The following is a 461373-nucleotide window of genomic DNA, read 5'->3' as shown; positions in this document are numbered from 1 at the left end:
AGCCGATCGGCAGGGACGAACGCCAGCCCGCGCTGGCGGCGTGCGTCGGGGCGCAAATGTGCAACCGGTTCGAGGTTGAAGCTGATCCTCGCGCTGTCGACGCGGGGCAGCCGTTGTTCACCGCTGAGCAAGGCCAGCAACTCGTCCTGGCCATTGCCGGCGACCCCGGCGATGCCGACGATTTCACCGCTGCGCACTTGGAGGTCGATACCCTTGAGCGAACAGCCGAAGGGATCCGGGTTATGCCAGGACAAGCCCTGCACATTCAGCCAAACGTCGGTGCCCGTCACTTTTGGATAATCAGTGATCAACGCCGCCGCTTCACCGACCATTAATTGCGCCAGTTGCTGATCCGTACACTCGGCCGGTACGCAATGCCCGGCCACTCGTCCAGACCGGAGCACCGTGGCGCTATGGCACAGCGCACGGACTTCACCGAGTTTGTGGCTGATGAATAAAATGCTGCAGCCCTCGGCAGCGAGCCGGCGCAAGGTGACGAACAGTTCATCGGCCTCTTGCGGGGTCAGCACCGACGTCGGCTCGTCAAGAATCAGCAGGCGGATGTCCTGCATCAGGCAGCGGACGATCTCCACCCGTTGCCGTTCGCCGATCGACAGGCTGTGGACAAGTCGCTCGGGCTCCAGCGCCATGCCATAGCGCTGCGACACTTCACGAATCTTCGGCTCCAGCTGTTTCGGTGTGCCCGCCGCCGCACCCATCGCCAGGGCAATGTTCTGCGCCACGGTAAGTGTTTCGAATAGCGAGAAATGCTGGAACACCATGCCGATTCCCAGGCCGCGAGCCTGGGCGGGGTTGCGCATGTTCACACGCTGCCCTTGCCAGATCACTTCACCCGAATCGGCTTGGGTAACGCCGTAGATAATCTTCATCAACGTACTTTTGCCCGCACCGTTTTCACCGAGCAGGGCGTGGATTTCACCGGGTGCAATGCTCAGGTCGATGGCGTCGTTGGCCAGGCAACCGGGGTAGCGCTTGCTGATTCTGCGCAACTGCAGGCGAGGTGTTGCATCGACAATGGGCGCGGGGTGGGTCATGACAGGCTCGGTTCGATTGGAGTTATGCCTGTGGATAAAGCAATTTTCTGGCCAGTAGGTCAGGAAATCCTCCGCGCCGCACCAACCGGAGCGTTGAATCCGGGACTCGGCCGCGCACGATCCAAAACACGGCACCACTTGGGGGCAAAGCCGTTGATCTGGCTCCGGTTTTGCGCGTTCGGTTTTGGTTAAAAAATGAGCAGCAAGCTGCAAGCCATGCCGGATATGGGGCCGCGTCAGCCATGAACGGGTTATCCACAGATTGCTCCACAGTATTTGTGCGCAAGCTCAAAACTCGGGCATAAGCACTGCGCGGCTTTCTTCTAAAGGTACTAAACCGCTCTAACTGATTGTTTTTACTTCGATTTTGAATTTTTGACAGCGGATTGGACGAAAAATGAGCAAAGCCCGCAAAGCCGCATGACAGAAGGGTTACAGCAGTATGTGCTCAGGTTATCCACAGCCGGGTGCACAGCAGATGTGGGCAAATGTGGAATGAGTGAAAAAACGTCGTGCCCCAAAAGATCGCACCCTTGCAGGCTGCGATCTTTTGATCTTCTAGCGCTGCAACAAAATGCGCCCACGGCTCAAGTCTGCCAGCTGCGATTGCAAGGTTTCGATCTGCCCGGCACCCACCGCCAACTGCAATTCCACGCCATTGGCCGTGAAATCTTCTTGCACAACCAGTCCGCCGTTTTCCGCGACTCGCAGTTTCACTAGCGCCAATTCACTAAACGCACAGGCACACCGCAACGGCACACGGCTGATCAGTTCCACCTTCGGCGCCGCTTGCAGACATTTGTTGGCGCCACCGCCATATGCCCGGGCCAGTCCGCCGGTGCCGAGTTGAATGCCGCCATACCAGCGAATCACCAGCACCACGACCTGATCGCAATCCTGCGCATCAATTGCCGCCAGGATCGGCCGGCCAGCGGTGCCCCCAGGTTCGCCGTCGTCGGTGCTGCGGTATTGGTCGCCGAGCTTCCACGCCCAGCAATTGTGCGTGGCATTCAGGTCGCTGTGCTGTTCGATGAATGCCTGCGCTTCGGCAGGGCTACTGATCGGCGCGGCATAGGTGATGAAGCGGCTTTTGCGAATCTCTTCGCGGTATTCGCAAAAGTCGCTGAGGGTAAAAGGCATAGTCGTCTTAGAGAGTTGGCGTCAGGCCGCAGCCTTTGAGAATGATGCGGATCAGGTTGTTCCCGGCGTCTTCCATGTCCTGCTTGGTCAACTTGGTACGACCGCTGACTCGGCAGATCTGCGTGGCGAAGTCGGCGTAGTGTTGAGTGCTGCCCCACAGCAGGAAGATCAGATGTACGGGGTCGACCGGGTCCATTTTGCCAGCGTCGATCCACGCTTGAAAAACGGCGGCCCGGCCTTGGAACCAAGTGCGATAGTCCTGGTTGAAATACTCGGTCAGGCATTCGCCGCCGCTGATGACTTCCATGGCGAAGATGCGCGAGGCTTGCGGCTGGCGTCGGGAAAATTCCATTTTGGCGCGGATGTAGCGGGTCAGTGCTTCGGCCGGATCATCTTCGGCGGTCAAGGTGTTGAAGGTGCTGTCCCACAATTCGATGATGTTGCTCAGCACCGCCACGTACAAACCGAGTTTGTTAGTGAAGTAGTAATGCAGGTTGGCTTTGGGCAATCCTGCATTCAAGGCGATGGTGTTCATGCTGGTGCCCTTGAAACCGTGACGGGCGAACTCGTCTTCGGCGGCTTTGATAATGGTCTCTTCGTTCTTCTGACGAATGCGGCTGGCGGGTTTTCCGCCGTGAGCTGGGACTTCAAAGGTCATAGGCACTTCCGGACAAGTGGGTGGGGGCATCCAGTGCGTTGATAGCCTAAATCCGAAAGCACCACAACCCTGCAGGAGCCAGCAAGCCGGCTCCTGCAGGGTGTGTTTTCAGCGCGTGGCAGCCAGGCTTTCGAGGAAGCTTTCCAGCACCAGGTGTGGGCGACGGCCCTTGCGGGTAACCGAGGCAAGGCTCAGGTCGTAGAAGCGCGTTGTTGATTTCAACGCGCGCAAGCGACCCTGTTGCACCCATAGACTGGCGTAATGGTCCGGCAAATAACCGATATAGCGCCCGGTCAAAATCAGGAACGCCATGCCTTCGCGGTCCGACGCGCTGGCGGTGCAATTGAGTGCCTGGTAATGGGCCTGGATCTCCGCGGGCAGACGGAAGGTCGGGGCAATGGCGTCCTGACTGTTCAGGCGCTCGTCGTCCAGTTGCTTGTCATCGACATAAAAAAGCGGGTGACCGACCGCGCAATACAACAACGACCGCTCGCTATACAGCGGTTGATATTCCAGCCCGGACAGCGCACTGGCCTGGGGCACCACGCCGACATGCAGACGCCCGTCGAGCACGCCTTGTTCCACTTCGTTGGGCGCGATCATTCGAATCTGGATTTGCACGTCGGGCCCGCGTTCCTTTAATTGCGCCAAGGCATGTGTGATGCGCATGTGGGGCAGGGTGACCAGGTTATCAGTCAGGCCAATGGTCAACTCGCCGCGCAAATGCTGATGCAGGCCGTTGACCTCAGTGCGGAAACTTTCCAGTGCGCTCAGTAACTGCAGCGCTGATTGATACACCTCGCGACCTTCCTCCGTCAGGGAGAAACCGGCACGCCCGCGCTGGCAAAGGCGCAATCCCAGGCGCTGCTCCAGATCGCTCATCTGCTGGCTGATGGCCGAGCGGCCGATGCCGAGCACGGTTTCCGCCGCGGAGAAGCCACCGCATTCAACGACGCTGCGAAAGATCCGCAACAAGCGAATATCAAAGTCGCTGACTTGCGCCAGAGGATCGGGACGGCGGCTGGACATAGTTTAGTGGTGGCCTGACTAAAGGTTAGAAAAGTTGGATTTCACCGACTTTATCTCCGTGGCAATTTAGCTGCAAGAACGGTTTTTATCCCTACGCCGCTTATCGCCCTTGCGAGGTTTCGCTCATGAACTTGCCCGAAAACGCACCGACTTCTCTGGCCAGCCAGCTCAAGCTCGATGCTCACTGGATGCCTTACACCGCCAACCGCAACTTCCAGCGCGACCCGCGCCTGATTGTCGGTGCTGAAGGCAGCTGGTTGATCGACGATAAGGGCCGCAAAGTTTATGACTCGCTGTCCGGTCTGTGGACCTGCGGCGCCGGGCACACCCGCAAGGAAATCCAGGAGGCGGTGGCCAAGCAACTGGGCACCCTCGATTACTCGCCAGGCTTCCAGTACGGCCATCCTCTGTCGTTCCAGCTGGCTGAAAAAATCACCGACCTGACTCCGGGCAACCTGAACCACGTGTTCTTCACCGACTCGGGCTCCGAGTGCGCCGACACTGCCGTGAAGATGGTTCGTGCTTACTGGCGCCTGAAAGGCCAGTCGACCAAGACCAAAATGATCGGCCGTGCCCGTGGCTACCACGGCGTGAACATCGCCGGCACCAGCCTCGGTGGCGTGAACGGCAACCGTAAACTGTTCGGTCAGGCGATGATGGATGTCGATCACCTGCCGCACACACTGCTGGCAAGCAACGCTTACTCCCGTGGCATGCCGGAACAGGGCGGTATCGCCTTGGCTGACGAACTGCTGAAGCTGATCGAACTGCACGACGCTTCGAACATCGCCGCGGTATTCGTTGAACCAATGGCGGGGTCCGCCGGTGTGCTGGTTCCACCTCAGGGTTACCTCAAGCGTCTGCGCGAAATCTGCGATCAGCACAACATCCTGCTGGTGTTCGACGAAGTAATCACCGGTTTCGGCCGTACCGGCACCATGTTCGGCGCCACCACCTTCGGCGTGACCCCGGACCTGATGTGCATCGCCAAGCAAGTCACCAACGGTGCAATCCCGATGGGCGCCGTGATTGCCAGCTCCGAGATCTACCAGACCTTCATGAACCAGGCGACGCCTGAGTACGCCGTCGAGTTCCCGCACGGCTACACCTATTCCGCACACCCGGTGGCTTGCGCCGCGGGCCTGGCAGCGCTCGATCTGCTGCAAAAGGAAAATCTGGTACAGAGCGTGGCTGAAGTCGCACCGCATTTCGAAAATGCGCTGCATGGCCTGAAGGGCACCAAGAACATCATCGACATCCGTAACTTTGGCCTGGCCGGTGCGATCCAGATCGCCCCGCGTGATGGCGACGCTATCGTGCGTCCGTTCGAAGCCGGCATGGCGCTGTGGAAAGCCGGGTTCTACGTACGCTTCGGCGGCGACACCCTGCAGTTCGGCCCAACCTTCAACAGCAAGCCGCAAGACCTGGATCGCCTGTTCGATGCGGTCGGCGAAGTGCTGAGCAAGATCGACTGATTTCTCCTTCTATATACCTATAAACAACGGGCGCTCGGAAACGCGCGCCTGTGGACAACTTTTCAGGAGCTTCCATGAGCGTTATTCCGCATTTGATCAATGGCGAACTGGTGACCGAGAACGGTCGCGCGGTTGATGTGTTCAACCCGTCCACCGGTCAGGCAATCCACAAGCTGCCACTGGCGACCCGCGAAACCATCCAGAGCGCCATCGACGCCGCCAAGGTTGCATTCCCGGCCTGGCGCAACACGCCGCCGGCCAAGCGTGCCCAAGTGATGTTCCGCTTCAAGCAACTGCTGGAACAGAACGAAGCACGCATCTCGCAATTAATCAGCGAAGAGCACGGCAAGACCCTGGAAGATGCTGCCGGTGAATTGAAGCGCGGCATTGAGAACGTCGAGTTCGCTTGCGCTGCACCGGAAATCCTCAAGGGTGAGTACAGCCGTAACGTCGGTCCGAACATCGACGCCTGGTCTGATTTCCAGCCGCTGGGCGTCGTTGCCGGTATCACGCCGTTCAACTTCCCGGCAATGGTGCCGCTGTGGATGTACCCGTTGGCGATCGTCTGCGGTAACTGCTTCATCCTCAAGCCTTCCGAGCGTGACCCGAGTTCGACGCTGCTGATCGCCCAGTTGCTGCTCGAAGCTGGCCTGCCGAAAGGTGTGCTGAGCGTGGTGCACGGTGACAAGACGGCGGTGGATGCATTGATCGAAGCGCCGGAAGTCAAAGCGCTGAGTTTCGTGGGGTCGACGCCGATTGCCGAGTACATCTATTCCGAAGGCACCAAGCGCGGCAAACGCGTACAGGCTTTGGGCGGTGCGAAGAACCATGCGGTGCTGATGCCGGACGCGGATCTGGACAACGCCGTCAGCGCACTGATGGGCGCGGCTTACGGTTCTTGCGGTGAACGCTGCATGGCGATCTCGGTGGCCGTGTGCGTGGGTGATCAGGTGGCCGATGCACTGGTGGCCAAACTGGTTCCGCAAATCAAGGCATTGAAAATCGGAGCCGGCACCAGCTGTGGTCTGGACATGGGCCCTCTGGTTACCGGTCAGGCCCGTGACAAGGTCAGCGGTTATGTAGAGGACGGCGTAGCTGCTGGCGCCAAGTTGGTGGTGGATGGTCGTGGTCTGACCGTAGCCGGTCATGAAGAAGGCTTCTTCCTGGGTGGCTGCCTGTTCGACAATGTCACACCGCAGATGCGTATCTATAAAGAAGAGATCTTCGGGCCAGTGCTGTGCGTTGTCCGGGTCAACAGCCTGGAAGAGGCCATGCAGTTGATCAACGATCATGAATACGGCAACGGCACCTGCATCTTCACTCGTGACGGTGAAGCGGCTCGGTTGTTCTGCGACGAGATCGAAGTGGGCATGGTCGGTGTGAACGTACCTTTGCCGGTGCCGGTGGCTTACCACAGCTTTGGCGGCTGGAAGCGTTCGCTATTCGGCGATCTGCATGCCTACGGCCCGGATGGCGTGCGTTTCTACACTCGCCGCAAAGCGATCACTCAACGCTGGCCCCAGCGTGCGAGCCACGAAGCCTCGCAGTTCGCTTTCCCTAGCTTGTAAGTAGAAGGGCATAAGAAGGCCGACCCAAGGGGTCGGCCTTTCTGTTTTTGGGGGTTTTTTGACTTATATGACAGTTTTGTGAAAATAGCTGTTGACGGCAAATCTCAGGTGTCTATAATTCGCCCCACTTCCGGTGCAGTCGAAACGGAAAACTCCTTGGTAAACAACGAGTTACGAAGTTTTCGGCAGCAAGTTGCTTCAGGTCATCGAAGCCAGAAGGAAGTTGAAAAAGAGGTGTTGACAGCAGCGTGTAACGCTGTAGAATTCGCCTCCCGCTGACGAGAGATCGAAAGCGCAAGTGGTTGAAGTTGTTAAGGAAATCCTTGAAAACTTCTGAAAATAACCACTTGACAGCAAATGAGGCTGCTGTAGAATGCGCGCCTCGGTTGAGACGAAAGATCTTAACCAACCGCTCTTTAACAACTGAATCAAGCAATTCGTGTGGGTGCTTGTGGAGTCGGACTGCTAGTCAACAGATTATCAGCATCACAAGTTACTCCGCGAGAAATCAAAGATGTAACCAACGATTGCTGAGCCAAGTTTAGGGTTTTCTCAAAACCCAAAGATGTTTGAACTGAAGAGTTTGATCATGGCTCAGATTGAACGCTGGCGGCAGGCCTAACACATGCAAGTCGAGCGGATGACAGGAGCTTGCTCCTGAATTCAGCGGCGGACGGGTGAGTAATGCCTAGGAATCTGCCTGGTAGTGGGGGACAACGTTTCGAAAGGAACGCTAATACCGCATACGTCCTACGGGAGAAAGCAGGGGACCTTCGGGCCTTGCGCTATCAGATGAGCCTAGGTCGGATTAGCTAGTTGGTGAGGTAATGGCTCACCAAGGCGACGATCCGTAACTGGTCTGAGAGGATGATCAGTCACACTGGAACTGAGACACGGTCCAGACTCCTACGGGAGGCAGCAGTGGGGAATATTGGACAATGGGCGAAAGCCTGATCCAGCCATGCCGCGTGTGTGAAGAAGGTCTTCGGATTGTAAAGCACTTTAAGTTGGGAGGAAGGGCAGTAAATTAATACTTTGCTGTTTTGACGTTACCGACAGAATAAGCACCGGCTAACTCTGTGCCAGCAGCCGCGGTAATACAGAGGGTGCAAGCGTTAATCGGAATTACTGGGCGTAAAGCGCGCGTAGGTGGTTTGTTAAGTTGGATGTGAAATCCCCGGGCTCAACCTGGGAACTGCATTCAAAACTGACAAGCTAGAGTATGGTAGAGGGTGGTGGAATTTCCTGTGTAGCGGTGAAATGCGTAGATATAGGAAGGAACACCAGTGGCGAAGGCGACCACCTGGACTGATACTGACACTGAGGTGCGAAAGCGTGGGGAGCAAACAGGATTAGATACCCTGGTAGTCCACGCCGTAAACGATGTCAACTAGCCGTTGGGAGCCTTGAGCTCTTAGTGGCGCAGCTAACGCATTAAGTTGACCGCCTGGGGAGTACGGCCGCAAGGTTAAAACTCAAATGAATTGACGGGGGCCCGCACAAGCGGTGGAGCATGTGGTTTAATTCGAAGCAACGCGAAGAACCTTACCAGGCCTTGACATCCAATGAACTTTCCAGAGATGGATTGGTGCCTTCGGGAACATTGAGACAGGTGCTGCATGGCTGTCGTCAGCTCGTGTCGTGAGATGTTGGGTTAAGTCCCGTAACGAGCGCAACCCTTGTCCTTAGTTACCAGCACGTAATGGTGGGCACTCTAAGGAGACTGCCGGTGACAAACCGGAGGAAGGTGGGGATGACGTCAAGTCATCATGGCCCTTACGGCCTGGGCTACACACGTGCTACAATGGTCGGTACAGAGGGTTGCCAAGCCGCGAGGTGGAGCTAATCCCATAAAACCGATCGTAGTCCGGATCGCAGTCTGCAACTCGACTGCGTGAAGTCGGAATCGCTAGTAATCGCGAATCAGAATGTCGCGGTGAATACGTTCCCGGGCCTTGTACACACCGCCCGTCACACCATGGGAGTGGGTTGCACCAGAAGTAGCTAGTCTAACCTTCGGGAGGACGGTTACCACGGTGTGATTCATGACTGGGGTGAAGTCGTAACAAGGTAGCCGTAGGGGAACCTGCGGCTGGATCACCTCCTTAATCGACGACTCAGCTGCTCCATGAGCTCCCACACGAATTGCTTGATTCATTGAAGAAGACGATAGAAGCAGCTTTAAGCTCCAAGCTGATAGCTCTGAGCTAACAGTTACAAGCTCGAAATTGGGTCTGTAGCTCAGTTGGTTAGAGCGCACCCCTGATAAGGGTGAGGTCGGCAGTTCGAATCTGCCCAGACCCACCAATTTTGTTATGGGGCCATAGCTCAGCTGGGAGAGCGCCTGCCTTGCACGCAGGAGGTCAGCGGTTCGATCCCGCTTGGCTCCACCATAAACTGCTTCGAAAGTTTGAGAGTTTAGAAATGAATATTCACTGATGAATATTGATTTCTAGTCTTTTGATTAGATCGTTCTTTAAAAATTTGGGTATGTGATAGAAAGATAGACTGAACGTTACTTTCACTGGTAACGGATCAGGCTAAGGTAAAATTTGTGAGTTCTCTTAGTTGAGAAATTCGAATTTTCGGCGAATGTCGTCTTCACAGTATAACCAGATTGCTTGGGGTTATATGGTCAAGTGAAGAAGCGCATACGGTGGATGCCTTGGCAGTCAGAGGCGATGAAAGACGTGGTAGCCTGCGAAAAGCTTCGGGGAGTCGGCAAACAGACTTTGATCCGGAGATGTCTGAATGGGGGAACCCAGCCATCATAAGATGGTTATCTTGTACTGAATACATAGGTGCAAGAGGCGAACCAGGGGAACTGAAACATCTAAGTACCCTGAGGAAAAGAAATCAACCGAGATTCCCTTAGTAGTGGCGAGCGAACGGGGACTAGCCCTTAAGTGGCTTTGAGATTAGCGGAACGCTCTGGAAAGTGCGGCCATAGTGGGTGATAGCCCTGTACGCGAAAATCTCTTGGTCATGAAATCGAGTAGGACGGAGCACGAGAAACTTTGTCTGAATATGGGGGGACCATCCTCCAAGGCTAAATACTACTGACTGACCGATAGTGAACTAGTACCGTGAGGGAAAGGCGAAAAGAACCCCGGAGAGGGGAGTGAAATAGATCCTGAAACCGTATGCGTACAAGCAGTGGGAGCAGACTTTGTTCTGTGACTGCGTACCTTTTGTATAATGGGTCAGCGACTTATTTTCAGTGGCGAGCTTAACCGAATAGGGGAGGCGTAGCGAAAGCGAGTCTTAATAGGGCGTCTAGTCGCTGGGAATAGACCCGAAACCGGGCGATCTATCCATGGGCAGGTTGAAGGTTAGGTAACACTGACTGGAGGACCGAACCGACTACCGTTGAAAAGTTAGCGGATGACCTGTGGATCGGAGTGAAAGGCTAATCAAGCTCGGAGATAGCTGGTTCTCCTCGAAAGCTATTTAGGTAGCGCCTCATGTATCACTGTAGGGGGTAGAGCACTGTTTCGGCTAGGGGGTCATCCCGACTTACCAAACCGATGCAAACTCCGAATACCTACAAGTGCCGAGCATGGGAGACACACGGCGGGTGCTAACGTCCGTCGTGAAAAGGGAAACAACCCAGACCGTCAGCTAAGGTCCCAAAGTTATGGTTAAGTGGGAAACGATGTGGGAAGGCTTAGACAGCTAGGAGGTTGGCTTAGAAGCAGCCACCCTTTAAAGAAAGCGTAATAGCTCACTAGTCGAGTCGGCCTGCGCGGAAGATGTAACGGGGCTCAAACCATACACCGAAGCTACGGGTATCACTTAGGTGATGCGGTAGAGGAGCGTTCTGTAAGCCTGTGAAGGTGAGTTGAGAAGCTTGCTGGAGGTATCAGAAGTGCGAATGCTGACATGAGTAACGACAATGGGTGTGAAAAACACCCACGCCGAAAGACCAAGGTTTCCTGCGCAACGTTAATCGACGCAGGGTTAGTCGGTCCCTAAGGCGAGGCTGAAAAGCGTAGTCGATGGAAAACAGGTTAATATTCCTGTACTTCTGGTTATTGCGATGGAGGGACGGAGAAGGCTAGGCCAGCTTGGCGTTGGTTGTCCAAGTTTAAGGTGGTAGGCTGGAATCTTAGGTAAATCCGGGATTCTAAGGCCGAGAGCTGATGACGAGTGTTCTTTTAGAACACGAAGTGGTTGATGCCATGCTTCCAAGAAAAGCTTCTAAGCTTCAGGTAACCAGGAACCGTACCCCAAACCGACACAGGTGGTTGGGTAGAGAATACCAAGGCGCTTGAGAGAACTCGGGTGAAGGAACTAGGCAAAATGGCACCGTAACTTCGGGAGAAGGTGCGCCGGTGAGGGTGAAGGACTTGCTCCGTAAGCCCACGCCGGTCGAAGATACCAGGCCGCTGCGACTGTTTATTAAAAACACAGCACTCTGCAAACACGAAAGTGGACGTATAGGGTGTGACGCCTGCCCGGTGCCGGAAGGTTAATTGATGGGGTTAGCTAACGCGAAGCTCTTGATCGAAGCCCCGGTAAACGGCGGCCGTAACTATAACGGTCCTAAGGTAGCGAAATTCCTTGTCGGGTAAGTTCCGACCTGCACGAATGGCGTAACGATGGCGGCGCTGTCTCCACCCGAGACTCAGTGAAATTGAAATCGCTGTGAAGATGCAGTGTATCCGCGGCTAGACGGAAAGACCCCGTGAACCTTTACTATAGCTTTGCACTGGACTTTGAATTTGCTTGTGTAGGATAGGTGGGAGGCTTTGAAGCGTGGACGCCAGTTCGCGTGGAGCCATCCTTGAAATACCACCCTGGCAACTTTGAGGTTCTAACTCAGGTCCGTTATCCGGATCGAGGACAGTGTATGGTGGGTAGTTTGACTGGGGCGGTCTCCTCCTAAAGAGTAACGGAGGAGTACGAAGGTGCGCTCAGACCGGTCGGAAATCGGTCGTAGAGTATAAAGGCAAAAGCGCGCTTGACTGCGAGACAGACACGTCGAGCAGGTACGAAAGTAGGTCTTAGTGATCCGGTGGTTCTGTATGGAAGGGCCATCGCTCAACGGATAAAAGGTACTCCGGGGATAACAGGCTGATACCGCCCAAGAGTTCATATCGACGGCGGTGTTTGGCACCTCGATGTCGGCTCATCACATCCTGGGGCTGAAGCCGGTCCCAAGGGTATGGCTGTTCGCCATTTAAAGTGGTACGCGAGCTGGGTTTAGAACGTCGTGAGACAGTTCGGTCCCTATCTGCCGTGGACGTTTGAGATTTGAGAGGGGCTGCTCCTAGTACGAGAGGACCGGAGTGGACGAACCTCTGGTGTTCCGGTTGTCACGCCAGTGGCATTGCCGGGTAGCTATGTTCGGAATAGATAACCGCTGAAAGCATCTAAGCGGGAAACTAGCCTCAAGATGAGATCTCACTGGGACCTTGAGTCCCCTGAAGGGCCGTCGAAGACTACGACGTTGATAGGTTGGGTGTGTAAGCGCTGTGAGGCGTTGAGCTAACCAATACTAATTGCCCGTGAGGCTTGACCATATAACACCCAAGCAATTTGATTACTCGAAAGAGCATCAGATTGCGGTGTGTGAAGACGCAATGAACCGAAAGTTCGTACCGTTCACAAAACCGCAAAATCTATCGCATACCCAATTTGCTGAAGCGTCGAAAGACGAGTCGGCACACCGAATTTCTTGACGACCATAGAGCATTGGAACCACCTGATCCCATCCCGAACTCAGCAGTGAAACGATGCATCGCCGATGGTAGTGTGGGGTTTCCCCATGTGAGAGTAGGTCATCGTCAAGATTAAATTCCGAAACCCCAATTGCGAAAGCAGTTGGGGTTTTGTTTTGCCCGCAGGAAAGTTCGTACAGAAAAGTCGGACAGCTCCTCGCTGTCAGCATCTCCCGACAATGCTAAGGTTCGGCCCTAGCGTTTGTATTTTCCAAGGAAGCCGTTATGCCGGACGCGACGTCCCTCAGTGCTGGTTTTATGGTGGTTCACGGTAACCGCCTGGACGAGCTACGCAGCCTGGTGGTGAGCTGGATGCGGCGCTACCCGCTGGCTCCCCTGGAAAATGAAATCGCCCTTGTGCAGAGCAACGGTATTGCGCAATGGCTGAAGCTGGCTTTGGCTGAAGACGCTGAAGATGACGACATGGGTGGCTGTGGAATCGCCGCCGCCATCGACGTGCAATTGCCGGGTAGTTTCATGTGGCAGCTGTATCGCATGGTCTTGGGGCGCGACGAAATTCCGGCCAAGTCTCTGCTTGATAAAGCCCCGCTGACCTGGCGTCTGATGCGTCTGCTTCCACAGTTGATCAATGAGCCACATTTCGAACCACTCCAGCGCTTCCTGACCAATGACACCGACCTGCGCAAACGCTATCAGTTAGCCGAACGACTGGCAGATCTGTTCGACCAGTATCAGGTGTACCGCGCCGACTGGCTCGAAGACTGGGCAGAAGGCCGGCACCAGTTACGTAACGCAAGGGGTGAAGCCAAGCCGCTGACTGCGGCCAATTGCTGGCAAGCCGAGTTGTGGCGTGCACTGTTGCTGGATGTGGGTGAAGAGGGCATGGCGCAAAGCCGTGCCGGCGTCCATCAGCGCTTTGTCGAACGCATCAACAGCCTCGATGTAGCACCCACCGGGTTGCCTTCACGGGTAATCGTGTTCGGGATCTCTTCGCTTCCAGCACAAGCCCTGGAGGCCTTGGCAGGACTGGCGCGATTCAGCCAGGTTCTGCTGTGCGTACATAACCCTTGTCGTCACCATTGGGCTGATATCGTCGCCGATAAAGACCTGCTGAGGCATCAATACAAGCGGCAGGCTCGCAAGAATGGAATGCCGGTTGTTCTCGACTCCGAAACGCTTCATCAACATGCTCATCCGCTGTTGGCTGCCTGGGGCAAGCAAGGGCGCGACTACATCAACCTGCTGGATAGCTACGACGACCCCAACAGTTACCGTTCGGCATTTCGCGACGGTCGCATCGATCTGTTCAGCGACAGTCAGCCACTGAACATGCTCAATCAATTGCAGGATGACATCCTCGAATTACGTCCCCTGAACGAAACCCGCGAACGCTGGGCTGCTGTAGATCTTCATGCCGATGACTCCATCCGTTTTCACATTGCTCATAGCGCACAGCGAGAAGTAGAGATACTTCACGATCAATTGCTCGCGCGTTTCAGCGCCAACCCACAATTGCGTCCACGCGATGTAATTGTCATGGTCCCGGATATCGACAGCTATGCGCCGCATATTCGAGCAGTGTTCGGTCAGCTTGACCGGCAAGACCCGCGATTCATTCCGTTCACGCTTGCTGACCAGGGCCAACGTGGTCGTGATCCGCTGCTGATCGCTGTCGAACATTTGCTCAAACTGCCTGACAGCCGTTTCCCGGTTAGCGAGATCCTTGATCTGCTCGACGTTCCTGCCTTGCGCGCCCGTTTTGGTGTCGAGGAGCGCGACCTGCCCACTCTGCATCGCTGGATCGAGGGTGCGGGTATTCGTTGGGGCATGAATGCTGAGCAACGGGCCGGCCTCGGATTGCCGCAATCCCTGGAGCAAAACAGTTGGCGTTTTGGTCTGCGGCGAATGTTGCTCGGTTATGCCGTCGGCAGCGCCAATGCCTGTGAAGGTATCGAGCCCTATGACGAAATCGGTGGCCTGGATGCTGCGCTCATAGGTCCGTTGGTTGCGCTGCTCGATGCGCTGGAAATTGCACACCGGGAACTGACACAACCGGCATCACCCGAACAATGGAGCGTGCGATTACAGGCGCTGGTGTCGTTGTTTTTTCAGGCCAGTAACGAGCACGACGACTACTTGCTGACTCAGCTTGAAGCGTTGCGTGAGGCCTGGCTCGAGAATTGTGAGGCGGTAGGCCTGCAAGACGAATTACCGCTGACGGTTGTGCGAGAAGCCTGGCTTGCGGGACTCGATCAAGGGCGTTTGTCTCAGCGCTTTTTGGCCGGTGCCGTCAACTTCTGCACCTTGATGCCCATGCGAGCGATCCCGTTCAAACTGGTCTGCTTGCTGGGCATGAATGACGGTGATTACCCACGTGCTCAGCCACCGCTGGACTTCGACCTGATGGGCAGTGATTACCGCCCCGGCGATCGCTCGCGACGCGAAGATGACCGCTACTTGCTGCTGGAGGCATTGTTGTCTGCCCGTGATCAGCTTTACATCAGTTGGGTCGGCCGCAGCATTCGCGACAACAGCGAGCGCCCAGCATCAGTCTTGATCGGCCAACTACGTGATCACCTCGCGAGCGGTTGGCGATTGGCCCAGAGCGACGAAGACTTGCTTGAGGCGATCACGCAGGAACACCCTCTCCAGCCTTTCAGCGCTCGCTATTTTCATGAAGGCGATGACCTGTTCAGTTACGCCAGTGAGTGGCAGGTGCTGCATCAATTCGCTGAGCAAGCGGCTGATATCGAGAGGCTTGATGCCCACGTGCAGGATGAACCGCTGAGTCTCGGCCAACTGCAGGATTTCCTGCGTAACCCTGTGCGTCATTTCTTCAGTCAGCGGTTGAAGGTGTTCTTTGAGTCTGCCGAAGTGCCTTTGGCGGATGAGGAGCCATTTGTCCTGGATGCGTTGCAGCGATACAGCCTCAGTGACAGCTTGCTTGAAGCGGGACTGGCGGATCTGGATAACAGCGATCAGGCGCTGGAAGTGCAAGCCAGGCGCCTGCAAAACGGCGGCCTGCTGCCGATGGCAGGATTCGGTGAGAGCCTTCAGCGGGAACTGATCGAACCGTTACCGGATTTGCTGCAGCGCTATCAACAATTGCTGACCTTGTGGCCTACGCCACTGACCAGTGCACTGCCGGTGAGCCTGGAGTTGCATGCCCTGCGTATCGAAGGCTGGCTCAGCGGTCTGCATCAACGGGCTGACGGTGGTTTGCTGTCCATCACGACAATCCCTAACAGCATTGGGTCGATCAAGTCCCGAAAATGGCATCGCCTGACCCGCCCCTGGGTCAATCATCTGGTCGCCTGCGCAAGCGGTCTGTCGATGACCACAGCGCTGGTGGCCAGTGATGACAGTCTGGTGCTCGCTCCAATGGATGCTGAACCAGCGCGGCGAATTCTCGAGGACCTTTTGCTGGCCTGGCAATCGGGCATGCGTCAGCCCCTTCCAGTTGCAGTGAAAACAGCCTTTGCCTGGCTGGGTCAGAGTGAGCCAGTCAAAGCCGAAGCGGCCGCCCGCAATGCCTATGAAGGCGACGGGTTGACCACTGACGGTGAGCGCCGGGAAAGCGTGGCGCTCGCGCGTCAGTTCACTGATTACGACGCTCTGGTCGCCGACGAGACATTTACGGGTTGGTGCGACGCTCTTTATCGCCCTTTACTTGAGGCGCCTTGGCGTTCCTTGTCCACTGAGGAGGCGCGCTCATGAGTACTCAGCCACCTCTTGCCCTTGCGTTCCCGCTGCGTGGCAGTCAGTTGATCGAGGCCAGCGCCGGGACAGGCAAGACGTTCACTATTTCTGCGCTTTACCTGCGCCTGGTGCTTGGCCATGGCGCGGAGTCCAGCGGTTTCGGGCGTGAGCTCTTGCCTCCGCAAATCCTCGTGGTGACCTTCACCGATGCCGCCACCAAAGAGCTGCGAGAGCGCATTCGTACACGGTTGGCTGAGGCCGCGCGGTTTTTCCGCGATGAAACACCGGCCCCCGATGGCCTGATCGCCGAGTTGCGTGAACAGTACCCGCCCGAGCAGTGGTCCGGTTGCGCAAATCGTCTGGATATTGCAGCCCAGTGGATGGATGAGGCTGCTGTCTCGACCATCCACAGTTGGTGCCAGCGCATGTTGCGCGAACACGCATTTGACAGTGGCAGTCTGTTTACACAGACACTGGAAACCGATCACAGCGACCTGTTGGGTGAGGTGTTGCGCGACTACTGGCGATTGTTTTGCTATCCGATGCAGGGCGATGCACTGAACTGGGTACGCAATAACTGGGGTGGGCCAGCCGCCTTGTTGCCGCGGGTCCGTGGCTTGTTCGCCAGCGAGCGGGGCAACGTTGAGGGCAAGGCACCTGCCGAGTTGATTACCGAATGTTTGCAGGACCGGCGGGCTGCATTGATCGAGCTCAAGCAGCCTTGGCGTCAATGGGCTGATGAGCTACTGGTGATCTGTCACGAAGGGGTTGCCAGCAAAAGTGTCGACGGTCGCAAGATGCAGGCGCGTTATTTCGAACCCTGGTTCGAGAAGATCAAAGCCTGGGCCGAGGACGAAGCCCTTGAGCAACTGGACATTGGCACCGGCTTCACGCGGCTGACCCCTGACGGCATGGCGCAAGCCTGGAAGACAGGTGAGGTTCCCAATCATCCGGGGCTGGACGCCATGCCCGGGTTGAAAGCCAGTCTCGACAACTTGCCGACGCCTGATGCTGCGGTGCTGCAACACGCTGCTCATTGGGTCGGCGCGCGGTTCGAGGAGGAAAAACGTCGCCGTGCGGAAATGGGCTTTGACGACATGTTGCTGCGCCTCGATGCGGCGTTGCAATCCGATGGCGGTGAGCGGTTGGCGACCTTGATCCGTGAGCAATTCCCGGTGGCGTTGATTGACGAATTCCAGGATACGGACCCGGTCCAGTACCGGATCTTCGAAAGCATCTACCGCATTGAAGACAACAGTCCAGAAAGCGGGCTGTTCCTGATCGGCGATCCGAAGCAGGCGATCTACGCGTTCCGTGGCGCCGATATCTACACCTATCTTCGTGCGCGACAGGCGACCACCGGGCGCCTGCACACCCTGGGCACCAACTTCCGCTCCAGCCATGGCATGGTCGGAGCAGTGAACCATGTATTCGAATGTGCCGAGTCGCGCGAATCGGGGCGCGGGGCTTTTCTGTTTCGCGAAAACAATGGTGAGAACCCAGTGCCGTTCCTGCCGGTGGCATCGCAGGGGCGCAAGGAGGTTCTGTACGTCGACGGGCAAACCGTCCCTGCGCTGAATATCTGGCATTTGTCTGCCGAGCAGCCGTTGTCCGGTGCTGTTTACCGCCAGCAACTGGCCGCCGCGTGCGCCAGTGAAATCACCGCCTTGCTCAATGGCGGGCAACAAGCTCGTGTGGGCTTCGCACGGGAAGGTCGTGACCTTGTGGGGCTGATGCCTGCGGACATCGCCATTCTCGTACGCGATGGCAAGGAAGCTCAGGCCGTACGTGCCGAGCTATCAGCCCGGGGTGTGCGCAGTGTTTATCTTTCGGACAAGGATTCGGTATTCGCCGCGCAGGAAGCGCACGACGTACTGACCTGGCTCAAAGCCTGCGCCGAGCCCGATGTCGAACGACCGCTGCGAGCCGCGCTGGCTTGCATCACCCTCAATTTGTCATTGGCGGACCTTGAGCAGTTGAACCAGGACGAACTGGCCTGGGAATCCCGGGTCATGCAGTTCCGCGGCTATCGCGAGTTGTGGCGCAAGCAGGGCGTGTTGCCGATGCTGCGACGCTTGTTGCACGACTTCCAGCTTCCCCAGACGTTGATCGCCCGCAGCGACGGCGAACGGGTATTGACCAACCTTTTGCACCTGTCCGAATTGCTGCAGCAAGCGGCCGCCGAACTGGACGGTGAACAGGCCCTGATTCGGCACTTGTCCGAGCATCTGGCGTTGTCCGGTCAAGCCGGCGAAGAGCAGATTCTGCGTCTGGAGAGCGACGAGCAACTGGTCAAGGTCGTGACCATTCACAAGTCCAAGGGGCTTGAGTATCCCCTGGTATTCCTGCCGTTCATTTGCTCGGCAAAACCGGTGGATGGCAGTCGGCTACCGCTGCATTACCACGATGCCACGGGCAAGGCTCAAGTGACCCTGAGCCCCACGCCAGAGTTGATCGCCCTGGCCGACGAAGAGCGCCTGGCCGAAGATCTGCGCTTGCTGTATGTCGCCCTGACCCGGGCGCAACATGCTTGCTGGTTGGGGGTTACGGATCTCAAGCGCGGCAATAACAACGGCTCGGTGCTGCACCTGTCGGCGCTGGGTTATCTGTTGGGTGGCGGCACGCCGTTGAGCGAGTCGACGGGCTTGAGCATTTGGTTACGTGAGCTGCAACAAGGTTGTCCAGCGATCCATTGCAGTGAGATGCCGGACATCACCAGCGAGCATTACCATCCGCCGCTGAACACCGCCGCATTGCTCGCACCATTGATTCCACTGCGCAAGGCCAGCGAAAATTGGTGGATCGCCTCCTACAGCGCCTTGCGCATCAGCGACATCCTGAGCAGTGGTACGGACGAAGCGCCTGAGAGTCCCCAAGCGCAGAAGCTGTTTGACGACGAACGCCTCGACCCACAAGCGCCCCGAGAGATGGCTGCTGGCGGTGCCGATATTCATCGATTCCCTCGTGGCCCGAACCCGGGCACTTTTCTTCATGGCTTGCTCGAATGGGCTGGCGGTGAAGGTTTTTCTGCTCCGCCGCAAGCCGTGGAAGATGCGATTGGCCGTCGTTGTAATCGCCGTGGCTGGGAAGGCTGGATTACCACGCTGAGTGACTGGCTTGTGCATCTGCTCAAGTCGCCTCTACACGTGGGTGCCGGACAAGCCCCGGTGATTTTCGAGCAGTTGAACCAGTATCAGGTCGAGATGGAGTTCTGGTTCGCCAGCCACAAGGTAGATGTACTCAAACTCGACGCGCTGGTGCGTCAGTTCACGCACAACGGCGTGGCCCGGGTGGCGGCAGAGCCGGTACTGCTCAATGGAATGTTCAAGGGTTTCATCGACCTGACGTTCGAGCACGATGGCCGCTACTACGTTGCCGACTACAAATCCAACTGGCTCGGGGCTGACGACCAGGCCTATACCGAGCAGGCCATGGAGCAGTCGATTCTCGACAACCGCTACGACCTGCAATACGTGTTGTACCTGTTGGCCCTGCATCGTCAACTCAAGGCCCGGCTGGCCGATTACGATTACGATCGACATGTCGGCGGTGCGTTGTACCTTTTCCTTCGGGGGACGCGAGCACCGAGTCAGGGTGTTTATTTCGCCCGTCCGCCCAGGGAGTTGATCGAGCGACTGGACCGGATGTTCCAGGGTAAACCGGAGCCCAGGACAGAGCCCGCGTGGGAACAGGGAGTATTGCTATGAGCCGCACCTTCGCCGATTTGCTGCCCACTTCATTGGCGGCGGACAGTCTGGCTGACCTTGCCCCCTTGAGTTGTGCGGACGACCTGTTGCTGCTGCTGACGCGTTGGGTCGAGCGTGGCTGGCTGCGAGCGCTGGACAAAGCCTTCGTAGCATTTCTTCATGAGCTGGCACCGGATGATGACCCTTTGGTGCTGCTGGCTGCTGCGTTGACCAGCCACCAACTGGGACACGGGCATGTATGCCTGGACCTGTTCGAGACACTCAAAGAGCCCGACTTTGCCCTGTCACTGCCACCGGAAGGTGATCTGCAAAGTGGCGTGATGTTGCTGCCTTCGCAGTTGCTGGAAGCTTTGGATGGCGCCCATTGGTGCAAGGTTCTGGCGGCGAGCCGTCTGGTTGCGTTGGCAGCCGACGAGCGAGAGGTCGTGCAGACGCGACCATTGGTGTTATCGGGCAAGCGTCTGTATCTGCGCCGCTATTGGGCCTATGAGCGACGTATCGACAACGCATTGCGTGAGCGTCTGGCAACACACGAAGCCGCTGCGGATGACTTGCTTGAGCGCCTCACCGGTTTGTTCGGCCCGGCCCGACCGGGTGAGCTGATCGACTGGCAAAAACTCGCTTGTGCCCTCGCCACTCGCAGCGCTTTCAGTATCGTCACCGGTGGTCCGGGAACCGGCAAGACCACGACGGTCGTGCGCTTGCTGGCGTTGCTCCAGGCGCCGGCCGTGGAGGCTGGCAAGCCGTTGCGCATTCGCCTCGCCGCACCGACCGGCAAAGCCGCAGCGCGGCTGACGGAGTCCATCAGCCAGCAAGTACGAACGCTGAAAGTCGCCGACGCCATTCGCGATAAAATTCCGTCCGATGTCACCACCGTTCACCGTCTGCTCGGCAGTCGTCCGGGGACGCGACATTTCCGGCACCACGCCGGCAATCGGTTACCGCTGGATGTGTTGGTGGTGGACGAAGCGTCGATGATTGACCTGGAAATGATGGCCAATCTGCTGGATGCACTGCCGGCTCATGCTCGACTGGTGCTGCTGGGGGACAAGGACCAGTTGGCGTCAGTGGAGGCCGGTGCAGTGCTGGGCGACCTGTGTCGTGATGCCGAGGCCGGTTGGTACAGCCCGCGCACACGCCAATGGCTGGAGGCGGTCAGTGGCGAAAGTCTGGAGGCCAGCGGCTTGCAGGAAGACACCCAGGGTACACATCCACTCGCCCAGCAAGTGGTGATGTTGCGTCACTCGCGGCGATTCGGCGAGGGCAGCGGCATTGGCCAGTTGGCCCGCTGGGTGAACCAGCAACAACCTGAGGAAGCCCGCAAGCTGTTGGCTGTGCGAAGCCACGACGATGTCTTCAGTTTGCCCCTCAAGAATGAACAGGACAGGGCGCTGGAACGCTTGTTGCTCGAAGGTCATGGAGAGGGCGCGCAAGGCTACAGGCACTATCTGAACCTGCTGCGCAACCAGCGGCCGGCGCTTGATAGTCCTTATGATGATCCGCGCTGGACGGACTGGGCTCGACAGGTCCTGCAAGCCTTCGACGCCTTTCAGTTGTTGTGCGCCGTTCGTAAAGGGCCTTGGGGTGTGGAGGGGTTGAACCAGCGAGTTACCGATGCACTGCTGAAGGCGCGTTTGATCGACAGTGACCAGCAATGGTACGAAGGCCGGCCAGTGCTGATGACCCGTAATGATTACGGCCTGGGATTGATGAACGGTGACATCGGCATTGCACTCAAGCTCCCCGAGCGTGAGGGGCCGCAAGCAGGTCGGCAGGTTCTTCGCGTGGCGTTTCCGCGTAACGACGGGCAGGGCGGTGTGCGTTTTGTTCTGCCGAGTCGGCTCAATGATGTAGAAACCGTTTATGCCATGACCGTGCACAAATCCCAGGGATCGGAGTTTACCCACACGGCGTTGATTCTTCCTGATGCGCTGAACCCGGTGCTGACCAAGGAACTGATCTATACCGGCATCACCCGGGCCAAGGACTGGTTCACCTTGATCGAGCCGCGCGCCGGGGTGTTTGAAGAAGCGGTGCGACGCAAGGTCAAGCGCTTGAGCGGGCTGATGCTGGAACTGAAAGAAGGCAGCGATACGACCGACTGAAAGCGGCGACGCGAGGTGACGCAAACTGTCCGAAGTGGCGTAGTGCCCGGCCTCGCTGGTGTTTCGCCGCTGTGCTATCGTTGCGGCATCATCTGGTAACGATCGAAGAGTATCCCTGCATGAAGGTGGCTGTCCGGGCGACAGAGCGTATCGCTGGCTGCAAACAAGCACTGCTCGCCGGACTTCTCAGCTTGCTGTCTGCTGCCGCTTTCGCTCAGCCGCAAACCCCGTCGGGCATGGCCGACCAGCGTGCCGAGTCAGTGACTCAGGTGGTGCTCGGGATTCTCAGTTATGCCCGTTGGCCTGTTGAGCCCGCGCAACTACGCCTCTGTGTCATTGGCCCCACTGAATACACCGACGATCTGGTCAAAGGCACGACCCAGGCGACCGGTCGGCCTGTGACGGTGCAACGGCTGTTGGCCGACAACCCGTCCATCGCGGGTGAGTGCAATGCGGTGTACATCGGCAAACTGACCAACGACGAACGCAGTCGGCTGTTCGCTTCGCTCACTGGGCGCCCGGTATTGAGCATCAGCGAAAGCGATGATCAGTGCACGGTTGGCAGCCTTTTTTGTCTGCGCGTCACCGACGAACAAGTGTCCTTCGAGGTCAACCTCGACTCTGTTGCCCGCAGTGGTGTGCGGATTCATCCGAGCGTGCTGCAATTATCCCGACGCAAGCCGGTGGCGACATGAGCCTGTTCAAACGGGGGGCTCGCCCGACCTTGCGCTCGGTCATCGGTCGCGGTCATTTGACCGTTGCGCTGGTGGGTGTGGCCATGGCCAGTGTGTCGCTGACGCTGCTGGGTGTTCTGGCCTTGCGGGTGTATGCCGATCACAACCTGCATCTGATCGCACGCTCGATCAATTACACCGTGGAAGCTGCAGTGGTGTTCAACGACAAATCCGCCGCGACGGAGGCATTGGCGCTGATCGCCTCCACCGAAGAGGTCGCCGATGCCCAGGTTCTGGACACGCACGGCCGGTTGCTGGCGCGGTGGCAGCGACCGGAAACCGGGTTGGTGTCCGATCTTGAAATGCAGTTGGCCAAGGCTTTTCTGGAAAAGCCGATCAACATGCCGATCGTTCACCAAGGCCGGGAGATCGGCAGCATCGTGCTCATCGGCCATGGCGGCAGTTTGATGCGCTTTTTGCTCAGTGGCCTGGTGGGCATCGTCCTGTGCACCGCCATCAGTGCGTGGGTCGCGCTCTATCTGGCGCGTCGGCAACTTCGCGGGATCATCGGCCCGCTGCGCAGCCTGGCGTCTGTGGCACACGCCGTTCGCAGCGAGCGGGCTTTCGATCGGCGCGTACCTGCCGCCACCATTGCCGAACTCGATAACCTCGGCAGCGACTTCAATGCCCTGCTCGATGAACTCGAGTCCTGGCAGACCCATCTGCAAAACGAGAACGAAACCCTGGCCCACCAGGCCAGTCATGACAGTCTCACGGGGTTGCCGAACCGGGCGTTTTTCGAAGGCCGCCTGATGCGAGCGTTGCGCAATGCCAACAAGCTCGACGAGCGCGTCGCCGTGCTGTTTCTCGACAGCGACCGGTTCAAGGAAATCAACGATAACTTCGGCCATGCTGCTGGCGATGCGGTGTTGGTGGCCGTGGCCAAGCGCGTTCGCGCCCAACTGCGCGAAGAGGACCTGGTGGCGCGCCTGGGCGGCGATGAATTTGCGGTGTTGCTGGCGCCCCTGCACAAGACCGAAGACGCTGAGCGAATTGCCGACAAAATCATTGCCAGCATGGAAGCGCCCATTCTGTTGCCGGGTGATCACCAGGCATTGACCTCACTCAGTATCGGTATCGCCGTGTACCCCGATCATGGCGTGACACCGGGCACGTTGCTCAATGCAGCGGACGAAGCGATGTACCAAGCCAAGCGTCTTGCCCGAGGCGCACAGCACACGGCGGGGTCGGAGCACCCTGTCGCCGACGTTTAACTCAGGAGCTTATTTCCGTGTTTTCTTTTATCCGATCCTTCCGACTGTTCACGATCACTCTGGTCCTTGCCGTATTGACCCTCACCGGTTGCCAGACCCCACCGCAAAAGGGCCTGACCCCGGCGCAAATAGCGGTACTGAAACAGCAGGGTTTCGAGATGACCGATGAGGGCTGGGCATTTGGTCTGTCGGGCAAGGTACTGTTTGGCAGTGATATGGACAGTCTGAATGCGCAGAGCACCCAGATTGTCGAGCGCATTGGCAAGTCGCTACTGGGCGTTGGGATTGAGCGCGTAAGAGTCGATGGTCATACGGATGCGTCAGGTAAAGAGGCCTACAACGAACAACTTTCCCTGCGTCGCGCGAAAAGTGTCGGCAGCGTTCTGGCGGCCGCCGGCATGAATCAGGAAAACATCCAGTTGCGCGGCCTTGGCAGCAGTGAGCCCGTGGCATCCAACGATACCGCCACCGGTCGCACTGAAAATCGACGGGTCTCGATTGTGGTCAGTGCCGATTAATGTGTGAGTCATTTTTTCCGACATGAACTTCTGACACAGTCCCCACGTAAACTCGACGATCAGTGAAAAACGATCGGGTGTGGGTCGTTTTTACACTCTGGGCGTTTCAGGTTCTATGCAGAAGTCGAAGAGTTCTCAATGAAAAAAATAATAAATTACTGCCAGAACCATTATTGGAAGAAGTGGCTTCGCCAGCATCGCTGCAAGTTGGGTGGCGGAGTGACGTCGCTCGGTGCCAAAACCACATTGGTGCTTGAGGAAAACGTCTCCCTCGGCAATGTGCTCATCAATGCCAAAAAACTGAGCATTGGCGCTCACACGTATGTTCGCAGCGATTGCGTGCTGTCCGCAGTTTCATCGATAGGGCGATTCTGCTCTATCGGAAACAACTGCTACATCGGCCAGGATAAAAACACTCATCCTTCGGATTGGGTGAGTTCGCATCCCTTTCAATTCACCAATACCCCGTTGTCATTCGAGCCGCAAATCGTCGACGTCACCATTGGCGATGACGTCTGGATCGGCCATGACGCCATGATCATGGAAGGTGTCAATGTGGGCACCGGAGCCATCATCGCCACGCGTGCGCTGGTCGCACATGATGTTCCTCCCTATGCCATCGTCGCCGGCATCCCGGCGAAGGTGATCAAGTATCGACATCCCCCTGAGCGCATATCAACGTTGTTGAACAGCAAATGGTGGGAGTGCAACGTCGACTTCCTCCTGACCTTGCGCCTGGACGACCCGGATGCCGCTTTGCCTGAGTTGATGGACGCGCGTAGCGACCATCTGGCGAGCTACAAGCAACTGGAAGTCAGCCGCAAAGGTTGTCGAGTACTGTCCGCCTGATCGCGACGGGCTAGTCGTTAAACCGCAACTCCCTCGTTTCGCCCAACAGCAACGGACCATTGAGCTCCGTGACCTCGCGGATGTAATCCCACAACAGGGTGATCCGCTTGAGCTTGCGCAGATCCTCTCGGCAGTACATCCAGAACTGTCGGGTGATGTTGATCTCCTGCGGCAACACCGGCAGCAAACGCGGATCCTGAGCGGCGAGGAAGCACGGCAGGATCGCCAGCGATCGGCCCTGCTGCGCCGCGACGAACTGCGCAATTACGCTGGTGCTGCGCAAGTTGGCACTGGCGCCGGGGAGTGCGTTGGCCAGGTACAGCAGTTCGGAACTGAACGCCAAATCGTCGACGTAGCTGATAAAAGAGTGCTTTGCCAGATCGGCCGGACGGCGGATCGCCGAGTGTTTATCCAGGTATTCCTGCGTTGCGTACAGTTGCAACCGATAGTCGCAGAGTTTGCAGCAGACGTAGGGGCCATGCTCTGGACGCTCCAGGGCGATGACGATATCGGCTTCGCGCTTGGACAGGCTGATGAAGTGCGGCAGCGGCAGGATGTCGACGGAGATCGCCGGGTAGGTGTCGACGAAATGGCTCAACTGCGGCGTGATGAAGAAACTGCCGAAGCCTTCGGTGCAGCCCATGCGCACATGCCCGGACAGCGCCACTCCAGACCCTGAAACCTGTTCGCAGGCCATGTGCAGCGTGCTTTCGATCGACTCGGCATAGCCGAGCAAGCGCTGGCCTTCAGCGGTCAGGACGAAGCCACTGGTCCGGGATTTCTCGAACAGCAAAGTCCCCAATGACGCTTCCAGCGAACTGATGCGCCGGGACACAGTGGTGTAGTCGACAGCCAGGCGCTTGGCCGCGGTACTGGCCTTGCGGGTCCGGGCAACTTCAAGGAAAAACTTGAGGTCATCCCAGTTCAGTGAGCCTAAAGACGTGATGTTTTTTTGCATGATGGACCGGCTTTTATGTGCGTTCTTATTAGAAGTTTGCACATCTATACTCCAAAAACAGCCCGACAACCAATTCGCGGCACACGCCTCATCGCAAGGCGACTTTCTCGCCTTGGCTCCTGAAATAAAAACAAACATCCGGAGACCCACATGAACGCATCGCTCACGCCCAACGACACCACCGTACAAAAGGTCAAATTGTTGATCGACGGCGAGTGGGTCGAGTCCCAATCCACCGAGTGGCACGACATCGTCAACCCGGCGACCCAGCAAGTCCTGGCCAAGGTGCCGTTTGCCACCGCTGAAGAAGTCGATGCTGCCATCGGCGCCGCCCAGCGTGCCTTTCAGACCTGGAAGCTGACGCCGATCGGTGCGCGTATGCGCATCATGCTCAAACTCCAGGCATTGATTCGCGAGCACTCCAAGCGCATCGCCGTGGTGCTGAGCGCCGAGCAGGGCAAAACCATTGCCGACGCGGAAGGCGATATTTTCCGGGGCCTGGAAGTGGTCGAGCACGCCTGCTCCATCGGCAGCCTGCAAATGGGCGAGTTCGCGGAAAACGTGGCGGGCGGCGTCGATACCTACACGCTGCGTCAACCTATCGGCGTGTGTGCTGGCATCACCCCGTTCAACTTCCCGGCGATGATTCCGCTGTGGATGTTCCCGATGGCCATCGCCTGCGGCAACACCTTCGTGCTCAAACCGTCCGAGCAGGACCCAATGTCGACCATGCTGCTGGTGGAGCTGGCTATCGAAGCCGGGGTTCCGGCGGGCGTGCTCAACGTGGTGCACGGCGGCAAGGACGTGGTGGATGCGCTCTGCACCCACAAAGACATCAAGGCCGTTTCCTTCGTCGGATCGACCGCGGTCGGTACGCACGTTTACGACCTGGCCGGTAAACACGGCAAGCGTGTGCAATCGATGATGGGGGCCAAGAACCACGCCGTGGTGCTGCCGGACGCCAATCGCGAACAAGCGCTGAATGCGCTGGTGGGCGCCGGTTTCGGTGCTGCCGGCCAACGCTGCATGGCCACCTCGGTGGTGGTGCTGGTGGGCGCCGCCAAACAATGGCTGCCAGACCTCAAGGCGCTGGCGCAGAAGCTTAAGGTCAATGCCGGCAGCGAGCCGGGCACCGACGTCGGGCCGGTGATCTCGAAAAAAGCCAAGGCGCGGATTCTCGACCTGATCGAGAGCGGCATCAAGGAAGGTGCGAAGCTGGAGCTGGACGGTCGTGAGATCACGGTGGCGGGTTACGAGAAGGGCAATTTTGTCGGCCCGACCCTGTTCTCCGGCGTGACCACCGACATGCAGATCTACACCCAGGAAATATTCGGCCCGGTGCTGGTGGTGCTGGAAGTGAACACCCTCGATGAGGCCATTGCGCTGGTCAACGCCAACCCGTTCGGCAACGGCACCGGGCTGTTCACCCAGAGTGGTGCGGCGGCGCGTAAATTCCAGACTGAAATTGACGTCGGCCAGGTCGGTATCAACATCCCGATTCCGGTGCCGGTGCCGTTCTTCAGCTTTACCGGTTCGCGCGGTTCCAAGCTCGGCGACCTCGGCCCGTATGGTAAGCAAGTGGTGCAGTTCTACACTCAGACCAAGACTGTCACCAGTCGCTGGTTCGATGACGACAGCGTCAACGACGGTGTGAACACCACGATCAATTTGCGTTGAGGAGCCGGACATGAAAATCGCTTTTATCGGTCTCGGCAACATGGGCGCGCCGATGGCGCGCAACCTGATCAAGGCCGGCCACACGCTGCGCCTGGTTGACCTGAATAAAACCGTTCTGGCAGAACTGGAGCAACTGGGCGGCAGCATCAGTGCCTCGGCCCGCGAAGCGGCTGACGGGGCAGAGCTGGTGATCACCATGCTGCCGGCGGCAGTGCATGTACGCAGCGTGTGGCTGGGTGAAGACGGCGTGCTGGCCGGGATCGGCAAAGGTGTGCCGGCCGTGGATTGCAGCACCATCGATCCGCAGACTGCACGAGACGTGGCCGCCGCGGCTGCCAGGCAAGGCGTGGCCATGGCCGATGCGCCGGTTTCCGGCGGCACCGGCGGTGCGGCGGCAGGGACGCTGACCTTTATGGTCGGTGCCACAGCTGAGCTGTTCGCCACCCTGCAACCGGTACTCGCGCAGATGGGCCGCAACATCGTCCATTGTGGCGAGGTCGGCACCGGTCAAATCGCTAAAATCTGCAACAACCTGCTGCTGGGGATCTCCATGGTCGGCGTCAGCGAAGCCATGGCGCTTGGCGATGCACTGGGCATCGACACCAAGGTGCTGGCGGGCATCATCAACAGTTCCACCGGCCGTTGCTGGAGTTCGGAAATGTATAACCCGTGGCCGGGCATCGTCGAAACGGCGCCTGCGTCACGCGGCTATACCGGCGGTTTCGGTGCCGAGTTGATGCTCAAGGATTTGGGGCTGGCGACGGAAGCGGCGAGACAGGCGCACCAACCGGTGGTGCTTGGCGCGGTGGCCCAGCAGTTGTATCAGGCGATGAGTTTGCGTGGGGAAGGGGGGCATGACTTCTCGGCGATCATCAACAGCTATCGCAAACCATCGTAGGCGTTTGTCGCGAGCAGGCTTTTGTGGCGAGGGAGCTTGCTCCCGCTGGTTCGCGAAGCGGACCCAAAACGGATGAATGCGGTGGTTCAGTTTTAGCACATTGGCTGATTTACGACTGCTACGCAGTCGAGCGGGAGCAAGCTCCCTCGCCACAGGGATGCGCATTTTCTCTCAATACATTTACCGGGACATCACGTCGGGTGATCTCCCGGTTTTTTTGTATCAGGCAAACACGAAATACTTGCGCACGGTTTCCACCACTTCCCACGTGCCTTTCATCCCAGGTTCGATGACGAAAATGTCACCGGCGCGCAGGTGGATGGGCGCCATGCCTTCGGGGGTGATGACGCAGTAGCCTTCCTGGAAATGGCAGTACTCCCACTTCACGTACTCGACGTACCACTTGCCCGGCGTGCAGATCCAGGTGCCCATGATCTTGCTGCCGTCTTCACTGGTGTAGGCGTTGAGGTTGACGGTGTGCGGGTCGCCTTCGAGTTTTTCCCATTTGCAGGCGTCGAGCACGGGCAGCGGGTGAGTGTCGCGAAGAACGGTAATCGGTGCGGTCATGATGACTCCGGGCAGTGGGTACTGGAACTGAAGTCGCACCCTATAGCGCCCGTTCGTTATTCAGTTGTCTGTACTCGACATTGAGCTGTCCAGAAACGCATCGCGCTCAAAGACTCAGGGGGAGCGTCAATGCGTGCAGCAGTGACTTGGCATAGCCGGGGAGTGCGGCGAAGTCCCCGGCGCAGAGCAGCAGTTTGCGCTGGCCCCAGGGTTCCTGCAGGGCGAGGCTTTTGAAGGGCAGCCCGCGTGATCCGCGCTCGACGGCCGCCAGCGGGACGATTGCCAGGCCCGCGCCACGGGCGACCATGCGCATCACGCCATCGAAACCATCGGCGCGGATGCGGATTTGCATGCGTGACCCCGCGTGCAACGCCTGTTCCTCGAGGTACACCGCCAGCGCGCTGTTGGCGTTCAGGCCGACGTAATCGTGATGCAGCGTGTCGGCGAAGCTCACTGAGGTCGCGTGAGCCAGTGGATGATCGTGGGGCATGATCAGCACCAATGGATCATCGCGAAACGCTTGGGTCTGCAAGTCAGTGGTATCCACCGCGTCGGAGACAATGCCGAGGTCCGCCGCGCCCTGGCGTAGCGCGTGGGTGATGCGGGCGCTGGGCAGTTCCTGCAGGTCGATATCGAGATTGGGGTGCTCGCGCAGGAAGTCGGCGAGCAACTCCGGCAGGTACTCGGTGATGGCCGTGGTGTTGCAAAGCAATCGGACCTGGCCTTTGACGCCGTTGGCGTATTCGGCCAGGTCCTGTTGCAGGCGTTCGGCCTGTTGCAGCAGGACGCGGGCGTGTTGGGCGAGGGCCTTGCCGGCGGGCGTCGGCGTGACGCCGCGACGGCCGCGTTGCAGGAAGTCTGTGCCCAGTGACGCTTCCATCGCGCGGATTCGTGCGCTCGCGGCTGCCAGGGACAGATGGCTGCGCGCGGCGCCGGCGGTGATATTGCCGCTGTCGAGGATGTTCAGGTAGAGGCGCAGGTCGGTCAAGTCGAAGTGCATCGTCAGCCCATTTATAAGTGTCGTCTGGGAAGGCGTCATTAGCCACAACGAATATACCAGCCTCTGTATAGACAAGAGGCTCACTCAGTATATGGCAGATTTTCAACCGTCCAATCCGGGCTCACCATAGCCCCATGAATACGCTCGCCACGTTCTACCAAAACCTCGGTCTGGCCCTTTCATTGCTGGTCATCACCACCTTCCTGCTGGCCGGCATGATCAAGGGGGTGATCGGCCTCGGCCTGCCGACCGTGGCCATGGGCCTGCTCGGTCTGGCTATGGCTCCGTCGCAAGCTGCGGCGCTGTTGATCATCCCGGCGACCCTGACCAACGTCTGGCAATTAGCATTCGGTGGGCATCTGTCGGTGCTGCTCAAACGGTTGTGGCCGATGTTGTTGGCGATTTTTCTTGGCACCGGTGCGGGCACGTTATGGATCGGCATGACCGGTGGGCACTGGATGGTGCGAGGATTGGGGGCGGCACTGATGCTCTATGCCTTGAGCGGTTTGTTTCTGCCGACCCGGCGAGTGGGGCGTCGCAGCGAGCGCTGGCTCGGCCCGCTCTGCGGCGTGATCACCGGCGTCATCACCTCGGCTACTGGTGTGTTCGTGATTCCGGCGGTGCCTTATTTGCAGGCGCTGGGCTTGAACAAGGATGAACTGGTGCAGGCTTTGGGCCTGTCGTTCACCGTCTCGACTCTCGCCCTGGCCGGCGGGCTGCTATGGCGCGGGGCTTTGGGCGGGGGCGAGTTGAGTGCGTCGATGCTGGCGCTGATCCCGGCGGTGCTCGGCATGTTGCTCGGGCAATGGCTGCGCCAGCGGATCAGTGCCACGGTGTTCAAACGCGTATTTTTCGTTGGCCTCGGATTGCTCGGTGGCCATTTGTTGATCAGCGGCTAGCGGATGACGGGCTGATCATCTCGATGGCGCGGATCTCGAAATCACGCTCCAGGTACTCGTCGCGTTGTTCGAGAAATTGCTTCATGTGCGGCAGATTCGAGTGCACGTCGAGGTGGGCCTGGGACTGCCAGATTTCGTAGAAGATAAACAGTGTCGGGTCCTGTTTGTCGCGCAGCATGTGGTACTCGATACAGCCAGGCTCGGCACGACTGGCTTCTACGTAGCCGCTGAAAAACGCTTCGAAGGCATCGGATTTTTCCGGGCGGGTCTTGGCGTGCAGGATGAAACCTTGCATATCACTCATGAAAAAAAGCTCCTCGGGTCAGAAACCGCGCCAGTCTAAGGCAACAATTGCCTGATGATTCGTGCGTTTAGGTCAAATGTATTTTGCCAATTGGGTGCTTATTTCGCGCGAGGCAGATCGTTACTCTGCCGCCATCCAATTCCTGACCTTCTCGAGAGCCCCTCATGAAAAAAGTTCTGTTACTCAATGGCGGCAAAAAATTTGCCCACTCCGATGGCCGTTACAACACCACCCTGCATGAAGCCGCGTTGAGCGTGCTGGACCGTGGTGGCGTGGACGTGAAAACCACGTTCATCGACGAGGGTTACGACGTGGCTGAAGAAGTGGCCAAATTCCTTTGGGCCGACGTGATCATTTACCAGATGCCCGGCTGGTGGATGGGCGCGCCGTGGACCGTGAAGAAGTACATCGACGAAGTCTTTACCGAAGGTCATGGCAGCCTGTACGCCAGCGACGGCCGCACGCGTTCCGATTCTTCGCAGAAGTACGGCAGCGGTGGCTTGGTTCACGGCAAGCAGTACATGCTGTCGCTGACCTGGAACGCCCCTCAGCAAGCCTTCGACGACCCGACTGACTTCTTCGAGGGCAAAGGCGTGGACGCGGTGTACTTCCCGTTCCACAAGGCCAACGAGTTCCTGGGCATGACCGGGTTGCCAACTTTCCTCAGTGTGGACGTGATGAAACGTCCGAACATCGAAGGTGACGTGGCGCGTTATGAGCAGCATTTGGCTGAGGTGTTTGGCCTGAAGGCCTGAGGCTCCGCTACTATCGATATCTGAAGCCGGTACTGACCTGTGGCGAGGGAGCATCGACACCGGTTTATAGGACTATCGATAAGGAACACTCGTGAAAGCCAGATCCGATGAGTTGCAGATTTTCGTCTGCGTGATTGAGTGCGGATCGATTTCCGCGGCGGCCGAGCAGGTCGGGCAAACGCCGTCGGCGGTAAGCCGTACGCTGTCGCGGCTGGAGGCCAAGCTCGAGACAACGTTGATCAATCGCACCACGCGGCGCATGGATCTGACCGAAGAGGGCAAGTATTTCTTCGAGCACGCCAAGCTGATTCTCGATCAGATGGACGAGCTCGAAGAGCGCTTGACCTCACGCCAGCAGACGCCGTCCGGGCGCCTGCGCATCAACGCTGCCTCGCCGTTCATGCTGCACGCCATCGTGCCGCACATCGACGAGTTTCGACGGCTCTACCCCGACATCCAGCTTGAGCTCAACAGCAACGACCTGATCATCGATTTGCTGGAGCAAAGTACCGACATCGCCATTCGCATCGGCACGTTGGCCGACTCGACCCTGCACGCCCGCTCACTGGGTTGCAGCCCGTTGCACATCGTCGCAAGCCCTGGGTATCTGGAAAAGCACGGCACGCCGACGGCGGTGGCTGATCTGTCCGGACACACGCTGCTGGGCTTCACCCAGAACGAGGGCCTCAACCAATGGCCGCTACGTTACGTGCACGGCGATCGCTGGCCGATCCAGGCGTCGCTCAGCGCCTCCAGCGGCGAAACCATCCGCCACCTGGCGCTGGAAGGGCAGGGCATCGCCAGCCTGTCGCACTACATGACCATCGAAGACATTCGCGCCGGACGATTGAAGGTGCTGCTGGCGGAGTTCAACAGCGGTTATCGCCAGCCGATCAACGCCGTGTACTACCGTAACTCGCAACTGGCCTTGCGGATTCAGTGCTTTCTGGACTTTATCCAGAGCAAACTGGCGCTGTACGCCACCGACGATTTCAACGACTGATTCGTGATTACTGCGCAAGAGTGAATTGGGTCAGCGGGGATTTTTCGTCAAGAAACACTGCTTGATACTCGTTGCATCACTTATCCACGCAGGGAGTTTCTCCATGAACGTATTCGTTACCGGTGCAGCGGGTTTTATCGGTGGTTCCATCGCCACCGGCCTGATCAAGGCAGGTCAAAGCGTCACGGGCCTGGTGCGCAATGCCGAACAGGCGGATGAACTGAAAGCGCTGGGCATCACGCCTGTCATTGGCACGCTTGACGACAGCGCACTTCTCGCTGACCAGGCCCGAGCCGCCGACGCCGTCATCAACGCCGCCAGCAGCGACCATCGTGGCGCAGTCGAAGCCTTGCTCGATGCCTTGCGCGGCTCCAACAAAGTGTTCCTGCACACCAGTGGCTCGAGCATTGTCGGCGATGCTTCGGGCGGCAAGTCCAGCGAGGTCATCTACTTCGAAGACAATCTGCCGGAGCCCACCGTCGACAAGGCTGCACGCGTGGCCATCGACAACCTGATCCTCGCCGCCGCGAAGGACGGGGTAAATTCGGCGGTGATCTGCAACACCCTGATCTACGGCCACAGCCTGGGCGTCAATCGCGACAGTGTGCAGCTGCCGCGTTTGCTCAAGCAGGCGCGTAAAAGTGGTGTGGTGCGTCACGTGGGCACGGGACAGAACATCTGGTCCAACGTGCACATCGAAGACGTGGTTGCCTTGTACCTGCTGGCGCTGAGCAAAAATGTACCGGGTACGTTCTACTTTGTTGAAAGCGGTGAAGCGTCGTTCATCGACATGACCACGGCCATGGCGCAAGCGCTGGATCTGGGTGAACCACAGGATTGGCCACTCAAGGATGCCGAAGCCGAGTGGGGTTACGAGATGGCCAACTATGGCCTGGGCTCCAACAGTCGGGTTCGCGGCAAGCATGCGCGGGAAGTGTTGGGTTGGGCGCCGAAGCGGACTTCGGTGGTGGAGTGGATTCGCAGCGAGATGGTGTGAGTTCGCTTTAGACCGAGTTGCTGCCTTCGCGAGCAGGCTCGCTCCCACAGGGAATCTTCGTCGTGCACACATCTGTGCCCCACAAAGATCAAATATGGGAGCGAGCCTGCTCGCGAAGGCGTTTCTGAAATTGCATAAACTGGCCGGACCGCGCTCGATTCCGTAACATCCGCAAACTCTTTTCCTGCTTCCCCTGCATGCGGTCCTCCATGAAACCAATACGTCTACGCGCCGACATCCTGGCCGGACTCACCACGTCTTTCGCCCTGCTGCCCGAGTGCATCGCTTTCGCGCTGGTGGCCCATCTCAATCCGCTGATGGGGCTCTATGGAGCGTTCATCATCTGTACGCTCACGGCGCTGTTCGGCGGGCGCCCGGGCATGGTGTCCGGTGCTGCCGGATCGATGGCCGTGGTGATCGTCGCGCTGGTGGTGCAACACGGGGTGCAGTACCTGCTGGCCACGGTATTGCTGGGCGGGTTGATCATGATGGCTTTCGGCTTGCTCAAACTCGGGAAGCTGGTACGCATGGTGCCGCACCCGGTGATGCTCGGTTTCGTCAACGGCCTGGCGATCATCATCGCGCTGGCGCAACTGGAGCATTTCAAGAGCGGCGAGCGCTGGCTCAGCGGCACGCCGCTGTACATGATGATCGGTCTGGTCGCCGTGACCATGACCGTTGTCTATGTGCTGCCGCGGCTGACACGCACGGTGCCGCCGGCGCTGGTGGCGATTCTGGGTGTAGGCCTGGCGGTTTATCTGCTGGGTCTGCCAACCCGTACCCTCGGTGACATGGCGCACATCGCTGGCGGCCTGCCGACGCTGGCCTTGCCGGATATTCCATGGAATCTGGAAACCCTGCGGATCATCGCGCCGTACGCGATCCTGATGGCGCTGGTGGGGCTGCTGGAAACCCTGTTGACGCTGAACCTGACCGATGAAATCACCGAAAGCCGTGGCTATCCGGATCGCGAATGCGTGGCCCTGGGCGCGGCGAACATGGTCTCTGGTGCGTTCGGCGGCATGGGCGGTTGCGCGATGATCGGCCAGACAGTGATCAACCTCAGCTCTGGTGGGCGCGGGCGCTTATCCGGCGTTGTAGCCGGTGTGTCGATCCTGTTGTTCATCCTGTTCCTGTCACCGCTGATCGAGCGCATTCCGTTGGCGGCGCTGGTCGGGGTGATGTTCGTGGTGTCGCAACAGACCTTCGCCTGGGCCTCGCTGCGAGTGATGAACAAGGTCCCGCTCAACGATGCGCTGGTGATCATCGCCGTGACGGTGATTACCGTGTTCACCGACCTGGCCACCGCGGTGCTGTGCGGCATCATCATCGCGGCGCTGAATTTCGCCTGGCAACAGGCTCGACAGTTGTACGCCGACAGTCATCTGGAAAACGACGGGAGCAAGCTATACCGGGTGCACGGCACCTTGTTCTTCGCCTCGACCACGCCGTTTCTCAACCAATTCGATCCGGCCAACGACCCGGCTCAGGTGACGCTCGATTGTCGCCATCTGAGTTTCGTCGACTATTCCGCCATCGCCGCGCTCGACACCCTGCGCGAGCGCTACAGCAAAGCCGGCAAGCACCTGCGGGTGCTGCATTTGTCCGAGCGTTGCAAGAAATTGCTCCGACGCGCCCGGGTTCACCACGACTGAACCTCGACCGGGCAGGGGATGAAAATTCACCTGCCCGATTTTCATTATTCGCGACAAGACATATCTGTCAGCGACATCTCTTGCCTCTGTACGAAAATTACTTTCACCTCGTTTGATAATCACCTCTCGAAATGTTTTAAGACTTTCACAAATATTTCGACGTGACCCTCTCGAGGAGTACCGCATGACCCTGTCCTTCGGCTATTGGCTGCTGGTGTATGCCGCCATCGCCATCATTGCTTTGATCGTTCTGATCGCCCGTTACCGGCTCAATCCGTTCATTGTCATCACCCTGATTTCCATCGGCCTGGCGCTGGTGGCAGGCATGCCGCCGTCGGGCGTGGTGGGGGCGTATGAGGCCGGGGTCGGCAAGACCCTGGGGCACATCGCGCTGGTGGTGGCGCTGGGCACGATGCTCGGCAAGATGATGGCCGAGTCCGGCGGCGCCGAGCAGGTGGCGCGGACCTTGATCGACCGCTTCGGCGAGAAGAACGCGCATTGGGCGATGGTCTGTATCGCGTTCCTGGTGGGGTTGCCGCTGTTCTTTGAAGTCGGTTTTGTGTTGCTGGTGCCGATTGCGTTCACCGTGGCGCGGCGGGTCGGCGTGTCGATCCTGATGGTCGGCTTGCCGATGGTTGCCGGGCTTTCGGTGGTGCACGCGCTGGTGCCTCCGCACCCGGCGGCGATGCTGGCGGTGCAGGTGTATCAGGCATCGGTGGGGCAGACGTTGCTCTACGCCATTGCGATCGGCATTCCGACGGCGATCATCGCCGGCCCGCTGTACGCCAGGTTCATCGTGCCGCGCATTCAACTGCCCGCGGAAAACCCGCTGGAGCGCCAGTTCCTCGAACGCGAACCGCGTGACCGCCTGCCGGGTTTCGGCATTACCATGGCGACCATTCTGTTGCCGGTGGTGCTGATGCTGATCGGCGGCTGGGCCAACCTGATTTCGACGCCGGGTACAGGTTTCAACCAGTTCCTGCTGTTCATCGGCAACTCGGTGATCGCGCTGTTGCTGGCGACCTTGCTGAGTTTCTGGACCCTCGGCCTGGCCCAGGGCTTCAACCGTGAATCGATCCTCAAGTTCACCAACGAATGTCTGGCACCCACCGCGAGCATTACACTGCTGGTGGGTGCCGGTGGCGGCCTGAACCGGATTCTGGTGGACGCCGGCGTCACCGACCAGATCGTCGGCCTGGCCCACGAATTTCATTTGTCCCCGCTGTTGATGGGCTGGCTGTTTGCGGCGCTGATGCGCATCGCCACCGGCTCGGCCACCGTGGCCATGACCACAGCCTCGGGCGTGGTTGCGCCAGTGGCTATTGGCCTGGGTTATCCGCATCCGGAATTGCTGGTGCTGGCGACCGGCGCCGGCTCGGTGATTTTCTCCCACGTCAACGACGGTGGCTTCTGGTTGATCAAGGAATACTTCAACATGACGGTCACTCAGACCTTCAAGACCTGGACGGTACTTGAGACGTTGATCTCGCTCGTCGCTTTCGGTCTGACCGTTGGCCTTTCTTACCTGATTTAACCGGAGTCGCCCGCCATGGACATCCTCTACCAGATCCGCGCCCGTCAGGATTCCTTCAGTGCCGGTGAAGGTCGCATCGCTCGGCTGATGCTCGACGACGTAGGATTTGCCGCGTCCGCCAGCCTCGATGAGCTGGCGCTGCGGGCGGAGGTGAGCACCGCCACACTGTCACGGTTCGCCCGCACGGTCGGCTGCAAGGACTTGCGTGACCTGCGCTTGCAACTGGCCCAGGCCAACGGCGTCGGCAGCCGGTTTCTCGACCCGGCGGGGACACCGGATCAGTCGGCGTTCTACGGGCAGATCGTCGGTGATATCGAATCGACGTTGCGCCAGCACTTGTCGGCCTTTGAAGAGTCGCGTTTTGCTGATGCCGTGAAACTGTTGGGCAAGGCGCGAATGATTCACGCGTTCGGCATGGGCGGCTGCTCGACCCTGTGCAGCGATGAGCTACAAGTGCGCCTGGTGCGCCTCGGTTATCCGATTGCGGTATGCCACGACGCGGTGATGATGCGCGTCACGGCGGCCAGTCTCAGTACTGATCATGTGGTGGTCGTTTGTTCGCTGACCGGGATCACCCCGGAGTTGGTGGAGACGGTGGAACTGGCGCGCAACTATGGCGCACGCATCCTCGCGATCACCCGCGGCGACTCGCCGTTGGCACAACTGGCCGACATCGTCCTGCCGCTTCAAAGCGCCGAAACCTCATTCATCTACAAACCCACAGCGGCGCGCTACGGCATGCTGCTGGCCATCGACGTGCTTGCCACCGAACTCGCACTGGCCAATCCTCAAGACAATCAAGAGCGTTTGCGGCGGATCAAACTCGCCCTCGACGACTACCGCGGCGGCGACGATCACTTGCCGCTGGGAGACTGACATGACGTACGACACGCTGATCCGCAATGCACTGATCATCGACGGCAGCAACAGCCCCGGTTACCCGGCTGACGTGGCAATCCTGAACGGCCGCATCGAGCGCATCGGCGACTTGCACGACGCCCATGCCTGCGAAGAAATTGACGCGGCGGGGAAGGTACTGGCGCCTGGTTTTATCGACGTGCACACCCACGATGACACGGTGGTGATCCGCCAACCGCAGATGCTGCCCAAGCTCAGCCAGGGCGTGACCACGGTGATCGTCGGCAACTGCGGGATCAGTGCTTCGCCGGTGAATTTGCGCGGTGATCCGCCGGACCCGATGAACCTGCTCGGCAACGCGGCTGCGTTTGTCTATCCGACATTCCGTGACTACCGCACAGCGGTCGAGGCCGCGAATACCACGTTGAACGTTGCTGCATTGGTCGGGCATACCGCGTTGCGCAGCAATCACCTTGACGACCTGTTTCGCACTGCAACGCCCGATGAAATCGTCGCGATGCGCGAGCAACTGCGCGAGAGCCTGGAGGCCGGTGCGTTGGGTTTGTCCACTGGTCTTGCGTACGCCAGCGCGAACTCGGCCACCACTGACGAGGTCATGCAATTGACCGAAGAGCTGACAGCGTTCGGTGCGGTGTACACCACCCATTTGCGCAGTGAATTCGAACCAGTGCTGGAGGCCATGGACGAGGCATTCCAGATCGGCCGCCACGCGAAATCGCCGGTGATCATTTCCCACCTCAAATGTGCCGGCGCCGGCAACTGGGGGCGCAGTCCGCAACTGCTTGCGTCACTCGAACACGCGGCAAAAAACCATCCGGTGGGCTGCGATTGCTATCCCTATGCAGCGAGCTCTTCGACGCTGGACCTCAAGCAAGTCACCGATGCCCATCGCATCACCATTACCTGGTCGACACCGCACCCGGAAATGGGCGGGCGAGACCTGATGGACATCGCCGCCGAGTGGGACCTGTCGTTGCTCGATGCCGCCCGCCAACTGCAACCGGCGGGGGCGGTGTACTACGGAATGGACGAGGCTGATGTGCGCAGGATCCTCGCCCATCCGCTGTCGATGGTCGGCTCCGACGGCCTGCCTGAAGACCCGTTTCCGCACCCTCGTTTGTGGGGCGCGTTCCCGCGTGTGCTCGGACACTTCAGTCGCGATGTAGGTCTGTTCCCGCTGCACACCGCCGTGCACAAAATGACCGGGCTGTCGGCGGCGCGATTCGGCTTGAAGGCGCGCGGTGAGATTCGTGAGGGCCACTGGGCGGACCTGGTGCTGTTCGACCCGGCGACGATTCGCGACGTGGCGGACTTTAATGATCCGCAGCGGGCGGCCGAAGGCATTGAGGGGGTGTGGGTCAACGGCGTGCTGAGTTATCAGGACGGTCAGGCGAACGGGCGCCGTGAGGGACGGTTTCTGGCGCGGGAAGGGGACTTGCGCGAAGGGTTTTAGCGTCATTTCGAGCAGTGCGTCACAGTGATGGCACATTGAGATTAAAGAAAGCCATCATCAAGCCGAATTGCTGACGTACAGCCCGGCTACACTGTGGGCCATTTCTGTCTGGGAGCAACTCGATGAGCTTCGGCAAAACCACCCCGATCCTGCGGATCTTCGATGAAATCAAGGCCGTTGAATTCTACGTCGACTTCCTCGGATTCAAGATCGACTGGCAGCACCGCTTTGAAGCCAACTTCCCGTTGTACCTGCAAGTCTCCCGCGGCGAATGCGTGCTGCACCTCTCCGAACACCACGGCGACGCAACACCGGGCTCGGCCCTGCGCATCGAGACCGATGAGCTGGAAGCGTTCCAGCAGCAGCTACTGGCCAAGGAATACACCTTCGCCCGCCCTCAAATCCAGGCCATGCCCTGGGGCAGCCAGGACATGACCGTGACCGATCCGTTTGGCAATCGGTTGGTGTTTACCAATGCGATCAGTGTTTGAGCTTTAGATAGCTATTGATCATTCCCGCGCGAGAGCGTGGGAATGATCGGACTCACGTCCACTTCGGCCTCGCACAGGGCCAGCTAATTCCCCCGCAACGCCCTCATTAACTCCGCCACCACTTCCCGCACTCTATTATCCCCAGACACGCCATTAACAATTCCATGGAGGATCAGGGTGGTGGAACGCCCGTAGAAGCTCATACAGTTATTCCCTTGAGGTTATATTCCGCAGGTGGCATATTCGTATGAAATGGGACGTTGAATACACGGATGAATTTGGCGGGTGGTGGGTTGGCCTAGATGAAAAGGAGCAGGCGTCTATATCGGCCAGCGTTGACCTGCTGGAACTCTTCGGGCCTGGCTTGGGTTTTCCTCAAAGCAGCGATATCAAAGGCTCGCGGCATGGAAACCTCCGAGAACTGAGGGTGCAGCACGCGGGGCGTCCTTATCGCGTGCTATACGCGTTTGATCCGCGTCGATGCGCGTTATTGTTGATCGGTGGCGATAAAACCGGTCAGGACCGCTGGTACCACGAAAATGTCCCGTTTGCAGAAAAGCTGTACGACGAACACTTGGAAACACTGCGTAAAGAGGGCCGAAATGATGGCTAAAAAATTTGCTGAACTTCAGGCTCGCATGTCGCCGGAATCTCGTGCTGATGCTGAGCGTCTGTTCCAACAGCACCTGAAAGAGATGCCCCTGCATGAGCTGCGTAAAGCCCAGGAGTTGAGCCAGGAATCGCTAGCCAAAGCGTTACACGTCAATCAGGCGGCCATATCCAAAATGGAACGACGCACCGACATGTACATCAGTACATTGCGTAACTACATCCGCGCCATGGGTGGCGAACTGGAAATTATCGCGACCTTTCCTGAAGGTCAGGTAAAGATCGATAACTTTTCCAACTGAAAAAAACACAGAAGCCCTTTATTCAAAGGGCTTCTGTTCGAGTTGGCGGCGTATACGAGTTATACGCGGAAGTGACTCACCATCTGTTGCAACTGATTGCCCAACCGCGCCAGTTCAACGCTGGACGCCGCTGTCTCGTCGCTGGCCGCTGCAGTCTGTTCCGAGACGTCGCGCACGTTGATGATGCTGCGGCTGATTTCTTCGGCCACGGCACTTTGTTGTTCGGCAGCAGCGGCGATCTGCTGGTTCATCGACTGGATGTTGGACACCGTGCGGGTGATGCTTTCCAGTGAGGCACCCGCTTTGCGGGTCAGGGCGACGCTGCTGTCGGTAAGTGTGCGGCTGTTGTTCATCACCGCCGCCACTTGCTGGGTACCGTTTTGCAAACCGGCCACCAGGCCTTCGATTTCTTCGGTGGATTTTTGCGTGCGCTGGGCCAGGCCACGGACTTCGTCGGCCACCACGGCGAAACCACGTCCGGCTTCACCGGCGCGCGCCGCTTCAATCGCTGCGTTGAGTGCCAGCAGGTTGGTCTGTTCGGCCACGGCCTTGATCACGTCCATGACGCTGCCGATCTTGTCGCTTTCCTGTTGCAGCACACTCATGGCTTCGGTGGAACGCACCACTTCGCTGGCCAGGCGTTCGATCTGCGCGATCGCTTCGCCAACCACCTTGTCACCTTCACGGGCTTCACCGTCCGCCGCCGCGGCGGCTTGCGAGGCTTGCTCGGCATTGCGCGCGACTTCCTGCACGGTGGCGGTCATCTCGTGCATCGCGGTGGCGACCTGATCGGTCTCGATTTTCTGGCTGTTGACCCCGGCACTGGTTTGCTCGGTGACGGCCGACAATTCTTCGGCAGCGCTGGCAATCTGAGTGACGCCGTCGCGGATGCCGCTGATCAAATCGCGCAGGGTCACGCCCATGCGCGCGATGCCCTGTTGCAATACGCCGAGTTCATCGCGGCGGGTGACCTTGACGTCCTGGGACAGGTCGCCGCTGGCGATGCGATCAACCACCGCCAGGGTGTCGCGCAATGGACCGGTGATCTGCCGGGTAATAAGTACGGCGGCAATGATGCCCACCAACAATGCCAGCAGCGTGCTGACCAGTTGCAGGGTGCGGGCATTGGCGCTTTCGGCGTCGCGACGGTCGAGCTGGATCTGGTACAGCTGCTCGCTCAGGCTGACGATGGCTGCACCTTGGTCCGTCATTTCCTTGCGTGCCTGCACCACATCGCTGTTCGCGGTTTTGTAGGCTTGCAAGGCGCCGCGGTAGCTGCCCAACGCGGATTCCAATTGACGCAGGGCGTCTGGCTGCTCATCAGCGAAGTGCCCATTGAGCGACTTCACGCTGGCGATCGCGGAATCAAGTTGGGTGGCAGCTTTTTGCTCGGTCTCGGCGTTGGCGGCGGCGGTGTAGCCACGCACTTCGTAGCGGGCCAGGAGGAACGCTTCCTTGGCGGCGGTGATGGCCTGGAACTGTTCGAAGCGTTGGTCGCTCAGCGGCATTTGCTGTACGCGGGTGTTGATGTCGTTGATCAGCGTATTGGCCGTTTCGGCACTGACGGTCATGACGTCGCGGGCGCTGTTGCCAGCGCGATAAGCGCCACGCATTTTGTTCAGGGATGTCTTGTAGGCATCGATGACAGTGCCTTGCTCCCTGAGCAGTTTGAGATTTTCCGGGCTCTTGAATTTCACCAGCAACGCTTGCTGTTGAGCGGAAAACGCTTCGAGGGTGGTTTGCACGTTTTGAGCGGTGGTTTCGTCGCCGTTGGCCAGCATGTATTGCAGGCGCACCACCCGCAGCTTGGTCAGGCCCGCGTTGAGCCGGGTGATGTCACTCATCCAGTTGCTGCGGTCAATCAGGCTGCCCAGGCTGGTCCAGCCGGTCAGGGCGAGGACGCAGGTCAAGGCCAGTACCAGGCCAAACCCCAGGCCCAGTTTCAGGTTCACGCTGATATTGCCGAACCAGCTATTCATCAAAATTCCTCCAGGAACGTAGTGTTTCTCGATCGTCGGTTGGCTGGAAGATTGTTGTTTTTGGGGGCCAGCATGCGGTGTAGAAGGTCTGTATCGGCAGTGATCGCGAGAGCTGAAAGGATTTTGTCGAGGGATTGTGAAGGTGCATGTTCAACAAGGTCCCTGGCGCTGGCTTTTTAGGGGCGGGCGCGGCTGGGGAGGCCGGTCGATCAGGCGAGATCATTATCGACTGAGCCGAGGTCATCGCGAGCAGGCTCAGTCCTGCTGCAGGGGCGACCCGGAACAGACATGAGTTAATCCAGGCTGCGCGACCATTGCCGATCCGGATCTTCCCAGACCGTGCTGACCCGCGCCGTCAGCACGTGATCCTGCCATCGTCCATCAATGTTCAGATACGCCTTGGCATAGCCTTCACGTTCAAACCCCAGCCGCTCCAGCAACCGTGCACTGCGTTCGTTGCCGGGGATGTAGTTGGCCATGATCCGGTGCAGGTTCAGCGTTTCGAACATGTAGCGGATACCTGCGTCCACGGCTTCATGCATCAGGCCTTGGCCCTGATGGGCGTGGTCGATGTGATAGCCCAGATAGCAGGCCTGGAAAGCGCCGCGAACGATCCCGCTGAAATTGCACGCGCCGATCATCTGCCCGCTGTCGCGATCGAGCACGGCGAAATGCACCGCATAGCCTTCATCAAACGCCATGGCTTGCTGCGCGAGGCGCGAACGGATTTTTTCCGGGCTGTAGTAATCGTCTGCACGGATCGGTGACCACGGCGCCAGGTGTGTCTGGTTTCGCAGGTAGAAGTCGCTTTCCAACGCTGCCTGGCTCGGGCTGAGGACGGCCAGGTTCAGGCGTTTGCAGGGCAGGGTGAAGATCGCCATGTTGTGCTCCAGTTTGCGTGCACAATTTTCGTGGGGGGAGTTTCCGTAAAAAAAGACGCGTCCTACATACAAACTATTTCCTGGACGTCTTGATTCCTGTGCTTGAGCACCACCAAGGCATGGCTCATTGATCGAGCTCTGGCCGTTTATGCCGCAGGAAGCTTGTTAATGGAACTAACAAAAATATTCTCGCCACAGAACCGGCGCTTGATCAAGTTCACCTCGGTACATCCGCCGTTATGCCACCCATGAGGCTGAGGACAATCAGAACAAAAACACCGATCTGGGCAAGTTATGGGCCTTTTACTGGGATCGTGATAAAGCATTTTTGAAATGGTATGAAGCTCAAGGGCGCGCCAAGGGAGCCAAACTCTCAATCCCCCCGAGCACCATGTCCACCACCTACTGGCGATCCCAACTCCCCACCCTCTGGCAAACCATCAGCAACCGCGGCCCCGGAGAATTCCAACCCTCGCCGTGGCTACCCATCCGCTGGGCCCAGCACCAGGTCAAAGAGTTTGACGCCGCGCCGGTGCTCGGTTACCTGCGCCGCCCGATCAAGGTCTCGATGCAGGACGAACACGGCAAGCGACTCAAGCCGGCGTTGCGGGCCAAGGCGCTGCAAGCCGGCTGGTTACAGGCGCTGGATACCTTGCCCGAAGGGCATAAGCCGGTGCGCGTGTTCTTCGACACCACCGACCATGAACCAATCCCATTTGCCTGAGCGACGTTACCAGCAGCAGCGGCACCGTGGTTTCTTGCCAGCTTTAAGGTACGCACAAACAAAAAAAAAGCCCGCGGGAGGGCGGGCAAACCGTAGTTTCTTGAATGAGCGAGGCAAATGTACAGGGTGTGGCTTGGAGGCGGGGTGAAGAAAAGTTCATCTGTCGACCGATGAGTGTGACAGTGGCGAGAGGCGACGATCTGGATGCGCTCAGGGCTAATTTTGCGCGAGTGGAATGCTGATCACATTTGACTCATTTTTATAATGTGACTGAAATGATGCTCCCAGAGACTTCGATGGATGCCGCCGATGTGCCATTGTGGAAGAGGGGGGACGTCAATGACCAGGAAGGCATGGCGCCTATTTCGCTCAAAATGGATCCATTTTGGGCGTCAATAAAGTGACGGATAATCACTATTGCGTGCCGCGTGGCGGCAAAATAGACAAGCTATTGACAGTGCCAGTTTGATCTCCCATTATCAGCCGCGTTTTGATGGCTTAGCGCCATAAAAATGTCGGTGGTGACTGGGCAGTTCCCCATTGTTCGCAACCGCAATACGATGACAAATGCCCACACCGTCAGCGGCCTCTTGAACGAGTATCCGCTTGAATATTCAGGAAGAAATTTCATGTTCGTTGAGCGCGTACTGGTCACTGGCGGAGCGGGATTCATTGGGTCGCACCTTGTCGAAGCGTTGCTGGCCAAGGGTTATAAAGTCCGTGTTCTGGATAACTTGTCCACCGGCAAAGTCAGTAATTTGCCAATGGACAACGCCAATCTGAACCTGGTTATCGGCGATGTCGCAGACAGCGCCGCCGTGGCCCAGGCCATGCGCGATTGCAGCGCCGTCGTACATTTGGCGGCAGTGGCTTCGGTGCAAGCGTCGGTGGACGATCCAGTCGGTACGCATCAAGCCAATTTCGTCGGTACCCTCAACGTTTGCGAAAACATGCTGAAGGCCGGGATCAAGCGCGTCGTGTTTGCCTCCAGTGCTGCCATCTATGGCAACAACGGCGAAGGTTCGGCCATCGACGAAGACACGCCAAAATCGCCGCTCACGCCCTATGCCAGCGACAAGTTGTCCAGCGAGCACTACCTGGATTTCTATCGCCGCGAGCACGGCCTGGAGCCGGTGATCCTGCGCTTCTTCAACATCTTTGGCCCGCGTCAGGATCCGTCCTCGCCGTACTCCGGGGTGATCAGCATTTTCACCGAGCGAGCGCTGAAGCAGCAGCCGGTGTCGATTTTCGGTGATGGCGAGCAGACCCGCGACTTCGTTTACGTCCTGGACCTGGTGAGCATTCTGCTGCAAGCCGTGGAGACCACCGAGCCGCGTCCCGGGGCGGTGAACGTCGGTCTGAGCCGTTCCACCAGCCTCAATGATTTGATCGCTGAACTGGGGGCCGCCACCGGCAATCCTCTGACGGTGAATAATCAGGCGCCACGTCAAGGCGACATACGCCATTCGCGCGCCAATAATGCCCGCCTGCTTGAGCGCTTCAAGCTTCCGGAACCGACTTCCATCGGCAACGGTCTAGCGCAACTCATCCGCAGTTTGTAACTCGGTCGGTTTTACTGCCCGACGTTCAAGCAGTACTGAATTCCGTCATTTCAAGAGTGAGTTATGGAAATCGTTTTTCGCAGGACGCGTGTCCGCTCGGTCGCCAAGCGACTGCTAGCCGCTATGGCGCTATGTGTGAGTGGACCTGCCGTACAAGCCGCGGTGTTGACCCCTCCTTCCAGCGTGACCTTCTGGTATGCCGATGAGCCGCCGATCTCTGAACTGGCCCAGTTCGACTGGGCAGTTGTCGAGCCGGGGCACATGACGGCGAGCGATGTCAAAACGTTGCGCAAGCTGGGCAGTGAACCGTTTGCCTATGTGTCTGTGGGAGAGTTCGACGGCTCAAAGGCTGACATCACCAAGGCCGGCCTGGACAAGGCTGTCTCTCCGGTGCGAAACGATTCGTGGAACAGCCAGGTCATGGACCTCACGGCACCGGCCTGGCGCGAACATTTGCTCGGGCGTGCCAAGCAGCTGCAAGCCCAGGGTTATGGCGGACTTTTTCTCGATACCCTCGACAGTTTCACTCTACTGCCGGAAGCATCACGTGAAGCACAGCGTGCCGGCCTTGCCAGTTTTCTGCGGGAACTGCACAAGCAGCAGCCAAAGCTGAAACTGTTTTTCAATCGTGGCTTTGAAGTGCTGCCGGAGCTCGACGGCGTGGCGGCAGCGGTAGCTTTCGAGTCGCTGTATGCCGGTTGGGATGCAGCCGCCAAGCGATATCGACCCGTGCCGGAGGCGGACCGCCAATGGCTGCTGGGCCAGCTGCAACCGTTGCGTGCCAAGGGCATTCCACTGGTGGCGATCGACTATTTGCCACCGGAACGACGTGAGGAGGCCCGCAAGCTGGCCAAGCGTTTGCGCGATGAAGGTTTCATTCCTTTTATCAGCACCCCAGACCTGAATTCGATGGGTATCAGCAACATCGAAGTGCAGCCGCGACGTGTAGCGTTGGTTTACGACCCGCGCGAGGGTGACCTGGCTGATAATGCCGGTCATACCTATCTCGGGGGGCTGCTCGAATACCTCGGGTATCGCGTCGACTACCTGCCTGCCAACAGCTCCATGCCGGAATATCGCTTCAGTGGCTTGTATGCCGGGGTGATTACGTGGATGACCAGCGGTTCGCCGCAAGATGCTGCAGCGTTCAACCGCTTCATTAGCGCGCGTCTGGACGAGCACGTGCCGGTGGTTTTTTTCTCCGGCCTGCCGATTGAAGACCGGGTTCTGCTCAAGCGCATGGGCCTGACCCGCGAAGCTCCGCCGGGTACCCAAACCCTGACCGTTACTCATCAAGACAAGGCGCTGGTCGGCGCTTTTGAAGCACCGGTGCAGCCCCGATCCCGTGATCTGACGGCGGTTTCGGTATTGCCCAAGGGGCCGACACCGGCACTCTCGCTGAGCAATGCCGCAGGCGAAACTTTTAATCCGGTCGTCATTGGCGATTGGGGCGGTCTGGCGCTGGCGCCTTACCTTCTTGAGGTGAACAACGAGCGCAGTCGCTGGATTCTCGATCCCTTCGCCTTCCTCAAGGCAAGCCTGCGTCTGCCTGAGCAACCACGCCCTGACACCACCACGGAAAACGGCCGTCGAATCGCCACCGTACATATCGATGGCGATGGTTTTCCATCCCGCGCCGAAGTGCGTGGCACTCCGTACGCCGGTCGTCACACGCTGGACGACTACATCAAGCCCAACCCGTTCCTGACGTCGGTGTCGATCGTCGAGGGTGAGATTTCGCCGCGCGGCATGTTCCCGCACCTGGCACGTGAGCTGGAGCCCATCGCCCGCGAGATCTTCGCCAACCCGAAAGTCGAAGTGGCCACTCACACCTTCAGCCATCCGTTTTTCATGCAGCCGGACAAGGCCAGGAAGCGTGAGAACTTCAAACCGGAATATGGCTTGAACATGGCGATTCCGGGCTACGACAAAATTGATTTCCAGCGCGAGGTTGTCGGTTCGCGCGACTACATCAACCAGCAGCTCACCACCCCGGAAAAACCGGTGAAAATGGTGTTCTGGCCAGGTGATGCCCTGCCTTCGGCGTCGACGCTGAAGATTGCCTACGATGCCGGTCTGAAAAACGTCAACGGCGCGGAAACGATGATGACCAAGGCCGATCCGTCGCTGACCGGGTTGAACCCGTTACTGCGCCCTACCGAGGGCGGTTTGCAGTACTACGCGCCGATCATCAACGAGAACCTCTACACCAACCTGTGGCACGGCCCCTACTACGGCTTCCGCGAATTGATCGAGACCTTTGAACTGACTGACAGCCCAAAGCGTCTGCGGGGCCTGCACCTTTACTACCACTTCTACTCAAGCACCAAGCAAGCCTCGATCAAGGCCATGCACGAGATCTACGGCTACATGCGTGAGCAGAATCCGATGTCGCTGTGGATGAGCGACTACATCGATCGATTGCATGGCTTGTACCAGGCCAGCCTGGCGCGGACCGCCGATGGCAATTGGCAGATTCGCGGCATGGATGCATTGCGCACCGTGCGCCTGGACCCGCAAATGGGCTGGCCGGATTTGCTGCGATCGCAAGGCATTGCCGGTGTTCGAGATATACCGCAAGGCCGCTATGTGGCCCTGAGCAGCGATCGGGCACTGTTGGTGCTGCGACCTGATCGGGATAGCCGCCCGGCATTGGAGGATGCGAATTTGCCTCTGCTGAGTTGGCAGTACCTGGATGATAAACGCGTGAGTTTTTCGTTTGCCGGGCAGTTTGATCTGACCTTCTCGGTACGCTCGGCGAGTGCCTGCCGGGTCGAAGTGGATGGACAGCGTTTTGCAGGCAAGGGGTCTGCGGGCCTTTGGACTTTTCAATTACCAATGAAGCAGGTGAGTAATGGTCAGCTCCTCTGCAACTAAAAAAAGCCGCCTGCTCAACCCATGGGCATTGGCGGTGGTGGCGGTTGCCGTGGGAGGTCTGCTGTGGGCGACCTTCCAGCGTGAAGAAGTATTCCAGCCCGATGGCCGTGAGCCGGATGCGGTCTCGGCCAACTATGCCGAGTTGCTGCTGGCGGCCCACCCGGACGACGATCACTTGCGTATGCAACTGATCGATTTGCTGATTCGTCTGGGTGAGTACGACAAGGCGCGGCGGCACCTGGAGGCCTGGCCGCATCCGAAGGCCGAGATTCAGGCTTTTTATCGTTTGCAGCTTGACGCATTGGTTGCCGAGAGCAGCAACGACCTGATTGCTCAGCAGGCATTGGTTGAGCGGATGAAAACCTTCGATCACCGCAAGTTGCCGACGCCGCAGTTGCAGACCCTGGCCAAGCTTGCGCTGGAGTTGCAGGCCCCGGCGTTCGCCGCTGGCGTCTTCGAAGAAATTGCCAACCGTGAACCGAAGTTGCGTACCGAATCGTTGAGATCTGCCGCCCAGTGGTATATGGCAGGTGAGCAGCCTGGGCGTGCAGCTGATATTTATCAGCAGCTCAAAAGAGAAGCCCAGGTAGGCGCCGAGCGTCGCGAATTTGCAAAGCTGGCTTTTGACAGCCTGCTGTCCGCCGGTCGTGGTGACCAGGCCGCACAGGTGCTTGCCGATGAACTACCGCAGCTGACCAATCCGCAAACCGATATTGCCTGGCTGGAACAGGGCGTTGATGTCGCGGTAGCGAACAAGCGTTTTGAGCTGGCACAGCAAGTGCTCAAGCAGTGGCAGATCTTGCAACCGGATAACCCGCAAATCCCGTTGAAGGCTTTCCATGTGCGACTGGCCATCGGCGACCTGGCGGGTGCCTGGGAAACCGGTCAGCAATTGGTGATCGACCACCCCCAGGATCAGGCGTTGCTTGAGCAAATGGCTCTGCTGGGTGAATGGCGTGGAGAGAACGAGGCCGCGTTGACCTACTGGATCAGTCTGCTGAGGTTGCGCGAAGACCCGAAGCTGCGCGAGCACGCGTGGCGTCTGGGGAGTCAGCAATTTGATTTCGATCGTTCGATCCCGTTGCTCGAAGAGATCATGGATCAGCGTGCGCTGACTGACATCGAACTCGATGCACTGAACTACGGTCATGAATCGCGGGGCACGCCGAATGAGGCCGAAGCCTGGTTCCGCAAGTACTTGCGCAAGTACCCGTCGCATCGCCTGGCGTGGACGCGTTTGTTGCAGAACCTGGAAAACACCGGGCAGTTCGAGAGCAAGACCAAGGTTTATGAGAGCTATGCCAAACGCTTCAAGCTCAATACCACCGAGCAGGTCGACTGGGCCAACACCTACCTGAAATTGTTCGATAACAAATCCGCATGGCAGGTGGTTCAGGACGATGACAAGACCATCGACGATGAGAATTACTGGCACGCCCGTGCGTCCTTGGCCTGGGAGCTGGAGCGCGATGAGGATTTACGGGTTTCGCTGGAAAAACTGCTTGCGATCAATGGCAAGTTGACCAGTGGCGACGAGAGCCAGCTGATCACCATGTATCGCACTCGCGATCCTCAACGCGCCTTGAAGTTGACGATTGGCAGCTGGGAGCGCACCCGGGATCCGCAACGTCTGGTCGAGGCGTTGCAGCAAGCCCAGGAGTTGGACGACTGGTCGCGGGTGGCATCGCTGCTTAAGGATGCCGAGCAATATCCGGATGCCTATGATCAAGCCCAGGTGCTGGCGATGCGGGGTGCACTGGCGGCCACGCAGGGGAATGCCGATGAGGCAGAGCGCCTGTATCAACTGGGCTTGTCGCGTTACCCCACTGACAACTTGTTCCGTGAGCGACTGGTGTGGTTCTACGTTGACCAGGCGAACACCGCGAAACTCAAGCCTCTGATGACCCAGTGGCGCGATGATGCACGCCAGGACCGACTGCTGTGGCTGCCGTTCGCCAGTGCCAGCCAGTTGCTGGGCCGCGACGCAGAAGCACTCGCCTGGTATCGCATGTACCTCAAAAGCAGTCCGCAGGACTGGCTGGTGCGGGCGGCCTATGCCGACGCATTGGAAAGCGCCGGTTATGAGGATGCAGCCCAGCGATTGCGCCTGAAGCTGCTGCGCAGCCCGGAAGGTGAGGACATAAAGCCCTCGTCGCAGCGTTACGCTGTCTGGCTGCGCCTGATGACCAGCAGTTACTCGCCGAAAAAGGCGCAGCACGAGTTGTTGAGGTGGAAGGACGGTTCGCCGGCGATGTTGCAAATGTGGTTCGAACGCTTGCTGGCGCGCCTCGATACCACCAATTCGGAATCGCAAAAGGATGATTGGCTGGCGTGGGCACGTAGCCATGGCTTGAAGGTCGAACGCTACGAGCAGATTCAGGAAGCCCTGCGTAGCCGTAACAAGTCGCAAGTCGAAACCTTGCTGGCCCGTAGCGACTTGAACCCTGCGCAACGGGCTCAGGCGCTCAATCGCCTGGGTCGCCTGAACGAAGCCCTCGACACCAGCCTGACAGCGCTCGGTGACGAGCAGCCGGAAGCGGTGCGCGAACAGCTGCGTCGCCAGGCCGTGGAAATCCACGAGCGCACGCCGCAAGGCGCGCAGTTGTCGTGGCAAGAGCAGGATTTCGGCGGGATCGAGTTCAACGCGCCGCGTCTGCAAATCGCGCACAACCTGGGCGATAAGTGGTACGCCGATCTTGAGCTGGAACAGGGCGACTACAGCGGTGACGAAATCGAATCATCGAAAATCGGCGAAGAGCGTAATGCCGCCCTGACACTGCAACGTGCAGTGGATAACGGCAGCTACAAACTGTTTGCCGATACCAGCCAGCGCGACGATGACGACCGCAACGGCCTGGGCCTGTCCCGGACCTGGCAGTTGGGCGTGAGCGATGAACTGGAAACCGGAGTTGATTGGCATCGCAAGAACGAAGACAGCGGTTTGATGCGCGCCTTCGGCCAACAGGACCGCGTGTATCTGGGCGGGCGTCACAGCCTGACGGCCCGCGATCAGTTCAGTTGGGAAGTCGCACAGCGGTCGTTTTCCACCCGTGCCGGGGACGATCTGGGCGATGGTCACGCGCTGAAAATGGAGTACAACCACACGCTGGAATTCGCCGGTCCCAACTGGACCGTGCGCAGCGGTGTCGATTACCAGAAGAACCGGGTCAAGGACAAAAATCTGGATTATCTGTCCAGCAACTTTGGCGGGCCGGTCATCAGGGCCGCGCCTGAGCAGACGTTCGACCCGGATACCGGTGAGCCCGATCCGATCAATCCACTGGATATCGAGACCGTCACCGCCAGCGACTTGCTGCAAAGCCGCTATGGCCAACTGTATTTCGGCAGTTCCTGGCGTCGCGGCATACCTGGCGCACTGGTGCGGACCAAACCGCAGTACACCTGGCTGGTGGACCTGACGGCAGGCTGGCAATGGACCGATCAAACCTTTAACTACGGCATCAATACCGGGATCGGCGTTGAAGTGCTGGGTGATGACGAACTGGCCCTGACCTTCGGCTACCAATCCGCGCCACAAGGCGGGGACGGCAAGGCCGGTGGAACACTGGGCGTGAGCTACGGCGTGCGTTTCGGACGCTGATCATGGAATTTTCTACGGGAGAAAAACGTATGCAAGCAATTCGTAATCTGAGCCTGGCGCTGGCGGTCCTGTTCGTCGCCGGTTGTGCCAGCTTCACCGACGAAAGCAGCCCGAACCTGCCGCGCACTGCGCAGTGGGGCATCGTGCCGATGGTCAACTATTCGCAGACGCCGCAGGCCGGTGAGCGCAGTGAGCAAATCCTGCTCAGCGTCCTCAGCAGCCACGGCCTGCAACCGCGGGTTTACCCGGCCAGCACCCAGGGTGAACAGGCCTTGATGGACGACAACGAGCGTCTGGCCGGTGCGCTGGATTGGGCGCGTGAGCAGAAACTCGATTACGTGGTCGCCGGCAGCGTTGAAGAGTGGCAGTACAAGAACGGCCTGGACGGCGAGCCGGCAGTGGGCATCAGCCTGCGCGTGCTGGATGCGAACAGCGGCCAGGTGCTCTGGAGCAAAAGTGGCGCGCGTGCCGGTTGGTCTCGTGAAAGCCTGGCGGGTACCGCGCAAAAGGTGCTCGACAAACTTGTTGGCGCCCTTAGGTTCGAGTGATTGCAATGAATTCTCCACACATGGATTACAGCCTGGCGCCTCGCGCCAGCGGCCTGGTGTCTTGGCTGGAAACGTTCCTGGTGACCGGCCTGGTCATCGGCCTCGGCTTGTGGCTGACCCCGCAAGATCCGTTGCAGATGCACGGCGGGTTCCCCTGGCCGATTCTGGCGCCGCTGCTGTTGGGTGTGCGTTACGGTTTTGTGCGCGGCCTGCTCAGCGCCGGTTTGTTGGTGCTGGCAGTCTTTGCCCTGCGCTACAGCGGCCATGCCGGTTATGAACAGCTTGAGCCGTCGTGGATTGTCGGCGTGCTGGTCTGCGGGATGCTGGTGGGCGAGGTTCGCGATCTGTGGGAACGACGCCTGGAGCGCCTGCAGATGGCCAACGATTATCGCCAGTATCGTCTCGATGAATTCACCCGCGCGCATCAGATTCTTCGGGTCTCCCACGACCGTCTGGAGCAGCGTGTGGCGGGCAGCGACCAAAGCTTGCGCAGCTCCCTGCTGGGCTTGCGCGAAAGACTGCGAGTCATGCCGGAGCACGGCGATGCACTGATGGCCTTGGCTGAACCGATCGTCGCCGTGCTTGGACAATACGGCTCGCTGCGGGTAGCCGGGCTGTATCGGGTCGACGATCGCGGTGAGCGGGTGTTGCCTGCTCCATTGGCAACCATCGGCGTCATGGGCTCGCTGGACACCGAAGACGGTCTGGTCAAATTGTGCCTGGAGCGCGGTGAGCTGGTGAGCGTGCGTCAGGAGTTGATCGATGCCGGTGGCTCGGCGCAATTCTCGTCGTTGCAAGCGTGCATTCCGTTGATCGATGCCGAAGGGCGTCTGTTGGCGGTGCTGGCGGTGCGGCAAATGCCGTTCTTCGCCTTCCAGGATCGGACATTGAGCCTGCTGGCGCTGTTGGCCGGGCACATCGCCGACCTGCTGCTGCGAGACGTGCAAGTGCTGCAACTGGCGGATGCCGACGCGCAGCACTTCACGCTGCAACTCAAGCGCTCGCTGGTCGACGTTGAACGGCATCAGTTATCGGCCGGTCTGTTCGCCTTCGAGATGACCCGTCCCAACGAAGAGCTGACGCGCCTGCTGGAACGCAGCCAGCGCGGTCTGGACTTACACTTGCCGCTGCGTAACAACCGCGATCACCAGCTGCTGCTGGTGCTGCTGCCGTTGACCAGCCCGCAAGGCACCGAGGGCTATCTGTCGCGTATCAACCTGCTGGTGCATGAACACTTCGGCATTGAAAGTGACTTGGACAGCCTCGGAGTGCGGGTCATGCCTTACAACCTGGAGCCTGATGAACACAACGGGCTGCGTAACTTCCTGTTCAACGAGTGTGGTCTGAATGATCAGCAAGTGGCTGTTTAGCGGAGCCTTGTTGTTAGAGGCGGGCAGTTGGGCCAGCTTGTGGGCCGACGCGCCTGAACTGCACCAATTACTGGTGTTCACCCTCACTCATGGTCTGGCCAGCGTGTTGTTGTGCGCGGCGGTCTGGTTGTTGTTGCCGACGCGTTACCGCTCACCTCTGCCCTGGAGCCCGCTGTTTATTTTCAGCCTGGCGTTCTTCGTGCCGGTGCTCGGTACGGTCGGCGTGGTCGCGGCGATCTTCCCGGCGCTGTACCTGCCACGCAAACGCGACAAGCAAGCCTGGCAAGCGGTGGGCATTCCGAGCCTGCCGTATCGGGCGCAGATGCAATTGCATTCGCCAATTTTTGCCGATGGCGGTTTGCAGGATGTCTTGCGTCACGCACCGGATCCGGATCAGCGCCTGGCCGCATTGCTGGCCACCAGGCGTATGCCGGGCAAGGAAGCGGTGCCGATTCTCAAACTGGCGCTGGGCGATCCGAGCGACGATGTGCGGCTGCTGGCGTATTCGATGCTCGACAAGCAGGAAAGCGACATCAACCTGCGCATCCAGATCGCCCTCGGCCAACTGCAAGGCGCCACGACCAAAGCCGCCGGCGTGCTGCACGGTACCCTGGCGCGCTGGTATTGGGAGCTGGCGTACCTGGGGCTGGCGCAAGGCAGCGTACTCGAGCACGTTCTCAATCAAGCCAGCGAGCATGCCGAACAAGGTCTGCAAGCGGGTGAGGGCGGTGAACTGTTTCTGTTGGCCGGGCGTATCGCCCTGGAACGCGGCGACATCGAGCGCGCCGAAGTGCTGCTGACCCAAGCCCAGGAAAACGGCATGGGCGCGGCGCAGATCCTGCCGTTTCACGCCGAGCTGGCGTTCGAAGCCGGTCGTTACCATGAAATTCCAGGGTTGCTCGCAAGCCTTCCCGAGAAAACCCGCCAGCGACCACCCTTCGCTGATCTGGTGAGGAGCTGGACATGATTCACAAGGAAGAGGCGCCGATCGCCGACATCTGCCTGCTGCTCGAAGGCACCTGGCCTTATGTGCGTGGCGGCGTGTCGAGCTGGATTCACCAGATGATCCTCGGCCTGCCGGAGCTGACGTTCTCGGTGATGTTCATCGGCGGGCAGCGTTCGGCCTATGCCGAGCGACGCTATCAAGTGCCGTCGAACGTGCTGCACATCGAAGAAGTGTTCCTCGAAGACGCAACCCACACGACCAACACTCGAGGCACACCGCGCGAGGCCGACCTGCAACAGCTGGAAGACCTCTATCGCTTCCTGCATCACCCGGACGCGCCTGAACCGGCTCTGGGCGAAAACCTGCTCGATTGCATCGCGCAAGGCCGGCTGACCCTCGACGACGTGTTGCGCAGCCGCGCCAGTTGGGAGGCGTTGAGCGAAGGCTATCGCCTGCATTGCGCCGACCCGTCGTTCATCAACTATTTCTGGACCCTGCGCTCAATGCAGTCGCCGTTGCTGATGCTCGCCGAGTCGTCGCGCCGGATGCCGCGGGCGCGGATGCTGCATTCGATTTCCACCGGTTACGCCGGGCTGTTGGGCTGCATTCTCAAACAGCGCTGGAACTGCAGGTACCTGCTCAGCGAGCACGGGATCTACACCAAGGAACGCAAGATCGACCTGGCCCAGGCCAGCTGGATCGCCGAGAGTTCCGGTCAGGCGCTCAACCGCAGCCTCGATGCCGGCTCGGGTTACATCCGGACTTTGTGGGTGCGGTTTTTCGAGCGCATCGGCCAACTGACCTACAACAGCGCCGACAACATCATTTCGCTGTACGACGGCAACCGTCAGCGGCAAATCAAGGACGGTGCCGACCCGGTTCGCACCCAGGTCATTCCCAACGGTATCGACCTGCCGCAGTGGACCGCTGCCCTCGAATCCCGTGCCCCAGGCATTGCGCCGGTGGTGGGTTTGATCGGCCGCGTGGTGCCGATCAAGGACGTAAAGACTTTCCTGCGGGCCATGCGCGGCGTGATCAGCGCCATGCCCGAGGCCGAAGGCTGGATCGTCGGCCCGGAGGAGGAAGACCCTGAATACGTCAGTGAATGCCGCAGCCTGATGGCCAGCCTGGGGCTGGAGGGCAAGGTGCACTTCCTTGGCTTCCAGCGCATCCAGGACATCCTGCCCAAACTCGGGCTCATGGTCCTGACTTCGATCAGTGAGGCGCAACCGCTGGTGATCCTCGAAGCCTGGGCCGCCGGTACGCCGGTGGTCAGCAGTGACGTGGGTTCGTGCCGGGAAATGATCGAAGGCGGCAGCCCTGAAGACCGCGACCTCGGCCTGGCCGGTAAAGTCGTGGCCATTGCCGACCCGCAGGCCACCAGCGTGGCAATCCTCGAACTGCTTCGCAGTCCGCAACGCTGGCAAGCGGCTCAGGCCAGCGGCTTGTTGCGGGTCAACCGTTACTACACCGAAGCCTTGATGCTGCAGCGTTATCGCGACTTGTATCAAGCCGCCATGGAGAACAGTTAAATGGCCGGGATTGGCTTCGAACTCCGCAAGATCCTGTCGCGTGATTCCTACACCGCGACCTTGCATGCCTACGTCTACGCCGGGCTGATCAGCTCCGGGCCCTGGGTGCTGTCGATCATCAGCGTGATGCTGGTGGGTATCATCAGCCTGAGCCGTGTCGTGCCCAATACACTGGTAGGGCAGTTCCTGGTGACGGTCACCTATCTGATGGCCAGTTCGCTCATCCTGACGGGCGGTTTGCAGCTGTTTTTCACGCGGTTCGTTTCCGACCGGTTGTTTGAAAACAAGCACGACCAGATCCTGCCCAACCTGGTGGGTGTGCTGTTGATAGTCACCATCGGAGCCGGCGTACTGGGTATCGTTGTGCTGAGTGTGTTGTTCGACCAGCCGCTGATGTACCGGCTGCTGGTGCTGTCGAACTTCGTGGTGCTGTGCAACCTGTGGATGGTGATCATCTTCCTCTCGGGGATGAAAGCTTATAACCGCATCCTGCTGGTGATGCTGGTGGGCTACGTGCTGATGGTCATCAGTGCCTATCTGCTGAGCTTCCTGGGAATAGCGGGCCTGCTGTTGGCGTTGTTGATCGGGCACAGTACGCTGCTGTTCCTGTTTCTCTACGACATCCTGCGCGAATACCGTGCCGAGAAATTGGTGGCCTTCGATTTTCTTGACCGGCGCCACGTGTTTGTCAGTCTTTTGGTGACCGGGTTTTTCTATAACTTTGGCATCTGGATCGACAAGTTCCTGTTCTGGTTCAACCCCGGCACTTCGAACACCGTCATCGGCCCACTGCGGGCCTCGATCTTGTACGACCTGCCGATCTTCCTCGCGTACCTGGCGATCATCCCCGGGATGGCGGTGTTCCTGGTGCGTATCGAAACCGATTTCGCCGAGTGGTATGACCGACTGTTCCGGGCCATTCGCGAAGGCGAGACTTTGCAGCACATCAATTCGCTGAAGACCGAGATGACCTTGTCGATCCGTCAGGGCCTGCTGGAAATCTGCAAGGTGCAGGGACTGACCGTGGTGCTGTTGTTCCTGTTCGCCCCGCGCTTGCTGGACTGGCTGGGCATCTCCAGTTATTACCTGCCACTGTTCTACATCGACCTGATCGGCGTGAGCATCCAGGTGGTGTTCATGGCGTTGCTCAACGTGTTTTTCTACCTCGACAAGCGTGCCGTGGTGCTGGAACTGTGCGTGATCTTCGCGGTGCTGAACGCCGGGTTGACGCTACTGAGCATGCACCTCGGGCCGAGCTTCTTTGGCTACGGTTTCACCCTGTCGTTGCTGGTGTGCGTGTTGCTTGGCCTGCATAGGCTGTCCACCGCACTGGAAGACCTTGAGTACGACACCTTCATGTTGTCGCGCTGAAGCGTTCTGGCGGTACAAAAAAGGCACTGTCGATGATCGGCAGTGCCTTTTTTAGTGGGGGCGTGGACCTGTCAGCGGTCACTTACTTATCGTCGTGACGGTCTTTCGTTGTACGGATGAGGTTGTCGCGCAGTTTCACAATGGCCTGCTGGATTTGCACGAAATCATCCGGATCAAGACCGGTTTGCGGGAAGCCTTCTTCCGTCAGTCCTTCGCGCAGTTTCCGCCCTTCTTTCGTCAGGCTTATTCGCACCTGGCGCTCATCTTCCGGGTCGCGTTGGCGCAACAGATAGCCCATGGCTTCCAGTTTTTTCAGGATCGGCGTGAGGGTGTTGGATTCAAGAAACAGCTTTTCGCCAAGGCTGCCAACGGTCTGGTCATCCTGCTCCCACAGCGCAACCAGGGTGATGAATTGCGTATAGGTCAGGCCAAGTCGTTCGAGCATGGGCTTGTACGCCTTGCCGAAGGCGAGGTTGGAGGAATAGACCGCAAAGCACAGGAATTCGGAAAGCTTCAGGTCGAGGGCGGATGTCTTGTCGGCGGATTTCATGCGCAATCTCTCTGGGCAAAGACGGATGGAGTGCAAGGCCAGACTATACGTCGTATGCGATGGTATCGGAAGTGCTCATACCTTTGCAGGTCCGTATCCACGGGGGCCCGGTCCATGAAGCCGACGACCGGTCCACAGGGGGAAATATCCTGGGGACCGGTTGTGCAGTGCCTTATGCAGTCTGGACGTTAATGGCGACATCGATATTGCCGCGTGTTGCCTTGGAGTACGGGCAGATGGAGTCGGCGATATGCGCCAGTTCGGTCGCGACGTCGTGTGCCAACCCCGGAACGCGCAGAGTCAAACGGGCCTGAAGGAAGTAGGCCAGCCCCGTCTGGCCCAGGTCTACTTCGATGTCGACGGCGAGGTCTGCCGGCAGTGCGATGTTGCGCTCGGCGGCAACCAGGCCAACCGCTGCGGTGTAGCAGGCCGACCATGCTCCGGCGAACAATTGCTCGGCTTTCGGATGCGGTTGGGTGGCGGCAAACACGTGGGCCGGCTGGGCAGAACCGGGAGACGACAGCTCGATGTCGAGGGTGCCGTTATGGCCGCGCGAGGTGGTGCCGGCGTTGCTCAGGGTGGTGTGGGTTTTGCCGGTGGCCAGTACTTTTTCGATTTTGCTCATGGGATGATTCCTCAAGGTTGTTAGTTTGTGCGATCTAATCGTATGCGATATATATGCTGTGAAAATGGGTTTAGCAATCGGTTGCTGCAGTGATCCAGTTGTTGCCGTTGTGACCTTGGGCAGCGCGAGCGTTGGTGGTCAACATGGTGTGGATGCTGGCGGTGTTCATGGTTGAATCTCCAAACGGCAACGGGGTTTGTGTTGTTGGTCGCTTTCGATTAGATCGTGTGCGATGTATTTATATTCTGCGAAAGCCCCAACGATGTCAAAGATTATTTTTCGCCAGGACGATGAGCGGTAGGAATGGGCATCGCGTGCGTCATCCGAAAAGTTTAAGGGTATTGGTGACCTGGCTCGCCAACTGCGCGGAGCAGAGACTGTCGAGGCGGAGGCGAAAGCTGGAGGGGGTTACTGAATCGCAGGCACAAAAAAAGACGTCCGTGGACGTCTTTTTTTGATCATTTGGTGGGCCGGGGGGATTTGAATTTAAAATTCATCTAATTGATTTACTAACCTATTTATTATCCTGATTAGCTAGGTGGAATACCGTTTGGAATGCCGCTTGCTCTGAACACAAGGCAAATCTTCGGAAGTCGTTATATATGATTATCCAAATCATATAGGACGGGTCCGAAATGAGCAGACTGTCTAGTCCGTTTCCTGTCAACGAGTCGGAAGCAAGGCACCCCTAAGAATAGAACCTTCCGTCTCCACCAATTTCTTATCCGGGGTGATTTCCGCGACCCTCCGTCTTACTTGATATCCGTTCGGCTGGGCAGATAGCGGTGGTGTTTCAGATCGCTAGGTGCCAGAGCCGATAGCTTTTCCGCAAATGAGTCGAATTGTCATTGCGCCTTGTTGAGCAAACGCACCTTCAACCGCTCTATCGTCCAACGCCACTTGGGTGTAGTTGGTCGGCAGACAGTGTTTTGGTTGCCGAACAGACCGACTTCTTTGATGGCCTGTTCAACCGGCACGGTTTGCAGCCATTCCACGGGCACGAAGTACTCGCACAGCGCTGGGTCATTGCTGTATTCGGCGTGGTAGGTGCCACGTGTTGCGGCTTGCAGTATCGGCGTATCGACGCCGTTGTGGGGCACGGTGAAGTCTGCCGCTGCTGTGGCCCGTCCGGTTACACGGCCGACACCAACGTACCCTTGCTGCGGAATGTTGACCCACACCCGGTCGCCGGGCGCGAGCATCTTCAGGCTGTTGCTGTACCAGGTGCCGCCACCTCCACAGATAAAACCGAAGGCTTGCGCATCCAGCCAAGAACGCGTCGGGCTGTGGCCAAACGAGCAATAAAACTCACCATTCCACGGCTCACTAGTGCCGTCGCTGCGGGTGTTGCTGGCATTGGCCTGGGTTTCTACGGGGTCGAGCAGCCAGGAACGGCTGATCAGCTGTTGCTCGCCTTGCCGGAACACCTGAAAACACAGCACGTTGATGGCGATATCCCGCTCGCTGAGGTACGCCACGATACGCTCGGTGCTGGCGTCTAGCCCGGACGCGACGATGATGATCTGGTGACTTTGGTTGAGCGCCTCTTCATCCAGCGGCAGGCCGAAGTAGGCCTGAAAGTCCGCCGCCAAATCGGCGTTCTGGCGATAGCGTTTGTAGATGGCGGCAATATCCTCGGCGGCCAGTTTTTCCACCCACGAGGCATAGTCCAGCGCCTGCGCCACCACATCACGCGGGGTACGGTCGCGCTTGAGTTCGATCAGCACCAGGGAGGCATCCGGGGCGATGGCCAGCAGATCAATCCGCCCGCCCAGCCCGGTACTTTCCTGGCGGCCAATCAGCATCCACTCCTCCGATAGCAGCCGTGGCGCGCTGACGATCATGTCTTCCAGCAACTGCTCGCTGGGCAGGATGCACTCATGCAACTGGCTGGGTTGGCCACCGACCGTCCAGATTTGCGTTCTGACGGGCATGGGGTTGTCCTTAACGTGATGCGGCCTGCAAGCCGCTAGGCCACTGCTTGCTCGACCAGAGTGCTGGCCAGTTGTTCGTTGAGTTGGCGGGCCTGGGTTAGGCGGGTTTTCAGTTGGTCGCAGAGGGCCATGAGTTGATCGACTTTGGCGACGATGCGGTGTTGCTCGGCGAGTGGTGGAATCGCCAAGACAATGGGATAGATTTTTCTACCTGAGATTACAGGTTGTGCTGTCGCGTTTTCCTGCTCTTTGAGATTCGTTCCTTTGAGAAGCCAAAAGAGAAAGTTCTTATAAAGATTCTCTTCTGAGAAATTCACAATCAAGGCGTTGTCAGTAATCCATGCGCTGGCTGGCGTTAAATGTATTGATCCGCAGTAATAGCCTACGCGACCAATAACCAAAGTCGCTTTATCGACGTTCTTTTCATTGTGGTATCCAGTTACACCATTCCCACCATAAACAGGGATTCCACCTTCTACTTTCATGTTTGCGGATACAAGTCCATCACCAGAGGAAACGGAAATGATCTGCTGCAGCCGTACCCATTCCCAGCCACTTGGACGCTCGAACGTCTTTTCAGTGTCATCAATACTAGGTAGTGCAGTGTGTTTTGCTGATCGCCGACCAGTCACACAACTTTCCCTTTCCTCAGCAATCCGCCTAAGCAGTTCACTGGTTGGCTCATCACTGGGATCTTGCGGCACCAGTTTCCCCATCACGGCCAGTTGAAGGAGGGTTTGTTTGAGGGCGTCGATGCTGGGTTCGGTGGCGAACAGGATGTGGAAGTGTTCGGCCAGGCGTTGCCAGTTGGAGGCGAAGTCGGCGGCGTCGCTGGCTTGGGTCAGGCTGTCGAGCAGCGCTTGCACCAGCTGTGTGTGGGCGCTTTCGGCGTCGGCCTGCTCGGCTTCCAGGCGGTCGCACAGGGCCATTAGCTCATCGACTTTGGCGACGATTCGTTGTTGTTCGGCCAAAGGAGGAATTGGGATCAGCAACTGTGCCATCGATTCGGAGTTGAGGGTATTACCCATCAATGCATTCTTCTGCTGTCCACCAAGAGCGATACTCGGCAGAAATCTAAAGAGGTATTCCTTAGAAACACCGTTGTAAGGCGATAACGAAATAATTGCTTCGTTGTGGTATGCATCGATACTCAGAATCGCGACCTTACCAACGGTCAGCTTGAAGCTCATCAGCAGTGTGCCTGCGGGAACCGGCTGATATTTGAAAATATCCTTGCTGGCAACTTCCGAAACTCTACGTGAGGTTTGTGTTATTTCGCCGTAGTGCTCCATGTCGGAAATGCTTACCCACGGTAAGCCTGAGTCATCCCAGTATTTAGCTTCCTTGGTTGGAGGCGTTTTACCAATTTGATAACTCGCAGCCCCAGGTAAAGTTGTCCATTCCCAACCCGCAGGCAGGTGGTAAAGTTTTTCCAGAGTTTCAACATCTGGTAGCGATTTTGGTTTTTTGATTTTGCCTTCAGCCACCAACCGAGTTTTTTCCTCGGTAATCCGCTTTAGCAACTCACTGGCCGGCTCATCACTCGGATCTTGCGGCACTAACTTGCCGCGCACCGCCAGCTCCAGAATCAGCTCGCGCAGTTTTTTGATACCATTGGGCGCACCGGCCAGCAGCGGCAGGTTGTCGGTGATCAATGCCGTCATACCTGACGCTCCAGGGCTTCCGCCAGCACCGCCTTGAGCTGTTCGCGCAGGTCGCTGATCTCGCCTTGCAGATTGGCGTAGTTACGCAGCAGTTCGTCTGGGTCGTGGCTGATCTGTTCGCCGATATGCGGGTTTTTGCAGTCCAGGTTCCAGTTGCGGGCTTGCAGCTCTTCGAGGCTGACCTGCCAGGCGAATTCGTTCTTCACGCGAGCGGCAAAACCATCGGCTTCGCTGCCCCACCAGGCTTCCTCGACGGCGAATTCTTCGATGCGCATAGGGCGGGTCTTGGAGTAGTTCTTCACCCCGGCCGGGTACTGGTGTTCGTAGAACCACACCTGTTTGGTGGGTGTGCCTTTGGTGAAGAACAGTAGGTTGGTCTTGATGCCGGTGTAGGGGTTGAACACGCCGTTGGGCAGGCGAACGATGGTGTGCAGGTTGCACTCGGTGAGCAGTTTTTCCTTGATGCGGCTTTTGATGCCTTCGCCGAACAGAAAGCCATCGGGCAGCACCACGGCGGCGCGGCCGCCGTCCTTGAGCAGCTGCATGATCAGCACCAGGAACAAATCGGCGGTTTCTCGGGTGCGGAAGGCGGCGGGGAAGTTGGTTTCGATGCCGTCTTCTTCCATGCCGCCGAACGGCGGGTTGGCGACGATGCAGTGCACACGCTCGCTCGGGCCCCAGCTGATCAGCGGTTTGCTCAGGGTGTTGTCGTGGCGGATCTGGCTGGGCACCTCGATGCCGTGCAGGATCATGTTGGTGGTGGCCAGCAGGTGCGGCAGCGGCTTTTTCTCCACGCCGAAAATGCTGGCCTGCAGGGTGCGTTCATCCTCGGCGGTTTTCACGTAGCGGCTGCGTTTGTGCTCGATGGCGCAGGTGAGAAAGCCACCCGTGCCGCAGGCCGGGTCCATGACTTTTTCGTCCAGCTTGGGGTCGACCATGCGCACCATAAATTCGGTGACCGGACGCGGGGTGTAGAATTCACCGGCGTTGCCGGCGTTCTGCAGGTCGCGCAGCAGTTGCTCGTAAAGGTTGCCGAACTCGTGGCGCTCTTGGGCTTTGTTGAAGTCCACGCCTTCCTGAATCTTGTTGATCACCTGGCGCAGCAACTGGCCGGACTTCATGTAGTTGTAGGCGTCTTCAAATACGCTGCGCACCACAAAGGCCGACGGCGTGTTGCTGTATTCGTGCAGGTTCTGCAGCTGGGGGAAGAGGTTGTTGTCGATAAAGTCCTTCAGCGCATCGCCCGTCATGCCTTCCGGGTCGGCGGCCCAGGTGCGCCAGCGGCAGCTCTCAGGGATGGGCGACTTGTAGTTGTCGTCCATAAGCTCCCATTCCAGCTCGCGGTCATCGAAGATCTTCAGGAACAGCAGCCAGACCAACTGGCCAATGCGCTGGGCGTCACCGTCGACACCAACGTCTTTGCGCATGATGTCCTGGATGGATTTGATGGTGGAGCTGATGGACATAACGAATTCTCATTTGATGCGGCAAAGCAGGGGATTGTAATGGAGTTGGCTAATTAGGTGAGTAAGGCTGTGCCCTTACCCACCTAAGCATGGAGTCGGTTAACTGGCATAAAGCGCGTCTTCCAGTTCATGGATGGCTTTGTTATAGCCAGCTTTGCCGCCAAAGGCTTTAACCAGTTCGATGGGGGCACCAAGTTGGTTAAAGGGATCAAGCTGGAGGATTTTGATGTCCTCTATGTGCTCAATGCCGGTGTCGGCGTATTTATCCAGCAGCGCTTCCAGCACTTGGCGGGCTGCACCGGAATACTTGGCGAAGTAATTGCGCTTTTTCACCTGTTCGGCGCGTTCTTTACGCGACAGTGGCGGTTGGTCGAAGGCGACGTGGCAGATCAAATCAAACGGATCGAGGGGCTTGCCCTGTTTCTTTTCCACTTCTTCGGCTAGGGCTTCCCACATTACGCCCTGGGTGGCCATTTCGTCGATGATGGCCTTTTTCTGCTCGGCATCACTCCAACGGCGTAGAAAGTCGTCCAGCGAGGAGAACTGTTTTTGCACGCAGGTGCGGGTGTAGTCGTGCAGCGATTCGGTGATCAGCCGGCCATCCGGGCCGTAGTACTGCACACGCTCGGCGATGACATAGATCGGGATGCTGTCGATGACGTACTTGATGCGCTTCTTGCCGTCTTCCTCGCCGGTAAAGTCCAGATCATCACCTTCTCCATCACTGCCTGCGCTGATGCCATCGCCTTCAAGTAAATCGTCGGGCGGGACTGGCGGCTCGATGCCTTCGGGGGCGTAGACCACCACCGGGTCACCGTCGAAGGCCGGGTCGGCAAACAGCTCGGTGGCCTTTTTGAAGTCCATGATGGTGAACCAGTATTTGCCGAAGTCTTCATTGATGCGGGTGCCACGGCCGATGATCTGCTTGAACTCGGTCATCGACTTGATGTGCTGGTCGAGCACGATCAGCTTGCAAGTCTGCGCATCGACACCGGTGGTCATCAGCTTGCTGGTGGTGGCGATGACCGGGTAGCGCTCTTCCGGGTTGATGAAGTTATCCAGCTCGGCCTTGCCTTCCTGATCATCGCCGGTGATGCGCATGACGTACTTGCGGTTCTCAGCCACGCGCTCGGGGTTGAGGTTGACCAAGGCCTGGCGCATACGCTCGGCGTGATTGATATCGTCGCAGAAGACGATGGTTTTCTGGAACGGGTCGGAGGCCTTGAGGAACTCTGTGACCTTCTGCGCCACCAGTTGGGTACGCGCCTCGATGACCAGCGTGCGATCCATGTCCTTGAGGTTGTAGATGCGATCTTCGATCAGCTCGCCATTCTTGTCGAGCATGCCCTTGGGTGGGCGCCAGCCTTGCAGGTCTTTGTCGAAGTCGATCCGCACCACTTTATAGGGCGCGAGAAAACCGTCCTCGATGCCCTGTTTGAGAGTGTAGCTGTACACCGGCTCACCGAAGTAGGTGATGCTGGACACCTCTTTGGTTTCCTTCGGTGTTGCGGTGAGGCCGACATGGGTGGCGTTGGAGAAGTAGTCAAGAATCTCGCGCCAGGCGGAGTCCTCGGCGGCGCTGCCACGGTGGCATTCGTCGATCACGATCAAGTCGAAGAAGTCGCGGGAGAACTGCTTGTAGACGTTCATCTCTTCTTCAGCGCCAGTAACCGCCTGATAGAGCGACAGGTAGATCTCGTAGGAGGTGTCTATCTGGCGTCTGGCGATTTTGGTCATCGCCTGGCCGAAGGGCTTAAAGTCGTTGTTCTTTGTCTGGTCGACCAGGATGTTGCGGTCGGCAAGGAACAGGATTCTTTTTTTCTGTTTTGATTTCCACAGTCGCCAGATGATTTGAAAGGCGGTGTAGGTTTTTCCGGTGCCAGTTGCCATTACCAGCAGAACGCGGTCCTGCCCGCGTGCTACCGCCTCAACGGTGCGGTTGATGGCGTTCATTTGGTAATAGCGCGGCATACGTCCTGAGCCGTCGTCGTAGTAGGGCGCTTCTATCTTGTGTTGAGCAGCATTGTCCAACCCCTTCCATTGGCAGTAGCGGTGCCAAAGTTCGGCAGGACTAGGGAACTGATCCAAGGAGAGTTCAGTTTCGACCTTGCTGCCTGTCCCACTGCGATCATGAAAGAGGAAACCATCGCCATTGCTGGAGAACACGAACGGCACATCCAACGCCTCTGCATAGCCAAGAGCTTGCTGCATACCGGAGCCAATGGAGTGCTTGTTATCCTTCGCCTCGATCACAGCGATAGGCAGGTTGGCTTGGTGGTATAGGATGAAGTCTGCACGGCGTGCTTCGCCCCGGCTGTGAAGCTTGCCACGGACCATAATGCGGCCTTTGGTGAAGCTGACCTCCTCACGCACCTGTTTGTGCATGTCCCACCCAGATTGCTGGATAGCTGGGGCGATGTATTTACTGCAGATGTCCCGCTCGGAAAGTGATTTCTTGTCCATGGCTGGCTGTATCCCTATGACATGCTGCGGACTTTACCAGAAGGGCTAGAGGCATGCTGCCAGTATTGAGGGCTGGCACTCTCAGCATCGGCCGTGAGGCCTGCGTATGCCCTGACAGCGGTTGAAAGCCCATGGCTTTTCTAGTCGTCGGGCGAGCAGCCGTACGGTCAGTAGGTAGTAATACTGTGAAGCACCACTTCGTTCTTTTAGGCGTTGCTCGAGAAACCAAACCAAATGCTTTCTCTGCCAGGCCCAAGGCGTTTCTCGCTGCCAGCGTTCTGCTATTTCAGCCTGGATGATTTTCGCCTGTCGTACATGGCGTTGTTGGGTTGCCTGCGACCCCGTCAGCACTCCAGCCAAGAACAGTTCCATGTCGAATTGCTTACTCATGTCCGCCCTCCAACGTAGGCAGCGACCACGTCGATCCGACCGTGCCCCAGCTCGTAGCTGATTTGCCTCCGGGCCTCACAATCAAGGTTCCTATGTAACTGGCAACAGTGGCCGCCGTTGATAGGCGGGTGGTGTTGGGTGATTTGCTCATAGCGCTCACATGCGTAGGCCGCTCGTAGCTCATGGAAACCTTTGAGGTTGTGTGCATGCAGGATGTCTCGCGCAGGGCGGATGATTTCTTGCAGAAAATTCAGGTAGCTTTCATGTGGCGCAATCAGGTTGCGGCTACTTCCGGGCGACACCCGCTGTGCAAATCCAAGCGCGCTTTGAACATGTTCGTCCACCGCAATCCAGCGAGCTGCCGAGGCCCCGGCGCGGCCACCTTTTGTGCCATCCTGGATGTTGATCTTGCCGCAGGCTTCAGCCTCCCGGCTAAGCCGTGGGAGGTCAGCCAAGATGGCCTCACGCAAGCGCATGCCGGTGGCTCTTGCCAACAGTACTATTGCGGCGGCCCGTAGCTGATGATGGCGGCAAAGCTCATCGACGATCTGCTTAACTTGTTCGCGGTCTTGGCCTTGCGGCACCGACTGCCGAACCCCGGTGCGCTGCATTCCCAACGCCTTGCTCGGACTGGGCAACTTCACGTACTGATCACCGCGAAGCGCTGTCATGGTCCTGTTAACGCTGGATAGCCGGTTTTGTGCCGTGCTGACGGCGAGATCACCGCGTCCCACCATGTCGCGCAGATATGCCGCATAGTCCGCCAATACCTTCCGATCAATTTGCCGCGCATCATTGATACCGGGCCCCTCCTCGGAACGACACCACTTCACGAATGCCCGCCACCGATCACAGTGCGCCTTGACCGTGCCGTAGTGGCCACCGCCGAACATGTCTCTCAGCGCCTGCAGCCCTGCGTAACTCAATTGCCTGCCGTAGCCAAAATTGCGGCCGTCGCGTCTACCCACCAATGCCATGTCGATCACCTCATCGCTGTTCTCCGATCCTCGCCCACGTCATCCCGCCAAGAATGCTGAGTGTTATCAGGGATCAAGGTCCCTGCGACCTGTGGGGAATGTCCACTACGCGGGACTTGCGGCTCCTTACGTCCGGGAGCAAGGGCATCTCATGATCTGGCCTCCTGAACACCGTTACCGGTGGGCGGGTGGAGGCAGCGCTGGCTGACGAGACCAGCGCCTGAAGATCCTGAGTCGGGTGGACGCAGCGGTGCGATGACCGGCGCATGCCTGACTGTCAGTCAGGTGCAGTCCATTTCCTGGTCTGCGGCACCATCATCTGCAGCGCTGTTGCTGGTGAAATCGGCGTTTGTCACGCCAATTGTCACGAGAGGAGTTGCCGCAAAGCCAAGTGCGATGAGGGCTGCAGCAGTGTTAGAAACGCCCGTCTCTTTCCAGTAGAAAGAGACGGGCGCAGGTTGGCGCAAGATTTGGCCAAGCGGATAGGTTGCTGCAGGGCAGCGAAGTAGGAAGTGTCGTCTGGCGCACGAGGGCCATGATCTGAAGTAGGCATCCATCACCGGGGAGGTGACCGGGCGAGCTGCCGGATGCTAATCGCCATTTGGGGGCGAACCACCGCGGGAGCGGCGTGACCTTCAAGGTTCGGGTCACCTGGGTTGCTGTCATCGACAGCGCTTGCACGGCCAGTTCTACGCCTGTGGATAAACCCGGTCAAGGGTCGAAATTCGGCGCTACTAGGGACGTGAAAACCAATTATCTACCGGTGGAATTCCGTGGCAAACCCCGGACAACGTGGTCGATTTTAGCTCTTCAAAGTAAGGTCCCTCCAAACAGGGCGGCTTTGCAGCCCTGTTTGGAGGGACCCGCGCTGAGAAGCGGATAAGCGAGGCTGCTTGCCCCGAATCTTGAACGTTCAGTTGTTGCTACTGCACTTCTTGCGCCTGTACAGCGCTAGCGAATCGGCACCAAGTTCTTGTCTCTGACTTGGCCGTAAGCTGAGGCGAGCAGGCTGCCGGTGGCGGCTTTCTGGATGTACTCACTCCACCAAGCCATCATCGGACGTCGACGCTCGATGTAGTCGGCTCGGTTGTAGGCGCTGCGCACCTCATCCTTGTCGACATGCGCCAGTGCGACCTCAATGAGTTCCGGGTCCCACCCATGTTCATTCAAGATGGTGCTGGCCATAGAGCGCATGCCGTGGCTGACCAAGCGATCCTGGAAGCCCATCCGTTTCAACGCCATGTTGGCGGTCTGGCTATTGGCATGAGTACGCGGATTTCGGTCCGCCGGGAAGACGTATTCGCGATGGCCGCTGTGAGTCTTCAGTGACTGCAACAGTGCGACAGCGTGATCACTCAACGGGATGCTGTGAGGGCGGCGCTTCTTCATCCGCTCCGGCGGGATAGTCCAGACACGTCTTTCAAAGTCGATGTCTGCCCAGCGAGTAGTTGCCGCCTCGGCGGGGCGAGTTATCGTGTGCAACTGCCACTCGATCAGGCAGCGGGTCGTGCGTTTGATACTGGCGTTCGCGATTTCCAGCATGAGCTCCGGGAGCTCTTCTGGCGGAAGCGCAGCCATGTTTTCTTTCTTGGGTTTTTTGAATACTGCCCTGATGCCGGTGAGTGGGTTGGCGAAGATCAGTCCGGAGTTGACGCCGTAGGTCATGATCTCGTTTAGCCGCTGGCTGAGACGCTTGACCGTTTCCAGGCTGCCTTTCGCTTCGATTGGGCGAAGCAGTCCGATCACCATCGGTGCAGTGATTTTCGCGAGTGGGGTCGTCTTCAAATCGGGGAACACGTGCAGCGTGAGCGAACGCCAAATGTCCTCGGCGTAGGCCGGGGTAACCGAGTCTTTTTTGAGCTCGAACCAGGCGGTGGTCACGTTCTCGAAGGTGTGTTCGGTTTCCGCGCGTTTGGCTTCATTCAACGTATTGCGCTGCACCTTCGGATCGATGCCTTGGGCGAGCAGCTCGCGAGCTTCGACTGCCTTCTTTCGTGCGTTCGCCAGTGACAGTTCGGGATAGGTCCCGAAGCCAATGTTGATGCGCTTCTTGGTCACCGGTTCGCGGTAGTTGAAATTCCACAGCAACGAGCCGTTGCTGCGTACCCGGAGCTGCAAACCGTCACCGTCCGTTAGGACGTAATCCTTGGACGCGGGTTTGACTCCCTTGAGCTGTCGATCGGAGAGGCGGAGGTTTTGGGCAGGCATGAGATTGTCCTCAAGCACTGATTCGGTATTCCAAAGATTAGCACCGGATGAGCTGGAATACCGTCTGGAATACCCGAACGGCTGGAACTCAAAAACTCTCAAAAGACCGAAAAATCGCTGGAAGCCACGTATTTACTGGGTTTCAGCCACAAAAAAAGACGTCCGTGGACGTCTTTAGATGTTGAAGTGGTGGAGCCGGGGGGATTTGAACCCCCGTCCGCCAGTACTCCGCTGTCGGTACTACATGCGTAGCCGTGTCTATTAAGTTAACCCTCAGCGACCCGACGGGCAGGGTGCTTTGGGCGAGTTGTGTAAGTTTTAGCCGCTTCGTCCACAACGTACTGCACGGCGATTCTGTTCTATATGACAATCACTTCGGGTTTACAGACATCCCCTGGTGATTGCTGGGCCCGAAGGCACCAGAAGTGTTTTAGGCAGCCAGAGCTGCGTTATCAACACCGTAGTCTTTGTCATTGGCAACTATAAGAAGTTGCAACAGTGGATTTACGAGTTCTGTTACCAACTCGGCATGCACCTAAAGTTTCGCAACCGGCGTCGAATCCTAAACGGCCCCGAACTCATTGCTCGTGAATCAAATGAGCAACAAGCCTGCACAGTCTACGTCAAAGTGGCCCGGAAGGCCAACCCGAAGGTTGGCCCTGCCAGGGATCAGTTCCGGGTTGGGTTACGAATTTGCATTTTGGTGATGATGCCGGAGGTGACTTCGACGCAATCCTTATCGTTCCCGGCTGCCTGAGAGGCTTTCGCTTTGGTCAGTGCCGCTTTTACGGTGTCCATTGTGCCTTCAGGAAGGGAGGGCGCACTGTCCACGAAATCGCTTATTTGTTGAATATTCCCGGCACACAGATCTTTATCCGCCGCAAACACCGGCGACGCCAACATTGCAGCAGCGATGAACAATCCAGCAATTGCAGAGTGCTTCATGGGTATCTCCTTGCGCATGAGGGCTCGGTGCTGCCGGTGAAGGAGGCCGCTGGCCGAGGTGGTTATAAGCCCCTTGCAAAGGGCCTAGTCAAATGACTATAGCCGCGCATAGAAATTCGGTTTTTTTTTACTAAAAAAGCGAACCTTCACGAGCCGGCTCGCTGGCGATCGGTTGCTCAGGCCAGATCGGTGTCGACTGATCTCAAGCCATCGCCAGCAAGCCGGTTCCTACGGTTATCGGCGAGCTTGCGTCACCCGGTCCACCAGATACACCAGCCCGTGATAATCGATTCCGCCGTGCTGACTCAGGCCAATTTCGCAGGTGCGGCTGGTGGAGATACCTTCCTCGCAATACTGCACGGCGTCTTTCAAGGTGCGCAGGGAATGAGCGTTCAACTCAGGGGTGGTAAAGCCCTTGTCTCCGGCAAACCCGCAGCAGTGAATGCCTTCGGGAATCACCACGTTGTTGCTGCACTTGCGCGCCAGATCGATCAGCGCCTGGCTCTCGCCCAGGTGTTGCGTGCTGCAGGTGACATGCACGGCGATCGGCGCTTCCTGCGGCGTGAAGTCCAGTCGATCCATCAAATGTGTGCGGATGAAACGCACCGGGTCGTACAGGTCCAGACGCACATCGCCCAAGTCCTGGGCCAGGCGCAAGGTGCAGGGACTGGTGTCGCAGTAAATCGGGTCGAGGCCGCCACGGCTGGCGTGGAGCAGGGCGCCGATCAGTTCCTGGCGTTTGTGTTCGGCCTGTTCGGCATAACCCTTGGAAGCAAACGGCTGGCCGCAGCAGAGGTTGTCCAGATGGTCCGGGAAGATCACTTGATACCCGGCTTTTTCCAGCAGGCCTCGGGTTTTGTCGTACAGCGACATTTGCTCCTTGTCGCCGGCTGCCGGCCCCATGGCCCGAGAAACACAAGCCGCCAGATACACCACGCGCGGGCGTTCATCGGTCACCGACGGGCTGAAGCGAATGGCTTTTTCCGGTTGCGGCATGGCGCTGGTCCATTGCGGGACCTGGCCTTTGGACAAGCGCGTCAGCGTTGCCGACCACTTCGCCAGTCGTGGGGCGCCGAGCAACATCCGCGCACCGTTGGCGACGTGCAGGGTGAAACGTGCGCCTTGCAGTGCCGTGGCGAAATTGCCTTCAAGCCAGTTAGCGGTTTTCGTATGGGTAGCGTGCTGGCCGCGAAGTTTTTTCACCAGCTCGCCGGTGTTGATTCCTACAGGGCAACGTTGTGCACAGAGCCCGGTCGCGGCGCAGGTATCGATGCCCTGATATTCGTAAGCGGCCTCGAGTTCGCGGGTGTCGACCCCGGCGCGTTTTTTCGCCTGGATATCACGCCAGATCACGATGCGCTGGCGCGGGCTCAGGGTCAGGCCTTTTGACGGGCAGACCGGTTCGCAGAATCCGCATTCGATGCACTTATCCACAATCTCGTCGGCGGCCGGCAAGGGTTTCAAGTGCTTGAGGTGAATCTGCGGGTCTTCGCTGAGCACCACGTCCGGGTTGAGAATGCCGCTGGGATCGAGCAGTCGCTTGAGCTGCCACATCAACTGATAGGCGTCGCTACCCCATTCCAGCTCAACGAACGGCGCCATGTTGCGCCCGGTGCCGTGTTCAGCCTTCAGCGAACCGCCGAATTCCACTGCGACCAATTGCGCCACGTCATCCATGAACGCCTGGTAGCGTGCGACTTCTTCCGGGCTGTTGAAGCCCTGGGTGAAGACGAAGTGCAGATTACCTTCCAGCGCGTGTCCGAAAAGGATCGCCTCGTCGTAGTGATGTTTGTCGAACAACTCGATCAGGCGATTCACCCCGATGGCCAGCTGTTCCACCGGGAAGGTCACGTCTTCGATGATCACCGTGGTCCCGGTTTTGCGCACCGCACCGACGGCGGGGAAAGTGTCCTTGCGGATCGCCCAGAGACGGGCGTTTTCCAGCGGGTCTTCGGTGAAATCAACTTGCTTCTCCACCGGGAACGACGCCAGTGACGCCATGATCTGCGCCAGTTGTTCGTGCAGCAATGTGGAAGACGCCGCTCGGGATTCGATCAGCAGGGCGCAGGCATTGTTCGACAGATGCTGTACGAAAGCGGGCATGCCGGGTTTGCTCTGCACCGAGCGCAAACTGCGTCGGTCCAGCAGTTCGACTGCCGACACTGGCTGGCTTTTCAGCACGGTGACGGCGTTGCAGCAGGTTTCCACATCCGGGAACACGATCAGCGCCGAGGCCTTGTTCGGGTGATCGATCACTGTGTCGTAGGTCACCGCGCTGATGAATCCGAGCGTGCCTTCGGAACCCACCAACAAGTGGCTCAAGATATCCACAGGCTCGTCGTAATCCACCAAGGCGTTGAGTGACAGGCCGGTGGTATTTTTCAGACGGTATTTGTGGCGAATCCTGGCAGCCAGTTCGGCGTTGGCGCGGGTCTCGCGACCCAACGTCGCCAAGCGTTCAAGCAACCCTGCATGGCTTTGCCGAAACGCCGCGACACTGGCGGCGTCTTCCGTGTCGAGGCGGCTGCCATCGGCCAGCACCAGTCGAATGCCAGCCAGGGTGTGATAGGTATTTTGCGCCGTGCCGCAGCACATGCCGCTGGCATTGTTGGCGACGATGCCGCCGATTTTGCAGGCATTGATCGATGCCGGGTCCGGGCCGATCTTGCGCCCGAACGGCGCCAGCCAGGCATTGGCCTGGGCGCCGATCACGCCGGGTTGCAGGCGAATTTGCGTGCCTTGACCACGGATTTCGCGAGCGTTCCAGTTATCCCCAAGCACGATCAGCACAGAATCGCTGATCGCCTGGCCGGAGAGGCTGGTGCCGGCGGCGCGGAAGGTCACCGGCACTTGATCGCGCTGGGCCAGTTTCAGCAACGTCACCACTTCATCTTCGGATTCGACGCGGATTACCAGTTGCGGAATCAGCCGGTAGAAACTGGCGTCAGTGCCGAAGGCCAACGTCGACAGCGGATCGTCGAAACGCCGCTCCGGTGGAATCAGTTGCTGCGTATCACGCAGGAAAGCGGCCGGTAGACTCATTGGTCCTCCAGGATCAGCACCACCAGGTCTTTCGGACCGTGGGCGCCGTAGGCCAGCACTTGTTCAATGTCAGCGGTTTTCGACGGGCCAGACACCAGCAAGGCATTGGTCGGCATGCCTTGCGCCCATTCGAACTCCTGCTGCACCTGATAAAAGTTGTCGCGAATTTCACTGGCCTTGAGCAGGGCGAAATGCACCGGTGGCGCGAGGCTCATCATGCGCGGCTCTTCCCGCGTCGGCCAGATGATCAGGCTGCCGGTTGCGGCGATTGCGCCGAGGGTCGTGGTCAGGCTCGCCGGGGTGTCGTTGAACAACTCGGCTTTCCATTCCTCGATCGGACGATCATAGGCCTTGAGCGTCGGCAGGTCGGGATTGTTCTCCCAATGCTGTGCGACACGCTGCCCGTGAGGTGTGGTCGGGGCGATCAACAGGCTCGGTAACTGGCGATCCGTCACCAACTGACCGAGCAGTTGAGGCCAACCGTCACCCGAGGTCAGATGGATTTCCGTGTGCACCGCTTCCATCAGTTTGCGCAGTTGCGGGATGCGTTGTTCCGGAGCGTAGGTGTAAGGCTGTGTCACCAGATCGACATCGAAGTTGTCAGCCACCGGCGTGGTGCCTGTCAGACTTTTACGCAGTTTGGCGAGGATGTTTTGCTTGGCGCTCATCAACGATCTCCCTGTTTGGCCAGATGCTCGCGAGCCATGTCATGCAATGAACGGGCAGCGGGTTTCGGGGCGCTGTGGTTTTGTGTCCACGGGCCAACCTTGCTCGGCGTGAGCGCGCGCAGGCGTGTCGCGGCCAAAACGAACAGTCGATACAGCGTCGGTGAGCTATTGAGTTTTGCCCAGGCATTCCAGATGAAGCGTTCCTTGCGCGAGTACTTGCTGCCCTGGCCGCGCATCACTTGATGGCTGCTGTCCGGCGCTTTGACGTTCTCTTCGCGCAAGCGGCGCAACAACGCGGGAATAGGTATTTTCACCGGGCACACTTCACCGCAGGCACCGCACAACGAAGAGGCGCTCGGATGATCCGGGACTTTTGCCAGGCCAACCATGTGCGGGGTGATGATTTTTCCGATAGGGCCGGGGTAGACCTCCCCATAGGCGTGGCCGCCAATTCGCGTATAGACCGGGCAATGATTCATACAGGCGCCACAGCGAATGCAGTTCAGGGTCTGGCGCAGTTCGCTATCGGCGAAGGCCTGGCTGCGACCGTTGTCGAGCAGTACCAGATGCACTTCCTGCGGGCCGTCGAGCTCGTGTTCCTTGCGCGGGCCGGAAATCATGTTGACGTAGGTCGTGATCGGGATACCCAAGGCGGAACGGGTCAGCAGTGACAGCAGCGGCACCACGTCGCGCAGGTTTTCCACGACTTTTTCGATGCCGGTGACGGCGATGTGCACCGGTGGCACGGTGGTGGTCATGCGGCCGTTGCCTTCGTTTTCCACCAGCAGCAGGGTGCCGGTTTCGGCCACGGCGAAGTTGACACCGGAAACGCCGATGTCCGCTTCAAAGAATTTCTGCCGCAGGACTCTGCGACCGATCTGAATGAGTTGGTCAACGTCCTTGGTGTATTCCACTCCAAGTTTGTCGTGGAACAAGGACGCGACCTGACCGGCGTTCTTGTGGATCGCCGGCATAATGATGTGAGAAGGCTTCTCGTGGTCGAGCTGGACGATGTACTCGCCCATGTCCGATTCCAGGCATTCAATGCCCTGTTCAGCGAGGACATGATTCATCTCCATCTCTTCGCTGACCATCGATTTACCCTTGATCACTTGCCGCCCCTCGTGAGCGCGGATGATCGAGAGGACGATACCGTTGGCTTCGTCCACCGTTTCCGCCCAGTGCACTGTCACACCGTTGCGGGTCAGGTTCTGTTCAAGTTGCTCGAGCAGTTCGGGCAACTTCGATAACGCTCGGGCGCGAACAGCGTTGCCCAATGCGCGTAAATGTTCTCTTTCGTGGGCATCGCTGAAAGCCGCTGCCCGCTTGGTCATCAATGAATCCATCGCCTTGCGGAAGTTGCCGCGCAATTGCGCATCACCCAAGGCCTCGTGAGCCCGGGTGCGGAAATCTTCTTCCACGGCGACCGTAGGAATAATCTCGGCGGCGCTCATTGGGCACCTCCGGTACGCTGCCAGAGGAAACTGGCCAGATGCTGACCGCGTAACGCTTCCTTCTGTTTTTCCAGTGAGCCGTTGATGTTCATCAGGCAACCGCAGTCGGCACTGAGTACCTTGTGCGCGCCGGAGTCCTTCAACGATCGGGTCTTGTCAGCCACCATCGCGCCGGAAATATCTGGCATACGGACGCTGAAAGTCCCACCGAAGCCACAGCATTCGCTTTCATGGCTATGGTCGACTCGCTCCACATTGTTCAGCTGCGATAAAAGCTCACGGCCGTGCAGGTGGGTGTTCATTTCACGGCGTGCCGAACATGACGTATGCAACGCTACCTTTACCGGTTCGCCGCTGTCCTTGAGCTGCACCTTGCAGACAAACAACAGGAACTCGGTGAGTTCATAGGTTCTGGCAGCCAGTGCCTCAACCTGTTGCAACGTGTCCGGCTCGTCCTTGAACAAGTCGGCATAGTGCTCACGCACCATGCCGGCGCAGGAACCTGACGGCACCACCACCGGATAATCCCCGGCGAACAACGCCAGTTGCGAGCGCGCCACGGTCCGGGCTTGCTCGGTATAACCCGAGGTGTACGCCGGTTGTCCGCAGCAGCTTTGCCCTTGCGGATAGTCGACACGGATGCCTTCGCGCTCCAGCAAATGGATCGCGTCCATTCCGGCTTCCGGGTAGAACAAGTCGACTACGCAGGTCCCGAACAGGTACACCCGTTGCGGTTTCTCGCTGGGGTATTGCCGAGGTTCAGGCAGTGGCGGGGCGACACGGGTCGCATTCGGCACAGCGTTGTAAAAAAGCTCGCTCATCAGGCGTGTCTCCGGGTGGGCCCGGTTATCCGTCCGCTGAGGCCGCTGAATATAGAGTGAGATTCTTTCAGCAGCCTTACAGACCGGGTTGTGAATAGCTGACGCCGGAATCGTGGTCCGGCGTCGGTTTTTTCCGTATCGGTTGTGGCGCTTAGTGCACCAGCATGCCGGTGAACCAATAGGCCTGAGCCAATGTGATCAAGCCGACAATCGTTGCGAAGAACAGGCTGTGCTTGAGCGTGAAGCGGAACAGGTCCGACTCCTTGCCCACCAGCCCGGTCGCGGCGCAGGCCACGGCGATCGATTGCGGCGAGATCATCTTGCCGGTCACGCCACCACTGGTGTTCGCCGCCACCAGCAAGGTGTCGTTGACGCCAATCTGGTGTGCGGTGGTTGCTTGCAGGGAACCGAACAGTGCGTTGGACGAAGTATCGGAGCCGGTCAGGAACACGCCCAGCCAACCGAGGAACGGCGAGAAGAACGGGAAAGCTGCTCCGGTACCGGCCAGCACCAGGGCCATGGTCGACGACATGCCCGAGAAGTTGGTGACGAACGCGAAAGCCAGCACCATGCCGATGGACAGGATCGGCCAGCGCAGTTCGTAGAAGGTCTCTTTCAAAGTGGTCAGACCAGTTTTGAGATTGATCTTCAGGACCAGCATCGAGATCAGCGCGGAGAAGAAAATCGCCGTGCCGGTCGCGGAAATCGGGTCAAGCTTGAACACGGCTGGAATGGCCGTCGGGTTCGCCACGATCGGCGCAACCTTGATCACCATCTGATCAAGATGCGGAATGGCAAAGTTGAACACGAAGTTGTACATCGAACCGCCGGCGGCGAACATCGCCTTGAACGGTTTCAGGGTCCAGATGGTGACCAGCACGGTCAGGATCAGGAACGGCGACCACGCCTTGAAGATTTCTCCGAGGCTGTAAGGCGATGCCACGGTGCTGCGTTTCTGACCGAAACCACCGACATTGGCGGTGACCACGGATGCCGAGACGGCACCGGCGATATGCTGGCCGGCGGCGCGTTTTGGCTGCCAGACTTTCAGGAACAGAGTCAGCGAGATCAGGCTGGCCAGGGCTGAAGTGATGTCCGGCAGTTCCGGGCCAATGAAGTTCGAGGTGAAGTACTGGGTCACGGCGAAGCTCAACCCGGCGACCAGTGCAGCAGGCCAGGTTTCGCGGACGCCGCGCAGGCCATCCATCATGAACACCAGCCAGAACGGCACGAACAGCGACAGCAGCGGCAGTTGGCGACCGGTCATGGCGCCGATCTTGAACGCATCGATGCCGGTCACTTGCCCGGCAACGATGATCGGAATCCCCAGGGCGCCGAAGGCTACTGGCGCGGTGTTCGCAATCAGGCACAGGCCTGCGGCGTACAGCGGGTTGAACCCCAGACCGACCAGCAATGCGGCGGTAATCGCCACGGGCGCGCCGAAACCTGCCGCACCTTCGAGGAAGGCACCGAAGCAGAAGCCGATCAGCAGGACCTGCAGGCGTTGGTCATCGGTAATCGACAGCACCGAGCTGCGGATCACTTCGAACTGGCCACTCTTGACCGTCAGCTTGTAGAGGAAGACAGCCGCCACGATGATCCACGCGATCGGCCACAGGCCGTAGGCGAAACCGTAGCCCGCAGCGGCGAAAGCCATGTCGACCGGCATCTGGAAGGCAAAAATTGCCACCAGGATCGACAAGGCCAGCGTGATGCTGCCGGCGACGTGCCCCTTGAGATGGAACACGGCCAGAGCCAGAAAGAAAAACACGATCGGAATAACGGCCGCGAGCGCGGATAAACCGAGGCTTCCGAGCGGGCTGTAGAGCTGTTGCCAGGTTTGCATATGGGGTGGCCCCTAATTGTTGTTGGTCAGGCACTGATCAGCGTTCTTGGATAATTGGTAATACCAATTTACAATCGCTGTTGGCTAGGGTAAAAGCCTTGAAGGTGGTGTGTCAATTTGCCGCCCTAAAACTTTTGTCGAATACATGTCCCTCAAGAATCGGCTTTGTGTTTGATCAAGTGCTGTATGACAGGTGCCGACGCGGCAGCAATGGGCCAGAATAGAGCGCCGGCGCGCCGTCGGATCGTGGAGAAGATGAGTTATGGGGTTTGATCAGATTCGTCAGCGCCGTTTGTCTGACGATATTGTCGAGCAGCTTGAGGGCATGATCCTCGAGGGCACGTTGAGGGCCGGAGAGCGCTTACCGGCCGAGCGAGCGCTGGCCGAGCAGTTCGGCGTCTCGCGCCCTTCGCTGCGTGAGGCCATTCAAAAGCTGACGGCCAAGGGCTTGCTGGTCAGTCGCCAGGGCGGCGGCAATTACGTGGTGGAGTCGTTGGGCACGACGTTCAGTGATCCGCTGCTGCAATTGCTGGAGAGTAATCCCGAGGCTCAGCGCGATCTGCTGGAGTTCCGCCACACCCTGGAAGCGTCCTGTGCCTATTACGCGGCATTGCGCGCCACGGACGTCGACCGCGAGCGGCTGACTGCGGCGTTCAATGAGTTGCAGGATTGTTATTCGCGTCACGATGAAGTGAGTCGCGCGGAAGAGGGCGCGGCCGATGCGAAATTCCATCTGGCGATCGCCGAGGCCAGTCATAACGCGGTGTTGCTGCACACCATTCGCGGGCTGTTCGATTTGCTCAAGCGCAACGTGGTGACCAACATCGGCGGCATGTACAAGCAGCGCACCGAAACCCGAGACATGCTGATCACGCAGCACCGGGAGTTGTATCAGGCGATTATCGAGGGGCGGGCGGAACAGGCGCGGGAAGTCTCCAGTCGACACATTCTGTATGTGCAGGAAGTGCTGGAGGAGGTGCGCCAGGAAGTGCAGCGCGTGGCGCGGGCGGAGCGGCGCAAGGGAATGTAGTCGAGGAGCTGAGCGTTGGCAGTCCAATAGCAATCGCCAGCAAGCCGGCTCCTACAGGTATCGTGTTCCGCCGGTAATTTTATGGCGGGCTGGATTCTGTAGGGGCCGACTTGCTGGCGATCTTGCTCTCAAGGAATGAAATTAATCTTCCTTGCCCTTGTTGCGCACCGCACGCTGCAACTCGCGACCGGCGTCACGTTCGCGCTCGGTATCGCGCTTGTCGTATTCCTTCTTGCCCTTGCCCAGCGCGATCTCGCACTTGACCATGTGCTTGCTCCAATACCAGGACAGGCACACGCAGGCGTAACCCTTCTGCTGCACAGCGGCAGCGAGCTTCTCGAGCTCGCGTCGGTTGAGCAGCAATTTACGGGTGCGCACCGGATCCGCTATGACGTGAGTGCTGGCTGTCATCAGGGGCGTAATGTGACTGCCGAGCAGCCAGGCTTCGCCATCCTTGAGCAGCACATAACTGTCAACCAGCTGCAGCTTGCTCGCCCGCAGACTTTTTACTTCCCAGCCGGCCAGGACCAGACCAGCCTCGAACTTATGCTCGATGAAGTAATCGTGTCGCGCCTTTTTATTCTGCGCGATGGTCCCTGTTGGGTGTTTCTTCTGTTTAGCCATAGGGGCGGCATTATAGGGAGTTGCAAGCGAGTCGGCTACGGTGTTGCTACGTGCTTGAGCAGGTTGATTGAATCCCGGACAATGCGCGCTCTTTTTCGAACGCTTGGGCGTGATAACGATGTCGACAGACAAGGTTTCTGTCCACGGCAGTTGGGCTAGCCGCTGGGTCTTCATACTCGCCGCGACCGGTTCGGCCGTGGGCTTGGGTAGTATCTGGAAATTCCCCTACATGGTTGGCGTCTACGGCGGCGGCGCGTTTGTGCTGATGTTCCTGGCCTGTATCGCGCTGATCGGTGTACCGGTCATGCTCGCGGAAACCCTGATCGGTCGGCGCGCCCGGCAGAGCCCGGCCAATGCCCTGAAGGTGCTGGCACTGGAGGCGGGGCATTCGGCCAAGTGGTCGTGGGGCGCATTCGCCGGGATGATCACGGCGTTGCTGATCCTGTCTTTCTATAGTGTGGTTGGCGGCTGGTCGCTGGATTACATCATCGACATGGGCCGAGGCGACTTCCAGGGCGCGACGCCCGATCAGGTGGGCGCTTACTTTGGTGCGGTGATCGCTGACCCATGGCGGCTGACACTTTGGCACACAGTTTTCATGCTGCTGTCGGCCGTGGTGATTGCCAAAGGTGTGGTGGCCGGGCTTGAGCGCAGCTTGCGGATCATGATGCCGCTATTGTTTGTGATGATCCTGGTGCTGCTGGGTTACAGCATGACCACCGGGCACTTCATGGAAGGCGTGCATTTCATGTTCGACTTCCACCCGGAAAAGGTCATGGACGGCTTGCTGCCAGCGATGGGGCATGCCTTCTTTTCCCTGAGTGTCGGCGTTGGTTCGATCATGATCTACGGCGCCTACATGCCGAAGAATTCGTCGATATCCGGCACTGTTGTTGGCGTGGCGCTGCTTGATACCTTCGTGTCACTGGTCGCCGGTCTGGCGCTCTTTCCGATTGTGTTTGCCGGGGGGTTGAACCCGAGCGAAGGCCCTGGCCTGATGTTTGTCAGCCTGCCTTTTGCCTTCGGCAACGTAGCGTTTGGCCAGTTGATGGGCGTAGTGTTCTTCGTATTGGTTGCGATTGCGGCCTGGAGTTCGGCCATCTCGCTGCTCGAACCCATGGTGGCTTACTTGGTCGAGCGCTCGAAAATCAGTCGGGCCTGGGTCACTTTCTGGCTGGCTTTCATCTGCTGGTTTGTCGGTCTGGGCACGGTGTTTTCCTTCAATATCTGGAAGGAAGCCAAGTTTTTCGTGAACGAAGGCGGGTTGTTCCACCTCTATCAATGGGGAGCGGCAGGCGGTCTCGACTTCTTTGGCGTGATCGATTTCTTCACCTCGCGGATCATGCTGCCACTCGGTGGGCTGTGTTTCGTGGTGTTTGCAGGCTGGGTGATGGGCCGTGACGCGGTGCGTGAGGAGTTGTCGATCCGCAACCCGGCATTGTTCGCTCTGTCCCTGTTCTTGATGCGCTATGTGGCGCCCATCGGCATTCTCGTAGTGTTTGCCGCCCAGCTCTGGAAGTAACGCTGACATGACGACACACATTTCACGTTCAGCCCTGCTGCCGTATCCGGCGCAAGCGCTTTATGACCTGGTCAACGACGTGGCGCGGTATCCGGAATTCCTGCCGTGGTGCTCAACGGCTGAAGTCCTGGAAAGTTCTCCCGAACACATGCGCGCCAGCGTCGGTGTGGCCAAGGGCGGCCTCAGTCAGCATTTCGTGACGCGCAATACCCTGGTGCCGGGTCAATCGATCGAGATGAACCTTGAAGAAGGGCCGTTCACTCAGCTGCACGGCGTCTGGGTCTTCAAGCCGCTGGGCGAGAAAGCCTGCAAGATCAGCCTGGACCTGTCGTTTGACTACGCAGGGCCGATTATTCGCGCCACCTTGGGGCCGTTGTTCAATCAGGCCGCCAATACGCTGGTGGATGCGTTCTGCCAGCGTGCCAAGCAAATGTATGGTTAAGGCGATGATCGAGGTCGAGGTGGTGTATGCCGCTGAAGATCGTCAAGTGCTCACGCCGGTCACAGTACCGGCGGGGACGACGGTTCGTGCTGCATTGTTGAGGTCCGGGATCGGTGATGTGGTTGCCGAGCTGGATTTGGCTGAATGCCCGGTGGGCATCTTCGGCAAGGTGATTGGCGATCCCGACACCCGAGCGGTTCAGTCGGGTGATCGAATCGAGATTTACCGGCCGCTGCTGGCAGATCCCAAGGAAGTCCGGCGACTTCGGGCGGCCAAGGCGGCCGAGGCCAAAGCCCGGAATCAATGAGTGGCAAAAACAGCAGGCAATAAAAAACCCGGACATGCCGGGTTTTTTATTGCGTCGCAAATTATTGCGGCGAGGTGTCCAGTGGTTCTGGAGTCGGGACAGGAACGGTTTCTACGCCGTCGACGTCCTTTTGAATCTGATCCAGCAACGAACCTGGCTTGACCGGTTTTTCCGGTTTCGGCTTCTCGACGTTTTCTGCCGGTTCAGTGACGGTGGTGCCACTGTCCTTGCCGAGAATCGCTTCGTCGCGGCTCACGCCTGGCATGAAATCGCCAGAGAGGCTGACAAGCTGGTCATTTGGGTTGAAGATAACGCTAATGCGTTCCTGTTGGCGTTCACCGCCCCCGGGTTGCAGGCTGTACAGGTAATCCCAGCGATCGGCATGGAACGTGTCGGTCAGCAGAGGGTTGCCCATGATAAACCGTACTTGCTTTCGGGTCATTCCCGGGCGTAACTGGTCTATCATGTCCTGCGTGACGACATTGCCCTGCTGGATGTCGATTTTGTAAACCCCGGGGAATGAACAACCGGCGAGTGCGAGCAGTCCCACAAAGGTGAAACTGGTTAGCAAGAGCTTGGTGTTTTGCATCGGTGGGCGACTTCCACTATCTTGGCTGGGACAACGTAAACGCCGATCATACCCGCATTAAGAGAAGCTGCGAAGCAGCATCGCGAGAAAGCTGACCATGGTTGAAAATAGCGAACTACGCAAAGCCGGCCTCAAAGTGACCCTGCCACGGGTCAAAATTCTGCAAATGCTCGATTCCGCCGAGCAACGCCACATGAGTGCTGAAGATGTTTATAAGGCGCTGATGGAGGCTGGCGAGGACGTCGGTCTGGCCACGGTTTACCGTGTACTGACTCAGTTCGAGGCAGCTGGCCTTGTGGTGCGGCACAACTTCGACGGAGGCCACGCGGTCTTCGAACTGGACGACGGTAAGCATCACGACCATATGGTCAACGTCGAAACCAGCGAAGTGATCGAATTCTTCGACGAAGAAATCGAGCGCCTGCAGAAAGCCATCGTCGACAAGTACGGTTTCGAGATGGTTGATCACAATCTGGTGCTGTACGTACGCAAGAAAAAGTAAGCATGTCGCGCGAACCACGTTCGCGAAACGAACGAAGGCGACCTCAGGGTCGCCTTCGTGCTTTCTGTCTGCCTTAAATTTTTGCTGCTACCACCATTTTTTTCGCGTGAGCCAGGGACTCCTTGGTGAGGTCGATGCCGCCCAGCATTCTGGCGACCTCTTCCACGCGGTCGTTCTTGCTTAGTTTGGAGACGGCCGTGCGAGTGGCGTCTTCGCCTCGTACCTTGTGGACAAAAAGATGCTGGTGGCCCTGTGCTGCGACTTGCGGCAAGTGGGTCACGGTCAGCACCTGTCCGCGCTCGCCGAGTCGACGCAGCAACTGGCCGACAATTTCGGCCGTCGGGCCGCCAATGCCCACGTCCACTTCGTCGAACACCAGGGTCGGCACGCGAGAGGTCTGTGCGGTGATGACCTGAATCGCCAGGCTGATCCGCGACAGTTCGCCGCCGGATGCCACTTTCGCCAGGGCCTTCAATGGCTGGCCCGGGTTTGCGCTGACCAGCAGTTCGACCTGTTCGAGGCCGTTCGGCAGCAGTTCATCGCTGCTATTGGGGCGAAGCTCAATGGTGAAGCGGCCGCCGGGCATGCCCAGGCGCTGGATTTCCTGCTCCACGGCGCTGGCCAGGCTGCTCGATGCCTGTTGGCGCAAGTCACTCAGCTCTCGGGCCTTCTCCTGATAATGACGGGCATAGGACGCCAGCTCTTCGCTCAGTCGCTCGATGGATTCGTCGTTGGCATTCAGGGTTTCGATTTCATCCAGCAGGCGTTGCTGCATCTCCGCGACTTCGGTCGGCTGGATGCGATGTTTGCGCGCCATGGTGTAAATCGCGTCGAGACGCTCTTCCAGATATTGGAGGCGCGCAGGGTCGGCATCAAAATTATCCAGGAAGCGGTTTAGCTCCCCGACGGCTTCCTCCACTTGGATCTGGGCACTGGTCAGCAGACTGCTGGCTTCACCGAGTGCACCGATGGAGCTGTTCGCGCTCGACAGGCGGTTGAGGCTGGCGGTAAGGGCATTCAATACATTGCCGGAGTCACTTTCGCTGCATTGCTCGACCACTTGCCGGCAAATCCCCAGCAAGGTTTCGGCATTGGTCAGGTTCTTGTGTTCCTGTTCCAGCTGTTCCAGCTCGTTGTCGCCCAGGCCGAGGTTTTCCAGCTCTTCCAGTTGATAGCTGAGCAGTTGATGGCGGGCGCGTTGCTCATCGCCGGAATTGGAAAGGCGTTCGAGCTCCTGGCGCGTCTGGCGCCAGCGCTGGGCGGCGAGCTGTACCTGGCGGGCGAGATCGGTTGCGCCGGCGTATTCGTCGAGCAGGCGGCGGTGGGTATCGGTCTTGAGCAGGGATTGGTGCTCGTGCTGGCTGTGGATATCGATCAGCAACTCGCCCAGCGCCTTGAGGTCGCCGAGCGGGCAGGGCGTGCCATTGATATAGCCGCGTGAACGTCCTTCGGCGGTGATCACCCGGCGCAGGATGCACGGGCCGTCGTTCTCGAGGTCGCGTTCGGCCAGCCAGGTGCTGGCTTCCGGAATGTCAGCCAGGTCGAAGGTTGCCAGGATGTCGGCCTTGTCTGCGCCGGGACGCACCACGCCGCTGTCGGCGCGATCGCCCAGCGTCAGGCCCAGCGCGTCGAGCATGATTGACTTGCCGGCGCCGGTTTCACCCGTGATCACGCTCATTCCGCGATCGAGTTCGAGATCGAGATGTTCAACGATGGCGTAGTTATGTACGGACAGGTGCACCAGCATAAAGGCCGCTCCCAGGCTTTAGGTCTGGTTATTTATACAGTGTTTTGTTTCTGGCTGACAATGCCCTCGCTTGGCTCGTTTCGATTGATCCGACGAAATCGTTAGCGCAGCAAGCCAAACCAATGCAGAGCTTTTTGTAGGGTTAATCACGTCGACCCCCTTGAAGCCGGATTTTGCGGCCCCATATAGCTGGCAGAAGCGCGAGTCGAGCTCGCGGACGATATTGAAAGGAGAATTCTATGGCTGACGAACAGACAGTGGATACGCAAAATCAAGACGCCGATCAGGCTCCTCAAGCTTCGGGTGATGACCTGGCGGCCCGTGTACAAGTGCTCGAAGAGCAGCTGGCAGGCGCACAGGATCAGGCTTTGCGTGTAGCCGCCGATCTGCAGAACGTCCGCCGTCGCGCCGAGCAGGATGTAGAAAAGGCTCACAAATTCGCGCTGGAAAAATTCGCCGGCGACCTGCTGCCGATCATCGACAGTCTCGAGCGTGGCCTTGAGTTGTCGAACCCGGATGACGAAAGCATCCGTCCAATGCGCGAAGGCATCGAACTGACCCTGAAAATGTTCCAGGACACCCTGAAGCGTTATCAGCTGGAAGCGATCGATCCGCATGGCGAACCGTTCAACGCCGTTCTTCATCAGGCGATGGCCATGCAGGAAAGCGCCGATCTGGAGCCGAACAGCGTGCTCAAGGTTTTCCAGAAGGGCTACCAACTCAACGGTCGCCTGCTGCGCCCGGCGATGGTCGTGGTCAGCAAGGCCCCTGCGCCGGTTTCGCCTTCGATTGACGAGCAGGCTTGAAATTAGCCGCAAGGCCCCCATTTAGAAGTCAAGCGTTTAAGTGCTACCGCAGTTAGCCACCACTGCTGCGGCAACCAAATCCAAAGTTTCGGGAGAGTGAACATGGGCAAAATTATCGGTATCGACCTGGGGACTACCAACTCCTGCGTCTCCGTACTTGAAAACGGCGTAGCCAAAGTTATTGAAAACGCCGAAGGCGCGCGTACCACGCCGTCGATCATCGCTTACGCCAACGATGGCGAAATCCTGGTCGGCCAGTCCGCCAAGCGTCAGGCTGTGACCAATCCGCATAACACCCTGTACGCGGTGAAGCGTCTGATCGGTCGTCGCTTTGAAGAAGAAGTTGTACAGAAAGACATCCAGATGGTGCCTTACAAGATCGCCAAGGCTGACAACGGCGACGCTTGGGTTGAAGTGAATGGCCAGAAAATGGCTCCACCACAAATCTCGGCTGAAATTCTGAAGAAAATGAAGAAAACCGCCGAAGACTACCTCGGCGAGCCAGTGACCGAAGCGGTGATCACCGTTCCGGCCTACTTCAACGACAGCCAGCGTCAAGCTACCAAAGACGCCGGCCGCATCGCGGGCCTGGACGTAAAACGTATCATCAACGAACCAACCGCAGCCGCTCTGGCTTACGGTATGGACAAGGCCAAGGGCGATCACACCGTGATCGTTTATGACCTGGGTGGCGGTACTTTCGACGTTTCCGTGATCGAAATCGCTGAAGTCGATGGCGAGCACCAGTTTGAAGTGTTGGCTACCAACGGCGATACCTTCCTGGGTGGTGAAGACTTTGACATTCGTCTGATCGACTACCTCGTCGACGAATTCAAGAAAGAAAGCGGCATGAACCTCAAGGGTGATCCGCTGGCCATGCAGCGCCTGAAAGAAGCCGCTGAAAAAGCCAAGATCGAGCTGTCTTCCGCTCAGTCGACCGACGTCAACCTGCCGTACATCACTGCAGACGCCACCGGTCCTAAGCACCTGAACGTGAAGATCTCCCGTGCCAAGCTGGAAGCGCTGGTTGAAGACCTGGTTCAGCGCACCATCGAGCCTTGCCGCATCGCGCTGAAAGACTCCGGTATCGACGTTGGCGCGATCAACGACGTGATCCTGGTCGGCGGTCAGACCCGTATGCCACTGGTTCAGAAGCTGGTCACCGAGTTCTTCGGTAAAGAAGCTCGTAAAGACGTTAACCCGGACGAAGCGGTTGCCATGGGTGCTGCGATTCAGGGTGCTGTTCTGGCTGGTGACGTTAAAGACGTTCTGCTGCTCGACGTCAGCCCGCTGACCCTGGGTATCGAAACCATGGGCGGCGTGATGACTGCGCTGATCGAGAAAAACACCACGATTCCTACCAAGAAATCGCAAGTGTTCTCGACTGCCGACGATAACCAGGGCGCCGTGACCATTCACGTGCTGCAGGGTGAGCGTAAGCAGGCTGCGCAGAACAAGTCCCTGGGCAAGTTCGACCTGGCCGAGATTCCACCAGCACCACGTGGCGTGCCACAAATCGAAGTGACCTTCGACATCGACGCCAACGGCATTCTGCACGTAGGCGCCAAGGACAAGGCCACTGGCAAGACTCAGTCGATCGTGATCAAGGCCAACTCCGGTCTGTCCGACGAAGAGATCGAGCGCATGGTGCGTGATGCCGAGGCCAACGCCGAGGAAGATCGCAAGTTCGAAGAGCTGGCTGCTGCCCGTAACCAAGGTGATGCACTGGTTCACTCGACGCGCAAAATGGTCGCTGATGCTGGCGACAAAGTGAGCGCTGAAGAGAAGACTGCAATCGAAGCCGCTGTAGTTGCCCTGGAAGCCGCTGTTAAAGGCGACGACAAGGCTGCTATCGAAGCCAAGGTTGAAGAGCTGTCGAAGGTCTCCGCGCCAGTGGCTCAGAAAATGTACGCCGAACAGGCTCAGCCAGCCGAAGGCGCTGCACCGCAAGGTGAGTCGGCCGAGAAGGCTGACGATGTCGTCGACGCTGAGTTCGAAGAAGTAAAAGACCACAAGTAAGTTGTTGGTCGCCCGGTTGACTGCCTTCAGGCGGTGACTGGTAGGATGTCGCCGCGCGGGAGCTTGCTCCCGCGTTGGCGTGTCTGGAACACGCGAATTTTTACAGCATGCGACCGCGTTCGCGTGCTGCTGGCATGGCCGGGAATGCTCCTGCTTTCCGAGCCTGAAGTGCCACATCGAAACAAAGACCAGGATCGTTGAATTGACGTGAGTTGGGTCCGGGCCTGTATTGGGGCTCAACGAGTTCGGCAGGGTTCAGGAGAGGTTTGCCGAACGTCCTCAAGAGTGCAAATGACTTATGGCAAAGCGTGACTATTACGAAGTATTGGGTGTTGAACGAGGCTCAAGCGAGGCGGACCTGAAAAAGGCCTACCGTCGCCTGGCGATGAAGCACCACCCGGACCGTAATCCCGATGACAAAGCGTCGGAAGAGATGTTCAAGGAGGCCAACGAGGCCTACGAAGTGCTATCCGATTCCAGCAAGCGTGCGGCGTACGACCAGTACGGCCATGCCGGTGTCGACCCGAGTATGGGTGGCGGCGGCGCAGGTTTCGGTGGGCAGAACTTCTCCGACATTTTTGGCGATGTCTTCAGTGACTTCTTCGGTGGCGGTCGCGGCGGTTCCCGTGGCGGTGCTCAGCGCGGCAGCGATTTGCGCTACACCCTGGAGCTGGATCTGGAAGAAGCGGTGCGCGGCACGACCGTGAATATCCGCGTTCCGACGCTGGTCAACTGCAAGCCATGCGATGGCTCGGGCGCGAAGAAAGGTTCTTCGCCGGTGACTTGCCCTACCTGTGGCGGTATTGGCCAGGTACGCATGCAGCAAGGCTTCTTCTCGGTGCAGCAGACCTGCCCGCGATGCCATGGACAAGGCAAGATCATTTCCGATCCGTGCGATTCCTGCCACGGCGAAGGTCGTGTCGAAGAGTACAAGACCCTGTCCGTGAAGGTGCCGGCCGGTGTCGACACTGGTGACCGCATTCGCCTGTCCGGCGAAGGCGAGGCGGGCGCACAGGGTGGCCCGACTGGTGACCTGTACGTGGTGATCAATGTGCGTGAGCACTCGATCTTCCAGCGCGATGGCAAGCACCTGTTCTGCGAAGTGCCGATCAGCTTCGTCGATGCGGCGCTGGGCGGCGAGCTGGAGATTCCGACCCTTGATGGTCGGGTCAAGCTGAAAATCCCTGAGGGGACTCAGACCGGCAAGCAGTTCCGTGTTCGTGGCAAAGGCGTGGCGCCCGTGCGTGGCGGCGGTGCTGGTGACTTGATGTGCCGTGTGGCGGTCGAGACCCCGGTCAACCTGAGCCGTCGTCAGCGCGAAATGCTCGAGGAGTTCCGCAGTTCCCTGGCGGACGACAACAGCCATTCGCCGAAAACCACAGGCTGGTTCGAAGGCGTGAAGCGCTTCTTCGGCGATTTGTAAGGAGACAGGCATGCGACGTATAGCAGTGATGGGCGCCGCCGGGCGCATGGGCAAAACCCTGATTGAAGCCGTTCAGCAAGCGCCGGGTGCCGGTTTGACGGCGGCGGTGGATCGTCCTGACAGTACGCTGGTCGGCGCTGACGCTGGTGAGCTGGCTGCGATCGGTCGCATCGGTGTGCCGCTGTCGGGTGATCTGGATCGTGTGGTCGATGAATTCGACGTCCTGATCGACTTCACGCACCCGACGGTGACCCTGAAGAATCTCGCCTTCTGCCGCAAGCACAACAAGGCGATGATCATTGGCACCACGGGCTTCAGCGTTGAAGAGAAACAGTTGCTGGTGGAGGCGGGCAAGGATATCCCAATCGTCTTCGCGGCCAACTTCAGCGTGGGTGTGAACCTGTGCCTGAAGCTGCTCGACACGGCTGCTCGCGTGTTGGGCGATGATGTCGATATCGAGATCACCGAAGCCCACCACCGGCACAAAGTCGACGCGCCGTCCGGAACGGCCGTACGCATGGGTGAAGTGATCGCTGATGCCTTGGGTCGTGACCTGAAGAAGGTTGCGGTTTACGGTCGTGAAGGTCAGACCGGTGCGCGTGATCGCGAGACCATCGGTTTCGCCACGGTGCGTGCTGGCGATATCGTCGGTGATCACACTGTGCTGTTCGCCGCTGACGGTGAGCGTGTCGAGATCACGCACAAGGCGTCCAGTCGTATGACCTTCGCCAAGGGTGCGGTACGCGCTGCATTGTGGCTGGATGGGCGTGAGCCTGGTCTTTACGACATGCAAGACGTGCTCGACCTGCGTTAAGATGCACCCGAAACCGGGCTCGCGCACAGCGTTTGAGCCCGGTTTTGTTCCGCCAAGCGACGTCCTGTCGCATTCTCCAGCCTTTAAGGCTCATTGGCGGTAGACCAAAAAGGCCTTTTTCTGTAAGCTACAGCTTTAGTGTGTCCACTAAAAGCGCGCAGAATAATTCAGTGAAGAAGCGGGGTGACGTGTCCATACGTCACTCCGCTTTTTTACAACCTGCGATCGCCCTTTCAGGCTTTATTTACGGGAGGTCTTCTTGACTAAGCCAGCCATACTCGCCCTTGCTGATGGCAGCATTTTTCGCGGCGAAGCCATTGGAGCCGACGGTCAAACCGTTGGTGAGGTGGTGTTCAACACCGCAATGACCGGCTATCAGGAAATCCTTACCGATCCTTCCTACGCCCAACAGATCGTTACCCTGACTTACCCGCACATTGGCAACACCGGTACCACTCCGGAAGATGCCGAGTCCAACCGCGTCTGGTCGGCTGGCCTGGTCATTCGTGACCTGCCACTGGTCGCGAGCAACTGGCGTAACACGATGTCCCTGTCCGATTACCTGAAGGCCAACAACGTGGTGGCCATCGCCGGTATCGACACCCGCCGCCTGACGCGCATCCTGCGTGAAAAAGGCGCGCAGAACGGCTGCATCATGGCCGGTGACAACATTTCCGAAGAGGCCGCCATCGCCGCAGCCCAGGGCTTCCCGGGCCTGAAAGGCATGGACCTGGCGAAAGTCGTCAGCACCAAGGACGCCTACGAATGGCGCTCGACTGTCTGGGATCTGAAAACTGACAGCCACGCGACCATCGAAGCTTCCGAGCTGCCGTACCACGTGGTTGCTTACGACTACGGCGTCAAAGTGAACATCCTGCGCATGCTGGTCGAGCGCGGCTGCCGCGTGACCGTGGTGCCTGCTCAGACCCCTGCTGCCGACGTGCTGGCCCTGAAGCCGGACGGCGTGTTCCTGTCCAACGGCCCAGGTGATCCTGAGCCTTGCGACTACGCGATCCAGGCCATCAAGGAAGTACTGGAAACCGAGATCCCGGTCTTCGGTATCTGCCTCGGTCACCAGCTACTGGCCCTGGCCTCTGGCGCCAAGACCCTGAAAATGGGTCACGGCCACCACGGTGCCAACCATCCGGTCCAGGATCTGGATACCGGTGTGGTGATGATCACCAGCCAGAACCACGGTTTTGCGGTAGACGAAGCGACCCTGCCAGCCAACGTCCGCGCGATCCACAAATCGCTGTTCGACGGCACCCTGCAAGGGATCGAGCGTACCGACAAGAGCGCCTTCAGCTTCCAGGGTCACCCGGAAGCCAGCCCTGGCCCGAACGACGTAGCGCCATTGTTCGATCGCTTCATCAACGAGATGGCCAAGCGACGCTGATCGCTCGCCCTGATGTAGCAGAGCTTGAGGGTGGTCCCGAAACCGGCGGCCCCCTCAAGGCTTCAAAGATTGAACAAGACGGCTTGCCGACTGACCTGCGGATTTGAGTGACAAACCCATGCCAAAACGTACAGACATTAAAAGCATCCTGATTCTCGGCGCTGGCCCGATCGTAATCGGCCAGGCCTGCGAATTCGACTACTCCGGCGCCCAGGCCTGTAAAGCCCTGCGCGAAGAGGGTTACCGCGTCATCCTGGTGAACTCCAACCCGGCCACCATCATGACCGACCCGGCCATGGCCGACGCCACCTACATCGAGCCGATCAAGTGGCAGACCGTTGCCAAGATCATCGAGAAAGAGCGTCCGGACGCACTGCTGCCGACCATGGGTGGCCAGACCGCTCTGAACTGCGCCCTGGACCTGGAGCGCGAAGGCGTTCTGGAGAAGTTCGGCGTAGAGATGATCGGTGCCAACGCCGACACCATCGACAAGGCTGAAGACCGCTCGCGTTTCGACAAGGCGATGAAATCCATCGGCCTGGCGTGCCCGCGTTCCGGTATCGCCCACAGCATGGAAGAGGCCAACGCGGTCCTCGAGAAGCTCGGCTTCCCGTGCATCATTCGTCCGTCCTTCACCATGGGCGGCACCGGTGGCGGTATCGCTTACAACCGTGAAGAGTTCGAAGAAATCTGTGCCCGCGGTCTGGACCTGTCGCCGACCAAGGAACTGCTGATCGACGAATCGCTGATCGGCTGGAAAGAGTACGAGATGGAGGTTGTCCGCGATAAGAAGGACAACTGCATCATCGTCTGCTCCATCGAAAACTTTGACCCGATGGGCGTGCACACCGGTGACTCGATCACCGTGGCTCCGGCACAGACCCTGACCGACAAGGAATACCAGATCCTGCGTAACGCCTCCCTGGCGGTACTGCGCGAGATCGGCGTGGAAACCGGCGGTTCCAACGTTCAGTTCGGTATCTGCCCGAACACTGGCCGCATGGTCGTGATCGAGATGAACCCGCGTGTATCCCGTTCCTCGGCACTGGCTTCGAAAGCCACCGGTTTCCCGATCGCCAAGGTTGCGGCCAAACTGGCTGTGGGCTACACCCTCGACGAGTTGTCGAACGACATCACCGGCGGCAAGACCCCGGCGTCCTTCGAACCGTCCATCGACTACGTCGTCACCAAGCTGCCACGTTTCGCCTTCGAGAAGTTCGCCAAGGCTGACGCCCGCCTGACCACTCAGATGAAGTCGGTGGGTGAAGTCATGGCCATCGGCCGTACCTTCCAGGAATCCCTGCAGAAAGCTCTGCGCGGTCTGGAAGTGGGCGTTTGCGGTCTGGACGAGAAAGTCGACCTGGCCAACCCGGAAAGCATGAGCGTCCTCAAGCGCGAGCTGACCGTGCCGGGCGCCGAGCGTATCTGGTACGTGGCGGACGCGATGCGCGCCGGCATGAGTGTTGAAGACATCTTCGGCATGACCATGATCGATCCTTGGTTCCTGGTGCAGATGGAAGATCTGATCAAGGACGAAGAGAAGGTCAAGACCCTCGGTCTGACCAGCATCGACCGCGACCTGATGTTCCGTCTCAAGCGCAAAGGTTTCTCCGATATGCGCCTGGCCAAGCTGCTGGGTGTAACCGAGAAGAGCCTGCGTGCTCATCGCCACAAGCTGGAAGTGTTCCCGGTCTACAAGCGCGTCGATACTTGCGCCGCCGAGTTCGCCACCGATACTGCTTACCTGTACTCGACGTACGAAGAAGAGTGCGAGGCTGCGCCATCGGGTCGCGACAAGATCATGATCCTGGGCGGCGGTCCGAACCGTATCGGTCAGGGCATCGAGTTCGACTACTGCTGCGTACACGCCGCACTGGCCCTGCGCGATGACGGGTACGAGACCATCATGGTCAACTGCAACCCGGAAACCGTTTCCACTGACTATGACACCTCCGATCGCCTGTACTTCGAGCCGGTAACCCTGGAAGACGTGCTGGAAATCGTCCGCGTCGAGAAGCCAAAAGGCGTGATCGTCCAGTACGGCGGCCAAACACCGCTGAAACTGGCGCGTGCCCTGGAAGCGGCCGGCGTGCCGATCATCGGTACCAGCCCTGACGCCATCGACCGTGCCGAAGACCGTGAGCGCTTCCAGCAGATGGTCCAGCGCCTGAACCTGCGTCAGCCGCCAAACGCTACCGTGCGCAGCGAAGACGAAGCGATTCGTGCCGCCAGCAAGATCGGTTACCCGCTGGTAGTGCGCCCGTCCTATGTACTGGGCGGCCGTGCGATGGAAATCGTCTACGAAGAAGAAGAACTCAAGCGCTACCTGCGTGAAGCGGTTCAAGTGTCCAACGACAGCCCGGTGCTGCTGGACCACTTCCTCAACTGCGCCATCGAAATGGACGTGGATGCGGTCTGCGACGGCAAAGACGTTGTCATCGGCGCGATCATGCAGCACATCGAGCAGGCCGGTGTTCACTCCGGTGACTCCGCGTGCTCGCTGCCGCCGTACTCGCTGCCTGCCCACATCCAGGACGAGATGCGCGAACAGGTCAAGAAAATGGCCCTGGAGCTGGGCGTGGTCGGCCTGATGAACGTTCAGTTGGCGCTGCAAGGCGACGACATTTACGTCATCGAAGTCAACCCGCGTGCCTCGCGTACCGTGCCGTTCGTGTCCAAGTGCATCGGCGTTTCCCTGGCAATGATCGCGGCTCGCGTCATGGCCGGTAAAACCCTGAAGGAAATCGGTTTCACCAAGGAAATCATTCCTAACTTCTACAGTGTGAAAGAGGCGGTGTTCCCATTCGCCAAGTTCCCTGGTGTTGACCCGATCCTCGGCCCAGAGATGAAGTCGACCGGTGAAGTGATGGGCGTGGGCGATACCTTCGGTGAAGCGTTCGCCAAAGCCCAGATGGGTGCCAGCGAAGTGTTGCCGACTGGCGGTACTGCGTTTATCAGCGTGCGTGACGATGACAAGCCGCTGGTTGCAGGCGTGGCCCGTGATCTGATCAACTTGGGCTTCGAAGTGGTCGCCACTGCCGGTACTGCCAAGCTGATTGAAGCCGCAGGCCTGAAAGTGCGTCGCGTGAACAAGGTGACCGAGGGTCGTCCGCACGTGGTCGACATGATCAAGAATGACGAAGTCACCCTGATCATCAACACCACCGAAGGTCGTCAGTCGATCGCTGACTCCTATTCCATTCGTCGCAATGCCCTGCAGCACAAGATCTACTGCACCACCACCATTGCTGCTGGCGAAGCGATCTGCGAAGCGCTGAAGTTCGGTCCCGAGAAGACCGTGCGTCGCTTGCAGGATCTACACGCAGGATTGAAGGCATGAGCATAACGAAGTACCCAATGACCGTTCAGGGCGCTCGCGCCCTGGAAGAAGAACATGCACACCTGACCAAAGTCGTTCGTCCGAAGCTCAGCCAGGACATCGGTACGGCTCGTGAGTTGGGTGACTTGAAAGAAAACGCCGAATACCACGCTGCTCGCGAGCAGCAGGGTATGGTCGAGGCGCGGATCCGTGATATCGAGGGCCGGATTCAGAATCAGGTCATCATCGATGTCACGACCATTCCTCACACCGGCAAAGTGATTTTCGGCACTACCGTTGAAATCGCCAACGTCGAGACGGATGAGCGCGTCACCTACCACATCGTGGGTGAGGACGAGGCAGACTTCAAACTCGGCAAGATTTCGGTGGGTTCGCCATTGGCCCGCGCCTTGATAGCCAAGGAAGAGGGTGATGTCGTTGCCGTGAAAACGCCGGGTGGCGTTATCGAGTACGAGATTGTCGAAGTTCGCCACATCTAACGGCAGGCGCCCGCTACGTGCGGGCGCGATGCTTTGGCAGCTGACCCAGATGTTGTGGGTTGGCGGCTTGTGGCTGTTGCACATCGGTCTGCTGCCGGTGCTGGGGCGTATAGGCCTGGCACCGCTGCTGATTGATGAAATAGCAGGCATGTTGAATGCGCTGATGATCGGCTTTGCCGCAGCGTGTGTGATTTTTCAGGCTTTGGTGCTGATTCAGGCCGAGGGCCTTGTCAGTCTATGGCTCGATATTCGTGGGCAACTGCTGTTGATAGCGCTTTACGCGTGCGCGATGTACATCGCTGTGCGTATTGGCTGGCCGGATGCGGTGCGTTGGCAGGTGTTCAGCTATCTTGTGTTGGGCTTTTCCGGGCTGGTTCTGGTAGTGCAGCCGGTGCCGGGATGGAGTGGCAGGGTGCGCGAAGCACACCCGTGACCCTTGTCATCACTTGAAGCGATGAACGTTCGACAGCTGCTTGTTGACGCTGAAGTTCTTGCGGTAGATCAGTGCCATCTTGCCGATGACCTGAACCAGATCCGCTTTGCCGACCTTGCACAGTTCTGCAATGGACGCCAGGCGCGATTCGCGATCGAGGATGTTGAGCTTGATCTTGATCAGTTCGTGATCCGCCAAGGCGCGTTCAAGTTCGGCGAGGACACCTTCAGTCAAACCGTTGTCTGCCACAATCAGAACTGGTTTCAGGTGGTGGCCAATGGATTTGTACTGTTTCTTCTGCTCTTGAGTGAGCGGCATAATCTGACCCTTTCGTCTGGATTCTGTAAAATGGCGGCCATTTTACCCGAGGGTTCGTGGATCCGCCCAATTAATCACGACCCTTATCAAAGAGGTGCCCAATGGCGCGTTCCAAGACAAGCCTTGGTTGGCTGAAAAGACATGTCAATGATCCCTATGTGAAGCAGGCGCAGAAGGATGGCTACCGCTCGCGTGCAAGTTACAAGCTTCTGGAGGTCCAGGAGAAATACAAGCTGATCCGTCCGGGCATGAGCGTGGTCGACCTGGGTGCGGCGCCCGGTGGCTGGTCGCAGGTCACTAGCCGACTGATCGGTGGTCAGGGGCGCCTGATCGCATCGGATATTCTGGAAATGGACAGTATTCCGGACGTGACTTTCATTCAGGGTGACTTCACTCAGGACGAAGTGCTGGCCCAAATCCTTGAAGCCGTGGGTAATTCGCAGGTGGACCTTGTGATTTCCGATATGGCCCCCAATATGAGTGGTACACCTGAAGTGGACATGCCGAAAGCCATGTTTCTGTGCGAGCTGGCGCTTGATTTGGCGGAACGGATACTAAAGCCGGGTGGCAATTTTGTGATCAAGATTTTTCAGGGCGAAGGTTTCGATGTTTACCTGAAGGATGCGCGTAAGAAATTCGACAAGATCCAGATGATCAAGCCGGACTCTTCGCGTGGCAGCTCCCGCGAGCAATACATGCTGGCTTGGGGCTATCGCGGTCGCAGTGAATAAAACGAGTTTTTTTGGCGGGGTGATAGGTTTTTCGTATTTCGCCTCGCGTGCATAAGCGAATATTGTGTAGAAAGTGTTTCACAAAGGGTTACAGACGGCGCCTGCCAGTGTTGTAGGTAATGTAGTAAGTTAGGCCGGTGAATATCATGCGGAGCGCGCGCCACCAGCGGCGCTTGCTTCAGAGGGTAGTTAATTGAACGATATGGCAAAGAATCTGATCCTGTGGTTGATCATCGCGGCAGTCCTGGTGACGGTGATGAACAACTTCTCCAGCCCTAACGAGCCGCAGACCCTCAACTATTCCGACTTCATCCAGCAGGTCAAGGATGGCAAGGTCGAGCGCGTAGCGGTTGATGGCTACGTCATTACCGGCAAGCGCACCGATGGCGACAGCTTCAAGACCATTCGTCCGGCAATCCAGGACAACGGTCTGATCGGCGACCTGGTGGATAACCATGTCGTGGTCGAAGGCAAGCAGCCAGAACAGCAAAGCATCTGGACCCAGCTCCTGGTCGCCAGCTTCCCGATCCTCGTGATCATCGCCGTGTTCATGTTCTTCATGCGGCAGATGCAGGGTGGTGCCGGTGGCAAAGGCGGTCCGATGAGCTTCGGCAAGAGCAAGGCGCGCCTGCTCTCCGAAGATCAGGTGAAAACCACTCTGGCTGACGTTGCCGGTTGCGACGAAGCCAAGGAAGAAGTTGGCGAACTGGTCGAGTTCCTGCGTGATCCAGGCAAGTTCCAGCGCCTGGGCGGTCGCATTCCTCGCGGCGTGCTGATGGTTGGCCCTCCGGGTACCGGTAAAACCTTGCTCGCCAAGGCGATTGCCGGGGAAGCCAAGGTGCCGTTCTTCACCATTTCCGGTTCCGACTTCGTTGAAATGTTCGTGGGTGTCGGTGCCAGCCGTGTTCGCGATATGTTCGAGCAGGCGAAGAAGCACGCACCATGCATCATCTTCATCGATGAAATCGACGCCGTCGGCCGTCACCGTGGTGCCGGTATGGGCGGCGGTCATGACGAGCGCGAGCAGACGCTCAACCAGTTGCTGGTAGAGATGGACGGCTTCGAAATGAACGACGGGATCATTGTGATTGCCGCGACCAACCGTCCAGACGTACTCGACCCTGCGCTGCTGCGTCCGGGCCGTTTCGACCGTCAGGTTGTGGTGGGTCTGCCGGACATCCGTGGCCGTGAACAGATTCTCAAGGTCCACATGCGCAAAGTGCCAATGGGCGACGACGTCGCTCCGGCAGTCATCGCTCGTGGTACTCCGGGCTTCTCCGGTGCCGACCTGGCCAACCTGGTCAACGAAGCGTCGTTGTTCGCTGCCCGTGCCGGCAAGCGCATCGTCGAGATGAAGGAGTTCGAACTGGCCAAAGACAAGATCATGATGGGCGCCGAGCGCAAATCCATGGTCATGTCCGAGAAAGAAAAGCAGAACACCGCTTATCACGAAGCAGGCCATGCCATTGTTGGTCGCGTCGTACCTGAGCATGACCCGGTGTACAAGGTGTCGATCATTCCGCGCGGTCGTGCGCTGGGTGTGACCATGTTCCTCCCGGAAGAAGATCGCTACAGCCTGTCCAAGCGTGCGTTGATCAGCCAGATCTGCTCGCTGTACGGTGGCCGTATCGCTGAAGAAATGACCCTGGGCTTCGACGGTGTCACCACCGGCGCGTCCAACGACATCATGCGTGCCAGCCAGATTGCGCGGAACATGGTGACCAAGTGGGGCCTGTCCGAGAAACTCGGTCCGTTGATGTACGCCGAAGAAGAGGGTGAAGTGTTCCTCGGTCGCGGCGGCGGTGGTCAGAGTGCCAGCTTCTCGGGTGAGACAGCCAAGCTGATCGACTCCGAGGTGCGCAGCATCATTGACCAGTGCTACGGCACGGCCAAGCAGATCCTGACGGATAACCGTGACAAGCTCGATGCCATGGCAGATGCGCTGATGAAGTATGAAACCATTGATGCCGAGCAGATCGACGACATCATGGCCGGGCGTACACCTCGCGAACCTCGCGACTGGTCCGGTGGTACCGGTACATCCGGAACGCCTCCAGCGGTACAGGATGAGCGTCCGGAAACACCCATCGGCGGCCCGGCTGCTGACGTTTAAGGTTTGAAATGACTTCTGTTCAGTCCTCGACCCGGTTGCCTTGCGGCAACCGGGTTCTTGATTTGGCCCGGACGCATGTCATGGGCATTCTCAATGTAACCCCCGATTCTTTCTCCGATGGCGGCCAGTTCAGCCAGCTCGATGCGGCCATGCGTCATGCTGAAGCCATGGTGGCGGCTGGCGCGACGTTGATCGATGTCGGTGGTGAGTCGACACGGCCTGGTGCCAGGGCGGTTTCACCACTGGAAGAGCTGGAGCGTGTCGCGCCGATCGTCGAGCGGATAAACCGCGAACTTGATGTGATTATCTCGGTAGACACTTCCACCCCTGCCGTCATGCGCGAAACCGCACGGCTGGGCGCCGGGTTGATCAACGATGTTCGATCATTGCGTCGCGATGGTGCGCTGGATGCAGCCGCTGCCACCGGACTGCCGGTCTGCCTGATGCATATGCTGGGTGAGCCTGGCGATATGCAGGACAATCCGCACTACCAGGATGTCACGAAAGAAGTGGGCGAGTTTCTTGCCGAGCGCATGGCTCAATGTGCCTCGGTGGGCATTGCGGCGCAGAAGATCATTCTCGATCCGGGTTTTGGCTTCGCGAAAACCTTGCAGCACAATCTAAGCTTATTCAAACATATGGATGCCTTGCATGCCTTGGGGCGACCCCTGCTGGTCGGGGTTTCGCGAAAAAGCATGATAGGGCAGGCGTTGAATCGCCCGGTGGGTGAGCGCTTGTATGGCGGTCTCGCACTCGCGGCGCTGGCTTCGCACAAGGGTGCGCGTATATTGCGCGTCCATGATGTAGCCGAAACAGTCGATGTGGTGAGGATGATCGCCGCAGTGGAATCAGCCGAATAAGAATGATGGAGCGCTTATGACTAGGAAATACTTTGGTACTGACGGCATTCGTGGCCGTGTCGGCGAATACCCGATTACTCCTGACTTCATGCTCAAGCTCGGCTGGGCAGCTGGCATGGCGTTTCGCAAGATGGGCGCCTGCAAGGTGCTGGTCGGCAAGGACACCCGGATTTCCGGGTACATGTTTGAATCCGCACTTGAGGCCGGCCTTACTTCGGCGGGCGCTGATGTAATGCTCCTGGGGCCGATGCCAACACCTGCCATCGCCTACCTGACGCGCACGTTCCATGCTGAAGCCGGTATCGTGATCAGTGCGTCGCACAACCCCCATGACGACAACGGCATCAAATTTTTCTCCGGCAAGGGCACCAAATTGCCGGATGAAGTCGAGCAGATGATCGAAGAACTGCTGGACACGCCGATGACCGTGGTTGAGTCGAGCAAGATCGGCAAGGTCACGCGCATCAACGATGCGTCGGGTCGTTACATTGAATTCTGCAAGAGCAGTGTGCCAACGGGCACCAGTTTTGCCGGGCTTAAAATCGTCATCGATTGTGCTCATGGCGCGACTTACAAAGTGGCGCCTAGCGTATTTCGTGAGCTGGGCGCTGATGTCGTCGTCCTGTCCGCGCAACCCAATGGCTTGAACATCAATGAAAATTGCGGTTCGACCCACATGGGGCAGTTGCAGGCTGCCGTACTGGCCGAGCACGCCGACCTGGGTATTGCATTCGACGGTGACGGTGACCGCGTTTTGATGGTCGATCACACCGGCGCTATCGTCGATGGTGACGAACTGCTGTACATCATTGCCCGCGACCTGCATGAGCGCGACAAGCTGCAGGGTGGGGTGGTCGGCACTCTGATGAGTAACCTGGGGCTGGAGTTGGCCCTCGCGGATCTGGCAATTCCATTTGTTCGTGCCAACGTCGGTGACCGTTATGTGATCGCTGATCTGCTGGAGCGCAATTGGCTGGTCGGCGGTGAGAACTCGGGGCATATCGTTTGCTTCAATCACACCACCACAGGTGATGCGATTATCGCCGCGCTGCAGGTGCTGATGGCGCTCAAGTCGCGAGCCGAAAGTCTTGCTCAGTCGCGTCAGGCGCTGCGCAAGTGCCCTCAGGTGCTGATCAATGTGCGGTTTGCCGGGGGTGCGAGTCCGCTCGATCATCCATCTGTAAAGGAAGCGAGCGAGCGTGTCACCAATGCGATGGCGGGGCGCGGCCGTGTCCTGTTGCGCAAGTCGGGAACAGAGCCGTTGGTGAGAGTCATGGTCGAAGGCGAAGACGAAACGCAGGTTCGTGGTTACGCCGAAGAGCTGGCAAAACTGGTAACTGAAGTTTCTGCCTGAATTCGGCTTGCCAGCCTTGATTGTGTTGGGTAACATCTGCGCCCACTTTGACCGACGAGGTACAGCATGCGTCGCCCTATGGTAGCTGGTAACTGGAAGATGCACGGTACCCGCGCCAGCGTCGCTGAGCTGATCAACGGCCTTCGTGACTTGGCCTTGCCGAGCGGTGTTGATGTAGCGGTATTCCCGCCTTTGTTGCATATCAGCCAAGTGGTTGATGGCTTGAAAGGAAAGTCGATTTCGATCGGCGCGCAGAACTCTGCAGTGGAAACCGGACAAGGTGCACTGACCGGTGAGGTCTCGCCAAGTCAGTTAGTGGATGCAGGTTGTTCCCTGGTGCTTGTCGGGCACTCAGAGCGCCGCCAGATTATGGGCGAGCAGGACGCAACGCTGATTCGCAAATTTGCAGCGGCACAGGCAAGCGGCCTGATTCCGGTGTTGTGTGTAGGGGAAACCCTCGAGCAGCGCGAAGCGGGGAAGACTGTTGAAGTCGTCTCGCGTCAGCTGAGCAGCATCATCGACGAGCTGGGTGTCGGTGTCTTTGCAAATGCAGTAATTGCTTACGAGCCGGTCTGGGCCATTGGCACCGGGCTGACTGCTTCGCCGCAGCAGGCGCAGGATGTGCACGCAGCCATCCGCGCTCAGTTGGCGGCAGAAAATTCTGAAGTCGCACAAGGTGTGCGGCTTCTATACGGCGGCAGCGTGAAGGCGGCCAATGCGGTCGAACTGTTCGGCATGCCGGATATCGATGGGGGTCTCATTGGTGGGGCTTCCCTGAATGCAGATGAGTTCGGTGCGATTTGTCGCGCCGCGGGAAACTGAAAAAATGCTGGAAACAGTCGTAGTCGTTTTTCATCTGCTGGGTGCATTGGGCGTAGTTGCTCTCGTATTGCTGCAGCAGGGTAAAGGTGCGGATGCTGGTGCGTCTTTCGGAGCAGGTGCTTCAAATACTGTGTTCGGAAGCCAAGGTTCCTCTACCTTTCTTAGTAAGTTTACTGCTATACTTGCCGCAGGTTTTTTCATAACCAGCTTGGGGTTAGGTTACTTTGCTAAAGAGAAGGCTCACCAGCTGACTCAGGTAGGTCTCCCAAATCCAGCGGTACTGGAAGTTCCAAAGCAACAACCGGCTTCTGATGATGTCCCGGTGCTTCAAGAGCAAAAGTCGGCTACTCCAGCGACTGACGTGCCTCCAGCTCAAGAGCAGAAGTAAGAAGGTTTCAAACGTAGTATTGCCGAGGTGGTGGAATTGGTAGACACGCAACCTTGAGGTGGTTGTGCCCATAGGGTGTAGGGGTTCGAGTCCCCTTCTCGGTACCAATTAGTCAGGAGAGCCCGCTGTTGCGGGCTTTCTTGCAGGTGGAAGGTTACATTGACCCTGTAGGGGATCGGTCGTATACTTCCGCCCCAGCTTTGTCGCGGGGTGGAGCAGTCTGGTAGCTCGTCGGGCTCATAACCCGAAGGTCGTCGGTTCAAATCCGGCCCCCGCAACCAGTTTAAGGAGCCCCTTTTAAGGGGCTTTTTGTTAGCTGGACACTTTCAACGCCGCTGTTCGACGGCGTTTCAAGGATGGGCGTTTCGCCCATTTTTTTATTTTGCATAGCATGCACATACATGCACTAGGGGGTTCAGGTGTCGAGCAAGCTAGAAGAGTTGCAGGCCTTGCTGGCCCCGGTGGTCGTGGCCCTAGGCTATGAATGCTGGGGTATCGAGTTCTCGGCTCAGGGTCGTCACTCGATGTTGCGCGTTTATATCGATAAAGAGGGTGGCGTGCTGGTGGACGATTGCGCCATTGTCAGCCGTCAGATCAGCGGTGTGCTGGATGTTGAAGATCCAATCTCCGTTGAATACACCCTTGAAGTTTCCTCGCCAGGCATGGAACGCCCGCTGTTCACTATTGAGCAGTTTGCAAAATTTGCCGGTGAACAAGTGAAGATCAAGCTGCGCTCGCCTTTTGAAGGTCGACGCAACTTTCAGGGCCTTCTGCGCGGTGTAGAAGAGCAGGATGTCGTGGTGCAGGTAGAAGACCATGAGTTCCTGTTGCCGATCGATATGATCGACAAGGCCAACATTATTCCCAGTTTTGACTGAGACGCGGATCCCGCGGATCCAATGGCTTGCGAAAGGCGAGGCGTACGATGAGCAAAGAAGTACTGCTGGTTGTTGAGTCGGTATCCAACGAAAAGGGTGTACCGGCAAACGTAATTTTTGAAGCGCTGGAGCTGGCTCTGGCCACTGCTACCAAGAAGCGTTTCGAGGACGAAGTTGATCTGCGTGTGGAAATCAATCGCCACACCGGTGCTTATGAGACTTTCCGTCGCTGGACGGTCGTCGAAGAAGCAGACCTGGACGATCCGGCCATTGAAACCTGGCCGAGCAAGGTTGCAGAAACGCATCCTGGTGCCAAGGTCGGCGACGTCGTCGAAGAAAAAATCGAGTCCATCGAATTCGGTCGTATCGCTGCACAGACTGCCAAGCAGGTCATCGTGCAGAAGGTTCGCGAAGCCGAGCGCGCTCAGGTTGTTGACGCTTACCGCGAGCGCCTGGGCGAAATCATCTCCGGCACCGTGAAAAAAGTGACCCGCGACAACGTGATCGTCGATCTGGGCAACAACGCTGAAGCGTTGCTGGCCCGTGAAGACATCATTTCTCGCGAAACCTTCCGGGTTGGCGTGCGCCTGCGTGCGCTGCTCAAGGAAATCCGCACCGAGAACCGCGGCCCGCAGTTGATCCTGTCGCGCACCGCGCCGGAAATGCTGATCGAGTTGTTCCGTATCGAAGTGCCGGAAATTGCTGAAGGCCTGATCGAAGTAATGGCTGCGTCCCGTGATCCGGGTTCGCGCGCCAAGATCGCCGTCCGCTCCAAGGACAAACGCATCGACCCGCAGGGCGCTTGCATCGGTATGCGCGGTTCGCGCGTCCAGGCAGTGTCGGGCGAGTTGGGCGGTGAGCGCGTGGACATCGTCCTGTGGGACGACAACCCGGCTCAGTTCGTAATCAACGCCATGTCCCCGGCTGAGGTTGCGGCAATTATCGTTGACGAAGATGCCCACGCAATGGACATCGCCGTTGGCGCAGACAATCTGGCTCAGGCCATCGGTCGCGGTGGTCAGAACGTGCGTCTGGCTAGCCAGTTGACAGGCTGGACCCTGAACGTGATGACCGAATCGGACATCCAGGCTAAGCAGCAAGCAGAAACCGGCGACATCCTGCGCAACTTCATCGACGAGCTGGAAGTCGACGAAGATTTGGCTCAGGTGCTGGTAGATGAAGGCTTCACCAGCCTGGAAGAGATTGCCTACGTACCGTTGGAAGAAATGCTCAACATCGACGGCTTTGACGAAGACACCGTCAACGAGCTTCGCGCTCGTGCCAAGGATCGTTTGTTGACCAAAGCCATCGCTACTGAGGAAAAGCTGGCAGACGCCCATCCGGCCGAAGACCTGCTCTCGCTTGAGGGTATGGACAAGGATTTGGCGATGGAACTGGCGGTGCGCGGCGTAATTACCCGCGAAGACCTGGCCGAGCAGTCTATTGACGACCTGCTCGACATCGACGGCATTGACGATGATCGTGCCGGCAAGTTGATCATGGCCGCCCGAGCCCACTGGTTCGAGTAATTAGGCGCGGCCTGAGGAGAGAAGTGCATGACGCAAGTCACGGTGAAACAACTGGCCGATGAGGTCAAAACACCGGTAGAGCGCCTGTTGCAGCAGATGCGTGAGGCAGGTCTGCCGCACACCGCCGCCGAAGAAAGTGTGACTGACAGTGAGAAGCAATCTTTGCTGACTCACTTGAAAAGCAGCCACAAGGCGAAAGTGGAAGAACCACGCAAGATTACGCTGCAGCGTAAAACCACCAGCACCCTGCGTGTTGCTGGCAGCAAAAGCATCAGCGTTGAAGTACGCAAGAAGAAAGTCTTCGTACAACGCAGCCCGGAAGAAATCGAAGCCGAGCGCAAGCGTGAACTGGATGAACGTCGCGCAGTGGAAAATGCTGCACGTCAGAAGGCTGAAGAAGAAGCCAAGCGTCGCGCCGAAGAAGAAGCGCGTCGCCAGCCTGCTGCTGCGCCGACCGCTCCAGCTGAACCTGTTGCCGCACCTGTTGCAGCCGCCGAACCTGTGCGTGAAAGCGCGCCGGTTGTAGCAGCTGCACCGGCTGCCGACGCGCGTAAGCGTGACGAACCGCGTCGTCCGGACAAACCACGTGCCGACGATAACAATCGTCGCGGTGGTGGTGGCGATGGCGAGCGCAAAAACGCTCCGCATCGTGCTTCGGTTAAGGAAAAGGCGCCTGCGCCACGCGTTGCCCCACGTACTACCGACGAAGAAAGCGATGGCTTCCGTCGCGGTGGTCGCGGCAAGGCCAAACTGAAGAAACGCAACGCTCACGGTTTCCAGAGCCCTACCGGCCCTGTCGTGCGTGAAGTGAAGATCGGCGAGACCATCACTGTTGGCGATCTCGCTCAGCAGATGTCGGTCAAGGCTGCTGAAATCATCAAGTTCATGTTCAAACTGGGCACTCCAGCGACCATCAACCAGGTACTGGATCAGGAAACTGCTCAACTGGTTGCTGAAGAGCTGGGCCACAAAGTGACCCTCGTCAGCGACACCGCCCTGGAAGATTCCCTGGCAGAGTCCCTGAAGTTTGAAGGTGAGGCAGTTTCCCGTGCGCCAGTCGTGACCGTAATGGGCCACGTTGACCACGGTAAGACTTCCCTGCTCGACTACATCCGTCGTGCCAAGGTTGCTGCTGGCGAAGCCGGTGGTATTACCCAGCACATCGGCGCATACCACGTTGAAACCGACCGTGGCATGGTGACTTTCCTCGATACCCCTGGTCACGCCGCGTTTACCGCAATGCGTGCCCGTGGTGCCAAGGCGACCGACATCGTGATCCTGGTGGTTGCAGCGGACGACGGCGTGATGCCGCAGACCATCGAAGCTGTTCAGCATGCTCAGGCTGCGGGTGTTCCGCTGGTTGTGGCAGTGAACAAAATCGACAAGCCGGGCGCCGATCTCGATCGCATCCGTAGCGAACTGTCGGTTCACGGCGTGACGTCGGAAGAGTGGGGTGGTGACACTCCATTCGTGCCGGTCTCGGCGAAGATGGGTACTGGCGTCGACGAATTGCTCGAAGCCGTATTGCTGCAAGCCGAAGTTCTGGAATTGACTGCAACTCCTTCGGCTCCTGGCCGTGGTGTCGTGGTTGAATCGCGCCTGGACAAGGGCCGTGGCCCGGTGGCTACCGTTCTGGTTCAAGACGGTACCCTGCGTCAAGGCGACATGGTTCTGGTCGGTTCCAACTACGGTCGCGTTCGGGCCATGCTCGACGAGAACGGCAAGCCAATCAAGGAAGCCGGTCCAGCCATCCCTGTCGAGATTCTCGGCCTGGACGGTACCCCGGACGCTGGCGACGAGATGAGCGTTGTGGCTGACGAGAAGAAAGCCCGTGAAGTGGCTCTGTTCCGTCAAGGCAAGTTCCGCGAAGTCAAACTGGCTCGTGCTCACGCTGGCAAGCTGGAAAACATCTTCGAAAACATGGGTCAGGAAGAGAAGAAGACGCTCAACATCGTCCTCAAATCCGACGTCCGTGGTTCGCTGGAAGCGTTGAACGGTGCCTTGAACGGCCTGGGTAACGACGAAGTGCAAGTACGCGTGGTCGGTGGCGGTGTCGGTGGTATCACCGAATCCGACGCCAACCTGGCACTGGCTTCCAACGCTGTACTGTTCGGCTTCAACGTGCGTGCCGATGCCGGTGCTCGCAAGATCGTCGAGCAGGAAGGTCTGGATATGCGTTACTACAACGTGATCTACGACATCATCGAAGACGTCAAGAAAGCCCTGACCGGTATGCTCGGCAGCGATGTTCGCGAGAACATCCTGGGTATCGCCGAAGTGCGTGACGTGTTCCGTTCGCCGAAGTTTGGCGCGATCGCCGGTTGCATGGTGGTTGAAGGTGTTGTTCACCGTAACCGTCCAATCCGTGTACTGCGTGAAGACATCGTTATCTTCGAAGGCGAGCTGGAATCCCTGCGCCGCTTCAAGGATGACGCTTCCGAAGTACGTGCCGGCATGGAATGCGGTATCGGCGTGAAGAGCTACAACGACGTTAAAGTCGGTGACAAGATCGAAGTCTTCGAGAAGGTTCAGGTTGCTCGCAGCCTCTAACTCGCGCACTTCAGGAGCCGTGATGGCCGGTCGCACTCAATTGTGCGACGCATCACCCGGACTCTAAACGCAACGCCCGGTCTGGCTTCTGTCAGGCCGGGCGTTTGCCGCTTTCAGACCTTACGGGTTTCACCGTGGGGCAGTTACAGGTAACAAGACATGGCAAAAGAATATAGCCGTACCCAACGTATCGGCGATCAGATGCAGCGCGAGCTGGCACAGCTGATCCGTCGCGAAGTCAAAGACCCGCGCGTCGGCCTGGTCACCATTACCGCTGTGGAAGTCAGCCGTGACGTCGGTCATGCCAAGATTTTCATCACCGTGATGGGCCAGGACAGCGCCGAAGACATCGCTCAAAGCATCAAGGTGCTGAATTCCGCCGCCGGTTTCCTGCGTATGCAGCTGGCTCGCGAAATGAAGCTGCGCAGCGTTCCACAGTTGCACTTCCACTACGACGAAAGCGTCGTACGCGGTGCGCACCTGTCGGCATTGATCGAGCGCGCCGTGGCTGAAGACAATCAGCATCCGGTTGCGGCAGAAGCCGAAGACACCAAGGAGTAATCGGTGGCTCAGGTCAAACGTATCCGTCGTAACGTCAGCGGTATCATCCTGCTCGACAAGCCACTGGGGTTCACCTCCAACGCGGCTTTGCAGAAGGTCCGCTGGTTGCTCAACGCCGAGAAAGCCGGTCATACCGGCAGCCTCGATCCGCTGGCCACTGGCGTGCTGCCGCTGTGCTTCGGTGAAGCCACCAAGTTCTCGCAATACCTGCTCGATTCCGACAAGGGTTACGAGACACTGGCGCAACTGGGCAAAACCACCACCACGGCGGACGCCGAGGGTGAAGTTTTGCAGGAACGCCCGGTGACCGTTGGTCGCACCGATATCGAAGCTGTCCTGCCGGATTTTCGTGGGCAAATCAGTCAGATACCGCCGATGTACTCGGCCCTCAAGCGTGATGGCCAACCGTTGTACAAGCTGGCTCGTGCAGGCGAAGTAGTGGAGCGCGAACCGCGTTCTGTTACTATTGCGCGCTTGGAATTGCTGGCCTTCGAAGGTGATACTGCGCGACTGGCAGTGGATTGCAGCAAAGGCACCTATATTCGTACCCTCGTGGAGGATATTGGTGAAAAACTCGGTTGTGGCGCTTACGTTGCAGAACTGCGACGTACCCAGGCCGGGCCTTTCACACTCGCCCAGACAGTCACCCTGGAAGAGCTGGAAGCGGTACATGCCGAAGGCGGGAATGAAGCGGTCGATCGCTTCCTGATGCCATCGGACAGCGGCCTGCTCGATTGGCCACTGTTGCAGTTCTCGGAGCACAGCTCGTTCTACTGGCTCAATGGCCAGCCGGTTCGCGCCCCGGATGCACCGAAGTTCGGCATGGTACGGGTACAGGATCACAATGGTCGCTTCATCGGTATCGGTGAAGTGAGCGAAGACGGGCGCATTGCGCCACGTCGTTTGATTCGGTCAGAGTGACCGAAACCAGTCTGTGTAACAGCAGGCTGGAGAGGGTGGCTGTCAACAGGCACGGTCACTGCTCATTTATAGATACAGGGATTTGTCCCTGGCCTGTTGAAACTGTTTTTCTGAAACAGTTTCCTGATAAAAGGATTGCCTCATGGCTCTCGACGTTCAAGAAAAAGCTCAAATCGTTGCTGACTACCAGCAAGCTGTTGGTGACACTGGTTCGCCAGAAGTGCAAGTTGCACTGCTGACCGCCAACATCAACAAACTGCAAGGTCACTTCAAGGCCAACGGTAAAGATCACCACTCCCGTCGTGGTCTGATCCGCATGGTTAACCAGCGTCGCAAGCTGCTGGACTACCTGAAAGGCAAGGACGTGAGCCGTTACAGCGCTCTGATCGCTCGCCTGGGTCTGCGTCGCTAATAAGCGATTGCGCTAGAGGTTGGTTGTCTGTCGTGCACCAGCGGGTTTCCCGCCGGCGCATGGCAGGCTCCCAGCCTCAAGTTTTATCTGGATATACGTTTTACCCTGGACAGCCGCCGGGCCGATTCCCGACATTGCCCAAGAATTTCGCAAGAAACCAGTTTCCCCAAGAGCCACAAAAGAAGGTAGGACACCGTGAACCCGGTAATCAAAAAATTCCAGTTCGGTCAGTCGACCGTTACCCTCGAGACTGGCCGTATCGCCCGTCAGGCCTCCGGCGCAGTATTGGTCACCGTTGACGACGACGTCAGCGTATTGGTGACCGTAGTCGGTGCCAAGCAAGCCGATCCAGGCAAGGGCTTCTTCCCTCTGTCTGTTCACTACCAGGAAAAAACTTACGCTGCCGGTAAGATCCCTGGCGGTTTCTTCAAGCGTGAAGGCCGTCCTTCCGAGAAAGAAACCCTGACTTCCCGACTGATCGACCGTCCGATCCGTCCACTGTTCCCTGAAGGCTTCATGAACGAAGTGCAGGTTGTCTGCACCGTCGTTTCCACCAGCAAGAAGACCGATCCGGACATCGCTGCGATGATCGGTACCTCGGCTGCCCTGGCCATTTCCGGCATTCCTTTCGATGGCCCGATCGGCGCGGCCCGCGTTGCGTTCCACGAAAGCACCGGCTACCTGCTGAACCCGACCTACGAGCAACAGGCTGCCTCGAGCCTGGACATGGTCGTTGCCGGTACTTCGGACGCTGTGCTGATGGTTGAATCGGAAGCCAAAGAGCTGACCGAAGACCAGATGCTGGGCGCGGTACTGTTTGCTCACGACGAGTTCCAGGTTGTGATCAACGCTGTCAAAGAACTGGCCGCCGAAGCTGCCAAGCCAACCTGGACCTGGGCGCCTGCGCCAGAAGCCACCGAACTGCTGGGCGCGATTCGTGCCGAGTTCGGCGAAGCGATCTCCCAGGCTTACACCATCACCGTCAAGGCCGACCGTTACGCCCGCCTGGGTGAGTTGAAAGACCAGGTTGTTGCCAAGCTGTCCGGTGAAGAAGGCCAGCCTTCTTCCAGCGAAGTCAAAGCCGCTTTCGGCGAAATCGAATACCGCACCGTTCGCGAAAACATCGTTAACGGCAAGCCACGTATCGACGGCCGTGACACCAAGACCGTACGTCCGCTGAATATCGAAGTCGGTGTTCTGCCTAAGACCCACGGTTCGGCACTGTTCACCCGTGGTGAAACCCAGGCCCTGGTCGTTGCAACACTGGGCACCGCCCGTGACGCACAACTGCTGGACACCCTGGAAGGCGAGAAAAAAGACCCGTTCATGCTGCACTACAACTTCCCTCCGTTCTCGGTGGGCGAGTGTGGTCGCATGGGTGGCGCCGGTCGTCGCGAAATCGGTCACGGCCGTCTGGCCCGTCGTTCGGTTTCGGCCATGCTGCCTGCCGCTGACGTGTTCCCGTACACCATCCGTGTTGTATCGGAAATCACCGAATCCAACGGTTCGAGCTCGATGGCTTCCGTTTGTGGCGCTTCCCTGGCCCTGATGGACGCTGGTGTGCCGATGAAGGCGCCGGTTGCCGGTATCGCCATGGGTCTGGTTAAAGAAGGCGAGAAGTTCGCTGTTCTGACCGACATCCTGGGTGACGAAGACCACCTGGGCGACATGGACTTCAAGGTAGCCGGTACCGCCAAAGGCGTCACCGCGCTGCAGATGGACATCAAGATCAAGGGCATCACCGAAGAGATCATGGAAATCGCTCTGGGCCAAGCCCTGGAAGCGCGCCTGAACATCCTCGGCCAGATGAACCAGATCATTGGCCAGTCGCGTACCGAACTGTCGGCCAACGCTCCGACCATGATCGCGATGAAAATCGACACCGACAAAATCCGTGATGTCATCGGTAAAGGCGGCGCGACCATTCGTGCGATCTGTGAAGAGACCAAGGCTTCGATCGATATCGAAGACGACGGCTCGATCAAGATCTTCGGCGAAACCAAGGAAGCTGCAGAAGCTGCCCGTCAGCGCGTTCTGGGTATCACCGCTGAGGCTGAAATCGGCAAGATCTACGTTGGTAAGGTTGAGCGCATCGTCGACTTCGGCGCATTCGTCAACATCCTGCCTGGCAAGGACGGTCTGGTTCACATCTCCATGCTGAGCGATGCTCGCGTTGAGAAAGTGACCGACATCCTGAAAGAAGGTCAGGAAGTGGAAGTGCTGGTACTGGACGTGGACAACCGCGGCCGTATCAAGCTGTCCATCAAAGACGTAGCAGCGGCCAAGGCTTCGGGCGTTTAATTACCCCCAGGCTTTAGCGCAATAAAAATGCCCCACCGTGAAAACGGTGGGGCATTTTTTTTGGGCGCCTGCAGAGGTACGAGACCCTTTCGCGCCGAGGGCTCGAGCCACGTTTGGACGATCTTCTCATTTAACGGTGTTCGAAGTTGCCTGACTCTATGGTCAGTGCTAGGTTTAGCCCACCGCCCGTGTAGCTCAGCCGGTAGAGCAGCGCACTCGTAACGCGAAGGTCGCAGGTTCGATTCCTGTCTCGGGCACCAGCGATACGTTGTTTTCAAATGATCCCGAATGGTTCTGAAGGCCAGACAACCGCACTTCATACGGTTTTTGCGTCAGAGAGATCCTTGATGATCCAGATCCATCTTCCATTCCCCAGATCAAAGAGAACGCCATGACCGTTAAAGAGATGTCCCAGGAAGCACGGCACGAAGAAGCGCTCAAGAAGTATTTGCTGGATTCGCCCCAGCTTGCCGATGAGATCAAGGACTTGCCCGCCGACGATCAGAAAGACCAGATCCAGTGGGCGTTCGAAGACGAGGCAGAGTCCCAGGGGCTGCAACCGTGGGAGCTGACGCTCAAGTACACCTCAACCCCGGAAGCATTCGAAGCTGCGCGCCTGGCGCTGCACAAAGAGGCGGCCGAAGTCTTGGGCGTTGAGTGGGAAGAGTACTGCGAGATGAATAATCTAGTGGTCTGACAAAAACGCCAGCCTTACTAAGGCTGGCGTTTTTCATTCTACGGCGTGCGATCAGAGACTCAAGCGCATCGACAGATCCACCGCCTTCACGTCCTTGGTCATCGCACCAATCGAGATGTAGTCCACACCGGTTTCGGCGATCGGCAGCAACGTGCTTTCGTTGATTCCGCCACTGGCTTCCAGTTTTGCCTTGCCGCCGTTCAGGCGCACGGCTTCGCGCATGTCATCCAGGCTCAACTCATCGAGCATGATGATATCGGCGCCGGCCGCCAGGGCTTCTTTCAGCTCTTCCAGGCTTTCCACTTCAATCTCTACCGGTTTGCCCGGCGCGATCTTGTGCGCGGCGGCGATGGCTTGCGGAATGCCGCCGCAGGCAGCGATATGGTTTTCCTTGATCAGGAAGGCGTCGTACAGACCGATGCGGTGGTTGTGGCAGCCACCGCAGGTTACCGCGTACTTCTGCGCCAGGCGTAGCCCCGGCAGGGTTTTGCGGGTATCGAGCAGCTTGACCTGGGTTTCGGAAACGAAGTCCGCCAGGAACTGCGCGCGTGTGGCCACCCCGGACAGCAGCTGCAGGAAATTCAGCGCGCTACGTTCGCCCGTCAGCAGCGAACGTGCCGGGCCTTCGAGATGGAACAGCGTCTGATTGGGTTTGACCCGTTCGCCATCGGCGACTTGCCAGTGCACCGCAACCCGTGGGTCCAGTTGCCGGAAAACCGCATCGACCCAAGCGGTGCCAGCAATGACAGCCGCGTCGCGGGTAATGATGGTGGCTTTGGCCAGGCGTTCGGCCGGGATCAGCTGCGCGGTGATGTCGCCGCTGCCGATGTCTTCATGCAACGCACGGCGTACGTTGGCTTCGATTTCGGCGGTCAGATCGGCGAGACGTAGATTCGGCATAACGGACTCCACAAACAAAGTGGCCCGATTATAGGGCCATGGCGCGGAGCAACCCAAGGCATCCGAAGGATTGCCGGCGCTCTGAAACGTGCATTTGGTCGATTCCCGCAAGCAAATGCCGTTGAAGCAGGTCTGTATTGGATGCCGGTGTACGTGTCGCTGGCACAAGGGTTGTCTTTTGCAAGATAATCGCGCCTTGCAATTGACGTCATGACTTTGACGAATCGAAGAGTGACCGCTTCAGGGGGCCGGATGCACAACGACGGGAATGTAGTGCCTTTGCACAAGGCGACTACCGATCAGGCGAATCATTCGCCGCTCACCCGCCTGCCTGTGATTCTGCTTCAGGTGCGCGACAAGGCTGTTTTGCAGCTTCGGCAAGGCTTGCAGGAGCTCTTCGATAATGCCGACGACATCCTGTTCGAAATGACCGACCGAGCCAGTGATAGCGCCGAACAGAACATTTACTTCCAGGCGATGCGCGACTTGCGCCTGAAGCGCAAAAGCATCGAGCGGCTTTTTTTCGAACAGATCTTCGAGGCCTTTGCCCGTCTTTCCCGGTACGACGTTACGCATGCGAGCGCCACTTTGGCGAACGCATGGGGCGCGCGGCCTGATGACGTGTTGGAGCGCACAGTTGCGGTGGAGGCAATGGTCAACAACGTGCTGAACCGTGACGGGATGGCGCTCGACCAACTCACTGCTCGCCTCAGCATGCTGCTTGGCAAGGCGCTGATCGAGCAGCACAACCCCCTGGGGCCGACGCTGTTGTGCGAGTTTTTCCTGCAGGCCGGGCGCAATCTCGGGGTGGTGATCAAGGTCAAGTTGATCATCCTTAAGTTGTTCGAGCGCTATGTGCTCAGCGATGCTGATCGGCTCTACGGCGAAGCCAACCAGCTGCTGATGGCCATGGGCGTGCTGCCCGATCTCAAGCCGGCGCCGGCGCGGCCGATGGTGGCCCGTGCCGACACCCCTGCGGCTGCCGAAACGCAACCGCCACTTCCCGACGAAAGCCTGCCACCCGTGTTCCTGGCATTGCAGGAATTGTTGTTCCACGTGCGCGGCAGTTTCGCGCCGATCCTCGAGGCCAGTGCGCCGGCGCAACCGATTTCCAGTCGGGACTTGTTGCGTCTGCTTTCGTACTTGCAGCAACACGTACCCAAACCCGCAGACCCGGACGATTTCGATCTGCGATATCAGCTCGAACAGTTGCTGACACGCGTCAGTGTCAAAAGTGGCAAGTCGCGCGTGGTGGCGGTGGCGGACGAGGATGTGATCAACCTGATCGCCATGCTGTTCGAGAGCATTCTCGCCGACCGCAACCTGCCGGGCCGTTTCAAGGCATTGGTTGGCCAGCTGCAAATCCCGATGGTCAAGGTAGCGGTACTCGACAAGAGCTTTTTCAGTCGCAGCAATCACCCCGCCAGGCGCCTGCTCAATGAAATAGCGCGTGCCGCGCTGGGGTGGAGCGGCTGCGACGATGTTCAGCGCGATAGCCTGTACTTGCGCATCGAGCAGGTGGTGACGCGCCTGTTGAACGACTTTGTCGATGACCCGACGATTTTTTCCGATCTGCTGGCTGACTTCCTGGCGTTCACCAGTGATGAGCGGCGCCGCAGTGATTTGCTGGAGCAGCGCACCCGCGACGCGGAAGAGGGTCGAGCCAAAACCGTGTTGGCCCGTCAGCATGTCGAACAGGCGTTGAATCAGGCGCTGTTGGGTAAAAACTTGCCGCGCAGGGTGGTGATGTTTGTTCAGGACGCCTGGAGCAAGGTGTTGCTGCTGACCTGCCTCAAGCACGGGGGCCAGTCGACGCAGTGGCACGCAGCTGTGCAGACGATGGCGCAGTTGATCTGGAGCGTTCAGCGCCATGACGAACCTGACGCGCGTTCGCGCTTGCTGGCACTGGTTCCGGGCTTGCTCAAGGCGTTGCGTGAGGGCTTGAGTGGTTCGGCGTTTGATCCGTTCGCCACCAGTGAGTTTTTCAGCGAACTGGAAGGCTTGCATGTTCAGCTGTTCGAACCTGAACCGCGATCGCCAGCGGACGCATCGGAGCTGGTCGAAGTGCTCGAAGCAATCGTCTTGCAGTCAGCCGACGAAGGACCGGCTCAAGCCGCTCCGGTGCCGTTGCCGGCGGAGGATATCGGCATGCGGCAGGTGGATCAGTTGCGCCTGGGTTGCTGGGTCGAGTTCCAGGAGGATCAGGACAATACGCTGCGCTGCAAGCTGGCGGCGATCCTCGACGCGACGGGCCACTACATTTTCGTCAACCGCACCGGCATGAAGGTGCTGGAGCGCAGCCGCACCGGCCTGGCCCTGGAGTTTCGTCGCGGCGCGGTGCGTACACTCGATGACACCTTGCTGTTTGATCGGGCGCTGGAGTCGGTGATCGGCAACTTGCGACGCCTCGAACGCGGCAAGTGATCGCGTCCCGGGGGGCTATCGCGGCATACTGGGGGTCAACACACTTGTCGTTGAAGGAATCGGTATGCTGTTGGACCACGCGAGCGGTTGGTGCCAGGACGTGCGTTTGTGCCCCTCGCCCAACTTCAATGCGCGCCCCGAGGGCGAAATCTCCCTGCTGGTGATCCACAACATCAGCTTGCCGCCGGCACAATTCGCCACGGGCAAGGTGCAGGCGTTTTTCCAGAATCGTCTGGATGTCACGGAGCACCCCTACTTTGAGGGGATTGCCGACCTGCGGGTGTCCGCGCATTTTCTGATTGAGCGTGACGGTGCCATCACCCAGTTTGTCTCTTGCCTTGAGCGCGCCTGGCACGCTGGCGTTTCGAACTTCGAGGGACGGGAAACCTGTAACGATTTTTCCGTGGGCATCGAACTGGAGGGCACGGATGATCTGCCGTTCACCGATGATCAATATCGCGCGTTGACCGGCCTGACCCGGCAGCTGCAGGCGGCGTTTCCGGCGATCACTGCACAACGGATCTGCGGACATAGCGACATCGCCCCCGGACGCAAGACGGATCCGGGACCGGCGTTCGACTGGGCACGCTATCGTGCGGCCCTGGCAAATGAGGATGGACAATGAGTTTTCTGGTGTTGCTGTTGGCGGTCTGGATCGAGAAGTTTTCGGCCCTGCGCCATCGGGTTCAACGCGACGCGGGCTGGGTTCGCGAGCTGCACAAGCTTGAGATCAGCCCGCGTCTGGTAAAGCGTCCGTGGCTGGTTTTGGCGATCCTGGTGCTGTTTCCTGTTGCGCTGCTTGGCTTGCTGCTGGTGGTGATTGAGCCAGTGGCTTACGGTCTGCTGGCCTTGCCGGTGCACCTGTTGGTGGTGATTTACAGCCTGGGGCGCGGTGATCTGCTGGCCGGTCTCGGGCCTTTTCGCGATGCCTGGCGCCGGGAAGACCTGCAAGCGGCAGCCCATGTCGCCAAGCGCGATCTGGACATCTGCGCCGACAGCGGCGAACAGCTGCTGGAGCGGGTCGAAGGGCATTTGCTGTGGGAGGCTTACCAAAGCTTTTTCGCGGTGATTTTCTGGTATTTCCTGTTGGGACCGGTCGCGGCCTTGAGTTATCGCCTGCTGGCTTTGGCTGAAGAGCACGGGAAAAACCCGGCCGTGGTCGAGCGCGCGGGGCAATTGCGTCACGCCTTTGATTGGGTGCCGGTGCGCTTGCTGGCCGCAAGTTTTGCCTTGGTCGGCAACTTTGTCGCCGTCAGCCGCGTGATGTTGCATGAGCTGCTGAACTGGAACATCAGTGCCGCTCAGTTGATCGAGAAGGCCGGGCGGGTGGCCGCTGAAATTCCTGCGCCGGTGGCCGGACCTGACGGCATCAATAATCTGGACCGGCTCTGGGAGTTACTGCTGCGGGCGGCGGTGCTCTGGTATGCCGGTTTCGCCTTGTGGACTGTCCTGCCCTGAATCCTCTGATGCCTGTGGCAGGCTGCGTCTGCTGCCACAGGCCCTCATTTGACTCCCGTTAACCTTAAGTTACAAAAACCCCTGCCGATTTAAGCTATACAGAGATAGCGCCGAATAGTGGCTATCTGCTGTCTCGCTGCGCCTGCCAATAAAAATAAGAAATCCAAGGGAGACTTCCAGTGAAGAGCTTGCTCTATCCCGCCGTCGCGCTAATGAATCGCCTGAGCTTCGGCATGAAGTTCAGCCTGATCAGCGTTCTGTTCCTGGTGCCAATGCTGGTGACCAACTTCTACCTGGTGCGTGATTCCTATCGCGAATTCCAGGGCACCCGGATTGAACTGCAAAGCCTCGACCTGTTGGGCAGCAGCCTGACGCTGCGACGCGATCTGGAAACCCTGAACAATTTGGTGCAGATCAACGTTGCCCTCGGCCAGTCCGGTAAGGCCGCGAATATCGAGTCGCAGATCAGCAGCCTGGAACAAAGCGTACTGACGCGTCTGCAAGGGCTGACGGCGATGAGCAGCGAACCGGAGCAAATCGCGGTGTTCGATGGCAAGCGCGATGAAATGATCGCCGCGTTCAAGGCACAGCAAACGGAAAAATCCCTGCAAAGCAAAAGTGCGCTGACAGGCAAGCTGGTGGGCAATGCCCAGCTTTTCAGTCAGCTCATTGCCAGTCAGTCCGGCCTGAGCCTCGACAACCAAAGTGACATTCGCCAGCTCAGTGAATTGGTGACCAGCGTCACGCCGCGCATCACTCAGGTTCTGGGTGAAGGCCGGGCGATGGGCGCGTCCTCGCTGGGGCAAGGTTTTCTCAACTCGGCGTCGAGCAACCGATTCGATGAGCTGTTGGGGCAGATCGAAAAACTCCAGGCCGAGTACGGTCTGAAATTGCAGGACGCGACGAATTCCAGCAAAGCGGCGGCGCAAACCCTGGCTGCTCAGGCTGACAGCAGCAGAGCGTCATTGAAAAAGGCCAGTGAGCTGTTCGAAGAACAGGTGGTGATGGCCGACACGCTCGATGCGCCGTGGCAGGCCTTCTACGATCAGGTCACCGTCTTGATGGACAAGACCTACCAACTCAACGAAGACACCCTGAAGTTTCTTGGCACCCAGTTGCAGCAGCGCCTGGACCAGAACCGCACCCACATGATCCTGCAGGCCGTGGCGTTGTCGGTGGTGTTTATCCTGATCTTCTATCTTTACGGCGGTTTCTACGCGTCCACCCGCACCACCCTCAAACGTCTGGGTGGGGTCATGGACAAAGTGGCGGCCGGCGACATGACGGTAACTTTCAGTGCCAATAGCCGCGACGAGTTGGGCGAGTTGGGCGAGGTGTTCAACGGCACGGTGAAGAAAATCCATGACCTGATCGAGCGCGTCGGGCAGACCGTCAGTGAGGTTGAGCGCCAGGCCGGGCAAGTGGAGAGCGTTTCGGCGCAAAGTAACCAGGCTGTGGCCGGACAACGCACGCAGATCGAGCAGGTGGCCACGGCGATGAACCAGATGTCGGCGACGTCCCTGGAAGTCGCGCGCAGTGCCGCCGCGGCGGTCAGCAGCGCCCACAGCGTCAACGATGAAACCATCAGCGGGCGAGGGCTGGTGCAGTCCCAGCAAGGCAGCATCGCGGCGCTGGCCAGTGAGATCGATCAGTCGGTGTTGGTGATCAATCAGCTGGCCAGTGACAGCCAGTCCATCAGCCGCGTGCTGGAAGTGATCAAGAGCATCGCCGAGCAGACCAACCTGCTGGCGCTGAACGCTGCGATCGAGGCGGCACGGGCCGGTGAGCAAGGGCGCGGGTTTGCCGTGGTGGCGGACGAGGTCCGGACCCTGGCCAAGCGCACCCAGCAATCGACCGAGGAAATCGAGCAGATGATTGCCAAATTGCACGGCGGTGTCGGTGCGGCGGTCAAGGCGATGGGCGTCAGCCATGAGATGGCAAATGGCACCGTGGGACAGTCGGAAAAGGTCCAGCTTGCGCTGGAAAACATCCTTGGTGCAGTCGGCATGATCGTCGACCAGAATCAGCAGATCGCCGCCGCCGTGGAGCAACAAACCGCCGTGGCGCACGACATCGATCAGAACATCGTCGAGATCAACCGCGCCGGCGAGCGCACCGCTGAAGGCGCGCACCAGACCGAGGACGCCAGCCGCGCGTTGTCGGCGCAGGTGGTGGAGCTGAAACAGTTGATCAGCGCGTTCCGCGTTTAACCGACATCCGGTGACCCTGTTGTTTTGGGCTGTCTGGAATTACCAGCCGAACAACTCCCGGGCATTGGCCGTGCTGACGGCGGCCAGGTGTTCGGGGCTGATGGCCATGATCTCGGCCAGTGCGGCACAGATCGCCGGCAAGTGCGCCGGGCTGTTGCGTTGGCCGGGGAACATGGCGGGCGCCATGTCCGGTGAGTCGGTTTCCAGCACCACCGAGTCGAGCGGCAGCTCGGCGAGTACTCGGTGCATGCGCAGTGCCTGGGGCCAGGTCGCGGCGCCGCCAAGACCCAGTTTGAAACCCAGCTTGATGTATTCGCGCGCCTCTTCCTTGCTGCCGGCGAAGGCGTGGATGATCCCGGTACGTTTCACCTTGAAGCGTTTTAGCGTGGCGATCACCGCCGCGTGGCTGCGTCGCACATGAATCAGTGCCGGTAGATTGAAGTCCACCGCCAGTTGCAGCTGTGCGTCGAACAACGCTTGCTGGCGCTCTCGGTCGAGGGTTTCGATGAAGTAGTCGAGGCCGATTTCGCCCACCGCGCACAACTGTCGGTGACCGGCCAGACGGCTTAGCCAGTCACCGAGTTCGCGCAAGTCTTGCGGTCGATGATCGTCCAGATACACCGGATGTAAACCGAACGCCGCATGCAGGTCTGGATCGTTTTGCACCAGTTCCCAGACCCGTTGCCAATTACCCTGATAAACCCCCAGCACCACCATTTGCCGGACTCCAAGGGCGCGGCTTTCGGTCATCAGCGCCTGACGATCCGCGTCGAAGTCGGGAAAATCCAGGTGCGTGTGGGTGTCGATCAGGTCCATGGCTCAGTCCTGACGGATACGTTGTTTGAACGTCCGTTGAATGGCTTGCACGCCGGGTTGGTAATCGGACTGCTCGATGGCTGCCAGGGCCAGCGCCAGGGCTTTGTCGGCAATCAACTGATGTTGCTGGGCCATGGCGTTGACCGGCAGCGGCAGGAAGTCCAGCAATTGGGTGTCGCCGAACGTGCCGAGGCGCAACGGACGGTTTTTCAGCGGGAAGTCGTGCAGCGCGTCGAACACGCCTTGAAGCAGTACGTAGGACGTAGTCACCAGCGCTTCGGGAAGATGCCCTACACGCTGAAGTAATTCTTCCATCAATTGTTTGCCGCACTCACGGCTGAATGACTCGCCGTGTTCGATCAACACTTCGCCGTTGTAGCCGGCCAGTGCCTCCTTGAAACCAGCGGCGCGTTCCTGGCTGATGCTCAGCTCGGGACGCGCGCCGATCAGGGCTATCTGTTTGGGCAGCGGATCGAGCAGGCTTTGGGTCAGGTGCAGGCTGGCTTCGCGGTCGTCACTGATCACCGAGCAGAAATGCTCGGGCTCCATGACCCGGTCGATGGCGATGATCGGCAGGCCCTTGGCCTGCAATTGCCGGTAGCTGTCATCGCCGGGTGGCAGGCAACTGGCAACGATCAACGCATCACAGCGCCGGGCACGGAACAGTTGCAGCAATTGCCGTTCGCTGTCCGGCGCATCGTCGGAACTGGCGATCAGCAGCTGATAGCCGCGAGCCCGCGCACCTTGTTCCAGCAGCTTGGCGATTCGCGCGTAACTGGGGTTTTCCAGATCCGGCAAAATAAAGCCCAACGTCCGGGTATGCCGGCTGCGCAGGCCGGCGGCCTGGGGATTGGGGGTGAAGCCGTGCAGTTCGACCACCGCGCGAACACGCTCGACGGTGGCGCTGCTGATGCGTTGCTGTTCGGCCTTGCCATTGATGACGTAGCTGGCGGTGGTAACGGACACACCGGCCAACTGGGCTATATCACTGAGTTTCAACCCGCAATTCCTTGTTTTCTCGAGCTTGCCTCGACATTTTTGCCAATCCTAACCGATTCGGGCAGTCGACCATGGTCACAACGCATCCGACAAGTTGGGCTTCAACGATGGAACATAATCGAGTAACGTGCCAATCATTCTAGATTAAACGTTTCAGCAAGCGTATTTTCTGGGTTAAATAGGCTTTGGCAGGTTCTGCCGCGATACCGCCAAAGATTGTTTTCAGACAAAAGCCTAAGCTGAATCATTCAAAACAATACCTGGCACCCCAAGGTGCCAAAAAGGAGAAAGCATGCTCGAGCTCACCATAGAGCAGATTTCCATGGGCCAGTCGGCTGTGGATAAGTCCGCAGCGCTGCAATTACTGGCCGGGCATCTGGTCGCTGACGGCCTGGTGGCCGACGGTTACCTCGCCGGCCTGCAGGCCCGTGAAGCCCAGGGCTCGACCTTTCTCGGTCAAGGTATTGCCATTCCCCACGGTACGCCACAAACCCGCGATCAGGTATTTACCACCGGTGTGCGGCTGATGCAGTTCCCGGAAGGCGTCGATTGGGGCGACGGGCAGACCGTTTACCTGGCCATTGGTATCGCCGCCAAATCCGACGAACACCTGCGCCTGTTGCAACTGCTGACCCGCGCCCTCGGCGAGACCGATCTGGGGCAGGCCCTGCGACGCGCCAGTTCCGCCGAAGCCTTGCTCAAACTGTTGCAAGGCGCGCCGCAGGAGTTGGCGCTGGATGCGCAGATGATTGGCCTGGGCGTTGCCGCTGAAGATTTCGAAGAGCTGGTCTGGCGCGGTGCGCGATTGCTGCGCCAGGCCGACTGCGTGAGCAACGGTTTTTCGGCGGTGTTGCAACAGGTCGAAGCGCTGCCGCTGGGCGACGGCCTGTGGTGGCTGCACAGCGAACAAACGGTGAAGCGTCCGGGACTGGCCTTCGTCACCCCCGACAGACCGCTGCGCTATCTCGGCCAACCCCTGCACGGATTGTTCTGCCTGGCGAGTCTGGGCGAGGCCCATCAGGCGTTGCTCGAACGCCTGTGCGCCTTGCTGATTGAAGGTCGCGGACATGAATTAGGCCGCGCCACCAGCTGCCGTGCGGTGCTCGAAGTGCTCGGCGGTGAAGTGCCGGCGGATTGGCCAAGTACGCGCATCGCGCTGGCCAACGCCCATGGACTGCATGCGCGCCCGGCGAAGATTCTTGCGCAATTGGCCAAAAGCTTTGACGGCGAGATTCGCGTCCGCATCGTCGATAGTCAGGACAGCGCGGTGTCGGTGAAGAGTTTGAGCAAGTTGCTCAGCCTCGGCGCCCGTCGCGGCCAAGTGCTGGAAATCATCGCCGAGCCAACTATTGCTGCCGATGCCTTGCCAGCGCTGTTGGCCGCGATCGAAGAAGGCCTGGGTGAAGAAGTCGAACCGTTGCCACCGGTGACCCAGCCCCGTGAAGAAATCATCGAAGTGCCTGAAGTGCTGCTGGCGCCGGCCTCCGGCAGCCTGGTGCAGGCCATCGCCGCCGCGCCGGGAATCGCCATCGGCCCGGCGCATATTCAAGTTCTGCAAACCATCGAGTACCCGCTGCGCGGTGAGTCGGCCGCGGTCGAGCGCGAGCGTCTCAAGCAAGCGCTGGCGTCGGTGCGCCATGACATTCAGGGCTTGATCGAACGCAGCAAGGCCAAGGCCATTCGCGAGATCTTCATCACCCATCAGGAAATGCTCGACGATCCCGAACTGACCGATGAAGTCGACAGCCGTCTCAAGCAGGGTGAAAGCGCCGAAGCGGCGTGGATGTCCGTCATCGAAGCCGCGGCCAAACAGCAGGAAGCCTTGCAGGATGCCTTGCTCGCCGAACGCGCTGCCGATTTGCGCGACATTGGCCGGCGTGTGCTGGCGCAACTGTGCGGCATCGTAACCCCGAGCGAGCCGGATCAACCGTACATTCTGGTGATGGATGAAGTCGGCCCGTCCGATGTAGCGCGTCTCGATCCCACCCGCGTGGCCGGCATTCTCACCGCCCGCGGCGGCGCCACGGCCCACAGCGCCATTGTTGCGCGGGCCCTGGGGATTCCGGCACTGGTTGGCGCCGGGCCGGCGGTGCTGTTGCTGGCGCCGGGTACACCGTTGTTGATCGACGGTCAGCGCGGTCGCCTGCACGTGGATGCCGATGCTGCGACCTTGCAACGCGCCACCGCAGAACGCGATACCCGCGAACAGCGTTTGAAGGCCGCCGCCGAACAACGCCATCAACCCGCGTTGACCACCGACGGTCATGCGGTCGAAGTGTTTGCCAATATTGGTGAGAGCGCCGGCGTGACCGGCGCGGTCGAGCAGGGCGCCGAAGGGATTGGCCTGCTGCGCACCGAACTGATTTTCATGGCCCACCCGCAAGCGCCGGACGAGGCGACCCAGGAAGCCGAATACCGCCGTGTTCTCGACGGCCTCGCCGGAAGGCCGCTGGTGGTGCGTACCCTCGATGTCGGCGGTGACAAACCGCTGCCGTATTGGCCGATTGCCAAGGAAGAAAACCCGTTCCTCGGCGTGCGCGGCATTCGCCTGACCCTGCAACGCCCGCAGATCATGGAAGCGCAATTGCGTGCCTTGCTGCGCGCCGCCGACAACCGTCCGTTGCGCATCATGTTTCCCATGGTCGGCAGCGTCGATGAGTGGCGTCAGGCGCGAGACATGACCGAACGCTTGCGCCTGGAAATCCCGGTCGCGGACCTGCAACTGGGGATCATGATCGAAGTGCCGTCGGCGGCATTGCTGGCGCCGGTGCTGGCCAAGGAAGTCGATTTTTTCAGCGTCGGCACCAATGACCTGACGCAGTACACCCTGGCCATCGACCGTGGTCATCCGACGCTTTCCGCCCAGGCCGATGGCTTGCACCCGGCGGTGCTGCAACTGATCGACATCACCGTGCGCGCCGCCCATGCCCACGGTAAGTGGGTCGGCGTGTGCGGCGAATTGGCAGCGGATCCCCTGGCCGCGCCGGTGCTGGTTGGCCTCGGTGTGGATGAACTCAGTGTCGGTGGTCGCAGCATCGCCGAGGTCAAGGCGCGGATTCGCGAACTCAGCCTCGCCCAGTCTCAAATTCTTGCCCGAGAGGCGCTCGCCGTGGGCAGCGCCAATGAAGTGCGCGCATTAGTGGAGGCCCTGTAATGGCCCGGATTCTTACCCTGACCCTCAACCCGGCGCTCGATCTCACGGTCGAGTTGTCGCGCCTGGAGCCTGGTCAGGTCAACCGCAGCGACACCATGCACACCCACGCTGCCGGCAAGGGGGTGAACGTGGCGCAGGTGCTGGCGGACCTCGGGCATCAGCTGACGGTCAGTGGTTTTCTCGGTGAGGACAATCTGCAAGCGTTCGAAACCCTGTTCGCCAAGCGTGGTTTTGTCGATGCGTTCATCCGCGTTCCCGGCGAAACCCGCAGCAATATCAAACTGGCGGAAAGCGACGGTCGCATCACCGACCTCAATGGTCCGGGACCGATGGTCAGCGCGGCAGCGCAGCAGGCGCTGCTCGAACGCCTCGATCAGATTGCGCCGGGGCATGACGCCGTCGTCGTGGCCGGCAGTCTGCCGCAAGGCGTCAGCCCGCAGTGGTTGCAGGCGCTGATCGTGCGCCTGAAAAACCTTGGTTTGAAAGTCGCCCTCGACACCAGCGGCGAAGCATTGCGCGCCGCGCTCAAGGCCGGCCCATGGCTGATCAAGCCCAACAGCGAAGAGCTGGCCGAAGTGCTGGGCAGCGAAGCGGTTTCGGTCCTGGCCCAGGCGCAAGCCGCCAGCCGTTTGCACGCTCAGGGCATCGAGCATGTGGTGATCTCCCACGGCGCCGATGGCGTCAACTGGTTCAGTGTCGGCTCGGCGCTGCATGCCACGCCGCCCAAAGTCAGCGTCGCCAGCACGGTGGGTGCGGGCGATTCGTTGCTGGCCGGCATCCTTCACGGATTGGTCAGTGCCGACACGCCCGAGCAAACCTTGCGCACGGCCACGGCGATTGCCGCAATGGCGGTTACCCAGATCGGTTTCGGAATCAGCGATGCGGCGCACCTGGCGCAGCTCGAACAGGGTGTGCGCGTGCGTCCCCTGACAGAACAATAAGAGGGTTGGTCATGAAGTTAGCCATTGTTACTGCCTGCCCGAACGGCATGGTCACCAGTGTGCTGTGCGCTCGCTTGCTGGATGCCGCGGCCCAGCGTCAGGGTTGGAGCACCAGTGTCGAAGTCAGCGATGCGGCGCATCCCGAACGGCAAATGTCGGCGGCCACGATTGAAGCCGCCGAGTGGGTCTTGTTGGTCACCAGTGCACCGGTGGACATGTCGCGATTCGTGGGCAAACGCGTCTACCAGAGCACCCCGGCCCAGGCCCTGCAAGATGTGGAGTCAGTGCTGCGTCGCGGGGCCGAAGAGGCGCAGGTTTACCTCGCCGCCGAAGCCATCGCCGAACCGGTAGTGACCACGAAAAGTGCGCCGCGCCTGGTCGCGGTCACCGCGTGTCCGACCGGCGTCGCCCACACCTTCATGGCCGCCGAAGCGTTGCAGCAAGCGGCCAAGCGTTTGGGCTATGACCTGCAGGTGGAAACCCAGGGTTCGGTCGGCGCGCGCAACCCGTTGAGCGCGCAGGCCATCGCCGATGCCGATGTGGTGCTGCTGGCGGCGGACATCGAAGTCGCCACCGAGCGTTTCGCCGGTAAGAAGATTTACCGTTGCGGCACCGGCATCGCCCTCAAGCAAGCCGAAGCGACCCTGAACAAAGCCCTCGCCGAGGGCACCCAGGAAAGCGCAGCCAGCGGTGCCAAAGGCCCGGCCAGGCAAGAGAAAAGCGGGGTCTATAAACACCTGCTGACCGGCGTGTCGTTCATGTTGCCGATGGTGGTGGCGGGCGGTTTGATGATCGCCTTGTCATTCGTGTTCGGCATCACCGCGTTCAAGGAAGAGGGCACACTCGCGGCGGCGCTGATGCAAATCGGCGGTGACACGGCGTTCAAACTGATGGTGCCGCTGCTGGCGGGTTACATCGCCTACTCGATTGCCGACCGTCCGGGCCTGGCGCCGGGGATGATCGGCGGACTGTTGGCGAGTACCCTGGGCGCAGGTTTTATTGGCGGGATCATCGCCGGTTTCATTGCCGGTTACGCGGCGCAGGCGATCAATCGTTATGCGCGGTTGCCGCAAAGCCTCGAGGCGTTGAAACCGATTTTGATCATCCCGCTGCTGGCCAGTTTGTTCACCGGTCTGGTGATGATTTACGTCGTCGGCAAACCGGTGGCCGGCATGCTCGCCGGGCTCACGCAATTCCTCGACAGCATGGGTACCACCAACGCGATTCTGCTCGGTGTGTTGCTGGGCGGGATGATGTGCGTCGACCTCGGTGGGCCGATTAACAAGGCTGCCTATGCGTTCTCGGTGGGGCTGTTGGCATCGCAGAGTTATGCGCCGATGGCCGCGACGATGGCCGCCGGCATGGTGCCGCCGATTGGTCTGGGCATTGCCACGCTTATCGCCCGGCGCAAGTTCGCCCAGTCCGAGCGCGAGGCGGGTAAAGCGGCGCTGGTGTTGGGGTTGTGCTTCATCTCCGAAGGGGCGATTCCGTTTGCTGCGAAAGATCCGCTGCGAGTGATTCCGGCGAGCATTGCCGGTGGTGCGCTGACCGGCGCGTTGTCGATGTATTTCGGCTGCAAGTTGATGGCGCCCCACGGTGGTTTGTTCGTGCTGCTGATCCCGAATGCGATCAATCATGCGTTGCTGTATCTGCTGGCGATTGTCGCCGGGAGTCTGTTGACGGCGGTGGTGTATGCGCTGGTGAAGCGACCAGAAGTGGTGGAATTGGCGGTAGAACCCGTGAGCGCGTAATCCTTTGTAGGAGCCGGCTTGCTGGCGATAGCGGTTTTCAGATCGCCATCGCCAGCAAGCCGGCTCCTGCACGGTCGATGTCACATCCAGGTCATGCCTGCGTGTTTTAGTTTTTCCTTTTCCAGGGAGAACACCATGAGCGATTTCAACCTTGGCCGCCGGCGTGTGATGCAAGCCGTCGGCGCCGGGCTGCTGTTGCCGGGGCTGGCGCCAGCGGTCATCGCCTCGGTCAAGGATCGACCGCAACTCACCGATGGCGTGCAGTCCGGCGACCTGCTGGGCGACCGGGCGATTATCTGGAGTCGAAGTGACCGCCCGGCGCGGATGGTGGTGGAATGGGACACTCGCAGTCTGTTTCCCAACCCCCGGCGATTCGTCTCGGCGCTGGCCGATGCCCGCACCGACTTCACCGCCCGTGTCGAACTGACCGGGTTGCCCGCCGATCAGGCCATTTTCTACCGCGTACGATTTGAAGACGCCCAAAGCGGTGTCGCCAGCGAACCGTGGTTCGGCCACTTGCGCAGCGTGCCGCAAACCCGCCGCGATATTCGCTTCGTCTGGAGTGGCGACACCGTCGGCCAAGGCTATGGCATCAATCCCGACATCGGTGGCATGCGTATCTACGAAGCCATGCGCTTGCGCCTGCCGGACTTTTTTATCCACAGCGGCGACACCATCTACGCTGACGGTCCGGTGCCCGCCCAGCTCACCACCGAAAGCGGTCGCGTGTGGCGCAACATCACCACCGAAGCCAAGAGCAAAGTCGCCGAAACGCTGGACGATTATCGCGGCAATTACCGCTACAACCTGATGGACGAAAACATCCGTCGCTTCAACGCCGAAGTACCGCAGATCTGGCAGTGGGACGACCACGAAGTGGTGAACAACTGGTCGCCGGGCAAGCAACTGGATGAGCGTTACAAGAGCAAAGATATTCACAGCCTGGTGGGCCGCGCGCGTCAGGCCTGGCTCGAATATGCACCGATGCGTTTGCAGAGCGCCGATGGCGGCGGGCGGATTTATCGCCAGCTCAGTTACGGGCCGTTGCTCGATGTGTTCGTGCTCGACATGCGCAGCTATCGCGAGGCCAATGATGACAACCTCGGCAGCGCAAAGCCGTTCCTCGGACGTGAACAACTGGACTGGCTGAAGGCGTCGCTCAAAGCCTCCAGGGCCCAGTGGAAAATCATCGCCGCCGACATGCCCATCGGTCTCGGCGTGCCCGATGGCGAGGTCAGCCCCGGTGTTACACGCTGGGAGGCGGTGGCCAATGGCGATCCGGGACCGGCCCAGGGACGCGAGCTGGAAATCGCCGAGCTGCTGGGCTTTCTGCGGGCGCAGCAGGTGCGCAACTTCGTCTGGCTGACGGCGGATGTGCACTATTGCGCGGTCCACCATTACCATCCGGAGCGTGCCGCGTTTCAGGACTTCGAACCGTTTTGGGAATTCGTCGCCGGGCCGTTGAACGCCGGGAGCTACGGGCCCAATCCGCTGGATAAAACGTTCGGCCCGCAAGTGGTGTTCCAGAAGGCACCGCCCGCGCAGAACACGTCACCGTTTGCCGGGTTTCAGTTTTTTGGTGAGGTGAATATCGAGGGGCAGAGCGGGGAGTTAAGCGTGGTGTTGCGGGATCTGGATGGGGTGGCGGTGTTTGAGCAAAAACTGCAGCCGGTTTGACCCGACGACACAGCCCCTTGTGGGAGCGAGCTTGCTCGCTCCCACAGGTTTTTTTGGTGGATCAGTAAACGTCGCGGCGGTAGCGGCCTTGTTCGATCAGGCGCTGCACTTCGGCAGCACCCAGCACATCGTTGAGCACTTGATCCACTCCGGACGCCATGCCCTGCAAGCTGCCGCAAATGTAGATCACAGCGCCATCCGCGAGCCATTTCTTCAGCTCACTGGCTGACTCGCGCAGGCGATCCTGCACGTAGATCTTCTCGGTCTGATCCCGCGAGAACGCAAGGTCCAGACGCTGCAAGTCACCGCAGGTCAACCACTCTTCCAGCTCATCGCGGCACAGGTAATCGTGTTCCCGATTGCGCTCGCCGAACAGCAGCCACTGGCGTTGCTGCCCATCGGCTATCCGCGCCTTGAGCAAGCTGCGCAATCCGGCCAGACCGGTGCCGTTGCCGAGCAGAATCATTGGCACCGGTTCGTCCGGCAGATGGAAGCCGCTGTTGCGACGGACCCGCAGGCTGATGCTGCCGCCAACCGGCGCGTGTTCGGTGAGCCAGCCGGAACCGACGCCGAGGCTGCCATCGGCATGCAGTTCCTGGCGCACGATCAATTCCAGAATGCCGTCGGCCGCAATCGAAGCAATCGAGTATTCGCGCATGGCCAGCGGCACGAGGGCATCGACCAAGGCTTGTGCGTGCAGGCCCACCAGGTGGCTGCGGTTTTCCGGCAGTTGACGGCTGGCGAGGGCTTGCTCCAGAGGTTGCGAGAGACCTTCGTGTTCAATCGTGGCGCGACCGTCGATCCCCAGGCCATCGAGGAAGTGCTCGATCGCCCAAGGGCAGTTGCGCGGCAACACTTCCACCAGGTCACCGGCCAGCCAACTGCTACTGGTGGGCGCGGTCAGGCCAAGCAAATAGACGGGCGAACCGCTGCTGTCCGGGTTGAGCTGCTCGCGGCGGGTCAGGGTCCAGTTGTCGTAGCTCGGTGCTTGCCAGGTGTCCACCGGCGCCTGACCGGTCAACAGGCCAAGTTGCTGCTGCCAGTGACGCAAGGCGTAAGGGTCGCCGCTGTCGACCTCCACAGGGGCGAACAGGGTCTTGCCGCCGTGTTCACCGAGCCAGTTGTGCAGGCGCCGGGCGAAACCACAGAAGTGTTGATATTGGCGGTCACCGAGACCGAGGACGGCGTAGTTCATGCTTTCCAGGCTCAAGCTGCGGCCCAGTAGCTTGCGTTCAAAACCGCGGGCGCTGTCTGGCGCTTCGCCGTCGCCGAAGGTGCTGACCACGAACAGCGCGTTGCTCGAGTCACGCAGGTCCTGCTCGCTGACATCCGCCAGCGGCTGGACCTTGACCGGCAGGCCGGCAGCCTGCAATTGGCCGGCGGTTTGCCACGCCAGTTGCTCGGCAAAGCCGCTCTGACTGGCGAAACCGATCAGCCATGCCGACGCGTCGCTGCCCGGTTGCGCGAGGCCTTTGCGGGCGTCCTTGATCTGGCGTTTCTTGCGTCGACGATCGAGGTACAACATCCAGCCCGTGATGAAGAACAGCGGCATGGTCAGCGCGGTGATCGTCAGGATGATTCGCCCGCCGATGCCAAAGTAACTGCCGACGTGCAGCGCGTAGATGCTGGTCAGCAACTGCGCCTTGAAGCTCTTGTCGCTGTAGCGGTCGTGACGCTTGATCACACCGGTGACCGGATCGAGGGTGATCTGGTTCAGAGCCCGGTCGTGGGGCGAGTCTTTGAGCAGGTAGAAAACGGTCGCCGGTTGTCCGGCCACCGGAGGCATGCGGGTGTTATAGAAACTCAGGCCGGGACCGGCCGCGCTGTAGATGCTGCTCCACATGGCCGAGTAATCGGCCGTTGGCGCCGGGCCGCTTGGGGCCGGGCCGCGACCACCGCGAACGCGTTCGTTCTGCGGTGAGTCGGAGAGCAATTGGTTCAGGCCCTTGTTGTACCACTCGTAGGACCAGGACAACCCGGTCAGCGCCGACAAGAGATAAAACACCAGGCACCAGGTTCCGGCGACCGAGTGCAGGTCCCAGTTGAAGCTGCGACCTTTTTTCTTCCAGTCGAGGGTCAGCCAGGCGCGCCAGCTTTTCCATTGGCGCGGCCAGCGCAGATAGAGGCCGGACAGGCAGAAGAACACCAGGATCAGGGTGCAGGCGCCGGTGATTTGCCGACCGGTATCGCCCATGGCGAGGAAGCGGTGCAGTTGCAGCATCAGGCCGAAGAATTGCTGGCCGCTAGCGTTACCCAACAGTTCGCCGGTGTACGGGTCGAAGAAACGCATGGGGCCGCGACGCTCACCCGGTGCCGGGGTGAAGAAGGCTTTTGCGGCGATGTCGCTGTCGATGTCGACCGAGAGCATCGCAACTTTCAGGCTCGTGGCCGCTTCGATTTTTTCTACCAGTTCAGCAGGCGGCAGCACCCCGGCGACCTGTTTCTGCACCTGCAACACAGACGGGTTCAACGCGTACAGGATCTCATCCTGAAACGACACCGTCGCCCCGGTGATGCCCATCAGGGCCAGGACCAGTCCGGCGCTGATGCCAAAAAACCAGTGCAACTGGAACAGGGTTTTCTTCAACACGTCGCTCGCCTTGTTCGTTCAAAAATGGTCATCACGGCGCGCATTATGCCGTGGGTTGTCGAGAAACATTCCTTTTACACACAAAAGCTGTGGGAGCGAGCTTGCTCGCGATGGCGGCCTTACAGTCAACCTACATGTTGAATGTTATGGCCCCATCGCGAGCAAGCTCGCTCCCACAGGGATTGCGCTGTTGTGCAATCAGAAGTGGAAGTTGGTGCTCAGCAAAGCAGTACGGCCCGCCGCCTGGTTGGCAAAGTGAGTCGAGAAGGCCTTGTCGTAATAGGTTTCGTCGGTCAGGTTCTGCACGTTCAATTGCAGGTCGATGTTTTTGGTCAGCTTGTAGGCGGCCATTGCATCGTAGCGAACGTAGGAATCAACCATGGTGGTGTTGGCCGCGCTGCCGAAGACGTCGTCGACATAGAACGCGCCGCCGCCGATGGTCAGCTTCGGTGTGACCTGGTAGGTCGTCCACAGGCTGGCGCTGTTCTTCGGGGTGTTCGGCAGTTCGTTGCCATTGTTGGCTCGGTTGGCCGGCAAGTCGCCGCCATCCACCTGTTCGCTGTCCATGTAGGCGTAACCGGCGAACACCTGCCATTGGTCGGTGAGCTTGCCGGTGGCCGACAGTTCGAAACCTTGAACGCGGGTTTTACCGACGTTTTCGTAAGTGGTGGTGTTGGTTTGCACGCGAGCGTTGTCTTTCTCGGTGCGGAAGATGTCTGCCGTCAACGACAGACGATCATTCAACAGATCCCACTTGGTGCCGATTTCGTAGTTCTTGGTGGTTTCCGGCTCCATGTCGCTGCTCAACAAGTTGCCGCTGCGATCCGGGGTGCCGCCCAGCGGGTTGCCGTCCTGGCCTTCGCCGAGGGTAGCGCCCGGTGGCGTTGCCGAGGTTGCGTAGGACGCATAGATGCTGCCGTTTTCTGCCGGCTTGTAGACCACGCCGAACTGACCGGTCACGAACTCGCTGACATCATCGCCTTTGGCGGTGGTGGTGCCGGCCGCGTTGTAGGTTTTGTAGTCGGTGTCGAAATGGTCGTAGCGCAGGCCCATGTTCACCAGCCACTGCTCGGACAGCGTCAGGGTGTCGAACACGTAGAGCGCGTAGGTTTTACCCGTGGTGTCGGTGCCGGCATAGTTGCGCGAGATGGCGCCGTTCCATGGGTCGCCCGGGTTCGGGTTGGACAGCGAGGTGCAGTTGTAATTGCTCGCAGCGCCGATCAGTGCAGGCGAGCAGTTGGTGCCCGATGGATTGGTCGGGGTCGTTGGGGTCAGCGGCGTGGTGTCGGTGTTGACGTTGTACGAGGATTTCTGGCTTTCCTCGCGACTCAACTCGATACCGGTGGCGAAGCTGTTCTTGAAGCCGGCGATGTACACGTCACCAAACAGGTCGGTCTGGTTGGTGGTGGTCTCGGTGTTGCTGACGCGGGTGTTGGCCCGGCGCCATACGCTGCCATTGTTGACGTTGCCCTTGCTGTCGTCCGGCTGGGTCAGGATGTAGTCCTGCATGCTGGAGCCGTGACGCAGGGTGTTCTTCACGGTCAACGCGTCGTTCAGGTCGTGCTCGATGGAGATGGTCGCGGTGTCGGTGCGGCCCTTGCGGAAGTCGCGGCCGTCGAGACCATAGAAGTTGCTGCTGTCGCCGCCATCCTCAGGCTTGTCCGGGTTGGACTTGGTACGGGCAGCGGAGCCAGCGGTCGGGATCGAGTAGGGAATGCCCGAGTCCGGCGTGTCGTTGCTTTCGAGATGGTAGTAGTCGAGGTTGACCCGGGTGTCGGTGCCCAGGCCGAAGGCCAGCGACGGTGCCACGCCCCAGCGGTCGTAATCGACGCTGTCACGGCCGGCGACGTTGCTTTCGTGGCTCATCAGGTTCAGACGGCCGGCGACGGTGTCGGAAAACTGATAGTTGCCGTCCATGGTGTAACGCTGGGTCTGGTCGGAACCCCAGGTGAAACCACCGTCGAACGAGTTGCCCAGGTGCGCTTTCTTGCTCACCAGGTTGATGCTGCCGCCAGCCGCGCCACGGCCGCCGATGGCCGAGTTCGGGCCTTTGCTGACTTCGATCGATTCTACGGCGAAGATCTCGCGGCTCTGCGAACCGGTGTCGCGCACGCCGTCGAGGTACGTGTCGCCCTGGGCATCGAAACCGCGAATGAACGGACGGTCGCCCTGCGGGTTGCCGCCTTCACCGGCACCGAAGGTGATGCCTGGAACGGTGCGCAGCGCATCCTGCATGTTCAGGGCGCCGGTGTCCTTGAGGACTTGTTGCGGGATGACCGTAACCGAGCGTGGGGTGTCGACCAGCGGTGCGGTGTACTTGGGAGAGGACGCTTTTTCGACGTTGTAGGTCGTCTCGTCCTGGGCTTCACCGGTAATGGCGGTGGCACCGAGGGAGATCGTGTTGCCCGGCGCTTTCTCGTCGGTCTTTTCAGCCGCGAAAACCATGTGGCCAGCGGAGCCGGCAGTGATCGCCACGCCAATTGCAGAAGCGAGCAAACGCGGTGAACTGACGGGTAATTGTGCTTGTTGACGTGACATTTTTATTCCCCTCCCCAAGGATTTGAGGCGGCGGAATATAGGGTAAACACGTATTCGTATCAATTGCGAAACATTACTATTCGCACTGAATTTACATTCTTTACAATTTAGCCTTACGGTTTTTACTGTTTCGTTCGTCTGGCGGGTTTTACATGGGCAATAAGAATCAATATCATTGCCATCCTTTTGCCTCCAGGTGTCTTCACCATGTTGCTGCACATTCCCGGCCTGTTCGAAAAAGAAGAAGTGCAGCGCATTCGCGAGGCTCTGGAACAGGCTGATTGGGCCGACGGCAAGATCACCGCCGGTTATCAATCGGCCAAGGCCAAGCACAATTTGCAGTTGCCGGAAGGCCATCCGCTGGCCAAGGAAATTGGCGCGGCCATGCTCGAACGGCTGTGGAAGAATCCGCTGTTCATGTCAGCGGCATTGCCGCACAAGGTGTTTCCTCCGTTGCTGAACTGTTACACGGCCGGTGGCAGTTTCGATTTCCACATCGACAACGCCGTGCGCCAGCCCAAGGGCAGCATTGAACGGGTGCGCACTGACCTGTCGGCCACGCTGTTCTTCAGCGAGCCCGAGGATTACGACGGCGGCGAGCTGGAAATCCAGGACACCTACGGCACCCAGCGTGTGAAGTTGCCCGCCGGCGATATGGTCTTGTACCCAGGCACCAGCCTGCACAAGGTCAACGCGGTAACTCGCGGCACGCGCTATGCCTCGTTCTTCTGGACGCAGAGCCTGGTGCGTGAAGACAGTCAGCGGGCGCTGCTGTTCGAGATGGACGGGGCGATCCGGCAACTGACCCAGGATGTGCCCGATCACCCGTCGCTGATCCGCCTGACCGGCACTTATCACAACCTGTTGCGCCGCTGGGTCGAGGTATGAGTTTTCAATTGCGTCGTGAGGAAGTCCTCGACGGTGATGCGCTTAAATCCATGCTCGAAGAAAGCCCGGCCCGTGCCGCCCAGGCCATTCTGATGGCCGCCCGTGAAGACGTCCTCGATGCCCAGGCGCTGCTCGGGCAGATTCTGCTGGACGGGCAGGGCATCGCTCAGGATCAGCCGCTGGCCGTGCGCTGGTTCGACATCGCCGCCCGGCGCGGGCATTTGATGGCGCGCAACATGCTCGGCCGTTGTCATGAGCATGGTTGGGGATGCCCAGCGGATGCCGCTGTTGCCGCCGTGCACTATCGTCAGGCTGCTGAAGCCGGGCTGGATTGGGCGATGTATAACTTCGCCAACCTGCTGGCGACCGGGCGTGGGGTGGTTGAGGATCAGTTGCAAGCGCTGAATCTTTATCGCCGCGCGGCTGAACTGGGCCATGCGAAATCGATGAACCTGCTGGGGCGATATCTGGAAGAGGGACAGGTCTGCCCGAAGGATTTGAAAGCCGCGCATGACTGGTATCGACGCTCGGCCGAGGGCGGGGATTTTCGCGGACAGTTCAGCTTTGCAGCTGTATTGGCTGATCAAGGGAATATCGACGAGGCATTGCAATGGCTGCGCAGGGCGCTGACCGGCGGCAATCTGAATTTCCTGCGGGTCGCGAGTAAAGCGTTGTTAAACGCAACCGATCCGCAAATTCGCGCGTTGGCACCGGCGTACGCCCAACGCCTCGCCGAACTCGAACAAGTATTCACACCTCTGTAGGAGCCGGCTTGCTGGCGATCCAGGCACCGCGGTTAATCAGACGTTAATCGCCAGCAAGCCGGCTCCTGCAGAACACCCACAAAAAAGCCCATGACGCGTCATGGGCTTTTTGATTTCTGCGTGACGTAATTACACGTAGAACGACTTCAGCGGCGGGAAGCCATTGAACTCGACGGCGCTGTAGCTGGTGGTGTACGCACCGGTCGACAGCCAGTACAGGCGATCACCGATGGCCAGGTTCAGCGGCAGGCCGTACTTGTAGTTTTCGTACATGATGTCGGCGCTGTCGCAGGTCGGGCCGGCGATCACGACTTCTTCCATCTCGCCTTTCTTCTCGGTCCAGATCGGGAACTTGATGGCTTCGTCCATGGTTTCGATCAGGCCGGAGAACTTGCCCACATCCGTGTACACCCAACGCTCGACGGCGGTACGGGATTTACGCGCGACCAGCACCACTTCGCTGACCAGGATGCCGGCGTTGGCGATTAGCGAACGGCCCGGCTCGAGGATGATTTCCGGCAGATCGTCACCGAAGTCTTCCTTGAGGAAGCGGATGATTTCTTCAGCGTAGGTTTCCAGGCTGTTGGTGCGGGTGATGTAGTTGGCCGGGAAGCCGCCGCCCATGTTGATCAGCTTCAGGTGAATGCCGTCTTCTTCTTTCAGACGTTCGAAAATTACTTTGACCTTGGCGATCGCCGCGTCCCAGACGCTGATGTCGCGCTGCTGCGAACCCACGTGGAACGAGATGCCGTAAGGCACCAGGCCCAGGTCACGGGCGAGGATCAGCAGGTCCATGGCCATGTCGGTCTGGCAACCGAATTTGCGCGACAACGGCCAGTCGGCAGTGGTCGAGCCTTCGGTCAGGATGCGTACGTAGACTTTCGAACCCGGTGCAGCCTTGGCGATGTTGCGCAAGTCGGCTTCGGAGTCGGTGGCGAACAGGCGCACGCCCTTCTCGTAGAAGTAGCGGATGTCCTTGGATTTCTTGATGGTGTTGCCGTAGCTGATCTGGTCGGCGCTGACGCCGCGGCTCAGCACTTTGTCCAGCTCGTAGATCGAGGCGATGTCGAAGCTCGAGCCTTTCTCTTTGAGCAGGTCGATGATTTCCACGGCCGGGTTGGCCTTGACCGCGTAGTAGACCTTGGCGAATTCGAAACCGGCGCGCAGGTCGTCATAGGCCTGGCTGATCATCGCGGTGTCGATCACCACGAACGGGGTTTCTTGCTTGTCGGCGAACGCCTTCATTTTCTGAAAGGTTTCGCGCGCGAAATAGTCTTCGACCTGGATCGACATGCTGGGAACTCCTACTGGCAAACTAAATTAATCAATGGGTGCAAATGAACGTCCTCCGTATCCCCACTTTGGTTCGCCTACTTCCCAAGGCATGTCGCCGAAAGCAAAAAGGCCATGGGAAGCGCTGCTTTCCCTTGGCCTTGCTGTCTCGTCGTCAGTACTTGAGCCGGATGGATCGTTTCCAGCATGGACGTTCGGCGCGAACTTTAGGGCGTGAGGGGCTTGAGATCAACAAAAAATGTCGCGTTTTTGCACGCTTCCGTCGTGCGGTCCCTGACAGCTACTGATGTAACCGACCTGCATGACAGTGTGATGTTCCCCGGATGGAGAGTTTTGGCGGGATTTGTATTGCCTTTGTGGCGAGGGAGCTTGCTCCCGCTGGGCCGCGCAGCGGCCCCGAATTTGCGGCTGCTGCGCAACCGAGCGGGAGCAAGCTCCCTCGCCACAGGGTCAGGTCAGGCGATGGCAGTCTCAGCTGGCGAAACGATACTGGTCTTGCCGCCACGGGACTTGCCCGAGCTCAAATACTCGGCAATCGATTCCTGGGTCACTTCCCCAAGGAACACCCGCTCGGCATCCATCACCGGCAACCACGCACGATTGAACTCGTACATGCGCGACAACAGGATGCGCAAATGCTCGTCGTAGGCGGCCGTGGCATTGAACTCGCGCAGGTATTGCCCGCAGGTGCCGGTCTGACGGTGCAGGTCGCGGCGGCGTACGTAGCCCAGCGCCTTGTTCTCGGTGCAGGTCACCACCACGTAGCGGCGGTCGTGCTCATCCATCAACTCCAGCGCTTCGGCCACCGGTGTTTCCGGGCTGACGGATGGCGCGTTGTCCGCCGCGTCTTCGGCTTTGACCAGCAACAAGCGCTTGAGCGTGCTGTCCTGGCCGACGAAGTTGCTGACAAACTCATCCGCTGGATGGGCGAGCAGCGTGTCCGGGTGATCGATCTGCAACAGCTTGCCGGCGCGGAAGATCGCGATCTTGTCGCCCAGCTTGATGGCTTCGTCGATGTCGTGGCTGACCATGATCACGGTCTTGTTCAGCGCCCGCTGCATTTCGAAGAACTCGTTCTGGATCATCTCGCGGTTGATCGGGTCGACCGCACCGAAGGGTTCGTCCATCAACAGCAGCGGCGCATCGGCCGCCAGCGCGCGGATCACGCCGATCCGTTGTTGCTGGCCGCCGGACAATTCCCGTGGATAACGATGCAGGTATTGCTTGGGTTCGAGCTTGATCATGCTCATCAACTCGCGGGCGCGGTCGTGGCATTTCTGTTTGTCCCAACCGAGCAGTTTCGGCACGACCACGATGTTCTCTTCGATGGTCATGTTCGGGAACAGACCGATCTGCTGGATCACGTAGCCAATGTTGCGCCGCAGGGTCACTTCGTCGAGACCGGTGGTGTCTTCACCGTTGATCAGGATCTTGCCCGAGGTCGGCTTGATCAGGCGGTTGATCATTTTCAGCGTGGTGCTTTTGCCGCAACCCGATGGCCCGAGGAACACGCAGATTTCGCCTTCATTGACGGTCAGGCTCACCGAGTCCACGGCTTTGACGTCTTTGCCGTTGCTTTGGAAGGTCTTGCTGAGGTTTTGAAGTTCGATCATTTGAGTAATCCTTTTGGAGTCAGCGAACGTTGCAGCCATTGCAGAAGCAGGTCGGCGAAGATGGCCAGCAAGCTGACCAGCACGGCACCGACGATCAGCATCGACATGTCGCTGCGGCTGATGGAAGCGAGGATGAGTACGCCCAGGCCACCGGCGCCGATGGTGGCGGCGATGGTCATGACGCCGATGTTCATCACCACGGCGGTGCGCACACCGGCGAGGATCACCGGCACCGCAATCGGCAGTTCAACCATGCGCAGGCGCTGGCCGAAGGTCATGCCGATCCCACGCGCGGCTTCACGAATGCCCGGTTCGACACCGGTCAGCGCCAGGTAGGTGTTGCGCATGATCGGCAGCAGCGAATACAGAAACACGGCGGTGATCGCCGGCATCGGACCGAGGCCCTGGCCGAACTTGGAGTAGAACGGCAGCAGCAGGCCGAACAGGGCAATCGACGGCACGGTCAGCAACACCGTGGCACTGGCCTGCAGGGGACCGGCGAGGCTCGGGAAGCGGGTCATCAGGATGCCCAGCGGCACCCCGACCAGAATCGCCAGGGTCACGGCGATCCCGACGAGCGTAATGTGCTGCCAGGTCAAGTGAATCACCTGTTGCCAGTCGAGATGGGAAAAGGCGTTGATAAATTCCATGACTTTTCCTATTCAGTTCAGTGGGTGTTGGCGCAGGAAATCGGCGGCAACGGCTGAAGGGCTTTGATGCTCGACGTCGACCCGCGCGTTGAGCTCGCGCATGGTGTTGTCGTCGAACAGTTCAGCCAGTGGCTTGAGCTGTGCGGCCAGTTGCGGATGCGCATCAAGGTAGGCCTGACGCACCACCGGAGCGGCGGTGTAGTCGGGGAAGTAATGCTTGTCGTCTTCCAGCAACTTGAGCTTGAAGGCGTTGAGGCGCCCGTCTGTGGTGTAGACCAGACCGGCAAACACCTGGCCATTACGCAGCGCGGTGTAGACCAGGCCGGCGTCCATCTGACGGATGTTCTTGCGGGTCAGGTTCATGTCGTAGAGCTTGACCATGCCGTCAAGACCGTCCGAACGGTTGGCGAACTCGGTGTCCAGCGCCACCAGATTGTTGGTCTTGGCTTCCTTGCGCAGCACCGTGTTCAGATCGCTGATGCTGTTGATCTGCGGGTATTCGTCCGCAACGTTTTTTGGCAGCGCGAGTGCGTAGGTGTTGCTGAATTTCGACGGTGTCAGCCAGACCAGGCCTTTTTTCGCGTCAAGTTCTTTCACTCGGGCGTAGGACTGTTCGCTGTCGAGTTTTTCGGTGACATGGTTGTAGGCCACCAGCGATACACCGGTGTATTCCCAGAGCATGTCCAACTGGCCGCTTTCGTGGGCGCTGCGGGCCAGATTGCTGCCCAGGCCGCCGGTCACTTGCACCTCGTAACCCTTGGTACGCAGGTATTGCGAGGTGATCTCGGCCAACAGGGTTTGCTCGGTGAACACTCGGGCGCCGATGCGGATCACCGGTTTTTCGGCGGCTTGGGCCAATCCGGCGAACAGCAGGATGCAGCCCAGTAAAAAGCTTGATGTTTTCATGACGATTCCTTTGCCGAGGCTTAAGACGGGCGCAAGCCGCGTTCGAGCCAGAGACGGCTGGCGAGTGTCACCAGACCATCGAGCAACAAGGCCAGCAGCGCGGTACACGCGGCGCCGAGCAGCAATTGCGGCTGATTGTTCAGGGCGATGCCGGGGAAGATCAGGCTGCCAAGACTGTTGGCGCCAATCAGGAATGCCAGCGGCGCAGTCCCGACATTGATCGCCAGCGCCACGCGCACACCACCGATGATGATCGGCACGGCGTTTGGCAGTTCGACACGCCACAGCACTTGCGCGGGGGTCATGCCGATCCCGACAGCGGCTTCCTTGAGCGAACCTTGGACGTTTTTCAGGCCTTCGTAGGTGTTGCGCACGATAGGCAGCAACGAGGCGAGGAAGAGCGCGAAGATGGCCGGACCACTGCCGATGCCGAGGATGCCGAGGGCGATGGCCAGCACGGCGAGGGGGGGGACGGTGTTACCGATATTGAAGAACTGCATGAAGCGCTCGGCACGGCCGATCATGCTCGGGCGGCTGAGGAAGATGCCGGCAGGGATACCCACGACGAGAGCGGCCAGCATGGACGCGAGGACGAGAATCAAATGAGCTTGCAGGTAAAACAATAAATCGTCGCGGTAGTGTTCGATCGTGTTGATGCCGATCCAGTTGATCAGCAGGGCCAGAAGGGCGATTACCAGCGCGCCTCCTATCAGCCCTTTGCCATAGTGGATAGCCACAGGCGGACTCCTTTTTTCAGTCGGCGAACGCAGTCCCGTGTGGCATGCCATGCCTGGCTGCCGGGATCAGATGTTCGCGAGAAGCAGCTCGAACACGCCGCTAAAACGGCATGCAATCGAGCCATGAGCACAGCCTCGTCAGGCCGAATTGCGGAATTTCTGGCCCCCGACGAGTGGTCGTTACGGGGGAGTGGACGTCTCCGTGCTTTAAAAGGTTCCCATCTGCGGCAGCATTTGGCCACCCCGAATGTGCTCAACGGTTCGGTTCTTGGATCAACTTGGGCTATAATCTGCGCCCTTTTTTGAATCACCTGCCAGGCGATTTCCCATGACCAAACAGGCCGCCGAAGTCGCGAAACGCCGCACTTTCGCCATTATTTCCCACCCCGATGCCGGTAAAACCACCATCACCGAAAAGCTCTTGCTGATGGGCAAGGCGATTGCGGTGGCCGGCACGGTGAAATCTCGTAAATCCGACCGCCATGCCACCTCCGACTGGATGGAAATGGAAAAGCAGCGTGGTATTTCCATTACCACGTCGGTCATGCAGTTCCCGTATCGCGAGCACATGATCAACCTGCTCGACACCCCGGGCCACGAAGACTTCTCCGAAGATACCTATCGCACCCTGACGGCGGTGGACTCGGCGTTGATGGTGCTCGACGGCGGTAAAGGTGTAGAGCCCCGGACCATCGCGCTGATGGACGTCTGCCGCCTGCGTGACACGCCGATCGTCAGCTTCATCAACAAACTCGACCGTGACATCCGCGACCCGATCGAACTGCTCGACGAGATCGAAGCGGTCCTGAAGATCAAAGCCGCGCCGATCACCTGGCCGATCGGCTGCTACCGCGACTTCAAGGGCGTGTACCACCTCGCCGACGACTACATCATCGTCTACACCGCCGGTCATGGTCATGAGCGCACCGAAACCAAGATCATCGAGAAGCTTGACTCTGACGAAGCGCGCGCGCACCTGGGCGACGAGTACGAGCGCTTCATCGAACAGCTGGAACTGGTGCAGGGTGCCTGCCACGAGTTCAACCAGCAGGAGTTCCTCGACGGTCAGCTGACCCCGGTGTTCTTCGGTACCGCGCTGGGTAACTTCGGTGTCGACCACGTGCTTGACGCTGTGGTCGATTGGGCGCCACGCCCGCTGGCCCGTGTCGCCAACGAGCGCACCGTAGAGCCGGTGGAAGAGAAGTTCTCGGGCTTCATCTTCAAGATCCAGGCGAACATGGACCCGAAACACCGCGACCGCATCGCCTTCATGCGCATTTGCTCCGGCAAGTACGAAAAGGGCATGAAGATGCGCCACGTGCGCACCGGCAAGGATGTGCGCATCGGCGACGCCCTGACGTTCTTCTCCTCCGAGCGTGAGCAACTGGAAGAAGCTTACGCCGGCGACATCATCGGCCTGCACAACCACGGCACCATCCAGATCGGCGACACCTTCAGCGAAGGCGAAGTCCTGGGCTTCACCGGTATCCCGCACTTCGCTCCGGAACTGTTCCGCCGCGTACGCCTGAAAGACCCGCTGAAATCCAAGCAACTGCGCCAGGGCCTGCAACAACTGGCCGAAGAAGGCGCGACCCAGGTGTTCTTCCCGGAGCGCAGCAACGACATCATCCTCGGCGCCGTCGGTGTGCTGCAGTTCGATGTGGTCGCCAGCCGTTTGAAAGAGGAATACAAGGTCGAGTGCTCCTACGAGCCGATCACCGTGTACTCGGCACGCTGGATCGAATGCAGCGACAAGAAGAAGCTTGAAGAATTCTCCAACAAGGCCGTGGAAAACCTCGCGCTGGACGGCGGCGGTCACCTGACCTACCTCGCGCCTACGCGGGTCAACCTGGCGCTGATGGAAGAGCGCTGGCCGGACGTGAAATTCCGTGCGACGCGTGAGCATCATTAAGCATTAGGTGTTCAGGCAGGGAAAAAGCGAAGCTTTCGGGCTTCGCTTTTTTTTTGATCTTTTCGGCATAACGCTTATTCAAAACCAGTCTCTACATCCATTGCATTTCCCTCTCATCATTAACGTCCTATCTGGAGAACCCTGCTGATCGGAACTAGATTTCAATCGGCGCCAGACAGGCACTCTTCGACAGGATGGATTCGCTCATGAACAGATTGCTACGCATTTTATTGATGATGAAGGTATTGGTGATGCTGGCGCTCGGCAGCTCGGCGGTCTGGGCTGAGTGCGAAGAACACGAGACCCAGGCCTCGAGTGGGCAGGGGGCTCACGGCGAGTTGATGATCGCCAAGTCTGAGTCGGAGCCGGGCGACAAGGGGCAGGGAGGTAGCGAGGGTGACGATGACTCGATGACCGATGATCCGGACTCCGATGACGCTGACGAAGGCGACAGCCAGACCTAAATCGCAGACAAAATAAAACCCCTTCCACTTGAAGTGGAAGGGGTTCGATCAACACAACCCCTGTGGGAGCTAGCCTGCTATCGATTGCGGTGTGCCGGTAAACAGAAATGTTGACCGGTATACCGCTATCGCCAGCAGGCTGGCTCCCACAGTTTTTACGCCGCGCCGTGCACGAACTGCTCGGCGTAGTGGCAAGCCACTTGGCGGCTGTCGAGCAGGCGCAGGGCCGGCTCTTCAGTACTGCAACGCTCGGTAGCATACGGGCAGCGCTTGTGGAAAGCGCAGCCAGGCGGCGGGTTCAGCGGGTTGGGCAGTTCGCCGACGATCTTGATTTTCGGCTTGTCCGGATCCGGGTGAATGGTCGGTGTCGCCGACAACAGTGCCTGGGTGTAAGGGTGCAGAGGACGGGTGTAGATGTCCTCCTTCGGACCCATTTCCACCGGACGGCCGAGGTACATCACCATCACATGGTCAGCCACATGGCGCACTACCGCCAGGTTGTGGGAGATGAACACGTAGGCGGTGTTGAACTCCTGCTGCAAATCCATGAACAGGTTCAGTACCTGCGCCTGGATCGACACGTCCAGCGCAGAGGTCGGTTCGTCCGCCACCAGCACTTTCGGTTGCAGCATCATGGCGCGTGCCAGGGCGATACGCTGACGCTGACCGCCGGAGAACATGTGCGGATAACGCTGGTAGTGCTCAGGACGCAAGCCCACCTGCTTCATCATCGCCTGGACTTTCTCGCGACGTTCGGTGGCCGACAGGTTGGTGTTGATCAGCAGCGGCTCGGCCAGTTGATCACCGATTTTCTGCCGCGGGTTCAACGACGCGTACGGGCTCTGGAACACCATCTGCACGTCTTTGCGCAATTGCTTGCGCTGGGCCTTGTCGGCGCCGGCGACTTCCTGGCCGGCGATTTTCAAGGAGCCCGAAGACGGCTCTTCGATCAGGGTCAGGGCGCGGGCCAGGGTAGATTTGCCGCAACCCGACTCACCTACGACGGCGAGGGTCTTGCCGGCTTCCAGCTCGAACGACACACCGTTGAGGGCGCGAACGGTGGCGTGACCCTTGAACATGCCGCGGGACACTTCGTAGTGACGGGTCAGGTCGCGGGCGGTAAGTACGACGGCCATTACGCCACCTCCTGGTTCAGCGGGTAGAAGCAGCGGGCGAGGCTGTTGCTTTTCGGGTCAAGGGCTGGACGCTGGGTGCGGCAGTTGTCCTGCACGTATGGGCAGCGCGGCGACAGCAGGCAACCCTGCGGACGGTCATAGCGACCGGGGACGATGCCCGGCAGGGTCGACAGGCGCGAGGCCCCCAGGCTGTGTTCCGGAATGGCCTTGAGCAGCGCTTCGCTGTACGGGTGCGCCGGGATGTCGAACAGTTGCGGTACCTGGCCGACTTCTACGGCTTGGCCGGCGTACATCACGCACACACGCTGGGCGGTTTCAGCCACGACCGCGAGGTCGTGGGTGATCAGCACTAGGCCCATGTTCTGCTCTTTCTGCAACGCCAGCAGCAGGTCCATGATCTGCGCCTGAATCGTTACGTCGAGGGCCGTGGTTGGTTCGTCGGCAATCAGCAGTTTCGGCTCGCCGGCAATCGCCATGGCAATGGCCACACGCTGACTCATGCCGCCGGACAGTTGATGCGGGTAGGCATCCATGCGGCTGGCCGCGCCCGGGATCTCAACTTTTTCCAGCAGTTCGATGGCGCGTTTGCGCGCGGCCTTGCCGGACATTTTCAGGTGCAGGCGCAGCACTTCTTCGATCTGAAAACCCACGGTGTAGCTCGGGTTCAGCGCGGTCATCGGGTCCTGGAACACCATCGACAGGTCTTTGCCGACGATTTGCCGACGCTGACGGTTGCTCAGCTTGAGCATGTCCTTGCCGTCAAAGCTGAGCGAGTCGGCGGTGACGATGCCGGGATGCTCGATCAGCCCCATCAGCGCCATCATGGTCACGGATTTACCCGAGCCCGATTCGCCAACGATGGCCAGCACTTCGCCTTTGTCCACTTTCAGGTCGAGACCATCGACCACGGGCGTTGCGTTCTTGTCGCCGAAACGAACGTTGAGATTCTTGATTTCTAGCAGTGACATTGGAATCTCCTCAGGCGGCGTTCTTGAGTTTCGGGTCCAGCGCATCGCGCAGGCCGTCACCCATCAAGTTGATTGCCAGCACGCTGAGCAAAATGGTCAAACCAGGCAGACTGACTACCCACCAGGCGCGTTCGATGTAGTCGCGGGCCGAGGCCAGCATGGTGCCCCACTCAGGGGTTGGCGGTTGTACGCCAAGGCCGAGGAAGCCAAGTGCGGCGGCATCGAGAATCGCCGAAGAGAAGCTCAGGGTCGCCTGAACGATCAGTGGTGCCATGCAGTTCGGCAGCACGGTCACGAACATCAGGCGTGGCAGGCCAGCACCGGCCAGGCGCGCTGCGGTCACGTAGTCGCGGTTCAGTTCGCCCATCACCGCGGCGCGGGTCAGACGAACGTAGGACGGCAGGGAGACCACGGCGATGGCGATCACGGTGTTGATCAGGCCAGGGCCGAGGATGGCGACGATCGCCACGGCCAGCAGCAGGGATGGCAGGGCCAGCATGATGTCCATCAGACGCATGATGGTCGGACCGACCGCTTTCGGGAAGAAACCGGCGAACAGGCCCAGCAGAATCCCCGGGATCAACGACATGACGACCGACGACAAACCGATCAGCAGCGACAGGCGCGAACCCTGGATCAGGCGCGACAGCAGGTCACGACCCAGTTCATCGGTACCGAGCAGGAACTGGATCTGCCCGCCTTCCAGCCAGGCTGGCGGGGTCAGCAGGAAATCACGGTATTGCTCGCTCGGGTCGTGGGGGGCAACCCACGGGGCGAAGATGGCGCAGAAGATCACCAGCAGCATGAACATCAGGCCGGCGACGGCGCCTTTGTTCCTGGAAAACGCTTGCCAGAATTCTTTGTACGGCGACGGATACAGCAGGCTTTGATCCACGGCGGACGCGGCGTTGGCTACTGAGGATGTTGGAGTGCTCATGGGTATTGACCTCAGCGCTGATGACGGATGCGTGGGTTGGCAAAGCCGTAGAGGATGTCCACTACGAAGTTGACCAGAATCACCAGGCAGGCGATTAACAGGATGCCGTTTTGCACAACCGGGTAGTCCCGGGCGCCAATGGCTTCGATCAGCCATTTGCCGATGCCCGGCCAGGAGAAGATGGTTTCGGTCAGGACCGCGCCGGCCAGCAGGGTACCGACTTGCAGGCCGACCACCGTCAGTACCGGGATCAGCGCGTTACGCAGGCCGTGGACGAATACCACGCGCGATGGCGACAGGCCTTTGGCGCGGGCGGTACGGATGTAGTCTTCACGCAGCACTTCGAGCATCGACGAACGGGTCATCCGCGCGATCACTGCCAGCGGGATCGTACCGAGTACGATGGCCGGCAGGATCAGGTGATGCAGCGCATCGAAGAACGCGCCGACGTCATCGGCCAGCAACGTATCGATCAGCATGAAGCCGGTACGCGGCTCGATGTCGTAGAGCAGGTCGATCCGCCCGGACACCGGGGTCCAGCCCAGGGACACCGAGAAGAACATGATCAGGATCAGGCCCCACCAGAAGATCGGCATCGAGTATCCCGCGAGGGAGATGCCCATCACCCCGTGGTCGAACAGCGATCCTCGCTTGAGTGCCGCAATCACCCCGGCCAGGAGGCCCAGGATGCCGGCGAACAACAGCGCGGCCATGGACAGTTCCAGGGTCGCGGGGAAGAGGGAGGTGAACTCGGTCCAGACGCTCTCACGGGTACGCAGGGATTCCCCGAGATCGCCTTGGGCCAGTTTGCCGATGTAATCCAGGTACTGGGCATACAGGGGTTTGTTCAGACCTAGGCGTTCCATTGCCTGAGCGTGCATTTCGGGGTCGACCCTGCGTTCTCCCATCATGACTTCCACGGGGTCGCCAGGGATCATGCGTATCAACGCGAAAGTCAGCAAGGTGATGCCGAAGAACGTGGGGATCAGTAACCCCAGTCGGCGGGCAATAAAACTAAACATCGTGTGGTGTACCTCATCAGCCGGTTAGGCGTGCCCGGCAGGCCTGGATCAGGCTGCCGGGAGTTTTCTTATTTACTTCACCTGGGTGGTGGCGAAGTTATTCGTGGTGAGGGGGCTAATGTGATAACCCTCTACGTTGTTGCGCATTGCGGTGAACATTCTAGTGTGTGCCATGCTGATCCATGGCTGGTCCTGGTTAAAAATAACCTGAGCCTGTTCGTACAGTGCAGTACGTCCGGCCGGATCGGTCTTTTCGCGAGCCTGGTCGATCAGTGCCTGGAACTTGTCATTGCACCAGCGTGCGTAGTTTTCGCCGTTCTTGGCCGCTTCGCAACTGAGCATAGGCGTCAGGAAGTTATCCGGGTCGCCGTTATCGCCCGCCCATCCTGCGGAAACCATGTCGTGCTCACCGTTTTTCGCGCGTTTGAGCATTTCGCCCCATTCCATCACGCGGATGTCGATCTTGATCCCGACCTTGGCCAGGTCAGCCTGCATCATCTGCGCGCCGAGCATCGGGTTCGGGTTGGTCGGACCGCCACCGTTACGGGTGAACAGGGTGAAGGTGGTGCCTTCCGGAACACCGGCTTCCTTGAGCAGGGCGCGGGCCTTGTCCAGATCACGAACCGGGTTTTTCAGGCTGTGGTTGTAGCCCAGCAGGGTGTCCGGGTACGGATTGACCGCCACGGTGGCGTTGCCTTTGCCGAACAGGGCGTTGACGTAGGCTTCCTTGTCGAAAGCGATGTCGATGGCTTTGCGTACCCGCACGTCGCTCAAGTACTTGTGGGTGGTGTTCATGGCGACGTACGAAACGGTCATGGCGTTCAGTTCGTCGACCTTCAGGTTCGGGTCTTTCTTGATGCTCGGGATGTCATCCGGTTTCGGATACAGCGCGACCTGGCACTCGTTGGCCTTGAGTTTCTGCAGGCGCACGTTGTTGTCGGTGGCGATGGCCAGGATTAGTGCATCGGCCGGTGGCTTGCCACGGAAATAGTCCGGGTTGGCCTTGAAGCGAACCTGGGCGTCCTTGTTGTAGCGCTGGAAGACGAACGGGCCGGTGCCGACCGGCTTGTTGTTCAGGTCGCCGGCCTTGTTGGCCTTGAGCAACTGATCGGCGTATTCGGCGGAATAGATCGACGAAAAGGCCATGGCAATGTCGGCCAGGAACGGCGCTTCACGGCGGGTCAGGGTGAACTTGACCGTGTTGTCGTCGACTTTCTCGACGCTTTTCAGCAGTTCCTTGAAGCCCATGCTTTCAAAGTACGGGAAGCCCACGCTCGACAGTTTGTGCCATGGATGATTCGGGTCCAGCTGGCGCTGGAAGCTCCAGACCACGTCGTCGGCATTCAGGTCGCGGGTCGGCTTGAAATATTCGGTGGTGTGGAACTTGACGCCCTTGCGCAGGTGGAACGTGTAGCTCAATCCGTCTTCGCTGATGTCCCACGATTCGGCCAGTGCCGGAATCACATCAGTGGTGCCGGGCTTGAAATCCGCCAGTCGATTGAAGATGGTTTCAGCAACCGCATCGGCGGTGACTGCAGTCGTGTACTGGACCATGTCGAAGCCTTCGGGGCTGGCTTCGGTGCAAACCACCAGCGGCTTGGCCGATACGCCCACCGCGACACTCAGCAAGGCGGCCGCGATGGCCGCACGTAGGGGAAGCATTTTCATCAAGAACCCTCTGCAATCGGTTGAAGGATAAAAGCCGAACGACGATTCATCACTGAACGCGCCGTTCGGCCGGTGCATTACAGAATGTTGAACGGGATGGTGGTCACGAGGCGGAACTCGTTGATGCTGCCGTCAGACTGGTTATCGCTGGCGCGGTGAGCGGTGTAGGTTCCACGAATAGTGGTGGCTTTGAGAGGGCCGCTCTGTACGGCGTAGGTTGCACCGATACCGTATTCGTAATGATGTTCACCGTCTTGCGTCTGGATACCGTCGTAGCCCTTGTCGACCACACCTTTGTTGCCGGTGTAGTGGGTACCGTCGATACCCCAGCCGCGAGCCTGGTAGATGTTGAACTTCAGGCCAGGCACGCCGTATTCGGCCATGTTCAGACCGTAGGCCACCTGGAAGGATTTCTCGTTCGGGCCGTTGAAGTCCGACAGCAGGGAGTTGGCCAGGTAGATGCCGTTGGTTTCGTGCAGGTAGTCGAAGTACTCGTTACCGTTCACTTCCTGATACGAGAAGGTCAGGCTGTGGGCCTGATGGGTCAGGCCGAACGACAGGGAGTAAGTATCGTTGTCGATGTCGCCGATCAGCGCTTTGCCGTCTTCCTGGGTTTTGTAGTAGTTCAGGCCGGTGGTCAGGCTCAGGACCTGGCTGTCACCCAGTACGTGGGTGGCGCCGAAGTAGTACTGGTTCCAGATGTCTTCAGCCTGGGTGGCCCAAAGGCTGGTGGTCAGGCTGGCAAATGGGGTGTAGGTGATGCCACCGGTGTAGATGTGATCGGTTTCTACACGGCCGTTGGCGTACTCGGCACGGAATTTTTGCTCGCTTTGTTCCATACGCGGGGACACGCGGTCAAAGGTCGCGAAATCGAAGGTCAGGTTTTCCAGCTCAGCGACATTCAAGCTCACGCCCTGGAAGCTCGAAGGCAGGGCACGGTTGCCGATGGTGTCGACTTGCGGGCTGCTGTAGCTCTGGCGACCGGCAGTCAGGGTGGAGTTGGAAACGCGTGCCTTGACGTTGGCCAGGCCCAGTTTGCTCCACTGACCTACGGCGTCACCGCCCTTTTCGGTCAGGGTACGGTTGTTGCCCGAGAAAGCCCCGGTCTTCGGTGCGCCACCGTTGCCGGCGGCCAGGTTCTCGCGGTCACGTTCCAGCGCAATGGCGTTGTAGGCGGCGACTTCAGTGCTGAAGCCGACAGTGCCTTCGGTGAAGCCCGAGTTGTACTTGAGGATCGTGCCTTGTACCCAGTTGATACGACGATCCGTTTCCGGCAACGCGCCGTCTTTGCTGTAACGGAACTTGCCGCCACGTTTCAGCTGTTCGTTGGCGTACCAGTTGCGCGTGGTCCCGGTCAGCGATTGGCCTTCAACAAAACCAGTGGCTTCGCTCTGGGCGCTTTTTTCTTTCACGGTAACCGGGGTGAACGCCTGGCTCTGGGTTTCAGCGTAAGCCGTGGCGGTTACGCTGCTGATGGCCAAGGCCAATATTGCGGTGCTGCTCAGTTTCATGGGTGAAGCTCCTTACTTTCTTTTTTTTATGCCGGTCTTTTTTGGGTGATCCGGCTATTGGTTTGGAACTCAATCACGCATCGCAAACGTTTGCTGCAGGCCCTGTGGGCGAATTACGGCAATACGCTTGCGTGAGGGCGCAATGCGCCCCCAGCGTTCTAGCTACACGGTTTTATTTTTCGATGCTGACACCCGAGAACACGTTACGACCGAAGGGGCTGACCTTGAACCCTTCGATTTTGGCGCTCAACGGCTGGTTGACCGTCGAGTGGGCGACTGGCGTGATCGGTACCTGCTGCTTGAGGTACTGCTGCGCCTGTTTGTAGAGCACGGTGCGCTGGTCGCGGTCGGTTACGACCTTGGCCTGCTTGATCAGCTTGTCGTAAGCCGGATCACACCACATGGAGTAGTTGTTGCCGCCGATGGCGTCGCAGCTGTACAGCGTGCCGAGCCAGTTGTCCGGGTCACCATTGTCACCGGTCCAGCCGATCAGGCTGACGTCGTGCTCGCCATTCTTGGTGCGCTTGATGTACTCGCCCCATTCATAGCTGACAATCTTGACCTTGAGACCGATTTTCGCCCAGTCAGCCTGGAGCATTTCAGCCATCAACTTGGCGTTGGGGTTGTACGGACGCTGGACGGGCATGGCCCACAGGGTGATCTCGGTGCCTTCCTTGACGCCGGCAGCCTTGAGCAGTTCCTTGGCTTTTTCCGGGTTGTAGGCGGCGTCCTTGATGGTGTCGTCGTAGGACCACTGAGTCGGTGGCATGGCGTTGACCGCCAGTTGACCCGCGCCCTGATAAACAGCGTTGAGAATGCCTTGCTTGTTCACCGCCATGTCCAGCGCCTGCCGCACTTCGAGCTGGTCGAACGGCTTGTGGCGAACGTTGTAGGCGATGTAGCCGAGGTTGAAGCCGGGCTTCTCGATCAGTTGCAGTTTCGGGTCGTTCTTCAGCGCGGTGACATCGGCAGGGCGCGGATGCAGGGTGATCTGGCACTCGTCGGCCTTGAGTTTCTGCACCCGCACCGAGGCGTCGGTGTTGATGGCGAAAATCAGATTGTCGAGTTTGACCCGCTCAGGCGCCCAGTATTGCTTGTTGCCGGTGTAACGGATGTTCGAGTCTTTCTGGTAGCTCTTGAACACGAACGGCCCAGTGCCGATCGGCTTCTGGTTGATATCGCTAGGCTTGCCTTCGGCCAGCAGCTTGTCGGCGTACTCGGCGGAGAGGATGGCGGCGAAGCTCATGGCGATGTTCTGGATGAACGCGGCGTCCACGCTGTTGAGCGTCATGACCACGGTCAGCGGCCCGGTCTTTTCGACCTTGGCAATGTTCTTGTTCAGGCTCATCCCGTTGAAGTACGGAAACTCTGTCGGGTAAGCCTTACGGAATGGCTGTTGCGGATCGAGCATGCGATTGAACGTGAACAGCACGTCGTCGGCATTGAAGTCACGGGTTGGGGTGAAGTACTTGGTCGTGTGAAATTTCACCCCTGGGCGTAGGTGAAAAGTGTACTTGAGGCCGTCCTCGGAAATATCCCAGCTCGTGGCCAGGCCCGGTACGACATTGGTCGAGCCTTTTTCAAACTCTGCCAGTCGGTTGTACAGCGGCTCGGCGGCGTCGTTGTCAGTCGCAGTCGTGTACTGCGCTGTATCGAAGCCGGCGGGGCTGCCTTCGGAGCAGAACACCAGGCTGTTGTTGGCAGCGTGGCTCATGGACGTGGCGGCCAACAGGCCGGTGCCCAGCAATGCAGATAAAACCAAGGTATGGCGCATGACGCTCCCTTCTGTTCAGTGTTATGACAATGAGCCTGCGTCACGTGTGTAGACGTGAAGGCTTCACTGGTCTCAAACCAAGACGTGCAGCAAACAAACCGGTGGCCCACGCATGAGCTGGTCGAATCCCGACGGTAGAGGTCCGTGGGTTCGGCAGTAAATGCGTAAAAGCCTGAAAGACTGGTAGGAAAAGTCGACGCATCCTAGCGCTAAGCTGTAGTCAGCTGGCGAATTGGGTGTAGGCGAATTCCTGCATTCTCGGTCGATAAAGTAACGGCGACGTCTGAAACGTCGCCGTTACCCGATCTTATTTGCTGACGCTGACGCCGTAGAAGGAGTTCAAGCCAAACGGGCTGATCTTGAAGTCCTGCACATTGGCGCGCATGGGTTGGAACACCGTCGAGTGAGCGATAGGTGTCATTGGCACCGCGTCTTTGAGGACGTGTTGCGCTTGTTTGTACAGCTCGGTGCGCTTGCCTTGGTCCGAAGTACGCTTGGCTTGTTTGACGATGTCGTCAAACTTCTTGTCGCACCACTTGGAGAAGTTGTTGCCTTCCAGCGAGTCGCAGCCGAACAGCACGTTCAGCCAGTTGTCCGGATCACCATTGTCACCGCTCCAGCCAATCAGCATTGCCTGGTTCTCGCCACCTTTGGAGCGCTTGATGTACTCGCCCCACTCGTAGCTCTGGATCTTGACCTTGAGGCCGACCTTCGCCCAGTCAGACTGCAGCATTTCTGCCATCAGCTTGGCGTTCGGGTTGTATGGACGCTGTACCGGCATCGCCCACAGAACGATCTCGGTGCCTTCTTTGACGCCCGCTTCCTTGAGCAGCTCTTTGGCTTTCTCAGGGTTGTACGGAGCATCTTTGATGGTGGTGTCGTAGGACCATTGGGTAGGTGGCATGGCGTTGACGGCCAGTTGGCCCGCGCCCTGGTACACGGAGTCGATGATCTGTTGCTTGTTGACCGCCATGTCCAGTGCCTGACGCACTTTCAGTTGGGCCAACGGGTTTGGCTCGTTGCTGCCCTTGACCTTGTCCATCACGTTGTAGGCGATGTAACCCAGGTTGAAACCAGCCTGGTCAGGCAGCTTCAGGGTTTTGTCTTCGCGCAGCGCTTTCAGGTCGGCCGGACGAGGGAACAGGGTGACCTGGCACTCGTTCTTCTTCAGCTTCTGGATGCGCACCGACGGGTCGGTAGTGATAGCGAAGATCAGGTTGTCGATCTTCACGTCATCCGGCTTCCAGTAGTCCTTGTTGCCGGTGTAACGGATGTTGGAGTCTTTCTGATAGCTCTTGAAAACGAACGGACCAGTGCCGACCGGCTTCTGGTTGATGTCGGCGGCCTTGCCTTCCTTGAGCAGCTGGGCTGCGTACTCGGCGGACTGGATCGAGGCGAAGCTCATGGCCATGTTCTGGATGAACGCAGCGTCTACATCTTTAAGGGTGAACTTGACAGTCTTGTCGTCGACTTTATCGATCTTGGTGATGTTGGTGTCCATCCCCATGTCGGTGAAGTACGGGAATTCGGTCGGGTACGCTTTGCGGAACGGGTCATCCTTGTTAATCATGCGATTAAAGGTGAACAGCACGTCGTCGGCGTTGAACTCACGAGTCGGCTTGAAGTAAGGCGTGGTGTGGAACTTGACGCCTTCGCGCAGGTGGAAGGTATACGTCAGGCCGTCATCGGAAACGTCCCAGCTGGTCGCCAGACCAGGAATGACAGCGGTGCCGCCGCGCTCGAACTGAGTCAGACGGTTGAACATGGTTTCTGCAGAGGCGTCGAAGTCGGTTCCGGTGGTGTATTGACCTGGATCGAAACCGGCCGGGCTCCCTTCGGAGCAGAACACCAGATTGGTCGCAGCTTGGGCGAACGGTGCGCTAGCTAGCAAGCTGGCACCTAATAAAAACGGAATGACCGCTTGTTTAAGCATGGTGGCCTCATGATTTGTTGTCATTTTTTAATTTTGAGGACGACCTCGTGAGTCGTGCCTGCGGATACTTATGCAGGGGGCATACCCAATGCAAGATCTTGAGCGACTACAGGTCTTAAACGGTGGCACGAACGTACCTTAATGTCGCATATGTATAAAAGTTGACGCATTTGACCGTTTGCGCGGCATTTTTGCGGTGCATTTGGTGCACTTTTATGGTGCGTACAAAACAAGGGGTGCCCGTGGGTGGGGCGAGGTGTTACCTATTTATACCCCGTCCCCAAGGGGTGTGCGGGGGTTAATGGGAGTGGTTATCGTTGCTCTGGTATTGATCGAGTTATACCAAGTGCAACTGCCCTTGTACGAGCTGCCGGAGGCTTGCGATCTTTTGCCGGGCACTGAAGGGTTTTGAGAGCATGGATCAAGATCAAAAGATCGTCCGAACGCCGCCTGCGCCTTCGGCTGCTCCTGCAAGGTGATAAAAAACGGCGATCATTCTGGTGATCGCCGTTTTTGTGTTCAGAAGTTATCGATTCAAGGCATCAGCACTTCAATCGAACCGTCGGCCGTCATGCTGACCTGGCTGGTGCCGGCTTCCACTTCAGGCGTCACTGGAGCGGCGTCCATGCTGGCGGCTTTCATCATCATCGGCCCACGCATGTACGGTTGCGGGTAGCCGTTGCTGTTGAGGTTCAGGTTGACGATCTTGTAACCCTTGCCACCCAGCGCATCGGTCGCCAATTGCGCCCGCGCCTTGAAGGCGGTGACCGCTTCCTTGAGCAGGGTGTCTTCACTGGCCTTGCGCGTTGGGGTGGCGATGGCGAAGTCCATGCCGCCCATCTTCAGGTCGGTGAGCAGCTCGCCGGTCAGCTTCGACAGTGCGGCGAAATCGGTGCTTTCCAGACGCAGTTCGGCGCGTTCACGCCAGCCGGTGATCTTCTGGCCTTTGGTGTCGTAGATCGGGTAGCTGTTCCGGCTGCCCTGGCGCAGGGTGATGTCCTTGACCTGCTTGGCCTGGGCCAGCGCCTTGTTCATGGTGGTGCTGACGTCGGCGGCGAGCTTGGCCGGGTCGGTGTTTTGTTCTTCGGTGTAGAGGGTCACGATCATCAGGTCGCGAGCCACTTCCTGGCTGACTTCGGCGCGCAGGGAAATCTGGTTGTAATGAAGCTCGTCGGCCGCCAGGGTCGGGAGGCTGGCGAGGGTGCCAACGCTCAGGGCAAGGAGGGCGGCGCTGCGGCGGAATGTGTGCATGAAAGCTCCTGGGATGATGCGCAGGGAATCGTTCGGGCCTGCGTGAAACCATCAGACTCTAGCTTTAATGATCCGGTTCGCACAGTTACAACTTCTATACAGATGTATGCGAGGCGTTGTTCTGTAGGAACTGGCTTGCTGGCGATGAACGATAACGAGGTCTGACAGACGAACCGCTTAACGGCCATCGCTAGCAAGCCAGCTCCTACAAAAAAGGCGATTTGGACTGTGGCCGTTTGCCGCACTTTTGCCTGCCAGCCTCCGCGCTTGGTTATACTCCCAGCGATCCGCCTGGAGCGCTCATCAGGAGAGCTCATGCTCGCCCCCGTTCAAATCACCTCCGCCACTCGCCAGAATCTCTGGCGGCTGACTTTCATCCGGACTTTGGTGCTGGCCGCCCAAGCCGGTTCCGTGGGCCTGGCTTACTGGTTCGAATTGTTGCCGTTGCCCTGGTTTCAACTGGCCGCGACCCTCGGTTGCTCGATGCTGCTGTGTGCGTTTACCGCGATTCGCCTGCGCACTTCGTGGCCGGTGACCGAGCTTGAATACGCGGTACAACTGGCCTGCGACCTGTTTATCCACAGCGCCTTGCTGTATTTCTCCGGCGGCTCGACCAACCCCTTTGTTTCTTATTACCTGGTGCCGTTGACCATTGCCGCGGTGACGTTGCCGTGGCGCTATTCGGTGATCCTGTCGGGCATCGCGCTGACGATGTACACCTTGCTGCTGGCGCGTTTCTATCCGCTGCAAACGTTCCCCATCGCCCGGGAAAACCTGCAGGTCTACGGGATGTGGCTGAGTTTCGCCCTGGCGGCGGCAGTGATCACCTTCTTCGCCGCACGCATGGCCGAAGAGTTGCGCCGGCAGGAAGAATTGCGCGCCATCCGACGTGAAGAAGGTCTGCGCGACCAGCAGTTATTGGCCGTAGCCACTCAGGCCGCGGGCGCCGCCCATGAATTGGGTACGCCGTTGGCGACCATGAGCGTGCTGCTCAAGGAAATGCGTCAGGACCATCATGACCCGATGTTGCAGGACGACCTGAGCGTGCTGCAGGATCAGGTCAAGCTGTGCAAAGAGACCTTGCAGCAACTGGTGCGCGCCGCCGAGGCCAATCGCCGCTTGGCCGTGGAGATGCAGGACGTCACCGATTGGCTCGATGAAGCGCTCAATCGCTGGCATCTGATGCGCCCGGAAGCCAGTTACCGCTTCCAGCGCCTCGGCCAGGGAACGGTGCCGCGCATGGCGCCGCCGCCGGACCTGACCCAGGCGTTGCTGAATTTGCTGAACAATGCCGCCGATGCCTGCCCTGAGGGCTTGCAGGTGACGCTGGACTGGGACACCGAAAATCTGACCATCAGCATCCGCGATCACGGCGCAGGCGTACCATTGGCTATCGCCGAACAGATCGGTAAACCGTTTTTTACCACCAAGGGCAAAGGCTTCGGCCTGGGCCTGTTTTTGAGCAAGGCCAGCGTGACACGCGCCGGTGGCTCAGTGAAACTCTACAGTCATGAGGAAGGTGGCACGCTCACCGAGCTGCGCCTGCCCCGTGTCGCCCGAGGAGACGAACATGAGTGACGAACCCCAAGTCGAAGGCGAAGAACTGCCGCATTTGCTGCTGGTCGATGACGACGCTACCTTCACCCGCGTCATGGCTCGCGCCATGGCTCGCCGTGGTTTTCGCGTCAGTACGGCAGGTTCTGCTGAGGAAGGCCTGGAGCTGGCCAAGGCTGATCTGCCGGACTACGCCGCCCTGGACCTGAAAATGGACGGCGATTCGGGCCTGGTGTTACTGCCCAAGTTGCTGGAAATGGACCCGGAAATGCGCGTGGTGATCCTCACCGGTTATTCGAGCATTGCCACCGCCGTCGAAGCGATCAAGCGCGGCGCCTGCAACTATTTGTGCAAACCGGCCGATGCCGATGACGTGCTGGCCGCGCTGCTGTCCGAACACGCCGACCTCGACAGCCTGGTGCCGGAAAACCCGATGTCCGTGGACCGCTTGCAGTGGGAACACATTCAGCGCGTGTTGACCGAGCACGAAGGCAACATCTCCGCCACGGCCCGTGCCCTGGGCATGCACCGCCGCACGCTGCAGCGCAAACTGCAGAAGCGTCCCGTTCGCCGCTGAACCTGCGCTGAACGAATGCCGGCCGTGCCTCGCGACAAACCGAACCGATCATCTATGATCGGTTCGTGTGTGTACTTTTCTCTATTGAGCCTTATCCATGAATCAGAACGCTGAGTACTCCGCGGTCAACGATGCTGTGCGCGGGCAGTTTTTCCGCAAAGTGTGGGCGATGATCACGCCTTATTGGCAGAGTGAAGAGAAGGGCAAGGCCTGGACACTGTTGATCGCAGTGATTGCGCTGTCGCTGATTAGCGTGGGCATCTCGGTGTGGTTCAACACCTGGTACAAGGATTTCTACAACGCGCTGCAACAGAAAGACGAAGCCGCCTTCTGGCGCTTGATTCTGTATTTCTGCGCGATTGCGGCGGTGGCGATTGTCGGTGCGGTGTACCGCCTCTACCTGACCCAGATGTTGACGATTCGCTGGCGGGCCTGGCTCACCGAAAAGCATTTCGCGCGTTGGCTCAACGACAAGAATTACTACAAGCTGGAGCAGGGCGGTTACACCGATAACCCGGACCAGCGGATTTCCGAAGACCTCAACAACTTCACCTCCAACACTCTTGAACTGGGTATCGGGCTGCTGCGCAATATCGTCAGCCTGGTGTCGTTTTCGATCATTCTGTGGGGCGTGTCGGGCAGTATCGAAGTGTTCGGTATAACCATTCCCGGCTACATGTTCTGGTGTGTATTGGTTTACGCGGTGGTCGGCAGCTGGTTGACGCATTTGATCGGTCGTCGCTTGATCGGCCTGAACAACCAGCAGCAGCGTTTTGAAGCCGACCTGCGTTTCTCCATGGTGCGGATTCGCGAGAATGCCGAAAGTATTGCGTTGTACAACGGCGAACCGAACGAAAATCGTCGGTTGAGCAGCCGCTTCGGGATGGTCTGGCATAATTTCTGGGACATCATGAAGGTGTCCAAGCGCCTGACTTTTTTTACTGCCGGTTACAGCCAGGCTGCCATTATTTTCCCGTTCATCGTTGCTTCGCCGCGTTATCTGTCGGGCAAGATCGAGCTCGGCGAATTGATGCAAATCAGTTCGGCGTTCGGCAACGTGCAGGAAAGTTTCAGCTGGTTTATCAGTGCCTACCAAAGCCTCGCTTCATGGCGGGCCACATGCGATCGTCTGCTCAGCTTCCGTCAGGCCATGACGGACAATGAGGGGCGCGCCCCGGCCATTGACGTGCAGAACACGGGCTCAGCCTTGAAGATGCACAACCTGGGCCTGGATCTCGCCGACGGTCGACACTTGCTGGCGAACGCCGACATGACCGTGGAAGAGGGCGAACGCGTGATGCTCAGTGGCCGTTCCGGCAGCGGCAAGTCGACCTTGCTGCGGGCGATGGGGCACCTGTGGCCGGCGGGTCACGGCAGCATTCGTCTACCGGCGGCGCGCTACCTGTTCCTGCCGCAAAAACCGTATCTGCCGATCGGCACGCTACGTGAGGCATTGAGTTATCCACAGGCCGGCGAAACCTATCCCAACGAGCGTTACGTGCACGTCCTGGAAACCTGTCGCTTACCGCACCTGGTGGCGCGTCTCGACGAAGCCAATCACTGGCAGCGCATGCTGTCGCCGGGTGAGCAACAGCGCCTCGCGTTTGCCCGCGCGCTGCTGTATGCGCCGCAATGGCTGTATATGGATGAAGCGACTTCGGCGATGGATGAAGAGGATGAGGCCTCGTTGTACCAGGCGCTGATCGATGAGTTGCCGGGGCTGAGTATTGTCAGCGTCGGCCATCGCAGCAGTCTCAAGCGCTTCCATCCACGGCATGTGCGAATCGAGAACGGCCATTTGGTGGACCAGGCCGTGACTGCATAAACGCTCCGGCAGGGTGGTGGTGATCGTACAACCGCGTTGCGCTATGATGCGGTTTCAGCAGCCGAATTTTTCGAGACAAATGTCGACCATGGAAAACCCGAACGACGCACCACGCCTACCTCGCAAGCGCCGCAGCCTCGCTCAGGAACTGGTGACGGTGCTGTCCGAGCAGATCCGCGACGGCCACCTCAAGCGTGGCGACAAGTTGCCCACCGAGTCGGCGATCATGGATGCCCATGGTGTCAGCCGCACGGTGGTGCGCGAAGCGATCTCCCGTTTGCAGGCGGCGGGGCAGGTGGAAACCCGTCACGGCATCGGCACCTTCGTGCTCGACACCCCGAGCCCGAGTGGTTTCCGCATCGATCCGGCAACCGTGGTCACCTTGCGTGACGTGCTGGCCATTCTGGAGTTGCGCATCAGCCTCGAAGTGGAGTCCGCCGGGTTGGCGGCGCAACGTCGCAGCCCCGAGCAGTTGGCGTTGATGCGTGCGGCGCTGGATGCGCTGAACGAAAGCGTTTCCCATGCCAGTGATGCCGTGGCTTCCGACTTTCAGTTCCACTTGCAGATTGCACTGTCGACCGGCAACCGCTACTTCACCGACATCATGACTCACCTGGGCACCAGCATCATTCCGCGTACCCGTCTCAATTCTGCGCGGCTGGCCCATGACGATCAGCAGCACTACATGAATCGCCTGAGCCGTGAGCACGAAGAAATCTACGACGCCATCGCTCGCCAGGATTCCGATGCAGCCCGCGCAGCCATGCGCCTGCACCTGACCAACAGCCGCGAGCGGTTGCGCCATGCCCATGAAGAGGCTGAGGCGCAGCGCGGATAATTGTTGTCTTCGAGCGAATTTTTTCATGGACCGCTATCGCAAGCGGGCTCGCTCCCACATTTGGATTCGGCTATTCATTAGATTTGTGTCCACCGCCGATCCAATGTGGGGACGAGCCTGCTCGCGAAAGGGCCATTAACCCTTTCACAGACCCTCCAGCCTGCCTCTTCGTTGCTCAATCCTCCGACAACGTAACTCTAGCAATCACCCTGGCAGCCACACTTGCACCTCATTTTCTATTCGCAATCAGCCCCTGAAACCTGAGCTGACGCACCATCTTGTCGAACAATTTTCACCCCCAGCGATGAAATGCAGTTGACGGTTATTTTTTAAGTTGTACGATGACCTACAACTTCGGCGAAGGCTGAACGGTTTTCTCATCACACAAACGTCGCAACCCAGGGTGTTCGAATAATGAATCCACAAGAACTGAAGTCCATCCTCTCTTCCGGTCTGCTGTCTTTCCCGGTTACCGATTTCAATGCACAGGGCGATTTCAATCGAGCTGGCTACATCAAACGTCTGGAATGGCTGGCCCCATACGGCGCCTCGGCATTGTTCGCCGCAGGCGGCACCGGTGAGTTTTTCTCTCTGGCGGCCAGCGAATATTCGGAAATCATCAAGACTGCCGTCGACACTTGCGCCACCAGCGTGCCAATCCTGGCCGGCGTGGGCGGTTCGACCCGTCAAGCCATCGAGTACGCACAGGAAGCCGAACGTCTGGGCGCCAAAGGCCTGTTGCTGCTGCCGCACTACCTGACCGAAGCGAGCCAGGACGGCGTTGCCGCCCACGTTGAAGCCGTGTGCAAATCGGTCAACATCGGCGTCGTGGTCTACAACCGTAACGTCTGCCGCCTGAACGCGCCGCTGCTGGAACGTCTGGCCGAGCGCTGCCCGAACCTGATCGGCTACAAGGATGGCCTGGGCGATATCGAGTTGATGGTGTCGATCCGTCGCCGCCTCGGTGATCGTTTCAGCTACCTGGGTGGTTTGCCGACCGCTGAAGTCTACGCCGCTGCCTACAAGGCGCTGGGCGTGCCGGTTTACTCCTCGGCGGTGTTCAACTTCATTCCGAAAACCGCGATGGACTTCTACCACGCGATCGCTCGTGAAGATCACGCGACCGTTGGCAAGATCATTGACGACTTCTTCCTGCCGTACCTGGACATCCGTAACCGCAAGGCTGGCTACGCAGTGAGCATCGTCAAGGCCGGGGCAAAAATTGCCGGCTATGACGCCGGTCCCGTGCGTGCGCCACTGACCGATCTGACTGGCGAAGAGTACGAAATGCTCGCCGCGCTGATCGACAAGCAGGGTGCGCAGTAATACATCCGATTAATTAAGGCCGCTGAGCGATCAGCGGCCTTTTGCGTGAGGAGATCTTAAAGTGGCAGATGCAAAGCGTTTCGATAATTACATCAATGGCGAATGGGTTGCCGGTGGCGATTACTCGGCCAACATCAACCCTTCCGAACTGACCGATAACATCGGCGACTATGCCAAGGCTGACCTGGCTCAGGTCAACGCCGCCATCGACGCTGCCCGTGCCGCGTTCCCGGCGTGGTCCACTTCCGGCATTCAGGCGCGTCACGATTCCCTGGACAAAGTCGGCACCGAAATCCTCGCCCGTCGCGAAGAGCTCGGCACCCTGCTGGCCCGGGAAGAGGGCAAGACCCTGCCCGAAGCCATCGGCGAAGTGACCCGCGCCGGCAACATCTTCAAGTTCTTCGCCGGTGAATGCCTGCGCCTGTCCGGCGACTACCTGCCGTCGGTGCGTCCGGGCGTCAACGTTGAAGTCACCCGCGAAGCCTTGGGTGTGGTCGGTTTGATCACTCCGTGGAACTTCCCGATCGCCATTCCGTCGTGGAAAATCGCCCCGGCCCTGGCCTACGGCAACTGCGTCGTGCTCAAGCCTGCGGACCTGGTGCCGGGTTGCGCCTGGGCGCTGGCAGAAATCATCTCCCGCGCCGGTTTCCCGGCCGGTGTGTTCAACCTGGTGATGGGCAGCGGTCGCGTGGTTGGCGATGCGCTGGTGCACAGCCCGAAAGTCGACGGCATCAGCTTCACCGGTTCCGTCGGTGTTGGTCGCCAGATCGCCGTCAGCTGCGTATCGCGTCAGGCCAAGGTGCAGCTGGAAATGGGCGGCAAGAACCCGCAGATCATTCTTGACGACGCCGACCTCAAGCAAGCGGTCGAGCTGTCGGTACAGAGCGCGTTCTACTCCACCGGCCAGCGTTGCACCGCATCGAGCCGCTTCATCGTCACCGCCGGCATCCACGACAAGTTCGTTGAAGCCATGGCTGAGCGCATGAAGTCGATCAAGGTCGGCCACGCGTTGAAAACCGGTACTGACATCGGTCCTGTGGTTTCCCAGGCTCAACTTGAACAGGACATGAAGTACATCGACATCGGCCAGTCCGAAGGTGCGCGCCTGGTCAGCGGCGGTGGTCTGGTGACCTGCGACACCGAGGGCTACTTCCTCGCGCCAACGCTGTTTGCCGACAGCGAAGCGTCGATGCGCATCAGCCGCGAAGAGATCTTCGGCCCGGTGGCCAACATCGTCCGCGTCGCCGATTACGACGCTGCGCTGGCCATGGCCAACGACACCGAGTTCGGTCTGTCGGCGGGCATCGCCACCACTTCGTTGAAGTACGCCAACCACTTCAAGCGCCACTCCCAGGCCGGGATGGTGATGGTCAACCTGCCGACCGCCGGCGTCGATTACCACGTTCCGTTCGGTGGCCGTAAAGGTTCATCCTATGGCTCACGTGAGCAAGGTCGCTATGCGCAAGAGTTCTACACGGTCGTGAAGACCAGCTACATCGGTTCCTGACCCACGCAATACCCTGTAGGAGCCGGCTTGCTGGCGATTGCATCACCGCGGTTTTTCAATGACACCGCAGTGCTGCCATCGCTGGCAGGCCAGCTCCCACAAAAGACAGACCAAAGAAGATTCACCCGCGCATAAAAATAATTTGTGGGAGTACATCTACATGCAATCGACCCAAAAGCCGACTCACGTCCGCTATTTGATCCTGCTCATGCTTTTCCTGGTGACCACGATCAACTACGCCGACCGGGCAACCATCGCAATTGCCGGCTCCAGCCTGCAAAAAGACCTTGGTATCGACGCCGTTACCCTCGGCTATATCTTCTCCGCATTCGGTTGGGCCTACGTGGCCGGGCAAATTCCCGGTGGCTGGTTGCTGGACCGTTTCGGCTCGAAAAAAATCTACGCACTGAGCATCTTTACCTGGTCGCTGTTCACCGTCCTGCAGGGTTATGTCGGCGAGTTCGGCATGTCCACGGCGGTGGTGGCGCTGTTCATGCTGCGCTTCCTGGTGGGCCTGGCCGAAGCGCCATCCTTCCCCGGTAACGCGCGCATCGTGGCGGCCTGGTTCCCCACCGCTGAACGCGGCACCGCGTCGGCGATCTTCAACTCCGCGCAGTATTTCGCCACTGTGTTGTTCGCACCCCTTATGGGCTGGATTGTCTACAGCTTCGGCTGGCAGCACGTGTTCATTGTCATGGGCCTGATCGGTATCGTCTTCTCTGGCATCTGGCTGAAAGTGATCTACAGCCCGCGCCAGCACCCGATGATCAACGACGCCGAGTTCAAGCACATCGCCGACAACGGCGGCATGGTCGACATGGACCAGGACAAGGGCAAAGACAAGAAGTCCGACGGTCCGAAGTGGGACTACATCCGCCAACTGCTGACCAATCGCATGATGCTTGGCGTGTATCTGGGCCAATACTGCATCAACGGCATCACCTACTTCTTCCTGACCTGGTTCCCGGTGTACCTGGTTCAAGAGCGCGGCATGACCATCCTCAAGGCGGGTTTCATCGCCTCGTTGCCAGCGATCTGCGGGTTTATCGGTGGCGTCCTCGGCGGGGTGATCTCCGATTACCTGCTGCGCAAAGGCCACTCCCTGACCTTCGCCCGCAAGGCGCCGATCATTGCCGGCCTGCTGGTTTCCAGCAGCATCGTGGCCTGTAACTATGTCGATGTTGAGTGGATGGTCGTCGGCTTCATGGCGTTGGCGTTCTTCGGCAAAGGCGTGGGCGCACTGGGCTGGGCCGTGGTATCCGACACCTCGCCAAAACAGATTGCCGGTTTGAGTGGTGGCCTGTTCAACACCTTCGGTAACCTGGCGTCGATCACCACCCCGATCGTGATCGGCTACATCATCAGCACCACTGGTTCGTTCAAGTGGGCATTGGTATTCGTCGGTTGCAACGCACTGGTCGCGGTGTTCAGCTATCTGGTCATCGTCGGTCCGATCAAGCGTGTGGTGCTCAAAGAGCCACCGGTCAGCGGTCCTGAAACCCACAACAAATTGTCTCAAGCGCATTCCTGAGGAGCGGCGTCATGCAGTTGATTGAACATTCCGACTCGCCGCGCTACATCCGCCTGCACGAGCGGGACAACGTGGTGATCGTGGTCAACGATCAGGGCGTCCCGCCCGGTACCGAATTTGCGGACGGCCTGGTCACCGTGGACTTCGTGCCACAGAGCCACAAGGTCACCCTGGAAGACATTCCCGAGGGTGGCCAGGTGATTCGCTACGGCCAGACCATTGGCTACGCCTTGCAGCCGATTCCACGCGGCAGTTGGGTCAAGGAAGATCAACTGCGCATGCCGACCGCGCCACCGCTGGACAGCCTGCCGCTGTCCACCGAAGTGCCGGCCGCGCAAGCACCGCTGGAAGGCTTCACCTTCGAGGGTTATCGCAACGCCGACGGCACCGTCGGCACGCGCAACATCCTTGGCATCACCACCACCGTGCAATGCGTGACTGGCGTGCTGGATCACGCGGTCAAGCGCATCAAGGACGAGTTGCTGCCCAAGTACCCGCACGTCGATGACGTGGTGGCGCTGACCCACAGCTACGGCTGTGGCGTGGCGATTACGGCCACCGACGCCTACATCCCGATTCGTACCGTGCGCAATCTGGCGCGCAACCCGAACCTGGGGGGCGAAGCCTTGGTGATCAGCCTGGGCTGCGAGAAATTGCAGGCCGGGCAGGTGATGCACGAGAACGACAGCTCGGTGGACTTGAGCGAGCCGTGGCTTTATCGCTTGCAGGACTCCAGCCACGGTTTTACCGAGATGATCGAACAGATCATGGAGCTGGCGGAAATCCGTCTGAAAAAGCTTGATCAACGCCGTCGGGAAACCGTGCCGGCGTCCGAGCTGATCCTCGGCATGCAGTGCGGTGGCAGTGATGCGTTTTCCGGGATCACCGCCAATCCGGCCTTGGGCTATGCCTCGGACCTGTTGCTGCGTGCCGGTGCGACGGTGATGTTTTCCGAAGTGACCGAAGTGCGCGACGCGATCTATTTGCTGACTTCCCGGGCACAGACCAAGGAAGTCGCCCAGGAACTGGTTCGGGAAATGGACTGGTACGACCGGTACCTGGCCAAGGGTGAAGCGGATCGCAGCGCCAACACCACGCCGGGCAACAAGAAGGGCGGGTTGTCGAACATTGTCGAGAAGTCCCTGGGCTCGATCGTCAAGTCTGGCAGCAGCGCCATCACTGGCGTGCTCGGCCCTGGCGAGCGGTTCAAGGACAAAGGCCTGATCTTCTGCGCAACCCCGGCCAGTGATTTTGTCTGCGGGACGTTGCAACTGGCGGCGGGGATGAACCTGCATGTGTTCACCACCGGGCGTGGCACGCCTTATGGTTTAGCCATGGCGCCCGTGGTGAAGGTGTCGACCCGGACCGAACTGGCGCAACGCTGGCCGGACCTGATCGACATCGACGCCGGGCGTATCGCCACCGGGCGCGCATCGATCGAGGAGCTGGGCTGGGAGTTGTTCCACTACTATCTGGATGTGGCCAGCGGCAAGCAACAGACGTGGGCGGAAAAGCACAAACTGCATAACGACATCACCTTGTTCAACCCGGCGCCGATTACGTAAGACCGCGTTATCGTTCATCGCTGGCAAGCCAGCTCCCACAGGGATTGCGCTGAACCTGTAGGAGCTGGCTTGCCAGCGATAGCAATCCAGCAGGCGCCGATGTGTCCAGTGGCTTATCATTAGCCCCCTAACGACGCCCACCCCAAGGTCTTCCCGGCATGCTGGCAATTTTCCTCGAAACCCTGAACATCACCGCCCCGGTGTTCGCCATGCTGTTTCTTGGGGTGCTGCTCAAGCGCATCGACTGGATCAACGACAACTTCATTCACACCGCGTCGTCCCTGGTGTTCAACGTCACCATGCCGGCGTTGCTGTTTCTGGGCATCCTGCATGCCGACCTGCACGCCGCACTGCAACCGGCGCTGCTGATCTACTTCTCCCTCGCGACGCTTGTGTGTTTTGCCATCGCCTGGGGCTGGGCGATTTTCAAGTGTCCGCGCGAAGACCGCGGGATCTACACCCAGGGCGCGTTTCGCGGCAACAACGGCGTGATCGGCCTGGCGCTGGCGGCGAGCATGTACGGCGACTACGGAATTTCCCTCGGGGCGATTCTGGCGGCGCTGGTGATCCTGTTTTACAACACGCTCTCGACCATCGTCCTGGCGGTATACAGCCCGGTGATCAAGTCTGATCCGTGGAGTATTTGCAAAAGCGTGATGATCAATCCGCTGATCATCAGCGTGCTTGCGGCGGCCCCCTTTGCCTACTTCGAAATCGGCCTGCCGGGATGGTTGGAAACGTCCGGTCAGTATCTGGCGCAAACCACCTTGCCGTTGGCGCTGATTTGCATTGGCGGCACACTGTCGCTGGCGGCGATGCGCAAAAGCGGCTCGATGGCGCTCAGTTCAAGCCTGGTGAAAATGCTCGGCCTGCCGATTCTGGCGACACTCGGTGCGTGGCTCTGGGGCTTTCGTGGGGCAGAGCTGGGGATTCTGTTTCTGTACTTCGGCAGCCCGACAGCGGCCGCCAGTTTTGTCATGGCCCGCGCGGCGGATGGTAATCATGAACTGGCGGCGGCCATCATCGTGATCACCACGTTGATGGCGGCGGTGACCACCAACATCGGGATCTTTTTGTTGCAGTGGGGTGGGTGGATCTAGCGGCCTTATGCAGTGATCATCAGATCCATTCGCGAGCAGTCAGCACAAGTTCAGGCGATTCACTCCGGCTTCTGGTAGCTATCAATCACTTCCTGCGCCGCCCGAAACGCATCGATCGCCGCCGGCACGCCGGCATACACCGCACAATGCAGCAGCGCTTCGCGAATCTCATCCACTGTGCAACCGTTATTCAGTGCGCCGCGCACGTGACCTTTCAATTCCTGTGGGCACTTCAGCGCAGTCAGCGCGGCGAGGGTGATCAGGCTGCGGGTTTTCAGCGGCAAGCCTTCGCGGTTCCACACGGCGCCCCAGGCGTGTTCGTTGACGAAATCCTGCAACGGCTGGGTGAAATCGGTGGCGTTGCCCAGCGCACGGTCAACAAAGGCGTCGCCCATCACTTGGCGACGTACTTCAACGCCGGGTTTTTTATTCTCGGTCATGGCAATTCCTTCTTGTGGTGTTGGCGCCGCCAGGCGCGCAGCGACGTGAACAGCAAGAACGCCACCAGCGCCGGCAGGATGTAAAACAGCATCAGGTGTTCAAGCTTGCCTGCCAGTGGCATGCCGGTGGTGAACGACACCACGTGCAGGCCGTACGCCAGGTACAAGCCCAAAAACAGCAGGCCTTCGGCGCGGGTGACCCGATAACCGGAATAGAACACCGGCAGGCACAGCACTGTGACACCGAGCATCACCGGCAAGTCGAAGTCCAGGGCATTGGGCGATACCGACAACGGCGATGGCGCAATCAGTGCCGTCACGCCGAGCACCCCCAGCAGGTTGAACAGGTTGCTGCCGATCACGTTGCCCACGGCGATCTCACGTTCACCGCGTAACGCGGCGATCAGCGAGGTCGCGAGTTCAGGCAGGGAGGTGCTCACCGCAACGATGGTCAAACCGATGATCCGCTCCGACAAGCCCAGGTCGGTGGCCACCGCCACCGCTGCGCCCAGCAACAAATGCCCCGCATACACCAGCATCCCCAGCCCGGCAACGATCATCAGCACGCTGGTGAGCCATGGCGCCTCGCCGCTGTGGTCATGGGTCGAAACCGGGCGCACCGAATGCCGTGACTGGCGCAGCAACAACGCCAGATACAGAAGCAATGCCGCCAACAGAATCACACCGTCGGCGCGAGTCAGTTCTTCATTCCATGCCAGTACGGATACCAGCACGCTGGCGCCGATCATCAAGGGAATGTCCAGGCGCACCAACTGCCTCGACACCCGTAGCGGAATGATCAGCGCCGAAAGTCCGAGGGTGACGAGGATGTTGAAGATGCTGCTGCCAATCACACTGCCGACAGCGATGTCAGCGTTATGCGCCAACGTGGCTTGCAGGCTGACGGCCATCTGCGGCGCGCTGCTGCCGAGGGCGACGATGGTCAGGCCGATGATCAGCGGACGAACATGCAGGCGTGCAGCCAGGCGTAGCGCGGCGCGCACCATCAATTCGGCGCCGGCAATCAGCAGCACCAGGCCGCTGAGCAATTCGATCACGCTGATCAAGGGTAAGTCGGCTAGTCCGAGAATGGTCGGGGCTCCAAGTGTCAGTCGTCGATGGCCTGAACGCGAACCCGCGCAGTGCCGCTCCTGATCATGCCCAGGCGCTCGGCAGCCTCTTGGGACAAGTCAATCAGGCGTCCACGGGTATGTGGCCCGCGGTCATTGATGCGTACCACGCAGGACTTGTCGTTATTCAGATTGGTGACCTTCACCCGCGTGCCGAACGGCAACTGGCGGTGGGCGGCGGTCATGGAATTCTTGTCGAAACGCTCGCCGCTGGCGGTGCGTTTGCCATGGTGTTTAGCACCATAATACGAAGCTACACCGGTCTTGTCGTAGCCGTGTGGATCGACGATGTCGTTACTCGCGCAACCGGTGAGGAGCGAGAGCAGGGCGCAGGCGCCGAGTAGACGTTTCATTGGAAGGTTCCCAAAAAAATGGTGGCGAGGGAGCTTGCTCCCGCTCGGCCGCGAAGCGGTCGCAAAATCAGACAACACATTTTCTGAAAAAATGCGCAAGGAGATTTGGGCCTGCTTCGCAGGCCAGCGGGAGCAAGCTCCCTCGCCACAGGGATGGGAGCCAGTGTTTAGCGCTGGCTCCATCCCGATCAGCCTTCGAGCTTGCTTTTGAGCAGTTCGTTGACCTGTTGCGGGTTGGCCTTGCCCTTGGAGGCTTTCATGGCCTGGCCGACGAAGAAGCCGAACATTTTGCCGCGCTTGGCTTCGTCTGCCGCACGGTATTGCTCGACCTGCTCGGCGTTCGCCGCCAGCATTTCGTCCAGCACCGCCGAGATGGCGCCGCTGTCGGTGACTTGCTTGAGGCCGCGCTTGTCGATGATCTCGTCCGCGCTGCCTTCGCCGTTGGCCATCGCTTCAAACACGACCTTGGCGATTTTGCCGGAGATGGTGTTGTCCTTGATGCGCAACAGCATGCCGCCCAGTTGCTCGGCGGAAACCGGAGACTGTTCGATGTCCAGGCCTTGCTTGTTGAGCAGGCTGCCCAACTCGACCATCACCCAGTTCGCCGCCAGCTTGGCGTCGCCGCCGATGCTCGCGACTTTTTCGAAGTAGTCGGCTTGCTCGCGGCTGGTGGCCAGGACGCTGGCGTCGTAGACCGACAGGCCGAACTGCTCCTGGAAACGCTCGCGTTTCTGCGGCGGCAGTTCCGGCAGGGTGGCGCGCACGTCGTCGAGGAACGAGTTCTCGATAACCACCGGCAACAGGTCCGGATCGGGGAAGTAACGGTAGTCGTTGGCTTCCTCTTTGCTGCGCATCGGACGGGTTTCGTCCTTGTTCGGGTCGTACAGGCGGGTCTGCTGGATCACCTTGCCGCCGTCTTCGATCAGTTCGATCTGGCGCTGGATTTCGCTGTTGATCGCCTTCTCGATGAAGCGGAACGAGTTGACGTTCTTGATCTCGCAGCGGGTGCCGAACTCGACCTGGCCTTTCGGGCGGATCGACACGTTGCAGTCGCAACGCAGCGAACCTTCGGCCATGTTGCCGTCGCAAATGCCCAGGTAACGCACCAGCGCGTGGATCGCCTTGACGTAGGCCACGGCTTCCTTGGCGCTGCGCATGTCCGGCTCGGAGACGATTTCCAGCAGCGGCGTGCCGGCACGGTTCAGGTCGATGCCGGTGGCACCGTTGAATTCTTCATGCAGGCTCTTGCCGGCATCTTCTTCCAGGTGCGCGCGGGTGATGCCGACACGTTTGACCGTGCCGTCTTCCAGGGCGATGTCCAGGTGGCCCTTGCCGACGATCGGCAATTCCATCTGGCTGATCTGGTAGCCCTTGGGCAGGTCCGGGTAGAAGTAGTTTTTACGGGCGAACACGTTGTGCTGGCCGATCTCGGCGTCAATCGCCAGACCGAACATCACCGCCATGCGCACTGCTTCCTGGTTCAGCACCGGCAACACGCCGGGCATGCCCAGGTCGATCAGGCTGGCCTGGGTGTTCGGCTCGGAACCGAAGGTGGTGGAACTACCGGAAAAGATTTTCGACCGGGTGGTGAGCTGGGTATGAATCTCCAGCCCGATCACGACTTCCCATTGCATGTGTGTCTCCTCAGAAGCCGGTTGGGGTGCGAGTGTGCCAGTCAGTGTTCAACTGATACTGGTGCGCAACGTTGAGCAAGCGGCCTTCCTGGAAATACGGTGCGAGCAACTGCACGCCGACCGGCAGACCGTCGACAAAACCGGCCGGCATCGACAGGCCCGGCAGGCCCGCGAGGTTGGCGGTGATGGTGTAGACGTCTTCCAGGTACGCGGCGACCGGGTCGCTGTTCTTGGCGCCGAGCTTCCAGGCCGGGTTCGGCGTGGTTGGGCCGAGGATGATGTCGACCTCATTGAAGGCGGCCATGAAGTCGTTCTTGATCAAGCGACGAATCTTCTGTGCCTTCAGGTAGTAAGCGTCGTAGTAACCGGCGGACAGCGCATAGGCGCCGACCATGATCCGGCGCTGTACTTCCGGCCCGAAGCCTTCGCCACGGGAGCGTTTGTACAGGTCGATCAGGTTGACCGGGTTTTCGCAGCGGTAGCCGAAGCGCACGCCATCGAAACGCGACAGGTTGGACGAGGCTTCTGCCGGGGCGATCACGTAGTACGCAGGGATCGCGTGCTGCATGTTCGGCAGGCTGATTTCCTTGATCACAGCGCCGAGCTTTTCCAGCGCCTTGACGCTGTTGTGGATCAGCTCGGCGATGCGCGGGTCGAGACCGGCGCTGAAATACTCCTTCGGCACGCCGATGCGCAGGCCTTGCAGCGAACCGTTGAGGCCTGCGCTGTAGTCCGGCACGGGTTCATCGATGCTGGTGGAGTCATTTGGATCGAAGCCGGCCATGCCTTGCAGCAAAATCGCACAGTCTTCGGCGGTGCGTGCCATCGGTCCGCCCTGATCGAGGCTGGACGCGTAGGCGATCATGCCCCAGCGCGAAACACGACCGTACGTCGGTTTCAGGCCGGTGAGGTTGGTCAACGCAGCGGGCTGACGAATGGAGCCACCGGTGTCGGTGCCGGTGGCTGCCGGCAACAGACGAGCGGCAACGGCAGCTGCCGAACCGCCGGATGAGCCGCCCGGAACGTGTTCCAGGTTCCACGGGTTTTTCACCGCGCCGTAGTAGCTCGACTCGTTGGCCGAACCCATGGCGAATTCGTCCATGTTGGTCTTGCCCAGGGTCACGGCGCCGGCAGCGGCCAGTTTGGCGACGACGGTGGCGTCGTACGGAGCCTTGAAGTTGTCGAGCATCTTCGAGCCGCAGCTGGTGCGAATGCCCTGGGTGCAGAACAAATCTTTGTGGGCGATCGGCGCGCCGAGCAGGGCGCCGCTCTCACCATTGGCCCGGCGGGCGTCAGCGGCTTTCGCCTGCGACAGCGCCAGGTCTTCGGTGAGGCTGATGAAACTGTTGAGCTGTGGATCGAGCTGGGCGATGCGCGCCAGCAGGACTTTGGTCAGCTCTTCGGAGGAAAACTTTTTATCGGCGAGTCCGCGGGCGATCTCGGCCAGAGTCAATTGATGCATTGCAGGCTCTTTCCCTTTAGTCGATGACTTTCGGAACCAGGTACAGGCCGTTTTCGACCGCTGGTGCGATGGACTGGTAGGCCTCGCGGTTATTGGTCTCGGTCACGACGTCTGCACGCAGGCGCTGGCTGGCTTCCAGTGGGTGGGCCAGCGGTTCGATACCGTCGGTATTGACCGCCTGCATTTCGTCGACCAGCCCGAGAATGCTGTTGAGGGCTGAAGTGATGTGCGGAAGATCGGCATCATTGAGGCCAAGACAGGCCAGATGAGCGATTTTTTCCACGTCGGAGCGTTCAAGCGCCATTGGGATTCTCCAGTGGAAAACAGAACGGACGGCGTCCGTGTGTTAGATTGTCGGAACACTACCGCACTTCTACGGTCATAAGGCCGCGATTGTGGGGCTTGGTGCACAGAAAAGCGGCCAATTTAACATATTGGCGCCTTGCCCAAAATCCCTGTCGTTGTTAGAGTTTGCCGCACTTTTTTACCCACGCGTTGCCTAGGGTCCCTTTCCCATGTTCAAGAAACTGCGTGGCATGTTTTCCAGCGATCTTTCCATTGACCTGGGCACTGCCAACACCCTTATTTACGTGCGCGAGCGCGGTATCGTCCTGAATGAGCCATCGGTTGTGGCCATTCGGACACACGGTAACCAGAAAAGTGTCGTTGCTGTCGGCACCGAAGCGAAGCGCATGCTGGGCCGTACGCCGGGCAACATTGCTGCCATTCGTCCGATGAAAGACGGCGTGATTGCCGACTTCAGCGTCTGCGAAAAGATGCTGCAGTACTTCATCAACAAGGTTCATGAAAACAGCTTCCTGCAGCCTAGCCCTCGTGTGTTGATCTGCGTTCCGTGCAAATCCACCCAGGTTGAGCGTCGTGCCATCCGTGAATCGGCCCTCGGTGCCGGTGCCCGTGAAGTGTTCCTGATCGAAGAGCCAATGGCCGCTGCGATCGGTGCCGGCCTGCCGGTAGAGGAAGCTCGCGGTTCGATGGTCGTGGATATCGGTGGTGGTACCACTGAAATCGCACTGATCTCCCTGAACGGTGTGGTTTACGCCGAATCCGTACGCGTGGGCGGCGACCGTTTCGACGAAGCGATCATCACTTATGTACGTCGCAACTACGGCAGCCTGATCGGCGAATCCACCGCCGAGCGCATCAAGCAGGAAATCGGTACTGCCTACCCGGGCGGCGAAGTTCGTGAAGTCGACGTTCGCGGCCGTAACCTGGCTGAAGGCGTTCCACGCGCATTCACCCTGAACTCCAACGAAGTGCTGGAAGCTCTGCAGGAGTCCCTGGCCACTATCGTTCAGGCCGTGAAAAGCGCCCTGGAGCAATCGCCGCCGGAACTGGCTTCCGACATCGCCGAGCGTGGTCTGGTACTGACCGGTGGTGGCGCCTTGCTGCGTGACCTCGACAAGTTGCTGGCCCAGGAAACCGGTTTGCCGGTGATCGTCGCCGAAGACCCGCTGACCTGCGTTGCTCGCGGCGGTGGCCGTGCATTGGAAATGATGGATAAACACACCATGGACCTGCTTTCCAGCGAGTAAGTCGCCGGAACGCCTCTATGCTGTTGAGCGCGCAGGCGGCACTTTGCAGTGCTGCCTGTTCGCGTTTATCTTCTGTCACTCTGCATCCAGGCCGGTTTGCTGCCGTATGAATAAAGAGAACATTTGCCTGGGAGGAGCGGCTTATTAAACCGCTTTTCACCAAGGGTCCCTCACTGGGCGTGCGCTTGTTGGTGCTGGTCGTGCTGTCGGTCGCGCTGATGGTGGTCGATGCGCGCTTCACACTGCTCAAGCCAGTGCGCAGCCAGATGTCGCTGGCGTTGATGCAGTCTTACTGGATCACCGACCTGCCGCAGCGGCTATGGCAAGGTGTCGCCAGCCAGTTTGGCAGCCGGACCGAACTCGTCGCCGAAAACGAAAAGCTCAAGACTGAAAACCTGCTGTTGCAGGGGCGCATGCAAAAGCTTGCCGCCCTGACCGAGCAGAACGTTCGGCTGCGCGAGTTGCTCAATTCTTCGGCACTGGTCAACGAGAAGGTCGAAGTGGCCGAGTTGATCGGCATGGACCCCAATCCATTTACCCATCGCATCATCATCAACAAGGGTGAGCGCGACGGTGTCGTGCTGGGTCAGCCGGTACTCGATGCCCGTGGCCTGATGGGCCAGGTGGTCGAGTTGATGCCGTACACCTCCCGCGTTCTGTTGCTGACCGATACCACCCACAGCATTCCGGTGCAGGTGAATCGCAACGGCCTGCGCGCCATTGCCAGCGGCACCGGTAATCCGGAGCGCCTGGAGCTGCGGCATGTGGCGGACACCGCCGACATCAAGGAAGGCGATCTGCTGGTCAGTTCCGGCCTGGGTCAACGTTTCCCGGCAGGTTACCCGGTGGCGACGGTCAAGGAAGTGATTCACGACTCCGGCCAGCCGTTTGCCATTGTCCGTGCCGTACCGACCGCAGCACTGAACCGCAGTCGTTACCTGCTGTTGGTATTCAGCGACACCCGCACCCCGGAAGAGCGTGCCAATGACGCCGCCCAGGCGCAGGAGTCTCTGGATGCGCAGGGTGGTGGGCCGATCATTCCGGCGACCGTGCCGAAGCCGGCGCTTGTCCCGTCCGCCGTTGCCGCGCCGGCGTCACCCGCCACGCCAGCAACCCCGGCGACAGCACCTGCTGCCGCCACACCGGTCAAGCCAACGGCCACGCACCCGGCTGTGACTAAACCGCCCGCGGCTGCACCTGCTGCACCCGCCAAACCACCGGCAGCTCAACCTGCCGTCGTGAAGCCTGCTGCCAAACCGCCTGTCTCCGCACCGGCTACCACTGGGGGACGAGAATAATGGTCGGTGTTACTGCCTCCCGAAACGGCTGGATCGTCTGGCTGACATTCGCCATCGGTTTGCTGCTCAGCGTTTCGCCGCTGCCGCAATTCATGGAAATCCTGCGTCCGCTGTGGCTGGCCTTGCTGCTGGCGTTCTGGGCGTTGGCCCTGCCGCAGAAAGTCGGGATGGTCACCGCATGGTGCCTGGGCCTGGCCGAAGACGTGCTCTACGGCACATTGCTGGGCCAGAACGCTTTGATCCTGACCCTCATCACTTACCTGGTCCTGGCGCTGCAACAACGTCTGCGGATGTTCCCCATGTGGCAGCAGAGCCTGGTGATTCTGGTGATCTTCGGTCTCGCGCAGCTTGTCCAGTTGTGGCTCAGTGCCCTCACCGGTAACCGCCAGCCAACACTGGCGCTGGTGTTGCCGGCACTGGTCAGTGCCTTGCTCTGGCCCTGGATCAGCTTCGGTTTGCGCGGATTGCGTCGGCGCTACAAAATCAATTAATTCGCTCGAGCATTAGACAGGGAGAGGTCTTGATGAAACGGTTGTACCTCGCCTCTGGTTCGCCGCGTCGGCGTGAATTGCTCACGCAGATCGGCGTGCCGTTTTCCGTCCTCATTGCGGATATCGATGAAACCCCTCTGACTCACGAAACCCCGTCGGCTTATGTCGAGCGCCTGGCGCGCGGCAAGGCCGAGGCCGGGCGCTGTGCAGTCGTTTCTGAAGACTCGTTCTGTGTGCTCGGCGCCGATACCGCCGTGGTGCTCGACGGAAAAATTCTTGGCAAACCGGTTGATGAAGCCGACGCGTGCGCCATGCTGATGATGTTGTCCGGCAACGAACATCAGGTGCTGACCGCGATTGCCGTGCTCGATGGTGAGCGTTGCGAGTCACGGGTGATCACCAGCCTGGTGCGTTTTCGACCCGTCAGTCGCGACGAAGCCGCCGCCTATTGGGCCAGTGGTGAGCCGAAGGACAAGGCCGGAGGCTACGGCATTCAAGGCCTGGGCGCGGTATTTGTCGCCGGGCTCAATGGAAGTTACTCGGCGGTGGTTGGACTGCCGTTGTGCGAAACCGCAGAACTGCTCGGCCATTTCGGCATACCCTGTTGGCAAACCCATAACGCGCGTTAAGCGTCGTACTGACCAGATGCGGCCATTATCGTGAAAATGCCTGAACGAGACCCTGCCATGAGTGAAGAGATCCTGATCAACATCACGCCGATGGAATCGCGCGTGGCGGTGGTCGAAAACGGTGTCCTGCAAGAGGTCCATGTCGAACGCACGCAAAAGCGCGGGATCGTCGGCAACATCTATAAAGGCAAAGTCGTGCGGGTGTTGCCCGGTATGCAGGCGGCATTTGTCGACATCGGCCTGGATCGCGCGGCCTTCATTCATGCCTCGGAAATTTCCCTGCGCGAAGGCCCGGCGGTGGAGAGCATCAGCGCACTGGTGCATGAAGGCCAGAGCCTGGTGGTGCAAGTCACCAAGGACCCGATCGGCTCCAAGGGCGCACGCCTGACCACGCAGCTGTCGATCCCGTCGCGCTATCTGGTGTACATGCCGCGCACCGCACATGTCGGCATTTCGCTGAAGATCGAAGACGAAGCCGAGCGCGACCGCCTCAAGCAAGTGGTCACCGATTGCGTCGCCAAAGAAGGCATCAAGGAAGCCGGCGGATTCATTCTGCGTACGGCGGCCGAAGGCGCCGGGGCTGACGAAATTCTCATGGATATTCGTTACCTGCGCAGGCTGTGGGACCAGATCAGCGAGCAGATCAAAACCATCGGCGCCCCGAGCGTGATCTATGAAGATCTTGGCCTGGCGCTGCGCACACTGCGTGACCTGGTGAGTCCGAAAATCGAGAAAATTCGCATCGATTCCCGGGAAACCTTCCAGAAAACCACGCAGTTCGTTGCCGAATTGATGCCGGAGATCGCCGATCGTCTGGAGCACTATCCGGGCGAGCGGCCGATTTTCGATCTGTACGGCGTCGAGGACGAAATCCAGAAGGCCCTGGAGCGCAAAGTGCCGCTCAAGTCCGGTGGCTACCTGGTGGTCGACCCGGCGGAAGCCATGAGCACCATCGACGTCAACACCGGGGCGTTTGTCGGTCACCGCAACCTCGAAGAAACCATCTTCAAGACCAACCTCGAAGCCGCGACCGCCATTGCTCGTCAGCTGCGCCTGCGTAACCTGGGCGGGATCATCATCATCGACTTCATCGACATGGAAGATGAAGAGCATCAGCGCCAGGTGCTGCGCACGCTGGAGAAGCAACTCGAGCGTGATCACGCCAAGACCAACATCATCGGTATCACCGAACTGGGCCTGGTGCAGATGACCCGCAAGCGCACCCGCGAAAGTCTCGAGCAAGTGCTGTGCGAGCCGTGCACCAGTTGCCAGGGGCGCGGCAAGTTGAAGACACCGGAAACCGTTTGCTACGAAATTTTCCGCGAAATTCTCCGTGAGGCTCGCGCCTATCAGGCGGAAGGCTATCGTGTATTGGCGAACCAGAAGGTTGTCGACCGTCTGCTGGATGAAGAGTCGGGAAACGTCGCCGAACTCGAAGGGTTTATCGGTCGCACCATTCGTTTTCAGGTGGAAACCATGTACTCCCAGGAACAATACGACGTGGTGTTGCTCTGATTCGCTGCGTCTTGATTTTTCCACAATGGCTGGCCTCAGCTTTTTGCAAAACTTTTGCCATGGGAGCCAACTGACATGGAGCGTCTGACACGCATTTTGGCCGCACTGACCCGCTGGGGTCTGGGCCTGTGCGCGTTGGTTTTGGTGTTGATGGCGTTGTACGTCAGTCTGGGCCGGGAACTGACGCCGCTGGTAGCCGAATACCGTGCCGAAGTCGAAATCAAAGCCAGCGAGGCTTTGGGCCTGTCGCTGCAAATTGGCGAGCTCAAGGGCAGTTGGAGCGGCTTTGCCCCCATTCTGTCGGCTCATGATGTGACGGTCGGTGACGGTGCCAATGCCCTGCATCTGGAAAAGGTGCGCGCGGTGCCGGATTTGTGGGCCAGCCTGATGGCCCGTGAAGTACGCATCGCCCATCTCGAACTCAATGGCCTGAAGATCAGCCTCAAGGAAGGCGAGGACGGTCAATGGGCGCTGGAGGGTTTGCCGGTCAAGGATGACCAGCCGCTCGACCCCGAGCAGTTGCTCAATCGCATGCAGATGATCCAGCGCTTGTCGGTGCTCGACAGCCAGGTCACTTTGCAGCCGTTTGGCGAGTCGCCGCTGACCCTGACCTACGTCGGCGCAAGTCTGAAAACCGGTGCCGTCCGTCAGCGACTGGATGCCCGCCTGACCTTACCCGACGGGCAGCCGGTGGCCATCAACCTGCGTACGCGCATTCGTGCCAGTCAGTGGAAGGACGGCGAAGCCCAGGCTTACGTGAGCCTGCCGCAGAGTGACTGGTCGAAATGGCTGCCGGAACGACTGACTCAACAGTGGAATTTTTCCGAGATCAAGGCCGGTGGCGAGATCTGGGCAACCTGGGGACAGGGTGCCCTGCAGAGTGCGGCGGTGCGCCTGAATGCACCGCAACTCAATGGCGCTTACGCCGAGCGCAAACCGATCAAGATCAGCAACCTGGCGCTCAACGGTTACTTCCAGCGCAACGCCAAAGGCATGCAGGTGACGCTGGACTCGCTGGCCATGAACCTTGGCGAGCATCGCTGGGAGACGCATCTGCAGTTGCAGCAAACCGCGGCCTCCGACAATGCTGAAGAACTCTGGCACCTGCAGGCCGACCGCCTCGACCTGACTCCGCTGACGCCGTTGCTCAATGCCCTGGCGCCTTTGCCGCAAGGCTTTGCCACGGTGGTCGACCGGCTCAAGGTGACGGGAGGGCTGCGCAATGTGCTGATCGACCTGCGTCCCAATGCCACCGACGACAGCAAGTTCAGCTTCGCGGCCAACCTCGATCAGGTCGGTTTCGACGCTTATCACGGCGCTCCGGCGGCACGAAATGTCACGGGCAGCATCAGCGGTGACCTGGGGCACGGCGAGCTACGCATGGACAGCAAGGATTTCATGCTGCACCTGGACCCGATTTTCGCCAAGCCATGGCAATACATCCAGGCCAACGCCCGCCTGACGTGGAAACTCGACAAAGACGCTTTCACCCTGATCGCGCCCTACCTGAAGGTGTTGGGCGAAGAGGGCAAGATTGCCGGCGACTTCCTGATTCGCCTGCATTTCGATCCCACCCAGGAAGACTACATGGACCTGCGGGTTGGCCTGGTCGACGGCGACGGCCGTTACACCGCCAAGTACCTGCCGACGGTACTCAGCCCGGCGCTGGACGAATGGCTGCGCACGGCGATTCTCAAAGGGGCGGTGGATCAAGGCTTCTTCCAGTATCAAGGCTCGCTCAACCACGGTGCCGCCGAGACCGACCGCAGCATCAGCCTGTTTTTCAAGGTTCACGATGCCGAGCTGGCGTTCCAGCCGGGTTGGCCGCACGTCAGCGGGGTCACCGGTGATGTGTTCGTTGAAGACAGCGGTGTGCGCATCCTGGCCAGCAAGGGCCAATTGCTCGACACTCAGGTCAGCGATATTTACGTGAATATTCCTCACGTGCCCCAAGGGCAGAGCTCCCATCTGTTGCTCGACGGCGGGTTTGCCGGTGGCCTGGGCGATGGCCTGAAAATCCTTCAGCAAGCCCCCATCGGTACGGCCGAGACCTTTGCCGGCTGGGAAGGCGAGGGTGATCTGCAAGGCAAGCTGAAGCTGGATATCCCGCTGGCCAAAGGTGAACAGCCGAAAATCCTGGTCGACTTCAAGACAGCCAAGGCGCGCCTGAAACTTCCCGAGCCGCCTCTGGAACTGACGCAGCTCAAGGGCGACTTTCGTTTTGACAGCACCAAGGGGCTGAGCGGGCAGAACATCACCGCGCGGGCCTTCGATAAGCCTGTGAACGCGCAGATTTTTGCCGATGGCCGTGAAGGCAAGCTCAATACCCGGGTCGTCGCCTCGGGGCAGGTCGAAGTGAAGAAGCTTACCGACTGGCTGAGCGTGACCCAGCCGTTGCCGGTCAGTGGCGTGATCCCGTATCAACTGCAACTGACTCTGGATGGGGCTGACAGCCAGTTGATGGTCAATTCCAGTCTCAAAGGGGTCGCCATCGATCTGCCTGCACCGTTCGGCATCTCGGCGGAGGTGGGGCGTGACACGACGTTCCGCATGACCCTGCAAGGCGCGGAACGGCGCTACTGGGTGAACTACGGTGAGCTGGCGAATTTCACCTTTGCCGCACCGACGGGCAACTTTGCCGAGGGCCGTGGCGAGTTATTCCTTGGCAACGGCGACGCAGTATTGCCCGGTGCTAAAGGCTTGCGCATTCGTGGCGTGCTGTCGGAGCTGGACGTTGGCCCATGGCAGGATCTGGTGAGCAAGTATGCCGGGCAAGATCCGGGCGGCAGTGCCAAGCAGTTGCTCAGCAGCGCCGACTTCAAGGTCGGCAAACTCAGCGCACTCGGCACCACGCTGGATCAGGCTTCGGTGCAATTGACGCGCAAGCCGTCCGCCTGGGCCTTGCAGCTCGACAGTCAGCAAGCCAAGGGCAATGCGACTGTCCCCGATGCGAAAGCCGCGCCGTTGCTGATCAACCTGCAATACGTGCGGTTGCCGGCACCTGATCCGACGGTCCTGGCCGACGAGAATTCGCCCGATCCACTGGCCTCGGTCGATCCGACCAGGATCCCGGCGCTGGATATCACCATCAATCAGTTGTTTCAGGGCAACGACCTGGTCGGCGGCTGGTCATTGAAAATTCGTCCGACCGCCAAAGGCATCGCCTTCAATTCGCTGGACATGGGCCTCAAAGGCATTCTGTTGCAGGGCAACGGTGGCTGGGAAGGCACGCCCGGCGCCAGCACAAGCTTTTTCAAGGGCCGGGCCAGCGGCAAGAACCTCGCGGATGTGCTTAAGGGCTGGGGTTTTGCGCCAAGCGTCACCAGCAAGGACTTCCATATGGATGTCGACGGGCGCTGGCCGGGATCGCCGGCATGGCTGGCCACCAAGCGCTTCTCGGGCACTCTGGATGCATCGCTCAACGAAGGCCAGTTTGTCGAGGTCGAAGGCAGCGCCCAGGCATTGCGGGTGTTTGGCCTGCTTAACTTCAACTCCATCGGCCGCCGCTTGCGCCTGGACTTCTCCGACCTGTTCGGCAAAGGCCTGAGCTATGACCGGGTCAAAGGCCTGCTGGCGGCGACCAACGGCGTGTACGTCACCAAGGAACCGATCCGCCTGACCGGCCCGTCGAGCACCATCGAACTCGATGGCACCCTGAACATGGTGGCTGATCAGATCGATGCGAAGCTGCTGGTGACCCTGCCGGTGACCAACAACCTGCCGATCGCCGCGCTGATCGTCGGTGCGCCGGCCATCGGTGGCGCGCTGTTTTTGATCGACAAGTTGATCGGCGACCGCGTGGCCCGCTTTGCCAGTGTGAAGTACACCGTCAAGGGGCCGTGGAAAGAACCGAAAATCACCTTCGACAAGGCTTTTTGAGTTCATTTTTGAAAAGGCACGCCCCAATCCTATGGAGTAGCATGGACGCCTATCGATTCAGGAGTGCGTCATGTCTGTAGCGGTGATTCAAATGGTCAGCCAGAGCGATGTGCTGGCCAATCTGTCCCAGGCCCGACGCCTGCTGGAACAGGCTGCAGCCGGCGGAGCGAAGCTTGCCGTGCTGCCGGAAAATTTCGCCGCCATGGGGCGGCGCGACATTGCCGACATCGGCCGCGCCGAAGCCATGGGCGAAGGTCCGATCCTGCCGTGGTTGAAACAGACTGCTCGCGACCTCAAGTTATGGATAGTGGCCGGCACCTTGCCGTTGCCGCCAGTAGATCATCCGACGGCCAAGTCGCATGCCTGCTCGCTGCTGGTCAATGATCAGGGCGAAACAGTGGCGCGCTACGACAAACTGCACCTGTTCGACGTCGACGTGGCCGACAATCGTGGCCGTTATCGTGAATCCGATGACTATGCTTATGGCAGTGGGGTCGTGGTGGCGGACACGCCGGTTGGCCGGGTCGGCCTGACGGTCTGTTACGACTTGCGCTTCCCGGAGCTGTACAGCGAACTGCGTGCAGCCGGTGCGGAACTGATTACCGCACCATCGGCCTTTACTGCGGTGACCGGCGCCGCGCACTGGGATGTGCTGATTCGCGCACGGGCCATCGAGACGCAATGTTATGTGCTCGCGGCCGCCCAGGGTGGAACCCATCCGGGGCCACGGGAAACATTCGGTCATGCTGCCATCATCGATCCGTGGGGCCGGGTGCTGGCGCAACAGGATCAAGGCGAGGCCGTGCTGCTGGCCGAACGCGATAGCAGCGAACAGGCGTCCATCCGGGCGCGGATGCCGGTGTCCAGCCACCGGCGCTTTTTCTCGCAGGGCGCCCAGCGACCTGCCTCAGAACGATGAATTTAAGGCGTAAAGCATATGAGCGAGTTGTTGTCCTCAGTCAGTGAACACCTCCTGGCGCCTGGCGGCGTAACGATCGAGAGCCTGCAAGGCGTACTCGGCGACCTGGCCGGCCCGGGCATCGATGCCGCCGACCTGTATTTTCAGGGCCAGATATCCGAGTCCTGGGCGCTGGAAGACGGCATCGTCAAGGAAGGCAGCTTCAACCTCGACCAAGGCGTAGGCGTGCGTGCGCAATCGGGAGAGAAAACCGGTTTTGCCTACAGCAACGCCATCACTCTGGAAGCCTTGGGCGCAGCGGCCCGTGCTGCCCGTTCGATCTCCCGGGCGGGACAGAACGGCACCGTGCAAGCGTTTACTACCCAAGACGTCGCTCAGCTTTACGGGCCGGACAATCCGCTGGAAGTACTGACCCGCGCCGAAAAGGTCGACCTGCTCAAGCGCATCGACGCCGCGACACGCGCCCTCGACCCACGTATCCAGCAAGTGACCGTGAGCATGGCCGGGGTCTGGGAGCGAATTCTGGTGGCATCCACCGATGGTGGTCTGGCGGCGGACGTGCGACCGCTGGTGCGTTTCAACGTCAGCGTGATCGTTGAGCAGAACGGCCGTCGTGAGCGCGGTGGTCATGGTGGTGGCGGTCGTACCGATTACCGTTACTTCCTCGCCGAAGACCGCGCCATGGGTTATGCCCGTGAAGCGCTGCGTCAGGCACTGGTCAATCTTGAAGCCATCCCCGCGCCGGCCGGTACGCTGCCGGTGGTGCTCGGCTCCGGTTGGTCCGGCGTGCTGCTGCACGAAGCGGTCGGTCACGGTCTGGAAGGTGATTTCAACCGCAAGGGCAGTTCGGCCTACAGCGGGCGCATGGGTGAGAGGGTCGCGTCCAGCCTGTGCACCATCGTCGATGACGGCACCCTGTCGGGGCGCCGCGGCTCCCTGAGCGTCGACGACGAAGGTACGCCGACCGAGTGCACCACGCTGATCGAGAACGGCGTCCTCAAAGGCTACATGCAAGACAAGCTCAACGCGCGCCTGATGGGCGTGGCGCGCACCGGTAACGGTCGCCGCGAATCCTATGCGCACCTGCCGATGCCGCGCATGACCAACACCTACATGCTGGCCGGCGAAAGCGATCCTGAAGAAATCATCGCTTCGGTGAAGCGCGGCATCTACTGCGCCAACCTCGGCGGCGGGCAGGTGGACATCACCAGCGGCAAGTTTGTGTTCTCCACCAGCGAGGCATACCTGATCGAAGACGGCAAGATCACTGCACCGGTCAAAGGCGCGACCTTGATCGGCAATGGTCCGGAAGCCATGAGCAAAGTGTCGATGGTGGGCAACGATCTGGCGCTGGACAGCGGTGTGGGGACGTGTGGCAAGGATGGGCAGTCGGTGCCGGTGGGTGTCGGCCAGCCAACGCTGAAGATTGATGCGATCACCGTGGGTGGCACGGGCGCATAAGGATGGGAACATCCCCTGAGGGCGCTGCCGGCAGCGCCCTCAGGACTGTGAGGCTTAACGCAGACCGCGTTGAGTCTCGTCCAGCTCACGGATGTATTTGAAGATTTTACGGCTGGAAGCAGGAGGTTTGTTTTGCGCAACCTCGTGCTGGGCCTGACGGATCAGGGAGCGCAATTGCTGGCGGTCCGCGTCCGGGTAGTCGACGACGAATTTTTCCAGTACGGCATCGTCGCCGGCGATCAGGCGATCGCGCCAGCGCTCCAGGTTATGGAAGCGTTCGTTGTACTGGCGAGTGGAGGCATCGAGTTGATCGAGCAAAACCAGAATGGCGTCAGTGTCCTGATCGCGCATCAGTTTGCCGATGAACTGAAGGTGCCGTTTACGCGCGATATTCGCGGTGTGCTTGGGCGCATCGGCCAGAGCCCGGCGCATAGCGTCGGTCAACGGCAGTTTAGCCAGCAAGTCAGGCTTGAGTGTTGTAAGGCGCTCGCCGAGGTCAACCAGAGCATGCAGCTCGCGTTTAACCTGGGATTTGCTTTTTTCTCCCGTATCGAGGGAGTCGTCGTAAGAATCAACCATGGTGGCCGTCCGCAAAGAAACGCCGCCATGATAACCAGTCGGGGGCCGCTTGTCCGGCCCGGTCGCTCGATGACCGTTACCGAAAGCAGAATTTGAGTGGAGAACAGCATGAGTGCAGTTGAAAGCGTCGGCCCACAAGCGTTGCCGGCACTGCAGGAGCAAGTCGAGCAGATCATCGCTGAAGCCAAGCGCCAGGGCGCCAGTGCCTGTGAAGTGGCGGTGTCCCTGGAGCAGGGCCTGTCGACCACGGTGCGTCAGCGTGAGGTCGAAACTGTCGAATTCAATCGTGATCAGGGTTTTGGCATCACTTTGTACGTCGGTCAGCGCAAGGGTTCGGCCAGCACTTCCGCCAGTGGCCCGGACGCGATTCGCGAAACCGTCGCGGCGGCGCTGGCGATTGCCAAGCACACCTCTGAAGACGAAGCGTCAGGCCTGGCGGACGCTGCGCTGATGGCGCGTGACGTGCAGGATTTCGACCTGTTCCACCAATGGGATATCACCCCGGAACAAGCCATCGAGCAGGCGCTGGCTTGCGAAGCTGCAGCGTTTGCTGCCGACAGCCGAATCAAGAACGCCGACGGCACCACGTTGAGCACGCACCAGGGATGCCGGGTCTATGGCAACAGCCACGGTTTTGTCGGCGGTTATGCGTCGACGCGGCACAGCCTGAGCTGCGTGATGATCGCCGAGGCCGATGGTCAGATGCAGCGCGATTACTGGTACGACGTAAACCGCCAAGGCAATTTGCTGGCCGACCCGGTCAGCATCGGTCAGCGTGCTGCACAGCGAGCGGCGAGCCGTTTGGGCGCGCGCCCGGTGCCGACCTGTGAAGTGCCGGTACTGTTTTCGGCGGAATTGGCCGGTGGCTTGTTCGGCAGTTTCCTCTCGGCGATTTCCGGCGGCAGCCTGTATCGCAAATCCTCCTTCCTCGAAGGCACTCTGGGGCAGAAGTTGTTCCCGGAATGGCTGACCATCGATGAGCGTCCGCACCTGATGCGCGCCATGGGCAGCGCAGCGTTCGATGGCGATGGCTTGGCAACTTATGCCAAGCCGTTTGTCGAAAAAGGCGAATTGGTTTCCTACATTCTCGGCACCTATTCCGGGCGCAAACTCGGCATGCCGAGCACCGCGAACGCCGGTGGCGTACACAACCTGTTCGTCACCCATGGCGATGAAGACCAGGCTGCCTTGATGCGACGGATGGGCCGCGGTTTGTTGGTCACCGAACTGATGGGCCACGGTCTGAACATGGTCACCGGTGACTACTCCCGTGGCGCGGCGGGTTATTGGATCGAGAACGGCGAGATCCAGTTCGCGGTGCAGGAAGTGACCATCGCCGGCAACATGCGCGACATGTTCAAGCAGATTGTTGCCGTGGGGAATGATCTGGAGTTGCGCAGCAACATTCGCACGGGCTCGGTGCTCATTGAGCGGATGACTGTCGCCGGCAGCTAACTTTCCCGCTACACAAAAAGGCGCGCCACCCATCGGGTGGCGCGCCTTTTTTATTGGTTTTACGCAAATCACTGCAGGCGCCGGCTCGTTGGCGATTTCAAAACCGCCATCGCCAGTAAGCCGGCTCCTACAGAATATTTTGTCCGCTATATCACCCTTGTTTTGGTTCTCATTATCATCTAATAATAAATCTCATTACCGAGCGAGCCCGGATCATGAGTTTTGCCTTGCACGAGCAGCTGCATCTCGAAAGCTGGCGCTGGATCAGTCGCCAGATCCGTTGCGCGATGAATCACCACGAACCATCAACCCGGAAAAACTGACCGCGGGCGGCGTGTAAAACCCCGCTACCGCTTTGGAGGCTCTCCATGGAGCACTGGAAACGCACGATCGAAAGAGCCAATCGCTGTTTCATGTTGGGCGAACTGGTTGATGCTCGTGAGGCTTATTTACAGGCATTGGCGCTCGCACAGGTGTTGTTCGAGCGCTGGGCTGATCCCGATGAAGCGGTGGCGGCTTGCGTAATTTCCCATCACAACCTGGCGGACCTGCATTTGCGTTTGAACCAGCCGGAGGAGAGTGCCGAGTATTTGTGCGCCATTCACCAGCGGCTGTTGAAGACCATGCAGGACCCTCGACTGTCGCCAGCCCTGCGTGAAGCCGCACTTCGCCAGAGCAGCAAAACCTATGTCGAACTGCTGAATTTCATCAGCGAGCACGGTGAATACCCACGCACCCATCGGTTGCTGCACATCGATGCTGCCTCGCCGTCGCAGCCCTTTGCGCCTCACCATCATGGAGTCCATTGAAATGGCTTTTACCCTGCCTGCCTTGCCTTATGCCTACGATGCCCTGGAGCCGCACATCGATGCGCAGACCATGGAGATCCACTACACCAAGCACCACCAGACTTACATCAACAATCTGAACGCGGCTGTCGAAGGCACCGAGTTCGCCGAATGGCCAGTGGAAAAACTGGTGGCCGCCGTGCAGCAACTGCCGGAGAAGCTCCGCGCGGCTGTGATCAATCAGGGCGGCGGACATGCCAATCATTCACTATTCTGGGAAGTCATGGCGCCACAGGGCGGTGGCAAGCCCGATGGCCCGCTGGCCAAGGCCATCGACGAAGAACTGGGCGGTCTGGACCGTTTCAAAGAGGCGTTCACCAAAGCCGCGCTGACTCGTTTCGGCAGCGGTTGGGCCTGGCTGAGCGTGACGCCGCAGAAGACACTGATCGTGGAAAGCAGCGGCAATCAGGACAGCCCGTTGATGAATGGCAACACGCCGATTCTGGGGCTGGATGTCTGGGAGCACGCCTACTATCTGCGGTATCAGAATCGTCGTCCCGAATACATCGGTGCGTTCTATAACGTGATCAATTGGCCGGAAGTCGCTGCGCGCTACCAGGCCGCACTGGGTTAAGTCTTCTAAAAAAACCATGCAAGGCTGACTATGGGCACTGAAACACTGGCGATCGGAAGTGGACGAATGTTTCGTTACGCGGTTGGATCGCTGCTACTGCTGGCGGGCATGAGTTTGCTGGTTGCGCACGGGCTGGAATGGCTGGACCTGGAGCCGAAGCTGTCACGGGCATTGCAGGGTGGCGCTATTTGCGCCCTCGGAACTGCGCTCGGAGCGGTGCCGGTGCTGGTAATCCGGCACATGCCCCAGGCACTCAGCGATTCCTTGCTGGGCTTTGGTGCTGGCGTGATGCTCGCCGCGACCGCGTTTTCGCTGATCGTGCCGGGTATTGCTGCGGCAGAAAACCTTGGCATGACCCCGTGGGCGGCCAGCGGCCTGATATGTTTTGGCATCATGCTCGGGGCCTTCGGGTTGTTCCTGGTCGATCGCAAGGTCTCCGGGGCTTCACCGGAGTTGCTTGTGGGCACAGCAGAGCACCCGGTGATCCCGCCGCGGATCTGGCTGTTCGTGTTTGCGATCATTGCCCATAACATTCCCGAAGGCATGGCGGTTGGTGTATCCGCGGGCGGCGGCATGCCGGATGCCGACAGTCTGGCGATGGGCATTGCCTTGCAGGATGTGCCGGAAGGGTTGGTGATTGCGCTGGTGCTGGCCGGGGCAGGGATGTCGCGGTTCAAGGCATTCCTGATCGGCGCTGCATCAGGGTTGGTCGAACCGGTGTTCGCGCTGCTGTGCGCGTGGCTGGTGAGCCTGGCCGAACTGTTGTTGCCATTGGGGCTGGCATTGGCGGCAGGGGCCATGTTGTTGGTGGTCACCCACGAAGTCATTCCCGAATCCCGCCGGCATGGTCACGACAAACTGGCCAGTCTTGGGTTGTTGATCGGGTTTTGCTTGATGATGGTGATGGATACCGCGCTGGGCTAAAAGATGTTGATCTTTACTCGCCTTCATCGAAGTAATTGTTGATCAATGCCACCAGCGCATCCAGCGCTTCCTGTTCCTGCTCGCCTTCAGTGCTCAGATGGATCTTGGTGCCTTTGCCGGCCGCGAGCATCATCATGGCCATGATGCTTTTGCCGTCGACGGTGGTTTCCGGCGTGCGGCCGACCCTGATCGTGCAGTCCTTGAACTGACCGGCGACCCCAACGAATTTTGCAGATGCCCGGGCGTGCAGGCCCAGCTTGTTGATGATTTCGATTTCCAGAGCAGGCATCGCGATGTGAATCCTTTAGCTGAGGTCGCGGTGGCGAACCTGGACGTTCTTCAGGGATTGTTGCAGGGTCTTGCCCAGGCGTTCGGTCAGGTAGACGGAGCGGTGATGCCCGCCGGTGCAACCGATGGCAATAGTGACATAAGCGCGGTTACTGGCCGCAAAGCGCGGTAACCATTTGAGCAGGTACGCGGAAATGTCCTGGAACATCTCCTCGACATCCGGCTGTGCCGCCAGGTACTCGGCCACCGGTTGATCAAGACCGGACTGCGCGCGCAGTTCGGGCTTCCAGTAGGGGTTGGGCAGGCAGCGCACGTCGAACACCAGATCGGCGTCCACCGGCATGCCACGCTTGAATCCGAAAGACTCCACCAGAAACGCTGTGCCGGGTTCCGGCTGGTTCAGCAAGCGCAGCTTGATCGTATCGCGCAGCTGATACAGGTTCAGGTTGGTGGTGTTGACTTTGAGGTCGGCAAGATCGGCAATGGGGCCGAGCAGGCTCGTCTCGTCATGGATGGCTTCGGCCAGCGAGCGATTGGCGCTGCTCAATGGGTGACGACGGCGGGTTTCCGAAAAGCGTTTGAGCAGGGTTTCTTCATCGGCATCCAGGTACAGGACATCACACTGGATGTGCCGGCTGCGGACTTCTTCGAGCAGCTCCGGAAACCGCGACAGGTGACTCGGCAAGTTGCGCGCATCGATGGACACGGCAACCAGCGGTTGTGCCAGTTCGGTGTGGATCAGTGCGCGCTCGGCCAGCTCTGGCAGCAACCCGGCAGGCAGGTTGTCGATGCAGTAATAGCCGTTGTCCTCGAGTACATCGAGGGCGGTACTTTTACCTGAGCCGGAGCGACCGCTGACGATGATCAAGCGCATGATTAATGCCCGTTTTGCTCGTCCAGGACAACCTGATACAAGGCTTCATTGCTCGGCGCGCTGCGCAGTTTTTCACGCACTTCCTTGCGGTCGAGCATGCTGGCGATCTGACGAAGCAGTTCCAGGTGCGCATCGGTAGCGGCTTCCGGGACCAGCAGAACGAACAGCAGGTCAACCGGTGCGCCGTCGATGGCATCGAAATCGATAGGGGCGTCAAGGTGCATCAAGGCACTGATGGGTGAAGTACAGCCCTTGAGGCGGCAGTGGGGGATGGCGATACCGTTGCCAAAACCGGTTGAACCGAGTTTTTCACGGGCGACCAGGCTCTCGAAGACATCCTGCATGGCCAGATCCGGCACTTCGCGATGGATGAGGTTGGCAATTTGCTCGAGGGCTTTCTTTTTACTGCCGCCCGGCACGTTCACCAGGGAACGGCCGGGGGTCAGGATGCTTTCAAGTCGGATCATGGGTAGGGAGTGTTAACGACCGGTCGCGCCCTGGAGGAGGCTCTGGGTCTTTTCCTTATGCTTTTTGAGTTGTTTATCCAGCTTGTCGGTCAAGGCGTCGATCGCTGCGTACATGTCGGTATGTTCCGCGTTGGCGACCACTTCATTGCCGGGAATATGCAGCGTGGCTTCGATTTTCTGTTTGAGCTTTTCGACCGTCATCGTGACCTGCACGTTGGTGATCTTGTCGAAATGCCTCTCTAATCGTTCGAGTTTTTCGCCGATGTAGGTGCGAAGAGGTTCGGTCACTTCCAGTTGGTGTCCACTGATGTTGACTTGCATACAGCTTCTCCTTCGTTGCCAGTGCATAAAGCGGCAGATCAGATGATCTGCCACTGGAACGCTGTGGCGTGGCTCTACATCAACCGCTTGCGTTCGCTCGAAGGCGCGATCCCGAGGGATTCGCGGTACTTGGCGACGGTGCGGCGAGCCACCTGAATGCCTTGTGCCTCCAGTAAACCAGCGATCTTGCTGTCACTCAACGGCTTTTTCTGATTTTCAGCGGCAACCAGTTTTTTGATGATCGCGCGGATCGCCGTAGACGAGCATTCGCCGCCTTCGGAGGTGCTGACGTGGCTGGAGAAAAAGTATTTCAGCTCATAAATTCCCCGAGGGGTATGCATGAACTTTTGTGTGGTCACCCGGGAGATGGTCGACTCGTGCATGCCGACTGCTTCAGCAATGTCATGCAGGACCAGGGGTTTCATGGCTTCGTCGCCGTATTCCAGGAAGCCGCGCTGATGCTCGACGATCTGGGTGGCTACTTTCATCAGGGTTTCGTTGCGGCTCTGCAGGCTCTTGATGAACCAGCGGGCTTCCTGCAACTGATTGCGCATGAAGGTGTTGTCGGCGCTGGTGTCGGCCCGGCGTACAAAGCCGGCGTACTGGGCGTTGACCCGCAGCCGTGGCACCGATTCCTGATTGAGCTCCACCAGCCAGCGTTCGTTGTCCTTGCGCACGATGACGTCGGGAACGACGTACTCGGCTTCGGAGGACTCGATTTGCGAGCCCGGGCGCGGGTTGAGGCTCTGAACCAGTTCGATGACCTGGCGCAGTTCGTCTTCCTTGAGCTTCATGCGACGCATCAGCTGGCTGTAATCACGGCTGCCGAGCAGGTCGATGTAGTCAGTGACCAGACGCTTGGCTTCAGCCAGCCACGGTGTCTTGGCAGGCAGCTGGCGCAGTTGCAGCAACAGGCATTCGCCGAGGTTGCGGGCGCCGATGCCGGCCGGTTCGAATTGCTGGATGCGGTGCAGGACGGCTTCGATTTCGTCCAGTTCGATGTCCAGTTCCGGATCGAACGCTTCAAGGATTTCCTCGAGTGTCTCGTCCAGATAGCCCTGATTGTTAATGCAATCGATCAGGGTCACGGCAATCAGGCGATCGGTGTCGGACATCGGTGCCAGGTTCAGTTGCCACAGCAGATGGCTCTGCAGGCTCTCGCCGGCCGAGGTGCGGGTGGTGAAATCCCACTCGTCGTCATCGTTGCTCGGCAGGCTGCTGGCGCTGGTCTGGTAGACGTCTTCCCACGCGGTATCGACCGGCAGCTCATTGGGGATACGCTCGTTCCAGTCGCCTTCCTCGAGGTTATCTACCGTCGGGGCGCTTTCCTGGTAAGAGGGTTCCTGGATCTCTACGTTGGGTTTTTGTTCGGCGTTGTCGGCCAGGGGGTCGGAATTGTCGAAATCCTCGCCTTCTTCCTGGCGTTCGAGCATCGGATTGGACTCCAGGGCCTCCTGGATTTCCTGTTGCAGGTCCAGGGTCGACAATTGGAGCAGGCGGATGGCCTGTTGCAGCTGCGGTGTCATCGTCAGCTGCTGGCCCATTCTCAAGACTAGCGATGGTTTCATGGCAGGGGCTTAACACCTTATTCGCCGGCGCACATGCGCCATCCACTACAGGGCGCCGAAGCGCCAAACATAAGCAAATTATATGCCTGAAACTGAAGTGTTTGCCTAGAGCGCTGTAACAATAAAAACCTGTTGATTTTTACTGTTTGTCGCGAACTGTGCCGCCATCACGACTTCAGCGCTTACAGGCGGAACTCGTGGCCCAGATACACTTCCTTGACCAGATCGTTAGCCAGGATGGTCTCGGCGTCGCCTTCAGCGATCAGCTGGCCATCGTTGACGATGTAGGCGGTCTCACAGATATCCAGGGTTTCACGGACGTTGTGGTCAGTGATCAGTACGCCAATGCCTTTGGCCTTGAGGTGATGGATGATCTGTTTGATGTCGCCCACCGAAATCGGGTCCACACCGGCGAAAGGTTCGTCGAGGAGGATGAATTTCGGGTTGGTGGCCAGTGCCCGGGCGATTTCCACGCGGCGGCGCTCACCACCAGACAGGCTCATGCCGAGGTTGTCGCGGATGTGGCTGATGTGGAATTCCTGCAGCAGGCTTTCCAGTTCCTTGCGACGGCCGGCCTTGTCGAGTTCCTTGCGGGTCTCGAGGATCGCCATGATGTTGTCGGCTACCGAGAGTTTGCGGAAGATCGATGCTTCTTGCGGAAGATAGCCGATGCCAGCCTTCGCACGACCGTGCATTGGCTGGTGGCTGACGTCCAGGTCGTCGATCAGTACGCGGCCCTGATCGGCCTGCACCAGGCCGACGATCATGTAGAAGCAGGTGGTCTTGCCGGCGCCGTTGGGGCCGAGCAGGCCGACGATCTGACCGCTGTCGATAGACAGGCTGACGTCACGCACGACCTGGCGGCTCTTGTAGCTCTTGGCCAGATGCTGAGCTTTCAGAGTTGCCATTACTGGGCCTTTTGCTCGTCGGTTTTCTTTTTCGGCTGGATCACCATGTCAATGCGCGGACGCGACTCGGTCACGTTGGTGCCTGTTGCGCGGCCGGCGCTGGCGAGCTTCTTGTTGGTGTCATAGACGATTTTCTCGCCCTGGGTCACGTTGCCGTCCTTGTCGATGACCTTGGCGCGGTCGATCAGCACGACGCGGTCTTGCGTGGCGTGGTACTGGATGGTGACGCCGTAGCCCTGCACCGGCTTGGTGTCGCCCGCCGTTTGCAGTTGCTCGAAGTAGGCCAGGTTGCCCACCGAAGTCACAACGTCGATGTCGCCATTCGGCGCACGGGTCATGGTGACTTTATTGCCGGTCACTTTCATCGACCCTTGGGTAATGATCACATCGCCCGTGTAGGTGGCAACGCCATTCTTGTCGTCCAGTTGGGCATCGTCGGCCTGAATGCGGATAGGCTGCTGCTGATCGGTCGGCAGAGCCCAGGCGCTCACGCTTCCCAGTGCTGCGCCCAGACCGAGCAAAATAGGGAGGGTTTTAACGAGCCTCATACTGTCCTCTTACGTTCGATAGCAGGTGTATCCTGCTTTCTTTCAAATACGCTTTCATTCCCTTGCCAGTCGATACACCGCCAGCGCCGTCGATTCTAACGGGTTGCTCGGTCTGCGCATATTGCTGCTGCGGGAACACCGTCATACGAGTGGTGGTGATCAGGGTTCTGCGGTTTTTCTCGTCGAAACGCGTGATGCGTACCGAGTCGATCAGTTCGACCTGGGTGCCGTCAGGATTGACCTCACCCTTTTCGCTCTGGACGTGCCACGGGAACTGCGTGCCGCGGAACATGTTCAGGTCCGGGTTGGTCAGCAGCGTCACTTCGGTCGCCTTCACGTGCTCGACCTTGTCCGACGTCATTTCATACTGCAACTTGCCGTCGGGCAGGTACTGCACGCTGTGGGCGTTGATGGCGTAGTAGTCGATTGCGCTGTCATCGACCTGCGCGACCGGCTTGTCGAGGAAGCGTTCCGGACTGATGTTCCAATAGCCGACCGCGGCGAAAATCGCCGTGATGCAGCCGAACACCAGTATGTTGCGAATCTTTTTGCTCAGCATTTTTGGCTCACAGGTACGCGGCGTTAGCCGCATCGAGGCGGCCCTGGGCGCGCAGGATCAGTTCGCAGAATTCGCGGGCGGCACCTTTGCCGCCGCGGGCCTGGGTGACGCCGTGGGCGTGTTCGCGCACGAAGCTGGCAGCGTTGGCCACGGCCATGCCCAGTCCGACACGGCGAATCACCGGCAGGTCCGGCAGGTCGTCACCGAGGTAGGCGACCTGTTCATAGCTTAAGCCTAGTTGCTCCAGAAGACCGTCGAGAACGACCAGTTTGTCTTCGCGGCCCTGGAACAGGTGCGGTATGCCGAGATTCTTTGCCCTGCGCTCAACCACCGGGGTCTTGCGGCCGCTGATGATGGCGGTTTGCACGCCGGCGTTCATCAGCATTTTGATGCCCTGGCCGTCGAGGGTGTTGAAGGTCTTGAATTCGCTGCCGTCTTCAAGGAAATACAGGCGACCGTCGGTGAGGACGCCGTCGACATCGAAAACCGCCAGTTTGATCGCTTTGCCGCGTTGCAGCAGGTCAGCACTCATTACATTACCCCCGCACGCAACAAGTCGTGCATGTTCAAGGCGCCGACCGGACGGTCTTCGCTGTCGACCACCACCAGTGCGTTTATCTTGTGATCTTCCATGATTTTCAGGGCCTCGGCGGCGAGCATCTCGGCGCGGGCGGTCTTGCCGTGGGCGGTCATGACCTGATCGATCGTGACGCTGTGGATGTCGATGCTGCGGTCCAGGGTGCGGCGCAAATCACCGTCGGTAAAAATCCCGGCCAGCTTGCCATCGGTTTCGAGGACCACTGTCATGCCCAGGCCCTTGCGGGTCATTTCCATCAGCGCATCCTTGAGCAGGGTGCCGCGCTGGACTTGCGGCAACTCCTGCCCGGCGTGCATGACGTTTTCCACTTTCAGCAGCAGGCGACGGCCAAGGGCGCCGCCCGGGTGCGAAAACGCGAAATCTTCAGCGGTAAAGCCGCGGGCCTCGAGCAGCGCGACGGCCAGGGCATCGCCCATGACCAGTGCAGCGGTGGTCGATGAGGTCGGTGCCAGGTTCAGCGGGCAGGCTTCGTGCTCAACGTGGACATTCAGGTTGACCTCGGCGGCCTTGGACAGCGGCGACTCAGGGTTGCCGGTCATGCTGATCAACTGGATGCCCAGGCGCTTGATCAGTGGCAGCAGGGTGACGATTTCATTGGTGGAGCCGGAGTTCGACAGCGCCAGGATGACGTCGTCACGGGTGATCATGCCCATGTCGCCATGGCTGGCCTCAGCCGGGTGGACGAAAAACGCCGTGGTGCCGGTGCTGGCGAGGGTGGCGGCGATCTTGTTGCCGATGTGCCCCGACTTGCCCATGCCGACCACGACAACGCGGCCTTTGCTGGCCAGAATCATCTCGCAGGCGCGTACGAAATCCGCGTCGATTTGTGGCAGCAAGCCTTGAACGGCTTCCACTTCGAGGCGGATGGTGCGTTGGGCGGATTGAATCAGGTCGCTGGATTGGCTCATGTCAGAAATCGTTTAGCCTGATGAAAAGGCGGCGATTATAGCGGTTATGATCGAAACCCTCACGCAAGTTCGTCGCGCATTGTCATTCCTTGTTACTTAATCCCTCTAAATGACGCTTCATGGCCGGCATATGACCGAATATGGCCCGGCTTTGGCCTTGGGCGCGTGACCATTGCAGTGATATAGTTCGCCGCCAGTTCGGCCCGCCCGAGAGGCATGTGCTTTCGTCAGGAAGTCAGGCGTCCGAGTGAGAGGCTGCATCGCAAGGAGTTTAGATGAGTGCCGATAACGCCTACGCGGTCGAGCTGAAGGGACTGACCTTCAAGCGCGGTGCGCGCAGCATTTTCAATAACGTCGATATCCGTATTCCCCGCGGCAAGGTCACCGGCATCATGGGGCCTTCCGGGTGTGGCAAGACCACGCTGTTACGGTTGATGGGCGCGCAGTTGCGTCCCTCCAGCGGCGAAGTCTGGGTCAATGGGCAGAACCTGCCGACGCTGTCGCGCAGCGATCTGTTCGATGCCCGCAAGCACATGGGCGTGCTGTTCCAGAGTGGCGCACTGTTCACCGATCTCGACGTGTTCGAGAACGTGGCTTTTCCACTGCGCGTTCACACCGAGCTGCCGGAAGAAATGATCCGGGATATCGTCCTGCTCAAATTGCAGGCCGTGGGTTTGCGCGGCGCCATCGACCTGATGCCCGACGAACTGTCCGGTGGCATGAAGCGTCGTGTCGCGTTGGCGCGGGCGATTGCGCTCGATCCGCAAATTCTCATGTATGACGAGCCCTTTGTTGGCCAGGACCCCATCGCCATGGGCGTATTGGTGCGCCTGATCCGCCTGCTCAACGATGCCTTGGGCATCACCAGCATCGTGGTTTCCCACGACCTGGCCGAAACCGCGAGCATTGCCGACTACATCTATGTAGTGGGCGACGGGCAGGTGTTGGGGCAGGGCACGCCGGACGAGCTGATGAACTCGGACGACCCGCGCATCCGTCAATTCATGACCGGCGAGCCCGATGGCCCGGTCGCGTACCACTTTCCAGCGACGGATTACCGCGCAGATCTTCTGGGGAAGCGTTGATGCGCAAGATTTCACTATTAGAACGAGTGCGCCGCTTCGGCCACGCCGGCATCGATATGCTGGCGGTGTTCGGGCGCTCGACGCTGTTCCTGTTTCACGCATTGCTGGGCCGCGGCGGCATTGGCGGCGGTTTCGGTCTGCTGGTCAAGCAACTGCATTCGGTGGGCGTGATGTCCCTGGTGATCATTGTTGTCTCCGGGGTGTTCATCGGTATGGTGCTGGCGCTGCAAGGCTTCAACATCCTGTCCAGCTACGGATCGGAGCAGGCTGTGGGGCAGATGGTGGCGCTGACGCTGTTGCGTGAGCTGGGGCCAGTGGTGACCGCGTTGCTGTTCGCCGGGCGTGCCGGTTCGGCGCTGACCGCCGAAATCGGCAACATGAAGTCCACCGAACAGCTTTCCAGCCTGGAAATGATCGGTGTCGACCCGCTCAAGTACATCATTGCCCCGCGCCTGTGGGCCGGCTTCATTTCCCTGCCGGTGCTGGCGATGATTTTCAGCGTGGTGGGTATCTGGGGTGGTTCGTGGGTGGCCGTCGACTGGCTGGGTGTCTACGAAGGCTCCTACTGGTCGAACATGCAGAACAGCGTGACTTTCGCTGACGATGTGCTCAACGGCATCATCAAAAGCATCGTCTTTGCCTTCGTTGTGACCTGGATCGCCGTATTCCAAGGCTATGACTGCGAGCCCACTTCCGAGGGGATCAGTCGTGCCACTACCAAGACCGTGGTGTATGCCTCTTTGGCAGTGCTCGGCCTGGACTTTATTCTGACCGCCTTGATGTTTGGAGATTTCTGATGCAAAACCGCACCCTGGAAATCGGTGTCGGCCTTTTCTTGCTGGCTGGCATCCTGGCTTTGTTGCTGCTGGCATTGCGGGTCAGTGGCCTGTCCCCGAGCCCGAGCACCGACACCTATAAACTTTATGCGTATTTCGACAATATCGCCGGTTTGACGGTCAGAGCTAAAGTGACCATGGCCGGTGTGACCATCGGCAAGGTCACAGCGATTGATCTGGATCGCGACAGTTTCACCGGTCGAGTGACCATGCAGCTGGAGAAACGCGTAGATAATCTGCCGGCTGACTCCACTGCATCTATCCTGACCGCTGGGCTGTTGGGCGAGAAGTACATCGGTATCAGCGTGGGCGGGGAAGAAGCCCTGCTCAAGGATGGCGGGACCATCCATGACACCCAGTCGTCGCTGGTGCTCGAGGATCTGATCGGTAAGTTCCTTCTCAACACCGTTAGCAAAGACCCCAAATGAGGAATTTGTAAATGATCTCTACCTTGCGACGTGGCCTGTTGGTATTACTCACGGCCTTGCCGTTGATGGCTAACGCCGTGGCGGCGCCTACTTCCGCGCACGAACTGGTACAGGACACTACCAACCGGATGCTGGCCGATCTGGCAGCCAATAAAGAAAAGTACAAACAAGACCCGGCTGACTTCTATGCCGCGCTGAATAGCATCGTCGGACCGGTCGTTGATGCCGAGGGCATCTCCAAGAGCATCATGACGGTCAAGTACTCGCGCAAAGCCACCCCCGCGCAGATGAAAACCTTTGAAGAGAACTTCAAGAGGGGTCTGTTCCAGTTCTATGGCAACGCCTTGCTCGAATACAACAACCAGGGCATTACCGTTGAGCCGGCCAAGGACGAGTCGGGCGACCGCACCAGCGTCGGCATGACCGTCAAGGGCAGCAGTGGCGCGATCTATCCTGTGTCCTACACGCTTGAAAAGATCAATGGTGAGTGGAAACTACGCAACGTCATCATCAACGGTATCAACATCGGCAAGCTGTTCCGTGATCAGTTCGCTGATGCGATGCAGCGCAATGGCAACGATCTGGACAAGACCATCAATGGTTGGGCCGGGGAAGTCGCCAAGGCCAAGGAAACCGCTGAGCAATCTCCCGAGAAGCAAGCTCAATGAGTGAGACGGCAGTCCGGATGGACGAAACCGGCGAGCTGCGGCTCAGCGGCGTGCTGGATTACCGCACCGGTCCTGGCCTGCGCAAGCAGGGCCAGGCGCTGATCAAAGCCAGCAAGGCGGCGTCAGTGGTGGTCGATTGTTCGGCGGTTGAGAAGTCCAGCAGCGTCGGATTGTCGTTGTTGCTGTGCTTCATGCGTGACGCGCAGGCCGCCGGCAAGGCGCTGAGCATCCGCGCAATGCCAGAAGACATGCGTGAAATCGCTCAAGTCAGTGAGCTGACCGAGCTGTTGGCGCATCCATAACCCGCATCTATAAAGAAGCCCCCCGTCAGAGTCCTGCTCCGCGGGGTTCGCAGGCGCGGGGCTTTTTTGTATGATGTCCGACCCGCGCGCACAGGGCGCCGATTGAGGTTGAGCATGCAGGCCGTAGAAGTGAAGAGCTTCCTTGAAGGAAAGCTGCCCGGAACGCTGGTAGAAGTTGAGGGCGAAGGCTGCAATTTCCAGCTGAACGTGATTAGCGATGAACTGGCGGCGTTGAGCCCGGTGAAGCGTCAGCAGCAGATCTATGCCCATTTGAACCCATGGATCACCGATGGCAGCATCCATGCGGTCACTATGAAATTTTTCAGCAGCGCGGCCTGGGCCGAGCGCACCTGAGCCCAAGGGCGTCGAGATTCTTATGGATAAATTGATTATTACTGGCGGTGCTCGTCTTGATGGCGAAATCCGCATCTCCGGGGCAAAGAACTCTGCCCTGCCGATCCTGGCAGCCACGCTGCTGTGCGATGGCCCGGTAACCGTTGCCAACCTGCCGCACCTGCACGACATCACCACCATGATCGAACTGTTCGGTCGCATGGGCATCGAGCCGGTGATCGACGAGAAGCTGGCCGTTGAAATCGACCCGCGCACCATCAAGACCCTGATCGCTCCGTACGAACTGGTCAAGACCATGCGTGCGTCGATCCTGGTACTGGGTCCGATGGTTGCCCGTTTCGGCGAAGCCGAAGTGGCCCTGCCTGGCGGTTGCGCCATCGGCTCGCGTCCGGTTGACCTGCACATCCGTGGCCTGGAAGCCATGGGCGCGGTCATCGACGTGGAAGGCGGCTACATCAAGGCCAAGGCGCCTGAAGGCGGCCTGCGCGGTGCGCACTTCTTCTTCGACACCGTCAGCGTGACCGGTACCGAAAACATCATGATGGCCGCTGCTTTGGCCAAGGGCCGCAGCGTCCTGGCCAACGCCGCACGCGAGCCTGAAGTCGTCGACCTGGCGAACTTCCTGAACGCCATGGGTGCCAAGGTTTCCGGCGCCGGTACCGACACCATCACCATCGATGGCGTCGAGCGTCTGCACACCACCACTTACAAGGTGATGCCGGACCGTATCGAAACCGGCACCTACCTGGTGGCTGCTGCCGTGACCGGCGGTCGTGTGAAGGTCAAGGACACTGATCCGACCATCCTCGAAGCCGTCCTGGAAAAACTGCGTGAAGCGGGTGCTGAAATCACCACCGGTGAAGACTGGATCGAGCTGAACATGCACGGCAAGCGGCCGAAAGCCGTCAACGTGCGGACCGCTCCGTACCCGGCGTTCCCGACCGACATGCAGGCGCAGTTCATCTCCCTCAACGCCATTGCCGAAGGCACGGGCGCTGTGATCGAGACGATCTTCGAAAACCGCTTCATGCACGTTTACGAACTGCATCGCATGGGCGCCAAGATCCAGGTCGAAGGCAACACCGCCATCGTCACCGGCACCGAAAAGCTCAAGGGTGCGCCAGTCATGGCTACCGACCTGCGTGCTTCGGCCAGCCTGGTGATCTCGGCGTTGATCGCCGAAGGCGATACCCTGATCGACCGCATCTACCACATCGACCGTGGTTACGAGTGCATCGAAGAGAAGCTGCAGATGTTGGGCGCCAAGATCCGTCGCGTTCCGGGCTAGTGGCTGCTGCATGGGCACAGGGACGTGCCCGTTGAATTGTTGAAGTCGAGCCGGTTTCCGGCTCGATGTGTGTCCGGCGCCGTTTGCGACCTGACATGAGTACCTTGATAAGGACTGACGTTTCCCATGTTGACCATCGCACTGTCCAAGGGCCGCATCCTTGACGACACCCTGCCGCTTCTGGCTGAAGCGGGCATCGTGCCGACCGAGAATCCGGACAAGAGCCGCAAGCTGATCATTCCCACGACCCAGGAAGATGTACGCCTGCTGATCGTGCGTGCCACCGACGTGCCGACGTATGTCGAGCATGGTGCCGCCGACCTCGGTGTCGCCGGTAAAGACGTGCTGATGGAATACGGTGGCCAGGGCTTGTACGAGCCGCTGGACCTGCAAATCGCCCAATGCAAGCTGATGACGGCCGGCAAGGTCGGCGCGGTCGAGCCCAAGGGCCGCCTGCGCATCGCCACCAAGTTCGTCAACGTTGCCAAGCGTTACTACGCCGAACAGGGTCGCCAGGTCGACATCATCAAGCTCTACGGCTCGATGGAACTGGCACCGCTGATCGGCCTGGCCGACAAGATCATCGACGTTGTCGACACCGGTAACACGCTGCGGGCCAACGGCCTGGAGCCACAGGATTTCATTGCTGCCATCAGCTCCCGGCTGATCGTCAACAAAGCTTCGATGAAAATGCAGCACGCCCGTATCCAGGCGTTGATCGACACCCTGCGCAAGGCAGTGGAGTCTCGACACCGCGGCTGATTCACCTGCGCGACCGTAAGGCGCGCCGTCTATCCGCCTCATAGCCAGAATTCTCAGGTGCCCAAGCGGATCGAATGTTAGCTTCGGGCGCCTGAGTTTTTTGCCATTCCTATGAGGCTCTCGCTATGACCGCACCGACTGCAATTCGCCGACTCAACGCTGCTGACCCGGATTTCGCGCATCATCTGGATCATCTGCTGAGCTGGGAAAGTGTGTCTGACGACTCGGTCAATCAGCGGGTGCTGGACATCATCAAGGCTGTGCGTGAGCGTGGCGACGCGGCGCTGGTGGATTTCACCCGCCAGTTCGATGGTTTGGACGTCAAGTCGATGGCCGACCTGATCCTGCCGCGTGAGCGTCTGGAACTGGCGTTGACCCGCATCTCCGTAGCCCAGCGCGAAGCGCTGGAAATCGCCGCCGCCCGTGTGCGCAGTTACCACGAAAAGCAGAAGCAGGATTCCTGGAGCTACACCGAGGCCGACGGCACGGTGCTGGGCCAGAAAGTCACGCCACTGGATCGCGCCGGCCTGTATGTACCGGGCGGCAAGGCGTCCTACCCGTCGTCGGTATTGATGAACGCCATTCCGGCCAAGGTGGCTGGCGTCACCGAAGTGGTCATGGTGGTGCCAACCCCGCGCGGTGAAATCAACGAATTGGTGCTGGCCGCTGCCTGCATCGCCGGCGTGGACCGTGTGTTCACCATCGGCGGTGCTCAGGCCGTGGCGGCGTTGGCCTACGGCACCGAAAGCGTGCCGAAGGTCGATAAAGTGGTCGGCCCGGGCAACATTTATGTCGCTACCGCAAAGCGTCACGTATTTGGCCAGGTCGGTATCGACATGATCGCCGGTCCGTCGGAAATTCTCGTGGTGTGCGATGGCCAGACCGATCCGGACTGGATCGCCATGGACCTGTTCTCCCAGGCCGAGCACGACGAAGACGCCCAAGCGATTCTGGTCAGCCCGGACGCCGAGTTCCTCGACAAGGTCGCTGCCAGCATCACCAAGCTGATGCCAACCATGGAGCGCGCCGCGATCATCGAAACCTCGATCAATGGCCGTGGTGCGCTGATCAAGGTGCGCGACATGGAACAAGCCATCGAAGTGGCCAACCGCATCGCGCCGGAGCACCTGGAATTGTCGGTCGCCGACCCGCAAGCCTGGTTGCCGCAGATCCGTCACGCCGGTGCGATTTTCATGGGGCGCCACACGTCCGAAGCGCTGGGCGATTACTGCGCCGGCCCGAACCACGTATTGCCGACTTCCGGTACTGCGCGCTTCTCGTCGCCGCTCGGTGTGTATGATTTCCAGAAACGCTCGTCGATCATCTTCTGTTCTGAGCAGGGTGCTTCCGAGCTGGGCAAAACCGCTTCCGTGCTGGCTCGCGGCGAGTCGCTGACGGCCCACGCCCGCAGTGCTGAATACCGCATCGTTGACGAACAACAGGGGAACTGAACATGAGTAAATTCTGGAGCCCGTTCGTCAAGAATCTGGTGCCTTACGTGCCGGGCGAACAGCCAAAACTGGCGAAACTGGTGAAGCTCAACACCAACGAAAACCCGTACGGTCCATCGCCAAAAGCCCTGGCGGCGATGCAGGCCGAGCTGAACGACAACCTGCGCCTGTACCCGGACCCGAACAGCGATCTGTTGAAGAACGCCGTCGCCAAGTACTACGGCGTGCCGAGCAACCAGGTGTTCCTCGGCAACGGTTCCGATGAAGTGCTGGCGCACATCTTCCACGGTTTGCTGCAGCACGATCAGCCGCTGCTGTTCCCGGACATCAGCTACAGCTTCTACCCGGTCTACTGCGGGTTGTACGGCATCAAGTTCGACGCGGTGCCGCTGGACGAGCAGTTCCAGATCAACCCGGCGGACTACGCCAAGCCGAACGGCGGGATCATCTTCCCTAACCCGAACGCGCCGACCGGTTGCCTGCTGGCACTGGAAGCGGTCGAGCAGATTCTCAAGGCGAGCCCGGATTCGGTGGTGGTGGTCGACGAGGCGTACATCGACTTCGGCGGCGAAACCGCGATTGCGCTGGTGGACCGTTATCCCAACCTGCTGGTGACCCAGACCTTGTCCAAGTCCCGCTCCCTGGCGGGGCTGCGGGTTGGTCTGGCGGTCGGCCATCCGGACCTGATCGAGGCGCTGGAGCGGATCAAGAACAGTTTCAACTCCTATCCGCTGGATCGCATGGCGAATGTCGGTGCGGCGGCGGCATTCGAGGACCGTGAGTATTTCGACAAGACTTGCCGTTTGGTGATCGACAATCGTGAGAAGGTTGTCGCGCAGTTGGAGGAGAAGGGCTTTGAAGTACTGCCATCGGCGGCTAACTTCATTTTTGCCCGTCACCCTCGGCACGATGCGGCAGGGCTGGCGGCGAAGTTGCGTGAACAAGGCGTGATCGTGCGGCACTTCAAGCAGGAGCGAATTGCGCAGTTCTTGCGGATCAGCATCGGCACGCCAGAGCAGAATCAGGCACTGATCGACGGCCTCGGCGATCTCTGAACCACCGCTGACCCTGTAGGAGCCGGCTTGCCGGCGATGGGATCTAACATTCAACATCAATAATGAATGTTAGATCTCATCGCGAGCAGGCTCGCTCCCACATTGTTAGAGGTTTGGCTTACTCGTGATGCGGCTCGCCGAGGAATGTCAGCGAGCTGAACAACCCGCGACTGTTCACGTCAACGCTGTCCTTCACCGGCACTTCCACCTGCGCCGAAATCACATTCAAACCTTCGTTGCGCACCAGCACTTTTGCGCGGCCATTGGCATCGGTTTCGGTGCTCAGGGTATTCGGTGCATTCCGATAGTCACCCACCAGCTTCACGCCCGCCGCCGGTTTGCCATCGAGCAACACCTGGACGGGTAGCGACTCGCCCGGCCCTACGGTCAGCGGATCGACCTCCGGCAGAATCAGCAACTTTATCTGGTCCAGCTTGGGCAACTTTGCCCCCGGCTGATAAATCGCCAGGCTGTACTTGAACGTCTGGGTCGCCTCGATCGCTCCTGGCACTTTGCTGCGCCCTTCGTTGATCCACTTCTTGTCGGCAGTCTGCGACCACATGCCATTGTCCAGCGCCACCACCATCACGGCGGGTGGTTTGAGTGGTTGCAGGCGCGCGTGGTCGGGCAGGCGCTGCACTGTGACCGGGATCATTTTGCCGTTGGCGTCATAGGCCCAGGCGCCGCTGATTTTTTGCGCCTTGAAGGCATTGTCTTCGGCGCCGTGCCCGTAAATGACTTCGATGTTGCCGCGACGTTGTTCGGTCCACAGGCCGTGGGCCGAGACCTCGGTGGCAAACAGCAAGCCGAGCAGTGCCAGGGGTTTGAGTGGGTGCATGGGGGTGTCCTTTTACAGAGTGAGTGTCAGGCTGACAGTGAAATTGCGCGGCTCGCCGGGGTTGACCCAGTAGTTGCTGTAGGAGCGCTCGAAGTATTTCTCGTCGAAAATGTTGTTCAGGTTCAGGCCCACCGTGATGTTCTCGCTGGCCTTGTAATGGGCCAGCAGGTCGACGGTGTGATAGGCCGGTAATTCAAAGTCGCTGCCGGCTTCGCCCGAACGATCGCCGACATAAGTGAACGCGGCGCCAAGGTCCGAACCACGCAGTCGACCGTCCTGGAACTCATACACACCCAACAGGCTGCCACTGCGTTTGGCCACGCCGAGAATGCGGCTGCCGGCAGGAATGACCTTGTCGCCTTCTGTCACTTTGGCGTCGATATAGGCGAAGGCGCCGATCACGCGAACCGCGTCGGTGACTTGCCCGGTGACTTGCAGATCGAAGCCCTGGCTGCGTGCCTTGCCCATGGCACGGCTGGTGTCAGTGCCCGGGTCGAGGGCGAGGACGTTTTCTTTCTCGATATGGAATGCGGCGAGGGTACTGCTCAGACGGTTGTCGAACAGCTCGCTCTTGATCCCTATTTCGTAGCCGATGCCTTCTTCCGGGTCGAAGGATTTACCAGCCGCGTCCAGGCCATTGTTCGGCTTGAACGAGGTCGAGGCGTTGGCGAACAGGCCGACTTCAGGTGTCAGTTGATAAAGCAACCCGGCCCGTTGGGTCAGCGCGTCGTGGCTCTGAGTGCTGGTGGCGCCACGGGTGTGATCGTCAATGCTTTGCTCGAAATGTTCGAAGCGCACACCGAGCATGCCCCGCAGCCTGTCGGTGAGGATGATCTGGTCCTGCAGGTTCAGTGCATGGCTTTCGACGTGTTCGAAGAAGTCGGTGCCAGAGCGTGCGCCGTTGGGTTTTGGCTGGCCGTAGACCGGTTGGTAGATGTCGATGGCGTAGGGGCTGCCGGCAATGGTCGTTACCCGTTCGTTCTTGCGGTAGTTCTCGTATTCGCTGCCGATCAACAGTTCGTGCTGCAAGCTGCCGGTGTCGAAAAAGCCGCGCAGTTCGAGTTGGGTAATGCTGTCGTGCCAATTGTTGTCACGCTCGCGATAGCGGCGGTTGACGGTATGGCCGTCGGCATTCAGCGGGCGCGACTCTGACGCGAAGCCCCAGAGTTTGCCTTCCTTGTAATGGCTGGCCAGGCGCAACTTCCAGTTGTCGCTGAGTTGATGTTCAAGGGCGGCCTGCAGCATGTTGTTGTGGTTGTCGATGTCGCCATCGTCGGGTTCGCCGAGGAAGGTCGAACGGGATACGCCGCTCCAGGTGTTGTTGGGGGCGACAATGCCGCGATCGAAGGTAGAGCTGTGGCGGACGAATTCGCTTTCCACCAACAGGCTGGTGTCCGGATTGAGTTGCCAGCTGAAGGAGGGCGCGACAAACACACGTTGGCTGTCGACGTGATCGCGGAAGCTGTGGTTGTCCTCGACGGCCAGGTTGACCCGCGACAGCACGTTGCCTTGGTCATCCAGCGGCGTATTGACGTCCAGCGCGGTGCGATAACGATCCCAACTGCCCGCGCTGGTGTTCAGGGTAGCGAAGGCTTCCGGCTGAGGTTTCTTGGTGACGATATTCACCGTGCCCCCCGGATCCCCTCGGCCGTACAGGCTGGCGGCGGGGCCTTTGAGGACTTCGATGCGCTCGATGTTCGACACGTCCGGGGTGCTCGGATAGCCACGGTTGGCGCTGAAGCCGTCCTTGTAGAATTCCGAAGTGGTGAAGCCACGCACGCTGTATTCGTACATCGTCAGGCCTCCGAAGTTGTTTTGCTTCGAAACGCCGCCGGCAAAGTCCAGCGCGCGTTCAACGCTGGTGCTGCCCAGATCGTTGAGCACGCTGACGGGGACCACGCTGATCGACTGCGGGATGTCGCGGATGGCGGTGTCGGTTTTGGTCGCACTGGCGGAGCGGGTGGCGCGGTAGCCAGCGACAGGTCCGGTGGGGGACTCGTAGTCGGAAGTGACGCTGATGGCGTCCAGTTCCAACGCTTGGGACTCTTCGGCGATAGCCGGTTCTCCCAACAACCCGAGGGCAAGACTTGCCACGGAGGCCTTTATTCGAGACGACATGTTATGTTGTTCCAATTGCTAGAATTGAAACAATATAACATGCCTAATGAGAATGTCTTCTGTTAACGACTTTGACGTTGTGGGGCTGCCTATGCCGCAAAAGATTGCAGCCGGCGGCAGCTCCTGCAGCTAGTTCTCTTCTTTTTCCTTGACCGGGGCCGGCGGTGGACGCAAACCGATTTCCGCCGTGAGCTTGATCTCCTTGCCGTTACGCATGACCTGAATCGTGACCTTGTCAGTCGGTTTGATCCGCGCAACCTGGTTCATCGAACGGCGGCCATCGCCTGCCGGCTCGCCATCGATGGCAAGAATCACGTCGCCCAATTGCAATCCGGCCTTCTGCGCCGGACCGTCACGGAAAATCCCGGCCACGACAATGCCCGGACGCCCGGACAGACCGAACGATTCCGCCAGCTCCTGGGTCAATGGCTGTACTTCGATCCCCAGCCAGCCACGAATCACCTGGCCGTGCTCGATGATCGACTTCATCACTTCCATTGCCAGTTTCACCGGGATCGCAAACCCGATGCCCTGGGAGCCGCCGGATTTGGAGAAGATTGCGGTGTTGATGCCCGTCAGGTTGCCGTTGGCGTCCACCAGCGCACCGCCGGAGTTGCCGGGGTTGATCGCGGCATCGGTCTGGATGAAGTCTTCGTAGTTGTTCAGGCCCAACTGATTGCGCCCGGTGGCGCTGATGATGCCCATGGTCACGGTCTGGCCGACGCCGAACGGGTTGCCGATGGCTAGCGCGACGTCGCCGATGCGGATGTTGTCGGAACGGCCGACGGTGATCGAAGGCAGGTTTTTCAAATCGATCTTCAGCACCGCGAGGTCGGTTTCCGGGTCGCTGCCGATGACGCGGGCGAGGGTTTCACGCCCGTCCTTGAGCGCTACCACGATTTGGTCAGCACCGCTGGTCACGTGGTTGTTGGTCAGGATGTAACCTTCCGGGCTCATGATCACACCGGAACCGAGGCTCGACTCCATGCGTTTCTGCTTGGGCGAGTTGTCGCCGAAGAAGCGGCGAAATTGCGGATCTTCAAACAGCGGATGGCTGGGTTTGTTGATGACTTTGGTGGTGTACAGGTTCACCACGGACGGCGCTGCGGTGGTCACCGCTTCAGAATAGGACACCGGGCCTTGCTGCATGGTGGTGGTTTGCGGCGCCTGCTGCAGGTTGACGTCGAGGCTCGGAAGCCCGACCCACTGCGGGTAACGCTGGATGATTAATAGTGCGACAAGCACGCCGGCCAACAGCGGCCAGCCGGAAAAACGCAGCGCCTTGAGCATTAAGCACGTCCTGAGAGAGTTGCAGGCGGAATGAGACCGCTCATAATGACGCGCATTATACGAGGCCGCGCGTGCCTCTGAACGGGATATTTAGGAGTCTTTTATGGCCGTCGCCCTGAGCACCCTGGTCGAAGAAGCCGACCGTTACCTCGGCAGTTCGAAAATTGCCGATTACTGCCCCAACGGCTTGCAGGTCGAAGGGCGGCCGCAAGTGATGCGCATCGTCAGTGGCGTCACCGCCAGTCAGGCTTTGCTCGATGCCGCCGTGGAAGCCAACGCCGATCTGGTGCTGGTGCACCACGGTTACTTCTGGAAGGGTGAAAACCCGTGCATCACCGGCATGAAGCAGCGCCGCTTGAAGACCTTGCTCAAGCACGACATCAGCCTGCTGTCGTATCACCTGCCGCTGGACCTGCACCCGGATGTCGGCAATAACGTGCAACTGGCGCGTCAGCTCGACATCACCGTCGAAGGTCCGCTGGACCCGGACAACCTGAAGATTGTCGGGCTGGTCGGTTCATTGAACGAACCGGTGACCCCGCGCGACTTCGCTCGCCGTGTGCAGGAAGTCATGGGCCGCGAGCCTTTGCTGATTGAAGGCAGCGCGATGATTCGCCGGGTCGGCTGGTGCACCGGTGGTGGCCAGGGCTATATCGATCAAGCCGTGTTGGCGGGTGTCGATCTGTACATCAGCGGCGAAGCGTCGGAGCAGACGTTCCATAGCGCCCGGGAAAATGACATCAGCTTCATCGCCGCCGGTCACCACGCTACCGAACGCTATGGCGTTCAGGCGCTCGGTGACTATCTCGCCCGGCGTTTTGCCCTCGAGCACATTTTCATCGATTGCCCCAATCCGATCTGACGCGGGTCCCTGCAGGAGCCAGCAAGCCGGCTCCTGCAAAAGCGGCGAGACCCAAACAGGCGGGCATATTCATATGCCCTTTCGATCTAGTTGGCGTCCTGATTAGAAGAGGTCGCTGTGCTAGGATTCCCCGCTCGAACACGGCCCGCTGGCCGTTCATAAGAAAGATTTCGTGAGTAGCCATGGTCGACAAACTGACGCATCTGAAACAGCTGGAGGCGGAAAGCATCCACATCATCCGCGAGGTGGCCGCCGAGTTCGATAACCCGGTGATGCTGTACTCCATCGGTAAAGACTCCGCCGTGATGCTGCACCTGGCACGCAAGGCATTTTTCCCCGGCAAGCTGCCGTTTCCGGTCATGCACGTCGACACCCGCTGGAAATTCCAGGAGATGTACGCCTTCCGCGACAAGATGGTCGCAGAACTGGGCCTGGACCTGATCACCCACATCAACCCCGATGGCGTGGCGCAGAACATCAATCCGTTCACCCACGGCAGCGCCAAGCACACCGACATCATGAAGACCGAAGGCCTGAAACAGGCACTCGACAAATATGGTTTCGACGCTGCCTTCGGCGGTGCCCGTCGCGATGAAGAGAAATCCCGCGCCAAAGAGCGTGTGTACTCGTTCCGCGACAGCAAGCACCGCTGGGACCCGAAAAACCAGCGCCCGGAGCTGTGGAACGTCTACAACGGCAAGGTCAACAAGGGCGAATCCATTCGTGTGTTCCCGTTGTCGAACTGGACCGAGCTGGACATCTGGCAGTACATCTACCTTGAAGGCATCCCGATCGTCCCGCTGTACTTCGCCGCCGAGCGTGAAGTCATCGAGAAGAACGGCACGCTGATCATGATCGACGATGAGCGCATCCTCGAACACCTGAGCGATGAAGACAAAGCGCGCATCGTCAAAAAGAAAGTGCGTTTCCGTACCCTTGGCTGCTACCCGTTGACGGGCGCGGTGGAGTCCGAGGCCGAAAGCCTCACGGACATCATTCAGGAAATGCTCCTGACGCGAACTTCCGAGCGCCAGGGCCGTGTCATCGACCACGATGGCGCCGGCTCGATGGAAGACAAAAAACGTCAGGGTTATTTCTAAGGGGTTGTCATGTCGCACGCATCTGATTTGATCAGCGAGGACATCCTCGCCTATCTGGGCCAGCACGAACGTAAAGAACTGCTGCGCTTTTTGACCTGCGGTAACGTCGATGACGGCAAGAGCACCCTGATCGGGCGCCTGCTGCACGACTCCAAGATGATCTACGAAGATCACCTGGAAGCCATTACCCGCGATTCGAAAAAAGTCGGCACCACCGGCGAAGACATCGACCTGGCATTGCTGGTCGACGGCCTGCAGGCCGAGCGTGAGCAAGGCATCACCATCGATGTCGCTTACCGCTATTTCTCCACCGCCAAGCGCAAGTTCATCATCGCCGACACGCCCGGTCATGAGCAGTACACCCGCAACATGGCCACCGGTGCGTCCACCTGTGACCTGGCGATCATCCTGGTCGACGCCCGTTACGGCGTGCAGACCCAGACCCGTCGCCACAGCTTCATCGCCTCGTTGCTGGGCATCAAGCACATCGTCGTGGCCATCAACAAGATGGACCTCAAAGACTTCGACCAAGGCGTGTTCGAGTCGATCAAGGCCGACTACCTGAAGTTCGCCGAAGGCTTGAAGATGAAGCCGACGAGCATGCACTTCGTGCCGATGTCTGCCCTCAAAGGCGACAACGTGGTGAACAAGTCCGAGCGTTCGCCGTGGTACACCGGCCAGTCGCTGATGGAAATTCTCGAGACCGTGGAAGTGGCGGGCGATCGCAACTTCACCGATCTGCGTTTCCCGGTGCAATACGTCAACCGTCCGAACCTGAACTTCCGTGGTTTCGCAGGCACTTTGGCCAGCGGCATCGTCAAGAAAGGCGACGAGGTTGTGGTGCTGCCGTCGGGCAAGAGCAGCCGCGTGAAATCCATCGTCACCTTCGAAGGTGAGCTGGAGCACGCCGGTCCAGGTCAAGCGGTGACGCTGACCATGGAAGACGAGATCGATATCTCCCGTGGCGACCTGTTGGTGCATGCCGACAACGTGCCGCCGGTCACCGACAGCTTCGAAGCGATGCTGGTATGGATGGCTGAAGAGCCGATGCTGCCGGGCAAGAAGTACGACATCAAACGCGCCACCAGTTACGTGCCGGGCTCCATCGCCAGCATCGTCAACAAGGTCGACGTGAACACGCTTGAAGAAGGCCCGGCCAGCGCGTTGCAGCTGAACGAAATCGGCAAGGTCAAGATCGCGCTCGACGCGCCGATTGCCCTCGACGGTTACGAAAGCAACCGCACCACCGGCGCGTTCATCATCATTGACCGCTTGACCAACGGCACCGTTGGCGCGGGCATGATTGTGGCCCAGCCTTTGGCCCATGGCACCAGCACCCACCACGGCAAACTGGCCCACGTTGCCACCGAAGAACGCGCCCAGCGCTTCGGCCAGCAACCGGCCACCGTATTGTTCAGTGGCTTGTCGGGCGCGGGCAAAAGCACGCTGGCCTACGCCGTTGAACGCAAGTTGTTCGACCTGGGTCGTGCAGTGTTTGTATTGGATGGCCAGAACCTGCGTCATGACCTGAACAAAGGTCTGCCACAGGATCGCGCCGGACGCACCGAGAACTGGCGTCGTGCCGCGCACGTGGCGCGTCAGTTCAACGAAGCGGGTCTGCTGACGCTGGCGGCGTTCGTTGCGCCGAGTGCTGAAGGTCGTGAGCAGGCCAAGGACCTGATCGGCAAGGAGCGTCTGCTGACGGTCTACGTCCAGGCCTCGCCGACTGTCTGCGCCGAGCGTGATCCGCAAGGCCTGTACGCGGCGGCCGGGGATAACATCCCGGGCGAATCCTTCCCGTACGACGTGCCGCTGGATGCCGATCTGGTGATCGACACCCAGGCTGTGTCGCTGGAAGAAGGCGTCAAGCAAGTGCTGGATCTGCTGCGCAAGCGTGGCGCGATCTAAGCCTTAGCCTGAAATAAAAAACCCGCCGATGAGTGATCATCGGCGGGTTTTTTTGTGTCTTTGATATGGCAATCGCCAGCAAGCCAGCTCCTACAGGATTGTGTCAACGCCGACTATCACTGTGGGAGCTGGCTTGCCAGCGATGAGGCCGGTACAGACACCTCAAAACTTTGCGGGATACTCGCGGTGCATCTGCCCCAACAACGCATCCTTGTCTTCCCACAACTGATTGATCCAGCCCTGGAACTGCAGTCGGTACTCACCATCCTGATCGTAATTCTTGCCAATGAACTGCGGCGGTATCTTCAGTTCCTCAAAATGCACCACCACATCCGCAACGTTCCCGCACAGCAAGTCCCAAAAACCCGGACGCCCGGCCGGGTAGTGAATGGTCACGTTGACGATGGATTCCAGCTGCTCACCCATGGCATCCAGCACGAACGCGATGCCACCGGCCTTGGGTTTGAGCAGGTACTTGAACGGCGATTGCTGTTGGGCATGCTTGCCTTCGGTAAAGCGCGTGCCCTCGACGAAATTGAAAATCCCCACCGGATTGTTGCGAAACTTCGCGCAGGTCTTGCGGGTGGTTTCCAGGTCTTTGCCTTTCTTTTCCGGGTGCTTTTCCAGATAAGCCTTGGAATAGCGTTTCATGAATGGAAAGCCCAGTGCCCACCACGCCAGACCAATCACCGGCACCCAGATCAGTTCCTGTTTGAGGAAAAACTTCAGCGGCTGGATGCGCCGGTTGAGCACGTATTGCAGCACCAGAATGTCGACCCAGCTCTGGTGATTGCTGGTGATCAGGTACGAGTGTTGGTAGTCGAGGCCTTGCAGGCCGCTGATGTGCCAGCGGGTGCGCCTGACCAGATTCATCCAGCCTTTGTTGAGGCTGATCCAGGCTTCGTGGGTGTGGCTCATCAACCAGCCGGCAAGACGTTGAGTGAGGGCAAACGGCAAGGCTTTGACAAGCGCCACACAGAACAGAAACGAGCAGAGCAAAATCGTGTTCAGTGCCAACAGCAGCGAGGCGATCACGCCCCGCAGCGCAGCAGGTAGGAAATCCAGCATTTAAACATCCATAGGTCGGTTGGCTGCCTGGATCGCGGTCAACGCGATGGTGTAGACGATGTCATCGACTTGCGCGCCGCGCGGCAAATCGTTCACCGGTTTGCGCAGGCCTTGCAGCATCGGCCCGAGACTCACGCAGTCGGCACTGCGCTGCACGGCTTTGTGGGTGGTGTTGCCGGTGTTCAGGTCGGGGAACACGAACACCGTGGCGCGACCGGCCACCTGGCTGTTCGGCGCCAGTTGCCGGGCCACGGTTTCGTTGGCGGCGGCGTCGTATTGCAACGGGCCGTCGATCAGCAGCGAGTTTTGCTGTTCATGGGCGAGCAGGGTGGCTTCGCGGACTTTCTCGACCTCTTCGCCGCTGGCCGATTCACCACTGGAATAACTGATCATCGCCACGCGTGGCGTGATGCCGAACGCCGCAGCCGAATCCGCACTTTGCAAGGCGATCTCGGCCAGTTCGCTGGCGCTTGGGTGCGGGTTCATCACGCAGTCACCGTAGACCAGCACTTCCTCCGGAAACAGCATGAAGAACACCGACGACACCAGGGTGCAGCCCGGTGCGGTCTTGATCAATTGCAGGGCCGGGCGGATGGTGTTGGCGGTGGAGTGAATGACACCCGAGACCAGGCCATCGACTTCATCCAGTGCCAGCATCATGGTGCCGATCACCACCGTGTCTTCCAGTTGCTGCTCGGCCATTGGCGCGTTGAGGCTTTTGCTCTTGCGCAGCGAAACCATCGGTTCGACGTAGCGCTCGCGGATCAGGTCCGGATCAAGAATTTCCAGCCCCGGTGGCAGCTCGATTCCCTGGGCGCGGGCAACGGCCTGCACGTCTTCGGGCTTGGCCAGCAACACGCAACGGGCGATGCCTCGGGCCTGGCAGATCGCGGCCGCTTGCACGGTCAACGGCTCGCTGCCTTCGGGCAACACGATGCGCTTGTTAGCGCTCTGCGCACGCTGGATCAGCTGATAACGGAACACCGCCGGCGACAGGCGCATTTCCCGGGGCGTGCCGCAGCGCTGGTGCAGCCATTTGGCATCCAGATGGCTGGCAACGAAATCGGTGATGATTTCGGCGCGCTCGCGGTCGTCGATCGGGATTTCCTTGTTCAGCCCGTTCAACTGGTTGGCGGTGTCGTAGGAACCGGTACTCACCGACAACACCGGCAAGCCCGCCTGCAACGCGCCCCGGCACAAATCCATGATGCGCGGGTCGGGCAGGGTGTCGCTGGTCAGCAGCAGGCCGGCCAATGGCACGCCGTTCATGGCCGCGAGGCTGACGGCGAGGATGATGTCGTCGCGATCACCCGGGGTCACCACCAGCACGCCGGGCTTGAGCAGCTCCACGGTGTTGCGCATGGTGCGGGCGCAGATGATGATTTTGGTCATGCGCCGGGTTTCGTAGTCACCGGCGTTGAGCACCTGGGCGCCCATCAGATCGGCCACGTCACGGGTGCGCGGCGCGTTCAGTTCCGGTTGAAACGGGATGCAACCCAGCAGGCGGAAATCACCGCTACGCAACAACGGCGAATGCTCTTTCAGACGCGTGGAGAATGCCTCTATGCTCTCGTCAGTTTTGACCTTGTTGAGGATCACCCCAAGGACTTTCGGGTCCTTCGGGCCACCGAACAATTGCGCCTGCAATTCCACGCGACCGGAGAGTTCGGTCAGCACTTCGTTTTCTGGGGCCGAGACCAGGATCACCTCGGCGTCCAGGCTCTTGGCCAAATGCAGATTGACCCGCGCGGCGTAACTGGCGCTGCGGGTCGGGACCATGCCTTCGACGATCAGCACGTCTTTGCCGATGGCGGCCTGCTGGTAAAGGGTGATGATTTCTTCGAGCAGCTCATCGAGCTGACCGTCGCCGAGCATGCGCTCGACGTGGGCCAGGCCCAAAGGTTGCGGCGGCTTCAAACCGTGCGTGCGGGCCACCAGCTCGGTGGAACGCTCGGGTCCCGTGTCTCCCGGATGCGGCTGGGCGATCGGTTTGAAGAAGCCGACCTTGAGGCCGGCGCGCTCAAGGGTGCGCACCAGCCCGAGGCTGATGGAGGTCAGACCCACACCAAAATCGGTGGGCGCGATAAAAAAAGTTTGCATGCGGATTCTCTGAAGGAGCATGGCAATGGTGAGGGCCTATGACTGGCCGTCTACCGATATTCAGTCACCAAGGTTATCGCTAACCGAGCCTTGTGCGCACCAACCGCAAGCAAAGCACTGGCCTATTTTTTCAAGGCGTTGCAGCGGGTCCATGACCCAGGCCCGTGATTGCCACGGCGGCTGGTGGCGCAGGTGCTGGGTGTGGCCGCAGGAAAGCTCGACCACCCAGTGACCGTCCTCATCCTGGTGAAACCCGGTGATCGTCGAATCCCGTCTGTCCGGGTTGTGTTCGCTTTCGGGCGATTGCTTCGCTAAACTGGGTCTTTCAATATTCTTATGCAAAAGGTCTCGCCCCATGCTGATCGCCGCCAATAAGGCTGTCTCCATCGACTATACCCTGACCAACGACGCTGGTGAGGTCATCGACAGCTCCGCCGGCGGCGCGCCGCTGGTCTACCTGCAAGGCGCAGGCAACATTATCCCGGGCCTGGAAAAGGCGCTGGAAGGCAAAGCAGTCGGCGAAGAGCTGACCGTAGCTGTTGAACCAGAAGATGCCTACGGCGAATACGCTGCAGAACTGGTCAGCACCCTGAGCCGCAGCATGTTCGAAGGCGTTGATGAGCTGGAAGTGGGCATGCAGTTCCACGCTTCCGCTCCGGACGGCCAGATGCAGATCGTGACCATCCGCGATCTGGACGGCGACGACGTGACTGTCGACGGCAACCACCCGTTGGCCGGTCAGCGCCTGAATTTCCAAGTCAAGATCATCGCCATCCGTGATGCCAGCCAGGAAGAAATCGCTCATGGTCACGTCCATGGCGAAGGTGGCCATCACCACTGATTTCTGCGCTAAGCTCAGATAACTGGAGAGGCGCCCTGTGGGCGCCTTTTTAGTCTGCGGCTGTCCCGTGTGACACCGCAAAGCGGCTGTTTCGAGAAGAACACTGGAATCTGGAGTACGTCATGAGTGCTTTTCACGACCTTAATTTGACAGCCCTGGATGGTCAGGCGCTACCTCTGGCACCGTTCAAGGGGCATGTCGTGCTGGTGGTCAACGTTGCCTCCAAATGTGGCCTCACCCCTCAGTACGCCGCGCTGGAAAACCTCTACCAGCAATACAAGGCCAAAGGCTTCAGCGTGCTGGGTTTGCCATGCAACCAGTTTGCCGGGCAGGAGCCGGGTACCGAGCAAGAGATCCAGGAGTTTTGCAGCCTCAACTATGGCGTGACCTTTCCGTTGTCCAGCAAGCTGGAAGTCAACGGTCATGAGCGCCATCAGCTGTACAAACTGCTGGCGGGCGAGGGTGCGGAGTTTCCGGGAGACATCACCTGGAACTTCGAAAAGTTTCTGTTGGGCAAAGACGGGCGCGTACTGGCGCGATTCTCTCCGCGTACCGCGCCGGATGATCCGACGGTGATTCAGGCGATCGAGAAAGCCCTGAGCTGACACTCCCTTTTGTAGGAGCTGGCTTGCCAGCGATCACGGTGGTCCCTGATACACCGTGGCGCCTGGATCGCCAGCAAACCGGCTCCTACAGATCTCCCTTTGGATCCTTAATCACCGAAATCAATAATACTGTTCAAAGCGTCGGACTCTCCATATTATCGCCGTCATAAAGTTACTTCTCCGTGGAGCGTCCCATGCCCGTAAAAGCCCTGTTCAAACCGTTCCACCTCGGCACCCTCGAACTGCCGACCCGCGTCGTCATGGCGCCGATGACGCGCTCGTTTTCGCCGGGTGGCGTGCCTAATTCCAAAGTGATCGAGTACTACCGTCGTCGCGCCGCCGCGGGCGTTGGCCTGATCATCACCGAAGGCACTACCGTCGGTCACCAGGCTTCCAACGGCTACCCGAACGTACCGCATTTCTACGGTGAGGCGGCGTTGGCCGGCTGGAAGAAAGTGGTCGACGCCGTACATGCCGAAGGCGGCAAGATCGTTCCGCAGCTGTGGCACGTGGGCAGCGTGCGTCGTATCGGCACCGAGCCGGACGCCAGCGTACCGGGCTACGGTCCGTCGGAAAAAATCAAGGACGGCCAGGTCGTGGTTCACGGCATGACCAAACAAGACATTCAGGACGTGATTGCCGCATTTGCCCAGGCTGCAAAGGATGCCCAGAGCATCGGCATGGACGGCGTGGAAATCCACGGCGCCCACGGTTATCTGGTCGACCAGTTCTTCTGGGAAGGCAGCAACCAGCGTACCGACGAATACGGCGGCAGCCTGGCCAACCGTTCGCGTTTCGCCATCGAGCTGATTCAGGCGGTGCGTGCCGCCGTCGGTGAAGGCTTCCCGATCATCTTCCGCTTCTCGCAGTGGAAGCAGCAGGACTACACCGCACGCCTGGTGCAAACTCCGGAAGCCTTGGGCGAATTCCTCAAGCCTCTGTCTGACGCGGGCGTGGATATTTTCCACTGCTCGACCCGCCGTTTCTGGGAGCCGGAGTTCGACGGTTCCGAACTGAACCTGGCAGGCTGGACGCGCAAATTGACTGGCAAGCCGACCATCACCGTGGGCAGCGTTGGTCTGGATGGCGAGTTCTTGCAGTTCATGGTCAACACCGACAAGGTCGCGCAACCGGCCAGTCTGGAAAAACTGCTGGAGCGTTTGAACAACGATGAGTTCGATCTGGTGGCGGTCGGTCGTGCGTTGCTGGTAGACCCGGACTGGGCGCAGAAAGTGCGTGACGGTCGCGAGGAAGACATCCTGCCGTTCAGCCGTGAGGCGTTGATGACGCTGGTTTAAGTTTAAGCAGCGTCTGGACTGACTCAATCGCCAGCAAGCCGGCTCCTACAGGTTCTGAGAAATCGCGACACCTGTAGGAGCTGGCTTGCTGGCGATGGCAATCTCATAAACACAAAAAACTCAAGGCAAGGTCGGTGCATTCGGCACCACCATCTCCCCGGCACAAGCCCCCCGCAACTGCCCCTCGAACTGTTCGATAATCGCTGCCCATCCCTGCCGGCTGGCATGCTGGCGCGCATTGAGCCGCACGCAACGCAAGGTTTCATTTTCTTCAAGCATCCACACCGCCGCATCGCAAAATGCCTCTTCATCCCCGGGCATCGCGAGCACGCCGTTGTAGCCATGGCGAATGTGTTGCGCCGCCGCAGCCTGATCGTAAGCCACCACGCCGAGCCCGGAAGCCAATGCCTCAAGCACCACGTTGCCGAAGGTTTCCGTCAGGCTCGGGAACAGAAACACATCCCCTGACGCGTAGTGAGCCGCCAACGCTTCGCCGCGTTGTGAGCCACAAAAGATCGCCTCGGGCAGTTCTTTTTCCAGGTCCGCACGTTGCGGCCCGTCGCCGATCACAATCAGCTTGAGGTGGCGCTGTGGATAAGTGCTCGTCAGGGTGTCGAAACAGCGCTTGAGCAGCCCCAGATTTTTCTCCGGTGCCAAACGTCCCACGTGGATGACGGCAATGTCGTTCTCACCCAGTCCCCATTGCTCGCGCAGCGCGTTCAAGCGTTTGGCAGGGTGGAACAGCTGACTGTCGACGCCCCGGGACAACAATGCCAGACGCTCGAAATGTCGACGTTCCAGCTCCAGGCGCTGGCTGACACTGGGCACCAGCGTGAGGTTCGAGCGGTTGTGGAACCAGCGCAGGTAGTGGGTCAGCAGGCGGGTCAGCAAACCGAGGCCGTACTGGCTGGAGTACTGCTGGAAATTGGTGTGAAAGCCGCTGACCACCGAAATGCCCAAGCGCCTTGCCGCGCGCAATGCGGACAGGCCCAACGGGCCTTCGGTGGCGATGTACAAGACATCCGGGCGATGGCGCTTCCAGCGTCGCAGCAACTTGTGCATCGACGACTGGCCCCATTGCAAACCAGGGTAACCGGGCAGCGGCCAGCCTCGGCAGAGCAACAATTCATCATGGCTGCCAGTCTGCTGATCGCAGCCCTGACGTGGTCGAACCAGCTCCACCTGATGCCCGCGCGCGCGCAAACCGTCACACAAGCGGCCAAGGGTATTGGCCACGCCGTTGATTTCCGGAGGGAAGGTTTCGGTGATCAGGGTGATATGCAGAGCTGTCGTCATGACCCCAGTGTCTGCTGGGGCCATGTCGACGTTGTGACGGCGGGATGATGGATTTGTGACAGCGTCAGCGTTGCACCACGAGGTTCTCCGCGCCGCGCTCGCGCACCCAGAACAGCGTCGCCCCGGCCACGGCGGCCGGCATCATCAAGATATTCACCACCGGGATCAGCAGCACCAGGTAAACACTGCCGCCAAAACCCATGCTCTGCCAGCGCTTCTCGCGCAGCCAGGCAAGCATTTCGTTCCAGCCCAGCTTGTGGTTATCCGCCGGGTAGTCGATGTACTGGATCGCCATCATCCACACCCCGAACAGCAGCCACAGCGGTGCGGCGATGATGTTCACCACCGGGATGAACGAGAGGATGAACAGCCCGATAGCCCGCGGCAGGAAGTAGCCGAGCTTGCGCATCTCGCGGGCCAGGGTGCGCGGGATCATCGCGACCAGCTCACCCCAGCTGAAGGCCGGGAAGTCATCGGTGCCGCGCACCACCACCTCGACTTTCTCGGCGAGAAATCCGTTGAACGGCGCGGCGATGATGTTGGCGAGCATGGTGAAAGTGAAGAACACCATTAACACCACCAGCACCACGAACAGCGGCCAGAGGATGTAACTGAGGAAACTCAGCCACTCGGGCAGGGAAGGCATCAGCGTATCGACCCACAGGCTGAACTGATGGCCGGCCAGGTAGATCAATCCGACGAACAGCACCAGATTGATTGCCAGCGGCAGCAACACGAACAAACGCAGGCCGGGGCTGAGGACCAGTTTGAGGCCTTCACGCAGATATTGCGGGCCGGAAAGAACGGGGGCGGGCATAACGTGCTCCGAGCTGAGGGTAAACGCGCCGACCTTACCGGCTTTGCCTGACAGGTGAAAGCACGGCAGCGGTATCGACATTCACTGTAACAAAGGCGTCGTGAAAATCACGCTGACGGGATAGAGACCACCTATGAGCTGGATTGTTAAACCGTATTTCCTTAATCTTCGCCCCCTCGATACGCTGCACCCAATCTTTTTACAGGACGGTCGTGTTCAAGCCTTCCCCAAGTGCTTTCAACCGTTCTTTTTTATTCCCGCCGGTGATCCGGCGTTCCGCGCCAGGTGTTCCGGGCCGGTCAACAGGAGCAGGTCATGTCTGAAGTCCGTCATTCGCGAGTGATTATTCTCGGTTCCGGCCCTGCCGGTTACAGCGCTGCGGTGTATGCCGCCCGTGCCAACCTCAAGCCACTGCTGATCACCGGCATGCAGGCCGGCGGTCAACTGACCACCACCACCGAAGTCGACAACTGGCCTGGCGACGTCCACGGCCTGACCGGCCCGGCGCTGATGGAGCGGATGCGCGAGCACGCCGAGCGCTTTGAAACCGAGATCGTTTTCGATCACATCAATGCCGTGGACTTCGCTGCCAAGCCGTACACCCTGACTGGCGACAGCGCGACCTACACCTGCGACGCCCTGATCATCGCCACCGGCGCCAGCGCTCGTTACCTGGGCCTGCCGTCCGAAGAAACCTTCATGGGCAAAGGCGTTTCGGCCTGCGCGACCTGCGACGGTTTCTTCTACCGCAACAAGCCGGTTGCTGTGGTCGGCGGTGGCAACACCGCCGTTGAAGAAGCCCTGTACCTGGCCAACATCGCCAGCACCGTAACCTTGATCCACCGTCGCGAAACGTTCCGCGCCGAGAAGATCCTGATCGACAAGCTCGATGCTCGCGTGGCCGAAGGCAAAATTATCCTTAAGCTGAACGCAACCCTGGACGAAGTCCTGGGCGACAACATGGGCGTGACCGGTGCTCGCCTGAAGAACAACGATGGCAGCTTCGACGAAGTGAAAGTCGACGGCGTGTTCATCGCGATCGGCCACACCCCGAACACTTCGCTGTTCGAAGGCCAGTTGACCCTGAAAGACGGTTACCTGGTTGTGCACGGCGGCCGTGACGGCAACGCCACCGCGACCAACCTGGAAGGTATCTTCGCCGCCGGTGACGTGGCTGACCACGTCTACCGTCAGGCCATCACCTCGGCTGGCGCCGGTTGCATGGCGGCACTGGATGCCGAGCGTTACCTCGACGGTCTGCAGAACGCTTGATTGAGTTTTCGTCGATATGAAAAAACCGGCTTCGGCCGGTTTTTTCATGGACAACACAAATCAGAATTGTAGGGGGCGAGGTCAGGTCAGCTTTGCCAGGCAGGCTTCAAGGATATCCAGGCCTTCTTCGAGCACCGCAGCTTCAGTGGTCAGCGGCGCCAGCAGTCGAATGATGTGTCGCGACTTGCCGCTAGGCATCAACAACAAACCGGCATCACGCGCCAAGGCCAGCAGTTGCGTCAACTGCGCCGCGGCGGGTGTGCCGTCGGCATTGCTCAGCTCGATACCGCGCATCGCGCCAGCGCCGGTCAGGCGCCCGAGGTACGGCGTCAGCTGGCGATCACGCCAGGATTGGTAGCGGCTGACAATCGCCTCTTCCTGTTGCGAACCCCAGGCTTGCAGATTCTCATCCGTCATTTCATCCAGCGTCGCCAATGCAGCAGCACAGGCGATGGGATTGCCCGAATAGGTACCGCCGAGCCCGCCCTTGGGCAAGTTGTCGAGCAGCCCCTTGCGTCCGACCACCGCACCCAGCGGCACGCCGCCAGCGATGCTTTTGCCGAGCAGGATCAGGTCCGGCTCGATGCCCAGTCGCGAGAATGCAAAGCGCTGCCCGGTACGGCCGAAACCGGACTGGATTTCATCAGCGATCAACACAATGCCCTTCTCGTCGCAGAAACGGCGCAGCGCCTGGGCGAACGCCACATCCATGGCCAGGAAGCCGGCTTCGCCCTGCACTGGCTCGACGATGAAGCAAGCCACGTCCTCGACGTCGATTTCGACACTGAACAGACGCTCCATCGCTTTCAGGGCCTCGGCGCAGGTGACGCCGTTGTCCTGGCTGGGGAAGGGCAAGTGATAGACCGGCCCGGGCAGCACGCCGACTTTCTGTTTGTAGGGCGCGACCTTGCCGTTGAGATTGAGGGTGGCCAGGGTGCGACCGTGGAAGGCGCCGTCAAAGGCAATCACCGCGCTGCGGCCGGTGGCACCACGGACGATCTTCAGCGCGTTCTCAGCGGCTTCGGCGCCACTGTTGGTGAGCATGCCGCTGACCGGGTAATCGACCGGGATAAAGGCGCTGAGGCGCTCCATCAAGTCGATGTAGGGCCTGTGAGGCGCGGCATTGAACGCGTAGTGGGTCAGCCGGGTGGCTTGTTCGCGAATGGCTTCGACGATGCGCGGATGGCAATGGCCGAGGTTGAGCACGCCGATGCCACCGACAAAATCGATGAAGCGTTTGCCGTCGGTGTCCCAGACCTCGGCGTTTTTGCCGTGGCTGAGCGTGACAGGATGGACGATGTTGATCGACTGGCTAATGGATTCGCTGCGCATGGATGACCGACTCAGAAGAAGGGAGGCTTCTTTTATCTAAGCCGCGAGCAGCGGTATCGGGCAAACGAAATAAAGTGGCCGGATCAATCTTAAAAGTCAGGATGTTCTCCAGGGCGGGGAAACCTTGTGGCGAGGGAGCTTGCTCTCTCGCCACAAGGTTCATTGACGCTTAGCGGCGAGTCAGGGGCTGCCCGGTGAATTTCACCCCGGCCAAACCGTGGACCATCAACGCACGGATGTTGCCGTGATCGCTGCCTTCAGGCGTTGCCAGTACCGAACGGTAATGCTCGCCAAACGCCAGCAGCGCTTCTTCATCGCTCAGGCCTTCCAGCAACGCCAGACCCAACGTCTTGCACGAACCTTCGTTCTGCCCGGCCGCGTTTTCCACGCCGCCATTGTTGAAGGCCTGAGGCTGGTAGTCGTAACCGGCAGCGATAAACGCCAGGGTGTCGGCGAAAGCGTGTTCACCGCTCTTGAGGCTGGCGCGCAGGGTGTTCAAATCACTCATTGGGTTTTCCTTTGGCGAACGCCGCTTGCTGTTCGGCGCTGGCTTCTTGCTGAAATTGGGCTTTCCATTCGGCATACGGCATGCCGTAAACCACTTCACGGGCGTCATCGAGGCTGACGTCGATCTGGCGTTCGTCGGCAGCGGCCTTGTACCACTTGGACAGGCAGTTGCGGCAGAAACCCGAGAGGTTCATCAGGTCAATGTTCTGCACATCCTTGCGGCTGTCCAGATGGGCCACCAGCCGGCGAAAGGCCGCGGCTTCGAGTTCGAGGCGTTGTTGATCGTTCATGGCGGTCTCTGCGAGACAGCTTCAAGCGACAAGCTTCAAGCTGCAAGTTGGGTTGCGGTGGCTGCCAGTTTACAGCCTGACGCTTGTGGCTTGTAGCTAGCGGCTCGCTGCAAGCGTAATCGACACCGACTCGGCGAATCGCAACGCGTGGGGTTTGTCGACTTCGACTTCGGCATACAGCACTGAAGCGTTGGCCATGACCAGATCGAGAATTTCCTGGGTCAGCCGTTCGAGCAAGGCAAAGCGATTGCCCTCCACGTGGGCGATGATCGCTTTGGTGATGGTGCGGTAGTTCAGCGCGTGATCAATGTCGTTGTCACGTACCGCTTCCTGGGCCGCATAGAGGATGGTCAGGTTGATCAACACATCCTGCTTGTTGAGGATTTCATCTTCGTTGATGCCGATGAAAGTGCGCAAACACAGGTCCTTGACCCGGATGCGTGCCATGCCTGGTTGAAGTTGTGGCATTACTACTTGCTCCGTCCAATCAATTGCAGGAACTCCTGACGGGTGTTGCTCGACTCGCGAAAGGCGCCGAGCATCACCGAGGTGTTCATGGTCGAATTCTGTTTCTCGACGCCGCGCATCATCATGCACATGTGTCGGGCCTCAATGACCACCGCGACGCCTGCCGCGCCGGTCACTGCTTGCACCGCGTCGGCGATTTGCCGGGTGAGGTTTTCCTGGATTTGCAGACGACGGGCGAACATGTCCACCAGCCGTGCAATCTTCGACAGGCCCAGCACCTTGCCCGTTGGAATATAAGCCACATGCGCCTTGCCAATGAAGGGCAGCATGTGATGTTCGCACAGTGAATAGAGCTCGATGTTGTCGACGATCACCATTTCATCGTTGTCGGACGCAAACAACGCGCCGTTGACGATTTGCTCGACACTCTGTTCATAGCCATGACACAGGTACTGCATGGCTTTGGCCGCGCGCATCGGCGTGTCGCGCAAGCCTTCGCGGTCGGGATTTTCACCGAGACCGATGAGGATCTCTCGAAAATTCTGAGGCAGGGATAACGTCATGGAAGATCCTCGCGGGACACTTATTTGATGTGCCTTCCGCCATTGACGGTCAGGGTCGTGCCGGTGACATAAGGGTTGTCGAGCAAGTATCGCAGGCTCTGGTAGATCACTTCGCTGCCGGGTTCGATGCCCATCGCGGATTTGCCCAGTGCCTTGGCGCGGTAGGCCGCGTCGTCGTCAGGGTTGAACAGTAGCAGGGCGGGCGCTATCGCGTTGACCTTGATCTGCGGCGCGTACTTTGCGGCGAAGGACAGGGTCAGGTTTTCGAGCCCGGCTTTGCTGGCGCTGTAGCCGATGTGCTTGCTGCTGCCCTTGCGCGTCACGTCGTCGCTGATGTGCACGATGTCGGCGGGGCTCGAACGCTCGAGCAAGTCAGCGCAATGCAGGTTGATCAGGTAGGGCGCCAGCATGTGCACGCTGAACATGCGGGTGAAGGCGGCTGCGTCGGTGTCCGGGGTTTCGGCCAGCCATTCGGAGGCATTGTGGACAATTGCCCGCAGGCTGTCGGTATGGGTTTTCAGTTCGCTGATGAAGGCAAGGATGCCGGCCTCGCTGGCGAAGTCCGCGAACACCGCCGTCGCTCCCAGGTCGCGCAGGATCTGCACGCCGGGGCGTTCAGTGCGGTAGCTGAAGATCACCTGATGACCGTCTTCGAGCAATCGCTGCGCACAATGCAGGCCGACACGCTGGCCGGCACCGGTAATGAGGATAGGGGCTGCGGAAGAGGTCATGAACGGCTCGCGTCGCGGTGAGAGCAAAACTATACCAGCGACGAGCCGTGCGATGCCTGCGATCTTTTAGCGGTTTTGCGTGGAAGGCTCGGCGGACAATCGTCGCGTCGGCGTGCTGTTGAGCCAGTTGGCCAGCAGTCGGGTCGACAGCGGAATGAAGAAATAAACCATCAACGGCGTCAGGCACAGGGTGCTGACAATGACCCGAGGCAGCAGGCTCATTTCATTCAACAGCGGCCCCAGGGCAAAGTTGAACAAAAGAGAAACCGGAAAAAACGCCAGCCAGATCGCCACCGCCTGTTTCCAGCGAGGCGGACGTTGTCCTGCCGCGCCAAACCAGCCCTCGATGCCACTGACCCGATGTTCTGTCGGGTGGGCGAACAAGTCGCTACCACGTGCCAGCCAGGCGGTGCGCGAGACCGAATGTTCCCAGGCGTGCAGGGTCTGTTCGTCGGCGAAGCGGAAAATAATCTGGAATTCGTCATCTTCAGGCGGCGGAGCGAGCACACCGGAGCCGAGATAACCGGGGAAGTCGGTGGCCAGTTGTTCGCCTTCGTGCAGCCAGGTGATGAGGTCCTGATAGCGCCCATTGGCAACGCGGCGCGCAACCATCAGCGTGACGGGGGAGGTAGACATTTTGTATCTCCGTATTTCGATTGCGACTCTCCGGATAGGAGTTTCGCCAGGCGCAGCGCCGGGGTGATGGGCTGCGTCTCGTGACAAGCAAAGATTATTCCTGATTCTGCTCGAAGCGTCTGTGACAATTTTTGCTGTGAGCGGTATTGAATTTTTACGGAATCTTTATGGAGCGCGGGAGTTAGAATGGGGCTCGAACGATACAAGGATGTTGAGCCAGATGCCCGAAATCACTGACATCGCGTCGGATGCCAGCCAGTCCGTCGCACTTGAGCAGGATGAGCTTTTCCCCATTCGCGAGGTGTCGCGTATGACCGGCGTCAACCCGGTGACCCTGCGTGCCTGGGAGCGCCGATATGGGCTGATCGTGCCGACGCGCACCGAAAGTGGGCATCGTCTGTATTCGATGACCGATATTGAACGCGTTCGCAGCATTCTCGACTGGATCGAACGCGGCGTGGCGGTCAGCAAGGTCGGCAAGATACTGGCCAAGGCTGCGCCGCTTCAGGCTTTGTCGCACCTCATTCCCAATGACCTTGTGCAGGCCGACTACGCGCAATGGCAGCAACAGGTCGAGGCCGCTGTCGTGGCTTTCGACGAGGCGCGGCTGGATCAGGTCTACGGACAGATCTTTTCCACGTACTCGCAGCCGGTCGTGTTTCAGGACATCTTGCTGCCGCTCTGGAAGCAGTTGCTGCAACGCCAGGACACCTTCGGCCGGACCAGCGAGTGGCTTTTCCTTGATGGTTTTCTACGTTCGAGGGTGTTGCAGCGTTTACTGCTGATTCGCGATAAACAGCCAAGGCGAGTCATCGTCAGCGCCCTCGCGGGACAATGCCGTGAGCTTGAGCTGCTGATTGCTGCGCTGTTTCTCGGCTCCGGGCAAACGGGAGTGCGCGTGCTGACCATTGGCCAACCGTTTGATGAATTGACCCTGGTGTGCGAGCGAATCAAGCCGCAAGCGCTGGTGCTGTTCTCCAACTATGTGCCCACCCCCGAGCTGCCCCGGCGTTTAAATCGCTTGGCGATGAGCCTGGATTGTCCGGTGCTGTTGGCGGGCGATGCGTCGGATCTGGCGCAAGAAAGCCTGGCCGGATCGTCGATTGGTTGCCTGGGTAACGAGGGGACGGTGATGCGCCAGCGCCTGAATCAATTCCTGGCCGGCGGTCTGGATACCTGAGCGTCAGAGATGCAGGGAGGGGTGGGTCAGGCGGTGCTGCTGCAGGATGTACTGGCGCAGACGCTCGGTTTCATCCTTGTCGTCCTGGCTCAACTGATAGGCATAAAAGCCTTGTTCGGTTTCCTTCTCGAACGTGCCGCGCAAGGCGATTCGCTCATAGCCTGAGGGGCTGAACCACAAGGCGAAATGCTTCGGCGCCTTGGTTTTGTTGCGTACTTCCAGCAGCACACCCTTGAACGACACTTCATGCACCCACATCGTGCCGGGCTGGCCCTTGGCATTTTCAAGCGCTACCGGCTCGTCGAGCACCAGCCGCCACGGGCGGATCAAAGGGCCGTCCTCGTAAATGCTGGGAACGCCGAGTCGCAGATGCATCGCGTGAAACTCGTCTTCCACCAGGTGCAGGGGGAAGGTCATCTGCTGATTTTCGAAGTTGGCCTGGATGGTGACTTGCTCATGCGCGGCCAGGCGCGTGAGCAGGTCACGGATCTGCGAACCACCGTTGACGAGCAGACTCGACGTCGCATCCCGCACATTGAGTTGCGGGTTATGTTGCATGGTCTGGATAAAATCCAGCTCATCCTGGGTCAGGAGCGCGTCGCGTTGCATAGCAGACTCGAAAGATATAGTTACAAAGTCATTGGTGATTGTAGTTAATGACAACTAATTCGCTGATTTGTTTGCGCCGTTCGTCGCCTTCATTGCAGCAAGCTCGGCCTGGACTTCCGCCAGCTGCGCTTCAAGCTGTGCAACCCGCTGTTGCGCCTTGACCTGAACGGTCACGTCTTTCTGCACGCCGATGAAGTAAACCTGCCCGTCATTCGGATTTTTCACCGTGGAAATCGACAGCTCGTTCCAGAAGGGCGTGCCGTCCTTGCGATAGTTTCTGATGATTTCCCGGCAGGAACCTTCGTTGCTCAAGGCATCGCGGATCAGCGGGAGGGCCTGTTGGTCGCGGTCTCCGGACTGAAGAAAACGGCAATCCTGATAGAGGATTTCTTCGCTGGTGTATCCGGTCAGGCGTTCGAATGCGGGGTTAACGTAAATCAGGATCTTGTCTTGTTCGCCTTCCTTCTCGGCAATCACGATGCCGTCGTTGGAGGCATTGATGGCCAGTTGCAGCAGCTTTGCGTTGATCATCGGAGAAACCCTTCCTTGTTGGTTGTCTGCGGCATTCTAAAAGAACAATGCACGCCGTGCTGTTAATATCCCGCTCTTTCACTCAGCTTCAGGATCAGATTGATGAAAGTCGCCATCATTTCCGGCTCGGTCTACGGCACGGCTGAAGAGGTAGCCCGTCACGCCGCGAACATTTTGAACGCCGCCGGTTTCGAAACTTCGTACAACCCACGTGCAAGCCTTGCCGATATCCAGGCCTTCGGTCCTGAGGCTTTTCTGGCCGTGACGTCGACCACAGGCATGGGCGAATTGCCGGACAATCTTCAACCGCTGTATTTCTCGATTCGCGACCAGTTGCCAGCCGCATGGCGTGGCTTGCCGGGCGCGGTCATCGGGCTGGGTGATGCGAGCTATGGCGATACCTTTTGCGGCGGTGGCGAATTGATGCGCGAATTGTTCGGTGAATTGGGGGTTCGCGAAGTCCTGCCGATGCTGCGTCTGGACGCCAGTGAAAGTGTCACTCCGGAAACCGATGCCGAGCCCTGGCTGGCAGAACTGATCAGCGCATTGCGCGGTTAATCGACAGCTTCAACGTTTGCTTCAATGGCTTGTCACGGATCTGTCGAGGCTGCTTCAAAGGGGCGCCTCGGCTTACTTGGCGGCGGTACTTTGACACGGATCCAAACTCTTTGAGCCACTGACTCGTTCGGCCATCAAGCTGGCTGCCAATGCAACTACGGGAACCCCGGAGGCTGACTAGACTCGGTAGTCATTGGAAGCACTCCACAATAAAAAAGAGCCGAGGTTCCTTGCCGTGAGCGTAGCCCCCGTCCAATCCTCACACAGCGTCAAAGACCTGGTCAGCGAAGCGGAATGGCAGGCCCGTGTCGACCTCGCGGCCTGTTATCGCCTGGTGGCCCTGCACGGCTGGGACGATCTGATTTTTACCCACATCTCCGCCAAAGTGCCTGGCACCGAAGATTTCCTGATCAACCCGTTCGGCTTGATGTTTCACGAGATCACCGCGTCGAGCCTGGTCAAGGTCGATCAGGCCGGTAACAAGCTGATGGACAGTCCCTACGAGATCAATCCGGCTGGCTACACCATCCACAGCGCCGTGCACGAAGTCCGCCACGATGTGGTCTGCGTGCTGCACACCCACACGGCGTCGGGTGTGGCGGTCTCGGCGCAGAAGCAAGGGATTTTGCCCATCAGCCAGCAGTCGCTGTTTGTCCTGTCGAGCCTCGCGTATCACGCCTATGAAGGCGTTGCGCTGAATCACGAAGAGAAGGCGCGACTGCAAGCCGATCTCGGCGAGAGCAATTTCCTGATGCTGCACAACCACGGTCTGTTGACCTGCGGCAGCACCATCGCCGATACCTTCCTGATGATGTTTACCTTTCAGCGCGCCTGCGACATTCAAGTCATGGCGCAGAACGGTGGTGCCGAGCTGATCGCCATCGAACCGCAGATTCTTGCCGGTGCCAAGGCGATGATCGCCGGGGTCACCAAAAGCTCCCAAGGAATGGGCGGAGCGCTGGCCTGGCCGGCGCTGCTGCGCAAACTCGATAAACAAGACCCGGGTTATAAACTCTAATGCCACTCACCGAGATCCCTCTGAGTGTCTGGCGCAAACGCGGCCAGACTTTCGAGTTCCATGGTCAGACCATCCATTACTGGACGGCAGGGCAGGGTGAGCCGCTGTTGCTCATCCACGGCTTCCCGACTGCCAGTTGGGACTGGCATTACCTCTGGCAACCGTTGTCTCAGCGCTATCGGGTGATTGCCTGCGACATGCTGGGCTTCGGCGATTCGGCCAAACCGGTGAACCACGCATACAGCCTGCTGGAGCAGGCCGACCTGCAACAGGCGTTGCTGGCCCATTTGCATGTCGAGCAACCCGTGCACGTATTCGCCCATGATTATGGCGACAGCGTGGCCCAGGAGCTGCTGGCCCGGCATTACGAAGCGCGAATCAACCTCGCCAGTTGCGTATTCCTCAATGGCGGCTTGTTCCCGGAAACCCACCGTCCGGTCTTGATGCAAAAACTGCTGCTCAGCCCCTTGGGCTGGATGATTGGTCGCGCCTTCAGTCGCGACGGCCTGGTAAAAAGCTTCCGCCAGATTTTCGGCCCCCAGACCCGTCCCAGCGAAAGCGAGATGGATGATTTTTGGAGCCTGGTCGAAAGCAATCGCGGGCCACGGATCATGCACAAGTTGATCAGCTACATTCCTGAGCGACGTGTGCAGCGTGATCGCTGGGTCAGTGCCATGCAGCGAAGTGACGTGCCGCTGCGGGTGATCGATGGCGCAGTCGATCCGATATCCGGCGAACACATGGTCACGCGTTATCGCGAGTTGATACCCGATGCGGACACCGTGCTGTTGACCGACATTGGTCACTACCCCCAGATCGAAGCACCGTGCCAGGTGCTCAAGCATTACCTCGCGTTTCGCGACCGGTTGGTGTTGCCCTCGCTCAAAGTCGCTTGTTCCTGAAGGCTGGGGCTCATCATCCCCCAGCCTTATCGCACACCATTCAGCCTCCCCCGTGTTCATTGTGAGCCGTAGCGCCGTGCCTGACACTCCAAGGTAATGTCCCTGGCCTGCTGGAGTTTTCCCACATGAATGAGTCTGTGCGCTTCGAAGATAAAGTCGTGATCATCACCGGTGCAGGTGGCGGCCTGGGACGGGCGCATGCACTGCTGTTCGCCAAACAGGGCGCGAAAGTGCTGGTCAATGACCTCGGTGGCTCGGCCCAGGGCGAAGGCGCGAATGCCTCGGCGGCTGATCGCGTGGTGGCGGAAATCCGTGAGGCCGGCGGCACCGCCGAGGCCAACCACGACTCGGTCACCGACGGCGACAAACTGGTCCAGCACGCCCTCGATGCCTTCGGCCGGGTCGACGTGGTGGTCAACAACGCCGGGATTCTGCGTGATAAAACCTTCCACAAAATGGACGACGCCGACTGGGACCTGGTTTACCGCGTCCACGTCGAAGGCGCCTACAAAGTCACCCGCGCCGCCTGGCCGCACATGCGCGAGCAAAACTACGGCCGGGTGATCTTCACTGCATCCACTTCAGGCATCTACGGCAACTTTGGCCAGTCCAACTACGGCATGGCCAAGCTCGGCCTCTACGGCCTGACCCGCACCCTGGCCATCGAAGGCCGCAAGAACAACATCCTGGTCAACGCCATCGCCCCCACCGGCGGCACCCGCATGACCGAAGGCCTGATCCCGCCACAAGTGTTCGAACAACTCAAACCTGAACTCGTCAGCCCGTTGGTGGTGTACCTGGCCAGCGAAAATTGCCAGGAAACCTCCGGCCTGTTTGAAGTCGGTGGCGGCTGGATGGGCAAAGTCCGCTGGGAACGCAGCCTCGGCGCCGGGTTTGATCCACGGGTAGGGTTCTCCCCGGAAGACGTGGCCGCGCATTGGCAGCAGATTTGCGATTTCGAAGGCGCGGCGCATCCGAAGGACAATATTGAGGCGTTGAAGGAGATGATGGGGAATTTGCAGAAGTATGCGATTTAAGGGTTGTGGATGCCCCAAGGCGCAGGGATACGGCTTGGGGATATCTGGGTTCAAGCGTATTTTTTTATTGTGACGAAATCAGGGGTATCCCAGTTCAGTCCTTTGACTGCGATTGCGGCTACACCTTCAGCGATAACACCGTCATGGAAAAGCTGCTCATAGGTTCTCACCAGTTCACCATTGGCAATCACTTCGAATCGATATCGTCCAAACAGTCGATCTATTGAAGGAAAAGCCAGACTAATCGCAAAAACCAGCAACAAGTCTTTTACTGACTCGTTCTTTACGATCTGCTCAAGAGCGGTAATCGAAACTTTTGTCCCTGTGACGTTTTCATATGCCTGAAGCTCTTGTCTTTTAGATACCTCTATCGCTTCATTTGTATAGCGTAGCGTTTCATCGTCGCTGAGCTTGAGGTCCTCCAATGCAGCGGTATGGACATTGTTCCAGATGGATGGATTACTTTTGGGTATGAAATCATCAGCTATACCCATGGCTCGAAATCTTTCAACCATCCGTAGGGTATGTACGTAAAATCGCCGATCTGTGTCAGTCATTTCCAGTGCGCCTTGCAAGATCCGCTCAAGGCGCCCAACCATGATTGTGTCTGGGTTAGAACGAGTCTTTCGACGAAGATGTAGACAAAGCTGCTCCATTGTTTCTTTATCGATCATTGTCGTACTCAGTTTTTTGGGGGAAATTTCGCCAGGGATTGACGGTTGAATTGTGCCAAACCTCTGATTTACAGCTGCGTGGTGGTGTTATTTTGGTCAGGCTTGAATCCCGGCTTTCCGCTAGCCGAACGCCATTGTTTTATTGAGTTCAATACTCCGCTTGGGCTGTCCTCGATACCTTCTCTTGGGTCATACAAAATACCCGTTCCATCGGGATGTTCTGAGGTGAGTACGATATTTTCTACAACTGCATCGTGCTCGTCTTCGGATGAATAGGTGCCTTCGAATAATAGTTTGATACCGGAGCAAGTCCGCGTTTCATGTCCATTTGTCTAAGTTGTGTAAATTGGCCGCTCAAAAAAGCATCATCAGCTACGGCCTTCCAAAATGCCCTGCAAAAAGCGTCAAAGCTTGAAAACATCCGTCCTCGAAGCTTATCCGCAATCTGCGTGGGAACCGGTGCTCCCTCTATCATTAGACTGCTCTCAACCAAGTTTTTGAAATTATCTGTTCGTTATCGTTGGTAACACCAGACTTACTCCACAGATCCCAGAACATCGTAAAGATTGGAGGGACTGCCGGAGATGCCGGAAAACAGTGCGGTTATAAATTAGCGTAAAGCTGAAAGTAATGGGTCTGAGAAGCTTGTGAGTATTTACGAAGAGGGTTGTGAGAGTTTTCGAAAGGGTGGGGCTAAAGACAGGTTTGTCTTCTGCCTGAAAAGAGGTTTCCTATGCAGTTATAGGAAGTGTTCTGTAGGACTAGTTTTAAACATCGAGCGAGATACGCTGGCTCACAAAACAAACGCCCATAAAAAAGGCCGCTGCAAACGCAGCGGCCAAAGCAAGACGTTGGATCCAGGAGCTACAAATCAACGTCGGTGTACACGGGGCGATGGTTCGAAACGTTCAAATCATCTGAAATCTGTTGCGAGCTACAGGGCGGGATCGCTTGTCGTTGCTTCGCGCTTTCCGGCTGTTTTGCGTGAAAGCCCGGCAAGAATAAGTCTTCGCCGGCAACGGAAAAACAGCGATTACGGACATGCACCGTTACCGTGTGCGTAACAGTTAGCCTGCTTGCAGCGTAGTCGATGAATTCGACTGATGCCGCCACATCGCGTCCATTTATACCCCGCGCAATCCCACGTTCCACACCGCCAGTCATCCTTTAGAGGTACATCACGAATACCTCCTTGGTGCGCTTATCGCACTCGGCGGGCGGCAGTAGGGTGAGGCCTTCTGTCACTCACCGGGGAAGACGCATGACAAAAACAACAATGCGCGCCATCTTCACTCCGCAGGCGTTGGCTGCCGCGGTTGCCTTGGGCTGCTGTGCCCAGGCACAGGCTGTTTCATTCAACATCGGGGAAATCGAAGGGACGTTCGACTCTTCGCTGTCGGTCGGCGCGAGTTGGGGCATGCGCGATGCAGATGATGCCCTGGTGGGCACGGTCAATGGCGGTAGCGGGCAGGCGTCGACCGGTGATGACGGGCGGCTGAATTTCAAGAAGGGCGAAACCTTCTCGAAGATCTTCAAGGGCATTCACGACCTTGAATTGAAGTACGGCGATACCGGCGTGTTCGTCCGCGGCAAGTACTGGTACGACTTCGAGCTCAAGGACGAAGACCGGCCGTTCAAGCCGATCAGCGATCACAATCGAAAAGAGGGTTCCAAGTCTTCCGGTGCGCAGATCCTCGACGCCTTCGTCTATCACAACTATTCCATCGCTGATCTGCCGGGGACCGTTCGCGCCGGCAAACAGGTCGTGAGCTGGGGTGAAAGTACCTTCATCGGCAACTCGATCAACAGCATCAACCCGGTCGACGTTTCCGCATTCCGCCGTCCTGGCGCCGAGATCAAGGAAGGGCTGATTCCGGTCAACATGTTGTTTGCCTCCCAAGGCCTGACGGACAAGTTGACCGTCGAAGGCTTCTATCAACTGGAGTGGGACCAGACCGTCGTCGACAACTGCGGCACTTTCTTCGGGGGCGACGTGGTGGCGGACGGGTGTGACAAGGGGTACACGGTTGCCAACCCGGCCATTGCGCCGTTGCAACCGATTGCTGCAGCCTTTGGCCAGGGCTTCGAGGTGACCAGCGAAGGCGTGGTCGTACCCCGTGGTGGCGACCGCGATGCGCGGGATTCGGGGCAGTGGGGGACCGCGTTGCGTTGGCTGGGAGACGATACCGAGTACGGTCTGTATTTCATGAACTACCACAGCCGTACGCCGACGGTCGGCACCACCACCGCCGGCCTCAGTACGCTGGCCAGCATTCCGGGAATCATCACCACGGCCAACCGCATTGCGCCGGGTAGCGGTGCGGGTCTGGCGCAGAGTGTGATGCTCGGGCGTGGTCAGTATTACCTCGAATACCCCGAAGACATTCGCCTCTACGGTGCGAGTTTTTCCACGACGCTGCCTACCGGTACGGCGTGGACCGGCGAAATCAGCTATCGCCCCAACGCGCCGGTGCAGATCAACACCAACGACCTGACGCTGGCGTTGCTCAACCCCATTGCCGGGGGCGCAGCTTCACCGATTGCGACCTCGCCGGGCGCTGACAACAAAGGCTATCGCCGCAAGGAAGTGACGCAGATCCAGAGCTCCCTGACGCACTTCATCGATCAGATTGCCGGCGCCGATCGCCTGACCCTGGTGGGCGAAGCGGCGGTGGTGCGGGTCGGTGGCCTGGAGTCGCGCAGCAAGCTGCGTTATGGCCGCGATTCGGTTTACGGGCAGTACGGTTTCGGTGGCGACACCGACGGTTTCGTGACCTCGACTTCCTGGGGTTATCGCGCCCGGGCAATCCTCGATTACAACAACGTCATCGCCGGGATCAACTTCAAACCCAACCTTTCGTGGTCCCACGACGTCGCCGGTTACGGCCCCAACGGGTTGTTCAACGAAGGTGCCAAGGCCGTCAGCCTCGGTGTTGATGCGGACTACCGCAACACCTACAACGCAAGCCTCAGTTACACCGACTTCTTCGGTGGTGACTACAACGTGCTCGAAGACCGCGACTTCGTGGCGTTGAGCTTTGGCGTGAACTTCTGATCTGGCTGAAAGGATGAATTCAATGCGCAAGATGATTCTGCAATTCGGTTCCGCACTGGCCCTGAGTCTGCTGGCCGTCAACGTGATGGCCGCGGTATCGGCGGAAGAAGCCAACAAGCTCGGCACCACGCTCACGCCGCTGGGCGCCGAGAAGGCCGGCAATGCCGACGGCTCGATTCCGCCGTGGACCGGTGGTATCCCGAAAAATGCCGGGGCGGTGGACAGCAAGGGTTTCCTGGCCGATCCGTTCGCCAAGGAAAAGCCGCTGTTCATCATTACCGCGGCCACGGTCGACAAGTACAAGGACAAGTTGTCTGACGGGCAGGTCGCGATGTTCAAGCGCTACCCCGAAACCTACAAGATTCCGGTCTACCCGAGCCACCGCACCGCGGCCCTGCCGCCGGAAGTCTATGAAGCGGCCAAACGCAGCGCGTTGAACGTGACGCCGACCAACGACGGCAACGGCCTGGCCAATTTCACCGGCAATCGCTACTACGCTTTTCCGATTCCGAAGAACGGGGTCGAGGTGATCTGGAACCACATCACCCGTTATCACGGCGGTAACCTGCGTCGCACCATTACCCAGGCAACGCCGCAGTCCAACGGCGATTTCACCGTCATCCGATTCAAGGACGAAGTGGCCGTGCCATCGCTGCTGGGTGATTTGAAACCGGGTAGCGATGAGAACGTTCTCAACTATTTCAAACAGGAAGTGACCGCGCCGGCACGGTTGGCAGGCAACGTGTTGCTGGTTCACGAGACGCTCGACCAGGTCCAGGAGCCGCGCAAAGCCTGGATCTACAACGCCGGCCAGCGTCGTGTGCGGCGCGCGCCACAAGTGGCGTATGACGGTGTGGGTACTTCGTCCGATGGGCTGCGCACCACCGACAACTTCGACATGTTTTCCGGCGCGCCGGATCGCTATGACTGGAAGCTGGTCGGCAAGAAGGAAATGTACATCCCGTACAACAGCTACAAACTCGACTCGCCTGACCTTAAATACACGGACGTGATCAAGGCCGGCCATATCAACCAGGACCTGACCCGCTATGAGCTGCACCGGGTCTGGGAGGTGGTGGCCACGGTCAAGCCTAACGAACGGCATGTCTACGCCAAGCGCCATATGTACATCGATGAAGACACCTGGCAAGTGGCGCTGGCGGACCACTACGACGGTCGCGGCCAGTTGTGGCGAGTGGCCGAAGGGCATGCGCAGTTCTACTACGATCATCAGGTGCCGGCCTATACCGTCGAAGCGCTGTATGACTTGATTGCCGGTCGCTACATTGCCTTGGGGATGAAGAACGAGGAGAAGCGCAGCTTCGAATTCAACATCGCGGCAAAAGCTGGGGACTACACACCGGCAGCGCTCAGGAGTACAGGTGTGAGGTAATCTTCCTACAGCCTCCTGCACAAAAAGGTGACCTCGCAGTCACCTTTTTTATGGCTGCAAATCAGTGTGCTGAATACTTCTTCAATAAGCGCTCGGGAGGGGGCTAGGGTGGCGCCACAACTATAAAAGGCGCACTACTATGACTGCCATGACGTTGTGTCTGGACCGTCCTGGATTTCTGCCTCGCTTGTCCTCCCATCACCTGACTCGTGAGCGTTTGGTCGAGCCGTTGCTGGCTTCGACGGCTCGAGTGAAGTTGCTCTGCGCACCCGCCGGCAGCGGCAAGAGTGCGCTGCTCACCGAGTGCCTGTTGCGCGCGCCGGTGGACTGTCGGCTGTGTTGGTTGCCGATGGCCGGGGAGTCCCTGGATGTCGGCGCTTTTCAGCAACGCCTGGCGCAAGCGCTGGGTTTGGGTTCGTTGGACGAGCCTGAGTTGCTGGATTACCTGACCCATTTACAGACGCCGACCTGGTTGTTCATTGACGATTATTGCCGGGTTTCCAACCCGGAACTCGATCGCTTTCTGGATCGGCTACTGGCGGTCAGAAGCCCCGGGTTGAATTGGTGGCTGGCCTCGCGCCGACGTCCACAATGCAACTGGCCCCGGCTGATGCTCGACGATGAGTTGTACGAGTGCGAGGCGCGTGCGCTGGTGTTCACCGAGTGTGAAGTCCAGCATTTTCTGAGCCATGTCGAGCCGGTACTCGCCACCCATACCGCCCGCAGAATTATCCAGCGCAGTGGCGGCTGGTGTGCCGGTGTACGTATTGCCTTGCTTGGCGGCTGCCAGTGGGCCGCCGAGCAGGACAAACAGGAACGCTCGGCGACACTGCTCGACTATCTGCACCACGAACTGTTCAGCACGCTGGCGCCGGAACTGATTGAAGCGTGGCAGGTACTGGCGCATTTTCCGCGATTCAATGCCAGCCTCTGTGAGCATCTTTTCGGTGCCGGCGAAGGTGCGCAGTGGCTGCATGCCCTGCAGGACATGGGTTGTTTTATCGAACCGTGGGAGGACTCCGCCGAATGGCTGCGGGTGTTTGTGCCTCTGGCCAGGGCCATGGGGGACGAGCGCGGTTCGGCGGGGCGGGCCTGGCATCGGCGCGCATGCCAGTGGTTTTGCGCCGAGGAGGACTGGCAGGGGGCGTTCGAACACGCGCTGCTGGCGCAAGAGTTCGAGGTCGCCGTCAGTCTGCTGCAGCACTTCAGCCTTGAGCATTTATTCCGTCGAGAAAACGTGCGCTTGTTGTTGAATCTGCATGAGCGTCAGGGCGAAGGGTTGACCCTCGGCTCACCGCAGTTGGTCGGTCTGATCACGGCGGCGTTGTTGTTCGCCGGACGCTTCGACCAGGCGGCCGAGTGCATTGCGCAACTGGCCCGGTTCGCACCGCAACCGAGCGCCACGCTGCAGCGGCAACTGCTGGCACGCTGGCAGGCACAACAAGGTTGGCTTTTGCATCTGTTGGGGCGCGTGGACGCGGCACGTGCGCACTTTATCGATGCATTGGATGAATTGTCTCCGGATGCCTGGCCTGCGCGTCTATTGTGCCTGTCCGGGTTGACCCAACAGGCCTTGCTCAACGCCGAACTTGACGCTGCGCAGGCCTTCAATCGTGAGGCGTTGTGCCTGGCCCGTGCGCAGGGTTCGTTGCTGTTTGAAGGCCTGCTTGAACTGGATCATGCACAATTGCTGGAGCTGCGAGGCGCTCCCCGACGAGCCGAAAGTTTGTTGGCCGATATCCATGAAATGTTGAGTCGACAGGCTGATCGCCCGACGCCGTTGCTGGGAAGAATTGCCTTGCAGCGCGGGCGGCTGGCGCTTTGTCAGGGGCAGGACGCAGTGGCCGCCGAATTCTTCCAGTCCGGTTTGCAGGACTGTCTGCACAGTCAGGACAAGCGTGCGCTGTATGGTTTTCTCGGGCAGGCGCAACTGGCCGCCAATCAACGCGATTACGCCCACGCGTTCGATCGCTTGCGCGAAGCCGAGCGCCTGATGCAGCAGCGGCAGATTCCCGATACGGTTTATCGGGGTGTGTTGCTGCAGATCAGCAGTCATTTCTGGTTGCAGCAGGGGCGCCCGCAATTGGCGCGCGAAGCGTTGACCCGGGTGCTGCGTCACTACCGCGGGCCGTATGCCCGTCAGGCACCTCCAGCGACTTTCATGCTGATTGCCCGAGTCGAGTATTTACTGGTGCTTGCTCAAACCCGATTGCAAGAGGCGCAACAGCCGCTCGAACGGCTCAAAACCTTGCTCGATCACGCACAGCAACACGCAATGCTGGCGCTGGAAACGGAATTGCAGTTGGCTATCTGCGAAGTGGCGGACCTGATCGGCGAGACTGAACTGGCAACCTCGGCATTGCAGGCGGGCCTGAAGTTGGCAGGGCGTGGTCAACAGCAACAGGCCGTGTGTGAACTGCGACTGCGTCAACCGAGCTTGCTAAGCCGTTACGGCGTGGACGACGAGTCTGCGGCCACAATGGACAGCAACCCGTTGAGCGGTCGGGAACTGGAGGTACTTGGCCTGATTGCCCAAGGCAACTCCAATCAGCAAATCGCCGAACAGTTGTTCATCTCATTGCATACGGTGAAAACCCATGCACGGCGAATTCATAGCAAGTTAGGTGTGGAGCGTCGCACGCAAGCGGTGGCGATAGCGAAAAAGTTGGGGCTGATTTCCCGGGAGTAATGCCGGCACAACCCTTTTCAGGCGTTGGCTGGCGTTGCCTGATAACCCATTCGCCAACTGACGGCGCGCGTCGCGGCCAGCAAGCGCTGTGCTGCCGGGCCGTTCTCGTCGGCATGAAACAGCGAAGTCGGGCCGACCACGGTCAACACGGCCACGACATTGCCCATTGCGTTCAACACCGGTGCCGACAAGGCATCCACGCCGGGCATCAACAAGCCATGCACATGATGCAGGCCACGCGCGCGAATCTGCTCGCACATCTGCGCATAAGCCTGCTCATCTTCCAGTGCGTGATTGGCATGCTCCTGCAACTCCCGGTCGCGCAGTTCCACGGTTTCGCGCTTTGGCAGGTAGGCGCCAAAGACCAGGCCAGTCGAAGAGCTGAGCAAAGGCAACACCGAGCCTAGTTGCGTCACCACCGTGACCGCACGCACCGCGGGTTCGATGCGGACCACGGTCGCGCCCTGATTGCCCCATACCGCCAAAAAGCAGGTTTCGTTCAAGTCATCGCGTAATTCGGCCAGGGGCAGGGCGGCGACATTCAGTACATCCATGCTGTTGAGGGCTGCAAGGCCAACGCGCAAGGCTTCACGGCCCAGGCCGTAATGGTTGGTCGCCGCATTCTGTTCGGCAAAACCGCTGGCGATCAGCGCCTGCAAATAGCGGTGAACCTTGCTCGCCGGCATCTGCACATGTTCGGCCAGACGCGAGAGTGATGTCGAAGGCGACAACTCGGCCAACGCCTTGAGGATATCGGTGCCCACCTCGGCGGAGCGGACTTTCTGTTTACCGTTGCTGTCGCTGCTGGGCTTTTCCATGGCGGTGCTGTGATCCCGGGACGAATGGGCGTCTTTATAGCTTGACGGTCAATACCAATCAAATTACGTTATGCGTAATTGAATTACGATAAAAATAACCCAGACGTGCCATCAGCCCTGCAACAGAGCGATCGGCCACCGTCGACTCCCTGTTCAGGAGGCTCCATGAACCCCGATTCAACCGCCCCGGCGTTGGCTTATCAGTCAGGCTTCGGCAACGAATTCAGCAGCGAAGCGCTACCCGGTGCATTACCGGTCGGTCAGAACTCCCCGCAAAAAGCCCCTTACGGCCTCTATACCGAACTGTTCTCCGGCACCGCTTTCACCATGGCTCGCAGCGAAGCGCGGCGGACCTGGATGTATCGCATTCAGCCATCAGCCAATCACCCGGCCTTCGTCAAACTCGATCGGCAACTGGCCGGCGGCCCATTGGGTGAAGTGACCCCCAATCGCCTGCGCTGGAACCCGCTGGAGATTCCCGCTGAACCGACAGATTTCATCGATGGCCTGGTGAGCATGGCGGCCAATTGCGCGGCTGAAAAACCGGCCGGCATCAGCCTCTACTACTACCTCGCCAATCGTTCCATGGAGCGGGTGTTTTTCAATGCCGACGGCGAAATGCTGTTGGTGCCGCAACAGGGACACCTGCGCATCGCCACCGAACTCGGCGTGCTGGAAGTGGCGCCGCTGGAAATCGCCGTGCTGCCACGGGGCTTGAAATTCCGTGTCGAGCTGCTGGACCCACAGGCCCGCGGCTACATCGCCGAGAACCATGGTGCGCCCCTGCGTCTGCCGGACCTGGGGCCGATCGGCAGCAATGGCCTGGCCAATCCACGGGACTTCCTGACACCGGTCGCGGCTTACGAACACCTCGCGCAACCGACCACCCTCGTGCAGAAATTCCTCGGCCAGTTGTGGGGCTGTGAGCTTAATCATTCGCCACTCAACGTCGTCGCCTGGCATGGCAACAATGTGCCGTACAAGTACGACCTGCGCCGTTTCAACACCATCGGCACCGTCAGCTTCGATCACCCGGACCCGTCGATCTTCACCGTGCTGACTTCGCCGACCAGCGTCCACGGCCTGGCCAACCTCGATTTCGTGATCTTCCCGCCGCGCTGGATGGTTGCCGAGAACACCTTCCGTCCACCGTGGTTCCACCGCAACCTGATGAATGAATTCATGGGCCTGATCCAGGGCGAGTACGACGCCAAGGCCGAAGGCTTCCTGCCCGGTGGCGCCTCGTTGCACAGCTGCATGAGCGCCCACGGCCCGGATGGCGAAACCTGCACCAAAGCGATCAACGCTGAGCTCAAACCGGCGAAAATCGATAACACCATGGCGTTCATGTTCGAGACCAGCCAGGTGCTGCGCCCGAGCCGCTTCGCCCTTGATTGCCCGCAACTGCAAAACGCTTACGACGCCTGCTGGGCCACGCTGCCAGCCACTTTCGACCCAACCCGGAGATAACCCATGACGCAGACTTCCATCACTCGCAGCTGGGTTAATTCCGCCAACGGCCATGCTGACTTCCCCCTGCAGAACCTGCCGTTGGGCGTGTTCAGCGTGAAGGGCTCGGCGCCACGCAGTGGCGTGGCCATCGGCGAGCACATTTTCGATCTGCAAGCCGCGCTCGATGCCGGCCTGTTCGACGGCGCCGCGAAAGCGGCCGTCGAAGCCACCCGTGGCGGTCAGTTGAATGCGTTCTTCGAATTGGGTAGTGCCGCTCGTGTGGCCTTGCGCGAACGCTTGCTGGAACTGTTGAGCGAAGGCAGCACCCTGCACGGCAAGATCGAAGCCCAGGGCGCAAAACTGCTGCCGCTGGCGGCGGATTGCGAGATGCACTTGCCGGCGAAAATCAACGACTACACCGACTTTTACGTCGGCATCGAGCACGCGCAGAACGTCGGCAAACTGTTCCGTCCCGACAATCCGTTGTTGCCGAACTACAAGTACGTGCCGATCGGTTATCACGGCCGCGCCTCGACGATTCGTCCCTCCGGCACCGACGTGCGTCGCCCGAAAGGCCAGACTCTGCCGGCCGGTCAGACCGAGCCAACCTTCGGCCCGTGCGCCCGTCTGGACTACGAACTGGAGCTGGGCATCTGGATCGGCCGGGGCAACGAGATGGGCGACTCGATCGCCATTGGTGACGCTGCTGACCACATCGCCGGTTTCTGCCTGCTCAATGACTGGTCGGCGCGGGACATCCAGGCTTGGGAATACCAGCCGTTGGGGCCATTCCTGTCGAAGAGTTTTATCACCAGCATTTCGCCGTGGGTCGTGACCGCTGAAGCGCTGGAGCCGTTCCGTCGTGCCCAGCCTGCGCGTCCGGAAGGTGATCCGCAGCCACTGCCGTACCTGTTCGATAAACGCGATCAGGCGGCGGGTGGCTTCGACATCGAACTGGAAGTGTTGCTACTCACTGAAGCCATGCGCGAGCAGAACCTGCCGGCCCATCGCCTGACCCTGAGCAATTCGAAACACATGTACTGGACCGTGGCGCAAATGGTCGCGCATCACAGCGTCAACGGCTGCCAGTTGCAAGCCGGTGACCTGTTCGGTTCGGGCACGCTGTCGGGGCCGGAGAACGGTCAGTTCGGCAGCCTGCTGGAAATCACCGAGGGCGGCAAAAAGCCGATCGAGCTGGCGTCTGGCGAGGTGCGCAAGTTCCTTGAAGACGGCGACGAGATCATCCTGCGTGGCCGTTGCAGTCGCGAAGGTTTTGCCTCCATCGGCTTTGGCGAATGTCGCGGCAAAGTGCTGCCGGCGCGCTAAGGGGAACGGGTCATGGAACTCTATACCTACTACCGTTCGACCTCGTCCTACCGGGTGCGCATCGCGTTGGCCCTCAAGGGGCTGGACTATCAGGCGCTGCCGATCAACCTGATCGCGCCGCCCGGTGGCGAGCACCGTCAGCCGCCGTATCTGGCCATCAACCCGCAAGGTCGCGTGCCGGCCTTGCGCACCGATGAAGGCGCGTTGCTGATCCAGTCGCCGGCGATCATCGAGTATCTGGAAGAACGGTATCCACAGGTGCCGCTGCTGTCCAAAGACCTCGCCTCGCGGGCTCAAGAGCGCGGCGCGGCCGCCGTGATTGGCTGCGACGTTCATCCGTTGCATAACGTCAGCGTGCTCAACCGGCTGCGGCAATCGGGTCATGATGAACCGCAGGTGGTGGAGTGGATCGGGCACTGGATCAGCCAGGGATTGGCAACGGTGGAGCAGTTGATCGGTGATGAGGGTTACTGCTTTGGCCCGCAGCCCGGTTTGGCGGACGTGTACCTGATCCCTCAGTTGTATGCGGCTGAGCGCTTCAGCATTTCCCTTGAAGACTATCCGAAGATTCGGCGAGTGGCGGCACTGGCGGCTGCGCACCCGGCGTTCATCAAGGCGCATCCGGCGAATCAGCCGGACACCCCTTGAATTAGAAGCAAGATCAAATGATCGCAACCTTCGGCAGCCCCTGCACAAGTCCAGGGCGCTGCCGAAGGCTGCGATCTTTTGCTTTTAGTGGACAATTGAATTGGGCGGCAAATGCCCCAGGCGCTCGGTGAGGCGAATCCGCTGGATCGGGTCATCGCTGAGCAGCAAGGCATGTTCGAGGTCAAAACGCTCGGCATTGGGGCAGTCCAGCCGTTGGTAAAGACTGGCCCGGGCCAGGTAATCGGCGGCATTGGCGTTACCCAATTCCAGCACGCGCTCGGCGTCGATCAGGGCGCCGATAAAATCGTCGTGGGAAAGGTGCAACTGGCGCAGGTTGCGCGACAGGCGTTGCAGCATCTGCACGGGTTCGGCATTCACCAGATGTTCGGCATTGAGCTTCATGTTCGGGCCGTACTGGCGGTGCAGCAGTTCCCGGCAATCGTTGGGGTAGAGGCGGCGACCGCCACAGGGATCGAGCAAGTGATCGGCGCCGGGCACACGCAGAAGAAAATGCCCGGGGAAATTGACCCCGATCAAGGGAATTTCCAGGCCTCTGGCCAGCTCCAGCGCAATCAGCCCCAAGGCCAATGGTTGCCCGCGTCGACGTTCCAGCACTTTGTTGACTAACGCCGCTTGCGGGCGCAAGGGGGTGGCATCGTCCTGCGCAAAGCCCAGATCATTCATGCGCCGCAACAACGGCTGCGCCAGTTCGCTCACCGGCAGCATCGGCAAGCCGCCACTGACCCGCTGTTGCAGCTCTCGCACATTTGCCAGCACCGCCTCGGGGTCCACCTCATTGTCATGCTCGGCGCAAATCCACAGCGCCGCCTCGAACAGCGCAGGCGGTGAACGTTGCAGGCAAGCGAAAAACGATTGGCGCGGCGTCATTGAAATCTCCCGGCAATGCCTCGTTTTAGCCCCGTCTCCTGTATTCGTCCAGTGCCTTACACGGGCTGCAACAGGTTATTTCCGAAAGGCTGTATGGCCGCGTCGCTTATTCCGGTGTGCTTCTGCAATTTTTGAGCGCAAGCCTATACTGGCGACTACAAGAAGTGATTCGGGAGCCTTACGATGTTCGCTCTCATGCAAAGCACTCGCCTTGAATCGCTGCATCTGAGCGTCGACCCGGTTACCGGGTTGAAGGCGGTCATTGCCATTCATAACAGCCGACTGGGGCCTGCCCTGGGTGGTTGTCGTTACCTTGCCTATCCCAGCGACGAATCCGCGGTCGAGGATGCCATACGCCTTGCTCAAGGCATGAGTTACAAGGCTGCACTGGCCGGCCTGGCCCAGGGCGGTGGGGTGGCGGTGATTATCCGACCTGCCCATGTCGCCAACCGCGCAGCGCTGTTCGAAGCGTTCGGGCGTTGTATCGATCAGCTCGACGGTCGCTACATCACGGCTATCGACAGCGGCACCTCGGTGGCGGACATGGATTGCATCGCTCAACAGACCCAGCACGTCACCAGCACCACCTCGGCGGGTGACCCGGCGCCGCATGCGGCAATGGGCGTGTTCGCCGGCATTCGCGCCACCGCCATGGCCCGTCTGGGCAGCGATAATCTCGAAGGCTTGCGCGTGGCCATCCAGGGCCTGGGCAATGTCGGCTTTGCCCTCGCGGAACAGCTGCATGCCGCCGGTGCCGAGCTGTTGGTCAGCGACATCGATCACGGCAAGGTGCAACTGGCCATGGAGCAGCTTGGCGCGCATCCCATTGCCAACGATGCGTTGCTCAGCACACCTTGCGACATCCTCGCGCCGTGCGGCCTGGGCGGGGTGCTCAACAGCCATAGTGTGACGCAGTTACGCTGCTCGGCGGTGGCCGGGTCGGCGAACAACCAGCTGACGCATTTGGACGTGGCTGATCAACTGGAACGGCGAGGCATCCTTTACGCACCGGATTACGTGATAAATGCCGGTGGGTTGATCTATGTTTCGCTCAAACATCGTGGTGAAGAGTTGGGGACCATTACCGCGCACTTGTCGAAAATCAGTTCGCGACTGACCGAAGTGTTTGCTCATGCCCAGGCGGAGAAGCGCTCGCCGGCGCGGGTAGCCGATGAGTTGGCGGAGAAAGTGTTGTATCGATAACAAGGTCCTGCCAATGAAAAAGGCCCTGACTCCATCGGACTCAGGGCCTATTCAATTCTGACATTGCCTACTTGGCTGCTTTCGCGGCCTTGGCTGGCTTGGCCGGGGCGATCGGCTCAGCGCTCACCTCTTCGGCAGGTGCCGCTACTTCAGCCGGTTCGGGCGCTTCGACAGGTGCGCTGAGCAATTCGGACAGGGCGTCCGGCTGGCTCTTGAACGCCTTGGCGAACACATCGCGATTCTTCGCCATGTAGATCCCGGCTTCTTCCACTTGCTGCTCGCTCAGGGACGGAACGGCTCTTTGCAACACTTCAGCCAGCAACTCGGCCAGTTCGAGCATTTTGTCATGACGGTCAGCTTCGGCTTTATCCATGAACAAGCGCTCCAGATCTCGGCTGCTGCGGTATACCACTTCGACGGCCATTCACCACCTCACATGCCTTCACATTGGTTGTCGGTTTCGACTACTGTATCTATATACAGCGAAAAGGATAAGCGAATCCCTTTGCTTTGGGTAGTGGCTTTTCAATGTAGTCCGGATTCAGGGTTTGTCAGGTCAGCCCGCACGAGGTGCGACCAAACGCCACGGCGCGTTATCGAGGGCCGCTCGCCATCATGGAGTGGCCTTTTTTCTGCATGCAGATAAACGTCACGTCCAACCCGCATTATCCGGTCGAGTCGACCTAAGGAAGCATCATCGTGAAAATCAACTGGGCCGAAAAGCTGCGGCAGAACGTGCATGAACTGGCTGAGTCCCTGGGTAACCTGTTCGTCGAGACCTTTCACTACCTGGCCCTGTTCGCCATCGGTGCCGTGACTGCGTGGGCGGCGGTGATGGAGTTTCTCGGGATGCTCGAAAAGGGCCACATCAAGATCGACGACATCTTGCTGCTGTTCATCTACCTGGAACTGGGGGCGATGGTCGGGATTTATTTCAAGACCAACCATATGCCAGTGCGCTTCCTGATCTACGTGGCGATCACTGCGCTGACGCGGCTACTGATCTCCAACGTGTCGCACCACAATCCGCCGGACCTGGGGATCATTTACCTGTGCGGCGGGATTCTGCTGCTGGCATTTGCGATTCTGGTGGTGCGGTACGCGTCGTCGCAGTTTCCATCGGTGAAGATAGAAAACCCGCACCGTAAAACCGGCGCGGGCTCCAGTGAACATCCGGAAGTGGAGAAGGGCGAGCTTTAAAGCCCCATGGCGGGACGCGGGCGCCCTTTGGCTTGTGGTGGCGGCAGGCTGCGCGTGCCGCCATCGGTCATGGATTCAAGGATGGCCACGGCGCTGTGGCCTTGTTCGATGGCGATGCCGAACTGAATGCTTTGTACCAGTCGTTTTAGGCGTTCGGGGTCATTGCGTTGCTCGGCGCTGATCATGCGTTTGGCAACGACCCGACCGCTGTTGGAGAGGGTCAGCATGATGCTGCCGTCCAGACCCTGAATGCTCAGGTTGATCTGATAATCCGCTGCAAAGGCATCGGTAATGAGCTGAAAAGGGTTGTCCATGATGCGTCACCGCCTGATTGAACGTGCAGTTGTTGACCGGCCATGATCGGGTTGGTTCGCAATGCCGGACCACCGGCATCTCACGGCCATATCGCCATCATTGTTCCAACAGGGGTGTAGCAAGGGGCATGCCGTAAAGATTGTCGGACAATCAGTCGCATGAAATTACCCCCGGTAGGAGCCGGCTTGCTGGCGATGGCGATTAATAAACCGCCATCGCCAACAAGCCGGCTCCTACAGATTTTGCCCGATCGAGGGCAATTCGCCTGGGCGTGCCTCCAAACCGGTCAGCACTCCACCCAGTTCACCGCCAGGCCGCCGCGTGATGTCTCCTTGTATTTGTCGTGCATGTCGGCGCCGGTGTCGCGCATGGTGCGGATCACCCGGTCCAGGGAGATGAAGTGCTTGCCATCACCGCGCAGGGCCATTTGCGTGGCATTGATCGCCTTCACGGCGGCAATCGCATTGCGCTCGATGCACGGCACTTGCACCAGTCCGCCCACCGGGTCGCAAGTCAGGCCGAGGTTGTGTTCGAGGCCGATTTCCGCGGCGTTTTCCAGTTGTTCCGGCGTGGCGCCCAACACCTCCGCCAGCCCGGCAGCCGCCATGGCGCAGGCCGAGCCGACTTCCCCCTGGCACCCGACTTCGGCACCGGAGATCGAGGCGTTTTTCTTGCACAGAATGCCGACCGCCGCCGCCCCCAGAAAAAAGGCGACAACGTCGTCGTCCGACGCGTCCGGGTTGAATTTCATGTAGTAGTGCAAGACCGCCGGAATGATACCCGCCGCGCCGTTGGTCGGTGCAGTGACCATGCGTCCGCCGGCGGCGTTTTCTTCGTTCACGGCGAGGGCAAACAGATTCACCCATTCCATGGCCGAGAGGGTCGAGGTGATGACATTCGGCTTGCCGATTTCCAACAGGCTACGGTGAAGTTTCGCCGCACGACGAGGCACATTCAGACCGCCCGGAAGGATGCCTTCGTGGCTCAGGCTCTGCTCGACGCATTCGCGCATCACCGACCAGATGTGCAGCAGGCCCTGACGGATCTCGGTGTCACTGCGCCAGGCCCGTTCATTGGCCATCATCAATTCGGAAATCCGCAGACCGTGTTGGTTGCAGAGCTGGAGCAATTCCACAGCGCTGGAAAAATCGTACGGCAACACCACGTCGCTGGCCGGTGCAACGCCGGATTCGGCTTCAGCCGCTTCGATGATGAAACCACCGCCTACCGAGTAATACGTCTGCTCGAACAGTTCGCCGGTTTCGCCGAAGGCTGTCAGGGACATGGCATTGGGGTGGTAGGGCAAGCTTTCGTCGAGCAGCAGCAGGTCGCGTGCCCAGTCGAAAGCGATGGTCGCCTGGCCTGCCAGGCACAGTTCGCCGGTTTCGCGCAGGGTGTGGATGCGGCTGTCGATGGTGGTGGGGTCGATGCTGTTCGGCCATTCACCCATCAGGCCCATGACGCAGGCGCGGTCGGTGGCGTGACCCACGCCGGTGGCTGACAGGGAGCCGTAGAGGCGGATCTCCACCCGTCGCACATCCCTCAGTAAAGCCTGATCGATCAGCGCTTGGGCAAAGGTCGCCGCCGCGCGCATCGGACCAACGGTATGGGAGCTGGACGGACCGATGCCGACTTTGAAGAGATCAAAAACACTGATAGCCATGCTAAAGCCTATTCCTGAAATGGAAGATGAATCGCTGCCATTTTTGTAGGACAAGCGCACTTTCAGCGATACTGCCTGCCACGGTCTTACGTGACCAACGAAACTTCCTAAGACAGCCTTTAGCAGGACTAAACGATGAGCCGTCAATTGCACGCCCAGACTTACGTGTGGCTGCAGGTGTTTTCCTGTGCCGCCCGGCACTTGTCGTTCACCCGCTGCGCAGAAGAACTGCACATCACGCCGGGGGCGGTCAGCCAGCAGATCCGCCAACTGGAAGAGCGCCTGGGTTTTCGCCTGTTTCATCGGCGTGCACGGGGTGTGGAATTGAGTGCCGAAGGGCAGCGACTGGCCATCACGGTCAACGAGGCCTACGGCAGCATTGATGCGGAATTGCGCCGCCTGGATGCGGGCATGATCAGCGGCACCTTGCGGGTGCGTTCGATTCCGTCGTTCCTCAGCAAGTGGCTGACCCCGCGTTTGCCGCGTTTGCAACAACGGTTCCCGGACATCCAGTTGCGCCTGGTGGCGGAGGACAGCAGCGTGCCGCTGCACGAGGGTGATTTCGACCTGGCCATCGACCTGAACGACGGCAGTTATCCCGGCTTGTTATCCACAGCCTTGCTCGATGAGCAGATTTTTCCGGTGTGCGCGCCGAGCCTGTTGCGTGGTCGCCCGCCACTGCATGGCCCGGCGGACCTGATGCACTTTGCGTTACTGCACGACATCACCGCCTGGCGTGGCAGCTACGAGTACGCGGAATGGGAGTTCTATCTCAACGCCATCGGCTTCGAAGGCGCGGATGTGCGGCGTGGCCACACGTTCAATCGCAACCACCTGACCATCGAAGCCGCCATCGCCGGGATGGGGGTCGCCATTGCCCGGCGCACGCTGCTCAACGACGAGTTGGAACGCGGGGCGTTAATCGTGCCGTTTGGTCTGACGGTGCCCAATCACAAACGCTACATGGTGCTTTATGCGCCGGGGGCGCTGAGCCATCCGGGCGTGCGTGCGGTGCATGACTGGCTGGTGGAAGAGGCGGGGATTTTTCGCGGCTTGCATCCGCTGGGGGAGCGGTAAATGTGAGCAATTATTACGTGAGGGCAGGGCGACTCGACTCCCGACCATAACAGCGCTTTTGCCGGTTGTCCGGCTTTTTTTGCGATTAGAAATTTATCTTTTTTTAGGGGTTGAATTGTTCATCGTACAGACCGATTGTGTAAGTAAGAGGTCACGGTGATGACGCCCAAGGGCTTAGCTGACCGGCCTCTCGCGAGCTAGCTGAAATAAGGGATGAACTATGCAAATCCAAGTCAACAGCGATAACCATATTCAAGGCAGTAAACGACTGGAGGAGTGGGTACGTACTACCATTGAGAGCACGCTCGAACGCTACGAAGAGGACCTGACACGCGTCGAGGTTCACCTGCGGGACGAGAACGGCGACAAGCCTGGTCCCCACGATTTGCGCTGCCAACTGGAGGCGCGGCCAAAAGGCCATCAACCGATTTCTGTCACCCATAAAGCCGCCAGCCTGGAACTGGCGATCGATGGAGCTGCTGAAAAACTCGAACACGCGCTGGAACATCTGTTCGGCAAATTGCGAGGCAAACCACGCGCTGCCGTGGTGCCGTTCGAGCGCAGGGCTCACGCCGACGTGCTACTGGAAGAAGAGTTTCTTGAAAACGAACAGGCTGCGCAAAACGGCTGAAGCCTGATTCACATTTTACCTTGTCACTGATACGGGCCTGCATTGCAGGCCCGTTTTGTTTGTGGGCCAGGACACACCGATCAAGTGGCCATTGCTTTACTTCTTTTGCGTATAAGAATCTTTATCATTAGTATTGCGCCTTGCTGGCTCCGTGACATTCACGCCGCCTCACCTGTTTCCAAGGTCGCAACATGAAAGCCAACAGCAAGACACTCCCCGTTTCCTATCGACTGGCGGTCACTTCGCGAGTGCTTGCCGCTGTGTTCGGCGGTTATGGGGTCACGGCACTGGCCAGTGTCTGCCTGACGCTGTGGGTGCCCATGGCACGCGCCGAGGCGGTAGTGACCGGGATGACCAGTTCGTTCCTGGTCTATCTGCTGGCGGTGATCTGGTGCTTTGCCTGTCGAACCGCGGGGCGGGCCTGGTTCGGATTGATCCTGTCGAGTCTACTGCTGGCGGCGTTGGCAGGACTGGCTTACTGGATGGGGCGGTCATGAAAGAGGGTTTTCGTCAGGCCATGGCCTGGTTGCACACCTGGGCCGGTTTGATTTTCGGCTGGTTGCTGTTTGCGATTTTCCTCACGGGCACGCTGGCCTATTTCAAGGACGAGACCAGCCACTGGATGCAGCCGGAAATTCCCGCGCACCCGGTGTCCTCCGAATCGAGTCTGTCCCTGGCGCAGGCGTATCTACAGCAACAGGCTCCCGGCGCTTCTCGCTGGATCATCGAATTGCCCAACGCCCGCGAGCCCGCACTGTCGGTGCGTTGGCAGCAGACGCCGGCCAAACCCGGTGAACGCGGCCAACTCACGGCAAAACTGCTCGATCCGCAAACCGGCCGTGAAGTGCAGGCCCGGGACACCCAGGGCGGCGAGTTTTTCTATCGCTTCCACTTCCAGCTGCAAATGCCCTATCCGTGGGGGCGTTGGCTGTCGACCATCGCGGCCATGGTGATGTTCGTCGGGTTGATCAGCGGGATCATCACCCACAAGAAAATCTTCAAGGACTTTTTCACCTTCCGCCCGCGCAAGGGGCAGCGCTCCTGGCTCGACGGACATAACGCGGTAGGTGTGCTGGTATTGCCGTTTCACCTGATGATCACCTACAGCAGCCTGGTGATTTTCATGAGCATGGTGATGCCGGCGAGCATCCTGGCCGCCTACAACGGCGATACCAGAGCTTTTTTCAGTGACGTCTTTCCGGCAACCAATACCTTGAATGCGACGGGTCAACCTGCAGCGTTGCCGCCGTTGGCGCCGATGCTGGAAAAGGCCCGGGAGCAATGGGCGGGTGGGCAGGTCGGGCGTTTGACGGTGAATAATCCGGGTGATGCGAACACCACGGTGGTGTTGGCTCGCAGCGGTGCAGACCGCGTGGTTCACGACTTCGGCAGTGCGGTGACGTTCAACGGCGTGACCGGACAACTGCTCGCCGCGACCCCGGCGCAACCGCTGCCAATGGCCATCGCCGGCACTTTCTACGGTTTGCACATGGGCCATTTCGCCGGCCCGATGTTGCGCTGGCTGTACTTTGTCTGCGGGCTGGCAAGCACGGCGATGATCGGCACCGGTTTGGTGATCTGGCTCGGCAAACGCCAACTCAAACATGCCAAGAGCGGCGTGATGCCCATCGAACTGCGGCTGGTGGAAGTGCTGAATATCGCCAGCATGTCGGGCTTGGTCGTGGCGGTGGCGGCGTTCTTCTGGGCCAACCGTCTGTTGCCGATCGGCATGGCCGAACGGGCCGGTTGGGAGGTCAACAGTTTCTTCATCGTCTGGGGGCTGAGCCTGCTGCATGCCATGGTCCGCCGGGGTCGCGTGGCGTGGGTCGAGCAGTTGGCGCTGGCCGCCCTGATGTTCAGCGCCGTGCCAATGCTCAATGCACTGACCACTCCGTATCACTTGGGCGCCTCCTTGAAAGAAGGTGATTGGGCCATGGCCGGTTTCGATTTGGCTTGCCTGGTCAGCGGCTTGTTTCTCGCCTGGGCCGCCTGGAAAATGCAGCGCGCCGGGAAGACCGAACGCGTGCGCCGACGTGCCCAGTCGATCACCCTTGAGCAAGAGGCGAACTGAATGTTGCTGGCCTGCTTGCTGTGTTACGGCGGTTTTACCGCGCTTTGTTTGTCCATGGAGCGTCACCACGCCGAGTTGCTGGGGCGCAGGCCAACGCTGGTCATGTGTCGTCGATTGAAGCTTGCGGGAGGGTTATTGCTGGCCGTATCGCTGTGGGCGGCGGTGTCGACGACCGGCTGGGCGCTGGGGTTGGTGGATTGGTTTGCGGTGTTGATGCTCAGTGCCTTGCTGCTGGTGTTGCTGATGCCTTATCGCCCGCGCCTGGCCCTGGCGCTGGCTGGAGCGGGCCTGCTGGCCAGCCCGATTGTCATGTTCGTGCAGTCGTGAATTGATGATCAGCCATCCTCCCGAATCCGGTGAAATCGAGCGCGATGGACGGCCCGGCGACCGCGCACATTTTCTTCAGGTGTTCCTGTCGCAACGTTCGCAAATGGAGGCGTTGGTCAGCCGTCGCGTCGGTTGCCGGGCCACTGCGGCTGATTTGGTGCAGGACTTGTTCCTGCGTTTCTGGCGCCGGCCGCTGGTGCAGGTCGAGGAGCTGAGCACCTATCTGCTTCGATGCGCCGGCAACATTGCCATCGACCATTTACGCAGTGAAGGCACACGGGTGCGTGCCAGCGAAGGCTTGATGGCGCAGCCGTCGGACAGTGTGGGTGGCGAACCGCAAGCCGCGCTGGAGGCGGGCAATGATTTGCGCCATGTCGAAGCGGCGTTGCGTGCGTTGCCCGAGCGTACGCGACAGATCTTTTTGCTCAATCGCATTCATGGCCGCAAATACGCCGAGATCGCCAAGGCCATGGGCTTGTCCCAAAGTGCGGTGGAAAAACATATGATGCGCGCGCTCGAGGCTTGCAAGGCAAGCCTGAGGGAGCCCGAACCGCGCACGCCAGGGAAAGCACTGTGAAGACCATCGAACGCATCCTGCCGACGCCTGCCCAGGAACAGCAAGCGCTGGCCTGGCTGAGCGTGTTGCACGACCAGCCGAGCAGTGACGACCAGGCCACTTTCAGCCAGTGGCTGAAGGCTGACCCCGCGCACGGCGAAGCCTATGCCCGTGCGCAAGTGCTGTGGGAACTGAGTGAAGTGCCGGCGCGCACCTTGGCCGACGAAGACGCCTTTGCCCTGCAGGGTTATCTCAATGCCATGAACCGTTCGCGGCGCAGCGGTGTTCGGCGTTGGTCCGGTGCGCTGGCGATGGCGGCTTGCCTGTTGCTGATGATCAGCCTCGGCAGTGGGTGGCAGCCGTCGCGCTGGGTCGATGATCTGGGGGCCGATTATGTCTCGGCACCGGGAGAAATCCGTACCGTCACCCTGGCCGATCAATCGCAAGTCACCCTGGATGCCGACAGCGCCATCGCCGTGGATTTCAGTGGCGGTGAACGCCATGTGCAGGTGCGGCGCGGTGCCGGTTTCTTCCGTGTAACCCACACTGGCGCACCGTTTGTGGTCGATGCCGAAAAGGGCCAGGCGCGGGTGTTGGGCACGCAGTTTGAAGTACGCCTGCAACCCCATGGCGCGCAGGTCACCGTGTTGTCCGGGCGGGTAGGTGTGACGGCGGACAAGAACGCCGAGCAGCAAATTCTCACGGCGGGCCAGCAAGTGGCCTACGGCAATGGCTCGGCGGAAAAACTCCACACGGTGGACAGCGAAGCGCAGCTGGCCTGGCGTCAGGGTTGGCTCAATTACTACAAGGCGACGCTGGCCGATGTGGTGGAGGATTTACGCCGCTATCACCCGGGGCGGATCGTGCTGCTTGACGATGAACTGGCCAAGCGCCGGGTCAGTGGCAGCTTTCCGAGCAAGGACCCGCAAGCGGTGCTGAATTCTTTGCAGGGCGTTTTAGGGTTTGAGCAGCATCAGGTGTTGGGGCGTCTGATTATTTTGCGCTGACTTAACGTCAAAAAATATTTTCAACTTTCTGCTGAGGTAAAACCGAACGCCATCCGTGTAGTGACTGAAACTGCGAGTCATTCGCATCCGTTGCGGTTCTACACAGGTCATGAGTCATGAAGTCCAGGGCAAAATCGGGTTCGGTCAAACAATGGTTGGGTGTTACGGCGCTGGGTTTCTCGGCGTTGGCGTTGCTGCCGCTGAGCGTGGCGGTGGCCGCGCAGGCCGGTGCGCAGCAACAGACGCAGTTCAGCTTTTCGCTGGCCGCCAAACCGCTGCCCCAGGCCCTGAGCGATTTCAGTCGGGTGACGGGCATCAGCGTCGTCTATACCGATGAAGCGCCTTACACCCTCAATGCCCCGGCAGTCAGTGGTCAAATGAGCGCCGAACAGGCCCTGCAGCAATTGCTCAGCGGATCGGGCTTCACCTTCCGGCGCACCGATGGCCACACCATGGCCCTGGAACCGCTGCCTACCGAAGGCGCGCTGAATCTGGGCGCCACCACCATCACTTCGGTGATGGACCCGTCCACCAGCTACCAGCCGCCCCCTGTCAGTTCGGTGATGCGAACTTCGGCGCCGCTTCAGGAAATTCCGCAGACCGTCAACGTGGTCGCAGCCCAGGTCATTCGCGATCAGGCACCGCGCAATCTGGATGATGCGCTGGCCAATGTCAGCGGCATCACCCAAGGCAACACGCTGGGCAGTACCCAGGATTCGGTGATGACCCGCGGCTTCGGCGACAACCGCAACGGTTCGATCATGCGCGACGGCATGCCGATCGTGCAGGGCCGTGGCATGAACGCCACCGTGGACCGGGTCGAAGTGCTCAAGGGCCCGGCCTCGCTGCTATACGGCATTCAGGACCCCGGTGGCGTGGTCAATATGGTCAGCAAGAAGCCGGAGCTTGAGCAATACAACGCATTGACCGTGCGTGGCTCGACTTATGGCGAAGGCAAGAATGGCAGCGGCGGCACGTTCGACAGCACCGGAGCGCTGGGTGATACCGGGCTGGCGTATCGCATGGTGCTGGACCACGAAGACGAAGATTACTGGCGCAACTACGGCGTGCATCGAGAGACTTTGGTCGCGCCATCGCTGGCCTGGTTCGGTGAAAGCACTAAGCTGTTGTTCGCCTACGAACACCGCGAGTTCCTCACCCCGTTCGACCGTGGCACGGTGATCGACCCGCGTGATAACCATCCGTTGGACATCCCTCGGGATCGCCGTCTCGATGAACCGTTCAACGACATGGAAGGGCGCTCGGACCTCTATCACTTCGAGGCCGATCACGAGCTCAACGACAACTGGAAAGCCCACTTCGGCTACAGCTGGAACCGCGAAACCTACGATGCCAGCCAGGTGCGCGTCACCGCTATCGACACCAACAAAGGCACGCTGACCCGCAGCATGGACGGCACGCAGAATGCGCTCAGTACCGACCGCTTCACCACAGCAAGCCTTGAAGGCAACGTTGATGTCGCGGGCATGCGCCATGACCTGGTGTTCGGCATCGATGACGAGTACCGTAAAATCTACCGTGCCGACCTGATCCGGCAGAAAAGCCTGACCACCTTCAGTTACCTCAACCCGGTGTACGGTCGTGAAGTCGAAGGCACCACGGTCAGCCCGGCCGACAGCGCCCAGACCGATATCCTGCGCAGCGATTCGGTGTTTTTACAGGACTCGATTCACCTCACCGATCAATGGATTCTGGTGGCTGGCGGGCGTTTCCAGGAGTACGACCAGTACGCTGGCAAAGGTGTGCCGTTCAAGGCCAATACTGACAGCAACGGGCAGAAATGGGTGCCGCGCGCCGGCCTCGTTTATCGCTACACCGATGAGCTGTCGTTCTACGGCAGCTATACCGAGTCGTTCAAACCCAACTCGACCATCGCCCCGCTGAGCGGCAGCAGCACCGTGCTCGATGGCAGCATCGCGCCGGAAGAAGCGAAATCCTGGGAAGTCGGCGCCCGGCTCGACATGCCGGGGCGCGTCACCGGCAACATCGCACTGTTCGACATCAAGAAACGCAACGTGCTGGTGGCCAACGCCGAAGGCCCGGTGACGCTCTACAGCGCCGCGGGTGAGGTACGTTCCCGTGGTCTGGAAGTGGATTTGAGCGGTCAGCTGAGTGACCGCTGGAGCATGATCGGCAGCTACGCCTACACCGACGCCGAAGTGACCGAAGACCCGGACTACAAAGGCAAGAAACTGCAAAACGTGGCCAAGAACAGTGGCTCGCTGTCAGCGGTCTACGATTTCGGGCGGATCATTGGCGGCGATCAGCTGCGGGTCGGCGCGGGCGCGCGTTACGTCGGGGAGCGGGCAGGTAACGCCGTGAATGATTTCGAGCTGCCGAGCTACACCGTCGCCGATGCGTTCGCCACCTACGACACCCGCCTTGATGGGCAGAAGGTCAAGTTTCAGCTTAACGTGAAGAACCTGTTTGACCGCACGTACTACACCTCGTCGGCGAGCCGGTTCTTTGTGTCGATGGGAGATTCGCGGCAGGTGACGTTGTCGAGCACGTTGGAGTTCTGATCGGCAACCGTGTCATCGTTCATCGCTGGCAAGCCAGCTCCCACCGTTGATCTCCTTCTCATGAAAGGACGCGGTTCCTGTGGGAGCGAGCCTGCTCGCGATGACGGCGGCACAGTCAGCGCAAAAACGCCTGCCGGTATTCGCCTGGCGTCGCACCCAACGCCTGCCGAAACCGATTGGTAAAGTGACTGGCACTGGCAAACCCGCACGCCAAGGCAATCTCACCCAACGGCTGCGAAGTCGAACGCAACAATTCCCGCGCCCGGTGCAGGCGTCGCGCTAATACATATTGATGCGGTGGCAGACCGAAGCTTTCACGGAACATCCGCGCAAAGTGGTATTCCGACAACGCGCACAACGCTGCCAGTTGTCCCAGGCTGATGGCCTGGTCCAGATGACTGTCGATGTACTCCACCAACAGCCGCCGTTGATGGGCCGCCAAACCACCCTTGAGGCGCAACCCCGAACGCGCGCTGACCTGGCTGAGCAAGGCATGGCTGAGAATCTCGTGGGCCAGGCTGCTGGTGAGCAGGCGTTCGCCCGGTTCGTCCCAGTTGAGGGTGATCAACTGGCGGAAGCGCACCGCCTGCTGCGGGTCATCGAGAAACGTCTGTTCGCGCAGCTGCAACTCCCGTGGTTCACGGTCAAGCAGGGTGACGCAGCCAAGGGCAAATTGCTCGGGGCTGAAATACAGGTGGGCCAGGCGAATGTCGCCGTTGATCACCCAGCCTGACTGATGGTCGGCGGGCAGGATGCACAACTTGTCCGGGCCGCCCTTGTTGCCGGGCTGGTCGCGGCGGAAAGTACCGGTACCGCCGGCGATGTAGCACGACAGCGTGTGATGACTCGGCGCTTCGTAATCCTGGGCGTCGTGGTGATTGCTCCACAAGGCGGCGGACAAGCCGTCACCGAGCTCGGCGCTGTGCTCAAGGCGAGCATTCGGCGAGCGGTTGAGGGCTTGAAAGACTTGTAGGGTATCCAGTGCGGCCATGATCGGTTCTCTCTGACGCCTTGCATCCTACTCTGTAGACGTTCGCCTGCCAGCCTGGCCTCTGACAAAAGCGCAAGTTTATGCAAGTGCGCCAAGGCATCGCGCAGGACACTGGGCACCTAGCGAGGAGCCTGTGCCATGAACCTGTCGTTATACCTGTTGACCGTGCTGATCTGGGGGACCACTTGGATTGCCCTGAAATGGCAACTGGGCGTGGTGGCGATTCCCGTGTCGATCGTCTATCGCTTCGGCCTCGCCGCGCTGATCCTGTTCGTCATGTTGTTGCTCAGCCGCAAGCTGCAAGTGATGAACCGCCGTGGACATCTGATCTGCCTGGCGCAAGGGTTGTGCCTGTTTTGCATCAACTTCATGTGCTTCCTGACGGCGAGTCAGTGGATTCCCAGCGGCCTGGTGGCCGTGGTGTTTTCCACCGCGACCCTGTGGAACGCCCTCAATGCGCGGGTGTTCTTCGGCCAGAAAATCGCCCGCAATGTGCTGATGGGCGGTGCGTTGGGCTTGTTCGGGCTGGGCCTGTTGTTCTGGCCGGAACTCGCGGGCCACACCGCCAGTCCGCAGACCTTGCTCGGGTTGGGCCTGGCGCTGCTCGGCACCTTGTGTTTCTCGGCGGGCAACATGCTCTCGAGCCTGCAACAGAAAGCCGGCCTCAAGCCATTGACCACCAATGCCTGGGGCATGGCTTACGGGGCGGCGATGTTGTCGGTGTGGTGCCTGGTCAAAGGCATTCCGTTCGACATGGAGTGGAATGCGCGCTACATCGGTTCGTTGCTGTATCTGGTGATACCAGGCTCGGTGATCGGTTTTACCGCGTACCTGACGCTGGTCGGTCGCATGGGGCCGGAACGCGCGGCTTATTGCACCGTGCTGTTCCCGGTGGTGGCGCTGAATGTCTCGGCGTTTGCCGAGGGCTATCAGTGGACCGCGCCGGCACTCGCCGGGCTGGTGATGGTGATGCTGGGGAACGTGCTGGTGTTCCGTAAACCCAAGGCGCCCATGATGCAGGGCACTGGCAAGTTGGCGTGAAGCCATCGGAGGATTAACGGGCAGGCGTGTCTGGCGCCTGCCCGTTTTGCTTTAGCCCTTCCAGACTTGCGGGTTCACCAGGTCCTGCGGCCGTTCACCGAGCAGGGCACTGCGCAGGTTGGCCAGGGCGCGGTTGGCCATCGCTTCGCGAGTCTCGTGGGTGGCGGAGCCGATGTGCGGCAAGGTCACTGCGTTTTTCAGCTGGAACAGCGGCGACTCGGCCAGCGGTTCTTTTTCGTAGACATCCAGCCCGGCGCCACGAATGCGGCTGGTTTGCAGCGCTTCGATCAGCGCTGGCTCGTCCACCACCGGTCCACGGGAAATGTTCACCAGAATGGCGCTTGGCTTCATCAGCGCCAGTTCGCGATGGCTGATCAAGTGTTTGGTTTTTTCGCTCAGCGGCACCACCAGGCACACGAAGTCGGCTTCGGCCAGCAGATGATCCAGGCTGCGGAACTGCGCGCCGAGTTCCTGTTCCAGCGCGGTCTTGCGGCTGTTGCCGCTGTAGAGGATCGGCATGTTGAAACCCAGACGACCGCGGCGGGCGATGGCTGCGCCGATGTTGCCCATGCCGACGATGCCCAGGGTCTTGCCGTGCACATCGCAACCGAACAACTGCGCGCCGACCGTGGCCTGCCATTGGCCAGCCTTGGTCCAGGCGTCCAGTTCGGCGACGCGGCGGGCACTGCTCATCAGCAGGGCGAAAGCCAGGTCGGCGGTGCTTTCGGTGAGCACGTCCGGGGTGTTGGTCAGCATGATCCCGCGTTCGCTCAGGTACGCCACATCATAGTTGTCGTAGCCCACCGAGACGCTGGACACCACTTCCAGTTTCGCGGCGTTCTCCAGTTGCGCACGCCCGAGCTTGCGGCCGACGCCGATCAGGCCGTGGGCGTGGGGCAGGGCTTCATTGAATTGGGCATTGATGTCGCCGTTTTTCGGGTTCGGCACGATGACATCGAAGTCTTGTTGCAGGCGTTCGACCATCTCAGGCGTGACGCGGCTGAAGGCGAGGACGGTTTTTTTCATGGAGGCGGGCTCGTCGGGCGGGAATGCTTAGCAAGCTACAAGTTTCAGCCGTTCAGCCGCAAGTCCAAAAGGCGCCACCGTGGTTTTTAACTTGTGGTTTGCAGCTTGAAGCTTCTAGCTGCCCTTCCGCTATACTGGCGCCTTTCGCGGCTCGCTGACCGGGCCCGACACTTTGCGCAGCACCCCGGAGCTTTCATGACTTCCCCGAAACAACCGCCGGTCGACGACGTCCCGAGCGACAGCCTCGACACCAGCGTCGAGAGCGAAACCAAAGCCGAAATCCCGGCGTTCAAGTTCCCGTTCAAACCGGGTGAACTGGCGTCCGCCAAGGGCTCCAACCAGCCGTGGTACAAAAACGGCGCCAAAAACGGCCACACCAAAACCCCAGGCATGGCGCCTCCGGGCACTCGGCGGTCGATGGGTAAGCGCTAAGCTCCAGAACTTGCGTCGCTCAATCTGCCGCCATCGCGAGCAAGCTCGCTTCCACATGTGATCGCATTCTCATGAAAGAACGCGTCACCCAGTGGGAGCGAGCTTGCTCGCGATGAGGCCATCACTGGCGCAGAATCTTTCGGATCAAGCCGCCCGCAATGAAATAAACGCATAGTTCGCTGGCGCATCCGTCGCCACCTGCGCTCCGGCTGCAACGACCTGCCCGGCAATATCCTCTCCCGAGACATGGAACTGCCACTCGCTGCTCCACTCTGGCAACGTCTGCCCGGTCAGTTCGTCGATGATCGTGGCGAACTCGTTCATGTCCGGCAGGAAAGCGGTGAATCCATCGCCCTTGAGCGCGGCGGTGCGAAACCCCAGCAGCGCACAAATAGCGTCTTTCATCTGGATATCATCGCGATCCGCCTGACGGGACCGCAGGATCAACTCCGACAGTTCCCGGTCGACGAGTTCGCCGCCGACGATCAGGTCCGGGCCTTTTTGCCACGACTCGGGTGGGCATTCCTTCACGGCGGTGTTCAGTGGAATGTGTGGATTGATCTCCATCGGATAAATGCGGCACACCAACGGCCGACGCTCATAGATGCGGCAGAGGTTGTCTTCGTCAAGATTCCGGCAGGGGCCGACGTTGTAGGCGGCAAAGGTGATGGCGACGTAAGCCTCGGCGTCGGCGCTGCGAACCAGCACCGAACGGCGTTCGGCGTGTTCACGCTGTTGCGCCGGCAAGCCCAGGCCACTGCTGAGAAAGGCCTCCGCCAGCACAATCACCTGACCCCCGTCGGCCGCCCACATGCGGGCTTCGGGCAGGGTCAGGGGCACATGGTGGTCATTGCAGCATTTGCCGCAGCCTACGCAGGAAAACGTCGTATTCATTGAGCGGTCAGTCGCATCCGAGGGTATGAATCGGCGACAGAATGCCGCCGTACAAACCGCTATCGAAGCAAGTTATGCGCCACTCACTGCGCCTTGGCGGCCGGGCGGATGGAGTCCCACTCGGTGACGTAGGCGGTTTTGCTTTTCTTGTTGTACAGGCACAGCTCGGTGCCTTGTGCGCCTTTCATGTGTTTTTGCGGGTACTGGCCTTGCAGCAGCAGCGCGGTGTAGCCCACACGATCATCGAATTGCGCGGCGTTGCCGACGGGTTTGGCATCTTTCAGGCCACTGGCCTTGGTGCAGCTGGCGAGTACGGTTTTGTCGTAGGCGGCCCAGGCATCCGGACTGGAGGCGTGGGCCTGGGTGGCGAGGGCGGTGAGGGCGGTGAGGCAGAGGAATGCCAGGGTAGCGGTTTTCATTGTTCAGGGATCCTTGGGCAGTTGAAGGCCAAGGTGTGAGTATGTCAGAGCGGAACCGGTTCCCGGCGGACCTCGAACATCCCGACACTTTCATACAGTCGCCGCGCCCGCCGGTTGTCTTCCAGCACTTTCAAATCCACAAAACCCTCGTGTCTTTGCTGAAACACCTTGAAGGCATGCAGCAACAGTAAGCGCCCCAGCCCTCGTCGTTGCGCCCGTGGGTGCACCACCAGATTCTTGATGTAGGCGCTGGTCCAGCACTGGCACACGGCAACCACGCCTTCGCTATCCAGTGCAACGAAGCACAGCGCGGGATCGTATTCGGGGTCGGTTTCGAACCGCTGCTGCCAAGGCATCAGCGCGGGCACCCGACCACCGCCGTCGCGGTAGCCCAGATCCATCAAACGATGCACCGCTTCGGCCAGCTCGGGATGGTAGTCGCGCAATTGAATGTCTGCGGGCCAGTCGAAGGCGGGCACAACCTCGACGAGGTCGCGCCGCATCAACCAGCAATAGTCCTCGGCCAAACCTCAGTGACCCTGTTCGGCCACAGCCTTGGCCGCGTCGATCAGGCACTTGGTCAGTTCCGGCGAGGAGAACTTGGTCAGCACCGCGTTCGCTCCGGCCAATCGCGCCTTTTCGCTGTTCATCGCACTGTCCAGCGAGGTGTGCAGCAGCACGTAGAGGTGCGCGAAGTCCGGGGTTTCGCGCAGGGTGCGGGTGAAGGCGTAGCCGTCCATCTCGGACATTTCGATGTCGGAGACAATCAGGTTGATCTGCTGCGCGGTGCCTTGCAGGTCCAGCAGGCAATCGATGGCTTCCTTGGCGCTGCGTGCGGTGTGGCATTGCAGGCCGAGGTTGCGCAGGGTGTGCACCGATTGTTGCAGGGCGACCTGGCTGTCATCGACCACCAGAATCCGCGCGCTGCCCAATACTTCGGCGTCTTCCATGCTGAGCTCGGTCGGCGCCTGTTCGATCTGCACCGGGGCGATGCCGTGGATGACTTTTTCGATGTCCAGCACCTGCACCAGCGTGCCGTCGACCGAGGTCACCCCGGTGATGTACGAGCGCCCGCCGCCAGAGCCGAAGGGCGGCGGGCGGATGTCAGTGGTCAGGCAATGGACGATCTTGCTCACCGCCTGAACGTGCAGGCCCTGCTTGGAACGGCTGACATCGGTGACGATCAGGCAACCACCGTTCGGATCTTGCAGCGGACGTTCGCCGATGGCGCGGCTGAGGTCGATCACCGACAGCGATGCACCGCGCAAGGTGGCGATACCCTTCACGTGCGGGTGAGACTCCGGCAGCTTGGTCAGCGGCGGGCAGGGAATGATCTCGCTGACTTTGAGCAGGTTGATCGCCATCAACTTGCCGCTGCGCAAGGTAAACAGCAGAAGCGAAAGTGAATCTGCGCGGGCTTTGGTGGAGGACATAAGAACCTTCTGTGGAAAAAGGTGACGGGCGACCGCGAGGATCGCCAACAGCTATCGATGCCGGGTTATCGACTTGTCGGGGGCAGGCTTTAGGTTAATTGCCGGCCGCCAGTCAATTGGTCGCCACAATGGGGTTACTTCATGCCCAACCTTTTGGCCATGCGCCCAAGATTCGCCCGATCCAAGCCTAGCTCACGGGCGGCACTGGCCCAATTGTTGTTGTGCCGCTCCAGGCATGCGCCGATCAACTGGCGCTGATAATTCTCTGTCGCCTCGCGCAAATCACCCGTCACCAACGCCATCGCGGCGGCGGCAGGTTGCTCGGTGGGGGCTTCGATGCTGCCGTTGGGCAGGTCCAGATCAGCCGCGCTCAAGCTGAGAATCTTTGGCCGCTCCTTGCAGTTACCCAGGGCCTTCAACGCGCTGCGGCCGATCAGGTGTTCCAGTTCCCGCACGTTGCCGGGCCAGTCGTAGGCGAGCAACGCGGCTTGGGCATCGCTGTTGAGGCGCAGGCTGTTGAGGCCCATGCGCGAACGGTTCTGCTCCAGAAAGTAACCGCTGAGCAGCAGCACATCGCGGCCACGGTCACGCAATGCCGGCACTAATAAAGGATAAACACTGAGGCGGTGATAGAAATCGGCGCGATAGCGGCCGCTGCGCACTTCTTCGGCCAGGTCGCGGTTGGTCGCGGCGATCAGTCGTACGTCGACCTGATGTTCCTTGTCCGAGCCCAGGCGCTGCAACTGGCCGCTTTGCAACACTCGCAGCAGTTTGGCCTGTACCGTTAACGACAGCTCACCGACTTCATCGAGAAACAACGTGCCGCCATTGGCCAGCTCGAACTTGCCCCGTCGATCATTCATCGCCCCGGTGAAGGCGCCGCGCACGTGGCCGAACAACTCACTTTCCACCAGTGTATCGGGCAGCGCGGCGCAGTTGAGGCTGATGATCGGCTTGTCGGCGCGCGGGGAGGCGGCATGGATGGCCTGTGCCACCAGCTCCTTGCCAACCCCGGTTTCCCCGGTGATCAGCACCGTCAGGTCGCTACCGCCCACCAGATTGATTTCCTCCACCAGCCGTTTGAGCGCTTTGCTCTGGCCGATCATTTCGCGGTTCTGCTGGCCGCTGGCCTGACGGTAAACCTCGGCGCGCTGGTGTTCATCTTCGACGCGATTGTTCAGGCGTTCGATGCGCTCGACGGCGTTGACCGTCGCGGCGGCGAGGCTGGCGAATGCTTCGAGGGCGTCCAGCTCGATCGGTTCGAACTGCTCCGGGTCGAGGGCGTCGAGGGTCAGCAAGCCCCATGGCCGCTCGTCGATAAGCAACGGGCAACCCATGCAATCATGGACTTCCAGATGTTCATCGAGGCCATCGACCAAGCCGTCGTACGGATCGGGCATGTCGCTGTCGGCGGCAAAGCGGGTGGGGCCGGGGCTGCTGAGCAACGCTTCGAAGCGCGGGTGTTCGCTGACCTTGAAGCGTCGGCCGAGGGTGTCGGTGCTCAAGCCGTCGACGGCCAGCGGCACCAGCCATTCGCCGTCGAGGCGCAGCAAGGCAGCGGCATCGCAGGGCAGAAGGGCGCGCATGGCTTCGAGCAGGCGTCGATAGCGCTCGCCTTCCGGCAGTTCGCGAGACAGGTCCGAGACCAGGGGCAGTAGGGCAGTGAGCAAAGATTTCGCAGTCATAGTGACTCCATGTAGTCGGTGTGACTATAAGGCAGGCTGTGTCGTTATGACTATCTTGTTTTTAAGTTGCTGATTTATATGGTTTTAATTGTTGGCACGGAACCTGATAAGCATAGGGCAATAGTTAAGAAACCCTCGTTGCTCAGGAGTCACTTTATGCTTAGCGTCCAAGACCGTGCCATCGTTAAATCCACTGTGCCGCTGCTGGAAAGCGGTGGCGAAGCCCTGATCACTCACTTCTACCGCATGATGCTGTCCGAGTACCCGCAAGTTCGCCCGCTGTTCAACCAGGCCCACCAGGCCACGGGTGACCAGCCGCGTGCACTGGCCAACGGTGTGCTGATGTACGCACGCCACATCGACCAGCTCGACCAGTTGGGCGACCTGGTGGCGAAGATCATCAACAAGCACGTGGCCCTGCAGATTCTCCCGGAGCACTACCCGATTGTAGGCACCTGCCTGCTGCGCGCGATCGCCGAAGTGCTCGGCGAAGAAATCGCCACACCGGAAGTGATCGCCGCGTGGGGCGCGGCTTACGGTCAGCTGGCGGACATCCTGATCGGCGCTGAAACCAGCATCTATGACCAGAAAGAACAGGCACCGGGCGGCTGGCGCGGGGCGCGGGCATTCATCGTCGCGGCCAAGATCGAAGAAAGCGCGGAAATCACCTCGTTCTACTTCGAACCGGTGGACAAAGGTTTGATTCTGGCGGCTGAACCGGGTCAGTACATCGGCATGAAACTGATCCTCGATGGCGAAGAAATCCGTCGCAACTACTCGCTGTCGGCCCTGGCGAACAAAGGCCAGTACCGTATCAGCGTCAAGCGCGAGGCCGGTGGTCGCGCCTCCAACTTCCTGCATGATCAACTGCACGTGGGGTCGACCATCGAGTTGTTCCCGCCATCGGGCGAGTTCACACTGACCGCCAGTGAAAAACCGCTGGTGCTGATCAGCGGCGGTGTCGGCATCACCCCGACCCTGGCGATGCTCGAAGCGGCGCTGCAGACCGAACGGCCAGTGCACTTCATCCACTGCGCGCGCAACGGCAGCGTTCACGCCTTCCGCGACTGGATCGATGGATTGGCCGAGCGTCATCCGCAGCTCAAGCGCTTCTACTGCTATGCCGAAGATGACGGCGTGAGCCCGGCGGCGCACAAGGTCGGGCTGTTGAGCCAGGAGCAACTGGGCGAATGGCTGCCGCAAGAGCGCGACGTGGATGCTTATTTCCTCGGGCCGAAAGGCTTCATGGCAGCGATCAAGCGTCACCTCAAAGCCTTGGGTGTGCCGGAGAAGCAAAGCCGCTATGAGTTCTTCGGCCCGGCTGCGGCGCTGGAGTAACCGGTTTGCCGCGGAGAGTCACGCTCACCGCGGCGCCTTTATCGCGAGCAAGCTCGCTCCCACAGGGTCCGCATCGCAAGCAAACCCTGTGGGAGCGAGCTTGCTCGCGATGGCTTCACCTCGGTTTCATTTCTTGAAATCTTCAAAAGTTAATCCCTTCTTAACCCGCTTATCGTCTATTCCCCCGACATCCCCCGGCACGCGCCCAGCGTGTAGACTGGCGGGCATTCGATACCTTGAAGGGAAACGCGATGAGCGAGGAAACAATGCGGTTGGGCCGTGAACGGCGCTTTCTGGTGTTGCTGGGCATCATCTGCCTGGCGCTGATCGGCGGCGCGCTGTACATGCAAATCGTACTGGGCGAGGCGCCATGCCCGCTGTGCATCCTGCAGCGTTACGCGTTGCTGTTGATCGCCATCTTCGCCTTTATCGGCGCGGCCATGCGCAACCGTCGCAGCATCACGATTTTTGAAACCCTGGTGGTGATTTGCGCCCTGGCCGGCGTCGGCGTCGCGGGGCATCACGTCTATACGCAGTTCTACCCGGCCGTCAGCTGTGGCATCGACGTGTTGCAGCCGATTGTTGACGGCTTGCCGCTGGCGAAGATCTTCCCGCTGGGCTTCCAGGTCGACGGTTTCTGCTCCACGCCGTACCCGCCGATTCTCGGTTTGTCGCTGGCGCAGTGGGCCTTGGTGGCCTTTGTGCTGGTGGTGATTCTGGTGCCGCTGCTGACCCTGCGTAACCGCAAAGCGCTGCACTGAGATTCGCCGTCACATGGTTTTGTAGAACAAAAAACGCCCCGGTCCTCACAGAGAGGGCCAGGGCGTTTTTGTGTTTTCAAAGGTCAGCTGAAAAGACCCTGACGGGCGGCAACCAGAGGTGCGACACGTGTGCGACATGTTGTCACATCTTGAGTGGCGCAGCGGCGCTCAAGGCCGCGGATTGGCAAGCGATGTTGCAATGGAATTGGACTGTTTCGCGGTATGTCGACTTTGCACCTTACCCGTCTGAAGCAGGCAGTTTTAACAAGGTCTGGCGATTTGCCAGAGCCCTTGTCATATGGGGGCTGGCGCCAGGTGGAGAGTCGTCGCCAAGGCATTGATACTGTCTGAATTGCGTGTGGTAGACCTACATTTTTTGGTGTTTTTGTTGAGAATTAATTTCGATAAGATGCGCCGCTTTTACGCATTCGGCGAAGCATTGTTGCGACTCGGGATATAAATTATTTCGGGATGAGACATGGTTTAAAAAACGCTACATAACTACAATCGCCCGCACTGAATTCCCGGCGCTGCTCACCCTTACCAGGTGTTTGAGCAGAATCAGGGTGTCGAGAGGCCGGGCGGCTTCATGCGACTCCCAGGTGTCGGTGCCTCCAACTATCCGCACCAAATGGAATTGGTCTGTAACAAGGCCTTTGACCACGAATTCGAATAAGAACTCACCGCTGGCCCAGGATTTGTCGAAACGCGTCTGACGCTCGACGGGCAGCCCTTATTCAATCCAAAGAAAATGCCAACCCTTGGCAGGGTGAAGTGTTGGCGATCAAAACCCAACTGCATTGCGCAAGCTGCTTTAGAGGTCGTGAGATGAGTAAAAACAGGTACCCCAGACTACTAGGCTTATTGCCGCTGCTCGGCACGTTGTTGCTGGGAGGCTGCAACATGACCTTGCTCAATCCCACGGGCCAGGTTGGCCTGGAACAGAAAAACCTGATCATCACCGCGACGCTGCTGATGCTGTTGGTCGTGGTTCCGGTCATCGTCATGACCTTCCTGTTCGCCTGGAAATACCGCGCCTCCAACACCAAGGCGACCTACACGCCTAAGTGGAACCACTCCACCAAGATCGAGATCGCGGTGTGGACTGTTCCGGTGTTGATCATCATTGCCCTGGGTTACATCACCTACAAGTCGACCCACGAGCTGGACCCATACCGTCCGATCGAATCCGACGTAAAGCCGGTGACCATCGAAGTGGTCGCGCTGGACTGGAAGTGGCTGTTCATCTACCCGGAACAAGGCATTGCCACGGTCAACAAGATCGTGTTCCCGGCGCACACGCCAATCAACTTCAAGATCACCTCCGACGCCGTGATGAACTCGTTCTTCATCCCGGGCCTGGGTGGCCAGATCTACGCGATGGCGGGCATGCAGACCAAGCTGCACCTGATCGCTGACCGCAACGCTGAAATGGAAGGCATCTCCGCCAACTACAGCGGTGCCGGTTTCACCGGTATGAAATTCAAGGCTATCGCAACTTCCCAGGAAGATTTCGACGCCTGGGTAAGTGAAGTCAAAAAGGCACCTAAACAGCTTGAACAAGCTGAATACGCAGCCCTTTCCAAGCAGAGCCAGAACAACCCAGTCGAGCTCTACTCCTCGGTGACGCCGAACCTGTTCCAGATCATCGTCGACAAGTACGAAGGCATGAAACCGGGCCCTAAGGTGAAGCACGAGAAGAAAGAGAAAGAAGTGGCCGCTACGGACATGAACTCGCATTCAGCTGCCGGGGCAGAGGAGTAAACGATGTTTGGTAAATTAAGTTGGGAAGCGGTCCCGTTCCACGAGCCGATCGTAATGGTGACCATCGCCATGATCGCGCTCGGCGGTCTGGCACTGTTCGCTGCAATCACCTACTTCAAGAAGTGGACCTACCTGTGGACCGAGTGGCTGACGTCGGTCGACCACAAGAAAATCGGCGTGATGTACATCATCGTCGCCATGGTCATGCTGCTGCGCGGCTTTGCCGACGCCATCATGATGCGTACCCAGCTGGCCATGGCCACCGAGGGTTCGCCTGGCTACCTGCCACCTGAACACTATGACCAGATCTTCACCGCTCACGGTGTGATCATGATCATCTTCATGGCGATGCCATTCTTCACCGGCCTGATGAACCTTGCAGTGCCGCTGCAGATCGGCGCGCGTGACGTTGCCTTCCCGTTCCTGAACTCCCTGAGCTTCTGGCTGCTGGTTTCCGGCGTCGTGCTGATCAACCTGTCCCTGGGCGTCGGCGAATTTGCCAAGACCGGTTGGGTTGCCTATCCGCCGCTGTCGGGCCTGCAATACAGTCCTGGCGTGGGGATGGATTACTACATCTGGGCGCTACAGCTATCCGGGTTAGGTACGACGCTGACGGGGGTCAACTTCCTGGCCACCGTGCTGAAAATGCGTACCCCTGGCATGAAGCTGATGGACATGCCGATCTTCACCTGGACCTGCACCTGGGCCAACGTCCTGATCGTGGCTTCGTTCCCGATCCTGACCGCTACCCTGGCACTGTTGACGCTTGACCGTTACATGGATTTCCACATTTTCACCAATGAACTTGGTGGCAATCCAATGATGTACGTCAACCTGTTCTGGGCGTGGGGTCACCCTGAGGTGTACATCCTGATCCTGCCGGCATTCGGCATTTTCTCGGAAGTCATCTCCGCCTTCACCGGCAAGAAACTGTTCGGCCACCACTCGATGATCTACGCCTCGGGCGCGATCTCGGTACTGGGCTTCATGGTTTGGCTGCACCACTTCTTCACCATGGGTTCGGGTGCAAGCGTCAACGCCTTCTTCGGTCTGGCGACGATGCTGATTTCCATCCCGACGGGCGTGAAGCTATTCAACTGGCTGTTCACCATCTACCAGGGCCGTCTGCGTTTCACCAGCCAGGTGCTGTGGACCCTGGGCTTCATGGTGACCTTCGCCATCGGCGGCATGACCGGCGTACTGCTGGCCATCCCGGGTGCTGACTTCGTTCTGCACAACAGCCTGTTCGTGATCGCGCACTTCCACAACGTGATCATCGGCGGTGCGGTATTCGGTTACATCGCAGGTTTCGCGTTCTACTTCCCGAAAGCGTTCGGCTTCAAGCTGCACGAAGGCTGGGGTAAAGCAGCGTTCTGGTTCTGGATCTCGGGCTTCTTCGTCGCCTTCATGCCGCTCTATGCACTGGGCTTCATGGGCATGACCCGTCGTCTGAACGCCACCACTAACCCTGAGTGGGTGCCGTACCTGTACGTCGCCATGTTCGGTGCGGTGATGATCGCCTTCGGTATCGCCTGCCAACTGATCCAGCTGTACGTCAGTGTGCGTGACCGCAACAAGCCAGAAAACATGTGCGAACACGGTGACCCGTGGAATGCCCACACTCTGGAATGGTCGACCTCGTCGCCACCACCGTTCTACAACTTCGCTGTGCTGCCTAAGGCTGACTGCATCGACCCGTTCACCGAAGCCAAGGAAGACGGTACCGCGTACCAGCGTCCGGCCAAGTACGAGCCGATCCACATGCCGAACAACACCGCCACTGGCGTTGTAATGGGCGCGCTGTTGACCGTCTTCGGTTTTGCCATGATCTGGCACATCTGGTGGCTGGCCATCGCCAGCCTGGTAGGCACTGTCGTCTACTTCGTGATTCACGCTGCACGTGACGACCAGGGCTATATGGTCCCGGTTGAAACGATCGAGCGCATCGAAGCCGAGCAGCACAAGCGTCTGGTCGCGGCAGGGAAAATCCCGGCCACCGCCACCCGTGTTGAAACCTCGTTGGAACAGGCTTAAACCATGTCGAACTTAGTGACCAATGTTGGACACGCCCATGGTGACCATGGGCACGATGACCACCACCACGACTCGGGCGAGATGACCGTATACGGTTTCTGGCTCTACCTGATGACCGACTGCATTCTGTTTGCGTCGATCTTCGCGGTATACGCGGTACTGGTTAACAACGTAGCGGGTGGCCCGTCGGGCCACGACATCTTCGAACTGCCATACGTGCTGGGCGAAACCGCTCTGCTGTTGTTCAGTTCGATCACCTACGGCTTCGCCATGCTGGCGTTGTACAAGGGCAACAAGAAAGCGGTGCTGACCTGGCTGGGCATGACCTTCCTGTTGGGCGCAGGCTTTATCGCGATGGAGATCAACGAGTTCCATATCTTGATCGCCGAAGGCTACGGCCCTAGCCGTTCAGGCTTCCTGTCCGCGTTCTTTACCCTGGTCGGTACTCACGGTCTGCACGTTTCGGCCGGTCTGATCTGGATGGCGATCATGATGTATCAGGTGCAGAAAAAGGGCCTGACGTCGACCAACAAGACTCGCCTGAGCTGCCTGAGCCTGTTCTGGCACTTCCTGGACGTGGTCTGGATCTGCGTCTTCACCGTTGTCTATCTGATGGGGACCCTGTAATGGCTAATGCACACTCCCATGACAGCCATGATGCTGGCCACGGCAGCGTAAAGTCGTACGCCATCGGCTTCATCCTGTCGGTGATCCTGACCGTCATCCCGTTCGGTCTGGTGATGTACCCGAGCCTGCCGAAGGCCACCACGCTGGCAATCGTTCTGTTGTTCGCAGTGATCCAGGTGATCGTTCACCTGTATTACTTCCTGCACCTGGACCGTTCCATCGCTCAGCGTAACAACGTGATCGCTTTCGTCTTTACGGCCATCGTGATCGTGCTGCTGGTTGGCCTGTCGCTGTGGATCATGTTCAGCATCCACACGTACATGATGGCGAAGTGAGGTAGACCCGATGTCGCTCAAGCACTTTATCCAAATCACCAAACCGGGGATCATTTTCGGTAACGTGCTTTCTGTGGCAGGCGGGTTCTTCCTGGCCTCGAAAGGGCATGTCGATCTGGCCGTGTTTCTGGCCGCCATGATCGGCACTTCCCTGGTCGTCGCCTCCGGTTGCGTGTTCAACAACTGCATCGACCGCGACATCGACATCAAGATGGAACGCACCAAGAACCGGGTGCTGGTCCAGGGCCTCATCTCCCTGAAACTGGCCCTGATCTATGCGACCGTCCTGGGTGTTCTCGGCGTTGCGTTGTTGTACAAAGTGGCCAACCCGTTGGCCGCTTTGTTCGCCGTGATCGGCTTCGTGATCTACGTCGGCTTCTACAGCCTGTACCTCAAGCGCAAGTCGGTTCACGGCACGCTGGTGGGCAGTCTGTCGGGCGCCATGCCGCCGGTGATCGGTTATGTCGCGGTGAGCAACACCTTCGACATGGCCGCACTGACCCTGCTGGTGATGTTCAGCCTGTGGCAGATGCCGCACTCCTACGCCATCGCGATCTTCCGCTTCAACGATTACCTGGCCGCATCGATTCCGGTGCTGCCAGTGAAGCGCGGGATTCAAGTGGCCAAGAAGCACATCCTGCTCTACATCCTGGCCTTCCTCGTGGCGACCTTGATGCTGACCTTCAGCGGCTACGCCGGCATGAGCTACCTCGCCGTGGCCGCGGCCATGGGCATGTACTGGTTGTACATGGCCTGGACCGGCTACAAGGCAGTGGATGACACGGTCTGGGCACGCAAGCTGTTCGTGTTCTCGATCTTCACCATTACCGCCTTGAGCGTGATGATGTCCCTGGACTTCAAAGTGCCGGCCGAGCTGTTGCTGACGTACGCGCCTTAAGCTTCAAAGCTGCACCGAAAAGCCCCGCCTTCGAGAGAAGAGCGGGGCTTTTTGTTGGGGCTAATCGCTAGGGTGGTTGGTCAGGAAATTGATTTGTAGATTGCGTGACTATAAGCAATTTGCCTATAGTTGGCCGATGCGAACCGTATTCTTCGAAACAACCACCTTCACTGCCGCCGTTGGAAATTACCTGACGGACAATGAGTATCGTGCGCTGCAATCGTACATGCAGATGAACCCGCAAGCGGGGGATGTCATGCCTCGAACCGGTGGCTTTCGAAAGCTTCGATGGGCGGATGGACGCCGAGGTAAAGGCAGACGAGGTGGCTTGCGAGTTATCTATTATTGGCTTATGAATGATGGTCAGTTCTGGATGTTTGCAATTTATGACAAGGATGAGCTTCAGAATTTGACCGCCGACCAAGAAAAGGCGCTCAAGAAAGCGATAGAAACAGAGCTAAAAAAACGAGGTACCCCATGAAAAAACGCGACCTGTTTGCAGAATTGATGCAGGGCGTTGATGAGATGGCGGCTCAACGCGAAGGCAAAATTACGCTGCGCAATACGTCCATCGAGGACATTCCGGCTCCTGAAGTCGGGGCGCAAGAAATCGTTGCGCTACGGGAAAAGCTGCACATGTCTCAAGCGGTTTTTGCCAAACGTATTCGAACCAGCCCCAGCACCTTGAGAAACTGGGAGCAGGAAAAGTCAAAGCCCAACGCTCAGGCTGCCTTGTTGATCAGGCTGGTGGAGAAGTTCCCGGATATGGTGGATCGACTGGCAGTGGTTTGATTGAGTCAGCGAACACCTGAAAAGCCCCGCCTTCGAGAGAAGAGCGGGGCTTTTTCATTTACGGGCGGTTGTTACACGGTGCGTCGAGCACCTTCACCACGTCGTCGATGATGGCTTTGCTCATGTCCTGCAAAAAATGCGAGGCCCAATTCTTGTGCTGGCCGGGATCGGATTGGGTGCCGCAAATCCTGTGGGAGCGAGCAGGCTCGCTCCCACAGGGATAGGGGGTTGTCAGTTATTTGTGTGGTTTGTCCAGCAACCGGAAAAAACGCTCCCGCACCTGCACATGATCACTGTGCGCCACGTTGAAACGCAGGAACCGATTGCCATCCGGCCCTTTGCTGAGCAAGGTGCCCGGCGCCAATACCAGGTCGATTTCCAGACCCTTGATGGCCAGGGTTTCGGCGTTGTATTCATCGGGCAATCGCGTCCAGATGTACAACCCTTCCCCTGGCAGCGAAGACACCGAACACCCGGCTTCGCCCAGCCACGCCGCCACCCGGCTGTTCGACTCATAGAGCCGGTCCACGGTGCGGCGCATGTGTTTGGCATAGCTGCCGTCGCTGAGCATGGTGCAGATGATCTGCTCGGCCATTTCCGAGGTCATGCCGCCGCAGGCCATTTTCAGGGTCACCATGCGTGCCGCCAGTTGCGGCGACAACACCGCGAAGCTGACGCGGCTGTTGGCGGTCAGGGTCTTGGAGAATCCGGAGACGTAAGACACCGTGTCCAGCCCGCTCGCGGCCAGGCGCGGCGTTCGGCGTTGCTGCATGTCGCAGTACAGGTCGTCTTCGAGGATGTGGAAATTGTAGCGATGGCTCAACTCGAGCAGGCGATAAACCTGCGCCGAAGTGAACGAGTGCCCGGTCGGGTTGTGCAGGGCGTTGTTGGTCATGTACAGCACGGGGCGGTGGGCGATCAGCAGTTGCTCGAACGCGTCGAGGTCCATGCCGTCGCAATCGCGGCGAATGGTGATGACCTTCGCCCCGTGCCAGGCCAGATTGGTGTGCATGGTGAAATAACACGGGTCATCGAGCAGCACCGTGTCGCCGGGTTTGACCAGCAGGCGCATCAGCATGTCGATGGCCTGGACGGTGTTGGCGGTGGTGATGATCTGCTCCACCGGCGCCTCGATGCCCAGGGTCGCCATCTTCACCCGCAAGGCCTGGCGCAGTGGCAGGTAACCGCTGGCGTTACCGTATTCGCCCATGCGCAGGGTGGTCGCGCGAAGTGTGCCGCGCACGGCTTTGAGCAATTCTTCGGCGGGCAGCCATGAGGAGGGCAGAAAACCGGCCCCCGGACGCAGTGCGCCGTTGTCCAGCAACACGGCGCGGCGGACCACGCTAAGAGTGTCTTGCGGCAGCAGGTCCGGCCCGGCGTTGGCCGGCAGGGTGCTGCTGGAGCGGTGCACGTAGTGCCCCGAACCCTGACGTGAAACCACCAGGCCTTTGGCCCGCAAGCGGTCGAGGGCGTCGACCACCGTGGATTTGCCCACGTGCATCAAGTCGGAGAGTTCGCGAATCGGCGGCAGCCTGGAGCCGTGGGGCAGGCCGCCCTGGCTGATCGCTACGGTCAATTGATCGACGATCTGCTGCACCAGCGGTACACCCGGCTGGAACTCGATAGCGGCGATCACTGCGCGCTGAGCCTGCATTTTACTGGTCTCTCCGGCAGTAAAGTTCGTTTGATTCTATACGAACTTGCTCTGATCAAGACAAGCATCTCTTTTTACTATGACTTTGGAGAGTTTTCGGATTGTCGACCTGTTGCCGGTCGTTCAGTCGCCAAGGTTCAAGAGGTGCTGCATGAGTGTAGAAACAACCGCCGTCGTGGCGAAACCGGTGATCAACCTGCGGTTGTTCACCATTCGAATCATCACGGCCGTGGCGCTGTTCGCGGTGTTGGGCAAGGCCAACGTCTGGCTCGACACAGCCACCAACAGCATTCTGGCGCTCGGTTATCGGGCCTTGTTACTGCTTTTGCCATTGACGTTGCTGGTGCTCGGTCGCCGCTCCCTGAGCGTGACATTGCTGTGCGCGGCCGCCGGCCTGGTGCTGCTGGCCATCACCCATAACCAGGGCGTTGTCATGTTTGCCGCGGCGTTGTTTGCCTACGGCATTGCGATTGCCGGTTACCTGATCAAGAGCGAAGCGGCGCAGACCAAGGAAGGTGCGGCGTATAACCGCGTGGCCATGAACATGGGCAGTCTGCTGGCCGGCCTGATCCTGCTGTCGCCGCTACTGACGCCCACGATGTTTTTCCTCGGCGCCGCCAGTTTCGTCCTGTTGTGCCTGCCCATCGCCATGGGCGCGACGTTCACCACCGAAGCCGCGGTGGCGCGTCCGTCCAGCAAGGACGCCAGCGGTTGGGCCAACAAACTGCCGTGGGTCATCGCCGGCATCATCATGGGCATCAAGCTGTTCGGTGTGTTCTCGATCCTGCCGCAAGCGATCCTGCTCAAGACCGGCGAACTCCCCGCCTGGTACGGCCTGATGCTGATCCTCAACAGCGCCGTGGTGGTGTTCGCGCAAGTGCCGGTCATGAAGCTGATCGAGAGCACCGGGCGCTTCAAGGTGCTGACCGTGATCGCGATCATCGTCGGCGGTTTTGCAGTGCTGTCTTCGCCCGCGGCATTCCACGTCGAAACCCTGGCCGGCGCACTGGTCTGGGTGGCGCTGCTGTCGATCGCCGAATGCGCGTTCAGTCACCTCGATTACTTCTCGGTCAAGCAGAACAACATGTTCGTCAAGGAAGTGTCCCTGGGCGTCGGCGCGGGTTTGACCGTGTTGATCATGCGGGTCATGCCGCCGCCCTACAACGCACTGTTGCTGGCCGCCATCGGCGCTGCCGGGATCCTGATCTGGTACGGGCTCAACCGTAAATCAATTGCGTCGCTGCATGACTGAGTCATCGCCGTTTCGGTTTTCACTTTGCAAGTCGGGAGCTTTATGAATACGACTTCGTGCGTAGTAGTGGTGGGGTACAACGGCAGTCGGGTCCACGATATCCCGAAGCTGCGCGATTTGTGCAAGTCGCTGTACAACGCCAGGCTGATCCTGCTGGTCGAGCAGATCCAGCCCCAGGACGATCAGGTGGCTGATCACGTTTGCACGACATCGCTGGCCGAGAAAGACGTGCCGGCCTCGCTCGAACTGGTGGTCGGTTGCCTGAATGCCGATCGCTGGAAGCTGATCGGCGTGCTGCCGTTTTCTGATCGCGGTGTACTGCTCGGGGCGGCGCTGGCCAGCCATTTCGGCCTGCCCGGCATTACCCCGGCCGAGGCGCGGGCGGGCTTGGACAAACAGATTTTCCGCCAGCTCGAAGCATCCGCCACGGCGGCCCCCGAGGATTACCGGCCGATCGTCTCGACACGCATCGAGAGCCTGCCAGAACTGCGTCAGCGCGTGATCGAACTGGGCGGCAAGGCGTTCATCAAGCCGGCCTGCGAAGGTGCCAGCCGGGGCTGCCGGGTGATCCGTCACCCGTCCGAGTGCGACGAAGCGTGGCTGGCCCTGAAGCCCTATCGCGAGGGCGGCATTGTGCTCGAAGAGCTGATCCAGAACGCTCGGGAATACAGCTGGGACTATGTTGCCGGTAGCACCTGGATCACCGAAAAAACCACCACCGACGGCGCCTACCGCGCCGAGATCCAGCAAGTGGTGCCTGCGCCGTTGCCGGCAGATGCCCAGGCCCGGCTAATGGCTGCAGGCCGTCACATGGCGGGTTTGGTTTCGCAGGACAACGGGGCCTGGCACAACGAAGTTTTCCACAGGGCCAATCACCGTACCTCGGCCGTGGAAACCAACATGCGTCCCGGTGGCATGCACATCTGGGACCTGGCCCGTAAGGCGTTCATCGACTTCGACCCGTGGGAGCGCTGGGTTCGCTGGGCGGTGGAAGGTCACGTCGCCAGCGATGATCCCGTGCCGCGCGGCTACTGCGGCATACGCCTGTTGCGGGCGAACACCGGCGGCATCCTGCGCAATGTTCCGGACATTCAGGCGCTGGCTCGCTCGCTGAATATCGAACTGGTGGAAGCGGTGCTGAGCAAGCGCATTGGTGATTCGGTCAGCGCTTTGGTGAAGGACAACTTCTCGTTCATCGGCCACATCGTCTTGTTCAACGAGCAGTACGAGCGCCTCAGCCTTGACCTGTCGCGTCTGGCTGAAGCCATTGAATCAAGGGTCGGGATCACCAGCCTGGCAACACCGGCCAGGGCGGTGGGCTGAGTGGCGGATCAAGCAGTAGCGATCGATGTTTTTTGCAGTATTGATCAAGAGGGTTCGGTAAATGATTGAGCACATGACCTGTGATGAGCGCTTCATCGCTCTGGCGCGGGAATTCGACTATGACATCTACGGCGAGAACACCGCCGGCGGTCATTACGCGCCGTTGATCCGCCATCACGACGAGTTATACATCAGCGGTCTGGTGCCGCGCATGAACGGCAAAATCCACTACCCGGGTCGGGTCGGGCGTGATCTCAACATGGGGGATGCGCAAGCCGCTGCCAGCATCAGTGCGATGCGCGGCCTGGCGTTGATCGTCGATGCCATTGGTTCCCTGGACAAGATCAAGTCGCTGATTCGGGTAACGGTGTATGTGCGGTGCACGGAAGATTTTGTCGACCTCAGCGAAGTCGCCAACGGTGCGTCAGATGTGTTCAGTCATGTATTGGGCGATGCCGGAAAACATACACGCACTACTGTCGGTGTTTATCAATTGCCGAAAAATGCGGCCATTGAAGTTGATATGATCGTGGCATTACGACCGTCGGCTTTATAAGTGAAGTTGTTCGGCTTTACACGGTTGCAGAGTTGGCCTAAGGTCGGGTGACTCAATTCGGCAGAATAAGTTGGAAACGGAAATGAATAACGTGCAGGGTGCGTTTTTTTCATATAAAGACTTTCGTCAGAGTCTGAATCGCCATCCGATAAAACCCCGTGTGTGGAAAGACGCCGAACTTACCGACATGCGCCAGACCCTTGAGGCCAGCGACATCGATATTGTTGCGCTGGCCCACGAAAGCCATCTCGATGGTTGCCAATTAACACCTGGCATGGCGGTGTCCATGCAGTGGCTGGTGCCGGGCTCCACGCTCGAGGGCCATGCCCACGCCTGGTGGCATCTGTTCGTCATCCAGTCCGGCAGCGGCGCGTTGTCACTGGGGGAGGCCGATGAAGTCAGCGTCGGCCCCGGCGATGTATTGCTGGTGCCGGCCTGGACCCGCCACGGCTTCGTCAACACCAGCGGCACCGAGCCGCTGACCATGCTCAACATCAGCAACATGCCGCAGATGGCGTTGCTGGCCAATCACGTCGACAACGTTGGCCTGATTCCACGCCCGCTGTAATTTCCCGTCTGCTGCACGCCAGGGAGTCCGCTTTTGCGGACTCCCTTTTTCGTTTTTGTGCACCTGCAAAAATGCCGGTTCATGAGTGACACCTGCCGGATTTCTGTATCGATAGAAACAGGTAATTTCTGTATCTGTTCAGCAGATGAACAAGTTAATACGATCGCTTCGACTGCAACGGATTAATGTGCTTAGTGCAAGGGAGCGTTCATGGAAAGTGCAAAGTTAAAACTGTATCTCGGTGCTGACTATGTCAGTGCCTTTGCGATGTCGGTTTATGTGGCATTAAAGGAAAAACAACTTTCCTTTGAACTTGTGACGGTGGATTTGAAAGCGCGTGAAAACTATCTGCACAGTTATCGCGATCTTTCGTTGACCTGCAAAATCCCGGTACTGGTTCACGAAGGTTTTGCGCTCTCGGAATCTTCGGCCATCGCCGAATATTTGGAAGAACTCGCCCCCGGTGCAAAAAGCATTTACCCAAAAGACATCCAGCAGCGTGCCCGTGCCCGTCAGCTGCAGGCCTGGCTGCGCAGTGATCTGCTGGTGGTGCGCAAGGAGCGTCCGTTTGATCTGGTGTATTTCGGCAAGAAGGACACGCCGCTGTCCGACGAGGCCCGGGCCGCTGCCGAGCGCCTGGTGTTCGTGGCCGACCGTTTGCTGGGGGAGGGCGCCGAGCATCTGTTCGGGGACTGGAGCATTGCCGACACCGACCTGGCGATCATGCTCAACCGCCTGGTGGCCAATGGTGACCCGGTGCCTGCGCGATTGGCGGCGTATGTCCGTCGTCAGTGGGATCGCGACAGCGTCCGGGCCTGGATGGACATAGAGCGCAAAGCGCCGGCCATCGTGTAGCAACCGTCAGGGCAAACACCAGGAGCGCTGCCATGCAAGGAATGTCGGAGCAGGAAAGATACAAACCCTATAACGCTCGCACCATCCGCGACACACCCTATTGGGACAAGTTGACCCCGGCATTGCAGGAAGCCATGACCGTCGTGGCCCGGGTCATGCCGTTTCGCACCAACGAATATGTACTGGGCACGCTGATCGACTGGAACAACATTCCCGACGATCCGATTTTCCGCATGACGTTTCCCCACAAGGACATGTTGCTGGCGGAGGAATACGCCTCGCTCAAGCACCTGATCGAGCTGGACGATTCAGCCGCGATCAAGCGGCGTATCGAAGCCATCTGGTTACGCATGAACCCGCACCCGGCCGGGCAACTGACGCACAACAGCGCGACGCTCGACGGCAAAGTCCTCGCCGGCATTCAGCACAAGTACCGCGAGACGGTGCTGTTTTTCCCCGGGGCCGGCCAGACCTGTCACGCGTACTGCACCTTCTGTTTTCGCTGGGCGCAGTTCATCGGCGAGGAAGAGCTCAAGTTCAATGCCCGTGAATCCCAGGAGCTGGTGAACTACCTGCGGGTGCACAGCGAAGTCACCGATGTACTGATCACCGGGGGCGACCCGATGATCATGAATACCCGTTCGCTGGCGGGGTACATCGAGCCTCTGCTGGATTTGCCGCACCTGAAGAGCATCCGCATCGGCACCAAATCCGTAGCGTACTGGCCGCAGCGCTTCGTCAGCGACAAGGACACCCCCGAACTGCTGGCACTGTTCCGGCGCATCGTGGCGGCGGGGAAAAACCTGTCGATCATGGGGCACTACAACCACCCGGTGGAGCTCCGCCAGGACATCGCGCGCCAAGCCGTCGAACGCATTCGCGCCACCGGTGCAACGCTGCGCATGCAGGCGCCGGTGATCCGCCACATCAACGAAAACCCGGCCGATTGGGCGGACCTCTGGACCGAAGGTGTGCGGCTCGGGGCGGTGCCGTATTACATGTTCGTCGAGCGCGACACCGGCCCCAGCCATTACTTCGCGATGCCGCTGGCCCGGGCGTTCGAAATCTTCCAGGCGGCCTACCGCACGGTGTCCGGCCTGGCGCGCACGGTGCGCGGGCCATCCATGAGCACCTTCTACGGCAAGGTGTTGATCAACGGCATCGAGACGGTCGCCGGAGAAAAAGTCTTCGTGCTGCAGTTCTTGCAGGCGCGCGATCCGCAGTGGGTGTTGCGCACGTTTTATGCGCGCTTCGATCCCCACGTGACCTGGTTCGATGACCTGCGCCCGGCGTTTGGCGAACGGGCGTTTTTCTTTCAGAGCGAACCCCAGGCAACCCCCGAATTGATACCGGTCCTGCTGCAAACGGCGTAGGACGATTTACAGGAGATTGGGACATGAGCGGTATCCCGTTTGATCAGCGCGAAGGATTGATCTGGCTCGACGGCGCGTTCGTCGAGTGGTCCCAGGCGCGCCTGCATGTACTGACCCACGGCCTGCATTACGCGAGCACGGTGTATGAAGGGGAGCGCGTGTACAACGGCAAGATCTTCAAACTGCGCGAGCACACCGAGCGGCTGTATCGCTCGGCGCAACTGATGGATTTCGCCCTCCCGTTTGAACCCGCCGAACTGGAAGCGGCCAGCCACGAACTGCTGCGGCGCAACGGCGTGGTCGAGGGCTATTTGCGACCGGTAGCGTGGCGCGGCAGCGAGATGATTTCCACCTCGGCGCGTTTCAACCGCGTGCATGTGGCTATCGCTTGCTGGCAATGGCCGAGCTATTTCGACCCGGCGGCACGCATGGCCGGCATTCGCCTGAAAACCGCGACGTGGCGCCGCCCGCCACCCAGCAGCAGCCCCTTCGAAGCCAAGGCTTCCGGGCACTACCAGATTGCCACGCTGAGCAAGCACGACGCCGAGAACACCGGTTACCACGATGCGCTGATGCTCGACTGGCGCGGTCACGTCGCCGAAGCCACCAGTGCCAATGTGTTCTTCGTCAAAGGCCGGACGTTGCACACGCCGCTGGCGGATTGTTTCCTCAACGGCATCACCCGCCAGACCGTGATCGAACTGGCAAAGGCGCTGGATTATCAAGTGATCGAACGCACGATTTTGCCGACGGAACTGGGCGATTTCGATGAGTGTTTTCTCACCGGAACCGCCGCCGAAATCACTCCGGTGCAAAGCATCGATGAGCAGCTCTACCGACCGGGTAATGCCTGCCGCGATTTGATCGCCGCTTACACCTCAACCGTCAATGCCTGATAAACAGCCAGGAACTTCGCCATGCCAAACCAAGGGATTGTTGCGTCTACACCTTATGTTTCACTGGGCCATCGTCATGAACAATTGTCGGCGCAGGGCTGGACGGTGCTTACCCCCGGGGAATTTTCCCACGATGTTGTAGGAACCCTGCAAGCGTTCGGTCCGGTCATTCCGCAGTTCAACGGCCAGGTCGCCTTCGCCATCACCCGCAAGCCAGGGTATGAGGACTTGCCTTACTCCCAGAGCATGAACGGCATCGGCCCGCACACCGAAGCGCCGGTGTATGGTCCGCCACCCCGTTATCTGGCGTTGCATTGCCATAAACAGGCCGCGTGTGGTGGTGGGCACACGGGGCTGGTGGACGGTTATGAGTTTTTGAAGTCGCTGGAGCGATCCGAACCGGAACTGCGCGAATGGCTCGACGACACGCCCGTGGAGTTCGTCGCCACCGCCAAGCCAGGCGAGCCGGCGCAGACCCGGGTCAAGGAATACATCCTGACGCCGACCGAAGAAGGCGACATTTTTCGCTTCAGCTACAACCAGTTTCACTACGGCGACGTGAACCCTTCGAAGGACGCGTTGCAGCACTCGCAAGTGACCAACAGCACCTCGCCACTGGCCCGGTTTGCGGCGCTGGGTGAAGCCTACTTTATCGAGCACAACACACCGGTGCTGATTCCCGACGGGTGCCTGCTGATTTGGGATAACTGGCGGATGATTCACGCCCGCAGCCGATACACTGACCCGGCGCGCAACCTGACCCGCTACTGGCTGGCCTGATTTTTCCGTCGCCCTTCATTCTTCAGGCGTACCCCTCGCGGGTACGCGTCTTACAGGTATTGCGTCATGCAAACAGCAATCGAGATTGCCGAGGTCGATCATCAACTGATCGTGCGGCTCAACCAGGCCTGGACCAAACGCGCCACGGTGTGTTCGCCGGACAAGGGCCAGATCAACGAAGTGTTCGACCCCGCGCGTCCGGATTACCCGGAGTGCATGGTGCCGTTTTTCCATCACCCGGCATTCCAGGCCTTGAGCGAAGAACTCAAAAGCAGCGTGGTGACCTGGGGCTGGATCGGCTACAACCTGCGCACCGTGACCGCCGAGGAACACGTGGTGAACCCGGCGCTGAGCGTCATCGCCAACCAGTATCTGGGCAAGGACGACTGGCATTTTCGCGAGGCCATGCAACAAACGCTGATCGACGAGCATTACCACACGTTGATGCACCTGCGGGCCATCGAGCGGACCAGGCTTGATCGCGCGCTGGATCACGATCTGGACTTGCCGCCATCCGTCACTTACTTGCGCCTCAAGGCCCTGCGTGAAGCGTTACCCGAGCAATGGCAACGGGATCTGGCGGCAATTACCTTCGCGGTGGTGGCCGAGATCAGCGTCAATGCTTATCTCGATTTACTGGCGGATGATCAGACCATCCAGCCGCAAAACCGCCGCGTGGCTGAACTGCACAACCGTGACGAGTATGCCCACAGCAAAGTGCTGGCCGAGGTGGCCAAGGTGATGTACGCCAACATGCAGCCGGTTCAGCGGGAATTTTTCGCACGCAACCTGTCGGTGGCGCTGAGTGCTTTTATCGCCCAGGACTACTCGATGTGGGAGGCGATTCTGACGCAGCTCGGGGTCGAGGATGCGACGTTGATCATTGCCGACACCCGCGAGAGCAACAAGAACGCGACGATCATGCGCGACTACAGTGGCCTGCATAAACTGGCGAAAGACCTGGGCATCAGCGAGCTGATCGACTTCGATTTTCGTCCGACCCTCAAAGCCACTGTGGCGGCCTGAATCCGGAGGTAAACATGTCCGTTCCTGTGTACGAAGTGTTCGCCATCCGCGTCGGCGCCAATGCCCAACGCACCGCCCGGGAGAATTTTCTCTACGACGCCTGCTGTGGTGATCCGAATGCGCCGATGCCGCTGGATTACTATTTCTGGGTCATTCGCAACGCGCAGCAGGTGATCGTGGTCGACACCTGTTTTCAACCGGCCACGGCGGATCGGCGCAATCGCCAGATGTATCGCCTGCCGGAAGAATCCCTGCGGCAACTGGACATCGATCCGGCGCAGGTCGAGCACCTGATCCTCACGCATTTGCACTGGGATCATGCCGGCAATCTGGGGCTGTTTCCCAAGGCCACGGTGCATCTGCAGGAGGCGGAACTGCGCTTCTGCACCGGGCCGAAAATGGCCCATCACACGGTCAACAAAACCTACGAAGTCGAGGACGTGATGTCGGCGCTGCCGCCACTGTTCGAAGGTCGGATGCGGTTGCACAACGGCACGGTGCAAGTGATGCCTGGCGTCACCCTGCATGCGGTGGGCGGTCACACGCCGGGCAGTCAGGTGGTGCGGGTCAACACCGCGCGCGGCTGGATTGTTCTGGCGTCGGACGCCGCGCATTTGTGGGTCAACATTCGCGAACGCAGCCCGTTTCCGATCATCGATGACCTGGCGCAAAGCCTTGAGGCGTTCAGCGAAATCGATCGCCTGGCCGATAGCGAAGACCACGTCATCCCCGGCCACGACCCACTGATCGCCGAGCGTTTCCCGCACTGGAACGACGACCCGCACATCATCAGCCTGCACCAGCCCCCAATCTGAAGATCACCGCAAAACCGCCAGGCGCTGCCTTGCCAGCGATGGCGGTGTGTCAGGCACCTCGAGGCTGGATGTGCTGACGCTTTCGCGGGCAAGCCAGCTCCTACAAGGGTTGAGTCAGCCCTGATTTTTTAGCAGGCGTCCCAACGTCTGCAATGCTTCATCGATCCTCGGCGAATACGGTGTTCCGCAGCCAATGCGCACAAAGTTCTTGAAGCGCTTGGCGTTGGAAAAGATATCCCCAGGTGAAATCTGGATGCCGACGTTCAACGCTTCCTGAAACAGCGCCATGGATGAATGCTGCACGGGCAATTCCACCCACAGCAACGTGCCGCCCCGCGGGTTGGTCACTCGGGTGCCTTCGGGAAAGTAACGCAGGATTGCCGTGCTCATGTGCTGGCGCTGTTGGGTCAGGGTTTTCCTCAAGCGCCGCAGGTAGCGTTCGTACGATGGCGTGCCCATGAAGGCACTGACCGCCAGTTGCGACAGCTTCTCGCAGCCTCGGGTCTGGGTGTGCTTGAGCATTTCCACGCGGTCGTGCCACTTCCCGGCGCTGATCCAGCCCAGACGCAGGCCCGGGGCCAGGGTTTTGTTCAGCGAAGCGCAATAGATCACGTTGTCGGTGCGGTCCCAGTGCTTGAGCGTGGACAGCGGTTGCTCGGTGTCCACCAGGTCACCGTAGGTATCGTCCTCGATCAGCACCGTGTCGTGCTCGGCACAGAGCTTTACCAGCCGCGCCTTGTGGGTGTCGGGCATGATGCTGCCCAGCGGGTTGTGCAGGTTGGGCATGACGATCAGCGCCTTGATCCGCTCCGGCCCTTGCAGCAGGTGTTCCAGGGCCGTCAGGTGAATCCCCGCGTGGGCCGAGGCCGGGACTTCCAGCACCCGCAGGTTCAGGCTTTCGAGAATTTGCAGCAGGCCGTAGAAGGTCGGCGACTCCACGGCCACGGTATCGCCGGGTTGGGTCACGGCACGCAGGGCCAGGTTGATCGCTTCGGTGGCGCCGTGGGTGATCACAATGCGATCGGCCGTCAGGTGGGTCTTGGCGGTCAGCATCCGGCGGGCAAGGACATTGCGTAGCGCACTGTTGCCGCAGGTCGAGCCTGTGGTGTCGAACAGGTGCTGATCCTGGCGCAAGGCTTTGATCATGTTGTCCTGCAAGACCTTCAACGGGTAGAGCTGAGGGGCGCAGTAGGCGCTGGCCAGGTTGACCTTGATCGTCGCTTGCTGACTGGCTTTGAGCACCGCTGACACGTGCTCGTGTATGCCGACATAGACGCCCGTATCCAGCGGCGCGGGCAGGGAAAGCGTAACGGGGCTGGGCGGCGTGTCAGGCTGACGAATGTAATTGCCCGAGCGCGGTCGGGCTTCCAGCACGCCATAGTCTTCAAGCTCGCGGCATACCTGCACGGCGGTGGACAGGCTGACGGCGTGTTTTTCCATCATCAGCCGTATCGAGGGCAGGCGTTCGCCGGTTTTCAGGGTGCCGCTGCGGATCGCGTCCAGGTAATGATTGGCCAACTGACGGTAGAGCGGGAGCGTGTTCATGATGACCTCGGCAGTCGCACCACTGAGGTCCCTGGCTGGAAAGTGAATTGACGCTCCACGACCGTTTCAGGACCGGCGGACCCGTGGTGCTGATGGGTGAAGGGAAGAGGTGTTCTGCTGTCGATACTGGAAGACTAATCATGGTTTTGCTCGAATCGCGGGCAATAAAAAGCCCCGCACGGTGGCGGGGCTGTATGTGAGGCGCTGAGACACCTGTGGCGAGGGCGCTTGCTCGCGCTTGAGTGCGGGGCACTCACAAAAATCGGCGGGTTATGTCAGATTTTTTGGGGCCGCTTCGCAGCCCAGCGCGAGCAAGCTCGCTCGCCACAACGGGATCTGTTACTGCGCGGCGATGCTGTAGCCGTCGAACGCCGTCTGCTGTTGTAGCGCGGTGATGATGTTCTTGCGGTTGACCGCTTGTTCGGCCCCGGCATTGTCCAGGAACGTCTCGCTTTCCAGCTCCGCTTCGTCGCCTTCGCCAACGAAGGTGAAACCAAGGAACTCCAGGGCTTCACGGTCGACGCTCAGGCGCGAGCGCGGAGTGCGCAGGGGCAGGGTGACGCTGATGCCGTCCTTGCTGATGGTGAACACTTCGACTTCTTTCTTGGCCTTGGCGGCTTTGCTCTTGCCGCCGCTCGGGTTGCTGATGGCCTGGTGGGTCTGGTTCAGCACTTTCAGGGCCAGGCCATAGACGATCTCCTGGAACGCCGGGTCGTCCTTGAAACTGGACAGGATGCGGCCGATCGAGAACTTGCTGCTCAGGTCTTCGAGGGCGGCGATGTCGGCGGCCTCGGCGTCCTTGAGCTGCTTGAGCTGGCCCATCAGTTCGTAGGCCTTGTCATCGTCGAAGCTGTCGTGGGCCTGACGGATAGCGGCACGCAATTCGCGGATCTGGTCGCTTTCGCGGGTCGACTGGAAAGCGTCCAGGACCATCTCGCTGATGGTTTTCGCCTGGGGCACGTGTTGTGAAAGATTGATGGAGTTTTCGTATTCCGCTTTGGACGACAAGGTAACTACGGATTCAGCGGTATTGGAATCGGACATTGAAATTTCACTACTTTTTTCAGCTTGAATTGGGGCGAGAAAGCTCGGGGGGCTTTTTCAGGTCGCCTAATCTATTGGACCGGGGCGGCATTGTCACGACCCAACGGGCCAACGGACAAAATCACGCGCATCGCTGCCGGCTCCCACAGTGATTCAGGTTGTCCGCAACTCTTGCGTACACCCGCTAACCCCGTGGGAGCTGGCTTGCCAGCGATGGCGGCCTGCCAGGCACCACAGTTCTCAAGCCTGCCGCGGTGTATTGAGGTTCATCGACCGCACCGCCAACGCCGTTGCCGTTTCCTCATCGATCGGCAATGAAAACCGAAACGTCGCCCCGCGCCCCGGCAGGTCGATCAACTGAATCTCGCGCCCATGCAATTGCAGGATGCGATGCACGATCCGCAGCCCCAACCCGCCATCGCGCCGTGCGCCGCCGATATTGAACGGCCGCAGGAACAACCCCTCACGCAGTTCCGGCGCGATGCCCGGCCCACTGTCGCTCACTGTCACTTCGATATACGCACCTTGGGGGCGCAGGCTCAACTCAACCTCGCCACCCGCCGGGGTATGGCGCAACGCGTTATCGAACAGATTGGTCAGCACCCGCTCGATCAGCCCCAGGTCGGCGCAGGCCGCTGAAACGTTCGGCGCGAACGTGGCCTTCAATTCGATCTGACGCGCTTCGGCAGTGAGCTCGAACTTCTGGAAGATGTCCTGGGCCAGGTCGGTCAGGGAAAACCGCTCCAGCACCGGTTGCACAAAACCGTGTTCCAGCCGCACCAGTTCCAGCAACGACTGCGCCAGCCCACCCACTTTGCGGCTCTGATCCAGGGCGATGCCCAAATAGCGACGGCGGTCGGCGGGGGACAGCGTGGCGTCCTTGAGCGACAGGGTTTCCAGATAACCGTGCAGCGAGGCCAGCGGCGTGCGCAGGTCGTGGGAGATGTTCGCCACCAGTTCCCGGCGTTCCTGATCCTGGCGGGTCAAAGAACGCCACTGCTCACCCAGGCGCGTCTGCATCTGCCGGAACGTGGCGTCGAGGATCGCGATTTCATCGTGGCTGGCGGTTTTTTCCACTGTGACGGGCAGGGCGGGGGTGACCGGGACGCCATCAATGTCGAACTGGCTGACGGTGTCAGTCAAACGACGCAACGGCCGGGTGATCAAGGCAAACGCGGTGAGACCGGCAATCAGGCACAACATCGCCACCAGTCCAATCGACAGCAGGGCGGTATTGAGTGCGGCGCTGGTGGCACCGCGTTCGGCCAGTCGATCGTGGTCTTCACCGAGCAGCACTACGTAGAGATAACCGGCCGGTTTGCCATTGACCTTCAGCGGCGCGGCGCTGAACACCTTGCGCGCATCGACGCTGCGCGGGTCGTCGCCGAGAATCGGCAGGGCATCGCCGCGCAGCAGGCGCTGGACCGGTGCCAGGTCGAGCCGCTCACGGCGGATCCGCCCCTCGGGCGCGGCGCTGCCGACAATCTTGCCCTCGGTGTCCAGCAGGTACACCTCGACGCTCGGGTTGACCTGCATCAGCTTGCTGAACAGGTCGCGCACGGCATTGGGCATCAGGCCCTGGGTGTCCATCAGCACGGTGTCATTGGCGATGTGTTGCGCCAGATCCCGGGACAAGCCTTGCACCACTTCCTGTTCATGCAACTGGTTGGAGCGCACCTGCATCCACGCCGACGTGCCGCAGCACACCAGCAGCAGCACGGCGAACACCAGTGACAGGCGCTGTGTGAGGGTCAGCCTCATGGCTGGTGTTCCTCCCCGGTGGCGAATTTGTAGCCTCGGCCCCACACCGTGAGGATACGCACCGGTTGCGCCGGGTCGGCTTCGATCTTGGCGCGCAGGCGGTTGATGTGGGTGTTGACCGTGTGCTCGTAGCCTTCGTGGCTGTAGCCCCACACGGCATTGAGCAGGTCCATGCGCGAAAACACCTTGCCGGGCTGACGGGCGAAGAAATACAGCAAGTCGAACTCCCGGGGCGTGAGGTCCAGGCGCCGGCCGTCGAGGGCCACTTCACGGGTGATCGGGTCGATGGCCAGGCCGTCGATATTCAGGCTGCCGGCGTCCATCTTCAGGTTGCGCGCCATGGCATCGACCCGGCGCAACAGGGCTTTGACCCGCGCCACCAGTTCCAGCATGGAAAACGGCTTGGCCAGGTAATCATCGGCACCCAGTTCGAGGCCGAGAATGCGGTGCACTTCGCTGGAGCGTGCGCTGGTGATGATGATCGGCGTGTAGCGGGCCATGGCCCGGGCTCGGCGGCAGATCTCCAGGCCATCGACGCCCGGCAGCATCAGATCGAGGACCAGCGCATCCCAGTTGCCTTGTTGCAGCAGGCGCATGCCTTCAGTGCCATCGGCGCTGTGCACCACCTCGAACTGCTCATCCCGCAGGTGCAGGCAGATCAGGTCGGCGATGTGCTGATCGTCCTCGACCACGAGGACGCGTTTGGTCTGTTCCATCCAGCTCAATCCTTCGGCGCAATGTGCGCATTGTGCGAAAACCACGCTGTAGCAGCCGGCTTGCTGGCGATGGAGTATCAGTCGACACCTCGGTACCTGACACAGCATCGCCAGCAAGCCGGCTCCTACATTGAATTGCCCAGGCATTGTGCGGGTTTTTCAGCGCCCGAGTTATCACGAATTGTTTAACTTCCCGTGAGGATTTGGCGATCACCCAAAGCCTAGGCTGTGTTCCATGAAACACCCCTGGTTTTTGGGAGACGAGCATGTTTTCACGACGGCATTTTCTTGTAGCGAGCGGCGGGCTCGGGGTGGCAGCCCTGGCGATTGGCCTGTTGCCAAAGTTGTCCACAGGCGCGGCATTGATCAGCGAAGCCAGCGCAGCCGAGGCGTTCGAAGTCACCCACAGCGACAGCGAATGGCACGCGATCCTCAGTGACGAGCAATACGAAATCCTGCGTGAAGAAGGCACCGAACGCGCCTACAGCAGCCCGCTGAACAACGAACACCGTGACGGTACGTTCGTCTGCGCCGGTTGCGATCTGCCGCTGTTTTCCTCGGCCACCAAGTTCGACAGCCACACCGGTTGGCCGAGCTTCTGGGCACCGCTGGACAAGGCTGTGGCCACCCGACAGGACCGTGCCTTCGGCATGATCCGCGAAGAGGTGCACTGCCGACGTTGCGGCGGGCACTTGGGCCATGTCTTCGATGACGGCCCGAAACCGACCGGCCTGCGCTACTGCATGAATGGTCTGGCGATGAAGTTCGAACCCCGCGCCGTCTGATTTTTGCCTGCCTGCCCCTTGGATAACCCTGGAGTTCCTCACATGAAAAACCTGCTCACCTGGCGCCGCACGCTGTTGGCACTGGCCACCGTCGGCGTTATCGGCCAATGTTCGGCGTTTTCCTTGGGGGGCGCTGAAGACGCGGTGGTCATTGCGCCGCCGGCCCTCGACGAAATCTCCCACGCTCAAAGCGAAACGGCGGTGTTTGCCGGGGGGTGTTTCTGGGGCGTTCAAGGCGTGTTTCAGCACGTCAAAGGCGTGAAAAATGCGGTGTCCGGTTACGCCGGTGGCGCCGCCAATACCGCGCAATACGAGCGTGTCAGCAACGGCAATACCGGGCATGCGGAGGCTGTCGAAGTGACGTTCGATCCGAGCCAGGTCAGTTACGGCACCTTGCTGCAAATCTACTTCTCGGTGGCGCACAACCCGACCGAACTCAACCGCCAGGGGCCGGACACCGGCACGCAATACCGTTCCGCCCTGTTCACCAAAAGCGCCGAGCAGGAAAAAGTCGCCCAGGCCTACATTGCCCAGCTCGACGCCGCTCAGTCGTTCAGCAAACCGATCGTGACCAAGCTGGAAAGCTACAACGGTTTTTACCCGGCGGAGGAAGAGCATCAGGACTTTCTGACCGAGCACCCGACCTATCCGTACATCGTGATCAACGACCTGCCGAAGGTGAAGCAGCTCAAGCAGCTGTTTCCGGATCGCTATCAGGAACAACCGGTGCTGGTGAAGGACGGGATCTGAGGCGTTATCCGGAGATCACATTCTTGCCGGCGATTTTCGAGCGGTACAGCGCCTGATCTGCCCGCGCCATCAGGCCAGTCTGTTGCTCTTCGTCAAAACGCTGGACCACGCCGAAACTCATGGTCACGTGGAAGTCGCCCACGGGCAGCAATTCCGAGAGGCCATGGCGGATTTTTTCGGCGAGGGCCCGGGCTTCGGCCAATGAGGTGTTGGGCAGCGTCATGATGAATTCGTCGCCGCCCCAGCGAGCCAGCAGGTCACCTTCGCGCACGAAGCGTTTGACGTTCTCGACCACGTGCACCAATGCGGCATCGCCCAAGGCATGGCCATAGTGATCGTTGATGGTCTTGAAGTCGTCGATGTCCATGGCGATGAGCGACAGCGGTTCGCGAAAGCGTTGGGCACGCTCGCAGGCTTGGGGCAGGTGTTGTTCCAGACAATACCGGTTGGCAATGGCGGTCAGCGTGTCGGTTTGCGCCAGTTTGCGGTTTTCTTCCAGTTGCAACTGCAACTGTTGATTGACCCGTGACAGTTCGCGGGTGCGTTCTTCAATCAGTGCTTCGAGGGAGTGATTGCGCCGTTCGAGTTCCTCGAGCAGGCGGCGCTTGTCTTCGATGCTGCGGTGCGCGCCGATCATCCGTGCCACCGAACCGTCGGCATTGCGCGCCAGGATGTGGCCACGGTCTTCGATCCACAGATAGTTGCCGTTGTGCATACGGCAGCGGTATTCGGCCTGATAGCCGCTGGCGCGTTGGCTCAGGTAGTCGTCGAACACGGCCATGACCCGTGGGTAGTCATCGGGGTGGATGACGTTTTCCCAGGTCAGTACGTTGTTATCCAGGGAGTGCGGCGTGTAGCCGAGCATTTCGTACCAGCGCGCCGTGCGGTAGACGAAACCGGTGTTGGCATTCCAGTCCCAGATGCCGTCGCTGACCAGTTCCAGGATGGTGTGCAGCCTGTCGTCATTCATGTCCGACACGTCGTACTTCAACGGCTCGATACTCGATGCCTCGCCCATCTCGCTCTCCCTGTCACTGGCTCGTCAGCCCGCAGATTAGTGCATGGCGCATTCGGCCTGCTAGTGCTTGCCCCACTTCTGCACCGCGAATTCGACGAAACGCCGCAATTTCGGCAACCGGTGACGATCCTGTGCGTAGACCAGGTGCATCGGCCGACTCGGCGGGCAGTAATCCGGCATCAGCGCTTGCAGTTTTCCGTCCCGCAGATCCTGTTCGACCAGCGCGTCGGGCATCATCACGATGCCCATGCCGGTCAGCGCCGCCTGATGCAGCCCGGCCGAGCTGTTGATCAACATCGGCCCGCTGACGCCCACGCTGACTTCGCCATCAGGCCCGGCCAGACGCCATTCCTTTTGCACCGATTGCCAGTCATCCCCGGCCGGATAGGCAAAGGACAGGCAGTCGTGCTGGCGCAGGTCTTCAGGCGTTTGCGGCGTGCCGCGACGGGCCAGATACGCCGGTGAGGCGCACATGGTCAGGGTGTAGTCGATCAGCGGCCGGGCGATCAGGTTGGAGGGCTCCAGCGCACCGAGTCGAAATGCCACATCCAGGCCGTTTTCCAGAAGGTTCGGGCGACGGTTGGTCAGGACCACGTCGAGTTTCACCCGCGGGTTTTGCAGGCTGAACTCACTCAGCGCCGGCGCCAGGCGCTCGGTGCCGAAGGTCAGGGGCGCGGTGATGCGCAGGATTCCGCTCGGTTCGTCGAGGGTCTGCTCGGCCAGCCGCTCGGAATCGGCCACCAGTCCCAGCACTTCCAGGCATCGCTGGTAATACGCCACCCCGAATTCGGTCAGGTGCTGGCGCCGCGTGGTGCGGTGGATCAGGCGCACACCCAGGCGCTGCTCCAGGGCCTTGAGGTGATTGCCGACCATGGTCGTGGACATTTCGCACTGAAAAGCGGCGGCCGTCATGCTGCCGGTCTCCACCACTTTGACGTAGACGCTCATTGCCTGGAACAGATCCATTATCAAGCCTGGCTTTTAAATGATTGAAGCTTTTAAGCGTTTATCCAGCTCTGGTGGCTAACCATACTGCAAAAACACCGACCCTTGCTGGAGCTTGATGTCATGACCGCCGCCTGCCTGATGAGCACTTATCAACCCTTGGCCCTGAGTTTCAACAAAGGGCTGGGCACTCGCCTGTGGGATCAGGCCGGCCGCGAATACCTGGACGCGGTGGCCGGCGTGGCGGTGACCAACGTCGGCCATTCCCACCCGAAAATCGTCGCGGCCATTACCGAACAGGCCGGGTTGCTGCTGCACACGTCCAACCTCTACAGCATCGACTGGCAACAGCAATTGGCGCAGAAACTGACGCGACTGGCCGGCATGGACCGGGCGTTCTTCAACAATTCCGGGGCCGAGGCCAACGAAACGGCGCTGAAAATTGCCCGGTTGTACGGCTGGCACAAGGGGATTGAAGAGCCGCTGGTGGTGGTGATGGAGAACGCTTTCCACGGTCGGACCCTTGGCACCTTGTCCGCCAGCGATGGCCCGGCCGTGCGCCTGGGCTTCAACAAACTGCCGGGGGATTTCGTCAAAGTCCCGTTCGGAGATCTCAAGGCTCTGGAGAAACTGCAACAGGCCCATGGCGCGCGAATCGTGGCGATCCTGATGGAGCCGATCCAGGGCGAAAGCGGCGTACAACTGGCGCCGCCCGGTTATCTCAAGGCGCTGCGCGAACTGTGTAACCGGCGTTCGTGGTTGCTGATGCTCGACGAAATCCAGACCGGCATCGGTCGTACCGGGCAGTGGTTTGCGTTCCAGCACGAAGGCATCGTTCCGGATGTCATGACCCTGGCCAAAGGCCTGGGCAACGGCGTGCCCATCGGCGCCTGCCTGGCCCGTGGCAAAGCCGCTGAACTGTTTACGCCGGGTAGCCACGGCAGCACATTCGGCGGCAATCCACTGGCTTGCCGGGTCGGTTGCACCGTGCTGGATATCGTTGAAGAGCAGGGCCTGCTGGAAAACGCCCGGCTTCAAGGCGAACACCTGCTCGAAAGATTGCGCACCGAGTTGGCGGACCACCCGAACGTCTTACACATCCGCGGTCAGGGCCTGATGATCGGCATCGAACTAAAGCAACCCATCCGCGACCTGAGCCTGATTGCGGCACGGGATCATGGGTTACTGATCAATGTCACACGGGGGCAGATCATTCGGCTGTTGCCGCCACTGACCATTGATGAACGGGAGGTGGGGATGATTGTCAGGGGGGTGAGTCGGGCGATTGTTCAGTGGTGATATCTGAGCAGGTTGATTCGTTTGAGCCCGGCCTTATCGTTTTGCTGAAACCAGATGATCTGAGTATCGTCGAATCCACTTCGGGACGTTTCCATGAGCGACACCGATCAAGTGTGGGAGCGAGCCTGCTCGCGAAGGCGGTGTGACAGTTACCACTTAGGTGACTGATAGATTGCTATCGCGAGCAAGCCCGCTCCCACAGGTTTTAGCGGTCATTCGTCGATTTCGGGAGCCACCATCCGCGTCTTTGGTGCCCCATTCGAGTTGAGCTGGAAAATCTCCTGCGGCTGTCCTTTCTCATTAAAGAACACCTGCCCGATCCCCGCCGAATTCCACAGCCGTTCGCCGGCCTCGGCGTGTTCCGGAACGTGCGGCACGATGCGCATGCGCCGACGTTTGGTCAGCCAGTTGAGCGGCGAACGCGGCGAGTACAGCCAGCGGTTGAGGCGGTCGAACCATTCCAGCAGTGAGGGCGGAAATTCGTTCTTGATGCCGCTGCTGGTGATCTGCCAGATGCGCGGCCCGGCCTTGCGGTGGCGGATCAGCACTTCGTAGACGAAGGAGTAATGCACGTCGCCGGACAACACCACGTAGTTACCCGGTGTGCGCGAGTGGCGGAAAATGTTCAGGATCACCTGGGCCGCGCCGCGGTGGGCCATCCAGTTTTCCGCGTCCACCAGCAGTGGATAACCGAACCAGCTGAACACCCGTTGTACCGTTTCGATCAGTTTCACCCCGAACACCGGCGCCGGTGAAACGATGATGGCGCTGGGGTGATCCAGCAATTCCTGTTGCAGTTCGCTGAGGGCCTCCCAGTCGAGCAGGCCCGAAGGCTGTTTGAGGTTCATCTCGCTGCGCCAGCGCCGCGTGCGGGTGTCGAGCACCACCATGGCCGGCGTGGTGGGCAGCACGTAATGCCAATGCTGGAAACGCAAAAGCTCGTCGATCAAACCGTCCTGGACGTCGCTGTCCAGATAACGGTCGTGCCCGGTGTCGCTGAAGGCGCGGGCCGCTGCCACGACATCGACAAAAGCGTCCGGGTTATTGCCCCAGCCCTGGCACAGCATGTAAGCGATCAACGCATTGCCGATGATGCGTCTGGAGAACGGATGGCCGTAAGCCGTTTCCTCCCATTGCGCGGAAAGATTCCAGTCGTCGGTGATGTCGTGGTCGTCGAAAATCATCAGTGTCGGCACATGCGCCAGCGCTCGCGCGACATTGCCCAGGCCAGCCTTGAAGCCGTCGATGCGCGTCTGTTCCAGCGCATACCGCTCACGTCGTTCCTTGATCAGTTTTGGCGGCTTTGGGGTTATCAACGTCCAGGGTGTCGGCGACCAGACGAGCAGGTACATGGCCATGACTTCAGCGAAGGTCACCAGATGATTGTCGGCACTGCTGCTGGTGAAAATCGGCTTGCGCGCACCGCCGAAGAAACGATCACGCAGGGTTTCGTTGCTCTTGAGGGCCGGCAGCAAATCGGCGCGGTGGTAGTAGCAGGCAGCGTGGCCGTACAGCGCGGCGCTGTCGCTGACCACGGCACCTTCGAGGTGCTCGCCGAACAGCCCCAACCGCTCGATCAATTCATGAATCGCCCGCAACATCGGCCCGGCAACGTCGTCGGCGTACACCTGATCGCCGCTCATCATCAACAGCGCGGGGCGATCCCCGGCTTGGTGTTCTTGCGCCAGCAGGTTATCGACGCACAGCAAACCGTCGGTCGCCGGGTGATGCGGCTTGCGGCAGGAACCGTGCAGCAACTGATCGATGCGCGAACGCAGGACAAAGTCCGGGCAACCGGCCTCGCCGTACAGCAGGTGAGGCGCCCAATCGGCGATGCCTTTCCCGTCGTCCAGTAGCAGGTCGTATGCGATGCGTTCATCGCAGGGTAGGGCGGCGTCCAGCGACACATCGATCAAATGCACAAAGGCGTGCATACCCACCGCAATCACCGTGCATTGCCCGGCGTCGAGACGGATATCGGCGACGCCCTGCAGACGCAATGTCAGCTCCAGCGCACGCGACCCCACCAGCCACATCACCAGTCGCGACGGCTCCAGTCGGCGCAACAGCGGGCCGGCGAGTACGGGAGGCAGGGAATGATCATCAGGCAGGGGCAGCGTTGCGGACATCCGGGTTCTAAACTCTTGGGGCGTAGAGGCGGGGATGATAGCGCAGGTGACGACGGGGCAGGCTAAAGTGAGCCAACGATGCGGCTTCATTCCTATGTCGATCGAAGAGAGGAACCCATGAACAAATTCATCTTGCCAGCACTGGCGATTTTGCTGCTGGCCCAATCCCCGGCCCATGCCATCAACGATAAGTACCGCAAGCAACTTGAGAAGTCCGGCTGCACCCAGATGAGTGAGTTGCAGGGCTGTGATATTCACAAGACCAAGGCCGAAAACGCCAAGGCCGGATTTACCAACCCGGCAGCCCCTGCCGCCGGCGAAAAAACCATGGAACAGACCCCGGACACCAAGGAGGGAGCCGCCTCGCCTGTCACCAAATGAAAAGCCATTGTCGTCTGATGAGAAGCGTCTCAACAGGCCTCGTCCTACAGTCCAATCAGCGCAATTCGATGCAACACGCCCATATTGCAGATTGGAGAATAAGAAAAATGGCTAAAGCCGTACGCTTTTACGAAACCGGTGGTCCTGAAGTCCTGCGTTATGAGGACGTTGAAGTCGGCGAACCCGGTCCGGGCCAGGTGCGTCTGCGTCATGTGGCGGTCGGCCTGAACTATGCCGACACCTACTTTCGCAATGGCACTTACCCGATCCCGATGCCCAACGGCATGGGCGTTGAGGCGTCCGGCGTGGTTCAGGCTGTCGGCGAAGGGGTGACCAACGTCCAGGTGGGGGATCGCGTCACGTACACCGGTTTCCTCAACACCCTCGGCGCCTACAGCACCGAGCGCCTGATCCCGGCCGCGCCGCTGATCAAGCTGCCGGAAACCATCAGTTTCGAAACCGCCGCCGCCATGACCATGCGCGGCCTGACCTCGTCGTACCTGATGCGCCGCATCTACGACTTCAAGGAAGGCGACACGATTCTGCTGCATGCCGCCGCCGGTGGTGTCGGCCTGATCGTTTCGCAGTGGGCCAAGCTGCTCGGCCTGAACGTGATCGGCACCGTGTCCACCGAGCAGAAGGCTGAGATCGCCAAGGCTCACGGTTGCGACCATACGATCAATTACAGCCACGAAGACGTCGCCGCTCGCGTTCGTGAATTGACCGATGGCGTGGGCGTCAACGTGGTGTTCGACAGCGTTGGCAAGAACACCTTCATGGGTTCGCTGGATTCGTTGAAGCCTCGTGGACTGATGGTCTGCGTGGGTACTGCGTCCGGGCCGATCCCGGCGTTCGACCCGGTGATGCTGGCGATGAAAGGTTCGCTTTACCTGACCCGTCCGGCGCTGGCCAACTACATCAGCGACCCGGCGGAAAAAGCCGAGCTGGCTGGCGAGTTGTTTGACCACGTTGGCAGCGGCCGCATCAAGATCGAGATCAACCAGCACTACGCCTTGCAGGATGCGGTGCAGGCGCACCGGGATCTTGAGTCGCGCAAGACCACCGGCTCGTCGATTTTCGTCATTTAAGGAGCGGCCAGCCATGAAAGTCGAACAATTGACCTGCAGCATTGGCGCCGAGCTGATCGGCGTCAACCTGGCCGACGCGGTGCATGACGACGGTTTGTTTGCCGAGATCCGTGCCCAGTTGCTCAAGCACCGCGTGGTGTTCCTGCGCGATCAGGACATCACCCGCGCCGAGCACGTGGCCTTCGCCCGTCGTTTCGGCGAACTGGAAGATCACCCGGTGGCCGGCAGCGACCCGGAGCATCCGGGGTTGGTGCAGATCTACAAGCGTCCGGACCAGCCGATGGACCGCTACGAAAACGCCTGGCACACCGACGCCACCTGGCGCGAGGCCCCACCGATGGGCTGCGTGCTGCGCTGCGTCGAGTGCCCGCCGGTGGGCGGCGACACCATGTGGGCCAACATGGTGCTGGCGTACGAGAATTTGCCGGAAGACGTGAAGCTGAAGATCGCCAATCTGCGCGCCCGTCACAGCATCGAAGCCAGCTTCGGTGCGGCCATGCCGATCGAGAAGCGTCTGGGTCTCAAAGCGATGTACCCGGACGCCGAGCACCCGGTGGTGCGCACTCATCCGGATACCGGAGAGAAGGTGCTGTTCGTCAATGCCTTCACCACCCACTTCAGCAACTACCACACCCCTGACCGGGTGCGTTTCGGCCAGGACGCCAACCCGGGCGCGAGCGAACTGCTGCGCTACCTGATCAGCCAGGCGTACATCCCCGAGTATCAAGTGCGCTGGCGCTGGAAGCCCAACAGCATCGCCATCTGGGACAACCGCAGTACCCAGCATTACGCGGTCATGGATTACCCGCCGTGCCATCGCAAGATGGAGCGCGCCGGGATCATCGGCGACAAGACCTACTGATCCACCGTTTCTGCATTCGCTCTCGTAAACACGCCTGCCCGGCGCGACCCCGGGTGGGCGGGACAATCATAAGAACTGGAGTAACTCATGCAATTCTTCGACGATTCCCTGCACCCGGAAAACATGGAAAAGGTGGTCATCACCGTGGCCCCGTACGGCCCGGAATGGATGCCGGAAGATTTCCCGGAAGACATCCCGCTGACCATGGATGAGCAGGTCCAGAAGGCAGTCGACTGCTATGAAGCTGGCGCCACCGTGCTGCACTTGCACGTGCGTGAACTGGACGGCAAGGGCTCCAAGCGCCTGTCGAAATTCAACGAGCTGATCGCCGGCGTGCGTGAAGCCGTGCCGGACATGATCATCCAGGTCGGCGGTTCGATCTCTTTCGCCCCGGAAAGCGATGGTGAAGCGGCCAAGTGGCTGTCCGACGACACCCGCCACATGCTGGCCGAACTGACGCCGAAACCGGATCAGGTCACCGTCGCGATCAACACCACCCAAATGAACATCATGGAGTTGCTGTATCCGGAGTACCTGAAGGGCACTTCCCTGGACAACCCGCTGATCCACGCCGCCTACAGCGAAATGACCGTACCGGCCGGCCCGGCCTGGGTGGCCGAGCACCTCAAGCGCCTGATGGACAACGGCATTCAGCCGCACTTCCAGCTGACTGGCATGCACGCCCTGGAAACCCTCGAGCGCCTGGTACGTCGCGGCGTTTACAAGGGCCCGCTGAACCTGACCTGGATCGGCATCGGTGGCGGTTTCGACGGCCCGAACCCGTTCAACTTCTTCAACTTCATCCACCGCGCGCCGGACGGTTGCACCCTGACTTCCGAGTCGCTGCTCAAGAACGTGATGCCGTTCAACACCATGTCGATGGCCATGGGCATGCACCCGCGTGTGGGCAATGAAGACACTATCATTGATCACAAGGGTGATCGCTTCGGCTCGGTGGCGCAGATCCAGCAAACCGTGCGCATCGCCCACGAACTGGGTCGCGAAATCGCCACGGGCAAAGAGGCCCGCGAGATTTATCGCATCGGTGTGAAGTACGACAGCATCGAAGAAACCCTGTTGGCCAACGGCATGGCCCCCAACCGCAAGGCTGGGCAAAAAGGTGTGCCGCAACGCGGCTGACCGACACGGCGAGCGAGCGGCCGTGACCGCTCGTTCGCCGCTTTGCTGCACGCTTGATAACAACAATAAAACGAAGCTTTGAGGAGGCTGCATGGCCTTTCACCCAATCGCCGACGACGATGACTCCGGTGGAGTTGTGGTTGCGCGTAAATATGCCTGGATCGTCTTCGCCCTGACGTTTGGCCTGTTGATTTCCGATTACATGTCGCGCCAGGTGTTGAACGCGGTGTTCCCGCTGCTGAAAAGCGAGTGGGCACTGAGCGATGGCCAGCTCGGCCTGCTCAGCGGCATCGTGGCGCTGATGGTCGGGTTGCTGACGTTTCCGCTGTCGCTGATGGCCGACCGCTTTGGCCGGGTCAAGAGCCTGGCGCTGATGGCGATGCTCTGGAGTCTCGCGACCCTTGGCTGCGCGCTGGCCCAGGACTACCAGCAGATGTTCATTGCGCGGTTCATGGTCGGCGTGGGTGAGGCAGCCTATGGCAGCGTCGGCATCGCCGTGGTGATTTCGGTGTTCCCGAAACACATGCGCGCCACCCTGGCCAGTGCCTTCATGGCCGGCGGCATGTTCGGTTCGGTGTTGGGCATGGCCTTGGGTGGTGCCATTGCCGCCAAGCTGGGCTGGCGCTGGTCGTTCGCCGGCATGGCGCTGTTCGGCCTGGTGCTGGCGATGCTCTATCCGCTGATCGTCAAGGAAGCACGCATTGCCCCGCAACGCGCCGTCAAGGCGGCCGCAGCGGTCAAGCGACCGCTGCGCACGTTGTGGTCGAGCCGTTCGGTGGTAGCCACCTACGTCGCCAGCGGCTTGCAATTGTTCGTCGGCGGTACGGTGATGGTGTGGATTCCCAGCTACCTCAACCGCTACTACGACATGCCGACGGACAAGGCGGGCGGCATGGCGGCGATCATCGTGTTGTGCAGCGGCGCGGGCATGATCCTGTGCGGCATGCTCAGCGATCGCCTGTGCCGGCACTCGCCGGAGCGCAAGGTCAGTCTGGCCATCGGCTTCTGCCTGGGCAGTTGCCTGCTGCTGTCGGCCGCTTTTGCCTTGCAGGCAGGGCCGTTGCAACTGGCGCTGATCTGCCTGGGCATGTTGATCGCCACCGGCACCACCGGCCCTTGCGGGGCGATGGTCGCCAACCTGACGCATTACTCGGTGCACGGCACGGCGTTCGCCACGCTGACCCTGGCCAACAACATGCTGGGGTTGGCACCGGGGCCATTCATCACCGGTCGGGTGTCCGATCTGATCGGCTTGCATGCCGCGTTTCAACTGGTGCCACTGGTCAGCCTCGCGGCAGCCGCGGTGTTCTTTTATGCCAAGTGTCACTACCACAAAGATATTGCCCGTCTTCAGGGTCAGAGCGTGCCTGGCCCCGTTCATGAAGCCGGGATAGAGGTGAAGTTGTGAGTCGTCGTTTACGTATTGATGTGTTTTTCGATTTTATCTGCCCTTGGTGCCTGATCGGCAAACGTCAACTTGAGCATGCGCAGGTGCAGTTTCGCAGTCGTCATCCCGACGTGCAGATCACCACGGTGTGGCATGGCGTGCAGTTGCTGCCGCAGTTGCCGGTAGAGGGTGAACCCTTCGCCGATTTCTACCGCAAGCGCCTGGGCAATGCCGACGCCATGACCATGCGTCAGGCCCAGGTGCAGGAGGCTGCCCGTGCGGTTGGACTGACGATTGACCTGAGCCGCATCGCCACAATGCCCAACACCGCTGATGCCCATCGTTTATTCGAACGTGCCAGCGAGCTGGGCAATGGGGCGCAGCGCGAAATGTTGCTTGAACGACTGTTCGCCGCGTACTTCCAAAGACGCGAAAACCTCGGTTGCCGTGAGACCTTGCTCGCCATTGCCCGCTCCTGCGGCATTGACCCGGACGTGGTGGCCGACTGCCTGAAGGGCGATGCCACGCCGTTTGACGGGTCCCCCGGCGCCACCAGCGGCGTGCCGAGCTTCCAGTTCGACAACCGCATGAACGTGATCGGTGCGCAGCCTGCCCAGGCGCTGCTCGGGGCCATGCACGAAGCCCTCAAGGAAAGCGAGCGCGAGCGGCAGCCGGCATGACCCGGCGCATTCCCGTACCTGCCGGCAAATACCCGCAGGCCGGAGGTCGTGCGCTGTTCGAATTCGAAGACAAAAGCCTGGCGTTGTTCAACGTCGACGGGCAGCTGTTTGCCATCGACGACAGCTGCCCGCACCAGGGTGCCTCGCTGTGTGGCGGGCGTCTTGAAGGGCGGGTGATTCAGTGCTGCGCCCATGGCCTGCGTTTCGATTTGCGCAGCGGTTATCTGCTCAATTCAACGCTGGTCAAAGTCACGAGCTACCCGGTCGAGATCATCGACGACCAGGCGTTTATCGTTATCACTTGCGAGGAGTCCGCGCCATGAGCGCCATCGCTCTCACCCGTATCCACAGTCGCACGCGCGAACTGGCGCCGGGGTTTATCGTCAGCCTGATCGTGGCGGCCGCTGCGTCGTTTTTGTCCGAGCATTACGGTGCGCCGGTCATGCTGTTCGCCTTGCTGCTGGGCATGGCCCTGAATTTTCTCGCCGATGACGGCCCGTGCAAGGCCGGTGTCGAATTCACCGCGCGCACGGTGCTGCGCATCGGCGTGGCGTTGCTGGGGATGCGCATCACCCTGGAGCAGATGGCGGCGCTGGGCTGGAAGCCGATTGCGCTGGTGGTGATTCTGGTGGTGGTGACCATTGGCGTTTCTGTGATCGCGGCCAAGGCCCTGGGATTTCAGCGACTGTTCGGCATGCTGACGGGCGGCGCGACCGCGATTTGTGGTGCTTCGGCGGCGTTGGCGCTGGCGGCGGCGCTGCCGAATCATCCGCAGAAAGAGCGAGCGACGTTGTTCACCGTGATTGGCGTGTCGGCGCTGTCGACCCTGGCGATGATTGTTTATCCGATGATCGCCAACTGGCTGGAGTTGTCGCCGCAGGTGGCAGGCGTGTTCCTCGGCGCGACCATTCACGATGTCGCCCAAGTGGTTGGCGCCGGCTACAGCATGTCCACCGAGACGGGCGACACGGCCACGGTGGTCAAGCTGATGCGTGTCGCCATGCTGCTGCCGGTGATCGTCACCGCCGCGATGATCACCCGCCTGCAGGGCGCCGATCCGACCGGCAAGCGGCCGCCGTTGTTGCCGTGGTTTGCGGTAGGTTTCCTGATGCTGGCGTGCATCAACAGCACCGGTTGGGTGGCCCCGGCGGTGCAGGGCTCGGTCAACGAACTGTCGCGCTGGTGCCTGGTGATTTCGATCAGTGCGCTGGGCATGAAGACCCGTTTGAAGGAGCTGGCAGCGGTCGGGATCAAGCCGATTTTGCTGATGGTGGGGGAGACGGTATTCCTCGTCGTGCTGGTGCTGCTCTTACTGCGCTGGGGGCTCTAGCCATCACACAAAACCTGTGGGAGCTGGCTTGCCAGCGATAGCGGCCTGACATTTGGCATTGATGTCGGCTGACACTCCGTCATCGCGAGCAGGCTCACTCCTACAGGGGGGGCATTACCATTTCGCTCTTTGCGGCGACTGTGCCAGCGGTCGCCGTTTTTTGCCGGGCCATCAGGACGGCTTCTGCTTCTGCGCCCGCCACGTCGCCGGTGGCATGCCGAACTGGCTGATAAACCACCGGGTAAACGAACTCGCCATCGAATAGCCCAGCATGTCGGCGATCCGGCTCAGCGGATAATTCGGGTTGTCCAGATATCGCAGCACCAGATCGCGGCGCACGTCGTTGATCACGTCATTGAACGCACAACCGTCGTCCTTCAGGCGACGCTGCAGCGTGCGCACGTTCATGCCCTGGCTCTGGGCGACTTGTTCGATGGTGGCGCGTCCCATGGGCAGCAGCAGGTAGATGGCCTTGCGCACTTCGAACAGCATCGAGGTGCCTTGATTACTCTGCAGCGAGTCGAGGTAACTTTGCGCGTAGCGAGCCATGGCCGGGTCGGCGTTGGGGTTGGTCATGTCGAGGCTGGCGTCGGAGCAGACGATGCCATTGAACTCGCTGCCGAACTCCAGGGTGCAACCGAACAACCGGCGGTGCAGGTGCAGGTTGTCCGGCGCCTGGTGCATGAAGTTGACGCTGTAGGGATGCCAGTGCGAGCCGAGCAGTGCCGAGCACAGGCGAAACATCACGCCGATGGCCAGCTCGGTGGCCTGGCGGCTGGGCATCGGCGTTTCAGTCACCACCTCTTCGCGAATGATCACCATCTTGCCGGCCTCTTCGATGAAGATCGCCAGCGAGTCATTCATCAAGTGCCGGTAATGCACCACCACCTGCAAAGCATCGCGCAGCGTGCGTTGATGGCTGAGCAACAGGCTGACCACGCCAAAATCCGAGAGCTGGCGTGACTCGGCCATGCTCAGGCCGAAGGTCTGGCAACCGCTGGCGGCGGCTGAATCCTCCAGCAAACGCACGGCAGCATCGATGGGAATGCGATGTTCCGGGGCCAGCAATTGAGCCCTGCTCAGGCCAACGGCGGCCAATGCATCGCGCGGGTTGAAGCCCAGATACTGGGTGACCTCCAGGTAGTTGGTCAGTACAGCGGCGCGAACAAGCTTGGACATGCGTGGGTCTTCCCTGGGCCGATGGCGAATGGCATGAGCGTGGCGACTATATCCAGCGCATCGACTGTTGAACAGTTGTCTTGTCGTCGATGGAATTCACGCCGGCCTATGCCGAATCGGCGTGGTGGCGGGCGCAATCCGGGCTCATGCGTTGATTACAGTGACCCTGCGCCAACTCGCGGGTTTTTTCGACCAGCGGTCGAGGCGATAAAGTGTCGGACAATTTGTCATCAAAAGAAAAGTGCCTGACGTCCAATGTAAAGCGCCTCGAGTGGGTGCTCTTTAATGTCGACCCTACAAAAAGCCCCTGGCGAAACAGCCAGTCGAGTTATCGAGAAAGCGAAGGTGTTGACCGTGGACAAATTGCAAACTGCCGCCACCGTTCTGATCGTACCGGGTCTGCGCGAGCACGTTGCCGAGCATTGGCAAACGCTGCTGCAAGCGAAGCTCGCCAAGGTGCGCAGCGTCCCGCCGCTGGAGACCGACAAGCTCGACTGCGGTGCCCGCGTACGCGCTATTCAGCATGAACTGGAGCAGATCGACGGGCCGGTGATTCTGGTTGCCCACAGCGCTGGCGTACTGATGGTCGCGCATTGGGCGGCGCAGTTCAGCCGTCCGATCAAGGGCGCGTTGCTGGCCGCACCGCCGGACCTCGATGCCGTCTGGCCGGCCAACTATCCGTCTTCCGAAACCCTCGGCAGCCAGGGCTGGAACCCACTGCCACAAGGTCCTCTGCCGTTCCGCAGCATCGTGGCCGGCAGCACCAACGATCACCTGGCCAGTTTTTCCGCCGTGTCACGCATGGCTGAAAACTGGGGCGCCGAATTGCTCGATCTGGGCGAAGTCGGCCATCTCAACCCGGCCGCAGGATTTGGCCACTGGGCGCAAGCCGAGGCACTGATCCTGCGATTGGACCAATAAAACAGGACCGCTAATACAGGAACCGGCAGGCATCACGCCAGCCGGCTTTTGCCCTCACTCCTGAAAACGCAGACCCGAAGAGGAATGCGCGAGGGCGGCTGCGCTTAAAACAAATACAAAAAGGCGGAGACAACGCAATGCACAACAACAAGAGTCACGGGTTCACCCCTTCACGCTACAGCTTGCTGGCCTCGGCCATTCTCGCGGCAACGGTGCCGATGGCCCATGCGGCCGAGATCGAGACAGGAAACCCGGACTGGACCGTTCGCCTGGATAACACCGTCAAGTACAACTACGGCGTGCGCACCGAAAGCGCCGACAAACGCCTGTTGGCCACCCCGAACAACAACGATGGCGATTACAACTTTCGCAAGGCCGGCACCAACATCACCAACCGCGTCGACCTGTTGACCGAGATGGACGTGGTCTACCAGAACCGCATGGGCTTTCGAGTCAGCGCCGCCAGCTGGTACGACAAGGCCTACGAAAACGCCGGTTCCAATTCCAACCCGTTCGTCAACGGCAACGGTTCGACTTCTGGCCTGATCGCCAACGACCCGCGTCTGGCGGGCGTCACCCGTGACAACGTCGGCACCGGCAGCCCGCACCTGAGCAACTACGCCCAGCGTTATTACACCGGCCCCTCGGGCGAGATCCTCGACGCGTTCGTGTTCTACAGCACCGAAGTGGGCGAGGAGTCGATACTCAGCGTCAAGGCCGGCCAGCACAACGTGTTCTGGGGCGAGACGCTGCTCAACCCGGTGCACTCGGTCAGCTACGGCCAGTCGGGCCTTGACCTGGCCAAACTCGCCGCATCGCCGGGCACCGAAGCCAAGGAACTGTTCGTCCCGCGTAACCAGTTGTCGATGTCGTTCACCGTCAACCCGGAATTGACCGTTGGCGCCCATTACTTCCTCGATTGGGACGAAGCGCGCCTGCCGGAAGCGGGCACTTACTACGGCGGTTCCGACCTGGTCGGTTTCGGTGCGCAGTCGTTCCTGCTCGGCAACACCAACGCCGTGGTTCCGGGCAGCCCGCTCGGTTGTGGCCTGGCGCCGTGCAATGGCTTGACCAACGTCCGTCGCGGCCATGACCTGACGCCGGAAAAACGCGGCGACTGGGGCGTCATGGCCAAGTGGTCGCCGGCCTGGCTGGATGGCACCCTCGGCGTTTACTACCGCGAGACTTCGGAAATCCTGCCGCAAGCCTGGCTCGATGCCCGTGGCCTGACCTCGGCCAATGCCAACGGCGCCCGTCCGGCCGGGCAAGTGCCTGCGGTGATCAACACCCTCAACTCGCTGAACACTGCGACCTATCAACTGGCCTACGCCGACAACATCAAGATCGTCGGCCTGAGCCTGTCCAAGGACGTCGGCGGGGTGAGCGTGGGTTCGGACCTGAACATCCGCCACAACATGCCGCTGGCGAGTATTCCGGCGATTGTCAGCACCAACAGCCCGTTGGGCCTGGGCCAGGGTCTCGGCTTGCTGCCGGCGCGTACCGCCGCCACTGGCGTGGTGTACGACACCCCGGAAAAAGGTGACAGCATGGCCGCCACCGGCGACACCCTGCACTGGACGATCAATGGCCTGATGACCATTGCCGATACGCCGCTGTTCGATTCCGCGACCCTGCTCGGCGAGTTGTACTACAGCAACCTGCTCAAGCTCGATAGCAAGAACGAGGCGCTCTACAAAGGCAAGGACAGCTATCGCGGCATCGACGCGCCGACCCGGGACAACTGGGGCATCGCGGTCAACTTCACACCGACCTGGTACCAGGTGTTTCCCGGCGTCGATCTCAACGCGCCGATGTCGGTCAACCTCGGTCTCGATGGCGTGTCGCCGGTCTCCGGTGGCGGTGCCAAAGACACCGGCAACTACGCCATCGGCCTCGGGGCCGTTGTGTACAACAAATACTTTGTCGACCTGAAGTACGTGGACTCCTTCGGCAAAACCGACAAGTGCAACGTCAGCGGCGTGAGCACCGGCCCGACCGGTGGCGACGGCTCCACGCCGAACGCCTTCAGCGGCAACGAAAACTACGCCTGTTACGCCGGTGGCTACTCGGCCTTCTCCGGTGGTGGTGCAACGACTGAGGACCGTGGCGCCGTTTACCTGACGATGAAAACCACTTTTTGATTCACCACTGATTTGCTCAATGCAAGCAGGAGAATAACAACATGAAATTCGCACAAACCGTGTTGGCCGTTTCGCTGGCCATGGTCCTTGCCGCCCAGGCACAGGCCGCTGTTTCAACCCAGGAAGCTGCCAAGCTGGGCACCAGTCTGACCTTGGTGGGCGCTGAAAAAGCCGGGAACGCTGATGGTTCCATTCCGGCCTACAACGGTGGCCTGACCACGCCGCCCGCCAGTTTCAAATCCGGCGACAGCATGCGCCCGGACCCGTTTGCCAATGAAAAGCCGTTGCTGGTGATCGACGGCAAAAACGTCGATCAGTACAAAAACATGCTCAGCGCCACCACCGTCGAATTGGCCAAGCGCTTCCCGACGTTCCGGGTCGATGTGTTCCCGACTCACCGTACCGTCTCGCTGCCCCAGGCCATTCTGGATAACGGCGTGAAGAACGCCAGCGGTGCCAAGTCCCTGGAAAACGGGTTGGCTATCGACAACGTGCTGCCGGGCGTACCGTTCCCGATTCCACAGTCGGGCAACGAAGCGATGTGGAACTTCCTGCTGCGTTATCAGGGCGTGAGCATCAACTCCAAGTACGACTCCTGGAACGTTGACTCCGCAGGCGTGCCGAGCCTGGCGACCACCGGGCAGGCGTTCATTTCCTACCCGATCTACGAAAACCTGTCGCAGCCGATCAGCAGCGCCGACGTGTACTACCAGATGAAGCTGTCGTACACCGGCCCTGCGCGCCGCGCCGGCGAAGCGGTCATGCTCAAGGACGCCGCGAACCCGCTGCAGCAACCGCGTCGCGCCTGGCAATACCTGCCGGGTCAGCGCCGGGTGAAACTGGCACCGAACCTGGCCTACGACACGCCTAACCCGGGGACCGCCGGTGCGGGCACCTACGACGACGTGTTCGTGTTCAACGGTGCGCTGGATCGCTACGACTGGAAGCTGGTGGGCAAGCAGGAAATGATCGTGCCCTACAACACCTACAAGCTGACCTACGCCCAGGATCCGAAATCGCTGACCAGCGCCAACCACCTCGCGCCGGACTTCGTGCGCTGGGAAAAACACCGGGTGTGGGTCGTCGAAGGCACCCTCAAGGCCGGTGCCCGTCACATCTACGCCAAGCGCCGCTTCTACCTCGATGAAGACAGCTGGACCGCTCTGGCCTCGGATCAATATGACGCCCGTGGTCAGCTCTATCGCGGTTCCTTTGCCTTCCTCAGCCAGAGCTACGACAAGCAGGTGCCGGACTCGACGCCTTTCATGATCTACGACCTGGTGGGCGGTTCCTACAACATCAACGGTGTAGTCGGCCCTTACGGCGGCATCAAGTACATCGATCCGCTCTCCAAGGCGCAGTGGTCATCGGAATCCCTGGCCGGCGCCGGCATTCGCTAAGCCACGATCCACTGTGGGAGCGAGCCTGCTCGCGATGGACCCGAGGGCGACGCGGGCATTCAGACAGCACGCGTCATCGTTCACGATCATCGCGAGCAAGTTCGCGCCTACAGACGGCATGTACGCCAGGCACACGAAAGTGTGTCCCGGCGAGGTTTTCCGAAGAGGACGCGGTATGTGTTCGTATAAAAATTATCTGCAACTGGCGTTCGGCGTCGTGCTCTGCCTGTCGCAGGGCGTCAGCCACGCGGCCGATTACGTCGACGTGCTGGACCTGCCTGCCAGGGTCAGCGCCTTGGCCATCAACAGCCCGTTGTCCGGCATGGCCCGCGCCGGTGAGCGCGTGATCGCCGTCGGCCAGCGCGGCCATATTGTGTTTTCCGACGACGCCGGCAAGCATTGGCAACAGGCCGCCGTGCCGGTCAGTGCCGATCTCACGGCCGTGAATTTTCCGACCGCCACCCAAGGTTGGGCGGTGGGCAATGACGGCGTGGTGCTGCACAGCAGCGACGCCGGCGCGACCTGGCATAAACAGCTCGACGGTCTTCAGATCGGCGCTTTGCTGGTCGAACACTATTCGGCATTGGCCAGTGCCGAACCGGGCAACGAGCAATGGCCGTTGCTGGTCGCCGAGGGCCAACGGTTGACTGAGCAGGGTGCGGACAAACCGCTGCTCGATGTCTGGTTCGCCAACGACAAAGTCGGCTACGTGGTCGGCGTGTTCAATCTGATCCTGCGCACCGACGACGGCGGCCAGAGCTGGACGCCATTCCAGGATCGCACCGACAACCCGCAAGGTTTCCACCTCAACGCCATCGCCTCCACCGGCGACGCGCTATACATCGCCGGCGAACAAGGCCTGTTGCTCAAATGGGATGACATCGCCCAACGCTTCGCCGCTGTACCGACGCCTTACCAGGGCAGTTTCTTCGGCGTGCTCGGCAAACCGGGCGAAGTGCTCGTCTATGGCCTGCGCGGCAACGTGCTGCGCAGCACCGATGGCGGCCTGAACTGGACCGCACTCGAGACCGGACTGCACGTCAGCATCACCGCTGGCCTGATCGATGCGCATGGCAATTACCGCCTGTTCACCCAGGGCGGGCAGATGCTGGTCAGCCAAGGCACGGGCGCGCAAATGCGCCTGCTGCGCCAACCGGTGTCGACGCCGGTCACCGGTGCCACCCAGTCCACCGCGGGTGCGTTGGTGGTCGCGGGCAGCCGTGGCACCCAGACGCTAGCCCTCGAACCCTAAGAGCGAGAATCCAGACATGGGCAATATCAAACAAGACGCCATGCCGGTGATCCGCGAACTGCGGGATTTCGACCAGCACTCCGGCAACCTCCTCGAACGGTGGGTGTTCAACTATCGGCCGTTGTTCATGCTGCTGATGGCGCTGGCCACCGTGGTGTTGGGCTTCATGGCGGTAACGCGCCTGGAGCTGCGCCCCAGCTTTGAAAAAATGATTCCGCAGAGCCAACCCTACATCCAGAACTTCCTCGAAAACCGCCAGTCGTTGCGTGGCCTCGGCAACTCGGTGCGCGTGGTGGTCGAGAACACCCAAGGCGATATTTTCGACCCCGCGTACCTCGACGTACTCAAGCAGGTCAACGACCAGTTATTCCTCACCGAAGGCGTCGACCGCGCGTGGATGAAATCCCTGTGGAGCCCGGCGGTGCGCTGGACCGAAGTCACCGAGGACGGTTTCCAGGGTGGCCCGGTAATGCCCGACACCTATTCCGGGCAACCTGAGCAGATCGAACAACTGCGCCAGAACATCTCCCGCGCCGGTCTGGTCGGCAGCCTGGTGGCCAGCGACTTCAAGTCGAGCATGTTGATCGTGCCGCTGCTGGACAAAGCCGCCGCCGGTGGCCAACCCATCAACTATCACGCGTTCTCGCAGATGCTCGAAGAGCAGCTGCGCGACAAGATCGAATACGCCGGCGACAGCGCTGCGCGTAAATCCGGGGAGGAGGGCAAGGGCCAGTACAAGGTGCGGGTGATCGGCTTCGCCAAACTGATGGGCGACCTGATCGACGGCCTGATCCAGGTGATGATGTTTTTCGGCCTGGCGGTGATCACGTCACTGGCAATCATCTACGCCTACACCCGTTGCGTGCGCAGCACATTGCTGGTGGTTGGCTGCTCGCTGATCGCGGTGGTCTGGCAACTGGGCATCGTCGCCTGGCTCGGCTATGCCATTGACCCGTACTCGGTGCTGGTGCCGTTTTTGATCTTCGCCATCGGCGTGTCCCACGCGGCGCAGAAGATGAACGGCATCATGCAGGACATCGCTCGTGGTACCCACAAACTGATCGCCGCGCGCTACACCTTCCGCCGTCTGTTTATCGCGGGTGTCACCGCGCTGCTGGCCGACGCCGTGGGCTTTGCGGTGCTGATGCTGATCGACATTCCGGTGATCCAGGACCTGGCGATCACCGCCAGTATCGGTGTCGCCGTGTTGATCTTCACCTCGCTGCTGCTGATGCCGGTGGCGCTGTCCTACATCGGCGTAGGTCGCAAGGCCGCCGAACGCGCGCTGAAAATCGACACCCGTGCCGAACACCACAAAGGCTTCGGCAAACTCTGGGACTTGCTTGACCGCTTCACCACGCGCAAGTGGGCCACTGGCGCGGTATTGGTCGCGGTGCTGATGGGCATCGGCGGTTTCATGGTCAGCCTCAACCTGAAGATCGGCGACCTCGAAAGTGGCGCGCCGGAGCTGCGTGCCGACTCGCGCTACAACCGCGACAACGCCTACATCACCCAGCATTACGCGCTGTCCAGCGACCTGTTCGCGGTGATGATCAAGACCGCGCCGGAGGGCTGCCTGAACTACAAGACGTTGGTGCTCGCTGATCGTTTGGCCTGGGAGCTGCAGCAGTATCCGGGCGTGCAGGCAACGACTTCGCTGGTTAACGCCGTGCGCCAGATCACGGCCGGCACTTATGAAGGCAACCCCAAGCTCAACAGCATCCAGCGCAACCAGGACGTGCTCAACTACGCCGCGCAGCAAGCCTCGGTCAACTCGCCGGAGCTGTTCAACAACAACTGCTCGCTGATGCCAGTGATCACCTTCCTCAAGGATCACAAGGCCGAAACTTTGGACGCGGTGGTGGCCATCGCCGACAAGTTCGCCAAGGAAAACAGCACTGAAGATCGTCAGTTCCTGCTGGCGGCTGGCAGCGCTGGCATCGAAGCGGCGACCAACATCGTCGTGCGCGAAGCCAACCGCACCATGCTGCTGTACGTCTACGCGGCGGTGACGCTGTTCTGCCTGATCACCTTCCGCAGCTGGCGTGCCACGCTGGTGGCGCTGTTGCCGCTGGTGCTGACATCGATTCTCTGCGAAGCGCTGATGGTCGCCATGGGCATTGGCGTGAAAGTCGCGACCCTGCCGGTAATCGCCCTCGGCGTGGGGATCGGCGTCGACTACGCCTTGTACCTGCTCAGCGTGCAATTGCACTTCCAGCGTCAGGGCTTGCCGCTGTCCCAGGCCTACCGCAATGCGGTGTCGTTCACCGGCCGGGTGGTCGGGCTGGTGGGTATCACCCTCGCCGCGGGCGTGGTGTGCTGGGTCTGGTCGCCGATCAAGTTCCAGGCCGACATGGGCATCCTGCTGACCTTCATGTTCCTGTGGAACATGCTCGGCGCGCTGATCCTGATTCCGGCGCTGTCGTTCTTCCTGCTGCGTGAACGGGTGCCGCAAGGTGTACCCGTCACGCCCGCCGAAACCACCGAATCCACTGAACGTCCGGGTATGCCTCATGCCCTGACCACTTCCGAGTAAGCCAACAATGTCTGATTACAAAGCTCCTTTGCGCGACATGCGCTTCGTACTCAACGAGGTTTTCCAAGTGTCCCGGCTGTGGGCCAAATTGCCCGGCCTGGCGGACGTGATCGATGAAGAAACCGCCGCCGCGATCCTCGAAGAGGCCGGCAAGATCAGCGCTGAAGTGGTCGCGCCACTGAACCGCGCCAGCGACGAACAGGGCTGCACCTGGAACAACGGCGCGGTCAGCGCAGCGGAGGGTTTCATCGCCGCGTATCAAGCGTTTGCCGAAGGTGGCTGGGTCGGCGTCGGCGGTGATCCACAGTTTGGCGGCATGGGCATGCCCAAGGCGATTTCGGCGCAGGTTGAAGAGATGGTCAACTCGGCCAGCCTGTCGTTCGGCCTGTACCCGATGCTCACGGCGGGCGCCTGCCTGTCGATCAACGCCCACGCCAGCGAAGAGTTGAAATCCAAGTACCTGCCAAACATGTACGCCGGCACCTGGACTGGCTCGATGTGCCTGACCGAAGCCCATGCCGGCACTGACCTGGGCATGATCCGCACCCGCGCCGAGCCTCAGGCGGATGGCAGCTACAAGGTCAGCGGCAGCAAGATTTTCATCACTGGCGGCGAGCACGACCTGACCGAAAACATCATCCATCTGGTGCTGGCGCGTCTTCCCGATGCACCGGCAGGCCCGAAAGGGATCTCGCTGTTTTTGGTGCCCAAGGTGCTGGTCAACGACGACGGTTCACTGGGCGAACGCAATGCGCTGTCCTGCGGTTCCATCGAGCACAAAATGGGCATCAAGGCGTCCGCTACGTGCGTGATGAACTTCGACGGCGCGACGGGCTGGATCGTCGACGCCCCGAACAAAGGCCTGGCGGCAATGTTCACCATGATGAATTACGAACGCCTGGGCGTGGGCATTCAAGGCCTGGCGCAGGGTGAGCGTTCGTATCAGAACGCCGTCGAATATGCCCGTGATCGCCTGCAAAGCCGCGCGCCGACCGGTGCGCAGTTCAAGGAAAAAGCCGCCGACCCGATCATCGTTCATCCGGACGTGCGCCGCATGCTGCTGACCATGAAAGCCCTGAACGAAGGCGGTCGCGCGTTCTCCAGCTACGTGGCCCTGCAACTGGACACCGCCAAGTACAGCGAAGATGAAGTCATCCGCCACCGCGCCCAGGAATTGGTGTCGCTGCTGACGCCGGTGGCCAAGGCTTTCCTCACCGACATGGGCCTGGAAACCACCCTGCACGGCCAGATGGTTTTCGGTGGCCACGGCTACATCCGCGAGTGGGGCCAGGAGCAACTGGTACGTGACGTGCGCATCACGCAGATCTACGAAGGCACCAACGGCATCCAGTCCCTGGACCTGGTCGGGCGCAAGATCGTCGGCAGCGGCGGGGCGCTTTACCGCTTGTTCGCCTCGGAAATCCGCAACTTCACCGCCAATGCCTGCGCTGACCTCGGCGAGTTCACCCGGCCGTTGAACGCCGCCGTCGACACCCTCGACGAACTGACTTCCTGGCTGCTGGACCGCGCCCAAACCAACCCGAATGAAATCGGCGCGGCTTCGGTCGAGTACCTGCACGTGTTCGGCTACACCGCCTACGCCTACCTGTGGGCACGCATGGCCAAGGCGGCCATGAGCACCCCTTCCACGGACGACTTCTACGTCAGCAAACTGGCCACCGCGCGCTTCTACTTCGCCCGCTTGCTGCCGCGTATCCACTCGCTGAGCGCATCGGCCAAGGCGGGCAGCGAATGCCTGTTCGCCCTGCAAGCCGAGCAGTTCTGACCGGACAAGGAACCCCATCATGATGGCGACAAAAATAATTCCACCCGCCGACGGCGCCTATGCCTACCCGCTGCTGATCAAGCAATTGCTGCTGTCCGGCGTGCGCTACGAGCCGGGAAGGGAAATCGTCTACGCCGACAAGCTGCGCTACAGCTACCAGACGCTCAACAAACGCATCCGCCGCCTGGCCAACGCGCTGACGGCAGCCGGGGTCAAGGCCGGCGATACCGTGGCCTTACTCGACTGGGACAGCCACCGCTACCTGGAATGCTTCTTCGCCGTACCGATAATTGGCGCGGTGCTACACACGGTGAACATTCGCCTGTCGCCGGAGCAGGTGCTCTACACCATGAACCACGCCGAGGATGATCTGGTGCTGGTGCATGATGATTTCCTGCCGCTGGTGGAGCAGATTCACGGGCGGCTGACCACGGTGAAAGGCTTCCTCCAGCTGACCGATGACACACCTGCCGCGACGTCGTTGCCGGTGCTGGGCGAATATGAAAACCTGCTGTCCGAGGCGTCCGACCAGTACGACTTCCCCGACTTCGACGAGCACTCGGTGGCGACCCTGTTCTACACCACCGGCACCACCGGCGACCCGAAAGGCGTGTACTTCACCCATCGCCAATTGGTCCTGCACACCCTGAATGCCGTCGGCACCTTGGGCGTCTATCAAGGCCAGCCGCTGCTGCGTTCCGACGATGTGTACATGCCGATCACGCCGATGTTCCACGTGCATGCGTGGGGCGTGCCGTATGTCGCGACCCTGATGGGCATCAAGCAGGTCTATCCCGGCCGCTACGAACCCAACAGCCTGGTGCGTCTGTATCGCGAAGAGAAGGTCACGTTCTCCCACTGCGTGCCGACCATTTTGCAGATGATCCTCCACTGCGAGGAGGGCAAGGCGACCCGTTTCGACGGCTGGAAAATGCTCCTTGGCGGCAGCGCCCTGACGCTCGGCATCGCCAGCGAAGCCAACGCCAAAGGCATGCTGGTGCACGCCGGTTACGGCATGTCGGAAACCTGCCCGTTGCTGTGCCTGACCTACCTGCGCGACGAAGACCGCGCGCTGCCCCGCGAAGCCCAATTGCCGATCCGCATCAAGACCGGCACGACGGTGCCGATGGTCGACCTGAAAATCATCGACGCCAACGGGGACGACGTCGCCCACGATGGCGAGTCCCTCGGCGAAATCGTGGTGCGCGCACCTTGGCTGACCCAGGGCTATCTGAAGGCCCCGCAAAAAGGCGCCGAACTCTGGCACAACGGCTGGCTGCACACCGGCGACATGGCTTCCATCGACGCGCTCGGTGGCGTGGAAATCAAGGACCGCATCAAGGACGTGATCAAGACCGGCGGCGAGTGGATCAGCTCCCTGGAACTGGAGAGCCTGATCAGCGAACACCCGGCGGTGATGTCGGTCGCGGTGGTGGGCATCGTCGACGAACAGTGGGGCGAACGCCCGATGGCGATGGTCGTCAGTGAGCCAGGTCAATTCCTCGATCGCAAGATTCTGGAGACCCACCTGCAAGCCTTCGTCGATGGCGGGCGCATCAACAAATGGGCGATCCCCAAGCAGTTCAAGTTCGTCGCCGAAATCCCCAAGACCAGCGTCGGCAAGATCAACAAAAAACTGATCCGCGAAAGCGAAGCGAACTAGGCGCTACATCCTCGGTCGCGGCATGGTCGAGGGCATGCGTTGTTGCGGCGGGATGATCCTGCCGCTGTCACTGTTCATGGGCGGCCTCGCCTGGTCGTCCTGGCTGGAATCATGGCAGGACGATCCCCCGAGGGCCACGGCCACCGCGAGCAGGAGCGGCGCGAACAAGTGCTTGGACATGGGGGATTCTCCGGTGCCGGGTCATTGCAGCTTAATCGCTGTTGCGCTGATGCCTCGGTCCGTTCGTCCGGCCATCGTTTTCCAAATCTTGTGCCAAGCTGTTGGGATGCCCATTCGCCTGCCGCCCACAGGAAGCCCATGAAATGAAACTCATCAGAACGTCGCACATCCGTCGTGAATTCTACAAAGCCGTCGGCTACTACCTGGGAGTCGTCTGGCCGATCCTGTCCACCATGCTGGTGGTCATCGTCACCTTCGGCCTGATCATCAGTTACCTGGAAGGCTGGCAGCCTTTCGACGGCATCTACTTCGGCTTCGTTACGGGCCTGACCATCGGCTATGGCGAACTCGTACCAAAGCAGGGGCTGTCGCGATTACTGGCGATATTGCTCGGGTTCAACGGCGTGCTGTTGACCGCGATCTTCGCGGCGATCAGCGTGCGGGCGATCGAGACTGCCGTGCGGGTAACAGGCGCAGACAAGTAAGGCAGGCCGAATGCCACGAAGTCGTGGTTAGATGCGGGTTTTGACCCATAGGGAATGACCCATGATCGACTTCAACAACAAGGGATTTTTCAAGCTCAAGCAAAACGACGAATACGCCGAACGCGTGACCGCCCTGTTGCTGGACGGTGAGCACGTCATCGATTCCTACAAATCCATGCGCGACGGTGTGGTGTTCACCAACAAACGCATCATCGCGGTGAACGTGCAGGGCCTCACCGGCAGCAAGAAAGACTTCACCTCGTTGCCCTACAAAAACATCGTGGCGTACTCGGTGGAAACCTCGGGCACGTTCGATCTGGATTCCGAACTGGAAATCTACTTTTCATCGCTGGGCAAAGTGAAATTCGAATTCACCGGCAAGACCTCGATGGTCGAAGTCTCGAAGCTGATCTCTCAACACCTGCTCTGAACCGAACAGGAAACACCCAACCTGTAGGAGCCGGCTTGCTGGCGATAGCGGACACAAAGCCCACACAGATATCGCCTGACAAACCGCCATCGCCAGCAAGCCGGCTCCTACAGTTGTGGTTTTTTGTCGCTACCAACCCGCCCCACTCACCGCCGCCTGCACCAACGGATGCAAATCCGCCCCTTTGTGCTCCACCTGCCACGCCAGCAATTCCTTGCGCATGCTCGGTGCCCAGAACATCTGCAGGTGATTGCGCACGCTGAGCACGGCCTGTTCCTGGTCCGGTTGGGTGGCGAAGTACTGGGCGATCTGGTTGGCCATCTTGATCAGGTTGTCCGTGCTCATCGGCGTACCTCCGCTTTATCGCCACGGGCGTGGCGGCGATCCTTGAGCAAACGGTCCTGTTCGTCGCTGAACGCCTGGAAGCGCTTCTGCCATTCCGAAGGGTGATACACGCGGCTGACTTCCACGGCCGTGACCTTGTACTCCGGACAGTTGGTCGCCCAGTCGGAGTTGTCAGTAGTAATCACATTGGCCCCCGATTCCGGGAAGTGGAACGTGGTGTACACCACGCCCGGCGCAACCCGCTCGGTAATCCGCGCCCGCAGCACAGTCTGCCCGGCGCGGCTGCCGATACCCACCCAGTCACCTTCGTTGATGCCACGGCTTTCGGCGTCGGTCGGATGGATTTCCAGCCGGTCTTCATCATGCCAGGCAACGTTCTCGGTACGCCGTGTCTGCGCCCCCACGTTGTACTGACTGAGGATGCGCCCAGTGGTCAGCAACAGCGGATAACGACTGTTGACCCTCTCCTCGGTAGGCACATACCCGGTGAGCATGAAGCGCCCCTTGCCGCGCACGAACTCCTCGATGTGCATGGTCGGCGTGCCGTCCGGCGCCGCCGCGTTGCACGGCCATTGCAGGCTGCCGTGGCGTTCCAGTTCGGCGTAGCTGACGTTGGTGAAAGTCGGCGTCAGGCTGGCGATTTCATCCATGATTTCTGACGGATGCTTGTAGTGCATCGGATAGCCCAGAGCATTGGCCAGCGCCACCGTGCCTTCCCAATCAGCCTTGCCACCCAGCGGGTCCATGACCTTGCGCACCCGGGAGATCCGTCGCTCGGCGTTGGTAAACGTCCCGTCCTTCTCCAAAAACGAACTGCCCGGCAAAAACACATGGGCGAACTTGGCGGTTTCGTTGAGGAAAATATCCTGCACCACGATGCATTCCATGGCCGACAGGGCCGCGGTGACGTGCTGGGTATTCGGATCACTCTGGGCGATGTCCTCGCCCTGGCAATACAGGCCCTTGAAACTGCCGCCCAACGCCGCTTCGAACATGTTGGGAATGCGCAGGCCCGGCTCGGATTGCAGGGTGACGTTCCACGCCTGTTCAAATTGAGTCCGCACCACTTCGTTGGAAATATGCCGGTAGCCAGGCAACTCATGGGGGAAGGAGCCCATGTCACAGGAGCCCTGCACGTTGTTCTGCCCCCGCAGCGGGTTCACGCCCACGCCTTCGCGGCCGATGTTGCCGGTGGCCATGGCCAGGTTGGCAATGCCCATGACGGCGGTGCTGCCCTGACTGTGCTCAGTCACCCCGAGCCCGTAATAAATCGCCGCATTACCGCCAGTGGCATACAAACGCGCAGCGGCACGAATGTCGGCAGCGGGCACGCCGCAGATCGCGCCCAGCACTTCTGGCGAATTTTCCGGCCGGCTGACGAACTCGCGCCAATTGGCGAAATCACTGCCCTCGCAACGGGCGTCGATAAAGGCCTGATTGAGCAAGCCTTCGGTGACGATCACATGCGCCAAGGCGTTGAGCATGGCGACGTTGGTACCGGGGCGCAGGGCCAGGTGATATTCCGCGCGGGCGTGCACCGAATCCACCAGATCAATGCGTCGCGGATCGATCACAATCAGCCGCGCCCCTTCACGTAACCGGCGCTTGAGCTGAGAGGCGAATACCGGGTGCGCATCGCTGGGGTTGGCGCCCATCACCAGAATCACGTCGGCCTGCATCACCGAATCGAAACTCTGAGTGCCGGCGGATTCGCCCAGCGTCTGCTTCAAACCATAACCCGTCGGCGAGTGACAAACCCGCGCACAGGTGTCGACGTTGTTGTTGCCGAACGCCGCGCGCACCAGTTTCTGCACCAGATAGGTTTCTTCGTTGGTGCAGCGGCTGGAGGTGATCCCGCCAATCGAATCGCGACCATATTTCTGCTGCAACCGACGGAATTCGCTGGCGGCGTAGGTCACCGCTTCATCCCAGCTGACTTCCTGCCAAGGGTCGTTGATGTGCTTGCGGATCATCGGTTTGGTGATGCGATCCGGGTGCGTGGCGTAGCCCCAGGCGAAGCGGCCTTTGACGCAAGAGTGGCCGTGGTTGGCCTGGCCGTTCTTGTCCGGCACCATGCGCACCAGTTGATCGCCTTTCATTTCGGCACGGAACGAACAGCCCACGCCGCAATAGGCACACGTGGTGATCACGCTGCGCTCGGGCTGGCCCAGTTCGACCACACTTTTTTCCATCAGCGTCGCCGTAGGGCAGGCCTGCACACAGGCACCGCAGGACACGCATTCCGAGTCGAGGAAGTTATCCCCACCGGCCGCCGCCACCCGGGATTCAAAACCGCGCCCGGTAATGGTCAGGGCAAAGGTGCCCTGGGTTTCTTCGCAGGCACGCACGCAGCGGTTGCAGACGATGCACTTGCTCGGGTCGTAGTCGAAATACGGGTTGGAAGTGTCCTTCACATCGGCCAGATGATTGTCGCCTTCATAGCCGTAACGCACCTCCCGCAGGCCGACCTGGCCGGCCACGGTTTGCAGTTCGCAGTTGCCGTTGGCCGAACAGGTCAGGCAGTCCAGCGGGTGGTCGGAGATGTACAACTCCATGACATTGCGCCGCAGGGTCGCGAGCTTCGGTGTCTGGGTGTGCACGGTCATGCCTTCGGTAACCGGCGTGGTGCAGGACGCCGGATAACCACGCATGCCGTCGATCTCCACCAGGCACATGCGGCAGGAGCCGAAGGCTTCCAGGCTGTCGGTGGCACAGAGTTTGGGAATGGTGGTGCCCAGCAACGCAGCCGCGCGCATCACCGATGTGCCTTCGGGCACGCTGATGCTGCGGCCATCGATGCTCAGGGTGACTTGCACGTCGCTGTCGCGGGCCGGTGTACCGAGGTCAATATCGGTTTTCGGGTCGAAGAGAGTAATCATTGCTCGGCCTCCGAGGCTTGCAGACCGAAGTCAGCAGGGAAGTACTTGAGGGCGCTGACCACCGGGAAGGGGGCCATGCCGCCCAGCGCGCACAGCGAACCGTATTGCATCGTGTCGCACAGGTCCTTGAGGATGAGCACCTGTTCATCGCGACCACTCTGGTCCGGCGCGGCCAGCATTCGGTCGATCACCTCAACGCCCCGGGTCGAACCGATGCGGCACGGTGTGCACTTGCCACAGGATTCCTCGGCGCAGAACTGCAAGGCGAAGCGCGCCATCTGAGCCATGTCCAGCGTGTCGTCCGCCACCACCACGCCACCGTGACCGAGCATTGCGCCGATACCGGCGAAAGCCTCGTAATCCAGCGGTGTGTCGAATTGCGACGGCGGTACCCAGGCGCCGAGCGGGCCACCCACTTGCGCGGCCTTCAGCGGCCGGCCACTGGCGGTCCCGCCGCCGTAGTCTTCCACCAGTTCCCGCAGGGTCAGGCCAAAGGCCCGTTCCACCAGCCCGCCGTGACGAATGTTGCCCGCCAACTGGAAAGGCATGGTGCCCAGGGAGCGGCCCATGCCGTAATCGCGATAGAACTGCGCGCCCTTGGCCAGAATCAGCGGCACCGAGGCCAGGGTCAGCACGTTGTGCACCAGCGTCGGCTGGCCAAACAAGCCCTTCAACGCAGGAATCGGCGGCTTGGCGCGGACCACCCCGCGTTTGCCTTCCAGCGAATCCAGCAACGCGGTTTCCTCACCGCAGATGTAAGCACCGGCCCCTACTCGCACTTCCATATCGAAAGCCTGGCCGCTGCCGCCGACATTGGCGCCGAGGTATCCGGCGGAGCGGGCGATATCCAGCGCCGCGCGCAGGGTGGCTACGGCTTGTGGATACTCAGAGCGCACGTAGATGTAGCCGTAGCTGGCGCCGACGGTGATGCCGGCAATGGCCATGCCTTCGATCAGCAGGAAGGGGTCACCTTCCATCAACATGCGGTCGGCGAAAGTGCCGGAGTCGCCTTCGTCGGCGTTGCACACGATGTACTTCTGCGCCGCTTCGGTCGTGCGCACCGTGCGCCATTTGATCCCGGCGGGGAAGGCCGCGCCGCCACGGCCACGCAGGCCCGAATCGAACACCTCAGTTGCAGTCTGTTCGCCACCGATAGCGATGGCTCTTTTCAAACCCTCGAAACCGCCATGATCCTGGTAATCGTCGATGTACAGCGGCTGTGTGATGCCGGCGCGGGCGAACAGCAGGCGTTGTTGAGTCTTCAGATAGGGCAACTCTTCCACCAGACCCAAGGCCAAAGGATGAGCAGACGGCTCGCCTTTCAGGGCTTCGAGCACTGACGGTACATCGTCAGCAGTCAGTGGGCCGAAGCCGAAACGACCTTGTGGCGTGTCCACTTCCAGCAAGGGTTCCAGCCAGTACAGGCCACGCGAGCTGGTGCGGCTTATCAGCAAAGGTACAACGCGACCCCGGCCATGGATGACAAGGGCCTCCACGACCTCTTCGGCACCCACGGCACGGGCTACCGAATCACGAGACACATAGAAAGCGGGCATTATGCGTCCTCCCGGCAAGCATCGAGCAGAGCATCCAGTCGCTCGGCACTCAGCCGCGCATGCACCCGACCATCCAGCTCCAGCGCTGGCGAACAGGCGCACGCCCCCAGGCAATACACCGGACGCAAACTGATGCTGCCATCGGCGCTGCTGCCGTGATCATCCAGTTGCAGACGCTCGCGCAACTGCGCAGCGAGCTCCTCGGCACCACGGCTCTTGCACGACTCGGCCCGGCACAAACGCAGAATGTGCCGAGCGGGCGGGGCGGTACGGAAGTCATGGTAAAAACTGATCACCCCACGAATCTCGGCCTGACTCTGATTGAGGGCGTGGGCAATCTCGGGGACGGCGGCATCGGGGATGTACCCAATGCGTTCCTGAATATCATGAAGAATGGGCAACAGCGCACCCGCAGAGCCTTTGTGGCGCTCCAGCAGGCTGTTGACCACAGACAGGTGCAAACTCTCATCAGGCATTCAGCAATCCTCACGGTCACGGACAACCCAGGTGGCTGTCGGTCGTCCGAAAGTGTCGGCTGCGGCACTCACACCACGTCACGGTATCGTGGCAATTTGGCCGTTGGCCAGGGCACCCTGAGCGGGCATCTTGTTGTGCCCGACGCGGTCTTCGCCGCGCCTCTACCGGGCATAAAGGGCAGCTTGCCACGCCGCTATTGATCGACCTGCACCAAAACGACGTGTTCGGTTCTGCCTACGACTCTCCATTCAGTCTAGATGAGTGCCGCGTGGGGCGTTCATTCACTGGCCAAATGCCCGGTGGGCGTGTCGAGGGGGATGTATAGCAAGCATTACTGGTGTGAAGAAGCATCAGAACCATGGGCATTCTACGGAGCAGATGCGATGAGGCATTCCCTGTGGAAGCTAGCCTGCTCGCGAATGCGCCAGACCAGACACCATCAGTGCTGAATCAGTTACCTAGCGATAGCTGCTCAATTGAATAGGCGGCTATAAACCGTGGGACGACTCACCGACGCCAACTGTTTGAACGCACTATTCTTGTGTTTTGATGAATGTCAGAGGGGGAGTGGAACGCCCATCACAGACCCGACGACAGCTATTGAATATGAGCGGGGCAATGATCATGGAATACGACGACAAACTCATTGAAGACGCCGTACTGGCCCTTTTGACAACCTTCAGTTTCGACGGCGGCAATGCCTGGAAAGGTTTCGACTTCGAAGTCATGAACCGATTGCATGAACATGGTTTCATCAGTGATCCGGTGAACAGGAACAAGTCAATTTGGTTAACGGAGGAAGGGTAAGAGCGCGGTCGGCGGATTGCCGATCAGTTGTTCGGCGTGAGAACTGAAGTGGAGCATGCATCCAACGCTGATACCTGACGTCAGACTGCGACCACGATGGTTGGATTGATCTCGAAAATAAAACCGTCCCACTCAGTCGGAGTGAAGAAGCATCAGAACCGTGGGCAATTCTACAGAGCAGATCCGCTGATTCATTGCGCCGTAGCCCGAAAGCCCACCGCAGTTCCCTGTGGGAGCTGGCTTGCCAGCGATAGCGTCAGCCCAGCCACCACCCATACTGAAACTGCCCCCCAAACCCAATCCAATGGTTAGTGGGTGGAAACGTCCTACATCCAACTGCCAAAACAGAGTCGGAAACATCTGATTCTGTTTTTTGGCGATGTCTGAATGAGTCAACGCTGATCCCGAATGGCGTAGATTTCCTGCTCCTTTAAAAAGACAAACAACCCACTGCCAAGGAGCGGTTTTATGGCGTTTGACGCTTTTATCAAAATTGAAGGTATTCCAGGCGAAGCGCTGGACGAACAACATAAGGATTGGATAGAAATTACTGGATATAACTTCGGCACTCATCAAAGCGCTTCAGCTACAGCCAGTTCAGCAGGTGGCGCCTCATCGGGGCGCACGACTGTTAGTGACTTCACGTTCACCAAGAATCTGGACAAATCCAGCTGTAAGCTCATAGAGATCAGCTGCGCAGGTGATCATCTCAAGGAAGTTGTACTGACACTGCATCGCGCCGGAGGCGAGAAGCAGAAGTATTTCGAGATCACATTGGAAGAAGTCATCATTTCAAGTTATTCACAACATGCAAATGATGGTGTGCCCATTGAAAGCCTCAGCTTGAACTACGGTCGCATTAAAACAATTTACACCCAGCAAAAACGAACGGATGGTGCCGGCGGAGGTAACGTCGCGGGCGGTTGGGATCGTATCAGCAATAAAAAATACTCCTGAGGTCGCCACTAATGTCAGCGATCTTTATAAATCCAAGAGTGCAGCCTTATTCATATTTGAAATCGATGTTGCAGCTTGGCAAAAACTCAATGTCAAAATTTGATGTATTGAATACGCATGTTATCAATACGGTGGTGCTGCCAGGCGAGCTAATCATTGTAGGTGATAATTCGACGCCGTCCTGTACGGCCGAAGAAGCGTTCTACATGAAGAAAGCCTCTGAAATCCACTCGGCGCTGGTGGTCAATGGAATGCAGGGTGATGGGTTTTTAGTGGAGAATCATGAACTCATAACAAGAGCGCTTGGGTATTCATCTATTGGCGTAGGTAGCGTTGGCGGTGCTTGGAGTAGGCACCTTGATGGTATCAAACAAACTCTCGAAGAAATTGAAGCAACTCATCGTTATCACATCAGAAGCGGAACGGCTCAGGCTCGAAATGATTTCTTAATGAAGCGCGAGTTGTTGTTTAAACAGCTCGATGATCAACTGAACGGCTTTGCCAAATATGGCTCAGGCTTACGCAATCAAGGCTCGATAAGAAATATGATTGAGATGTCCAAGCAAAGCTATTTGCATTCAGGGGTAATAGCCGGTTACGCAGAAACTATCAGCGGCGTGGCGAAAGTTTCGAATATCCTGAAAAAAGGTACGTACTTAGGTGTCGGTTTGAGTGTAACTGCTGCTGGGACCTCTATCTACGCTGCATGTACGACTGGGCGCGAAACGCAATGCAGGAAGGCAAAATATGTTGAGGGTGGTAAGTTGTCTGGAAATATTATTATTGGGGCCTTCGGAGGAACTATAGCGAGCGGTGCGGCTTCGATGGGGTGTGTTGCTGTACTTGGCTTCGCCACCGGAGGCCCTGGCGCCTTAGCTTGTGCAATTATTGGGGGCGGGTTAGGTGGATGGGGTGGGGGGGAATTTGGTGGTATCGCTGGAGAGCGAATTGGTGAAATATTATATGAGGGCGCTTTACTATGACTGAGGTTGTATTGGCCTACACTGCGTTAGTTGCAATGATATGCTTATTCTTTACGTTATGCTGGATATTTATGTTCTCTTACCTGTATACCGGGTTAATTGAAAAATATCTTAGTAAAAGTAAGTTTGTTGCGATTAATCGAGAAGGATTGTCAGGCTTAGGATTGCTAGGCACAGTTATTAGAAATTGTTCAATTGCTTTAATGTTTTTGATTCCTAAGTTTTGCGAGAGACGAGGCCTTGTCGAAGAAAATGAATTGGAGCGTTTACCGCTTCATCTAAAGAAAAAGTTGTTAGCGCCGTGGATCACTGGTGGCATATTCTTTTTTGTGATCTTCCTTTATTCACTTTATGTCATTTGGTCCTAAAGCGTGTTTTTCAAAAAATTTCCTCTGACTGGCTTTGGTTGGGTTATAACAATAGCAATGGATTTAATGACGAGTCATACATAACGAAGGGCTTGGACGGATGGCTCGTGGAAAATTTAAGTCAATAGCAAGAAAATGCAGATGCTGTGGCGCACTAAATGAAGCAGGAACAAGAGGGATTAAGATTGGTGTCTGTTATGGATGTAGAAAATCCAGGCATCAATCAAAAGAAAAAACTGTATCGCGGGTGCATAAAAATCGATTAACGATCGTGCTCGGTTTCATTTCATTTATGTTTTTAGCAATCGCCAGTTATGCGATTTGGTGTGAGTACCTCGTGCTGCCTTATGGAAATCGCTTTCATTCAAAGTTATTGGAGTTCAAAGGTTTTGGCGTTGCTGTGCCAGCGCTGTCGTTGATTCTGCTCTCAGTTGGTACGTTATCTGGTGCTGTAGTCAATCACTATCGTTCTTCTTGCAAACAGCTATTTAGGGACGTAATGAAAGTCAGTCTGTGGGCTGGGTTTATTTTGTATTTTGTATCTATTTTCTTTGGCAAAGAACTGCGCTATAGGCTGTTTGATTAGAGTTGGTAATGTTCTGCACCAACCCCCAACCCTTGTACGCAGGATTGGGGCCTGCCCCTTGGGCTGCCAGTGGACAGCAAAATGGCAAAATAGTAGCGTCGCGCCACTGCCTTCAACTCTGTAACGGACTACACATGCTCACTGTCGCTCCAGCCTCGCGTCTGTTCTGCGCAATCACTTTCGCCGCCGTGATGACCCCGGCGCTCGCCGACTGGGAAGAATCCCCGGAATACGCCTGGAAAACCTACCTCTCCGATTGCCAGCAATTACAGCGGGATGTGACCGATGTACAGAACGGGCGCAAGATGGCCATGGATGTCTTGCCCAACATCCAGGGCTTTCTGCGGACCATTACGGTACACCGCAAGAACCTGGCGCAGCCAAGCCTCAGCTCCCCCGATTACGTCCGTTGTGAAAGCATCGTCTCCCAAGCCAAAGACACAGTGGCCAAGGGCAGTGCTGAAAACGACGAGGCGATGGATCAGCATTTCCGCCAAGCCCAGACCGAGCACCTGAACTCCCCGGAATACAAACGTGCTCGCTCTCTGGGCTTCACCGACGTCGGCGAAATCGGCGAGCTCGACCAGCACGCCGAACTGGATGGCGAAGCAAATCTGAAGACCTTGATGATCACAGTCGATTTTGGCTGCGGTCGCCATTTCCGCGCCGCGCATTACGTCAAACCCTACGTGGTGTACACCGTCCATCGTTCGGACGGCAGCTGCGGCGTCTACAAGCACGTCGCCGTGCTGGGCGGTGAAAGGGTGGAGCGAGGCGACTTTATTGATGAAGAAGGGATTTTTCAGTACGTGGGATGGAAGAAATTGGCCGGTGCGGATGGCTTTCCCATCGACGTTCGAGTCGTAAAAGCGCTGAAGTAACCCGCAGGATTTACCCCCTCCGCTGCAATGCTCACGCTCACCCCCAACCAGGCCCGCTTTAACGGGCCTCATGCCTCACCGCTCAGGCATCCAGCACCAGGCGCGCGCCGCGACACCCGGAAACGCAGGGCGCGATCCATTCACCGCTTTGGCGCTGGGCGTCACTCAGGCATTCGTCGCGGTGCTCCGGTTCGCCTTCAAGGACCCGGCACACGCATGCGCCGCACATGCCCATGCCACAGGAAAATTCTAGATTGACCCCGGCCCGGGAAGCCGCCTGGATCAGGTTTTCACCGGTTTGCACCTGAACCTCACAACCACTGCGTCGCAGCTCCAGTGAAAAGCTGTTCGCCTCAGGGTTCGCGGGCTGCTGGGCCTGGAAGTGCTCGCGATTCAGGGCTGTGGCCGGCCAGTTCGCCTTGAGCGCCGCCTGTTCAACGGTGTCCATGAAACCGGTCGGGCCGCAGCAGTACAAGCCGGCTGCGTTTTGCCACGCGGGAAATTGCCTGGCCAACAGCTCGGCGATCTGCCCGGCGCGCAAGCCGCCGTACCACTGGACGTCGGCGCCCAGGCGCTGGATGAAAGGCGCCTGGCGTGTCTCCCGGGTGAAATAGAGCAGGCGCACGGGACGGCCTTCGGCCAGGCATTGGCGATACATCGGCAGCAACGGCGTAATACCGATGCCCGCCGCCACCAGCGTCACCGGCCCGCTGCCCGGTTGCAGGGCGAACAAATTGCGTGGCGCACTGACTTCAATCTGCGCACCCAGGCGCAGTTGCTCGTGCAGCCAGCGCGAGCCACCCCGGGAGGCCGGCTCGCGCTTGATCCCCAGGTACAGGTGGCCATCTTCAGGTAGGCTCAGCACCGAATACTGGCGCACCGCGCCGTTGCCCAGACGCAGGTCGACATGGGCGCCTGGGGCCCAGGTGAAGGGCAGGGGGGCGGCGTCGACGGGGGCCAGTTCAATGCCCAGCACATCGTCGGCTTCCAGGCGCAGGCTGCGCACGTGCAGGGCAGACCAGCTCATGCGCGTACTCCTGCGGCCTGCTGCAAGCGGCGCACCGCGTCCCGGGCCTGGGCGCCGAGTTCGGCCAGGTCGAGGTCGGGCAACTGGTCGTTGTCGACGGTCAACCGCCCGCCCACGAGCATGGCGCGCAAGGTCGGGCGGCCACCTCCCACCACCGGGCCGATCGCCGGGTCGTGCAGGCCGAAGTAGCGAGGCTGGTCGAGGCGGTAGATCGCCAGGTCGGCCGCCATGCCCACTTGCAGGCTGCCCACGGCGTCCAGGCCCAACACCTTGGCCCCGCCAGCGGTACCCCAACGCACCACGTCTTCTACCGTCGCCGCGTGGGCACCACCTTCCTCGTCGCCACCGGCATACCGCGGCCGGGTGCGTTCGCCGGCTTTGGCCCGCTGCATCAGCCAGGCGGCGTGGGTTTCGCTGATCATGTCGCAGGCCTCGTTGGAGGCGGCGCCGTCCACGCCGATCGATACCTGCATCCCGGCGGCTTCCATGGCCACCACATCGGCGATGCCGCTGCCCAGGCGGCCATTGCTTTGCGGGCAATGAGCGATGCCCGTGCCGCTGGCACCGAGCATCTGGATTTCCTCGGCATCAAGTTTCACCAGATGGGCGAACCACACGTCCGGCCCGAGCCACTCCTGCTCGGCACAGAACGCCACCGGCGACATGCCGTGGCGTTGCTGAACCTCGTTTTGATATTCGACGGTTTCGCTCAGATGGCTGTGCAGGCGAATGCCCAATCGCCGGGCGACCCGCGCGGTTTCGCGCAGATGTTCCGCCGGCATGGAGTAGGGAGGGCTGGTGGGGGCCATCACCACTCGTCGCCAGGCATCGGCGGCCGGGTCGTGGTAACGCCGCACCAAGCGCTCAACGTCGTTCAGGTACTGCTCCAGAGTCTCCGGCCCGGCCACCGCGTTGCCTTCGGCTTGCCGCGCCTGCGTGGCGCCGCCACGGCACAGGACAAAACGCAGCCCCAGCCGTTCGGCTTCCTCGAACAGCACCTCGGCGCTGTCGAAGGCCATGCCCGGCAAGTACAGGTAATGGTGGTCGGCGACGGTGGCGCAGCCGGAGCGCGCCAATTCAACCAGGCCTATCCGTGCGGCCAGGCGAAAGCTCTGCTCGTCAAACAGGCCGCGATAGCGATAGGGAACAGCCCCCAGCCAGGCCCCCAGGCTCTGGTCGATACCTGCGGGAATGCCCTTGAGCAGCGACTGAAACAGGTGATGGTGGGTATTGACCCACGCCGGGTAGACCACGCAATCGGTGGCATCCAGCACGCGCTCCCCGGGCTGGAGTTGCAGGGCGCCGATGGCGGCGATGCGCCCGTCGACGATGCGAATATCAGGCCCGGCATGGCGCGCCGCCGCGCCGGACAACCCGGTAAGAATGGCGCTGGCATTGCGCACCAGCCAGCTGTTTTGAAACGTCATGTGAGGCTCCATACGCCGCGCCTGCGGCGGACTCAAAGGGTTAGCCAAGTTCACTTTCGTGCCAGTTGCGCAGGCTCAACCGGGCCAGCAGGGCCATCAGGCTGAACAGCGCGACACCGGTCAGGGCGATCAACAGCAGGGCGGCGAAAAGCCTTGGAATATTCAGTTGAAAGCCGGCCTGGAGAATCTGGTACGCCAGCCCGGCGCCAGTGCCCCCGGTGCCCGCGACGAACTCCGCCACCACCGCGCCGATCAACGCCAGCCCGCTGGCAATGCGCAGCCCGGCAAAAAAACACGGCAGGGCGCTGGGAATGCGCAGGCGCAGCAGTACCTGCCAGCGGCTGGCACGGTTCAGGCGGAACAGATTGAGCAGGCCGGGGTTGACGCTGCGCAGGCCGAGTACGGTGTTGGCGATGATCGGGAAAATCGCCACCAGGGTCGCGCAAATCACCAACGCCAGCGTGGTGTTGCTGCACCAGATGATGATCAGCGGCGCCACCGCCACCACCGGCGTGACCTGCAACAGGATGGCGTAGGGAAACAGGCTGGCTTCAAGCACCCGGCTCTGCACAAAGACAAAGGCCGCCAACGTGCCGATCAGCACCGCCAGGGCGAACGAGAAGAAGGTGATCTTCAAGGTCATCCACAACGCACTGAGCAACATCGGGCCATCGCTGACCAGGGTGCGGCCGATGTCGGCCGGAGAGGGCACCAGGTACACCGGCACTTTCCAGGCCACGCAGGCCAGTTGCCACAAGCTCAGCAACACGGCGCCGAGCAGCAGCGGCGAGACGATGCGCAACACCGTGGGGTGTCGCAACCAGGGAGTAAAGGATGGGCTCATGATTGGGCTCTCATAATGAATCAGCAAATGTCGCCATTGGCCTGGGCCAGCAGCCGGGACAGGCGTGCGCACTGCTCGATAAAGGCCGGGGAGGTGCGGTAGGCCTCGTCTCGCTCGAGGGGGCCGTCGATCTCGATGTCGGCGATCACCCGGCCCGGGCGCGCGCCCATCACCACCACCCGCGACGACAGGTACACCGCCTCGAAAATGCTGTGGGTGACGAACACCACGGTCAGGTCGCGGTTGGCCCACAGCTGGCGCAGGTCACTGTCGAGCTTGTTGCGGGTGAACTCGTCGAGGGCGCCGAAGGGTTCATCCATCAGCAGCAGATTGGGCTCGGTGGCCAGGGCCCGGGCGATGGAAGCGCGCATTTGCATGCCGCCGGACAGCTCCCGCGGGTACACCTGACTGAAGCGGTCCAGGCCGACCAGGGCCAGCGCCGCATCGACCTTGGGCTGACTCTGTGCCTTGGGTACACCGGCCAGATCCAGGGGCAGGCGCACGTTATCGCTGACCCGTGCCCAGGGCATCAGGGTCGCCTCCTGGAACACCATGGCCAGGCTTTGCCCTTGCGTCGGGCTGGCCGGGCTGTCCTTGCCCCACCAGCGCACATGGCCGGCGGAGGGCTGTTCGAGGCCGGCGAACATCTTCAGCAAGGTGCTCTTGCCACAGCCCGAAGGGCCGAGCAATGAGACGAATTCGCCGCGCTGAATCGCCAGCTTCACCCGGCTCAAGGCCTGGGTGCCATTGCTGTAGGTTTTTTCCACCTGGTTGGCGAACAGCGGCGTTTGCACACCCACGCTGTCGGTGCCGGGCAACGCCTGTGGCCGGGCGTCGGCTGGAGTTATGGTTTGCATCAACATAGCGCTCTCCCCTGGGGTCATGAGCGACCGGATAAGCCCCGGCGCACCGGGGCGCTGAACTCAGTGGCTGAGGAACACTTCGCTTTCGCCATGGGCTTCGAGCAGGCCCAGCAGTTGCCGGCGAATCACCAGGCCAGGCTTGTCCGACGGCATGTGCAGTTCCACCCGGCGGCGGGTGTCGACACAGGCGTCGTAATCGGTGGCTTCCAGAATGTCGCGGTCTTCTGCGGTGATCGCCGCGTCCCAGTCGATCAGCTCCTGGGTCGAGCATTGCTCCTCGCTGTCGTTGCGATACAGCCACTGGACCAGCATCAGGCGCCCGTCTTCCATGGGTGTCGCGCAGTTGTAGATGATGTGGTGGATGCCGCTGTCCGGGTACATGCAGCCAAAGCGCCGGGAGAAGGGCAGGTAATAACGGTTGATCAGGTGGCGCTGGGTGATCGGCTCGCGGGTGCCGGTGATGCGATAGCTTTCCTCGGGGTTGCGGATCGGCACTCGGGTTTCGGCCTCGAAGCCGTAATCGGTTTCGCGGAACTCGTAGCCAGCCGGCGCCGGCTGGTCGAACAGGCCGAAGTTGGCTTTGTGGACGAAGGAAAAGTGCGAGTTGTCGAAGGAGTTTTCCATGACCCGCAGCGGGCTGGTTTTCCACTCTTCATAAAACTGGAAGATGCGCCGGTAGCCCGGGGCGCTGTCTTCGGGAAACTCAGGGATCGGTTGCAGCGGATCGTCGAGGGCGACCCAGGCGTAGCCGTATTTTTCCTGGCAGTGAAAGGCCTGGACCGAGGCGCCCGGCGGGATCATGCCCGCGGGGTTCTGCGGGATCTTCACGCAGGTGCCGGTGCAGTCGTATTCCCAGCCGTGATAGCCGCAGGCAATGTTGCCGTCCTCGCTGACAAAACCCTTGGACAGCTTGGCAGTGCGGTGGCAGCAACGGTCGCGCATGGCCACAGGGGTGCCGTCGGGGCGCTTCCACAGAACCAGGGCTTCACCCAGTAAAGTGAAGGGCTGCGGGCCGGCGTCCAACGAGCTCATCGGCAGCAGGGCGTACCAGAAACGGCGCAATACGGGTTGTTTGGTGACCAACATAACAAGTGTCCTCACGGTATTCGTTCAGCCGGCTCTTGGGCCCGGGCTTTGGGTGCAAAGTTGGTGCAATCGGGCTTAGCGGCTGGCGGCCTGTTCGGCGGTCGGCAGCACCTTCAGGTCCTGGACGAAGCGCGTGGTATAGGCCTTCTGCCACGGCGCATCGGCACCGAGCAGGCGGGCCTCGACCATGAAATTGCGGGTGGCCTGCCAGCGCGCATCGCTCATCACACCGATTCCCTGTGTGGCAGCATCACCGCCGGTGACCAGGCGGTATTGCTTGAGGGTCGACAAGCCCCAGGCGAGCAGCTCATCGCTCATGTTCGGGTTGTCGGCCTTGATCAGATGGTTGGCGCTCGGGTTGTCCAGGTAGCGCTTCCAACCCTCCATCGAGGCGCGGACAAAGCGCTGAACCCGGTCAGGGTGCTGATCAATCACGTCCTGGCGAGTGGCCAGGGTCGAGCCATAGGGCGGGTAGCCGGCGTCGGCAAACAGGAAAAAGTTGGCTTTCTCCCCGGTCTTCAGCGCTTGGAACAACTCGGAGCTGGCGTAGGCCTGCTGCGTGGTGTTGTCGTCCGCGAGGAAGGGTTGCAGGTTGAAGGTGTAGGGCCGGGCCTGGCTGTCCTTGAGTTGGTACTTGCCCTTGAGCCACGGCCACCAGGTTTGCTGACCTGAGGTGGACACCAGCACCTGCTTATTCTGCAAGGCATCCAGGCCGCTGACGTCGGCATGGGTCAGCAACCCTTGTGGGTCGCCCTGGAAGGGCGCGGCCACGGCCACCACCGGCAGGCCTTGCTCCACGCTCTTGAGGATCTGCAAGTCGTAATTGACGATGAAGTCGGCCTGTTTGTTGACCAGCAACTGCATGCCATTAACCTGCGGCCCACCCATGCGAATGGTCACGTCCAGGCCTTCTTTCTCGTACAAACCATCGGCCAGGGCCTGGTAAAAACCACCCTGTTCGGCCTGGGCATACCAGGAAGTGAGCAGCACCACCTTGTCATTGGCCAAGGCCAGCGGAGACGCTATCAGGGCAGCGGGCACGAGGGCCATGGCCAGCAGCGAGCGAAGCGGTTGACCCAAGGCAAAGCGAATTTTCATGATGTGTTCTCCACAACGATTCGAAAACCGCCGCGCGCCAATCGGCACGCCAGCGAGGGACCGACTGGAGAGAGAACGTGGGAAGAGAGGGCGCCAAGGCACAGAATCGCGGCTAACACTTCTCTCTTGCCCGGGGCGCTGGCGCCGCGTTCAAGCATCCAATCGGACGTACGCCCACAGGGGAGGGCGCAAGAGCAATGCCCGGTGCCATGGCTGGCACTGACCGCTTCTACTCGGGAGGAGTCATAGCCAGAAGTGTGCCAAGTCGTTGCTGTTGCGCAGTCTGGGGATTCTGCGTCTCAGGCGCTCGGTAAGCAGTGGGTGAGGACGATTCGTGACGGTGCGAACCCGGGCACCCAGGCCTCAATATGGTGCACAACCCAATGGGCGTTAGAGTGTTCAATTTCAGTGGTTGATTGTGCTGAATGTGGCTTGCGGATTGTATTCGATCAGTTGGCACAACCCGTGCTAAGTTCCGAATCGAGTAGAAGCGGTCAGCACTGAGGGGCTCCTAACAGGACCCAGGGTGCAGGGCATTGCTCTGGCGGCATTACGCCGCGTACCCGGCAAGGTGCGCCCCTCACACGTTGAGGGCCAGAACAGTGGCTAACCCGCATCTCTCGGGCACGCCTTGCCGGTGATATCCACCCATCACCTGACAAGGGCAGCCCATGAAAGCATCGCGTATTCCATTACTTGCACCTTCACTGCTGCGTCGCAGCCTGCTGCCACTGTTCGCCCTGGCCAGCGCCAGCGTCGAAGCCGGCCCGTTGTTGTGGAACGACAACAGCCTGAGCTACCTCTACGGCCAGCACTTCAAAGTCGACGGCACCGGCGACGACACCCAGCAAACGATCACCTTCGAACACGCCAGCGGCTGGACCTGGGGCGATGTCTTCATGTTCGTCGACAACAAATGGTCGAACGGCCTCTCGGGGAATGACGGCCATTCCTACTACGGTGAATTCTCCCCGCGCCTGTCCCTGGGCAAAATCAGCGACCGGTCCCTGAGCTACGGCATCGTCAAGGACGTGCTCATTGCCGCCACCTACGAACGCGGCAAAGACCGCAACCGCAAATATCTGCTCGGCCCCGCTGTCGACCTCGCCCTGCCAGGCTTCGATCGCTTCTCCCTGAACACCTACTACCGCAAGCCCGACGGCATCACCGGCAAGGCCTCAGGCCAATGGCAGATCAACCCCACCTGGTCCATGACCCTCCCGGTGGGCCGTTCCGACATCCTCTTCGACGGCTACCTGGAGTGGTATGTCAACGACGTCGGCAACAAAGGCACCTCCAACTACGTGGCCAAGAGCTTGCACTTCAACCCGCAGATCAAATACGACGTGGGCAAGGCGCTGGGGCAACGGCAGAAGCAGTTTTATGCGGGGCTTGAGTGGGATTACTGGTCGAATAAATACGGGATTGAAGACACTTCAGGATTTGAAACAGACCAGAACGCGCTGAGCCTTTTGCTGAAGGTGCATTTTTGACGGGAACGCGACGATCAGGGCGTTTAACCGGGGTGCGTGGTGCCCCGGTTTTACCTGCCAAAATTTTCATCGCCATTATCCCAAGAGCTTGTGGGAGTCCACTCACACCCAGAGGCGCAATACCCTGTAGGAGCTGGCTTGCCAGCGATAGCGCCCACTCAGCCAACACAAATACCGAATCAGCCACCACCCTCACAAACCACCCCCACAGGCCTCAACCACTAACCCTCAGCCTTAGCCCCCGCCCGCTTGGACACCGACACAAAAGCCCGATCCCGCGTCAGCACCTTCACCGCATCATCCACCAACGCCTTGCTCATCGAAGTCAGATAATGCGCAGCCCAGGCGTGACGGTCAGAGTCTCTGGCATAAGCAGCATCTTCAGTGAGCGTCTTGGCCAGAAACAGAAAGTCGGAGTCCATGGACAACGCATCACCCAGAGGAACCCCGCGAGTGACATGAAACAGCGCTTGATCCGCGCAGTAGATCGCGGGTGTAAGGCCGATGGTTTTGAGTTCAGTTTGGTCGGTCATTGGCCACCTCCGAGGAGGGAGAGGCAATGGGGGATGAATCGCCCCGGGTTTCGTAGACACCTCCATGCCTTAAACTAAGGCCAATCAGGAGGTGCCATGAGCAACCCACGTTATCCCGAAGAATTCAAAATCCAAGCGGTCAATCAAGTGACCGAGAAGAAGTTGCCTGTCGCTGATGTGGCGGCGCGTCTTGGCGTGTCGACGCATAGCCTCTATGCCTGGATAAAGCGCTACAGCAAACCTCAGGCAGAACGGCAGCAAGACGATGATCAGCACGCTGAACTGCGTCGTCTGCGAGCCGAACTCAAGCGGGTCACCGAAGAGCGAGACATCTTAAAAAAGGCCGCCGCGTACTTTGCCAAGGAGTGCGGTTGAAGTACGCCTTTATCAAGCAGCGAGCGGGCGACTATTCGATTCGACGGCTTTGCCTGACGCTGAAAGTCCATCCCAGCGGTTATTACGCCTGGCTGTCTGAGCCGCAATCTGTACGCGCCAAAGACGACCAGCGACTGCTGGGTTTGATCAAGCATTCCTGGCTGGAGAGCGGTGGCGTTTATGGCTATCGCAAAGTCCATGACGATCTGCGCGAAGTCGGTGAGGATTGTGGTCGGCATCGTGTGGCGAGGCTGATGCGTCTTGAAGGTCTGCGCTCTCAGACAGGGTATCGACGCCGTCCTGGCAAATACGGCGGTAAGCCAGCGGTCGCCTCACCCAATTTACTGAAGCGCCAGTTCGATGTCGTAGAACCCAACAAAGTTTGGGTCACCGACATCACTTACATTCGTACGTATGAAGGCTGGCTGTATTTGGCGGTGGTGCTGGATCTGTTTTCTCGTCAGGTCGTTGGCTGGTCAATGAAGTCGCAGATGACCAGTGATTTGGCCATTGATGCGTTATTGATGGCGGTTTGGAGGCGAAAACCGAAACAAGAGGTGATGGTTCACTCCGACCAGGGCAGCCAGTACAGCAGCTCCGATTGGCGCAGTTTTTTGAAGGCAAACAATTTGGTTGCCAGCATGAGCCGCCGAGGCAATTGTCATGACAACGCCGTGGCTGAGAGCTTTTTCCAGCTTCTGAAACGGGAACGAATCAAGCGGAAAATCTACACCTCACGGCAAGATGCTCGTAGTGATGTGTTCGATTACATCGAGATGTTCTACAACCCAAAACGCCGCCATGGTTTCAACAATCAGCTGTCACCGGTAGAGTTTGAAAAACGTTACGCAATGAGCTTGCAAGGTGTCTAGAGAATCCGGGGCGATTCATTGATACGTCCTTGTGATACCGAAAAAGCCTTTCGTTGGGGCACCAAGCTTGCTCCCGGCCCGATCATTCACTGAATGTCTTTCAAATAATCCTTAAGCGCAATGAGCGGGGCATCAATCTGCTCCATCGTCTTGATACTGGAAAATTCAGCCGCCAACCTCCGCAACTCCCGCCCCAGCGGCTTATCCACTCCACCAATGGCTTCGAGTGCCAATTCCACACACTCATCCACTTTGATCTGGATAGTCTCAACATCCCCCCGCCGCACCAGCAACTCAAACACATCCCGCTGGTAATCACCCATGACCAGATCATCCCGCAAAATCGGGCTTGAACCTTCCGTTTCATAAGCCAGTTTGAGGGAGAAGAGGGCGACGGTTTCCAGGTGTAATTCCATGGGGGGAATCCTTGTGAAATGGTCCGGCGGTGCGGGTGGTGTGAAAGGGCAAGGGGCGAAAGCATCGCCAGCAGGCTGGCTCCCACAGGGTGTGTGGGGTGTCAGGGGCTTTATTGCGGGCGAAAAAAAAGGCCTTGCTAAGCAAGACCTTTCTTAATGTTGGTGCCCGAGGGAGACTTTCGGGTTCCATATATTACGTGGCTTGCAGGCTGATTATACAGTTTGGGATACAAGGAGGGATACAAGCTCCGGCTCGCTGGCTAGCCTATCGATCTGGCGGAGCCAAGCGATAGGTGTAAAAAGCAGTACCGCCCATGACGATCGCACCCATCGTGCAGAAAAGAATCATCCCTTGGATGCTGAGTAAAAATTTCAGGGTGTCATTAAGTTTTGGCTTTTTCTTTATCGCGCGCTCCATAGCGCTCGCGCGGAGCTTGGCCCCCAACTCGACCTTCATTGCGCTATAGGCAGCGCGTCGGATGTTCTCTTCAATCCTGTTATTGGGTAAGTCCGTGATTGCGTCCTTGTAGAAGGCAGTGGCGTCCTGGCAGTAGTAGTCCTTGTTCGAGTCATTACTTTTCTGGGCATCTATGCAGATCTCGATGTAGTCCAGTGCTCGCTGATCAAAGGTATCTTGTTGCTGCACCAAATATTCGGCAAAGAAGTCGTCTGTATTCTTGCCGAACTCACCGACCAACAACGTCAGGTAGAAGCAATATGAGCCCATCACAAGCACACCGACCGAGGCCATAAGCATCACTCTGCTCCATGGGCGCTTCGCTGCCTTCAGAGCAATCGTTTTCGCCAGCCCAACGCCTTCCGTGAGGGTGTCCATTGCTTCTTTAACTTGGCCCATCACTGTGTCTCCACTTAGGTAACGCCTGCTGACTAACCAGATGCTGGTGTGTTTAGGGCAGGCAAATGATAGAGACAGTATCGGCCGCGACCACGGTTACGTGATATTGATGAGCATCGAGGTGAGGTTTGTGAGGCATTGCTCAAAAGCACCGGGGACCCTGAGGTATTCCTTAAGACACGGGGACGGAAACCCGCGAGATCTTGGTAGCGACAGTTCCCCGAGCTTACTGAAAATTCGACGTTGAAATTGAAAGGATATTGAAGAGAAAAAGGCATCGTTACCGCAACGGTAAAGGTGAGCAATTGTGTTGTTGATAGTGAACGGTTGAGCCCGGTCAACCTTGGGGATGGTGTCAACCACGTCAACCTGTCAACCAACGTAGAAAACTCAGTCACTAACACGATGCTGCGGGTTCTTTGCCCCGTACCCATTCGAAATGCCCAGGGGCCCCGGCGAGCTACCAAGGGATAGGGTAAATGCACAGGTGAACAGCAGTTCACCGGGTTCACCTGTTCACTAAGCTGTGCACTTTTCCGCTAACACGATCACGCGGGTTTCCGACCCCGTACCCATCGAAGATCCCCAGGGTCCCCAGCAATGTCAGTGCCCGGTCGATGCATCTCCCTATTCTTTGTTGGCAGACGGCACAATCACAGGCGTGCTGGAATTTGGCGCCCCAGCGCGCGAAACAAAGCCAGTATTGCTTTCGCTGGCGGCGCTCTCTCCGATGGGGGGTGGGGCTCGAAAAGACGTGTTACAGGTGTTACAAGTGTTGCAATAGATATTAACTAATTGAATTTATTGGGTTTTATTGGCGTTACACACCGCTAATCTTTCACGTGCGTTGGGTGTTACATGCCAAATAGGTGTTACAGCGGCGTTTACAAATTTGGGTAAACCTTAGGTCGCAGTCGGTCATTTTCAGCGGGTCGCCAAGGGAACGATGCAGGCTCTTGTCGTTTCTCATTGGGGGTTACAGATTCGACGGTAGGTACTAAACGCACAGAGGGAAAGCGTGAGAACAGGCTACAATCAGCAACACAGACTATTCGCCCCCCCGCGTCGGTGCCTGGAGCCGGGAACGTAAATTTTCTTGCGCTCTTCATCAGCGGGATCGATAAATAAAGAGGACATCTGGCGTGCGCCGGTGTCGAATTCATAGGTCAACCAGCGCAAAGGAGGTCAACGTGGCGAAGAATTTCTTGGATTTGAATACAAGTCCAGATTTGTTGCTTGCGCTCAAAGGGGCCGCGCAACATAAGCAGACGGCCGAGGAAGTATTGGAACAGCGTGTATCGTTCGTCTACGGGTCTGTGGGCTCGAAGAACGGCGTCACCCGCGAGCAGGTTCGCAAGCTGATCCTTGAGCAGGAAGGGGTCCAAGGGGCGAAACGTTGATCCTATTCGAGCTATGTGGAGGCACCGAGCAACACCCTATTTATCAAGAGCTAGAAGTCTCCAATGGCAATCGGCAGTACGACTTTTTGAAGTCCATAGTCGGCGCTGCATTGGCTACGCAGCGCCCCTTCTTGTCGACCCATATCATCAAGGCATTGAACTTTCATGCGATTACTTGCCTGCATACGAATGCCGGCGAGTACCGTCCTTGCCAAGTCTACGTAGGCAAACATACGCCCCCAGACCACTACCGTGTCGAGGCGCTCATGGATGACCTTGTGAATATGGTGAACAGAAACTGGGAGCAATCCGACCCAGTGGCACTGTCGGCATACGTGCTCTGGCGACTGAACCACATTCACCCGTTCATCAACGGCAACGGTCGAACTGCTAGGGCTGCCTGCTATTTCGTGCTGTGTGTAAAGTCCGGTAGCTGGCTACCAGGAACTACGATCCTTCCTGAGCTGATTTGTCGCGACCGGGATGAATACGTTGTTGCACTCCAGCGTGTAGACGAGTCTCTGACCCAAGGTCCGCTTGACCTAAGCCCACTGCATGAGCTGTTGTCCAAGCTCATCACCGAGCAACTCAGTACACAACAGCCCCCCGCTGAGAGCCCTCAGGATTAACCACGGCCAATAGCGGCCTGTTGCATCAGAGTGCCGATAAACCGATTGTTAAGTTTGCGTGGGGGTCGAGTTTCTCCTGCATCGCCACACTCTGAAAACGCAACTCACTGATTTTAATAGAAAACGTTGGGTGTTTTGGTTTTTGGCGTCCGAGAAATGGCCGTATGGGACTGATATGGGACTGGAGAGCAATTTTTACCCTTAGATTGCTGTGCGCAATCGGCGGCTATGATCGCTCCAAACTGGCCAGAGGGAGAGCCGCCGATAGGCAGCAATCGCGGAAGCGGACGATGGTATCTTGCCAGTAAATGGCCTTGAGCGGACTACCAAGTATTCTGAGCTAGCGGTCCTTGTGTTTCCGCTTTTTATACCTCAACATGAGGGATCATATTCGGAAACAAGTACGGAGCGGCGATGAGCACATTTGAACTGACGGCCTCAAACGCTTTCACTCGGCGAGCGACGATTATTGATGAGCCCGCGGACGTGGATGTACGTTTGCGGGAGCTGCATTCTGACTTGAGCCCAGTCCTGCTCCGTGATGCCATTACTGGCGGTCTCCGAGGACGCAATGAGACAAATCGTGCGTCCGCGCCGACTGCGGCTGGTGTTCAGCAATGGTTGAAGACTGTTGAAGACCTACGCACTTTATTGGCGACAGCTCACTGGCATATCCATGAACAGCAGAACTGCCCTTTCATCAGCTCGCCTGATCGGAGCATTTCCATCGTGGTCATGACTGGCAACAGCGAAACCGGCAAGAATGGAATTGATGAGCCGACGAACCAGGCTGAGAAAGGAGCGGTTGCTGAGGGCTTTATTTATAAAAATAATCGTCAGTTAGAGCTATTCAATAGTGTCTCGTTCCAGTTCGCCAAGGAACATCAGAGAGAAACCCAAGTCTGGGCGTTGCTTTATCACTATGATAAGGTGATTAAGGAAATTCGATATGAGTTGTCTTTGCCAACCGGGTTCGGTAATAAAAAAATTACTAACTGGGGTGTTCGTATACTCTTAGGAAGTGTTTCTAATAATCCCGATGATTTCACCATTCGTAAAGATGAATCAAGTTCTCAGATTTCGGTGGAAGTAGAGCCTAAAATAGGCATGTTGTGAGTAAGTAGCTATGTCCGAAATAAATCCCAAGCAGATCACATTTGCCAGGGTGAGAAGACGCTTCACTAAAGCTCAGTTGGCAAAGGAGTTAGGTATCACTAGTCGTAGTCTACAGAACTACGAAAGTGGTGCTTCTTATCCTGAGCCAGCGACCTTGGAAAAAATCGCGAAACTGTTAAACTTTCCTCAGCAGTTTTTTTTCATTGATGAAGATATGCCAGAGTTGATGGAACATTCGGTAAGTTTTCGCAAACTTTCAAAAATGACTGATGCGTTGAAAGCTTGCACATTTGCAGCAGGTGCCATCGCGTTTAGAGTCAACCATTGGATAGAGGAAAGGTTTAATCTTCCCTCGGCAGGGTTACCCGACCTGAGCGATTTAGCGCCTGAAGAGGCAGCTGCCACACTCCGTCGCGTATGGGGACTAGGTAATGCACCCATTCCCAATATGATTCACTTGCTTGAGTCGAAAGGTATTCGTGTCTTTTCGCTGGCCGAAGAAACCCGAGAGGTTGATGCTTTCTGTACGTGGTATGAGGGCAAGCCATTTGTTTTCCTTAACACCATCAAGTCCGCGGAGCGGAGCCGCTTTGACGCGGCACATGAGCTAGGCCATTTGGTGCGCGACGTTTACACCATGCAGCACGGCCAAGCCCACGGACCTGAAATGGAGCGCCAGGCTGATGCATTTGCTGCAGCCTTTCTAATGCCTAAGGAGAGTGTGGCTGCTAATCAACCACCCACTTACTCTATTAAGTATCTGATGAAGCTCAAGCATTATTGGGGTGTGTCGCTTGCAGCTATGGCATACCGTTTTAATTCATTGGGGTTGGTCAGTGAGTGGAATTACCGCAGTCTTTGTATAGATATCGCTAAAAGTGGATATCGGGCTAATGAGCCAGAGCCGATGGAGCGAGAGACATCGCAGTTACTCACTAAAGTGTTAGACGCTTTGCAAAACCGAAAGCAAGGTCGTCGTGAAATTGCAGAAAGCTTGAGTGTAAGCATAGATGAAATTAATGCTTTAACCTTCCAGTTGACAAGGTTGTCAGTGGTTTCAGGAAATGTAACTAATAGGTCTGCAGTTAAGAAAGGCTCTCCAAACTTGAGGCTTATATAGCGGAGGATTGCTTCGCTGGCCGAATTGATGAGTTGGGCCAATTAGATGCGTATAGCTTCAGAACTGTGGTTCATCTTGAACAGACTACGAACCGCTTCTGGCCAGAAGCAGCTGTTCACGGCGGCTAGCTCTCGGCCAGAAGCGGCCGCTCAAAGTACCTTTATTCAGGATCGATTCATAGGGCGGTAAGATGTGAACACGTCCTAAAACCTTCCGTTTACTCCCCTCTCTTGTTTATCTTGTGGCATGCTCGCGAGATACCAGCCAAATCTTGATTGGATTTTTTGGAGCGTATATGACCGGATACCTTGAGACCATTCCTCATCCTTGGACGCGCCAGCACATTCAAAAGGCTATGACCTCTAACTTCCAAACAGTGCAAAAGTCAATCGATCAAACGGAAGGAGGTCGGCTCTGGCGCGGTATTAATGAACTTGACGAAGCAATTTGGGTGTTCTCTAAGAGCACTGTAGAGCTAATAGATGAGATAAGTGTATTCAGTGAAAGAAGCAAGGATATAGAGTTTTGGAGCAAAACAAATGAAAAAAACGCAGAAGAGTATGTTAGGGAGGTAAAGCGCAGACTCTACTATAGTACTTCTTCTCTTATGACCGTTGTTGATATCGCTCGCGCATTTAGTACAAAATGGCCTGTTGACGGTCTTGTAGAGCATCGAAATAAGTTCTTTTCTACGCCTGGCTTGCACGATTTTTTACAAAATTTACGCAACTTTAGTTCTCATTGGCGAATAGCAGAAGCAAACTGGCAAATTAATTACGATTTCCAAACTGGCTTGCGGGTAGCTAGTTTCAGAGTCAGCGAAGAAGAGTTGCTAGCGTGGGATGGCTGGAGTGCTAAAGCTAAGACTTATATCAAAGATGCATCAGGTAGCGTTGACGTTTTTCAAATTTTTGCCCAATACAAAAAGCATGTCCAAGAGTACTATCGCTGGCATAAAGGCGCCTTGCTCGACACATACTCTTCGATTTTACGACCTTATTTTGAATACACGAGAATTCATGAGGGGCTGCGACAGATGCTTAAGTGGAACATGATACTTTCCCATTTTAAGCCCGATATGAATCCGTACCAATATTTAGCGCAGTACCTTAGTAGCAAACAAATCGAATTGGTTTTGTCATATGAACACCGCAGCGAGCAGCAGGTCGATGCATTGATTAAAATACTAGATATGGAAGATTTCTGCGACGCTCAGCTTAGAAGGAAAGCCATGCATGCTTTCGGTGCTTTGATCGATCCCGATTAACAGCCGAATGTTTATTTGTTCTTTTGTGTAGTTGAATAAATTATTTCTGTGCCGAACTATGGGGTTCGCTCAGATGGCTGCTAAAGGGCGTAATCGGTCAAACTAAGTGACCATTTGTGGTCGTTTGCTGTCCTTTACGAACGGCAGAAATCAGCCAATAGCGGTAAGTTGCGAGCGGCTGATTTCTGCCGTTTTTTGTCTGTCGCGAAGGACGGCAACCGACCCATAACTGCCGCTCGGCCTTGGGATAAATTGGGCAAAAATTGTTGCTCAAGGTAGCTACGAGAATGTCCGATTCAGAGGGTTGCAACCACCTACGCCGGTTCAATTCCGACCTCGGCCTCCACTCTCAAAAATCCCTTAGATTAATGATCTGCGCGGTTTTTTATCTCTTCAGGGAAGTGAGGCGTTGCCCAATTTCCCGGCGGGGTTCCGCAACCTCGATAATTGTTGACCTAAAAGGCAGCTTTGATAGATTGATGGCTTTTTGATATTTATCACAGGAGTGACTGTGTTATCTTCGCTTGAGAGGGGGATTAGCGTTTCATGCCAAATCAAGCATAACTAATCATTAACAATCGATTAATCTAATAAAGAAGATCTTCATGAGTTTAAAAAGCGTTAGGGGAGCGGCGGCTGCTATCTTGTCCTGGGTCTTTAGCCTGGGCCCTATAGAAAAAAATATAGATGATCCTGCGGAGAAGCTTTTGAACAGCATGCGCGTGACCGCTAGATGCAGATTCAATGCTTCTGTGCGCTTAAAAAGGCAAAGTAATTTTTCGTTTTTTACTACTACCATGCTGTCGTTAGGCTTGATTTTTATACCCTTGGTGCAGAATTCAGATGTGAGTATTGCATTCAGCTCCAAGGTTTTGAACATGCTGCAGATTTTTCTCGCAGTAGCGGTTTTAGTTTATTCGGTCATAAATTCTACTGCTAGATATGAAGTTCGCTCTCAAACTTTAAATGAGTGTGGGGACAAGATAAAAGAATTGATTCGAGAGCTCAGGACAGAGATAAAGCAGTCAAAGTTAAGCGGCATAAGCATTCCACTCGACAAATTTCATGATCGGTATAATCTCACATCTACTGACTCTGAAAATCATACCCGGGTGGATTTTTCACTAGCCTCACTTGAGATGAAGGATGATTATCATATAACTGGTATCTCGAGAGGATATCAGCGAATTCGCGCGGGCACTATTTATGCTATACCATATATTGTTCCAGTCTCATTCATTACGTTTCAAATTTTGTTTATTTTGGATATGCTGGGGGTTACGTGTGTTTTGACTCCTTATCTTAAACCATTAGCTACTTGAGTAAGCCATAATAGTTGAGCTGGATTAGTCGACAACCCAATGAGGGATTACATATCGTCATTGTTCGCACTCAATGCGAGTGTGCTGTAGATGTAGATATTTGAGTTGGTAGTGTCGGAGCCGGAATAGGAAACGCGACCAAAGGGGCCGTGTCGTAGAAATAGACACCAGATGCCTTTAAGAATCCGAAATTGGGATCGTCTGCAACATGATCACCTCCACCTACTGAAGGCAGCCACCCTTTAATATTAGCCTCATAGGATAAAAGCCAGTGTTCTTCATATAGTCCAGCCGAGGTCATATGGGTTTGCCAATTGGACTTGTCGAGCACTGCCGACATAAGTCCTCTACTCTCACAATCTAGCGCCATCAGCGCCACCACCGAGTCATCTGCCATCGACAGTGCGGTCACGGCCTCAGTCGTGAGTGTGACTCCGAGGGCGATACTCGCCCACAGCGCATGTGAAACCTCGCTGGAATGCGCTAATGGCGCGTGAGTAGTAATTATCGAGTTTACGACCTCATGTAATTCTGGAATTGCCGAAGCAAAGCCGGCGTTTACCCATTTGATAATTAGATCAATGGCATAGGGAAATGTCGCTGGCTCTGGCGTTACACAAAGAAGCAACAGTCGCTGAAATAATTCCCAGTTGTCCGGAAGTAGTGCAACCACTCTAAGTTTTGCGATTGCGTAACTTAAGACTGCTTCACCTGGGAATAGCTTATGCAAATGAAAGGCCTTATTTATAAGCGCTTCCATGTCCACTGCCTGGCCAGATGCTGATGTCCGAATATTATGACTTCGAAGTTCGGTAACCCATGACGCCTCAAATTGTAAAGGTAACTCAAGAACCTTAGTTTTCTTTGGGTTTAAAGCCAGTTCATAATTGCTCAACGCTCTTTCAAGTAAATGAAATGCATCTTCAGCTTCCGTTCTGGTATAGAAGCTTAACTCATAATCATCAATGAATCGGTGTCCTTTTAGCTTCGGAACTCTTGCGATTAATTCAGCATCGCATCGCTGCATAAGAAGCTCTGCTAAAACCAGTGATGTGTCAGGGCCAATAGGGATTCCGATAGTTTGTCCATCCTGCCCCATTCTCACAAGGTAATCTAGATTGTTTCCGAGTAAAGTCGTTCGGCTGCGATTGATCTTGGCGGCAGCCTTCGTATGGAGAGCCCAAGGTATCGAATGAGTGTAGATGCTACTATAGAAGCGACTGATATCCGTCTCTAATAAAAATCTTCTACCCAAACGATTCTTTTGTGCAAGCATTGCCCGCGCACCCTGGGAGTGCCGCCCTTCGATTGCCCGACCCAAGCTTTTTAATTCTGGTGCAGTTGCAGCAATGGCAGTTCCAGAAACCATGGGGGATATAATTGCCCAGTTATCAATTATTTCCTTGGCGAGGAGATAGTAGTGTAGTGGATTACATATTCCCAGTTTGCGTCGTAATAGCCCGCCACGGGCGTGAGAGTATCTAGCGATTTTTGATGTCGGCAGCTGCTTGTACTTTGGATCCGCTCCATTCGCGAAATCTGCAGGAAGTGAGCCGGTCGGTGCAGTAACAATATTTGCAAAGGGCGTCGTGGTGAACGGAGGGCTAGGTAACTCTTTCGGGAAATAGCCTCGCTCTAATAAATCTTTTAGAGACATTCGATATCCTTTCAATGTTCAGCACGGGCCACTTTAAGCTACCAATTTGCCACCAAGCTGTCCACGGCCGTTTTGGGTGGCCGCATCTCAGCGGCGGTGCGCGTTCGCTTCTGGGCCGATTGCTGTCGGTCATGGTCGACTGCTTTTGGCCGGGAACTGCCTGCCGATTTCCATGTAACGGAAGCTTTCGCGAGCTTTGCTTATCCTCATCACTTTTTTTTCAGTTTATGCTCGATTAGCCCCATTTCTGCCTTGATCGCGGTGATGGTGAGCTTCTGCGTTGCTGTGCTTTTTCCGGTCTTGGTATCCACGATCTTGAGTAGTGCGGTTAGGTAGGCTTTTCTCGCTTGCAGCGTTTCGGATAGGGATGAGCTGTTTTGTGTTGCCGCGTTCATGGCTTCGTTCCTTGGCGTAATCTAAACAGCCCGCGAAAGCGGGCCGTTTCAGGGTAATCAACAGTTACATTGCGAGCACGTCTTGCACGCGGTATTCGCTGGCGCGGTCTGCCAAGTCTCCCCACCTCCAGCTGCCAAAGTTTTCGCCCTGTTCAGGGATATCGAGCTTAAACAGCGACACCGGATCCCGCTGGATCATGCGGGTAGCGGCATAGAGCCTGCCGCCTACGTCGAGTAGTGCCTGCACGGAAAAGGGGACAGATTTATTATCGGATGAACAGGACACCCCCCAATTTCAGCCCTGCTACGGGCGTTCCCGCTTTTTTTGGTCACACCGTCATTCACTGAATATCTTTCAGATAATCCTTGAGCGCGATGAGCGGGGCATCAAGCTGTTCCACCGTCTGAATCCCGGCAAATTCCCCCGCCAATCTCCCCAACTCCCGCCCCAACGGCCTATCCACACCCCCAACAGCCTCCAACGCCAACCCCACACACTCACCCACCTTCACCTGAATCGCCTCAACATCCCCCCGCCGCACCAGCAACTCAAACACATCCCGCTGGTAGTCACCCATGACCAGATCATCCCGCAAAATCGGGCTTGAACCTTCCGTTTCATAAGCCAGTTTGAGGGAGAAGAGGGCGACGGTTTCCAGGTGTAATTCCATGGGGGGAATCCTTGTGAAATGTTCCAGTAGTGCGGGTGGCGGGAAGATAAGAGCAGGATCAAAAGCATCGCCAGCAAGCCGGCTCCTACAGGTGGGTGGGGTGTCAGCCACTTTATCGCAGGCGAAAAAAAAGGCCTTGCTAAGCAAGACCTTTCTTAATTTTGGTGCCCCGAGGGAGACTCGAACTCCCACTCCTTTCGAAAACGGATTTTGAATCCGCCGCGTCTACCAATTCCGCCATCAGGGCTCAATGGCGGCGAAGTATAGAGATGAGATTACCGTCGGTCAATCAGGTACATAGAGAATTTTCACTATTTCGGCTAGACTTCCGGCCCCTGCTAGACGAACCCCATCATGCGCGTTGCTGACTTTACTTTCGAACTCCCAGATTCGCTGATTGCCCGCCATCCTTTGGCCGAGCGTCGCAATAGTCGCCTGTTGACCCTGGATGGGGTCAGCGGCGCTTTGGCACACCGTCAATTCACTGATTTGCTGGAGCATTTGCGCCCCGGCGATTTGATGGTGTTCAACAATACCCGGGTGATTCCGGCGCGGCTGTTTGGCCAGAAGGCTTCCGGCGGCAAGCTGGAAATCCTGGTGGAGCGGGTGCTGGACAGTCATCGCGTGCTGGCTCATGTGCGCTCCAGCAAGTCGCCCAAGCCGGGGTCGAAGATCCTTATCGACGGCGGTGGCGAGGCTGAGATGCTGGCGCGCCACGATGCGTTGTTCGAACTGGGCTTTGCCGAAGAGGTGTTGCCGCTGCTCGACCGTGTCGGGCACATGCCGCTGCCTCCTTATATAGACCGCCCGGATGAAGGCTCGGACCGCGAGCGTTATCAGACCGTGTACGCCCAGCGCCTGGGCGCGGTGGCGGCGCCGACGGCGGGGCTGCATTTCGATCAGCCGTTGCTGGAGGCGATTGCCGCCAAGGGCATCGAGACGGCGTTCGTGACCCTGCACGTCGGCGCTGGCACGTTCCAGCCGGTGCGCGTGGAGAAGCTCGAAGACCACCACATGCACACCGAATGGCTGGAAGTCGGCCAGGACGTGGTCGACGCCGTGGCTGCGTGTCGCGCTCGCGGTGGTCGCGTGGTGGCGGTGGGGACCACCAGCGTGCGTTCCCTGGAAAGCGCCGCGCGCGATGGCGTGCTCAAGCCGTTCAGCGGCGATACAGACATTTTCATTTACCCTGGCCGGCCGTTCCATGTGGTCGATGCCCTGGTCACCAATTTCCATTTGCCCGAATCCACGCTGTTGATGCTGGTTTCGGCGTTCGCCGGTTATCCGGAAACCATGGCTGCCTACAAGGCCGCGGTCGACAACGGGTACCGCTTTTTCAGCTACGGTGATGCGATGTTCATCACGCGTAATCCTGCGCCGACTGCCCCTAAAGAATCGGGCCCCGAGGAAACTGTATGAGTCGCACCTGTCGTATGTCTTTCGAGCTGCTGGCCACTGATGGCAAGGCTCGTCGCGGTCGTTTGACCTTCCCGCGCGGTACCGTCGAGACCCCGGCCTTCATGCCGGTGGGCACGTACGGCACGGTCAAGGGCATGCTGCCACGGGATATCGAGGCGACCGGCGCTGAGATCATTCTGGGTAACACCTTCCACCTGTGGCTGCGCCCGGGCACGGAAGTGATCAAGAAGCACGGCGACCTGCACGATTTCATGCAGTGGAAAGGCCCGATCCTGACCGACTCCGGCGGCTTCCAGGTGTTCAGCCTGGGCGCCATGCGCAAGATCAAGGAGGAGGGCGTGACCTTCGCTTCCCCGGTCGACGGCGCCAAGGTGTTCATGGGCCCGGAAGAGTCGATGCAGGTCCAGCGTGACCTGGGCTCCGACATCGTGATGATTTTCGACGAATGCACGCCGTACCCGGCTGATGAAGACGTCGCCCGCATTTCCATGGAGTTGTCCCTGCGTTGGGCCAAGCGTTCGAAAGAAGCCCATGGCGACAACACGGCGGCGCTGTTCGGTATCGTCCAGGGCGGCATGCACCAGGACCTGCGCATGCGCTCCCTGGAAGGCCTGGACAAGATCGGCTTCGACGGCCTGGCCATCGGCGGTCTGTCGGTAGGCGAGCCCAAGCACGAAATGATCAAGGTGCTGGATTATCTGCCGGGCATGATGCCGGCTGACAAACCTCGTTACCTTATGGGCGTTGGCAAACCCGAAGACTTGGTTGAGGGTGTGCGCCGCGGTGTGGACATGTTCGATTGCGTGATGCCAACCCGTAATGCCCGCAATGGGCATCTGTTCATTGATACTGGCGTGCTGAAGATCCGAAACGCGTTCCATCGCCATGATGATTCGCCGCTCGATCCGACCTGCGATTGCTATACCTGCCAGAACTTCTCCCGCGCTTATCTGCATCACCTGGACAAGTGCGGCGAAATGCTGGGAAGCATGCTCAATACCATCCATAACTTGCGTCATTATCAAGTGCTTATGGCTGGTTTGCGCGAGGCTATTCAACAGGGTACATTGGCCGCCTTTGTCGATGCCTTCTACGCCAAACGCGGGTTACCTGTTCCGCCTTTGGACTGAGTTTCCTGACCCCAAGATTCAACATTTGCAACTGGAGTGCTAAATGAGCTTTTTTATCTCTAATGCCATGGCTGACGCTGCCGCACCTGCTGCTGCGAGCCCAATGGGTGGCGGTTTCGAGTGGATTTTCCTGGTCGGCTTCCTGGTCATCTTCTACCTGATGATCTGGCGTCCACAGGCCAAGCGCGCCAAAGAGCAGAAGAACCTGCTGAGCAGCCTGCAGAAAGGCGACGAAGTTGTGACCACTGGCGGCATCGCTGGCAAGATCACCAAAGTGGCTGACGATTTCGTTGTTCTGGAAGTTTCCGACACCGTCGAAATGAAATTCCAGAAAGGCGCCATCGCCGCCACGCTGCCAAAAGGCACGCTCAAAGCGATCTAAGTTTCAACTTCATATTCAATCGACGGGGCGCGCAAGGCGCCCCGCGTCATAAACGGGCGGCGTGATGCTGAACAAATATCCTCTGTGGAAATACATTCTGATCCTGGCGGTGCTGGCGGTCGGTCTGATTTATTCCGCTCCCAATCTTTATCCTGATGACCCGGCCATTCAGGTCAGCGGTGCAAGCACTGCGCTGCAGGTCAATCAGGCTGATCTGGATCGTGTGAGCGCTGCGCTCAAGGAATCCGGGATCAACGTCAAGGCTGCCACGCTGGCAGAGGGCGGCAAGGGTGGTCTGATTCGCCTGACCAAGGCTGAAGACCAGTTGCCGGCCAAAGACGTCGTGCGCAAGGCATTGGGTGATGACTACGTCGTCGCGCTGAACCTGGCACAAACCACCCCGCAATGGCTGCGCAACCTCGCTGCGCACCCGATGAAGCTGGGTCTGGACTTGTCCGGTGGTGTGCACTTCCTGCTGGAAGTGGACATGGACAAAGCCCTCGACGCACGCCTGAAAGTCTACGAAGGCGACGTCAAGAGCCTGCTGCGTAAAGAGAAACTGCGCTATCGCAGCCTGCCGCAGCTCGATGGCGCCATTCAGCTGGGCTTCACTGATGAAGCTGCCCGCGAACAGGCCCGCAGCCTGATCCGCAAGAATTTCAACGATTTCGACATTGTTCCGGCCGACCTCAATGGCCAACCGGTACTACGTCTGGCGATGACCCCGGCCAAGCTGGCGGAAATCCGCGAATACTCCATCAAGCAGAACTTGACCACGGTACGTAACCGCGTCAACGAGCTGGGTGTTGCCGAACCGATCGTCCAGCGTCAGGGCGCCAACCGCATCGTGGTTGAGCTGCCGGGCGTGCAGGATACCGCCGAAGCCAAGCGTATTCTCGGCAAGACGGCCAACCTTGAGTTCCGTCTGGCGGCTGAGCCTGGCGCTTCGAAAGCCACTTCCGAAACCTTCGAGTTCCGCGAGGGCAATCGTTCGGCGCAGATCGAGCGTGGCCTGATCATCACCGGTGACCAGGTCACCGACGCCAAGGCTGGCTTCGACGAGCACGGCAGGCCGGAAGTGAACATTCGTCTGGATGGTCACGGCGGTGAGCTGATGAGCCGTGCGACCCGTTCGAACGTTGGTCGCAGCATGGCGGTGATCTTCATCGAGCAGCGTCCGGTGACCACTTACACCAAGCAAGTGGTCAACGGCGTCGAGAAAGACGTGCCGGTTCAGACTTTCAAGGAAGAGAAGAAGATCATCAGCCTGGCGACCATCCAGTCGCCACTGGGTGCTCAGTTCCGCATCACCGGCCTGAACGGCCAGGGCGAATCGTCCGAACTGGCGCTGCTGCTGCGTGCCGGTGGTCTGGCCGCACCGATGTACTTCGCTGAAGAGCGCACCATCGGTCCGAGCCTGGGTGCGGACAACATCACCAAGGGTATCGATGCATCGCTGTGGGGCATGCTGTTCGTCTCGCTGTTCATCATCGCCATCTATCGCTTCTTCGGCATCATCGCCACCGTCGCACTGGCGGTGAACATGGTGATGCTGCTGGCCTTGATGTCGCTGCTGGGGGCAACGCTGACCCTGCCGGGTATCGCCGGTATCGTATTGACCATGGGTATGGCGGTCGACGCCAACGTGCTGATCTTCTCGCGGATTCGTGAAGAGATCGCTGCGGGCATGACCATCCAGCGGGCAATCAACGAAGGCTTCGGCCGGGCATTCACCGCGATTCTCGACGCCAACCTGACAACCTTGTTGGTCGGCGGCATCCTCTTTGCCATGGGCACCGGCCCGGTGAAGGGGTTCGCAGTGACCATGTCCCTCGGGATCTTTACCTCGATGTTCACGGCCATCATGGTGACCCGCGCGATGGTCAACCTGATCTTCGGCGGTCGTGACTTCAAGAAGTTGTGGATTTAAGGGGCTGCCATGTTACGTACAATCAACTTCATGGGCGTTCGCAACGTTGCGTTCGGCGTCACATTGTTCCTTACGGTGCTGGCCTTGTTCAGCGTCGCCACCAAGGGCATGAACTGGGGCCTGGACTTCACCGGCGGTACGCTCATCGAGCTGACCTACGAGCGTCCGGCCGATGTCACCAAGGTGCGTGAGCAGCTGGTAACCGCCGGCTATCACGAAGCCATCGTGCAAAACTTCGGTGCGACCACCGATCTGCTGGTGCGTATGCCAGGCGAAGACCCGCAACTGGGTCATCAGGTAGCCGAGGCCTTGCAGAAGGTGGGCGGCGAGAACCCGGCGACGGTCAAGCGCGTTGAGTTCGTGGGCCCGCAGGTGGGTGAGGAGCTGCGCGACCAGGGCGGCCTCGGCATGTTGATGGCGCTGGGCGGCATCCTGATCTACCTGGCTTTCCGCTTTCAGTGGAAGTTTGCGGTCGGTGCCATCGTCTCCCTGATCCACGACGTGATCGTGACCATCGGTATCCTGTCGTTCTTCCAGATCACCTTCGACCTGACGGTGCTGGCGGCGGTACTGGCGATCATCGGTTACTCGCTCAACGACACCATCGTGGTATTCGACCGGGTTCGTGAGAACTTCCGGGTGCTGCGCAAGGCCAGCCTGATCGAGAACATCAACATCTCGACCACGCAAACCCTGCTGCGGACCATGGCGACCTCGATCTCCACGTTGCTGGCGATCGCGGCACTGTTGTTCTTTGGTGGCGACAACCTGTTCGGCTTCTCCATCGCCTTGTTCATCGGTGTTCTGGCGGGTACTTACTCGTCGATCTACATCGCGAACGTGGTGCTGATCTGGCTGAACCTGAGCACTGAAGACCTTATTCCTCCGGCGAATACCGAGAAGGAAGTCGACGACCGTCCTTGAAGGAAGTTTCCTTAAGCGATGTAGTCCAAAAAGGCGCGAGTTGAACTCGCGCCTTTTTTTATGCTCCAAGGCTGGGAGAAGCGCGGACATGTTCCGCGGGTGATGGTCAGGAGGTTCATGTGAACAAGTCGATGCTGGTTGGTGCGGTATTGGGTGCTGTCGGTGTGACTGCCGGGGGTGCTGTGGCCACCTACAGCCTGGTTAAAGATAACGGTCCCGAGTACGCGCAAGTGCTCGCCGTTGAGCCGGTCAAGACACAAATCAAGACTCCACGTGAAGTGTGCAAGGATGTAACTGTCACTCGGCAGGCGCCGGTGAAGGATCAACATCAAATCGCCGGTACAGTGGTAGGTGCGCTGGCAGGCGGTTTGCTGGGTAACCAGATCGGCGGCGGCACCGGCAAGAAGATTGCCACGGTTGCAGGCGCGGTCGGCGGTGGTTATGCCGGTAACAAGGTTCAGGAAGGCATGCAGGAGCGTGACACCTACACCACGACCCAGACCCGCTGTAACACGGTGAACGACATCAGTGATAAGGTCGTGGGTTACGACGTTCGGTACTCGCTGGAGGGCAAGGAAGGCAAAGTGCGGATGGATCGCGATCCGGGTAACCAGATTCCGGTCGACAAGGAAGGCAAGTTGATCCTGTCGCAGAACGAACCGGCTCAGTAATGAGCACCGCTTAAAAAGAAGCACCCTTCGGGGTGCTTTTTTGTGCCTGAAATGGCGATTTGTAAGCGCCGCTGAAACCTGTGGGAGCGGGCTTGCCCGCGATGACGGTGTCACTTGCGCCATATGCGGCGACTGATCCACCGCTATCGCGGGCAAGCCCGCTCCCACAGGGATCTATTGTGTTTTCAAGGTTGAATTCCAGGCATAAAAAAAGCACCCCGAAGGGTGCTCTTTTGTCGCTGGAAGCTTAGCGCTTCAGCGAGGCTGGCAGATGCGGCTGGATCGCCGTCAGGACTGCCTTGAAGCACTTGGTGTTACCGGCAACGACGTGGCCTTTTTCAAGGAAGTCGTGACCACCGGTGAAGTCGCTCACCAGGCCGCCTGCTTCTTGAATCAGCAGGGCGCCTGCAGCCATGTCCCACTCGGACAGGCCTGACTCCCAGAACGCGTCGAAACGGCCGGCAGCCACGTAGGCCAGGTCCAGGCTCGCGGAGCCAGCGCGGCGGATGCCGGCAGTCTGGCCAACCAGGGCGCGGAACATGCCCAGGTAGTTGTCGAGGTTGTCCATCTGGTCGTCACGGAACGGGAAGCCGGTACCCAGCAGGGCGCCGTCGAGGCTGGTGCGACCGCTGACGCGCAGGCGACGACCATTCAGTTGAGCGCCGCGACCACGGCTGGCGGTGAATTCTTCCTGGCGAACCGGGTCCAGAACAACAGCGTGCTCAAGACGACCACGGTATTTGCAGGCGATGCTGACAGCGAAGTGAGGAATGCCGCGCAGGAAGTTGGTGGTGCCGTCCAGCGGATCGATGATCCACAGGTACTCTTCGCCTTCGATGCCGGAGCCGGCGTGCAGGCCAGTCTCTTCACCCAGGATCGAGTGGTTCGGGTAAGCCTTGCGCAGCGCGTCGATTATTTTCTGTTCAGCGGCGCGATCCACCTCGGATACGTAATCCTTGGCGTCTTTTTCGTCGACCTTGATGGTATCCAGGCGCTCGATGGAGCGGAAGATCAATTCACTGGCGCTGCGGGCGGCGCGCAGCGCGATATTCAGCATGGGCTGCATGGATGTGTCACCTAAGGTTGTTAAAGAAAGCCGGGCATTCTATCAGAAAGTTTCTACAGGAGAAGGACGACGTTCGCTTTCATGGCTTAACGGTAGCTCTCGCTGTAAGATTCCGCTCCCGATTATTGTGTTCGAGAGCGCCTCCCTTGCTGCAAAACATTCGTGTCGTCCTGGTCAATACCAGCCATCCGGGCAATATCGGCGGGGCTGCGCGTGCCATGAAGAACATGGGGCTGTCGCGGCTGGTGCTGGTCGAGCCTCGTGTGTTCCCGCATCACGAAGCCGATGCCCGTGCTTCCGGTGCTGGTGACATCCTTGAAAACGCGCAAGTCGTCGCCACTTTGGAAGAGGCCTTGGTCGGCTGCAATCTGGTGCTCGGCACCAGCGCCCGCGACCGGCGGATCCCCTGGCCGTTGCTCGATCCCCGCGAATGCGGAACGAAAGTGGTCGAGGAAGCCGGGCAGGGCGCCCAGATCGCCCTGGTGTTCGGTCGTGAAGACTCCGGCCTGACCAACGAAGAGCTGCAGCGATGTCATTATCACGTGCACATCCCATCAGACCCTGAATTCAGCTCGCTGAATCTTGGGGCAGCGGTGCAGGTGTTGAGTTATGAAGTGCGCATGTCCTGGTTGGCGGCCCAAGGTCAGCCGAGCAAGGTCGAGAAGGAAGAAGTGGCATCGGTCAAAAGCGCTGAGCTGGCGACCATGGATGAGCTTGAGCGATTCTATGAGCACCTGGAGCAAACCCTGGTGGCCATTGAATTCCTCGATCCGGAAAAGCCACGGCACTTGATGGCGCGCCTGCGCCGGTTGTACGGACGCAGCTCGGTCAGCCGGGCGGAAATGAATATATTGCGTGGCATCCTCACGGAAACCCAAAAAGCGGCCCGTGGTGAGCTTCTAAAGCGGAAGGATTAATGATGTTTGAGCGTTTGCGTGAAGATATCCAAAGCGTATTCCATCGAGACCCGGCGGCGCGTAACGCTTTTGAAGTCCTGACTTGCTACCCGGGCATGCACGCCATCTGGATTCACCGTTTGTCGGCAATGCTGTGGCGCGCGGACCTGAAATGGCTGGCGCGGCTGGTATCGAACTTCGGTCGCTGGTTGACCGGGATCGAGATCCACCCGGGCGCCAAGGTAGGTCGTCGCTTCTTTATTGACCACGGCATGGGCATCGTCATCGGTGAAACGGCTGAAATCGGCGATGACGTGACCATTTATCAGGGCGTGACCCTGGGTGGCACCAGCTGGAATAAAGGCAAGCGCCACCCGACGCTGGGTGATGGTGTGGTGGTGGGTGCCGGCGCCAAGGTGCTTGGCCCGTTCACTGTGGGGGCGGGTGCCAAGGTCGGCTCCAACGCCGTGGTGACCAAGGAAGTGCCGCCGGGTGCCACGGTGGTGGGTATTCCGGGGCGGATCATCGTCAAGTCTGACGAGGAGCAGGACGCCAAGCGCAAGGCCATGGCTGAGAAAATCGGTTTTGATGCCTACGGCGTGACTGAGGACATGCCGGACCCGGTGGCGCGAGCCATCAACCAGTTGCTTGACCATCTGCAAGCGGTCGACGGGCGTCTGGAGGGGATGTGCGGGGCGTTGAAGGACCTGGGCAGTAATTACTGTGCGAAAGATCTGCCTGAGCTTCGCGAAGAAGACTTCGCTTGTGTGAAGGATAAGGATCAGAGCCAGGCCAGCTAAGCCGCGTCGATCCCTTCGTGAGCAGGCTCGCTCCCACATTGGCTTGCATTTCAAGTGTGAGAGCGAGCCTGCTCGCGAAGAACGATAACTCGGTACTGCTGGCTGTACATGTCCAGCCTTTGCTATGATGCGCCCGCTCTTTTGCGGGTAAACCTGACTAAAGTACTAGGTCTTATAGTTGACTTAAATACTCGGGAATTGCATACTCGCCCCATTCCGAACTCCGTGGTAATTGTCCATGCGACTGACTACAAAAGGCCGATACGCCGTGACCGCCATGCTCGACCTGGCGTTGCACGCGCAGCACGGGCCCGTGTCCCTGGCCGATATCTCCGAGCGCCAAGGCATCTCCCTGTCCTACCTCGAACAGCTTTTTGCCAAATTGCGCCGCAGCAATCTGGTGTCCAGCGTCCGCGGTCCGGGCGGTGGTTACCAATTGTCCCGCGACATGCAGGGCATCCAGGTCGCCCAGGTGATCGATGCGGTGAACGAATCGGTCGATGCAACCAAATGCCAGGGCCAGGGCGATTGTCATTCCGGTGACACGTGCCTGACTCACCACTTGTGGTGCGACCTGAGCCTGCAGATCCACGAATTTCTCAGCGGTATCAGCTTGGCTGACCTTGTGACTCGCCGTGAGGTGCAAGAAGTAGCCCAGCGTCAGGACCAACGCCGTTGCAACAGCAAGGCGCCACGCCTGGACAAGATTGAAGCGTCCGCCGTCGAATGACAGCCACAGAGCTAAGCGGCACGCCAGCCAGCCTGATTTAGGAGATAGTCCATGAAATTGCCGATTTACCTTGATTACTCTGCGACTACCCCGGTTGATCCGCGTGTCGCGCAAAAGATGAGTGAATGCCTGCTGGTCGACGGAAACTTCGGTAACCCGGCGTCCCGTTCCCACGTGTTCGGCTGGAAAGCTGAAGAGTCCGTCGAAAACGCCCGTCGTCAGGTGGCCGATCTGGTCAACGCCGATCCGCGTGAGATCGTCTGGACTTCCGGCGCCACCGAGTCCGACAACCTGGCAATCAAGGGTGCGGCACATTTCTATGCCACCAAAGGCAAGCACCTGATCACCACCAAGATTGAGCACAAGGCTGTCCTCGACACCATGCGCCAACTGGAGCGTGAAGGCTTCGAAGTCACCTACATCGAGCCTCGCACCGACGGTCTGGTCACTCCAGAGATGATCGAAGCCGAGCTGCGTGACGACACCATCCTGGTTTCGGTCATGCACGTGAACAACGAAATCGGCACCATCAACGACATCGCTGCGATCGGTGAATTGCTCCGTTCCAAGGGCATCCTGTTCCACGTCGACGCTGCTCAGTCCACCGGCAAGGTCGAGATCGACCTGCAGAAGCTGAAAGTCGACATGATGTCGTTCTCCGCCCACAAGACCTACGGTCCGAAAGGCATCGGCGCCCTGTACGTCAGCCGCAAGCCGCGCGTACGTATTGAAGCGACCATGCACGGCGGCGGTCACGAGCGCGGCATGCGTTCCGGTACCCTGGCGACCCACCAGATCGTTGGCATGGGTGAAGCTTTCCGCGTAGCCAAGGAAGACATGGCTGCCGAGAACGTGCGCATCAAAGCCTTGAGCGACCGCTTCTACAAGCAGGTCGAGCACCTGGAAGAGCTGTACGTCAACGGCAGCCTGACCGCCCGCGTTCCGCACAACCTGAACCTGAGCTTCAACTACGTTGAAGGCGAGTCGCTGATCATGGCCCTCAAGGACCTGGCGGTTTCGTCCGGTTCGGCCTGCACCTCGGCGTCCCTTGAGCCTTCGTACGTACTGCGCGCCCTGGGCCGCAACGACGAACTGGCGCACAGCTCGATCCGCTTCACCTTCGGCCGTTTCACCACCGAAGAAGAAATCGACTACGCCGCGCAGAAAGTCTGCGAGGCCGTTACCAAGCTGCGCGCTCTGTCGCCGCTGTGGGACATGTACAAAGACGGTGTCGACATTTCGAAAATCGAGTGGGCGGCACACTGATTTCAAGTCGCCGCGAACCGGCCCCGCGCACCATGGTGACGGGGCTTAAAGAGCGACTCTCTGATGAGTGAGGATTGAGAATCATGGCTTACAGCGAAAAGGTCATCGACCACTACGAAAACCCGCGCAACGTCGGCAAGATGGACGCGGAAGATCCTGATGTCGGCACCGGCATGGTCGGCGCGCCGGCTTGCGGCGACGTGATGCGCCTGCAGATCAAGGTCAACGATGCTGGCATCATCGAAGATGCCAAGTTCAAGACCTACGGCTGCGGTTCGGCTATCGCTTCCAGCTCCCTCGCCACCGAGTGGATGAAGGGCAAGACCCTGGACGAAGCGGAAACCATCAAGAACACTCAGCTGGCCGAAGAACTGGCACTGCCGCCAGTTAAAATTCACTGCTCCGTACTTGCTGAAGACGCTATCAAGGCGGCCGTTCGCGACTACAAGCAGAAGAAAGGCTTGATCTGACTTTCAAGATTTGGCGACGAGTAAGGAGTCACCGATGGCTATCAGCATGACAGAAGCGGCTGCTCGACACGTGCGGCGCTCCCTCGACGGGCGCGGCAAAGGTGAAGGGATTCGTCTGGGTGTTCGCACCACAGGCTGTTCCGGCCTTGCCTACGTGCTGGAGTTTGTCGACGAGGTGGTTGCAGAGGATCAGGTGTTCGAAAGTCACGGCGAAAAAGTGATTATCGACCCGAAAAGCCTGGCTTACCTGGACGGCACCGAGCTCGATTTCGTCAAGGAAGGGTTGAACGAAGGCTTCAAGTTCAACAATCCCAACGTACGCGGTGAATGTGGCTGCGGCGAAAGCTTCAACATCTGAGGCTTGTCGTGGGTACTCCTTGTCATTTCGCTTTATTTGAGCTGCAACCGAGTTTCAATCTGGACCTCGATCAGCTGGCTACGCGCTACCGTGAGTTGGCGCGCAGCGTTCATCCGGACCGCTTCGCTGACGCTTCCGAGCGTGAGCAGCGGCTGGCGCTAGAGCAATCCGCGAGCCTCAACGAGGCCTACCAGACGCTCAAGAATCCACCCAAGCGCGCGCGTTACCTGCTCGCCTTGAATGGTGGCGAGCTGCCGCTGGAGGTCACGGTGCATGATCCGGAGTTTCTTCTGCAACAGATGGAGTTGCGTGAAGAGCTCGAAGACCTGCAGGACAGCGCCGACCTCAATGGCGTTGCCGTCTTCAAGCGTCGCCTGAAGGCTGCCCAGGATGAACTGAACCAAAGCTTCGCAGCTTGCTGGAACGATGCCGCGCAACGCGAACAGGCCGAACGCCTGATGCGGCGCATGCAGTTCCTCGACAAGCTCACCTACGAAGTGCGCCAGTTAGAAGAGCGCCTCGACGATTAACCCAGTGCCGCTCCGGTCGCACGCCTGATATACAGATAAGTCCTGATAACGATGGCCCTACTGCAGATCGCCGAACCCGGCCAAAGTCCTCAACCGCACCAGCGTCGTCTGGCTGTGGGGATCGACTTGGGCACTACCAATTCGCTGGTCGCTGCGTTGCGCAGTGGTCTTTCCGAGCCTTTGGCTGACGCAGAAGGGCGGGTCATCCTGCCGTCCGCCGTGCGCTACCACGCCGATCGCGTCGAAGTCGGCGAATCCGCCAAGCTGGCTGCCGCCACCGATCCCTTGAACACCGTGCTGTCGGTCAAGCGCTTGATGGGTCGTGGTCTGTCCGACGTCAAACAATTGGGCGAGCAGCTGCCATACCGCTTTGTCGGCGGCGAGTCGCACATGCCGTTCATCGACACGATCCAGGGCCCGAAAAGCCCGGTCGAAGTGTCCGCCGATATCCTCAAGGTTCTGCGTCAGCGTGCTGAGGCGACTTTGGGCGGCGAACTGGTGGGCGCGGTGATCACCGTTCCGGCCTATTTCGATGATGCGCAGCGTCAAGCCACCAAGGATGCGGCCAAGCTGGCCGGTCTCAACGTGCTGCGTTTACTCAATGAGCCGACGGCTGCCGCTGTGGCTTATGGTCTGGATCAGCATGCCGAAGGCCTGGTCGCGATTTATGACCTGGGTGGCGGCACTTTCGATATTTCGATTCTGCGCCTGACCGGCGGTGTCTTCGAAGTGCTGGCTACCGGTGGCGACAGCGCCCTGGGCGGCGATGACTTCGACCACGCGATCGCTGGCTGGATTATCGAGAGCGCCGGTCTGTCCGCCGATCTCGATCCGGGCGCGCAGCGTAATCTGCTGCAAGCCGCTTGTGCGGCAAAGGAAGCGCTGACCAATGCTACGGCCGTTGAAGTTGCTTATGGCGACTGGAAAGCCGAGCTGACCCGTGAAGCCTTCAATGCGCTGATCGAGCCAATGGTCGCCCGCAGCCTCAAAGCCTGCCGTCGTGCGGTGCGTGATTCCGGCATCGAACTGGAAGATGTGCATGCCGTGGTCATGGTCGGCGGTTCGACTCGCGTACCTCGTGTTCGCGAAGCCGTCGCCGAAGCCTTCGGTCGCCAGCCGCTGACTGAAATCGACCCGGATCAAGTGGTGGCTATCGGTGCCGCGATCCAGGCTGATACGTTGGCCGGCAACAAGCGTGACGGCGGGGAGCTGCTGCTGCTTGACGTGATTCCGTTGTCCTTGGGGCTGGAAACCATGGGCGGCCTGATGGAGAAGGTGATTCCGCGTAATACCACCATCCCCGTTGCCCGCGCCCAGGACTTCACCACCTATAAAGATGGCCAGTCGGCCATGGCGATCCATGTATTGCAGGGTGAGCGCGAGCTGATCAGCGACTGCCGTTCCCTGGCGCGCTTCGAGTTGCGCGGCATTCCAGCGATGGTGGCCGGCGCGGCGAAGATTCGCGTGACCTTCCAGGTCGATGCCGACGGTCTGCTCAGTGTCTCGGCCCGTGAGTTGGGTTCGGGTGTTGAGGCCAGCATCCAGGTCAAACCGTCCTACGGTCTGACCGACGGCGAAATCGCCAAGATGCTCAAGGATTCGTTCCAGCACGCCAACGATGACAAGGTTGCCCGCGTGTTGCGTGAGCAACAAGTCGATGCCCAGCGCCTGATCGAAGCGGTGCAGGCAGCTCTGGAGGCAGATGGCGAGCGCTTGCTCGACGCCGAAGAGCGCATGGTCATCGATGCGCAGGTGCAGGAACTGACCGAACTGATGAAAGGTACCGATGGCTACGCCATCGAGCAGCAGACCAAGCGTCTGTCGCAAGTGACCGATGCCTTTGCTGCCCGCCGCCTGGACTCGACGGTCAAAGCCGCGCTGGCGGGGCGCAACCTGAATGAGATTGAGGAATAACGATGCCGCAGGTCATTTTTCTGCCACACGAGAAGTTCTGCCCCGAAGGCATGGTTGTGGAGGCTGAGCCTGGCATATCCATTCTCGAGCTGGCCCACGAACACCATATCGAGATGGAAAGCGCCTGTGGCGGCGTCTGCGCCTGCACCACCTGCCACTGCATCATCCGCGAGGGTTTCGACTCGCTGGAAGAGGCTGACGAGCTGGAAGAAGACTACCTTGATAAGGCTTGGGGTCTTGAGCGCGAGTCCCGTCTGGGGTGCCAGGCCAAGGTCGGTACCGAAGACCTGACCGTCGAAATTCCGAAATACTCGCTCAACCACGCAGCCGAAGCGCCGCACTGATTCAAGGAATTGTCATGAGTCTCAAGTGGACTGATGTGCTGGAAATCGCAATCCAGCTGGCTGAAAGCAAGCCCGACGTGGACCCTATGTCGGTCAACTTCGTCGATCTGCGCAAATGGGTGATGGAACTGCCCGAGTTCGACGACAAGCCTGAGCATTGTGGCGAGAAGATCCTGGAGGCCATTCAGGCCCACTGGATCGAAGAACGCGACTGAGCCACGCTGCAGGTTAGGCAATACCCAAGAACCCGCGTATAATTCGCGGGTTTAATTTTTCGCAAATTACCGTTTCTGGAGTTACACCATGGCTGTTCAACGTACTTTCTCCATCATCAAGCCTGACGCTGTTGCAAAAAACGTTATCGGCGAGATCACCACTCGTTTCGAAAAAGCTGGCCTGCGCGTTGTAGCTTCGAAACTGAAGCAACTGTCCAAAGCTGAAGCTGAAGGCTTCTACGCTGAGCACAGCGCTCGTGGTTTCTTCGGCGACCTGGTTGCTTTCATGATCTCCGGTCCGGTTGTCGTTCAGGTTCTGGAAGGCGAAAACGCTATCGCTCTGAACCGTGAGCTGATGGGCGCTACCAACCCTAAAGAAGCTGCTGCCGGCACCATCCGCGCTGACTTCGCTGATTCCATCGACGCCAACGCTGTACACGGTTCGGACTCCGAAGCCGCTGCTGCTCGTGAAATCTCGTACTTCTTCGCAGCTACTGAAGTAACCACTCGCTAAGCATTGGCTTAAGAGTGAAGGTGAATCCATGACTACATCGACTGTAAAAACTAACCTGCTGGGTCTGACTCAGCTGGAAATGGAAAAATTCTTCGACTCAATCGGGGAGAAGCGTTTCCGTGCCGGTCAGGTAATGAAATGGATTCACCACTTTGGCGTCGATGATTTCGATGCCATGACGAACGTCAGCAAGGCCTTGCGCGAAAAGCTCAAGGCTGTTGCTGAGGTCCGTGGTCCGGAAGTGGTCAGCGAGGACATCTCCAGCGACGGCACCCGTAAGTGGGTGGTGCGTGTGGCGTCCGGCAGCTGCGTCGAGACCGTATACATTCCCCAGGGCAAACGCGGCACCTTGTGCGTTTCGTCCCAGGCAGGCTGTGCCCTGGATTGCAGTTTCTGCTCCACCGGCAAGCAAGGCTTCAATAGCAACCTCACCGCCGCCGAAGTCATTGGTCAGGTGTGGATTGCCAACAAATCCTTTGGCAGCGTCCCGGCAACCGTCGACCGTGCCATCACCAACGTGGTGATGATGGGCATGGGTGAGCCGCTGCTGAACTTCGACAACGTCGTTGCGGCCATGCATTTGATGATGGACGACCTGGGCTACGGCATTTCCAAGCGCCGTGTGACCCTGTCGACCTCCGGCGTGGTGCCGATGATCGATGAGCTGTCCAAGCACATCGACGTCTCCCTGGCGTTGTCCCTGCACGCACCGAATGACGCATTGCGTAACCAATTGGTGCCGATCAACAAGAAGTATCCGCTTAAGATGCTTCTCGAGTCGTGCCAGCGCTACATGTCGTCCCTGGGCGAAAAGCGCGTGCTGACCATCGAGTACACCTTGCTCAAGGACGTGAACGACAAAGTCGAGCACGCCGTGGAAATGATCGAGCTGCTCAAGAACATCCCGTGCAAGATCAACCTGATTCCGTTCAACCCGTTCCCGCATTCCGGTTACGAGCGGCCGAGCAACAACGCCATTCGCCGGTTCCAGGATCAGCTTCATCATGCCGGTTTCAACGTGACTGTCCGCACCACCCGTGGTGAAGACATCGACGCGGCCTGTGGTCAACTGGTAGGGCAGGTGCTGGATCGCACCCGTCGCAGCGAACGTTATATCGCCGTGCGTGAACTCAACGCCGACAACGATATGGCGCAGAACGCCGCGAAATAACCAAGAGAGGATCTCTATGTCCCTGCGCTTTGCGCTGCTTTTGCTGTTGGCCAGCCTGTGTGCTGGCTGCGTGCTTTCGGGTGATTACAACCCGATGAAGACCAGCAAGGGCCGTGATGAAGCGCGCCAGGCCTATGTACAGCTTGGTATTGGTTATCTGCAGCAAGGCATGACCGAACGCGCCAAAGTCCCATTGAAAAAAGCGCTGGAGATCGATGGCTCCGACCCTGATGCCAATGCGGCGCTGGGGTTGGTGTTCCAGGCTGAAATGGAGCCTGAGCTGGCCGACGAGCATTTTCGCAAGGCGCTGTCTTCCCGTCCCACCGACGCAAGAATTCTCAACAATTACGGCAGTTTTCTGTTCGAGCAAAAGCGTTACAAGGAAGCCTACGAGCGCTTCGAGCAGGCCGCCGCCGATACCCTGTATCCTGAGCGTTCGCGCGTGTTCGAGAACCTCGGCATGACCGCTTCAATGCTCGGTCAACGTGAGTTGGCCCAGCAGCAACTGGAAAAAGCCCTGCGTTTGAACCGACAACAACCACGCGCATTGCTGGAAATGGCTGAGTTGTCTTACGAAGACAGGCATTATGTGCCCGCGCGTGACTATTACGACCGTTTTAGCCTGCTCGCCGAGCAAAATGCACGTAGTCTATTGCTCGGTGTTCGGCTGGCCAAAGTGTTTGAAGATCGCGACAAGGCGGCCAGTTTTGGCCTGCAATTAAAACGACTCTATCCCGGTACACCGGAATATCAGCAATACCTGTCGGAGCAATGATGAAAGCGGCGCATCCTGAAGTTGTAGCAGCGAATCGCGTAAATCCCGGTGAGACCTTGCGCCAGGCCCGCGAAAGCAATGGCTGGTCGCTGGCCGAAGTGGCCCTCAAGCTCAACCTCACCGTCAATTCCCTGAGTAACCTGGAAGCCGGTGCATTCGACAAGCTGCCGGGGCACACCTTCGCCCGTGGCTATATCCGCGCCTATGCCAAATTGCTCGGCATGGACCAGGCCGTTCTGGTTCAGCAATTCGACCAATCCACCGGCACCGACTCCCAAGGCAGCTCCGTGCACAGCCTGGGTCGTATCGAAGAGCCGGTGCGGGTTTCCCACACTATTTTGCGCATCGTCAGCCTGCTGTTGCTGGTGGCGGTGATTGGTGGTGGTTTTGTCTGGTGGCAGGATCAGACCTCGCTGCGCACCAAGGACCTGATCGGCCTCACCCCGGAACACGTTGAAGTCGAAGGCGCCGACGGCACTACCCAGATTCATCCGCTGGACGAGCCGGAAGACCAGGCTGTCGTGGAAGGTCAGGCTGAAGGCGAGACTGCACTGGCGTTGCCGCAGGCCGAGACCTCGGCAGAGGCACCGGCTGAAACGTCGGCAGCCGCACCTGCTGCGCCGGCTGCAACAACGCCGGCCGCGCCTGTTCATAACGCCGCTCCGGTTGCCGCCACTCCAGCAGCACCCGCCACTCCGGCTCCTGCGGTCCCGGCCGTACCCGCTCCAGTTGTGACGGCTCCTGTCGTGCCGAGCACACCTGCGCCAGCCCCGGTGATGACGGCTCCTGTTGCCGGTCAGGGCCAGGTACAGATTCAGTTCACGGCTGATTGCTGGACACAAGTGACCGACGGTAGCGGCAAAGTGCTGTTCAGCGGTCTTAAGCGTAAAGGCGACAATGTTTCCGTCAGCGGCAAACCGCCGTTCGCTGTACGTCTGGGTTATGCCCGTGGCGCACAGGTCAGTTACAACGGTCAGGCGGTTGATGTTGCTCCGTTCACCAGTGGCGAGACTGCTCGCCTGAAGTTGGGTCAATAAGTCATGCACGGCGAATCTCCAATCAAACGTCGCGAATCGCGCAAGATCTGGGTCGGTAACGTGCCTGTTGGCGGCGATGCGCCCATCGCTGTGCAGAGCATGACCAACAGCGATACCAATGATGTCGCGGCCACCGTTGCCCAGATCAATCGTCTGGAAGCAGCGGGTGTCGATATCGTGCGGGTTTCCGTCCCGGACATGGACGCTGCCGAAGCGTTCGGCAAGATCAAGCAACTGGTCAAGGTGCCCTTGGTTGCCGACATCCACTTCGATTACCGCATCGCATTGCGCGTCGCCGAGCTCGGTGTCGACTGCCTGCGGATCAACCCGGGCAACATCGGTCGTGAAGACCGCGTGCGCGCGGTGGTCGATGCCGCCCGTGACCGCGGCATTCCGATCCGTATCGGCGTCAACGCCGGTTCCCTGGAAAAAGACCTGCAAAAGAAATACGGCGAGCCGACCCCGGCCGCGCTGGTCGAATCGGCCCTGCGCCATGTCGAACACCTTGAACGCCTGAATTTCCAGGACTTCAAGGTCAGCGTGAAAGCCTCCGACGTGTTCATGGCCGTCGAAGCCTACCGCCTGCTGGCGAAAGAAATCGTGCAGCCGCTGCACCTGGGGATCACCGAAGCCGGTGGTTTGCGTTCCGGTACAGTGAAATCTGCCGTGGGCCTCGGTATGCTGCTCGCCGAAGGGATTGGCGATACTATCCGCATCTCGTTGGCGGCCGACCCGGTCGAGGAAGTGAAAGTCGGCTACGACATTCTCAAATCCCTGCACCTGCGTTCCCGTGGCATCAACTTCATCGCCTGCCCGAGCTGCTCGCGGCAGAACTTCGATGTGGTCAAGACCATGAACGAGCTGGAAGGGCGCCTCGAAGACCTGCTGGTGCCGCTGGATGTTGCGGTGATCGGTTGCGTGGTCAACGGCCCGGGTGAAGCCAAGGAAGCCCATATCGGCTTGACCGGCGGCACGCCAAACCTGATTTACATCGACGGCAAGCCGTCGCAGAAACTGACGAACGACAATCTGGTGGATGAGCTTGAACGCTTGATCCGCCAGAAAGCGGCCGAAAAGGTCGAAGCTGACGCTGCCGTTATTGCGCGCGGCTGACCCTGACCGAAGAGCCGAACGAATTTAAGGATTTAAAGTGAGCAAGTCTCTGCAAGCCATTCGTGGCATGAACGACATCCTGCCCGAACAGACTCCCCTGTGGCGTCATTTCGAGGGCACCGTTTCGCGTTTGCTGGATAACTACGGTTACAAGCAGATCCGCATGCCGATCGTCGAGTTCACCGAGCTGTTCAAGCGCTCCATCGGTGAAGTGACCGACATCGTCGAAAAAGAGATGTACACCTTCGACGACCGTAACGGCGATTCCCTGACCCTGCGTCCTGAAGGCACGGCGGCGTGCGTGCGTGCGGTGCTCGAGCACGGCATCACCGGCGGTGGCCAGGTTCAGAAACTGTGGTACATCGGCCCGATGTTCCGCCACGAGCGTCCGCAGAAAGGCCGTTATCGCCAGTTCCACCAGATCGGTGTCGAAGTGTTCAACCTCGACGGTCCGGACATCGACGCCGAGCTGATCGTGCTGACCTGGCGCCTGTGGGGCGAGCTGGGTATTCGTGACGCGGTCAAGCTCGAACTCAATAGCCTGGGCACCAGCGAATCCCGTGGTCGTTATCGCGAAGCACTGGTCGAGTTCCTGTCCGGTCACCTGGACAAACTGGACGAAGACAGCCAGCGCCGCCTGAAGACCAACCCGCTGCGGGTCCTGGACACCAAGAACGCCGATACCCAGGCGATTCTGGTCGATGCGCCGAAAATGGCCGACTACCTCGACGACGAATCCCGCGTGCACTTCGAGGGCCTCAAGGCTCGCCTGGACGCTGCCGGCATTCCTTACGTGATCAACCCGAAGCTGGTTCGCGGGCTCGATTACTACAGCAAGACCGTATTCGAATGGGTCACCGACAAGCTTGGCGCCCAGGGCACGGTGTGTGCCGGTGGTCGTTACGACGGCCTGGTCGAGCAGATGGGCGGCAAGCCTACTGCGGGCGTCGGCTTCGCCATGGGCATCGAGCGCCTGGTGCTGTTGCTGGAAACGCTTGAGCAGATCCCGCAAGAGATCTCCCGTCAGGTCGACGTCTACCTCTGCGCCTTCGGCGAAGAAGCCGAGCTGGCCGGTCTGGCCCTGGCCGAGCGTGTGCGTGACCAATTACCCAACCTGCGCCTGCAAGTGAATGCCGGCGCCGGCAGCTTCAAAAGCCAGTTCAAGAAAGCCGACAAGAGCGGTGCGCTGTATGCATTGATCCTCGGTGACGACGAGATGGCCCAGCAAGTGGTAGGTTTCAAACCCCTGCGTGGCCAGGGCGAACAACAAAGCATTGCCTGGGATGCGCTTGCCGCTCACCTGGCCACCTGCGTCGTGCAGGGTTGAAGCTGTCTTAACAGCCGATTTAGCGATTAAGGAGTATTGGGGTGTCGAGTACCGAAGACGAACAGCTGGCGGATTTTAAGGATTGGTGGTCACGCAACGGCAAGCCCCTGGTCACTGGTGGCCTGTTGGCGCTGGTCATCGTGTTCGGCTGGCAGGCGTTCCAGAAGTATCAGAGCAACCAGTCGCAAGGCGCCTCGATGCTCTATCAGCAATTGCTGGAAACCACGCTGACGCCTGATGGCAAGCCTGATGCGGCCCGTGTTTCCGATCTGGCCGGCAAGCTCAACAGTGAATTCGGCGGCAGCGCCTATGCGCAGTACGGCAGCCTGTTCGTGGCGAAAGTCGCTGTCGACAGCGGCAAGCTCGATGACGCAGCCAGCGAGCTGAACGCCATTGTTGCCAAGCCAGCCAACCCGGCGCTGGGCGAAATCGCCCGTCAACGCCTGGCACAAGTGCTGGCCGCGCAGAACAAGGCCGATGAAGCCCTGAAACTGCTCGAAGGCGATGCCGACAAGGCGTTCCTGGCTACTCGTGAAGAACTCAAGGGCGACCTGCTGGTGCAGTTGGGTCGTACCGATGAAGCGCACGCGGCGTATCAAAAAGCCAAGGCGGCACTGTCGGATGAAGCGGCAGTGGGTGGCCTACAAATCAAGCTGGACGACCTGGCCAAAGGGGATGCGTGACGTGATCCGTTGGAAACATGCAGCATTGCTGGCTCTGGCCATTCTGGCCGCGGGTTGCAGCAGCAACAGCAAGAAAGAATTGCCACCGGCCGAGTTGACCGACTTCAAAGAAGAAGTGGTTCTGCAGAAACAGTGGAGTCGTTCGATCGGTGACGGTCAGGGCGAAACCTACAACATGCTGGTCCCTGCGGTCGATGGCGATACCATCTATGCCGCCGACGTGACCGGTGTGGTGATGGCACTGGATCGCAGCAACGGCGACGTCAAGTGGAAGAAAGATCTCGAACTGCCTGTTTCCGGCGCCGTTGGCGTGGGTTACGGGCTGCTGACGATCGGTACGATCAAGGGTGAAATCGTTGCCCTGGACGCCATCAACGGCGAAGAGAAATGGCGCGCTCGCGTGTCCAGCGAAGTCCTCGCGCCACCGGCCAACAACGGTGACGTGGTGGTGGTTCAGACCCAGGACGATCGTCTGATCGGTCTGGATGCCGCGACCGGCAACCAGCGCTGGTTGTACGACAGCACCCCGGCGGTACTGACCCTGCGTGGCACCAGCGCGCCGATCGTCACCAACCGCCTCGCGGTGGCTGGCCTGTCGACCGGTAAAGTGGTCGCTCTGGACATTTCCAACGGCGTGCCGGTGTGGGAACAGCGTGTAGCGGTCCCGCAAGGTCGTTCGGAGCTGGAGCGTGTTGTCGACATCGACGGCGGCTTGCTGCTGTCCGGCGGTACTTTGTATGTCGCCAGCTACCAGGGTCGCGTTGCGGCACTGGACCTGGAAAGCGGTCGTCAGCTCTGGCAGCGTGATGCTTCCAGCTATGCCGGTGTCGCCCAGGGTTTCGGTACCGTTTATGTGAGCCTGTCTTCGGGCACCGTTGAAGGCGTCGACGAGCGTTCCACCAGCGCATTGTGGAGCAACGACTCGCTGGCCCGCCGTCAACTGTCGGCTCCGGAAGTGTTCTCCAGCTACGTTGCAGTCGGTGACCTGGAAGGTTACCTGCACTTGCTGAGTCAGGTGGACGGTCGTTTCGTCGGCCGCGAACGCATCGACAGCGACGGCCTGCGCGCCCGTCCGCTGGTGGTGGGTGACACGATTTATGTCTATGGCAACAGCGGCAAACTGGAAGCCCTGACCATTAAGTAAAGGTTTGACTATGCTTGGGGTTAATCCCCAAGCGGCCCCGTTCTGCGGGGCTCGCAGCGCTTACAGGCGCTGCCCCGAGCACCAGCCGCTGCCTCGCAGCGGCTTTTGTATTTTCTGAAATAACGAAGTGGAGAGCCGCATGGTTCCCGTAATCGCCCTGGTGGGCCGACCGAACGTCGGCAAGTCCACCTTGTTCAACCGCCTGACCAGGACTCGCGACGCCATCGTTGGCGACTTGTCCGGTCTGACCCGTGATCGCCAATACGGTGAGGCCAAGTGGCAAGGGCGTTCCTACATTCTGGTCGACACCGGCGGTATCTCCGGTGACGAGCATGGTATGGACGAAAAAATGGCCGAGCAGTCGCTGCTGGCCATTGAAGAAGCGGATGTTGTTCTGTTCCTGGTAGATGCCAAGGCCGGTTTTACCGCCGCCGACCAGATGATCGCCGAGCACTTGCGCAAACGTAACAAGCGTTCCTATGTGGTTGCCAACAAGGTCGACAACATCGACCCTGAAATGGCCCGCGCCGAATTCGCTCCGTTGGGCATGGGCCACGCGATTCCAATCGCCGGTGCTCACGGCCGTGGCATCACCCAGATGCTGGAAATCGCCCTGAGCGACTTCCCGAAAGACGAAGAAGAGCCGGAAGACGGCGAGGAAGAGATCGTTGCCGAAGGCGAGGAAGCCAAGCGCATTCCTGGCCCTAGCGAAAAAGACGGGATCAAGATCGCCATCATCGGCCGTCCGAACGTTGGCAAATCGACCCTGGTCAACCGTATGCTCGGTGAAGACCGGGTTATCGTCTATGACCAACCCGGTACTACACGCGACAGTATCTACATCCCGTTCGAACGGAATGAAGAGAAGTACACGCTGATCGACACCGCCGGTGTGCGCAAGCGCGGCAAGATCCACGAAGAAGTTGAAAAGTTCTCCGTGGTCAAAACCCTGCAGGCGATCAAAGACGCCAACGTGGTGATCTTCGTGATGGACGCCCGCGAAGGCGTGGTGGATCACGACCTCAACCTGTTGGGCTTTGCCATCGAGTCGGGTCGTGCGCTGGTTATCGCGATCAACAAGTGGGACGGCATGACGCCGAGCGAGCGCGACTTCGTGAAGGTCGAGTTGCAGCGTCGTCTGTTCTTCGTTGACTACGCCGACATCCACTTCATCTCGGCACTGCACGGCACTGGCGTGGGCAACCTGTACGCATCCGTTCAGAACTCGTTCAAGTCCGCGGTTACCCGCTGGCCAACCAACCGCCTGACCCAGATCCTGGAAGATGCAGTTGGCGAGCACGCGCCGCCGATGGTCAACAACCGCCGGATCAAGTTGCGCTATGCCCACTTGGGTGGTGCTAACCCGCCGATCATCGTGATTCACGGTAACCAGATCGAGAAAGTGCCGAAGTCGTACGTGCGCTATCTGGAGAACACTTACCGTCGTGTCTTGAAGCTGGTCGGCACACCGATCCGCATCGAGTTCAAGGGCGGCGAGAACCCGTACGAAGGCAACAAGAACTCGCTCACCGACCGTCAGGTCAACAAGAAGCGTCGCTTGATGTCGCACAACAAGAAGGCCGACAAGAAGCGCCGCGACAAGCGCTGACATTCCCGTAGGAGCCGGCTTGCCGGCGATGGTGTCACCGCGGTTCATCTGAAACACCGCATTGACAGGATCGCCAGCAAGCCGGCTCCTACAGGGCTCGGTCGTAAGGAGGGCGCTCACTGGAGCGCCCTTTTTTTGTGGGCGCCGTTTGGGCTATCCTCGGGCTCTCCCGCGCCGACGTAGAGCCGGGTGTAGAGCAGGGAATCACCGATGATCACCAGTAAGCTGCCGAATGTCGGCATCACTATCTTCACTCAGATGTCTCAGCTCGCGGCGCAAACCGGGGCGATCAACCTGTCCCAGGGCTTTCCGGATTTCAATGCCCCGCAGGCCCTGTGCGATGCGGTCGGGCGTCACGTTGCCAATGGCCACAACCAGTATTCACCGATGACCGGGCTGCCGGCGCTGCGTCAGCAAGTGGTGGCGAAGATCGCCCGCAGCTACGGCATCCATGTCGATGCCGACAACGAAGTGACCATCACACCCGGCGCCACCCAAGGGATCTTCTGCGCGATTCAGGCCGTTATCCACAGCGGCGACGAAGTCATCGTTTTCGATCCGTGCTACGACAGTTACGAACCGGCCACGGAGCTGGCTGGCGGTCGTTGCGTGCATGTGCAGCTCGGGCTGGACGATTTTTCCATCGATTTCCAGAAACTCGCTGAGGCGATCACGCCACGCACACGGATGATAGTTCTCAATACGCCGCACAACCCGAGCGGGGCGCTGATCAGCCGTGCCGAACTGGACCGGTTGGCGGATCTGATTCGTGACCGCGACATTTACATTCTCAGCGACGAAGTCTACGAACACCTGGTGTTTGACAGCGTGCCCCACGTCAGCGTGCTGAATCATGAAGAGCTGTATCAGCGTGCCTTTGTGGTCAGTTCGTTCGGCAAGACCTACCACGTTACAGGCTGGAAAACCGGCTACGTGGTCGCGCCACCGGCGCTGACGACGGAGCTGCGCAAGGTTCACCAATACGTGAGCTTCTGTGGTGTGACGCCGCTGCAATACGCCTTGGCCGATTTCATGGCCGAGCACCCGGAGCACGTTGAAGAGCTTCCGGCGTTCTATCAGGCCAAGCGTGATTTGTTCTGCGATTTGCTGGCGCCGTCGCGTTTCAGTTTCACCCGGGTGACTGGCACCTATTTCCAGCTGGTCGATTACTCGCAGATCCGCCCGGACCTCAATGACGTCGAAATGGCGTTGTGGATGACCCGCGAACACGGTGTGGCGAGCATCCCGATTTCGGTGTTTTACCAGACACCTCCCGAAGGCCAGCGCCTGGTGCGGCTGTGCTTTGCCAAACGTGAGGAGACCCTGCGTGAAGCAGCGGAAAAACTATGCGTGATCTGAGTGCTCTGCCGAACCTGACCGTTGCGCTGATACAAACTTCGTTGGCGTGGCATGACCGTCAGGCCAACCTGGAGCATTTCGAGCCGTTGCTGGAGCAGGCTCACGGCGCTGACCTGATCATCTTGCCGGAAATGTTCACCACCGGTTTCTCCATGGAGTCGCAAACCCTTGCCGAACCGGAAAACGGCCCGACCAGCAAATGGCTGCGGATTCAGGCGGCGAAGCTTAATGCAGTGATCACCGGTAGCGTGATCGTTCAGGCGGCTGACGGCAGCCATCGCAACCGCCTGCTGTGGGCGCGGCCGGACGGTGAGGTGTTGCATTATGACAAGCGCCATCTGTTCCGCATGGCCGGTGAGCACAACCACTACACCCCCGGCGAACGCCAGGTGCAGTTCGAGCTCAAAGGCTGGCGCGTGCGGCCGCTGATTTGCTACGACTTGCGCTTCCCGGTGTGGAGTCGTGATGCTCAGGACACCGACCTGCTGTTGTACACCGCCAATTGGCCGGGGGCGCGGCGCCAGCACTGGAACCGCTTGCTGCCGGCGCGGGCGATTGAAAACCTGTGTTATGTGGCGGCGGTGAATCGCATCGGCACTGACGGTAAAGGCTTTGCCTATACCGGTGACAGCCAGGTGCTGGATTTTCAGGGCGAGACGCTGCTCAGTGCGGGGGAGGCGGATGGTGTGTTCACGGTGGTGCTGAGTGCGGCGGAACTGGCGGCGTATCGCACGCGGTTTCCGGCGAATCTGGATGCCGATACCTTCGAGCTCACCTGAGATTTTCGCTGCCTGACATGGCCTCATCGCGGGCAAGCCCGCTCCCACAGGGTATGTGGGTGTACATAAAATTTGTGTTCACAACGGTCAACTGTGGGAGCGGGCTTGCCCGCGATGGGGCCTGAACAGGCAACGCATAACCCGCAGACAAACAAAAAGGCCCCGGGATTCGCACCCCGGGGCCTTTTGCATTTCTGCGAAGGCTTACGCCGCTTTCGCTTCCGGCTGGCTCAGGGAGCGGTTCAGCGCGCTGAACAGTGCCTTGAAGCTGGCCGTGGTGATGTTTTCGTCGATGCCGACGCCGTGCACCGCACGTTCACCGTTCACACGCAGTTCAATGTAGGCCGCTGCCTTGGCATTGGTGCCCGCGCCGATGGCGTGTTCGTTGTAGTCCATGATTTCCACCGGGATCGGCAGGCCTGCCACCAGGGCCTCCAGCGCACCGTTGCCCTTGCCACGCCAGTGCAGGTTGGTTTCGCCCTGACCTTTGCTCGCCACTTCCACTTCGACGGCGCTGTTGCCGTTTTCTTCCTGCAGGCGATGGCTGACCAGCGCGTAAGGGGTGTTGGCTTGCAAGTACTCGCTGTGGAGCAGCGCGTGGATCTGCTGGGCAGTCATTTCCAGGCCCAGGCGATCGGTTTCACGCTGCACGACCTGGCTGAACTCGATCTGCATGCGACGCGGCAGGCTGATGCCGTATTCCTGTTCCAGCAAGTAGGCGATGCCCCCTTTGCCCGACTGGCTGTTGACGCGAATCACCGCCTCGTAGCTGCGGCCGATGTCGGCCGGGTCGATCGGCAGGTAAGGCACTTCCCACAATGCATCGGATTTCTGCTGGGCAAAGCCCTTGCGGATCGCATCCTGGTGGGAGCCGGAGAACGCGGTGTGCACCAGGTCGCCAACGTACGGGTGACGTGGGTGCACCTGGATCTGGTTGCACTCTTCGACGACTTTGCGCACGCCGTCGATGTCGGAGAAGTCCAGTTGAGGGTCAAGGCCCTGGGTGTACATGTTCAGGGCCACGGTCACCAGGTCGACGTTACCGGTACGCTCGCCGTTGCCGAACAGGCAGCCTTCGACACGGTCGGCGCCGGCCATCAAGCCCAGTTCGGTAGCGGCAACGCCTGTGCCACGGTCGTTGTGGGTGTGCAGGCTGATGATCACGCTGTCACGACGGTTGATGTGACGGCCGAACCATTCGATCTGGTCGGCATAGATGTTCGGGGTCGCGCATTCGACGGTGGCCGGCAGGTTGAGGATCATCTTGTGCTCAGGCGTCGGGTTCCAGACCTCGATCACCGCGTCACAGACTTCCTTGGCGAATTCCAGCTCGGTAGCGCTGAAGGTTTCCGGCGAGTATTCGAAGGTCCACTCGGTTTCAGGCTGCTGGGCGGCGTACTTGACGAACAGCTTGGCCGCGCTGACGGCGATTTCCTTGATCCCGTCCTTGTCCTGGTTGAAGACAATGCGGCGGAAAGAAGGGGAGGTCGCGTTGTACAGGTGAACGATGGCTTTCTTCGCCCCGCGCAGGGATTCGAACGTGCGCTGGATCAAGTCTTCACGGCCCTGGGTCAGCACCTGAATGGTGGTGTCGTCCGGAATGTGGCCGCCTTCGATCAGGGTACGGACGAAGTCGAAGTCGGTTTGCGAAGCAGCCGGGAACGACGCTTCGATTTCCTTCACGCCGACCTGCACCAGGGTTTTCCAGAAGCGCAGCTTCTTGACGGCGTCCATCGGCTCGATCAGCGACTGGTTACCGTCACGCAGGTCGGAGCTGCACCAGATCGGCGCGGCGGTGATGGTTTTCGATGGCCAGGTGCGGTCCGGGATATCGATGGTCGGGAACGCGCGGTATTTCGAAGACGGGTCTTTGAGCATGCTCATCGGGAAATCCTTATTGTGTGGGCCGAAAAAAGGCGGCCTGCCGGTGGATCAAAATGTTCTGGGGTGGAGCGTATGACGAGGCGCCGCGATTCAGCCCGGCAGTCGTGCGCTGACTAGGCACAAACTGCGGTGCTGGCGAAGCTGAATGAGGGTGTGAGAGGTTTTCATGCCTTCAACCCTAACCGCGAGGGTGAAGGTTGGCAAGCAGTCGGAAAAAATTGAGAGGAATACTCGTCAGGACATCTTTAGCGCGATTTTATTGCTGCGATTAGAATCGATCTTTGGATTGTTTGCGCAAGGTTTGATCGATGCGCAATTGATGAGGTGACACTTCGGGACTCCCTTCGGTGCCTGTTAAATGGCCATCGCGAGCAAGCTCGCTCCAACAGGTTCTGCGCAATTCCCATAGGAGCGGGCTTGCCCGCGAAGAGGCCATCAGTCTCGGCGAGGATTCAAGGCTGAAACGCACCAATGAAGATAGCCGGATCCACCCGCGCATCATTCAGGCTGACGTTCCAGTGCATATGCGGCCCGGTTGCCCGGCCAGTCGCGCCGACCTTGCCCACCACGCCACCGCGCGCCAGTTGCTGGCCGACCTTCACATCGATTTTCGACATGTGGCAAAACATGCTGATGAAGCCCTGGCCGTGATCGACAAACACCGTGTTGCCATTGAAGAAGTAATTGCCGATCAGAATCACCTTGCCCGCCGCCGGGGTCTTGATCGGTGTGCCAGCGCCCACGGCGAAATCCAGGCCGGAGTGAGGATTGCGTTCTTCACCGTTGAAGAAACGACGCACGCCGAACTTGCTCGACAGCGGACCGTTGACCGGTTTGTCCAGCAGCAGATTGCTGGGGGTGTTCGGGCTGAAGGTGCGATAGGCGGCAATCTGCTCGGCCAGTTCACGCTCGATGCGCTTGAGGTTGTCCGGGTCCGGATTGACCTGCTGGGTGTTCTTCAGGGTGATGCGTTGTTCCGGGTATTTCTTGGCGCCGACCGTGAAGCTCAGGTTGCGTCCGCCACTGCTGATGGACTGCGCGCCCGGCTTGACCGTCAGCGGTACGCCGACGATCGCCAGCCAGTTGTTCTGCTCCTTGACCACCAACACCGGTTTGCCCTGATAACTGGCTTTCGGCGCTTGCGCGGAAGCGCCCAGGTCGACGACGGCCACGCCGCCCGGTACCGGTTTATTCAACAGGCGTGTGATGTAGCTGTCGGCATGGGCGTTGAAGGTCAGGCACAGCAACAGCAGCGAAGCAAAAAAGCGCGGCATGGATCAGTCCAGTAAAGAAAGGGTGACGGGCGTCAGGTGGTTGTCTTCGACCCGTACTTGCAGTTCGCCTTCACCCAGCTTGGCCTTCAGGCGCTGGCCGGTGTGGGTTTGGCCCGCGTTGCGGATCGCGTTGCCGCGCTCGTCGAGCAAAATGCTGTAGCCACGGCCGAGGGTCGCCAGCGGGCTGACCACGTGCAACGTCTGCATCTGGCTTTGCAGTTGCAAGCGGCGGCTTTTCAAGCCCTCGCGGATGGCACGGGGCAGGCGCTCGGAGAGGCTGTCGAGGCGTTGGCGCAGCATCGCCAGTTGCCGCCCGGGATGTTGCCCGGCGAGGCGGGTTTCGAGGCGGATCAGCCGCTCGCGACGGGTATTGAGACTGCGTTCGAAGGCGCGGCGCATGCGCATGTCCAGATCGTCCAGGCGTTGCGCTTGCTGGCGCAGGCGTTCGCCCGGATGACGCAGTCGGCGCGAAATACCTTCCAGGCGTAGTCGGTCGCGCATCAGGCGATCACGCATGCGCATCACCAGTCGGCGATGCAGGCTTTCGACCCGGCGCACCAGATCGCTGGAGTCCGGTGCCAGCAGTTCGGCGGCGGCGGAGGGCGTTGGCGCGCGCACGTCAGCGACGAAGTCACTGATCGAGACATCGGTTTCATGGCCGACGGCGCTGACAATCGGCGTTACGCAAGCGTCTACGGCACGGGCAACGGCCTCTTCGTTGAAGCACCAGAGGTCTTCCAGCGAACCGCCGCCCCGGGCCAGGATCAACGCGTCGAAACCACGGGCATCCGCCAGTTTCAACGCGCGCACAATCTGCGCGGTGGCTTCGCGGCCCTGCACGGCGGTGGGGATCAGCGTCAGTTGAATCTGCGGCGCGCGGCGGCGAAATACGCTGATGATGTCGCGGATCACGGCGCCGGTGGGCGAGCTGATAATGCCGATCCGCTGCGGATGCGCTGGCAGCGGTACTTTGCGCTCGGCACTGAACAGGCCTTCGGCGCTGAGTTTTTCCTTCAGCGCATCGAAAGCCAGGCGCAACGCGCCGTCACCGGCCGGCTCGACTGTGTCGAGGATCAACTGGTAGTCGCCGCGTCCCTCGAACAACGAGACCTTGCCGCGCACCTTGACCGCCAGGCCATCCTTCAACGCCTGACGCACGCGCGCGGCGTTCTGCCGGAACAGTGCGCAACGCACTTGGGCGCCGCTGTCCTTGAGGGTGAAATACACGTGGCCGGACGCCGGGCGGGCCAGGTTGGAGATTTCGCCTTCGACCCAGATGTTGCTGAACACGTCTTCGAGCAACACGCGCGCGCGGCCGTTGAGCTGGCTGACAGTCAGGACTTCGCGGTCGAGGCCGAGTCTTGCAAAGGGATCTTTAATCATGGGGCGCAGTTTAAAGGCATTTGCTGATCAATCTCTATGAGTCAGCGAAAATCCCTTGTGGGCGCGAGCCTGCTCGCGAATACGGTGTGTCAGCCACATTAAGCTTGAAGTGAATCCGCTTTCGCGAGCAGTCTCGCAGGTTTAGATTCAGCGTCACTATTCAAGGAAGATTTGCGGATGAGCGTGCTTGAGTTGTTAAACCAATGGCCGTTCGGCACCACGGACTGGCTGATCATCGGGGCGGGGATTGCCCTGGCCTATATCGTGTTTGGCATCGCTGGCTTCGGCACTGCGCTGGTGGCCGGGCCGATTCTGATTCTGTTCATGCCGCTATCGAAAATCGTGCCGCTGCTGGTGCTGCTGGACTTCGTCGCGGCGTTCGGCAACTTGCTGCCCTCGCGACGTGATGTGGCGAAACCGGAGCTGCTGCGGTTGCTGCCGTGCATGGCGGTGGGCTGCACCCTCGGGGTGATTTTCCTGCTGAACCTCAAATCCGATCTGTTGCTGCTGATGATGGGGCTGTTCATCAGCGCCTACGCGATCTACAGCCTGTGGATAAAAGTCCGACCGCAACAGTTGTCCGCCGCGTGGGCGGTGCCGATGGGGACGGTGGGCGGGATGTTCGGCGCATTGTTTGGCAGTGGCGGGTTTTTATATGCCATCTATTTGAACAGTCGGCTGTCGAAGGATGAGGCGCGGGCGACGCAAAGTGCGCTGATCAGTTGCAGCACGGTGGTGCGTTTGAGCTTGTTTGCGATCGCGGGTGCGTACGCCGAATTGCCGTTGCTGGTGTTGGCGCTGTGCTTGTTACCGGCGATGGCGCTGGGGCTATGGATCGGACGCAGGCTGACCATGCGCCTGTCCCGCGAAGCGTTTGTGCGATGGGTGACCTGGTTGGTGCTGGCCAGTGGGATTGCCCTGATTGGCCGTTATCTCAGCGCATGATCACTCTCCCTGTGGCGCGGGAGCAAGCTCCCTCGCCACAGAGAGTTTTCGGGTTTGGCTCAATCGTTGTACTGATTCAATAACCGCTCAAGCCGCGCACTCAGGCGCCGTTTGATTTCGGTTTCGATGTGCGGTGCGAAATCGTCGATCACGTCTTGCATGATCAATTGCGCGGCGGCACGCAGTTCGCTGTCGAGGTACAGCAGCGCATCGGCGTTTTTCTCGGCGCTCGGCGCCGGTTGAGCGGCGGGCTTGGCGGGAGGTGTCGGTGCGACGGTCGCAGCGGGTTCGCTGACGGTCTCGAACAACATGGGAATCTGTTCCTGGTCACCGTCCTCGACCGTGTCGGTCAGCAGGGGCGGTTGCAGGTTGTCATCGCCGAGCAATTGGCGGATCGACTCGAGGTCGTCCAGCAGGTGCGCGGACTGTTGCAGCGGTTTTGGAGTGTCCATCGGAATGCTCAGAGTCGCTGTAAACGGTGATCTTGCAGAGGATAGCCCTGTTCGCGGTAGAAACGGAAACTCTCCCGCGCGGCCTGGCGTATCGCCGGATCTTCAACCACCACTTCCGCCACGCGGGCGAAGCGTTGGGCGAAGGCCGGGACTTTCAGGTCGAGGTTGACCAGCAAATCCTGATGTTGACCGCAATCATCGCCAAGTCCCAACACGATCAGGCTGTCCGGCTCGCTTTCAGCAGGGCCATGGGGCACGAAGCTTTCGCCCTTGAACGCCCACAGGCGCGCATCGAGATCATCGCGCTGGGCGGCGTCGCTGCAATGCAGGTAGACGCGGTGGCCCATCCGCCAGGCTTTTTCGGTGAGCTTGCAGGCGAAGTCCAGGCGTGCCGAAGGATCGGCGCTGGGCAGGATATAGAAGTCGACTTTGGTCATTGCGGTTCCTGAGCCGGGGCGACGTCACTGGTGAGCAACGCCGCCCGGGATCATCGGTTTCAGGCTTTTGCGCGGTCCAGCAGGTATTGGGTCAGCAGTGGAACCGGACGGCCAGTGGCGCCCTTGTCCTTGCCGCCGCTGGTCCAGGCCGTGCCGGCGATGTCCAGGTGCGCCCAGTTCAGGTTCTTGGTGAAGCGCGACAGGAAACAGGCAGCCGTGATGGTGCCGGCTTTCGGGCCGCCGATGTTGGCGATGTCGGCGAACGGGCTGTCCAGTTGCTCCTGGTACTCATCGAACAGCGGCAGTTGCCAGGCGCGGTCGTCGGCAGCCTTGCCGGCGCTGAGCAGTTGGCCGATCAGTTCGTCGTTGTTGCCCAGCAGGCCCGAGGTGTGGGAGCCCAAGGCAACCACGCAAGCGCCGGTCAGGGTGGCGATGTCGATGACCGCTTGCGGCTTGAAGCGCTCGGAGTAGGTCAGGGCGTCGCACAGCACCAGACGGCCTTCGGCGTCGGTGTTGAGGATTTCCACAGTCTGGCCGCTCATGGTGGTGACGATGTCGCCCGGACGCGAAGCGTTGCCGCTCGGCATGTTCTCGGCGCAAGCCAGGATGCACACCAGGTTGATTGGCAGCTTCAGTTCGAGCACGGCACGCAGGGTGCCGAACACGCTGGCGGCGCCGCCCATGTCGTACTTCATTTCATCCATGCCGGCGCCCGGTTTCAGGCTGATGCCGCCGGTGTCGAAGGTGATGCCCTTGCCGACCAGTGCGTACGGCTTTTCGGATTTCTTGCCACCGTTGTATTGCATGACGATCAGGCGCGGCGGTTGGGCGCTGCCCTGGCCGACGGCATAGAACGAGCCCATGCCCAATGCCTTGATCTTCTTCTCGTCGAGGACTTCGACTTTCAGGTCTTTGAACGCTTTGCCGAGGTCTTTGGCTTGCTCACCGAGGAAAGTCGGGTGGCAGATGTTCGGCGGCAGGTTGCCCAGGTTGCGGGTGAACGCCATGCCGTTGGCGATCGCGGTGGCGTGGGTCACGGCGCGCTGTACTTCAGCCTGTGCAGCCTTGATGGTCAGCAGGGTGATTTTCTTCAGGGCGCGGGGTTCGGCTTTCTGGCTTTTGAACTGATCGAACTGGTACTCGCCGTCCACCAGGGTTTCGGCCAGCAGACGGGTCTTGCCGTAGCTGTCGCGGCCCTTGACCACCACTTCGTCCAGCGCCAGCACGGCGTCGCTGCCGCCCAGGCCTTTGAGGGTGTTGAGGATGCCGGCGATGGTTTTGCGGAACGGACGGTCGCCCAGTTCTTCATCCTTGCCCACGCCCACCAGCAGCACACGTTCGGCTTTGAGGTTCGGCAGGCTGTGCAGCAACAGGCTCTGGCCGACTTTGCCGGTCAGGTCGCCGCGCTTCAGGACGGTGCTGATGGCGCCACCGCTCAGTTCGTCGAGTTGTTTGGCGACGGCGCCGAGCTTGCGGCCTTCGCTGACGGCGACCACCAGCGTGGCGGTCTTCAACGTTTCCGGGTTAACGCTTTTTACAACCAGTTCCATGTCCGGGTCCCTGAATTTGATGGTCAACACGCAAGCGCTCGACAATGTGTGGATGTCGCTCGCTTATAAATAGAAAGGCGCCGGTCGCGACCGGCGACGAAGGCCGCAGTTTGAACCTCGCTACCGGCGCCTGACAACCCTCGGTTGTATGATCTTCAGCGCTTTGACAGCCTGCGCAAGCAGTGCGAAGTGACAGGCGCGTTCAATCACAGGATAATGCGCCATCTTTTTTCGGCGGCCCTGCATTGCGGGCCGTCTGATATGTTTGCTTGTTTGGCCGCCTTAGCCTGACAACCCTGGAGTGTCTGGTTTGATCGTCTTCCGTTATCTATCCCGCGAAGTCCTGTTGACCCTGAGCGCCGTCAGCGCCGTGCTGCTGGTCATCATCATGAGTGGACGCTTCATCAAGTACCTCGCCCAGGCTGCTTCGGGCCAACTGGATCCGGGGTCGTTGTTCCTGATCATGGGCTTTCGCCTGCCGGGCTTCCTCCAGCTGATCCTGCCGCTGGGCCTGTTTCTCGGGATTCTGCTCTCCTACGGTCGGTTGTACCTCGAGAGTGAAATGACCGTGCTTTCGGCCACCGGCATGAGCCAGCAGCGCCTGTTCCGCATGACCCTCTTCCCGGCCACGCTGGTGGCACTGGTCGTGGCATGGTTGAGCCTGAGCCTGGCGCCACAAGGGGCCAATCAGTTCCAGCTGTTGCTGAACAAGCAGGACGCCCTGACCGAGTTCGATACCCTCGAGCCAGGTCGTTTCCAGGCGCTGCGTGACGGAACCCGGGTGACCTACACCGAACAGTTGTCGGATGACCGCATCAATCTGGGCGGCGTTTTCATTTCGCAGAAAAACATCAATTCCGAGAAAAAGGATCGCGGGATTTCCGTGCTGGTCGCTGAAAAAGGCCGCCAGGAAATCCGCCCCGACGGTAACCGCTACCTGATTCTCGACAATGGCTACCGCTACGACGGTAACCCGGGGCAGGCTGATTATCGGGCGATCAAGTACGACGAATATGGCGTGCTGCTGCCCAAGCCGGATGTCAGCGACGAAGTGACCGACCGTGATGCGATGACCACGGCGTCTTTGATTGGCAGTGATGACATCCGCTCCCGTACAGAATTGCAGTGGCGCCTGTCCCTGCCATTGCTGGTGTTTATCGTGACCTTGATGGCGGTGCCGCTGTCGCGGGTCAATCCGCGCCAGGGCCGCTTCCTCAAGTTGTTGCCGGCGATTCTCTTGTATATGGCTTACCTGACCATCCTGATTGCCGCTCGCGGCGCCCTCGAAAAGGGCAAGATTCCTCCGGCGCTGGGCTTGTGGTGGGTGCACGGGATATTCCTGCTGATTGGCCTGGGCCTGCTTTATTGGGAGCCTTTGCGCTTGAAGATGGCGAGTCGCCGAAGCGCGCTGGAGGTGGCCCGTGGTTAAGCTCGATCGCTACATTGGTAGCAGCGTATTCATGGCGATCCTGGCGGTACTGGGGATCATCCTTGGCCTGGCGACCCTGTTTGCGTTCATCGACGAGATGGGCGATGTCAGCGATACCTACACCCTGGTCGACGTGCTCAGCTATGTACTGCTGACCGCGCCGCGACGTCTGTACGACATGTTGCCGATGGCTGCGCTGATCGGCTGCCTGATCGGCCTTGGCAGCCTGGCCAGCAACAGTGAACTGACCATCATGCGCGCAGCGGGCGTATCGATCGGGCGGATCGTCTGGGCGGTCATGAAGCCGATGCTGGTGCTGATGGTGGTGGGGCTGTTGATTGGCGAATACGTCGCCCCGGCAACCGAAAGTACTGCGCAGGCCAACCGTTCGCTGGCCCAGGGCAGCGGCGATGCGCAAAGCGCCAAGCATGGTTTGTGGCACCGCCAGGGCGACGAGTTCATTCACGTCAACTCCGTGCAGCCCAACGGCATTCTGTATGGCGTCACCCGTTATCGTTTCGACAAAGAGCGCCACATGTTGTCGGCGAGCTTTGCCAAGCGTGCGGAGTTCGACAAGGATCACTGGCAGTTGACTGAAGTCAACACCACTGTGTTCCACGACAAGAGCACCGAAGTGGTGTCTGCGCCGGTCGAACGTTGGGATGTGGCGCTGAGCCCTCAATTGCTGAGTACCGTCGTGATGTCGCCAGACTCGCTGTCGATCACTGGGCTTTGGGGGTACATCCATTACCTGGCTGACCAGGGTTTGAGCAATGGCCGCTACTGGCTGGCATTTTGGGTCAAGGTGTTGCAACCACTGGTCACGGCCGCCCTGGTGTTGATGGCGATCTCCTTCATCTTCGGTCCATTGCGTTCGGTGACCCTCGGCCAGCGCGTGTTTACCGGTGTGCTGGTGGGGTTCACCTTCCGTATCGCCCAGGATTTGCTGGGGCCTTCGAGCCTGGTTTTCGGTTTCTCGCCGCTGTTTGCCGTGCTGGTGCCAGCCAGTGTCTGTGCCCTCGCCGGGTTCTGGTTGTTGCGTCGCGCCGGTTGATGGCCGCTTGCTGCTGACCCCGCTGCTGATAAAAAACGCCCCTGTCGCAAGACAGGGGCGTTTTTGTACAGGCCGTCTGGCCTGCAAACGTGACGCTAGCACCGGGGATCAGGTACAATTCCCGGCTATTTTTCGGCGGGCTATGCCTGCAGCCTTTTTGAGTGTTGATCCGTGAGTGATTTGAGTCATATCCGCAATTTCTCCATCATCGCCCACATTGACCATGGCAAGTCGACGCTGGCCGATCGCTTCATCCAGATGTGCGGCGGCCTGGCCGAGCGTGAAATGGAAGCCCAGGTACTGGATTCCATGGATCTTGAGCGTGAGCGCGGGATCACCATCAAGGCGCACAGCGTTACGCTGTACTACAAGGCTCGCGATGGCGTCACCTACCAACTGAACTTCATTGATACTCCCGGTCACGTTGACTTCACCTATGAGGTGAGCCGTTCGCTGGCCGCCTGTGAAGGCGCGCTGCTGGTGGTCGATGCCGGTCAAGGCGTTGAGGCCCAGTCGGTTGCCAACTGCTACACCGCGATCGAGCAGGGTCTGGAAGTGATGCCGGTCCTGAACAAGATCGACCTGCCACAGGCCGATCCGGACCGCGTCAAAGAAGAAATCGAAAAAATCATCGGCATCGATGCCACCGACGCGGTCACTTGCAGTGCCAAGACTGGCCTGGGCGTCGATGAAGTGCTCGAGCGCCTGGTGACCACCATTCCTGCGCCGACCGGCAACATCGAAGATCCGCTGCAAGCGTTGATCATTGACTCCTGGTTCGACAACTACCTGGGCGTTGTGTCCCTGGTTCGCGTGCGCCACGGCCGCGTCAAGAAGGGCGACAAGATCCTGGTCAAGTCCACCGGCAAGATCCACCTGGTGGACAGCGTCGGTGTCTTCAACCCGAAACATACCGCTACCGTTGACCTGAAGGCCGGTGAAGTAGGCTTCATCATTGCCGGTATCAAGGACATTCACGGTGCACCAGTGGGTGACACCCTGACCTTGAGCTCCACGCCCGACGTCGACGTGCTGCCTGGTTTCAAACGCATCCAGCCGCAGGTCTACGCCGGTCTGTTCCCGGTCAGCTCCGACGACTTCGAAGATTTCCGCGAAGCGCTGCAGAAGCTGACCCTGAACGACTCGTCGCTGCAATACACCCCGGAAAGCTCTGACGCCCTGGGCTTCGGCTTCCGTTGCGGCTTCCTCGGCATGCTGCACATGGAAATCATCCAGGAGCGCCTGGAGCGCGAGTACGACCTGGACCTGATCACCACCGCGCCGACGGTAATCTTCGAGCTGCTGCTCAAGACTGGTGAGACGATCTACGTCGATAACCCGTCGAAGTTGCCGGATCTGTCTTCGATCGAAGACATGCGTGAGCCGATCGTGCGCGCCAACATTCTTGTGCCGCAGGAGCACCTGGGTAACGTCATTACCCTGTGCATCGAAAAACGCGGTGTGCAGGTCGACATGCTGTTCCTCGGCACCCAGGTCCAGGTGACCTACGACCTGCCGATGAACGAAGTGGTACTGGACTTCTTCGATCGCCTGAAATCCACCAGCCGCGGCTATGCTTCGCTGGATTACCATTTCGATCGTTACCAATCGGCTAGTCTGGTGAAACTGGACGTGCTGATCAACGGCGACAAGGTCGACGCCCTGGCGTTGATCGTGCACCGTGACAATGCGCACTACAAAGGTCGCCAGTTGACCGAGAAGATGAAAGAACTGATTCCGCGGCAGATGTTCGACGTGGCAATCCAGGCCGCCATTGGCGGGCAGATTGTGGCGCGGACAACCGTCAAGGCGCTCAGAAAGAACGTATTGGCCAAATGCTACGGTGGTGACGTCAGCCGTAAGAAGAAACTGCTGGAAAAGCAAAAGGCCGGTAAAAAACGCATGAAGCAGGTCGGCAACGTGGAAATTCCACAAGAAGCCTTCCTTGCCGTGCTCAGGTTGGATAGTTAGGTCCTATGTCACTAAATTTCCCGCTGTTGCTGGTCATCGCCGTGTTCGTCTGCGGCCTGTTGGCGTTGCTTGATCTGTTGATCCTGGCGCCGCGTCGTCGTGCCGCCATCGCTTCCTATCAGGGCAGCGTCAGCCAGCCGGATATGGTGGTGGTCGAGAAACTGAACAAAGAGCCGCTGCTGGTTGAATACGGCAAGTCGTTCTTCCCGGTGTTGTTCATCGTGCTGGTGCTGCGTTCGTTCCTGGTGGAACCGTTCCAGATTCCTTCCGGCTCGATGAAACCGACCCTTGACGTTGGCGACTTCATTCTGGTGAGCAAGTTTTCTTACGGGATCCGCCTGCCGGTGATCGACAAGAAAATCATCGAAGTCGGTGAGCCGCAACGCGGTGATGTGATGGTGTTCCGCTACCCAAGCGATCCGAACGTCAACTACATCAAGCGTGTGGTGGGTTTGCCGGGCGACACGGTTCGCTACACCGCCGACAAGCGCCTGTTCGTCAACGGTGAGTCGATTGCCGAGAAACTGGTCGGCTCCGAGCCGGGTACGCTGGGCAGTGCCGAGCTCTACAAGGAAAAACTCGGCGCCGCCGAGCACCTGATCCGCAAGGAGATGAGTCGCTACCGCGCAACGCCGGACCGTTCGTGGACCGTACCTGCCGGGCACTACTTCATGATGGGCGACAACCGCGACAACTCGAACGACAGTCGCTACTGGGATGATCCGAGCATTCCCAAGGATCTGCTGGGCATGGTTCCCGACAAGAATATCGTCGGCAAGGCCTTTGCAGTCTGGATGAGCTGGCCGGAACCCAAACTCAGTCACCTGCCGAATTTCTCGCGGGTTGGCCTGATCAAGTAATCAAACACGGCGCTGTTGAACACAGCGCCGAATGCATTTCTGGAACCGGCACAATCGGCACCCGATGCATGCAGCCAATGATATTCAGGACGTTATTTTTGAACACAGCGTTAATTGTCCCAGGCCTGCGCCAAATCCCGGCGGTGGCGGTGGAATCCAACCACGAACTCAGCGTGGGTAAACCGTGAGCGTCTCCTTAAGCCGTCTCGAGCGTCAGCTCGGCTACACCTTCAAGGATCAGGAACTGATGGTCCTGGCCCTGACCCACCGCAGTTTTGCCGGGCGCAACAATGAGCGCCTGGAATTCCTCGGTGATGCCATCCTCAACTTCGTCGCTGGCGAGGCGTTGTTCGATCGCTTCCCGCTGGCCCGCGAAGGCCAATTGTCGCGTTTGCGCGCACGTTTGGTGAAAGGTGAGACCCTGGCCGTACTGGCCCGTGGTTTCGATCTGGGCGAGTACCTGCGCCTGGGCTCGGGCGAGCTGAAAAGCGGTGGATTCCGTCGCGAATCGATTCTGGCCGATGCCCTCGAAGCGCTGATTGGTGCGATCTACCTCGACGCCGGCATGGAAGTGGCGCGTGAACGCGTGCTCGCCTGGCTGGCCGGAGAGTTCGAGGGCCTGACGCTGGTCGACACCAACAAAGATCCGAAAACCCGCCTGCAAGAGTTCTTGCAGTCCCGTGGTTGCGAACTGCCGCGTTACGAAGTGGTGGATATCCAGGGTGAGCCGCATTGCCGGACGTTCTTCGTCGAATGCGAAATCATCTTACTGAATGAAAAAAGCCGAGGTCAGGGTGTGAGTCGTCGTATTGCCGAACAGGTAGCGGCCGCCGCAGCACTGATTGCCCTGGGTGTGGAGAATGGCAATGACTGATACAAACGCAACTCGCTGTGGCTATGTTGCCATCGTCGGCCGTCCCAACGTGGGCAAGTCCACGCTGCTGAACCATATCCTGGGTCAGAAGCTGGCGATCACCTCGCGCAAACCGCAAACCACCCGCCACAACATGCTCGGCATCAAGACCGAGGGTGATGTGCAAGCGATCTACGTCGACACCCCCGGCATGCACAAGGGTGGCGAGAAGGCGCTGAACCGCTACATGAACAAGACCGCTTCGGCGGCGTTGAAAGACGTCGACGTGGTGATTTTCGTGGTCGACCGCACCAAGTGGACCGACGAAGACCAGATGGTCCTCGAGCGCGTGCAGTACGTGACCGGCCCGCTGATCGTGGCACTGAACAAGACCGACCGCATCGAAGACAAGGCTGAGCTGATGCCGCACCTGTCCTGGTTGCAGGAACAGCTGCCGAACGCGCAGATCATCCCGATTTCCGCGCAGCACGGGCATAACCTCGATGCTCTGGAGCGCGTGATCGCCGATCACCTGCCGGAAAACGATCACTTCTTCCCTGAAGACCAGATCACCGACCGCAGCAGCCGTTTCCTCGCCGCTGAACTGGTACGCGAGAAAATCATGCGCCAGATGGGCGCCGAGCTGCCGTACCAGATCACCGTCGAGATCGAAGAGTTCAAGCAGCAGGGCAAGACCCTGCACATCCATGCCTTGATTCTCGTCGAGCGTGACGGCCAGAAGAAAATCATCATTGGCGACAAGGGCGAGCGTATCAAGCGTATCGGCACCGAGGCGCGCAAGGACATGGAGCTGCTGTTCGACTCCAAGATCATGCTCAACCTGTGGGTCAAGGTGAAGGGCGGCTGGTCCGATGACGAGCGCGCGTTGCGTTCGTTGGGTTACGGCGACCTGTAATACAGCGCTGCCCCTTGGCAGGAGTGAGCCTCTGTGGCGAGGGAGCTTGCTCCCGCTGGGCTGCGAAGCGGCCCCAAAGCCTTGCACCTCGGTGTTTCAGGTAAAACACGACGGCAGGGATTACGACTGCTTCGCAGCCGAGCGGGAGCAAGCGCCCTCGCCACAGTGGATCTCCAGGGTTTCGAAAACTGATGTCAACCAGCCCGCCTCCCGCTCAACCTGCCTACGTCCTGCATTCCCGCGCCTACCGCGAAAACAGCGCTTTGGTGGACTTCCTCACGCCACAAGGTCGGCTGCGGGCGGTGTTGCGCAGTGCGCGGGGCAAGGCCGGGACGCTGGCGCGGCCGTTCGTGCCGCTGGAAGTCGAGTTCCGGGGCAAGGGCGAGCTGAAAAATGTCGGGCGCATGGAGAGTGCAGGCGTCTCCACCTGGCTCAATGGTGAAGCACTGTTCAGTGGCCTTTATCTCAATGAGTTGCTGATTCGTTTGCTGCCCGCCGAAGATCCTCATCCCGGTGTGTTCGATCACTATGCCGCGACCTTGTTGGCACTCGCCGAAGGCCGTCCGCTGGAGCCGTTGCTGCGATCGTTCGAATGGCGATTGCTTGATGATCTCGGTTACGGTTTTGCCCTGACCACTGACATCCACGGCGAGCCCATCGCCGCGGACGGTCTCTATCGTTTGCAAGTGGATGCCGGGCTGGAGCGGGTCTACTTGCTGCAACCAGGGCTGTTTAACGGCACTGAATTGTTGGCCATGGCCGAAGCTGACTGGAGCGCGCCGGGTGCTTTGTCGGCAGCCAAACGCTTGATGCGCCAGGCGCTGGCGGTGCATCTGGGCGGTCGACCGCTGGTTTCCCGCGAGTTGTTTCGAAAGCCGTAAATTCCCCGTGTATGCTGTGCACCGAACTTTCTCTTCTTTCTGGAGCGCTTTCCGTGACCACCAGCACCCGCATTCTTCTTGGCGTGAACATCGACCACGTTGCCACCTTGCGTCAGGCCCGGGGCACTCGCTATCCGGACCCGGTCAAGGCTGCACTGGATGCGGAAGAGGCGGGCGCCGATGGCATCACCGTGCACCTGCGTGAAGACCGCCGGCACATCCAGGAACGCGACGTGCTGCTGCTCAAGGATGTGCTGCAAACCCGCATGAACTTCGAGATGGGCGTTACTGAAGAGATGATGCAGTTCGCCGAACGCATCCGCCCGGCGCACATTTGCCTGGTGCCGGAAACCCGTCAGGAGCTGACCACCGAAGGCGGTCTGGACGTGGCGGGGCAGGAAGCGCGGATCAAAGCCGCCGTGGAGCGCCTGTCGAAACTCGGCTCTGAAGTGTCGCTGTTCATCGATGCCGACGAGCGGCAGATCGAGGCGTCGCGTCGTGTTGGTGCTCCGGCCATTGAACTGCACACCGGCCGTTATGCGGATGCCGAGACGCCGACCGAAGTCGCTGAAGAACTCAAGCGCGTGGCCGATGGCGTGGCCTTCGGCCTGGCCCAGGGGCTGATCGTCAATGCCGGCCATGGTCTGCATTACCATAACGTCGAAGCCGTGGCGGCGATCAAGGGCATCAACGAGCTGAACATCGGCCATGCGCTGGTGGCCCATGCGCTGTTCGTGGGCTTCAAGTCGGCTGTTTCGGAGATGAAGGCGCTGATTCTGGCGGCGGCGCTCAAAGGCTGACATCGGCGGCGCTACCATCGCTGGCAAGCCAGCTCCTGCAGAATCATGCGGGACCGTGTAGGAGCTGGCTTGCCAGCGATGGCGTTTTCAAAGGCAACAACGCTTTAAAGTGGCGCTGGCTCTTGAGCCGGTTTGGACTTGTCGATCCCCGGTACGTGCAGGTTGCCCTCGGCGACCTGGTCGCCTTCAAGCTGCGGCTGCGTGACCCAGGTCAGGATGTCGTAGTAGCGACGGATGTTCGCCACGAAGTGCACCGGTTCGCCGCCACGGGCGTAGCCGTAACGGGTTTTGCTGTACCACTTCTTCTCGGACAGGCGCGGCAGGATTTTCTTCACGTCCAGCCATTTATCCGGGTTCAACCCTTCCTTGGCTGCCAGTTTGCGCGCGTCGTCGAGGTGACCGCTGCCCACGTTGTAGGCGGCGAGGGCAAACCAGGTGCGATCCGGCTCCTGGATCGAATCGTCCAGTTGTTCCTTCACATAAGCCAGATACTTGGCCCCGCCCATGATGCTCTGCTTGGGATCGAGGCGGTTGGATACGCCCATGGCTTGCGCGGTGTTCTGGGTCAGCATCATCAGGCCCCGTACGCCGGTCTTGGACGTGACGGCCGGTTGCCACAGGGATTCCTGATAACCGACCGCCGCCAGCAGGCGCCAATCGACTTTCTCTATTTTGGCGTAGGCCTTGAAGTGCTTTTCGTACTTGGGCAGGCGTTGCTGCAAGTGCTGGGCGAAGGTGGTGGCGCCCATGTAGCCAAGCACGTCGACGTGTCCGTAGTAACGGTCTTTGAGCCGCTGCAGGGTGCCGTTTTTCTTGACCTTGTCGAGATAGTCATTGATCTCGTTGAGCAGGCTGTTGTCTTCGCCTGCCGCCACGGCCCAGCTCTGGTCGCTGGCGTCACCCAGGTCAAAGGCCACCCGAATGTTGGTGAAATACACCTGGTTCATCGCGACTTCGTTGGAGTCGACCAGGGTCAGGTCGATCTGGCCTTCGTCGACCATACGCAGCAGATCGACCACTTCAACCTGGTCGGACTCTTCGTATTCGATGCCGGGAAATTTCTTCTTCAGCTCCGCCAGTTGCCCGGCGTGGGTGCTGCCCTTGAGCACCATGATTTTCTTGCCTGCCAGATCCTTCGCGTCGGTCGGCCGCGACTGGCCGTTGCGGTAGATGATCTGCGGGGTGACTTCCAGATAGGAGTGGGAGAAACGCACCTGCTTCTTGCGCTCTTCGCTGCTGACCAGTCCGGCAGCCGCCAGCACAGGGCCATTGGGCTTGCCTACCTGGTTGAAAATGTCGTCTAGGTTGTCGGCTGTCTCGATCTTCAGCTCGACACCCAGATCGTCGGCGAAGCGCTTCACCAGCTCGTATTCGAAGCCGGTTTCACCGTTGCGATCCTGAAAGTAAGTGGCGGGGCTGTTTCGGGTAATCACCCGCAGCACACCATCCTCCTTTACGCGCTCAAGCGTGTTGGGTTTATCAACACAGCCACCGAGCATCAGGAAGAGTCCGGTTGCGATCAGCCATTTGGCGTACCGCGGACGCAAAGCCGTTGGGGAAAACATCTGCGCAGTATACGCAAAGGACCACGGGCGCCATATCTCGACAGCGAAGGGCTTGTCTGCTAGAGATCACAAAACCGGCCGAAACCCCGCAGGAATGGGGTTTGTCTGCAATTTGTTACAGTAAAAATAAGCTGTCTTCAGCCATCCGGTTAACCTGACTCCGGAGGCAGAAACACAGATTGATACCCGAGTGCAACCGTGCGTAGCGTTTCGGGTGATGTCGCGGGCTGTTTAGGCTAGAATGCACGGCCTCAAAGCACACCCCTTCCCGAGGCTGTCCCGAAGATGTTGATCCTGCGCGGCGCTCCTGCCCTTTCTGCCTTTCGCCACAGCAAGCTCCTTGAGCAACTGAGCCAGAAGGTTCCGGCTGTCAGCGGCCTGTATGCTGAATTCGCTCACTTCGCCGAAGTTACCGGCGTCCTGACCGGCGACGAACAGCAGGTGCTCGCGCGCCTTCTGAAGTACGGTCCAAGCGTTCCGGTCCAGGAGCCGACCGGTCGTCTGTTCCTGGTGCTGCCACGTTTCGGCACCATCTCGCCATGGTCGAGCAAGGCCAGCGACATCGCTCGCAACTGCGGTCTGACCAAGATCCAGCGCCTGGAGCGCGGCATTGCGTTCTACGTGGCCGGCCAGTTCAGCGATGCCCAAGCGCAGCTGATTGCTGACGCGCTGCACGACCGCATGACCCAGATCGTCCTGGGCAACCTCGAACAGGCCGCCGGCCTGTTCAGCCACGCCGAGCCAAAACCCCTGACCGCGGTCGACGTGTTGGGTGGCGGTCGCGCCGCGCTGGAAAAAGCCAACACCGAGCTGGGCCTGGCCCTGGCCGAAGACGAGATCGATTACCTGGTCAACGCCTTCGTCGGCTTGAAGCGCAACCCGCACGACATCGAACTGATGATGTTTGCCCAGGCGAACTCCGAGCATTGCCGTCACAAGATTTTCAACGCCAGTTGGGACATCGACGGCGAAAGCCAGGAAAAAAGCCTGTTCGGCATGATCAAGAACACCTACGTGATGCACAGCGAAGGCGTTCTGTCGGCTTATAAGGACAACGCTTCGGTGATCGTCGGCTCCGTGGCCGGTCGTTTCTTCCCGGACCCTGAAACCCGCCAGTACGGCGCGGTGCAGGAGCCGGTGCACATCCTGATGAAAGTCGAGACGCACAACCACCCGACCGCGATCGCCCCGTTCCCGGGCGCATCCACCGGTTCCGGCGGCGAGATCCGTGACGAAGGCGCAACCGGCCGTGGTGCCAAGCCAAAGGCTGGCCTGACCGGTTTCACCGTGTCCAACCTGCAAATCCCTGGCTTCGAACAGCCGTGGGAAGTGCCGTACGGCAAGCCTGAGCGCATCGTTACCGCGCTGGACATCATGATCGAAGGCCCGCTGGGCGGCGCCGCGTTCAACAACGAATTCGGTCGTCCGGCCCTGACTGGCTACTTCCGTACCTTCGAACAATCGATCACCACGCCGCACGGTGACGAAGTTCGCGGTTACCACAAGCCAATCATGCTGGCTGGCGGCATGGGCAACATCCGTGAAGAGCACGTCAAGAAAGGCGAGATCGTCGTCGGCTCCAAGCTGATCGTGCTCGGCGGCCCGGCGATGCTGATCGGCCTGGGCGGCGGCGCCGCTTCCTCCATGGCTACCGGCACCAGCTCGGCTGACCTGGACTTCGCTTCCGTACAGCGTGAAAACCCTGAGATGGAACGTCGCTGCCAGGAAGTCATCGACCGTTGCTGGCAGCTGGGCGACAAGAACCCGATCAGCTTCATCCACGACGTGGGTGCCGGTGGTCTGTCCAACGCGTTCCCGGAACTGGTCAACGACGGCGACCGCGGTGGCCGTTTCGAACTGCGCAACATTCCAAACGACGAGCCGGGCATGGCCCCGCACGAAATCTGGTCCAACGAATCCCAGGAGCGTTACGTTCTGGCGGTCGGCCCGGCTGACTTCGAGCGTTTCAAGGCGATCTGCGAACGCGAGCGTTGCCCGTTTGCCGTCGTCGGTGAAGCCACTGCCGAGCCGCAACTGACCGTGACCGACAGCCACTTCGGCAACAGCCCGGTGGACATGCCTCTGGAAGTGTTGCTGGGCAAAGCCCCGCGCATGCACCGTTCGGTGGTCCGTGAAAACGAGCTGGGCGACGATTTCGATCCGTCGACCCTCGACATCGCCAACTGCGTCGAGCGCGTCCTGCATCACCCGGCCGTGGCGAGCAAGAGCTTCCTGATCACCATCGGCGACCGCACCATCACCGGCCTCGTGGCCCGTGACCAAATGGTCGGCCCGTGGCAGGTTCCGGTGGCCGACGTTGCCGTCACCGCCACCAGCTTCGATGTCTACACCGGCGAAGCCATGGCCATGGGCGAGCGTACTCCGCTGGCGCTGCTGGACGCTCCGGCGTCGGGCCGCATGGCTATCGGCGAAACCCTGACCAACATCGCGGCCTCGCGCATCGGCAAGATCTCCGACATCAAACTGTCGGCGAACTGGATGTCGGCGGCCGGTCACCCGGGTGAAGATGCACGTCTGTACGACACCGTGAAAGCGGTCGGCATGGAACTGTGCCCTGAGCTGGGCATCACCATTCCGGTGGGCAAGGACTCGATGTCCATGGCCACGCGCTGGAACGATGAAGGCGTGGACAAAGCCGTCACTTCGCCCATGTCGCTGATCGTTACCGGTTTCGCGCCAGTGACTGACATCCGTCAGACCCTGACCCCGCAACTGCGCATGGACAAGGGCACCACTGACCTGATCCTGATCGACCTCGGTCGTGGCCAGAACCGCATGGGCGCGTCGATCCTCGCGCAGGTTCACGGCAAGCTCGGCAGTCAGGCTCCGGACGTCGATGACGCCGAAGACCTGAAAGCCTTCTTTGCGGTGATCCAGGGCCTCAATGCCGACGGTCACCTGCTGGCTTACCACGACCGTTCCGACGGTGGTCTGCTGACCAGCGCCGTGGAAATGGCTTTCGCCGGTCACTGCGGCCTGAGCCTGAACCTCGACGGTCTGGCGGAAAGCTCCGCCGACATCGCCGCGATCCTGTTCAACGAAGAGCTGGGTGCCGTGATCCAGGTTCGCCAGGACGCCACCCCGGATATCCTCGCGCAGTTCAGCGCTGCCGGTCTGGGCGAGTGCGTGTCGGTGATCGGTCAGCCGATCAACAACGGCCAGATCAACATCACCTTCAACGGTGACACCGTGTTCGAAGGCCAGCGTCGTCTGATGCAGCGCCAGTGGGCCGAGACCAGCTACCAGATCCAGCGTCTGCGTGACAACGCCGACTGCGCCGATCAGGAGTTCGACGTGCTGCTGGAAGAAGACAACCCGGGCCTGAGCGTCAAGCTCAGCTACGACGTCAACCAGGACATCGCCGCGCCTTACATCAAGAAAGGCATCCGCCCACAGGTTGCCGTGCTGCGTGAGCAGGGCGTCAACGGTCAGGTGGAAATGGCGGCGGCGTTCGACCGTGCCGGTTTCAACGCGATCGACGTGCACATGAGCGACATTCTGGCCGGCCGTGTCGACCTGAACGAGTTCAAGGGCCTGGTCGCTTGCGGCGGCTTCTCCTACGGCGACGTGCTGGGTGCCGGTGAAGGCTGGGCAAAATCCGCGTTGTTCAACAGCCGTGCCCGCGATGCGTTCCAGGGTTTCTTCGAGCGTAACGACAGCTTCACCCTCGGCGTGTGCAACGGTTGCCAGATGATGTCCAACCTGCACGAGCTGATCCCGGGCAGCGAGTTCTGGCCGCACTTCGTGCGTAACCGTTCCGAGCAGTTCGAAGCGCGTGTGGCGATGGTGCAGATTCAGGAGTCGAACTCGATCTTCCTGCAAGGCATGGCCGGTTCGCGTATGCCGATCGCCATCGCTCACGGCGAAGGTCATGCCGAATTCTCCAGCGAAGAAGCGCTGCTGGAAGCCGATCTGTCCGGTTGCGTGGCGATGCGTTTCGTCGACAACCACGGCAAGGTCACCGAAACCTACCCGGCCAACCCGAACGGTTCGCCGCGCGGGATCACCGGTCTGACCAGCCGCGACGGTCGCGTAACGATCATGATGCCGCACCCGGAACGTGTGTTCCGCGCCGTGCAGAACTCGTGGCGTTCGGAAGACTGGAACGAAGACGCACCGTGGATGCGCATGTTCCGTAATGCTCGCGTGTGGGTGAACTAAGAGCGCCATGTACAAACTCAGCTTTTTTGTTCCCGACAGCCATGTCGAAGTGGTCAAAAGCGCCGTATTCGCCGTCGGTGGCGGTCGAATCGGTGCTTACGATCACTGCGCATGGCAGGTGTTGGGCCAGGGCCAGTTTCGTCCACTGGAGGGCAGTCAGCCGTTCATTGGTGAAGCGGGCCAGGTCGAGCAGGTTGAGGAATGGAAAGTCGAGTTGGTGGTGGCCGATGAGTTGATTCGCTCGGTGGTGGCGGCTCTGAAACAGAGCCATCCCTACGAGACACCGGCGTATGAGGTGTGGCGGTTGGAGGATTTCTGATTCTCTGGCTGCTGAAATGAGAAACCCGCTGAGAGTGATTTCAGCGGGTTTTTTATGGCCTGTTATTTTGTGGTGAAGGTCCGGGCCTCATCGCTGGCAAGCCAGCTCCCACAGGTTTTGTGGCGATCACATGATCTGTGAGCAACCCTGAACACTGTGGGCGTTGGCTTGCCAGCGATGGCGGCCTGTCAGGCACCGAGGATCTAGACCTTGGCACTCACCTCACTGCGATTGACCAACGCTTCCAGCGCATCACTCAAGCTCGGCGCCTTGTCGCCGATCAGCAGGTGCCAGATTCCGTCCTCCAGCTGACTCACACCCTGGCAACCCAGCGCCTTCAAATCACATTCCGACAATGCGTTGCCATCCGCCAGTTGCAGGCGGATGCGGGTCATGGCCACGCAATCCAGTTGCAATACGTTGCCACCACCGCCCACAGCGTTCAGCCATTGCCGGGCTTCAGCGCTCGCCACCGTGGCAGCGGGTGGTGCGTCGACTGCGACCGCCGGGGTGGAGATCAGCGCCCGGCCCAGCGCCGGCATCGCCAGGCGAATTTCATCGGCAATGCTGTCGGCCATCGGCCCGACCACCACCTGCAAACTGCCGCCCTTGCCCGGTCGCACCACGGCCATGGCCCCCAGCGCTTTCAAGTCCGCGTCCGAGGCCTTGTTGCGATCGACCATGTCCAGGCGCAACCGTGTGGTGCAGGCGCCCACGGTGATCAGGTTTTCGGCGCCGCCCAAGGCCTTGATGTAAGCACCGGCCCGCTCGCTGTCGGCCACCGCGACTTTTTCGGCGATCGCGACATCTTCACGGCCCGGGGTTTTCAGGTCGAAGCGACGGATGCAGAAATCAAACACCACGTAATAGATGACGGCATAAGCCAGGCCCACCGGGAACACCATCCAGCCGTTGGTGGACTTGCCCCAGCCGAGGATCATGTCGATGAAACCACCGGAGAAGGTGAACCCCAAGTGGATGTTCAGCGCATTGGTGACGGCCATCGACAAACCGGTCAACAAGGCATGCAGCAGAAACAGCAGCGGCGCGAGGAACATGAAGGCGAATTCGATCGGCTCGGTCACGCCGGTCAGGAACGCGGTCAGGGCCATCGACAGGAAGATCCCGCCCATGACTTTGCGCCGTTCCGGCAAAGCGTTGCGGTACATCGCCAGGCACGCGGCGGGCAGGCCGAAAATCATCATCGGGAACATGCCGGTCATGAACTGGCCACCCTTCGGGTCACCGGCAAAGTAGCGTGACAAGTCTCCGGTCACCAGCGCGCCGGTGGTCGGGTCGGTGAAGTTGCCGAACACGAACCACGCCATGTTGTTGAGGATGTGGTGCAGGCCCGTGACGATCAGCAGGCGGTTGAACACGCCGAAGATGAACGCACCGAAGCTGCCGCTTTCCATCATCAATGTGCCGAAACTGTTGATGCCTTGCTGGATCGGCGGCCAGATGTAGCCGAAGATCACGCCCAGGCCGACGGCGGCGAAGCCGGTGACAATCGGCACGAAGCGCCGACCGCCAAAGAACGCCAGGTACTCCGGCAGCTTGATGTCCTTGAAACGGTTGTACAGCGCGCCGGCCATCAAGCCGCTGACGATCCCGGCGAGCATGCCCATGTTGATGCTCGCATCCAGCACCTTGAGCGTGGAGATCATCACCAGGTAGCCAATGACGCCGGCGAGGCCCGCCGTGCCGTTATTGTCCTTGGCGAAACCGACCGCGATGCCGATGGCGAAAATCATCGCCAGGTTGGCGAAAATCACCTGACCGGCGTCATGGATGATCGCGATGTTCAGCAGATCGGTGTCGCCCAGACGCAGCAACAAACCGGCAATCGGCAGGATCGCGATCGGCAGCATCAGCGCGCGGCCGAGGCGTTGCAGGCCTTCGATGAAGAGTTGGTACATGGCGGTTCTCCCTGGATTCTTGTTGTTGAGAGCTCAGCGCAAAGGCCAATGCTGATGACAGGCGTGACGTACCGCGCTGGCGCTGCTCAACTTCAGCAGGTCCTGGCTGATGCGCCGGCATTCGCTGGCGTCGAGGTGACGCACGCGGTCCTTGATTTCGCCGATCTGCACCGGGCTCACCGACAGTTCGCTGACGCCCAGCCCGATCAGTACCGGCGTCGCCAGCGGATCGGACGCCAAAGCGCCGCACACCCCGACCCAACGCTTGTGCCGTGCGGCACCGGCGCAGGTCTGGGCAATCAAGCGCAGCAACGCCGGGTGCAGCGCGTCGACTCGCGAGGCGAGGCCGGCGTGGTCGCGGTCCATGGCCAGGGTGTATTGCGACAGGTCGTTGGTGCCGATGGACAGGAAGTCCGCGTGTTCGGCCAGTTGCTCGGCCAGCAGCGCGGCGGCCGGGACTTCGATCATCACGCCCAGTTCCGGCCGTTGGCTCAGGCCCAGTTCGTGACACAAGGCTTCGAGGCGCTGGCGGATGTGCAGCAGTTCATCGACCTCGGTGACCATCGGCAGCAGGATTCGGCAACGTGACAACGGCGTGACGTGCAGCAACGCGCGCAATTGTTGGTCGAGGATTTCCGGGCGGGCCTGGGCCAGGCGAATGCCGCGCAGGCCGAGCACCGGGTTGGCCTCGGCGGGCAGTGGCAGGTAGTCGAGTTGCTTGTCGCCGCCGACGTCGATGGTGCGGATGATCACGGATTTGTCGCCCATGGCATCGAGCACCGCTTGATAGGCGTGATGTTGCTCGCGTTCGTCCGGGGCGGTCTGGCGATCGACGAACAGGAACTCGGTCCGCAGCAAACCAACGCCGTCGGCGCCATTGGCCAGGGCGTTCGCCGCTTCTTCGCTGGAGGCGACATTGGCCGCGACTTCGATGTGCAGGCCATCAACGGTTTGCGCGGGGCTGTGGGCCTGAGCCTGTTGCTCGGCGCGACGTTGTCGGCGATCCAGTTGCGCTTGCTCCACTTGAGCCAGACGCTCAACGCTGGGCATCAGTTCGAGGCGCCCACCCTCGGCGTCCAGCACCACCGCTTGACCCTGTTGCTGGTCGAGCAGCGACGCGCCGAGTGCGACCATGCACGGCAAGCCTTTGCCCCGCGCAAGAATCGCCACGTGGGAGGTCGCGCCACCTTCGGCCATGCACAACCCGGCCACGCCTTGCTGGCTCAGTTGCAGCAGATCGGACGGGGTCAGTTCATGGGCGGCAACAATGGCGCCGGGCGGCAGTTCGTAATGCCAGGCTTCACCGAGCAGGGCGCGCAGCACCCGCTGCTTGAGGTCGCGCAGGTCGTTGGCGCGTTCGGCCAGCAGCGCGCTGCCCAGTTGCTGGAGCACATCGCATTGCGCGTCGATCGACTGGCTCCAGGCGTGGGTCGCGGCAGTGCCGAGGTCAATCGAGTGATGGGCGGCGTCGAGCAATGCCGGGTCTTCCAGCAGTGCGAGGTGAGCGGCGAAGATGGCTTCTTCGTCGGTCTGTTTGTGTTTTCTGGCCTGGCTCAGGGTGGCGGTGATTTCGCTGTGCACCTGGGTTAGCGCGGTGTCGAGGGTTTGTCGTTGCTGTGCCGGATCATTGTGCCCGGCATCCGCCGGCAGGCTGATCGCGCTCAAGCGAAACAGCGGCCCGGCGACGAGGCCGGGGGCTGCGCAGACGCCGTGCAACACGCCCGCTTCAGGCACCCGTTGGCGTTGGACCATCGGTGTCGGCGCGGCGGCGTGATGCTCTTCAGCCAACGCCGTGGACAAGGCCGTGAGCAAGGCTTGCAACGCGGCTTCAGCGTCCGGTCCCTGGCAGCTGACCTGAACGTCGTCCTGCTCGCCGATGGCCAAACCCATCAGGCCGATCAGGCTGTCGCAGGTTGCCGATTTACCGCCAAAGTGCAGTTTCGATTTGCTCTTGAAGCCCTGCGCGGTCTGACGAATCAGCGCGGCTGGCCGAGCGTGCAAACCGCCGCGGTGGGCGATGCGGATGTGGCCGACGATCTCTTCGCCGACAGGCTCCGCTTCAGCCTGCGCACCTGCAACCTGGCGGCGGATGATGTGCAGCAACGGTTCACCGACCCTCACCGATTTGAGCGTGATGGGACGAGCCTGGAAATCCTGGCTGTTGGTGAGAATCAGCAAGCTGACCAGGCTTTTGCACTGTTGCGCGACCTTGTCCTGATCGTAGCGCAGCAGCGGCTGGCCGTTGGTGACCCGTGCGCCTTCCTCCACCAGCATGGTAAAGCCCTGGCCTTGCAACTCGACCGTGTCCAGACCCAGATGCAGCAACAGCTCGGCGCCGTTATCGGCCCGCAAGGTCACAGCGTGGCCGGTGCGGGCGACGTGCACCACGACACCGGCGCACGGCGCGTGGAGGGTGTCGTTCAGCGGGTCGATGGCAATCCCGTCGCCCATGGCACCGCTGGCAAACACCGCATCCGGAACTTTGGCGAGCGTGAGCACCGGGCCGCTGAGCGGGGCGCTGAGGGTCAGCTCTTTATTGTTTTTGTGCATGGCTCGGTCTCATTGAAAACAGAATTCAGATCGATACGCCCTCTGTAGGAGCCGAGCTTGCTCGCGATGACGTCGGTACATCCGAAAGTTCATCTGTGGCTGTAATGCCGTCATCGCGAGCAAGCTCGGCTCCTACAGAGGTGTGGGGTTGCGTTTAGTGCGTGCGCGTGACTTTGCTCAGGTGCCGTGGCTGGTCCGGGTCCATGCCGCGAGCGACGGCCAGGGCGGCGGCCATCACGTAGAAGCTCTGGATCGCGAGGATCGGATCGAGGGCCGGGTGTTCGGCGCGGGTCAATGTCAGGTTGCGTTCAAGCACGTCATCCGGCGCGGCGAGCAACACCCGGGCGCCGCGTTGGCGCATGTCCGCCGCCAGGCTCAGCAAACCGGCCTGCTCGGCGCCCCGTGGGGCGAAAACCAGCAGCGGGTAGTTGTCGCCGATCAACGCCATCGGGCCGTGACGCACTTCGGCGCTGCTGAAGGCTTCGGCCTGAATCGCCGAGGTTTCCTTGAACTTGAGTGCCGCTTCCTGAGCGATGGCGAAACCGGCGCCACGGCCGATCACCATCAGGCGCTGACAATCGCGCAAGGCTTCGATGGCCGGGCTCCAATCCTGTCGTGCGGCATCGCGCAGGCCTTCGGGCAAGGCGCGGCCGGCTTCAAGCAGTTCGGCATCTTCTTTCCAGTGGCCGATCAACCGGGCGCTGGCGCTGAGGGTGGCGATGAAACTCTTGGTCGCGGCCACGCTGCTTTCCGTACCGGCCAACAACGGCAGGCTGAACTCACAGGCGGCTTCCAGCGGCGAGTCTGCGGCGTTGACCATCGCCACGCTCAACGCGCCGCGTTTGCGCAACAGGCGCAGGCTGTTGACCAGGTCGGGACTTTGCCCCGATTGCGAAAACGCGAATGCGACCTGACCGCTGACCTTCAGCGGCGCCTGCTGCATGGTCACCACCGACATCGGCAGCGATGCCACCGGAAAACCCAGCAGTTGCATGGTCAGGTAGGCGAAGTAGCTGGCCGCGTGATCGGAACTGCCACGCGCCACGGTCATGACCACTTGCGGCGGCTGGCGACGCAGGCGTGCGGCAATTTCGATCATTTGCGGGTCGAGTTGCTGCAGTTGGGCTTGCACGGCCTCGAACGAGGACAGCGCCTCTTCAAGCATTTTTGAAGTCAATGTCTTCTCCTTCGACCATGACGGCGGTCAGTTTCAGTGAGCGGTCCAGCCGCACGCAGTCGGCCCAGGCACCTGGTTGCAGGCGCCCGCGTTCGGTAATGCCGAGGTAGTCGGCGGGGAATTGCGACAGGCGCTGCGAAGCCTCGGCGATCGGTAAACCGATCTTCACCAGGTTGCGCAGGGCCTGATCCATGGTCAGGGTGCTGCCGGCCAGGGTGCCGTCGGGCAGGCGCACGCCGCCCAGGCATTTGGTCACGGTGTGGCTGCCGAGCTTGTATTCACCGTCGGGCATGCCGGCGGCGGCGGTCGAGTCGGTGACGCAATACAGGCACGGGATCGAACGCAGGGCGACGCGGATGGCGCCTGGGTGGACGTGCAGCAAGTCGGGAATCAACTCGGCGTATTGGGCGTGGGCCAGTGCCGCGCCGACGATTCCCGGTTCGCGGTGATGCAACGGGCTCATGGCGTTATAGAGATGGGTGAAACTGGTGGCGCCGGCTTCCAGCGCGGCGACGCCTTCCTCGTAGCTGCCCAGTGTGTGGCCGATCTGCATGCGGATGCCACGGGCGCTGAGGGCGCGAATCAGTGCATCGTGACCGGCGATTTCCGGGGCGATGGTGATCACCCGGATCGGTGCCAGCGCCAGGTACTCTTCGACTTCGGCCATCAGCGCGGTGTGGGCGAAATTCGGTTGTGCACCCAGTTTGCCGGGGTTGATGTATGGGCCTTCGAGGTGGACGCCGAGGACCCGGGCGCTGCCTTTTGGTCGCTGTTCGCTGAACTCGCCGACGGCTTTGAGCACGCGCAGGATTTCCTCGCTCGGCGCGGTCATGGTGGTGGCCAGCAGCGACGTGGTGCCGAAGCGCACATGGGTTTTAGTGATGGTTTCGAAGGCCGGTGCGCCTTCCATGATGTCTTTGCCACCGCCGCCGTGTACGTGCAGGTCGATGAACCCCGGCAGCAGATAAGGCAGGTCGTTGTGCGCCGGATCGCAGGGGACGCCTTCGATGGAAACGATCTTGCCGTGTTCGTGAACCAGTCGGCCGCGAACCCAGCCGTGGGCGCTGAGGATGTTGTCTTCGGACATGTCGGAATCTCGGTGTTTGGCGGCCGGCTATGGGTTAGCGACGCAGCTCGGCGACAAAGTCGTAATAGTCGTTACGGCAATAGGTGTCGGTGACTTCGATGGGCGTGTTGTCTTCGAGGTAGCCGACCCGGGTCATCAGCAGCATGGCGGTGCCAGGCGCGATGCCCACCAGTGCGGCGAACTCGTCCGAGGCATTGATCGCCTGAATGTGCTGCAACGCGCGGACAATCGGTTTGCCGATGCCGTCGAGGTATTCGTAGAGGGAAGCGCCCACCGCCTGCGGCTTGGGGATGATCGAGGCGGGCAGGGTGCTCATTTCGATGGCCATGACCGTGTCGTCGGCTTTGCGCAGGCGCTTGAGGCGCGCGACCTTGTCGTTGGGCGACAGGCCAAGGCGGATCAATTCTTCGTGGGTCGGCAGGGTGATTTCCCGCTCCAGCCATTGCGAGCCGGGGACGAAACCCTTGAGTCGGAGCATCTCGCTGAAACCCGACAGGCGCGACAACGGTTGTTCCAGGCGTGGCGTGATGAAGGTGCCGGAACCCTGGTTGCGGCGGATCAGACCTTGTTCGAGCAGCACTTCCAGTGCTTTGCGTGCGGTGACACGGGAGATGCCGAGCATTTCGCTGAGATTGCGTTCTGACGGCATCGCCTGTTCGGCTTTCCACTGGCCGGCATGGATCGCCGATTCCAGATTACGCGCCAATTGCAGGTACAGCGGCGTCGGTTGAGTGTCGTCGGGGCGCAGGGCCTGGAGATCGTTCATTGTTTGGCTGTCCGAAACGTATGTAGGAATTGTCGCTCGGGTGTGCCGGAAAACTAATACCACTTAAATACCATGTCAACGCCAGTACTGGGCTGTTGGCACGGGAAAGCCTGCCCTTTAAGGCTGGGTGAGTGGGGCTTGGTTTGAAGTGGTATTAGAGAGGAGGATTTTGAAAGCAAAGATCGCGGCCTGCGACAGTTCCTGCAGGGGGAAATGGTATTCACCCTGCCGAAGGCTGCGATCTTTTGATTTTTTTTGCGAGGGCGACCAAAGGTAGTGCCAGCAATGAACATTGTGGGGAGGGAGCAAGCTCCATCGCCACAGAGTTACGGGCGGATTTCGATCATCGTGCCGTCCGGCACCAGGTTCCAGACTTCGCGCATGTCCATGTTGCGCATGGCGATGCAGCCGTCGGTCCAGTCCAGGGTATGGAACAGTTGCTCTGGGTTGTCTTCGGTATCCGGTGTGCCATGGATCATGATCATGCCACCGGGATCGACGCCTTCACGTCGGGAGCGGGCGGCGTCGCTGATGTTCGGGTAGGAAATGTGCATCGCCAGGTTGAATTTTTCACTGGTCTTGCGCCAGTCGAGCCAATAGAAACCTTCCGGCGTGCGTTTGTCGCCTTCCATCAGTTTCGGACCCTTGGGGCGTTTGCCCAGGGAGATGCGATAAGTCTTGATCGGCTTGCCGTCATTGATCAATTGCAACTGGTGGGCAGACTTGAGAACCAGAACTTTCTCGATGACTTTGCCGTTCAGGGTTTCCACGGCAGATGCCTGGGACACCGAGATGAATGACAAGCAGAACAGGGCAAGCAACCAGCGCATTGAAACGATTCCCCAGAGAGGTGTCGCGACTATTTATTTATAGATGTTTTTGAAGGAGCTGCCGCTGGCGGCGATTTTTCAGCGGCTACGAATGATACCAATATGGCATCAACTAATGGCAGGCTGCGCAAGCGGCGGGATCGATTCGGACCGCACGGGGTAGGTCTCTGCCCGCCGGTCAGCGAAGAAACATTCTAAGGTACGGCCCACCGTGCGAAAAGCCAGCTCGTCCCAAGGGATGTCCGCTTCGTCGAATAATTGCACTTCCAGGCTCTCTGGACCTGCGGCAAAGTCGAGATCCGCCAGTTCGGCGCGGAAAAACACATGCACCTGGCTGATGTGTGGCACGTCGATCAGGGTGTAGATGCTCAGGTTGCGCACCCGGGCGCAGGCTTCCTCGGCGGTCTCGCGAACTGCCGCCTGCTCGATGGTTTCACCGTTTTCCATGAAGCCGGCAGGTAGGGTCCAGTAACCGCGGCGCGGCTCTATCGCGCGGCGGCAGAGCAGGACCTGGGTACCCCAGGTCGCGACGCAGCCAGCGACGATATTGGGGTTCTGGTAGTGAATGGCCTGACAACTGTCGCAGACAAACCGCAGGCGCGAATCGCCTTCGGGAATGCGTTGGGTCACCGGGTTGCCGCACTGACTGCAAAATTTCATGCTTGGGTTCCTGAATGCTGCGCCTATCTTGGCGTGCGGCGGTGTCTGTCGGCAAGTTGTCGTTTCGCGACACACCGCTGTCCGGGGGGTTGGGCGACCGCAGCGATTGGTGCATGATGCAGCGTAAGGCACAGATCGAGAACACTCATGCTGGACGAGCTACTGCATCGGGTAAGTCATCACACACCGCGCACGCTGGAGACTGACCGACGTTTCCCCGAGGCCGCCGTACTGGTGCCTATCACCCGCAGCGAAGAACCGGAACTGGTCCTGACCCTGCGCGCCAGCGGCCTCTCGACCCATGGCGGTGAAGTCGCCTTCCCCGGCGGCCGTCGCGACCCCGAAGACCCGGACCTGATTTTCACCGCCCTGCGCGAAGCCGAAGAAGAGATCGGCCTGCCACCGGGTCTGGTCGAGGTGATCGGTCCGTTGAGCCCGTTGATCTCCCTGCACGGCATCAAGGTCACGCCTTATGTGGGGGTGATTCCGGATTTCGTCGAGTACCGCGCCAACGATGCCGAAATCGCCGCGGTGTTCAGCGTACCGCTGGAATTCTTCCGCAAAGACCCGCGCGAACACACCCATCGCATCGATTACCAGGGCCGCAGCTGGTACGTGCCGAGTTACCGCTACGGCGAGTACAAGATCTGGGGTTTGACGGCGATCATGGTCGTCGAGTTGATCAATCTGCTCTATGACGCGAAAATCAGCCTGCATCAGCCCCCCAAAAGCTTCATCAATACCTGAAGCCATCGTTCGAATGGCCGCAAACCTGGCTGCCTGAGCCCTGAGGAAAACCACAATGAAATACCGCCTGGGCGACGCCCGTGTCGAAACCCACCCACAGAGCTGGGTGGCACCCAATGCCGTGCTGGTGGGCAAGGTCAAGCTGGAAGAGGGCGCCAACGTCTGGTTCAACGCCGTATTGCGTGGCGACAACGAATTGATCCTGATCGGCAAGAACAGCAACGTCCAGGACGGCACTGTGATGCACACCGACATGGGCTACCCGCTGACCATCGGCACCGGCGTGACCATCGGCCACAACGCCATGCTCCACGGCTGCACCGTGGGCGACTACAGCCTGATCGGAATCAATGCGGTGATTCTAAACGGCGCGAAAATCGGCAAGAACTGCATCATCGGCGCCAATTCGCTGATCGGTGAAGGCAAGGAAATTCCCGACGGTTCGCTGGTGATGGGTTCGCCGGGCAAGGTCGTGCGCGAGCTGACCGAACAGCAGAAGAAAATGCTCGAGGCCAGTGCCGCTCATTACGTGCACAACGCCCAGCGTTATGCCCGTGATTTGGCCGAGCAAGAACAATGACCGCGACCGAACGCCCAGTGGCATCGCCCTGCGTGAACATCTGTGCGCTGGACGACGATGATATTTGCACCGGTTGCCAGCGTACGGTGGAAGAAATCACCCGTTGGAGCCGAATGGACAACGAGGAACGCCGCAAGGTGCTCGGGTTGTGTCATGAACGGGCGAAGGCCAGTGGTTTGATCTGGATGTTGCCGACCAAATCCAGTAACTGAATAGAGCGGGCTTTCGTGGCGAGGGAGCTTGCTCCCGCTGGGTTGCGAAGCAGCCCCGATCTGGTCGATGCCATTTCCTCTGACACACACCGCCTTGTGGTTTTGGGACCGCTTCGCGCTCCAGCGGGAGCAAGCTCCCTCGCCACAGGTTATTTGTATCCGAAGATGAAGTAATCTGTGCGCAAAATTGACAGGTGTTCCCACGCCCCATGCTCTTCCTGATCGCCTATATCAGCAGCGTCGTGCTGATCAACTTCGCCTTTTCCACCGCCCCGCACCTGGACATCATCTGGTCGGCCTGGGGTGGCCTGGTGTTCATCCTGCGCGACATGGTGCAAACCCGTTTCGGTCACGGCGCCATCGCGGCGATGCTGGCGGCGCTGGTGCTGTCCTATATCACGTCCGATCCGTCCATCGCCCTGGCCAGCGCCACGGCGTTCGCGGTGTCGGAGTGCATCGACTGGCTGGTGTTCAGTATCACCAAGCGCCCGTTGCACGACCGCCTGTGGATAAGTTCGGCGCTGAGCATTCCCCTCGATACCTTTATCTTTTTCGGCATGATCGATGCGCTGACGCCCGGTGTGATCCTCACCGCGCTGGGCTCGAAGTTCGCCGGTGTGACCGCCGTGTGGCTGATCATGGCCTGGCGCCTGCGCAAACAGGCTGTCGTCAGCTGAAGCCAAACCCTGCGGTTCATGTAAAATGCCGCGCTTTCTCCCCATGGATCGCGCGTATTGCGCCGTATCCTCGATGATCCGCTCCTTTGAGGACCTTCAGATGACCCGTATCGGAACTCCGTTGTCGCCGACCGCGACCCGCGTATTAATGTGTGGCTGTGGCGAATTGGGCAAGGAAGTGGTGATCGAGCTGCAACGCCTGGGCGTTGAAGTGATTGCCGTGGACCGCTACGCCAACGCGCCGGCCATGCAGGTAGCGCACCGCAGCCACGTGATCAACATGCTGGATGGCGCCGCCCTGCGTGCCGTGATCGAAGCCGAGAAGCCGCATTTCATCGTGCCGGAAATCGAAGCTATCGCCACCGCGACCCTGGTCGAGCTGGAGTCCGAAGGTTTCACCGTAATCCCGACCGCGCGCGCCGCGCAGTTGACCATGAACCGCGAAGGCATCCGTCGCCTGGCCGCCGAAGAGCTGGACCTGCCAACCTCGCCGTACCACTTCGCCGACACGTTCGAGGATTACAGCAAGGCTGTCGAAGACCTCGGTTTCCCGTGTGTGGTCAAGCCGGTGATGAGCTCGTCGGGCAAGGGCCAGAGCCTGTTGCGCAGCGCTGATGACGTCAAAACAGCCTGGGACTACGCGCAAGAAGGCGGCCGTGCCGGTAAAGGCCGCGTGATCATCGAAGGCTTCATCGATTTCGACTACGAAATCACCCTGTTGACCGTGCGTCACGTCGGCGGCACCACCTTCTGTGCGCCGGTCGGCCATCGTCAGGAGAAGGGCGACTACCAGGAATCCTGGCAGCCACAAGCCATGAGCCCGATTGCCCTGGCTGAATCCGAGCGTGTCGCCAAGGCGGTGACTGAAGCGTTGGGCGGCCGTGGTCTGTTTGGCGTCGAGCTGTTCATCAAGGGTGATCAGGTGTGGTTCAGCGAAGTGTCGCCGCGCCCGCACGACACCGGCCTGGTGACCCTGATTTCTCAGGACCTGTCGCAGTTCGCCCTGCATGCCCGCGCGATTCTGGGCCTGCCGATCCCGTTGATCCGTCAGTTCGGGCCTTCGGCGTCGGCGGTGATTCTGGTGGAAGGGCAGTCGACCCAGACCGCTTTCGCCAATCTGGGCGCCGCGCTGAGCGAGCCGGATACCGCGCTGCGTCTGTTCGGCAAGCCTGAAGTCAACGGCCAGCGCCGCATGGGTGTGGCCCTGGCGCGCGACGAGTCGATCGAAGCCGCCCGCGCCAAGGCGACCCGCGCTTCGCAGGCGGTGGTCGTGGAGCTGTAAAAACCTCTCGGACTGGTCGGCCCTCTTCTGTAGGAGCGGGCTTGCCCGCGATAGCGGTGGTTCAGTCGACATCACTGTTTGAAGTGCTGACGCCATCGCTGGCAAGCCAGCTCCTACAAGGTCGGTGCCAGGCATCATGTCTGGGTCGACCCATAATTTGTGGGTATTCAAGTCCCTTCATTAAAGCTTCAGGCCTGTATCCCATGAATTCGCAAAGCATCATCGTCCCGAAAATCTCCACATTGCCGGTGCACGAGCCCCGGGCACGGGCGATTGTGCGTTGGCTGGTGCGCAAGAACATCGTCAAGGAAGAACTGACCACCTGCGGCCGCACCGGCAATCGCATGGCGCATGCCATTGGCGACGGCGCCCGGGCAGTGGTCTTGCACCCCGAAGCCTTGCCGTTTGGCGAGCCGGTCAACGGCCTGGAGATCGTCACCAAGCGTTGCATCTATACGCCGGCCAAGGGCTTCCTTGAAGAAGCGGGCTGCGCCGAGTGCCGCAAGGAAATTGGCGAAGCGCTGTTCGAAAGCCTCGAAGACTGGATGCCGGGGCGCACCGATAACTTCATCTGCCCGGAATGCGGGCACGAAGACGACATCAACGGCTTTCTCTTTTTGCAGGAATGCGGGTTTTCCAACCTGGGTTTCATCTTCAACAATTGGGCTGAAGCCGGGTTCAAACAGAGCTTTCTCGACGAATTCGCCGATTGGCTGGATCAGCCAGTGAGTTGGGTCAAAGTCGAGTTGTAGGTGGCAATTATTCCCGTACATCCGCAATGCCGATAATAGACAGAGTTTTACATTGAACCCGAAGGGGTGTCTGACTATAATGGCGCGCTTCCATTTTCCCGCTCGGGAGCCCCCGCGATGCTGCGTATCAGCCAAGAAGCTCTGACATTCGACGACATTCTCCTAGTGCCCGGTTATTCCGAGGTGCTTCCTAACGAAGTCAGTCTCAAGACCCGCCTTACCCGTGGCATCGAACTGAATATTCCATTGGTTTCTGCCGCCATGGACACCGTCACTGAAGCCCGTCTGGCAATTGCCATGGCCCAGGAAGGTGGTATCGGCATCATCCACAAGAACATGACCATCGAGCAGCAAGCTGCCGAAGTGCGCAAGGTCAAGCGTTACGAAGCCGGTGTGGTCAAGGACCCGATCACCATCGACGCCGACGCTACCGTGCGTGAGCTGTTCGAATTGACCCGCATGCACAACATCTCCGGCGTCCCGGTGCTGCACAATGGCGACCTGGTCGGCATTGTCACTTCCCGTGACGTGCGTTTCGAGAACCGTCTGGAAGCCACTGTCCGTGAAGTGATGACGCCTAAAGAGCGTCTGGTCACGGTCAAGGAAGGCGCCGACAAGAACGACGTGCGTGAACTGCTGCACAAGCACCGCATCGAGCGCGTGCTGATCGTCGATGACAAATTCGCCCTCAAAGGCATGATGACCGTCAACGACATCGAAAAAGCCAAGGCTTACCCGCTGGCCAGCAAGGACGATCAAGGTCGTCTGCGCGTTGGCGCTGCAGTCGGTACCGGTAAAGACACCGGTGATCGCGTGGCAGCCCTGGTCAACGCTGGTGTTGACGTGGTGGTGGTCGACACCGCTCACGGTCACTCCAAAGGCGTGATCGACCGCGTTCGCTGGGTCAAACAGAATTTCCCTGACGTGCAGGTCATCGGCGGCAACATCGCCACCGGCGCTGCCGCCAAGGCCTTGGCCGAAGCCGGCGCTGACGCCGTCAAGGTCGGTATCGGCCCAGGCTCGATCTGCACCACCCGTATCGTCGCCGGTGTCGGCGTCCCGCAAATCAGTGCCATCGCCAACGTTGCCGCTGCCCTTGAAGGCACTGGCGTACCGTTGATTGCCGATGGCGGCATCCGTTTCTCCGGTGACCTGTCCAAGGCCATCGTAGCCGGTGCTTCCTGCGTGATGATGGGCTCGATGTTCGCCGGTACCGAAGAAGCGCCGGGCGAGATCGAACTGTTCCAGGGCCGTTCGTACAAGGCTTATCGCGGCATGGGTTCGTTGGGCGCCATGTCCCAGGCCCAGGGCTCCTCCGACCGTTACTTCCAGGACTCCTCGGCAGGCGCCGAGAAGCTTGTACCTGAAGGGATCGAAGGGCGTGTGCCGTACAAGGGCACCCTGAGCGCGATCATCCACCAGTTGATGGGCGGCCTGCGTTCCTCGATGGGTTACACCGGCAGTGCCGACATCGAAGAAATGCGCACCAAGCCTGAGTTCGTGCGGATCACCGGCGCTGGCATGGCCGAGTCCCACGTTCACGACGTGCAGATCACCAAAGAAGCGCCAAACTACCGCGTAGGTTGAGCCTTCAAGCAAAAAGTTAACGACCGGGGCTGTTTTATTCAGCCCCGAGTTGTTTCTGAATCACGACTGTTTCTGAATGACTTAGACGAGACTGAATCATGGCCCTCGATATTCACGCTCACCGCATCCTGATCCTCGACTTCGGTTCCCAGTACACCCAACTGATCGCCCGCCGCGTGCGTGAAATCGGTGTGTACTGCGAACTGCATCCATTCGACATGGACGAAGATGCGATCCGCGAATTCGCTCCTAAAGGCGTCATCCTCGCTGGCGGCCCAGAGTCGGTCCACGAAGCCAACAGCCCTCGCTGCCCGCAAGCCGTGTTTGACTTGGGCGTGCCGGTCTTCGGTATCTGCTACGGCATGCAGACCATGGCCGAGCAACTGGGTGGCAAGGTTGAAGGTTCCGAGCTGCGTGAGTTCGGTTATGCCCGCGTAGACGTGGTCGGCAAGAGCCGCCTGCTGGACGGCATCGAAGACCACATCGACGCCGATGGCCTGTTCGGCCTCGACGTATGGATGAGCCACGGTGACAAGGTCACCAAGATGCCGGAAGACTTCCACATCCTGGCCAGCACCCCGAGCTGCCCGATTGCCGGTATGTTCAGCGACGAGCGTCGCTACTACGGCGTGCAGTTCCACCCGGAAGTGACCCACACCAAGCAGGGCGGTCGCATCCTGTCCCGTTTCATCCTCGACATCTGCGAGTGTGAAGCCCTGTGGACGCCGTCGAAGATCGCTGAAGACGCCATCGCCCAGGTTCGCGCCCAGGTTGGCACCGACAACGTCCTGCTCGGCTTGTCCGGCGGCGTGGACTCGTCCGTGGTTGCCGCGCTGCTGCACAAAGCCATTGGCGACCAGCTGACGTGCGTGTTCGTCGACAACGGCCTGCTGCGCCTGCACGAAGGTGAGCAGGTGATGGCCATGTTCGCGGAGAACATGGGCGTCAAGGTGATCCGCGCCAACGCCGAGGATCAGTTCCTCGACAACCTGGCCGGCGAGTCCGACCCGGAGAAGAAGCGCAAGATCATCGGCCGTACCTTCATCGACGTGTTCGATGCCCAATCCAACAAACTGGAAAACATCAAGTACCTGGCCCAGGGCACCATCTACCCGGACGTGATCGAGTCGGCTGGCGCGAAAAGCGGCAAGGCCCACGTGATCAAGTCGCACCACAACGTGGGTGGCCTGCCGGAAGAAATGAACCTCAAGCTGGTTGAACCGCTGCGTGAGCTGTTCAAGGACGAAGTCCGTCGTCTGGGCCTGGAACTGGGCCTGCCGTACGACATGGTCTACCGTCACCCGTTCCCGGGTCCGGGCCTGGGCGTACGTATCCTCGGTGAAGTGAAGAAGGAATACGCCGACCTGTTGCGTCGCGCCGACCACATCTTCATCGAAGAACTGCGCAAAGCCGACTGGTACCACAAAGTCAGCCAGGCCTTCGTGGTGTTCCAGCCGGTGAAATCGGTGGGCGTTGTAGGCGATGGCCGTCGTTACGCCTGGGTCGTGGCCCTGCGTGCCGTGGAAACCATCGACTTCATGACCGCGCGTTGGGCACACCTGCCTTACGAACTGCTGGAAACCGTCAGCGGCCGCATCATCAATGAAATCGAAGGCATCTCCCGCGTCACCTACGACGTGTCGAGCAAGCCGCCGGCGACCATTGAGTGGGAGTGATCGTGATTGAGCCGCTGAATCCCGGCTCAAAACGATAGCGACAAAAGAAGCCCCCGATCGTGAGACCGGGGGCTTCTTGCGTTTCAGGGACCGGGGTTACTGCGGCAAGCGGCCTTCGAGGTGCATGCCCATGCGGCTGAGCGCCCAGGACATCTCTTCGATGTTGGCATAAGGCACCTGATGCACTTGGGTCCAGGCGGCGCGATTGATCTGGTAGTTGCCGTCGGCCGTGCGTTCGATCAGCGTTCTGGTCAGTTGACCGGCTCTGCTGCGATGAATCAGCGTCCAGTTCCCGTCTGACTTCTCGAAAGTAAACATGCCTTGCCTGAACAGCATCCGGTTCAGCTCCTCCGGGGTCCTTTCGAGCAAGGGCATTGGCATCTGCAAGCTAAGGTCTGCGTGCAGGGTGTCGAAATCTGCGCTCGCAGGTTCGTGCTCGGTGGCAAAGCCGCGCCCCACATCAACCCCGCGATCCGTTTCAATCAACAGGGGATCTTCGGGTAGAACCTCTTCGATGCGCAATCCAACCCCTCCCTGCATCTCGCTGATGCCAGCCATACCGCGAAAGGTATTGATATTTTCCTGATCCGTCAGCACCACCCATTTTCCCGCTCCGTTGAGCGTTTTATCCGCCTGCATGATGGTGTGGGTAAGGTAGGTTTTGATGGCTTGTTCATGCATGTCGGGCAGCGGCGAGCCGGGGAAACGGTAACTGGCCAGGCAGTCTGTGGCCTGTATCCGAATGCCGTGTTGTTGAGCCGCCTTGACCACTTCAAGTGGTGTGAAGCGCCCGCTTGGATCGCTGGTCAGCTGCTGCAAATACGTATTGAGATCACTGGGCATCGATCCCGACTCGAAGAATTGATCGAGCTGGACTTGGTTGAAATCGTTGAGCAGACGATGGAAATAGATCGTCTTGACTTTCTGTTGAGCCAGGATCGGCATGTTCTCGACCAAAAACCGCATGCTGGCAATGCGATCCTGGCTTTCACCGATGACCAGGCCAGGAGCCGCTTCAAAGATCTTCGGGATCAGTTCCGCGGTGGTGATCGATGGCGTCACGACAGGGAGCTGGGGGCGCGCAGGCAATGAAGCGGTGAGCCCTTGGCGGGAAAAGAACATTCGGGCGTCCAGTGACAACTTGGTGCGCGAGGCCGCGACGTATTGTTCGTAAGTGGACATGGCGCGAACGCTACCGTCGGGTTGGCGCAGGAGTCTGATGTGGGTTTCTCTTTCGTCCAGCGCCAGCTTTCTGATCCTGAATCGGTCACTCGCGTCGTATTGCGTTGATGGGCGTCGCAGGATGGCCGACGGTGGCGTTTGAACCGAGGCAGGAACGGAGGTCGAGGCGGCTGCAGGGACTTGCGACGATCCCGGATGGCGGTTGCCGCCACCCTTGAGTCCGGCTCTGGGTGTCAGCTCCCACTTGCCTTGCGCATTGAGACGCACCGGGTGCGTTCCTGAAAACGCGTCCGGATTTTCCGGATCGATAATGGCCCAGGTGCCGCCTGCGTTGGGGTCGGTTTCGTAGCGCACGTAATAGGCCGTGTCATCGAGCAGGATCGCGGTGGCGGGGTTGGAATCGAGTTGATAGATGCCCTGGTATTTTCCGGGCTCACTCACCGGTGTCAGACCATCAAGCAGTTCATTGGCTTGCCACTGGATTGGGACTTCGATGCGCTGTGAGGCGTCTGACACGCCTGAACCGAGTTCTCCTGACACCTCGGCGGGCCAGCCCATGGCCTTCATGCCTTTGGCGATCAATGCCTCTTTCAGCTCATCGAGGTCATTCACCGTCATGGACTCGTATGCAGGCCGCAGCGGGGTATCCAGGTTGAGCCTGCCGCCGGGCGTTATCCTGATGGCGCTGTCCGCCATTCGATTTTCGGCGTTGCGGTAAACCACCAGGACGCTGCTTCTGTAGCGCTGAAAGGTGAACATTCCCGGTTCCGGCAACAGTGCTTTCAGTTCTTGTGGTGTTCTATAGGCCCACGGCGTTTCTATTTGAAGGCGCCAGTCACCCTTGATCAGGTCGTGGACGGCGCTGAAATCAGTGCCGTCGGACACGTCATAAACAGGGGAGTCGGGATAGTCCGAGTACTCCACCGCTAACCCTGGATCGGCGGCGATGGGGTGCGCCTGCCCCGGTACGACGTCATCGATACGAATGCTCAGGGCGTCGGTCTGTTCGCTGATGCCGCGGTAACCTCTGAAAGTCGCCATGTTTTCGTTACCGACCAGGGCCACCCATTTGGCCGGTGGTTTCAACTCTTCATTGAGTTGAATGACCTCGCCGGCGACGTAGTTCCTCGCCATCTGGTAATTCGACTCCCAGGCGTAAGGTCCTTTGTTGATGTTGTAGGTGATAGACATGTCGAGGGCTTGAACCCGGATTTTGTGGGCGTTGGCGGCTTTCACCAGCGCCAGCAGGTTGTACCTGCCAGCCGGGTCGTTGCCGGCCTGGATGTCGAGTTTCTTCAGGTAGTTTTCCAGTTCGACGGGCATCTGGCCGGTTCGCGCGAAGGTGTCCAGGTCGGATTGATTGACGTTCGCCAGCAGCTCTTGCACGTACAGGGTTCGCACGCGATGCTCGGCGAGGGCGGGCATGTTATCGATCAGGAACTGTTTGCTGGCGATACTGCCTTGGCTCTCGCCGATGACCAACCGGGGTTTTTCCGCGAATGCCGTTTCAAGCAACTGGCTCGGTGTCGCAATGGCTGGTGCAGAAGTGACCGGCAGGCGTGCAGTGGGTGGATGAAGCTCGTAATACGCCTTTGCGTAACGGATCAGCTCTCGGCGGGGTTCTTCTTGAGCCGTCTCGAAATCGCTGAAGTAAGTAACCTCATCGCCGAGGGGACCCCCCAGTACGCTGCCGACATCGATACCGCCCACCGACAAAATCCGTCTGTACGGACTGCGCACGTCAGGCCCGCCGAGCGCCCATGCCCTCATTTGAGGGTCTTCAATAGTGTGCGAACTGACGCCAGGTGATCTCGCCCATTCCTCGACGTCGGGTTCGCCGCTCGCACCGCCTGCCGCCTCGGCGGGTTCCACCAAGCCGCCTCGCAGGCCCAGCTTGGGAAGCACCTCCCATTCTTCTGCGTCCTTCAAAAAACGTACTGGAATCGAACCGGAGAACCCCTCGGGGTGGGCCGGATCGATGATCGCCCAGTGACCACGACCATTGAGACTGTTTTCAAAGCGCACGTAATAGGCGCTGCCGTTGAGTTTGATGGCCGACGAGGGATTGGCCGCGAGTCGATGGATACCCTGGAATTTACCCGGTTCACGGACCCGTGTTGCGTCATCGAGCAGCAGGTCGATCTTGAAGGTGTCCGGGATTAACGGAGCGGAGGAGGCCGCCTCGGTGTTGTCGGGCAAGCCTGCCACTGGCTCGGAGGGGTCGGACGGCTCGACAGTCGACTGACTGGTGGGTTCGCTGCTCTCGCCCGGTTTTGTTGCCTGGCTGTATTCAGCCATTTCTTCCGCCTCGGCGGCATCGATCCCGGGGCCGACTTCTTCCAGTGAGCCAGGTCCCTTCAGAACGGCCAGGTTGAACAGCAAATCAATACTGGCGAACACTGCGCCGATGACACCCGCCTTACGCTCCTGGGCGGTGTTTGCATTGACCGCCTGATCGATGTTCAAGCCCAGGTTGGCGATGCTGGCCCCGACGACCGGCAGCGCAATCGGCCAGCCGATGACCGCCATCGGGCCGAAGACTTTGAGGCCGGCGCTGAGGTAGCCGATCCAGAGTTTTTTGCGCAGATCACCATTGGACGTCAGCGAGAGTTCGGCTTCGGCGAACATCGCCGCTTTGGTCGAGTCGCTCAACCAGCTGAGCGCATCGCCGCTGACAGCCTTGTTTTTTTGATTGATCAGGTGATGGTCGTACTTGCCCCAGGTGCTGACCAGCCGGTTCATGATATCGGTGATGTTTTCGGCGATGGTCTGGCGATCGGCCAGGGAAAAATGCGTCATGAACGCTTGGCGCGCATCTTCCGTATTCATCCGCTGCAACATCCAGTAGTGCATGTCTATCGCGGTTTCCTGGACCTGAAAGGCGTCGGTTTCACCGGGCACGTAAATAATCTGACGGCCTTTGGGCGCAACAAAACGCAGGATGTTGGTGGCTTGGTATCCGTCGACGTCCAGCGTGCGAACGTTGTCAGCGCAAGGATGCCTGGCTTGCAGCATCTGCAGGTCGACGGGCCAGGTGATCGGGCCCGTCACGGCGTTCGTGACGAACTGGAAGTCATCGTCGCTCAACTGTTGTTTATCTCGCGCCTTCACTGCCTGGATCAGGAAATTGCACTTGGCGAGCGTGCGGAAGTTGTCGCTGGATTCTTTCCAGAATGCGGTCAATTCATCGGTATAGCGGGTGCTGAAATCGATGCTCCAGAATTCCTTCAGCACCTCGTTGCCGTGCAGGCGTACTTCGTTGGTTTCGTTGAAGGTCCCGGCGTTCGGGCCGGCGGTATAGAAGCCGGCATACACATCCAGCAGGTCGGCGTTGTCCTGGTCGCTGGCGCGAAAGCGGTGGATCACCAGTTGTGTCAGGGTCATGGTCGATGTCGGCGTGGCATGGACATGCTCCCAACCGGTGAATGCTTTCGAGCTGCTTTGCGAGGCGTCGAAGCGGTGGAAGTACACCTGATCCGGATCAAGGTCAGTGATGCCGGCTTTTTTCAGTAAGTCGCTGGCGACGTCGTGCGCCGTGTCTTGCAGGCTGGGACAGGTCTCGATGACCGTTTTGGCGATGGCCTTCAAGGCTGTTTTGTCCGCCGCGTTGGGCAATGGACGTGTTTCGTTCGGGTTCATGGGCTCTCGTTCCTTGAGATAACGGGACATCGAGAATGGCCCGTTCGCGCGCCTCATGTGCACTACATATGTATAGCGGCGCGGACGTGCGGCCACAGGTCACCCTTACCGTTTCGCAGTTGCAGGTGTATCGTATTCGCCTTTTGCGGGCCCCTGGGCCTGACGCTGATTTGTGAGGTAGATGAGTTCATGTCCTTTTCCCGTCGACAAATACTCGGTGGTCTGGCCGGTCTTGTGGTGGTTGGCGTGGGAGCCGGTGGCGCGTCGCGGTACTGGTTGGGCAAGATGGCCGACGCGGACGCCGGTCACGACTATGAACTGATCGCCGCACCCCTGGACGTCGAGTTGGTACCGGGACACAAGACCGAAGCCTGGGCGTTCGGCCCGTCGGCGCCCGGCACCGAGTTGCGCGTGCGCCAGGGCGAATGGCTGCGGGTGCGCTTCATCAACCACCTGCCGGTCGCCACCACCATTCACTGGCACGGCATCCGCCTGCCGCTGGAGATGGACGGCGTGCCATACGTCTCGCAATTGCCGGTGTTGCCGGGCGAATATTTCGATTACAAGTTCCGCGTGCCCGATGCCGGCAGCTACTGGTATCACCCGCACGTCAGCAGCAGCGAAGAACTCGGTCGTGGACTGGTCGGTCCGCTGATCGTCGAAGAGCGGGAGCCCACCGGTTTCAAATACGAAAAAACCTTGAGCCTGAAGAATTGGCACATCGATGAGCAGGGCGCTTTCGTCGACTTCAGTATTCCCCGGGAGGCGGCCCGTGGGGGTACGGCGGGGCGCCTGTCGACCATCAACGGCGTGCCGCTGGCGGTGATCGATTTGCCTGCCGGGCAGATCACTCGCGTGCGTTTGCTCAACCTCGACAACACCCTGACCTATCGCCTGAACATCCCCGGCGTCGAAGCGCAGATTTATGCGCTGGATGGCAACCCCGTCGAACCGCGCCCGCTCGGCAAGGAATACTGGCTCGGCCCCGGCATGCGTATCTGCCTGGCGATCAAGGCACCGCCGGCCGGTGAAGAGTTGTCCCTGCGCAACGGCCCGGTGCGCCTGGGGACGCTAAGGTCTGTCGCCAATACTGACGCGCCGACGCAGTGGCCGCCCGCGCTGCCCGCCAACCCGGTGGCCGAGCCGGACCTGGCCAATGCCGAGAAACTCAACTTCAATTTCGAATGGGTCGGTTCGGTGTCGGTGAACGTCGACAACGGCAAACCGCCGAGCCTGTGGCAGATCAACGGCCAGGCCTGGGACATCACCGACAAGACCTGCGCCGACCGCCCGATTGCCAAGCTCGAGAAGGGCAAGAGCTACATTTTCGAACTGAAAAACATGACCCAGTATCAACACCCGATCCACCTGCACGGCATGAGCTTCAAGGTGATTGCCTCGAACCGGCACAAGGTGATTCCGTATTTCACCGACACCTACCTGCTGGGCAAGAACGAGCGCGCGCAAGTCGCGCTGGTGGCGGATAATCCCGGGGTGTGGATGTTCCATTGCCATGTGATCGACCACATGGAAACCGGCCTGATGGCCGCAATCGAGGTGGCGTGATGCGTCAGATTCGTCCCGCTGCCATCATCGATCGCAGCCGTGATCACGACTTCATGCGCGAAGCGTTGGCGCTGGCCGCCCAAGGTGCGGCTCTTGGTGAAGTGCCGGTGGGCGCGGTGCTGGTGCAGGGCGGGGAAATCATCGGCCGCGGCTTCAATTGCCCGATCAGTGGCAATGATCCGAGCGCCCACGCTGAAATGGTCGCGATCCGGGCGGCGGCACAGGCTGTCAGCAACTACCGGCTGCCCGGCAGCACCCTCTACGTGACGCTGGAGCCATGCAGCATGTGCGCCGGGCTGATCGTGCATTCGCGGATTGCGCGGGTGGTGTATGGCGCGCTGGAGCCCAAGGCCGGGATCGTGCAGAGCCAGGGGCAGTTTTTTACCCAGGTTTTTTTGAATCACCGGGTGTTGTATGAAGGCGGGGTGTTGGCGCAGGAGTGCGGGACGGTGCTGAGCGAGTTCTTCAAGGCCCGGCGCGCGAAGCCCTCAGACTGAACTCGACACTGTAGGCGCTGGCTTGCCAGCGATGGCGTCGGCACATCAAACATTGATCGCGACTGATGCAGCGCTATCGCTGGCAAGCCAGCTCCTACAGGTTCAATTGGTACTTGGAGGATTGGGTTACTTCTTCGCCACGATCACCGCACGCATCGGCGCCGGCAGCCCTTCGATGGTCTTGCTGTGATCCTCGGGGTCGAGGAAATCACTGAGCGACTGATACTTCATCCACTCCGTCCCGCGCTGTTCCTCGATGGTGGTGGTGCTGACATCTACGCAACGAATGTCAGTGAACCCGGCCCGACGCAACCACAACTCCAACGCCGGCACAGACGGCAGGAACCACACGTTGCGCATCTGTGCGTAACGGTCTTCCGGCACCAGCACCTGATGTTTGTCGCCTTCGACCACCAGGGTTTCCAGCACCAGTTCCCCGCCCTTGACCAGGCAATCCTTCAGCGCCAGCAAATGCTCGATCGGCGAGCGGCGGTGGTAGAACACGCCCATGGAAAACACCGTGTCGAAACCTTCGAGGTTCGGCGGCAGGTCTTCGAACGGGAAGGGCAGGTGCCAGGCATTCGGTTCAGACAGGTAACGCTGCACCGCCTGGAACTGGCAGAAGAACAGCCAGTTCGGATCGACACCGATCACGCTGTCCGCGCCGGCGCCGAGCATGCGCCACATGTAGTAGCCGTTGCCGCAGCCGACATCGAGGATGCGTTTGCCCACAAGATCCAGGTGCGGTGACACCCGCGACCATTTCCAGTCCGAGCGCCATTCGGTGTCAACGTGTACGCCGAACAGGTCGAACGGCCCCTTGCGCCACGGCGACAGGCCCATCAGCGCCGTGCGCATCTGCGCGCGGGTCGCGTCGTCGCAATCGGTATCGAGTTTCAAACCGTCGAGCAAATCGACTTCACTTGGCTGGATCTTTGGCAGGGCGTCCAGCGCACTCTGCCAACGCTCCAGGTCGCCGTGACCCTTTTCCATTTTCTTGTCGAGTTGCGCTTGCAGGGTGTTGGCCCATTCGGCCAGTGGAGTACCGGCCAGACGGCGGGCGAGGGGGGACAGATCAATCATGGCAAGGCAATCAACGAGGCAAAGTTAAGACACTGGAACCACGGCACGACTTTCGAGAACCCGGCGGCCAACAGGCGTTCGCGGTGTTCTTCGAGGCTGTCGGGCTTCATGACGTTTTCGATGGCGCTGCGCTTCTGGGCAATTTCCAGTTCGCTGTAGCCGTTGGCGCGTTTGAAGGCGATGTGCAGATCGGTGAGCAGCGCGTGTTCCTGCTCGTCTTCGAAGCGCAGTTTTTCCGAGAGGATCAGTGCTCCACCCGGCAATAGCGACTGACGGATGCGCGACAGCAATGCCGTGCGCTGGTCCGGGGCGATGAATTGCAGGGTGAAGTTCAGCGCCACCACCGAGGCTGGCTGGAAGTCGAGGGCGAGGATGTCACCTTCGATCACTTCGACCGGCAGCAACTCCTGGAACATCGAGTCCTGACCGTTGAGGTATTCGCGGCAACGCTCGACCATCGCCGCCGAGTTATCCACAGCGATCACCCGGCACCCGTCGGTGCGCACGTGCCGGCGCAGGGCCTGGGTCACGGCGCCGAGGGACGAACCCAGGTCGTAAAGCACGCTGCCCGGCTGGGCGAACTGCGCGGCGAGCACGCCGAGGTTTTCGACGATGGTCGGATAACCCGGCACCGAACGCTTGATCATGTCCGGGAACACCCGCACCACGTCCTCGTTGAAGGCGAAGTCAGGCACCTGGGCCAAAGGCTGGGCGAAAAGGCGATCGGGTTCTTTGCTCACGGCGGTTCCAGCGGCGTAGGTGGAAAAGGCCGGCATTTTAGCCAACTTGGCGCGGGGATGCGCGGGTTGTCTGATAAACCGGGGTTCAATCCGGGTAAGGGGGCGAAACATCATTGTGGCGAGGGAGCTTGTTCCCGCTCGGCTGCGCAGCAGTCGTAAACCCGGCTGGTGGGGTGAATCTGTTGAAGCGCGGTTGAAGGGGTTCGGGCCCGCTTCGCAGCCCAGCGGGAGCAAGCTCCCTCGCCACAAGGGTTAGCGTGATCTTTGGGGGAACGCCGAGGCCGTGATGCCCCATTGCCCCAGCCAATAACTGAGGATGATCACATAGGGCGCCGCATCAAACGGCATCACAAACCGACTGATACCAATCACGCTATCAGAAAACACAAACGCCACTGCGCCAGCAGCAGCCAGCAATGCCGAACGCTTGGGCACGTCGGTGCCGAGTCGCGCCAGCGCACGCCAAAGCATGGCGCTGATCGCCAGACCATAGACAATCACCGGGATCAGCAGCGGCCCCAGCCCGTTAGAGATCAGAATCCCCAGCAGCACCGCACCGACGCCAAGGGCCAGGATCAGCGGCAACACGGCCCATCGCCGGCAATCGCTCAAGTACGCTTTCAGATAAGCCAAATGGGCAACCAGAAACGCCCCCAGCCCAAACACAAACAAATCCCCTGGCCATGCCAGCAGCACATCGCCGAGCAGGGAGAAGATCAATCCAAGACTGATCCAGCGCCGGTATTCGCCGGGCGGCGCGTCGTGCAGCCAGCCGAGCAGGGCCAGCACGGGCAGCGGTTTGACCAGCAGGCACAGCAGCGAGGCGTGCACGCTCAGTCCGTAGAGAAAAGTCACCGCGCCCATCAGCGCCAGGATCAGCCAGCCCATGATCAGTTGACCGAGATGGCGCAGTCGAAGGAATCCACCGGCAGCACTTCCGGCGCCCACGGTTGTTGTGAGGTCAGGCGCAAACGTCCGGTGCCGGCGGCAAAGGCTTGAAAACGCCAGGTTGATACACCCGCAGCGCCCACGACACCGGCGTCTTCGGGGTTGCGGTAAACCTCCGGGCCCAGCGGGCGCAATACGCCGCCAGCCGAATCCTGGATCGTCCAGCGGTAGCCGGTGGTGGGGTTGCTTGGCAAGGTCAGGATCAGATTTTGCCCGTTGGTGAGTTTCACCGGGCATGCGCTTTGTTTTTCCACAGTCACGTTGTGTTTCGGTTGCGTGGCGCAAGCGGCCAGCAAGGCGAGGGCGAGGGGGAGAAACAGGCGAGTGGGGGACATAAGGTCAGTGGCTCCGGCGTTCACGACGAACGGCGAGCATAACCGAGATGAGACAAATTGTGACAGCCACCGAAGGAGGCGGTGTCAGGGCTGACGCCATCGCTGGCAAGCCAGCTCCTACAGTGGCCGGCGGTGTGAACAATATGTGTGTTCACCGCAAAACCCTGTAGGAGCTGGCTTGCCAGCGATAGCGTCGGTGCAGACGCTACAGATCTGTCAGAACAACACCTTCGCCACATCCGCAAAGCGCTTGGCGAAGTGCACCGCAATGCCTTCCTTCAGATACTCCGGCAACTCCTCGAAATTTCCCCGGTTAGCTTCCGGCAAAATCAGCTCGAAAATCTTCTGCCGCCGCGCTGCAATGACCTTCTCGCGCACCCCGCCGATCGGCAGTACATGCCCGGTCAACGTCAGCTCACCGGTCATCGCCACGCCTTTTTTCGGCGCCTGATTGCGGGCCAGGGACAGCAGGGCGCTGGCCATGGTCACACCGGCGCTCGGGCCGTCTTTCGGCGTCGCGCCTTCCGGTACGTGCAAGTGCACGAAGGCTTCGTCGAAGAACTTCGGATCACCGCCAAACGACTTCAGATTGGAGCTGACGTAGCTGTAGGCAATCTCCGCAGACTCCTTCATCACATCGCCCAACTGTCCGGTGAGCTTGAAGCCACGGTTGAGCGTATGGATGCGCGTCGCTTCGATCGGCAAGGTCGCGCCGCCCATGCTGGTCCAGGCCAGCCCGGTGATCACGCCCGTTCCCGACAACACTTGTTCGTTACGGAACACCGGTTTGCCGAGTGACGGTTCGAGGTCTTTCGGGCCGAGCTTGATCACCGATTTCGGTTCGTCGAGCAGCTTCATCACCGCCTTGCGCACCAGTTTGCCGAGGTTTTTCTCCAGCTGACGCACGCCGGCTTCCCGGGCATAGCCGTCGATCAAGGCTTTGAGCGCGGTGTCGCTGATGGTCAGGCTGCCTTTCGATACGCCGGCCTTCTCAAGTTGTTTCGGCCACAGGTGACGCTTGGCGATGGCGACTTTTTCTTCGGTGATGTAGCCCGACAGGCGAATCACTTCCATCCGGTCCAGCAATGGGCCGGGGATAGAGTCCAGGGTGTTGGCGGTGCAGATGAACAGCACTTTCGACAGGTCCATGCGCAGATCGAGGTAGTGGTCGAGGAATTCGACGTTCTGCTCCGGATCAAGGGTTTCCAGCAGCGCCGAGGCCGGGTCGCCCTGGTAGCTCTGGCCCATCTTGTCGATTTCGTCGAGCATGATCACCGGGTTCATCACTTCGACGTCTTTCAACGCCTGCACCAGTTTGCCCGGCTGCGCGCCGATGTAGGTGCGACGGTGGCCCTTGATCTCCGCTTCATCGCGCATGCCGCCGAGGCTGAAACGGTAGAACGGCCGTCCGAGGGATTCGGCGATGGATTTGCCGACGCTGGTTTTACCCACGCCCGGTGGCCCCACCAGCAACACGATGGAACCGCTGATCTCGCCTTTATAGGCACCGACCGCGAGGAATTCGAGGATGCGGTCCTTGATGTCGTCGAGACCGGCGTGGTGTTTGTCCAGTACCTTGCGCGCGTGCTTGAGGTCGAGTTTGTCCTCGCCATACACGCCCCACGGTACCGAGGTCGCCCAGTCGATGTAATTGCGGGTCACCGCATACTCCGGCGAGCCGGTCTCGAGGATCGACAGTTTGTTCATTTCCTCTTCGAGGCGTTTCTGCACCTGCGCCGGCAGGACTTTACCTTCCAGCCGCTGTTCGAACTGTTCGAGGTCGGCGCTGCGGTCGTCCTTGGTCAGCCCGAGTTCCTGCTGGATGACCTTGAGTTGTTCCTTGAGGAAGAACTCGCGCTGGTGCTCGCCGATCTTGCGGTTCACTTCGGCGGAGATTTCTTTTTGCAGGCGCGCGACTTCGACTTCCTTGCGCAGCATTGGCAGGACTTTTTCCATGCGCTTGAGCATCGGCACGCAGTCGAGCACTTCCTGCAACTCGCTGCCAGTGGCCGAGGTGAGGGCGGCGGCGAAGTCGGTCAGCGGCGACGGGTCGTTGGGGCTGAAGCGGTTGAGGTAGTTCTTCAGCTCTTCGCTGTACAGCGGGTTGAGCGGCAGCAATTCCTTGATCGCATTGATCAGCGCCATGCCGTAGGCCTTGACCTCGTCGGTCGGCTCGGTGGGCTGGTGCGGGTATTCGACCTCCACCAGGTACGGCGGGCGATGGTGCTTGAGCCAGGTCTTGAGGCGGACGCGGGTCAGGCCCTGGGCAACGAACTGCAATTTGCCGTTTTCGCGGCTGGCGTGGTGCACCTTGACCAGCGTGCCGTACAGCGGCAGGGCCGAGGTATCGAAGTGGCGCGGGTCTTCCTGGGGCGTGTCCATGTAGAACAGGGCCAGGGAGTGGTGATCGGACTTGCTGACCAGGTCGAGGGTCTCGGCCCACGGCTCTTCATTGACGATGACCGGCAGCACTTGGGCCGGGAAGAACGGTCGGTTGTGGATCGGGATGATGTAGACCTTGTCCGGCAGGTTCTGGCCGGGCAGGGCGAGGCCTTTACCGGTGGAGTGGTGGGTGGCGTTTTCTGGATCGGCGTATTCACTCGGGTCTTCGGGAAATTCTTGCTGGTCGCTCATGGGGCACCTGCGCAATGGAGTATGGGTCTTAGATGGGGCAGGTTGGTGGTGGTTTCAATGATGCGTTGGCGTTAATGAATCATTCGAAGGTGTGTTCAGCAGGGATTCAGGTTAGCTGGATACTGAGACGATGCATTCATCTGTAGGAGCCGGCTTGCTGGCGATGGGGTGTCAGCTACGGTGATGTCGCCTGACACGCCATCGCCAGCAAGCCGGCTCCTACAGTGTTTTTCACACGGGCACAAAAAAGGCGACGCCTGTGAGGGCGTCGCCTTTGTTTTACTGCCGTTACAACTTACTCGGACAGTTTGTACGCAATCACGTAGTCACCCTGTTTGGTGCCCAGCGAGCCGTGACCGCCGGCGACGACGAGCACGTATTGCTTGCCGTCCTTGCCTGTGTAGGTCATCGGTGTGGTTTGCGCGCCGGCTGGCAGGCGGCCTTCCCACAGTTGCTTGCCGTTTTTCACGTCGTAGGCGCGCAGGTACTGGTCGAGGGTGCCGCTGAGGAAACCGACGCCACCGGCGGTGGTGAAGGTGCCGCCCAGGCTTGGCACGCCCATGCTCAGCGGGATCGGAACCGGCGAGCTGTCGCGCACGGTGCCGTTCTTGTGCTTCCAGAGCACCTGGTGGTTGGTCAGGTCGATTGCGGCCACAAAACCCCACGCTGGCGCCTGGCACGGCAGGCCCATTGGCGACAGCAGCGCTTCGAGGACTACGCCGTATGGCGCGCCTTTGTTCGGCTGCACGCCTTCGGTTTCGCTTTTGCGCGGGCCTTGGGCGGCGATTTCAGCGGCCGGGATCATTTTCGATTTGAACGCCATGTAGCTCGGGTTCACGAAAGCGATCTGACGCACCGGGTCAACCGAGATACCGCCCCAGTCGAACACACCGAAATTGCCTGGATACACAATCGAACCCTGCAGCGATGGCGGCGTGAACGGGCCGTCATAGCGCATGGATTTGAAATCGATCCGGCAGATCAATTGGTCGAACGGCGTAACGCCCCACATGTCACGCTCTTGCAGCGGCGGCGGCATCAGGTTCAGGTCGGATTTCGGCTGGGTCGGCGAGGTGTGGTCGCCTTCCACCGCGCCTTGCGGCACCGGCACTTCATTGATCGGCACGATGGCCTGGCCATTGCTGCGGTCCAGCACGTAGATGCTGCCTTGCTTGGTGGAGGCCAGTACCGCTTGCTTGACGCCGTCTGCGGTTTTCAGGTCCATCAGGGTCGGCTGGCCACCCACGTCCATGTCCCACAGGTCATGGTGGGTGAACTGGAAGTGCCAGCGCACCTTGCCGGTGGCGATATCCAGAGCGGTCAGGCCGGCGGCATGCAGTTCCGATTCAGGGGTGCGAAAACCACCGAACTGGTCCGGGGTCTGGTTGCCCATCGGCAGGTAGAGCATGCCGAGTTTTTCATCGACGGCGAACATGGACCACATGTTCGGCGAGTTGCGGGTGTAGACCTTGCCTTCGGCAATCGGCGTGGTGTCGTCCGGGTTGCCGCTGTCCCAGTTCCACACCAGTTTGCCGGTGTGCACGTCGAACGCGCGGATGACGCCGCTTGGCTCGTCGGTGGAAACGTTGTCGGTGACGTGACCGCCAATCACCACCAGGTCCTTGGTGACCGCAGGTGGCGAAGTGGAGTAGTAACCACCGGCGGTGAAGCCGCCGATGTTGGCGCGCAGGTCGACCTGGCCCTTGTCGCCGAAGTCTTCACACATCTTGCCGGTGTCGGCGTTGAGGGCGATCAGGCGGGTGTCGGCGGTCGGCAGGAAGATCCGGCGCGGGCAGACACTGGCTACCGGAGCGCTGGCGCTGCCGGTCGGGCTCTGCTCGGTGGCATACACCGCGTCATCGTGATAGGTCACGCCACGGCAGGTCATGTGCGCCCAACCCTTGAAGTTCTCCGCGTTCTGCGTGGAGAGCTTCGGATCGAAACGCCAGATTTCCTTGCCGGTGTCCGGGTCCAGTGCAATCACCTGGCTGTGCGGCGTGCACACGTAGAGCATGCCGTTGACTTTCAGCGGGGTGTTTTCGGCAGTGGTTTCGCCCGGGTCATTCGGCCCAGGCAGGTCGCCAGTGCGATAGGACCAGGCTTCAACCAGCTTGTGCACGTTCTGCGGGGTGATCTGCGCCAGCGGCGAGTAACGGTCACCGTGGGCGCTGCGGCCGTAGGAATTCCAGTCACCGTCCGGCATCGCCGGGGCGGTGTTGGTCATGCCGGGTACGCTGTCGCGGTCCAGTTGGCCCTTGATCTCACCTGGGTTGGTGAACTGGCTGGCCAGTGCCGTCACGCCAGCGAGCACCACGGCCACGCTCAGCGCGCCAGTGCCCATCGGTGCGGCACCGTCACGCAGCAGCGGACGACGGAACCAGGGCAGCAGCATCACCAGGCCCAGGGCAAACAGCATTGCCAGGCGCGGCACCAATTGCCACCAGTCGAGGCCGACTTCCCACAGCGCCCACACGGTGCTGGCAAACAGCACCAATGCGTACAGGCCCAGTGCGGCACGGCGTGCCAGCAACAGCAGGATGCCGGTCAGCGCCAGGCCGATACCGGCCAGCAGGTAGTACAGCGAGCCGCCGAGCATGCTCAGTTTGATCCCCCCGGCCAGCATGGCCAGGCCCATTAGCAGAAGCAGTATGCCAAGCAGGCTTGGCAACAGACGGCTTCGACCCAAGGCACCATCAGTGCTCATAGTGTGATTCTCCGTGACGTTTCAAGTAGTCCCGCGCAAGTTCACTGTAGATGACGATCGTGTGCGGGCAGGGTTCAGTTGCAATGTGTTCGGTAGACGCATCCCCCTGTAGGAGCCGGCTTGCTGGCGATGGCGGTGTATCAATCAACATTGATGTGTCAGATAGACCGCCATCGCTGGCAAGCCAGCGCCTACAGGGTTTTGTGGTGTTGGTTAGAACGATGACTGAATCTTGATCCCGCCAATCAGCGCGTCATCGACGTCGTTCACGCCACCGGGGTGGCGGATGTATTGCAGGTTCGGGCGCACGGTCAGCCAATTGGTGACGTGCACGCCGTAATAGAGTTCGGCGCTGTATTCGGTGTCTTGCGGCGGCAGGAACGCCGGGTCGTCGTAGTCGAAAACCGCGCGGGCCTGATTGGTCGCCTCGGCGTTTTTGCGATAGGCCGGGTTGACGTGCACGCGGGCCATGGCGAAGCCGATGTCGTCTTTGGCGCGGGCGTCAAACAGGCCTTTGTAGACGACGCCGGCCTGGACATAGTTGTCGATGGCGTTGGTTTTCTTGTCATGCATCGTGCCGTTGGCGAACACGCTCAAACCGCGGGAATGGTCGCTGGCGATGCTGGTGATTTGCTGCTGGATACCGAGCCACACACCGTGCTTGCTCGACGCACTGCGGTAAGCCTCGCCACTCAGGGCGGCGGGCTGGCCGTTGCTGTCCTTGTAGGCGTCGGTGGCATTGGCGTTGCTGTAGTAATAACCGGCGCGGTATTCACCCGGCAGGCCATTGAGCTTCGGTGTCCACACCAGTTCCACCGGCAAAATCGCACCTTGCGTACCGCTGCCGCTGAGCTTGAAGCCGTTGTCGCGATCGAGGTTCGACGGGTTCTGCTCGTACACGCCGACCTGCGCGTACAGTTCTGGCGTCAGGTGATATTTGACCCGCATCGCCCACTGGCTGACCGGCCAGTTGTACCAGATGCCACCGACCCAGTTACCGACCTGGGAGCCGCAGAACGCCAGGTTCTGGAAGTCGCAGGGGAAGCTGTTGAAGTCTTCGCCTTCGCCAAAGCGGCCGACCTTGACGTCGAGTTGCCGATCGAAGAATTTCTGCTGATACCACATCTGCGTCAGGCGCCAGGTCTGGCCACGGCCCCAGACTTCCTGGGCCGAGGTGAAACCGCCGACACGCGGGTCATTGATGCGGTCGTTGCTGATGTTGTTGCCGCTGCGTTCGGTGACGGTCAGCTGAAATTCGGCATCGTCCCAGCCGAGGATTTTCTGCAAATCCAGATGCGTGCCGAGGGCAAATTGATCGCTGTAGCGCGCTGTGCGGTCGTGATCGTAGCCGCCATGCAGGTTGCTGCCCATTTCGCCGGTGTAATCGAGGTTGAACTTGTAGCCTTTTTCCGCCAGTTCCGTACGTGTGCCGTTCCAGTCGCCGAGCATCCACGGAGAATCGCTATCGAAAGCCGGGGCAGCCTGGGCGCAAGTGGCCAGGCCCAGTGCGGCGCAACCGCCAAGGAGTTTCAGGGCTTTTCTACAGGCGATCGGGATAGAGACAGCGCTGTCTTGCAACAATGGGAAATCAGGCATAGAAGGAAATTCTTGATCTTTTTCTGTGGGATGAACGTAAAGCAGACGTGAAGCGGGTTAGCAAAAGCGTTTCAGCTAGAACGGGCGCAAGGATAATGTTCTGTTACAAATAGAGAAAGGTCTTTTACTGACATGCATCCTTTCAGTTTTTGTAACAGTGGCAAAAGATCGCAGCCTGCAGCCGCGCATTTCCAATGCAATGCGGCGATCGTTCAGGCTTCACCTACATTTAACCAGAGCACAGATCGCTTCCCCCCAACGGAGCCCTCGGCTAAGGTGCGCGACTTCCCATCCCTACATCGCTGAAGGCCCGGCATGACCGAACACAATACTGACCCGCTGCACGGCGTCACCCTGGAGCAAATCCTCAATGCCCTGGTCGAGCACTACGAATGGTCCGGGCTGGCCGAGCGCATCGATATCCGCTGCTTCAAGAGTGATCCGAGCATCAAGTCGAGCCTGACGTTTTTGCGTAAAACACCTTGGGCGCGGGAGAAGGTCGAGCGCTTGTATGTGAAGTTGATGCGCACCAAGCGACCGCTCTGAACATGCTCAACGCGCCTGCCATGCGACGTCGATTTGTGGCCGTGGCTGCCATGCTCGGTTGGGTCGGTTTGAGCATCCAGATGTACTTGATCTTTCATTCGCGCTGGACCTTGGGCGCGAGTCTGTTGGGTGGGTTGATCAGCTTCTTCAGCTATTTCACCGTGCTGAGCAATACGCTGGTGGCCACCGTGCTGACCTGTGAATTGACGTCTCGCGAGTCGGCTGCGCGCCGCTGGTTCTTACAGCCGTGGGTCAGCAGTGGCATCGCCGTGAGCATCATTGTGGTTGGGTTGGCGTACAGCCTGTTGCTGCGCCATCTGTGGCATCCCGAAGGCTGGCAATGGCTGGCCGACGAGCTGCTGCATGACGTGATGCCCGTGCTGTTTCTGGTGTATTGGTTTTGCTGCGTGCCCAAGGGTTCCTTGCGATTGCGCCATATCGCCCTGTGGGTGATTTATCCACTGGTGTACTTCGGCTATGCGCTGTTGCGCGGGCATTTTCTGGCGGTTTATCCGTATCCGTTCATTGATGTGGACAAGCTGGGTTATCCACAGGTGTTTATCAATGCCGGGGGATTGTTGGCGGGGTTTGGGGTGATTTCACTGGCGCTGATCGGGTTGGACCGGTGGCGTGCCCGAATCTGAACGTTGATGAACGCTTCCGTGGCGAGGGAGCTTGCTGCGACTGCTTCGCAGCCGAACGGGAGCGAGCTCCCTCGCCACCTGTACGGTGTCAGCCTTCTACTCCTCGTCGGTGTCATCCAGCCGCCAGTAGCCCACGGCTTTGACGAACTGTTCATCCAGCCCATGCTCATCGAGCAACACCCGGCGGATCTGCCGCGATACCTTGGTCTCCGTCGCGATCCACGCGTACAGGCTGCCGGCCGGAACATCGATCTGCCGCACGGTGTTCAGCAGATGGTCCTGGCCACCCTCGCGCAGTACCCAGATCACACTGACCTCGGCCGCGCTTTGCAGCACTTGCTGTTCCTTGCCGTTTTCCACTTCGATGATCACCAGCGCACGGCGGTTGGCTGCCAGACCTTCGAGGCGCCGGGCAATGGCGGGCAGGGCGGTTTCATCGCCGATCAGCAGATAGCTGTCGAAGATGTCCGGCACGATCATCGAACCCCGTGGCCCACCGATGTGCAGGAACTGCCCGGGTTTGGCCTGCTCGGCCCAGGTCGAGGCAGGGCCGTCGCCGTGCAGGACAAAGTCGATGTCCAGCTCCAGGGTGTCGAGGTCGTAGCGGCGTGGTGTGTAGTCGCGCATCGCCGGCTTCGGCCCGTCGTCCTTGCCGGCGCCGAGCTTCATGGTTTCCATCGCCGCTTGTTCCGCCGCGTTCTGCGGGAACATCAGCTTGACGTGGTCGTCCGTACCGAGGCTGACGAAGCCCGCCAGCTCTGGCCCGCCCAGGGTAATCCGGCGCATGCGTGGCGTCAGGTCGACCACCCGCAGCACCTCAAGGCGACGGCGCTTGATCTCGTGCATGACGCGGTGAATGGCTTGCGTGTTCACTTCAGTCATTCGCTTTCTCCTGGGTAACTTGAACAGCGGGGCCGTCGACAATGGCTTTGGCGGTGTCGTTGAGCAGTGCAGCGACACGCTGGATTTCTTCGGCGCTCCAGCGCCCGTGGTGCAGTTGCAGCGCGTGACGCAGGTTGTGCACGGCTTCGTGAATTTCCGGCGGGCGATCATGGCCGCGCAAGGAGCGTTTGCTGACATCGATGCGCACCCGCACCCCTTCAAGGGCGACGGCTTGTTCGGCCAAGGACTGGCGACCGGCGTCTGTCACGCTGTAGCGTTTTTTCCCGCCTGCAGCGTCGCCCAGGATCATTTCGCTTTCTTCGAGAAAGGTCAGGGTCGGGTAGATCACGCCGGGGCTTGGACTGTAGGCGCCATCGAACATGCCTTCGATCTGGCGGATCAGGTCGTAGCCGTGGCACGGCTGTTCGGCGATCAACGCCAGCAGCAGCAATTTGAGGTCGCCGGGGGCAAATACCCGGGGGCCGCGCCCACCCCTTTCGCGACCGGGGCGTTTTTCGAAGCCGTCGCGGCCGTCGCCGTATTCGCGGTGGGATAAATGATGGTCTCTCATTTTTTCGTTCTCTCGTCGTATTTAGATACAACTTAAGATATATCTTAAGGCTGTGCAAGAACGCCCGACCAGCGGTCGGCGACTTCGGGCCAGACAACGCGCGACGTTTTTTCATTGAGCTATTGCCCATTTATTAAATGGCTGTGGCCTCGCTTGGGAGGGTTGTAAGCGTTTTTTTTATGAAGTCTGTAATGCCATTCATATGTTTTAAGTTATTTCTTTTGTAATGTCTTAACTTGAATGCTGCTGGTTGTGGTTGTTACTGGTTGTGATCTTTTATTTTCCTTCTTGATTGCTTCTTTGTGGCTACGTGTGAAGTCGAATTTTCCTACTTACTTTACATTTTATTTGAATGATCATCTGCGCCGCTAAAGTTAGGTAGCAGGTTTTTAACTTCCTTAAGTTGGTGGTTGATAAACATTCCTGTTTTAACTTTTTTGCGAAATCATTCTTTTAATAACAGGTACGTAAGCATGTTCAAGAAAATCGCCTTCGCAGCTTCCATGGTTATTGTTTCTTTGAGTTCTGCCGTGGCGTTCGCTGCTGAAGAATCGCGCAGTGCCATCCACATCAGTGCCAGCATTCCAAGCAAGGTTTTCCACGCTCAGCCGCGGGACCCGAACTTCGGTAAAGACGAAAAAATGAACTATGTCCTGGCGACTGGGGAACTGACCGCGTTGCGCGCACTGTATGACGTCAGGCACACCTCCGGTGGTGTCGGTGCTTACATCGAAGGTGGCCCGCAGGCATTGCATAACGGTGCCAACAGCATTCCACTGACGTACTCGTTCAATGGCGTCACCCTGACAGGCGCATCCCAGGAAGTGGTCACCGAGGCTGCAGCAGCAGGTGGTATCTCAGCCGACCTGGTCATCACGGCGGCGAAACCGGGCGACACCCAGAATGGCGAATACAGCGCAACGCCCGTACTGATCTTTGATGCCCTCGCCAAGGCTTCGTAATAAAACGCCGTAGTTTTATTTAAGTTATCGATCGGCGAGTGACGTCCTGCTCGTCGATCCTGGTTTGATACATTTACTTTCAGAGTATTAAGTTCATGTTCCCGATGACGCCCATCGCGATGGCGCTCGCTCTTGTTTTTTGCGCAAACGCTTTGGCCGTACCAGTAGATAGCGGCCTGACTCCCCGAAGTTTGCTGGCTCAGTCCAAGGGCTTGCCCCGGGAATTCGAAGAACACTTCTTTGATGTTCCGTTAGCGGTCCGCGTGGAACTTGATCAACAGTTTCTCGGTGAGGCGATGGTGGTATTAAGTCGCGACGATCGCGTCACCCTCGTTGACTTTACCGAAGTCAGTGACAGCAAGATCAAGTCTGTCGAGCGAGATACCTGGTCGGCCTACCTGACGCAAGGAATAGCGCTCGGCGACTGCCAAACCAAATGCCCGGAGCAGTTGCTCGCCGTGTACTACAGCCTTGAAAACTCAATGCTGTCGATCCTCACTGAAAACGCCGAGCGCGACGATCAGGCACGACGCTTCTACCACTTGCCACAGGGCGGCAGCAGCGGCCTGATTGTGCGCAATCAACTGAACCTCAACGGCGGTCAGAACCAGGACCTGGGCGGGCGCTACGGCCTGCAAGCCAGCAGCAGCCTGGGCAACTGGACCCAGTCAGTCAACCTGCAACTGTCGCGGACCGGTGGCATCGACAGCCAGGTCAATCACGCCGTGCATGACCTCTATACCCAGCGTGAACTGGAGGGCAACTTTCTGCGTCTGGGCTACTTCACCCCGACCTCCGAAGGGCTGACCCGCCAGCCACGTACATTCGGCGCGAGTCCGGATACGGCATTGGGTGTCATGTATGGCAGCTCCGACAGCCTGGTGATTAACAACCCGAAGCCGTCGATATATCCGATCTACGTGACCGCCAACCGCCAGGGCTCGGTGGAAATCTACCGCGACGGCTTGTTGATCAATACGCAAGCGGTTCCAGCCGGCTTACAAACGCTGGATACGCGTCCGCTGCCGGGTGGCATTTACGAGGTCGAAGTGCGACTGGTCGTAGATGGCCAGACCACGTCCAGCGCTCAGGAGTTGGTCTACAAGCCGAACAACTGGCGCAACCATGACGAGCGCTGGCGCTACAACCTGTTCACCGGCCGTGAATCCAGTTTGCTCAGCAACTGGGACAGGCAGGCTGACGGCGATACGGTCGCCGGTGCGGCGTTCAACTTCCTGCTGCACCCGCGAGTGATCCTCGGCATGAGCGGTCGACAGGTACGCGACACCCTGCAATACGGCACATCGATCGACTGGACAGTCATCAATAATGCCAGCCTTTTCGCCAATATCTACCAGACCGAAGACTACGGAACCGGCCTCGATTTGCAGGGTTTGTACGCTTATGGACGGGGCAGCATTGTCGCCAGCCATAATCGTAGCTGGCTCGACACGACGCGACTCTACGACACCTTGCCTGACGGCACGCGGCTGCGGCAGCGCAATGTGTTTGTCGGCCAGACCCGTCACTCATCGTTGGCGGTCAATCACCGGCTCACCCACAAAAGCTCGGTCAATGCCCGGGTCTCCCATAGCCAGGGCAATACCGTGGGCACGGGAGTGGATCTGGGCTGGACTCAGCGCACTCAACTGTTTGGCAATGATGCCAACTGGCGCTTTTCACTGTTCGATCGACCGGGCAGCTATAGCTCGGGGAACAACCGGGATCGCGGGGTCGACGTCAGTCTCAACCTCGCTCTGGGAGGGCCGGGAGAACAGCTGACCGGCAGCCTGGGTTCACGCACTGCACGAAACGGCGGCGGCGATCACCATGCCTCGCTGACCTATCGTAAAAACCTTCAGGATCACCTGCTGCAAAGTGTCTCGGCCACGGCGACCACCGACACCTATGGCGTGGGTTTGTCTGCCATGGCGACGATGCATTCGGAGCTGGTCAGTGGCGATGGTTTTCTCCAGCGCTCCTCCTACAACAATGACGTGACAGGCGGCCTCAATCTGGACAGCACCGTGGCGATCGGTGCGCGGAAAATGGTCATGACCAGCCAGGCCCACCGTGATGGTGCGGGCATGATCATCGACGTGGAATCGGACATCAACGGCATTGCCCTGCGCGCCGACGACTTGAGCGGCGGCAGTGCAGTACTGCGCCCCGGTCGCAACTTTGTGCCGCTCACGGCTTTTATAAGCAGCGCGGTGAACTTCGATTTCGAAGGCAATCATGTGCCCGCCGCGAGCATCCAGCCGCCACGCTCCAGCTATCACCTGAACAAGGGAGGCGTGGAGTACCGCAAGATCACCATCAGCAAAACCGTCACCGTGCTCGGTCGCCTGATTGACCCTCAGGGCAAGCCGCTCAAAGGTCATCACATCATCAATCACGCCAGTCGCGGCGTGAGTGAAGTCGACGGTTTTTTCTCCATGGAAATGAACGCCGGTTCACCCACGCTCGAAGTGCGTTCCGGTGATCAGTTGCTCTGCCGGTTCCGGCTCGACCCGAACAATGCTCGTCGGGAAAACGATGTGCTGATGATCGGTGATTTGCGCTGCTCGCCGAAGACGTTGGCCGATGCCAATTCCACGTCTGAGAAACCCGGTTGAGGCGCCGTTGGAGTCAGTGGATGCACCGCTGATCCAGGCCTTCATCGGACTGGATTCGGCTGAATTTAATATTGAGGTGGTACGTCATGAAACGTCTGTTGGCACTGTTCGGCTTTACGCTGTTTTCTCACGCGGCCCTGGCCGCTCCGCAAATCAATGTCGGGGTGGTTTACGATTATCTGGATGGCGATAAAAGCTCTTATTTGAAACGCATATTCAATGGGGGCGACAGCACGGCTTTCGTCAAGATCAATATTCTGGAAATCATCTATGACGCCGATGGCAACGCCAGGGAAATTCCGTTGGTCAACCAAGTCGACGGCACTTCACGCGATGGCTTGATGGCCAGCCCGGCGCGATTGATTGTGCCGGCCAACGGTCTGCAGGGCAGCCGATTGCTGTACTTGGGGGCGCGCGAGAAAGAACGTTATTTTCGCGTGCGTTATGTGCCCGTCGTGCCAGAAAGGGAGGATGAATTTGCCATCTCGGCAGAAGAACGTGACGACTATAAAAAGAGCCTGTCGGCCGGGGTCAACGTACTTGCCGGTTATGGCACGGTGTTCTTCGTCCGGCCCAGGGAGACCCGTTTTGACAGCGTGAGCGAGAACGAGGCAGGGCAATACCGGATCCGCAACAACGGTAACAGCGTGGTGGTGATCGACGAGTTCAAAAATTGCTCGATCAAGAACGCGCAGGACTGCCTGCCCACTACCAAACATCACATTCTGGCCGGTAGGACTTTTCAGTTCGAAAAACAACCAGGTCGTCATTACCGTTTCACAATGATTGAAGGAAGCAAAAGCCAGAATCTGGATATCAAGGGTTGAGTCCGGTTTAGCGTGTTGATCCGTTGCTTTCCTGAAATCTCATATCGGCGTTGGCTTCTTTGTTTGCAGCATTGAAGTGCACGTAACAGGTGAAGGTCATGTTTGAGAAATGGATAACCGTCACCTCGACGGTGTGTCTGACGCTGTCCAGTATTTGCGCATATGCCGTTGTGGAGCGCGAAACTTTCGAAGTGTCTGTTTCTATTCCGACCGCGGAGTTTCATGTGTTGCCGGTGGACCCGGGCTGGATGGGGCATGTGCAGAAGCTGCACTGGAATCTGGCGACGGATGAACTGGGTTCGCTGCGTAAACAATTCGACGTCAAGAACACTAACGGTGCCATTGCCGCTCGATTGAGTGAAGAGCCCTATATCAGCAACGGCCGGGAGGTCGACAACATTGCGCTCGCCGTCATGTTCAATCGAATAAAACTCACGATGGACAATGCCCAGGTGATTGCGGCGCCAGAGGCAAATGTCGGTAAACGCGTGGAATTGTTGATTGCCGCGGTCAAGCCGGATGATGGTTATAAGCCCGGAGACTATTACGGCAGTGTTCATATGATTTTTGAGGCCCTCGCTCCTTGATGCCTCAGGGGTCACCGCGTGGCGCTTATTTCGCCCTATTGAAATTCCAGGTTAATTCAAAATGAAGTTATTTTTTTCGCCGGGAACGATGGCTGCGTTCTCGTTGGCGGGTGGCTTGCTGGCCGGGTTGTATACGTCGTCAGTGGCAGCAGTGGTACAGGAAATCAGCGCGAAGTTCGTGCCTGATCCGGCAAATCCCTTGGTCAACAAGTTTGTCAACACGACTCCACAGACCGGGGTGTGTCCAGAACATATACCGACCCGATGTGCGCAATTAGGCATCTTCAGCCTGCGGGTGCCCGGCCTGCAATTCACCTCTAAACAGCCAATTCCGGCCGGACATACCGATCCCAGGCAGGGAGCGACCTTCAGTGTGCCGTCGAGCTGGCGCCCACTTGAGGTTGTCCACAGTCGTACAGGTGAGCGGGAGACTGTTGAGGTGCGAATCGCCGGTATAGGCGGGACCTGGAAACTCAGTCATCCGCCGGGTGTCAGTGCCTGGATACAGCCGGGAGGCGGGGGTTGGCGCACTCCATGGGTATACCCGCCAGCCCCCTGTACAGGTCTGAATATCAATCTCGCCGGAAGATACTATGCCTATTTCTTTTGGCTGATCCCTGAAGGAGGTGGAGCCTGCGGCCTGGTGCCTACCATGGATATTCCCTTGTTCATTCACAGCGAGTTCGATTACGTCTATGAACTGCGCACGCCTAATCCTCTGGCCATGTCCTCCGGCGAATATCGGGGCTCATTGACTTACACAACAGGCCCTGGTGGTGATTTCGACATGGGCGATGTGATGCTGCCAAACGACTCGGCAATCACGCTCAATTTCACCCTGAATGTCCAGCATTCGCTCAAGGTCGACATCCCGCCGGGGGGTAACCGAATCGATTTGGTGCCCCAAGGTGGCTGGCAAGCCTGGTTGAATCATGGGCGCAAGCCGGTGCGGTTGTTCCGCGACCAGACGTTCAATGTCTCGGCGTCATCGCGCTTCAAGATGCAGCTCGAATGTCAGTATTCCACTGGCAATACCTGCGCGTTGCGCGACAGCGAATCTGCGCAGCAGGTGCCCTTGAACATCAGCGTGAGTCTGCCAGGCGGCTTGGGGGATGTTGCCGGCCAACCGGTGCAGCGTCGTCCGTTGCGTCTAGATGGCAGTGGCACCGAGTTGTTTCAACCGGGTTTCTACGTCGACCGCAAGCCGGGCACGCTGCACTTTGAAGTGGCCCGGGAGCATGTCGAACAGATGTTGCGCGAGGGCGGCGGGAACACCTGGTCGGGCAATGCCACGGTGATCTGGGATTCGGAAGTGCTCTGAACCCCTGGCCCTGAAGTTTCGTCAAGCGAGTGCTTCAGGGCGATCGGCCTCCTTCAAGACCACGGAGGTAAAGAGCCTGTTTTTTTGCATGTCAATGCGATGAAATTAGTGTTAACTCTCTAATACTGGCTTTCGGGCCTTGGTTTACGGCTTGTGTAGTATTGTTCTTACGGAAGTGCTTCTACCTGGATAACCTTATTAATATTGATTATCACGACTTTGTAGTACCGTTCTTACAGTAGAGCAATGCATTTTAGTTTATTTCGCGGTTTTTCTTTCCATAGTCGTAGCACTCTGGCTACACACTTGCAGGAACTTGCCTGCTTACTTTCCAGATAAATTGGTCGATCATCTTTCGGCGTTGAAAGTTCAGCTGGGCATCGCTGCTCGTGACAGTTTTGCTTACTTGAATTTTCTGCGCTTATCCTTTTAAAAGACAGGTACTGAAAGATGTTCAAGAAAATCGCGTTCGCTGCTCCTCTGGCTATTCTGGCACTGAGCTCTTCCGCCGCGTTTGCCGCAGGTGAAGCCCGTCATTCGATCAATCTGGTAGCTGAAGTGCCGACCAACGGCTTCTACGTGGTCCCGAGTGATCCTGATCTGGTCAACAAGGACCAGGACATGAGCTATCGGCCCACTACCGGCAAAATGGGTGAGGTCAACGGTCACTTTGACATTATCAACACTAACGGCTCTGTACACGCCAGTCTGGACAGCGTGCCGCAACTGTACTCCGGTTCCAACGCTATCAATCTAGCGGTGACGGTTAATGGTGTAGTCCTCACTACGTCCCCGCAAATGGTGGTCGGCGAGGCCGAATCGAACGTCAACTACCGAGCCCCAATCAATATCAAGGCTACTAGCGCCAACATCGCGGCAGGCTCTTACACGGGTTCCGTCAACATGACGTTCGACGCGGTTCTCCCTGTTGCTATTTGAACTTTAGCTGGAGACGTAAGCGTTTACTTTCTTAAGTAGCGTGACCGGTCGGCTTACTTGAGTTTTCCGGCCGGGTTTCAACTTTTTGCAATCAGAGTATTCGTTCATGTTCCCGATGACGCCCATCGCGGCGGCGCTTGCGCTGCTGTTATGCAGCAGTGCATTTGCGGCGCCCACTTCTGTTGATAATACCCCCCGAAGTTTGCTGGCCCAGGCCAAAGGCTTGCCGGCAGAGTTCGAGGAGCATTTTTTCGACGTTCCTTTGGCGGTGCGGGTCGAGCTCGATCAGCAACCGCTTGGCGAGGCGATGATTGTGTTGTCCCGCGATGACCGGGTGACACTGCTCGACTTCACCGACACCAGCGAAAGCCGTTTCGGCGCCAGCGAACGCGAGACCTGGACTGACATTCTGAACCCCGGCGTGGCGCTGGGTGCCTGCAGCGGTCAATGCCCGGAACAAATGCTGGCGGTTCACTACAACCTGGAAAATTCATTGCTGTCGATCGTCACCGAAAATGCCGAGCGCGACAGCGAGGCCAAGCGTTTCTACGCTCAACCGGAAGGCGGCAGCAGCGGCTTGATGGTGCGTAACCAACTCAATCTCAACGGTGGCCAGGATCAAGACCTGGGCGGCCGTTTTGGTCTGGAGGCCAGTGGCAGCCTGGGCAACTGGAGTCAGACCTTCAACATGCAACTGGCGCGTCTGGGCGGGCCGGACGACAAGACCTACCACGCCGTGCATGAGCTGTTCACCCAGCGCGAACTGGAGGGCAGTTTTTTCCGCCTGGGTTACTTCACGCCCAGCTCCGAAGGCCTGACCCGCCAGCCCCGGTCGTTTGGCACCAGTCCCGACACCGCCGTGGGCGTGATGTACGGCAGCTCTGACAGCCTGGCCATCGACAACCCGAAACCCAGCGTGTACCCGGTTTATGTCACGGCCAACCGCCAGGCGTCGGTGGAGATTTTTCGCGATGGCCTGTTGATCAACACGCAGTCGGTACCGGCCGGTTTGCACACCCTCGACACACGACCATTGCCCGGCGGCATTTACGAAGTGGAAGTACGGTTGATCGAGGACGGTCAAATCACCTCGACCACTCAGGAATTGATCTACAAGCCAAGCAACTGGCGTAACCACGATGAGCGCTGGCGCTACAACCTGTTCGCCGGGCAGGAAAGCAAACTGTTGAGTAATTGGGATCAACAAAGCAGTGGCGATACCACGGCGGGGGCCTCGATCAACTATCTGCTGCACCCGCGGGTGATCCTCGGGCTGTCGGTACGCCAGGAGCGGGAAAAGCTTCAGTACGGCAGTTCCATCGACTGGACCCTGGGCAACAGCACCAGTTTCTACGCCAACCTCTACCAGACCGAAGACCACGGCACCGGCGCTGACCTTCAGGGCCTGTACAACTATGGCAATGGCAGTCTGGTGGTCAGCCATAACCGCAGCTGGCTCGACACCACCAACACCTATGAAACGCTGCCCGACGGCACCCGCGTGCGCCAACGCAATGTGTTTGTTGGCGAGGCCAGTAACTCGTCGCTGGCGCTCAACCACCGCATCAGCCGCAAGAATTCGCTCAACGCCCGGGTCTCCCACAGCGAGGGCAACGTCGAAGGTGTCGGTATCGACCTCGGCTGGACCCAACGGACCCAGCTGTTTGGCAGCGATGCCAATTGGCGCCTGTCCCTGTTCGACCGCCCGGGCAGCTACAGCAGTGGCGATGCGCGCAATCGCGGAGTCGACCTGAGTATCAACATGGCGCTGGGTGGTCCGGGGCAGCAGATTTCCGGCAGCATCGGTAGCCGCACCGCCCGTGATGGCAGCCGTGACCAAAATGCGTCGATCGGTTATCGCAAAGACCTGCAAGACCACATTTTGCAGAGCGTTTCGGTGACGGCGCTCACCGACACTTATGGCGTGGGCTTGTCGAGCCTGGCGAGCTTTCGTACCGACGCCATCAATGGCGACGGGTTTATCCAGCGCTCATCGTTCAACAACAATTTCACCGGCGGTGTGAACCTCGACAGCACGCTGGTCATCGGCGGCCAGCACATCGCGTTGACCAGCCAGCACCAGGGACGAGGCGCAGGAATGATCGTCGACGTCGAGTCCGACATCGAGGATATCGCCTTGCGCGCCGACGACCTCAGTGGCGGCAGCGCAGCCCTGCATCCGGGGCGCAATTTCATTCCGTTGACGGCCTACAAAAACAGTTCGGTGAGTTTCGACTTCGAAGGCAATCACGTGCCAGCGGCCAGCATCGAACCGTCGCGCACCCGCTACCACCTGAACAAGGGGGGCGTGGAGTACCGCAAGGTGCGGGTGATGAAAACCCTGACCGTACTCGGACGTCTGCTCGACCCGCAGGGGCGGCCGCTCAAGGGCCATCACGTGATCAACCACGCCAGCCGTGGGGTCAGCGAAGTCGATGGCTTCTTCTCGATGGAAATGAACGCGGGCTCGCCAACCCTGGAAGTGCGTTATGCCGACCAGTTGCTGTGCCAGTTCCGCCTCGATACGGACAAACACCGCCGCGAAAACAACGTGCTGATGATCGGTGATTTACGTTGCACGCCGGATACGTTGGCGAGTGCTGCTCACAAGGACGCTACGGCGAGCTGACTGACATGAAAATATTGACCAGACTGGGAAAAAAACTCAGTCGCGCGATGCCGATGGCTGTGTTGTATGGGGTGAGTTCATTACCGACGAATGCAGCTGTGTTGAATATTGACGCTACGTTTTCACCGGACTCGGCGGCTCCTCATAAAAATGAATTCGTGAATAAGACCCCGTCTCAGGGTTTCTGTCTTCAGGTACCCAGGGCCTGTGAGGCGGAAGGTCTATTCAGTTTGATTGTGCCGATTTCATTTACTGCCAATGCACCAATCCGCGCCAATCATGTCGATCCTCGGCAAGGTGGGATGGCTAGAGTCCCGTCAGACTGGCGGCCTGTGCGCGTTACTCACTCATCTGGCGAGGTCCAAACAGTCGAGGTCCGGATTGCGGGAATCGGACATGAGTCGTTGCTACCGGTGTCGGTCGTCGAATTGACCGGTGTCGCGGGTGGACCCGGATGGGACCGACTTTGGAACGGCGGATCCTGGATGTATGCCCCACCACCGTGCCAGGGAGTCGGGTGGTCGACCGTGGGTAATTTTGGTTTCAATAGTTTCTGGAAAGTGCCCGTCGGAGCGGGGGTATGCTCAAAGCAAGCTTTATTCGAGATACCACCGTCCTTCCGATACCAGTACTTCGTCATCGGTTATCAATTGAGAACGCCGAATCCGTTGACGATGAGAAGTGGGGCTTACAACGGAACGATTACCTTCGGCGTCGGGCCGAATCAGGATTTCGACATGGGTGATGTAATGCAGCCCGATGATTCTGCATTGACCCTGAATTTCAACCTCGACGTTCAACACACCCTCAAGGTCGACATCCCGCCCGGTGGCGAGAAAGTCCAGTTGGTCCCGGCCGGCGGTTGGCAAAGCTGGTTGCAGGCGGGGCGCAGACCGGTGCGGCTGTTCCGTGACCAGACCTTCAATATCTCGGCCTCTTCGCGTTTCAAGATGCAGCTGGAATGTGAGTTCAGCGCCGTCAATTACGACTGCCTGCTCGATGACCGCGTCTCCAGGCGGGGTGTTGAGCTGCAGGTCTTTGTCACCCTGCCCAATGGGCTGACCGACATGAGCGGGCAAGCCGTGCGCCACATGCGCTTGCGCACCGGCGCGGCCAACGCGCTGTATTTCCAGCCGGGTTTCTATGTCGACAGGGCACCGGGTGTTCTCCACTTCGAAGTACCCCAGAGCCAAATGGCATTCATGCTCGAACCGGGGGCCGGTCCTTTCTACAGGGGCAAGGTCACCGTGATCTGGGATTCGGAAATCTGATGGGCCGCCTATCGATGGACCGCGCCTGTGTTGTGTTCAATGTCATGAGGTTCAAGGGTATGAAACGTTTGTGGTGGCTGTTGGGTTTGAGCGGGTTTTCTCTGGCGGTCCAGGCCGGTCCGCAGATCAACGTTGGGACCGTGTACGACTATATGGACGGCGACAAGAGCACTTACCTCAAGCGCGTGTTCAACAGCGGCGACAGCACGGCCTTCGTCAAGGTCAATATCCTGGAAATTGTCTATGACGCCGATGGCACTCACCGCGAGATACCGGTCTCAACGCAAGCCGATGGCAGCGGCCGGGATGGCCTGATGGCCAGCCCCGCACGGCTGATCGTGCCGGCCCAAGGCATGCAGGGCACCCGTTTGTTGCACATGGGCGCGCGGGACACCGAGCGGTATTTCCGCGTGCGCTTCGTGCCGGTGGTGCCGGAAAAGGAAGACGAGTTCGCGGTGTCGAGCGAAGACCGCGACGCTTATAAAGAGAGTCTGTCGGCGGGGGTCAATGTGATGACCGGGTTCGGCACGGTGTTTTTTGTCCGGCCTAAAAACAGCCGCTTCGACAGCGTGATCGACGACAGCGCCGGTGTGTACCGGCTGCGCAACAACGGTAACACCGTGGTGGTGATCGATGAGTTTCGCAACTGCTCATTGAAGAAAGAAACCGAGTGCGAGCCGACCACCAAGCACCACATCCTGGCGGGCAAGTCATTCGAATTCGAGAAGAAACCCGGCCGCGAATACCGCTTCAACCTGATCGAAGGCGCCGACAAAAAAACCATGCGCATCGCCAGCCAGTAACACCGCCAGAGGCGAGCCGCCCTGGAGGCTCGCCGCTTTTTTCACGCAACAGGTAACTGAAATGATCAAGCAATCGGCCTTCGCCCTGTGTGTGGGCGTGATGACGTGTGCCCAGTCTTTTGCGGCACGGGAAGAACGCACGTTCGAAGTGTGGGCGGATATTCCGACCCTGGGCTTTTACGTGATTCCGGCCGAGTCGAACTGGATTCATCTCGAACAGAACCTGCAGTGGAACCGCAACACGTCGAAGCTCGAAGGGCTGCGCAAAAATTTCGACGTCAAGCACGACACCAGTGCGATCGAAGCGCGGCTGGACGCCGAGCCCTATCTGTTCAACGGGCGTGAAGAGCAGAACATCTATTTACGGGTCAGCTTCAACGGTCGGGAGCTGAGCCACGAGGCGACGCCGCGTGAAGTGGTGTCGGCCGCGCAGGCCATGGCAGGCGGGCGCTTTGCCCTGGAAATCCAGCCGAAAGAGCCAGCCGGTGGCTATAAGCCGGGGACTTACTACGGAACGGTCCAGCTGATGTTCAGTGCCGCGGCGCCAGCAGGTCATTGAGGTCGTAACGAGTGATTAATATTTCAGCAACATCCACGGCGATGAAACACGGTGATTCATCCGACGGCTCCTGCGCAGACGGTCGAATTTCGGGTGGTAGGTATGGGCGTGGCGTACAAGTTGCCAAAACCGGCGCCAAAACAGTATGTCGGCAATGTCACCGTGATCTGGGATTCGGAAGTCTGAGGGCGGGGGGCTGCACCTGACGGCGTAATCCGCCGTCAGGCTGTCCTCACTGGCTTCGGTATTACTCGCCGGCGCGCCTCATGGCATCGCGGGTCAAGCTTCGCGACAGTTCTTTCTCGGCGTCGCCCAGGTCGACCAGCAGCAGGTCGAAAGTCGCATCGCTGATCGGCTCATCGACAAAGACCGCCGTGTCCGGAACCGGCAGATCGTTCATCAGTTCCCTGAGCCGGCTGCGCAATTCGGCGCGGCGCAGATCCGATGTCGACTCAACCCATTCGCGCTGTGTTTCGCGCAAGCTGCCCATTTGATCCGACAGACGCTGGTAGCGACGTTGGTTGGTTTGCAGTGGGTTCGCGTAGCGCTCGTTCAAGTGATCTTGCCAAAAATCCTGTCCGAGCATCCGGTCGACCAGACCATTGCCTTCACCCAGGGCCAGCACCGTGTCATAGGCTTGATCGATCATTGCGTCAGTGACGCCGGACACTGGCCGGTAAAGCATGCCTTTCGATTGCCAGGGCAAGTCAAGGCGCTGGGCTAATCCGGTCTGATAGGCCAGGTAGATCTCGACTTGGTCCGGGTTGCCAGTACGACTGGCGACATCGGCGCGGGCAATATCGTTGACCTGTGCCAGCCGCGCCGCGCCTTTGGCCAGTGTGACCAGTTTCTGCTCCAGCTGCACCGGGTCGGTGGAATAGGCCTGAGCCTCGTAGACAAGCACATGGATGCCCATCTGATTGAACAACTGGGTACCGGCGTCGGCGCAATCCACCGGCTCGATGGCCATGGTGAACAGACTGTCCCGAAGAGCCGTGTCGACGTACACGGCATCGAGCATGCGCCAGACACGTTGCACCAGTTGATCCCGGGCTTTGCCGCCGGCCCGGTAGTCAGCGGAAAGCCGGGTATCGAGCAATACGTTCAAGAAGCGCTCGGCCTGGGGCTCGTCGACCAGCTCCGACCACAGATTGGCCCGGTCGACGCCCCAGCCGGGTACATCATTCCAGTGGTCCGCGCTGTAGTTGGAATTGACCACCCAGTCGGCCTCGCTGTTGCTGGGCACGATGGGCTCAGGGGGCAATTGCACCGAACGACGGATCGCCTGATAGCGCACCTGGTTGGTTTCCGACAGGTTGCCGACATCCAGCCGGGTACGCGCCACGACCCACGCCTGCGGTGAGCCAGGAACCACCTCGGGTATCAGGCTGATCGGGTTATCCCGAAGATCCAGCAGAAAACCGCGGGGCCTGGTTTTGCTCAACGTACCTTCAGGCCAGCTGACAATGACGGTGTCCCGCAGCCCCACGACCTTCAGCCGGGGCATGCGTGAGATGTCAACCAGCCTGCCCAGGGGGTTTTCATCCAGACGCAGGAGCTCCAGGTAAGTCAGGTGTTTGAGTTGCTCGACGGCGGCGGCGTCCAGCACGATCTCATTGTCACTCAAGCGCAGGCGTTGGAGCCGATGCATGGCGCCGATGTTTTCCGGCAGGCTCGTCAGGTGGCATCGACTGGCACTGAGTTCGCGAAGGTTGGGGAAGTCTTTCAGCAAACCGTTGGCTTTGGCGGAAAAGCGTGTGTTGTCGAGTTTCAGGGTCGTGACCTTGTCCAGAAAGCTCTGTAGTTGCAGCCGATCGGGCCATTCGGATTGCAGATTCTGAGGCATAAGAAACTCATCGTGTGACAGATCCAGCGCATAGCCATGCAGATCGGTCCGGCTGCCGAGTTCGGTGTTTTTTCGCTCGAAACAGGCGAGCAAACACCGGGCAATGTGTTGTCGAGCGGCGGGTAAAGGCCTCGGGGTGTCAGCATCCAGCCCGGCGGCCTGCGCGCGCCAGAGATCGATCAGATTGCGCAGTTGGTTGAGATCGTTTTCTTGTTCTTCCAGAAACTGCATCGGTTCGCCCCTTTCAATCAGGGCACTGGCGAACGTATCGACCTCGGTATCGCTGAAGTGCGGATAAAGGTCATGGATGCGCTCGTGCACGGTCTGGCCCTTCCTGCTGAGCCCGCCTCCACGCACCAACAACATCGTTTCATGCTCGGCCACCGGGCGAACGGGCGGCTCGGCGAGTACGGTCCGACGTTCGCTGGGGGGAGCCGATTTGACCATGACCCATTGCCTGAACATTTCAGCATCCCCCGGTTTGTAACCCAGGCTGTTTTGCCCATTCTCTTGTGTGGCCTGCAGCACGGCTGCAAAAAAATCATCGGCTTCATGGATCGGCTGATCGTCACCATCGCGCACCTGATACTGCCCGGCGTCGTCGCGAATCAGTACCCGCACCCGCGTGGCGTCATCGGGGCCGGCGCTGCAGCGCAACTCGCCATCGCCGGTTCCCTGACGAATCTCCAGGCGCAGGTCGCCAAAGGTGTCTGTGTTGATGCGCAGGGTGCCGAGCACCAGGCGCTCGGTGTCGGGGGTGATTGATGCGCTCGGGTACAGACCCTGGGCCGCTCGTACCGCCCGGGTTTCGAAATGCAGCTCTCGGGCCTGGGTTTTCAGGCGCAGGGGCAGGCGTTTTTTCTCGGCGATGTACTGATCTTCCGTGGCACTGGCGCCCTCGATGATGAGTGTGGCAACGGTCGCCGGCAGCTCGGGGAATTCGCTGAACAGCGGCGCAATCTCAGGGGATAACGCAGCGGGTGCAACGGGCGGCGCAGACAGGCGTTGCAGGGTATCGGTCAACAGCGGTGGCGGTGCTGCGCTCTCCACGTGCATCCGCCGCAATACGCCCTCATCGGTGCCGCTGATCTGGCGAATCTGCTCCAGTTGTTCATCGTTGAAACCCTCGGTGCTGTGACCGAGGCGGCGCATCAGTGTCGGGCCTTCCCATTCACGCGGGTTCTCCGTTTCGCAGACCCAGGCCCCATGGCCATTGTGGCGCAGGGTCGGGGAGTAGGCATCCGAGCGCTGCGGATGGCGGATGCGCTGTTGCCCGGTAACCGGGTCTGGCTGCACTTCGAAGTGTTGGTCGTTCAGACGCAAAATGTGTTTGCCCTGATGTTGGTGAAGGCCCTGTCCATCCGGTCGGGCGTCCGTGGGCAATTGCACATCGGTGCGTTGATAAGGGCTGAGGTCAGGGTTCCACAACCGCGCTTCACCGTTTGCCATTTTCACCGGCTTGAGCCCATCGAAAAACGGCGAGAGCTTGGCCCGGGCAACATTGCCGAGTGCGCCTCCCGCGGCGAATACGCCCAGCTGGATGACGCTTTGCAGCACGCCGAGGGTCTGCTCGCCGGCCTCGGCCAGGTGCCCCTCGGCCAGGTCGACAAGGCCCTCGACCACGCCATCGGTCAGTTGATAAGCGGTGTACGCCAGCATCAGTTGGCCCAGGCCGGGCACCAACGGCGTCGCGACCAGCAAGGCCACGTTGAGGATGTCCGAAAGCATTTTTTCCAGGTTATCCCACCAGGCCCAACGGGCCATGCGATCGGCGTACTCGGTGGAAATGGCGATTTCCCGGGCGTCGTTGAATATCTTGTTGAGCGTCTGCCGGTATCGGTAGTCCCACAGATCATTGTTGAACGTCGTCTCGCGGTCGTTCTTGATGCTCGACACACTGAATTGCAGATTGGGTTTATCCACAGGCGTTTCGCGCCAGCTCGGTAAGTTTGAACCTGCTGCAACCGGTTGCCATTTCACCGTACTCAGACGCGCATTCAGTCCTGCAAAGAAATGGCCGCGTTGCCCATGGGGCACGAACTGGCTGAAGAACCGTTGATAGCTGTCGGCGGATGCGCCATCGCGCAACTGGCGTGTCAGTTCGGCCATGAACTCCAGCGACGAGGGGTATTGCCTGAGCGGGTGCAGCGGATCATGGGGAACATAGGCAATCACCGGGACCGGGCCGCTGGCGCTGGAGGTGTCCGCCGCGATCAGGATGATGCCACTCAGGCGCGTGTCCATCATCGCCAGGTTGTAATAGTCGACGGGGCTGTCGTTCCACTTCAGCTGCGAGCGATCGTCGAGCATGCCCTGTATGACGTCGAAGGCCTCCTGATCAATGTCGCTTTTCATCAGGGCGATCTGCGCGGCGACATCCAGGGCGCTTTTCTGGCTGAGAATGACTTTGTGGCGCAGGACGTTACTCGTCGTTTTGTCGGTGGGACGTAAAGCGTCTTCAAGGTGTTGTTGGTATTGGGCGCCGATGTCCAGTTCGCGACACAGGGACTTGAACTGCTCGAGGCTGAGTTTGTGCTTGAGCTTTTTCACGTTGAAATGCCCGCGTGCGTCGGGGCGGGTGATGAATTCCGAGTCCTGGGTGAAGGCCTCGTCGCGGGAGAAGTTGTGCAGGGCGGCGTCCAGCAGCGAAACGGTTCGACTGGTGGTTCCACCGGAAAAGTCGTGCACCCACCAGGCTGTCTTTGCCGGGGCATAGAGCCGCAACCAGGTTTGCTCGACATCCTCTTCGATGCCGTAACGGTCCTTCAAGGCTTTCTGCAACAGGGGTTTGGCAAAGGCGGAAATATCCTGCAGATCGAGCAGTGCCTTATCCACATTGTTCTGCGCGGTCCAGCCGAGCCGGATGGCGTTTTTCAGTTGTCGGTGAGCGGTGGTTGAGGCGTTGCGGTGCCAGTCGGGCAGCGTCAGCCTGATGGATTTCAGGGCGTCGATGCGCGATGGGGAGGTGTTCAGCAGCCAGGAAGGAATCGCCTTTCTGACCTGATGGAAGTGGATGCTTTTGTCGAAAGGGGGGAGTTCGAGCAGGGCTGATCCTTGAATCGCCGAGGGTAAATTGGGCATTGCTTGATCGTCCGTTGATCAGAAGTGGGACGATCAGACTAGGTAAGCGAGTCAGGCAAAAAAAGCGCAAAAAATGGGTTGGTCAGGCAGGTGGCAACGCTTTGAATCTGCGAAAAACAAAGCGTGAAAAATACATATGTACCGCCATTCCGTATCCGCTATGGGCGCTCACTCAACGGCCGGCCGTCACCTGGCTTGGCTGGCACATCGTATGGGTGCCAGGTTGCAGGTATTGCGTCAGGATCGGCGCCATGCCCTTGAGCACTTGCACGGGCAGCGCCGAGGTGAAGGTGAAGTTTTCCGCCGAGCGGCCCGGCACATAAGCGGTCAGCGTGCCGAAGTGGCTTTCGCCGATATAGAACACGAACGTGGCTGTGCGGTTGACGGATTTCGAACTGAGAATGCGTCCACCCGAGCCGATGGCTTCGATACGGTTATCGCCGGTACCGGTCTTGCCACCCATGGACAGAGGTGTGCCATCGGGCAGTTTGAAACTGCCGGCCAACCGTCTTGCGGTCCCGGCGTCCACCACTTGCGAGAGCGCCTCGCGCATTGCAGTCGCGACTTCCGATGGCATCACGCGTTTGCCGACATCCGGGTCGTTGGCCAGCCGGGTTTCATAAGGGGTGTTGGTTGCGAACTGCAGGCTGTCAATCCGCAGTGTCGGCATGCGCACACCGTCGTTGAGGATCGTTCCGATCAATTCGGCCAGCGCTGCCGGGCGGTCGCCAGAGCTGCCGATGGCGGTGGCCAGTGACGGCACCAGATGGTCGAACGGGTAGCCGACTTTCTGCCAGCGTTGGTGAATGTCGAGGAACGCTTCGATCTCGAGCATGGTGCGGATGCGGTTGTCGCGGGCCCCCTTGTGCCGGCTCTTGAACAACCAGCTGTAGACTTCCTGGCGTTCAAACCGGCTGGCCTTGACGATGTCCTTGAAGGTCGCGTCCGGATGATTGAGCAAGTAACCCATCATCCACAGGTCCAGCGGATGCACCTTGGCGATGAAGCCCTGATCGGGCAGGTCGTAGCTGCCGGGGCCATAGGCTTGATAAAGCCGCTCAAGGCGTTCGTCGGTGAGTTTTTCAGTGAGCTTGGCGCCGGTGAGGTGCGAGCGCACGAAGGTGTTGAAGCTTTGCTGACTGGCCTGCGGCAACAGGTAGCGGTGCACGGCGGCCAAACGGATCGGGGTCGGGCGCATGCTGTCGAGGAAGGTTTCGAGACGCGCCTGGGTGTCTTTGTTGCGGTACTTTTTCCAGAACTTGAGCAGGAACGAAGTGCCCTCACGGTCGGCGAACGAGGCCAGGTATTCCTGACGGCGTGGATCGCGGTCGTCCTTGAGCAGTTCGGCACTGTTGTTGGGCCCGGAGTAGGTGGTATAGCGCACCAGGTCGCGCATCAGACGAATGAACGGCAGGTTGATCGACTCCCGCAGGGCATCGCGCAGGGTTGGCAGGCGACCGTTGTCTTCCTTGCGGAAGTTATGGAACGTGTGCAACCCGCCGCCGGTGAAAAACGCTTCGCCGGGGCTGGCGGAATATTTGCGGTCCAGCGCGGCACTGAGCAGGGGCTGCAGGCTGTGGTCCTTGTTCTCGATCAGGTAATCGACGACCCAGCGACTGAGGCGGTCCTGTTCCGGTACTTCGACTTTCTTCAGTTCCGGTACGCCCATGTCGGCGTATTTGTCGTGCAGCTCGGCGATGATTTGCAGGTAAGTCGTCATCACCCGCATTTTCGCGGTGGAGCCCAGTTCCAGTTTGCTGCCTTCGTTGATGTCGAACGGCTGGTCGGTACTGTCGGTCTGTACCCGCACCCGCGAACCGTCCGGGGTCAGTTCGAACAAGGTGAAGCTGTAGCGCACCTGGGTGGTGCTGGTGGGGGTCAGCAAGCGTTCGCCCATCAGGCCGATTTCGGTGGCATAGGCCGGGTCGGCGAGTTTTTTCAGGTAGGCGGTGGCCTGAGTTTGCAGTTCACCTTGCAGGGTGCTGGTGGCCGAGAGGTCGAGGCGGTCGAGGTCGTACAACGGACGATTGAGCAACCCGGCCAGCCGGCTGCGCGCGACGCTGATGCCCTTGTTGGTTTCGATCGGTTGCATGGTCGGCTGGGTCGCCCAGTCGCGGTACGTAACCTTGCTGGCCAGTGCTGCCGCGGCGAACGGCGCGTCGATCACGTTGTTCTGTGCCAGCAGCCGAATATGGCTGTCGGTGAGGTCGGCCAGTTCATCCCGGCCTTTGGTCAGGTAATGAGAAGGGCGGCGCTGGGCGATCATCAACGACAACATTTCGCGCAAGGCCAGGCCTTTTTCCGCCAGGCTTTTTGGATCCGTTGCGTCGCTGGCCAGGCGTTCGTTGGCCGTGTTGAAGTCGGCGCCGTACCACACGCGCAAACCTTCAGCCATGCCGTGCACTTCACCGTGGCCCGGCACGGCTGACAGAGGCACGCTGTTGAGATAGTCGCGGACCACGTTCTGCCGCGACTTGAGTGTTTGCGGCCCATCCTGATAAGCGCGCACGCTGGCGGAAATCATCTGGCGGATCTTTTCGCCGCCCGATGCGGTCAAGCCATCGGGCGAATGCCGGTATTTTTCCAGTTGCGTGGCCAGGGTACTGCCGCCCGCTGATTGACCGGGCAGATGCAACATTTTGGCGACCTGGGTATAGGCCGCCATGCCGAACCGTGGCCAGTCCACCGCCGGGTTGGCCAAGGGTTGGCGAGGGTCGAGCAGGAAGCGATTTTCGATGAACAGCAGGCTGTTGACCACGACCGGCGGGATCGCGTCGAAGCTGGCATAGAGCTGTTGCGGATAGTTGTACTGGTACAGGGGCGCCGCACGGCAATCGGTGATCGACAGGCCGGCCTGGATTTTTTCCGCATAGGGCACGAACAGGCCTTTGTCGGTGTAGTTCATCAACGCCGGGGAAAAGCGCGTTTGCTCGGTAATCACGTAGTCGCGCTTGAGCAACCGTGGCAGGAACTCGCCCAGGGAGCTGTAGCCCAGGCGCAGATCGAACGGACCGGCACCCGGATAGTGAATCGCATCGCTGGGGCCAGGTTTTAGCTCATACGTGAGGGTCTTGGCGAACTTGCTGACTTCCCGGGATTGAAACCTCGAGGTGCGCATTTCCTTGGCAGCCGCGAGCCCTACCACGATGGCAATGATCACCAACAACAGCCAAAACGCCTTCCAGCCGTGCTTGACGCGGCTGCGAGGAGGTTTTTCAGGTAATGGCGCTTCATCCACAGGTTCAGTCTGGACCACGGTTTTACTCGAATCGGTTTGCCATAAAGCGCCCATAGTCGACTGATCCATTCACGCAGATTGATCGGACTTGTCTGAAGCTTAGACGGTGGTTGGCGTTGGTGAAAAAATTGTGGACCTCCAGATATCGGGTAACTGTTTCCCCTGTGGCGAGGGAGCTTGCTCCCGCCGGGCTGCGCAGCAGCCCCAAACTAAACGCCGGGTTGGGTCAGGTACATTTCGATTGCAGGATTTGGGGCCGCTTCGCAGCCCAGCGGGAGCGAGCTCCCTCGCCACAAAGTGAGCAGCGTTGGGTTCAGAGCCAGCAGGCATCTGGGCGTGGAAGCATTCTTTTGCCGACGGGTAGCTTCAACGTCTGCGGGAAATGTCCGAAATCCCTAAAAGAAAGTGATCCCCTGTGGCGAGGGAGCTTGCTCCCGCTGGGCTGCGCAGCAGCCCCAACCCAAACGCCGGGTCGGGCCAGGTACATTCCGATTGCAGGATTTGGGGCCGCTTCGCAACCCAGCGGGAGCGAGCTCCCTCGCCACAAAGTGAGCAGTGTTGGGTTCAGAGCCAGCAGGCATCTGGGCGTGGAAGCATTCTTTTGCCTACGGGTAGCTTCAACGTCTGCGGGAAATGTCCGAAAGCCCTAAAAGAAAGTGATCCCCTGTGGCGAGGGAGCTTGCTCCCGCTCGGCTGCGCAGCAGCCCCAACCCAAACGCCGGGTCGGGTCAGGTACATTTCGATTGCAGGATTTGGGGCCGCTTCGCAGCCCAGCGGGAGCGAGCTCCCTCGCCACAAAGTGAGCAGCGTTGGCTTCTGAGCCATCGCATCTGGGCGTGGAAGCATTCTTTTGCCTACGGGTAGCTTCAACGTCTATGGGAAATGTCCGAAATCCCTAAAAGAAAGTGATCCCCTGTGGCGAGGGAGCTTGCTCCCGCCGGGCTGCGCAGCAGCCCCAAACTAAACGCCGGGTTGGGTCAGGTACATTCCGATTGCAGGATTTGGGGCCGCTTCGCAGCCCAGCGGGAGCGAGCTCCCTCGCCACAAAGTGAGCAGCGTTGGGTTCAGAGCCAGCAGGCATCTGGGCGTGGAGGCATTCTTTTGCCTACGGGTAGCTTCAACGTCTGCGGGAAATGTCCGAAATCCCTAAAAGAAAGTGATCCCCTGTGGCGAGGGAGCTTGCTCCCGCTGGGCTGCGCAGCAGCCCCAAACCAAACGCCGGGTCGGGTCAGGTACATTCCGATTGCAGGATTTGGGGCCGCTTCGCAGCCCAGCGGGAGCGAGCTCCCTCGCCACAAAGTGAGCAGCGTTGGGTTCAGAGCCAGCGGGCATCTGGGCGTGGAAGCATTCTTTTGCCTACGGGTAGCTTCAACGTCTGCGGGAAATGTCCGAAATCCCTAAAAGAAAGTGATCCCCCTGTGGCGAGGGAGCTTGCTCCCGCTGGGCTGCGCAGCAGCCCCAAACCAAACGCCGGGTCGGGTCAGGTACATTTCGATTGCAGGATTTGGGGCCGCTTCGCAGCCCAGCGGGAGCGAGCTCCCTCGCCACAAAGTGAGCAGCGTTGGGTTCAGAGCCAGCAGGCATCTGGGCGTGGAAGCATTCTTTTGCCTACGGGTAGCTTCAACGTCTGCGGGAAATGTCCGAAATCCTTAAAAGAAAGTGATCCCCTGTGGCGAGGGAGCTTGCTCCCGCTGGGCTGCGCAGCAGCCCCAAACCAAACGCCGGGTCGGGTCAGGTACATTCCGATTGCAGGATTTGGGGCCGCTTCGCAGCCCAGCGGGAGCGAGCTCCCTCGCCACAAAGTGAGCAGCGTTGGGTTCAGAGCCAGCAGGCATCTGGGCGTGGAGGCATTCTTTTGCCTACGGGTAGCTTCAACGTCTGCGGGAAATGTCCGAAATCCCTAAAAGAAAGTGATCCCCTGTGGCGAGGAAGCTTGCTCCCGCCGGGCTGCGCAGCAGCCCCAAACCAAACGCCGGGTCGGGTCAGGTACATTTCGATTGCAGGTTATTGGGGCCGCTTCGCAGCCCAGCGGGAGCGAGCTCCCTCGCCACAAAGTGAGCAGTGTTGGGTTCAGAGCCAGCAGGCATCCCACAGAGGGTAGTCACCGATTTGTTCAACCAATCCTGCACGTAAAGGATTAGCAACGATGTAGCGGGCGAAAGGCCGTAAGTCCTCCCCGCCGCGTATTGCCCGGTCGTGATAGCCGGTTTGCCAGAATGCGCCCGTTCGATTCAATACCCGGTTAATCGTCAACGTACTACGGGACTTGGTTGTCTGCATGAGTTGCGACAAGGTGCATTCTTCGATCTGCACGAGCCAATGAAAGTGATCAGGCATGATCACCCAGGCAATCGAGTTCACTCTTTCCTGATCGTGGGCGCGCTTGAGTTCCGCTACCAACAAACGTCCCAGATTCCAATCACTGAACATAGGGCGTCTCTGATGTACAACCGCAGTGATGAGGTAGGCCCGACCTGATTCCGAAAAACGGCCTCGGCGTAGTAAATGCGAGTTTGGGCGTGGAAGCATTCCTTGCGTCCTTTTTTAGAGCTTTCATCTGAATCTAGTCGCTCACAGGCCTACGGGTAGCTTCAACGTCTGCGGGAAATGTCCGAAATCCCTAAGGGAAAGTGATCCTCTGTGGCGAGGAGATCATTGCAAGTTGGGAATGCCGATCTAGACGTGTCCCATGGGTATTACGGCCAAGAGCAAGGCATGACGCCGCACCCATACCGTGCAATACTCCCCGCCGCCTGCAATAGCGAAAATTCCTACAAAACTCAGACAATCCTTCTCCGCAAATAGCATTTTTGCCCAGAGTTACGCCTGTTTTTTGTGGTTTATAGAGTGAAATACGCTTGCGGCAGCTTTTTATACTGAATGCCCCCGCTGATCTTGCCGGTTTGACCCGCAGGACGGTTCCGCCCACGAGGCGGTGCCGGTTACGGGAAGCGAGGACCTATCGGTTCGCGCTTCAACACTCGGTGGTCATATCCAATAACAAGACGAGGTTGTACCCCTATGTCCGTAGGCAATCATCTGCCCCACGGCGACACCGCTCAGGGCGGTCCGCTCAAACGCGAACTCGGCGAACGGCACATTCGCCTGATGGCGCTCGGTGCCTGTATCGGCGTCGGTCTGTTTCTCGGTTCGGCCAAGGCCATTGAAATGGCCGGCCCGGCGATCATGCTGTCCTACATCATCGGTGGCCTGGCGATTCTGGTGATCATGCGTGCCCTCGGCGAAATGGCCGTGCACAACCCGGTTGCCGGCTCGTTCAGCCGCTACGCCCAGGACTATCTCGGCCCGCTGGCGGGTTTTCTCACCGGGTGGAACTACTGGTTCCTGTGGCTGGTGACCTGTGTCGCGGAAATCACCGCCGTGGCGGTGTATATGGGCGTCTGGTTCCCTGATGTGCCGCGCTGGATCTGGGCGCTGGCAGCGTTGGTCAGCATGGGCTCGATCAACCTGATCGCGGTCAAGGCCTTCGGTGAATTCGAGTTCTGGTTCGCCCTGATCAAGATCGTCACCATCATCGCCATGGTGCTCGGCGGCGTCGGCATCATTGCTTTCGGTTTCGGCAACGATGGCGTGGCATTGGGCATTTCCAACCTGTGGGCCCACGGAGGCTTCATGCCCAATGGCGTGCAAGGCGTGTTGATGTCCCTGCAAATGGTCATGTTCGCTTACCTCGGTGTCGAGATGATCGGCCTGACCGCCGGTGAAGCGAAGAACCCGCAAAAAACCATTCCTGATGCGATCGGCTCGGTGTTCTGGCGGATTCTGCTGTTCTACGTCGGCGCACTGTTCGTGATCCTGTCGATCTACCCGTGGAACGAAATTGGTACCCAGGGCAGCCCGTTCGTGATGACCTTCGAGCGACTGGGCATCAAGACCGCCGCCGGCATCATCAACTTCGTGGTGATCACCGCAGCATTGTCGTCGTGCAACGGCGGCATTTTCAGTACCGGACGCATGCTCTACAGCCTGGCTCAGAACGGTCAGGCGCCGGCCGGTTTCGCTAAAACGTCGAACAACGGCGTGCCGCGTCGTGCGTTGTTGCTGTCGATCGGTGCGTTGCTGCTGGGTGTGTTGCTCAACTACCTGGTGCCGGAAAAAGTCTTCGTCTGGGTGACGGCCATTGCCACCTTCGGCGCGATCTGGACCTGGGTGATGATCCTGCTGGCCCAGCTGAAATTCCGCCAGGGCCTGAGCGCCAGCGAACGTGCCGGCCTGAAATACCGCATGTGGCTGTACCCGGTCAGCTCGTATCTGGCGCTGGCGTTTTTGGTGCTGGTGGTCGGCCTGATGGCGTACTTCCCGGACACCCGCGTGGCGCTGTATGTGGGGCCTGCGTTTCTGGTGCTGCTGACGGTGCTGTTCTACGTGTTCAAGCTGCAACCGACCAATGTGTCGCAAGGTGCGGTGCGTACGGCGTCGTAAGTCGTAGCACCTGAAATACAAAAGCCCCGGTCCATATGGCCGTAATGCTGTTCAGTTGAGAGATAGAGCGAGCAATCAGTAACCTGTGGCGAGGGAGCTTGCTCCCGCTGGACTGCGTAGCAGTCCCATTTTTGGGGGCGCTACGCTCCCCAGCGGGAGCAAGCTCCCTCGCCACAAAAGCGCTCAGGCGGGCGCGACGTGAGGCGATCGATTCAAGCGCTTGTTGAACTCCAGCCAAACCGCCAGCAACGCCATCAACCCAGCCCCCACCAACGCCGTAAAAATCTGCATGGCGAACGCATCGTCGGTCAGCGCATTGATCATGTCCGCCAAAGGCGCCAGCAACACGCCGAGGCAGAAAATCTCCAGCGAAAAACGCCCCATGCGACAGCTTTGCTGTGCCAGCCAGTTTTGCGTCCATCCGGTGTCGGGCAGCAGTTTCGCAGTGACATAGGCCAGCGCCAGGAAGTGCAGCAAGCGTTGGGGTGACAGGTTGGTCTTGCTGATCGGGTACAGCAGATTGCTCAGGCTTGATGGCATCAAGGCGTCGTGGATCTGCGGCCAGCGCCACAGGACAGTCAGCACCCCGGCGACCACAACGTACACCGCCGCGGTCATGAACAACGGCTGACGAATCAACGGTCGGGTCTCCGGTAGCCGTGCACGCTGTGAGTGAATCGCCGCGGCGCCGCCAAGGATAAACAGCAACTGCCAGGCGACGGGGTTGAAGTACCACACGCCGTCCTTGATGGCGGCCAGGTTCCAGCCCGCCAACGGCACCATCAGGTACAACGCCACTGACATCGCCACCACCACCCAGGTCTTGCGCACCAGGATCGGCAGCACCAGCGGCAACCCCGCCAGCAGCACGATGTACAGCGGCAGCGGGTCCATCAGGTTTGGCTTGAAGCGCAGCAACAGCTCATCGATCAAGGCCTGCTGCGGGTCGCTGATGAAGTGGTGCATGCCCATTTCTTCGACCAGATCGCGGGTTTCCACGTGGCTGTTGGCGAAGAACACGATGCCCATCAGCATCGCCAGCAAGAAAATATGCACCACGTAAAGCACCCAGGCACGGCGCAGGATTTTCACACAGGCGATCAGAAAACCCTCGCGCGCGAGGATTTTGCCGTAGGCCAGCACGGCCGCGTAACCGGCCAGGAACACGAAGACTTCGGCAGCATCGCTGAAGCCGAAATTACGCATTGTGATTTGACCCAAAGGGTTGTGGGGCACGTGATCCCAGAAGATGAAAATCAGTGCCAGACCGCGAAAAAAGTCGATCCGGTGATCGCGCGCTAACGTCATGACGGCAGGCTCGTATTCGGAATGTTGAACAAAGGAGTATCCGAAAGCGACAAAGATTACAGGCCGCTCATCGGCGGCGCGCAGGGTGGACTGATTCGCCTTCAATTGCAAAGACGGGGTATTTCGGAATGTCTCCTGGCCGGGGTCGGGATGATAACCGCTGGTCTGAAAGGCGTGCCAACCTGCGATTTCTGACAGTAGACAAGCTCCAATATTTACGAGGGACATCACGTCGTCCAGTAAAGGATCGTTAGCATGAGACAGTTATGGAAGGGCTTGTCCAGCTACACGGTGATCGGGGTCGCCAACACCCTTATTCACTGGCAAATCTTTTTCCTGCTCAGCGTGGCGGCCGGTTTCAGTCAGGCTGTCAGCAATCTGGCGGCGTTCTGTGTGGCGGCCTCGTTTTCCTTCTACATGAATGCGCTCTATACCTTTGACAGCAAACTGTCGGTCGGTGGCTATCTGCTGTTTATGCTGGCGATGGGCGCGTTGAGTTACGGGGTCGGCCATGCCGGTGATTTGTGGCGGCTTCACGGTCTGCTGACCGTGGCGTTGTTTTCGGCGTTGAGCCTGGTATTCGGCTTCCTGTTTTCCAAGTACGTGGTGTTTCGCGAGCGTGGTGTATGAAGGTTTCGTTGATCGTCCCGGTATT

The 461373-nt window shown here is 59.4% G+C and carries 397 protein-coding genes, 6 tRNA genes, 3 rRNA genes, 1 other RNA gene and 4 pseudogenes (2 of these 411 running past the window's edge); 256 read left to right on the top strand and 155 right to left on the bottom strand.

The genetic code is table 11. The features are described from left to right. From KHO07_RS25480 to KHO07_RS25465, 4 genes are all read right to left on the bottom strand, one after another. Nucleotides 1-1055, bottom strand: the 5' portion of a protein-coding gene (locus KHO07_RS25480) for an ABC transporter ATP-binding protein (protein WP_212625850.1). Its footprint begins 511 nt before the window's first position; only the first 1055 of its 1566 coding nucleotides appear in the window; its start codon is at nucleotides 1053-1055; its stop codon lies off the left edge, out of view. Between the two features lie 558 nt (nucleotides 1056-1613). Further along, nucleotides 1614-2195 carry a YigZ family protein gene (locus KHO07_RS25475; RefSeq protein WP_150735656.1) on the bottom strand — a complete coding sequence of 194 codons (582 nt, stop codon included), beginning with the start codon at nucleotides 2193-2195 and terminating at the stop codon, nucleotides 1614-1616. Nucleotides 2196-2202: 7 nt separating this feature from the next. Further along, a complete protein-coding gene (locus tag KHO07_RS25470; RefSeq protein WP_150705229.1) occupies nucleotides 2203-2853 on the bottom strand; it encodes a TetR/AcrR family transcriptional regulator in 651 nt (216 codons plus the stop codon). Between the two features lie 108 nt (nucleotides 2854-2961). Further along, complete coding sequence (locus KHO07_RS25465; RefSeq protein ID WP_150735655.1) at nucleotides 2962-3882, bottom strand: LysR family transcriptional regulator; 921 nt, start codon at nucleotides 3880-3882, stop codon at nucleotides 2962-2964. A 125-nt stretch (nucleotides 3883-4007) separates the two neighbouring features. On the opposite strand from KHO07_RS25465, the gene KHO07_RS25460 reads away from it, so the two are divergent. The 14 genes from KHO07_RS25460 to KHO07_RS25395 all read left to right on the top strand — a co-directional run bounded on the left by KHO07_RS25460 (nucleotide 4008) and on the right by KHO07_RS25395 (nucleotide 25435). Then, on the top strand, nucleotides 4008-5357 hold the full coding sequence (locus KHO07_RS25460; RefSeq protein WP_075947886.1) for an aspartate aminotransferase family protein: 1350 nt from the start codon (nucleotides 4008-4010) through the stop codon (nucleotides 5355-5357). Between the two features lie 74 nt (nucleotides 5358-5431). Continuing rightward, on the top strand, nucleotides 5432-6925 hold the full coding sequence (locus KHO07_RS25455) for a CoA-acylating methylmalonate-semialdehyde dehydrogenase (protein WP_212625849.1): 1494 nt from the start codon (nucleotides 5432-5434) through the stop codon (nucleotides 6923-6925). A gap of 571 nt (nucleotides 6926-7496) precedes the next feature. After that, nucleotides 7497-9033, top strand: a 16S ribosomal RNA gene (locus tag KHO07_RS25450). A gap of 122 nt (nucleotides 9034-9155) precedes the next feature. Continuing rightward, a tRNA-Ile gene (locus KHO07_RS25445) sits at nucleotides 9156-9232 on the top strand. A 10-nt stretch (nucleotides 9233-9242) separates the two neighbouring features. Continuing rightward, nucleotides 9243-9318 (top strand) — tRNA-Ala (locus KHO07_RS25440). Nucleotides 9319-9558: 240 nt separating this feature from the next. Further along, nucleotides 9559-12450 (top strand): 23S ribosomal RNA (locus KHO07_RS25435). Nucleotides 12451-12604: 154 nt separating this feature from the next. After that, nucleotides 12605-12720 (top strand): 5S ribosomal RNA (rrf, locus tag KHO07_RS25430). The 16S, 23S and 5S rRNA genes sit together here with 2 tRNA genes alongside, the layout of an rRNA operon. A 153-nt stretch (nucleotides 12721-12873) precedes the next feature. Then, nucleotides 12874-16326, top strand: coding sequence for an exodeoxyribonuclease V subunit gamma (gene recC, locus KHO07_RS25425; RefSeq protein WP_212625848.1), 3453 nt, complete (start codon nucleotides 12874-12876; stop codon nucleotides 16324-16326). Further along, entirely contained in the window at nucleotides 16323-20015 is a 3693-nt protein-coding gene (gene recB, locus KHO07_RS25420) for an exodeoxyribonuclease V subunit beta (protein WP_212625847.1), read from the top strand. The genes recC and recB overlap by 4 nt, the downstream gene beginning before the upstream one ends. Beyond that, nucleotides 20012-22120 carry an exodeoxyribonuclease V subunit alpha gene (recD, locus tag KHO07_RS25415; protein ID WP_212625846.1) on the top strand — a complete coding sequence of 703 codons (2109 nt, stop codon included), beginning with the start codon at nucleotides 20012-20014 and terminating at the stop codon, nucleotides 22118-22120. The genes recB and recD overlap by 4 nt, the downstream gene beginning before the upstream one ends. A 119-nt stretch (nucleotides 22121-22239) precedes the next feature. Further along, nucleotides 22240-22815 (top strand): YfiR family protein, encoded by a 576-nt coding sequence (locus tag KHO07_RS25410; protein ID WP_212625845.1) that lies wholly within the window; start codon nucleotides 22240-22242, stop codon nucleotides 22813-22815. Continuing rightward, a complete protein-coding gene (locus KHO07_RS25405) occupies nucleotides 22812-24068 on the top strand; it encodes a diguanylate cyclase (protein ID WP_150731733.1) in 1257 nt (418 codons plus the stop codon). The genes KHO07_RS25410 and KHO07_RS25405 overlap by 4 nt, the downstream gene beginning before the upstream one ends. 17 nt (nucleotides 24069-24085) lie before the next feature. Then, nucleotides 24086-24586, top strand: coding sequence for an OmpA family protein (locus tag KHO07_RS25400; RefSeq protein ID WP_150731734.1), 501 nt, complete (start codon nucleotides 24086-24088; stop codon nucleotides 24584-24586). A 138-nt stretch (nucleotides 24587-24724) separates the two neighbouring features. Further along, nucleotides 24725-25435 carry a CatB-related O-acetyltransferase gene (locus KHO07_RS25395; RefSeq protein ID WP_150731735.1) on the top strand — a complete coding sequence of 237 codons (711 nt, stop codon included), beginning with the start codon at nucleotides 24725-24727 and terminating at the stop codon, nucleotides 25433-25435. A gap of 10 nt (nucleotides 25436-25445) precedes the next feature. Here the strand turns inward: KHO07_RS25395 and KHO07_RS25390 are convergent, their stop codons facing one another. Beyond that, nucleotides 25446-26393: a LysR family transcriptional regulator gene (locus KHO07_RS25390; RefSeq protein ID WP_150731736.1), complete on the bottom strand. Its 948-nt coding sequence runs from the start codon at nucleotides 26391-26393 to the stop codon at nucleotides 25446-25448. Between the two features lie 150 nt (nucleotides 26394-26543). On the opposite strand from KHO07_RS25390, the gene KHO07_RS25385 reads away from it, so the two are divergent. Both KHO07_RS25385 and mmsB read left to right on the top strand, forming a co-directional pair. Continuing rightward, nucleotides 26544-28070: a CoA-acylating methylmalonate-semialdehyde dehydrogenase gene (locus KHO07_RS25385; protein ID WP_150731737.1), complete on the top strand. Its 1527-nt coding sequence runs from the start codon at nucleotides 26544-26546 to the stop codon at nucleotides 28068-28070. Between the two features lie 10 nt (nucleotides 28071-28080). Beyond that, the gene (gene mmsB / locus KHO07_RS25380) at nucleotides 28081-28968 is read left to right on the top strand and encodes a 3-hydroxyisobutyrate dehydrogenase (protein WP_150731738.1); all 888 of its coding nucleotides are present in this window, start codon (nucleotides 28081-28083) and stop codon (nucleotides 28966-28968) included. A gap of 222 nt (nucleotides 28969-29190) precedes the next feature. Here the strand turns inward: mmsB and KHO07_RS25375 are convergent, their stop codons facing one another. Both KHO07_RS25375 and KHO07_RS25370 read right to left on the bottom strand, forming a co-directional pair. Next, nucleotides 29191-29535 (bottom strand): cupin domain-containing protein, encoded by a 345-nt coding sequence (locus KHO07_RS25375; RefSeq protein ID WP_007988984.1) that lies wholly within the window; start codon nucleotides 29533-29535, stop codon nucleotides 29191-29193. 106 nt (nucleotides 29536-29641) lie between these two features. After that, nucleotides 29642-30535 carry a LysR substrate-binding domain-containing protein gene (locus KHO07_RS25370; RefSeq protein WP_212625844.1) on the bottom strand — a complete coding sequence of 298 codons (894 nt, stop codon included), beginning with the start codon at nucleotides 30533-30535 and terminating at the stop codon, nucleotides 29642-29644. A 134-nt stretch (nucleotides 30536-30669) separates the two neighbouring features. On the opposite strand from KHO07_RS25370, the gene KHO07_RS25365 reads away from it, so the two are divergent. Beyond that, a complete protein-coding gene (locus tag KHO07_RS25365) occupies nucleotides 30670-31434 on the top strand; it encodes a sulfite exporter TauE/SafE family protein (RefSeq protein WP_212625843.1) in 765 nt (254 codons plus the stop codon). On the opposite strand, the gene KHO07_RS25360 is transcribed toward KHO07_RS25365, so the two are convergent. Continuing rightward, a complete protein-coding gene (locus tag KHO07_RS25360) occupies nucleotides 31424-31738 on the bottom strand; it encodes a putative quinol monooxygenase (protein WP_150705273.1) in 315 nt (104 codons plus the stop codon). The two genes, KHO07_RS25365 and KHO07_RS25360, sit on opposite strands and share 11 nt — an antisense overlap. Nucleotides 31739-31902: 164 nt before the next feature. Between KHO07_RS25360 and KHO07_RS25355 the strand changes: the two genes are divergently transcribed. From KHO07_RS25355 to KHO07_RS25310, 10 genes are all read left to right on the top strand, one after another. Beyond that, the gene (locus KHO07_RS25355; protein ID WP_150731741.1) at nucleotides 31903-32493 is read left to right on the top strand and encodes an NAD(P)H-dependent oxidoreductase; all 591 of its coding nucleotides are present in this window, start codon (nucleotides 31903-31905) and stop codon (nucleotides 32491-32493) included. 91 nt (nucleotides 32494-32584) lie between these two features. Beyond that, nucleotides 32585-33496, top strand: a complete 912-nt coding sequence (locus tag KHO07_RS25350; RefSeq protein ID WP_212625842.1) for a LysR family transcriptional regulator — start codon at nucleotides 32585-32587, stop codon at nucleotides 33494-33496. Between the two features lie 103 nt (nucleotides 33497-33599). Then, on the top strand, nucleotides 33600-34493 hold the full coding sequence (locus KHO07_RS25345) for an NAD-dependent epimerase/dehydratase family protein (protein ID WP_212625841.1): 894 nt from the start codon (nucleotides 33600-33602) through the stop codon (nucleotides 34491-34493). Nucleotides 34494-34702: 209 nt separating this feature from the next. Further along, nucleotides 34703-36148: a SulP family inorganic anion transporter gene (locus KHO07_RS25340; RefSeq protein WP_150731744.1), complete on the top strand. Its 1446-nt coding sequence runs from the start codon at nucleotides 34703-34705 to the stop codon at nucleotides 36146-36148. Nucleotides 36149-36332: 184 nt separating this feature from the next. Continuing rightward, the gene (locus KHO07_RS25335; protein ID WP_150731745.1) at nucleotides 36333-37682 is read left to right on the top strand and encodes a gluconate:H+ symporter; all 1350 of its coding nucleotides are present in this window, start codon (nucleotides 36333-36335) and stop codon (nucleotides 37680-37682) included. 15 nt (nucleotides 37683-37697) lie between these two features. Next, nucleotides 37698-38558, top strand: a complete 861-nt coding sequence (locus tag KHO07_RS25330) for a MurR/RpiR family transcriptional regulator (RefSeq protein WP_150731746.1) — start codon at nucleotides 37698-37700, stop codon at nucleotides 38556-38558. A gap of 1 nt (nucleotide 38559) precedes the next feature. Then, the gene (locus tag KHO07_RS25325) at nucleotides 38560-40014 is read left to right on the top strand and encodes a D-aminoacylase (RefSeq protein WP_212625840.1); all 1455 of its coding nucleotides are present in this window, start codon (nucleotides 38560-38562) and stop codon (nucleotides 40012-40014) included. Nucleotides 40015-40136: 122 nt separating this feature from the next. After that, the gene (locus KHO07_RS25320) at nucleotides 40137-40505 is read left to right on the top strand and encodes a glyoxalase superfamily protein (RefSeq protein ID WP_075949529.1); all 369 of its coding nucleotides are present in this window, start codon (nucleotides 40137-40139) and stop codon (nucleotides 40503-40505) included. A 247-nt stretch (nucleotides 40506-40752) separates the two neighbouring features. Next, entirely contained in the window at nucleotides 40753-41118 is a 366-nt protein-coding gene (locus KHO07_RS25315; protein ID WP_150731748.1) for a type II toxin-antitoxin system RelE/ParE family toxin, read from the top strand. Then, a complete protein-coding gene (locus KHO07_RS25310) occupies nucleotides 41111-41416 on the top strand; it encodes an XRE family transcriptional regulator (RefSeq protein WP_150732444.1) in 306 nt (101 codons plus the stop codon). Before KHO07_RS25315 ends, KHO07_RS25310 begins: the two co-directional genes overlap by 8 nt. A gap of 59 nt (nucleotides 41417-41475) precedes the next feature. On the opposite strand, the gene KHO07_RS25305 is transcribed toward KHO07_RS25310, so the two are convergent. Together KHO07_RS25305 and rimJ are read right to left on the bottom strand one after the other, a co-directional pair. Then, nucleotides 41476-43395 carry a methyl-accepting chemotaxis protein gene (locus KHO07_RS25305; protein WP_150731749.1) on the bottom strand — a complete coding sequence of 640 codons (1920 nt, stop codon included), beginning with the start codon at nucleotides 43393-43395 and terminating at the stop codon, nucleotides 41476-41478. A gap of 293 nt (nucleotides 43396-43688) precedes the next feature. Continuing rightward, nucleotides 43689-44276 (bottom strand): ribosomal protein S5-alanine N-acetyltransferase, encoded by a 588-nt coding sequence (rimJ, locus tag KHO07_RS25300; RefSeq protein ID WP_212625839.1) that lies wholly within the window; start codon nucleotides 44274-44276, stop codon nucleotides 43689-43691. 223 nt (nucleotides 44277-44499) lie between these two features. Between rimJ and KHO07_RS25295 the strand changes: the two are divergent. From KHO07_RS25295 to pelG, 9 genes and pseudogenes are all read left to right on the top strand, one after another. Next, a pseudogene (locus KHO07_RS25295) lies at nucleotides 44500-44979 on the top strand (hypothetical protein); the annotation flags it as partial. 650 nt (nucleotides 44980-45629) lie between these two features. Continuing rightward, a complete protein-coding gene (locus tag KHO07_RS25290) occupies nucleotides 45630-46562 on the top strand; it encodes an NAD-dependent epimerase/dehydratase family protein (protein ID WP_212625838.1) in 933 nt (310 codons plus the stop codon). 63 nt (nucleotides 46563-46625) lie between these two features. Further along, nucleotides 46626-49439 carry a bifunctional glycoside hydrolase 114/ polysaccharide deacetylase family protein gene (locus KHO07_RS25285; RefSeq protein ID WP_212625837.1) on the top strand — a complete coding sequence of 938 codons (2814 nt, stop codon included), beginning with the start codon at nucleotides 46626-46628 and terminating at the stop codon, nucleotides 49437-49439. Further along, nucleotides 49417-53040 (top strand): tetratricopeptide repeat protein, encoded by a 3624-nt coding sequence (locus tag KHO07_RS25280; protein WP_212625836.1) that lies wholly within the window; start codon nucleotides 49417-49419, stop codon nucleotides 53038-53040. Before KHO07_RS25285 ends, KHO07_RS25280 begins: the two co-directional genes overlap by 23 nt. Before the next feature lie 29 nt (nucleotides 53041-53069). Further along, nucleotides 53070-53588 carry a penicillin-binding protein activator LpoB gene (locus KHO07_RS25275; RefSeq protein ID WP_150731756.1) on the top strand — a complete coding sequence of 173 codons (519 nt, stop codon included), beginning with the start codon at nucleotides 53070-53072 and terminating at the stop codon, nucleotides 53586-53588. A gap of 5 nt (nucleotides 53589-53593) precedes the next feature. Further along, entirely contained in the window at nucleotides 53594-54958 is a 1365-nt protein-coding gene (locus tag KHO07_RS25270; RefSeq protein ID WP_244858250.1) for a PelD GGDEF domain-containing protein, read from the top strand. Then, nucleotides 54936-55925, top strand: a complete 990-nt coding sequence (locus tag KHO07_RS25265) for a HEAT repeat domain-containing protein (protein ID WP_150731758.1) — start codon at nucleotides 54936-54938, stop codon at nucleotides 55923-55925. The genes KHO07_RS25270 and KHO07_RS25265 overlap by 23 nt, the downstream gene beginning before the upstream one ends. Continuing rightward, complete coding sequence (gene pelF, locus KHO07_RS25260; protein WP_150731759.1) at nucleotides 55922-57436, top strand: GT4 family glycosyltransferase PelF; 1515 nt, start codon at nucleotides 55922-55924, stop codon at nucleotides 57434-57436. Before KHO07_RS25265 ends, pelF begins: the two co-directional genes overlap by 4 nt. Further along, nucleotides 57437-58807 carry an exopolysaccharide Pel transporter PelG gene (gene pelG, locus KHO07_RS25255; protein WP_150731760.1) on the top strand — a complete coding sequence of 457 codons (1371 nt, stop codon included), beginning with the start codon at nucleotides 57437-57439 and terminating at the stop codon, nucleotides 58805-58807. An 82-nt stretch (nucleotides 58808-58889) separates the two neighbouring features. Here the strand turns inward: pelG and KHO07_RS25250 are convergent, their stop codons facing one another. From KHO07_RS25250 to KHO07_RS25175, 16 genes are all read right to left on the bottom strand, one after another. Continuing rightward, on the bottom strand, nucleotides 58890-59357 hold the full coding sequence (locus KHO07_RS25250; protein ID WP_212625835.1) for a MarR family transcriptional regulator: 468 nt from the start codon (nucleotides 59355-59357) through the stop codon (nucleotides 58890-58892). Nucleotides 59358-59529: 172 nt separating this feature from the next. Next, on the bottom strand, nucleotides 59530-59982 hold the full coding sequence (locus KHO07_RS25245; RefSeq protein ID WP_150731762.1) for an Ohr family peroxiredoxin: 453 nt from the start codon (nucleotides 59980-59982) through the stop codon (nucleotides 59530-59532). 845 nt (nucleotides 59983-60827) lie between these two features. After that, a complete protein-coding gene (locus KHO07_RS25240; protein ID WP_212625834.1) occupies nucleotides 60828-61916 on the bottom strand; it encodes an endonuclease NucS domain-containing protein in 1089 nt (362 codons plus the stop codon). Between the two features lie 35 nt (nucleotides 61917-61951). Then, nucleotides 61952-63580, bottom strand: coding sequence for a restriction endonuclease subunit S (locus KHO07_RS25235; RefSeq protein WP_212625833.1), 1629 nt, complete (start codon nucleotides 63578-63580; stop codon nucleotides 61952-61954). Further along, the gene (locus KHO07_RS25230) at nucleotides 63577-65046 is read right to left on the bottom strand and encodes a class I SAM-dependent DNA methyltransferase (RefSeq protein ID WP_212625832.1); all 1470 of its coding nucleotides are present in this window, start codon (nucleotides 65044-65046) and stop codon (nucleotides 63577-63579) included. Before KHO07_RS25230 ends, KHO07_RS25235 begins: the two co-directional genes overlap by 4 nt. 99 nt (nucleotides 65047-65145) lie before the next feature. Further along, a complete protein-coding gene (locus tag KHO07_RS25225) occupies nucleotides 65146-67509 on the bottom strand; it encodes a DEAD/DEAH box helicase family protein (protein WP_212625831.1) in 2364 nt (787 codons plus the stop codon). 81 nt (nucleotides 67510-67590) lie between these two features. After that, nucleotides 67591-67899, bottom strand: coding sequence for a hypothetical protein (locus KHO07_RS25220; protein WP_212625830.1), 309 nt, complete (start codon nucleotides 67897-67899; stop codon nucleotides 67591-67593). Continuing rightward, nucleotides 67896-68876: an integrase domain-containing protein gene (locus tag KHO07_RS25215; protein WP_212625829.1), complete on the bottom strand. Its 981-nt coding sequence runs from the start codon at nucleotides 68874-68876 to the stop codon at nucleotides 67896-67898. Before KHO07_RS25215 ends, KHO07_RS25220 begins: the two co-directional genes overlap by 4 nt. Nucleotides 68877-69827: 951 nt before the next feature. After that, on the bottom strand, nucleotides 69828-71084 hold the full coding sequence (locus KHO07_RS25210; protein ID WP_212625828.1) for an integrase domain-containing protein: 1257 nt from the start codon (nucleotides 71082-71084) through the stop codon (nucleotides 69828-69830). 187 nt (nucleotides 71085-71271) lie between these two features. Then, nucleotides 71272-71658: a transfer-messenger RNA gene (gene ssrA, locus KHO07_RS25205) on the bottom strand. Nucleotides 71659-71753: 95 nt separating this feature from the next. Next, the gene (locus KHO07_RS25200; RefSeq protein WP_150731763.1) at nucleotides 71754-72029 is read right to left on the bottom strand and encodes a hypothetical protein; all 276 of its coding nucleotides are present in this window, start codon (nucleotides 72027-72029) and stop codon (nucleotides 71754-71756) included. Between the two features lie 234 nt (nucleotides 72030-72263). Then, nucleotides 72264-75071, bottom strand: a complete 2808-nt coding sequence (locus KHO07_RS25195; RefSeq protein WP_212625827.1) for an FAD-binding and (Fe-S)-binding domain-containing protein — start codon at nucleotides 75069-75071, stop codon at nucleotides 72264-72266. Further along, nucleotides 75068-75739 carry a lactate utilization protein C gene (locus KHO07_RS25190; protein WP_212625826.1) on the bottom strand — a complete coding sequence of 224 codons (672 nt, stop codon included), beginning with the start codon at nucleotides 75737-75739 and terminating at the stop codon, nucleotides 75068-75070. Before KHO07_RS25190 ends, KHO07_RS25195 begins: the two co-directional genes overlap by 4 nt. Beyond that, nucleotides 75739-77193 (bottom strand): LutB/LldF family L-lactate oxidation iron-sulfur protein, encoded by a 1455-nt coding sequence (locus KHO07_RS25185; RefSeq protein ID WP_212625825.1) that lies wholly within the window; start codon nucleotides 77191-77193, stop codon nucleotides 75739-75741. Before KHO07_RS25185 ends, KHO07_RS25190 begins: the two co-directional genes overlap by 1 nt. Continuing rightward, on the bottom strand, nucleotides 77190-78014 hold the full coding sequence (locus tag KHO07_RS25180) for a (Fe-S)-binding protein (protein WP_212625824.1): 825 nt from the start codon (nucleotides 78012-78014) through the stop codon (nucleotides 77190-77192). The genes KHO07_RS25185 and KHO07_RS25180 overlap by 4 nt, the downstream gene beginning before the upstream one ends. Nucleotides 78015-78165: 151 nt before the next feature. Then, nucleotides 78166-79860 (bottom strand): lactate permease LctP family transporter, encoded by a 1695-nt coding sequence (locus tag KHO07_RS25175; protein ID WP_212625823.1) that lies wholly within the window; start codon nucleotides 79858-79860, stop codon nucleotides 78166-78168. Between the two features lie 262 nt (nucleotides 79861-80122). Between KHO07_RS25175 and KHO07_RS25170 the strand changes: the two genes are divergently transcribed. Continuing rightward, a complete protein-coding gene (locus tag KHO07_RS25170; RefSeq protein WP_212625822.1) occupies nucleotides 80123-80890 on the top strand; it encodes an FCD domain-containing protein in 768 nt (255 codons plus the stop codon). A gap of 141 nt (nucleotides 80891-81031) precedes the next feature. Here KHO07_RS25170 and smpB read toward each other — a convergent pair whose 3' ends face one another. Beyond that, nucleotides 81032-81514 carry an SsrA-binding protein SmpB gene (gene smpB, locus KHO07_RS25165; protein WP_007915208.1) on the bottom strand — a complete coding sequence of 161 codons (483 nt, stop codon included), beginning with the start codon at nucleotides 81512-81514 and terminating at the stop codon, nucleotides 81032-81034. A gap of 118 nt (nucleotides 81515-81632) precedes the next feature. Here smpB and KHO07_RS25160 point away from each other — a divergent pair, with 118 nt between their 5' ends. From KHO07_RS25160 to KHO07_RS25150, 3 genes are read left to right on the top strand one after another with little or no spacing between them, the layout of a single operon-like run. Continuing rightward, nucleotides 81633-83036 carry a sodium-dependent transporter gene (locus KHO07_RS25160; RefSeq protein ID WP_150731770.1) on the top strand — a complete coding sequence of 468 codons (1404 nt, stop codon included), beginning with the start codon at nucleotides 81633-81635 and terminating at the stop codon, nucleotides 83034-83036. A 7-nt stretch (nucleotides 83037-83043) separates the two neighbouring features. After that, nucleotides 83044-83478, top strand: coding sequence for a type II toxin-antitoxin system RatA family toxin (locus KHO07_RS25155; protein ID WP_150731771.1), 435 nt, complete (start codon nucleotides 83044-83046; stop codon nucleotides 83476-83478). Then, nucleotides 83471-83785, top strand: coding sequence for an RnfH family protein (locus KHO07_RS25150; protein WP_212625821.1), 315 nt, complete (start codon nucleotides 83471-83473; stop codon nucleotides 83783-83785). The genes KHO07_RS25155 and KHO07_RS25150 overlap by 8 nt, the downstream gene beginning before the upstream one ends. A 61-nt stretch (nucleotides 83786-83846) precedes the next feature. Here KHO07_RS25150 and KHO07_RS25145 read toward each other — a convergent pair whose 3' ends face one another. Then, on the bottom strand, nucleotides 83847-84374 hold the full coding sequence (locus KHO07_RS25145; protein WP_150731773.1) for an outer membrane protein assembly factor BamE: 528 nt from the start codon (nucleotides 84372-84374) through the stop codon (nucleotides 83847-83849). Between the two features lie 97 nt (nucleotides 84375-84471). Here KHO07_RS25145 and fur point away from each other — a divergent pair, with 97 nt between their 5' ends. Further along, nucleotides 84472-84876 carry a ferric iron uptake transcriptional regulator gene (fur, locus tag KHO07_RS25140; RefSeq protein WP_003197684.1) on the top strand — a complete coding sequence of 135 codons (405 nt, stop codon included), beginning with the start codon at nucleotides 84472-84474 and terminating at the stop codon, nucleotides 84874-84876. 73 nt (nucleotides 84877-84949) lie between these two features. Here the strand turns inward: fur and recN are convergent, their stop codons facing one another. Next, a complete protein-coding gene (gene recN, locus KHO07_RS25135; protein ID WP_212625820.1) occupies nucleotides 84950-86623 on the bottom strand; it encodes a DNA repair protein RecN in 1674 nt (557 codons plus the stop codon). A gap of 239 nt (nucleotides 86624-86862) precedes the next feature. Between recN and grpE the strand changes: the two genes are divergently transcribed. The 8 genes from grpE (at nucleotide 86863) to KHO07_RS25095 (ending at nucleotide 97333) form a co-directional block, all read left to right on the top strand. Then, nucleotides 86863-87429, top strand: a complete 567-nt coding sequence (gene grpE / locus KHO07_RS25130; protein WP_150731775.1) for a nucleotide exchange factor GrpE — start codon at nucleotides 86863-86865, stop codon at nucleotides 87427-87429. Nucleotides 87430-87531: 102 nt separating this feature from the next. Continuing rightward, nucleotides 87532-89448: a molecular chaperone DnaK gene (gene dnaK, locus KHO07_RS25125; RefSeq protein WP_150731776.1), complete on the top strand. Its 1917-nt coding sequence runs from the start codon at nucleotides 87532-87534 to the stop codon at nucleotides 89446-89448. A gap of 298 nt (nucleotides 89449-89746) precedes the next feature. Next, nucleotides 89747-90871, top strand: coding sequence for a molecular chaperone DnaJ (dnaJ, locus tag KHO07_RS25120; protein WP_007973132.1), 1125 nt, complete (start codon nucleotides 89747-89749; stop codon nucleotides 90869-90871). A 10-nt stretch (nucleotides 90872-90881) separates the two neighbouring features. Further along, nucleotides 90882-91685 carry a 4-hydroxy-tetrahydrodipicolinate reductase gene (gene dapB / locus KHO07_RS25115; protein WP_150731777.1) on the top strand — a complete coding sequence of 268 codons (804 nt, stop codon included), beginning with the start codon at nucleotides 90882-90884 and terminating at the stop codon, nucleotides 91683-91685. Nucleotides 91686-91944: 259 nt separating this feature from the next. After that, nucleotides 91945-93081 (top strand): glutamine-hydrolyzing carbamoyl-phosphate synthase small subunit, encoded by a 1137-nt coding sequence (gene carA / locus KHO07_RS25110; protein ID WP_075947686.1) that lies wholly within the window; start codon nucleotides 91945-91947, stop codon nucleotides 93079-93081. Between the two features lie 118 nt (nucleotides 93082-93199). Further along, a complete protein-coding gene (gene carB / locus KHO07_RS25105; RefSeq protein ID WP_150731778.1) occupies nucleotides 93200-96421 on the top strand; it encodes a carbamoyl-phosphate synthase large subunit in 3222 nt (1073 codons plus the stop codon). A 2-nt stretch (nucleotides 96422-96423) separates the two neighbouring features. Next, nucleotides 96424-96900: a transcription elongation factor GreA gene (gene greA / locus KHO07_RS25100; protein WP_075947728.1), complete on the top strand. Its 477-nt coding sequence runs from the start codon at nucleotides 96424-96426 to the stop codon at nucleotides 96898-96900. 28 nt (nucleotides 96901-96928) lie between these two features. Then, the gene (locus KHO07_RS25095; RefSeq protein WP_150731779.1) at nucleotides 96929-97333 is read left to right on the top strand and encodes an MFS transporter; all 405 of its coding nucleotides are present in this window, start codon (nucleotides 96929-96931) and stop codon (nucleotides 97331-97333) included. Between the two features lie 9 nt (nucleotides 97334-97342). On the opposite strand, the gene KHO07_RS25090 is transcribed toward KHO07_RS25095, so the two are convergent. Further along, complete coding sequence (locus KHO07_RS25090) at nucleotides 97343-97651, bottom strand: YhbY family RNA-binding protein (protein WP_007942889.1); 309 nt, start codon at nucleotides 97649-97651, stop codon at nucleotides 97343-97345. 101 nt (nucleotides 97652-97752) lie between these two features. On the opposite strand from KHO07_RS25090, the gene rlmE reads away from it, so the two are divergent. The 17 genes from rlmE to KHO07_RS25005 all read left to right on the top strand — a co-directional run bounded on the left by rlmE (nucleotide 97753) and on the right by KHO07_RS25005 (nucleotide 113768). Further along, entirely contained in the window at nucleotides 97753-98382 is a 630-nt protein-coding gene (gene rlmE / locus KHO07_RS25085; protein WP_034148339.1) for a 23S rRNA (uridine(2552)-2'-O)-methyltransferase RlmE, read from the top strand. 202 nt (nucleotides 98383-98584) lie between these two features. After that, nucleotides 98585-100495: an ATP-dependent zinc metalloprotease FtsH gene (gene ftsH / locus KHO07_RS25080; RefSeq protein WP_150731780.1), complete on the top strand. Its 1911-nt coding sequence runs from the start codon at nucleotides 98585-98587 to the stop codon at nucleotides 100493-100495. An 8-nt stretch (nucleotides 100496-100503) separates the two neighbouring features. Next, nucleotides 100504-101355 (top strand): dihydropteroate synthase, encoded by an 852-nt coding sequence (gene folP, locus KHO07_RS25075; protein WP_212625819.1) that lies wholly within the window; start codon nucleotides 100504-100506, stop codon nucleotides 101353-101355. A 16-nt stretch (nucleotides 101356-101371) separates the two neighbouring features. Continuing rightward, nucleotides 101372-102709 (top strand): phosphoglucosamine mutase, encoded by a 1338-nt coding sequence (gene glmM / locus KHO07_RS25070; RefSeq protein WP_150731782.1) that lies wholly within the window; start codon nucleotides 101372-101374, stop codon nucleotides 102707-102709. 66 nt (nucleotides 102710-102775) lie between these two features. Then, entirely contained in the window at nucleotides 102776-103531 is a 756-nt protein-coding gene (tpiA, locus tag KHO07_RS25065) for a triose-phosphate isomerase (RefSeq protein WP_212625818.1), read from the top strand. Nucleotides 103532-103535: 4 nt separating this feature from the next. Next, nucleotides 103536-103919 (top strand): preprotein translocase subunit SecG, encoded by a 384-nt coding sequence (gene secG / locus KHO07_RS25060; protein WP_017336473.1) that lies wholly within the window; start codon nucleotides 103536-103538, stop codon nucleotides 103917-103919. A gap of 21 nt (nucleotides 103920-103940) precedes the next feature. Next, nucleotides 103941-104026, top strand: a tRNA-Leu gene (locus KHO07_RS25055). A 97-nt stretch (nucleotides 104027-104123) separates the two neighbouring features. Further along, nucleotides 104124-104200: transfer RNA gene (locus KHO07_RS25050), tRNA-Met, on the top strand. A 138-nt stretch (nucleotides 104201-104338) separates the two neighbouring features. After that, the gene (gene rimP / locus KHO07_RS25045) at nucleotides 104339-104797 is read left to right on the top strand and encodes a ribosome maturation factor RimP (protein ID WP_038843818.1); all 459 of its coding nucleotides are present in this window, start codon (nucleotides 104339-104341) and stop codon (nucleotides 104795-104797) included. Nucleotides 104798-104844: 47 nt separating this feature from the next. Beyond that, nucleotides 104845-106326: a transcription termination factor NusA gene (nusA, locus tag KHO07_RS25040; RefSeq protein WP_008057419.1), complete on the top strand. Its 1482-nt coding sequence runs from the start codon at nucleotides 104845-104847 to the stop codon at nucleotides 106324-106326. Between the two features lie 27 nt (nucleotides 106327-106353). Next, nucleotides 106354-108876, top strand: coding sequence for a translation initiation factor IF-2 (infB, locus tag KHO07_RS25035; RefSeq protein WP_150731784.1), 2523 nt, complete (start codon nucleotides 106354-106356; stop codon nucleotides 108874-108876). A 159-nt stretch (nucleotides 108877-109035) separates the two neighbouring features. Then, complete coding sequence (gene rbfA, locus KHO07_RS25030; RefSeq protein ID WP_034148332.1) at nucleotides 109036-109437, top strand: 30S ribosome-binding factor RbfA; 402 nt, start codon at nucleotides 109036-109038, stop codon at nucleotides 109435-109437. 3 nt (nucleotides 109438-109440) lie between these two features. Then, nucleotides 109441-110358 carry a tRNA pseudouridine(55) synthase TruB gene (gene truB, locus KHO07_RS25025; protein ID WP_075947676.1) on the top strand — a complete coding sequence of 306 codons (918 nt, stop codon included), beginning with the start codon at nucleotides 109441-109443 and terminating at the stop codon, nucleotides 110356-110358. Nucleotides 110359-110500: 142 nt separating this feature from the next. Next, a complete protein-coding gene (rpsO, locus tag KHO07_RS25020) occupies nucleotides 110501-110770 on the top strand; it encodes a 30S ribosomal protein S15 (RefSeq protein WP_011332409.1) in 270 nt (89 codons plus the stop codon). 195 nt (nucleotides 110771-110965) lie between these two features. Next, complete coding sequence (gene pnp, locus KHO07_RS25015) at nucleotides 110966-113071, top strand: polyribonucleotide nucleotidyltransferase (RefSeq protein WP_007915263.1); 2106 nt, start codon at nucleotides 110966-110968, stop codon at nucleotides 113069-113071. Nucleotides 113072-113255: 184 nt separating this feature from the next. After that, nucleotides 113256-113331 (top strand) — tRNA-Thr (locus tag KHO07_RS25010). Between the two features lie 131 nt (nucleotides 113332-113462). Next, nucleotides 113463-113768, top strand: a complete 306-nt coding sequence (locus KHO07_RS25005; RefSeq protein ID WP_150731785.1) for a DUF6388 family protein — start codon at nucleotides 113463-113465, stop codon at nucleotides 113766-113768. 51 nt (nucleotides 113769-113819) lie between these two features. On the opposite strand, the gene nadC is transcribed toward KHO07_RS25005, so the two are convergent. Continuing rightward, a complete protein-coding gene (gene nadC, locus KHO07_RS25000) occupies nucleotides 113820-114668 on the bottom strand; it encodes a carboxylating nicotinate-nucleotide diphosphorylase (RefSeq protein ID WP_212625817.1) in 849 nt (282 codons plus the stop codon). 252 nt (nucleotides 114669-114920) lie between these two features. Here nadC and KHO07_RS24995 point away from each other — a divergent pair, with 252 nt between their 5' ends. The 4 genes from KHO07_RS24995 (at nucleotide 114921) to KHO07_RS24980 (ending at nucleotide 120760) form a co-directional block, all read left to right on the top strand. Continuing rightward, nucleotides 114921-117092, top strand: a complete 2172-nt coding sequence (locus tag KHO07_RS24995) for a DUF1631 domain-containing protein (RefSeq protein WP_212625816.1) — start codon at nucleotides 114921-114923, stop codon at nucleotides 117090-117092. 64 nt (nucleotides 117093-117156) lie between these two features. After that, on the top strand, nucleotides 117157-117717 hold the full coding sequence (gene ampD, locus KHO07_RS24990) for a 1,6-anhydro-N-acetylmuramyl-L-alanine amidase AmpD (RefSeq protein WP_075947672.1): 561 nt from the start codon (nucleotides 117157-117159) through the stop codon (nucleotides 117715-117717). Next, entirely contained in the window at nucleotides 117714-118550 is an 837-nt protein-coding gene (ampE, locus tag KHO07_RS24985; protein ID WP_212625815.1) for a regulatory signaling modulator protein AmpE, read from the top strand. The genes ampD and ampE overlap by 4 nt, the downstream gene beginning before the upstream one ends. 179 nt (nucleotides 118551-118729) lie before the next feature. Beyond that, complete coding sequence (locus KHO07_RS24980; protein WP_212625814.1) at nucleotides 118730-120760, top strand: methyl-accepting chemotaxis protein; 2031 nt, start codon at nucleotides 118730-118732, stop codon at nucleotides 120758-120760. A 39-nt stretch (nucleotides 120761-120799) separates the two neighbouring features. On the opposite strand, the gene KHO07_RS24975 is transcribed toward KHO07_RS24980, so the two are convergent. Both KHO07_RS24975 and cra read right to left on the bottom strand, forming a co-directional pair. Then, on the bottom strand, nucleotides 120800-121576 hold the full coding sequence (locus tag KHO07_RS24975) for a TatD family hydrolase (RefSeq protein ID WP_150731790.1): 777 nt from the start codon (nucleotides 121574-121576) through the stop codon (nucleotides 120800-120802). Between the two features lie 3 nt (nucleotides 121577-121579). Continuing rightward, entirely contained in the window at nucleotides 121580-122575 is a 996-nt protein-coding gene (cra, locus tag KHO07_RS24970) for a catabolite repressor/activator (protein ID WP_150731791.1), read from the bottom strand. A gap of 292 nt (nucleotides 122576-122867) precedes the next feature. Between cra and ptsP (KHO07_RS24965) the strand changes: the two genes are divergently transcribed. The 4 genes from ptsP (KHO07_RS24965) to KHO07_RS24950 all read left to right on the top strand — a co-directional run bounded on the left by ptsP (KHO07_RS24965) (nucleotide 122868) and on the right by KHO07_RS24950 (nucleotide 130098). Continuing rightward, on the top strand, nucleotides 122868-125729 hold the full coding sequence (ptsP, locus tag KHO07_RS24965; protein WP_212625813.1) for a phosphoenolpyruvate--protein phosphotransferase: 2862 nt from the start codon (nucleotides 122868-122870) through the stop codon (nucleotides 125727-125729). Then, complete coding sequence (gene pfkB / locus KHO07_RS24960; protein WP_212625812.1) at nucleotides 125729-126670, top strand: 1-phosphofructokinase; 942 nt, start codon at nucleotides 125729-125731, stop codon at nucleotides 126668-126670. Before ptsP (KHO07_RS24965) ends, pfkB begins: the two co-directional genes overlap by 1 nt. Before the next feature lie 11 nt (nucleotides 126671-126681). Beyond that, nucleotides 126682-128421: a PTS fructose-like transporter subunit IIB gene (locus tag KHO07_RS24955; protein WP_212625811.1), complete on the top strand. Its 1740-nt coding sequence runs from the start codon at nucleotides 126682-126684 to the stop codon at nucleotides 128419-128421. 135 nt (nucleotides 128422-128556) lie between these two features. Then, nucleotides 128557-130098: an alkaline phosphatase D family protein gene (locus KHO07_RS24950; protein ID WP_212625810.1), complete on the top strand. Its 1542-nt coding sequence runs from the start codon at nucleotides 128557-128559 to the stop codon at nucleotides 130096-130098. Nucleotides 130099-130159: 61 nt separating this feature from the next. Here the strand turns inward: KHO07_RS24950 and KHO07_RS24945 are convergent, their stop codons facing one another. Both KHO07_RS24945 and KHO07_RS24940 read right to left on the bottom strand, forming a co-directional pair. Beyond that, nucleotides 130160-132688, bottom strand: a complete 2529-nt coding sequence (locus tag KHO07_RS24945; protein ID WP_212625809.1) for a sulfite reductase flavoprotein subunit alpha — start codon at nucleotides 132686-132688, stop codon at nucleotides 130160-130162. A 198-nt stretch (nucleotides 132689-132886) separates the two neighbouring features. After that, nucleotides 132887-135226: a TonB-dependent siderophore receptor gene (locus tag KHO07_RS24940; RefSeq protein ID WP_212625808.1), complete on the bottom strand. Its 2340-nt coding sequence runs from the start codon at nucleotides 135224-135226 to the stop codon at nucleotides 132887-132889. Nucleotides 135227-135433: 207 nt separating this feature from the next. Between KHO07_RS24940 and KHO07_RS24935 the strand changes: the two genes are divergently transcribed. Both KHO07_RS24935 and KHO07_RS24930 read left to right on the top strand, forming a co-directional pair. After that, nucleotides 135434-136114, top strand: coding sequence for a Fe2+-dependent dioxygenase (locus KHO07_RS24935; protein WP_212625807.1), 681 nt, complete (start codon nucleotides 135434-135436; stop codon nucleotides 136112-136114). Beyond that, nucleotides 136111-136878, top strand: a complete 768-nt coding sequence (locus KHO07_RS24930; RefSeq protein WP_212625806.1) for a tetratricopeptide repeat protein — start codon at nucleotides 136111-136113, stop codon at nucleotides 136876-136878. Before KHO07_RS24935 ends, KHO07_RS24930 begins: the two co-directional genes overlap by 4 nt. A 129-nt stretch (nucleotides 136879-137007) precedes the next feature. Here the strand turns inward: KHO07_RS24930 and KHO07_RS24925 are convergent, their stop codons facing one another. The 5 genes from KHO07_RS24925 to KHO07_RS24905 all read right to left on the bottom strand — a co-directional run bounded on the left by KHO07_RS24925 (nucleotide 137008) and on the right by KHO07_RS24905 (nucleotide 142077). Continuing rightward, complete coding sequence (locus KHO07_RS24925; protein ID WP_150705525.1) at nucleotides 137008-138171, bottom strand: type III PLP-dependent enzyme; 1164 nt, start codon at nucleotides 138169-138171, stop codon at nucleotides 137008-137010. A 455-nt stretch (nucleotides 138172-138626) separates the two neighbouring features. After that, on the bottom strand, nucleotides 138627-139784 hold the full coding sequence (locus KHO07_RS24920) for an ABC transporter ATP-binding protein (RefSeq protein ID WP_150731800.1): 1158 nt from the start codon (nucleotides 139782-139784) through the stop codon (nucleotides 138627-138629). Next, entirely contained in the window at nucleotides 139781-140434 is a 654-nt protein-coding gene (locus tag KHO07_RS24915; protein ID WP_150731801.1) for an ABC transporter permease, read from the bottom strand. The genes KHO07_RS24920 and KHO07_RS24915 overlap by 4 nt, the downstream gene beginning before the upstream one ends. 12 nt (nucleotides 140435-140446) lie before the next feature. After that, the gene (locus KHO07_RS24910) at nucleotides 140447-141340 is read right to left on the bottom strand and encodes a glycine betaine ABC transporter substrate-binding protein (protein ID WP_150731802.1); all 894 of its coding nucleotides are present in this window, start codon (nucleotides 141338-141340) and stop codon (nucleotides 140447-140449) included. A gap of 20 nt (nucleotides 141341-141360) precedes the next feature. Then, nucleotides 141361-142077 carry an ABC transporter permease gene (locus KHO07_RS24905; RefSeq protein WP_150731803.1) on the bottom strand — a complete coding sequence of 239 codons (717 nt, stop codon included), beginning with the start codon at nucleotides 142075-142077 and terminating at the stop codon, nucleotides 141361-141363. A 328-nt stretch (nucleotides 142078-142405) separates the two neighbouring features. Here KHO07_RS24905 and KHO07_RS24900 point away from each other — a divergent pair, with 328 nt between their 5' ends. Together KHO07_RS24900 and KHO07_RS24895 are read left to right on the top strand one after the other, a co-directional pair. Then, nucleotides 142406-143989: a peptide chain release factor 3 gene (locus KHO07_RS24900; RefSeq protein ID WP_150731804.1), complete on the top strand. Its 1584-nt coding sequence runs from the start codon at nucleotides 142406-142408 to the stop codon at nucleotides 143987-143989. A 206-nt stretch (nucleotides 143990-144195) separates the two neighbouring features. After that, on the top strand, nucleotides 144196-144453 hold the full coding sequence (locus KHO07_RS24895) for a hypothetical protein (RefSeq protein WP_212625805.1): 258 nt from the start codon (nucleotides 144196-144198) through the stop codon (nucleotides 144451-144453). Between the two features lie 155 nt (nucleotides 144454-144608). Here KHO07_RS24895 and KHO07_RS24890 read toward each other — a convergent pair whose 3' ends face one another. The 9 genes from KHO07_RS24890 to KHO07_RS24850 form a co-directional block, all read right to left on the bottom strand. Continuing rightward, nucleotides 144609-145589, bottom strand: a complete 981-nt coding sequence (locus KHO07_RS24890; RefSeq protein ID WP_075947653.1) for a peptide ABC transporter ATP-binding protein — start codon at nucleotides 145587-145589, stop codon at nucleotides 144609-144611. Next, complete coding sequence (locus KHO07_RS24885) at nucleotides 145589-146557, bottom strand: ABC transporter ATP-binding protein (protein WP_150731806.1); 969 nt, start codon at nucleotides 146555-146557, stop codon at nucleotides 145589-145591. The genes KHO07_RS24890 and KHO07_RS24885 overlap by 1 nt, the downstream gene beginning before the upstream one ends. Before the next feature lie 10 nt (nucleotides 146558-146567). After that, nucleotides 146568-147494: an ABC transporter permease subunit gene (locus KHO07_RS24880; protein WP_075947651.1), complete on the bottom strand. Its 927-nt coding sequence runs from the start codon at nucleotides 147492-147494 to the stop codon at nucleotides 146568-146570. Between the two features lie 11 nt (nucleotides 147495-147505). After that, on the bottom strand, nucleotides 147506-148516 hold the full coding sequence (locus tag KHO07_RS24875) for an ABC transporter permease subunit (protein ID WP_150749576.1): 1011 nt from the start codon (nucleotides 148514-148516) through the stop codon (nucleotides 147506-147508). 72 nt (nucleotides 148517-148588) lie between these two features. Next, the gene (locus KHO07_RS24870; RefSeq protein ID WP_212625804.1) at nucleotides 148589-150184 is read right to left on the bottom strand and encodes an ABC transporter substrate-binding protein; all 1596 of its coding nucleotides are present in this window, start codon (nucleotides 150182-150184) and stop codon (nucleotides 148589-148591) included. A 77-nt stretch (nucleotides 150185-150261) separates the two neighbouring features. After that, nucleotides 150262-151695, bottom strand: coding sequence for an OprD family porin (locus tag KHO07_RS24865; RefSeq protein ID WP_212625803.1), 1434 nt, complete (start codon nucleotides 151693-151695; stop codon nucleotides 150262-150264). 172 nt (nucleotides 151696-151867) lie between these two features. Continuing rightward, on the bottom strand, nucleotides 151868-153469 hold the full coding sequence (locus KHO07_RS24860; RefSeq protein ID WP_212625802.1) for an ABC transporter substrate-binding protein: 1602 nt from the start codon (nucleotides 153467-153469) through the stop codon (nucleotides 151868-151870). A gap of 307 nt (nucleotides 153470-153776) precedes the next feature. Continuing rightward, nucleotides 153777-155402, bottom strand: coding sequence for an ABC transporter substrate-binding protein (locus tag KHO07_RS24855; RefSeq protein ID WP_212625801.1), 1626 nt, complete (start codon nucleotides 155400-155402; stop codon nucleotides 153777-153779). 534 nt (nucleotides 155403-155936) lie between these two features. Continuing rightward, nucleotides 155937-156653 carry an SIMPL domain-containing protein gene (locus KHO07_RS24850; protein ID WP_150731809.1) on the bottom strand — a complete coding sequence of 239 codons (717 nt, stop codon included), beginning with the start codon at nucleotides 156651-156653 and terminating at the stop codon, nucleotides 155937-155939. 315 nt (nucleotides 156654-156968) lie between these two features. Here KHO07_RS24850 and KHO07_RS24845 point away from each other — a divergent pair, with 315 nt between their 5' ends. The 9 genes from KHO07_RS24845 to KHO07_RS24805 all read left to right on the top strand — a co-directional run bounded on the left by KHO07_RS24845 (nucleotide 156969) and on the right by KHO07_RS24805 (nucleotide 168476). Beyond that, nucleotides 156969-158231, top strand: a complete 1263-nt coding sequence (locus tag KHO07_RS24845; RefSeq protein ID WP_150731810.1) for an ATP-binding protein — start codon at nucleotides 156969-156971, stop codon at nucleotides 158229-158231. Next, nucleotides 158224-158784, top strand: a complete 561-nt coding sequence (locus KHO07_RS24840; RefSeq protein ID WP_075947643.1) for a response regulator transcription factor — start codon at nucleotides 158224-158226, stop codon at nucleotides 158782-158784. Before KHO07_RS24845 ends, KHO07_RS24840 begins: the two co-directional genes overlap by 8 nt. 97 nt (nucleotides 158785-158881) lie before the next feature. Continuing rightward, nucleotides 158882-160609 (top strand): ABC transporter ATP-binding protein/permease, encoded by a 1728-nt coding sequence (locus tag KHO07_RS24835; RefSeq protein WP_212625800.1) that lies wholly within the window; start codon nucleotides 158882-158884, stop codon nucleotides 160607-160609. A gap of 88 nt (nucleotides 160610-160697) precedes the next feature. Next, nucleotides 160698-161447 (top strand): FadR/GntR family transcriptional regulator, encoded by a 750-nt coding sequence (locus KHO07_RS24830; protein WP_175581354.1) that lies wholly within the window; start codon nucleotides 160698-160700, stop codon nucleotides 161445-161447. A gap of 414 nt (nucleotides 161448-161861) precedes the next feature. After that, nucleotides 161862-162773, top strand: coding sequence for a 5-dehydro-4-deoxyglucarate dehydratase (gene kdgD, locus KHO07_RS24825; protein WP_020796617.1), 912 nt, complete (start codon nucleotides 161862-161864; stop codon nucleotides 162771-162773). 61 nt (nucleotides 162774-162834) lie between these two features. Continuing rightward, nucleotides 162835-164280 (top strand): aldehyde dehydrogenase family protein, encoded by a 1446-nt coding sequence (locus KHO07_RS24820; protein WP_150731812.1) that lies wholly within the window; start codon nucleotides 162835-162837, stop codon nucleotides 164278-164280. A gap of 160 nt (nucleotides 164281-164440) precedes the next feature. Then, complete coding sequence (locus KHO07_RS24815; protein WP_150731813.1) at nucleotides 164441-165811, top strand: MFS transporter; 1371 nt, start codon at nucleotides 164441-164443, stop codon at nucleotides 165809-165811. Between the two features lie 11 nt (nucleotides 165812-165822). Further along, the gene (gene garD / locus KHO07_RS24810) at nucleotides 165823-167376 is read left to right on the top strand and encodes a galactarate dehydratase (RefSeq protein ID WP_212625799.1); all 1554 of its coding nucleotides are present in this window, start codon (nucleotides 165823-165825) and stop codon (nucleotides 167374-167376) included. A gap of 158 nt (nucleotides 167377-167534) precedes the next feature. Beyond that, nucleotides 167535-168476 (top strand): AEC family transporter, encoded by a 942-nt coding sequence (locus tag KHO07_RS24805; protein WP_150731815.1) that lies wholly within the window; start codon nucleotides 167535-167537, stop codon nucleotides 168474-168476. A 59-nt stretch (nucleotides 168477-168535) separates the two neighbouring features. Here the strand turns inward: KHO07_RS24805 and KHO07_RS24800 are convergent, their stop codons facing one another. The 6 genes from KHO07_RS24800 to gatC all read right to left on the bottom strand — a co-directional run bounded on the left by KHO07_RS24800 (nucleotide 168536) and on the right by gatC (nucleotide 173799). Next, a complete protein-coding gene (locus tag KHO07_RS24800; protein ID WP_150731816.1) occupies nucleotides 168536-168916 on the bottom strand; it encodes a carboxymuconolactone decarboxylase family protein in 381 nt (126 codons plus the stop codon). Then, on the bottom strand, nucleotides 168913-169974 hold the full coding sequence (locus KHO07_RS24795) for a calcium/sodium antiporter (RefSeq protein WP_150731817.1): 1062 nt from the start codon (nucleotides 169972-169974) through the stop codon (nucleotides 168913-168915). Before KHO07_RS24795 ends, KHO07_RS24800 begins: the two co-directional genes overlap by 4 nt. Nucleotides 169975-170024: 50 nt before the next feature. Continuing rightward, nucleotides 170025-170399 carry a septal ring lytic transglycosylase RlpA family protein gene (locus tag KHO07_RS24790; RefSeq protein WP_150731818.1) on the bottom strand — a complete coding sequence of 125 codons (375 nt, stop codon included), beginning with the start codon at nucleotides 170397-170399 and terminating at the stop codon, nucleotides 170025-170027. A 188-nt stretch (nucleotides 170400-170587) separates the two neighbouring features. Next, a complete protein-coding gene (gene gatB, locus KHO07_RS24785; RefSeq protein WP_150731819.1) occupies nucleotides 170588-172033 on the bottom strand; it encodes an Asp-tRNA(Asn)/Glu-tRNA(Gln) amidotransferase subunit GatB in 1446 nt (481 codons plus the stop codon). Nucleotides 172034-172043: 10 nt separating this feature from the next. Next, nucleotides 172044-173495, bottom strand: coding sequence for an Asp-tRNA(Asn)/Glu-tRNA(Gln) amidotransferase subunit GatA (gene gatA, locus KHO07_RS24780; RefSeq protein ID WP_150731820.1), 1452 nt, complete (start codon nucleotides 173493-173495; stop codon nucleotides 172044-172046). A gap of 16 nt (nucleotides 173496-173511) precedes the next feature. Continuing rightward, complete coding sequence (gatC, locus tag KHO07_RS24775; protein ID WP_007976465.1) at nucleotides 173512-173799, bottom strand: Asp-tRNA(Asn)/Glu-tRNA(Gln) amidotransferase subunit GatC; 288 nt, start codon at nucleotides 173797-173799, stop codon at nucleotides 173512-173514. 211 nt (nucleotides 173800-174010) lie between these two features. Here gatC and mreB point away from each other — a divergent pair, with 211 nt between their 5' ends. The 8 genes from mreB (at nucleotide 174011) to tldD (ending at nucleotide 185240) form a co-directional block, all read left to right on the top strand. Beyond that, the gene (mreB, locus tag KHO07_RS24770; protein WP_002555108.1) at nucleotides 174011-175048 is read left to right on the top strand and encodes a rod shape-determining protein MreB; all 1038 of its coding nucleotides are present in this window, start codon (nucleotides 174011-174013) and stop codon (nucleotides 175046-175048) included. Nucleotides 175049-175227: 179 nt separating this feature from the next. Continuing rightward, on the top strand, nucleotides 175228-176346 hold the full coding sequence (gene mreC / locus KHO07_RS24765) for a rod shape-determining protein MreC (RefSeq protein WP_244858249.1): 1119 nt from the start codon (nucleotides 175228-175230) through the stop codon (nucleotides 176344-176346). Further along, the gene (mreD, locus tag KHO07_RS24760) at nucleotides 176346-176837 is read left to right on the top strand and encodes a rod shape-determining protein MreD (protein WP_056855017.1); all 492 of its coding nucleotides are present in this window, start codon (nucleotides 176346-176348) and stop codon (nucleotides 176835-176837) included. Before mreC ends, mreD begins: the two co-directional genes overlap by 1 nt. A 32-nt stretch (nucleotides 176838-176869) precedes the next feature. Then, nucleotides 176870-177466, top strand: coding sequence for a Maf family protein (locus KHO07_RS24755; protein WP_212625798.1), 597 nt, complete (start codon nucleotides 176870-176872; stop codon nucleotides 177464-177466). Between the two features lie 57 nt (nucleotides 177467-177523). Then, nucleotides 177524-178981 (top strand): ribonuclease G, encoded by a 1458-nt coding sequence (rng, locus tag KHO07_RS24750; protein ID WP_150731822.1) that lies wholly within the window; start codon nucleotides 177524-177526, stop codon nucleotides 178979-178981. A gap of 75 nt (nucleotides 178982-179056) precedes the next feature. Then, the gene (locus KHO07_RS24745; protein ID WP_212625797.1) at nucleotides 179057-182860 is read left to right on the top strand and encodes a YhdP family protein; all 3804 of its coding nucleotides are present in this window, start codon (nucleotides 179057-179059) and stop codon (nucleotides 182858-182860) included. Nucleotides 182861-182930: 70 nt separating this feature from the next. Beyond that, the gene (locus KHO07_RS24740; RefSeq protein WP_212625796.1) at nucleotides 182931-183779 is read left to right on the top strand and encodes a carbon-nitrogen hydrolase family protein; all 849 of its coding nucleotides are present in this window, start codon (nucleotides 182931-182933) and stop codon (nucleotides 183777-183779) included. Between the two features lie 18 nt (nucleotides 183780-183797). Then, on the top strand, nucleotides 183798-185240 hold the full coding sequence (gene tldD / locus KHO07_RS24735; RefSeq protein ID WP_075947625.1) for a metalloprotease TldD: 1443 nt from the start codon (nucleotides 183798-183800) through the stop codon (nucleotides 185238-185240). 54 nt (nucleotides 185241-185294) lie between these two features. On the opposite strand, the gene yjgA is transcribed toward tldD, so the two are convergent. Beyond that, nucleotides 185295-185819, bottom strand: coding sequence for a ribosome biogenesis factor YjgA (gene yjgA / locus KHO07_RS24730; protein ID WP_034148278.1), 525 nt, complete (start codon nucleotides 185817-185819; stop codon nucleotides 185295-185297). Between the two features lie 108 nt (nucleotides 185820-185927). Here yjgA and pmbA point away from each other — a divergent pair, with 108 nt between their 5' ends. The 5 genes and pseudogenes from pmbA to KHO07_RS24705 all read left to right on the top strand — a co-directional run bounded on the left by pmbA (nucleotide 185928) and on the right by KHO07_RS24705 (nucleotide 189620). Further along, nucleotides 185928-187274, top strand: a complete 1347-nt coding sequence (gene pmbA / locus KHO07_RS24725; protein WP_150731825.1) for a metalloprotease PmbA — start codon at nucleotides 185928-185930, stop codon at nucleotides 187272-187274. A 215-nt stretch (nucleotides 187275-187489) separates the two neighbouring features. Further along, a pseudogene (locus KHO07_RS24720) lies at nucleotides 187490-187579 on the top strand (FagA protein); the annotation flags it as partial. A 63-nt stretch (nucleotides 187580-187642) separates the two neighbouring features. Beyond that, the gene (locus KHO07_RS24715) at nucleotides 187643-188083 is read left to right on the top strand and encodes a hypothetical protein (protein WP_212625795.1); all 441 of its coding nucleotides are present in this window, start codon (nucleotides 187643-187645) and stop codon (nucleotides 188081-188083) included. A 1-nt stretch (nucleotide 188084) separates the two neighbouring features. Next, entirely contained in the window at nucleotides 188085-188696 is a 612-nt protein-coding gene (locus tag KHO07_RS24710) for a superoxide dismutase (RefSeq protein WP_212625794.1), read from the top strand. Nucleotides 188697-188726: 30 nt separating this feature from the next. Further along, nucleotides 188727-189620: a ZIP family metal transporter gene (locus KHO07_RS24705; RefSeq protein ID WP_150731828.1), complete on the top strand. Its 894-nt coding sequence runs from the start codon at nucleotides 188727-188729 to the stop codon at nucleotides 189618-189620. A gap of 13 nt (nucleotides 189621-189633) precedes the next feature. On the opposite strand, the gene KHO07_RS24700 is transcribed toward KHO07_RS24705, so the two are convergent. The 10 genes from KHO07_RS24700 to KHO07_RS24655 form a co-directional block, all read right to left on the bottom strand. Then, entirely contained in the window at nucleotides 189634-189909 is a 276-nt protein-coding gene (locus KHO07_RS24700; RefSeq protein WP_180205699.1) for an HPr family phosphocarrier protein, read from the bottom strand. Between the two features lie 15 nt (nucleotides 189910-189924). Continuing rightward, nucleotides 189925-190782: an RNase adapter RapZ gene (gene rapZ, locus KHO07_RS24695; RefSeq protein WP_150731830.1), complete on the bottom strand. Its 858-nt coding sequence runs from the start codon at nucleotides 190780-190782 to the stop codon at nucleotides 189925-189927. Nucleotides 190783-190784: 2 nt separating this feature from the next. Further along, nucleotides 190785-191249, bottom strand: a complete 465-nt coding sequence (gene ptsN / locus KHO07_RS24690; RefSeq protein ID WP_075947620.1) for a PTS IIA-like nitrogen regulatory protein PtsN — start codon at nucleotides 191247-191249, stop codon at nucleotides 190785-190787. Between the two features lie 12 nt (nucleotides 191250-191261). Further along, a complete protein-coding gene (raiA, locus tag KHO07_RS24685; RefSeq protein WP_007941242.1) occupies nucleotides 191262-191570 on the bottom strand; it encodes a ribosome-associated translation inhibitor RaiA in 309 nt (102 codons plus the stop codon). A 74-nt stretch (nucleotides 191571-191644) separates the two neighbouring features. Next, nucleotides 191645-193138, bottom strand: a complete 1494-nt coding sequence (locus KHO07_RS24680; RefSeq protein WP_150731831.1) for an RNA polymerase factor sigma-54 — start codon at nucleotides 193136-193138, stop codon at nucleotides 191645-191647. Between the two features lie 182 nt (nucleotides 193139-193320). After that, entirely contained in the window at nucleotides 193321-194046 is a 726-nt protein-coding gene (lptB, locus tag KHO07_RS24675; protein WP_008054366.1) for an LPS export ABC transporter ATP-binding protein, read from the bottom strand. Then, the gene (gene lptA, locus KHO07_RS24670; protein WP_075947618.1) at nucleotides 194046-194594 is read right to left on the bottom strand and encodes a lipopolysaccharide transport periplasmic protein LptA; all 549 of its coding nucleotides are present in this window, start codon (nucleotides 194592-194594) and stop codon (nucleotides 194046-194048) included. Before lptA ends, lptB begins: the two co-directional genes overlap by 1 nt. Further along, on the bottom strand, nucleotides 194581-195153 hold the full coding sequence (gene lptC, locus KHO07_RS24665) for an LPS export ABC transporter periplasmic protein LptC (protein WP_150731832.1): 573 nt from the start codon (nucleotides 195151-195153) through the stop codon (nucleotides 194581-194583). The genes lptA and lptC overlap by 14 nt, the downstream gene beginning before the upstream one ends. A 7-nt stretch (nucleotides 195154-195160) precedes the next feature. Further along, on the bottom strand, nucleotides 195161-195685 hold the full coding sequence (locus KHO07_RS24660) for an HAD family hydrolase (RefSeq protein ID WP_212625793.1): 525 nt from the start codon (nucleotides 195683-195685) through the stop codon (nucleotides 195161-195163). Further along, nucleotides 195685-196659: a KpsF/GutQ family sugar-phosphate isomerase gene (locus KHO07_RS24655; protein WP_150731834.1), complete on the bottom strand. Its 975-nt coding sequence runs from the start codon at nucleotides 196657-196659 to the stop codon at nucleotides 195685-195687. Before KHO07_RS24655 ends, KHO07_RS24660 begins: the two co-directional genes overlap by 1 nt. Before the next feature lie 275 nt (nucleotides 196660-196934). On the opposite strand from KHO07_RS24655, the gene KHO07_RS24650 reads away from it, so the two are divergent. The 10 genes from KHO07_RS24650 (at nucleotide 196935) to hisC (ending at nucleotide 204888) form a co-directional block, all read left to right on the top strand. Further along, nucleotides 196935-197744, top strand: a complete 810-nt coding sequence (locus tag KHO07_RS24650) for an ATP-binding cassette domain-containing protein (protein ID WP_075947614.1) — start codon at nucleotides 196935-196937, stop codon at nucleotides 197742-197744. Continuing rightward, entirely contained in the window at nucleotides 197744-198541 is a 798-nt protein-coding gene (gene mlaE, locus KHO07_RS24645; protein WP_075947613.1) for a lipid asymmetry maintenance ABC transporter permease subunit MlaE, read from the top strand. Before KHO07_RS24650 ends, mlaE begins: the two co-directional genes overlap by 1 nt. Beyond that, nucleotides 198541-199008 (top strand): outer membrane lipid asymmetry maintenance protein MlaD, encoded by a 468-nt coding sequence (gene mlaD, locus KHO07_RS24640; RefSeq protein WP_056855035.1) that lies wholly within the window; start codon nucleotides 198541-198543, stop codon nucleotides 199006-199008. Before mlaE ends, mlaD begins: the two co-directional genes overlap by 1 nt. A gap of 11 nt (nucleotides 199009-199019) precedes the next feature. Then, complete coding sequence (locus KHO07_RS24635) at nucleotides 199020-199676, top strand: ABC transporter substrate-binding protein (protein ID WP_212625792.1); 657 nt, start codon at nucleotides 199020-199022, stop codon at nucleotides 199674-199676. Continuing rightward, entirely contained in the window at nucleotides 199673-199978 is a 306-nt protein-coding gene (locus KHO07_RS24630) for an STAS domain-containing protein (protein ID WP_150731836.1), read from the top strand. The genes KHO07_RS24635 and KHO07_RS24630 overlap by 4 nt, the downstream gene beginning before the upstream one ends. 114 nt (nucleotides 199979-200092) lie before the next feature. Next, nucleotides 200093-200332, top strand: a complete 240-nt coding sequence (locus KHO07_RS24625; RefSeq protein ID WP_007912386.1) for a BolA family protein — start codon at nucleotides 200093-200095, stop codon at nucleotides 200330-200332. Nucleotides 200333-200354: 22 nt separating this feature from the next. After that, complete coding sequence (gene murA / locus KHO07_RS24620) at nucleotides 200355-201620, top strand: UDP-N-acetylglucosamine 1-carboxyvinyltransferase (RefSeq protein ID WP_150731837.1); 1266 nt, start codon at nucleotides 200355-200357, stop codon at nucleotides 201618-201620. Nucleotides 201621-201746: 126 nt separating this feature from the next. Beyond that, nucleotides 201747-202382 (top strand): ATP phosphoribosyltransferase, encoded by a 636-nt coding sequence (gene hisG / locus KHO07_RS24615; protein ID WP_008018703.1) that lies wholly within the window; start codon nucleotides 201747-201749, stop codon nucleotides 202380-202382. Between the two features lie 125 nt (nucleotides 202383-202507). After that, on the top strand, nucleotides 202508-203833 hold the full coding sequence (hisD, locus tag KHO07_RS24610) for a histidinol dehydrogenase (protein WP_150731838.1): 1326 nt from the start codon (nucleotides 202508-202510) through the stop codon (nucleotides 203831-203833). 2 nt (nucleotides 203834-203835) lie between these two features. Next, nucleotides 203836-204888 carry a histidinol-phosphate transaminase gene (hisC, locus tag KHO07_RS24605; RefSeq protein WP_212625791.1) on the top strand — a complete coding sequence of 351 codons (1053 nt, stop codon included), beginning with the start codon at nucleotides 203836-203838 and terminating at the stop codon, nucleotides 204886-204888. Nucleotides 204889-205006: 118 nt separating this feature from the next. Here hisC and KHO07_RS24600 read toward each other — a convergent pair whose 3' ends face one another. From KHO07_RS24600 to algW, 3 genes are all read right to left on the bottom strand, one after another. Then, a complete protein-coding gene (locus KHO07_RS24600; protein ID WP_212625790.1) occupies nucleotides 205007-205726 on the bottom strand; it encodes a DUF4198 domain-containing protein in 720 nt (239 codons plus the stop codon). Between the two features lie 12 nt (nucleotides 205727-205738). Then, on the bottom strand, nucleotides 205739-207844 hold the full coding sequence (locus KHO07_RS24595; RefSeq protein ID WP_212625789.1) for a TonB-dependent siderophore receptor: 2106 nt from the start codon (nucleotides 207842-207844) through the stop codon (nucleotides 205739-205741). A gap of 129 nt (nucleotides 207845-207973) precedes the next feature. Then, entirely contained in the window at nucleotides 207974-209134 is a 1161-nt protein-coding gene (algW, locus tag KHO07_RS24590; protein WP_150731842.1) for a Do family serine endopeptidase AlgW, read from the bottom strand. Between the two features lie 103 nt (nucleotides 209135-209237). On the opposite strand from algW, the gene KHO07_RS24585 reads away from it, so the two are divergent. The 3 genes from KHO07_RS24585 to cysN all read left to right on the top strand — a co-directional run bounded on the left by KHO07_RS24585 (nucleotide 209238) and on the right by cysN (nucleotide 213004). Further along, nucleotides 209238-209996, top strand: coding sequence for a Nif3-like dinuclear metal center hexameric protein (locus KHO07_RS24585; protein ID WP_075947604.1), 759 nt, complete (start codon nucleotides 209238-209240; stop codon nucleotides 209994-209996). Nucleotides 209997-210178: 182 nt separating this feature from the next. Beyond that, nucleotides 210179-211096 (top strand): sulfate adenylyltransferase subunit CysD, encoded by a 918-nt coding sequence (cysD, locus tag KHO07_RS24580; protein WP_150731844.1) that lies wholly within the window; start codon nucleotides 210179-210181, stop codon nucleotides 211094-211096. A 9-nt stretch (nucleotides 211097-211105) separates the two neighbouring features. Further along, on the top strand, nucleotides 211106-213004 hold the full coding sequence (gene cysN, locus KHO07_RS24575; RefSeq protein ID WP_150731845.1) for a sulfate adenylyltransferase subunit CysN: 1899 nt from the start codon (nucleotides 211106-211108) through the stop codon (nucleotides 213002-213004). 162 nt (nucleotides 213005-213166) lie between these two features. Here the strand turns inward: cysN and KHO07_RS24570 are convergent, their stop codons facing one another. Genes KHO07_RS24570 through KHO07_RS24560 form a run of 3 tightly spaced genes read right to left on the bottom strand, consistent with a single transcriptional unit; the run spans nucleotide 213167 to nucleotide 216559 of the window. Further along, nucleotides 213167-214072 (bottom strand): acyltransferase, encoded by a 906-nt coding sequence (locus KHO07_RS24570; protein WP_212625788.1) that lies wholly within the window; start codon nucleotides 214070-214072, stop codon nucleotides 213167-213169. Next, nucleotides 214073-216172, bottom strand: a complete 2100-nt coding sequence (gene pta, locus KHO07_RS24565; protein WP_212625787.1) for a phosphate acetyltransferase — start codon at nucleotides 216170-216172, stop codon at nucleotides 214073-214075. Between the two features lie 60 nt (nucleotides 216173-216232). Next, nucleotides 216233-216559 (bottom strand): DUF3565 domain-containing protein, encoded by a 327-nt coding sequence (locus tag KHO07_RS24560; RefSeq protein ID WP_150731848.1) that lies wholly within the window; start codon nucleotides 216557-216559, stop codon nucleotides 216233-216235. Between KHO07_RS24560 and KHO07_RS24555 the strand changes: the two genes are divergently transcribed. The 3 genes from KHO07_RS24555 to KHO07_RS24545 all read left to right on the top strand — a co-directional run bounded on the left by KHO07_RS24555 (nucleotide 216528) and on the right by KHO07_RS24545 (nucleotide 218916). Continuing rightward, a complete protein-coding gene (locus tag KHO07_RS24555) occupies nucleotides 216528-217013 on the top strand; it encodes a peptidylprolyl isomerase (RefSeq protein WP_150731849.1) in 486 nt (161 codons plus the stop codon). The two genes, KHO07_RS24560 and KHO07_RS24555, sit on opposite strands and share 32 nt — an antisense overlap. A gap of 122 nt (nucleotides 217014-217135) precedes the next feature. Continuing rightward, nucleotides 217136-217618: a glutathione peroxidase gene (locus KHO07_RS24550; RefSeq protein WP_150731850.1), complete on the top strand. Its 483-nt coding sequence runs from the start codon at nucleotides 217136-217138 to the stop codon at nucleotides 217616-217618. A gap of 194 nt (nucleotides 217619-217812) precedes the next feature. After that, on the top strand, nucleotides 217813-218916 hold the full coding sequence (locus KHO07_RS24545) for an NADH:flavin oxidoreductase (protein ID WP_212625786.1): 1104 nt from the start codon (nucleotides 217813-217815) through the stop codon (nucleotides 218914-218916). A gap of 120 nt (nucleotides 218917-219036) precedes the next feature. Here KHO07_RS24545 and KHO07_RS24540 read toward each other — a convergent pair whose 3' ends face one another. Beyond that, a complete protein-coding gene (locus KHO07_RS24540) occupies nucleotides 219037-220236 on the bottom strand; it encodes a glycosyltransferase family 1 protein (RefSeq protein ID WP_150731852.1) in 1200 nt (399 codons plus the stop codon). Between the two features lie 40 nt (nucleotides 220237-220276). Beyond that, nucleotides 220277-221029, bottom strand: coding sequence for a sulfate transporter CysZ (gene cysZ, locus KHO07_RS24535; protein WP_075947597.1), 753 nt, complete (start codon nucleotides 221027-221029; stop codon nucleotides 220277-220279). 315 nt (nucleotides 221030-221344) lie between these two features. On the opposite strand from cysZ, the gene trxB reads away from it, so the two are divergent. Beyond that, the gene (gene trxB / locus KHO07_RS24530) at nucleotides 221345-222301 is read left to right on the top strand and encodes a thioredoxin-disulfide reductase (protein WP_212625785.1); all 957 of its coding nucleotides are present in this window, start codon (nucleotides 221345-221347) and stop codon (nucleotides 222299-222301) included. Nucleotides 222302-222382: 81 nt separating this feature from the next. Here trxB and KHO07_RS24525 read toward each other — a convergent pair whose 3' ends face one another. From KHO07_RS24525 to KHO07_RS24495, 7 genes are all read right to left on the bottom strand, one after another. Then, entirely contained in the window at nucleotides 222383-223633 is a 1251-nt protein-coding gene (locus tag KHO07_RS24525) for an aspartate aminotransferase family protein (RefSeq protein WP_212625784.1), read from the bottom strand. A 169-nt stretch (nucleotides 223634-223802) separates the two neighbouring features. Beyond that, on the bottom strand, nucleotides 223803-224141 hold the full coding sequence (locus tag KHO07_RS24520; protein WP_212625783.1) for a HopJ type III effector protein: 339 nt from the start codon (nucleotides 224139-224141) through the stop codon (nucleotides 223803-223805). Beyond that, entirely contained in the window at nucleotides 224134-224430 is a 297-nt protein-coding gene (locus KHO07_RS24515) for a DUF1244 domain-containing protein (RefSeq protein ID WP_075947592.1), read from the bottom strand. The genes KHO07_RS24520 and KHO07_RS24515 overlap by 8 nt, the downstream gene beginning before the upstream one ends. 96 nt (nucleotides 224431-224526) lie before the next feature. Continuing rightward, a complete protein-coding gene (gene folX, locus KHO07_RS24510; protein ID WP_007970304.1) occupies nucleotides 224527-224898 on the bottom strand; it encodes a dihydroneopterin triphosphate 2'-epimerase in 372 nt (123 codons plus the stop codon). A gap of 2 nt (nucleotides 224899-224900) precedes the next feature. Then, complete coding sequence (folE, locus tag KHO07_RS24505) at nucleotides 224901-225461, bottom strand: GTP cyclohydrolase I FolE (protein WP_075947591.1); 561 nt, start codon at nucleotides 225459-225461, stop codon at nucleotides 224901-224903. A 20-nt stretch (nucleotides 225462-225481) separates the two neighbouring features. Further along, complete coding sequence (gene folM / locus KHO07_RS24500) at nucleotides 225482-226192, bottom strand: dihydromonapterin reductase (RefSeq protein ID WP_212625782.1); 711 nt, start codon at nucleotides 226190-226192, stop codon at nucleotides 225482-225484. 66 nt (nucleotides 226193-226258) lie between these two features. After that, nucleotides 226259-226828: an antibiotic biosynthesis monooxygenase gene (locus tag KHO07_RS24495; RefSeq protein WP_150731856.1), complete on the bottom strand. Its 570-nt coding sequence runs from the start codon at nucleotides 226826-226828 to the stop codon at nucleotides 226259-226261. Between the two features lie 220 nt (nucleotides 226829-227048). Between KHO07_RS24495 and KHO07_RS24490 the strand changes: the two genes are divergently transcribed. Further along, nucleotides 227049-228008, top strand: coding sequence for a MerR family transcriptional regulator (locus KHO07_RS24490; RefSeq protein WP_212625781.1), 960 nt, complete (start codon nucleotides 227049-227051; stop codon nucleotides 228006-228008). Between the two features lie 3 nt (nucleotides 228009-228011). On the opposite strand, the gene KHO07_RS24485 is transcribed toward KHO07_RS24490, so the two are convergent. Continuing rightward, the gene (locus KHO07_RS24485) at nucleotides 228012-228617 is read right to left on the bottom strand and encodes a hypothetical protein (protein ID WP_212625780.1); all 606 of its coding nucleotides are present in this window, start codon (nucleotides 228615-228617) and stop codon (nucleotides 228012-228014) included. A gap of 54 nt (nucleotides 228618-228671) precedes the next feature. Next, entirely contained in the window at nucleotides 228672-229148 is a 477-nt protein-coding gene (locus tag KHO07_RS24480; RefSeq protein ID WP_150731859.1) for a PAS domain-containing protein, read from the bottom strand. Nucleotides 229149-229250: 102 nt separating this feature from the next. Here KHO07_RS24480 and KHO07_RS24475 point away from each other — a divergent pair, with 102 nt between their 5' ends. The 4 genes from KHO07_RS24475 (at nucleotide 229251) to KHO07_RS24460 (ending at nucleotide 232663) form a co-directional block, all read left to right on the top strand. Next, a complete protein-coding gene (locus KHO07_RS24475; protein ID WP_212625779.1) occupies nucleotides 229251-229706 on the top strand; it encodes a flavodoxin in 456 nt (151 codons plus the stop codon). A 235-nt stretch (nucleotides 229707-229941) separates the two neighbouring features. Next, complete coding sequence (locus KHO07_RS24470) at nucleotides 229942-230724, top strand: class II aldolase/adducin family protein (RefSeq protein ID WP_212625778.1); 783 nt, start codon at nucleotides 229942-229944, stop codon at nucleotides 230722-230724. After that, nucleotides 230724-231626, top strand: coding sequence for an alpha/beta hydrolase (locus KHO07_RS24465; RefSeq protein WP_212625777.1), 903 nt, complete (start codon nucleotides 230724-230726; stop codon nucleotides 231624-231626). Before KHO07_RS24470 ends, KHO07_RS24465 begins: the two co-directional genes overlap by 1 nt. A gap of 125 nt (nucleotides 231627-231751) precedes the next feature. Further along, on the top strand, nucleotides 231752-232663 hold the full coding sequence (locus KHO07_RS24460; RefSeq protein ID WP_212625776.1) for an SDR family oxidoreductase: 912 nt from the start codon (nucleotides 231752-231754) through the stop codon (nucleotides 232661-232663). A 50-nt stretch (nucleotides 232664-232713) separates the two neighbouring features. On the opposite strand, the gene KHO07_RS29310 is transcribed toward KHO07_RS24460, so the two are convergent. The 3 genes from KHO07_RS29310 to KHO07_RS29450 all read right to left on the bottom strand — a co-directional run bounded on the left by KHO07_RS29310 (nucleotide 232714) and on the right by KHO07_RS29450 (nucleotide 233758). Further along, nucleotides 232714-233337 (bottom strand): hypothetical protein, encoded by a 624-nt coding sequence (locus KHO07_RS29310; RefSeq protein WP_244858248.1) that lies wholly within the window; start codon nucleotides 233335-233337, stop codon nucleotides 232714-232716. Nucleotides 233338-233405: 68 nt separating this feature from the next. After that, nucleotides 233406-233636 carry a bacteriocin immunity protein gene (locus tag KHO07_RS24450; RefSeq protein WP_212627687.1) on the bottom strand — a complete coding sequence of 77 codons (231 nt, stop codon included), beginning with the start codon at nucleotides 233634-233636 and terminating at the stop codon, nucleotides 233406-233408. Then, complete coding sequence (locus KHO07_RS29450; RefSeq protein ID WP_348532552.1) at nucleotides 233579-233758, bottom strand: hypothetical protein; 180 nt, start codon at nucleotides 233756-233758, stop codon at nucleotides 233579-233581. Before KHO07_RS29450 ends, KHO07_RS24450 begins: the two co-directional genes overlap by 58 nt. A gap of 840 nt (nucleotides 233759-234598) precedes the next feature. Here KHO07_RS29450 and KHO07_RS24440 point away from each other — a divergent pair. The 3 genes from KHO07_RS24440 (at nucleotide 234599) to KHO07_RS24430 (ending at nucleotide 240474) form a co-directional block, all read left to right on the top strand. Further along, nucleotides 234599-236392 carry a DUF1302 domain-containing protein gene (locus KHO07_RS24440; RefSeq protein ID WP_212625775.1) on the top strand — a complete coding sequence of 598 codons (1794 nt, stop codon included), beginning with the start codon at nucleotides 234599-234601 and terminating at the stop codon, nucleotides 236390-236392. 22 nt (nucleotides 236393-236414) lie between these two features. Next, nucleotides 236415-237785, top strand: coding sequence for a DUF1329 domain-containing protein (locus tag KHO07_RS24435; RefSeq protein WP_212625774.1), 1371 nt, complete (start codon nucleotides 236415-236417; stop codon nucleotides 237783-237785). 139 nt (nucleotides 237786-237924) lie between these two features. Next, nucleotides 237925-240474 (top strand): LuxR C-terminal-related transcriptional regulator, encoded by a 2550-nt coding sequence (locus KHO07_RS24430; protein WP_212625773.1) that lies wholly within the window; start codon nucleotides 237925-237927, stop codon nucleotides 240472-240474. Between the two features lie 17 nt (nucleotides 240475-240491). Here the strand turns inward: KHO07_RS24430 and KHO07_RS24425 are convergent, their stop codons facing one another. After that, nucleotides 240492-241292 carry an IclR family transcriptional regulator gene (locus KHO07_RS24425; protein ID WP_212625772.1) on the bottom strand — a complete coding sequence of 267 codons (801 nt, stop codon included), beginning with the start codon at nucleotides 241290-241292 and terminating at the stop codon, nucleotides 240492-240494. A 165-nt stretch (nucleotides 241293-241457) separates the two neighbouring features. Here KHO07_RS24425 and hmgA point away from each other — a divergent pair, with 165 nt between their 5' ends. Genes hmgA through maiA form a run of 3 tightly spaced genes read left to right on the top strand, consistent with a single transcriptional unit; the run spans nucleotide 241458 to nucleotide 244718 of the window. After that, a complete protein-coding gene (gene hmgA / locus KHO07_RS24420; protein WP_212625771.1) occupies nucleotides 241458-242762 on the top strand; it encodes a homogentisate 1,2-dioxygenase in 1305 nt (434 codons plus the stop codon). Nucleotides 242763-242765: 3 nt separating this feature from the next. Further along, nucleotides 242766-244070, top strand: coding sequence for a fumarylacetoacetase (fahA, locus tag KHO07_RS24415; protein WP_212625770.1), 1305 nt, complete (start codon nucleotides 242766-242768; stop codon nucleotides 244068-244070). Nucleotides 244071-244082: 12 nt separating this feature from the next. Then, nucleotides 244083-244718, top strand: a complete 636-nt coding sequence (maiA, locus tag KHO07_RS24410) for a maleylacetoacetate isomerase (RefSeq protein ID WP_212625769.1) — start codon at nucleotides 244083-244085, stop codon at nucleotides 244716-244718. 84 nt (nucleotides 244719-244802) lie between these two features. Here the strand turns inward: maiA and KHO07_RS24405 are convergent, their stop codons facing one another. Continuing rightward, entirely contained in the window at nucleotides 244803-245606 is an 804-nt protein-coding gene (locus KHO07_RS24405) for a transglutaminase family protein (protein WP_212625768.1), read from the bottom strand. Nucleotides 245607-245789: 183 nt separating this feature from the next. Here KHO07_RS24405 and KHO07_RS24400 point away from each other — a divergent pair, with 183 nt between their 5' ends. After that, a complete protein-coding gene (locus tag KHO07_RS24400) occupies nucleotides 245790-246809 on the top strand; it encodes a Glu/Leu/Phe/Val dehydrogenase dimerization domain-containing protein (protein ID WP_150731871.1) in 1020 nt (339 codons plus the stop codon). Between the two features lie 184 nt (nucleotides 246810-246993). Here the strand turns inward: KHO07_RS24400 and KHO07_RS24395 are convergent. Then, nucleotides 246994-247233, bottom strand: a pseudogene (locus KHO07_RS24395) (YebG family protein); the annotation flags it as partial. A 275-nt stretch (nucleotides 247234-247508) separates the two neighbouring features. Here KHO07_RS24395 and KHO07_RS24390 point away from each other — a divergent pair. Next, entirely contained in the window at nucleotides 247509-248009 is a 501-nt protein-coding gene (locus KHO07_RS24390) for a phosphate-starvation-inducible PsiE family protein (protein WP_075947567.1), read from the top strand. Here KHO07_RS24390 and KHO07_RS24385 read toward each other — a convergent pair. After that, complete coding sequence (locus KHO07_RS24385) at nucleotides 248006-248323, bottom strand: DUF3509 domain-containing protein (protein WP_150731874.1); 318 nt, start codon at nucleotides 248321-248323, stop codon at nucleotides 248006-248008. The genes KHO07_RS24390 and KHO07_RS24385 overlap by 4 nt on opposite strands. A 287-nt stretch (nucleotides 248324-248610) precedes the next feature. Beyond that, the gene (locus KHO07_RS24380) at nucleotides 248611-249987 is read right to left on the bottom strand and encodes an L-serine ammonia-lyase (protein ID WP_212625766.1); all 1377 of its coding nucleotides are present in this window, start codon (nucleotides 249985-249987) and stop codon (nucleotides 248611-248613) included. Between the two features lie 135 nt (nucleotides 249988-250122). Here KHO07_RS24380 and KHO07_RS24375 point away from each other — a divergent pair, with 135 nt between their 5' ends. The 8 genes from KHO07_RS24375 (at nucleotide 250123) to KHO07_RS24340 (ending at nucleotide 258199) form a co-directional block, all read left to right on the top strand. Next, a complete protein-coding gene (locus KHO07_RS24375; protein ID WP_212625765.1) occupies nucleotides 250123-251064 on the top strand; it encodes a LysR substrate-binding domain-containing protein in 942 nt (313 codons plus the stop codon). A gap of 220 nt (nucleotides 251065-251284) precedes the next feature. Further along, nucleotides 251285-251695 carry an HPF/RaiA family ribosome-associated protein gene (locus KHO07_RS24370; RefSeq protein ID WP_056855085.1) on the top strand — a complete coding sequence of 137 codons (411 nt, stop codon included), beginning with the start codon at nucleotides 251285-251287 and terminating at the stop codon, nucleotides 251693-251695. Nucleotides 251696-251886: 191 nt separating this feature from the next. Beyond that, nucleotides 251887-252192, top strand: coding sequence for a DUF3649 domain-containing protein (locus KHO07_RS24365; protein ID WP_212625764.1), 306 nt, complete (start codon nucleotides 251887-251889; stop codon nucleotides 252190-252192). Continuing rightward, nucleotides 252189-253766: a PepSY-associated TM helix domain-containing protein gene (locus KHO07_RS24360; RefSeq protein ID WP_212625763.1), complete on the top strand. Its 1578-nt coding sequence runs from the start codon at nucleotides 252189-252191 to the stop codon at nucleotides 253764-253766. Before KHO07_RS24365 ends, KHO07_RS24360 begins: the two co-directional genes overlap by 4 nt. Next, nucleotides 253767-254093 (top strand): DUF3325 domain-containing protein, encoded by a 327-nt coding sequence (locus KHO07_RS24355; RefSeq protein WP_150731878.1) that lies wholly within the window; start codon nucleotides 253767-253769, stop codon nucleotides 254091-254093. 4 nt (nucleotides 254094-254097) lie between these two features. Then, on the top strand, nucleotides 254098-254670 hold the full coding sequence (locus tag KHO07_RS24350) for an RNA polymerase sigma factor (protein WP_191635173.1): 573 nt from the start codon (nucleotides 254098-254100) through the stop codon (nucleotides 254668-254670). Then, complete coding sequence (locus KHO07_RS24345; protein ID WP_212625762.1) at nucleotides 254667-255656, top strand: FecR family protein; 990 nt, start codon at nucleotides 254667-254669, stop codon at nucleotides 255654-255656. The genes KHO07_RS24350 and KHO07_RS24345 overlap by 4 nt, the downstream gene beginning before the upstream one ends. Nucleotides 255657-255772: 116 nt before the next feature. Next, the gene (locus KHO07_RS24340; RefSeq protein ID WP_212625761.1) at nucleotides 255773-258199 is read left to right on the top strand and encodes a TonB-dependent receptor; all 2427 of its coding nucleotides are present in this window, start codon (nucleotides 255773-255775) and stop codon (nucleotides 258197-258199) included. 115 nt (nucleotides 258200-258314) lie between these two features. Here the strand turns inward: KHO07_RS24340 and KHO07_RS24335 are convergent, their stop codons facing one another. Continuing rightward, entirely contained in the window at nucleotides 258315-259190 is an 876-nt protein-coding gene (locus tag KHO07_RS24335) for an AraC family transcriptional regulator (RefSeq protein WP_150731882.1), read from the bottom strand. A gap of 138 nt (nucleotides 259191-259328) precedes the next feature. Between KHO07_RS24335 and KHO07_RS24330 the strand changes: the two genes are divergently transcribed. Then, a complete protein-coding gene (locus tag KHO07_RS24330) occupies nucleotides 259329-260231 on the top strand; it encodes a DMT family transporter (RefSeq protein WP_212625760.1) in 903 nt (300 codons plus the stop codon). A gap of 51 nt (nucleotides 260232-260282) precedes the next feature. Here KHO07_RS24330 and KHO07_RS24325 read toward each other — a convergent pair whose 3' ends face one another. Beyond that, nucleotides 260283-261257: a D-glycerate dehydrogenase gene (locus tag KHO07_RS24325; RefSeq protein ID WP_212625759.1), complete on the bottom strand. Its 975-nt coding sequence runs from the start codon at nucleotides 261255-261257 to the stop codon at nucleotides 260283-260285. Nucleotides 261258-261452: 195 nt separating this feature from the next. On the opposite strand from KHO07_RS24325, the gene KHO07_RS24320 reads away from it, so the two are divergent. Next, nucleotides 261453-261689, top strand: coding sequence for a hypothetical protein (locus KHO07_RS24320; protein ID WP_150731885.1), 237 nt, complete (start codon nucleotides 261453-261455; stop codon nucleotides 261687-261689). A 144-nt stretch (nucleotides 261690-261833) separates the two neighbouring features. Here the strand turns inward: KHO07_RS24320 and KHO07_RS24315 are convergent, their stop codons facing one another. From KHO07_RS24315 to norR, 5 genes are all read right to left on the bottom strand, one after another. After that, nucleotides 261834-262583, bottom strand: coding sequence for a YkgJ family cysteine cluster protein (locus KHO07_RS24315; protein WP_212625758.1), 750 nt, complete (start codon nucleotides 262581-262583; stop codon nucleotides 261834-261836). Between the two features lie 83 nt (nucleotides 262584-262666). Then, on the bottom strand, nucleotides 262667-263002 hold the full coding sequence (locus KHO07_RS24310; RefSeq protein WP_212625757.1) for a hypothetical protein: 336 nt from the start codon (nucleotides 263000-263002) through the stop codon (nucleotides 262667-262669). A 44-nt stretch (nucleotides 263003-263046) separates the two neighbouring features. After that, on the bottom strand, nucleotides 263047-263505 hold the full coding sequence (locus KHO07_RS24305; RefSeq protein WP_212627686.1) for a GNAT family N-acetyltransferase: 459 nt from the start codon (nucleotides 263503-263505) through the stop codon (nucleotides 263047-263049). 27 nt (nucleotides 263506-263532) lie between these two features. Next, the gene (locus KHO07_RS24300) at nucleotides 263533-264435 is read right to left on the bottom strand and encodes a chemotaxis protein (RefSeq protein WP_150731888.1); all 903 of its coding nucleotides are present in this window, start codon (nucleotides 264433-264435) and stop codon (nucleotides 263533-263535) included. Nucleotides 264436-264569: 134 nt separating this feature from the next. Beyond that, nucleotides 264570-266120 (bottom strand): nitric oxide reductase transcriptional regulator NorR, encoded by a 1551-nt coding sequence (gene norR, locus KHO07_RS24295; protein WP_150731889.1) that lies wholly within the window; start codon nucleotides 266118-266120, stop codon nucleotides 264570-264572. A gap of 156 nt (nucleotides 266121-266276) precedes the next feature. Between norR and hmpA the strand changes: the two genes are divergently transcribed. The 9 genes from hmpA (at nucleotide 266277) to KHO07_RS24250 (ending at nucleotide 274669) form a co-directional block, all read left to right on the top strand. Beyond that, nucleotides 266277-267458, top strand: a complete 1182-nt coding sequence (gene hmpA / locus KHO07_RS24290) for an NO-inducible flavohemoprotein (protein WP_212625756.1) — start codon at nucleotides 266277-266279, stop codon at nucleotides 267456-267458. Nucleotides 267459-267709: 251 nt separating this feature from the next. After that, nucleotides 267710-268219 carry a disulfide bond formation protein B gene (locus KHO07_RS24285; protein ID WP_150731891.1) on the top strand — a complete coding sequence of 170 codons (510 nt, stop codon included), beginning with the start codon at nucleotides 267710-267712 and terminating at the stop codon, nucleotides 268217-268219. An 828-nt stretch (nucleotides 268220-269047) separates the two neighbouring features. Beyond that, nucleotides 269048-269983: a ubiquinol oxidase subunit II gene (gene cyoA, locus KHO07_RS24280; protein ID WP_150731892.1), complete on the top strand. Its 936-nt coding sequence runs from the start codon at nucleotides 269048-269050 to the stop codon at nucleotides 269981-269983. 3 nt (nucleotides 269984-269986) lie between these two features. Continuing rightward, complete coding sequence (cyoB, locus tag KHO07_RS24275) at nucleotides 269987-272017, top strand: cytochrome o ubiquinol oxidase subunit I (RefSeq protein ID WP_150731893.1); 2031 nt, start codon at nucleotides 269987-269989, stop codon at nucleotides 272015-272017. A 3-nt stretch (nucleotides 272018-272020) separates the two neighbouring features. Then, nucleotides 272021-272644, top strand: a complete 624-nt coding sequence (locus KHO07_RS24270) for a cytochrome o ubiquinol oxidase subunit III (protein WP_046820450.1) — start codon at nucleotides 272021-272023, stop codon at nucleotides 272642-272644. Further along, nucleotides 272644-272979, top strand: a complete 336-nt coding sequence (cyoD, locus tag KHO07_RS24265; RefSeq protein WP_007916940.1) for a cytochrome o ubiquinol oxidase subunit IV — start codon at nucleotides 272644-272646, stop codon at nucleotides 272977-272979. The genes KHO07_RS24270 and cyoD overlap by 1 nt, the downstream gene beginning before the upstream one ends. A gap of 10 nt (nucleotides 272980-272989) precedes the next feature. After that, a complete protein-coding gene (gene cyoE / locus KHO07_RS24260) occupies nucleotides 272990-273877 on the top strand; it encodes a heme o synthase (RefSeq protein ID WP_150703705.1) in 888 nt (295 codons plus the stop codon). A gap of 136 nt (nucleotides 273878-274013) precedes the next feature. Then, the gene (locus tag KHO07_RS24255; protein ID WP_212627685.1) at nucleotides 274014-274358 is read left to right on the top strand and encodes a toxin; all 345 of its coding nucleotides are present in this window, start codon (nucleotides 274014-274016) and stop codon (nucleotides 274356-274358) included. Further along, nucleotides 274355-274669, top strand: coding sequence for a helix-turn-helix domain-containing protein (locus KHO07_RS24250; RefSeq protein WP_075946541.1), 315 nt, complete (start codon nucleotides 274355-274357; stop codon nucleotides 274667-274669). Before KHO07_RS24255 ends, KHO07_RS24250 begins: the two co-directional genes overlap by 4 nt. Nucleotides 274670-274727: 58 nt before the next feature. Here KHO07_RS24250 and KHO07_RS24245 read toward each other — a convergent pair. Together KHO07_RS24245 and KHO07_RS24240 are read right to left on the bottom strand one after the other, a co-directional pair. Continuing rightward, nucleotides 274728-274829, bottom strand: a pseudogene (locus tag KHO07_RS24245) (DUF3077 domain-containing protein); the annotation flags it as partial. 75 nt (nucleotides 274830-274904) lie between these two features. Then, complete coding sequence (locus KHO07_RS24240; protein WP_150731894.1) at nucleotides 274905-276323, bottom strand: PLP-dependent aminotransferase family protein; 1419 nt, start codon at nucleotides 276321-276323, stop codon at nucleotides 274905-274907. Nucleotides 276324-276474: 151 nt separating this feature from the next. Between KHO07_RS24240 and KHO07_RS24235 the strand changes: the two genes are divergently transcribed. The 10 genes from KHO07_RS24235 to KHO07_RS24190 all read left to right on the top strand — a co-directional run bounded on the left by KHO07_RS24235 (nucleotide 276475) and on the right by KHO07_RS24190 (nucleotide 285767). Beyond that, on the top strand, nucleotides 276475-277575 hold the full coding sequence (locus KHO07_RS24235) for a hypothetical protein (protein WP_212625755.1): 1101 nt from the start codon (nucleotides 276475-276477) through the stop codon (nucleotides 277573-277575). A gap of 42 nt (nucleotides 277576-277617) precedes the next feature. Further along, nucleotides 277618-278898 (top strand): biotin carboxylase, encoded by a 1281-nt coding sequence (locus KHO07_RS24230; RefSeq protein ID WP_150731896.1) that lies wholly within the window; start codon nucleotides 277618-277620, stop codon nucleotides 278896-278898. A 61-nt stretch (nucleotides 278899-278959) separates the two neighbouring features. Next, entirely contained in the window at nucleotides 278960-279454 is a 495-nt protein-coding gene (locus tag KHO07_RS24225) for a RidA family protein (protein WP_150731897.1), read from the top strand. An 82-nt stretch (nucleotides 279455-279536) separates the two neighbouring features. After that, nucleotides 279537-280022, top strand: coding sequence for a cupin domain-containing protein (locus KHO07_RS24220; protein ID WP_212625754.1), 486 nt, complete (start codon nucleotides 279537-279539; stop codon nucleotides 280020-280022). A 210-nt stretch (nucleotides 280023-280232) separates the two neighbouring features. Next, nucleotides 280233-280877: a glutathione transferase gene (yfcF, locus tag KHO07_RS24215; protein ID WP_212625753.1), complete on the top strand. Its 645-nt coding sequence runs from the start codon at nucleotides 280233-280235 to the stop codon at nucleotides 280875-280877. A 32-nt stretch (nucleotides 280878-280909) separates the two neighbouring features. Then, a complete protein-coding gene (locus KHO07_RS24210) occupies nucleotides 280910-282250 on the top strand; it encodes a lysine 2,3-aminomutase (RefSeq protein ID WP_212625752.1) in 1341 nt (446 codons plus the stop codon). 23 nt (nucleotides 282251-282273) lie between these two features. Beyond that, nucleotides 282274-283146, top strand: coding sequence for a branched-chain amino acid aminotransferase (locus KHO07_RS24205; protein WP_150731901.1), 873 nt, complete (start codon nucleotides 282274-282276; stop codon nucleotides 283144-283146). A gap of 21 nt (nucleotides 283147-283167) precedes the next feature. Continuing rightward, complete coding sequence (locus tag KHO07_RS24200) at nucleotides 283168-283926, top strand: TauD/TfdA family dioxygenase (protein ID WP_212625751.1); 759 nt, start codon at nucleotides 283168-283170, stop codon at nucleotides 283924-283926. A 66-nt stretch (nucleotides 283927-283992) separates the two neighbouring features. Beyond that, nucleotides 283993-284952, top strand: coding sequence for a diiron oxygenase (locus tag KHO07_RS24195; protein WP_212625750.1), 960 nt, complete (start codon nucleotides 283993-283995; stop codon nucleotides 284950-284952). A gap of 14 nt (nucleotides 284953-284966) precedes the next feature. Continuing rightward, a complete protein-coding gene (locus KHO07_RS24190) occupies nucleotides 284967-285767 on the top strand; it encodes an N-acyl homoserine lactonase family protein (RefSeq protein WP_212625749.1) in 801 nt (266 codons plus the stop codon). Nucleotides 285768-285881: 114 nt separating this feature from the next. Here KHO07_RS24190 and KHO07_RS24185 read toward each other — a convergent pair whose 3' ends face one another. From KHO07_RS24185 to KHO07_RS24170, 4 genes are all read right to left on the bottom strand, one after another. Further along, the gene (locus KHO07_RS24185; protein WP_212625748.1) at nucleotides 285882-287312 is read right to left on the bottom strand and encodes a PLP-dependent aminotransferase family protein; all 1431 of its coding nucleotides are present in this window, start codon (nucleotides 287310-287312) and stop codon (nucleotides 285882-285884) included. Nucleotides 287313-287651: 339 nt separating this feature from the next. Continuing rightward, a complete protein-coding gene (locus KHO07_RS24180) occupies nucleotides 287652-288356 on the bottom strand; it encodes a hypothetical protein (protein ID WP_150731906.1) in 705 nt (234 codons plus the stop codon). 240 nt (nucleotides 288357-288596) lie between these two features. Further along, nucleotides 288597-290117, bottom strand: a complete 1521-nt coding sequence (locus KHO07_RS24175; protein WP_212625747.1) for a HAMP domain-containing sensor histidine kinase — start codon at nucleotides 290115-290117, stop codon at nucleotides 288597-288599. After that, nucleotides 290114-290833, bottom strand: a complete 720-nt coding sequence (locus tag KHO07_RS24170) for a response regulator transcription factor (RefSeq protein ID WP_212625746.1) — start codon at nucleotides 290831-290833, stop codon at nucleotides 290114-290116. The genes KHO07_RS24175 and KHO07_RS24170 overlap by 4 nt, the downstream gene beginning before the upstream one ends. A 266-nt stretch (nucleotides 290834-291099) precedes the next feature. On the opposite strand from KHO07_RS24170, the gene msrB reads away from it, so the two are divergent. Next, the gene (gene msrB / locus KHO07_RS24165; RefSeq protein ID WP_212625745.1) at nucleotides 291100-291618 is read left to right on the top strand and encodes a peptide-methionine (R)-S-oxide reductase MsrB; all 519 of its coding nucleotides are present in this window, start codon (nucleotides 291100-291102) and stop codon (nucleotides 291616-291618) included. A 42-nt stretch (nucleotides 291619-291660) separates the two neighbouring features. After that, the gene (gene msrA / locus KHO07_RS24160) at nucleotides 291661-292368 is read left to right on the top strand and encodes a peptide-methionine (S)-S-oxide reductase MsrA (protein ID WP_212625744.1); all 708 of its coding nucleotides are present in this window, start codon (nucleotides 291661-291663) and stop codon (nucleotides 292366-292368) included. 4 nt (nucleotides 292369-292372) lie between these two features. On the opposite strand, the gene KHO07_RS24155 is transcribed toward msrA, so the two are convergent. Further along, nucleotides 292373-293386, bottom strand: a complete 1014-nt coding sequence (locus KHO07_RS24155) for a sensor domain-containing diguanylate cyclase (RefSeq protein ID WP_150731911.1) — start codon at nucleotides 293384-293386, stop codon at nucleotides 292373-292375. Nucleotides 293387-293446: 60 nt separating this feature from the next. Further along, the gene (locus KHO07_RS24150; protein WP_212625743.1) at nucleotides 293447-294352 is read right to left on the bottom strand and encodes a LysR family transcriptional regulator; all 906 of its coding nucleotides are present in this window, start codon (nucleotides 294350-294352) and stop codon (nucleotides 293447-293449) included. 102 nt (nucleotides 294353-294454) lie between these two features. On the opposite strand from KHO07_RS24150, the gene KHO07_RS24145 reads away from it, so the two are divergent. Further along, a complete protein-coding gene (locus KHO07_RS24145; protein WP_212625742.1) occupies nucleotides 294455-295630 on the top strand; it encodes an aspartate aminotransferase family protein in 1176 nt (391 codons plus the stop codon). A 212-nt stretch (nucleotides 295631-295842) separates the two neighbouring features. Here KHO07_RS24145 and KHO07_RS24140 read toward each other — a convergent pair whose 3' ends face one another. Then, on the bottom strand, nucleotides 295843-297759 hold the full coding sequence (locus KHO07_RS24140) for an alkaline phosphatase D family protein (RefSeq protein WP_212625741.1): 1917 nt from the start codon (nucleotides 297757-297759) through the stop codon (nucleotides 295843-295845). Nucleotides 297760-297876: 117 nt separating this feature from the next. Here KHO07_RS24140 and KHO07_RS24135 point away from each other — a divergent pair, with 117 nt between their 5' ends. From KHO07_RS24135 to KHO07_RS24100, 8 genes are all read left to right on the top strand, one after another. Then, nucleotides 297877-298140 carry a hypothetical protein gene (locus KHO07_RS24135; RefSeq protein ID WP_212625740.1) on the top strand — a complete coding sequence of 88 codons (264 nt, stop codon included), beginning with the start codon at nucleotides 297877-297879 and terminating at the stop codon, nucleotides 298138-298140. A gap of 107 nt (nucleotides 298141-298247) precedes the next feature. Further along, a complete protein-coding gene (locus KHO07_RS24130; protein WP_212625739.1) occupies nucleotides 298248-299228 on the top strand; it encodes a quinone oxidoreductase in 981 nt (326 codons plus the stop codon). A gap of 13 nt (nucleotides 299229-299241) precedes the next feature. Then, nucleotides 299242-300090 (top strand): TauD/TfdA family dioxygenase, encoded by an 849-nt coding sequence (locus KHO07_RS24125; RefSeq protein WP_075946564.1) that lies wholly within the window; start codon nucleotides 299242-299244, stop codon nucleotides 300088-300090. 87 nt (nucleotides 300091-300177) lie between these two features. Continuing rightward, nucleotides 300178-301230 (top strand): 3-keto-5-aminohexanoate cleavage protein, encoded by a 1053-nt coding sequence (locus KHO07_RS24120; protein WP_212625738.1) that lies wholly within the window; start codon nucleotides 300178-300180, stop codon nucleotides 301228-301230. A 91-nt stretch (nucleotides 301231-301321) separates the two neighbouring features. After that, nucleotides 301322-302638 (top strand): MFS transporter, encoded by a 1317-nt coding sequence (locus tag KHO07_RS24115; RefSeq protein ID WP_212625737.1) that lies wholly within the window; start codon nucleotides 301322-301324, stop codon nucleotides 302636-302638. Continuing rightward, nucleotides 302635-303297: a DsbA family oxidoreductase gene (locus KHO07_RS24110; protein ID WP_212625736.1), complete on the top strand. Its 663-nt coding sequence runs from the start codon at nucleotides 302635-302637 to the stop codon at nucleotides 303295-303297. Before KHO07_RS24115 ends, KHO07_RS24110 begins: the two co-directional genes overlap by 4 nt. Next, nucleotides 303294-303620: a Rieske 2Fe-2S domain-containing protein gene (locus KHO07_RS24105; RefSeq protein ID WP_150731920.1), complete on the top strand. Its 327-nt coding sequence runs from the start codon at nucleotides 303294-303296 to the stop codon at nucleotides 303618-303620. The genes KHO07_RS24110 and KHO07_RS24105 overlap by 4 nt, the downstream gene beginning before the upstream one ends. Beyond that, nucleotides 303617-304627, top strand: coding sequence for a putative sulfate exporter family transporter (locus KHO07_RS24100; protein WP_212625735.1), 1011 nt, complete (start codon nucleotides 303617-303619; stop codon nucleotides 304625-304627). The genes KHO07_RS24105 and KHO07_RS24100 overlap by 4 nt, the downstream gene beginning before the upstream one ends. Nucleotides 304628-304798: 171 nt before the next feature. On the opposite strand, the gene KHO07_RS24095 is transcribed toward KHO07_RS24100, so the two are convergent. Next, nucleotides 304799-305806, bottom strand: coding sequence for an AraC family transcriptional regulator (locus tag KHO07_RS24095; RefSeq protein ID WP_150701915.1), 1008 nt, complete (start codon nucleotides 305804-305806; stop codon nucleotides 304799-304801). Nucleotides 305807-306160: 354 nt separating this feature from the next. On the opposite strand from KHO07_RS24095, the gene KHO07_RS24090 reads away from it, so the two are divergent. The 9 genes from KHO07_RS24090 (at nucleotide 306161) to KHO07_RS24050 (ending at nucleotide 318600) form a co-directional block, all read left to right on the top strand. Beyond that, the gene (locus KHO07_RS24090) at nucleotides 306161-306727 is read left to right on the top strand and encodes an alpha/beta hydrolase (protein ID WP_150731922.1); all 567 of its coding nucleotides are present in this window, start codon (nucleotides 306161-306163) and stop codon (nucleotides 306725-306727) included. A 137-nt stretch (nucleotides 306728-306864) separates the two neighbouring features. Beyond that, complete coding sequence (locus KHO07_RS24085) at nucleotides 306865-308868, top strand: DUF1302 domain-containing protein (RefSeq protein ID WP_212625734.1); 2004 nt, start codon at nucleotides 306865-306867, stop codon at nucleotides 308866-308868. Nucleotides 308869-308909: 41 nt separating this feature from the next. Continuing rightward, the gene (locus tag KHO07_RS24080) at nucleotides 308910-310268 is read left to right on the top strand and encodes a DUF1329 domain-containing protein (RefSeq protein WP_212625733.1); all 1359 of its coding nucleotides are present in this window, start codon (nucleotides 308910-308912) and stop codon (nucleotides 310266-310268) included. Between the two features lie 175 nt (nucleotides 310269-310443). Beyond that, nucleotides 310444-311520 carry a YCF48-related protein gene (locus KHO07_RS24075; protein WP_212625732.1) on the top strand — a complete coding sequence of 359 codons (1077 nt, stop codon included), beginning with the start codon at nucleotides 310444-310446 and terminating at the stop codon, nucleotides 311518-311520. A 16-nt stretch (nucleotides 311521-311536) separates the two neighbouring features. After that, nucleotides 311537-314056, top strand: coding sequence for an MMPL family transporter (locus KHO07_RS24070; protein WP_212625731.1), 2520 nt, complete (start codon nucleotides 311537-311539; stop codon nucleotides 314054-314056). A 7-nt stretch (nucleotides 314057-314063) separates the two neighbouring features. Continuing rightward, nucleotides 314064-315842 carry an acyl-CoA dehydrogenase C-terminal domain-containing protein gene (locus tag KHO07_RS24065; protein ID WP_150731927.1) on the top strand — a complete coding sequence of 593 codons (1779 nt, stop codon included), beginning with the start codon at nucleotides 314064-314066 and terminating at the stop codon, nucleotides 315840-315842. Between the two features lie 19 nt (nucleotides 315843-315861). Continuing rightward, complete coding sequence (locus KHO07_RS24060) at nucleotides 315862-317505, top strand: fatty acid--CoA ligase (RefSeq protein ID WP_212625730.1); 1644 nt, start codon at nucleotides 315862-315864, stop codon at nucleotides 317503-317505. A 323-nt stretch (nucleotides 317506-317828) separates the two neighbouring features. Further along, a complete protein-coding gene (locus tag KHO07_RS24055; RefSeq protein ID WP_150731929.1) occupies nucleotides 317829-318170 on the top strand; it encodes a potassium channel family protein in 342 nt (113 codons plus the stop codon). Between the two features lie 61 nt (nucleotides 318171-318231). After that, complete coding sequence (locus KHO07_RS24050; protein ID WP_075946578.1) at nucleotides 318232-318600, top strand: PH domain-containing protein; 369 nt, start codon at nucleotides 318232-318234, stop codon at nucleotides 318598-318600. 129 nt (nucleotides 318601-318729) lie between these two features. On the opposite strand, the gene KHO07_RS24045 is transcribed toward KHO07_RS24050, so the two are convergent. From KHO07_RS24045 to KHO07_RS24030, 4 genes are read right to left on the bottom strand one after another with little or no spacing between them, the layout of a single operon-like run. Further along, nucleotides 318730-318945, bottom strand: coding sequence for a formate dehydrogenase subunit delta (locus tag KHO07_RS24045; RefSeq protein WP_150731930.1), 216 nt, complete (start codon nucleotides 318943-318945; stop codon nucleotides 318730-318732). Further along, nucleotides 318942-321824: a formate dehydrogenase subunit alpha gene (gene fdhF / locus KHO07_RS24040; protein ID WP_212625729.1), complete on the bottom strand. Its 2883-nt coding sequence runs from the start codon at nucleotides 321822-321824 to the stop codon at nucleotides 318942-318944. Before fdhF ends, KHO07_RS24045 begins: the two co-directional genes overlap by 4 nt. Next, nucleotides 321821-323380 carry a formate dehydrogenase beta subunit gene (locus KHO07_RS24035; protein WP_212625728.1) on the bottom strand — a complete coding sequence of 520 codons (1560 nt, stop codon included), beginning with the start codon at nucleotides 323378-323380 and terminating at the stop codon, nucleotides 321821-321823. The genes fdhF and KHO07_RS24035 overlap by 4 nt, the downstream gene beginning before the upstream one ends. Then, a complete protein-coding gene (locus tag KHO07_RS24030) occupies nucleotides 323380-323856 on the bottom strand; it encodes a formate dehydrogenase subunit gamma (RefSeq protein WP_212625727.1) in 477 nt (158 codons plus the stop codon). The genes KHO07_RS24035 and KHO07_RS24030 overlap by 1 nt, the downstream gene beginning before the upstream one ends. A 625-nt stretch (nucleotides 323857-324481) precedes the next feature. On the opposite strand from KHO07_RS24030, the gene KHO07_RS24025 reads away from it, so the two are divergent. The 6 genes from KHO07_RS24025 to KHO07_RS24000 all read left to right on the top strand — a co-directional run bounded on the left by KHO07_RS24025 (nucleotide 324482) and on the right by KHO07_RS24000 (nucleotide 328439). Then, nucleotides 324482-324664, top strand: a complete 183-nt coding sequence (locus tag KHO07_RS24025) for a DUF6429 family protein (RefSeq protein ID WP_212625726.1) — start codon at nucleotides 324482-324484, stop codon at nucleotides 324662-324664. 468 nt (nucleotides 324665-325132) lie between these two features. Further along, entirely contained in the window at nucleotides 325133-325621 is a 489-nt protein-coding gene (locus tag KHO07_RS24020; RefSeq protein WP_150731934.1) for a type VI secretion system tube protein Hcp, read from the top strand. 11 nt (nucleotides 325622-325632) lie between these two features. Next, entirely contained in the window at nucleotides 325633-326604 is a 972-nt protein-coding gene (locus tag KHO07_RS24015; RefSeq protein ID WP_212625725.1) for a hypothetical protein, read from the top strand. Further along, nucleotides 326601-326972 (top strand): hypothetical protein, encoded by a 372-nt coding sequence (locus tag KHO07_RS24010; RefSeq protein ID WP_212625724.1) that lies wholly within the window; start codon nucleotides 326601-326603, stop codon nucleotides 326970-326972. The genes KHO07_RS24015 and KHO07_RS24010 overlap by 4 nt, the downstream gene beginning before the upstream one ends. 100 nt (nucleotides 326973-327072) lie before the next feature. Next, a complete protein-coding gene (locus KHO07_RS24005) occupies nucleotides 327073-327558 on the top strand; it encodes a hypothetical protein (RefSeq protein WP_212625723.1) in 486 nt (161 codons plus the stop codon). 134 nt (nucleotides 327559-327692) lie between these two features. Beyond that, nucleotides 327693-328439, top strand: a complete 747-nt coding sequence (locus KHO07_RS24000; protein WP_212625722.1) for a hypothetical protein — start codon at nucleotides 327693-327695, stop codon at nucleotides 328437-328439. An 82-nt stretch (nucleotides 328440-328521) separates the two neighbouring features. Here the strand turns inward: KHO07_RS24000 and KHO07_RS23995 are convergent, their stop codons facing one another. The 6 genes from KHO07_RS23995 to KHO07_RS23970 form a co-directional block, all read right to left on the bottom strand. Next, nucleotides 328522-329466, bottom strand: coding sequence for a PDR/VanB family oxidoreductase (locus KHO07_RS23995; protein WP_212625721.1), 945 nt, complete (start codon nucleotides 329464-329466; stop codon nucleotides 328522-328524). Continuing rightward, nucleotides 329463-330893 (bottom strand): amidohydrolase family protein, encoded by a 1431-nt coding sequence (locus KHO07_RS23990; RefSeq protein ID WP_212625720.1) that lies wholly within the window; start codon nucleotides 330891-330893, stop codon nucleotides 329463-329465. The genes KHO07_RS23995 and KHO07_RS23990 overlap by 4 nt, the downstream gene beginning before the upstream one ends. Nucleotides 330894-330933: 40 nt before the next feature. Further along, nucleotides 330934-331662 (bottom strand): ABC transporter permease, encoded by a 729-nt coding sequence (locus KHO07_RS23985; RefSeq protein WP_212627684.1) that lies wholly within the window; start codon nucleotides 331660-331662, stop codon nucleotides 330934-330936. Between the two features lie 95 nt (nucleotides 331663-331757). Then, on the bottom strand, nucleotides 331758-332600 hold the full coding sequence (locus tag KHO07_RS23980; protein WP_212625719.1) for an ABC transporter ATP-binding protein: 843 nt from the start codon (nucleotides 332598-332600) through the stop codon (nucleotides 331758-331760). 60 nt (nucleotides 332601-332660) lie between these two features. Continuing rightward, nucleotides 332661-333686: an aromatic ring-hydroxylating dioxygenase subunit alpha gene (locus KHO07_RS23975; RefSeq protein WP_212625718.1), complete on the bottom strand. Its 1026-nt coding sequence runs from the start codon at nucleotides 333684-333686 to the stop codon at nucleotides 332661-332663. Between the two features lie 75 nt (nucleotides 333687-333761). After that, the gene (locus tag KHO07_RS23970; RefSeq protein WP_212625717.1) at nucleotides 333762-334784 is read right to left on the bottom strand and encodes an ABC transporter substrate-binding protein; all 1023 of its coding nucleotides are present in this window, start codon (nucleotides 334782-334784) and stop codon (nucleotides 333762-333764) included. A 671-nt stretch (nucleotides 334785-335455) separates the two neighbouring features. On the opposite strand from KHO07_RS23970, the gene KHO07_RS23965 reads away from it, so the two are divergent. Then, nucleotides 335456-336277 (top strand): outer membrane protein OmpK, encoded by an 822-nt coding sequence (locus tag KHO07_RS23965; protein ID WP_212625716.1) that lies wholly within the window; start codon nucleotides 335456-335458, stop codon nucleotides 336275-336277. A gap of 221 nt (nucleotides 336278-336498) precedes the next feature. Here KHO07_RS23965 and KHO07_RS23960 read toward each other — a convergent pair whose 3' ends face one another. Next, nucleotides 336499-336810 (bottom strand): DUF3077 domain-containing protein, encoded by a 312-nt coding sequence (locus KHO07_RS23960; RefSeq protein WP_212625715.1) that lies wholly within the window; start codon nucleotides 336808-336810, stop codon nucleotides 336499-336501. A 96-nt stretch (nucleotides 336811-336906) separates the two neighbouring features. On the opposite strand from KHO07_RS23960, the gene KHO07_RS23955 reads away from it, so the two are divergent. Further along, nucleotides 336907-338057 (top strand): IS3-like element ISPsy29 family transposase gene (locus tag KHO07_RS23955; protein ID WP_094991499.1). Its coding sequence is split into 2 segments (ribosomal slippage): nucleotides 336907-337141 and nucleotides 337141-338057, totalling 1152 coding nucleotides; the frame shifts between segments, so codons are not numbered across the junction. 86 nt (nucleotides 338058-338143) lie between these two features. Here the strand turns inward: KHO07_RS23955 and KHO07_RS23950 are convergent. Beyond that, the gene (locus KHO07_RS23950) at nucleotides 338144-338473 is read right to left on the bottom strand and encodes a hypothetical protein (protein WP_212625714.1); all 330 of its coding nucleotides are present in this window, start codon (nucleotides 338471-338473) and stop codon (nucleotides 338144-338146) included. Between the two features lie 265 nt (nucleotides 338474-338738). After that, nucleotides 338739-339329 (bottom strand): hypothetical protein, encoded by a 591-nt coding sequence (locus KHO07_RS23945; protein WP_212625713.1) that lies wholly within the window; start codon nucleotides 339327-339329, stop codon nucleotides 338739-338741. Between the two features lie 1190 nt (nucleotides 339330-340519). Between KHO07_RS23945 and KHO07_RS23940 the strand changes: the two genes are divergently transcribed. From KHO07_RS23940 to KHO07_RS23915, 6 genes are all read left to right on the top strand, one after another. Further along, complete coding sequence (locus KHO07_RS23940; RefSeq protein ID WP_124355758.1) at nucleotides 340520-340729, top strand: hypothetical protein; 210 nt, start codon at nucleotides 340520-340522, stop codon at nucleotides 340727-340729. Next, nucleotides 340726-341358, top strand: a complete 633-nt coding sequence (locus KHO07_RS23935) for a Fic family protein (protein WP_212625712.1) — start codon at nucleotides 340726-340728, stop codon at nucleotides 341356-341358. The genes KHO07_RS23940 and KHO07_RS23935 overlap by 4 nt, the downstream gene beginning before the upstream one ends. A gap of 414 nt (nucleotides 341359-341772) precedes the next feature. After that, on the top strand, nucleotides 341773-342474 hold the full coding sequence (locus tag KHO07_RS23930) for a hypothetical protein (protein WP_212625711.1): 702 nt from the start codon (nucleotides 341773-341775) through the stop codon (nucleotides 342472-342474). A gap of 10 nt (nucleotides 342475-342484) precedes the next feature. Beyond that, nucleotides 342485-343594 (top strand): XRE family transcriptional regulator, encoded by a 1110-nt coding sequence (locus KHO07_RS23925; protein WP_212625710.1) that lies wholly within the window; start codon nucleotides 342485-342487, stop codon nucleotides 343592-343594. A 295-nt stretch (nucleotides 343595-343889) separates the two neighbouring features. Next, complete coding sequence (locus KHO07_RS23920) at nucleotides 343890-344861, top strand: hypothetical protein (RefSeq protein ID WP_212625709.1); 972 nt, start codon at nucleotides 343890-343892, stop codon at nucleotides 344859-344861. Nucleotides 344862-345466: 605 nt separating this feature from the next. Then, nucleotides 345467-346183 carry an SLATT domain-containing protein gene (locus KHO07_RS23915; protein WP_212625708.1) on the top strand — a complete coding sequence of 239 codons (717 nt, stop codon included), beginning with the start codon at nucleotides 345467-345469 and terminating at the stop codon, nucleotides 346181-346183. Nucleotides 346184-346253: 70 nt separating this feature from the next. Here the strand turns inward: KHO07_RS23915 and KHO07_RS23910 are convergent, their stop codons facing one another. From KHO07_RS23910 to KHO07_RS23895, 4 genes are all read right to left on the bottom strand, one after another. Next, entirely contained in the window at nucleotides 346254-347840 is a 1587-nt protein-coding gene (locus KHO07_RS23910) for an RNA-directed DNA polymerase (protein WP_212625707.1), read from the bottom strand. 209 nt (nucleotides 347841-348049) lie between these two features. Beyond that, nucleotides 348050-348235, bottom strand: a complete 186-nt coding sequence (locus KHO07_RS23905) for a hypothetical protein (RefSeq protein WP_212625706.1) — start codon at nucleotides 348233-348235, stop codon at nucleotides 348050-348052. A 341-nt stretch (nucleotides 348236-348576) separates the two neighbouring features. Continuing rightward, nucleotides 348577-348906, bottom strand: a complete 330-nt coding sequence (locus KHO07_RS23900; protein ID WP_212625705.1) for a hypothetical protein — start codon at nucleotides 348904-348906, stop codon at nucleotides 348577-348579. Between the two features lie 162 nt (nucleotides 348907-349068). Further along, nucleotides 349069-349153, bottom strand: a tRNA-Leu gene (locus KHO07_RS23895). A 107-nt stretch (nucleotides 349154-349260) separates the two neighbouring features. Between KHO07_RS23895 and queA the strand changes: the two genes are divergently transcribed. From queA to KHO07_RS23865, 6 genes are all read left to right on the top strand, one after another. Continuing rightward, nucleotides 349261-350325: a tRNA preQ1(34) S-adenosylmethionine ribosyltransferase-isomerase QueA gene (queA, locus tag KHO07_RS23890; protein WP_150731971.1), complete on the top strand. Its 1065-nt coding sequence runs from the start codon at nucleotides 349261-349263 to the stop codon at nucleotides 350323-350325. Between the two features lie 14 nt (nucleotides 350326-350339). Then, entirely contained in the window at nucleotides 350340-351455 is a 1116-nt protein-coding gene (gene tgt, locus KHO07_RS23885; RefSeq protein ID WP_162130301.1) for a tRNA guanosine(34) transglycosylase Tgt, read from the top strand. Nucleotides 351456-351498: 43 nt separating this feature from the next. Beyond that, nucleotides 351499-351837, top strand: a complete 339-nt coding sequence (yajC, locus tag KHO07_RS23880) for a preprotein translocase subunit YajC (protein WP_016773317.1) — start codon at nucleotides 351499-351501, stop codon at nucleotides 351835-351837. Nucleotides 351838-351901: 64 nt separating this feature from the next. Further along, nucleotides 351902-353767, top strand: coding sequence for a protein translocase subunit SecD (gene secD / locus KHO07_RS23875; protein WP_150731972.1), 1866 nt, complete (start codon nucleotides 351902-351904; stop codon nucleotides 353765-353767). Nucleotides 353768-353776: 9 nt separating this feature from the next. Continuing rightward, on the top strand, nucleotides 353777-354691 hold the full coding sequence (secF, locus tag KHO07_RS23870) for a protein translocase subunit SecF (RefSeq protein WP_150731973.1): 915 nt from the start codon (nucleotides 353777-353779) through the stop codon (nucleotides 354689-354691). Nucleotides 354692-354810: 119 nt separating this feature from the next. After that, the gene (locus KHO07_RS23865; RefSeq protein ID WP_212625704.1) at nucleotides 354811-355362 is read left to right on the top strand and encodes a glycine zipper 2TM domain-containing protein; all 552 of its coding nucleotides are present in this window, start codon (nucleotides 354811-354813) and stop codon (nucleotides 355360-355362) included. Between the two features lie 247 nt (nucleotides 355363-355609). Here the strand turns inward: KHO07_RS23865 and suhB are convergent, their stop codons facing one another. After that, nucleotides 355610-356428: an inositol-phosphate phosphatase gene (suhB, locus tag KHO07_RS23860; protein WP_034150845.1), complete on the bottom strand. Its 819-nt coding sequence runs from the start codon at nucleotides 356426-356428 to the stop codon at nucleotides 355610-355612. A 146-nt stretch (nucleotides 356429-356574) separates the two neighbouring features. Between suhB and trmJ the strand changes: the two genes are divergently transcribed. From trmJ to KHO07_RS23755, 21 genes are all read left to right on the top strand, one after another. Continuing rightward, the gene (gene trmJ / locus KHO07_RS23855) at nucleotides 356575-357345 is read left to right on the top strand and encodes a tRNA (cytosine(32)/uridine(32)-2'-O)-methyltransferase TrmJ (protein WP_150731974.1); all 771 of its coding nucleotides are present in this window, start codon (nucleotides 356575-356577) and stop codon (nucleotides 357343-357345) included. Nucleotides 357346-357347: 2 nt separating this feature from the next. After that, the gene (gene cysE / locus KHO07_RS23850; RefSeq protein ID WP_007982740.1) at nucleotides 357348-358124 is read left to right on the top strand and encodes a serine O-acetyltransferase; all 777 of its coding nucleotides are present in this window, start codon (nucleotides 357348-357350) and stop codon (nucleotides 358122-358124) included. Between the two features lie 238 nt (nucleotides 358125-358362). Then, complete coding sequence (iscR, locus tag KHO07_RS23845; protein ID WP_003227911.1) at nucleotides 358363-358854, top strand: Fe-S cluster assembly transcriptional regulator IscR; 492 nt, start codon at nucleotides 358363-358365, stop codon at nucleotides 358852-358854. Nucleotides 358855-358905: 51 nt separating this feature from the next. Further along, nucleotides 358906-360120 carry an IscS subfamily cysteine desulfurase gene (locus KHO07_RS23840; protein WP_008057730.1) on the top strand — a complete coding sequence of 405 codons (1215 nt, stop codon included), beginning with the start codon at nucleotides 358906-358908 and terminating at the stop codon, nucleotides 360118-360120. Nucleotides 360121-360203: 83 nt separating this feature from the next. Further along, a complete protein-coding gene (iscU, locus tag KHO07_RS23835; protein ID WP_007974006.1) occupies nucleotides 360204-360590 on the top strand; it encodes a Fe-S cluster assembly scaffold IscU in 387 nt (128 codons plus the stop codon). A 34-nt stretch (nucleotides 360591-360624) separates the two neighbouring features. Next, a complete protein-coding gene (gene iscA, locus KHO07_RS23830; RefSeq protein WP_003227904.1) occupies nucleotides 360625-360948 on the top strand; it encodes an iron-sulfur cluster assembly protein IscA in 324 nt (107 codons plus the stop codon). Between the two features lie 8 nt (nucleotides 360949-360956). After that, entirely contained in the window at nucleotides 360957-361478 is a 522-nt protein-coding gene (hscB, locus tag KHO07_RS23825) for a co-chaperone HscB (protein ID WP_212625703.1), read from the top strand. Between the two features lie 51 nt (nucleotides 361479-361529). Continuing rightward, on the top strand, nucleotides 361530-363392 hold the full coding sequence (hscA, locus tag KHO07_RS23820) for a Fe-S protein assembly chaperone HscA (protein ID WP_212625702.1): 1863 nt from the start codon (nucleotides 361530-361532) through the stop codon (nucleotides 363390-363392). 2 nt (nucleotides 363393-363394) lie between these two features. Further along, nucleotides 363395-363736 carry an ISC system 2Fe-2S type ferredoxin gene (gene fdx, locus KHO07_RS23815; RefSeq protein ID WP_020795601.1) on the top strand — a complete coding sequence of 114 codons (342 nt, stop codon included), beginning with the start codon at nucleotides 363395-363397 and terminating at the stop codon, nucleotides 363734-363736. Between the two features lie 14 nt (nucleotides 363737-363750). After that, the gene (gene iscX / locus KHO07_RS23810; RefSeq protein ID WP_017123703.1) at nucleotides 363751-363951 is read left to right on the top strand and encodes a Fe-S cluster assembly protein IscX; all 201 of its coding nucleotides are present in this window, start codon (nucleotides 363751-363753) and stop codon (nucleotides 363949-363951) included. 88 nt (nucleotides 363952-364039) lie between these two features. Then, nucleotides 364040-364465 carry a nucleoside-diphosphate kinase gene (ndk, locus tag KHO07_RS23805; protein ID WP_007916882.1) on the top strand — a complete coding sequence of 142 codons (426 nt, stop codon included), beginning with the start codon at nucleotides 364040-364042 and terminating at the stop codon, nucleotides 364463-364465. A gap of 28 nt (nucleotides 364466-364493) precedes the next feature. Beyond that, entirely contained in the window at nucleotides 364494-365636 is a 1143-nt protein-coding gene (gene rlmN, locus KHO07_RS23800) for a 23S rRNA (adenine(2503)-C(2))-methyltransferase RlmN (RefSeq protein WP_150731977.1), read from the top strand. 16 nt (nucleotides 365637-365652) lie between these two features. Continuing rightward, a complete protein-coding gene (pilW, locus tag KHO07_RS23795; protein WP_212625701.1) occupies nucleotides 365653-366411 on the top strand; it encodes a type IV pilus biogenesis/stability protein PilW in 759 nt (252 codons plus the stop codon). Further along, on the top strand, nucleotides 366411-367448 hold the full coding sequence (locus KHO07_RS23790; protein ID WP_212625700.1) for a RodZ family helix-turn-helix domain-containing protein: 1038 nt from the start codon (nucleotides 366411-366413) through the stop codon (nucleotides 367446-367448). The genes pilW and KHO07_RS23790 overlap by 1 nt, the downstream gene beginning before the upstream one ends. A 3-nt stretch (nucleotides 367449-367451) precedes the next feature. Beyond that, nucleotides 367452-368561 (top strand): flavodoxin-dependent (E)-4-hydroxy-3-methylbut-2-enyl-diphosphate synthase, encoded by a 1110-nt coding sequence (gene ispG, locus KHO07_RS23785; RefSeq protein ID WP_003185136.1) that lies wholly within the window; start codon nucleotides 367452-367454, stop codon nucleotides 368559-368561. A gap of 37 nt (nucleotides 368562-368598) precedes the next feature. Next, nucleotides 368599-369888 carry a histidine--tRNA ligase gene (gene hisS, locus KHO07_RS23780; RefSeq protein WP_150731980.1) on the top strand — a complete coding sequence of 430 codons (1290 nt, stop codon included), beginning with the start codon at nucleotides 368599-368601 and terminating at the stop codon, nucleotides 369886-369888. 41 nt (nucleotides 369889-369929) lie between these two features. Beyond that, nucleotides 369930-370571, top strand: coding sequence for a tetratricopeptide repeat protein (locus tag KHO07_RS23775; RefSeq protein ID WP_150731981.1), 642 nt, complete (start codon nucleotides 369930-369932; stop codon nucleotides 370569-370571). Next, nucleotides 370564-371715, top strand: a complete 1152-nt coding sequence (bamB, locus tag KHO07_RS23770; RefSeq protein WP_075946620.1) for an outer membrane protein assembly factor BamB — start codon at nucleotides 370564-370566, stop codon at nucleotides 371713-371715. Before KHO07_RS23775 ends, bamB begins: the two co-directional genes overlap by 8 nt. Before the next feature lie 139 nt (nucleotides 371716-371854). Next, nucleotides 371855-373324 carry a ribosome biogenesis GTPase Der gene (der, locus tag KHO07_RS23765; RefSeq protein ID WP_150731982.1) on the top strand — a complete coding sequence of 490 codons (1470 nt, stop codon included), beginning with the start codon at nucleotides 371855-371857 and terminating at the stop codon, nucleotides 373322-373324. Nucleotides 373325-373534: 210 nt separating this feature from the next. Continuing rightward, nucleotides 373535-374683, top strand: a complete 1149-nt coding sequence (locus tag KHO07_RS23760) for a pyridoxal phosphate-dependent aminotransferase (protein ID WP_212625699.1) — start codon at nucleotides 373535-373537, stop codon at nucleotides 374681-374683. After that, nucleotides 374671-375462, top strand: coding sequence for an amidohydrolase (locus KHO07_RS23755; RefSeq protein ID WP_212625698.1), 792 nt, complete (start codon nucleotides 374671-374673; stop codon nucleotides 375460-375462). The genes KHO07_RS23760 and KHO07_RS23755 overlap by 13 nt, the downstream gene beginning before the upstream one ends. Nucleotides 375463-375666: 204 nt before the next feature. On the opposite strand, the gene leuA is transcribed toward KHO07_RS23755, so the two are convergent. The 3 genes from leuA to xseA form a co-directional block, all read right to left on the bottom strand. Then, nucleotides 375667-377346, bottom strand: coding sequence for a 2-isopropylmalate synthase (gene leuA, locus KHO07_RS23750; RefSeq protein ID WP_075946623.1), 1680 nt, complete (start codon nucleotides 377344-377346; stop codon nucleotides 375667-375669). 452 nt (nucleotides 377347-377798) lie between these two features. Next, nucleotides 377799-378620, bottom strand: a complete 822-nt coding sequence (locus KHO07_RS23745; protein ID WP_150731985.1) for a M23 family metallopeptidase — start codon at nucleotides 378618-378620, stop codon at nucleotides 377799-377801. A 3-nt stretch (nucleotides 378621-378623) separates the two neighbouring features. After that, entirely contained in the window at nucleotides 378624-380003 is a 1380-nt protein-coding gene (gene xseA / locus KHO07_RS23740) for an exodeoxyribonuclease VII large subunit (RefSeq protein WP_212625697.1), read from the bottom strand. Between the two features lie 177 nt (nucleotides 380004-380180). On the opposite strand from xseA, the gene KHO07_RS23735 reads away from it, so the two are divergent. After that, nucleotides 380181-380948 (top strand): sulfite exporter TauE/SafE family protein, encoded by a 768-nt coding sequence (locus KHO07_RS23735; RefSeq protein WP_150731987.1) that lies wholly within the window; start codon nucleotides 380181-380183, stop codon nucleotides 380946-380948. A 59-nt stretch (nucleotides 380949-381007) separates the two neighbouring features. Here KHO07_RS23735 and KHO07_RS23730 read toward each other — a convergent pair whose 3' ends face one another. The 3 genes from KHO07_RS23730 to KHO07_RS23720 are packed head-to-tail and all read right to left on the bottom strand — an operon-like array spanning nucleotide 381008 to nucleotide 383387. Continuing rightward, nucleotides 381008-381400 carry a DNA polymerase III subunit chi gene (locus KHO07_RS23730; protein WP_212625696.1) on the bottom strand — a complete coding sequence of 131 codons (393 nt, stop codon included), beginning with the start codon at nucleotides 381398-381400 and terminating at the stop codon, nucleotides 381008-381010. An 8-nt stretch (nucleotides 381401-381408) separates the two neighbouring features. Next, on the bottom strand, nucleotides 381409-381837 hold the full coding sequence (locus KHO07_RS23725) for a DNA polymerase III subunit chi (RefSeq protein WP_075946627.1): 429 nt from the start codon (nucleotides 381835-381837) through the stop codon (nucleotides 381409-381411). 59 nt (nucleotides 381838-381896) lie between these two features. Then, nucleotides 381897-383387 carry a leucyl aminopeptidase gene (locus KHO07_RS23720; protein WP_150731989.1) on the bottom strand — a complete coding sequence of 497 codons (1491 nt, stop codon included), beginning with the start codon at nucleotides 383385-383387 and terminating at the stop codon, nucleotides 381897-381899. 310 nt (nucleotides 383388-383697) lie between these two features. Here KHO07_RS23720 and lptF point away from each other — a divergent pair, with 310 nt between their 5' ends. From lptF to pdxJ, 8 genes are all read left to right on the top strand, one after another. Beyond that, nucleotides 383698-384816 (top strand): LPS export ABC transporter permease LptF, encoded by a 1119-nt coding sequence (gene lptF / locus KHO07_RS23715; RefSeq protein ID WP_150731990.1) that lies wholly within the window; start codon nucleotides 383698-383700, stop codon nucleotides 384814-384816. Further along, nucleotides 384809-385870: an LPS export ABC transporter permease LptG gene (gene lptG / locus KHO07_RS23710; RefSeq protein WP_150731991.1), complete on the top strand. Its 1062-nt coding sequence runs from the start codon at nucleotides 384809-384811 to the stop codon at nucleotides 385868-385870. Before lptF ends, lptG begins: the two co-directional genes overlap by 8 nt. 171 nt (nucleotides 385871-386041) lie before the next feature. Then, on the top strand, nucleotides 386042-387841 hold the full coding sequence (lepA, locus tag KHO07_RS23705) for a translation elongation factor 4 (RefSeq protein WP_034150820.1): 1800 nt from the start codon (nucleotides 386042-386044) through the stop codon (nucleotides 387839-387841). A 5-nt stretch (nucleotides 387842-387846) separates the two neighbouring features. After that, nucleotides 387847-388701 (top strand): signal peptidase I, encoded by an 855-nt coding sequence (gene lepB, locus KHO07_RS23700; protein WP_150731992.1) that lies wholly within the window; start codon nucleotides 387847-387849, stop codon nucleotides 388699-388701. A gap of 184 nt (nucleotides 388702-388885) precedes the next feature. Next, on the top strand, nucleotides 388886-389575 hold the full coding sequence (rnc, locus tag KHO07_RS23695; protein ID WP_018927089.1) for a ribonuclease III: 690 nt from the start codon (nucleotides 388886-388888) through the stop codon (nucleotides 389573-389575). Beyond that, nucleotides 389568-390470, top strand: coding sequence for a GTPase Era (gene era / locus KHO07_RS23690; RefSeq protein ID WP_008056597.1), 903 nt, complete (start codon nucleotides 389568-389570; stop codon nucleotides 390468-390470). Before rnc ends, era begins: the two co-directional genes overlap by 8 nt. A gap of 191 nt (nucleotides 390471-390661) precedes the next feature. After that, nucleotides 390662-391351 carry a DNA repair protein RecO gene (gene recO / locus KHO07_RS23685; RefSeq protein ID WP_212625695.1) on the top strand — a complete coding sequence of 230 codons (690 nt, stop codon included), beginning with the start codon at nucleotides 390662-390664 and terminating at the stop codon, nucleotides 391349-391351. A gap of 53 nt (nucleotides 391352-391404) precedes the next feature. Further along, nucleotides 391405-392151 (top strand): pyridoxine 5'-phosphate synthase, encoded by a 747-nt coding sequence (gene pdxJ / locus KHO07_RS23680; protein WP_212625694.1) that lies wholly within the window; start codon nucleotides 391405-391407, stop codon nucleotides 392149-392151. Nucleotides 392152-392255: 104 nt separating this feature from the next. On the opposite strand, the gene mltF is transcribed toward pdxJ, so the two are convergent. After that, on the bottom strand, nucleotides 392256-393716 hold the full coding sequence (mltF, locus tag KHO07_RS23675) for a membrane-bound lytic murein transglycosylase MltF (RefSeq protein WP_150731994.1): 1461 nt from the start codon (nucleotides 393714-393716) through the stop codon (nucleotides 392256-392258). A gap of 285 nt (nucleotides 393717-394001) precedes the next feature. On the opposite strand from mltF, the gene purL reads away from it, so the two are divergent. Together purL and KHO07_RS23665 are read left to right on the top strand one after the other, a co-directional pair. Beyond that, nucleotides 394002-397898, top strand: coding sequence for a phosphoribosylformylglycinamidine synthase (gene purL / locus KHO07_RS23670; RefSeq protein ID WP_150731995.1), 3897 nt, complete (start codon nucleotides 394002-394004; stop codon nucleotides 397896-397898). A gap of 7 nt (nucleotides 397899-397905) precedes the next feature. After that, nucleotides 397906-398217 (top strand): YqfO family protein, encoded by a 312-nt coding sequence (locus KHO07_RS23665; protein WP_212625693.1) that lies wholly within the window; start codon nucleotides 397906-397908, stop codon nucleotides 398215-398217. A 203-nt stretch (nucleotides 398218-398420) separates the two neighbouring features. Here KHO07_RS23665 and nagE read toward each other — a convergent pair whose 3' ends face one another. The 7 genes from nagE to KHO07_RS23630 form a co-directional block, all read right to left on the bottom strand. After that, nucleotides 398421-400136: an N-acetylglucosamine-specific PTS transporter subunit IIBC gene (gene nagE / locus KHO07_RS23660; RefSeq protein WP_212625692.1), complete on the bottom strand. Its 1716-nt coding sequence runs from the start codon at nucleotides 400134-400136 to the stop codon at nucleotides 398421-398423. A 33-nt stretch (nucleotides 400137-400169) separates the two neighbouring features. Next, nucleotides 400170-402686, bottom strand: a complete 2517-nt coding sequence (gene ptsP / locus KHO07_RS23655; protein WP_212625691.1) for a phosphoenolpyruvate--protein phosphotransferase — start codon at nucleotides 402684-402686, stop codon at nucleotides 400170-400172. 154 nt (nucleotides 402687-402840) lie between these two features. Next, complete coding sequence (locus KHO07_RS23650; RefSeq protein ID WP_212625690.1) at nucleotides 402841-403863, bottom strand: SIS domain-containing protein; 1023 nt, start codon at nucleotides 403861-403863, stop codon at nucleotides 402841-402843. After that, nucleotides 403844-404950 (bottom strand): N-acetylglucosamine-6-phosphate deacetylase, encoded by a 1107-nt coding sequence (nagA, locus tag KHO07_RS23645; RefSeq protein ID WP_212625689.1) that lies wholly within the window; start codon nucleotides 404948-404950, stop codon nucleotides 403844-403846. The genes KHO07_RS23650 and nagA overlap by 20 nt, the downstream gene beginning before the upstream one ends. Before the next feature lie 34 nt (nucleotides 404951-404984). Continuing rightward, a complete protein-coding gene (locus KHO07_RS23640; protein ID WP_150731999.1) occupies nucleotides 404985-405716 on the bottom strand; it encodes a GntR family transcriptional regulator in 732 nt (243 codons plus the stop codon). Nucleotides 405717-406042: 326 nt separating this feature from the next. Further along, on the bottom strand, nucleotides 406043-406546 hold the full coding sequence (locus tag KHO07_RS23635) for a L,D-transpeptidase family protein (protein ID WP_150732000.1): 504 nt from the start codon (nucleotides 406544-406546) through the stop codon (nucleotides 406043-406045). Between the two features lie 108 nt (nucleotides 406547-406654). Next, a complete protein-coding gene (locus KHO07_RS23630; protein ID WP_150732001.1) occupies nucleotides 406655-407206 on the bottom strand; it encodes an NUDIX hydrolase in 552 nt (183 codons plus the stop codon). Between the two features lie 147 nt (nucleotides 407207-407353). Between KHO07_RS23630 and KHO07_RS23625 the strand changes: the two genes are divergently transcribed. The 8 genes from KHO07_RS23625 (at nucleotide 407354) to guaA (ending at nucleotide 414719) form a co-directional block, all read left to right on the top strand. After that, entirely contained in the window at nucleotides 407354-407953 is a 600-nt protein-coding gene (locus KHO07_RS23625) for a CoA pyrophosphatase (RefSeq protein ID WP_150732002.1), read from the top strand. A gap of 55 nt (nucleotides 407954-408008) precedes the next feature. Continuing rightward, nucleotides 408009-408533 carry a gamma carbonic anhydrase family protein gene (locus KHO07_RS23620; protein ID WP_212625688.1) on the top strand — a complete coding sequence of 175 codons (525 nt, stop codon included), beginning with the start codon at nucleotides 408009-408011 and terminating at the stop codon, nucleotides 408531-408533. Beyond that, nucleotides 408530-408745, top strand: coding sequence for a DUF1289 domain-containing protein (locus KHO07_RS23615; protein ID WP_212625687.1), 216 nt, complete (start codon nucleotides 408530-408532; stop codon nucleotides 408743-408745). The genes KHO07_RS23620 and KHO07_RS23615 overlap by 4 nt, the downstream gene beginning before the upstream one ends. Before the next feature lie 209 nt (nucleotides 408746-408954). Continuing rightward, entirely contained in the window at nucleotides 408955-409422 is a 468-nt protein-coding gene (locus tag KHO07_RS23610; RefSeq protein WP_150732004.1) for a VUT family protein, read from the top strand. A gap of 100 nt (nucleotides 409423-409522) precedes the next feature. After that, nucleotides 409523-410704: a formate-dependent phosphoribosylglycinamide formyltransferase gene (gene purT, locus KHO07_RS23605; protein ID WP_212625686.1), complete on the top strand. Its 1182-nt coding sequence runs from the start codon at nucleotides 409523-409525 to the stop codon at nucleotides 410702-410704. A gap of 203 nt (nucleotides 410705-410907) precedes the next feature. Next, nucleotides 410908-411456 (top strand): sugar ABC transporter ATPase, encoded by a 549-nt coding sequence (locus tag KHO07_RS23600; protein ID WP_150732006.1) that lies wholly within the window; start codon nucleotides 410908-410910, stop codon nucleotides 411454-411456. A gap of 117 nt (nucleotides 411457-411573) precedes the next feature. After that, nucleotides 411574-413043 carry an IMP dehydrogenase gene (guaB, locus tag KHO07_RS23595; protein ID WP_150732007.1) on the top strand — a complete coding sequence of 490 codons (1470 nt, stop codon included), beginning with the start codon at nucleotides 411574-411576 and terminating at the stop codon, nucleotides 413041-413043. A 98-nt stretch (nucleotides 413044-413141) separates the two neighbouring features. Further along, nucleotides 413142-414719, top strand: a complete 1578-nt coding sequence (gene guaA, locus KHO07_RS23590; RefSeq protein ID WP_150732008.1) for a glutamine-hydrolyzing GMP synthase — start codon at nucleotides 413142-413144, stop codon at nucleotides 414717-414719. 96 nt (nucleotides 414720-414815) lie between these two features. Here the strand turns inward: guaA and KHO07_RS23585 are convergent, their stop codons facing one another. Continuing rightward, nucleotides 414816-419636 (bottom strand): membrane-targeted effector domain-containing toxin, encoded by a 4821-nt coding sequence (locus KHO07_RS23585; RefSeq protein ID WP_348532533.1) that lies wholly within the window; start codon nucleotides 419634-419636, stop codon nucleotides 414816-414818. A gap of 93 nt (nucleotides 419637-419729) precedes the next feature. Between KHO07_RS23585 and KHO07_RS23580 the strand changes: the two genes are divergently transcribed. Together KHO07_RS23580 and tadA are read left to right on the top strand one after the other, a co-directional pair. Next, nucleotides 419730-421106, top strand: a complete 1377-nt coding sequence (locus KHO07_RS23580; protein ID WP_150732010.1) for a multicopper oxidase family protein — start codon at nucleotides 419730-419732, stop codon at nucleotides 421104-421106. Then, the gene (gene tadA, locus KHO07_RS23575) at nucleotides 421106-421603 is read left to right on the top strand and encodes a tRNA adenosine(34) deaminase TadA (RefSeq protein WP_212625685.1); all 498 of its coding nucleotides are present in this window, start codon (nucleotides 421106-421108) and stop codon (nucleotides 421601-421603) included. The genes KHO07_RS23580 and tadA overlap by 1 nt, the downstream gene beginning before the upstream one ends. A 126-nt stretch (nucleotides 421604-421729) precedes the next feature. Here tadA and cmoB read toward each other — a convergent pair whose 3' ends face one another. The 7 genes from cmoB to KHO07_RS23540 form a co-directional block, all read right to left on the bottom strand. Then, nucleotides 421730-422686: a tRNA 5-methoxyuridine(34)/uridine 5-oxyacetic acid(34) synthase CmoB gene (gene cmoB, locus KHO07_RS23570; protein ID WP_212625684.1), complete on the bottom strand. Its 957-nt coding sequence runs from the start codon at nucleotides 422684-422686 to the stop codon at nucleotides 421730-421732. Continuing rightward, entirely contained in the window at nucleotides 422683-423462 is a 780-nt protein-coding gene (gene cmoA / locus KHO07_RS23565) for a carboxy-S-adenosyl-L-methionine synthase CmoA (RefSeq protein WP_212625683.1), read from the bottom strand. Before cmoA ends, cmoB begins: the two co-directional genes overlap by 4 nt. Nucleotides 423463-423678: 216 nt before the next feature. Next, nucleotides 423679-424314: a lysoplasmalogenase gene (locus KHO07_RS23560; protein WP_212625682.1), complete on the bottom strand. Its 636-nt coding sequence runs from the start codon at nucleotides 424312-424314 to the stop codon at nucleotides 423679-423681. A 2-nt stretch (nucleotides 424315-424316) separates the two neighbouring features. Next, a complete protein-coding gene (locus KHO07_RS23555) occupies nucleotides 424317-424709 on the bottom strand; it encodes a protease inhibitor I42 family protein (RefSeq protein ID WP_150732014.1) in 393 nt (130 codons plus the stop codon). A gap of 216 nt (nucleotides 424710-424925) precedes the next feature. Continuing rightward, nucleotides 424926-427343: an endopeptidase La gene (gene lon, locus KHO07_RS23550; protein ID WP_150732015.1), complete on the bottom strand. Its 2418-nt coding sequence runs from the start codon at nucleotides 427341-427343 to the stop codon at nucleotides 424926-424928. A 295-nt stretch (nucleotides 427344-427638) separates the two neighbouring features. Then, on the bottom strand, nucleotides 427639-430047 hold the full coding sequence (locus tag KHO07_RS23545) for a glucose/quinate/shikimate family membrane-bound PQQ-dependent dehydrogenase (RefSeq protein WP_212625681.1): 2409 nt from the start codon (nucleotides 430045-430047) through the stop codon (nucleotides 427639-427641). A gap of 213 nt (nucleotides 430048-430260) precedes the next feature. Next, on the bottom strand, nucleotides 430261-431643 hold the full coding sequence (locus KHO07_RS23540; protein ID WP_212625680.1) for a carbohydrate porin: 1383 nt from the start codon (nucleotides 431641-431643) through the stop codon (nucleotides 430261-430263). Nucleotides 431644-431958: 315 nt separating this feature from the next. On the opposite strand from KHO07_RS23540, the gene KHO07_RS23535 reads away from it, so the two are divergent. Both KHO07_RS23535 and KHO07_RS23530 read left to right on the top strand, forming a co-directional pair. Further along, nucleotides 431959-432189, top strand: coding sequence for a VF530 family protein (locus KHO07_RS23535; protein ID WP_007985772.1), 231 nt, complete (start codon nucleotides 431959-431961; stop codon nucleotides 432187-432189). Nucleotides 432190-432191: 2 nt separating this feature from the next. Then, nucleotides 432192-432833 carry a Pr6Pr family membrane protein gene (locus KHO07_RS23530; RefSeq protein ID WP_212625679.1) on the top strand — a complete coding sequence of 214 codons (642 nt, stop codon included), beginning with the start codon at nucleotides 432192-432194 and terminating at the stop codon, nucleotides 432831-432833. A gap of 96 nt (nucleotides 432834-432929) precedes the next feature. Here KHO07_RS23530 and KHO07_RS23525 read toward each other — a convergent pair whose 3' ends face one another. Further along, a complete protein-coding gene (locus KHO07_RS23525; protein ID WP_150732019.1) occupies nucleotides 432930-433715 on the bottom strand; it encodes a siderophore-interacting protein in 786 nt (261 codons plus the stop codon). Continuing rightward, nucleotides 433708-434286 (bottom strand): PadR family transcriptional regulator, encoded by a 579-nt coding sequence (locus KHO07_RS23520; RefSeq protein ID WP_150732020.1) that lies wholly within the window; start codon nucleotides 434284-434286, stop codon nucleotides 433708-433710. Before KHO07_RS23520 ends, KHO07_RS23525 begins: the two co-directional genes overlap by 8 nt. 473 nt (nucleotides 434287-434759) lie before the next feature. Here KHO07_RS23520 and KHO07_RS23515 point away from each other — a divergent pair, with 473 nt between their 5' ends. From KHO07_RS23515 to KHO07_RS23500, 4 genes are all read left to right on the top strand, one after another. Then, the gene (locus KHO07_RS23515; protein WP_212625678.1) at nucleotides 434760-435248 is read left to right on the top strand and encodes a CS1 type fimbrial major subunit; all 489 of its coding nucleotides are present in this window, start codon (nucleotides 434760-434762) and stop codon (nucleotides 435246-435248) included. A 95-nt stretch (nucleotides 435249-435343) separates the two neighbouring features. After that, a complete protein-coding gene (locus KHO07_RS23510; protein WP_212625677.1) occupies nucleotides 435344-437866 on the top strand; it encodes a CS1-pili formation C-terminal domain-containing protein in 2523 nt (840 codons plus the stop codon). Between the two features lie 86 nt (nucleotides 437867-437952). Beyond that, the gene (locus tag KHO07_RS23505; RefSeq protein WP_212625676.1) at nucleotides 437953-438693 is read left to right on the top strand and encodes a molecular chaperone; all 741 of its coding nucleotides are present in this window, start codon (nucleotides 437953-437955) and stop codon (nucleotides 438691-438693) included. Nucleotides 438694-438791: 98 nt separating this feature from the next. Continuing rightward, nucleotides 438792-439280, top strand: a complete 489-nt coding sequence (locus KHO07_RS23500; protein ID WP_212625675.1) for a CS1 type fimbrial major subunit — start codon at nucleotides 438792-438794, stop codon at nucleotides 439278-439280. 51 nt (nucleotides 439281-439331) lie between these two features. On the opposite strand, the gene KHO07_RS29305 is transcribed toward KHO07_RS23500, so the two are convergent. Then, a complete protein-coding gene (locus KHO07_RS29305) occupies nucleotides 439332-439499 on the bottom strand; it encodes a hypothetical protein (RefSeq protein WP_244858246.1) in 168 nt (55 codons plus the stop codon). 433 nt (nucleotides 439500-439932) lie between these two features. On the opposite strand from KHO07_RS29305, the gene KHO07_RS29300 reads away from it, so the two are divergent. The 6 genes from KHO07_RS29300 to KHO07_RS23470 all read left to right on the top strand — a co-directional run bounded on the left by KHO07_RS29300 (nucleotide 439933) and on the right by KHO07_RS23470 (nucleotide 446802). After that, nucleotides 439933-440601 carry a hypothetical protein gene (locus KHO07_RS29300; protein WP_244858245.1) on the top strand — a complete coding sequence of 223 codons (669 nt, stop codon included), beginning with the start codon at nucleotides 439933-439935 and terminating at the stop codon, nucleotides 440599-440601. A gap of 450 nt (nucleotides 440602-441051) precedes the next feature. Next, entirely contained in the window at nucleotides 441052-441540 is a 489-nt protein-coding gene (locus KHO07_RS23490; protein WP_212625674.1) for a CS1 type fimbrial major subunit, read from the top strand. 106 nt (nucleotides 441541-441646) lie between these two features. Continuing rightward, entirely contained in the window at nucleotides 441647-444169 is a 2523-nt protein-coding gene (locus KHO07_RS23485; RefSeq protein ID WP_212625673.1) for a CS1-pili formation C-terminal domain-containing protein, read from the top strand. A 737-nt stretch (nucleotides 444170-444906) separates the two neighbouring features. Further along, nucleotides 444907-445440: a hypothetical protein gene (locus tag KHO07_RS29445; protein WP_348532532.1), complete on the top strand. Its 534-nt coding sequence runs from the start codon at nucleotides 444907-444909 to the stop codon at nucleotides 445438-445440. A 59-nt stretch (nucleotides 445441-445499) separates the two neighbouring features. Beyond that, nucleotides 445500-446243 (top strand): molecular chaperone, encoded by a 744-nt coding sequence (locus KHO07_RS23475; protein ID WP_212625672.1) that lies wholly within the window; start codon nucleotides 445500-445502, stop codon nucleotides 446241-446243. A 61-nt stretch (nucleotides 446244-446304) separates the two neighbouring features. Then, on the top strand, nucleotides 446305-446802 hold the full coding sequence (locus KHO07_RS23470) for a CS1 type fimbrial major subunit (RefSeq protein WP_212625671.1): 498 nt from the start codon (nucleotides 446305-446307) through the stop codon (nucleotides 446800-446802). Nucleotides 446803-447049: 247 nt separating this feature from the next. On the opposite strand, the gene KHO07_RS23465 is transcribed toward KHO07_RS23470, so the two are convergent. The 3 genes from KHO07_RS23465 to KHO07_RS23455 all read right to left on the bottom strand — a co-directional run bounded on the left by KHO07_RS23465 (nucleotide 447050) and on the right by KHO07_RS23455 (nucleotide 457496). Further along, on the bottom strand, nucleotides 447050-451729 hold the full coding sequence (locus tag KHO07_RS23465; protein ID WP_212625670.1) for a DUF6543 domain-containing protein: 4680 nt from the start codon (nucleotides 451727-451729) through the stop codon (nucleotides 447050-447052). A gap of 172 nt (nucleotides 451730-451901) precedes the next feature. Next, complete coding sequence (locus tag KHO07_RS23460) at nucleotides 451902-455021, bottom strand: transglycosylase domain-containing protein (RefSeq protein WP_212625669.1); 3120 nt, start codon at nucleotides 455019-455021, stop codon at nucleotides 451902-451904. Between the two features lie 2016 nt (nucleotides 455022-457037). Next, nucleotides 457038-457496, bottom strand: a complete 459-nt coding sequence (locus KHO07_RS23455; protein ID WP_150732033.1) for a transposase — start codon at nucleotides 457494-457496, stop codon at nucleotides 457038-457040. Between the two features lie 492 nt (nucleotides 457497-457988). Here KHO07_RS23455 and KHO07_RS23450 point away from each other — a divergent pair, with 492 nt between their 5' ends. After that, nucleotides 457989-459410 carry an amino acid permease gene (locus tag KHO07_RS23450; protein ID WP_212625668.1) on the top strand — a complete coding sequence of 474 codons (1422 nt, stop codon included), beginning with the start codon at nucleotides 457989-457991 and terminating at the stop codon, nucleotides 459408-459410. A gap of 183 nt (nucleotides 459411-459593) precedes the next feature. Here KHO07_RS23450 and KHO07_RS23445 read toward each other — a convergent pair whose 3' ends face one another. Continuing rightward, nucleotides 459594-460718 (bottom strand): OpgC domain-containing protein, encoded by a 1125-nt coding sequence (locus KHO07_RS23445; RefSeq protein ID WP_212625667.1) that lies wholly within the window; start codon nucleotides 460716-460718, stop codon nucleotides 459594-459596. Between the two features lie 255 nt (nucleotides 460719-460973). Between KHO07_RS23445 and KHO07_RS23440 the strand changes: the two genes are divergently transcribed. Both KHO07_RS23440 and KHO07_RS23435 read left to right on the top strand, forming a co-directional pair. Then, nucleotides 460974-461348 (top strand): GtrA family protein, encoded by a 375-nt coding sequence (locus KHO07_RS23440; protein WP_150732036.1) that lies wholly within the window; start codon nucleotides 460974-460976, stop codon nucleotides 461346-461348. Next, nucleotides 461345-461373 carry the start of a glycosyltransferase family 2 protein gene (locus KHO07_RS23435; RefSeq protein WP_150732037.1) on the top strand. The gene runs 913 nt beyond the window's last position, so the window shows 29 of its 942 coding nt (coding positions 1-29); the start codon lies at nucleotides 461345-461347; the stop codon falls past the right edge of the window. The genes KHO07_RS23440 and KHO07_RS23435 overlap by 4 nt, the downstream gene beginning before the upstream one ends.

The sequence above is a fragment of the Pseudomonas sp. PP3 genome (genome assembly GCF_905336995.1).
GTDB lineage: Bacteria > Pseudomonadota > Gammaproteobacteria > Pseudomonadales > Pseudomonadaceae > Aquipseudomonas > Aquipseudomonas reinekei.
This window is presented reverse-complemented; position numbering and strand designations above follow the sequence as displayed.

Excerpts from the sequence above, each read along its gene's own strand:
- KHO07_RS25455 (WP_212625849.1), top strand. The coding sequence starts at position 5,432 with ATGAGCGTTATTCCGCATTTGATCAATGGCGAACTGGTGACCGAGAAC.
- KHO07_RS24185 (WP_212625748.1), bottom strand. The coding sequence starts at position 287,312 with ATGAACACGCTCCCGCTCTACCGTCAGTTGGCCAATCATTACCTGGAC.
- KHO07_RS24405 (WP_212625768.1), bottom strand. The coding sequence starts at position 245,606 with ATGACGCCGCGCCAATCGTTTTTCGCTTGCCTGCAACGTTCACCGCCT.
- KHO07_RS25365 (WP_212625843.1), top strand. The coding sequence starts at position 30,670 with ATGAATACGCTCGCCACGTTCTACCAAAACCTCGGTCTGGCCCTTTCA.
- ndk (WP_007916882.1), top strand. The coding sequence starts at position 364,040 with ATGGCTGTTCAACGTACTTTCTCCATCATCAAGCCTGACGCTGTTGCA.
- KHO07_RS24380 (WP_212625766.1), bottom strand. The coding sequence starts at position 249,987 with ATGGCTATCAGTGTTTTTGATCTCTTCAAAGTCGGCATCGGTCCGTCC.
- KHO07_RS24315 (WP_212625758.1), bottom strand. The coding sequence starts at position 262,583 with ATGAATACGACGTTTTCCTGCGTAGGCTGCGGCAAATGCTGCAATGAC.
- KHO07_RS24650 (WP_075947614.1), top strand. The coding sequence starts at position 196,935 with ATGAGTGCCGATAACGCCTACGCGGTCGAGCTGAAGGGACTGACCTTC.
- iscX (WP_017123703.1), top strand. The coding sequence starts at position 363,751 with ATGAGTCTCAAGTGGACTGATGTGCTGGAAATCGCAATCCAGCTGGCT.
- KHO07_RS23980 (WP_212625719.1), bottom strand. The coding sequence starts at position 332,600 with ATGTTGATGCAAACCATAACTCCAGCCGACGCCCGGCCACAGGCGTTG.
- KHO07_RS24255 (WP_212627685.1), top strand. The coding sequence starts at position 274,014 with ATGCGAACCGTATTCTTCGAAACAACCACCTTCACTGCCGCCGTTGGA.
- KHO07_RS23520 (WP_150732020.1), bottom strand. The coding sequence starts at position 434,286 with ATGAGAGACCATCATTTATCCCACCGCGAATACGGCGACGGCCGCGAC.
- KHO07_RS24715 (WP_212625795.1), top strand. The coding sequence starts at position 187,643 with ATGGAGCACTGGAAACGCACGATCGAAAGAGCCAATCGCTGTTTCATG.
- nadC (WP_212625817.1), bottom strand. The coding sequence starts at position 114,668 with ATGCCGAATCTACGTCTCGCCGATCTGACCGCCGAAATCGAAGCCAAC.
- KHO07_RS24070 (WP_212625731.1), top strand. The coding sequence starts at position 311,537 with ATGGGCAATATCAAACAAGACGCCATGCCGGTGATCCGCGAACTGCGG.
- nusA (WP_008057419.1), top strand. The coding sequence starts at position 104,845 with ATGAGCAAAGAAGTACTGCTGGTTGTTGAGTCGGTATCCAACGAAAAG.
- xseA (WP_212625697.1), bottom strand. The coding sequence starts at position 380,003 with ATGATTAAAGATCCCTTTGCAAGACTCGGCCTCGACCGCGAAGTCCTG.
- KHO07_RS24210 (WP_212625752.1), top strand. The coding sequence starts at position 280,910 with ATGCAAGGAATGTCGGAGCAGGAAAGATACAAACCCTATAACGCTCGC.
- KHO07_RS25275 (WP_150731756.1), top strand. The coding sequence starts at position 53,070 with ATGCAAGCAATTCGTAATCTGAGCCTGGCGCTGGCGGTCCTGTTCGTC.
- hisD (WP_150731838.1), top strand. The coding sequence starts at position 202,508 with ATGACCGCACCGACTGCAATTCGCCGACTCAACGCTGCTGACCCGGAT.
- KHO07_RS25410 (WP_212625845.1), top strand. The coding sequence starts at position 22,240 with ATGAAGGTGGCTGTCCGGGCGACAGAGCGTATCGCTGGCTGCAAACAA.
- yjgA (WP_034148278.1), bottom strand. The coding sequence starts at position 185,819 with ATGGTTGATTCTTACGACGACTCCCTCGATACGGGAGAAAAAAGCAAA.
- KHO07_RS24270 (WP_046820450.1), top strand. The coding sequence starts at position 272,021 with ATGTCGAACTTAGTGACCAATGTTGGACACGCCCATGGTGACCATGGG.
- KHO07_RS23920 (WP_212625709.1), top strand. The coding sequence starts at position 343,890 with ATGACCGGATACCTTGAGACCATTCCTCATCCTTGGACGCGCCAGCAC.
- KHO07_RS24435 (WP_212625774.1), top strand. The coding sequence starts at position 236,415 with ATGCGCAAGATGATTCTGCAATTCGGTTCCGCACTGGCCCTGAGTCTG.
- KHO07_RS23555 (WP_150732014.1), bottom strand. The coding sequence starts at position 424,709 with ATGTCCCCCACTCGCCTGTTTCTCCCCCTCGCCCTCGCCTTGCTGGCC.
- pelG (WP_150731760.1), top strand. The coding sequence starts at position 57,437 with ATGGCCGGGATTGGCTTCGAACTCCGCAAGATCCTGTCGCGTGATTCC.
- KHO07_RS24025 (WP_212625726.1), top strand. The coding sequence starts at position 324,482 with ATGGAATACGACGACAAACTCATTGAAGACGCCGTACTGGCCCTTTTG.
- KHO07_RS25470 (WP_150705229.1), bottom strand. The coding sequence starts at position 2,853 with ATGACCTTTGAAGTCCCAGCTCACGGCGGAAAACCCGCCAGCCGCATT.
- KHO07_RS24320 (WP_150731885.1), top strand. The coding sequence starts at position 261,453 with ATGACTTCCCCGAAACAACCGCCGGTCGACGACGTCCCGAGCGACAGC.
- KHO07_RS23995 (WP_212625721.1), bottom strand. The coding sequence starts at position 329,466 with ATGAGCTGGTCTGCCCTGCACGTGCGCAGCCTGCGCCTGGAAGCCGAC.
- purT (WP_212625686.1), top strand. The coding sequence starts at position 409,523 with ATGACCCGTATCGGAACTCCGTTGTCGCCGACCGCGACCCGCGTATTA.
- guaB (WP_150732007.1), top strand. The coding sequence starts at position 411,574 with ATGCTGCGTATCAGCCAAGAAGCTCTGACATTCGACGACATTCTCCTA.
- KHO07_RS25355 (WP_150731741.1), top strand. The coding sequence starts at position 31,903 with ATGAAAAAAGTTCTGTTACTCAATGGCGGCAAAAAATTTGCCCACTCC.
- norR (WP_150731889.1), bottom strand. The coding sequence starts at position 266,120 with ATGACTGCGAAATCTTTGCTCACTGCCCTACTGCCCCTGGTCTCGGAC.
- KHO07_RS24920 (WP_150731800.1), bottom strand. The coding sequence starts at position 139,784 with ATGATCGAACTTCAAAACCTCAGCAAGACCTTCCAAAGCAACGGCAAA.
- murA (WP_150731837.1), top strand. The coding sequence starts at position 200,355 with ATGGATAAATTGATTATTACTGGCGGTGCTCGTCTTGATGGCGAAATC.
- KHO07_RS24955 (WP_212625811.1), top strand. The coding sequence starts at position 126,682 with ATGAAGTTAGCCATTGTTACTGCCTGCCCGAACGGCATGGTCACCAGT.
- algW (WP_150731842.1), bottom strand. The coding sequence starts at position 209,134 with ATGCTCAAGGCGCTGCGTTTTTCCGGCTGGCCGCTGTTGGCCGGCGTG.
- KHO07_RS23460 (WP_212625669.1), bottom strand. The coding sequence starts at position 455,021 with ATGGGCGCTTTATGGCAAACCGATTCGAGTAAAACCGTGGTCCAGACT.
- KHO07_RS24680 (WP_150731831.1), bottom strand. The coding sequence starts at position 193,138 with ATGAAACCATCGCTAGTCTTGAGAATGGGCCAGCAGCTGACGATGACA.
- KHO07_RS24100 (WP_212625735.1), top strand. The coding sequence starts at position 303,617 with ATGAGCGCCATCGCTCTCACCCGTATCCACAGTCGCACGCGCGAACTG.
- KHO07_RS23915 (WP_212625708.1), top strand. The coding sequence starts at position 345,467 with ATGAGTTTAAAAAGCGTTAGGGGAGCGGCGGCTGCTATCTTGTCCTGG.
- kdgD (WP_020796617.1), top strand. The coding sequence starts at position 161,862 with ATGAATCCACAAGAACTGAAGTCCATCCTCTCTTCCGGTCTGCTGTCT.
- KHO07_RS23455 (WP_150732033.1), bottom strand. The coding sequence starts at position 457,496 with ATGCTTCCACGCCCAAACTCGCATTTACTACGCCGAGGCCGTTTTTCG.
- rlmN (WP_150731977.1), top strand. The coding sequence starts at position 364,494 with ATGACTACATCGACTGTAAAAACTAACCTGCTGGGTCTGACTCAGCTG.
- secF (WP_150731973.1), top strand. The coding sequence starts at position 353,777 with ATGTTACGTACAATCAACTTCATGGGCGTTCGCAACGTTGCGTTCGGC.
- KHO07_RS24585 (WP_075947604.1), top strand. The coding sequence starts at position 209,238 with ATGGCCGTCGCCCTGAGCACCCTGGTCGAAGAAGCCGACCGTTACCTC.
- mlaE (WP_075947613.1), top strand. The coding sequence starts at position 197,744 with ATGCGCAAGATTTCACTATTAGAACGAGTGCGCCGCTTCGGCCACGCC.
- KHO07_RS24845 (WP_150731810.1), top strand. The coding sequence starts at position 156,969 with ATGCTCGCCCCCGTTCAAATCACCTCCGCCACTCGCCAGAATCTCTGG.
- KHO07_RS25285 (WP_212625837.1), top strand. The coding sequence starts at position 46,626 with ATGGAAATCGTTTTTCGCAGGACGCGTGTCCGCTCGGTCGCCAAGCGA.
- KHO07_RS29445 (WP_348532532.1), top strand. The coding sequence starts at position 444,907 with ATGGGTGATGTAATGCAGCCCGATGATTCTGCATTGACCCTGAATTTC.
- KHO07_RS24655 (WP_150731834.1), bottom strand. The coding sequence starts at position 196,659 with ATGAGCCAATCCAGCGACCTGATTCAATCCGCCCAACGCACCATCCGC.
- KHO07_RS24975 (WP_150731790.1), bottom strand. The coding sequence starts at position 121,576 with ATGGACCTGATCGACACCCACACGCACCTGGATTTTCCCGACTTCGAC.
- KHO07_RS23840 (WP_008057730.1), top strand. The coding sequence starts at position 358,906 with ATGAAATTGCCGATTTACCTTGATTACTCTGCGACTACCCCGGTTGAT.
- KHO07_RS25215 (WP_212625829.1), bottom strand. The coding sequence starts at position 68,876 with ATGGCATTGGTGGGTAGACGCGACGGCCGCAATTTTGGCTACGGCAGG.
- KHO07_RS24460 (WP_212625776.1), top strand. The coding sequence starts at position 231,752 with ATGAATGAGTCTGTGCGCTTCGAAGATAAAGTCGTGATCATCACCGGT.
- KHO07_RS25335 (WP_150731745.1), top strand. The coding sequence starts at position 36,333 with ATGACCCTGTCCTTCGGCTATTGGCTGCTGGTGTATGCCGCCATCGCC.
- KHO07_RS24335 (WP_150731882.1), bottom strand. The coding sequence starts at position 259,190 with ATGGCCGCACTGGATACCCTACAAGTCTTTCAAGCCCTCAACCGCTCG.
- KHO07_RS24080 (WP_212625733.1), top strand. The coding sequence starts at position 308,910 with ATGAAATTCGCACAAACCGTGTTGGCCGTTTCGCTGGCCATGGTCCTT.
- infB (WP_150731784.1), top strand. The coding sequence starts at position 106,354 with ATGACGCAAGTCACGGTGAAACAACTGGCCGATGAGGTCAAAACACCG.
- KHO07_RS23665 (WP_212625693.1), top strand. The coding sequence starts at position 397,906 with ATGTACAAACTCAGCTTTTTTGTTCCCGACAGCCATGTCGAAGTGGTC.
- KHO07_RS24520 (WP_212625783.1), bottom strand. The coding sequence starts at position 224,141 with ATGAGTGATTTGAACACCCTGCGCGCCAGCCTCAAGAGCGGTGAACAC.
- tldD (WP_075947625.1), top strand. The coding sequence starts at position 183,798 with ATGAGCGAGTTGTTGTCCTCAGTCAGTGAACACCTCCTGGCGCCTGGC.
- tgt (WP_162130301.1), top strand. The coding sequence starts at position 350,340 with ATGTCTTTCGAGCTGCTGGCCACTGATGGCAAGGCTCGTCGCGGTCGT.
- KHO07_RS23910 (WP_212625707.1), bottom strand. The coding sequence starts at position 347,840 with ATGTCTCTAAAAGATTTATTAGAGCGAGGCTATTTCCCGAAAGAGTTA.
- KHO07_RS24340 (WP_212625761.1), top strand. The coding sequence starts at position 255,773 with ATGAAGTCCAGGGCAAAATCGGGTTCGGTCAAACAATGGTTGGGTGTT.
- secD (WP_150731972.1), top strand. The coding sequence starts at position 351,902 with ATGCTGAACAAATATCCTCTGTGGAAATACATTCTGATCCTGGCGGTG.
- ampD (WP_075947672.1), top strand. The coding sequence starts at position 117,157 with ATGCTGTTGGACCACGCGAGCGGTTGGTGCCAGGACGTGCGTTTGTGC.
- cyoB (WP_150731893.1), top strand. The coding sequence starts at position 269,987 with ATGTTTGGTAAATTAAGTTGGGAAGCGGTCCCGTTCCACGAGCCGATC.
- KHO07_RS23530 (WP_212625679.1), top strand. The coding sequence starts at position 432,192 with ATGCTCAACGCGCCTGCCATGCGACGTCGATTTGTGGCCGTGGCTGCC.
- gatC (WP_007976465.1), bottom strand. The coding sequence starts at position 173,799 with ATGGCGCTTGAACGCTCCGACGTGGAAAAAATCGCTCATCTGGCCTGT.
- KHO07_RS24195 (WP_212625750.1), top strand. The coding sequence starts at position 283,993 with ATGCAAACAGCAATCGAGATTGCCGAGGTCGATCATCAACTGATCGTG.
- KHO07_RS24065 (WP_150731927.1), top strand. The coding sequence starts at position 314,064 with ATGTCTGATTACAAAGCTCCTTTGCGCGACATGCGCTTCGTACTCAAC.
- hscA (WP_212625702.1), top strand. The coding sequence starts at position 361,530 with ATGGCCCTACTGCAGATCGCCGAACCCGGCCAAAGTCCTCAACCGCAC.
- KHO07_RS23905 (WP_212625706.1), bottom strand. The coding sequence starts at position 348,235 with ATGAACGCGGCAACACAAAACAGCTCATCCCTATCCGAAACGCTGCAA.
- KHO07_RS25160 (WP_150731770.1), top strand. The coding sequence starts at position 81,633 with ATGTCGACAGACAAGGTTTCTGTCCACGGCAGTTGGGCTAGCCGCTGG.
- KHO07_RS25290 (WP_212625838.1), top strand. The coding sequence starts at position 45,630 with ATGTTCGTTGAGCGCGTACTGGTCACTGGCGGAGCGGGATTCATTGGG.
- lon (WP_150732015.1), bottom strand. The coding sequence starts at position 427,343 with ATGAGCGACCAGCAAGAATTTCCCGAAGACCCGAGTGAATACGCCGAT.
- KHO07_RS23720 (WP_150731989.1), bottom strand. The coding sequence starts at position 383,387 with ATGGAACTGGTTGTAAAAAGCGTTAACCCGGAAACGTTGAAGACCGCC.
- cysZ (WP_075947597.1), bottom strand. The coding sequence starts at position 221,029 with ATGCCCGCCCCCGTTCTTTCCGGCCCGCAATATCTGCGTGAAGGCCTC.
- KHO07_RS24480 (WP_150731859.1), bottom strand. The coding sequence starts at position 229,148 with ATGATCAACGCAAAGCTGCTGCAACTGGCCATCAATGCCTCCAACGAC.
- nagE (WP_212625692.1), bottom strand. The coding sequence starts at position 400,136 with ATGTACCAACTCTTCATCGAAGGCCTGCAACGCCTCGGCCGCGCGCTG.
- KHO07_RS23925 (WP_212625710.1), top strand. The coding sequence starts at position 342,485 with ATGTCCGAAATAAATCCCAAGCAGATCACATTTGCCAGGGTGAGAAGA.
- KHO07_RS24855 (WP_212625801.1), bottom strand. The coding sequence starts at position 155,402 with ATGCTTAAACAAGCGGTCATTCCGTTTTTATTAGGTGCCAGCTTGCTA.
- KHO07_RS23725 (WP_075946627.1), bottom strand. The coding sequence starts at position 381,837 with ATGACCAAAGTCGACTTCTATATCCTGCCCAGCGCCGATCCTTCGGCA.
- KHO07_RS24935 (WP_212625807.1), top strand. The coding sequence starts at position 135,434 with ATGTTGCTGCACATTCCCGGCCTGTTCGAAAAAGAAGAAGTGCAGCGC.
- KHO07_RS24030 (WP_212625727.1), bottom strand. The coding sequence starts at position 323,856 with ATGCCTGATGAGAGTTTGCACCTGTCTGTGGTCAACAGCCTGCTGGAG.
- iscA (WP_003227904.1), top strand. The coding sequence starts at position 360,625 with ATGGCTATCAGCATGACAGAAGCGGCTGCTCGACACGTGCGGCGCTCC.
- rng (WP_150731822.1), top strand. The coding sequence starts at position 177,524 with ATGAGTGAAGAGATCCTGATCAACATCACGCCGATGGAATCGCGCGTG.
- KHO07_RS24045 (WP_150731930.1), bottom strand. The coding sequence starts at position 318,945 with ATGAGCACGGACAACCTGATCAAGATGGCCAACCAGATCGCCCAGTAC.
- dnaK (WP_150731776.1), top strand. The coding sequence starts at position 87,532 with ATGGGCAAAATTATCGGTATCGACCTGGGGACTACCAACTCCTGCGTC.
- KHO07_RS24015 (WP_212625725.1), top strand. The coding sequence starts at position 325,633 with ATGTCAGCGATCTTTATAAATCCAAGAGTGCAGCCTTATTCATATTTG.
- carB (WP_150731778.1), top strand. The coding sequence starts at position 93,200 with ATGCCAAAACGTACAGACATTAAAAGCATCCTGATTCTCGGCGCTGGC.
- KHO07_RS23615 (WP_212625687.1), top strand. The coding sequence starts at position 408,530 with ATGACCGCGACCGAACGCCCAGTGGCATCGCCCTGCGTGAACATCTGT.
- KHO07_RS24890 (WP_075947653.1), bottom strand. The coding sequence starts at position 145,589 with ATGGCCGTCGTACTTACCGCCCGCGACCTGACCCGTCACTACGAAGTG.
- KHO07_RS24800 (WP_150731816.1), bottom strand. The coding sequence starts at position 168,916 with ATGACCGAGAATAAAAAACCCGGCGTTGAAGTACGTCGCCAAGTGATG.
- KHO07_RS24570 (WP_212625788.1), bottom strand. The coding sequence starts at position 214,072 with ATGCTGGATTTCCTACCTGCTGCGCTGCGGGGCGTGATCGCCTCGCTG.
- purL (WP_150731995.1), top strand. The coding sequence starts at position 394,002 with ATGTTGATCCTGCGCGGCGCTCCTGCCCTTTCTGCCTTTCGCCACAGC.
- KHO07_RS25095 (WP_150731779.1), top strand. The coding sequence starts at position 96,929 with ATGCTTTGGCAGCTGACCCAGATGTTGTGGGTTGGCGGCTTGTGGCTG.
- KHO07_RS24815 (WP_150731813.1), top strand. The coding sequence starts at position 164,441 with ATGCAATCGACCCAAAAGCCGACTCACGTCCGCTATTTGATCCTGCTC.
- KHO07_RS25265 (WP_150731758.1), top strand. The coding sequence starts at position 54,936 with ATGATCAGCAAGTGGCTGTTTAGCGGAGCCTTGTTGTTAGAGGCGGGC.
- rapZ (WP_150731830.1), bottom strand. The coding sequence starts at position 190,782 with ATGCGCTTGATCATCGTCAGCGGTCGCTCCGGCTCAGGTAAAAGTACC.
- mmsB (WP_150731738.1), top strand. The coding sequence starts at position 28,081 with ATGAAAATCGCTTTTATCGGTCTCGGCAACATGGGCGCGCCGATGGCG.
- suhB (WP_034150845.1), bottom strand. The coding sequence starts at position 356,428 with ATGCAGCCCATGCTGAATATCGCGCTGCGCGCCGCCCGCAGCGCCAGT.
- grpE (WP_150731775.1), top strand. The coding sequence starts at position 86,863 with ATGGCTGACGAACAGACAGTGGATACGCAAAATCAAGACGCCGATCAG.
- KHO07_RS24710 (WP_212625794.1), top strand. The coding sequence starts at position 188,085 with ATGGCTTTTACCCTGCCTGCCTTGCCTTATGCCTACGATGCCCTGGAG.
- KHO07_RS23440 (WP_150732036.1), top strand. The coding sequence starts at position 460,974 with ATGAGACAGTTATGGAAGGGCTTGTCCAGCTACACGGTGATCGGGGTC.
- leuA (WP_075946623.1), bottom strand. The coding sequence starts at position 377,346 with ATGAGCATGCTCAAAGACCCGTCTTCGAAATACCGCGCGTTCCCGACC.
- KHO07_RS24325 (WP_212625759.1), bottom strand. The coding sequence starts at position 261,257 with ATGAAAAAAACCGTCCTCGCCTTCAGCCGCGTCACGCCTGAGATGGTC.
- ptsN (WP_075947620.1), bottom strand. The coding sequence starts at position 191,249 with ATGATCCGACTTGAAAGCATCCTGACCCCCGGCCGTTCCCTGGTGAAC.
- KHO07_RS25175 (WP_212625823.1), bottom strand. The coding sequence starts at position 79,860 with ATGCAAACCTGGCAACAGCTCTACAGCCCGCTCGGAAGCCTCGGTTTA.
- KHO07_RS25235 (WP_212625833.1), bottom strand. The coding sequence starts at position 63,580 with ATGACGGCATTGATCACCGACAACCTGCCGCTGCTGGCCGGTGCGCCC.
- pta (WP_212625787.1), bottom strand. The coding sequence starts at position 216,172 with ATGCAAACTTTTTTTATCGCGCCCACCGATTTTGGTGTGGGTCTGACC.
- KHO07_RS24885 (WP_150731806.1), bottom strand. The coding sequence starts at position 146,557 with ATGTCACTGCTAGAAATCAAGAATCTCAACGTTCGTTTCGGCGACAAG.
- fdhF (WP_212625729.1), bottom strand. The coding sequence starts at position 321,824 with ATGATTACTCTCTTCGACCCGAAAACCGATATTGACCTCGGTACACCG.
- smpB (WP_007915208.1), bottom strand. The coding sequence starts at position 81,514 with ATGGCTAAACAGAAGAAACACCCAACAGGGACCATCGCGCAGAATAAA.
- folE (WP_075947591.1), bottom strand. The coding sequence starts at position 225,461 with ATGACGTTATCCCTGCCTCAGAATTTTCGAGAGATCCTCATCGGTCTC.
- KHO07_RS24120 (WP_212625738.1), top strand. The coding sequence starts at position 300,178 with ATGCAATTCTTCGACGATTCCCTGCACCCGGAAAACATGGAAAAGGTG.
- KHO07_RS23545 (WP_212625681.1), bottom strand. The coding sequence starts at position 430,047 with ATGAGCACTGATGGTGCCTTGGGTCGAAGCCGTCTGTTGCCAAGCCTG.
- KHO07_RS24630 (WP_150731836.1), top strand. The coding sequence starts at position 199,673 with ATGAGTGAGACGGCAGTCCGGATGGACGAAACCGGCGAGCTGCGGCTC.
- KHO07_RS25385 (WP_150731737.1), top strand. The coding sequence starts at position 26,544 with ATGAACGCATCGCTCACGCCCAACGACACCACCGTACAAAAGGTCAAA.
- KHO07_RS25250 (WP_212625835.1), bottom strand. The coding sequence starts at position 59,357 with ATGAAATCCGCCGACAAGACATCCGCCCTCGACCTGAAGCTTTCCGAA.
- KHO07_RS25370 (WP_212625844.1), bottom strand. The coding sequence starts at position 30,535 with ATGCACTTCGACTTGACCGACCTGCGCCTCTACCTGAACATCCTCGAC.
- KHO07_RS25405 (WP_150731733.1), top strand. The coding sequence starts at position 22,812 with ATGAGCCTGTTCAAACGGGGGGCTCGCCCGACCTTGCGCTCGGTCATC.
- KHO07_RS24915 (WP_150731801.1), bottom strand. The coding sequence starts at position 140,434 with ATGGAATTTATCAACGCCTTTTCCCATCTCGACTGGCAACAGGTGATT.
- KHO07_RS25185 (WP_212625825.1), bottom strand. The coding sequence starts at position 77,193 with ATGAGCGCCGCCGAGATTATTCCTACGGTCGCCGTGGAAGAAGATTTC.
- secG (WP_017336473.1), top strand. The coding sequence starts at position 103,536 with ATGCTGGAAACAGTCGTAGTCGTTTTTCATCTGCTGGGTGCATTGGGC.
- KHO07_RS25315 (WP_150731748.1), top strand. The coding sequence starts at position 40,753 with ATGAAATGGGACGTTGAATACACGGATGAATTTGGCGGGTGGTGGGTT.
- KHO07_RS23970 (WP_212625717.1), bottom strand. The coding sequence starts at position 334,784 with ATGAAAATTCGCTTTGCCTTGGGTCAACCGCTTCGCTCGCTGCTGGCC.
- KHO07_RS24055 (WP_150731929.1), top strand. The coding sequence starts at position 317,829 with ATGAAACTCATCAGAACGTCGCACATCCGTCGTGAATTCTACAAAGCC.
- KHO07_RS23490 (WP_212625674.1), top strand. The coding sequence starts at position 441,052 with ATGTTCAAGAAAATCGCGTTCGCTGCTCCTCTGGCTATTCTGGCACTG.
- lptC (WP_150731832.1), bottom strand. The coding sequence starts at position 195,153 with ATGCTGAGCAAAAAGATTCGCAACATACTGGTGTTCGGCTGCATCACG.
- KHO07_RS23525 (WP_150732019.1), bottom strand. The coding sequence starts at position 433,715 with ATGACTGAAGTGAACACGCAAGCCATTCACCGCGTCATGCACGAGATC.
- KHO07_RS24220 (WP_212625754.1), top strand. The coding sequence starts at position 279,537 with ATGAATAACGTGCAGGGTGCGTTTTTTTCATATAAAGACTTTCGTCAG.
- KHO07_RS25310 (WP_150732444.1), top strand. The coding sequence starts at position 41,111 with ATGGCTAAAAAATTTGCTGAACTTCAGGCTCGCATGTCGCCGGAATCT.
- pmbA (WP_150731825.1), top strand. The coding sequence starts at position 185,928 with ATGAGTGCAGTTGAAAGCGTCGGCCCACAAGCGTTGCCGGCACTGCAG.
- recC (WP_212625848.1), top strand. The coding sequence starts at position 12,874 with ATGCCGGACGCGACGTCCCTCAGTGCTGGTTTTATGGTGGTTCACGGT.
- KHO07_RS24085 (WP_212625734.1), top strand. The coding sequence starts at position 306,865 with ATGCACAACAACAAGAGTCACGGGTTCACCCCTTCACGCTACAGCTTG.
- hmpA (WP_212625756.1), top strand. The coding sequence starts at position 266,277 with ATGCTTAGCGTCCAAGACCGTGCCATCGTTAAATCCACTGTGCCGCTG.
- KHO07_RS24550 (WP_150731850.1), top strand. The coding sequence starts at position 217,136 with ATGAGTGCTTTTCACGACCTTAATTTGACAGCCCTGGATGGTCAGGCG.
- KHO07_RS24755 (WP_212625798.1), top strand. The coding sequence starts at position 176,870 with ATGAAACGGTTGTACCTCGCCTCTGGTTCGCCGCGTCGGCGTGAATTG.
- KHO07_RS23975 (WP_212625718.1), bottom strand. The coding sequence starts at position 333,686 with ATGTTGGTCACCAAACAACCCGTATTGCGCCGTTTCTGGTACGCCCTG.
- KHO07_RS24660 (WP_212625793.1), bottom strand. The coding sequence starts at position 195,685 with ATGAGTGCTGACCTGCTGCAACGCGGCAAAGCGATCAAACTGGCGGTT.
- dnaJ (WP_007973132.1), top strand. The coding sequence starts at position 89,747 with ATGGCAAAGCGTGACTATTACGAAGTATTGGGTGTTGAACGAGGCTCA.
- KHO07_RS23900 (WP_212625705.1), bottom strand. The coding sequence starts at position 348,906 with ATGGAATTACACCTGGAAACCGTCGCCCTCTTCTCCCTCAAACTGGCT.
- KHO07_RS24010 (WP_212625724.1), top strand. The coding sequence starts at position 326,601 with ATGACTGAGGTTGTATTGGCCTACACTGCGTTAGTTGCAATGATATGC.
- KHO07_RS24555 (WP_150731849.1), top strand. The coding sequence starts at position 216,528 with ATGCTGATCGCCGCCAATAAGGCTGTCTCCATCGACTATACCCTGACC.
- KHO07_RS25210 (WP_212625828.1), bottom strand. The coding sequence starts at position 71,084 with ATGCCTGCCCAAAACCTCCGCCTCTCCGATCGACAGCTCAAGGGAGTC.
- KHO07_RS24155 (WP_150731911.1), bottom strand. The coding sequence starts at position 293,386 with ATGGGCGAGGCATCGAGTATCGAGCCGTTGAAGTACGACGTGTCGGAC.
- KHO07_RS24205 (WP_150731901.1), top strand. The coding sequence starts at position 282,274 with ATGAGCGGTATCCCGTTTGATCAGCGCGAAGGATTGATCTGGCTCGAC.
- gatA (WP_150731820.1), bottom strand. The coding sequence starts at position 173,495 with ATGCATCAATTGACTCTGGCCGAGATCGCCCGCGGACTCGCCGATAAA.
- KHO07_RS24495 (WP_150731856.1), bottom strand. The coding sequence starts at position 226,828 with ATGTCTACCTCCCCCGTCACGCTGATGGTTGCGCGCCGCGTTGCCAAT.
- ptsP (WP_212625691.1), bottom strand. The coding sequence starts at position 402,686 with ATGCACAAAAACAATAAAGAGCTGACCCTCAGCGCCCCGCTCAGCGGC.
- KHO07_RS23990 (WP_212625720.1), bottom strand. The coding sequence starts at position 330,893 with ATGACGTTTCAAAACAGCTGGCTGGTGCGCAATGCCAGCGCCATTCTT.
- KHO07_RS29450 (WP_348532552.1), bottom strand. The coding sequence starts at position 233,758 with ATGTTTTCAAGCTTTGACGCTTTTTGCAGGGCATTTTGGAAGGCCGTA.
- KHO07_RS23540 (WP_212625680.1), bottom strand. The coding sequence starts at position 431,643 with ATGCCTGATTTCCCATTGTTGCAAGACAGCGCTGTCTCTATCCCGATC.
- cysD (WP_150731844.1), top strand. The coding sequence starts at position 210,179 with ATGGTCGACAAACTGACGCATCTGAAACAGCTGGAGGCGGAAAGCATC.
- KHO07_RS24140 (WP_212625741.1), bottom strand. The coding sequence starts at position 297,759 with ATGTCCGCAACGCTGCCCCTGCCTGATGATCATTCCCTGCCTCCCGTA.
- KHO07_RS25230 (WP_212625832.1), bottom strand. The coding sequence starts at position 65,046 with ATGTCCATCAGCTCCACCATCAAATCCATCCAGGACATCATGCGCAAA.
- KHO07_RS25245 (WP_150731762.1), bottom strand. The coding sequence starts at position 59,982 with ATGAGCAAAATCGAAAAAGTACTGGCCACCGGCAAAACCCACACCACC.
- KHO07_RS24300 (WP_150731888.1), bottom strand. The coding sequence starts at position 264,435 with ATGTCCTCCACCAAAGCCCGCGCAGATTCACTTTCGCTTCTGCTGTTT.
- KHO07_RS24125 (WP_075946564.1), top strand. The coding sequence starts at position 299,242 with ATGAAAGTCGAACAATTGACCTGCAGCATTGGCGCCGAGCTGATCGGC.
- KHO07_RS24850 (WP_150731809.1), bottom strand. The coding sequence starts at position 156,653 with ATGCACACATTCCGCCGCAGCGCCGCCCTCCTTGCCCTGAGCGTTGGC.
- KHO07_RS24170 (WP_212625746.1), bottom strand. The coding sequence starts at position 290,833 with ATGGAACAGACCAAACGCGTCCTCGTGGTCGAGGACGATCAGCACATC.
- KHO07_RS25150 (WP_212625821.1), top strand. The coding sequence starts at position 83,471 with ATGGTTAAGGCGATGATCGAGGTCGAGGTGGTGTATGCCGCTGAAGAT.
- KHO07_RS23625 (WP_150732002.1), top strand. The coding sequence starts at position 407,354 with ATGCTGGACGAGCTACTGCATCGGGTAAGTCATCACACACCGCGCACG.
- KHO07_RS24880 (WP_075947651.1), bottom strand. The coding sequence starts at position 147,494 with ATGAGCACTCCAACATCCTCAGTAGCCAACGCCGCGTCCGCCGTGGAT.
- KHO07_RS23620 (WP_212625688.1), top strand. The coding sequence starts at position 408,009 with ATGAAATACCGCCTGGGCGACGCCCGTGTCGAAACCCACCCACAGAGC.
- KHO07_RS25305 (WP_150731749.1), bottom strand. The coding sequence starts at position 43,395 with ATGAATAGCTGGTTCGGCAATATCAGCGTGAACCTGAAACTGGGCCTG.
- KHO07_RS23960 (WP_212625715.1), bottom strand. The coding sequence starts at position 336,810 with ATGACCGACCAAACTGAACTCAAAACCATCGGCCTTACACCCGCGATC.
- nagA (WP_212625689.1), bottom strand. The coding sequence starts at position 404,950 with ATGTCCGAAGACAACATCCTCAGCGCCCACGGCTGGGTTCGCGGCCGA.
- dapB (WP_150731777.1), top strand. The coding sequence starts at position 90,882 with ATGCGACGTATAGCAGTGATGGGCGCCGCCGGGCGCATGGGCAAAACC.
- KHO07_RS24060 (WP_212625730.1), top strand. The coding sequence starts at position 315,862 with ATGATGGCGACAAAAATAATTCCACCCGCCGACGGCGCCTATGCCTAC.
- KHO07_RS24635 (WP_212625792.1), top strand. The coding sequence starts at position 199,020 with ATGATCTCTACCTTGCGACGTGGCCTGTTGGTATTACTCACGGCCTTG.
- KHO07_RS24135 (WP_212625740.1), top strand. The coding sequence starts at position 297,877 with ATGAACAAATTCATCTTGCCAGCACTGGCGATTTTGCTGCTGGCCCAA.
- KHO07_RS24830 (WP_175581354.1), top strand. The coding sequence starts at position 160,698 with ATGGAAAACCCGAACGACGCACCACGCCTACCTCGCAAGCGCCGCAGC.
- ftsH (WP_150731780.1), top strand. The coding sequence starts at position 98,585 with ATGGCAAAGAATCTGATCCTGTGGTTGATCATCGCGGCAGTCCTGGTG.
- KHO07_RS25345 (WP_212625841.1), top strand. The coding sequence starts at position 33,600 with ATGAACGTATTCGTTACCGGTGCAGCGGGTTTTATCGGTGGTTCCATC.
- KHO07_RS23640 (WP_150731999.1), bottom strand. The coding sequence starts at position 405,716 with ATGAACGATCTCCAGGCCCTGCGCCCCGACGACACTCAACCGACGCCG.
- mlaD (WP_056855035.1), top strand. The coding sequence starts at position 198,541 with ATGCAAAACCGCACCCTGGAAATCGGTGTCGGCCTTTTCTTGCTGGCT.
- lptA (WP_075947618.1), bottom strand. The coding sequence starts at position 194,594 with ATGAGGCTCGTTAAAACCCTCCCTATTTTGCTCGGTCTGGGCGCAGCA.
- KHO07_RS23535 (WP_007985772.1), top strand. The coding sequence starts at position 431,959 with ATGACCGAACACAATACTGACCCGCTGCACGGCGTCACCCTGGAGCAA.
- KHO07_RS24940 (WP_212625808.1), bottom strand. The coding sequence starts at position 135,226 with ATGTCACGTCAACAAGCACAATTACCCGTCAGTTCACCGCGTTTGCTC.
- KHO07_RS24240 (WP_150731894.1), bottom strand. The coding sequence starts at position 276,323 with ATGCAGGCTCAGCGCGCAGTGATCGCCGCTATCGAGTTCCAGCCGGGT.
- KHO07_RS23755 (WP_212625698.1), top strand. The coding sequence starts at position 374,671 with ATGCGTGATCTGAGTGCTCTGCCGAACCTGACCGTTGCGCTGATACAA.
- KHO07_RS23745 (WP_150731985.1), bottom strand. The coding sequence starts at position 378,620 with ATGCCGCGCTTTTTTGCTTCGCTGCTGTTGCTGTGCCTGACCTTCAAC.
- KHO07_RS24310 (WP_212625757.1), bottom strand. The coding sequence starts at position 263,002 with ATGAAAACCGCTACCCTGGCATTCCTCTGCCTCACCGCCCTCACCGCC.
- tpiA (WP_212625818.1), top strand. The coding sequence starts at position 102,776 with ATGCGTCGCCCTATGGTAGCTGGTAACTGGAAGATGCACGGTACCCGC.
- KHO07_RS23580 (WP_150732010.1), top strand. The coding sequence starts at position 419,730 with ATGTCCTTTTCCCGTCGACAAATACTCGGTGGTCTGGCCGGTCTTGTG.
- KHO07_RS24925 (WP_150705525.1), bottom strand. The coding sequence starts at position 138,171 with ATGTCGATCCAGGTCGAAGACTATTTCGCGCGCGAAACCTTTCAGAAA.
- lepB (WP_150731992.1), top strand. The coding sequence starts at position 387,847 with ATGTCACTAAATTTCCCGCTGTTGCTGGTCATCGCCGTGTTCGTCTGC.
- KHO07_RS24895 (WP_212625805.1), top strand. The coding sequence starts at position 144,196 with ATGAACAGATTGCTACGCATTTTATTGATGATGAAGGTATTGGTGATG.
- KHO07_RS24020 (WP_150731934.1), top strand. The coding sequence starts at position 325,133 with ATGGCGTTTGACGCTTTTATCAAAATTGAAGGTATTCCAGGCGAAGCG.
- KHO07_RS24430 (WP_212625773.1), top strand. The coding sequence starts at position 237,925 with ATGACTGCCATGACGTTGTGTCTGGACCGTCCTGGATTTCTGCCTCGC.
- KHO07_RS24910 (WP_150731802.1), bottom strand. The coding sequence starts at position 141,340 with ATGAAAACATCAAGCTTTTTACTGGGCTGCATCCTGCTGTTCGCCGGA.
- mreB (WP_002555108.1), top strand. The coding sequence starts at position 174,011 with ATGTTCAAGAAACTGCGTGGCATGTTTTCCAGCGATCTTTCCATTGAC.
- KHO07_RS24250 (WP_075946541.1), top strand. The coding sequence starts at position 274,355 with ATGAAAAAACGCGACCTGTTTGCAGAATTGATGCAGGGCGTTGATGAG.
- KHO07_RS24285 (WP_150731891.1), top strand. The coding sequence starts at position 267,710 with ATGAGCGAGGAAACAATGCGGTTGGGCCGTGAACGGCGCTTTCTGGTG.
- KHO07_RS25090 (WP_007942889.1), bottom strand. The coding sequence starts at position 97,651 with ATGCCGCTCACTCAAGAGCAGAAGAAACAGTACAAATCCATTGGCCAC.
- KHO07_RS23510 (WP_212625677.1), top strand. The coding sequence starts at position 435,344 with ATGTTCCCGATGACGCCCATCGCGATGGCGCTCGCTCTTGTTTTTTGC.
- KHO07_RS25360 (WP_150705273.1), bottom strand. The coding sequence starts at position 31,738 with ATGAGTGATATGCAAGGTTTCATCCTGCACGCCAAGACCCGCCCGGAA.
- KHO07_RS24865 (WP_212625803.1), bottom strand. The coding sequence starts at position 151,695 with ATGAAACTGAGCAGCACCGCAATATTGGCCTTGGCCATCAGCAGCGTA.
- KHO07_RS24790 (WP_150731818.1), bottom strand. The coding sequence starts at position 170,399 with ATGAAACGTCTACTCGGCGCCTGCGCCCTGCTCTCGCTCCTCACCGGT.
- recO (WP_212625695.1), top strand. The coding sequence starts at position 390,662 with ATGTCAACCAGCCCGCCTCCCGCTCAACCTGCCTACGTCCTGCATTCC.
- KHO07_RS24150 (WP_212625743.1), bottom strand. The coding sequence starts at position 294,352 with ATGGATCTGTTCCAGGCAATGAGCGTCTACGTCAAAGTGGTGGAGACC.
- KHO07_RS23450 (WP_212625668.1), top strand. The coding sequence starts at position 457,989 with ATGTCCGTAGGCAATCATCTGCCCCACGGCGACACCGCTCAGGGCGGT.
- KHO07_RS24360 (WP_212625763.1), top strand. The coding sequence starts at position 252,189 with ATGAAAGAGGGTTTTCGTCAGGCCATGGCCTGGTTGCACACCTGGGCC.
- KHO07_RS24600 (WP_212625790.1), bottom strand. The coding sequence starts at position 205,726 with ATGCACCCACTCAAACCCCTGGCACTGCTCGGCTTGCTGTTTGCCACC.
- era (WP_008056597.1), top strand. The coding sequence starts at position 389,568 with ATGACTGATACAAACGCAACTCGCTGTGGCTATGTTGCCATCGTCGGC.
- KHO07_RS24005 (WP_212625723.1), top strand. The coding sequence starts at position 327,073 with ATGGCTCGTGGAAAATTTAAGTCAATAGCAAGAAAATGCAGATGCTGT.
- mreD (WP_056855017.1), top strand. The coding sequence starts at position 176,346 with ATGGTCGGTGTTACTGCCTCCCGAAACGGCTGGATCGTCTGGCTGACA.
- cmoB (WP_212625684.1), bottom strand. The coding sequence starts at position 422,686 with ATGATTGATCTGTCCCCCCTCGCCCGCCGTCTGGCCGGTACTCCACTG.
- KHO07_RS24860 (WP_212625802.1), bottom strand. The coding sequence starts at position 153,469 with ATGCGCCATACCTTGGTTTTATCTGCATTGCTGGGCACCGGCCTGTTG.
- KHO07_RS24805 (WP_150731815.1), top strand. The coding sequence starts at position 167,535 with ATGCTGGCAATTTTCCTCGAAACCCTGAACATCACCGCCCCGGTGTTC.
- bamB (WP_075946620.1), top strand. The coding sequence starts at position 370,564 with ATGCGTGACGTGATCCGTTGGAAACATGCAGCATTGCTGGCTCTGGCC.
- KHO07_RS25145 (WP_150731773.1), bottom strand. The coding sequence starts at position 84,374 with ATGCAAAACACCAAGCTCTTGCTAACCAGTTTCACCTTTGTGGGACTG.
- KHO07_RS25325 (WP_212625840.1), top strand. The coding sequence starts at position 38,560 with ATGACGTACGACACGCTGATCCGCAATGCACTGATCATCGACGGCAGC.
- recD (WP_212625846.1), top strand. The coding sequence starts at position 20,012 with ATGAGCCGCACCTTCGCCGATTTGCTGCCCACTTCATTGGCGGCGGAC.
- KHO07_RS24490 (WP_212625781.1), top strand. The coding sequence starts at position 227,049 with ATGCCCGAAATCACTGACATCGCGTCGGATGCCAGCCAGTCCGTCGCA.
- fdx (WP_020795601.1), top strand. The coding sequence starts at position 363,395 with ATGCCGCAGGTCATTTTTCTGCCACACGAGAAGTTCTGCCCCGAAGGC.
- KHO07_RS25280 (WP_212625836.1), top strand. The coding sequence starts at position 49,417 with ATGGTCAGCTCCTCTGCAACTAAAAAAAGCCGCCTGCTCAACCCATGG.
- KHO07_RS24035 (WP_212625728.1), bottom strand. The coding sequence starts at position 323,380 with ATGCCCGCTTTCTATGTGTCTCGTGATTCGGTAGCCCGTGCCGTGGGT.
- KHO07_RS24230 (WP_150731896.1), top strand. The coding sequence starts at position 277,618 with ATGAATACGACTTCGTGCGTAGTAGTGGTGGGGTACAACGGCAGTCGG.
- KHO07_RS29310 (WP_244858248.1), bottom strand. The coding sequence starts at position 233,337 with ATGATCGATAAAGAAACAATGGAGCAGCTTTGTCTACATCTTCGTCGA.
- yajC (WP_016773317.1), top strand. The coding sequence starts at position 351,499 with ATGAGCTTTTTTATCTCTAATGCCATGGCTGACGCTGCCGCACCTGCT.
- KHO07_RS24375 (WP_212625765.1), top strand. The coding sequence starts at position 250,123 with ATGAGCCGTCAATTGCACGCCCAGACTTACGTGTGGCTGCAGGTGTTT.
- KHO07_RS25465 (WP_150735655.1), bottom strand. The coding sequence starts at position 3,882 with ATGTCCAGCCGCCGTCCCGATCCTCTGGCGCAAGTCAGCGACTTTGAT.
- rlmE (WP_034148339.1), top strand. The coding sequence starts at position 97,753 with ATGGCGCGTTCCAAGACAAGCCTTGGTTGGCTGAAAAGACATGTCAAT.
- KHO07_RS25320 (WP_075949529.1), top strand. The coding sequence starts at position 40,137 with ATGAGCTTCGGCAAAACCACCCCGATCCTGCGGATCTTCGATGAAATC.
- recB (WP_212625847.1), top strand. The coding sequence starts at position 16,323 with ATGAGTACTCAGCCACCTCTTGCCCTTGCGTTCCCGCTGCGTGGCAGT.
- KHO07_RS23600 (WP_150732006.1), top strand. The coding sequence starts at position 410,908 with ATGAATTCGCAAAGCATCATCGTCCCGAAAATCTCCACATTGCCGGTG.
- KHO07_RS24115 (WP_212625737.1), top strand. The coding sequence starts at position 301,322 with ATGGCCTTTCACCCAATCGCCGACGACGATGACTCCGGTGGAGTTGTG.
- der (WP_150731982.1), top strand. The coding sequence starts at position 371,855 with ATGGTTCCCGTAATCGCCCTGGTGGGCCGACCGAACGTCGGCAAGTCC.
- KHO07_RS25390 (WP_150731736.1), bottom strand. The coding sequence starts at position 26,393 with ATGCAAAAAAACATCACGTCTTTAGGCTCACTGAACTGGGATGACCTC.
- ptsP (WP_212625813.1), top strand. The coding sequence starts at position 122,868 with ATGCTCGAGCTCACCATAGAGCAGATTTCCATGGGCCAGTCGGCTGTG.
- KHO07_RS24130 (WP_212625739.1), top strand. The coding sequence starts at position 298,248 with ATGGCTAAAGCCGTACGCTTTTACGAAACCGGTGGTCCTGAAGTCCTG.
- KHO07_RS23505 (WP_212625676.1), top strand. The coding sequence starts at position 437,953 with ATGAAACGTCTGTTGGCACTGTTCGGCTTTACGCTGTTTTCTCACGCG.
- guaA (WP_150732008.1), top strand. The coding sequence starts at position 413,142 with ATGGCCCTCGATATTCACGCTCACCGCATCCTGATCCTCGACTTCGGT.
- KHO07_RS24235 (WP_212625755.1), top strand. The coding sequence starts at position 276,475 with ATGAGTGTAGAAACAACCGCCGTCGTGGCGAAACCGGTGATCAACCTG.
- KHO07_RS25375 (WP_007988984.1), bottom strand. The coding sequence starts at position 29,535 with ATGACCGCACCGATTACCGTTCTTCGCGACACTCACCCGCTGCCCGTG.
- KHO07_RS24875 (WP_150749576.1), bottom strand. The coding sequence starts at position 148,516 with ATGTTTAGTTTTATTGCCCGCCGACTGGGGTTACTGATCCCCACGTTC.
- KHO07_RS25340 (WP_150731744.1), top strand. The coding sequence starts at position 34,703 with ATGAAACCAATACGTCTACGCGCCGACATCCTGGCCGGACTCACCACG.
- KHO07_RS24900 (WP_150731804.1), top strand. The coding sequence starts at position 142,406 with ATGACCAAACAGGCCGCCGAAGTCGCGAAACGCCGCACTTTCGCCATT.
- KHO07_RS24075 (WP_212625732.1), top strand. The coding sequence starts at position 310,444 with ATGTGTTCGTATAAAAATTATCTGCAACTGGCGTTCGGCGTCGTGCTC.
- KHO07_RS25220 (WP_212625830.1), bottom strand. The coding sequence starts at position 67,899 with ATGAGTAAGCAATTCGACATGGAACTGTTCTTGGCTGGAGTGCTGACG.
- cyoD (WP_007916940.1), top strand. The coding sequence starts at position 272,644 with ATGGCTAATGCACACTCCCATGACAGCCATGATGCTGGCCACGGCAGC.
- iscR (WP_003227911.1), top strand. The coding sequence starts at position 358,363 with ATGCGACTGACTACAAAAGGCCGATACGCCGTGACCGCCATGCTCGAC.
- KHO07_RS24465 (WP_212625777.1), top strand. The coding sequence starts at position 230,724 with ATGCCACTCACCGAGATCCCTCTGAGTGTCTGGCGCAAACGCGGCCAG.
- queA (WP_150731971.1), top strand. The coding sequence starts at position 349,261 with ATGCGCGTTGCTGACTTTACTTTCGAACTCCCAGATTCGCTGATTGCC.
- KHO07_RS24050 (WP_075946578.1), top strand. The coding sequence starts at position 318,232 with ATGATCGACTTCAACAACAAGGGATTTTTCAAGCTCAAGCAAAACGAC.
- KHO07_RS25475 (WP_150735656.1), bottom strand. The coding sequence starts at position 2,195 with ATGCCTTTTACCCTCAGCGACTTTTGCGAATACCGCGAAGAGATTCGC.
- KHO07_RS24950 (WP_212625810.1), top strand. The coding sequence starts at position 128,557 with ATGAGCGATTTCAACCTTGGCCGCCGGCGTGTGATGCAAGCCGTCGGC.
- tadA (WP_212625685.1), top strand. The coding sequence starts at position 421,106 with ATGCGTCAGATTCGTCCCGCTGCCATCATCGATCGCAGCCGTGATCAC.
- msrA (WP_212625744.1), top strand. The coding sequence starts at position 291,661 with ATGAAAAACCTGCTCACCTGGCGCCGCACGCTGTTGGCACTGGCCACC.
- KHO07_RS23635 (WP_150732000.1), bottom strand. The coding sequence starts at position 406,546 with ATGCGCTGGTTGCTTGCCCTGTTCTGCTTGTCATTCATCTCGGTGTCC.
- KHO07_RS25190 (WP_212625826.1), bottom strand. The coding sequence starts at position 75,739 with ATGAGCGCCAAGCAAAACATCCTCGCCAAACTGCGTAAAAGTCTGACA.
- hisC (WP_212625791.1), top strand. The coding sequence starts at position 203,836 with ATGAGTAAATTCTGGAGCCCGTTCGTCAAGAATCTGGTGCCTTACGTG.
- KHO07_RS23560 (WP_212625682.1), bottom strand. The coding sequence starts at position 424,314 with ATGGGCTGGCTGATCCTGGCGCTGATGGGCGCGGTGACTTTTCTCTAC.
- lptB (WP_008054366.1), bottom strand. The coding sequence starts at position 194,046 with ATGGCAACTCTGAAAGCTCAGCATCTGGCCAAGAGCTACAAGAGCCGC.
- rpsO (WP_011332409.1), top strand. The coding sequence starts at position 110,501 with ATGGCTCTCGACGTTCAAGAAAAAGCTCAAATCGTTGCTGACTACCAG.
- KHO07_RS23630 (WP_150732001.1), bottom strand. The coding sequence starts at position 407,206 with ATGAAATTTTGCAGTCAGTGCGGCAACCCGGTGACCCAACGCATTCCC.
- raiA (WP_007941242.1), bottom strand. The coding sequence starts at position 191,570 with ATGCAAGTCAACATCAGTGGACACCAACTGGAAGTGACCGAACCTCTT.
- KHO07_RS24145 (WP_212625742.1), top strand. The coding sequence starts at position 294,455 with ATGACCGCCGCCTGCCTGATGAGCACTTATCAACCCTTGGCCCTGAGT.
- cyoA (WP_150731892.1), top strand. The coding sequence starts at position 269,048 with ATGAGTAAAAACAGGTACCCCAGACTACTAGGCTTATTGCCGCTGCTC.
- KHO07_RS24190 (WP_212625749.1), top strand. The coding sequence starts at position 284,967 with ATGTCCGTTCCTGTGTACGAAGTGTTCGCCATCCGCGTCGGCGCCAAT.
- KHO07_RS24400 (WP_150731871.1), top strand. The coding sequence starts at position 245,790 with ATGTTCGCTCTCATGCAAAGCACTCGCCTTGAATCGCTGCATCTGAGC.
- hisG (WP_008018703.1), top strand. The coding sequence starts at position 201,747 with ATGTTGACCATCGCACTGTCCAAGGGCCGCATCCTTGACGACACCCTG.
- KHO07_RS24095 (WP_150701915.1), bottom strand. The coding sequence starts at position 305,806 with ATGTCCAAGCTTGTTCGCGCCGCTGTACTGACCAACTACCTGGAGGTC.
- KHO07_RS25460 (WP_075947886.1), top strand. The coding sequence starts at position 4,008 with ATGAACTTGCCCGAAAACGCACCGACTTCTCTGGCCAGCCAGCTCAAG.
- KHO07_RS23760 (WP_212625699.1), top strand. The coding sequence starts at position 373,535 with ATGATCACCAGTAAGCTGCCGAATGTCGGCATCACTATCTTCACTCAG.
- KHO07_RS25170 (WP_212625822.1), top strand. The coding sequence starts at position 80,123 with ATGGGGTTTGATCAGATTCGTCAGCGCCGTTTGTCTGACGATATTGTC.
- KHO07_RS23610 (WP_150732004.1), top strand. The coding sequence starts at position 408,955 with ATGCTCTTCCTGATCGCCTATATCAGCAGCGTCGTGCTGATCAACTTC.
- KHO07_RS24870 (WP_212625804.1), bottom strand. The coding sequence starts at position 150,184 with ATGAAAATGCTTCCCCTACGTGCGGCCATCGCGGCCGCCTTGCTGAGT.
- KHO07_RS24705 (WP_150731828.1), top strand. The coding sequence starts at position 188,727 with ATGGGCACTGAAACACTGGCGATCGGAAGTGGACGAATGTTTCGTTAC.
- KHO07_RS23475 (WP_212625672.1), top strand. The coding sequence starts at position 445,500 with ATGAAACGTTTGTGGTGGCTGTTGGGTTTGAGCGGGTTTTCTCTGGCG.
- KHO07_RS24385 (WP_150731874.1), bottom strand. The coding sequence starts at position 248,323 with ATGGACAACCCTTTTCAGCTCATTACCGATGCCTTTGCAGCGGATTAT.
- KHO07_RS23790 (WP_212625700.1), top strand. The coding sequence starts at position 366,411 with ATGAAAGCGGCGCATCCTGAAGTTGTAGCAGCGAATCGCGTAAATCCC.
- maiA (WP_212625769.1), top strand. The coding sequence starts at position 244,083 with ATGGAACTCTATACCTACTACCGTTCGACCTCGTCCTACCGGGTGCGC.
- KHO07_RS24515 (WP_075947592.1), bottom strand. The coding sequence starts at position 224,430 with ATGAACGATCAACAACGCCTCGAACTCGAAGCCGCGGCCTTTCGCCGG.
- KHO07_RS23515 (WP_212625678.1), top strand. The coding sequence starts at position 434,760 with ATGTTCAAGAAAATCGCCTTCGCAGCTTCCATGGTTATTGTTTCTTTG.
- fur (WP_003197684.1), top strand. The coding sequence starts at position 84,472 with ATGGTTGAAAATAGCGAACTACGCAAAGCCGGCCTCAAAGTGACCCTG.
- hmgA (WP_212625771.1), top strand. The coding sequence starts at position 241,458 with ATGAACCCCGATTCAACCGCCCCGGCGTTGGCTTATCAGTCAGGCTTC.
- KHO07_RS24370 (WP_056855085.1), top strand. The coding sequence starts at position 251,285 with ATGCAAATCCAAGTCAACAGCGATAACCATATTCAAGGCAGTAAACGA.
- KHO07_RS25195 (WP_212625827.1), bottom strand. The coding sequence starts at position 75,071 with ATGAGTCTACCGGCCGCTTTCCTGCGTGATACGCAGCAACTGATTCCA.
- folP (WP_212625819.1), top strand. The coding sequence starts at position 100,504 with ATGACTTCTGTTCAGTCCTCGACCCGGTTGCCTTGCGGCAACCGGGTT.
- KHO07_RS25270 (WP_244858250.1), top strand. The coding sequence starts at position 53,594 with ATGAATTCTCCACACATGGATTACAGCCTGGCGCCTCGCGCCAGCGGC.
- folX (WP_007970304.1), bottom strand. The coding sequence starts at position 224,898 with ATGCCACAACTTCAACCAGGCATGGCACGCATCCGGGTCAAGGACCTG.
- cyoE (WP_150703705.1), top strand. The coding sequence starts at position 272,990 with ATGTCGCTCAAGCACTTTATCCAAATCACCAAACCGGGGATCATTTTC.
- KHO07_RS24000 (WP_212625722.1), top strand. The coding sequence starts at position 327,693 with ATGCTCACTGTCGCTCCAGCCTCGCGTCTGTTCTGCGCAATCACTTTC.
- rimJ (WP_212625839.1), bottom strand. The coding sequence starts at position 44,276 with ATGGCGATCTTCACCCTGCCCTGCAAACGCCTGAACCTGGCCGTCCTC.
- KHO07_RS24180 (WP_150731906.1), bottom strand. The coding sequence starts at position 288,356 with ATGTCCGATTCCAATACCGCTGAATCCGTAGTTACCTTGTCGTCCAAA.
- trxB (WP_212625785.1), top strand. The coding sequence starts at position 221,345 with ATGTCTGAAGTCCGTCATTCGCGAGTGATTATTCTCGGTTCCGGCCCT.
- mltF (WP_150731994.1), bottom strand. The coding sequence starts at position 393,716 with ATGTTTTCCCCAACGGCTTTGCGTCCGCGGTACGCCAAATGGCTGATC.
- KHO07_RS23500 (WP_212625675.1), top strand. The coding sequence starts at position 438,792 with ATGTTTGAGAAATGGATAACCGTCACCTCGACGGTGTGTCTGACGCTG.
- gatB (WP_150731819.1), bottom strand. The coding sequence starts at position 172,033 with ATGCAATGGGAAGTCGTGATCGGGCTGGAGATTCATACCCAGCTCACC.
- KHO07_RS24485 (WP_212625780.1), bottom strand. The coding sequence starts at position 228,617 with ATGCAACGCGACGCGCTCCTGACCCAGGATGAGCTGGATTTTATCCAG.
- KHO07_RS24425 (WP_212625772.1), bottom strand. The coding sequence starts at position 241,292 with ATGGAAAAGCCCAGCAGCGACAGCAACGGTAAACAGAAAGTCCGCTCC.
- KHO07_RS25180 (WP_212625824.1), bottom strand. The coding sequence starts at position 78,014 with ATGAGCGAGCTTTTTTACAACGCTGTGCCGAATGCGACCCGTGTCGCC.
- KHO07_RS24840 (WP_075947643.1), top strand. The coding sequence starts at position 158,224 with ATGAGTGACGAACCCCAAGTCGAAGGCGAAGAACTGCCGCATTTGCTG.
- KHO07_RS24745 (WP_212625797.1), top strand. The coding sequence starts at position 179,057 with ATGGAGCGTCTGACACGCATTTTGGCCGCACTGACCCGCTGGGGTCTG.
- KHO07_RS25240 (WP_212625834.1), bottom strand. The coding sequence starts at position 61,916 with ATGCCCGTCAGAACGCAAATCTGGACGGTCGGTGGCCAACCCAGCCAG.
- KHO07_RS24545 (WP_212625786.1), top strand. The coding sequence starts at position 217,813 with ATGCCCGTAAAAGCCCTGTTCAAACCGTTCCACCTCGGCACCCTCGAA.
- fahA (WP_212625770.1), top strand. The coding sequence starts at position 242,766 with ATGACGCAGACTTCCATCACTCGCAGCTGGGTTAATTCCGCCAACGGC.
- KHO07_RS25200 (WP_150731763.1), bottom strand. The coding sequence starts at position 72,029 with ATGAAGCACTCTGCAATTGCTGGATTGTTCATCGCTGCTGCAATGTTG.
- KHO07_RS24305 (WP_212627686.1), bottom strand. The coding sequence starts at position 263,505 with ATGCGGCGCGACCTCGTCGAGGTTGTGCCCGCCTTCGACTGGCCCGCA.
- ispG (WP_003185136.1), top strand. The coding sequence starts at position 367,452 with ATGCACGGCGAATCTCCAATCAAACGTCGCGAATCGCGCAAGATCTGG.
- cysE (WP_007982740.1), top strand. The coding sequence starts at position 357,348 with ATGTTTGAGCGTTTGCGTGAAGATATCCAAAGCGTATTCCATCGAGAC.
- KHO07_RS24330 (WP_212625760.1), top strand. The coding sequence starts at position 259,329 with ATGAACCTGTCGTTATACCTGTTGACCGTGCTGATCTGGGGGACCACT.
- KHO07_RS23930 (WP_212625711.1), top strand. The coding sequence starts at position 341,773 with ATGAGCACATTTGAACTGACGGCCTCAAACGCTTTCACTCGGCGAGCG.
- KHO07_RS24525 (WP_212625784.1), bottom strand. The coding sequence starts at position 223,633 with ATGCGCAGCGAATCCATTAGCCAGTCGATCAACATCGTCCATCCTGTC.
- KHO07_RS24475 (WP_212625779.1), top strand. The coding sequence starts at position 229,251 with ATGAAAGTCGCCATCATTTCCGGCTCGGTCTACGGCACGGCTGAAGAG.
- garD (WP_212625799.1), top strand. The coding sequence starts at position 165,823 with ATGCAGTTGATTGAACATTCCGACTCGCCGCGCTACATCCGCCTGCAC.
- pelF (WP_150731759.1), top strand. The coding sequence starts at position 55,922 with ATGATTCACAAGGAAGAGGCGCCGATCGCCGACATCTGCCTGCTGCTC.
- msrB (WP_212625745.1), top strand. The coding sequence starts at position 291,100 with ATGTTTTCACGACGGCATTTTCTTGTAGCGAGCGGCGGGCTCGGGGTG.
- KHO07_RS25155 (WP_150731771.1), top strand. The coding sequence starts at position 83,044 with ATGACGACACACATTTCACGTTCAGCCCTGCTGCCGTATCCGGCGCAA.
- KHO07_RS24625 (WP_007912386.1), top strand. The coding sequence starts at position 200,093 with ATGCAGGCCGTAGAAGTGAAGAGCTTCCTTGAAGGAAAGCTGCCCGGA.
- KHO07_RS23950 (WP_212625714.1), bottom strand. The coding sequence starts at position 338,473 with ATGGAATTACACCTGGAAACCGTCGCCCTCTTCTCCCTCAAACTGGCT.
- yfcF (WP_212625753.1), top strand. The coding sequence starts at position 280,233 with ATGGAAAGTGCAAAGTTAAAACTGTATCTCGGTGCTGACTATGTCAGT.
- KHO07_RS23735 (WP_150731987.1), top strand. The coding sequence starts at position 380,181 with ATGAGCGTGCTTGAGTTGTTAAACCAATGGCCGTTCGGCACCACGGAC.
- KHO07_RS23945 (WP_212625713.1), bottom strand. The coding sequence starts at position 339,329 with ATGGGCCAAGTTAAAGAAGCAATGGACACCCTCACGGAAGGCGTTGGG.
- KHO07_RS23730 (WP_212625696.1), bottom strand. The coding sequence starts at position 381,400 with ATGGACACTCCAAAACCGCTGCAACAGTCCGCGCACCTGCTGGACGAC.
- KHO07_RS24930 (WP_212625806.1), top strand. The coding sequence starts at position 136,111 with ATGAGTTTTCAATTGCGTCGTGAGGAAGTCCTCGACGGTGATGCGCTT.
- KHO07_RS24560 (WP_150731848.1), bottom strand. The coding sequence starts at position 216,559 with ATGGAGACAGCCTTATTGGCGGCGATCAGCATGGGGCGAGACCTTTTG.
- KHO07_RS24700 (WP_180205699.1), bottom strand. The coding sequence starts at position 189,909 with ATGCCTGCTCTGGAAATCGAAATCATCAACAAGCTGGGCCTGCACGCC.
- recN (WP_212625820.1), bottom strand. The coding sequence starts at position 86,623 with ATGCTGGTGCACCTGTCCGTACATAACTACGCCATCGTTGAACATCTC.
- KHO07_RS25005 (WP_150731785.1), top strand. The coding sequence starts at position 113,463 with ATGACCGTTAAAGAGATGTCCCAGGAAGCACGGCACGAAGAAGCGCTC.
- KHO07_RS24200 (WP_212625751.1), top strand. The coding sequence starts at position 283,168 with ATGCCAAACCAAGGGATTGTTGCGTCTACACCTTATGTTTCACTGGGC.
- KHO07_RS23965 (WP_212625716.1), top strand. The coding sequence starts at position 335,456 with ATGAAAGCATCGCGTATTCCATTACTTGCACCTTCACTGCTGCGTCGC.
- KHO07_RS24595 (WP_212625789.1), bottom strand. The coding sequence starts at position 207,844 with ATGTCGTCTCGAATAAAGGCCTCCGTGGCAAGTCTTGCCCTCGGGTTG.
- glmM (WP_150731782.1), top strand. The coding sequence starts at position 101,372 with ATGACTAGGAAATACTTTGGTACTGACGGCATTCGTGGCCGTGTCGGC.
- folM (WP_212625782.1), bottom strand. The coding sequence starts at position 226,192 with ATGACCTCTTCCGCAGCCCCTATCCTCATTACCGGTGCCGGCCAGCGT.
- KHO07_RS24440 (WP_212625775.1), top strand. The coding sequence starts at position 234,599 with ATGACAAAAACAACAATGCGCGCCATCTTCACTCCGCAGGCGTTGGCT.
- cmoA (WP_212625683.1), bottom strand. The coding sequence starts at position 423,462 with ATGCCGGCCTTTTCCACCTACGCCGCTGGAACCGCCGTGAGCAAAGAA.
- KHO07_RS24225 (WP_150731897.1), top strand. The coding sequence starts at position 278,960 with ATGATTGAGCACATGACCTGTGATGAGCGCTTCATCGCTCTGGCGCGG.
- KHO07_RS24540 (WP_150731852.1), bottom strand. The coding sequence starts at position 220,236 with ATGGCCCCAGCAGACACTGGGGTCATGACGACAGCTCTGCATATCACC.
- KHO07_RS29300 (WP_244858245.1), top strand. The coding sequence starts at position 439,933 with ATGGATATTCCCTTGTTCATTCACAGCGAGTTCGATTACGTCTATGAA.
- cysN (WP_150731845.1), top strand. The coding sequence starts at position 211,106 with ATGTCGCACGCATCTGATTTGATCAGCGAGGACATCCTCGCCTATCTG.
- KHO07_RS24175 (WP_212625747.1), bottom strand. The coding sequence starts at position 290,117 with ATGAGGCTGACCCTCACACAGCGCCTGTCACTGGTGTTCGCCGTGCTG.
- iscU (WP_007974006.1), top strand. The coding sequence starts at position 360,204 with ATGGCTTACAGCGAAAAGGTCATCGACCACTACGAAAACCCGCGCAAC.
- ampE (WP_212625815.1), top strand. The coding sequence starts at position 117,714 with ATGAGTTTTCTGGTGTTGCTGTTGGCGGTCTGGATCGAGAAGTTTTCG.
- pfkB (WP_212625812.1), top strand. The coding sequence starts at position 125,729 with ATGGCCCGGATTCTTACCCTGACCCTCAACCCGGCGCTCGATCTCACG.
- rbfA (WP_034148332.1), top strand. The coding sequence starts at position 109,036 with ATGGCAAAAGAATATAGCCGTACCCAACGTATCGGCGATCAGATGCAG.
- KHO07_RS24835 (WP_212625800.1), top strand. The coding sequence starts at position 158,882 with ATGAATCAGAACGCTGAGTACTCCGCGGTCAACGATGCTGTGCGCGGG.
- KHO07_RS24740 (WP_212625796.1), top strand. The coding sequence starts at position 182,931 with ATGTCTGTAGCGGTGATTCAAATGGTCAGCCAGAGCGATGTGCTGGCC.
- KHO07_RS23485 (WP_212625673.1), top strand. The coding sequence starts at position 441,647 with ATGTTCCCGATGACGCCCATCGCGGCGGCGCTTGCGCTGCTGTTATGC.
- KHO07_RS24365 (WP_212625764.1), top strand. The coding sequence starts at position 251,887 with ATGAAAGCCAACAGCAAGACACTCCCCGTTTCCTATCGACTGGCGGTC.
- KHO07_RS23465 (WP_212625670.1), bottom strand. The coding sequence starts at position 451,729 with ATGCCCAATTTACCCTCGGCGATTCAAGGATCAGCCCTGCTCGAACTC.
- KHO07_RS23445 (WP_212625667.1), bottom strand. The coding sequence starts at position 460,718 with ATGACGTTAGCGCGCGATCACCGGATCGACTTTTTTCGCGGTCTGGCA.
- KHO07_RS23470 (WP_212625671.1), top strand. The coding sequence starts at position 446,305 with ATGATCAAGCAATCGGCCTTCGCCCTGTGTGTGGGCGTGATGACGTGT.
- KHO07_RS24995 (WP_212625816.1), top strand. The coding sequence starts at position 114,921 with ATGCACAACGACGGGAATGTAGTGCCTTTGCACAAGGCGACTACCGAT.
- KHO07_RS24355 (WP_150731878.1), top strand. The coding sequence starts at position 253,767 with ATGTTGCTGGCCTGCTTGCTGTGTTACGGCGGTTTTACCGCGCTTTGT.
- KHO07_RS24105 (WP_150731920.1), top strand. The coding sequence starts at position 303,294 with ATGACCCGGCGCATTCCCGTACCTGCCGGCAAATACCCGCAGGCCGGA.
- pilW (WP_212625701.1), top strand. The coding sequence starts at position 365,653 with ATGTCCCTGCGCTTTGCGCTGCTTTTGCTGTTGGCCAGCCTGTGTGCT.
- KHO07_RS24350 (WP_191635173.1), top strand. The coding sequence starts at position 254,098 with ATGATCAGCCATCCTCCCGAATCCGGTGAAATCGAGCGCGATGGACGG.
- KHO07_RS25395 (WP_150731735.1), top strand. The coding sequence starts at position 24,725 with ATGAAAAAAATAATAAATTACTGCCAGAACCATTATTGGAAGAAGTGG.
- KHO07_RS25330 (WP_150731746.1), top strand. The coding sequence starts at position 37,698 with ATGGACATCCTCTACCAGATCCGCGCCCGTCAGGATTCCTTCAGTGCC.
- KHO07_RS25225 (WP_212625831.1), bottom strand. The coding sequence starts at position 67,509 with ATGGACAAGAAATCACTTTCCGAGCGGGACATCTGCAGTAAATACATC.